The organism is Pseudomonas cerasi, from assembly GCF_027983475.1.
Taxonomy (GTDB): Bacteria; Pseudomonadota; Gammaproteobacteria; order Pseudomonadales; family Pseudomonadaceae; genus Aquipseudomonas; species Aquipseudomonas cerasi.
The window spans coordinates 172,346-633,718 of record NZ_JAQJVM010000003.1; the positions used below are offsets into that span (position 1 = coordinate 172,346).

Sequence of the window (461,373 nt, forward strand, 5' to 3'; positions counted from 1 at the left end):
GCGGCCGTGGCGGGCCTTGGCATTGCAATTGCGCCCGAGCCTCTGGTCATCGATGACCTGAAGGCCGGTCGCCTGGCTGCGCCTTGGGGGTTCAGTGAAACCCCGGCGCAGCTGGCGCTTTGGGTACCCAGACGTGCGGCCGATGGACGAGCGCAGCAGCTTGCTCAGTGGTTAAGAAATGAGCTGAAGCGGTCCGGGGAACCGATCAAAAACTGATCAGTTACCGCGCTTGAACAGCATGTAGGCAGCGATCAGGCCGATGGCACCTACCGCAACGCCGGCGGTGGTCCAAGGGTGTTCCTGAGCGTAGTCGCGGGTTGCCAGTGCGTTTTCGCGGGTTTTCTCTTTAACGTCTTCGTAGACATCGCTTAGCAGGCTGCGCGAGTGGCTCAGCGCGCTTTCAGCGTTGGCTTTCAGATTCTTCAGTGTCTTGCGCGACTCGTCGGTAGCGTCGGCTTTCAGGCCCTCGAGGGACTTCAGGAGGCTCTCGATTTCAGCTTCCATACTCTGCAACGAGGCTTTGCGAAGTGACGTAGTAGCCATGGTGTTTCTCCTGCAATGATGAGTGGGCGTGTTGTTTCGGACTCCGGGCTTTTTGGAAAGTGCGATGGGATTTTTGCAAAGGTCTGAACTTTTGCGCGCCTTCTCCTGACAGAAGCAGGGAGCGCGCTCTATATCGCGTCTTTTTCAGACCTCAGGAGAACTGCCATGTCGGATCATCACACGTACAAGAAAGTTGAAATCGTAGGCTCTTCCACGACCACCATCGAAGACGCCATCAACAATGCCCTGGCTGAAGCCAGCAAAAGCCTCGACCTGATGGAATGGTTTGAAGTGACCGAAACCCGCGGCCATATCGAAAACGGCAAAGTCGCGCACTTCCAGGTGACGTTGAAAGTGGGCTTCCGCATCACCAACAGCTGAGGGTGATCTGAACCTTTCGGCTGGCCGATTGCCATAAGCTGCGCTACACGCAAATGTGGCCACGCGTTCGATGTGTGAGCGTGGGGATTTTCAATGGGCGCCTGTTCCGATGGCGTCTTCATTTGGCCGGACGAGAGGGATTACCCATGAAGAAGTTTTTGTTGGCTGTAGGCTTGCTGAGCATTGCAGGCACTGCCCTCGCGGCAGGCAAGCCATGTGAAGAGTTGAAAAGTGAACTCGACGCAAGACTCCAGGCGAAGGGCGTAACGTCCTACACGCTGGAAGTGGTCGAGAAAGGCAGCGCGGCCGACAAGCAAGTCGTCGGCACCTGCGAAGGCGGCACCAAGGAAATCGTTTACCAGCGCGGTTGATTGCCAGCCAGGCCCGGCTCAGGCCGGTTGGCCCGGTCAATCCCGTTTGCAGGTTTCACGAACAGCATCGCCCCGGACTGTCATCCAGTCTGGGGCGATGCTGTTTCTGGCTGGTTTTTTCCGATTCGGAAAGTCGCTTAGCCGTGCGCGACCTGGGCCAGGATCTCGTAAGAGCGCAGCCTGTCTTCGTGCTCGTACATGTCGCAGGTGAAGAGCAACTCGTCCGCGTCGGTCTGCTCGAGCAGCACGTCCAGTTTGGCGCGAATCTTTTCCGGGCCACCCACCATCGCCAGCCCCAGGAAGCTTGCTACGGCTTCACGCTCGTGTGGCAGCCACAGGCCGTCCATCGACTCGACAGGCGGGCGCTGCATCAGGCTGTGCCCACGCATCAACGCCAGAATGCGCTGATAGACCGACGTCGCCAGGTATTCGGCGTGCTCGTCCGTGTCGGCCGCCGACAGGGGCACCCCGAGCATCACATAAGGCTTGTCGAGCACTTCCGATGGCTGGAAGTGATTGCGATACACGCGAATCGCCTCGTGCATGTAACGCGGTGCAAAGTGCGATGCGAAGGCATACGGCAAGCCGCGCATGCCTGCCAGCTGGGCGCTGAACAGGCTCGAGCCCAGCAGCCAGATCGGCACGTTGGTGTTTGAACCGGGTACGGCGATCACTTTTTGATCAGGCGTGCGCGGCCCCAGGTATTCCATCAGCTCGGTGACATCATCCGGAAAGTCATCGGCACTGCCGGAGCGCTCGCGGCGCAAGGCACGCGCAGTCATCTGGTCGGAGCCCGGAGCGCGGCCCAGTCCCAGGTCGATGCGGCCGGGATACAGGCTGGCCAGGGTACCGAACTGCTCGGCAATCACCAGCGGCGCGTGGTTGGGCAGCATGATCCCGCCAGCCCCGACACGAATGGTCGACGTGCCGCCTGCCAGGTAGGCGAGCAGCACCGAGGTCGCTGAACTGGCGATGCCGTCCATGTTGTGGTGCTCGGCCACCCAGAAGCGGTTGTAACCCAGCTTTTCAACATGCTGGGCAAGGTTGAGCGAGTTGCGCAGGGAATCGGCGGGCCCTTTGTCGTGGCGCACCGGCACCAGATCAAGGGTGGAAATTTTTACATCTGCCAAACGTTTCATAGGCCGGGGTAGCTCCTCGAATTGTGATGGGCCGGCTGCTGGAGCTGCCCACGATGAAACAGCAGTGCGGGCGCAAGTCCGGCTTTTCAATGGGCAGTGTAGAAAAACCTACTGAAATGGTTGGTCTTTCCGACGGTTGAACTTTCCAGAGCCGTCTATCCTCAGAATGCTGTAACAGCAACGATCCAAATTCATTCCAAAAGGAGCCACCATGAGTATCGTCAAGAAAGCATCCGCCCACTGGGAAGGTGATCTGAAAAGCGGTATCGGCAGCATCTCCACGGAAACCGGAGTGCTGCGCGAAGCGCCTTACGGCTTCAAGGCACGTTTTGAAGGCGGCAAAGGCACCAACCCGGAAGAGCTGATCGGCGCAGCCCATGCAGGCTGTTTCTCGATGGCGTTGTCCATGATCCTGGGCGGTGCAGGCCTGACTGCTGAAAGCATCGATACTCAGGCTGAGGTGTCGCTGGATGAGGTAAAAGGCGGTTTCGCGATCAGCGCTGTGCATTTGACCCTCAAGGCCAAAGTGCCAGGCGCGACCCAGGAGAAGTTCGACGAGTTGACCAAGCAGGCCAAAGAAGGCTGCCCGGTTTCCAAGGTACTGAACGCGAAGATCACCCTGGACGCTACATTGCTGAGCTGATTCACAGCCAGCCTTGCGGGGGCGCCTTGTGCGCTCCTGTATCTGCTGTATAAAGCTGGCTTGCTTCATCGGTCATGCGTTGGTTGACGCATGGTTTGATTACGATCAGGAGTCGAGCATGAAACGTTTTATTATGGCAGCGACCTGCACCCTGCTGGCAACCAGCGCCCTGGCGGCACCGAAATCCTGCGAAGAACTAAAGGCTGAAATCGAAGCCAAGATCCAGGCCAACAACGTCACGTCCTACACGCTGGAAATTGTTGGCAACGAAGAGGCCACCGATCCCAGCATGATCGTCGGCAGCTGTGACAACGGTACGAAAAAAATCATCTATCAGCTCAACGGTCGCTGATCAGATGCAGTGCACCCCGCCCTCTTCTTCCTCCTCGGCCACCACCTTGCGCTCTGCATCGTAAAGCCAGGCATCGACACTGTTCGCCAGTGAGCGTACCTCCAGCACATAACGCTGCCCGGCAGCGAAGTGGTCGTAACGAACACTGACGTAACACGTGATCTCGGTGTACTCGTCGCCGATCATCCCCATGCCGCCCGAGCGGTACTCGTAGTCATAACGCACCTGCAACTCATGGCTGCCCGGCGTCACCTGAAAGTAGCGGCCGTCGTAAGTGTTCTTGCCATCGAGCTTGTCGCCCATGATCAACTGGCCGGTGATGGTGCGCATGTCGACCCACGCCATGTCCGGATTGACGGTGGGCAAGGGGCCGGCGCATCCGGCGAGGGTGGCTAGAGTGAGTGCGGTTATCAGTATCAGAAGACGGTTTGGCACCGAGGTGTACCTCTGTTTAAAAAGGTTTAGTGGCAACCGTTGACATGACCTGCTGTTGGCCAGTCATCCAGTCTGCAGAAACTGCGCAGCGTGTTTCGGTCAAGCGTTGGATAACGGCAAAATCGCTTCTCAGGTTTCGTGAAAAGATTGGTTCATGATGAGCAATTCGATTTCGAAGCAATCGGATTTGTTCGAGATCAGCCGCGATCTTTGCTCGGTGGGCAGATACAGTGAAGCACTTTTCGAGGTTTGGAAAAAAGCGGTATAGATAAGGAGTCCAGATACGGCCTTCAAACCGTTTTGTGAACGTTTTTTCCCAAAAGACGAATTTCAACTCCGCAATAACGGCCCCGGTTGTTCCACATTTCTGTCTGGCTCTTGCAAGCTCTTGTTTTGGCTTGAAAACCGGACCTGTAACATTGGGCAAGCTTTGCTCGAAGCCGGGACTCCAAGGCCACTCGGGGCCGTAAACCGAAGCGATTGCGTCTGCAACACCGTTACGAACAATCACCTCGCACAGGTGTAGCGGTGTAAGGAACGCTGCAGAGACGAGGCCTTCCAGGCATACAAAGTGATGGCCTCATCAAGACCCCGGCCCACAGCGCGCGCTGCATTCTCATACGTCGAAATCCGGGCAGAGGAAATGGACAATCTGATTGCCTTTGCGACCTCTAAAGCTGACATTGACGACAACTGCAAATCTCCCTATAGTCTGCCCACTTGCCGAGGGCCTAGCTGGCTTATGCCTCCCCCCACGGACAGATGATATAGCAATACCTACAGCCCACCTGCACGGTGGGTTTTCTGTTTGTGTCTAATGAAAATAGCTTTTTACACGGGCGCACAGCTTGGTGCGTTCCAGCTCGTCCGTGGTTTGAGTCTCTGTAACCTTCAATCCTCATAACAGTTGCACATCCCCACTCCCCTCCTGCATAACATCACCGTACCCAAGCCACCAAAGCACTTCCTTACATGGCCACATTCTCCCTGCCACGCCTTCGACACCTGCCAGCGCTGACGGCCGTCACGCTGCTTGCCGGCTGCTCCAGCGTTTCCTACTACGGGCAGCTGGCTCAGGGGCAGTGGCAGTTGCTGCAGGCACGTGAGCCGGTGGAGAAGATCGTGGCTGACCCGACTCGGGATGCAGGTTTGCGCCAGCATCTGGCCCGGTCGCAGTTGGCGCGGACGTTTGCCAGTGAGCATTTGCATCTGCCGGATAACAAGAGTTACCGCCTGTATGCGGACCTGGGCCGCCCTTATGTGGTGTGGAATGTGTTCGCGACGGATGAGTTCTCGCTGGAGCCGGTCACGCACTGTTTTCCAATCGCTGGGTGTGTGGCGTATCGCGGTTATTACAGCCCTGGCGGGGCGCGTGGCGAGGCGGCGTTGCAGCGGCAGGCGGGCAAGGATGTGTATTTGAGTGGCGTGGAAGCCTATTCGACGCTGGGTTGGTTCAATGATCCGATTCTCAGTTCGATGATGGGCTGGGGTGACGAGCGTCTGGCCACGCTGATTTTTCATGAGTTGGCGCATCAGCGTTTTTACGTGAAGGACGACACGGAGTTCAACGAGTCCTACGCCAGTTTCGTCGAGCAGGAAGGTACGCGGCAATGGCGTGCGGCGCGGGGATTACCGCCGGAGAGTGTTTCGCAGTCGGCGCGGCGTGATCAGTTTACCCGGTTGGTGCTCGATACCCGGGAGCGGCTCAAGGCGTTGTATCGCCAGCCGCTGTCGGCCGAGGTGATGCGCGCCCGCAAGGCTGAAGAATTCGAGCGGATGCGCCGTGATTACCGCGCGTTGCGGGATGATCAATGGGCAGGCGACAAGCGCTTCGATGCCTGGATCAACAGCCCGATGAACAACGCCAAGCTGCTGCCTTTTGGTCTTTACGATCAATGGGTGCCAGCCTTCGAGGCGTTGTTCAGGCAGGTGAATGGCGACTGGCAGGCCTTTTATCGGTCTGTGGAGAAGCTGGGCGCGATGCCTGCCGAGGCGCGCAAGGCGGCGCTGCGGGCGTTGATGCCTTGAATCCCTTGTGGGAGCGAGCTTGCTCGCGAAGAGGTCGGTACAGCGCCCACACAAAGCGCGTTTGAACCGCGGTCTTCGCGAACAAGCGAAGCGTCGCCCGGCTCGCTCCTAAGGCCTTCGGCCAGAATAGAAGGTCAACTGAGTGCAGAGCGCAGTATTAATAGCGGGCCTCAACCCTTATCAAACCCCTCCGCCAGATGCTGATCCTTGAGTTTCACGTAATTAGTGGCGCTGTACGGAAAAAAGGCGATTTCCTTGTCGGTTAATGCACGCACCTGTTTGACCGGGCGACCGACGTACAGGAAGCCGCTTTCCAGCACTTTGCCCGGCGGCACCAGGCTGCCTGCGCCGATGATCACCTCGTCTTCAACTACCGCGCCATCCATGATGGTCGTGCCCATGCCGACCAGGATGCGATTGCCGATTGTGCAGCCATGCAGCATGGCCTTGTGGCCAATGGTCACGTCATCGCCGATGATCAACGGAAAACCGTCCGGGTTGAATGGGCCGGCGTGGGTGATGTGCAGCACGCTGCCGTCCTGCACGCTGGTGCGGGCACCAATGCGGATGCGGTGCATGTCGCCGCGTACCACGGTCAGCGGCCAGACGGAGCTGTCGGCGCCGATTTCGACGTCACCGATAACCACCGCTGAATGATCGACAAAGGCCCGTTCGCCGAGGGCTGGGGTGTGCTCCTGAAACTTGCGAATGGCCACGATAGGCTCCTTCTTTGGCAGTGATAGGCGTGCAGAGCGGGTTTGGTTGCTGCGGTCGGCGTCGATTGTAATTAAGATGGCTGAGTGTTTCTTCAAGGCAAGGTGCAAAACCGTGAGCGCGAACAACCCTCTTCTGCAATCGTACGACCTGCCACCCTTTTCGGCGATTCGTGCCGAGCATGTCAAACCTGCTATCGAACAGATCCTGGCGGATAACCGTGCCGCGATTGCCGACATCCTCGCCAAACAGGGTTCGACACCGACCTGGGCCGGGCTGGTGCTGACCATGGACGAGCTGAACGACCGCCTGGGCGCTGCCTGGAGCCCCGTCAGCCACCTCAATGCCGTGTGCAACAGCGCCGAGCTGCGCGAAGCGTATGAATCCTGCCTGCCGGCCTTGAGCGCCTACTCCACCGAGATGGGCCAGAACCGCGCGCTGTTCCAGGCCTATGAAGCCCTGGCCAATGGCCCCGAGGCCGCCAGTTTCGACGTTGGCCAGAAGACCATTCTGGAGCAGTCGCTACGTGACTTCCGCCTGTCCGGTATCGATCTGCCGCCCGAGCAGCAGAAGCGTTACGCCGAAGTGCAGAGCAAACTGTCGGAGTTGGGCAGCCAGTTTTCCAACCAGTTGCTCGATGCCACTCAGGCCTGGACCAAGCTGGTCGCCGATGAGTCCGCCCTCGCCGGCCTGACCGATTCTGCCAAACAGCAGATGGCCGCCGCTGCCAAGGCAAAGAATCTGGAAGGCTACCTGATCACGCTGGAATTCCCGAGCTACTACGCGGTGATGACCTACGCCGAAGACCGCGCATTGCGCGAAGAAGTCTATGCGGCGTACGCCACCCGCGCGTCGGATCAAGGCCCGAACGCGGGCAAGAACGACAACACGCCGGTCATGGAGCAGATCCTCGACCTGCGTCAGGAACTCGCGCAATTGCTCGGTTATGCGAACTACGCCGAGCTGAGCCTGGCGACCAAGATGGCCGAGTCCAGCGACCAGGTACTGAGCTTCCTGCGTGACCTGGCCAAACGCAGCAAGCCTTTTGCTGCCCAGGATCTGGAGCAGCTCAAGGCTTATGCCGCCGAACAGGGCTGCCCTGATCTGCAAAGCTGGGACAGCGGTTTCTACGGCGAGAAGCTGCGCGAGCAGCGCTACAGCGTTTCCCAGGAAATCCTGCGTGCCTACTTCCCTGTCGATAAGGTGCTTGGCGGCCTGTTCACCATCGTTCAGCGCCTGTACGGCATCGAGATTACCGAGCAGAAAGGCTTCGACACTTGGCACCCGGATGTTCGTCTGTTCGAGATCAAGGAAAACGGCCAGCACGTCGGGCGCTTCTTCTTCGATCTGTATGCTCGCGCCAACAAGCGTGGTGGTGCCTGGATGGACGGCGCGCGCGACCGTCGCCGTACGGCGCAAGGCACGTTGCAGAGCCCGGTGGCCAATCTGGTGTGCAACTTCACACCCGCTGTTGCCGGCAAGCCTGCGCTGCTGACCCATGACGAAGTCACCACGCTGTTCCACGAATTCGGTCACGGCCTGCATCACTTGCTGACCCGCGTCGAGCATGCCGGGGTATCCGGTATCAATGGCGTGGCCTGGGACGCCGTCGAGTTGCCGAGCCAGTTCATGGAAAACTGGTGCTGGGAGCCCGAGGGCCTTGCGCTGATCTCCGGTCATTACGAAACCGGCGAGCCTCTGCCGCAGGATCTGCTGGAGAAAATGCTCGCCGCCAAGAACTTCCAGTCCGGCCTGATGATGGTGCGTCAGCTGGAGTTCTCGCTGTTCGATTTCGAGCTGCATGCCACGCATGGCGACGGCCGCAGCGTGCTGGACGTGCTGGAAGGCATTCGCGACGAAGTGTCAGTGATGCGTCCACCCGCCTACAACCGCTTCCCGAACAGCTTCGCACACATCTTCGCAGGCGGTTACGCAGCCGGTTACTACAGCTACAAGTGGGCCGAGGTACTGTCCGCCGATGCGTTCTCGAAATTCGAGGAAGACGGTGTGCTCAACGCTGAAACCGGACGCGCCTTCCGCGAAGCTATTCTGGCGCGTGGTGGTTCGCAGGCACCGATGGTGCTGTTCGTCGACTTCCGAGGACGCGAGCCGTCGATTGACGCATTGTTGCGTCACAGTGGCTTGAGTGAGGATGCGGCAGCATGACCGATACCCCGGTAGTCATTACCAGGAAACGCTTCATCGCCGGGGCGGTTTGCCCGGCGTGTAGCGAGCCTGACAAACTGATGATGTGGAACGAAAACGACGTGCCGCATCGCGAGTGCGTGAGTTGCGGTTACAGCGACACGCTCAACGAGCAGGGTATTTCGATACCGAAGGAGTTGGGTACGCGGGTCAACAAGGCGGTTGTCAAACCGGCTGATCCCAAGGTCCAGGGCGTGCAGTTCTTCCCGAACCCGAAGTTGAAGAAGCCGGTTGATCCCGAGTGACGTGATCGGTCGGTGTCAAATTGAAAGGTTCGTTCGTTTGAACGAACCTTTTTTATTGCCCGCCGTGCCTCAGGTTATCAACGGTAGAGTTACCAATCGGCCAACTCAGCCACTTTCTTCCTGAAGGCCAGCGCCAGAGCCGTCAGCACTTCCTCATCCCTGCCCAGTTCGCCGCGAATCTTGTGTTTTCCCTGCGGGTGCAGCCTGACCCAGGCGTGTTCTTGCAGGTCATCGTTTTCATAAAATTCAATGGCTATTTCAGGATGGTCATGTTCCTCAATGTCTTCAGCCCACAACCGAATCTCATACTTGGCCATCACCCACCCCGTTGTCAGGTAAATGCGCCAGTACCCGATAGCCGAGTTGGCGTTTCGCTACACTAGGCCTGAAGAAAAAGGGCGTCTACTGGCAGAAGTAACAGGTGGTTTTTTGTACAGGGCGGGAAAGTAAGACGGCGAATCGCAACAACGCTGGGGGGGAAGCAGGGACAAGCGGTGAGCACCACTTGTCCCTGGCAGGCAAAACGTCAGCCTGCCGTTTGCAGCCTGCGCTTCTCGGCCAGACGACTTCTGCCGTACAGCACTGCAATGGCGATCAAGGCGATGGCCTGTGCGCTGAGTGAGTACAGGTCGGCGTGAATGCCCAGCCAGTCGAACTCGAAGAACGGCACCGGCCTTGTGCCGAATATCCCCGCCTCCTGCAGCGCCTTGACGCCGTGACCGGCAAACACCACTGACAGTGCGCAGAGCAGCGCAGCATTGATGCCGAAGAACAGCGACAGCGGCAGCTTCGCCGAGCCGCGCAGGATGACCCACGCCAGGCCTACGAGCAGCACCAGCGCCGTGGCACCCCCCGCCAGCACGGCATCGTGCCCGGCCGGTCCGGCCTGCAGCCACAGGGTTTCGTAGAACAGGATGACTTCGAACAACTCGCGATACACCGAGAAGAACGCCAGCACCGCGAAGCCGAAACGACCGCCGCCGCCGACCAGACTGCTTTTGACGTAGTCCTGCCACGCAGCAGCGTGACGACGATCATGCATCCACACCCCGAGCCAGAGCACCATCACACTGGCAAACAGCGCGGTGGCGCCTTCCAGCAATTCACGCTGCGCGCCGCTGACGTCAATGACATACGCCGCGAGTGCCCACGTGGCCAGCCCGGCCAGCAGCGCCAGACCCCAGCCGATGTTGACGCTGCGTACGGCAGACTGCTGGCCGGTGTTGCGCAGAAACGCCAGAATCGCCGCCAGTACCAGAATCGCTTCCAGCCCTTCACGCAGCAGGATCAGCAGGCCCGAAATATAGCTCAGCGACAGGCTCAGGCCGTCGCTGCCCAACAGGTCCGCCGACTCCTTGAGCTTGCCTTTGGCTGCTTCCAGTTTTTGCGCGACCTGAGGTAGCGGCATGCTGTCCTGCAAGGACTGCCGGTAAGCCATCAGGCTCTTTTCAGTGTCCTTGCGCACATTGGCGTCGACGTTATCCAGCGAGCTTTCGACCAGCTCGAAACCCTCCAGATACGCCGCGACCGACAAATCATAGGCCTGCTCGCGATCACCGGCCTTGTAGGCTGCCAGGCTCTTGTCCAGCGTTACACTGGTGTAATCCAGCAGTTGCGCCGGGCCGCGCTGTACCTGAGGTGGCTGCGCGCGCTGTGCGCGGAAGGTGGCGGTAGCGTCCGGACCTTCGCCAGCCTGGATTTCGGCCGGTGTCTGGCGAGCCAGATCGGCGAGGTTGAAGGTCTTGGCAGGCTGGGCGACCGGTTGTGCGCTGAAGCTGGCGATATACGTCGCGATGTCCCAGCGCTGGCGATCGTCCAGCTGGTCGGCGAACGCGGGCATATCGGTGCCGGCAATGCCTAGCCCGGTCGCGTTGTAGAGGTCGTAGAGACTCAGGCGATCCAGCCGCGCAGTATCCCGCAGGTTCGAGGGTGGCGGTTCCAGGCCGATACCTGCCGGTCCATCCCCTGCACCGCTGTCGCCATGGCACACCGAGCAATGCTGGGCGTATAAAGGCGCGCCACGGGCGGGGTCCGGCGTAATGGCCGGGGCCTGACTGACCTCGTAGGCAAGCGCGAGCTTCGCACTCAACTGCCGCGCCTGACGAGTGACCTGCGCAGCGTCCTGTCGACTTGCCACAGCGCTTTTCAGCTGGTTTACCGCCTGCTCCAGAGCATCACGCTCGGCGCGCTGCGGCAAGGCAACGACGAGGCCCTGCAACGCAGTCAGGCTATCAACCTGCTGCTGATACTTGACGGTGTCCACAACCTTGCCGTCCGCCACGGTCGCCGGGTAATCGGCCCCCAGGTAATCCAGCAGATGCAGCGCCTGGGCGGCACCCTCGACCGGGTCGGCCAGCGCAATGCAGCTGCCCAGCGCCAGAAGCGGCAACAGTAACCAGGCAAGAAAACGAGAACGGACGGGCATTGCAGAATCTCGACGGGAATGCGAAGCGTTGCATTGTTAACGCCGCAACGGCACTACTCAATAGTCGAGGTCTATTTTTGTTACAGAATCTTACGTTCGGCCTTCAATCGCCCTGAACAGAACGTATGTCTGCTCAGGGCTCCAGACCGACACGTTTCAGGCCGTACCGCGATGCAACGTCGCGAGGAAACCTGCCGCGCCTACGAACAGGCTGGCGAAGGTGCGGTTCATGCGACGTTGCTGGCGAGGCGTCTTGAGCAGGCGCAGCACCTTGGATGCCAGCCCGGTGTAGCCCGCCATCACGATCAGATCGACCACCACCATGGTCGCTGCGATGATCGCGTACTGGATGAGCAGCGGAGCGGTCGGGTCGATGAACTGTGGCAGGATCGCCAGAATGAAGATCAGTGCCTTGGGGTTGCTGATATTCACCAGAAAGCCGCGCAAGACCAGCGTCATCGGTTTGCCCACTGGGCGCACGGCAGATTCATCGGCCAGATCGGCTGGCAAAGCGCGCCATTGCTTGATGCCGAGATAGACCAGATACGCGACGCCGAACCACTTGATCAGCGTGAACGCCATATCCGAGGCCGCCAGCACTGCGCCAAGACCTGCCGCGACAATGGCGATCTGTGCCACCAACGCGATCTGCAAGCCCAGGGCATTCCAGTAGCCCCGCCAGAAACCGTATTGCAGGCCGCAGGACATCGAAGCGATGGCGCCCGCGCCGGGGGAAAGACTGATAATCCAGCAGGCCGCAAAAAAGCCCAGCCACGTTTCAAGCGCCATCGTGCACCTCATACAAAGTCGAATGCGCAATAAATTAGTGCTTAATGCTTTGCAAGGCTAACGATTTCTAATCCTGCTCATCCGGCTGCTTTGCAACCACCATCTGCGGAAACAGATCGCTGCCACGCCAGCGGCGCACTGACTTCTGGAAAAACTGGCTGTTGGGCACCTGGACCAGCGCGCCACCGGCTTCCGGGGTCTCGATCAGGGTGGTGAACATCAGATTGATGGCGACCACCCGCCCCTTCACGCCCGGCTTGTCCAGCGTATCGACCAGCTCGACCATGTCACCGATGCGGAACGGGCCGATGGTGAAGATCAGAATGGCGCAGAGCAGGTTCGACAGCACGCTCCACATTGCAAAGAACGCCACCGCCGCTACGGCGACGAAGCCGGACAGTGCGGTCCACAGCACCGTAGCCGATACCCCGAGTCGGCCGAGGACGAGAACAAAGGCGCTGCCCATGATCAACCAGCGCAGGCCGCCGCGAACCGGGACCAGCAATTCTGGCGGCAACGGATAACGCTCGCCCAGACCGGTCAGAAAACCACCGACGATGCGTTGGAGTACGTAACCGGCCAACAGGATCAGCAGAATCTGCGCACCCACCAGCAGCGGTTCAAGCCAGTACGCGGATACCGGCAAGCCCAACATGTCCATCACTTCCCTGCCTCGCTCACGACAATGCTTCCAGTTCGGCCTGCATTGATTCCAACAGTTCCAGCGCTTGCATCCAGGCGTCTTCCAGCTCGGATTCACGCACTTTCAGCTTGGCCTGTTCGGCCAGCAGATCGCGTAGCTTGTCCTTGTTGGCAGCCTCGTAGTTGGTGCTGTCGGCCAGCGCTTCTTCGACCTTGGCGAGTTTTTCATTCACCAGCCCGAGATCACGCTCCAGCTTGTCGGCTTCGCGCTTGTGCGGTGCCAGTTGCTGACGCAAGGCCGCTGCCTGTTGGCGCTGGGCTTTCTTGTCGGTCTTGTCGGCGTTGACGGGCGTGTTGCTGACCGGCGCGTTGCGCAGCCGGTAATCGGCCAGCCAGCGCGTGTAGTCATCCAGATCGCCGTCGAATTCCTGTACGCGGCCGTCGGCCACCAGCAGGAAGTCATCGGTCGTGCTCTTGAGCAAATGCCTGTCGTGAGACACCACCAGTACCGCACCACCGAACTCCTGCAAGGCCATGGTCAGCGCCAGGCGCATCTCCAGGTCGAGGTGGTTGGTCGGTTCATCGAGCAGCAACAGGTTGGGCTTTTCCCAGGCGATCAATGCCAGCGCCAGGCGGGCTTTCTCGCCACCGGAGAAATTCAGCACCGGCTCATCCAGGCGCGCGCCACGGAAGTCGAAACCGCCAAGGAAATCACGCAGCGTCTGTTCACGCTCGGTCGGTGCCAGGCGCTGCAAGTGCAGCAACGGGGTCGCCTTGGCGTCCAGTGAGTCGAGCTGATGCTGGGCAAAGTAGCCCACGGTGAGGTTTTCGCCACGCACCAGCCGACCGCTTTGCGGCTCGAGCTCGCCGGCGAGGTTTTTGATCAGCGTCGACTTGCCTGCGCCGTTCGGACCCAGCAGGCCGATGCGTGCACCGGGCGTGAGTTGCAGCTTGACCTTCTCGAGGATGGTCTTGTCGCCATAACCCAGGCGCGCGTCGGACAGGTCCAGCAATGGGCTGGAGATCTTGTCGGACTCACGGAAAACGAAGTTGAACGGTGAGTCGACGTGCGCGGCCGACAGCTCTTCCATGCGCTCCAGCGCCTTGATCCGGCTTTGTGCCTGACGGGCCTTGGTAGCCTGGGCCTTGAAGCGTGCGATGTACTTTTCCATGTGCGCACGTTGCGCCTGCTGCTTTTCGTAGGCCTGTTGCTGTTGCGCCAGACGTTCGGCACGGGCCCGCTCGAACGCGCTGTAGCCGCCGCGATAGAGGGTGATCTTGCGTTGCTCGACATGGGCGATGTGATCGACCACGGCATCCAGAAAATCCCGGTCGTGGGAAATCAGCAGCAAGGTGCCGGGGTAACTCTTGAGCCAGTCTTCAAGCCACAGAATGGCGTCAAGGTCCAAGTGGTTGGTCGGTTCGTCGAGCAGCAGCAGGTCCGAGGGGCACATCAATGCCTGCGCCAGGTTCAGGCGCATACGCCAACCACCGGAGAAACTGCCGACCGGACGTTCCATCTGTTCGTTGGTGAAGCCCAACCCGGCCAGCAGCTTGCGCGCGCGTGCGTCGGCGGTATAACCGTCGGCGCTGTCGAGCTCCGAATGCAGACGTGCCTGAGCGGCGCCGTCCTGCGCGGCTTCGGCCTCGGCCAGCGAGCTCTGTACTTCCCGCAGGCGCTCGTCGCCATCGAGCACGTAATCCACGGCCAGGCGTTCGAGCGTGTCGACCTCCTGGCGCATGTGCGCGATACGCCAGTCGGCGGGCAGCAGGCAGTCGCCGGCATCCGGCGTCAGCTCTCCACGCAGCAGGGCAAACAGGCTGGATTTACCGGCGCCATTGGCACCGATCAGGCCGGCTTTATGGCCGGCGTGCAGAGTCAGCTCGGCGTCTTCTAGCAGACGTTGCGGACCACGCTGTAAGGTAAGGCTTTGAAGTCGAATCATAATGGCGGCGGAGTCTACCAGCTTCGTCCTGAACAGGTGGATCACTATGCCTTCAGCGCTCTGGAGTTTCACCCTCGATTTCTACGCCCGACCGGGTGTGGAACAGGCTTGTCTGACGCTGCAAGCCAACGGGGCCAACGTGTGCATGGTGCTTTGCGGGGTGTGGCTGGGTACGCGCGACGTGGCGTGCAACGCTCAGCGAGTCGCGCAAATAAAGCAGTTGGCGACACCCTGGCATGACGATGTGGTGCGTCCGCTACGGGATTTGCGCAACCAATGGCGCATTGCTGCGCTTGAAGATGCGTTGCTGACTACATTACGGATGAAGGTCAAGGCGCTGGAACTGGAGGCCGAACAGAGCCTGATGATAAAGCTTGAGGCACTGACCGGGGATTGGCCGGCAGGTGAGGCGAGGAATGCAGAGGAGTGGCTGCTCGAACTTGCCGAAGGGGATGCAGAAAAAAACCGCGATGCGCTGGATGTGCTGCGCATCGCGGTTGGACATGCCGTCGACCAGACTTAGGAAGCGCTGGTTGGCGTTGCGCCGTTGGCAGGGGTTGCCGGTGCGGCGGCTGGCGCAGCAGGTGCAGGCGTCGTCGGCTTGGCTGCAGCAGCAGGCGCTGGCGTGGCCGGTTTGGCGGCGGCTGGCTTCGCCGCAGGTTTGGCGACAGGCTTGGCTGCTGCTTTCACAGGTGCCTTGGCAGGTGCTTTGGCCGGTGCCTTGACGGGCGCTTTCACAGGCGCTTTCGCCGCAGGCTTGGCGGCCGCTGCTTTTGCTACCGCAGGTTTGGCAGCGCTGCTGGCGGTGGCCTTGGCAGCCGGCGCCTTGGTGGCGGCAGGCTTGGCCGCAACCGGCTTGGTGGCAGTGGTCTTGGCTGCAGCAGGCTTGGCGGTAACCGGCTTGGCGGCAGCCGGCTTGGTGGCAGTGGTCTTGGCTGCGACAGGCTTGGCTGCTGCAGTCGTGCGGGCGGCAGGTTTGGCGGCGGCTTTTACCGGGGCCTTGGCAGCAGCGGTTTTGACCGCTGGCTTGGCAACTGCGGAAGGCTTGGCTGCGGCTTTGGTGACTGGCTTGGCGGCGGCCGCTTTAACCGGCGCTTTCGCTGCAGTTTTTGCGGGGGCTTTGGCAGCAGGTGTCTTGGCAACAGGTGCCTTGGCGACGGCTTTAGGCGCGACAGGCTTGGCATCGCGAGTGGTCAGGATCTTGCCGACCGCCTCTTTTACGCGACCAATACCCTGGGCCAGTTTCAGGCTTTCCTGGGCATCACGCTTGAGGTGCAGGATGTACGTGCGGGTTTCGGTCTGACGATCCTTGAGAGCGTCCAGCAACTCTTCCAGCTCGGACACGGCGCCTTTGGCCTTGGCCTGCGCCTTGGATTTTCCGGCGGTGGCAGCATCCTGCAGTTTGATGCGGGAATTGTGCAGTTTTTCCTGTGCCTTGCCGCGTTGTTTCTCAAGCTTGGCGAGCAGTTTCTCGGCATCAGCCAAGGCTTGGGAGCAGGCGTCTTCCAGATGTTCAAGCAAGCTGCCCGATAATTGTTGGAGCAAATGCAACGGAGTATTTACTGGCTTCTTTTTGGCCGACATGACTTACCTCCTGGGTGACGAAATTGCGGCTCATACTAGGCTTCTGCGCGCATCGCCGCTAGGGCATCTTGACAGCATCCATGGGTCCCTGTTGCATACTGAGAGAAATGATTGCTCGGCACGATGCAAAGGCATTGTGAAATTCACGTCACAAGACTCGTCACTACTCGCGCTGGCGCAGGCATAATCGCTGCCTTCCCAGGCCGGAGAGCATTAATGTCGCGCTACCTGTTAACGTCGTTGTTCCTCTTGCTACCCCTGGCTCAGGCCGCCGAGTCGCCACCTGCGTCCAGTGACGGCCACGACCTCGCCTATAGCCTGGGCGCAAGCCTTGGCGAGCGGTTGCATCAGGAAGTCCCTGACCTGGACCTCAAGGCGTTGGTGGAAGGCTTGCAGCAGGCTTATCAGGGCAAGCCGCTGGCGCTCAAGCAGGAGCGCATCGACCAGATTCTGCGCGAGCATGATGCCGCTATCGCTCAGGCCGAGACTGCCGGTACGGATGCGCCGACCGAGGCGGCCCTCAAGGCCGAGCGCACGTTCATGGACAGCGAGAAGGCCAAGCCGGGTGTGAAGGTGCTGGCTGACGGGATTCTCATGACCGAGCTGACTCCTGGCACCGGCCCCAAGCCCAGTGCCGACGGCCGGGTTGAGGTGCGTTACGTCGGTCGTTTGCCGGACGGCACGATCTTCGATCAGAGCACCCAGCCCCAGTGGTTCCGGCTCGACAGTGTGATCAGCGGCTGGACCAGCGCCTTGCAGAACATGCCGACCGGCGCGAAGTGGCGTCTGGTCATTCCTTCGGATCAGGCCTATGGCGCCGAGGGCGCTGGCGATCTGATCGATCCGTTTACACCGCTGGTATTTGAAATCGAGCTGGTTGCGGTTTCGCAGTAAGCGGGCGTAAAGCCGGCGTTCAGAAATGCGAAAGGGTGCAATAAGCACCCTTGGCGTGTAGCGCTGGCACCGACAAGATCACGCCTGAGCGGCGATCTCTTCCTTGTGCGAGTTGTGCAGCACTTCGATCAGGCAGTCTTCCAGCTCGAAACGCTCGTGCAGCAATTGCCCCAGCTGATTGAATTCCCGTGCTACTACCGCCGCATCCGAGCAGTCGCCCTTGTCGCAGCGATCATTGAACGTGAGGGCAAACTTGGTGATGACGTCCAGACGTGGATAGATCGTGTCTGCCAGCTCGAGCCCACGCTCGTCATTGAACGCCCGGGCTTCATCACCCAGCTGTTCGTAGACTTCGAAGTGCCCGGCGGAGACGTAATCCACAAGAATCCCGCAGAAGTTCTGCAGACCTTCAAGGTCGGCTGCCAACGCTTCGGGCGTGTCGCCCAGCGCGTCATAGGCTTCGACCAGTTCGAGACGGCTTTGAAGCCAGCGATCGATCAGCTTGTTCACTCCGCCCCAGCGTTCCTGAGCATTCTGACAACTTTCCAGCATGGTCTTCTCTCTTCCCTTCAGGGGCATGCAGTCCTGGGCCGGTCCGGGTGATTGGCCGGGACCTGGCCTGATAAATGCGTCAGGACAGCATATTTCCAGTGACGCGTGCGGCCCAGATTATGCCCGCTCGACAAGGCCATCAAGGTACGCAGGAGATAAAGTTCATACAAGCGTTTAATAGCCGCCCCGATCTCTGGTCGCCAGCCAGTGGCTGAATTCGCTGAAAAGAGGATACAGCGGTAACAGCGCCAGACCCGTGAATGCCAGAAGACTCCACTCCGGCAGGCTGATGCCGAACAGTGTCCAGGTGATCTCGGCGCAAAACAGCGCGTCGCTTCGCAGTCGGTCGATGCACATGTCCAGGGAGAGCAGGCTCAATACCTGCTCCAGTCTGGTAATAACAGGTATCAATTGATCGGCCGAGGCGGTCTGCAACCACACCTGTGTGCCTGCTGCAGCAAGCCCGGCCAGGGCGACCAGCAAAAGCCCCAGACTGTAGCGCCGCGTGCCTGTCGGGCCAGATGCGTGGCAGGCAGCACAGAGCGCCAGCACGCCACAGACGATGAATGCAGCCCGTTGCACCATGCACAGCGCGCAAGGGTCGAGACCGAAAGCTTGCTGCAGGTAGAAGGCGACGCCAATGATTGATGCACAGGCCAGCGATGCCAGGAAAAACAGGAAGCGTGTGCGAGCCAGATACATGGCAAATCCGTAACAAAGGACGAGACGATTACGGTAGAGGAAAGGGTGCGGCGCATTCAAGGTGGCGGCATACGGATGCGTCGCTGTTTACCGAGGAAAAAGAACACACCGCTGCGTGGTTCTTTTACCCATGTATGTAGGACGATTCTTACGCATTGATCTTGACGGGCTGGTGAGGCAGCACGGAGAGCCCTGACCTAGGACTCTCCGGTGGTTTCAAGCCTTGGTCAGTACCGGCAGGGGCCGCGACAGAAGGCGCTCGTCCAGCAGGCCCAGGCCTTCCTGAAACAGCTGATTGCTGCGATCCGTCTCACCCAGTTGGCCCAGCAGACGAGCCAGCTCGGCGCAGGTTTCGGGATTGCGTTCCAGGCGCAGACTGCTCTCCAGATAATCCCGCGCCTTGCCCCACAGTCGGCCTTGCAGACAGATACGTCCCAGGCTCAGCAACAGGCTTGGATCAGCCGGATGGTGCTTGAGCCAGCCTTCCGCCGTTTGCAGCTGCTTGAGCGGGTCACTGCCGCGAACCAGCCCGTACAGACGCGCCAGATGGCTGTTGTACTCGCGCTTGAGGGCGCTACGAAGCACCTCTTCAGCCTGAGCTTCGGCACCCAGACGGCGCAATTGATCGGCGTACGCCAACACCAGTTGCGGCTCCTGGCGTTGCGCAGAGGCCAGCCCCTGCCAGGCGCTCTCCAGAGAAGGCAGACCGGTCGGTGCGCCTTCGATGCCCTCGCGGTACGCCGCCAGGCTCAGGTTCTCGCCCCAGGCGCGGCGTTCCAGCTCGGCCAGCTCCTTGGCTGGCAGAACCTTGTCCTTGCGCAGTTCCGGCATTAGGCGGACCACGTCGGACCAGTCACCACGCTGCTGATACAGGCGTTGCAACTGACGAAGCACCTGAGGGTTGTGCGGATGACGCTCTTTCATGGCCAGCAGCGTGGTCAGCGCACCTTCGGTGTCGCCGCGATCCTGCTGCAACTGGGCGTGATTCAGGGCAATTGCCAGCTCGGCTTGTGGCTGACGCTCGAGCGCACGTTCCAGCAAGGCATCGCAGTCTTCGTAACGACCCTGCTCGTTGGCCGCGCGTGCAGCGCCGATGTAGTAGAGCAGCGGGTGAGTATCGGCTTCGGCCGCGCGTTGCAGATGACGCTGAGCGCTGGACCAGCGGCCCTCCGCAAGGTCCATCTGGCCTTGCTCGATAGCCATTTGCACGCGACGACGGCGGTTGCGACGCGACCATGGGTTAACCACGCGGCCCGAAGTCGTCAGCAGGCTGATCAACAGTCTCAGCAGTGCGATCACCAGCAACGCGGCGACCAGCAGCGCCAGGGTCGCCCACAGGCTCGATTCGTAGCGGAAGTTCTGATAGGCGATCAGGACGTAACCGGAATGCTCGGCGATGGCGACACCGATCAACGCCGCAGCGGCGATCGCGATGAATAACAGCACATAGAAGCGCTTCATCGGCTGGTCCCCTGTTGCGCCTCGGCTGGCTGGCCGGCGGCATGACGGCGTTCAAGGTAGGCCTGCACGGCGCTCAGGGTCGGCGCCAGATCCGGTGTCTTCACCGATACCGGCTGGCTGGCGACAGCATCAAGCCCCTGGCCGAGCGCTTTACCCTGTGGATCGTCCTGATCGAAGTTGGCTTTCAGAACGTTTTGCGCTTCAGTGATGGCCTTGGAATAAACCTCGGGCTCGCCGTTAAGCGCTGCCCACTGCGCCTGCTCCAGCGCCAGGCTCAGCGCCAGACGCACCTGCGAAAGGCTTTGGCCGGCGAGTACCGGGCGGATGTCCTGGTCGGCGTTGAAGTCGATGCGGAAGTAATGGGAGATCTCGTCCCACCACTGCGTCCACCGGCTGGATTCGGTCTTGTCGGCGGTCAGGCCCAACAGTGACTCGCCCTTGTCTTCGTATTCGGGGGCCAGCTTGTTGAGCTGTACAGCTTGCTCACGCAGAGCTGCGAGTTGCAGAAACAGCCCGGTGCGGTCCGGCTGCTCGATGCTGCGCAGGGCGGCAAGGCTCTTGGCCAATTGCTCGCGGGCAGCGAAGGAGCCCGGATCGTCCTGCTCACGCAGAATTTCGTCGGCACCCTGAACCAGCGCCTGTGCACTGTTGATGTCCTGCAGCGCTGAAAGACGCAGGCTTGCCAGACGCAGCAGATGCTCGGCCTCGGCCAGACGCCAGTCCTTGCGGCTCGCCCCCAGTACGGTTTCGAGTCGCTGGCTGAGGCGCTGCTGATCGCCTTGCAGTTGCGCGACCAGACGTCGACTGTCTTCCAGCTGATTGGCTGGCGGGAATTGCGCGATGCGTGCGCTCAGCTGCTGGTCATTCTGCGCCAGTACCAGGGTCTGTTCGGCGATATTCTCGACCTGTCCGCGCTGCTGCTGGTGCCCGGCCTGCAACATGCGCAGTTGCCAGACTCCCCAGCCGGCGACGGCGATACCGGCAATTGCCAGCAGCAAGGCCAGGAACACCAGGCCACTGTTGCGGCTGCCGGTGCGCTCGGTGCGGACTGGCTCAGGCTTGGATGCCGGCGTTTTCAACACCGATTCTTCGTCTTTAGGCAAGGCTGTTTCGCTCACGTATCCCATCCTTTGCATTTTGGCGTAATAGCGTAAACGACAGGTGTCGATCATTACGCCTTGACGGCAGGCTGAGGTTGTTCCCGCAACGCTGCCAGCAATGCCGCGGCGCTGGCGCCACGACAATCAATAACGGTCCTTGCTCCGGCTGCCCGCGCGATGCTGGCAACCCTGGGGCTCGGTACAAACAGCGGCAGATCGGCCAGGACCGGCCATGAATCCCCCGCCAACTGAAGCAAATGTTCAAAACCCTGCCCACTGCTGACCACCAGCCCGTTCAAGCGTTCCACCGCGACGCGTTGCGCCAGGGCGCCGGGCGCATGTTGCGGCAGGTAGCGACGATACAGCGGCAGGTAATCAACCCCCACCCCCAGCCCGCGCAGTTGCTCGGCCAGCAGTTCGCGTCCCTCGTCACCGCGCATGATCAACACACGGCTTCCCGGTACGGCAATCGCCTGTTTGAGGCGCGGCAGTTCAAGCAAGGCTTCGCTGTCGTCGCCCTGCTCCGGCCAGCTCGCATCCAGCCCGTAGTCGAGCAGTATCTGCCCGGTTGCTGAACCCACACTGAACCAGGGTTGCAGGGGCGGTTGCGGCCATACTTCGTCGATCAGCTCGATGGCCAGTCGCGCGGCAGGTTTGCTGACCACGATCACTGCACAATAATTGAGCAGCTCGAAAATGATCGAACGCTGTGCAGGCGTCAAGGGCAAAGGCTCGGTTTCAAGCAGGGGCAGACTGCTGCTGAAGATACCGTCCTCGGCCAGCACCCTGGCCAGCGCTGCCGACTCTTCGGCCGGGCGGGTCAGCAGCAGACGCCAGCCACTCATTCGTTATTGGCCTCGCCGTAGACCGCTTTCAGGATGTCGGCGGCGCCCTGCTCCAGCAGCGCTTCGGCCACCTGCACACCCAGTGCCTGAGCAGATGTCTGAGGTGCCCGGGCATCCGCGTGCAGCAACACGCTGCCGGACGGATCGCCCACCAGGCCGCGCAACCAAACGTCATCGCCTTCCAGCACGGCGTAGCAGGCGATCGGCACCTGACAGCCACCGTTGAGGTGCTTGTTCAGCGAACGCTCGGCAATCACGCGCACAGCAGTGTCTTCATGATGCAGAGGGGCAAGCAGTGCATGAATTTCGGCGTCGACGCTGCGGCATTCGATACCCACCGCGCCCTGGCCACCGGCTGGCAGGCTGTCGTCGACACTGATTGCGGAAGTGATGCGGTCTTCGAAACCCAGGCGGATCAGGCCAGCGGCGGCGAGGATGATGGCGTCGTATTCACCGGCATCCAGCTTGGCCAGACGGGTATTGACGTTGCCGCGCAGGAAGCGGATCTGCAGATCGGGTCGACGCGCCAGCAATTGGGCCTGACGGCGCAGGCTGGAGGTGCCGACAATGCTGCCGGCCGGCAACTGGTCCAGGCTGGCAAAGGTGTTGGAAACGAATGCATCGCGCGGGTCTTCGCGCTCGCAGATGCAGAACAGGCCCAGGCCTTGTGGAAAGTCCATCGGCACGTCTTTCATCGAGTGCACGGCGATGTCGGCGTTGTTTTCCAGGAGCGCGGTTTCCAGCTCCTTGACGAACAGGCCTTTGCCACCGATTTTCGACAGCGGGGAGTCGAGCAATTTGTCGCCACGGCTGACCATGGGTACCAGCGTCACGAGCAGGCCGGGGTGGGCCTGTTCCAGGCGGGCCTTGACGTATTCTGCCTGCCAGAGTGCCAGCGCGCTTTTGCGAGTGGCGATGCGGATTTCGCGAGAGGACATTGAACAATCCGTACTGAGTAAATGCGACGGATAATAACAGCTCAATCCCGGTCAGGGCGGCTTCGGCGCTGATTGCAACTTGCGTCAGACACTGAGCCGATCAATCAATCGGCAGTGCCTGAGGGGCGCATGGGAAAGGCTGCGCGTAGGCCAGCCGAAAAGCACATGGAGCCGGAATTCTCTCCCGTTCCATGACTCGGTCTGGACGCAGAGGCTCCAGAGCGGCGAGGCGCTAGAGCTGCTGCATCATTTTGCGGACACCGGCGACGTGGCGGCGGCTGACGATCAACGCATCGCCATTGAGCCCTCTGAGGAACAGCTGGAAATGCCCCAGCGGGGTGCGCTGCAACCGTTCTATGCGCTCGCGGGCCACCAGCGCATTGCGATGGATGCGCACGAAACGGTCACCGAATTCGTCTTCCAGTGCCTTGAGCGGTTCGTCCAGCAGCACTTCGCCGCCCTCGTGACGCAAGGTCACGTATTTGTGATCGGCGATAAAGTAGATCACCTGATCCAGGGGAATCAGCTCGATGCCTTTGCGGGTACGCGCGCTGATGTGGCTGCGTGGCCCTGATCCGCTTTCGGCTGCCGGGCGGGTCAAAGCCGCCAGTTGCACGCGGTTCGGCCGCTCGGCTTTTCGCAGCGCTTCGACAAGGTGCTCGGGACGCACAGGCTTGACCAGATAGCCCACCGCACTGACCTGAAAAGCTTCCAGGGCGAACTCATCGTGGGCGGTGCAAAACACAACGGCAGGCGGTGCTTCCCGCTCGCACAGTCGGGCTGCGACCTGGAGGCCATCGAGACCCGGCATGCGGATATCGAGCAGCACTACATCCGGTTTGTGGGTTTCGATCAGCGCCAAGGCTTCTTCGCCATTGGACGCGCTGGGTTCCAGTACTCGATAACCCTCGATTTCATTGACCATGCGGCTCAATCGCTCGCGGGCCAGGGGTTCGTCATCAACGATCAGGACATTCATATAGCTCTGGCTTCCTGCGTGAGTCTCGCACAAGGATAGCGTAGACAGGTGTAGTGACGACCGTCACGGCGCTCCACGCTCAGACTGGCATGCGGGCCAAAAAGTGCCGCAATTCGTGCGCCTATATTCGTCAGAGCCTGCTGAGTACCGTTGGAAGTCTGCCGATTGGCAACTTCTTCATAGGGATTGCTGACGCTCAATATGAACTCTCCCCCTTCATAGTTCGCTTCGACCGTTACAACGCCCCCTTCGACCCGCGGAGCAATGCCATAAATCAAAGCGTTTTCAAGTAATGGCTGCAAGGTTAGCTGGGGGATTGGCAAGTCATCGGGAATTGCACTCACCCTCCAGTCCAACTGTAGACGCTCGCCAAGACGATATTGCTCAATCGATAAATATCGTTTTGCCAATGCCAGCTCTTCACCCCACGTCACGAGGCTGCCCGGCTTGGCCAGACTGGCACGAAAAAGGTCCGAAAGATCGAGCACCGCCTGCTCGGCCTTGACCGGGTTGCTGGCCACCAGACTGGCGATACTGTTGAGTGTATTGAAGAGGAAGTGCGGGCGGATGCGCGCCTGCAGCGATTCGATCCTGGCGCGCAGCTCGCCCTGTTGCTGCTTGCGCCACTGACTCTGCAGATAGAAATAACGCAGCATCAGGGCGGACATGATCAGGGCAATCGTCGAGTAGCGCAGATAACGCTCGACCATGCCGCTGACCGAAATTCGCCCGGTAAGCTGACAGACGTCGGTGACGGCTGTGCACAGCAGCGTCAGGCCGACCACCAGCAGGCAACTGAGCATGCCCGCCAGCCCCGGCGTCAATCGCGCCAGCCAGGGGCGCAACCCGCACAGCAGCGCTGCCGATAGCAGCACGATCCATTGCACGAACAGCGACATCAACGCCAGGCGTACCCAGTCGAAGCCGCTGCGCATCGGTTCCACCAGCACCAGAACCAGCACCAGCAGCTCGGCCAGCACGACGAGCACCAGCAATGCCTGCGGCAGGCACAGTTCAGGGAGGAAAAAGTCTTTGCCGGGCGCGGGCCGGGCATCATGTTTCATAGGTTCGATTCGCATGGCTCCAGTCTCTGCCCTGGCCTCGTCAGCGGCAAGCTGTCCGGGGATAAAAATGCATCAACCCTGTTATCATCGCGTTCGTTCTTGTGCCAGGTATCGGGCACGTCACTTTCAGTCAGCAACGAGCGAATCCATGAGCACCGACAAGACCAACCAGTCCTGGGGCGGCCGCTTCAGTGAACCCGTCGACGCGTTCGTCGCGCGTTTCACTGCCTCCGTCACCTTCGATCAACGCCTGTATCGCCACGACATCATGGGCTCCATCGCCCACGCTACGATGCTGGCCAAGGTGGGCGTACTGACCGACGCCGAGCGCGATACCATCGTTGACGGCCTGAACACCATCCAGGCCGAGATCGAGGCTGGCCAGTTCGACTGGCGCGTCGATCTGGAAGACGTGCACATGAACATTGAAGCACGCCTGACCGACCGCATCGGTATCACCGGCAAGAAGCTGCACACCGGTCGCAGCCGCAACGATCAGGTCGCCACCGATATCCGTCTGTGGCTGCGCGACGAAATCGACCTTATCCTCAGCGAAATCACACGTCTGCAGCAAGGTCTGCTGGGCCAGGCCGAGCGTGAAGCTGAAACCATCATGCCCGGTTTCACCCACTTGCAGACGGCCCAGCCGGTAACATTCGGTCACCATATGCTGGCCTGGTTCGAAATGCTCAGCCGCGACTACGAGCGTCTGGTGGATTGCCGCAAGCGTCTCAACCGCATGCCGCTGGGCAGCGCGGCGCTGGCGGGCACTACCTACCCGATCGACCGCGAGCTGACCTGCACACTGCTGGGCTTCGAGGTGGTGGGCGGCAACTCGCTGGACGGCGTATCGGATCGCGACTTCGCCATCGAATTCTGCTCGGCTGCATCCATCGCAATGATGCACCTGTCGCGCTTTTCGGAAGAGTTGGTGCTCTGGACCAGTGCGCAGTTCCAGTTCATCGACCTGCCGGACCGCTTCTGCACCGGCAGCTCGATCATGCCGCAAAAGAAGAACCCCGATGTTCCTGAACTGGTTCGCGGCAAGAGCGGCCGCGTGTTCGGTGCCCTGATGGGCCTGCTGACCCTGATGAAAGGCCAGCCCCTGGCTTACAACAAGGACAACCAGGAAGACAAGGAACCGCTGTTCGACGCCGCCGATACGCTGCGTGATTCGTTGCGTGCATTCGCCGACATGATCCCTTCGATCAAGCCCAAGCACGCGATGATGCGTGAAGCAGCGCTGCGCGGCTTCTCGACCGCCACCGATCTGGCCGACTATCTGGTCCGCCGTGGTCTGCCGTTCCGTGACTGCCATGAGATCGTCGGTCACGCGGTGAAATACGGTGTGGAAACCGGCAAGGACCTGGCAGAGATGAGCCTGGAAGAGCTGCGTCAGTTCAGCAACCAGATCGAACAGGACGTCTTCGCCGTGCTGACCCTGGAAGGTTCGGTGAATGCCCGTAATCACATCGGCGGCACCGCCCCCGAACAGGTCCGCGCTGCCGTCGTTCGCGGCCAGGAGCTGCTGGCCGGGCGCTGAAGATACCCCGCATAGCCCTGATGACGCGGAGCATTGGCACGATAGAAATCTCAAGGCTTTCATCGTTCCCATGCTCCGCGTGGGAATGCCGTTCTGGACGCTCCGCGTCCTATCCTGAGCGTGCGTAGCGCAACGGATATGTGACGCAGAGCGTCACGACCTGCATGCCAACGCAGAGCATTGGCACGATAGTGATCTCAAGGCTTCATCGTTCCCATGCTCCGCGTGGGAATGCTGTTCTGGACGCTCTGCGTCCTATCCTGAATGTGCGCCGCAGAGCGTCACAAAACGACCGTGTTCTCGTGCACCTATCGCTCCTACGACTCTTTCAGCAGCTGCCGATTTCCCTCCGGCGCACCCCGCCGCTATCATCCCCGCTTCTTGTGGGGGACTTATCCGATGCTCAATGGCCTGTGGCTTGGTTTTTTTGTCGTGGCGACGATTTCCGCGCTGGTGCAGTGGCTGGTGGGCGGCAACGCCGGCATTTTTGCGGCGATGGTCGAAAGTATCTTTGCCATGGCCAAGCTGTCGGTCGAGGTCATGGTGCTGCTGTTCGGCACACTGACCCTGTGGTTGGGCTTTTTGCGCATCGCCGAGAAGGCCGGCATCGTCGACTGGCTGGCCAAGGTCCTCGGGCCGCTGTTTCTGCGCCTGATGCCGGAGGTGCCGCCCGGCCACCCTGCGCTGGGGCTGATCACCCTCAACTTCGCCGCCAACGCGCTGGGTCTCGACAACGCCGCCACGCCGATTGGCCTGAAGGCCATGCGCTCGCTACAGGAACTCAACCCGAGCAAGACCGCCGCCAGTAACGCGCAGATCCTGTTTCTGGTGCTCAACGCCTCATCCCTGACCCTGCTGCCGGTGACGATCTTCATGTACCGCGCCCAGCAAGGTGCGCCTGACCCGACCCTGGTATTCCTGCCGATCCTGCTGGCCACCAGTGTCTCGACCATCGTCGGCCTGCTGTCGGTCGCGTTCATGCAGCGTCTGCGCTTGTGGGACCCGGTGGTGCTCGCCTACCTCATCCCCGGTGCTCTGTTGCTGGGCACCTTCATGGCTTTTCTCGGCACGCTGTCGGCGGCTGCGCTGGCGGGTCTGTCGTCGATTCTGGGCAACCTCACGCTGTTCGGCCTGATCATGATGTTTCTGATCATCGGCACGCTACGCAAGGTGCTGGTCTACGAGGCCTTCGTCGAAGGTGCGAAGGAAGGTTTCGACGTCGCCAAGAGCCTGCTGCCTTATCTGGTCGCCATGCTCTGTGCGGTGGGCGTGCTGCGCGCATCCGGCGCGCTGGACTTCGGCCTGGAAGGCATTCGGCATCTGGTGCAGTGGCTGGGGCTGGACACGCGCTTCGTCGATGCGTTGCCGACCGCGATGGTCAAACCCTTCTCGGGCAGCGCCGCCCGTGCCCTGTTGATCGAAACCATGCAGACCCAGGGCGTGGACAGCTTCGCTGCATTGGCCGCTGCCACGATTCAGGGCAGCACCGAGACCACGTTCTACGTCCTTGCCGTGTACTTCGGCGCCGTGGGCATTCAGCGCGCTCGCCATGCGGTGGGCTGCGCGCTGCTGGCCGAGTTTTCCGGTGTCGTGGCCGCGATCTTCGTCTGCTACTGGTTCTTCGGCGCGACCGCGACCTGAAACATTACTGCGCCGGAGCCTGAGGCGCAGACTCCGCGGGGGCTGCTTCGGCAGGCGCAGCCTCCTGCTTCTCCTGCTTCGGCTCATCAGCCGGTGCGGACTCAGGCGTAGTCTCTTCGGCCGAGTCGCCGCCCGGCTTGAGCTTGATTATCCGCCCGGTAGGTCGCTTGACTGCTGGCTGGTCATTGTCAGTGACGACAAAACGCAGCACGCCGATCATCTGGCCGTCCTCGGTCAGCACCCTCACCTGCCAGCGTCCTGTCACGTCCTCCGGGAAGTTTTGCTTGCGCGTCCAGGCGCGATAGCCTTCCTTGCGGCCGCCGTGGATATCCAGCGCGATGCGGTCCATCTCTTCGCCTTCATGCCACCACACATGGTAGATACGCTCGTCCAGCCCGCGCGGCGCATTGATGGCGGTGTACGCATACAGGCCGCCGTTGCGCAGCTGCTTGGCGCTGATCAGCGAAATACTGTCGCCCGGCGTACGGTTCTTGTTATCGAAGTCCGGGCTCACCGCCACTTCAGTCAACCACAGCGTCGCAGGCGGCACCCAGGAGCGTAGCAACCAGCCCGCCGCGCCGATGGCCAGGATGATGCTGATCACGGCCAGTGCGCTGCGCCAGGTGTTGAGCGGGAAGTTGGACATCAGGCTGGGCGCCGACAGCAGCATCGCCACGCCCAGCGCCAGTTTGTAACTCTCGGCGGTGGTCAGGTGCAGGATGATCGGCAGCGCGGTCAGCAGTGCCGCGAACAGTGTCAGAGTGTGCAACGTCATGAACAGCCAGCGTCTGGGCGCCAGCCACTTGTAGTAGAGAGGGTCGATGATTGAGATCAGCCCGGCGGCGCCGAGCACCGCAGTGAATACCGCCTGACCACTGTTCCAGGTGGTGGTGATGAAAAAGAACGGCAGCACGAAGAACAGGCTTTCCTGATGGATCATCTGCGTGCCGTAGCGCAGCAAGCCCTGCGGAATCTCGCGGCCCAGCGCCTTGTTGAGCAACCCGACCATAGTGTTTTCGACCATCAGCCACAGCCAGCTGATCAGCATCACCACGGCAATCCAGGTGGCCAGCCCTGCCTGGCGATCGACCAGAATGAAACTGGCGATACCGGAAACGAAACCAAACGCTGCAATGAGCCCCGGGTAGCGCTGCATCAAGTTGAGCACGGGTGTCACATAGCGATTCACGTCAAGCATCGGAGGGGTCACTCGGTTCTGTTCATACAAAAAACGCGCTGTGTAACAAACGCAGCGCGGAGCCTGCACCCGGGGTGCAGTTTGGTGTCAGGATTCTATTTGCTGCGTACACGCCAGCGCCACAGGGCCAGCAGTGCTATGAAACCCAGTACTCCGCCAATCAGCCAATACAGACCGTCATAACTGAACAATGGCTTTTCAATGCGCATGTAACCCGGCTGGGCAAGCAATTGGCGCATCGCCTGATTGGCCGTTTCCAGCTTCACCGCCTTGATCCGTTTGGCCGGATCCTCGAAGCGCCCGTTTTCATAATCGTTGAGCGCGCTCCAATAGTAGTCGGCCAGCGCGCTATTGCCTTGTGTGGCCCATGACTGCCGGTCAATGGCGAGCTGTTGCAGCCGCGCAAACGTAGCGGGCTGCATGCCGTCTTTTTGCAGGCGCTCGACCAGACCGCGAATGTCGCGCTCGGCTTCATCGGCATCGTCACGTTCGACATCGGCGTTCAGGCTCAAAAACCCGACATCGCCGAACACTTCGCGCTCTGCCGAGGGGCCGTAGGACAAACTGTGTTTCAGGCGCAGCTCAGTGTAGAGCGTCCAGTCCAGATAGGCTTTGACCAGTTCCCAGGTTTCGTCGTGCTGGTCGTCGAGCTGCGGCTCTGGGTAGATCAGGTGCAGCTTGGCGCTCTCGCCCAGCCCGCCGCGCTCAAGCTCGCGGCGCGGTTCGGCCGAGCCGCTGCCCTGCGCCAGTGGCGGGTGGTCGATCGGATCGGTGGGGGCGAGCTTGCCGTAGGTGCGCTCCAGATAGGCTGGCAGCAGCTTGTCCAGATCACCCACCACAATCAGCGTCATGTTGTTGGGGGCGTACCAGTTGGCGAAGATGTCTTCGATGTGCTCCAGCTGGATGCCGTCCACCTCGGGACGTTCAGCGCATTTGAGGCCCAGCTCCACGGCCAGCTGGCTGCTGGCGCTGCGCCCGGAATCACGCCGGTCAAGCAGGCGCTGCAAGTGCGAAAAATGCCCGCCATCTTCGCGTTCGACCACGCGTTTGACGCCGTCCAGCCGCGCCTGGCTCAGCTCGGTTTTGGTCATGATCTCCAGCAGCAGGTCGAGCACCTTGCGCTGGTTGCGCGCAGGCGCTTCGATCACGAAGGTGGTATCGGCGTTGCTGGTGAAGGCGTTCCACTCGCCGCCCAGTGCCTGCATACGCTCCTCCAGCCCCCCTTCACCGCTGTTATCCACGCCGCTGAACAGCAGGTGTTCCAGCAGATGCGGCAGTTCCTTGTCCTGGCACGGGAAGTCATCGAAGCCGATACCCACCACCAGGCGGATGGCGACGTGACCCTTGTCATAACCGGGCTTGAGAATGACTTGCAAACCATTGGGCAGCAGATAGCCCTCGACCTGAAGACGGTCAAGGGCGAATGAGGGAAGTGAACCGAGGAGCAGACAAGCGAACAGCAGGCAACGCATAAAACAGCTTTCCTGGCGGGCCGGTATGTTTAACAGACTTCACCTCGGCCCTTACGTTCATAGCGATCTGTCGGCCTCGACCTCGCTCGACAAGGCTCCTGTGTCAGCGGTTTCCAGCACTACGTAGGCGCTGCTGCAAAACAGCGAGTTCAGACGCTTCATGTCGGCAATCAGTTCCAGGTGCAGCGAACTGGTTTCGATACTCTGGACCACCTTGTTGCGCAGCCGGCTGACGTGGGCGTGCGCCAGGCGTCGCTCCTCGGCCCTGAACTGGCGCTTCTCGCGCAACAACTGACGCGCGCTTTCGTGATCGCCGCTGAGGAACACCGAAAGGCCCAGGCGCAGGTTCGACTGTAATTGAATCTGCAGATCGGCAAGTTCTTCAAGACCGACTTCAGAGAACGACCGGCGATGTGCCGTCTTCTGCTGCTGGATCTTGCGCAACATGCGTTCGATCAGGCCGCTGGCCAGCTCCAGGTTGATGGTCAGTTCGATGATCTCGGCCCAGCGCCGGTTGTCGTGCTCGCCGAGGTCTTCACGCGGCATCTGCGCCAGGTACAGCTTGATCGCGCTGTACAGCGCTTCGACGTCATCGTTGAGGCGGCGCACTTCCTGGGTCACCGCCGTTTGCGTGCCGCGCAGTACCGCCAGCATCGAGGCGAGCATGCTTTCGATCAGGTCGCCCATACGCAGGGTTTCGCGCACCGCGTTGGCCAGCGCAAGGCTGGGCGTCGACAGCGCGGTCAGGTCCAGATGACGCGGTTTGGCCAGGCCGCCGACTTCGTTCTGCTGGGGCAGCAGATACGAGCACAACCGCGCCATCGGGGCCACGGTTGGCAGCATGATCAGGCAGCGCACCGTGTTGTAAAGCAGGTGAAAGCCGATCACCAGTTCCTGCGGACTAAAGCCCAGCGTGTCGATCCAGGCAACCAGCGGATCGAGCACCGGAAAGATCAGCAGCAGGCCGAACAGTTTGTACAGCAGACTGCCCAGCGCCACCTGCCGGCCGGCAACGTTCTGCATGCTGGTACTGAGAAAGGCCAGCAGGCCGCTGCCGATGTTGGCCCCGATCACCAGGCCGATCGCCACCGGCAAGCCAATGACTTCGGTGCCTGCCAATGTGGCCGTCAGCAGCACTGCCGCCAGGCTGGAATAGGAGATCAGCGCGAACATGGCGCCCACCAGCGCATCCAGCAGCAGGTCGCCGGTCAGCGAGGCGAACAGCACCTTGACCCCCGCCGCCTGGGTGATCGGTGCGGCAGCCGCGACGATCAGCTGCAAGGCCAGCACGATCAGGCCCAAGCCGATACCGACCCGTCCCAGTTGACCGGCACGGGTCTGCTTGCGCGACAGGAAAAACACTACGCCAAGGAAGATCAGCAGCGGCGACAGCCATGACAGATCGAAGGTCAGCACGCGAGACATCAAGGCGGTGCCGACATCGGCGCCAAGCATGATCACCAGGGCAGGCGTCAACGTCATCAGCCCCTGGCCGACAAACGACGTCACCAGCATGGCGGTGGCGTTGCTGCTCTGCACCAGTGCCGTCACCAGAATGCCGGCTATGAACGCGAGCGGTCGTTTGGACATGTTCTGGCTGAGCACACGACGAAGTTGTGTACCGTAAACACGAAGGATGCCAGTGCGCACGATATGCGTGCCCCAGATCAGCAGGGCGACGGCGGATAGCAAATCGAGCAGGGTCAGCATGCGAAAAGCCCCCTGAGGTTTGCCTATACAGGCGATGAATTGAAAGATGCAGCGTGTAGCGAGCGGGGATGGATGAAACGCTCTACTAAGCTTTTAGTCGGCCATGGGCCTTGGCGCCAGCATCGCACAGCGCGGATTTCATTGAAATAAAAGTGTCATAAATCAGTATTTTGATATTGCTCGGGCATTCGCCATGAACCCGTCGCATGTGCCTCATGGCTGTTCACCCGCCCTGCCGCCCGCAGGCGGCGGAAACGTTACAGGGTCAATCCATAGTGTACGCAACGTTAGGGTCGAGTTTCATACCGACGGCCTTTGCGACGTGCATGCCTTTTTCATACGAAAACGATTTATCTGCTGTGGGCTGGAAGAACTCCACGAAATCCAGGCTGCGGCGACTGAACACGAACCCGCCGATGAGCGGCTGATTGACTGCATACAGATGCGGACACAGCGCCATCATCGACGAAGCAGGCACGCCGATCAGGTGTTCCTCAAGATCGCCGGTCTGTTGAGTTTCTTGCGGGTAAAACCACAGTGGCGTGCTGATGAACAGATAGGCATCCGGCCCCAGGCTGGAAAGCAATGTGCGCACCAGCCATCTCGCCGTATCGGCTGTCAGATGCTCGACGACATCCAGCAGACAGATTATCCGGTACTGGGCCAGCCGCTCGGATGACAGCTCTTGAGCAAGGCCGTGCCAGATGTTGCGGTAGGTAGCGTTCTCATGCAGCTGCGAATTCTGGCAGTTGGCTTCCCAGCCATCGATGCCGTCCACCGACCAGTGCGCCGTGTCCGGGTTTGCCTTGATCAACGCGCCCAGTGTTCCAGAGCCGAACCCGATATCCAGCACTTCAACATCGCTGCTGAGGTCTTTCAGGATATGGAAAATCATCGCCTTGGGAGAGACCGAGTCGCCTTCCACATGGCCGGTTGCAGGCGCGAAGCCTTCTGTAGGCTGATAGTTTTCAACATATTGCTTCATTGTCTGGATCCTTGACGATGGTTAGGGAGGCGGGGTTTACCGTAGATCCTGTTGAAGCATCCGCATTGGGGTGTAGGAGGAGTATAGGGGGGGTCGAGTGCCTGGCCTTTAATCCTGCAAACTGACCAGAAACGCTTGGTGACACGAGTGGCGCCTGTAGCGGCATAGCAGGCTTTGGCGGATATTCGGAACCTGACGCAAGCGTCTGGTACAGCGTGCCAACGCCGAGCATTGGCACACTGTTCGGTCAGTCTTATCGGAACCGGTCAACCTCGTGACGCAGTTCTGTAGCCAGGCCATTCAGCTCCTGAGCAGTGATGGCGAGGTTGGACATGACCTGGCGCTGTTCGCTGTTGGCCATGGCGATGCTTTGCAGGTTGCTGCTGAGCATGGTCGCGGTGCTGCTTTGTTCCTGGGTGGCGGTGGTGATGGCGGCGAACTGGTGACCGGCCGAGCGGCTTTGCTCGTCGATCTGGGCCAGTGCGGAGGCCACTTTGGCGTTGAGCGACAGGCCTTCCTGCATCAGTGTGTTGCCCTGCTGCATGGTGCTGATGGCGTTGCCGGTTTCTTGCTGGATGCTGGCGATCATGCCGGAAATCTCATCGGTGGCTTCACGGGTGCGCGAGGCCAGGCTGCGGACTTCGTCAGCCACCACGGCAAAGCCGCGACCCTGCTCACCGGCGCGTGCGGCCTCGATGGCAGCGTTGAGCGCGAGCAGGTTGGTCTGGTCGGCAATCGAGGTAATCACCCCGACGATGCTACCGATTTCCTGCGAGCGCTGACCCAGCGTGTCGATGACTTTCGCGGTGCTGCTCAGCGAAGTGGCGATCTGTTGCAGCGACGACGAAGCCTCTTCCATCGAAGTACGACCAATGCGTGTCTGCTGGGCATTTTCCTGTGCCAGTCGTTCGGTATTGCCCATGTTGTCGGCAATGTTCATCGACGTGGCGCTGAACTCTTCGACCGCACCGGCCATGCTGGTGATCTCGCCGGATTGCTGCTCCATGCCCTCGAACGCACCGCCCGACAGGCCGGACAATGCGTTGGCGCGGGTGCTGACTTCCTGCGCCGCAGTACGGATATGCGCGACCATCGATGACAACGCTTCGCTCATCTTGTTGAAGCTGCCCGACAACTGCCCGATCTCGTCATTGCTGGTCACATTCAGGCGTACGCTGAGGTCGCCTGCACCCAGTGCGTCGGCCTGGCGTACCAGTTCGGACAGTGGACGCAGCTTGCTGCGCAACAGCCAGATGGCACTGATCACCGCGATCAGCATGGCCAGCAGACTGCCGATCGCCAGTTGCGTGCCGACGTGCCAGGTCACTTCACTGATTTCCTTGCGCGGCATGCTGGCGATGACGGTCCAGGGGCCGCCAGCGAACGGCTGGCCGACGCTGTAATAGTTGTCATCACCGTCATCCCAGAACTGCGCCTTGCCCGGTTTGCTGGCAAGGTCGGCCACTGACTTCGCGGCACCGTCGAGGGATTTGACGCCTGCCGGTGGCACCAGCCAGGTGCCCTTGTCGTCGAGCAGCGCCAGCGAGCCGGTAGAGCCGATACGGAAGCTCTTGAGGTTATCGAACTGGGTCTTCTGTGCATCGGTGTAATCGAACCCTACAAACAGCGCCGCAATGATCTTGCCGCTGCTGTCGCGAACCGGGCTGTACTGGGTCATGTAGTAGCGATCAAACAACACCGCCTTGCCGACATAGCTCTGCCCGGCCATCAGACGCTCGTAGGCTGCGCCCTTGCGATCCAGTACCGTGCCGATGGCGCGCGTGCCATCCTGCTTGCTCAGGGAGGTGCTGATACGGATGAAGTCGTCGCCGCTGCGCACGAAAATGGTTGCCACACCTGCGGTCATCGAGCGGAATTCGTCGACTTCGGTAAAGTCGTTGTTCAGCACGGCATCACGCAGCAACAGGCCTGGCGTGGACGTGCCCGCCACCGTGACCGGCTTGTCGGGTTGCAGGCTCAGGCCATCGGCGAAGCGTTTTTCGAACAGTCCACTCAGGCGCTGAGTACTGTCGCGCAGCGTGCTGTGGAAGGTGTTGAGCTGGTCAGCGAGGAGCCTGGCTTCACTCGACATGTGCTCTTCACGAATGACCAGGTTGGACGCGTCCAGAGACCTCAACGCGAACAGGGTACTACCACTGATAACCACCGCCAGGATCACGGCCAGAGCAATACCAAGTTGCGAAGCAATTCGGGTACGAGGCTTGGACATAGAGACTCCGTGCCGAATGATTGGAGTTGCCGGGTCCGTGGCTTATCATTCAGCTGATAGATTTAGTTGGTGTTTTACGCCGTTTGAACGAGCAATCGTTAAGCAATGCTTCGGCCATCAAGGTCGTTACTTGAGAGCGGAGCGAGACATTAACAAATGATGGCAGTTCAATACTAAACTAAATTTTAATAGAGTACTTCAACTAACGGCAACTTCATGGCGCCCACCTCCGCCTTGAGAAAATCGCTGAGGCGTCGCAACCGCTCTGCGCCGGGCCTTGTACGCGGCCAGACCAGATAATAGTTTTCGCCACTGAACACCGCCGTGCGCCACGGCAGACTCAGACGGGCCTGCGCCACGTCCTCGGCGACCATCAGCAGATCACCCATCGACACACCGTAGCCGCGTGCGGCGGCAATCATTCCCAGCTCGAGGGTGTCGAATACTTGCCCTCCTTTGAGCGACACCTGATCAGCCAGACCCATGCGGTTCAACCAGGTGCGCCAGTCACGACGGTCAGGAGTGGGGTGCAGCAACTCAGCCTTTGCCAGCCGCTCCACGTCCCATGGCGGGTCCTGCAACAACGTGGGTGCGCCGACCGGAATCAGCAACTCGGGAAACAATAATGTGGCGTCCCAGTCCGACGGGAAATGACCCTGGCTGAGCAGAATCGCGCAGTCAAAAGGCTCCTGGGTAAAGTCCACCGCATCGATTTCCATCCACGCGCTGGTCAGTTGCACTTCGTTGCCCACCTGAAGGTGACGGAAACGGCTGAGCCGCGCGAGCAGCCAGCGCATGGTCAGGGTCGACGGGGCTTTCATGCGCAGAATGCCCTCCTCGGTCTGCAGGGTGCTGCAGGCGCGTTCCAGTGCCAGGAACCCATCGCGCACACCGGGCAACAGCGCGCGTGCCGATTCGGTGAGCTGCAAGTTACGCCCGTTACGCTGAAACAAGCGGCAGGCAAAGTGCTCTTCCAGCGTACGAATATGACGGCTTACTGCACTTTGGGTGATCGAAAGTTCCTCGGCCGCGCGGGTAAACGAGGTATGCCGCGCAGCCGCTTCAAAAGCCCTTAGTGCATAAAGAGGGGGGAGACTGCGAGGCATGGGGCGCTTCCTGCGGACGATGAACGGCTACTTTACTGCAAATGCTGAAAATTGCTTCAGATGAGTTTTAGTCATGCTGAGCATCGGATTTATCGTTTTGTGTTTAGTCGAGCAACTGCCCAGAATACGTCGCTCAATCGTCCCTTTGCCGTAGAGCACCGTCACCATGCAGCCGTCCGCCCTCAAAGAACTCTGGATCATCCTGCGCCTGGCGGGGCCGCTGATTGCGTCACAGATGGCGCACATGCTGATGGTCTTCACCGACACCGTGATGATGGGCAAGATCGGACCGGAGGCCTTGGCGGGCGGTGGTCTGGGCGCTGCCACGTACAGCTTTGTGTCGTTCTTTTGCGTCGGCGTGATGGCAGCGGTCGGTACGCTGGTCTCGATCCGTCACGGTGCTGGTGACGCTGAAGGCGCGACCCGTCTGACCCAGGCCGGTCTGTGGCTGGCCTGGGGCATGGCGCTGGTTGCCGCGCTGTTGCTGTGGAACCTCGAACCCATCCTGTTGCAGTTCGGTCAGGCCGAAGCCAACGTGCATATGGCGGCTCAATTTCTGATCACCCTGCCCTTCGCCCTGCCCGGCCTGCTCAGCTTCATGGCATTGCGCGGCTTCACCAGCGCACTGGGTCGAGCGGGGCCGGTGATGACCATCAGCCTGGCCGGTGCGGCAGCGAACTTCGTGCTCAATTACGCATTGATCCATCAATGGCTGGGACTGCCCAACCTCGGGCTGATGGGGATCGGGCTGGTCACCGCGATCGTCACCAACTGCATGGCCCTGGCCCTGGCGCTGCATATCAGGTGGCATCCGGCTTACGCGGCGTACCCGATCAGAAAGGGGCTTTCGAAACTGTCGCGCAGTCATCTGGGCGAGCTGTGGCGGCTCGGTCTGCCGATTGGCGGCACCTATGCAGTGGAAGTCGGCCTGTTCACCTTTGCCGCGTTCTGCATGGGCGCGATGGGCAGCACGCAGATGGCGGCGCACCAGATCGCCCTGCAGACCGTGTCCATGGCGTTCATGGTTCCGGTGGGGATGTCCTATGCGGTCACCATGCGTATCGGCCAGCATTATGGCGCGGGCAACCTGGTGATGGTGCGCATGGCCGGTCGTCTGGGCATCGGTTTTGGCGGCTGTGTGATGCTGATGTTCGGGCTGCTGTTCTGGCTGGCACCGCATCTGGTCATCGGTCTGTTTCTGGATATCAACGACCCGGCGTTTGCCGAGATCGTCGTACTGGCGGCAAAACTGCTGGCCATTGCCGCCCTGTTCGAGTTCTTCGACGGCACCCAGACCATTGCCATGGGCGCCATTCGTGGGCTCAAGGATGCACGCACCACCTTCCTGATCGGCCTGGGTTGCTACTGGCTGATCGCCGCGCCTGCCGCGTGGTTGCTCGGTTTCTCTACCGATGCCGGCGCTTCGGGCGTGTGGTGGGGGCTGGCGCTGGGCCTGTTCTGCTCGGCCGTGGCGCTGACCTACGCGTTCGAATGGAAGACGGCTCGGCTGTTGCGTCGGGACGCGGCCGGGGTGGCGGTGCCGGGCTGATCCGGCGCACCGTCACCCGGATCTGGATGTATCTGCGTGCACGGCTTGCGAGCGCAGATAGGTCACCAGTTCTTCCACCGGCAGTGGCCTGCTGATCAGATAGCCTTGCACCTGATTGCAGCCGAAACTGCGCAGCAACTCCAGTTGCCCGGCGGTTTCCACGCCCTCGGCGACTACTTCCAGGTTCAGGTTGTGCGCCAGATTGATCATGGCGTTGACCAGCTTGCGGTTCTCTTCGCGTAACTCCATCTGCGCGACAAAGCCCATGTCGATCTTGAGCAGCGCGATGGGCAGGCTGTTGAGGTGCATGAACGACGAATAGCCGGTGCCGAAATCATCCAGCGAAAAGCGCACGCCCAGTTGCCGCAATGCGTCCATGGTCTGCCGGACCTGGTCGCTGCGCCGCATGACGGCGGTTTCGGTCAGTTCGAATTCCAGCCAGCGCGCGTCGACATCGTGTTCCGCGATGAGGCGATTCAAGGTCGGCAGCAGCTGGCTGTCCTGAAACTGCCGGAACGACAGATTGATCGCCATGTGCAGTGGGGCAAAGCCTTGTTCGCGCAGGGCCTGCATGTCACGCAGTGCGCGGAAGATGACCCAGTAGCCGAGCGGCACGATCAGGCCGCTTTGCTCGGCCAGTGGCACGAATTCGCTGGGCGGCAGCAGCCCGCGTTCCTGATGGCGCCAGCGCACCAGCGCTTCCAGGCCGACAATACGCCCGCTGTCCAGGCACAGGCGCGGCTGGTAATGAAGTTCCAGCTCATCGCGGCGCAAGGCGCGTCGCAGTTCACCTTCCAGATCGGCGAGGCTGCGGGCGTTGCGGTTGATGCGCTCGTCGAACAGGTGATAGGTACAGCCCTGCATGCTCTTGGCCTGACGCATGGCGATATGCGCATGCCACATCAGCGGGTCGACTTCGGGCTGGGCTTGCGAATGCGCAATGCCCAGGCTGCAACCCAGCAGCAGGCTTTCGCCATCGACCCAATAGGGTTCGGCCAGCACGTCAGTGATACGTTCGGCCATTTGCAGGGCACGTTCGGGGGTTGCTCGGGTGTCAATCAACAGGGCGAATTCGTCGCCCCCCAGGCGGGCGATCTGATCACCGGCATCGAGCTGGTTTTTCAAGCGCGCCACGACTTGCAGGATCAGCCGGTCCCCGGCCTGATGCCCCAGTGCATCGTTGGCGCGGCGAAAATTGTCCAGGTCCAGATGCCCCAGCGCCACACTGCCGCCTTCGCTCAAGCGCGCCGAGAGCAGCGCCTGAAATCCCTGGCGGTTGGCGATGCCGGTCAACGGGTCCTGGCCGACCAGGCGTCGCAGGCTGTCTTCCAGGCGACTGCGCTCGTGGACATAGCGCAGGCAGCGCCGAAGCGTGTCACCGGTCAAGGCATCGCGCACCAGCCAGTCACTGACGCCGGTCGGTCCGACCAATGGTTCGGTCTCGAGCAGCACCACGGTAGGCAACAGGCAGGCCCCGGTCCTGGGCTGCAGATCAGGGGTGGTCAGCAGCACGGTATTGCGCTCGTTAGCGTATCGGGCGCTGAAAACGTCCCAGTTCGCGCCATGCAGAAGTATCACGTTGCTTCCCGGCGCAGTGAGGCAGCCGCTAAGCAGCGCCTGCCAGAAGGGCTCGTGCGCCAATAACAGCAATCGCAAGGGTTCGACAGGTGTAGGCAATCTAACTTCCTAAGTGCAAAGGAAAAACCGGTGGCCGCACTCTCGCAGGAGCGCGACAAATACACGTATCGCGCGTCGCGGCGCAAATGTAACAAAAACAGAAGAATTAGATAGCTGTCACTGTCCGACGACGATGAGCACTGCACAAAGCCGTGGGCCTGTTAAAATGCCCGACCTTTTTTGCAGACGACTCTTCATATCGCCATGTCCCGACTCAATCCCCGGCAGCAGGAAGCCGTGAACTACGTCGGCGGCCCTCTTTTGGTGCTCGCCGGTGCCGGTTCCGGCAAGACCAGCGTGATCACCCGCAAGATCGCTCATCTGATCCAGAACTGCGGTATTCGTGCCCAGTACATTGTCGCCATGACCTTCACCAACAAGGCCGCGCGCGAGATGAAAGAGCGGGTCGGCACGCTGCTCAGAGGCGGCGAAGGACGTGGCCTGACGGTTTCGACCTTCCACAACCTGGGTCTGAACATCATCCGCAAGGAGCACACGCGGCTGGGCTACAAACCGGGCTTCTCGATCTTTGACGAGACCGACGTCAAGGCGCTGATGACCGACATCATGCAGAAAGAGTATTCCGGCGACGACGGCGTCGACGAAATCAAGAACATGATCGGCTCATGGAAAAACGACCTGATCCTGCCCGCCGAGGCGCTGGAAAACGCCCGCAACCCCAAGGAACAGACTGCCGCCATCGTCTACACCCACTATCAGCGCACGCTCAAGGCGTACAACGCGGTGGACTTCGACGATCTGATTCTGTTGCCGGTCAAGCTGTTCCAGGAACACGCCGACATCCTGGAAAAATGGCAGAACAAGGTGCGTTACCTGCTGGTGGACGAATATCAGGACACCAACGCCAGCCAGTACCTGCTGGTGAAGCTGCTGATCGGTACACGCCATCAGTTCACCGTGGTGGGCGACGACGACCAGTCGATCTACGCCTGGCGTGGTGCGCGGCCGGAAAACCTGATGCTGCTCAAGGACGACTACCCGTCGTTGAAAGTGGTCATGCTGGAGCAGAACTACCGTTCCACCAGCCGAATCCTGCGCTGCGCCAACGTGCTGATCTCCAACAACCCGCACGCCTTCGAAAAACAACTGTGGTCCGAGATGGGCCATGGCGACGAGATCCGCGTGATCCGCTGCCGTAACGAAGACGCCGAGGCCGAGCGGGTGGCCATGGAAATCCTCACCCTGCACCTGCGCACCGACCGCCCGTACAGCGATTTCGCCATCCTCTATCGCGGCAACTACCAGGCCAAGCTGATCGAGCTGAAATTGCAGCACCACCAGGTGCCGTATCGACTGTCGGGCGGCAACAGCTTCTTCGGCCGCCAGGAAGTGAAAGACCTGATGGCCTATTTCCGGCTGCTGGTGAACCCGGACGACGATAACGCCTTCCTGCGGGTGATCAACGTTCCGCGTCGCGAGATCGGCTCGACCACGCTGGAAAAGCTCGGTAATTACGCCACCGAGCGCAAAGTGTCGATGTACGCCGCCACCGACGAGATCGGCCTGGGCGAGCATCTGGACAGTCGATTCACCGACCGTTTGCAACGCTTCAAGCGCTGGATGGACGGGGTGCGCCAGCAGTGCGCGCAGAACGATCCCATCGCCGCGCTGCGCAGCATGGTCATGGACATCGACTACGAGAACTGGTTGCGGCAGAACAGCTCCAGCGAAAAGGCTGCCGATTACCGGATGAGCAACGTCTGGTTCCTGATCGAGGCGCTGAAAAACACGCTGGAAAAGGACGAAGAAGGTGGCATGACCATCGAGGAAGCCATCGGCAAGCTGGTCCTGCGCGACATGCTCGAACGTCAGCAGGAAGAGGAAGACGGTGCCGAAGGTGTGCAGATGATGACCTTGCACGCCTCCAAGGGGCTGGAATTCCCTTATGTGTTCATCATGGGCATGGAAGAAGAAATCCTGCCACACCGCTCCAGCATCGAGGCCGACACCATCGAAGAAGAGCGCCGCCTGGCCTACGTGGGTATCACCCGCGCACGGCAGACCCTGGCCTTCACCTTCGCCGCCAAGCGCAAGCAGTATGGTGAAATCATCGACTGCGCGCCGAGCCGCTTTCTGGATGAGCTGCCCCCGGACGACCTGGCCTGGGAAGGCAATGACGACACACCGACGGAAGTCAAAGCGGTTCGCGGCAACACTGCGCTTGCCGACATTCGCGCCATGCTGAAACGCTAGCCGACACAATATTGATCATTTATTGCGCAATGGCGCAGCCAAGGAATTGAAGTGGAAGCACTGCACAAGAAAATTCGCGAAGAAGGCATCGTATTGTCCGATCAGGTGCTGAAGGTCGATGCGTTTCTCAACCATCAGATCGACCCGGCCCTGATGAAGGAAATCGGCGACGAATTCGCCCGACTGTTCGCCGACGCTGGCGTGACCAAGATCGTGACCATCGAAGCTTCCGGTATCGCGCCGGCAGTCATGGCAGGCTTGAAAATGGGCGTGCCGGTGATCTTCGCCCGCAAGCACCAGTCCCTGACCCTGACCGAAAACCTGCTGTCGGCGACCGTGTACTCGTTCACCAAGCAGGTGGAAAGCACCGTGGCCATCTCGCCGCGCCATCTGAGCAGCGACGACAAGGTGCTGATCATCGATGACTTCCTGGCCAACGGCAAAGCTTCGCAGGCGCTGATCTCGATCATCAAACAGGCCGGCGCCACGGTAGCTGGGTTGGGTATCGTGATCGAGAAGTCCTTCCAAGGCGGCCGCGCCGAGCTGGACGCCCAGGGCTATCGCGTTGAATCCCTGGCGCGGGTCGAGTCTTTGGCTGGTGGGGTTGTGACGTTCAAGTAAGCCCCTCGAGGGCGGACGCAGAGCGTCCGGAAAAGGCATGCGACGCGGAGCGCCGCACGATAGTTGTGATGATCGTTCCTCACGCTCCAGCGTGGGAATGCAGGTCTCGACGCTCTGCGTCGTCAAGAGGACGCGGAGCGTCCGGAAAGGCATGCGACGCAGAGCGCCGCACGATAGTTGCGATGATCGTTCCTCACGCTCCAGCGTGGGAATGCAGTTCTCGACGCTCTGCGTCGTCAAGAGGACGCGGAGCGTCCAGAACGGTATGCGACGCGGAGCGCCGCACGATAGTTGTGATGATCGTTCCTCACGCTTCAGCGCGGAATCCCTAGGGCACGCAAACGTCGGTACAGGGTGCGTTCGCTCAGTCCCAGCTCTCTGGCGAGCTCACTGCGCGAGCCATTGAACACTCGCAGTGCATGGGCGAGTTTCTCCAGGCCGTCGTCCTGCTGGCGGTACTTCACACCACCCGCTTCGCCCTGGCCGCGCACCTCGACGGGCAGGTCCTGCGCGCGAATGATGCCGTCGTCGGTAAATAAACGGGCGCGTTCGAGTATGTTGCGCAGCTCGCGAATGTTGCCGGGGTAACTGTACAAACTCAGCAGCTTCATGGCCTCGGCGTCGACACGCGGAGCAGCGCCGGGCGCGATGCGTTGCAGCAGGCTGTCGATCAGCAGCGGCAGGTCATCACTGCGTTCACGCAGGGCCGGCAGGCGAATCGGAAAGGCGCTGATGCGGTAAAACAAATCCTGACGAAAGCTGCCGTCGGCGACCATCTCCCGGAGCGGTTTGTGCGTGGCCACCACCAGCCGAAAATCCGAGTGCACCGTGCGCAGGCTGCCCACCGGACGAAAACTGCCCGATTCGATCAGCCTCAACAGCTTGACCTGCATGGCCAGCGGCACCTCACCAATCTCATCAAGAAACAGCGTCCCGCCATGAGCGGCTTCAGCCAGACCGGTCTTGCGCTGCAATGCGCCCGTGAATGCGCCCTTCTCATAGCCGAACAGCTCGCTCTCCAGCAGGGTTTCGGTAAGCCCCGTGCAGTCGACCACCACCAGCGGCCCGGCGGACCTGGCGCTGCTGGCGTGCAGTGCGCGCGCGAACAATTCCTTGCCGGTGCCCGACTCGCCCTGCAGTAACACCGGAATCTGCGCGGGCGCCGCACGTTGCAGAGCGCTCAGCACCTCCTTGAACGCCGCCGAGCGCCCCACCAGCCCGTGTTGCTGCGGCTGGACGGATGCCACCGCCACCGAGCTCAGTCGCTCGACATAAGCGATCACCTCACCCTGATCATCGAGAATCGGCCGCAGCTCGACATCCACATGCTCGGGGCCGCGCGGTGTGTGATGAATGTGCAGCAGACGCTCCGGAAGCCGTGTTTCATGGGCCTTGCGCATCGGGCAATGCTCGCCGGCCTGATCGCATGGCACCGCAAACTGATGCGACACCCGATAACACTTCTCGCCCACATGCGGCGTGCCTTCGACGCCGAACTGGCGCTGGTAGGCGGTGTTGGCGGCAATGATGTTGTAGTCGGTGTCGAGCACGATGGTCGGTCGCAGATCATGCTCGAGGTATGACACCAGCGACTGCATGCGACTGCCGGGAAAATCGGTGGCGATGAGGTTCATGGGGGCTCCTGTGGGCTGGGCGCAGCTTAACCCATCCGTCTGCCAGCGTGTGCCATGGACTGCCAAATGACTGCCAGAATGTGGCAGTCCGCAGGTTTGTCAGTTGATCCAGGTGCTCTTAAAGAATTCCTAATGCCTTTATTTACTGGGCTGAACAGGCTTTGCAGTGATTGGCATGGTTATTGAGACATCATGGCAACGACTGCCAACCGTCCGGCCTGGCCAAACGGGCCTTGAGGCGATTTACAGCCATGGGAATTGCACATGATCATCGGTGAAAAACTCCATGTCGAAGCGCTCTTCGACACGCATACCTGGACCATCAGCTATCTGGTGATGGACCTGCACAGCAAGCAATGTGCGCTGATCGACAGCGTGCTCGATTACGACCCCAAGTCCGGCCGCACCAGGACCGAGTCTGCCGACCGGATGATCGAACGGGCGCAGGCGCTGGGCGCCTCGGTGCAGTGGATTTTCGAAACCCACGTGCACGCTGATCACCTCTCGGCAGCGCCGTATCTGAAACAGAGGCTGGGTGGGCAAATTGTCATTGGCAGCCACATCACCGCCGTGCAGGAAACCTTCGGCACGCTGTTCAACGCGCCGCCTGACTTTGCGCGCAATGGCAGCCAGTTCGATGTGCTGCTGGAAGACAACGCGTCGTTCGCCCTCGGCACGCTTGAGGTCAAGGCCATGCACACGCCCGGGCACACGCCGGCGTGCATGAGTTACCTGGTGCAAGTCGGTGACGCCACGGTCGCGTTTGTCGGCGATACGCTGTTCATGCCTGATTACGGCACCGCCCGGTGTGACTTCCCGGGTGCCGATGCGCGCACGCTGTATCGCTCGATCAAGAAACTGCTGGCGCTGCCGCTGGAGACCCTGCTGTTCATGTGCCACGACTACCTGCCCAATGGCCGTGAGCTGAAATACATGACCACGGTTGCCGAACAGCGCGCCAGCAATATCCATGTGCACGACGGTGTGGATGAAGACGCGTTCGTCGGCATGCGCGAAGCCCGCGACGCGACGCTGGACATGCCGGTGCTGATGCTGCCTGCGGTGCAGGTCAACATGCGCTGCGGACACTTTCCCGAGCCGGAAGACAACGGCGTCGTCTACCTGAAGATCCCGCTCAATGCCCTTTGACCGCTGCCTGCCTTGGGAAACCCTGTGATGAATGCTTCGACAACAACCTGTCAGATCCTGATCGTCGGTGGCGGTGCTGCCGGTATCGCCACTGCCGCAAGCCTGCTCGCCCGCGACGCTACCCTGCAAATCACTTTGGTCGACCCCGCCGATACCCATTATTACCAGCCCGGCTGGACCATGGTCGGTGCGGGGATCTTCACCCCGCAGTCGACGGCGCGCAGCATGGCTTCGCTGATTCCAAAAGGCGTGCAGTGGATCAAGGCTGCAGTAGCGACCTTCGAGCCGCAGCACAATGCGCTGACGCTGGGCGACGGCCGCGTGCTCGGTTATCAGCAACTGGTGGTCTGCCCCGGCCTGAAGCTGGACTGGTCGGCCATCGACGGGCTGGTGGAAACGCTCGGGGCCAATGGCGTGACCTCCAACTATCGCTATGACCTGGCGCCCTACACCTGGAAGCTGGTGCAGAACCTGAAACAGGGCCGCGCGCTGTTCACTCAGCCGCCCATGCCGATCAAGTGCGCCGGTGCGCCACAGAAGGCGATGTACCTGTCCTGCGATCACTGGTTGAAAAGCGGCCGTCTCGCGCAGATCTATACGCAGTTCTACAACGCCGGTGGCGTGCTGTTCGGTGTCGCCGACTATGTGCCAGCGCTGATGAAGTACGTCGAGCGCTACGCCATCGACCTCAGGTTTAGCCATCGGCTGGTCGCCGTCGACGGGCCTGGCAAGCGTGCTACGTTCATCCGCACGCAGGCCGATGGCAGCAGCGAGACCGTCGAGCAAAGCTTCGAAATGTTGCACGTAGTGCCGCCGCAGATTGCCCCCGACTTCATCCGCAGCAGCCCGCTGGCCGATGCCGCAGGCTGGGTGGACGTGGACCCTGCTACGCTGAAGCACCGGCAGTTCGCCAATGTGCATGGCCTGGGCGACGTCACCAATACCAGCAACGCCAAGACCGCCGCAGCGGCACGCAAGCAGGCGCCGGTGGTGGCCAACAACGTGCTGGTCGCGCTGGGTCGTCGGGGTGAATCCGCTGTGTATGACGGTTATGGCTCGTGCCCGTTGACGGTCGAGAAAGGCCGCATTGTGCTGGCCGAATTCACCTATGGCGGCAAGGTCGCGCCGAGCTTTCCGCGCTGGCTGCTGGAGGGTCGCCAGCCGACCCGACTGGCCTGGTGGTTGAAAGCGCGAGTGCTGCCCGCGCTGTACTGGCATGGCATGCTCAAGGGCCGTGAATGGCTGGCCAAACCGAAAAAGGCTGACACCCGGCATGGATGAGCATCAGTTACTGGGCGTTGGTCTGGGAACCATCATCGGCATGGTACTGGCGCTGACCGGAGCGGGGGGCGGCATTCTCGCCGTGCCGCTGCTGGTCTTCGGTCTCGGTCTGTCGATTGTCGAAGCGGCACCTGTCGGTCTGCTGGCCGTAGGGCTGGCGGCGGGGATCGGTGCGGTGCTGGGGCTGCGCCAGGGCATCGTCCGCTATCGCGCGGCCGGGTACATCGCGTCCATTGGTGTGCTGATGGCGCCTCTGGGCCTGTGGCTCGCTCATCGACTGCCCAATACGCCGCTGGCCTTGGTCTTTTCGGTTGTGTTGCTGTACGCCTGTGGACGCATGTTCATCAGGGCCAGCCGCGAATTGCGCCACGGAAAGCCGGCGCCGCGCGCAGAGATCCTGCCCTGCGTGCTCAACCCGTTGCAGGGCCGCCTGCGCTGGACCATGCCCTGCCTGCGCGCACTGACGCTGACCGGCGTGGGCTCCGGGTTGCTGTCTGGTTTGTTGGGGGTTGGCGGCGGGTTCGTGATCATTCCGGCGTTGACCCGCTACAGCGACCTGGACATGAAGAGTGTCGTGGCGACGTCACTGGCGGTGATCGCCCTGGTTTCGACGGGCAGCGTTATCACCGCGTCACTGAGCGGGGTGATGCACTGGGCGGTTGGTGCGCCGTTCGCGCTGGGTGCAGTTGTCGGCCTGATCATCGGCAGACAAGTCGCCCGCTACCTCGCCGGCCCACGCCTGCAACAACTGTTCGCCGTGTGCGGCATCGTCGCGGCGTTCATGCTGGCGTTGTCCGTGCGATAACAGCCCGAGGACGCAGAGCGTCCAGAAAGGCATTCCCACGCGGAGCATGGGAACGATAAAAATCGTGAAGCGACTACCGTGCCAACGCGGAGCGCGGGAATGATGGAAGTCGTGAGGTGACTATCGTGCCAATGCTCCGCGTTGGCATGCAGTTCGTGACGCTCTGCGTCACATGCCCGTGCTGACACCGCGCACTCAAGATCGGACGCAGAGCTTCCAGAAAGGCATTCCCACGCGGAGCATGGGAACGATAGCTGGAGGGCGGGCTTAAAGCTTCTGCCAGACCTTCGGTTTGAAGAACAGCGTCTCGCCCTTGGCCAGGCCCACCAGGCTGTCGTGGTCCTTCACCACTTCGGCCTCGATCAGTTCGCTCTGCCCTTCCACTTTCAGGGTGACCCGCGTCGTCGCGCCCAGTGGGCGGATGTCGCGGACTTCGGCGGCGTGGTGGTCTTCGATTTCCTGGCGGGACAGCGACACCTCATGCGGACGGAACAGCAGGTGACCCTCCTCGCCCAGGCTCAGGCGATTGGAGTCGCCGAGGAAGTGGTAGACGAAGTCGTTGGACGGGTTCTCGTAGACCTCGCCCGGCGAGCCGATCTGCTCGATCACACCCTTGTTCATCACCACGATGCGATCGGCCACTTCCATGGCCTCTTCCTGATCGTGAGTCACGAACACCGAGGTCAGGTTGATGTCCTCGTGCAGGCGCGCCAGCCAGCGACGCAGCTCCTTGCGCACCTTGGCGTCCAGCGCCCCGAACGGCTCGTCCAGCAGCAGCACTTTTGGCTCGACCGCCAGGGCGCGGGCCAGGGCGATGCGCTGGCGCTGTCCACCCGACAGTTGCTCCGGATAACGGTCGGCCAGCCAGTCCAGCTGCACCATGTTCAGCAGCTCATGGACCTTCTCGGCGATCCGTGTCTCGTTCGGGCGCTCGCGTTTGGGCTTCATGCGCAGGCCGAACGCGACGTTATCGAACACCGTCATGTGGCGGAACAGCGCGTAATGCTGGAACACGAACCCGACGTTGCGATCACGCACGTCGTGACCGGACACATCTTCGCCGTGGAACACAATGCTGCCGTCATCCGGGGTTTCCAGACCGGCAATGATGCGCAGCAGGGTGGTCTTGCCGCAGCCTGACGGGCCGAGCAACGCCACCAGCTCGCCACTCTGGATGTCCAGACTGATGTTGTTCAGGGCCTTGAAGGCGTTGAAGTTCTTGCTGACGTTACGGACTTCGATCGACATGATTATTCCTCCGCCGCGTTATGGCGCAGACGGTTAATGCGGGATTCGCTCCACTGCTTGAGCAGCAGGATGAACAGCGCCAGGATCAGCAACAGGCTCGCCACGGCAAAGGCGGCAACGTGGTTGTACTCGTTGTAGAGGATTTCGACGTGCAGCGGCAGGGTGTTGGTGACGCCGCGAATGTGCCCGGAAACCACCGACACCGCGCCAAACTCACCCATCGCCCGCGCCGTACACAGCACCACGCCGTAGATCAGGCCCCATTTGATGTTCGGCACCGTGACGTGCCAGAACATCTGCCAGCCATTGGCGCCCAGCAGCCGTGCGGCCTCTTCTTCCTGAGTGCCCTGCTCCTGCATCAGCGGGATCAGCTCACGCGCAACGAACGGCACGGTGACAAAGATGGTCGCCAGCACGATGCCCGGCAGGGCGAAGACGATCTGGATGTCGTGATCCTGCAACCACGGCCCGAACAGCCCCTGCGCACCGAACATCAGCACGTAAACCAGACCGGCGATGACCGGCGACACCGAGAACGGCAGGTCGATCAGCGTGACCAGAATGCTCTTGCCACGGAACGAGTATTTGCTCACGCACCATGCGGCGCTGACGCCGAACACCAGGTTGAGCGGCACCGAGATCAGTACCGCAATAACCGTCAGCTTCAACGCCGACAGCGCGTCCGGCTCGAGGATCGCGGTAAAGAACGCGCCCAGACCGTTTTTCAGGCCCTGGGACACCACGATGAACAGTGGCAGCCCTAGAAACAGGACGAACACCAGCCAGCACAGGCCGATCAGAATGCGTCGCGACACCGCGCTGCCACGACGGGCGGCGTTGGCAGAGGCGGCGGCTGAAACAGATGAATAAGACATGTTCTGCGCCTCCTCAGGATGGGGTTTCAATGCGCCGCTGCAGCAGGTTGATCAGCAGCAGCAGAATGAAGGACACCACCAGCATCATCACGCCGATAGCGGTTGCGCCGGTGTAGTCGTACTGGTCGAGCTTGACCATGATCAGCAGCGGCAGGATCTCGGTTTTCATCGGCATGTTGCCGGCAATGAAAATCACCGAACCGTACTCGCCCACGCCACGGGCAAACGCCAGGGCGAAGCCGGTCAGCCAGGCAGGCAGCAACGCCGGCACGAGGATGTGGCGAAACACCTGTAACGGACGCGCGCCCAGGCAGGCAGCGGCCTCTTCGACTTCCTTGGGAATATCGGCCAGCACAGGCTGCACGGTGCGCACCACGAACGGCAGGGTGACGAAGGTCAGCGCCAGGGTGATACCCAGCGGGGTGTAGGCGATCTTGAAACCCAGATCAGCCGCGAACTGGCCGACCCAGCCGTTGGGCGCGTACAGCGCTGTCAGGGCGATACCGGCCACTGCGGTGGGCAGGGCGAATGGCAGATCGATCATCGCATCGATGACCTTGCGCCCGGGGAAGGTGTAGCGCACCAGCACCCAGGCCAGCAGTGTGCCGATCACACCGTTGATGAGGGCTGCGTAAAAGGCGGTGCCGAAGCTCAGCTTGAGTGCCGCGATCACGCGTGGTGCCGTGATGATGGTCCAGAACTGATCCCAGGTGAGCTGCGCGGCATGTACGAACATGGCGGCGAGCGGTATTAGCACAATCAGACTGAGGTACACCAAGGTGTAGCCCAGCGTCAGCCCGAAGCCGGGTATGACGGGGGAGATACGACGCGACATAAAAGTCCCTGGTTTCACTTGCACGAAGCCCGGAGGGTAATCCGGGCTGTTTGGCCAAGCCTGCGATGCCGCTCGGGCGGCATCCTCATTTCGGCTTATTGCGCCTGATAAATCTGGTCGAAAACGCCGCCGTCATTGAAAAACTTCGGCTGCGCAGTTTTCCAGCCACCAAAGTCTTTGTCGATAGTCACCAGATCGAGTTTCGGGAATTGCTTCTCGTACCTGGCGGCCACTTCGGCATCACGTGGACGATAGAAGTTTTTCGCAGCAATTTCCTGACCTTCCTTGCTGTACAGGTGCTTGAGGTATTCAGTCGCGATTTCGGTGTTGCCCTTCTTCTCGGCGTTCTTGTCGACCACGGCGACAGGAGGTTCGGCAAGGATCGACAGCGAAGGTACGACGATGTCGAACTTGTCCTTGCCGCCGTCTTCTTTCAACGCCAGGAACGCTTCGTTTTCCCACGCCAGCAGCACGTCACCCTGACCGTTGTTGACGAAGGTGATGGTCGAACCGCGTGCGCCGGTATCCAGGATCGGCACGTGCTTGAACAGCGTCTGCACGTATTCCTTGGCCTTGGCTTCGTCACCGCCGCCCGCCTTCAGGCCGTAGGCCCAGGCGGCCAGGAAGTTCCAGCGCGCACCGCCGGAGGTTTTCGGGTTCGGTGTGATCACCGAGACGCCTTCCTTGGTCAGATCGCCCCAGTCCTTGATGCCTTTCGGGTTGCCCTTGCGCACCAGAAACACGATGGTCGAGGTGTACGGCGTGCTCGCGTCCGGCAGACGGGTCTGCCAGTTTTCGGGCAGCGTCTTGCCGAGCCTGGCGATTTCGTCGATATCACCGGCCAGTGCCAGGGTCACTACGTCAGCGCGCAGGCCATCAATCACGCCACGCGCCTGCTTGCCCGAGCCGCCGTGGGATTGCTTGATCTCGACCTTGTCGTCCGGATGGGATTTTTTCCAGAAATTAACGAATTCTGCGTTGTAATCCTGGTACAGCTCGCGGGTCGGATCGTAGGACACGTTGAGCAGTTCGTAATCCTTGGCGACAGCCGAGCCTGCGAAAACAGCACTGGCGAGAGCCGCCAGCGCAAAACGGCGAATGGACATAGATTGAAGCTCCTGGAAATGCTGTGTGTTGGCTTTTTTGATTTCTTGGCGCGTCAGAACGGCATTCGCACGGGCGCGTTGCTGTTTTTCAGGGGGGTATCAGGAGTCAGGATGAAACCCTCCGGTTGACCAGTCGGGTGATTGCCGCTTCAGTTCTGCTTGGCAGGGTTCTGCAAACGAAACTTTTCCTTGCGCTCGATCTGCACCACCTGTGCGTTGTGCACGGTGATTTCGACGGCACCAAAACGCAGGTCACGCAACGCACTCTGAATTTCACGCAGAATGGCTGCTTCGTCCTGACCGTCAACACTACGTAGAGATGCGCTCATTGTCTTAATCCTTGAGAAGTGAGGGGCCTGCCGTCGCGACTGGGGGCGATGGCGTATGGCGGTGAGGCAATAATAGTGAGGTGCGGATATTCTTAAAAAGACTATTTAAGAATGCAGATATAACCAAAAAGACTTTATAAGGGTGGAAGCCACTCAGGGTGCATTGCACACCCTGACCCGCGTTATCAGTGGGGGCCTGAACTAGTTGAACGCGGGCGCGTGCGTCCAGTCAATCGACTGTGCCGCCATGGGCCGGGCAAACCAGTAGCCCTGGCCCAACTCGCAACCGTTGCTTAACAGGAATGAAGCCTGACTGGCGTGTTCGATCCCCTCCGCCAGTACACGCATGCCCAGGCTCGAAGCCAGCGCGATGACCGTCCGTACAATCGCGATGTCATCCACGTCGCCCGGCAGCCCGGCCACGAAACCCTGGTCGATCTTGAGCTTCTGCACCGGCATGCTCTTGAGCCGCAGCAGCGATGAGTAGCCTGTGCCGAAGTCATCGATGGCCAGACTCAGGCCCAGTTCACGCAGGCGATGCAATTGCTTGATGGCCTGTTCAGGGTCCTCCATGACGGCACTTTCAGTGACTTCCAGCTCAAGAAATGCCGGATCGAGGCCGGTCTCGTTCAAGACCTCAGCCACTCGCCGATCGACATCACCACGACTGAACAGGCGGCTGGACACGTTGACCGCGACGGACGCAATCGAGACGCCTTCTGCCAGCCATGCCTGCATTTGCCGACAGGCAGTATTCAATACCCAGGCATCGATATCGGCGATGAGCCCGTTCTGCTCGGCGATAGGGATGAAATCGCCGGGCGAAACCATGCCACGAGTCGGGTGCTGCCAGCGCACCAGCGCTTCGACCGCGCAAATACGTCCGGTTACCAGGTCGTAAACCGGTTGGTAGAACACCCGCAATTGGTCCTGCTCGATGGCCTGGCGCAGCTCGCTGGCCAGTTGCACCCGCTGCTGGGCGTGGGCGGTCAGCTCTTCGGTGTACAGCGCAAACCCTTCGCGGCCATCGGTCTTGGCCTTGAACAGCGCCGAGTCGGCATTGCGCAACAATTGCTCGGCCGTCAGCGCGTCACCGGGAAACAGGCTGATACCGATACTGGCAGTGACGAACAACTGATGCCCGCCAATCGGGTACGGCGCTTTGAAGGCATTGATCACCTGCTGCGCGAGCGCTGCGGCATGCACCATGTGCGTACAGTTTTTGACCAGCAGCGCGAATTCGTCACCGCCCAGCCGCGAGACCGTCATACCGCTATCGGCCAGCGCATTGAGACGTTCGGCTGCCGCCTTGAGCACTTCGTCGCCGATGTTATGGCCAAGGCTGTCGTTGATGTTTCTGAAGTTGTCCAGGTCGACCACCAGCAGCGCACAGCCGCGCTTGCTGGAGCGCGCCGAGGTCAGCGCCTGGCTGATACGGTCGGTCAGCAGCAGACGATTGGGCAACTCGGTCAGCGCATCGTAATGGGCCAGTTGCGCCAGTTCCTGTTCGGAGCGCTTGATGGCCGTGATGTCGGAAAACACCGCCACAAAATGCCTGGCCTGCCCGTCTTCACCCTTGATGCAGCGGATGGTTTGCCATTGCGGATAGATCTCGCCGCTTTTGCGCCGGTTCCAGATCTCTCCGCTCCACTGCCCGGCACTCTGCAGTGAGTGATACATCTGCCGATAAAACTCGGGGCCATGACGACCGGACTTGAACTTGCTGGGGTTGAAACCCAGCACCTCGTCGGCCTGATAGCCAGTGATGTCCACAAACGCACGATTTACATGGACAATACGCCCTTCGGCATCACTGACCAGCACACCCTCACGCGTACTGTCGAACACCACCGCCGCCAGCAGCAGCCGGTCATAGTCCTGTTGTTGGCGCTCAAACAGCGCTTCGCCGCCGACGATGGCCTTCAATTTGTCACGTGCAATGAAGATCATGACGGTGCTGAGCAACGCCCAGCCGTAACCGATCATCTGTTGTCCGACGGACAGTCGAGCCGGATCCTTGACGAAAAAAGACAGCAGGGCGCTGCCTGTCGCGAACCACAGAATCGACAGCAGCCCATACAGAACGGCGGTTCGCAGCGCGTTACGGGAATAATCGGACATAAAAAACCGAGCCTTACGAAAGGTCTGGATTATAAAGCAAGAAACATCCTGCGACGCTTATCTGCAAGGGTGACTGGTTTTCTGAGCCATGTCAGTGATAATGCCGTTGCGACTTTTTTCTTCACAGGTATTTCTACGAGGGCCAAACAGCCTATGTGGTACAACGGTTTGCTCGACCTTTCCGTCTGGCAGTTAATAGCGGTCACGCTGGTCATGACCCATATAACGATCATTGGCGTTACGGTCTATCTGCACCGCTATTCAGCCCACCGCTCCCTGGAGCTCAATGCGGGTCTGAAACACTTCTTCCGCTTCTGGCTGTGGCTGACCACTGCCCAGAACACCCGCGAGTGGACAGCCATCCACCGCAAACACCACGCAAAATGCGAAACCGTCGACGACCCGCACAGCCCGGTCGTCAAGGGTCTGTCTACGGTACTGCGCAAGGGCGCAGAGCTGTACCGCGAGGAAGCGCAGAACCAGGACACCCTGCGGATCTACGGCAAGAACTGCCCGGAAGACTGGATCGAGCGCAATCTGTACTCGCGCTACAAGCTGCTGGGCATCGCTTTGATGGCGGTCATCGACGTGGCGCTGTTTGGCGCGCTCGGTATCACGGTCTGGGCCGTGCAGATGATGTGGATTCCCTTCTGGGCTGCCGGTGTGGTCAATGGGCTGGGTCATGCGGTCGGCTATCGCAACTTCGAGTGCCGCGATGCAGCCACCAATCTGGTGCCGTGGGGCATCGTGATCGGCGGCGAAGAACTGCACAACAATCACCACACCTACCCCAACTCGGCCAAGCTGTCGGTCAAGCCCTGGGAGTTCGACATGGGCTGGGCATGGATCAAAGTGTTCAGCTTCTTGGGTCTGGCCAAGGTCCAGCGGGTCGCGCCTATCGCCCATCGGGTCGAAGGCAAGGGCCATATGGACATGGACACCGCGATGGCGATCCTCAACAACCGTTTCCAGATCATGGCGCAGTACCGCAAGCTGGTCATCGCGCCGCTGGTTACTCAGGAACTCGGCAAGGCCGACGAGTCGGTGCGTCATCAGTTCCGTCGTGCCAAGCGCCTGCTGTCGCGTGAGACCAGCCTGCTCGATGACAGGCATCACCTGCGCATCCAGACCATGCTGGAACACAGCCATGCGCTGAAAGTGATCTACGAAAAACGCCTCGCGTTGCAACAGATCTGGGTCAAGACCAGCAGCAACGGTCACGACATGCTGTCGGCCATGAAAGAGTGGATTCACGAGGCCGAAGCCAGCGGCATTCAGTCCCTGCGCGAGTTCGCCGACCAGCTGAAAACCTACTCGCTACGCCCCGCACACGCCTGAACCGTTGATCGGCGCGCCATCCCCTGGCGCGCCGGTCCCGGAACTTATCCCCTCCCCGTCTATCTCATCAACTTTCCCGCCAATCGGGATAGGGCGCCTTACTGGCCGTAAACGTTTGAGATGGTTCTTATGGAAAAGCAGCCTTTCACTTCCCTACCCGGCTCACCGATCACTGATATGCCCGCAGCCGCAGAAACCCTGTTAGCCCTGATGCACGCTCAGGCAGAAGTCGCACGTCTGAGCGAGCGCGAACAATTGTTCAGCTCGTTGCTGGTGAGCGTGAACGCTGTCTTGTGGGCGTTCGACTGGGAAACCCAGCACATGATCTATGTCAGCCCGGCCTACGAGCGCATCTTCGGTCGTTCGGCGGGCCTGCTGCTGGCTGACTACAGTGAGTGGCGCGACAGCATCTACCCCGATGACCTGAACTACGCCGAGCGCAGCCTGAACGAGGTCATCGAGAAAGGCTCGATCGAGGACCGCGAGTACCGGATCATTCGTGCGGATGGCGAAGTACGCTGGCTCAGCGATAAATGCTTCGTCAGTCATCGCGCCGACGCCAGCCAGCGTCTGATCGTGGTGGGCATCGCCGAAGACATCACCGAGAAGAAGCACCTCGAGGATGAGCTGCAACGCCTGGCGACCACCGATGTGCTGACCCAGAGCAGCAACCGCCGGCACTTTTTCGAATGCGCCCAGCGCGAGTTCGAACTGGCTCGCCTCAACGGTACGCCGCTGGCGTTTTTGCTGCTGGACATCGATGACTTCAAGCTGGTGAACGACACCTACGGCCATCAGGAAGGCGATACCGTGCTGCAACGCATCGCCGAAAGCGGTCGTTCGGCATTGAGGCGTGGTGACCTGTTCGGGCGTATCGGTGGTGAAGAGTTCGCCGCAGTATTCCCCGGCTGCGCGCCGGACATGGCCATGCAGATCGCCGAGCGCCTGCAACGCGAGATCCAGCGTCAGAATTTCCAGTCCGGCGGCACCACCTTCAGCATCACCGCCAGCCAGGGCCTGACCAACCTGGGCGCGGACGACCCAAGCCTCGAAACCCTCTACGGCCGCGCCGACGCCGCGATGTATCAGGCCAAGCGCCAAGGCAAGAACCAGATCGTACTGGTCTGAAATGCCTTCTCGAATGTAGAAAGCACGACTGGCCCCTTCGCGAGCAAGGCGGATCGCCGCCCCGGTCGCCCCCGCGGGAGCACGAGGTATCTTGTGGGAGCGAGCTTGCTCGCGAAGACGGTCTTCCTGATCAGCAAATCTTCGGTGGTTGTACCGGCCCCTTCGCGAGCAAGTGCGCACACAGCATCAAGCCCTGTGGGAGTCTGCGGTGCCCTGTAGGAGCGGACTTGTCCGCGAAGAGGGAGGTACATTCCGTGAGCGCACACAGCATCAAGCCCTGTGGGAGTCTGCGGTGCCCTGTAGGAGCGGACTTGTCCGCGAAGAGGGCGGTACATTCAATGCATTGGCTGCGTTTGGAATATAGCCTTCGCGAACAAGTTCGCTCCTGCAGGAGTACGCGGTACCTTGTGGGAGCGAGCTTGCTCGCGAAGAGTCCGGTGCAGTCGATGGCTTTTCTGCGTCAGGAATACCGCCTTCGCGAACAAGCTCGCTCCTACAGGAGTACGCGGTACCTTGTGGGAGCGAGCTTGCTCGCGAAGAGTCCGGTGCAGTCCATTGCTTTTCTGCGTCAGGAATACCGCCTTCGCGAACAAGTTCGCTCCTCGAAGAGTCCGGTGCAGTCGATGGCTTTTCGGCGTCAGGAATACCGCCTTCGCGAACAAGTTCGCTCCTACGGGAGTACGCGGTATCTTGTGGGAGCGCGCACGGCATGACGCCCTGAGGGAGCGGCTAGGCGGCGATTCGCCTTGCTCGCGAAGGCGTCGGTCGGGTTTTACTTCTCGGGCGAACCCTGAACAGCGGCTGCCGGATCCTCGATTGCAGCAGGCTCTTCAGCAGGTGCCTCAGGTGCCACGTCGAGCAACCCATCTTCGACCGCCTCGGCAGCCACCTCAGTTTCGGTCGTCAGCGGCCTCAGCAAACTCGGATCCGTCACCCCCGTCAGCTTCTTGCGCAGGCGCTGCAAGTCACCGACGCTGAGCTTCAACAGTTTGGCCGACTTGGTCTTGATCAGCGTGGTGACACTTTCTTCCTCGCCCAGGCGCGCCATCTGCCCCGCCAGGTTCATTGCCAGCACTTCGCGCGTGTAGATGCCGGTGTTGTACTGATACACCGCAGCGATCAGCTCACGCAGTTCCAGCGGCAAACGCCAGCGCGTGCGCAGAGCAGAGCCGAAGGCAGCGGAATACTGTTCCAGAGACTGCCCGATCACCTGCTCATCCAGTTGGCCGCCAGCCAGCAGCCACTCCTGCAGGCAACCCAATACCGCCAGGTCACCCAGCGACTGCAACAACCCGGCGCTGAAGCAGCGCTCTGCATCCAGCTCCAGCATGCCGCCCAGAATGCGTGCGTAATCTGCCGTGCGCTGCGACAGGCTCCAAAGCTCATGGGCCTTGGCCAGCAACGCATCATTGGTCAGCACCGCCATACGCTTTTTGGCCAGGCCTGACGCGATATTGGCACCCTGCACCGGCCCGAGAATGGCCAGCGCCCCGCCCATGGTCTGGATCGGCTTGCCCAGATGCTGCGCCGCCGTATTGGCAGCTGCGATCAGTACTGCCGTGATGTGCGGATCGTTGCGCAGCTCCTGCTCCAGCAAGGCGGCGTCGATGCCGCTGGCGGTCTGGCTGAGCGTCACCGCCGTGGCGACATCGACGAACAGCGGCGCGCCATCGGCTATATCACGGCGTTTGTCGAGAAACTTGGTCAGGGTCAGGCCCGGCGTCAGCGCGGGCACCGCACCCGTAACCGGGGTGCTGCGTTCCAGCAACAGGCCTTCAAGACGCTGGCGCAAGCCTTCAGTATTCAGTGGTTTGGTCAGGTAGGCAGTCGGCGCCAGCGGCACGACCTCACGCACGCTGGCGCTGTCATTGCGATTGCTGATCAGAATGAACGGGATGGCGGGCTGACGACGCAGATTGCGCACGCCCCGCAGCAGGCTCAGGCCATCGATCCCCGGCAGCTCGCGGGCGGCGATGATCAGGTCCGGCAGGTGTTTTTTCATCCACTCGACGGCCTGTTTGCCATCGGTGCACATCTCCAGCTCGATATCCGCACGCACGTCCAACACCAGGTCGCTAAGCGTCTCGCGAACCCATGGATCAGACTCGGCTATCAGTACGCGAGGAACGGCGGGCAAAACTACAGCGGTCATCATGACTCTCCGATGTCAATGCGATCACCTTAGCCAATGCAAACGTCCGGATATACCCAAAACAGCGAAATACCCTGCTCGAACGCAAAAAAAACCCGTCGAAACGGGCTTTTTTTGTCTGTTTGGTCATAAATTAATCAATTCATGACTTCACACTTTTTACGCGATTTCAGCAAAGCATTCGTCGAGAATGGCCAGGCCGCGGTTCAGCAATTCGTCTTCGGCAGTCAACGGCACCAGCACGCGCAACACGTTGCCGTAAGTACCGCAGGACAGCAGAATCAGACCCTTGTCACGCGCCTTGGCAACCACCTGAGCCACAGCAGCGGCGTTAGGCTTGTGCGAATCGCCGTCTTCGAACAGTTCGACAGCGATCATCGCACCCAGCGCACGCACTTCACCGATAACCGGGTACTTGGCCTGCATCGCCTTGAGCGAGGTCACCAGACGTTCACCAACTGCCTTGCAGCGCTCCAGCAGGTGCTCTTCTTCGAAGATGTCCAGCACCGCCAGTGCCGCAGCACAGGCCACCGGGCTACCGGCATAGGTGCCGCCCAGACCGCCGGGTGCAATGGCGTCCATGTATTCAGCCTTGCCGCATACGCCCGCCAGCGGGAAGCCGCCTGCGATGGACTTGGCGAAAGTAGTCAGGTCAGCCGCAACGCCCATCTGCTCCATCGCGAAGAACGTGCCGGTACGACCCGCGCCGGTCTGCACTTCGTCAGCGATCAGCAGAATGCCGTGCTTGTCGCACAGCTCGCGCAGACGCAGCATGAAGGCCTTCGGCGCCACGTAGAAACCACCTTCGCCCTGAACCGGCTCAATGATGATTGCAGCGATGTCCTTGGGCTCGGCGTCGTTCTTGAAGATGCGCTCGATGCTGGCGATGGAATCGTCAACGCTCACGCCATGCAGTTCGCACGGGTACAGCGCACGGAAGATACCGCCTGGCATCAGGCCCATGCCGGCCGAGTAAGGCACGACTTTGCCGGTCAGGCCCAGGGTCATCATGGTGCGGCCGTGGTAAGCGCCGGTGAAGGCGATAACGCCCGCACGACCGGTCGCAGCACGGGCGATCTTCACGGCGTTTTCCACCGCTTCGGAACCGGTGGTCACCAGCAGGGTTTTCTTGTCGAAATCACCCGGCACTTTGGCGTTGATCTTCTCGCACAGCTCGACGTAAGGCTCGTAGGCCAGCACCTGGAAGCAGGTATGGCTCAGCTTGGTCAGCTGCTCTTGCACAGCGGCGATGATCTTCGGGTGCAGGTGACCGGTATTCAGAACGGCAATGCCGCCCGCGAAGTCGATGAATTCACGACCTTCCACGTCGGTAACGGTCGCGTTCTTCGCCGAAGCTGCGAAGATCGGGTGGATCTGACCAACGCCACGTGGGACGGCTGCATGGCGGCGTTGCATCAGGGATTCGTTAGTCTTGCTCATATATTCCTCATTCGCCGCTCATCGGTCGGCGTGGGTCAAGGATCAAGCGGACCGGATCAACTGCGGCAGCATACGATGATCGACTGCTGCAGCCTTCAGGCCACCAGGAAACTGCGGTGCAACAAAAGCCGATGACACGTCGCTCTCGCGCGCCATCGGCTGCAATACCCGAGCGTCGGTCAGACCGACAGGCAGAGGTATTTGATTTCCAGATAATCTTCGATGCCGTACTTGGAGCCTTCACGGCCCAGGCCGGACGACTTGATACCGCCGAACGGTGCCAATTCGTTGGAGATCAGGCCGGTATTGATACCCACCATGCCATATTCCAGGGCCTCGGCAACACGGAACACGCGGCTCATGTTCTGCGCGTAGAAATACGACGCCAGACCGAACTCGGTGTCGTTGGCCATCGCGATCACTTCGGCCTCGTCCTTGAAGCGGAACAGCGGGGCCAGCGGACCAAAGGTTTCTTCCCGGGCCACGGCGGCATCTTTCGACACGTTGACCAGAATGGTCGGTTCGAAGAACGAGCCTTCCAGGCTGTTGCCACCGGTCAGCACGGTTGCGCCCTTGCTGACGGCGTCGGCGATATGTTCCTTGACCTTGGCCACCGCCTTGTCGTCGATCAACGGGCCGGTGGTGACGCCTTCTTCCAGACCGTTACCGATCTTCAACTTGCCGACCGCCACCTTGAGCTTCTCGGCGAACGCGTCATACACCGCGTCCTGCACATAGATGCGGTTGGCGCACACGCAGGTCTGGCCGTTGTTGCGGTACTTGGAGATCATCGCGCCTTCGACCGCCTTGTCGAGGTCGGCATCGTCGAACACGATGAAAGGCGCGTTACCGCCCAGCTCCAGGGAAACCTTCTTGATGTCCTTGGCGCACTCGGCCATCAGCTGGCGACCAATGTCGGTCGAGCCGGTGAAGGACAGTTTGCGCACGATCGGGTTGCCGGTCAGCTCGGCACCGATATCGCCTGCGCTGCCGGTCACCACGCTGAACACACCAGCCGGGATACCCGCACGCTCGGCCAGTTCAGCCAGGGCCAGTGCCGAGAACGGCGTTTGCGACGCAGGCTTGAGCACCATGGTGCAGCCCGCCGCCAGTGCAGGACCGGCCTTGCGGGTGATCATTGCCGCCGGGAAGTTCCACGGGGTGATCGCCGCCGTCACACCAATCGGCTGCTTGAGTACGATCAGGCGCTTGTCCGGCTGGTGACCAGGGATCACATCGCCATACACGCGCTTGGCCTCTTCGGCGAACCACTCGATGAACGATGCGGCGTAGGTGATCTCGCCCTTGGCTTCGGCCAGTGGCTTGCCCTGCTCCAGTGTCATCAGCAGACCCAGATCGTCCTGGTTCTCGATCATCAGCTCGAACCAGCGGCGCAGCTTATTGCCACGCTCCTTGGCAGTCAGCGCACGCCAGGCCGGCAGCGCCTTGTCAGCCGCCTCAATCGCCCGACGCGTCTCGGCTGCGCCCATTTTTGGCACAGTGCCGAGGATCTCGTTGTTGGCAGGGTTGTTGACCTTGATCGACTGACCACCGTCCGCGTCCAGCCACTGGCCATTGATGTAGGCTTGCTGGCGGAACAGTGTGGAATCTTTGAGCTGCATGTCGGCCTCCTAAACAGCATCGCCCGAGAGGCGACGCGAACAATTGATATCGATGCACCCCATTTGGAAGCCATCGTCAGGAAAACATTCCATCGGGTTCCAGCGCTGCGCAACGCATGAAGGCAGGAAGACCGAACAAGAGCGTTTGAAATCTCAAACGAATCCTAGGCATTGCGGGGGGAAAGGACAATAGCCCGTTCGAAAAAAAGAACGGGCGTACGGAGGCGGGTGGTTTTCTGATCAGCGCCGAACCTGAACGCAAGGCAGCCGCAGTGTGATCAGGCAGCGCATAAAAGCCTTGAGCGACCACGGAGTAACCTGCGAAGGTCACGATCAACCTCAAGGCATTGCCGAACGACCCGATCATCGTCCTGGCCGGGCCGTGGCTGATCGAGTTCGACAGCGCCATGACCACCGCAGGGCCCGGCGCAGGTTTTAACCCACGCCTGTAGCGCTATCGATAATCCGGAAGCGTGAATGACTGCACCGCCGGGGTCAGCGCCCTGGCAGCACGTTTGTTGATAAAGGGCGTTGCCACCAGCCGCTGCACGGCGCGCAGGATCTTCACCCCGGTCTGACTGCGAGGATGGACCAGACGCGGAACAAGTTTCGGCACGCTCTGCGACTTTTTCACCACAGGGCGCAGGACATATTCGTACGCGGCAAGCGCCTCGGCAATGGTGTCGGTCTTGGTGAGTTCGCCCGCCAGCACATACGCCCCAATCAGCGCCAGCGAAGCGCCGACCCCACCCAGCGGCGTGACACACCACGCCGCATCGCCCAGCAGTACCACCGAGCCATTCGACCAGCGATCGATCTTCACCTGACGCAAGTCATCGAACCAGAAATCCTCCGCAGCCTCCATCCCCTCCAGCAGACGAGGCACCTCCCAGCCCGCGCCTGCAAACGACGCGCGAAGAAACGCCTTCTGCTCGGCAACACTGTTGCCGACCGTCAGATGGCTACGGCCGTGCACATTAAAGAACGCACGCGTCGTACCGCGATTGTCCGGACGAACACCCGCGCTGCGACCGCCCACCGCGTTATACCAGCGCGCGGTCTGGCTATCGGTCGGTGCCCGAGGCACGGTAAAGAACGCGCTGGCCAGGTCCATCCGGCGCGGCTGATTCTCGCCGGGGAACACCAGCTCCCGCGTGCGCGAGCCGACACCTTCAGCAATGATCAACAGATCAAAACGCTCCTCGCCACCGCCCTCGAACGTGACCGACACGCCCTCGTTATCGTGCTCGACCGAAACGATGCGATCACCAAAGCGATAGAACGCATCAGCAGACGACGCCTCATACAGCAGACGCGCAAGATCCCCGCGCAACACCTCAAGCTCAGCCGTCGGGCCGTCCCCGTCCAGACCGGCCAGATCGATGCGCGCCGCCGTGCGGTTATCCTCATCAACCCACGCAAGCCCCGTCTCGCCGGTATTGAGGCCCTTCACCGCCTGCTCAAGCCCCATCAGGCGCAAGACCTCCCGAGCCGCGCCCCGCACATCTACATTCTGCCCGCCATCGCGAAAGGCAGGCGCCTGCTCGACAACCGTGACATCACAGTCACGCTGCGCCAGCCACCAGGCCGCGGCACACCCCGCGATACTGGCCCCGGTAATAAGAACGCGGCACGGGCTGCGCTCGATGCTTTTGAACTGATTGATAAGAGGCCCTCGGTGAGAACGAACTGACGGAGTGGTATGGGGAGCATCATGCACCACCACGCAGCCGTGCCGGAAGCGCAGGTCTGATCCTTTGTGGGCGGTAATGGGTGTGGGCTGATGAAAGGCTGTCGCGGGGCGCGCTGGGTGATTTGTGTCTCGCACCGCCCGCAACTGGACGCCCCGTACCCATGTGAGTATCATGGCGCCCGCGTCGCACCAGTAGCTCAGCTGGATAGAGTACTGCCCTCCGAAGGCAGGGGTCGTGGGTTCGAATCCCGCCTGGTGCGCCATATTTTGCAGTCTGGATCTGTCTTGAGTTGTGGACAGTCCAGGAAATGCTCGAAGCCCGCCTTGTGCGGGCTTTTTTGTTTTTGGGTTTAGCAATTCTCAAGATATGTCGGCATCCACCATCCGTGAGCATTCCGACAGCCTCCTAATGGTTGGTGAGATCAGCATGTGCGATCCGCGCATCGCCGACTCGCGCAGGCACAATGCGGACCTGTTGGATCAGAAGATCAATCGCCGCGAGACCCTCATCAACAGCCATTCCCTGATGGCGGGATACGTCGAGGCCATGAACACCTGGAAAGTCGATGAGCAGGAGCTGAATGAAAAACGTTAGAGCCTCAGCACCCGTCTCGAACAGACCAAACAACAGGCCGTAGAGGACATGGCCAAAGCCCGGCAGGCCGAAACGAACGCCGCGACTGCGTATGCATAGGCCGTGGCATGGGGCGCCACCGAAGGCGAAAAGACTGCCAACGCTGATGCGCAAAAAGCCGCAAAAAACCTGGCAACCGCCGCCGAACATGATCGTCGACAAGGCCTGATCATATCCGCGCTCAAGCAGGAGCTGGCCACGGTAGATCAATACATCGTCGAAGCACAGGAAAAGCACAGAGGCATAGAGCGCGACGCCCTGTGGCTTTCTCAAACAGTGCTGGAAGAGAAATGGAACGAGGCCGCTAAGGCACTCTTCGATGTGGGCGGAAGGCTGTGGGCAAATTACAACCTGCTCGGCCTTGATCAAGTGAGCCTGTTGAAACTGGCGGTTCCGCAGGAAGGTGAAACCGTCGGGAACTGGACGTGGCATGAACTATCCGACCGGGCGCGGAACTACGGCGCGCAGGATCTGCTCCAGCTCAACGACATTTCGATAACTCAACAGGCTGCACTCGTGAGCTAACTGGAGGAACGAACGGATGAAAGCAATGAACAACGCGTCGCTGATGTCGTCGATGGGTGGCTGAAACAATAAAGCCGCTTCACCTGAAAAAGGGCCCAGACGGGCCCTTTTTGGTGTAGACGCTTTACTGGAAATACACAGTATTTCTAGCCCATCGCATCAAGATAATGCATCCATAGGATGCGCGGCTCTCTACCTATCTAGTCACAGTCTGCTCTCGACCAATAGCGATCGCTCGAAATGGTCGTCTGTAGCTTCCGCTTACAAAGGGCCGGCCAAAACCTACGTCTAAAAACTTTCCCTGATTCAGGTGCACCGCACCTTACGACCACCCTGATATTTTCTTAGAATACCGGATCAGAAAAAAAGGCTGGGGCTTCCCCAGCTTGCGTTTTGGCCTTATATTGATTTAAGTTTATGCACATAAAAAACTCAAGGCATATTTAATGATTTTAAATACTCCCACATCCGAAGATTTTTATAAAACAGGCAAAGAGCTACTATCATTTGCGTGGGATATTGTTGCCAAACTTCTTGTCAACCTGAATGAGGCGGAACAATATGGCATTGACCCGTCGGAAGTTTCCGAAGAATATTGGAGTCTTTCTCAAAGGCATCTAGCTACGGCACTTACGATTACTCAACAAGGCGTTGAATTTTTAATAAAGGGGCGGATATGCACCATTTCTCCGTACATATTGATTTCTGACTCACCATCAAAATGGCCATCGCCATATTGTGGGCCACTAGACTTCAGTACTTTTCGCACAATTGATGCGCAGGACTTAATTAAAGTCCACGATACTTTTTCAGGCACGCCATTTGAAGGAGGATTCGTAGACGCTTTTAACAGCTTGAGGGAGAAGCGCAACACGATAATGCACTCTGTAAGCAAATCATTAGAGGTTACATTCAATGACATACTAAGCTCGCTACTTTTTATGCATAAAACCCTCTTTCCCAATGACTCCTGGGCAAGGCTACGATTTGAGTCATTAACGAATTCGCCCTCAACTGAATTGGGTAGCAGCGATTTTATTACGAACGAAGCCTGCATAGAACTGTTTTACATAATTGAGGCGCTGGGGCCCGCACAAGTCAAAGAATATTTCAAAATCGACAAGAAAAAACGAGCATATTATTGCCCCCACTGCCACGACGAAGCAAGCAATGACTATGGGGATACTGAACCAAAACTTGCCCGACTTAGTACACCTGGGGCTGCTTGCAACACTCTTTATTGCCCGGTATGTGATGATGAGTACGAAGTAGAAAGAACTGAGTGCGAAAAAGAGTATGATGCAGATTGTCTAGGTAACGTCATAAGCAGTTATGGAACGTGCATGACGTGTGGGCATTAAGCCGGACAAAAGCACGGGCCGATATCCGTGTGTCGCTACCGTCAGCTCTGGGCCTATCTTTGCCGGGGACGAAAGACTGATGTGCGCCATGAGGTACGTCCGGCAATACCGAGGAATGTCCCCCTAAGCATACGCAATCCGCGCAGAGCTAAGAGCTAAGGATGGGAGCAAAAAAGAAAAGCCCTGCCCACTGTAGGTTTCTACATAGGTATAAAAAGCCGGCTCAATAGGCGTGTACTTATTAGAAGCATCTCTCTGCCTTAAACATAATATGTGCAGCTAAAAAATCTATAACGCGCAAAAAAGCCGTTCTTACATCGCTGACTTAGATTTTATTTCCATCTTGATTTTTTGCGACGACTACCAAAATCGAACGAGTGAAGTAGAGTATCTGAACTATTAATCATTACAGAGTTTGATACGTGAACTGGCGAAACGTCAGAAAATCCCGCTATCAACTCCGCCTGAGACGCTGAATTTGAAATAACCGCCTCATAGGCAAATCTACAAGTCTGCGCATTGACATACTCTACCCATTTGTCAGAACTCGTATCAGTATGCACTAAACCATAACGAAGAAAATTTTCTCTATATTCCGAGGCACCTACCAACAAAATTTTCGGGCTGATTGGAAACTGCACTAATATAGGGCTGACAGGGTTAATCATATACGGCTTCTGTTGAGGAAACGGTAGCGAAGAGTCAAACCAAACCACCGGATTGTCACTTGTTAAAAAAGGCCTACTTGTATTGTTGTGAAAAACGACCCAGCCAACACTATCGATAATTTGACCGATACCTTTTATGATGGAAACCATCGCGTGGATACTTTGGTGCGGATCTATAGATATTTGCATTTCATCTATTAAATTCTCGTTTCCCTTTGGTAGAACTGGCAACTTACCATCTCGATACATCTTTTTCGCCATACTTTTAACCGTTGCAGCTAATACGAGTTCGACAGCGTCTCGGCAAGCGGGGACTCGAGCGCGTTGCAGAGCCATAAAATTGAACAGAGATTCAAGGCTATCATTAATATCCTCTCGTATCTCGAGTCTCTTCACTATCGGTGACCATCCCCCTTCAATCTCGCAGAAAAAATCTTCTAATTTATTATTGTCTGTGCCTCCATCTGGCTTAGGCTGTGAATAATAATACCCTTGAAATTGAGTGGCATCCGGTATCACTGACAAGGGTTGCCCGTTGCCATCTTTACGATAGACAAGCACGCGTCCTGCGTCATTGCAGAAAGAACTCATGTACGTTTTAGGAATGAAGTGGTGCCGCTTTTTCTGATTCATTCTGAAAACTGCCTAGCGTCCAAAATTTAATTTAACACATCAACTATGCAGAGTATCGCATTTCTATTGCATCGTCCGCCTGCTTCTGGCGGTGGCCGTTAGCTCCCGCTCACGATTAGCGTAATTGGCCAAAAGAAGGTCTTTCTGCTGGTAAACCACCATGGGAGGCGAATTGGCCCGCGTCATGTCTTGAGAACGACTGATTAAAAGGAAGATAATTTTAATATATATCAAGTAGTTAGAGGTTTTCTTGTTACCTGGCGTATTGATGGAAACCTTGCCTCGCAAGAGCTGGGTACTGCTTATTACGTGGCCTTAGTATGGGCGTTCTCGGCAGACCTAGCTGCGAGCTTGAAATATCTTAACGTGTGAAAGTGCCCTCACCTTATGCTGAGTGTGCTAACAATGAGCCACTACCGGAGGGGTAGTTTGCCAATGTAACGACAGCCGATGAAAGGACCTGAATCATGATGATTACCCGTGAATACCACCCCGTAGCAAGTGTGCCCCAAGCATTGCCTGTGACGGTAACGGTGGCCGTCAACTTCGTGCAGTTTGATTCGCGCAACCCGAGCATGAGCATGCGTGCGTCGTTCGCCCAGGTTCGCATAGAGTCCGACACCTTTGCCGGTCAGCCAGTGTGGAAGGTGACCGGTGAAGCCTCTAAGGATCAGTGGTGGCATGTAACGCTTAATAAAGAGGATGGCCCTGAGCTGGCCGGACTGATCGCTCAGGCTCGCACGGCGGCACACGGCCTCTAGAAAGGAACCCGGCCGCGCCATGCTGGAGCGGCCTACACAGCAGCAGGGAGCAATACCGATGCAGATAAGCGATGCAGTTGAAGTGCTTGAAGTTCGCAGCCAGAGCGAAGCAAACGCCAAGCTTAAGCAGGGCTGGGGGCTACTGGCCGCTCTCCCTGGGGCTACCGGCGGTAACAGTAGTACTTACGTGATCTATGTGCTGGGTAAGCCTAAGGCCCAAGCCTAAGGCCGGTCCGCTGGAGGGCTCCGAGTTGGGCAAACACGTCACCGAAGGCTAGACCACTTCCGATAACGGGACATTCGTTAAATGCCTCCCCACAGAAAAGCTGCCTTGGCGGGCTTTTCTGCGCCTGCTGGACGCCAGAGGGTAGAGGGCTGGCATATCACGGATACGGCCGGTCGCGTGGTCGTTCACGCGCCTGCTCAACTTATGGAGGTGTGGCATGAGGGCGAATATGTATTTTTGACGCCCACTAATAAGCACCGACTGGCTGCATTCGACCCATAGCGGTCGTGCTCGGTGGACCGCAGGTAGTCTAAGAGTCTAGGGAGTAAGGAGCGGCAACCACAGGTGAGGCGGCAGTGGTAACCGGTAATGCCTACAAGCCATAACCAGAATTGGCCAGTGCCCATGTTTCACAGCTGACAGCGTCATTAGATGCCCATCTCTCGAAACCTCGGAGTTGAGCATTTTGATCGCCGCCGCGCCGTCCGCAGTTACGGGAATGTCGGTTAGTGCTAGGCCATGCCCCGATATACCTCTATACAACTTCTCCTCACTATTTCCCCCTGGCAACCAAGCCTGCATGGTGCAATGCTTGAGAGACTCCTTAGCGAAGGCTGCGAATTCTCTGGTTCTCTTTGTTTCGCCTCGCGATGTTGCCCAGACCATCAGGAGCGGGATCAAAGTACTACCTTTGGTTTGACCTTTACGATAGGTCTCAGTGGATTCTCTGGGGTGGCTGATCAGGTTTCGATAGCTCGCATCGATTGTTGGGTAACCACCATGTGTCCAGTAGGTGAATCGGTAGTTTTCGAGTAGGTGGTCACAGTAGTCGACTGCAAACGGCTGCCATTTTTCCATCATGGAGAGGAAGGTCAGCGCGACGCCTATGTCGATCGACTGCTCATCTGCGATCGGGCTTAGTAAGCTCCGATTGTTGCTGATCAGATGACTGATCTGTGAGGCCAGCTTGGAGGCCTCGTCGAATTTGGATGGGTCGCCTGCCTCAGTTTTCAGGCATCGCTGAGGGACTGTGTCATCACCGCTTATCTGCCAAAGCAACCAGAGGCCGCGCTGAGCGATCCGTCCCAATGTCTCGAATAGTTTGAGACTGATGTCGACTGATGTCGAGGTGTTCACCGCCGCAGAGATGCCATGTCGCACATGAACGTAGGGCAAAACCTTTTTGCCTAAGAACTCGTCCCAGATTTGGAAGTGAAGATCCACGAGCGCTGCGAACGTGCAACCCATGTCGTCCGAAATTTTCTTCTGCTGCTTGGCATCAATGTGCACCTTGATGTGTTCCCAGGCTAACAGGATGACGCGTTCGCTGGCCCGATAGGGGGCCTCCAGATTGCCCGCGGCACGTGCCCAGACGAATAGTACCCACAAGCAAATGTAGACCTGCCTCACGCTGGTTAGCCGTGACTGTGGTTTCAGGTCTTCACCGCCCAACAACCCCTTTGCCAGGTTGCAAAAATGCTGGTAGGCAATATCCGGTTCGTCGATCATCGCGACCGATTTCTGAAAACTACTGCGCAGGCGCTCGTCGACCAACTGCTGCTGTAGCACACCCTGGGTTAGCTTTCCGGCCAGTAAATCCCCGTTCCAGATCTGAAAGGAAACGCGTTCATTCGTCTTTATTTTGATGTACTGCGTTACAATATCCTGGATAGCCTCATGTATTTCCCCCCCGAAACACAGGCAGATAACCACTTTCATGTGCTTGTATTGCTCGGCAATCCGAACGGGAATATAGAAATCCGTGATTTCGTTGATTGAGCCCCTTAGCGCCTGCGTTGTACCGTCCCAATCGTTGCGAGTTAGATCACCTTGCTTGATGGAGAATAAAAATAGCTTCTCCTCCGAGATACCGGTTTGCGGGTCGAGTTCACTCCCCACAGCAGCGACGTCCACCCCGTATTGACGCGTTCCAACCGAGGGGCGCGAAATCACGTTAAAATCTAACTCGCTGAGTAAGTCAGGTAGCACTACGTCAAGCTCGCGGCGTTCTCGGAGAGAGGCGAGATATTCCCTGAATACGAGCTTCATTCTGGTTTACCTACGTTTTGAAGACTCAGCAACTTCATCTGCAAACCGACGGGTTCGAGAATCACTTCGCGCGGCAACTCAACGCTGTGGCTAATGCTTGCGAGTGGACGCTCCAAGCGCCTAGGTTGGCTATCGCCCTGCTCGTCGCCATCGTTGGAGCTCAGGCTGTCCTCGATCCATGTCACCATCCCGTTTCCATAAAGGAGAATGCTCTCGGCAAAAATGCCGGCAAAGGGTGAGTCTTTCCGACTCGCCCGCATCGCATCATTCATGGCGTCAGAACGACGCTGACCCTCTAACTGTTTTTCGCGCTCAGAGGGCCGGAGTTCGACGATAAACTCAACCTTCTCAATTTCATCGCAGTACTGCTTAAGACTGTTGAGCGCGCGCTTTACCATCGGAGCGGCTTTGTCATTGGTGTCGTCGGCAATGGGCTGAAGATGCTTTTGGGCACTGGTGTAATTGATTAGCAGCGGATCGAACAGTAGATCGCTCACTTCGGTATCCCAATCTTCAGATCCTTGCGATTCGCTTGGCGGCTCTTGAGTTTGCTCAGAACAGGGCTGATCAACGTGTGCGAGCGTGGAGTCGATGCTCTTACGCTGAGCGCATCGCCCTAAATTGACCAGAAAGCTGGCAGCTATTGCAGGGTTCATGAAGAAGACCGCCGTCGCTCTGCGAGCTATGAACGCATATTCGCTTTTCGTAAAATTGAACAGGGTGAATTCCAGCCGGAACGTGTACTCCTCCTTGTTACTAAAGAAGCCTTCATTCATTTCTCTGCACAGCGAGTTAGGTGCTGTCCTCAGCCAGTCGACAATCCAGGTCTCGAAGTCCTGGACAGGGCCGTCAATGAGATTTCGGATAGTTGAATCGAAAAGCTCAAACCGGAGATTGGAGCCCGGTTGCAGAAGCAGGTTAGTGATGAAAGCGCGAGCTTCATCGGCGCCGCCTGCTTTTACGAGGTTTGCCAAGCCAAGGTCCACAAGCTTTTGAGTTTGAACTTCCAGCTGGATGGCTCCGAGCTGCGCCAGCAGCATTGCCCTTAACGAAGGTGCAATGTCCTTGAAACTGAAAGCGAGTGCGTAGGCAAGATGGTGAGCAACCTTTGATGTGGTCGGATGAGAGGCCTGGCCAGCCAGCTCTTCAAGCTCCATTGCGAAATGCTGTGGAATCGACTCTGTGAAACTCAATAGTGTTCTTACCAGTGCACTACGAACCTCATCGTCAGACTCCGTTACAGCTGACTTCCCAAGCACATCCAATGCTCGGCTCCATTGGGCGTTATCGTGAAATGGCGGGGAGGATAAAGCCTGGATAACCTGAGCTTTCTCAACAGCCGTGCCATTCTCAATCAACGCGTAGGCCCGTTCAGTGAAGTAGGGCAGATCCGCTTTTAGGCCGTTGCGAATGGCAATGTGCAAGCTATAGAAGTCGCAGACATCCAGCTCTCCAGAGTCGACGAGAGCAATTAGCTCCCTCGGTCTGTTCGGCGAGGCACTGCACCACTTTCGAAAGGTCTCAGTAGCCTCGTGAGGTTCACCGTCCGCTTGGGCTGCGAGGATCCTGAGTGATGGCAGTAAAGCTGTTGCAGAGGTGTCTAGGCGCTCTATGGCTAAGCTGTAGATCCTTCGCCCTTGATAACCCTTAAAGCCACTAAAAGAGGCCAGGCCGCTGGTAGAGAGAGTGTCAAGTAGATCGAAACTCCCCTCGTTGTGGGCATCGGCAAGTAGTTGAGCAATCGCATCGAAGTGCTGATACCGACATTGCCAACGATCGCTGAAAACGGCCTCTAGCAGCGTTCCATTTTTAGCTAGCTCGACGACATCTGCGAGGGTGGGAAGGATCATCCGTGGCTCCTCAGTGGGGCGCAACTTGTTGGCAAATTCTATCGGTAGCGAGGGTAGGCTGGGAATGGCATTGCGTCGTCTGAGGTAACGCGTCTGCGCCGCGACCACTCCATATATGCCAGCGCTGTGAAACGAGGACTTCAAAACGGAGTCTACGTTTTTTTACACGGCTTGGGTTAATAGCTGGCGGTGGCGGATGACCGCTTTTGGCCGCTAGCGGACATCGTACACGGTTGCCCGTACGGCAAAGAGGCAGCGGCAGCGTTACACAGTTCCGTATTGTTACATCACATACACAGAAACTCCCGGAGAAGTGTTACAGCTATTTTATCTTTATTTTTCATATACTTAATCATTATCGCTACACCTAAAACACCAGTTACACCGCATTTGCAGGGGCTGTCCCCCGTCCCCCTATGAAGTGAGCCCCATCAGCGAATGGAATCCGGCATAAGCCAGGGCCCCTGAGGACTTCCGCTGCATACGGGGCAGGGAACCCGCGCATCACGATTAGCTGACGTTTCTCCAGCTTAGTGAACTGGTGAACTCGGTGAACTGAGCCAACCAGAGGTGAACTCAGAGAGTTTTCTTCCTGCTACTGATCTCGCTTTACATATCGATCAACCGACGAGGCGTCGGCCCTGTGCATCGTTCGGGTTGAGCGGTATGGTCTCAGCTCAACCACTAGGTCAGGACGCGCCATGTTTTGGAACAGAAATAACAATCTCAAGGTAGAGCTGCTCACACCTATCGCTTTCACAGTGCCTCCCGCGTTGCCGTCACCTGGTGCGCCAGACCAAGCAGCGAACAAAGAAGTGAAGACCAATACTGAACTGGCCTTCAAGCTAATCTCTTACGGAGCGATAGCTTCACAGGCGGCATTGTTGATCTATGGCTACGCCATTCTGATGGCGTATTACGAACAATTCGGCATAGATACGAATGAGCTGTCACTGGGTACTCCAACACTTCTGCTTCATGGATACGTTTACTTGTTTACCGGAACCCTTGATGCGGCTAACCGCTGGCCGACGGTAGGCCCGTTTTTGCTGACCCTTGTGTTTGTGGGAGTGGCTGCGCTCTTTGTCAGTTCGATAACGAAACGTTTGGCGACGGGCATCGTGATCGTCCTCTCCTCGTGGATAGGCCTGTTTCTTTTTATGCTTTTCTTCGCACCCGCCCTCGGCGTTCAGAAGGGTGTCAAACAGGGGTTGGCCGATTTTCAAAAATATACTCAGGTTGATGCTTCGTTAGGACTGGAAAACCTGCACACCGTCATAACAGATAAGAATGAAAGGCTTACCGGCCACCTGATTCTCGCTGATGGCAAAAGCACGTACCTACTTACAGGGATGAAAGTGATAAAGCTGGATGGGAGCTCGGGACGCATCATTCGAGAGACTGAGCTAAGTCTCAAGAAGCCTTCTGCCGAATCCAAAAAATAGTCTCGAAGGAAAACCAGCAGCGCTAGATTTGTATGCCTACGTGTATGCCTATAAAAACATAAGCCTGAAAGACCCAATGAATACGGGTCTTTCAGCGCTCAGTTCAAACGACGCCTGGGCATGTGAGAACGCCTTGTTACCACTATAAAAAATACCTAAACCACGACCCCGACGAGTAAAGTACCGCCGCCCGAGACGTGGATCCGGGTTTTCCCATGGAGTTTTATCTTGAAGTCAGTTAGTAAAGTTGTCGCCGCAGCAGTATGTGGTCTGGTTCTGGCGGGTTGCACCGGCACCCCTATGAAAACCCCGCAATACGACAGCAGCCAATACACCGTCGTCGGTCACAGTGAAGCAAGCGCCACCGGCCTGATGCTGTTCGGTCTGATCCCGATTCGTCAGAACGACCGTTTCGTTCGTGCGCAGAACAGCGCCATTCAGGCCAAGGGTGGCGATGCGCTGATCAATACCCAAGTGCAGGAGAAGTGGTTCTGGGCCTGGGTCCTGAACGGCTACACCACTACCGTTTCTGGTGACGTGATCAAGCTGAAAACCGCTAAATAAGCACTGCCCGTTTTCAGAAAGCCCGGTTCGCCGGGCTTTTCTGTTTCTGGCGATTGGCGGATGCGCTGTCGAGCGATGGAGTAAGCGCTGACATGCATCGTTACCCACCGCCAAAAGGTTTAGCATTCAGCCCACTTTCGGATGTGAAGTTTTCTGCATGACGGCCTTCTACCTCAAGTTACTCATCACCCCCGCGCTGATGCTGGCTATTTCATTAGCGGCAAAGCGCTGGGGTACCGGCGTGGCAGGGCTGCTTTCCGGCCTGCCGATGACCTCGGCGCTGGTCATGCTGTTTCTCAGCCTTGAGCAAGGCACCCAGTTCGCCTCGATGGCGGTGCCCGGCGCACTGGCCGGACTGGCGGCGATTCAGGCGACTTACCTGTTTTATTTCTTGGTCACTCGACGCGCTTCAGCGTTGGTGGGATGCATCCTGGCGCTCGCGGTGTATGGCGCGACGGCCTTTGTGGTGAACCTGTTGGGTTTACTGGCGCTGTCGATCATTGTCACGCTGCTGATGGTTGCGCTGATCATCGTTGCCACCTCGCAACACACACCGCCGGACGTAGCGTCATACGTGGCGCTGCCGCGCTGGGTCATCCCGATGCGAATGCTGACCGCCACCCTTCTGCTGCTGGCGATTACCGCAAGCGCTACCTGGCTCGGGCCGGTGGTCAGTGGGCTGCTGGCGCCGATCCCGGTGATCGCCTGGCCGCTTGCAGTGTTCGTCCACGTTCAAGGCGGGCGTTATGAACTGGCGGCAATAGTCCGCGGCAATGCCATTGGCGCTGTCGGGGTGGTGAGTTTCTACCTGACCCTCAGGTACTCCATATCGCAATGGGGCGCGCTTCTGTCTATCGCAGCTGCCGTTTTGCTGGCTGTTGTGGTGACGGCTGGGTTGGCGCGGTTGTTGGCGAAGCGGTAAGGCTATAGTTGCCCCACAGAAGTCAAAAACACTTCAACCATGCTCCTCAAGGTGCCTTATGAGTTTGATACCCGAACTGAACAGCGAGGCCAACGTGCTGATATGCGGAGCCAGCCGAGGTATTGGCTTGGCACTGTGCGCGGCGTTGCTTGCTCGCGATGATGTGGCTCAGGTATGGGCGGTCGCGCGACAAGCCAGCACTTCCACAGAGCTTGCAACGCTTGCAGAGCAATATGGCCAACGCATCAAACGCGTCGACTGCGACGCGCGCAATGAACAATCCCTCGAAGCGCTCGTGAGCGAGACGCTTGATGGATGCGAGCATCTGCACCTCGTCATCAGTACGTTAGGCATTCTTCATCAGGACGGCGCAAAAGCAGAAAAGGGCCTGGCACAACTGACACTTGCGAGTCTGCAGGCGAGTTTCGCGACCAACACCTTCGCACCGATCCTGCTGCTCAAACACCTACTCCCGTTATTGCGCAAACAACCTTCTACCTTCGCGGCGCTCTCCGCGAGGGTTGGTTCTATTGGCGATAACCGACTGGGTGGCTGGTACAGCTACAGAGCCAGCAAAGCGGCGCTGAACCAGTTGCTGCACACGGCCAGTATCGAATTGAAACGCCTTAACCCGGCCTCTACCGTCCTGGCAATACACCCAGGCACGACTGATACGGAGCTATCTCAGCCATTCCAGGCGAACGTGCCCGAAGGCCAACTGTTCGAACCGGCGTTCTCGGCGGATCGCATCATTGAGGTGGTAGGCGCACATGGATCGGCCGATAGCGGGACCTTCTGGGCCTGGGACGACAAGCCTATTGTTTGGTGACTTGTTTCACTTGTGAGAATGAGGTCGCTATCCGTCCTCACTAACGGGCTGTTTTGGTCGGAAAGCCCCCGCCGCTTATAACCCCTTCGTCGGATAAGGCCCATTGCTATCAACGAGACGGCATTACTGGCGTCATACCCCACCCCAGTGGACCAACTGCAAGTAAGGAGCACGGCATGACCCAGGTATTCAACATCAAGGACGCCACCAATCCTACGGCGCTTGGGAATTTGCAGGTCAAAAGCGCCAGTAGCCAGGTCAGCAATAACCCGATTGAACTCATCGTGCAGGGCACTCCTGGCAACGACTACATACGTGGTGGGCTGGCCAATGAACTGCTGATGGGTGGGGGCGGCAACGACCAGCTAGTCAGCGGGGGTGGCAACGATGTGATGGTCTCCAGTGCCGGATACGACGGTATGGACGGCGGCGCCGGTAATGATGTATTCCGCTTCGACCGCATCGGCGACAGCTATATCAATGGCCGAGGCGAGCACACCGATTCCATCAGCCATTTTGACCCCGCCCACGATACCCTCGACGTGTCGGCCTTGGGCTATAGCCATTTAGGCGATGGCTATGGCGATACCTTGCACATCCGTAGCGAGCCTCTGCGCGGCATTTACTTTTTGGAAAGCTACGAGCGAGACGGTAATGGTAAACATTTTGCCGTGCAGTTCCTGGCCAGTAGCGGCCTTGTTACCGATGCCAACTTCCAGCCGCTGATCAACGGCACTTCGCACAACGATCTGCTCGAAGGCACAGACGCCAGCGAATCCCTGAGGGCCGGCGCTGGCCGCGACAACGTCGAAGCGGGTGCGGGCAATGATCGGCTGTTCGGCGGCACCGGCGGCGACACTCTGAGCGGCGGCGCGGGTGCCGACAGCTTCGTGTATACCCGGCTCAGCGACAGTTACCGCAACGATGCCAGTGGCAGCTACAGCAGCCGCGACCTGATCACCGACTTCAGTGGCAACGGCCATGACATGATCGACGTGTCCGCCTTGGGCTTCACCGGGCTGGGTAACGGCTACAACGGTACGCTGAAGGTGGTCCTCAACCTGGCCGGCGATGCCACCGCGCTTAAATCATTAGAGGCCGATGCCAACGGTAACCGCTTTGAAATTCTGCTCAGTGGCAACCATGTCAATGAGCTCAACGCCAGCACTGTGCTGTTCGCCCCGCCCAGTGATGCGACGGTTGTGACCACTCCGCAGCCGATCACCTCGGTGAGTCTGGTAGGCGGTGACAAGTCCGACACCCTTTATGGTTACTGGGGCAACGATACCCTCGTCGGCGGTGCCGGAAACGACACCCTCGAGGGTAACGCCGGTGACGATGTGCTGACCGGTGGGGTGGGCGCGGACAAGCTCACCGGCGGCACAGGCAACGACCGTTTCGTGTTCACTAGCAGCGCCGACAGCCATGCGGGCAGCAGCGACCTGATCACTGATTTCATCTGGGGCCAGGACAAGCTCGACGTCGCTGCGCTCGGCGTGACCGGTTTTGGCAACGGCCGCGACGGCACCTTGAGCATGACCTACGATGAAAACACCGACCGTACCTACCTGCGCAGTAGCGAGCCAGGCGCCGATGGGCATGCGTTCCAGGTCACGCTAGCAGGGTTCGACTACACGCGAGAGCTCACCAACGCCGACCTGGTGGTTGCCGATACGGCAGACTTGACGCTCGTGGGTCAAACCGCCGTCGACCTCGCGAGCTGATATCACCTGAACAGCTAGCGTGTGGGCTCCCCTTCCCACCTTTAGTTGCCTGGACGCCTACAAGGCAGGAACAGTGAGCGGTATTGATGCTCACTGCTCCTGCATTTTCAACGCGACCAGGCTTGGTTCGCTGTCAAAGAGCTCGCCTTCCGCTCTTGCTTTTCGCTGGCGCGCATTCAATAGATGGAGTCGCCGTTTTATTGCGTCAGGAAATAGACCAATCAAAACTTTCCACTGGCTTGCAGAACAGATGGGCAAAAACCGCTGTTAATTCTGTGCGCGAAAAACCGCATTTTTGAAAATAATCGGAAGCTCGGGCAATCCGGCTTATGGTGTTACTCCCACGTATTGAAAGCCAACCAACCTGCAGAAAATAGGCTGAACTTGTAACGGGCGCTATCTCTCTCAATAACTACGCACACCTGTTTATAAGGAAAACACCATGTCCAAACTCGCAGAATACCGCCAGCTGGAAAAGCACCTCGCCGAGCAACTCCAGGCACTGGAGACGATGAAGGGCGACCAGGGGCTCAAGAAGGAAATCGAGTTCGAAACCAAGCTGCGCAAGCTGCTTGAGCACTATGGCTTCAGCCTGAAGCACATCATCAATCTGCTGGACCCACACACCTCGGCTCGCGGACAGACCGCTGAAAAGCCTGCGGGCAAGCGTAAGCCGCGCGAACTCAAGGTTTATAAACATCCGAAAACCGGTGAAGTGATCGAGACGAAGGGTGGAAATCACAAGGTCTTGAAGGAGTGGAAAGCGGAGCATGGTGCCGATGTTGTTGAGGGCTGGCTGAAGAAATAAAGCCTTGCCGCGTGCAACTACCGATTGATCGATCTTGATCCTTGCGTCGACTCATTACCGTTGGCGCGGTGGAATAGCCGACGCCGGGAACGATCCGCGGCGGCTATTCGTCAGACCTGTATCGGCTCACTGAAAAAGGTACAGCACAATGGACAAGGCAATGGAAAAGACGATCACCGTGGACCAACTGGCTAAAACTGACCTCAGATCAGTTAAAGAGATATGGCTTGGTGATACCCATACTCAGCTATGTCTGTGGCGTGGCGAACAAGTCGTCACACACGACATGCTCAGCGAGGGTACCCACGATCAGAACAATAGTCGCCTGCACTTGCAACTGGTCAACCCTGACGACCGGGCTGCAGTGGCCAGCGTCGAGGCGCTCGTTCGTGAGCGGCTGGAAAGAATGGGAAGCAAGGGTGAGTTTTATCCCGCTGAGAATGCGGATACTCACCAGTAATCACGCTGATTACACGCGATTCTGTAGGGTCCTTGGGCTGCGTTGCCAGACTGTAGATGTGTGACGCAGAGCGTCACGAACTGCATGCCAACGCAGAGCATTGGCACGATGATCATCTGCAATTGCAGAGTTGTTCCGCCTGCAGACACTACCCCTTCAAACACCTTCCAAATCCTCAATCAAACCTGGCCCCTTGGGCTGCCAGTCCAAGCGTTTGCGTGTCTTGTGGCTCAGGCTGCTCATGTCCTTGGCCACAAATGTCGACAGCCAGCCAAAGTGTGCGGCAGCTTCATAGGCGGGCAAGGCCAATGTGGGCAGGCCGAGGTGTTCTCCGATGGTTTCGGCAATCAGGCGGAAGGTGATGCCTGATTCGGCAGTCGCGTGATAACGAGCCCCCGGCTGATGTTTCTCCAGAGCGAGGCGATACAGGCGCGCCGTGTCTTCAAGGTGCGCTGCGGACCACTGATTAAGACCTTGGTCGATATAGGCCGAGCAGCCTTTCTCCTTGGCCTGTTTGATGACTTCGCTGACCAAGCCCTGTTTGACCGGGTTATGAATTTGCGAGAGGCGCATGACGACTATGTTGACGCCACGTTGCAACAGCGCCTGCCCGGCGAGTTCCGATGCGACGCGAGGGTTGGGATGGGCTGGGTCGAAGTGGTCCTCGTCTGCGGCCTGCCCGGGTGCTGAAGAGCCCATCGCCGTGCTGGAGGTGATCACCAGCGGGCGCGCAGAGCCTGCCAGGGCAGAACCCAATGCGTCGATAACGCGAGCGTCGTGCTGGCAGTTGGCGACGAAGTGCGCGAAGTTGTGATCAAACGCCGTGTGAATCACCGCGTCGCACTTCTCCACGCCACACTGAAGGCTGGACAGGTCTTCGATATCACCGCGATGCGGATCGGCTCCCATGGCAAGTAGAGCTCGATCCCCGGCTTCCGAACGTGTCAGCCCCACTACCTGATGGCCTGCGTTGATCAGTTCCCAAGTGACGTGAGTGCCAATAAAGCCTGTGGCGCCGGTTATAAATACGCGCATAGTCAAATCTCTCTTTGCTGAAGTCGGCAGAGTGCGCGTAACGTTTATCCCGTAAAAGACGTGACGTTATCAGGGTATAAAAACCAACAGGATCATCATGGCCAACCCGCTGGGAACGTATTTGAAGGACTGTCGGGCGCGTCTGGACCCCGCGAGTCTGGGGCTTTCCACTGCGCGTCGACGCACGCCAGGCTTGCGTCGGGAAGAAGTTGCCCAGCGCGCCAATATCAGCGCAACGTGGTACACGTGGCTGGAACAAGGACGCGGCGGCGCGCCGTCTGCTCAGGTTCTGGACCGGATCGCGCAAAGCCTCCTGATGACCGAGCCCGAGCGGCAACACCTGTTCATGCTCGCTTTTGGTCATCTGCCCGAAGTGGTCTACAGCGCGCCCGAGGGCGTATCGCCACGCTTGCAGCGTATTCTGGATACGCTCGCGTTCAGCCCTGCTTTTATCAAGACCGCCACCTGGGATGTTCTGGCCTGGAACAACGCTGCTGCCGCCGTATTTACTGACTACAGCTTGCTGCCCGTAGAGCAGCGCAACATCCTGCGCCTGATGTTTTGCAATGCTGGCACGCGTGCAAAGCAGGACGATTGGCAGGCCGTCGCGCGCTTCATAGTCGCTGCATTCAGGGCCGACGCGACCCGTGCCGGAGCCGCCTCGGAACTCCGTGAACTCGCTGACGAACTCTGCACGCTCAGTGCTGATTTCGCTGCTTTGTGGCGCGACAACGATGTGCGTTTGCAGGGCGAAGGCACCAAGCGCCTGAGGCATCCGGTTCATGGGCTGATTGAGCTGGAGTATTCGGGTTTCGCAGTGGATGGCCGGCCGGATCTGTCGATGATTGTTTATAACCCGGTTACCCATGAGGACGCAGCGCGGGTTCAGGCGCTGGTGGAGGGTTACGTACAGCGTTAACGCGGCTGGAGAGTCTTCAAACCGACTGGAAAGCCATCAGGCTTTTCTGCTACCAGGCCGCCCTCCCGCCCGAAAGATCGAACCGCCATTCCATCACGTACTCGAAAGTGTGTGACCTCAAAAAACCAGCCCTTTCCCTCCATCTGGCAATGCCGTATTCGAAGCCCCGGTACAGCCCTCGCTTCATTGATGATCGCCGCATTCCGACACCGCCGAACAGGTGTCGACCACAACGCCCCGAACCTCGCCAGATGGTCAATCCGCATTCAAAAAGAGTAACCCTATGAGACCGCAAACCTCCTTCATCTTTGACCTGGACGGCACGCTGACCGACAGCGTTTATCAAAACGTTGCCGCCTGGAAAGAAGCACTGGACGCAGAAGAAATCCCGCTTGCGATGTGGCGTATTCACCGCAAGATCGGCATGAGCGGCGGACTGATGTTGAAATCACTGTCGCGTGAAACCGGCTTGAACATCAGCGAAGAACAAGCCGAACGGCTCAGCGAGAAACATGCTCAGGCTTACGAGCGGCTGCAAGGACAGATCATCGCATTGCCCGGCGCCGTCGAGTTGCTGGAGACGCTCGACAAGGAAAACCTCAAGTGGTGCATCGCCACCAGCGGCGGGATCGATACGGCGACGATCAACCTGAAAGCGCTGAAACTGGACATCAAAAAGATCAACATCGTTACGCGCGATGACGTGAGCTATGGCAAGCCTGACCCCGACCTGTTTCTGGCGGCTGCAAAGAAGATAAACGCTCCGATTGACGAGTGTCTGGTGATAGGGGACGCGATCTGGGACATGCTGGCGGCACGTCGCTGCAAGGCAACCGGCGTCGGTCTGCTGTCGGGTGGCTATGACATAGGCGAGCTTGAGCGTGCTGGCGCGTTAAGGGTTTATGAGGACCCGCTGGATCTGCTGAATCATCTGGACGAGATTGCTTCTCGGCCTTGAGTCGGCGTATTCATCATCCCCAACCTCTGTGAACAGCTCAACGTCCCTTACATGAACACGTTTGAGCTGTTACACCACCTCAGCGCCATATTTGTGCTCCCTCAGCCCGGCGAAACACCGCCACCCTCATCCGCGACGATATCCGGGTCATCCGAATACACTTCCGGCTCGTCATCTTCGTAAGCCTCGTCGCCTTCCGTGCGTTTCTTGACCTCGTCGCCGCGTTCCGAGCCGACACCGGGTCTGTTCGCATTCATGGCGAGGACCGGGTCTGCTTCACGGTCGTACTGGCCGAGTTGCGGGCTGGCGGGGTCTTCTTTGGGCACGCTGTTTGTGAGTATGTGATCGGTTGTCATGTCAGCCACCTTTTTCGTTTGCCAAAGAAAGTGGACGTGGCATCGGGCTGAGGGTTCGATTCAATCGATGAGCGTGGCGGTGCTCAGCCGCCAAACGATGCGTATTGCAAGGGCAGGCCGGTGGTGAATTTGATCTGCTCCATGGCGAAGCTGGAGCTTACGTCGCTGATCCCGGGGATGCTGATCAGTTGTTTGTACACCGCGTCGTACCCTGCGATGTCGGCTACGACGATGCGCAGCATGTAGTCGGTGTCGCCTGCCATGCGGTAGCACTCGACTACTTCAGGCAGCTCGCCGACGGCGGCGTGAAACTGTTCGAGCCAGGCGGCGTTGTGCTGGTTGGTGCGGATGGCGGCGAAGACGCTGACTGAGACGTTCAGCCGTTGCGGATTGAGCAGCGCGACCCGGCGGTCGATGATGCCGGCCTCTTCCAGCTTCTGGATACGTCGCCAGCACGCGGTACTGCCCAGGCCGATACGCTCGGCGATGTCCGCCACCGAACGGGTGCAGTCGGTTTGCAGGATGTCGAGGATTGCCCGGTCGAATTTGTCCACTAGCGGTTTCCTGCGTTAGTCGCTTTACACTGATCGTTCCTCACGCTCCGCGTGGGAATGCCTGTCGTGACGCTCTGCGCCACCCAACGGTGCAGCCCCTTGCATCCTCGGATTGGACGCGGAGCGTCCAGAACTGCATTCCCACGCGGAGCGTGAGGAACGATGGGGGTCTGGCTGCGATTCTGCGCCTGAAGCAGCATGACTATCGTGCCAATGCTCCGCGTTGGCATGCATTTCGTGACGCTCTGCGTCACCCAACGGTGCAGCCCCTTGCATCCTCGGATTGGACGCGGAGCGTCCAGAACTGCATTCCCACGCGGAGCGTGAGGAACGATGGGTGTCTGGCTGCGATTCTGCGCCTGAAGCAGCATCCTAGAATTTTTAATCGTAAAAATCCAAGCGTAAGCGAATATTTTTTCGCTTTGGCTGCTCGTATCCGTGTAAATATCAAAAAATTTTCGCCTGCGGATCAGTAATCTTTCAAGCAGTCGGTCTGGTAATGCCAGCCCTTGATTTTGACTCGATTACAAAGCGAATTGCCCATGACCACTTCTGCGCTCTATCTGGATTACGCCGCCACCACGCCTGTTGATGAACAGGTCATCGAAGCTATGGTTGCCTGCATGGGGCGCGAAGGTCATTTCGGTAATCCGGCATCCAGCGGGCACGGTTATGGGCAGGTGGCGCGGCAGGCCGTTGAACAGGCACGCGCGCAGGTGGCCGATGCGGTGGGTGCGCCTGTCGACACCATTGTCTGGACCTCCGGCGCAACCGAGTCCAACAACCTGGCGATCAAGGGCATCGCCCATGATGCCAGCGCGCAGCGCCGTCACATCATCACCAGCGTGCTGGAACACAAGGCCGTGCTCGACACCGTCAGCACACTGGAGCGCCAGGGCTTTCCCGTCACCTGGCTGAAACCGGACGCTCAGGGCCTGATCCAGCCTCACGCCGTACAGGCTGCATTGCGCGAAGACACGCTGCTGGTATCGCTGATGCTGGTGAACAATGAGTTGGGTACGCTGACCGATATCGCCAGCATTGGCGCGCTGGTACGCGAGCACGGTGCGCTGTTTCATGTGGACGCTGCGCAGGGCGTCGGCAAGGTGAAGGTCGATCTGGCGAGTCTGGCCGTCGACCTGATGTCGTTCTCGGCGCATAAGGCCTACGGCCCCAAGGGCATTGGCGCGCTGTACGTGGGCCCACGCGCGCATTCGTTGCTGAAAGCGCAGATCCACGGCGGCGGACATGAAGGCGGCTTTCGTTCGGGCACCTTGGCCACCCATCAGATCGTCGGCATGGGTACAGCCTTTGCGTTGGCGATCAGCCAGGCCGACGCTGAAAACCGTCGTATTGAAGAGCTGAGTCGCCACCTGCGCGAAGGCTTGTTGAGCCTGCCGGATGTGCAGCTCAATGGCTGTCCGCAACAACGCATCCCGCACACCCTGAACCTGTGCATCACCCGCAGTGGCTTCACCAGCTCGCAGCTATCCCACAGCCTGGCGTTGTCCTCGACGTCCGCGTGCAACTCGGCCAGCAATGCCCCCTCGCATGTGCTGCTCGCTCTGGGCATGGACTCCGCCAAGGCCCTGGCCAGCGTGCGCGTCAGCCTTGGCCGCTATACCACGCAGGCAGATGTCGAGCGCGCCATCGAGGTGTTCAGCAAGGCGCTCAGCGCACCTGCTGCGTTCTGGTAATTCACCATGCCTAATGGCCGCCCTAATCCCGGGCGGCTCTCTCCCGGCGCACCCGCGCCACTCTGCCGAGTTGATACCCGCCAGGGTCTATGACTGCGCCTTGCAGCCGCAAAAACTCGTTTTCAGATGAAAATGTACCCCTCCAGATACAAAAAGACACAAATTGGCACAGATCTTTCAAGTGGAACGGTCGTGCCATAAACCAATGGTGCACGCTGCATTCATGGGGTGCCTACACGCACCAAAGTGCAGTTCACGGACGTCAGAGCGTCCACAAACAGTGCAGGGGAGCAGACCACAAGTCTCGCTGCCCGCCAGGAAAGGAATCTAGCTGTGCCCTATCAGTCTTGCGTCAGACCACCGTTACGCTGGCAATTCACACCTTGGGCATCACCTGCCTCAAGCGATGCCGGCACGGCCGCTTCAACCTTGTCCCGATCTGCGCGCTGTTATTCGACCGCCCTGCACGTCTGGACTTAAGACATTTCGCGTGTGCCTTGAATGTTCTGATGATGAATCAGCGCCTTGCACGCCTGTGCGCGTCATTAAGTACACACGGGGTTGTTTTTAATTAAAAGACGGTCGACCTATAAAGAGTGTCCGACACTTTATTTTGAGTGCTTTCATTTTGCCATCATCTAAAAGGGTGGCTTTTATTTCAATAACCACAACTGTCCACACAACCGCCGTACCCACACGGAGTATTGTTTTTATGAGGCGCTGATCAACTAACGCACCAACGTGGTCCTCGTGACACAGTATTGGTGCATTTAAAAAAGTGACTTGCAGGTCATGATTTTCGAACGCGTCTGCTCAAGCAGAGGGTCATTGTTTGCCTGTTTTTTTGTTCAAAGTCTTATTCATATCTGCCGCTTTGAAGTCAACGAAATCGGGAATCGATAAATAGTTATACGAATGCGACACCCGCTCTGCATCAGCGGTTCCAGCGAGGGCTTTCTGGCACAGCGGTTGCAATGTAAGCATTCAGGAACATCGCTGTACGTCCCCGTACATGACGATAAGCAAGCAAGGATCTGCAATGTCAGTGCCCTGATTCAAGACGTCCTTTAACCGTTTGAGTTCGCCGTGTGCGCACCCACCGCGTTGCCCTGCCTATCCACAATATGCAGGTCTCCATCAATCGAACAGTTACCCATTGTTCGAGCGGAATCTTATTGCCCTTTAACTACCCGAGGGAGCGTTAATGAATGATGCGGTAATAATGAAAGCGGTCCCCTCTCCCTCGCCCGATGACACTTCGACGGCGTGGCAGGGTATTCCTTTCAGCGCCAATACGTCGCGTCCGGGCGGCCTTAACAAGCCGCAAGTAATGGTGTTGATTGCTGCGTCGGTCCTTATTCATGGTGTGATCTGGTGGTACATGCAAACTGCCCAGCCAGACGTCCCGGAAGTTGCACCACAAGTTCCGGAAATGACCATTGAACTGACCAGCCCTACGCCACCTGCCCCGGAACCGCCGCCGCCCGAGCCACCACCTCCGCCGCCGCCTCCACCGCCTCCCCCCGAACCGGAACAACCGGTCGAGGATCCGGACGCGGTCGAACCGCCGCCCAAACCGGTGGAAAAGCCCAAGGTCGAGAAGCCCAAGCCGGTCAAGAAAGTCGAGCCGGTGAAAAAGCCGACGCCGCCTGCGCCAACGCCTGCCGCCGCACCCAGCCCGCCCGCGCCGCCAACACCTGCGCCCGCGCCGCCGGCACCTGCTGCGCCACCGGCTCCGGTCAAGGAAAGCGCTGCGGTATCCGGGCTCGCCAGTCTGGGCAATCCGCCGCCGGAATACCCGGGGCTGGCCTTGCGACGCAGTTGGGAAGGTCGCGTGATTCTGCGCATCAAGGTGCTGCCCAACGGCCGCGCTGGCGCTGTCGAGGTGACCAAATCCAGCGGCAAACCGGTACTGGACGAAGCGGCCGTGGAGGCTGTGCGCAACTGGAAGTTCATACCGGCCAAACGCGGTGACACGCCGATAGAAGGCTTCGCGACGCAGACCATCGACTTCAAGTTGCCGGAATGATCCGGCACCTGACAACCGACACTTCAATTATTAAAGCTGGTGAGGTTTAAACCATGAACGCATCGCTCTCTTCCATGATCGTCCCGGCCGTGCTCTGGGCACTGATTCTGTTTTCCGTATTGAGTTGGGCACTGTTGCTGATCAAGTCGGCGCAGTACGTGCGCCAGAAGTCCCAGAACAAACAGTTCACCAAGGCGTTCTGGAGCGCGCCGGACCTGCTGACCGCCGCCGAGCACTCTGCGCAATACCCCGGCGCGCTGGCGCGTATCGCCAATAGTGGCTTCGAAGCCATGGCGGTCGATGAGTCGCCGCGCACCACGCAACAACTGGCGCACACCATCAACCGCTCGGACCGTCTGGAGCGCAACCTGCGCCAGCAGATACAAAAAGAGCGTCGCGCGCTGGAAAGCGGCCAGGCGATTCTCGCCAGTATCGGCAGCACCGCGCCCTTCATTGGCCTGTTCGGTACCGTCTGGGGGATCATGGAAGCACTGCAAAGCATCGGTGTGACCGGCTCGGCGAGCCTTGAAGCGGTCGCCGGGCCTATCGGTCACGCGCTGGTCGCCACCGGTGTGGGTATCGCCGTAGCCGTGCCAGCAGTGTTGATCTACAACTTCTTCCTGCGCCGCCTCAAGCTCGCCGTGGCCGACATGGATGACTTCGCCCACGACTTCGACGCCCTCGCCCAGCGCAGCGCCTTCGCGGTCACCCGTCAGCCCATCGCCAGCAAGAATGGCCATGCCGTTCGGGAGGCCAGCTAATGTCTTTCTCCACTCAGGACAGCGATGAAGTACTCAGCGAAATGAACGTCACGCCGCTGGTCGACGTGATGCTTGTGCTGCTGGTGGTGTTCATCGTCACCACGCCGCTGATGACCAACGCGATCAAGGTCAACTTGCCCAAGACCGACGCAGTCGCCCCCGCCGAGAAGAAAAACCCGGTGGTGGTCAGCGTCGATCAGGACGGCAAGTTCTACCTCGCCAAATCGGAAATCGCCCCGGAGCTGCTGGAAAAAAGCCTGCAGGACGAAAAGGCCAAGGACCCGGAAATCCGCGTTCAGTTGCAGGCCGATACCGCCGTGAATTATGGCCAGGTGGCCAAGGCCATGGCCTCCATCGAACGTTCCGGCATTACGAAGATATCCGTCATGACAGCGAAATGACGCTCGACTGACCGGGTGGCTTCGCCTCGCGAAGCCGTCTGACCCGACCCCCGTGAATGCGGTTGTCCGTGGGCTGAAAAGCCCTTGGAGGGGAGCGGCTTGCTGGAAAAAGAAGAAGTGGAACTCCCGCTCGGCACAACCGCGTCGGGAACAGAGGGCTCACAAGGCCATTTCAATAATGTCTGGATCAAGTCGGAACTAACCATGCTGATGAATCTTCCCGGTTGCACCCTCAAACCACTGGCCCTCGCGGTCCGGCGTCATCCACGTGCCCTGCTCTGTGCATTGGCCATGGGCATGAGCGGTGCCCAGGCGGCAGACGCCGTCGATGCGGATACCAGCGGCTCGGCCGTGTCCACCAGTGCAGCGGTTGTGCCTGCCACAACTCAACTGCAACGTGTAGAAGTCACCGGTTCGGCAATCCGCCGGGTCGATGCCGAAACCGCCGTGCCGATAACCATCCTGCGCGCCGACGACCTGAAGAAACAGGGCGTGACCACCACCCAGGAAATGGTCCAGCGCATTACCGGCAGCCAGTCGATCAACAACAGCGCAGGCTCGGTCGGCGCCGGAACAGGTGGTGCCTCGTTTGCCGATATGCGCGGCATCGGCGCCAACAAGACGCTGGTGCTGCTCAACGGCCGCCGTCTGGCCAATAACGCACTGTCGGGTGTGGGCACGCCCAACGGCAGCGCCATCGACCTGAACATGATCCCTTTTGCCGCCATCGACCGTGTGGAAGTGTTGCGTGACGGTGCCTCGGCGTTGTACGGCACTGACGCCATTGGCGGTGTGATCAACTTCATCACCAAAAAATCCCTGACCGACGGCAGCCTGACCCTGGGTGGAGAAACCCCGACCGCCAGCGGCGGCGGTGCCACCAAGGACATGAGCGCCAGTTGGGGCTTTGGCGATCTGGAGCAAGACCGCTTCAACGTCATGGGTGTATTCAACTACAACAAGCAGCAAAACCTGGACGCCAACGACCGCTCGTTTGCCAGAGATTACGTGCCAGGACGCGGGCTCAATCAGACCTCCGGTACGGCCTATCCCGGCAATTACTTCCAGGGTGACAACTCTGCGAACCCGCTGGGCAGAAACTGCGGCGGCCCTAACCTGATCGCCAGCAACGGCATCTGCCGGTTCAGCACCCGTGAATACATCGACCTGATCCCGCAAACCGAAAAGACCTCGTTTTTTGGCAAGGCCACCGGCAAGCTGGCAGACGATCATAACGTCAGCCTCGAATACTTCTGGGCTCGTAACAACAACCATACCGATATCGGGCCTGCGCCCCTTACCGGCCTGTCTCTGGACTCATCGTCGCCTTTTTATCCCGGCAACGGCATCACTCCGGCACCGACCGACTTTACTCTCGACCCGACCCAACCGATCAGCACAGCCTGGCGAGAAACCGCAGCCGGGCCACGCGGGTCCAGCGACCAGAACACCAGCCAGCGTTTCCTGCTGAACTTCGACGGCCTGGTGGGCGGCTGGGACTACAACGTAGGTGCTTCTTACAACCAGAACAAAGTCCTGTCATCGCTCACCAACGGTTATGTCAGTGACGCTGCAATGCTCAACGGCCTGGCCAATGGCACCCTTAACCCGTTCGGCCCGCAAACCGCTGCCGGTCAGGCACTGATCGATGCCAACGAATATCACGGCCAGTACTCCAGTGCTGTGGGCCGGGTGGCCGGGCTCGATGCGCGCATCAGCCGGGAAATCGGTGACTGGTTCGGTGCAGGCCCTGCGGGTCTGGCGTTGGGCGGCGAATACCGCAAAGAGAAAATGCATCAGCAGTACGAAGCCTACGTCAACGACATCAGCAGCCTGGGCGCAGATGCCGCCGGTAGCGTCGAAGGCGACAGGAGCGTCAAGGCGGAATACGCCGAACTGAACGTGCCCGTGCTGGACAGCCTTGAACTGACCGCCGCCGTCCGTCACGACAAATACAGCGACTTCGGCAGCACCACCAACCCGAAATACTCGTTCCGCTACCAGCCGTTCAAGCAACTGGTTGTCCGTGGTGCCTACAGCGAAGGTTTCCGCGCGCCGTCGCTTTACGAGCTGTATGCCCCGCGCAGTACGACTTTCACCCAGGGCTATTACAACGACCCGGTTCTGTGTGCCGGTGGCGTCGTCCAGCCGGGTGGTAACGCCGGTCGTGATTGCCAGCAGCAGTTCCTCAACAATGGTGGAGGCAACACCGAGCTGGCCCCGGAAAAAGCCCGCAACATGACGCTGGGCTTCGTCTATCAGCCGGTCAACAACCTGTCGATGGGCCTGGATTTCTGGTGGATTCACATCTCCAACCAGATTCAGGCGTTCCCCGAGTCGACCGTGTTCGATGACCCCAACACCTACGCCGACCGCTACGTGCGCGCTGCCGACGGTTCGATCGCCAATATCGTCACCGGCAACGCCAACCTGGGCATCGTCAAGACCAGCGGTGTCGACGTAACCCTCGACTATCGCTTCCCGAACACGCCTTATGGTCAGTTCGGTCTGGGCATGACCGGCACCTATGTGACGCGTTATGACTTCCAGAACATCATCGACGGCCCGTACACCGACAAGGTCGGCGACTTCCAGGGCGACGGCGTGATTTCGCGTTGGAAACACGTGCTGACCGGTACCTGGGCACTGGGCGATACCCGCGCCTCCATCACCAACCGCTTCACCAGCGGCTACAACGACTACGACCGCACCACCAATGCGCGGGTCGCGTCGTATGCGTTGTGGGACATGTCGGTGGGTCATACCTTCGACAAAGTGCTGGATATCGACGCCGGTGTGCGCAACATGTTCGACCGCAACCCGCCGTTCTCCAACCAGGCCTACAACTTCCAGTCCGGCTACGACCCTCGTTACGCCGACCCGCTGGGGCGCACCCTGTTCGCCCGCGCGACTTACCACTTCTGAGTGTGACGACGTGGCCCATAACGCTCCGTGGGCCACGTCAGATTGCGAGCTCGCCCCCTCCGGCCCAGGTTTCATCCGCCTTCCCCGGCCGGGGGCTTTTTCGCAGTGTTCCGTCATTCAGTGCGTACGAGGAAAGCCCCACCATGTCGCGTCTTAACCGTTTTCTGCGGCGCCTGCTTCTGGGTGTTGCACTGTGCAGTGGCTGGCAGACTGTGCTGGCGACGCCGACCCACGCCTTGACCGTCTATGGCGAGGCACCGAAATACCCGGCCGGCTTCCAGCACTTCGATTACGTCAACCCGAACGCTCCCAAGGGTGGTTCGCTGACCCGGTCGGCGGAAGAAATCGGCCAGTTCAATTACCTCAATCCCTACGTCGATCAGGGCATCAATGTGCGCGAGGTCGACAGCTGGGTGTACTCGCCACTGGCCTATCGCTCGCTGGATGAGCCGTACACGGTGTATGGCCTGATCGCGGAAAAGATGGAGATGGACCCGGACGGTCTGTGGATTCGTTTTTTCCTCAACCCCAAGGCGCGCTTCGAGGACGGCAAGCCCGTCACCGCCGAAGACGTGCGCTACACCTTCGAGCTGATAACCACCAAGGCCAGCTTCAGTTATCGACCCATGTTCGCCGACGTCAAAGAGGTGACCATCGAAGGGCCGCTGCAGATTCGCTTCGACTTCAAGAACAACCTCAACCGCATGCTGGCGCTGGACATCGCCAGCCTGCACATCCTCCCCGAACACTGGTGGAAGACCCGCGACTTCGCCAACGGCGGCGGTTTCGAGCCGCCTTTGGGCAACGGGCCGTACCGGGTCGCCAAGGTTGACGCCGGGCGCAGCGTCACCTTCGAACGGGTCAAGGACTGGTGGGGCAAGGACCTGTCGGTCAGCCGTGGCCTGTACAACTTCGACACGCTCACCGTGAACTACTACGGCGACATCGAAATCGCCCGCCAACTGCTGCAGGCCGGGATGTTCGACTACAACCGCGAGTTCTCCTCTTCAGGCTTCGTGGTCGGCTACAGCGGCCCGGCGATTGACGACGGGCGCCTGCAAAAGCGCATCCTCGCACCGCAACGTCCGGTCGCCGCGCAGGGCTTTGTGTTCAATCTGGACAAACCCATGTTCAAGGACCGCCGCGTGCGCGAGGCGCTGTCGTTGCTGTGGGATTTCGACTGGATCAATCGTCGAGTCATGCGCAATTTCTACGTGCGCGAACAAAGCTATTTCCCGAAAAGCGACATGGCCGCCACCGAGCTGCCGACCCCGGCCGAGCTGAAGATTCTCGAACCCTTGCGCGACCAGGTGCCGGACGAGGTGTTCACCACGGTGTATCAGCCGCCGAAAACCGACGGCAGCGGTTACATCCGTGACAAGCAGTTGCAGGCCCTCAAGCTACTCGCTGAAGCGGGCTGGCACCCGAAGGACAACAAGCTGGTGAACGCCGCTGGCGAGCCGATGGTGTTCAGCTTTCTCGATGGTCAGGGCGGTTTCGATCGCCTGATTCTGCCCTTCAAACGCACCTTGGCGCAGATCGGCATCACCCTAGATTTCCTGCGCATCGATTCGGCGCAGTACATCAACCGGCTCAATGCGCGGGACTACGACATGATCGTGGTCAGCCTGCCGAAAAACGGTAATCCGATCATTTCCCCTGGCCGTGAGCTGTACAACCTGTACGGCTCGCAAAGCGCCACCGAAGTGGGCAGCTCCAACGCCATGGTGCTGCGCAATCCTGCGGTGGATACGCTGATCGATGGGCTGGTGAGCGCCAATACGCGCAACGATATGGTGCTCTACGCGCGGGCGCTGGACCGGGTCCTGCAATGGGGCTACTACATGATTCCCAACTACTACTCCAAGGGCACGCCACTGGTGTTCGCCAACCGTTTCGGCATGCCGGATGTGGCACCGACCTATGACGTTGGTCTGGAAACCTGGTGGCAGATCAGCCCGACCCCGCTGACCAACGCTCAGGCCGCCGCACTGACCGGCAAGCCCGCCGCTGCCAAGGAGTATTGAGATGCTGGCTTATGTGATTCGACGCCTGCTGCTGATCATTCCCACGCTGCTGGCCATTTTGATCGTCAACTTCCTGATCGTGCAGGCCGCCCCCGGCGGACCGGTCGAGCAGGCCATCGCGCGCATTCAGGGCTTCAGCCCCAATGGTGTTGGTGGCGGTGGTGGCGAAGTAGCCGCAAGCGGCACCGCTAGCCGCAGCACCCGTGGGCTGGACCCGGCGCTGATCGAGCAGATCAAGGAACATTACGGTTTCGACAAACCGATGCACGAGCGACTCTGGCTGATGCTCAAGAATTACGCACAGCTGGACTTCGGGACCAGCTTCTTCCGCGGCGCGCCGGTCACCGAACTGATTGCCCAGAAGCTTCCGGTGTCGCTGTCACTCGGGCTTTGGGCGACGCTGATCACCTACCTGATTTCCATCCCGCTGGGCATTCGCAAAGCGGTGCGGCATGGCAGCGCGTTTGATGTCTGGAGCAGCACGCTGGTGATCATCGGCTACGCCACGCCCGCGTTTCTGTTCGCCATTCTGTTGATCGTGGTGTTCGCCGGAGGCAGTTACCTGAGCTGGTTTCCGGCGCAGGGGCTGTTCTCGGACAACTTCGACAGCCTGAGCACCTGGGGCAAGGTGAAGGACTATCTGTGGCACCTGGTGTTGCCGGTCAGCTCGCTGGTGATCGGCGGCTTCGCCACGCTGACCATCCTCACCAAGAACAGCTTCCTCAACGAAATCAGCCGTCAGTACGTGGTCACGGCACGCGCCAAGGGCCTGACCGAGCATCGCGTGCTGTACGGCCATGTTTTTCGCAACGCCATGCTGTTGGTCATCGCGGGTATTCCGCAGGCCTTGATCGAAGTGTTTTTCGCCGGCTCGCTGCTGATCGAAACCATCTTCGGCCTCGATGGCCTGGGGCGCATGAGTTACGAAGCTGCCGTCTCGCGCGACTACCCCATCGTATTCGGCACGCTGTTTCTGTTCACGCTGTTCGGCCTGCTGATCAAACTGATCGGTGACCTGTGTTACACGCTGGTCGACCCACGCATCGACTTTTCCGCGAGGAGCGCCTGATGTTCGAGTTCTCTCCCCAGACCCGGCGTCGCTTCGACCTGTTCAAGGCCAACCGTCGCGGTTGGTGGTCGCTGTGGATCTTCATCGGCCTGATGCTGGTGTGCCTGTGCGGCGAACTGATCGCCAACGACAAGCCGCTGCTGGTCAGCTACGACGGGCAGATGTATTACCCGGTGTTGCACACCTACATGGAAACCGATTTCGGCGGCGAGCTGCCTTTCGAGCCGGACTATGCCAGCGATTATGTGCGCAAGCTGATCGCGGCAAAAAACGGCTGGATGCTGTTCGCGCCGATCCCGTTCAGCTACGACACCATCAACTACGACCTGGACGCGCCATCGCCCAGCCCGCCGGACCACATCAACTGGCTGGGCACGGACGAACAGGCCCGTGATGTGCTGGCGCGGGTGCTGTTCGGCGCGCGGATTTCCATTCTGTTCGCGCTGCTGCTGACCGCGATCAGCACGGTGATCGGCGTGTGTGCCGGGGCGATTCAGGGGTACTACGGCGGCATGACCGACCTGATCGGCCAGCGCATTCAGGAGATCTGGTCGGGGCTGCCGGTGCTGTACCTGCTGATCATTCTGTCCGGCTTCGTGTCCCCCAGTTTCTGGTGGCTGCTGGGGATCATGGCGCTGTTCTCCTGGCTGTCGCTGGTTGACGTGGTGCGTGCCGAGTTCCTGCGCGGGCGCAATCTGGAATACGTCAAAGCCGCCCGCGCACTGGGCCTGACCGACGCTGCGCTGATGTGGCGGCACATCCTTCCTAACGCGATGACCAGCACCCTGACCTACCTGCCGTTCATCATCACCGGCGCCATCGCCACCCTCACTGCGCTGGATTTTCTCGGCTTCGGCATGCCGGCGGGCAGTGCGTCGCTGGGCGAGCTGATCGGCGAGGCCAAGCGCAATCTGCAAGCGCCCTGGTTGGGGCTGACCGCGTTCCTGGTGCTGGCCTTGATCCTTTCTCTGCTGGTGTTCATCGGCGAAGCCTGCCGCGACGCGTTCGATCCTCGGAGCTGACATGCAAGACAACCTGATTGAAATTCGCGACCTGCGGGTCGCTTTCAACGGCCGCGAAGTGGTGCATGGCGTCAGCCTCGACATCCGTCGTGGCGAGTGCCTGGCGCTGGTGGGCGAATCCGGCTCGGGCAAGTCGGTCACGGCGCATTCGATTCTGCGTCTGTTGCCGGCGAAAACCGTCAGCACCCAAGGCTCGATTCGTTACGACGGGCTGGATCTGGTCAGCGCCAGCGACAAGCAGTTGCGCAGCCTGCGCGGCAATCGCGTGGCGATGATTTTTCAGGAGCCCATGAGTTCGCTGAACCCGCTGCACACGGTCGAAAAACAGATCGGCGAAATCCTCGTGACCCACAAGGGCCTCAAGGGCAAGGCCGCGCTGAGCCGCACCCTGGAGCTGCTGGAACTGGTCGGCATTCGTGACCCGCTGTCACGTCTCAAGGCGTATCCGCATCAACTGTCGGGTGGGCAGCGGCAGCGCATCATGATTGCCATGGCGCTGGCCAACGAGCCGGATCTGCTGATCGCCGACGAGCCGACCACCGCGCTGGACGTGACCGTGCAGGTGAAGATTCTGGAATTGCTCAAGTCCCTGCAACAGCGGCTGAACATGTCGCTGCTGCTGATCAGCCACGACCTCAATCTGGTGCGGCGCATCGCCCAGCGGGTCTGTGTGATGCGTGAGGGCGAGATTGTCGAGCAGGCCGATTGCCAGACCCTGTTCGACAGTCCGCAGCACCCTTACAGCCGCCTGCTGATCAATGCCGAGCCGGATGGCGAACCGGTGCCGTCCGCGCACAGCAACACGCTGCTGTCGGTGCAGGACCTGAAGGTCTGGTTCCCGCTGGGCAAGGCCTGGTTCAAACGTGAGCCGCAGTATGTGAAGGCGGTGGACGGGGTGAGTTTCGAGCTGCTCAAGGGCAAGACGCTGGGCATTGTCGGCGAGTCGGGTTCAGGTAAATCGACTTTGGGTCAGGCGATTTTGCGCCTGGTCGATTCAGAGGGCAGCATACGCTTCGGCACCAAGGAACTGAGCCTGCACAGTCAGCACCTGATGCGCCCGTTGCGCCGCCAGTTGCAGGTGGTGTTTCAGGACCCGTTCGGCAGCCTCAGCCCGCGCATGACCGTGGAACAGATCATTGCCGAGGGCCTGGTGACGCACAACATCGGTACGCCGAAAGAGCGGGAACAGACGGTAATCCGCGTGTTGCAGGAAGTCGGCCTGGACCCGGCCACCCGGCATCGTTACCCGCACGAGTTTTCCGGCGGTCAGCGCCAGCGTATTTCCATCGCACGGGCGTTGGTGCTTGAACCGGATCTGATCCTGCTCGACGAGCCGACCTCGGCGCTCGACCGGACCGTGCAAAAGCAAATCGTCGCCGTGCTGCGTGACCTGCAAATCCGTCGCGGTCTGACGTACCTGTTCATCAGCCATGACCTGGCGGTGGTTCACGCCCTGGCCCATGATCTGATCGTGATCAAGGACGGCAAGGTGGTCGAGCAGGGCCCGTCCCGCGAGATCTTCGCCGCACCGCAGCAGGCCTACACTCAGGAACTGCTGCGCTCGTCGGGGCTGGTGTTTGCCTGAGCCCGAAAGCTACGCGTGAAAGCTCTGGCCCAGCGCTTCCAGGCGAATGGCCAGCGGCGACAGGCTCTGGCTGCTGGTCGCCAACACACCGATATTGGCAGCGGTGTGCTCGGCGATGGTCTGTACCGAGCGCAGCTGATCGGCAATTTCCCGGCTGACGGCGGACTGTTGTTCGGTCGTCGTGGCAATCAGGCCGTTGAGCTGGGTGATATGGCCGATGCCTTCGCCGACGGCGCGCAAGGATTCCGAAGCGCGCTGGCTGTCCTCGACACAACGCCCGACGCCCTGCAGGCTGTCGTTCATGGCCGTATCGGCCTGACGACTGCCTTTTTGCAGGTCTTCGATGATGGTCTGGATTTCCTTGGTCGACGACGCTGTGCGCTGCGCGAGGTTGCGCACCTCGTCCGCCACCACCGCAAAGCCTCGGCCCTGCTCACCGGCGCGTGCGGCTTCGATTGCAGCATTGAGGGCCAGCAGGTTGGTCTGCTCGGCAATGCTGCCGATCACGTCCAGCACTTTGCCGATCTGTTCTGACTGGTTGGCCAGGGCCTGTACGGTTTCATCGGTGGTCGTGATGCGTGCGGCAAGCTGGGTGATTTCGCTCTGTGCACGGTCGACACTGTCGCGCCCGTGGGCGACCTGATCGCTGGCGTCACCGGCCCGCTGCACGGCTTGCGCGACGTGGCTGGAGATATCGTTCATGGCTTCGCCCATGCGCTGCATGGCGCTGGTCATGCGGGCGATTTCACTGAGCTGATGCTGCGCACCGGTTTCCAGCGTACCACTGGCCTTGGCGAGGTCATGACCCAGTTCGCCCAGCCCGCGAGTGTCACGTACCACACCGTCGACCAGGCTGGTGATCTGCGCCAGAAACTGCTCGAAACGTTGTGCCAGCGAGACATGTTTGCCCGAGCGCTCGCTGGACTGGCTATCGGTAGAGAACTGGTTGGTGGTGGCCAGCATCCGGTCCAGCATGTCCTGATTCTCGACCGCCTCGGCCTGATTCTGCACGGCCAGGTAAACCAGAATCGCGCTTTCAACGACTACATACACCGCATGCACAAGCACCATGCTCCAGCCGAAGCCGTGGTGCATGACGTACACCGGGAAGCCGGAGTGCTGCAAGGCATGGAAAACGATGTGGTGGAGAGCGATGGTGACGGCAGCGACCAGAATCGGCAGCCAGTCGCGGTAGAAGGTCAGCACTGCCAGCAGGACGAAGATGCCGAAATGTATCTCGACCTGCCCGTGCGTCTGATTGATGTGCAGCGCGGTCATGACCATCAGGCCCACACCGAAACAGCAACGCATCAATCGGGTGCCGCCGATGGCCCGATACAGCCCGGTCAGCACCACCGCGGTGCCGCCACCGCCGATGACTGCCTGGGTGAAGGTGTCGAACCAGAACGCCAACCCGAGCGCGTAGATGAACAACAGCCAGATCAGACCCAGCATGATCCGGTCGGCCTTGCGGTAATGGTCAAGGAAACGGGGGGCTACGGGCATCGAACACATCCTTTTGAAATCCATGGCGACAGGGGCTCCTGCCGGTTTTCAAATCTGCACGAGCAAAAGCCCGGCCAAAGTGCCGTCCGGATAGTAGCCCTATGCCAGAATTTCAGAAATACATATTCTTTGCCCGGTATTCACGGCTGCGTATGCGGTGCTGCGCAGATCTGTGACTCGGAGCGTCACGCAAGGCATTCCCACGCTGGAGCGTGAGGAACGATAGGTGTCAGGGATATCGCAGAGCGGGTGGCGCGCGAGGTGTCCGGGCAAACACCATCGTGGCTCAGCGCGATACACACATCCTATGGGAGCGAGCTTGCTCGCGAAGAGGCCAGTCAGCCTTGATATCAGGTCGCTTTAACCACCGCCTTCGAAGCAATGCAGATCGCCGTCCCGGTCACTCCCACAATCCACATGGCCCTCGTGCCCATGCTCTGAAGTGGGTATGCCGTTACGGACGCTCCGCGTCCTCTTGGCTGAAGCTTCAGTGGCGCAACAGTTTGCGCAGCGGTACGCCGTCTTTCATGACCGGGGATTTGATGACGATGTAGCTGAAGTACTTGGAGATGCCGATGTTCTTGTCCAGCAGCTCTTCGATCACTTCCTGATAATGCTGAATGCTGCGGGTCATGAAGCGCACCAGGTAATCGTAGCCGCCGCTGATCAGGTGGCATTCCAGCACTTCGTCGACGTGACGGATGTTGGCTTCGAATTTGGCGAAGTCTTCGCGCTTGTGGTCGCTGAGGGAGATCTCCGTGAACACGGTGACCGATTCGGTGATCTTGGCCAGATTGAGGTGCGCCTTGTAGCTGGAAATGTAACCTGCCGACTCCAGACGTTTGACGCGTTGCAGGCAAGGGCTCGCGGAAAGTCCGACGGCATCGGCCAGGCTGACGTTGGTCATGCGCCCGTCTTTCTGGAGTTCTACCAAAATATTGATATCAATCCGATCCAGTTTGACCAAGCCTTCCATTACCTACCTCTTGTATTGCCATTCACGGTGCCTACCTTCTAGCAAAATCAGCGCCGTAAAGACAGCTGATGCTGAGCGACCAGATCGGCCATGCTGTTGATGCACAGGTCGGCGGTGCATGGCTGACGGTGTTGCTCACGGCTGCGGCGGATCAGGCACAGCCCGCCAGTGCTCAGCGCCGAGGCCGGAGGGCGTGACACTATCAGGGTGTCACGCGGCTCCAGATCCATGTCGGCAAGCCACGCCGTGTCGTCCAACGGGTGGGTGGTCAGTGACAGCAGGCTGTCGGGCTCGAGCCCCAGTCGTTCGCACAGCACACCGCGATCCTGCAGGTCGCGGTCGGCGTACACCAGCAATCGATAGAACTTGCGCAGGTAGAGCATCGCGCCGGGCGCATCCTCGAACAGCGTCCAGTTCGGCACCGAGCGGGCGAAGGTCATGCCCTCTTCCCAACTCGCCTTGATCCCCAGGCGTTCGGCCAGCTGTCGATGCGCAAAGCACAGCAGCCCGCTGAAACCCAGTTCGTCGAAGCGCGGATACAAGGTGCGGACCACGTCATTGAACTCGGTCAGCACCTGATCTTTCTCCGGTGTATTCAGGCCGTTTTCCAGCAACGGCTGCAACGCCGCCCAGACACCTGAATCACGGTCCACCAGCACTTCATCACAATCGATCAGCAGTGCGCGGTAATCAATAAGCCCCATGGCAGGCAACGTCTCCATTCAACAATGATCCCCAGCGCGGGTGATCGCAGCGTCTCGCGACGGCCGCGACCACGCTTGCGCTCAGCTGGACTTCAATACTCGTGCCAAGGCAGCGTCGAGAATGCCCAGTGCTTCATCGATCTGCTGCTCGGTGGTCACCAGTGGGGCCAGGAAACGCAGGACGTTGCGGTACACGCCGCACTTGATCACCAGCAGGCCGCCGATGCGCGCCTGATCGATGACCTTCTGGTTAAGATCGGCGTCCGGACTGCGTGCCGCGTCATTCTTGACCAGCTCCATGGCGAGCATGAAACCCGTGCCGCGCACGTCGCCAATACACGCGTAACGTTCTTTGAGCGCAAGCAGACCCGCACGCAGACGTTCGCCCAACTGCTCGCCGCGTGCCAGCAGGTTTTCCTGCTCGTACGTGTCGATCACCGCCAGCGCAGCGGCGCACGACAGCGCATTACCGCCGTAGGTGCCGCCCAGGCCGCCCGGAAGCGGTGCGTCCATGATCTCGGCACGCCCGACCACGCCCGACAGCGGCATGCCGCCCGCCAGGCTCTTGGCCACGGTCACCAGATCAGGCTGGATACCCGAATGCTCGAAGCCGAACCATTTGCCGGTCCGCCCGAAACCGGACTGGATTTCATCGACAATCAGCACGATGCCGTGTTGCTCGGTCAGCGCACGCAAGGCCTTCATGAACTCCACCGGCGCAGTCAGGAAGCCGCCATCGCCCTGCATCGGCTCGATCAGAATCGCCGCCACACGCTCCGGTGCGACCTGAGTGGCCAACAGCTCGTGCAACGCCGCCAGCGCGACTTCGCTGGTCACGCCGCGATACTCGTTCGGGTACGGCGTGTGGAACACTTCGGGAGCCATCGGGCCGAAATTCTGTTTGTACGGCTGGCTCATGCCGGTCAGCGTGGTGCCAAGCAGCGTACGGCCATGAAAACCGCCGCGGAACGAGATGATTGCCGGGCGATTGGTGTGGGCGCGGGCGATTTTCACCGCGTTTTCGACCGCTTCGGCGCCGGAGGTGAAAAGCACGGCCTTGTGATCGATGCCGCTCTGACCCGCGATGAGATGGCTCAGGCGTTTGGCCAGGTCCAGATAGGGCTGATAGGACGCCACCTGAAAGCAGGCGTGGGTGACTTTGGTCAGTTGCGCCTGAATCGCCGCGACCACGTTCGGGTGGTTGTGGCCGATGTTCAACACGCCGATACCGCCGACGAAATCCAGATAGCGCTTGCCATCGACGTCCCACAATTCAGAACCCTGTGCCCGGTCGATGACCAGCGGGTGGGCCGTGACAATCCCGCGCGGCACGAACTGATCGCGCTGGCGGAGCAGATGAGGGGTTTCGTCGACTTTGCTGTTCATGGTTATACCTGTCGTGGGCCAGGCAGCCGGCGGGGTGGCTGCGATGCTGTTCAGGTTAAGCGTTCAGCGAAATGATCTACGCCGAACTTGCCCCCTCAGATGTCCATATCGACTGTTTTTCGCCTTGCAAACGGCAGATTCCTTCATGCCCGCAAATCGCCATGCAATCTGCCGGGCAGCGGCGCTTTTCGGACATTGGAGAGGCCAGGAAGCAGGCGTTTCGACAGATCCTGCTTTGCATTTGCGGCATGATGGGGCTCCCCTTTCATGCTCAGGAAATGCCCATGCCCGCCCTGCTCTACAAAGCCGATCCCGCACGTGCCGAACGATGGCGCGTCCTGTTTGCCGAGCACGCGCCGGACATTGAATGGAGGGTATGGCCGGACATCGGCGACCCGGCCGACATCCACTATCTGGGTGCCTGGCTGGCGCCCGATGATCTGCAGGAGCTGCTGCCCAACCTGAAAGTGCTGTTCGCCCTCTCGGCAGGCGTGGACCAGCTGGAACTGAGCCGTATTCCGAAATCGCTGCCGGTGGTGCGTTTGCTGGACCCCGGCATCAGTCACGGGATGTGTGAGTACGCAACCTTTGCCGTGCTGAGCCTGCACCGGGAAATGCTGCGTTATCGGCAGCAGCAGGTTGAAGGCGTCTGGAAAGCCCACCCGCTGATACCGGCAAGGCAACGTCGAGTGGGCGTGATGGGGCTTGGGTTGCAGGCGCAGCATATTCTGTCGAGCCTCAAACCGTTCGGTTTCCAACTGTCGGGCTGGGCGCGCAGCGAGCATCGAATCGACGCTGTCGAGTGCTATGCCGGGGAAGGGCAACTGCAAGCCTTTCTGGGGCAGTGCGACATTTTGCTGTGTGTACTGCCGCTGACCGGGCAGACCGAAGGCATCCTTAATCGTCAGCTTTTCGAACAATTGCCCAAGGGTGCCGCGCTGATCAATATGGGTCGTGGCGGGCATCTGGTGGAAGCGGACTTGCTGGAAGCGCTGGACAGCGGCCAACTCAGCGCTGCGGTACTGGATGTGCTGCAGCAGGAACCGGCGGCAGCCGACCATCCGTTCTGGACCCACCCGAAGATCCTGCTGACCCCGCATGTGGCGGCCATGACCCAGCCGGAAAGCGCCTTTCCTGGCCTGCTCGATAACATTCGCCGTTTTGAGCGTGGTGAAGCGATGCAGGGGCAGGTGGATCGCGGCCAGGGTTACTGATGCGTTGGATTATCGTTCCCCACGCTGGAGCGTGAGGAACGATAATCTCAACTATCGTGCCGACGCTCCGCGTTGGTACGCCGTTCTGAACGCTACAACCCGCCCACATGAAACGCCTTCACTTCCAGGTATTCATCCAGTCCGTAGCTGGAGCCTTCGCGGCCCAGGCCGGATTGTTTGATGCCGCCGAACGGGGCGACTTCCATGGAGATGATGCCGGTGTTGAGGCCGACCATGCCGAACTCCAGCGCCTCGCCGAAACGCCATGAGCGACGCAGGTCCTGGGTGAAGTAATACGCACCCAGGCCATAAGGCGTGGCGTTGGCCAGTGCCAGCGCTTCGGCTTCATCTGTGAAGCGCATCAGCGGCGCGACCGGGCCGAAGGTTTCTTCGTTGGCCAGCAGCATGCCCGCGTGGGTATCGCCCAGTACCGTGGGCTGGACGAACTGGCTGGTGCCGTCGGGAGAGCCGCCGTGCAGCAGTTTCGCCCCCTGGCTCAGCGCATCGTCGATATGCCGGGCGACTTTGCTGACCGCTGCCGGGTTGATCAGCGGGCCGATGGTCACGCCCTCTTCCAGGCCGTTGCCGACCTTGAGCTTGGCGACCTCTTCCACCAGCCGTGCAGCGAAACGGTCGTAGATGCCGTTTTGCACCAGAATCCGGTTGGCGCACACGCAGGTCTGCCCGGCGTTGCGGAATTTGCTGAGCATGATGCCCGTCACCGCCTGTTCCAGGTCCGCGTCGTCAAACACGATGAAGGGCGCGTTGCCGCCCAGTTCGAGGCTCAGACGTTTGATGTGTTCAGCGCTCTGGCGCATCAGCAGACGGCCGACCGGCGTCGAACCGGTGAAGGAAATCTTGCGCACCACCGGGTTGCCGGTCAGTTCTTCGCCAATCCCTGTGGGCATGCCAGTGATGACATTGAACACCCCGGCAGGAATGCCCACGCGTTCGGCCAGTACCGCCAGCGCGAGGGCTGACAAGGGCGTGAGGTCCGATGGCTTGACGATGATCGGGCACCCTGCGGCCAAGGCTGGCGCACACTTGCGGGTGATCATGGCGTTGGGGAAATTCCACGGCGTGATCGCGGCGCAGACACCCACCGGCTGCTTGAGGGTCATCAAACGACGGTCTGCGCTGGGCGCAGGAATGGTTTCACCGTACGAGCGGCGCGCCTCTTCGGCGAACCATTTGACGAAGCTGGCACCGTAGCGGATCTCGCCGCGCGACTCGTTCAGCGGCTTGCCCTGCTCAAGGGTCATGATCAGCGCCAGGTCTTCGACGTTGTCGAGCATTGCTTGATGCCAGCGCTCCAGCAGCGCCGCGCGTTCGGCCGCGGGACGTGCGCGCCAGGCAGGCCAGGCGCGATCGGCCGCTTCGATTGCACGTCGGGTTTCGACGCCCTGCAGGGCCGGTACCTGCGCCAGCGTCTCGCCGGTGGCCGGGTCGCTGATGGTCAGGGTTGCACCATCGTCAGCGCTGATCCATTGCCCATCGACGTAGGCGCGGTCTACCAGCAGGCTGGGGTCTTTCAACTGATTCTTGAGCATGATCGAGTCCTGTTCCGGGATGACTGCCAGTCTAGGCAGACGCCACAGTCCAGGATGCTGAAAGCAGGATAACGGCAGCGTCCGATGCTGAAATTTGCCTGCGGACGGCAGCCTCTACTGCTTCAATGACCCCAGCAGGCTCTGCAGAAACCGCTCGCCCGCATCCATCTGGCTCTCGTCGATAAACTCGTCCGGCTTGTGTGCCTGCTCGATGGAGCCTGGCCCGCAGACCACCACCGGCACATTCAGGCGCCCGGCGAACAGGCCGCCCTCGGTGCCATAAGAGACCTTGATGTGCTGTGTGCCCGGTTCGGCAAACGCATGCAGCATGCGCACCGCCTCAACGCTCGGATGGGTCTCCAGCGCCGGGTATTCGTTCATCACCTCGATCTCGATGTCCGCCACCCCCGACAGCTGTCGCGCTTCACGTACCAGCACTTCGGCACGCTCGCGCAGCTGCTCCAGCAATAGATCGGGGTTGTCGCCCGGCAGGTTGCGGAACTCGAATTCCATGGTGCACAGGTTGGGCACGATGTTCAGCGCCTTGCCGCCATCGATACGGCCGATGTGCACGGTGCTGTAGGGAATGTCGTAGCCCTCGTCACGCGCGCCCTGCTGTTCGATCTGCTTCTGGCTCTTGCGCAGCTCGGCGATGAAATCGCTGGCCAGATGAATCGCGTTGACCGCTCTTGGGGCCAGCGAGGAATGCGCTTCCTGGCCTCGACAGAAGGTGCGATAGGACGCCTTGCCCTTGTGACCGACAGCGAACTGCATCAGGGTCGGCTCGCCAACCACGCACAGGAACGGGCGTACCGGTGCCAGATGCAGGACGTCGAGCAGACGCCGCACACCGACACAGCCGATCTCTTCGTCGTGGGACAACGCCAATTGCAGCGGTCGCATCAGGGGCATGTCCGCGGCATTGAGCATCGCGTCGATAGCCAGGGCGATAAAGCCCTTCATGTCGCAGGTGCCACGGCCGTAGATGCGCCCGTCACGCAGGGTGGCCTGAAATGGCGGCATCGTCCACGCCTGACCGGCCGCAGGAACAACGTCGGTGTGGCCGGACAGCAGCACGCCGGGTACATCACGCGGGCCGGTGCTGGCGAACAGGTTGGCTTTCTTGCCGGTCTCGTCCTTGACGATCAGCGACTCGATGCCTTTGCTGGCCAACAGTTCACGGACGTATTCGATCAGCGCCATGTTCGGCTCCGACGACACGGTGTCGAAGGCGATCAAGCGCTTGAGGATTTCCAGTGCGCGTGGGCTCATGAGGCTTTACTCGTCTGTTCAGTGAGGTTGTCCACAAGGCTGACATCAAACCGGCGAATGTCGAACGGGCTGATCGAGGTGCTGGTCGCGCCGGTGCTGATCAGCTCAGCCATCACGTCGCCCACGCCCGGACCGAGCTGGAAGCCGTGGCCGCAGAAGCCGAACGCATAGAACAGGCCGTCGACCTTGCCGCTGCGACCCATCACCGGCAGCGAATCCGGCGTGTAGCCTTCGATGCCGCTCCACACGCGGATGATGTTCAGGTTGCCGACGCCGGGCAACAGGCGACGCATTTGCTGCACCTGATTGATGATGCTGCGCGGCTCGACGTAGGCGCGGCGGTTGATCATGTCCGGCTTGCTGCGAAAACCACCACCGATGACGATGTTGCCGCGTGCGATCTGCCGGAAGTAGATCACTTCGTGAGGGATTTTGGTGAACACACCGATCACTGTCGGCAGTGCATACGGCACCGGCTCGGTCACGGCCATCTGCGGACCGTGGGTGTCCAGCGGCACGGATTCACCAAACTGCGTGGAGAGTTTCTGTCCCCAGGCGCCAGCGGTGATCAGCAACTGATCGGCGGTGAATATGCGCCCGTCAGTGGTGGTGACTTCGAATTCGTGACCGACCTTTTCCACATGGGCCACTTCGGTACGCTCTTCGATCCGCGCCCCGGCCCGAATCGCCGCGCGGGCGAAAGCCGGTGCTGCCAGACGCGGGTTGGCGTGGCCATCGTGTGGCGCGTAGGAGCCGCCCTTCACGTCCGGCCCGAGAAACGGAAAGCGCTCGTGCAGTGCTTTCCCGCTATAGATTTTCAGGTCCAGCTCACGGGCTTCCGATGCCGCTGCGTAGGCTTCCAGTTCGGCGATTTCGTCCTCGCGATAGCAGACGCGCATGTGGCCGCTGGGCAGGAATTCCAGGTCTTCACCGATCAGCTCCGGCAGCCGCTGCCATAACGCTCTGGAACGGTTGGCGAGTTCCAGCTGGCCAAGATGCCGCCCCTGACGGCGCACGTTGCCGAAGTTCACGCCGCTGGCGTACTGGCCGATCACGTCGCGCTCCAACAGCGTCACCGACTTGCCGCGCTGGCGCAGAAAGAAGGCTGACGCCGAGCCCATGAAGCCACCGCCGACAATCAGCACATCGACTCTCGGCTGCCTCATGACACCACCTCGTCGATCAGCATCGACAACGGTTTGACCGGCGCCTGACCGCGCTGGCGACCGACCTGTTCGACCGGCACACCGGCTTCGGCCGCGATCACCTCGGCCCCGGCCTGCGAGCAGTAACGGCCCTGGCAGCGGCCCATGCCGACGCGACTGAAAGCCTTGGCGCGATTGACTTCGCAGGCGCCCTTTTCACGTACGACGCCGCGCAGTTCTCCCGCGCTGATCATCTCGCAGCGGCAGACAATGGCGTCATCGGGCAAGGCAGCGGCCTGGGCCGCAGGCCACGGAAACGCCTCGGCCAGCCCGACCCGAAAGCGATCCATTGCCACCAGGCTCTTGCGTACTTCTTCCTGACGCGAGTTATCCACAGGTCGCCCGAGGTCCTCCAGCAGTGCCATCGCCACCAGTCGACCGGCCTGTTCGGCGGCATCGGCGCCACGAATCTTCGCGCCGTCGCCCGCCGCGTAAAACCCTTTGACCGAGGTCCGCCCCTCCTCATCGACTGCCAGCACCCATTGCCCGGACGCTTCGTCGAAGCGTAACTGGCAGCCGGCCAGATCAGCCAGCTGGGTTTCCGGACGCAGGTGGTAACCCAGCGCCAGAGCATCGCAATCGACGTTCAGCGCGGTGCCATTGGCCAGCTTCACGCGCACACCGACCACGCCGTCCTGTTCGCTGCCGATGATTTCCTCGGGCTGCACGCCCAGATGCACCGGCACCCCGGCGCTGTACAGTCGGCCCAGCAGTTTCATGCCGTTGAACAGCAGACCGGGACGCGCCAGCAATTTGGGCATCGCGCTGATGCGTTTGCCGAACGGTGAGGTGTCGAGCACCGCAGCGACATCGGCACCGGCTTTGACGTACTGGCTGGCGACCAGGTACAGCAGCGGGCCGCTGCCCATGAACACCACGCGACTGCCAATCGAGACCGATTGCGACTTGAGCGCAATCTGCGAGCCGCCGAGGCTGTAGGTGCCTGCCAGCTGCCAGCCCTTGATCGGCATCAGGCGGTCGGTGGCCCCGGCACACAGGATCAGTGCGTCGTATTCGACCACGGTGTGCACGCCCTGACTAGCGCAGCACAGTTCGCCGTGGGTCAGGTTCCAGGCCAGCGTGTCGGGGCGGTAGTCGATCTGCGTGCGCAGGCGATCGAAGCTTTCATGCAGGTCACGCGCCTTGGCCGCTTCGGTGCCATACAGCGCTGAATAATCGCGCTTGAAGCCCTCTGGCTGACGGCGATAGATCTGCCCGCCGTCACGCCGGTTTTCGTCGATCAAAATCGGTTTGATGCCTGCAGCCAGCAAGGTTTCGGCGCAACGGGTGCCTGCCGGGCCGGCGCCGATGATGACGACTCTCGGGCTGCCAGGGTTGCGAACGTCTAACCGTGAAGAAGTGGCCATTTCGCCTCCGGTTGGGTGGTGACGATGTCGAGTCCGTCGCGGACCTCGTTGGAGCAGGCGCGCAGCCGCTCGCCGCTGCGGGTCCAGACCCAGCAGTCCTGGCAGGCGCCCATCAGGCAGAAACCTGCACGGCGCCCGGTGTCGAACTCGGATTGGCGTAATGTGGCCTTGCGGGTCAGCAACGCCACCATCAGGGTATCGCCCTGCAATGCCTCGATGGGCGCGCCATCGACCATCAGGCTCACGACCGGGCGTTCGCGTTCGCCCAGTCTCACAAAACGGCCATTCATGCGTAAGCTCCGACGGTTTCAGGGTTCAGGTTTTCTTGCACGGCCTGCAGCTCGTCGCTATCGCGGTGGCAAAGGATCTCGCTGCCACCTGCGATCAGGCGACGACCCGGCGCGGTCTTGTTGCACAGGCCTTCGATGCGGGCCGGGCAGCGATTGAGGAAGGTGCACAGCTCCGGATTGTTGGCCGGTGCGCTGATGGGCGGCAGCTTGCCGCTGGTCACACCGCAGGTTTCCAGCCAGCCTTGGCGCAATTCCGGCACCGAATGCACCAGCAGATCGGTGTAAGGGTGGAATGGCACTCGGCTGAAGGCTTCGCGGCTGCCCTCTTCGACCTTGTGGCCGCTGTACATCACCACGATGTCGTCGCACAGCGCGCGAACGGTGGAGATGTCGTGGCTGATGAACAGGTAGGAAACTCCCAGCTTGCGGCGCAGTTCGCCGAGCAGTTCGAGGATGCATGCACCGACCACGGTATCCAGCGCCGAGGTCACTTCATCACAGAGGATCAGGTCCGGCTTGGCCGCCAGGGCGCGGGCCAGGTTGACGCGCTGTTTCTGCCCGCCCGAGAGTTCGTTGGGACGCCGCTCGGCCAGCTCGCGGGGCAGGCGCACCAGGTCCATCAGCTCATCGATGCGCTCGCGCAGGGCCTTGCCCTTCAGGCCGAAATACATCTTCAGCGGGCGGGCCAGAATCGCGCTGATGCTGTGCATCGGGTTGAGCGCGGTATCGGCGTTCTGAAACACCATCTGGATGCGCCGGAACTGTTCTTCGGTACGACCCGCCAGGGTGCCGGACAAGTCGGCACCGTCGAACGTCAGGCTGCCATGCGCCGGGTCCAGAAGACCGGCGACCACACGGGCCAGCGTCGATTTGCCCGAGCCCGACTCGCCGATCACGCCGATGGCCTGACCACGGCGGATGGTCAGGTCGATGTCTTCCAGCACGCGAATCATCGGCATGCCTTGCAGGTCTTTTTTGCCATACCCCGCCGTCAGGCCTTTGATGGTCAGCAGCGTGCTGTCCTTGACCACTTCGCTGGCCGGACTCAGTACTTTATCCGGACGCGCCGCCGCCAGCAGGCTGCGGCTGTAGGCATCCGCCGGGCCTTTGAGCAGCTCGGCGGTGCTGCTCTGTTCGATGATCCGCCCGCCATTGAGCACCACGATCTGATCGGCCATCTGCGCCACCACCGCAAGGTCGTGGGAGACATAGACTGCCGTGGCACCCCGGTCGCGGACGACCCGCTTGAATGCACGCAGCACGTCGATCTGCGTGGTGACGTCCAGTGCGGTGGTCGGCTCGTCGAGGATCACCAGCAACGGATCACTGATCAGCGCCATGGCCGCCATGACGCGCTGCAACTGGCCACCCGAGACCTGATGCGGGTAACGCCGGCCGATGCTTTCCGGATTGGGCAGGGCCAGGTCGCGGAATAGCTCGACAGCCTTGGCTTCCAGATCCGCGCGGCTGCCCAGGCCATGAATCAGCGCACCTTCGATCACCTGATCGATCAGCTTTTTCGCCGGGTTGAAGGCGGCTGCGGCGCTTTGTGCAATGTAGGAAACGCGGTTGCCACGCAGGCCCTGCAATTGGCTTTCGGGCAGGCTGAGCATGTCGTGCTCGCCCACTTGAACCACCCCGCCAGCCAGCTTGCAACCGCGTCGGGCGTAACCGAGCAGGGCCAGCGCGATGGTGGTCTTGCCGGAGCCCGACTCGCCGATCAGTGCCAGCACTTCACCTTTTTCCAGCGAGAAGCTGACGCCTTTGACGATCTCCAGCTCGCCATGGTCGCCCTCGGCAACCACACGCAGGTCTTGCACACGAATCAACTGGCTCATCTCAATGCCCTCCCGAACGACGGCCGCGCCGCGAGGCCAGCCGGTCGATGAACAGGTTGACGCCGATGGTCAGCGTGCCGATGGCCAGTGCCGGGATCACGATGGCCGGAGCGCCCTGGCTGAGGCCGCCGATGTTCTCGCGTACCAGCGAGCCAAGGTCGGCGTCAGGCGGTTGTACACCGAGCCCCAGAAAGCTCATGCCGCTGAGCAGCAAGACGATGAAGCCGAAGCGCAGGCCCAGGTCGGTCATGACCGGGTTGAGCATGTTCGGCAGGATTTCCCGGCAGGCAATGTAGATACGGCCCTCGCCGCGTGTGCGCGCCACTTGCACGTACTCCAGCGCCTCGATGTTCACCGCCAGGCTGCGGGCGATCCGAAACGCGCCTGGCGTGTAGCTCAGTACCGCCGTGCAGATGAGCAACACTTCGGACGAGCCGAACGCCGAGACCATGATCAGTGCCAGCATTTTGCTGGGGATCGAGATGAACGCGTCCATCAGGCGGCTGATGATTTCGTCCAGCCATTTTGGCGCGACCACCGACAGCAGCGCACACAGGGTGCCGATGCCGCTGGCCAGCACGGCAGAAATCAATGCCAGACCGACGGTGAAACGCGCACCGACCAGCACGCGGCTGAGCATGTCGCGGCCCAGGTAATCAGTGCCGAACGGGTAGGCTGCGCTCATGTTTTCGAACATGTTGTCGGAGACCACTTCGCCCACCGGATGCGGCGCGAGCCAAGGACCGAACAGGGCGACCATCAACCAGATGAGGCACACCGTAGCGCCCAGCAGGCCAAGCCATGAGGTCGGACGGGACGCCTTTTTGCGAAGCACCGGTTGCGGCGCCGCAGGCGTCGATTTCGCAATGAATTGAGTCATTGGGTTCTCAGCCTCGGATTGGAAAGAATTGCACACAGGTCGGCCATCAGCACCAACCCAAGGTAAGCGGAGCAGAACAGCATCGTGCAGCCCTGCACCAGGGCCATGTCACGGTTGGTCACGGCATCGACCATCAGGCTGGCGATGCCGGGATAGTTGAAGATGGTCTCGACGATAACCACCCCGCCGAGCAGGTACGACAGGCTCAGTGCCACGGCGTTGACGATCGGCCCGATGGCGTTCGGCAAGGCATGGCGCAAGACGATGCGCACCGGGCTGACGCCCTTGAGGCGCGCCATTTCCACATACGGGCTGTCCAGCTGATCGATGACCGCAGCGCGGGTCATGCGCGCCATCTGCGCCACGATCACGCAGCACAGGGTCATCACCGGCAATGCATACGTGCGCATGAACTGCCACGGCGAGCTGACATCGGCGCCGTAGGACAGCGCGGACAGCCAGCCCAGGTTGACGGCGAAAATCAGCACCGCCAGCGTCGCCACCAGAAACTCGGGCACCGCGACCAGTGACAGGGTGATGAAATTCAGCGCGCCATCGAGGCGACCGCCACGGCCCATTGCGGCGCCGATGCCCAGTGCCAGCGCAACCGGCACCGATACCAGCGCGGTGGTGGCCGAGAGCATCAGGGTTTTCGGAAAGCGTCCGGCAATCAGCTCTGAAACCGGCATCGCGTTGGAGACCGATTCGCCGAGGTTGCCGCCGAGCAGGTTGGTCAACCAATGCAGATAACGCACCACACCTGGCTGATCGAGGCCCAGTTGGGTACGCAATGCCGCGACCTGTTCAGGCGTCGCGAATTGCCCAAGGGCCTGTTGCGCTGCGTCTCCGGGCAACACCGCCGTGATGGCGAAGACCACGATGGAAACGATCAACAACGTCACGATCGCCGCGCCGAAGCGCTGCACGATCAACCAGAGTGTGTTGCTATTCATCTGCATCCTCCTGCTCGGTTCAGCGTTGCATTTATGCGTCCAGCCACACCTGCTCGCTGAACATGTAGCCCATGAAGCCGCCCAGCGGGTTGCTGGAGTAGCCCTGGATACGCTTGTCCACACCGTCGATGTTGCTGATGAACACGGGGATGCCGATGCCGCAGTTCTGGCTCACCAGAGCCTGCATGTCGCCATACATTTTGGCGCGCTTGGCGTCGTCGGTTTCGCCACGGGCCAGCAACAGCAACTGGTCGAACTGATCGTTTTTCCAGCCGGATTCGTTCCACGGCGCGGTGGACTGGAAGAACTGCGAGAAGATCACGTCTGCGTTGGGGCGCGGGTTGATGTTGCCGAAGCTCAGCGGGTGCTTCATCCAGTGGTTGGACCAGTAGCCGTCGCTTGGCAAACGGTTGACGTTGAGGGTCAGCCCGGCCTGTTTGGCGGACTGCTGCAGCAGCACGGCGATGTCCACCGAACCCGTGGCGGCAGGCGATGCCGCGACGGCCATGGTGATCTTTTCCATGCCGGCTTTCTTGAGCAGGAATTTGGCTTTTTCCGGGTCGTAGGCGCGCTGTGGCAGGTCGGCGTTGAAGTAGCGCGAGCCTGGCGAGATCGGATGGTCATTACCCACGCGCGCGTAGCCACGGAACACCGCCGATTTGACCTGTTCACGGTCCAGCAGGTACTTCATGGCCTCGGTGAATTCCGGGCTTTTGCCGGGCATCTGATCCTGACGAATGATCAGGTCGGTGTAGTTGCCGGACGGTGCATCGACCACGCGGTGTTTGGCGCTGGCGGCAATGCGTGTGGTGGAGCGCGGATTGACCTCGTTGATCATGTGTACGTCGCCGGAAAGCAGCGCGTTGACCCGCGATGGCTCGTCGCTGATGGCGATGAATTCGATCTCGTCCAGGTACGGCAGGCCCGGCTTCCAGTAGTTGGGGTTGCGTGCACTGACCGAGCGCACGCCAGGGTTGAATTCCTTGACGGTGAATGGCCCGGTGCCGATGCCTTTGCTGAAGTCGGTGGTGCCTTCGGGCACGATCAGCAGGTGTGAAACGGCGAGGATCGACGGCAGCTCGGCGTTGGGCGAACTGAGGGTGATCTGCACTTCCAGCGGGCCGGTGGCCTTGATCTCGGAAAACTGTGCCATCAGTGGCATGACTTTCGAGCCAGTGGCCGGGTCCTTGTGGCGCGACAGGGAGAACACCACGTCGCCAGCGGTCAGCGCCTTGCCGTTGTGGAAGGTCACGCCCTGGCGCAGGGTCACGGTCCAGACGGTCGCGTTGTCGCTTTCGATCTTCTCGGCCAGCTCCATGTGCGGCACCAGATGGCTGTCGAAACGGGTCAGGCCGTTGTAGAACATGAAATGACGCACGTAGTCGGTAGACAGCGCGCCTTTGGCCGGATCCAGCGTGTCGGCGGTAGAACTGGACATGCCGGCAACGCGAATGCGGCCGCCCGGCTTGCCTTTGACAGGGGCATCCGCGTCATCGGCAAAGACCTTGCCGGCCGCGCCGAACAGGCTGGTGGAGCCCGCCGCAACCACACCTGCAACACCCAGCATGCGCAACGCATCGCGCCGCGACAGGCCACGATTGAGACCTTCGAAAACCCGCAGGCTGTCTTGGCCTGTGATCAACGCGGAGTCGGTTTTGTTATCAGCCATATCAGTTCTACCTGTCGAAAAGGGGAAATTCCGAATTGCTCACGGTTGGCCGGAGCGTCCTTCAAACACACACGACGACGGTTAAACAAACACTCAGTGGCGGCTGTCCTGGTAGCGGTAATACGCGCCTACCAGCGGCAGAAACCATGGCTTGCCGAAGTGGCCGGGAATGGCTGGCCAGCTCAGGTCCTTCCACGGATTGGCCTGTGCCTTGCCTTCCATGACTTCGGCCATCATCCGCCCCATGTGCACTGACATCTGTACACCGTGGCCGCTGTAACCCATCGAGTAGAAGACCCCGTTGTGTTCGCCTGCACGCGGCAGGCGGTCCGAGGTCATGTCCACCAGTCCGCCCCAGCAGTAGTCGATCTTGACGTGTGCCAGTTGCGGAAACATCTGCACCATGGCCGCCTGCAGCACCTTGCCGCTCTTGGCGTCGGAGCTGCTGTTGGACATGGCGAAGCGCGCCCGCCCGCCGAACAGCAGGCGGTTGTCCGGCGTGAGGCGGAAATAGTTGCCGATCAAACGGCTGGTCACGTAAGCGCGCTGGTGGGGGAACAGTTGGTCGATCAGCGCTTGCGGCAACACTTCAGTGACGATGACGAAACTGCCGACCGGCACGATGCGCCGCCGATACCAGCCCAGTCCGCCATGCTGGCAGGCACCGGTCGCCAGCAGTAGCTGGCCGGCCTGGATCGAGCCCTTCGAGGTGTTGACCACAAAGCCACCACGGTTGGCCTTCCAGTCCTTTACCGTTGCGTTCTGATAGACCCTTGCGCCATGACGCACCGCCGCGTCGGCGAGACCCAGACCGAAACGTCCGACATGCATCTGTATGCCGTTGCGCTGCAGCAGGCCGCCGTGAAACTCGTTCGAATCGATTTCGGCGCGCACGTCCTGGGCGGACAGCAGCTCGACATCAGCATCGACTTCACGGCGGATCAGCTCGCAGGTGCGCGCCAGTCCCTCGTAATGCCCTGGCTTGGCCGCCAGCTTGAGCTTGCCGTTACGCTTGATGTCGCAGGTGATGTTTTCCTGCTCGATCACGGTCACGACGCTCTGCACCGCACTTTCGTAAGCCTTGTAATACTCGCGTGCCTGATCGGCGCCCAGGGTTGCGCTCAGCGACGCATAGTCCTGGGCCACGCCGGTATTGCACTGTCCGCCATTGCGGCCCGACGCTTCGCCGATCACCCGGCCTGCTTCCAGAACCACCACGCTGGCACCTTTCAAGGCCAATGCACGCGCCGCCGCAAGGCCGGTGAAACCGCCACCGACCACTACCACGTCAGCCTGCCCCTCCACTGCGCCGTCCTGCGCGCCGGTAAAGCCTGGAGCCGTATCGAGCCAGTAAGACTCACTGCGCATCTCGTTCCCCTTGTCACTCATCGAAGAGCACCTTGAAAAATGCCGGTGTCAGGCGCCGGGCCTGGCTTACAAGCCGACCAGCCCGGCCAGTCCGCCGATATCGGGAATCTGGTGGTATTCGAAGCTGCTGTTGGCTGGCTGCTCATGACCACGCGCCACGAATGCCTTGTTCCTGATCTTCATGTCATGCGCCGAGAACAGGTCGTAACGGAAGCTTGAGGACACATGCAAGATGTCTTCCGGGCCGCAACCCAGGTTGTCGAGCATGAACTCGAAAGCAGCCAGACGCGGTTTGTAGGCCTTGGCCTGTTCAGCGGTGAACACCTTGTGGAACGGCGCGCCGAGCTTTTCGACGTTGGACATGATCTGGCTGTCGCTGGCGTTGGAGAAAATCACCAGCGGGATCTTGTCGGCGATTTTCGACAGGCCGGCGGGCACATCGGCGTGCGGGCCCCAGGTCGGCACGGCGTCGTAATACAGTTGGCCTTCTTCGCGGTATTCAACGTTCCAGCGCTTGCAGGTGCGAGCCAGTGCGACCTTGAGGATTTCGTCGTACGGCATCCAGTCACCCATGACCTGATCCAGACGATACGCCGAAAAATCCTTGACGAACTGATCCATCTGTTCGGCCGCAACGCGGTCGGCAAACAGCTCGCGCGTCATGGTGCCCATGTGGAAATTGGTCAAGGTGCCGTAGCAGTCGAACGTAATGAATTTTGGTCGAAGAAAGCTCATTGTGTGCGGTCCTGAAAGTTCGTTGAGGTCATGGCATGACGAGCAATCCGGCCTGATGTTCAGGGGCGGTGATGCACGCTGCAGCACAACCTCATTACAACACCGTGAAATCAGCAGATGGCGTTAAAAGTGATGGCTGCTTGATAGAAACCACCGTTTTGAGGTGCGCGCTCAGCAGACTTTGCGGGGCGCTCCAGCCTTGGGCAGAGCCCGGTTTTCGGCGCTTTTATGACCCTTTTCAGGGCGCTCGGGCTCAAACCCGCGGGTTTGCGCCGCAGAAACTGCGCCGCGACAGCGCTTGGCGGGCGACAAACTCCGAGCCCTATATAAAAGGCTTGAACACGGGGTGAAAACCCTAAGCATTTGCTGCCGGAGGCCGCGCCGATTTAAGCAGTAACTGTGGTCTGGCGAACGGCACTTCGTGGAATCTGCCGAATGCGTGCAGCCCTCTTGTCACCGTCCGCAGCAGGTGGGATACAACATGCCTGACGCATCCTTTTATTGCCTGTGCATCCTTCTGGACGGAGACACGTCATGCTCGCTCAGCAACGCCTCGATTTTGAATTTCGCCCCATGACCGCAGCCGACGTCGGCAACGCGCACGAGTTATCCATCGCCTTGAAGTGGCCGCATCGGCTTGAGGACTGGGCCATGCTGCAACGTGTCGCCCAAGGCTTTGTCGCGGTACACAACGGGCGGTTGATCGGCAGTGCCTTTGCCTGCCATCAGGGCGAGTTTTCCACCATTGGTCTGGTGATCGTCAGCGACGACTATCAGGGCAAGGGCATTGGTCGCAAGTTGATGGAGCTGGCCGTCGGCTGCGTCGCGCCCCGCACGGCGGTCCTCAACGCCACACTGGCGGGTGCGCCGCTCTACGCGAAGATGGGGTTTGTCAGTTTTGGCGAGATCCAGCAGCGTCAGGGGCAGGCCCAACCGACCGGCACCACCGAATTGAAGGCACAGGAACGTTGCAGGGGGCTGAGCGAGGCTGACCACCCTCGCGTGCTGGAACTGGCCAACGCCGGTTCGGGCATGGACCGCTCGGTGACGCTGGGCGATGTGCTGAACAACCTTGAGCACGCCGTCGGCATCGAGCACGACGGCCAGTTACAGGCCTTTGCTCTGCTGCGCCCGTTCGGCCGCGGCCTGTGCCTCGGCCCTGTCGTCGCCCAGAGCGTCGACCAGGCCAAACACATGATCGGAGAACTGCTGGCCCGCGTGCCTTATGTCTTCGTACGTATCGACATCCCGACCGACAGCGGCCTGGCCGACTGGCTGGAGGACGCCGGCCTCAAGCGCGTCGATAGCGTGACCTGCATGAGCATGGGCGCAGTCCCGCAAGCCAGTCAGGGTGTGCGCCAGTTTGCGCTGATTACCCAGGCGATCGGCTGATCGCCTGGAAGAACATCATCGTGCCAATGCTCTGCGTTGGCATGCAGTTCTGGACGCTTTGCGTCCGGTCTTGAGCATGTGACGCAGAGCGTCACGAAAGGCATTACCACGCAGAGCGTGGGAACGATCAGCCACTCTTCAACTTCAGGAGCCCGACTCAATGCCCCACCCCACAGTCCTGCTATTGGCCCGCGCTGACCTCAGCCCTGTAGATACCGAATTCACCACCGGCCCCATTGATGCGCATGACCCGTTCGACAGTGGCCGCCGCACGGCATTTGTCGATGAACAGGGTATTGCGGCTGGCATCGTTGAATTGGGTACGGCGCTCTCGATAGAGGCCTACCCCTACACCGAAATGCTGGTGATGCATCGCGGCAGCGTCACGCTGACCTCTGGCACCGGCAGCATCACCATCAGCACCGGCGAAAGTGCCGTGATCGGGCGCGGCACTCAAGTACGTATCGAAGCGCAACCGGACAGCCTCTGGGCGTTCTGCGCATCCACTCAGGCCAGCGGCCCCGACAAACCCGGTGTCACCGCCCTGGACCGCCTCGCCATGCTCACACCGTCCTCACCGCCAGACCCGGCGATCATGATCAGCGCGCTGCCGCAGTGCCGCAGCAACAACCTCTTCGAAGACAGCGCCAGCACCCTGCGCATCGGCGTCTGGGACTCCACACCCTACGAGCGCATCTCGCGGCCGCACAAGATCCATGAACTGATGAACCTGATCGAAGGCAGCGTAGTGTTGAGCCTGGAAAACGGCCCGAGCCTGAGTGTGAATACCGGCGATACCGTATTCGTCGCCCAGGGCGCGCCCTGCAAATGGACCAGCACGGGGTATGTGCGCAAGTTTTATGCGGTGACGTGAAGAAAGTTATTGCGCCCTTCAGCCTTGCAGGGCGCAATATACTTACATGTTTAGCTCTCGCCAGCGCAGTTAATCCAATGCAGCGCTAAAAGACAAGAATTAAAAATTTCTTTCGCCAATGCACGAAGAATCAGAAGTTTCCTACTTGCCTTCCGTGTCGCTTGTGTTAAAAAACAATAACTAATTTCAGTAAGTTAAAACTTGCTCCTGACGGGCCCATCAAGGCAGTCATGCGCTTTATGCATCGCTTAACCTTTATCTATCATGTTGACTGGAGCTACTTTATCCGACCGACGCATTCACTGTGCGCACGACTTACTAACCCTCCGCGACACGCTATAAGCTGAACGATCCGTATGGGCACGAACGACCGCTACCCCGTTTCGTCTCGCGTTTACCTTATTCAAAATCAATATGAAATTACTCATTTAACTCAAGGGTTATTCCCGATGAAAACCAACAAGACCTTATTGGCTTCCCTTGCTTTTGCAACACTGTGCACCAGCGTTACGGCGCAAGCGGGACCCCCGGTCACTGTGACGTTCAAGAATCTTGGAACGGAGGTGGCGGAGTATAAGCCGGTCACTCGCAACGAAATGTCGACTCGGCTTAATGCCAGAACGGCTATTGCTCCGAAAGTCCAAATTGGAGATTCAAATGTTTACTCGGTGCAAAGCACTCTCTCGCCGGATACCAGCTACGCCAGTGTTCGCTACGTCATGGGGTCCAAGGTTTGCGTATTCTCGACCACCTTCATAAAGCTTCCCGGTGCAGGCGGGGCCAAGGTGCCGAAATGGAACCGGACTGCAAATTCTGAAGGCGGCGCTGTCTGCGCGGCGACGTCTCGCGCCACCAATCTGTCCACCTACGCGTGGGCTGCTGAATTCACCATGAAATAAGCCCCCGGAGCGTGCGTGTCGCATTTTGATACGCACGCTTTTCAGCGGAAAACTAAAGCGGTGTCTGGCTGGGCCGATATAAAGAGTGAATATAAAGCCATGGATTGGCCTCTGCCGCGAGGACGCAGCATGATTGATACAACATCCCTCACACACCTCACCCATAAAACTGCACTAACGACTGTCGAGAAAAGCACCTTCGCCACGACTTTAAACTCCAGCCTGAAAGAACTTGATTCTGCATCTGCTATTGACGGTGCCACTTTCTCGACATTGTCCCGTCAATTAAGTAGTAGTGCCGCACGAGCTCAGGCTCGCGACAGCAGTCTTGACTTCAAAAGCCTGAGGTCTCTGGCAAACAGTATGAGTGACAAAATTGCAGGCAACAGCTATCACGCCAATAGGAAACTGCACGACGCAGAGATTCCGGATACGGACGACCCTGCGAGGCTCGAAAGAGCGAGGCAGGCGACTTCGTTCAAGAATGGATCAGGCACCAACCCGTTCGCAGGCTTATCTCAGGATCAATTGAGGTTGGTTATGTATGACGAAAGTGGCGACTTCACCATTAATGAGAGAAGCGCGGCTTCGTCCGAAAACCATGTTCAACAGGAAAACTGGAACAGGGCGATGTGTAAACGCTATACCGACGAATACAACGAAACCGGCAAAAGTACTCAAACGCTGGTCATGCTTCTCGCCCATTACGATCAGCTGCCACCCATAGAAAAAGCCCAATACCCCGCCCATTACGCCGCCAACATTACATCTGGGGACAGCTCGGCGATGGACATTTTCAACACGCTGAAAAGCCAGTCAGATATTCAGGAGGCTTGATTGCAAGACATGAAGAATCGCCGTAACGCTTCCGAGAACTTGAGTGTCGACGAGGAAGACACAATTGCGCGTGCTCAGCGCCGCAAGTCAAGGAGTGCTCCGACGTTCCAGCACTATCTATTGATGGTGCTTTTACTGATGGGGCTGTGCGCTTACGGCCTGTTTCATTACCGGCATTTGCCGAAAACAATCGATGCCGCGCCTGCGCTATCTTCTGCTTTCGTCGATGCCGACGCTTCAGCCGTTGCTCCGCTACCACTACACGAGACGCCGGGCCGCCCCCAAACACTGTCTGAGTGCATGGGACCGGATAATCTCATCGACGAAACAGTCGCTACCTGTCGATTTGGCAAAGGCCAAGAGACAGTTCGAAATTCAACCGCACAGGGCATGGTGTCTGCGAGCTATATGAGCCACTACAAGGCACAACAGCAAAGGCCGCAGCCAAGGCTCGCAGCGGCGCAATTCGTTGAGTCGGCCGTTGTGTGGCAGTGGGACAGGAAGCGCACCTATCACGCTGAATGGATCGTTACAGATGCTCAAATCGACGGCACCAGCGTGTGCCACAACTGGCGTAGAGGCTCAATCGAATACCGGGAGTGTCGCAAGGGTGCCAAGGTGTATTTCAAGGAGCAGTGCAAGCGTCTCGCTGAATCCGCCACTCGCCAACGCTATTGCAGTGCGGCGAGCGGGTTTAATCCGTTGGGCTGAGCTGCGGCCACAGCTTTACTCAGGGTTCAGACCCAGCACGTAGAACTTGCTGTCCACCGCAATTAGCGGAAAGCTCGCAGGCAGATCCTCCTTTGCGATCTCCTGGAAACCGTGCTTCTCATAAAATCTATGTGCGGCGAGAAATTTGTCGGTTGTACCCAGAAACACTTCGGTCACGCCTTTGCGAGTCGACTCTTCGATCAAACGGTCCAGCAGCTTGGCTGCAATCGAGAACTCTTTGCCGCGAAACGGCGCGGCGACGAACATCTTGCGCAGCGCTGCCTGCCCTGAGCCGATGTCCTTGAGCGCGATGCTGCCGACGACGTGATCACCTTGCACCGCGACCCAGAAATCGCCGGTGCCGGTCTGGTAAAACTCTGGAATCGCCTTCAGATCAGGCTGATCCTCGGCGGTGATGGGGATACCGAATTCTTCACGCTGGATGGGCAGGATCAATGCCGACACACCTTGCTCATCGTTCGGCACAAAACGACGTACCTGAATTCCGGTCGCTGTCACAAGCCACCTCCTTGTCATCGTCACAAATGGAAATCAGTATTCCAGACAAGCAAACGCCCCGACAAGTCGAGGCGTCTTCATGAGCATTTCCGGGGGCGCATTTGGGAACGTACTCGAAGATGTTTAATTACAACATGGCTTCGGCGACCTCGCGGTTACGACGGTTGCCGTTGAATCAGGCGATCAGTCTTGCCCCTCCACCACTCGGGGTGGACAACTCCCGACCGCTGCGATTGAGCTGATCACTGGCCTAATGCGCTGTGGCCGAAGCAATAGCCATATGGGCAGAATTTTCGACGCATGAACGGCACAGGCTGGGCCATCCATCACGCGGTCAAACGTCGCGGACGTGCGAGCTCACAATGTTAATCGAGTCACATGGAGAGAGAGAATTGATACTCCGGTGTGCAGCGAAATTGACGGTTTGGGTACACAGGCTAAACAATGCAGACCTGCATTACTTTGCTCCGGCAGTCCTGCCGCTGCGCAAGAGGTGCTGAGCGGATTTGGGATTTGATTGTTTTACCAAGGAAAGGGTTTATGGCTGAAGTAAAGAAAATACCTTATTACACGATGAAACGGTCTATTTTTCGTGGCAAAGTATGGAAAAAAAATGATGGCCTAGAAGGTGCTATCCCCATCAATACTTCACAAAAAATCTCCTATGATCGTTGCGCGCCTGGTCAAGTAGTCTTAAAGCCCACAGAGCGCAGTAAAAAGCAACTCATAGCGCAAAAAACAGAAGCGGAAGGTAAGAGATCGCTTACTGAAGTTAAAAGTAATAAACCATCCTCCGGGGAAACCAAACCCTCAAAGCCCTATACGTTAGAGAGCGATGCGGAAGATAAGGAAAAGCTTCCAAAGTTCGATCTTCAGGATGTTCCTTTGGCTATGGACAAAATAGGTTGGCCGACAGCTGCCAAAATCGCCAGACGGTGGTTCGCTAACCCTAAGCATATCTACAATGACCAACCCAATTCAGTTCAACCCATTGATGACACAACAGTGACATTAAAATGGGCTTTGAAGTATGGAAGCGTAGCAGAAAAATTTAATGAATTGGTTGAAGAAAAAATTTACTCTGAAAAAGCAATTGCAGGTGCTAAACAAAAAATCCTCAAGCATGTAAAAAATAAATTCGATGATTCTAGTTCGGCAGCAAATCTTTCCTTTGATACGTCTCCTTGGATAAGGGATATCAGGCAGTTTCATATTGACTGGCAAATTCAATTTCAGGCAATATCAACACGAAACACTCTTGACGGCCTGAGTTTAACTGATCTCACTGCCACGCTCGGAAATTTTAATATCTATGCTGCTATTGGCATGGTTGAAGTTGCTGTGGAAAAATTCTACAGATATGACGATAAAGGCAGAACCAAAACTTTTTGCGCTGAAGCTACGGCGACCATCACTAGTGTGTATACCTACCTGAAAGATAACTATTCCTTTAACGACAAAAATGATGGCAATAGTCAATATCTGGGGCACTGGAACAAAAATGACATGATTCTTTCCTACTCTGCTGTTGTCAGTGATCTTGTTGACGGTAAGAAAATTCATACTAATATGGGTAGTGCCCCTATAGCTGAAACTAAAGTCAATTGGGACTATTTGCCTGGCGGGCAGATTGACAAGCCAGTAGATAAGAGAACAGGTGTTGTCAGAAAATTTATGGAGAAAGATGTTTACTGGCCTGTGTACAATAGCTCTTATAGTGAGTGGAGAGAAAAGCATGGTCGAGGTGGCGATTTTATGATTTACAGCAGACCTGAAATACATAAACTAAAAAAGCCTATTATCATAAAGCTGGATACATTATGCAAACCCCCAGAACCCATGTAAGAAAAATGTACCTCAGGTCTTTTTTCTTCTTTATTTTCATGCTGACTGCTTTGGTTATTTACTCCGCTGCATTCAACGTGCTAGACAGCACTGACTGCCAAAGCTACAACCACACCAAAGAATTAAACGGCGGCACAAAAAACTTTGACAATAAGACGTTTGTGATAAGCATTTGCGGAGTCGGAGTAAACAATAGCCTTTTTAATGGCGATGGCATGGAGAGGGTCCGGTTGACTATTTTCGACGATCAAGGCGAGCTATTAGCCAGAAGGTACTATAGGGTCTTTTGGGACGGCCAGCCCGGACATGAGCCGCTTAAGGTTTCTGAAAACAGTATCACCTATCAAGACGACAAGGAGCAGAAAGACCACGCAATCACTATGCCTCCTACACGCTTGGAATGGATTCGCGCAAGGCTTCCCCTATAATTTTGGTCTTCATACGAATGGGCTTATTACGGATTTTAGAAAAGCCCTGATGCAGTGGAAGCGCTCATTGATAAGTATTTAGCCAGAGACTATACAAGCCCTCTGGCTGGGTCTGAGGTAAAGGGCGTAAAGTTTGATTTATTAAAGTGCCTTGATCTTTACCACAGTAAAAAATTCAATGCTCTGGTAAAGAATATTGTAATAAAACCGGGCCACACACATAGGCAAGATAATAAATGACAGATGCCAACGCTGACATTTCCACGCAGGTTGTGCGGACGCTATTCAATCGTCGGTTCGCAATCTGAAAGGGCCTACATCAAGTACTCAATTCCAGGACCAAAAAAAACCGCCTGATGAAGGCGGTTTTTTAAAGAGGCTAATTAAAGCTTCTTACAACTTCGGACCCGCAGCCTTGATGGCGTCGCTCACGTCGAACTTCTTGAAGTTCTCCACGAACAGGCCAGCCAGTGCTTTTGCTGCTTCGTCGTAGGCGGCTTTGTCAGCCCAGGTGTTACGTGGGTTGAGCAGGCCGGTATCGACGCCGGGTACCGACTTCGGTACGTCGAGGTTGATGGTGTCGAGGTGCTCGGTTTCGGCACCGATCAGTGCGCCGCTCTGGATCGCTGCGATCACGCCACGGGTGGTCGGGATGTTGAAGCGCTTGCCGACGCCGTAGCCGCCGCCGGTCCAGCCGGTGTTGACCAGGTAGACCTTGGATTTGAAGCCACGGATGCGCTTGATCAGCAGTTCTGCGTATTCGCCAGCCGGACGCGGGAAGAACGGTGCGCCGAAGCAGGTGGAGAAGGTGGACTTGATGCCCGAACCCGAACCCATTTCAGTCGAGCCGACCAGTGCGGTGTAACCCGACAGGAAGTGGTAGGCGGCCTGTTCTTCGCTGAGGATCGACACAGGCGGCAGTACGCCGGTCAGGTCGCAGGTCAGGAAGATAACGGCGTTCGGCTCGCCACCGAGGTTTTTCGGTGCGCGTTTTTCGATCAGTTCGCGCGGGTAGGCCGCACGGCTGTTCTGGGTCAGGCTGCTGTCGGCGTAATCGGCTTTTTTGGTAACCGGGTCGAGTACGACGTTTTCCAGTACCGCGCCGTGCTGGATGGCTTTCCAGATGACCGGCTCGTTCTTCTCGGACAGGTCGATGCACTTGGCATAGCAACCGCCTTCGATGTTGAACACCACGCCTTCGCCCCAGCCGTGTTCGTCGTCACCGATCAGGTAACGGCTTTCGTCGGCGGACAGGGTGGTTTTGCCGGTGCCGGACAGGCCGAAGAACAGGGTTACATCGCCCTCTTCGCCCATGTTGGCTGCGCAGTGCATCGGCAGAACGTCGGAAGCCGGGAGCAGGAAGTTCTGCACCGAGAACATGGCTTTCTTCATTTCGCCGGCATAACGCATGCCTGCGATCAGCACCTTGCGGGCTGCGAAGTTGATGATCACGGTGCCGTCGGAGTTGGTGCCGTCACGCTCAGGGTCGCAAACGAACCATGGCGCGTTCTGGATTTCCCACTCGTCCTTGCCAGCCGGGTTGTACTGTTCAGGGTTGATGAACAGGCAACGGCCGAACAGATTGTGCCACGCAGTCTCGGTGGTCATCTTGACGGGCAGGTAGTGCGCAGGATCGGAGCCTACATGAACATGGGAAACGAAGCGCTCGCGCTCGGCGAGGTACGCACCGACACGGTTCCACAGGGCGTCGAATTTCTCGGCCGGGAACTTGCGGTTGATCGGGCCCCAGGCGATGGCGTCCTGAGTGCTCGGCTCTTCAACGATGAAACGATCGACCGGCGAACGGCCAGTACGATGGCCTGTCTCCACAACCAGTGCGCCAGTATCGGAAAGTACGCCTTCTTTGCGGGCAAGGGCTTCCTTGACCAGTTCGTCGGTGCTCAGATCGGTGTACACAGCGTTGTTGGTTTGCGTCATGAGGTTCCCCGTCGGCCTGTGGCCGAGTGCTCCAAACGGTTTTGTAGTAAAAAAACAACCACTACTACAGCGTAAAAGTGGGCCGGATTATGCCAGAAATGCCCGGAAATGGTAGGACCCTCCTGTCAGAACAGCATTACAGGGGCCCACACCGTATTCTGAGGCCCTTTACGCGATGATTAATGGCGCGTGTCAGATGGCGAATCGACACCGCCACCAGCAAACAGCTGCGCGACGTCAGTGGCATCGAACAGATAGCGTTCGTTGCAGAACTGGCAGTCGATCTCGATCGTGCCGTTGTGCTCGATAACCAATTGCTGCGCGTCCTCCAGCCCGAGACTGACCAGCGCATTGGCAGATCGTTCGCGAGAGCAACTGCAACGGAAGCAGATCGGTTGAATATCGAACAGGCGAACCGGGTCTTCGTGAAACAGGCGATGCAGGATGGTCTGGTTATCCAGACTCAGCATTTCTTCGGCCGTGAGGGTGTTGGCCAGGGTGATGACATGCTCCCAGTTGGCATCACGCTCTTCAGCGTCGGTGATCTGCGCGGCGGGCAATTGTTGCAGCAGCAAGCCACGCGCACGGTGACTGTCAGCCTTGAGCCAGAAACGCGAACCCAACTGCTCGGACATCACGAAATAGTTGGAGAGGCTTTCCGACAAGTCGACCCCGTCCAGCGCCACGATGCCCTGATAACGCTGGCCCTGGCGCGGGTCGACGGTCAGCGCCAGCGATCCGTCAGGCATCATGTCCTGAAGACCCGCGCCGGGGTTGATCAGCGATTCGTCGTAGCGAGCGATGCCACGCAACTCACGCTCGCTGGAGCACTCGACCATCAGCAATGGCACTGCGCCGCTGGAGCGAGCCTGCAGGATCAACAGGCCGTCGAATTTGAGGGTGCCGACGAGCAGCGCAGCCGCCGCCATCAGTTCGCCGAGCAACTGCGCGACCGGCTCCGGATAGGGATGCTTGGCGAGCACTTCGGCGTAACTGCGCTCCAGAGCGACCAGTTCTCCGCGAACGTCGCTTTCGTCGAAGATGAAGCGCTGGGTGAAATCGATGTCCGGGAAATCATGCATAGGTAGGAAAGGTATCTGAAGTAATGACAATGGATGGCACGCGGCTGAGCAAACGCCGTCCGGCACTCGAAAGCGCCGTGGGCCATGCGGATTGACCGGCATTTTAGGAGCTATCCGGTGCGCTTCCAAGCTGGATGGCACTTCGGACTGATAGCCGGAGCTGCCCGGTGCAGTGTTTCAGTCGTTGCTCTGGCTGGCGCGGAAACCGAAAAGCTCCCGGCGTTGCTTCTTGGTCGGCTTTCCGTCGGTGGTTACACCCAGGTTGCCGGCCTTGCGCTGAGCCGCCGCGTTCTCGCGTCTGGCGATGCTCTCGGGCGTCTCGTGATACAGCGTTTGAGCCTCCGGCGCGCCACGCCGAACGATGGATAATGCCTCGACCACCACCGTGCGGTCGTCGAAGCCCATGCGAATCTGAAACTCGTCACCGATACGCGGCTCCTTGCCGGGCTTGCAACGTTCGCCGCGACAGTGCACCTTGCCGCTTTCGATAGCCGCTTTGGCCAGCGCACGTGTTTTGAAAAAGCGCGCGGCCCAGAGCCATTTATCCAGGCGGACCTTATCGTCTTCTTCTGGCTTTTGCGCCATTTGAATTCCTCATCAATGTGACAGTCTGAACTTTACCAGGCCAGATAAACAAAGCGACGGCACACGCTCGCCCCCTTTTTCTACGCCGCCATGAACATGAAGTAACCGATATGTACTTGTCAAAAACAGCTATTCATCTTTTTATTGCCCCACACCTAAATGGAGCGCGACGTGACAGATTTTCCAACTTCGTTGACCGCCCCTAGAAAAGGGTGTGCTGGATGCACTGGCAGTCCAGAGCTGGATTTCTCGTTTGACTACGCCTATCAGCCGATCGTGAACCTTCACGACCAGTCGATTTTCGCCCATGAGGCGCTGGTTCGCGGGCCTAATGGCGAGGGCGCAATGTCAGTCCTGAGTCAGGTCACCGACCAGAACCGCTATCGATTCGATCAAAGCTGTCGCACCACCGCCATTGCTGGTGCCGCGAAACTGGGCATGACCGAGCGTCTCTCGATCAACTTCTTGCCCAACGCCGTGTATCGTCCCGAGCTGTGCATCCGCAGTACGCTGGAGGCCGCCAGGCAACACAACTTCCCTATCGAGCGTTTGATTTTCGAAACCATCGAAAGCGAACATGTGAACAACAATGGTCATTTGAGCAACATTCTGCGCGAGTATCGCGAGTTCGGCTTCATGACCGCCATCGATGATTTCGGGGCCGGGTATTCCGGGCTGACGCTGCTCGCGGATTTCCAACCCGACCTGATAAAGCTCGACATGAACCTGATCCGCGACATTCACCGCAATCGCGCGCGTCAGTCCATTGTTCGTGGGGTTGTCACAATGTGTTCGGACTTGGGGATTAAGCTGATTGCCGAAGGTATAGAGCAGGTGGAGGAGCGGGACTTTCTCGCCGACTGCGGCATTTCCCTGATGCAGGGTTATCTGTTCGCAAAACCTGCATTCAAAGCCCTGGCCCGGATAAGTCCCGAGGCCTGGCAGAAGTCTTGAGAAGTACGGAATCACATTGAAGACATTCGATCATCTGACAGTCATCGGCCTGCGCGAGTGGGTGGCGCTCCCCGATCTGGGGGTGGCAGGCCTGCGGGCAAAAATCGATACCGGTGCGAGCACGTCGAGTCTGCATGCCACGGAAATCGAACCTTTTGAACGCGATGGCCAGAAATGGGTGCGCTTCAACGCGCATCTTGGCACGGTGGTGCAGTTGCGCCATCGTCGCTGCGAGGCGCAACTGGTTGCCATGAAAACCATTAAAAGCTCCAACGGTCAGGCGCAGGTGCGTTATGTCATTCGCACCACGCTGGCCCTGGGTGATCGTATCTGGCCGGTGGAATTCACACTGGCCTGCCGCAAGTCGATGCGTTATCGACTGCTGCTGGGTTCCAAGGCTCTGATCGACGGCCAGCTGGTGGTCAATCCGGGCATAACTTACGTACAAGACAAGCCGGTGTTCCCGGCCTCTACTTCCTCAGGTGTTGCATGAAGATCGCTGTGCTTTCGCGTAATCCGCGTCTGTATTCCACCCGTCGTCTGGTCGAAGCTGGCATCGAGCGTGGCCATGAGATGGTGGTGATCGACACCCTGCGCGCCTATATGAACATCGCCAGCCACAAGCCGCAGATCCACTACCGCGGCAAACCTCTGGAGGGCTTCGATGCGGTGATCCCGCGCATCGGTGCTTCGGTGACTTTCTATGGCTGTGCGGTGTTGCGTCAGTTTGAAATGATGGGCGTGTTTCCGCTCAATGAATCGGTCGCCATTGCCCGTTCGCGGGACAAGCTGCGCTCGTTGCAACTCCTGTCACGCCGGGGGATCGGCTTGCCGGTCACCGGTTTCGCTCACTCGCCCGACGACATTCCCGACCTGATCCAGATGGTCAATGGCGCGCCGCTGGTCATCAAGGTACTTGAAGGCACTCAGGGGATCGGCGTGGTGCTGTGCGAAACGGCCACGGCGGCCGAATCGGTGATCGAAGCCTTCATGGGCCTCAAGCAGGACATCATGGTTCAGGAGTACATCAAGGAAGCGGGCGGCGCCGACATTCGCTGCTTCGTGGTCGGTGACAAGGTCATTGCCTCGATGAAGCGTCAGGCCAAACCGGGCGAGTTTCGCTCCAACCTGCACCGCGGTGGCAGCGCCAGCCTGATCAAGATCACGCCTGAAGAGCGCATGACCGCGTTGCGTGCAGCCAAGGTCATGGGACTGAGCGTGGCGGGTGTGGATATCCTGCGTTCCAATCACGGCCCTCTGGTGATGGAGGTCAACTCCTCGCCTGGCCTGGAAGGCATTGAAGTGACCACCAGCAAGGACGTGGCCGGGATGATCATCGAGTACCTCGAGAAAAACAGCGGCCCGCACATGACCCGTACCAAAGGTAAGGGCTGACGGGTCCCGCACCCGTTCAGATTGCTCGGGCCGGCGTTCTGTCTGCGGACAGACTGGCCTGGGCTCTCAGCTACCGTACATCAGGTAAATAGGCCTGGTAGTCGAGTCCGGGTCTTTGCATCGCGTCTTTGTACCCGTATCCCCCTGTTCAGCTTAAGGCGACGTAATAGCCAGCTTCGCGCCGAATAGCCATCCTCCCGCGTGACATAAATCAACACATTTCTCCCGTATTTGTATGCCGATCATGCATGAGGTAGTCGTTTACGGCATTAGACGTATACGCACGCCATGGGAATAGTTGCGACTTTTTTCGCCTGCTACAGAGCTGGGATGCTCGTCTGCGGTGACCTTCTCGGGACATTTCCAAAGGGAGCTTCTGCCCCGAAACTGCTGTGAAAAAAGCAGCTCGGCGCATTGGTTTTGGACGTGCCCAAGCCACTTTGAACAAGGGTAATAATATGAAGAAGGCAAAGCTGAGTCTGGCCTGGCAGATTCTGATCGGACTGGTACTGGGTATCGCTGTGGGGGCGTTACTCAATCATTTCAGCGCAGAAAAAGCCTGGTGGATCACCAACATCCTGCAGCCCGCAGGCGATATCTTCATTCGTCTGATCAAGATGATCGTTATCCCTATCGTTGTTGCCTCGCTGATCGTCGGCATCGCAGGTGTGGGCGATGCCAAGAAGTTGGGGCGTATCGGTCTCAAGACCATCCTCTATTTCGAAGTCGTCACCACTATCGCGATTCTGGTGGGCCTGGTGCTGGCTAACGTGTTCCATCCGGGCACCGGCATCGACATGAGCACCCTGGGCACCGTTGACATCTCCAAGTATCAGCAGACTACGGCCGAAGTTCAGCACGATCACGCATTTATCGCGACCATTCTCAACCTGATCCCGTCCAACATCTTCGCTGCCATGGCGCGTGGCGAGATGCTGCCGATCATCTTCTTCTCAGTGCTGTTCGGTTTGGGGCTTTCCAGCCTGCAGGCCGAGGTCCGTGAGCCGCTGGTGAAACTGTTTCAGGGTGTCTCGGAAACCATGTTCAAGGTCACTCACATGATCATGAACTACGCGCCGATCGGCGTGTTTGCCCTGATTGCGGTGACTGTCGCTAACTTCGGTTTCGCCTCCCTGTTGCCGCTCGCCAAGCTGGTGATTTTGGTTTATGTGGCCATCGCCTTCTTCGCCTTTGTGGTGCTGGGGTTGATCGCTCGTGCATTCGGTTTTTCGGTCATCAAGCTGATGCGCATCTTCAAGGACGAGCTGATTCTGTCCTACTCCACCGCCAGCTCCGAAACCGTGCTGCCACGCGTGATCCAGAAGATGGAGGCGTATGGCGCGCCGAAGGCGATCTGCAGCTTCGTGGTGCCTACGGGCTACTCGTTCAACCTCGACGGCTCGACGCTCTATCAGAGCATCGCAGCGATCTTCATCGCTCAGTTGTACGGCATCGACCTGTCGATTGGCGCGCAATTGATGCTGGTACTGACCCTGATGGTCACCTCCAAAGGCATCGCGGGTGTACCGGGCGTTTCCTTCGTCGTGCTGCTGGCGACCCTGGGCAGCGCCGGTATTCCACTGGAAGGCCTGGCATTCATCGCCGGTGTCGACCGGATCATGGACATGGCGCGTACCGCCTTGAACGTGATCGGCAATGCGCTGGCAGTGCTGGTCATTTCGCGCTGGGAAGGCATGTACGACGATGCCAAGGGCGAACGCTACTGGGAATCCCTGCCGCACTGGCGCAGCAAAGAGCCTGTACCGATGGGCCAGCCGACAGCGGACTGATCTTCGCCAATGTACTGACAAACCCCGGACCTCCGGGGTTTGTTGTTTTCAGGTCGCCGGTTAGACTGCCTGCCTTACCTGAGGATTGACCATGACCGACGACATTGATAATGACGAAGAAGACTTTGCTGCCTCGACCCTGATCGAAGCCATCGAAAACCAGATCGAAGCCGGTAATCCGCCTGCAGCCAGAGCGGTCTTCAACATGCTGACCCTGGTGAACTATGAGCGTGAGGATATTCTGGAGATGATGGCCCACGTGCTGGCTATCGAGATCGATGCCTTGCTGGAGCAGGACCGTCCGTTCGACACTCAATGGTATGAAGCAGCGCTGCGCGCCCTGCCCGACCTGCCGCCGGAAAAGTAATCCTGCGGTCCGAGCATGCCAGCAAGATATATGCTGCAAACACTTCAGACGCTGACTACACTGCAAATGCCCCGCTGCCGCTTGATCCTCCGGGGCCACACGCCAAACCGGCTTTAACGGTCATCCAGAACCGACGAGCGCAGATCGGACACGTCGATTCCAGAGCACACCCACCAGCCGGTGAGGTCGTACTACTACAAAAAGTCTGGAGTACCTATGTCGTATACCCCTGAGTTGGTTGCCGAACTGGAAATCCTTGCACTGTTCAATCTGGGAAACACCCAGGAAGGCCTCAAAGTCCACCATGTAGCGGCACCCACGGCCGTCGCAGCAGCACAAAGACTCTTCGATAAAGGGCTGACGACCCAGGTCGATGGCGGTTATCTGACCAGCCTCGGGCTCGAGGCCGCCCAGCATGCCCAATCATTGCTGACCATCCTCAACGTCTCTAAACAAGCTGCCTGACAGGCGCAGGGCCTGCGCACAAAAAAGCGTGGCAGGCCCTTCACTTATTCGAGCGCCAGTCGATACAGGACGTTGGCGCCAGAATAACCATCCGACCGGATCCGCTTCCCTCGGCTGCAAACCTTCTCCGCCATCTTTCTCGGTAATTCCACGCCTGCACAGGCCAGATGCCTTGAGTTGCGATGACGCGTAATCCTGAAATTCGCCCCGACCTGGATGAGGGCATCGACCGCAAGGTTCTCAGCCAGCTGCGTAACCGTTTCCTGTCGCTCAACGACGGGCGATACGCGCGTGCGCTGGAAGGTATGTCGACTCGCCAGCAGAGCGTTCTGACCCTGCTGCCGCTGTTCTTTCACGTCAATCATCCGCTGTTGCCCGGTTATGTTTCCGGCAGCACGCCTGCTGGCGTTTCGCATTACGAGCCGGACACGCTGGCCCTGGCCGAGGCGCAGCGGCTGACACGCTCCTTTTCCTACAAGGCCCGGCACGGCAACCCGCCCCAGCCGATTCATGGCCTGTTTCTGATGGGCAGCCTCGGCACACTGGCTCAGGCTGAACAAAGCGATATGGATGTCTGGGTCTGCCACGACAGCGAGCTGGACCCGGAGGCTATCGCCGAACTGCGCAAGAAATGCCAGGCACTTGAAGCCTGGGCTGCGACGATGGGCGCAGAGGCGCATTTCTTTCTGATCGACCCACAGCGTTTCAAGAGTGGCGAGCGCGATTCGCAGCTCAGCTCGGACGATTGCGGGACTACTCAGCATTACCTGTTGCTCGACGAGTTTTATCGCACGGCGATCTGGCTCGCCGGGCGCACCCCGATGTGGTGGCTGGTGCCGGTCTATGAGGAGCAGAATTACGAGGATTACACCCATACCCTGCTGAGCAAGCGCTTCATCCGCGCCAGCGAGGTGCTCGATCTCGGTCCGATGTCGCACATTCCTCCGGCCGAGTTCATCGGTGCCGGATTGTGGCAGTTGTTCAAAGGCATCGAGTCGCCCTACAAGTCTGTGCTCAAGCTGCTGTTGATCGAGGTCTATTCCAGCGAGCATCCTCGCGTGCAGTGCCTGAGTCTGCGTTTCAAGCAAGCGGTGTTCGCCAATCAACTGGACCCGGATGAGCTGGACCCTTACGTGGTCGTGTACCGGCGTATCGAGGAGCACCTTCAGGCACGTAACGAGCCGGAGCGCCTGGAGCTGGTGCGGCGTAGTCTGTACCTGAAGGTCAACAAGAAGCTCACCGGGTCGACCCGCCTGCGCAACGTCGGTTGGCAGCGTCAACTGCTGGAACGCCTGACGACGGAGTGGGGTTGGGACGAGCGACAACTGGCGCTCCTCGACAGCCGCAGCCAGTGGAAAGTCCGCCAGGTGGCCGGCGAGCGCCGCGCACTGGTCAACGAGTTGAATTACAGCTACCGCTTTCAGAGCCGATTCGCCAAAACGCAAAGCACTGCCGATGCGCTCAACGCCCGCGACCTGACTATTCTGGGGCGGCGCCTTTATGCGGCTTTTGAGCGCAAGGCGGGCAAGGTCGAGTTCATCAACCCGGGCATCGCCCCTGACCTTGCCGAAGATACGCTGACGCTGGTGCATTCCCCCGACAAGCGCGAGCCCGGCAAGCATCAGTGGGCCTTGTTCAACGGCAATCTGGGCATTCATGAGTGGCCGAATTTCTCACCCATCAAACGCAGCCGTGAATTGCTTGACCTGCTGACCTGGTGCCATCGCAATACCGTGATCGACAGCACCACCCGCGTGGCATTGCACCCGGGCGCCAGTGACCTGAGCGAGTTCGAGCTGTTCAACCTGATGGGCGCCTTGCAGCAGAGCATTCAACTGCCTCTGCCCGAGGTCAGCGATGAGGCGTTGCTGATGCCCAGCACGCCCAGTGAGATCCTGCTGTTGATCAATGTCGGCGTCGATCCGCTCAGGCATCACCGCGACCTGAATATTCTGATGACCACCGAGCGCACCGACTCGCTCAGTTATGCGGGTGTCCGGGAAAATCTGGTGCTGACGCTGGACCAGATCACCCTCAATACCTGGAACGAAACCCTGGTCAGCCGCTACGACGGCCCGCACGCCCTGCTCGACTGCATGAGCGAACTGCTCGGCAGCCTGCCGCAGAGTGGTAAGCAGCCGCAGATTCACGTGCGCTGCTTCTGCCACAACCGCGCGCCCGCGATTGCCCAGCGTGTTGAAGAACTGATCGGCACGGCGCGTTTGTTACTGGAGAGGCGGCTCAATCACCGTTACCTGATTCAGGTGCAGCAGCAGTATCACGTGCTGGAGATGAAGCCGGGTCAGATCGGACATGTGGTGGTCAACAGCCTGCCGGGTCTGTTCAAGTACCTGGGTGAGGAACTGTCGTCCTACAGCCCGTTGCACTTGGACCCGCAGGCACTCGATGATCACGATCTGTCCCTGATCCTGCCGCTGGGTCAGCCGGAGTGCATTCAGGTGTTCTACCGGGTCAACGAGCCGGATGCTGACCTGTATGTACTCGACGAACACAATTCGCTCTGGCACCAGCGTCTGCCGTATCACGATGAACAAAGCCTGCTGGTGCCGCTGCAGCGCTTTCTGAACGCGCTGGTTTATCGCCGCGGCGCTTCATTGCCGCTGGATGATCCGTCCGCGCCGGTTACGCTGGAAACCCTTTACTATCAGATGCTACCCTCCGGTGCAGGGCCTGCACGACGTGTCGAACATCGACTGGTGCCGATTGCAGTGGATAAGGCGTTTTACGACGTGCAGGCAATCATCGAGGAAACCTCGCCAGGGCAACTGAACGCCACCCTGTACTGCGACAACAGCGAGTTTTCAGAACTGGAATACGGCGATCGACTGTACGCCGCCGTCGCGCAGCAAATCCTCGGCAAACGCCTGGAGCCCCAGCGCTATCGCTGTTACATCACCGACCTGGACCTGTCCGGTCTGCTGGATGGCAAGCACGGGCAAAGCATTCTCTTCCTGCGCCACAAGGCCGAACTGGAAAAGCTGCTGAACGAGGCGATGGATCAGGCCTGACATACGCTTGTCCTTCCTCGCGCGCCTATCGTTCCGCACGCTCTGCGTCCGCATCCTGGATGCGGACGCACTCTGCGGATGCGGCGCCTTCGATTACTCGTACTCGCCCGCCGCTTCCGGCTGATACTCCACTGCCAGCAAGGTCAGTTTCAGGGTCTTGCCGCCCGGTGCAGGCCAGTCGATGTGTTGGCCGATTTGCAGGCCCAGCAGCGCCGAGCCCATTGGCGCCAGGACCGAGACGGTGCCGTCCGCGCCCGCATCCTGTGGATAAACCAGCTTGAGGTGGTAGTCCTTGCCGCTGACTTCTTCGCGGCAATGCACACGCGAATTCATGGTCACAACGCCCGCAGGCACTTCATCGTGGCCAACCACCTGGTCGGCGCGGTCCAGTTCGGCCTGCAACGCCTGGATACCCGGCGTGTCTTCGTCCTGGCTGGCGATAAAGCTCTCAAGACGCTGTACATCGAGTCGGGTGAGGATGATCGAAGGTGCTGTGGTCATGGTCTGGGCAGACTCCTTTATTCTCCCTGATAAAACAAAACCCCACCAATTGGCGGGGTTTGACGAGCCTCCTGATCTGCAGAGGCATGGCCTGACACTAACACAGCGCAATAAATACACAACCCGACGCGGTTTCAGCCTGCGGCCTGATCAACCTCGGCGCGGGCTCGACGCTGATCGGCCTCATGGCGAATCTGGCGGCGGCGGTCGTCATCGGCCGAGCGCCATTCGCGGATGTCTTCGACATGACGGAAGCACCCCAGGCAAACCTTCTGTTCATCGAGCCGACACAGGCTGATACACGGAGAGGCTACTGCCGGGCTGACGTTGCTGAAAAGCGGCTTGGGCGGTCGAACGGGGGACTGGCTCACGATCAGATCTCGTCGAAATCCAGTTCGACGCCGGCTTGCTCAAGGGTGATGCGCGCAAGCATTTCGCTGAGCAGCTCATCACTGGTGTCGCATGCCCAACGGCTGTTCTCTTCGTCATAATCGAAATGAAAGCCGCCGGAGCGGGCTGCCAGCCACAGCTGACGAAGCGGCTCCTGACGACTGAAGATTAGTTGCGAGCCGTTTTCGAACTTGACGGTGAGGACGCCGGCCGAGTTTTCCAGATCGACATCCAGGCCGCTCTCGTCGAAAACATCTTCCAGCACCTGCTGCGTCGCATCGACGAGGTCGTGAAAACGGGCTTCGGTCAAACTCATTGCGGGAACCTCGATAAGTGTCTGCAAATAGCGCAGAGGGGCAAGATACGGACGCAGGCAGGCAAATGCAAAGCTTACTCATCATTGGCAACACACGATCGTATTAATCCGATCAACCACCGCTCTGCTGCGGCTTTCACGCCAAAGGCCCGCCAGACGGGACGCCGCTCGCATAGGCAAGGTGCCGGGTGGTCGGTATACTCGGGCGCAATTAATGCTTTTACAAAGGATTTCGCCATGAAGCGCCTGATCTCTTCGCTTGCTGCGCTTGTCGCGGTCGCTTGTCTTGTTACAGCCTGTGGCCAGAAAGGCCCGCTGTATCTGCCGGATGACACCAAGACCCCGGACGAACAAGCCAAATCGCAATCGCACAAGCACCTTTAAGGGACTCCAATGGACGCCTTCAACTACCGCGACGGTGAGCTGTTCGCGGAAGGGGTAGCATTGTCTGCCATTGCCGAGCGCTTCGGCACGCCGACCTATGTCTACTCGCGCGCTCACATCGAAGCGCAATACCGTGCCTACGCCGACGCGCTGAGCGGCATGCCGCACATGGTCTGCTTCGCCGTCAAAGCCAACTCCAACCTGGGCGTGCTCAATGTCCTGGCGCGCCTCGGCGCCGGTTTCGACATCGTCTCGCGTGGCGAGCTGGAGCGTGTGCTGGCGGCAGGTGGCAAAGCCGAAAAGATCGTCTTTTCCGGTGTCGGCAAGACCCGCGAAGACATGCGTCGCGCCCTTGAAGTCGGCGTGCATTGCTTCAACGTCGAATCCACCGACGAGCTGGAGCGCCTGCAGGAAGTGGCCGCTGAACTCAACGTTCGTGCGCCGATATCGCTGCGGGTCAATCCGGACGTGGATGCGGGCACTCACCCTTACATCTCCACGGGCCTCAAGGAAAACAAGTTCGGCATCGCCATTGCAGCGGCTGAAGACGTGTACATTCGCGCTTCGCAACTGCCGAACCTCGAAGTGATCGGGGTCGACTGCCATATCGGCTCGCAACTGACCACGCTCGAACCGTTCATCGATGCACTGGATCGTCTGCTGGACCTGGTCGATCGTCTGGGCGACTGCGGCATTCATCTGCACCACATCGATCTGGGTGGCGGCCTTGGCGTACGTTATCGCGACGAAGAACCTCCGCTGGCGGCCGACTACATCAAGGCCGTGCGTGAGCGACTGGCCGGTCGCGACCTGGGGCTGCTGTTCGAGCCGGGACGCTTCATCGTCGCCAACGCGGGCGCGCTGCTGACCCGTGTCGAATACCTCAAGCACACCGAGCACAAGGATTTTGCCATCGTCGATGCGGCGATGAACGATCTGATCCGGCCTGCCCTGTATCAGGCCTGGATGGATGTCACGGCGGTGCGTCCGCGTGACAGCGAACCTCGTGCGTACGACATCGTCGGGCCGATCTGCGAGACCGGCGATTTCCTCGCCAAGGGTCGCGAGCTGGCGCTGGCCGAGGGCGATCTGCTGGCCGTTCATTCAGCCGGCGCCTATGGCTTCGTCATGAGCTCGAACTACAACACCCGTGGCCGTGCCGCTGAGGTGCTGGTCGACGGTTCCCAGGCTTTTGAAGTGCGTCGTCGCGAAACCGTGGCCGAGCTGTTCGCTGGCGAAAGCCTGCTGCCGGAGTAACCCCCATGCTGCTGCGTTTTACCAAGATGCACGGGCTGGGTAACGACTTCATGGTCCTTGACCTTGTGAGTCAGCACGCGCATATCTTGCCCAAGCACGCCAAACAATGGGGCGACCGCCACACCGGTATCGGTTTCGATCAGCTTTTGCTGGTCGAGGCGCCGAACAACCCGGATGTGGACTTTCGCTATCGAATCTTCAATTCAGACGGCTCCGAAGTCGAACAATGCGGCAACGGCGCGCGCTGCTTTGCCCGTTTTGTACTCGACAAGCGTCTGACGGCCAAGAAGCAGATCCGCGTCGAGACCAAGAGCGGCATCATCGAACTGGATATCCGCAGCGACGGGCAGATCAGCGTCGACATGGGACCGCCAAGGTTTGTCCCCGAAGAGATACCTTTCGCAGCAGCGGAGCAGGCCACCTGTTACACCGTTGACGTCGACGGGCAGAATATCGAAATGGCGGCTGTGTCCATGGGCAATCCGCATGCCGTGCTGCGGGTCGATGACATCAATAACGCACCGGTGCATGAGCTGGGGCCGAAGATCGAGCATCACCCGCGCTTTCCGGCCCGGGTCAACGTCGGCTTTCTCCACGTTGTGGACCGTCAGCGGGCGCAGTTGCGTGTCTGGGAACGCGGCGCCGGGGAAACCCAGGCGTGTGGAACCGGTGCCTGTGCGGCGGCTGTCGCTGCCATCAGTCAGGGCTGGATGGATTCGCCACTGCTGATCGACCTGCCCGGAGGGCGCCTGTCCATCGAATGGGCTGGGCCGGGACATTCTGTCATGATGACCGGCCCCGCAGTCAGGGTTTATGAAGGCCAAGTTCGTCTTTGAGTGAGTAAGTACCATGACCGATCAACCTCCCGCTTCAACAGGCACCCCCTGCGAATCGCCTGTCGATAGCGCAGCGCCAGACCTTGAAGCAGAGGCGGTCATCGCCTTCCTGCTCGAGCACCCGGACTTCTTCGCCGAGCACGACGAGCTGCTGGTGTCGATGCGCATCCCGCACCAGCGTGGCGACACCGTTTCGCTGGTCGAACGTCAGCTCAAGCTGCTGCGCGAGCGCAATATCGAAATGCGCCATCGCCTGTCGCAATTGATGGACGTCGCACGGGACAACGACCGCCTGTTCGAGAAGACCCGACGCCTGAACCTCGCGCTGATGGATGCGACCAGCCTGGACGAGCTGGTCATCGCCGTCGAAGACAGCCTGCGTCAGGACTTTCAGGTGCCCTTCGTCAGCCTGATCCTGTTCAGCGACAGCCCGATGCCCGTGGGGCGCTGGGTCAGCGGTGCCGAAGCACAGAAAGCCATCGGCGGCCTGATTGGCGAGAAGATCATCTGCGGCGCCCTGCGTGAGCATGAACTGGCGTTTCTGTTTGGTGCAGAACAGGGCAAGGAGGTCGGTTCGACCGCCATCGCCAGCCTCAATCATCTGGGCCTGCATGGCGTGCTGGCCATCGGCAGCCGCGATCCGCAGCATTACAAAAGCTCGGTCGGCACCCTGTTTCTCAGCTATATCGCCGACGTGCTGAGCCGCCTGCTGCCGCGCTTCGCCCACTCATTACGCTCGGTTCGCTAGCCATGGAACAGCATCTGGACGCCTACTGCATGCACCTGCGCAGTGAGCGCCAGGTGTCGCCTCACACGCTGGAAGCCTACCGGCGCGATCTGGGCAAGGTTCTGGCGTATTGCCAGAAGGCCCGGTTGTCGAGCTGGAGTGACCTCGATATCCAGCACCTGCGCAGCTTCACTGCCCGCCAGCACCAGCAGGGCCAGTCTTCACGCAGCCTGGCGCGGATGCTGTCGGCGGTGCGCGGCTTCTACAAGTACCTCAATCGCGAAGGCATCTGCCAGCACGACCCGGCAAACGGCCTGTCACCGCCCAAGGGCGAGCGGCGTCTGCCCAAGACCCTGGACACCGACCGCACCGCACAATTGCTGGACGGCGGCGTTGAAGATGATTTTCTGGCGCACCGCGATCAGGCCATTCTGGAGCTGCTTTACTCATCAGGGTTGCGATTGTCCGAACTGACCGGCTTGAACCTCGATCAACTGGACCTGCGCGACGGTCTGGTGCAGGTGCTGGGGAAGGGCAGCAAGACCCGCGTATTGCCTGTGGGCAGCAAGGCGCGTCAGGCACTGGAAGTCTGGTTGCCGTTACGCGCCCTGACCCATCCGCAAGACGATGCGGTATTTGTCAGCCTGCAAGGCAGGCGCCTGGGCCCGCGCGCGATTCAGGTGCGACTCAAGGCGGCCGGTGAGCGAGAGCTGGGGCAGAATCTGCACCCGCACATGCTGCGTCACTCCTTCGCCAGCCATCTGCTCGAATCGTCACAGGACTTGCGCGCCGTGCAGGAATTGCTGGGTCATGCGGATATCAAGACCACGCAGATATACACGCACCTGGATTTCCAGCATTTGGCTACTGTTTATGACAGCGCCCATCCCCGAGCCAAACGTAAAGGAGCTGCAGATGATTAAGCTGGTGACGTTTGATCTTGACGACACGCTCTGGGACACCGCTCCTGCCATTGCCGGTGCCGAGGTCACATTGCGTGACTGGCTGGGCGAACACGCGCCCAGGCTGGGGGCGGTTCCTGTCGAGCACCTGTGGGAAATCCGCTCGCGTCTCGTGGCTGAAGACCCGTCCTTCAAGCACCGCATCAGCGCCTTACGCCGCCGCGTGCTGTTCCATGCACTCGAAGATGCCGGTTACGACCCTGACGCGGCACAGGACCTGGCCGACCGGGGCTTTGAGGTCTTCCTGCATGGCCGCCATCAGGTGCAGATTTTCCCTGAGGTGCAACCGATGCTGGAAATTCTTGCCAAGACCTTCACGCTGGGCGTGATTACCAATGGCAATGCCGATGTGCGTCGTTTAGGACTGGCAGACTACTTTGCCTTCGCGCTGTGCGCCGAGGACCTGGGCATCGGCAAGCCTGACCCGGCGCCGTTCGTGGAGGCGCTACGCCGCGCAAGGGTCGATGCCGGCTCGGCGGTGCATGTCGGCGACCACCCCAGGGACGATATCGCAGGCGCCCAGCAGGCTGGCATGCGCGCCATCTGGTACAACCCGCAGGGCAAGGCCTGGGATGCGGATCGACTGCCGGATGCCGAGATCCACAACCTGTCGCAACTGCCCGAGGTGCTGGCGCGCTGGGCCTGAAAGCGCACTGACAGGCGCGCATAGAAAAGCCCGCAGCGACGGCGGGCTTTCCTCATACAGCCATGCAGCCTCAGATAGGGCGGCTACCGTATTTGTTGTCAGGCTTCTTGGGCGGATCGGCGACCACGTTGGCCTCCACTTCCTGCACCTTGCCGCCACGCGCCAGGAATTCTTCCATGGCACGTGCCAGCGCATCACGTTCCTTGTTCTTGGCTTCTACGCTGGGCAGTTCATCGACCGAGACAGCAGCCTTGGCCTTGCCTTTTGCGGGTGCCGCCGGAACGTCGGAATCGTCTGGTTCGGCTGCTTCGTCTTCCGGGGAGGCAGCTGCGAGACCATCGTCTTCTTCGCCGTCCAGATCGTCTTCCAGATCATCCTTAATATCGTCGTCGTCGCTCATGTTGTACCTCATGACTTGCGAAAGCTGATTAGTTATAGCCCAACCGCCCGGAAATGCTAAGGCGATCGGAAAAATTCAACAACCGCTGATCTCAGCGGTGATGTCTACTCACCCTGAAGGGTGGCCAGGACGTTACGAGATCCACCAGCGTCTCGATGTTCGCCCAGGTAAATACCTTGCCAGGTGCCCAGCGCCAGTCGCCCAGCCGTAACCGGCAACAGCAACTGGCAGCCCAGCAGACTGGCCTTGAAATGCGCTGGCAAGTCATCAGGGCCTTCGTCGTCATGTTCGTAGCCGTCCACGCCCTGGGGCACCAGACGGTTGAAAAAACGCTCAAAGTCGCGACGTACCGCCGGATCGGCATTTTCGTTGACGGTCAACGAAGCCGAGGTATGTTGCAGCCATACATGCAGTAGCCCGACACGACAATCGCGTAATGCGGGCAAACCCGCGACTATCTCGTCAGTCACCAGATGGAACCCGCGGGGCCTGGCCCGCAAGGCAATCCTGGATTGATGCCACATACCGTTCTCCGCACCTTCGGCGCGCATTCTAACTCGACTGAGAAAAAAGCAAAGCGCGCAATAAACCGGCTTCCCTGCAAGTTGACGAAGACTGTCGCAACCTCGTTACCTGCGCTGCGTCACGGTGCCGAAATCATTGACACGGGCAAGATCAATGACAGCAAAAAGCGGCGGTATATCCACAAACGTCAGACAAAAAAATGCCCGGAGACCGGGCATTCTTTTTTACGTAGGCCGAAGCTTACAAGTTGTAGCCACGCTCGTTGTGTTGCGCAAGGTCCAGACCGACAGACTCTTCCTCGTCGGTGACGCGCAGCCCCATGACCGCATCCAGCACCTTGAGGATGATGAAGGTCACGATTGCGGTGTAGACAACGGTGAACGCAACGCCCTTGAATTGAATCCAGACCTGAGCACCGATGTCAGTCACGGTGCCGAAACCGCCCAGTGCAGGTGCTGCGAACACGCCGGTCAGGATCGCGCCGACGATACCGCCGATGCCGTGAACGCCGAACGCATCCAGGGAGTCGTCGTAGCCCAGCTTGCGCTTGAGGCTGGTTGCGCAGAAGAAGCAGATCACGCCCGCTGCCAGACCGATGATCAAAGCGCCCATCGGGCCAACGGTACCGGCGGCAGGGGTAATGGCAACCAGACCGGCAACCACGCCCGAAGCGATACCCAGAGCACTTGGCTTACCGTGAGTCAGCCACTCGGCGAACATCCAGCCCAGTGCGGCGGCCGCGGTAGCGATTTGAGTAACCAGCATGGCCATACCGGCAGTGCCGTTGGCTGCAGCCGCGGAGCCGGCGTTGAAGCCGAACCAGCCGACCCAGAGCATCGCTGCGCCGATCAGGGTGTAACCCAGGTTGTGCGGTGCCATCGGTGTGGTCGGGAAACCTTTGCGCTTGCCCAGTACCAGGCAGGCCACCAGACCGGCTATACCGGCGTTGATGTGTACGACGGTGCCGCCAGCGAAGTCCAGAACGCCCCAGTCCCACAGCAAACCACCGACGCCGCCCCAGACCATGTGGGCGATTGGCGCGTAGACCAGAGTGAACCAGATACCCATGAACACCAGCATCGCGGAGAATTTCATGCGTTCTGCGAAAGCACCGACAATCAGGGCAGGGGTGATGATTGCGAAGGTCATCTGGAAGGTGACGAACACCGCCTCAGGGAACAACGCAGCAGGACCGGTAATGCTTGCCGGCGTGATACCTGCCAGGAACGCTTTACCCATACCGCCAAAGAAGGAATTGAAGTTGACGACGCCCGCTTCCATGCCGGTTGTGTCAAACGCGATGCTGTAGCCGTAGACGACCCACAGGATGCTGATCAGGCCGGTAATGGCGAAGCACTGCATCATCACCGACAGAATGTTCTTGGAACGAACCATGCCGCCGTAGAACAGCGCGAGACCGGGGATGGTCATGAACAGGACCAGAGCGGTCGAGGTCAGCATCCATGCAGTGTCGCCAGAGTTCAGCACCGGCTCGGCCACTGGGTCAGCCGCCAGGGCAAGACCAGGTAATGCGAGGGACAACAGGGCACCGAGCCCTGCGAATTGACGCAGAGTCATATTGTTTTCTCCTGGGGCGTTGGGTTTGGCGGCTTAAATAGCGTCTGTATCGGTCTCGCCGGTACGGATGCGGATGGCCTGTTCCAGATTGACCACGAAAATCTTGCCGTCACCGATCTTGCCAGTGTTGGCAGCCTTGGTTATGGCTTCGATGACACGATCCAGATCCTTGTCATCGATGGCGACATCGATCTTCACTTTGGGAAGGAAGTCGACGACGTATTCAGCACCGCGATAAAGCTCAGTGTGACCCTTCTGACGCCCGAAGCCTTTGACTTCAGTGACGGTGATGCCCTGCACGCCGATTTCAGACAACGACTCGCGCACGTCATCCAGTTTGAACGGCTTGATGATGGCAGTGACTAGCTTCATGAAAACTTTCTCCCGAATTTGGTGGACTTGCCCCAGGAAAACAAACCCGACTCAAGTCTAAGCGCAGTGTCTGGCTTTGTAACGTGCTGGCCGCCTGATCAGGCCAGACCAACTCCAGAAAACCGCTTCTGACGAAACACTTCCCCGCTCCGCCTGCCGCACTGCATTCGTCACAGCGACTGCATCAGTGCATGGGTCATAAGCCACTAAGCAGAAAGCTTGCCATCTCGCGAATATTCATTGAATACAGGCTCTTGGGCTGGTTTTGCACGACCTTGCAGGGTCCATCAAGGAGCGAATGCACAGCAATGGTGCTCATGTGCCCGTCATGGCGCTCCATAAGCGTGCATCGCGCACCTGGAAGTGACTATAGACACTGCGTGTTACACTGCCGCCCTCTGATTCAGGAAAATCACCATGCTCGCGCCCAAAGCCTTTCTTGACGCTCTCAGCGGCCACGCCTCTCGCCTGTTCAATGGCGAAACGCCTGTACCGCGTAGCGAATTCGAAACCCAGTTCAAGGCCCTGCTGCAAAGCGGCTTCAGCAAACTGGATCTGGTCAGCCGTGAAGAGTTCGACAGCCAGATGGCCGTCCTCGCCCGCACCCGCGCCCGCCTGGAAGCGCTGGAGGCCAAGATGGCCGAGTTGGAAGAAAAGGCCGCCGGGGCCGCAGGGCCTGAAAAAGCCGAATAAGCTTTCCTTGTTTTGCAGTCAGTGCGCTGCAGCGCTGAACATTGTCATGCACAGCGAGCCAGGCACCTGACCTGCTCGCGAATCTGAACGGCCTTTTCCATTTCTGTCTTGCCCAGGTGGTGAGTCAGTTGCAGGTTCAGCCAGCATTCGTTGCACGCTTCGCAAGCGCCTTCAGGCTGCAGGCGGTGCCAGCTCGATGGTCCGGCAGTAATCCATGAACAGGCGTGTCGCACGGGTTGGCTGGTTGTTGCGCAGGTAGGCCATGACCAGGGTGGAGGCGGGCATGTCGTCTTCGATATCGAGCTGCACCAGCAGCTCGCCGTCGTAGGTCATGTTGGTTCTTGGGCGCGTGACCAGCACCGAAAACCCCAGGCCCTGGCCGACCATACAGCGCACCATTTCGATCGATGGTGAACTGTACGCGACCACCGGCGCGTAGCCCTTTTCCGTGAAGATATCGATGAAGTAGGTCCTGCTGGGTACGGCGTCGAGCAGGATCATCGGTTCGTGGCTCAGCTCCAGCAAGGTCACGGTTTTTTTCTTCGCCAGAGGGTGGGCTGCCGGCAGCAGCGCATAGGGCTTGTGCGGTGCATTCAATTCCTCCTTGTTGATCGTGGTTCCCAGTTCCAGGTCGTACAGAAACGCCAGATCGAAGCGCCCACGGTGCAGCCCGTGCATCAGTTCATGTTGCTCGCCGTCATAGAGCTGAATGGTGACGTCCGGGTATAAGCGCTTGAAACCGGCCACCAGTCTGGGCATGTAAAGCGGGGCGGCCGATTCAAAACAGCCAATGGCGATAGTGCCGGAGACATGTTTGTTTTCAGCCCGGGAGTTTTGTTCGAGCTCTTCGGAAAGTCGCAGCAACTCCTTGGCTTTCTCATACACTTTCCCGCCACCGGAAGTTAGCGAAACACCTTGAGCGTGGTGACGGACAAACAGCGGCTGATTGAAGGCTTCTTCGAGGTTTTTGATGGCGACGGAAATAGACGGCTGCGAAATATGCAACTGTCGCGAGGCCTCGGCAATGCTGTCCATTTCGACCGCTGTCACGAAATACTTGAGCTGTTTCAAGGTGAAGTGAGCCACGTGTTACCTCGTGCTGAGCAGACCCTGGACGGCTGCACTTGAATAGCTTTTACCTATGCTTAGCGAGGAGCGTGCCAGCCGCTTGCGTCTTGCGGTATTAGTTGAGCCCGCCGCTGGCCATGGTCATTCAGCAGCATCCCTAAATAATAGGCGCTTGCCAGACAAGCCCGCAAATGCGGGCGGCGCACCTATTACGAGCGATTATCGCGGCGTCTTTATTCAATCGCCCTAAAAGTGTGCAATCCACTCGGTGTGACACTAAAGCATCACTAAGCCTTTTCAACGCGCTGCCGCCCTGGAGATGAATACAGGCATCTCTGCTTAGGATTTTCCTATGCTGCGGGCCAAAACTTACTATTTGGCGGCCGGACCTGGCATCAATCATGATGGCTTCAGAAGGGCAAACGGACAGCGTCCCGTTTCAACTTCAACAGGACGTCGCCCATCACTATTCAATTTGCCGAGCGAGCCGACAATGACGTTTGATTGGAAATACATGTTTGGCCTGTTCAGCGATACGGAATTCTGGATGGCCACCTGGACGGTCATTCAACTCAGTGTACTGACCTGGGTTATCAGTATTGTTCTGGGTTTTGTTCTGGCGCTGGCCAAACAATCATCGTTGCCGCTGATCAACTTGCCGGCCAAAGCCTATATCTGGTTATTTCGCAGTTTGCCGTTACTGGTACTGCTGATCTTTGTCTACAACTTGCCACAGGCAGTACCCGCTACCTCGGCGGTGCTGGCCAATCCGTTCTGGGCCGGCCTGATTGCCATGGTGATGTGCGAAACGGCCTACGTCGCGGAAATTCATCGCGGCGGCCTGCTGTCCATCGCCAAGGGCCAGACCGAAGCTGCCCGGGCACTGGGCCTGCGTTTCGTGGGCACGCAATGGCGGATCGTGATCCCGCAGGCGCTGCGTGTGGCGCTGCCGTCGCTGACCAACGAATACATCTCCATCGTCAAACTCAGTTCACTGGTTTCAGTGATCTCGCTGACCGAGATCCTGATGGTCGGTCAGCGCCTGTATTCGCAGAACTTTCTGGTGATGGAAACCATGGCGGCCGTGGCGTTCTATTACGTGCTGATCGTGACCGTATTCGACTTCCTGCTCAAACGCCTGGAGCGCTATCTGGACGTCACGCAGCACAAGGTGACCCGCACGCCGGACGCCGAAATGCTTGAGCTGGCCAGCCGCAAATCGGCGGTTGTCGCTCGTCCTGTCATCGACTTCGAAGGGCCGGCACTGCAAGCGACGCGACTGCACAAGGCGTACAACGACATCGAGGTGCTCGGTGCGGTCAGCCTGCAGATCAATTCCGGCGAGGTGGTGTCGGTGATCGGCCCATCAGGCTCGGGCAAAACCACGCTGATCCGGCTGCTTAATGGCCTTGAGCAGATCGACAACGGCGACATCAAGATCAACGGCCAGCCATTCATTCACCTGGTTCGCCAGGGCGCGCAAAAGCCGCGTTACGTGGAGAACGCCGCCTACCGCCTGAACATCGGCATGGTGTTTCAGAGCTTCAACCTGTTTCCGCACCTGACGGTGTTGAACAACCTGCTGCTGGCCCCGCGTTATCACCGCCTGGCGCCGGTCCCCGAGCTCAAGCAGCAGGCCTACGAATTGCTGAACAAGGTCGGGATGCTGGAGCACGCCTGGAAATACCCGCATCAGTTGTCGGGTGGCCAGCAGCAACGTGTCGCCATCGCTCGCGCCCTGATGATGCGCCCGCAAATCATGCTGTTCGACGAGCCCACCTCGGCGCTCGACCCGGAGAAGGTCAACGAGGTGTTGCAGGTCATTGAAACCCTGGCCCAGGAAGGCATCACGATGGTCATCGTGACCCATGAAATGAACTTCGCCTTCAAGGTCTCTGACCGCATCGTCTTTATGGAGAAGGGACGCGTGATCTGCGATGACAAACCCCAGGCGCTACGCGACGGCCAGCACTCCCGCGTTGAAGCCTTTCTTAAAGATGTCTCACTGGCCTGAGGCCTTGTTGAAGAGGAGAAGAACATGATCGAGCAATGGCAGATTGACCAGTTTCACGAGCAGGGTTTTCTGGTAGTGGAGGGCGTGCTGGCAGCCGATGAAGTGGCAGCGCTTCAGCAGGACTTCGACCAGTGGGTCGACGACAGCCGCAGTCAGAGTCAGGCCTGGGGGCAGACTCAAGACGGGCGTCCGCGCTTCGACATCGAAAGCGATCATCGGCCGGATCACCCGTCGCTGCGCCGCGTGGCTTCGCCCACGGAGATCTCGCCGGCCTACCAGTACGCGGCATTCCAGTCACGGATGGCAGCCATCGCGGCGCAGCTGATCGGCGGCAATGGCACCCGTTTTCATCACAGCAAGATCAACTCCAAGCTGCCGCACACCGCGACTCAGGTGAAGTGGCATCAGGACTTCCTCTTCACACCGCACAGCAACGATGACCTGGTTACCGCGTTGCTGATGATCAGCGATGTGACCCCCGAAAACGGCCCGCTGAACGTGGCGCCGGGCAGCCATAAGCAGGCGCTTTGGTCGCATTGGCAGAACGAGCGTTTCACCGGTGCCGTGGAAGATGCGGTGGTTGAACAGCATTGCCAGCAACCGGTCGCCTGCTATGGCCCGTCGGGCTCGGTGTGCTTCATGCACACACGCCTGCTGCATGCTTCAAGCCCCAACGAAACCGAGTTCCCGCGCACGCTGTTCATCAGCGTCTATGCGGCTGAAGACGCATTGCCGTTCGGTGAGAACCCTTTGCCCAGCGAGCATGCCGGGTTGATGGTCGCTGGCCAGGAGAGCGGTCTGGTACGCAGCACCGAGAACCATATCCGCCTGCCGCAGAAACCCAAGGGTGCTTCATTTTTCGTGCAGCAAGCCGGAAAAGACGCCGCCGTTGCCTGATCTCCATGACTCCACGAGGAATACCTATGAAGCTGTCAGCTCTGATTGTTCGTCCCGTAGCCCTGGCTTTGCTGGGCGCGGTGGTTGCCATGTCCTCGTCTGCCGCTTCGGCTTTCCAGCAGCCCGGCAAGATCATCGCCGGCTCGGACATGACGTTCTTCCCCTATGAATACATGGACAAGAACCGTCCCGCCGGTTTCGACATCGAGTTTCTCGACGGCCTGGCAAAGGTCATGGGGCTCAAGGCCGAGAACATCGACACGCGCTTTCCCAATCTGATCGGCGGGCTGCAGGGCGGACGTTTCGACATCACCAACTCGTCGATGTACATCACAGCCGACCGCCTGAAAGTCATCGACATGATTCCTTACCTGAAAAGCGGCGAGGCGATTCTGTCGGTCAAGGGCAGCGACTATCAGCCCAAGACGCCAGAGGACTTCTGTGGCCACAAGATCGGCTCCATGGCGGCCACTTCCTGGCTGCAACAACTGCAGAAACTCTCGACCGACTACTGCGTGAAGAACGGCCTGCAACCAATCGCCATCAGCGAGTACGGCACCGACCCACAGACCACCCAGGCCATGCTGGCCCATGCCGTCGAAGCGCAGATCACTGACGCAGCCGTCGCACGCGGCGTGGTCGAAAAACTGGGTAGCCGGGTGGTGATTTCTTCCGAAACCCTGATTTACCCGGTGCTCAACGGCTTTGGCGTGAAGAAGGGCAACGACGAGGTCCGCAAGGCCCTGGAAGACGGCCTTGAGAAGTACAGCAAGACCCCGGAATACGCCGCGTTGCTGGAGAAATACAAGTTCCAGGCACCGACAGCCGATGACATCGCCGCCCTGATGCCCAAGCCCTGACAACCAAAGGACGTGCCTGGCAGGTTCGGCAGGCACGCTCGACCGGAGAGCAATTAGCATGGCCCTTAATTTCGAAGAGCAGACGCGCATAGACCTGGCCGCGACGTTCCGCATCATCGCCCATCTGGGTATGCATGAAGCGGTCGCCAACCACTTCAGCGCGGCCATTTCGGCGGATGGCAAACAGTTTTTGCTCAACCCGAAGTGGAAACATTTTTCACGCATACGTGCCAGCGATCTGTTGCTGCTCGACGCCGATGATGCCGACGCGGCGCATCGCCCTGATGTCGATGCGACGGCATGGTCCATTCACGGCCAGGTCCACCAGCGTCTGCCCGATGCGCGCGTGGTGCTGCACTTGCACCCGGTCTACACCACAGCCGTGGCGTGCCTGGCCAAGCCGCATATTCCGCCCATCGATCAGAACACTGCGCGCTACTTCAACCGCATCGCGGTAGACGAGCTTTACGGCGGCATGGCCGACACGACCGCCGAGGGCGCTCGACTGGCCGGTTTGCTGGAGGACAAGAGCCGCTTGTTGATGGGCAACCACGGCGTGATCGTCACCGCGCCCACCGTTGGCGAAGCCTTCGATGACATCTGGACCCTGGAGCGCGCTTGCCAGATTCTGGTAACGGCCTGGTCCACCGGCCAGCCGCTCAAGGTGCTGGCGGACGATGTCGCCGAGAAGACCGCCCGTGACTGGCAGAAGATTACGGATTTCTCTCATCAGCACTTCGAGGAAATGAAACTGCTGATGATTCAGGCTGACCGCTCTTTGGTCGACTGATCGCCCCTGCTACTGACTGGATGCGCGTCTGCGGATGGCGTAGGGCTTTTTGCGCCCGCGCATCGACGTTTCAACACTTTTCATTACGTCCAACAGGTCGTAAGCCACCTGTCGAGGGATGCCGAGATGACAGAAAAAATCATAGAAATCGATACGCTCGTCGTAGGTGCAGGACAGGCCGGAGTGGCCACCAGCGAACACCTGAGCCGTCTTGGCATCGAGCACCTGGTGCTTGAAAAACACCGCGTTGCCGAGGCGTGGCGCAGTGGCCGCTGGGACTCGCTGGTAGCCAACGGTCCGGCCTGGCATGACCGGTTTCCCGGCCTTGAATTCGCCATGGATCAGGACGGGTTCGCGGGCAAGGAGCAAGTGGCCGAGTACTTCGAGCGCTATGCCCGCAAATTCAATGCGCCGATCAAGACCGGCGTCGAAGTCAAGCGCGTTACCCGCAATACCGGGCGTGCAGGCTTTACCGTCGAAACCAGTGCCGGCACCTATGTGGTCAATCATCTGGTCTCGGCGACAGGGCCGTTCCAGAAACCGGTCATCCCGCCGATTGCGCCGGTTAACGAGGCGCTTCATCAGATCCACTCGGCGCACTATTTCAATCCGCAACAACTGCCCGAGGGCGGCGTACTGGTGGTCGGCGCTGGTTCCTCGGGTGTGCAAATCGCCGAGGAGCTGCTGCTCTCGGGTCGCAAAGTGTACTTGTCGGTCGGCCCTCACGACCGTCCGCCGCGCGCCTATCGCGGCCGGGACTTCTGCTGGTGGATGGGTGTGCTGGGGTTGTGGGACAGCGAAACCATGCAGCCCGGCAAGGAACACGTGACCATCGCGGTCAGTGGTGCAAGGGGCGGCTATACGGTCGACTTCCGCCGGCTGGCTCAGGCCGGAATGAACCTTGTGGGCCTGACCGAAAGCTTCGTCGGCAACAAGGTGCACTTCCAGAACGATCTGGTGAGCAACCTCGACAGTGGCGACGCGAACTACCTGTCGCTGCTCGATGCCGCTGATGCCTACGCCGCACGCAATGGCCTGGACCTGCCGCTGGAGCCGTCGGCCCGTGAACGCGTGGCGGATGCGCCGTGCATCACCCATCCGCTCAGCGAGCTGGACCTGATCGAGTCAGGCGTCACGTCGATCATCTGGGCCACCGGCTATGCCCTGGATTACAGCTGGCTGCAGGTCGATGCCTTCGACAGCAAAGGCAAACCTCGTCACCAGCGTGGCGTGTCCTGCGAGCAAGGCCTGTACTTCGTCGGCCTGCCATGGCTGTCACGCCGCGGCTCCGCGTTTATCTGGGGCGTATGGCACGACGCCAAACACGTCGCCGATCAGATCGCCACGCAGCACAAATACCGTTCCTATGACGCCGGCAAACGTGCGGCCCCCGTCGTGCCGTTGCGCAACGTCAACGGTTGATCATCGCGCTCAATGCCCACAGGAGTTACCCATGACTACGCCGACTCATACTCGTATCCGCATGTTCAACACCAAGGACACCTACCCCAATCAAAGCCTGAACAACGACCTGTGTCAGGCGGTGCGCGCGGGCAATACCGTGTACGTCAGGGGCCAGGTCGGCACCGATTTCGATGGCAATCTGGTCGGCCTCGGTGATCCGGCTGCACAGGCGCAGCAGGCGATGAAAAACGTCAAACAATTGCTCGAAGAGGCGGGCAGTGACCTGTCGCACATCGTCAAGACCACCACTTACATCACCGACCCGCGCTACCGCGAGCCGGTCTATCACGAAGTGGGCAAGTGGCTGAAAGGCGTGTTCCCGATCTCCACCGGGCTGGTGGTGTCGGCGCTGGGGCAGCCGCAATGGCTGATGGAAATCGACGTGATCGCCGTGATCCCTGAATAAGGACTGTTGCCCATGACTTTTTCCATTGCCGCCCGCTGTGTCAAAACCGGCCAGATGGGCATTGCCATCAGCTCGTCGAGCATTGCCGTAGGCGCGCGTTGCCCCTGGCTGCGTGCGGGTGTCGGCGCGGTGTCGTCGCAGAACATCACACTGCCGGCCCTGGGACCGCAAACGCTGGACCTGATGGAGCAGGGCATGTCTGCCTCTCAAGCGCTGGACCAGGTCATGAACGCCAGCCCGTTCAGCGAGTATCGGCAGATCACGGCGATTGATCATCAGGGGCGAGTCGCGCATTTCAGCGGCAGCGAAACACTGGGCATCAACAACGCGGGCAGCGGCGATCAGTGCGTGGTGGCTGGCAACATGCTGGCGAGCCAAGCCGTCATCGACGCGATGATTCAGTGCTTCGAGCAGGCAACCGGGCACTTGGCAGAGCGTTTGTTACAGGCGATGCAGGCCGGTCTGGCAGCAGGCGGCGAAGCAGGGCCGGTCCATTCGGCGGCGCTGAAAGTCGTGGGCGAGCAGTCCTGGCCCATCGTCGATCTGCGCGTCGACTGGGCCGAGCACGACCCGCTAGGCGAGCTGAAACGTCTTTGGCAGGCCTACCAGCCGCAAATGCAGGATTACCTCGACCGCGCCCTGAGCCCGGCTGGCGCACCAGGCTACGGCGTGCCGGGAGACGAGCGATGAGCTCCAGCCGCGAGCTGTTGGCGCGGCTGGTGGCCTTCGACACCACCAGTCGCGAATCGAATCTGGCCCTGATCGACTTTGTGGGTGAATACCTCGAGCGCTTCGGCGTCTCCTGCGAGTTGATCTACAACGCGCAGAAAACCAAGGCCAATCTGTTCGCCACCATCGGCCCGGCTGACGTGCCAGGCATCGTATTGTCCGGCCACACTGACGTGGTGCCGGTCGACGGCCAGCCATGGACGTTCCCGCCGTTCGAACTGAGCGAAGCGGATGGCAAACTCTACGGCCGTGGCACTGCGGACATGAAAGGCTACATTGCCTGCGTGCTGGCGCTGGTTCCGGCGCTGACCCAGGCATCGCTGCACATGCCGGTGCATATCGCGCTGTCCTACGACGAGGAAGTGGGTTGCCTGGGCGTACGCTCGTTACTGGCATCGCTGCGGTCGCGGCCGGTGAAGCCGATGCTATGCGTGATTGGCGAACCCACGGAGCTGAAGCCGGTACTCGGCCACAAAGGCAAGGTCGCGGTGCGCTGCGATGTACAGGGTGCTGCCTGCCACTCGGCCCACGCGCCCAGTGGCGTCAACGCCATTGAGTATGCGGCGCAGTTGATCGGTGAACTGGGTCGCCTGGGCGAAGCATTACGGGCAGCTGATGCCCTTGACGAGCGCTTTGATCCGCCGTTTTCGACCATTCAGACCGGCGTAATCAGCGGCGGCACGGCGTTGAACATTGTGCCCGAACAGTGTCGTTTCGATTTCGAAGTGCGTGCGCTCCCCACCCTGGACCCGCAGCAGATCGTCACTTCTATGCACACCTACGCCGCGCAAAAACTGTTGCCGGCCATGCAGGCGGTCAGTGCCCGGAGCGAGATTCGCTTCACTGAATTGTCGAGCTATCCGGGACTGGATATTCCCCAGCACAGCCATGCGGCGGAATTGATTGCCGGTTTTTGCGGCTCCCGGGCGTTCGGCACGGTGGCGTTCGGAACCGAAGGCGGGTTGTTCGACCAGTCAGGCATCCCGGCAGTGGTCTGCGGGCCGGGCAGCATGGAGCAGGGGCACAAGCCGGACGAGTTCATCAGCGTCGCGCAACTTGACGCCTGTGACGAGATGCTCAAACGTGTACTGGCGTTCGCGTCGCAGCCATGAATCGCCCCTGATTTCAGTGATACAGTTGCGCGCCGAAATACGCTAACGTCTCGGCGCGCCAGTCATGGACTGGCCACTCTTCCCGGCTACTCGAACGTTCTATGGATGGAAGCATGACTGACAAACGTCCCCTTACTCGCTGGTCCCTGGCCGCAACTCTATTGCTGTGTGTTGGCACGTCGGTTTTCGCTCAGGACTCGGCACTGCATTCCGGCAAATACGAGCAGTTGATGCTGGCCGTGACGCCTGATCATCAAGTCGAGGGTTATTACTCGGAGACGCGCGGCGAGGCATTCAGCTGTGCGTTCTATCTGCAAGGCAAGGTCGAGGCCGGGAAGGGCGCAGCGGTGTCGTCCTGGCTTGATGACGTCTACCCAGGAACACTAAAGGCCTCGGCTGATGGCGTGGTTCTGACGATAGAGCAAGGCCAGCAGCATCCTGGCTGTATGAACGTGTTGGTACCGGACATCGTCACCGGCATGGATCTGACCCGGACCGCCAGCAAACAGTGGGTCGGTCTGGTGACCGTCACCGCGGACAAGGCCTGGCTGCAGAAAACGCCGAATGCCAAGGCCACCCGAGGCGCTTATATCGTCAAGGATGACGTAGTCGGGGTTCTGGCATTCAAGGATGGCGCGGCTCAGGTCGAGTTCATCAGTGCCAATGATCGCTCGTTTACCGGGTGGATCAGTCAGGACCAATATGCGCGGTTGGCCGCGCCCGGTCGCTGATGCCGGACGGGGAGGTCAGCCGATCTGCCGCACTCTACTGAGATCTGTTGAGGGCGGGCAGCCAAACTGGCGGCTGTACTCCCTGCTGAATTGCGAAGGGCTTTCATAGCCGACGCGATAGCAGGCGCTGGAGGCGTCCAGGCCTTCATTGATGATCAGCCGTCGAGCTTCTTGCAGGCGCAGCTTTTTCTGATACTGCAACGGGCTCATGGCCGTCAACGCCTTGAATCGGTGGTGCAGCGTCGAATTCCCCAGGTTGGCCATGCGCGCCAGCTCGTCGATGCGCAGCGGCTCGGTGTAATGACTGTTCAGCCAGTCGACCGCCCGCGTAACGCGGTGCGTCTGCGAATCCCCGACTGCGATTTCGTAGAGTCGCCGCCCGTTGTTGCCGCGTAGCAGCCGATAGTAGAGCTCCCTAAGTGCAAGGGGCGCGAGCATTCCGATGTCGCGAGGCGTGTCGAGCAGGCGCACCAGCCTCAACACCGTCTCCAGCAATGGCTGATCCATCTGCTCAAGAAACAGGCCCCGCTGCGGCTCGTCCGGAACGCCGTTCAGTGGCGCCTCCGCAATGAGCTGGGCGATGTGCGCAGGCTCGAAATCCAGACGAATACACAGATAGGGCACCTCGCCAGTCGCCTCAAGCACGCGCCCGGCGACCGGAACAGTCACCGCGACGACCAGATAGCTGAGCGGGTCGTACACATACTGCTCATCGCCCAGCGCAACCTCCTTGCGACCTTGAACGATCACGCAAAGGGCTGGCCGATGCAGCGCATGAATCAGCTCGGACGGCGCATCGCAGCGGATAACGTGCAGCGGTGCAATAGCGGTTTCATAAACACCGGGTGCCGCAAAGCGCTGCGTCAGCAACTGGATGATTTCAGCCCGGCAAACATCGGTGCCCGGAGCGCTCGCGGCATTGTGTGTATCCATGAAGAACCCCGTCCCAAAGTCAGTGTTGCTGCACGCCTTTCCTTTGCATCGAACTCCATCATAGCGGCCATTGCGCGGCGATTCAGCGTAAGGCAGACCCACAGACAGGAATAGGCAAGTGTCGCGCAGGTATCGGCATGCGCGCAGTGATGAGCGACTCGTAGCATGGCCATCGCAATCAGTTTGAGCCGCGCGCTGAAACTGAGCCAACGATGACTCACGAGGAAAGCCAGTCATGTCGAACATTCAAGGCAAGGTTGTACTGATCACAGGTGCCAGCAGCGGCATTGGTGAAGCTGCCGCCCGACTCATCGCCGCCAAGGGCGCACACGTGGTGCTAGGCGCTCGGCGCATCGAGCGTCTGCAGACGTTGGCGGCAGACATCGAAGCGCAGGGCGGCTCGGCACGCTTCCGCGCGCTGGACGTGACCGATGCGCTCGACATGCAAGCCTTTGCCGACTTCGCCACACACGCGTTCGGCAAGATCGACGTGATCATCAACAACGCCGGCGTCATGCCCCTGTCGCCGCTCGCCGCACTGAACATTGCAGAGTGGAACCAGATGCTCGACGTCAACGTGCGCGGCGTACTGCACGGCATCGCCGCCGTGCTGCCGAGCATGCAAGCGCAAGGGCACGGCCAGATCATCAACATCTCGTCCATCGGCGGCCTCGCCGTTTCCCCGACCGCCGCAGTTTACTGCGCCACCAAATTCGCTGTTCGTGCCATCTCCGATGGTCTTCGGCAGGAAACCGACAAAATCCGCGTCACCGTAGTCTGCCCCGGAGTGGTCGAATCAGAACTGGCCGACTCGATTTCCGACGAGACCGCGCGCGAGGCGATGAAAGCATTTCGAAAGGTTGCGCTGGAGCCGGATGCGATCGCACGTGCGCTTGTTTACGCGATCGAGCAGCCGGACGGGGTGGATGTGAGCGAGATTGTGGTGCGGCCTACGGGGAGTGCTTATTGATACAGGTAAGGGCTACCACTTCCAGGCCCTTTCAGTGAAGTCGGCCGTTGGGGGGAGCGCGGCTCGGAGAAACGTGAGGTATTTATTGAACAGTACCTCGTGCTGGAAGCGGGCCTCGAAGCCAAGTGTAACGTCGGTGCGGTGGGTGATGATCATGAGGCGCTTTCGGTCGACGGTGACGAAGTTGTACTCGGCCCATGGCAGGCTTTGTTCATGGTGGACGGGGTTTTCCCAGTTGAGCAGCTTGATGGCTGCGATAAAGGAAATGGCCACGGGGCCGATCAGGAACAGCAGCGAGCCGGTGAGTATGGCTACGAATACGAACAGCATGATCACGGTGATGGCGATGCCTTTGAAAAAGGAAGAGGCAAAGTCGGGGTAGTGGAGGTAGTACTCGAGGTGGGCTCTGTCGGTTTTGATGGTGTAGTTGTAGATGGTTTTTTGGCGGACGCCTAACGCTATGATGTAGATGGCGGCGCCGGTTAACGCAACTATTTGGTAGATCGAATGCACTGGATTTTGTAAATAATAGTCCCCGCCTGCCCATAAAATAAAACTCAGCATGATGGCGCATACGAAAATCACGCCAAGTTCAGCGACTAATGTTTCTTTTGGTGATCTTGAGATGGTTTTTATTGACCATGTTAATAGATCTATGTCTGTAAGATGCGGGTTATCATCTTTGTTGGTCTTCTGCTCGTCGTCTATTTTTGTGCTTTTTTTTGCATGCCCGGCTGAGTAGTTTTTTTCGATCATTTTTTCATTCCGCAATTTCAAGGGTCAGTGAGCCCAGTCGACTTGCCGCTTTTACTTCCAGATCTGTGGTGCTAAGCCCATCCATTTTAGTCTCGCCCTCGCTGTTTAGTTTGACTTGAAATAGGTAGCCGATATCCTCAGGGCCCGGATTTATCAGTTCATCGGAGTACCATATTTGCAGCTCCAGATACGTTGCTCCTTCCTCAAGGGGTACCCAGGTTTCCCAGACCACGTCTTCACCGGCAGGAGGCATAAGCGGAAATGTAAAGTCCTCGTGTGCGTTGCCTAAGGGTTTATTAGCAAGCGTTTTAAACTGATCAACACTCTTGAACTGTCCTCTGTCCAGAAATGGCTCGTGTATGGGGGATTTTATTTCTTCTACTGGAAGCACGCCCCATGGACGTTTGCTGCTGATTACGTTGAAATGCACTGACTGCCCGCGCAGAGCACCAGGGAAAAGAATCTGCACGCCAGCGCCGTCTTGCGCTGGAGCGCTGTATGGGCTGTCTCGGCCGAAATAATGATCTTTGTCGCGCGTGGTGCTCTTTACATAAATTTGAGGGCTAAGCTGTATCGTGAATAGAGCGCGTTTTTCTTCAAATTGGCCTTCTGCGTTCGTCGGGTATTTATAGGCTATCGAATTTGACCAGGAACATTTTCGCAACCACCACCCTATACTGTCTTGCTTAAAATAATTCAAGGCCATTGTGGATAACAGATATACCGTGCCGGTCAGCATCAGCACAACACTAAACCATGAGCCCATTGCGAATGCAGTGAGAGAACTCGATGGGTAAAAACCGCTAATAAGTTGAGCCGCGCTGCCTAACCCCATCACGCCTACTGACGCGATTTTTATCTGAGTCGCTATTTGCTCTTCGTTTGTTTTGAGCTTGGTGAGATCATCCTGTATATCAAAAATTTCTAACGTAGCCGCCGCTACTCCAAACGCCCCTATCGCCACCATCGAAACCCGGAACCCACTTATCGCCTCACCCCACGCAACATTACCCCTTGCTTTCCAGTACCCTGCCGACCTGTCAAGAATCCCGACATTCCTGCCATCAATCAGCACCGGCGTGGCCTCCTTGATCACGCGCCACGGCGCTTCAACAAACACCGCCATCAACAAGTTAAAGCTATACCCCAACCCATACGTCACCTTGCCGATGTCCTTGGCACTGAAGTCTCCATCCCGAGTAAGGTCGCGATAAGTGAAGGCGGTGTTGATGAAGTTGAGCATGATCACGCTTCAGGTGATCGAGCCGGCAATCCCTCCCAGTCCATCGAGCCAGCGCCTGGCGGTGCTCAGCCAGTTTTTGGCGATGGCTTTGCCGGACTGGAAGTGCAGGCGAATCTCATCCTGCAACTGCCTGGCGTACTGGTTGTTCTGAAAGTCGAGCAGGGCGGGCATGCTCAGTTCGTGCAGGCGAAGCTTTTGCTCAAGCGCGCGCAGTTGGCTGGCGATGCTTTTGCGGGGGTTGTAAGCGGTGGGGTAGAGCCAACTGCGACGGGTATCGCTGATCTGTTTGTTGAGCACCTGCCACTCACTGATCCAGTTTTTCAGCTTCGCGAGCATCTTGTGATCGATCGCGATACGCGCCTTCGAATCGAGCAGGATCTGGCCTATCAACAGCGTGCGTATCAGTGCAACGATGTTCTGCTGCTTGCCCACCGCCAGGCGGCTGTCGATGGGTACCCAGGCCAGCAGGATACTTTCGAACGTTGCCTTGCCTGCGCTGCTGGCCAGTTGGCCGAGAGCTTTGAAGGTGTCCTGAACGGGTTGTTTCAGCGCCTTCATCCACGGCTTGTCGGCAAAGCCCTGATGATTGAGCGTGCCGTTGAGTTCGCCGATTCGGGTGGCCAGGTTGGTCACGTCGCCAAGGCCGTTCAGCAGCGCGTTGGCCTCCTGATGCAGCGCGTGTTTGAGCGCCGGCGAGAAGCCGTAGCGCAAGGTGCCAAACAGGCTGCTGTCGTTGGCCTCCTGCTCGGCGAGCCAGGCGCTGGCGGCGTTGTCCTGAGCGTAGATGATCTGCAGGTTAAGCATGAGCGTTTGCAGATAAAGCAGGCTTTCAGGGTGTGTGGTGTCGACAAACAGCTTGAGCGGTTCCGTGCCCAGATGGGTCGACCATTGCCGAAAGTCGCTTTGCGTGTCACGCACCTGTTGCAGCAGTGTGTCGCCGGTTGGCAGGTGCTGCTGAAGGTATTGGCGCGCACCGCTCAGATCGACCTCGCGCCGCCATTTGTGGCGATCTTTCCAGGCTTGCAGGGCCTCGTCGGAGGGCGCGCTGCCGTAACGCATTTCAATCGATTTGCGCATTTCCAAGCTCTTGAACATGTCCGGCATCAGCAGAAAATCGCCGGGAACGTTACTGCTGCTGATCTGCGCTTCCTCAAGGATGCACTGCTCGAAGTAAGCTTCGAGCTCGCCCAGGTACTGATGGGTGAGCGCCGCATTGTCGCGCACCGATGTCGGCAATTTCTCCGGTTCACTTTCAGCGCCGCACAGTGCGGTGACCGTCTGGGCGATCTGGATCTTGTGTTCGTGCTCGGCTTGCCAGTTGCGATAAGCGGCCTGATCGGCGGCCAGTTGCATGCCCAGATCGTTGAAAGTGGCCAGCGGGTCATCAAGGGCGATGAGCAGTGAGCTGTGCTGGTCTTCAACGCTGCCCTGCCAGAAAACGTCAGCGCCGATTGGCGAAAACAACGGCTGGGTTTCTTCGCTGGAGGCCTTGGATGTAGGAATCGCCGAGTCTGCAAAGCGGCCATCGTCAACCACATGCTCCTTATCGATGTCCGCCACCGCCTCGGCGATACGGTTCAATGGCAAGGTATCCGGCTCGGCCATGGTCATGCAGTAGCGTTTCAGATCCAGCGCTTTCATCCATGAAGCGCGGCTTGCCGGATTCGAGCGCAGGTGTTCGCAAATTCGCCAAGTCCACTGCTGCGCTGAAAAGGCGATGCGCAGCCGGTTGTTTCGCGGATAGAGCAGGAAGGGTTTGCCATCGTCGGCACCGCTTCGCCGGTCACTGCCAAGCTGCGCATCGGTCCAGACAATACGGCTCAGGTTGCCAGTGGCGGCTGACACCACGTACTCATGCAACGTTTCGGCAGTTTCGTCGTAGACATACACGTAGCCGTCATACAGCTGGCGGAGGGTATAGCTGCGTGTTTTCAGCTTCGGCATCACCGCCCAGCGGCTGCCCTTGAGTAGCGGTTTCAGCTTCTGGGGAGCGGTATCGTAGCGGGAGCGATCCAGCGCATAGCGCACGGGCACGATGGCGACGTCAGGTCCGCGGAAGGGACACAGGCTGGTGGCCGTGGCGGGAGTTTTGGCGAACGTTGCAGCACGTCGTTGAGTATGGGTGCCGGATTTATCGGTCATGCGTTGCATCCCTGTCTATACGAACTTTCTGACGGTATTCATCGAGTACGGTTACGCGGAGCTCCGGGGGCAAGCGCTGTTGCTCGGTGTATTGAGCACACCAGGATTGGTAGTGGCCCTGTGGCGAGCTCGTAAAGCCAAGACCCCAGTCGTGGCAGATGTCGGCCCATGTCGCCAGTGCGTACTCGCTGACCAGCCCCCATTCAATTGCGCTGTCCACAGCACGCTTCAGCCAGATTTCGATCTGATCGTCGCTCTGGTTCAGAAAGGCCAGCGAATCCTGCTTTTTGACCCATTCATAAAGGCGCTCCTCGAAGAGCCATCGATAGCAGCTTTCGAAGGCTTGCAACTGACGTTCGCTCACCAGAGAAAAAGGCGCCCGAGAGACTTTTTGCGCACGTTCGTTAACAAATGTCGTGATCGCTGGATCGAGGTTTTGTTGCCAGCTGCGCAGGGGTGACTGAACCCAGAGTTGATCGATGGGGCCTAGCGTCGAGTTCAAATGTTCAGGGTCATAGCTCGATAGCCAGTAGTGCATCACCAGCGGATCTGCGAAGCGCAGCAGGCTTGAATGACCGAGATAATCAAAGGGATTCAGGAAACGCTGCAAATGTTCAGAGACGATTTTCAAGGGCGCATTGCTGAAAAAAATGCAGGCGTCGATACGCTGTTCAGGATGTCGATGCCACTGCGCAATGAGTTCGGAGGGATGAGCCGTGCGCACAAGTACCGGGCCTAAATCCATGATCTCCGCCCACCGTGTGCCGAGATAAAGCGGAGCGATCTCGATAGGCTCGTCGCACTGGTATAGCTGCTTTACGGCGTCAGGTCTCAGCAATCCGTCAATCAACAGATAATTGGCTTGATTCATTTTTTCGTTTCTTCGGTTGCTTGCGAGCATTGGCTACAAAGTGGGCTGCGTATCATTGCCTGTCGCTGTGCGGAGATCAGCATGTCACCTGATTCGCCAGCTTCTGGTCGCTCTGCATTACCTGGAAGTAGAGGGGTGGCTCCAGAGCCGTTTCCGGGGCTGCCCCCCGAATTGAGCTTTATCTGAGGCCCGGTCGCGGTCACACCACTGGCATCGATCTTGATAAAGGAGCCGCCTGCATTGAGCGTGATTTCCAGCCCCGCTTCGATGATCAGTTTGTTACCGGCTTTGAGATGGATTTCCTGTCCGGCGTGGGCCAGTAATCCATCACCCACTCTGATGTGCCGGGTTCCGCCCACCGTGACGTGATCGCTCGCTTTTACCTCGGTCAGCCGGTCGCCATCCACAGTCTGATGTTCCTCGGCCTTGAGCTCGCTGTAGCTGTTGCCTTCGATCCGCTCATGCCGATGATGACCGACCCGGATTTTCTGCTCATGCTCAATGTTCTGCTCCCAGTCGCGCTGGGCATGAATGTAGATCTGCTCCTGGCCTGCACGGTCTTCAATACGCAGTTCGTTGGAACCATTGCCTCCGGGGCTGCTCAGGGTCTTGAATACACTGCGCGTCTGATGTGCTGGCAGGTCGTAGGGCGGGACGTGCTCTGCGTGGTACAGGCAGCCGCTGACCAATGGACGGTCAGGGTCGCCGTCAAGGAACGTCACCAGTACTTCCATACCGATCCGCGGGATAACCATGCTGCCGTAGTGATGACCGGCCCAACCGGACGAAACCCGTATCCAGCAGCTGCTGTGATCATTGGCCTGGCCCTCGCGATCCCAATGAAACTGCACTTTGACCCGACCGTGCCGGTCGCAGTGTATTTCCTGATCTTTCGGGCCGGTGACCACAGCGGTCTGGCTGCCGAATATTCTTGGCTTGGGATGATGCCGGGGAGGGCGATACGAGGCTTGCCACGGTGTAGCGAGAAAGGTATTGCGATATCCCTGATGAAAGTCCCCCTTGTTCTGTAATGCATGGGCAGACTCCTCAAGCCCCTGCGGCTGGCGGCCCTCATGACGGACTTCGGTCAACAGCCAGAGGTCGTTCCATTCCTCGTTGGGGTGCTCGCGCAAAGGTAGAAAATGGCCGCTGACCAAGGTGGGTTGATCACTTTGGCCATCGCCCAGTCGGTAATCCTGGCGATGGCGCTCAAGTGCGCGGCTCGCCAGATGCGCTCCTCGATCCCGATGAGTGAAGCCGCCCGGGTATTCGTAGTGCTCCAGCTCCGGCCGGGCGTCGTCATATGCCGTGCCTTCCATTTTCAGAAGTGGTTTTTCAAAGTGATAATCGCGATGAGTAACGCTGTTTGTGCGTATTTCCAGGCGCAACCTGAAGCGCTTGATGACCGACTTAACCGGTACCAGGCCGCTGTCCGGCTTATAGATAACCGGGTTTAGTTTCGGAAATACGGTCTGGTCATCACCAAATACCAGTTGATGTGCTGTGTGGCTGTGTTTGAAGTGATAGTGCAGGCCTTCCTCTTCACAAAGCCGCTGGATGAAGTGCAGGTCGGACTCGCCATACTGCACACAGTATTCGCGCTCCGGGTAAGTCGTACCGAGCTGGAAGCTGTAGGCATCGCCCATCAGGTGATGTTCTTTCAATACCTGCTCAATAATCTCCTTTACTGTTCGATTCTGAAAAATACGCTGATTGGTACGATGCCTGAGCCTTGCCAGATTCGGTCGCAAGGTGACTGAGTAGTGCGTAAGACGCCTGCCGGAATCGCCTTGGGAAACCTGATCGATCACTCCATGAATGCCGTTGCCCCTTGATGTGTACTGCAGAAATGCGGGGCAATTCAGCAGGCTTTCGAGATTCAGCGATGCGCGCTCGCTGACCAGCTCAAGCTTGAAACAGAAGGGCTGATTGATAGCTTCATGGCCGGTAAATGAAAGGATTTGAAAATCATGCTCAGGGCCGTCGATGATCAGGCTGAAATAAGGTCGATCAGTGGGGTTAAGCGTCATATGGACCACCGTGCCTAGCCGGTTTATGAAAACCCCGACGATCCTGTCGAACCGCCGGGGCCGCGTAGTTATGCCGACTTAGGACTTCTCCAGTCATCAGACCCGGTAGTAGTGGCCTTTACGTGGTCCCAGGTTATTTTGCGATAGCTGAATTGAACGTCCTCCAGGTGTCCAAAGTGCGAGTTCTTCGGATCCTGGCAGTTGTGCATGTAGGACCTGATGTTGACGATGACCGCATCCTCTAGGGTGGTGGTGTAATAGTGTTCCTGCTTGCCATCGATAGACGTCCGGTACCACTTGATTTCGACTTTGCTTAGTGTTGAGCCTGAGCAAAGAGCCTCCAGAAGCAATGGCGAGGTCTTGTCGAAAATTTTCGTGACACACGCAGGACCATGAATGCGTTGGCCAGTAGGCTGCCCTGACTGAGGATCACAGGGTGTAATAATGTTATGGCTGAATGCCTGGATTATTGCTTCATCTTCATGGCCTTCCTGATAGACGTTGCCGACAGAGTCTGTTGTGAAAGCTCCTGCTGTCAGTATTTTCTGATTGGCGTCTATGACAGTCATATAGGCGGGTGTAGGCATTAACGTCCTTCCTTACAGTCGGTGGCGCCTCACAAGCAAATCGGCTTGGAGGTCGAAGCATCGCTATAACAAGTTACGTGCCAGGTATCTCTTAAGTCAGTATTGTCAGCTGGTTTGGCCGTTTGAACGGATATGAGGGTGCTGCTCGTTGTGAGTTTTTTCGAGTAATTTGTGCAAGTTTTTGCGCGCTATTTTCATTTTTTTGCGCAGCTTTCCAGGACTCTATCCAAAAATATCCATATTTTATATTTGGCCTTGTTGTATGGGAGGTCATGGATTTTTTCAGTGCTGTTGGCAAGATGGCTGGCCGTTTAGTGGCCTCTCGTGGTTAAGTTTTAAGCAAAATACATCTGTGGGTTCTGATGGGCACGCAACAGCGTATTTGGTCAATAGATAGTTAGGTTGTTAAATATTTTGGTACATAAATTATATGCTTTCCTACATATTTTCTTCGTTTGTTTGTAAGAATTTTCCGAAAGTTTAATATTTTCCAAGTGTCGCCTTGCTTGCTGGTTTTCATGGCGATAAGGTCTGTCTGGCTTTATGAGTGGTTGGAAAAATCGTCAACAATGAAATGCGCGCCGTGTGGGAATATGGGCAGTGGCCAATAAAGACAAACTCTCTATTCGATATCTGGATCTGGGCCGGCATCCTGTCGCAATGGGTGATTATGCAGGCGAAGACATCCGTTTTTCTACGGCGTTTGAAGCCTTGGAGCGTGAGTTGGGCGGTGCACAGGCCATTTTCGGGGAAGTGAATGTAGACTGGCTGCGGATCAGAGAGGGCTGCGAACATATTCTTTCAAACCAGTCTAAAGACTTGCGCGTCGCCAGCTGGCTGGCGTGGGCTCTATATGAATGCGAGTCTGTTAGCGGATTATCTGCGGGGCTGGGATTGATTCATTATTTGTGCAAAGAGCATTGGCTGCTATTTCATCCCCAAAAATTACGAACACGTTCAGCGGCCATGCAATGGCTCTTGCTAAAACTCGACAATGCGCTGGGAGAAGATATTTCCATTACTCACCAGCTTCTTGAATTCCAGCAACTGCTCAGACAGCTTGATGGCCTGGATGAGATATTTAATCTGTATCTGGGAAGTGATGCTCCGTTGCTGCTGCCGTTGAGAAGACGGCTCGCCTGTATGATTCAGCGCGCTGAGCAAGTTGAGAAAGAGCCTGTCAAGGTGGTGGAGCGTGTCAAGCAGGCTGCGGTCCAGTTATTTTCAAGTGACTCTTACATCGACAACGAGAAAGACGCCCAGCGGACGTTAAGTGTGCAAGAGCACTCGGTACGCAGCCTTTGTAGATGGTGGCTTAAGCAAAAAACTACAGACCCGCGAGCGTTCCGCCTGGGTCGCTCGCAGACCTGGTATGCAGTGGACAGTCTTCCTGAAAGAAACAGTGAAAAAATAACCCCGTTAAGGAGGTTGCCCGTTGACAAATTGAGCAATTACCAAGAGCGATTCGAACAGGGTCTTTACGCAGACCTTATTGTAGATGTTGAGGCAAGTCTTGCAGGGTCGCCTTTTTGGTTTGATGGTCAGCGAATGGTCTGGAACTGTCTGAAAGCCCTGGGGGGCGAAGCGGCAATGCGCGAAGTAGAAGCTCAGTTTGCTCTGCTTTTAAAGCGCATTCCAGACCTTATTGAACTTCGCTTTCACGACGGTGTGCCGTTTGCAGACACGGAGACATTACAGTGGATCGCCGCTTATATCCTGCCTACCGAGGTCCATGTCGGAAATGCATCTGGCAGCGAAAGTCAGCATGACACTTCAGAACGAAATTCGCTGTACCACGACGCACTGCCGGTTTTGCAGACAAAAGGGCTTAAAGCCGCTGTGCAATTAGTGAATGATCACTTGAACGGTATGGAAGGCGGGCGAGAGCGATTTTTCTGCAAGCTGTACATCGCACGTCTCTGTATCGATGCAAAAAAATACGAGTTGGCGAAGGTTCAACTTGAGTATCTTGATCAGGAGCTTCAATCGGCAAGCCTCCCGGCATGGGAACCCACGATATTCCTCGAGGTGTCTCGGTTGTTATATAGCTGTTATGAGCGAATGGCGCTGAACGACAAGGCCGCGGCGCGCAAAGAAGTGATTTACCAGAGGTTATGTCATCACGACCTTGAAAGATTTATTGATGGCTAACGTACAGTTTAATAAATTGAGGGGAAATGGAATGGCCAGAGAAGGCTCTGTAGCGCCCAAAGAGCGGATCAACGTGACGTTCAAGCCTGCTGTTGGTGGTGCGCAGGAAGAAATAGAACTGCCACTTAAGTTGCTGGTTCTTGGCGATTTCATACAGCGCGCGGACGAGCGAAAGCTTGAGGACCGTAAATCAATCAGTATCGACAAGAACAATTTCGATGATGTGTTGGCGAAGCAGGAGCTTGAGCTGGTACTGAATGTACCTGACCGCTTGCAGGCTGACAGCGGGGCTGACGAGCTGACTGTCAGCATCAAGGTCTCTTCAATGAAAGACTTCAACCCTGCCAGTCTCGTCGAACAGATTCCTGAGCTTAAAAAGTTGATGGAGCTGCGCAACGCCCTCATGGCGCTCAAGGGGCCGTTGGGGAACATGCCTTCTTTTCGTAAGGCCATCGAGCAGGTCATTACGGATGAAACATCGCGTAAGACCGTGCTGGATGAGCTTGGCCTGGATGTCGCCGCGCAACAGTAACATCGGACCCATTGTCAGGAATTAAGATATGAACACAAAAGCCATACCGCAGCGCGATGCAAGTGAACTTCACCTTGGAATTCTCGACCAGATTATTGCGCATACCCGATTAGAGCCTTGTGACGACGCCTATGGTATTGCCAAACGAGGGGTGGCTGCATTTATTGAAGAACTGCTGAAACCGCGTAATAACAACGAGCCGGTCAAGAAAGCGCTGGTTGATCGAATGATTACCGAGATTGACGTCAAGCTGAGTCGCCAGATGGACGAGATCATCCATCATGCAGAGTTTCAGGCGTTGGAAGCATCATGGCGCGGGCTACAGTTACTGATTGATAGAACCGATTTTCGCGAAAATATAAAAATCGAGTTGTTAAGTATTTCCAAGCAAGATCTTCTGGACGATTTTGAAGACTCACCTGAAGTGGTGCAGTCGGGACTCTACAAACATGTGTATACCGCTGAATATGGTCAGTTCGGCGGTAATCCCGTGGGCGCGATCATTGCCAATTATTTCTTCTCGCCAAGCGCTCCCGATGTGAAGACCATGCAGTACGTTTCAAGCGTTGCCTGCATGGCGCATGCACCTTTTATTGCGGCTGCAGGCCCGAATTTCTTCGGGCTTGAGCAGTTCACCGGTCTGCCCGATCTAAAGGATCTGAAAGATCACTTCGAAGGGCCGCAGTTCGCCAAATGGCAAAGCTTTCGGCAGCGGGAAGACGCCCGTTATTTCGCACTGACAGTACCGCGTTTTCTTTTACGCAGCCCCTACGAGCCTAAGGAAAATCCGGTGAAGACGTTTGCCTATGAGGAAAACGTCTCGAACGACCACGAGCACTATCTGTGGGGCAATACGGCCTATGCATTTGCTACCAAGCTGACAGACAGCTTCGCCAGATTTCGGTGGTGCCCCAACATCATTGGTCCTTTGAGCGGCGGTGCTGTTGATGACCTGCCTTTGCACCACTTCCACAGCATGGGTGAAATCGAGACCAAGATTCCGACTGAGGTACTGGTGTCTGACCGCCGTGAATACGAGCTGGCGGAAGAGGGCTTTATCGCATTGACCATGCGCAAGGGCAGTGACAATGCGGCGTTCTTTTCTGCCAGCTCAGTACAGAAGCCCAAGTTTTTTGGCAACAATCCAGAGGGGAAAATAGCCGAGCTTAATTACAAGCTAGGCACTCAACTGCCCTACATGATGATCGTCAATCGCCTCGCGCACTACCTCAAGGTGCTGCAGAGAGAGCAGATAGGTTCCTGGAAAGAACGAGCGGACCTGGAGAGTCAGCTTAACAAATGGATACGTCAGTACGTTGCCGATCAGGAGAATCCGAGTTCAGAGGTGCGTGGCAGACGACCGCTGCGCGCGGCACAGGTCATTGTCAGTGATGTTGAAGGTGATCCCGGCTGGTACCGGGTCAGTCTAAATGTTCGTCCTCATTTTAAATACATGGGTGCTGACTTTACGCTGTCGCTGGTCGGCAAAATGGATAAAGAGTAGATCATCGATTGATGATGAATCCAAAAGGTAGCCTCTTTCAACGCCTGGCAGGTGACACCTTGAAACAACAGTCTTTTGACAGGGAAGAGCAGTTAATGATGTTGATATCGGCTCATCTGACCAAGATGCTGGGTACGCGAGCCGGTAGCGTAAAGATGTTGCCTGATTATGGTTTGCCTGACTTGAACAATAGAGGTCTCAGCCTTGACGATACGCTGAGGTACTCTCGCATGATCATCGAAAAGATGATTCGTACATATGAACCACGATTATTCGATGTTCACGTAACGGTGGAAAAACACGAGAGTTGTCTGCTGAGGCGAACATTCTCGATCGGTGCGGCTCTGGACATTGCTGGTGTAAAGAAGTCTGTTCGATTTTCTGCACTGCTCGGTGGCGACGGTAAAATAAGCATTGTTTGAGTAAGTTTTTCCCCTCGCGAAGCGGTGCGCCGATTATCTATCGGTTTTACACCCAGATTTTTCATTATCGATTTACGACCGGCCAGGTAGAAAGAACGGTGTCATTTAACCACTATTATCAAGAAGAATTGACGGCTCTTCGAGAGTCTGGACGTCGGTTTTCCGAGCGTAATCCGGCGTTGGCTCCTTTTTTAGGGCAGGCGGGCCAGGACCCGGACGTAGAACGTTTACTTGAGGGAGTTGCTTTCCTGACGGGCCGTTTGCGTCAAAAACTGGATGAAGACTTACCTGAGCTGACCCACTCCCTCATGCAGTTGTTATGGCCCAATTACCTTCGACCTCTGCCCTCGGTGAGCATGCTTCAGTTTGACGCTCTGGACGGCTCCGGCCCGGGTTTCGTGGTGGAGCGAGCAACACCTGTAGAAAGCGAACCAGTGAATGACCAGGTGTGCCATTTCCGTACCTGCTTTGCCACTCAGGTATTGCCGTTGAAACTGACTCACCTCTATTGTTCGTCAAGCGGGGGCGGGACAACGCTGAAGCTGTGTCTGGCGATGAATGGAGACAGCCATTTAGGCGAGGTAAAGTTCAGTCAGTTGCGTTTGCATCTGGCGGGTGAGCGTCGCATCAGCCAAGCCATTTACTTCGCGATGATGCAGAAGCTCAAGGGCATCACATTATTGCCTCTTGATGCGACGGGCGACCCGTTACTGACCTCCTCAGGCAAAGCGATCGAACTGATCATTCCTGTGGAACACGTGAAACCTGTAGGCTTCGCTGAAGAGGAGTCGTTGATTCCCTACCCACTAAATACCTTTCGGGGCTATCGCTACCTGCAAGAGTATTTCTTTTTTCCTGAGAAGTTTCTTTTTGTCGATGTTCTCGGTTTAGATGTCATTCACTCATTGACTGACGATTTGCTGAAGCGCGCGTGCGGGCTACAGCTTGTTTTTGATGTGCAAGGGAAGGACATGCAACCCCTTCGCCCTACCCTCGAAAACATCAAGCTTTACTGCACGCCGGTCGTGAACCTGTTCAAACAGGATGCCTTGCCCATTCTTGCGGATGCCCGGCAGGACGAATATCTGCTCATTCCTGCGCATTACGCACACGGCGGTTGTGGTGTGTACTCGGTCGATAAGGTTGTTGGCTGGCAGCCTGGAGGGCTGGGCTATCAGAATTACGTACCCTTTGAATCGTTTGAACACGACGCTGCGGTCGATGTGGATAGTAACTCGCCTTACTACAGCGTGAGGCATCGTACTTCCATACAGCACAAAGGGCTCGATACATTTTTAAGCTTCGGTCTTCGAGCTGGGCGAACTGACGAGACAATGTCCATTGAGATGACATGCACTAACGGTGACCTCCCGTCGCAAATCAAGGCAGGAGGCCTCTGTAAACCATGTGAAGGCACCCCTGACTTTTTGCGCTTCAGAAATATATCGCCTGCCACAAAAACATTTGCGCCACCCATGGACGGGGATTTTTTCTGGCGTGTGATCAGCAACATGTCGCTCAACTACTTGTCGCTCGAAAATATCGAAGCACTGAAAGTGATTCTCGAAACGTACGATTTGCCTCGGTATTACGATTCGCAGGCAGAGAAAGTCAGCAAGCATCTCTTGGGCGGGTTGAAGTCCATTCGTCACCAACATATCGACTGCCTGCATGACGGGCTGCCTGTAAGGGGAGTCAGGACGGAGTTGACCGTCGAACCTGACGGCTTTGCAGGAGAGGGCAGTTTGTTCTTGTTCGCCTCCGTCCTAAACGAATTCTTTGCGCTCTATGCGAGCCTGAATTCCTTTCACGAACTGCATGTAAAGAGCACACAAGGTGGAGGATACGAATGGGCACCGCGCATGGGCATGCAACCGCTGCTTTAGCCAATCTGAGTCAGGACATACGGCGGTACTCTGTTTATCAGGCGATACCGCTGATTCTCAATACTTTACTTGAAATTCATCCAGGTACGGATGAGCGCCGCGTTCATGATTTTCTCGAGTTGCGGGCAAATCCGGGTCTTGGATTTCCTGGCAGTGATATTGAATGCATGGAGCTTTTTTACGAGCAGGGTCAGTTGCACGTACGACTTGATCTAAATGTGATGAGCCTGGTCGGCTCCGGCTCACCGTTACCCGCTTTTTATGCTGAACAAGCCTTGGGTGAGCGGGATAAGCCTAATGTGACTCGCGATTTTCTGGATATCTTTAATCGTCGATTGCAGATGTTAATGCTCCCCGTATGGCGCAAGTATCGCTATCACGCCATGTTTACCCGTGGCGCGACAGATTCGTTTTCCGAACAGCTGTTCGCACTGATCGGCCTGCACGGGCAGCGCATTCGCGAAACTCCCGAATTGAACTGGAAACGGCTATTGCCCTACCTAGGACTTTTGAGCCTGCGCGCTCATTCGGCCGCCTTGATCGAGTCTGTGCTTCGTTATTACTTCAAGCACGCACAGTTGTTTATCGAGCAGTGTGTTGAGCGAACCGTCGAGATCAGCTGCTCTCAGCTTAATTGCCTTGGAAAAACCAACCACCGATTGGGGCGCACTGCGGTGCTGGGTAGCCGGGTGCCTGACCGGAGTGGCAAGTTCCGCGTCCATGTGAAACAGCTCGACTGGGAACGTTTCCACGAATTTTTACCCGTCGGTTCTGGCTACCGTCCGTTGGGCGCCCTTGTGCGATTCACGTTGCGCGACCCGCTGGACTACGACGTCTGTCTTGAGCTGTGCCATGAAGACATCAGAGAACTGCGCATTGGCCAGTCGAACACCTGTCACCTGGGCTGGACCACCTGGCTCGGGCGCGAGCGTGCGCAGGGTCTGGTCACGCTCAACAGACCGATACATTAAGGACGACTCATGATCGATGTAGATTTGCAGCAACTCGTCAATGCCCTCGATGCGCCTACACGCGGAGAACTGGAGGCAAGCGCCGAACGCTGCGTTTCGAGAGGCAGTAGTAAAATCCTGGTCGAAGACCTGTTGCTTGCCCTGCTGGAACGACCTGAGGGAATGCTATCCCGTGCGCTCGTAGACGCTGAGGTTGGGGCCGACGAACTTGGAGGCTTTCTTCATCCGCCAATCGAACACAGTGCTACCCGGAGCCCGGCATTTTCTGCCGAACTTGTTCAATGGCTTCAGGACGCGCTGTTGATTGCCAATCTGGATCTGGGCCAAAGCCTGATTGATCAGGCTGCGTTGATTCTTGCCTTGTTGCGTAACCCTTTGCGCTATGCCGAACGACCATACCAGCCATTATTGGCGAAGATCAACATTGAGCGCTTTCGTGATTACGCCCTTGCCGAACAAGTGCCGGACGTAACAAAACCGTCAGTGAGGCAATGTGACTCGCTGCTCGAACGCTTCACTCATAATCTGACGCAGCAGGCCAGGGATGGGTTGCTTGATCCCGTGCTGTGCCGTGATGACTGTCTGCGTCAGATGATCGATATCCTGTCTCGTCGACGCAAGAACAACCCCATAGTGGTGGGCGAGGCGGGTGTCGGCAAGACTGCGGTTGTCGAAGGGCTGGCGCTTAAGATCGTTCACGGTGAAGTCCCCGATCTATTGGAAAACGTTGAATTACTGTCTCTGGATATGGGGCTGCTCCAGGCGGGTGCCAGTATCAAGGGCGAGTTTGAGCGTCGCTTGAAGGGCGTGATTGACGAGGTCAAATCCTCGTCCAGGCCAGTTATTCTTTTCATCGATGAAGCCCACACACTCATCGGCGACGGTGCGCAGGCGGGTGGTTCGGACGCGGCCAATCTGTTGAAGCCGGCGTTGGCACGCGGAGAATTGCGGACCATTGCAGCGACGACGTGGGCCGAGTACAGACAATATTTTGAAAAGGATCCGGCGCTCGCACGTCGCTTTCAACCGGTCCGGGTGCCGGAGCCGACAGTCGAGCAGGCCATCACCATTCTGCGCGGGCTTGCTCCGCTATATGAACGTACTCACGGTGTGCATCTGCGCGATGATGCCGTAGTTGCGGCCGCCAGGCTTTCGGCGCGCTATCTCACCGGGCGCCAGCTGCCGGACAAGGCAATCGATCTGCTTGATACAGCTTGCGCTCGCGCACGAATCGGTCTGATCGCCGTACCTGAGCGTCTAGAACATCTACGAAGCGAGATGGCACGTCAGCAGAGGCATTTCGAGGCAATACGGCGTGATGCCAATGCCGGGATGTCGGTTGATGACAAGGCAGTGGATACGCTGACTTCCAATCTGTCATTGATGCGGAGCGAGGCTGCAGCACTGGAGTTCAGATGGACTGATCAACGGGCAGCCGTCGAGCGTCTGCTGGAACTGCGCAAGCAACTGGCTGAACGAACAGCACTGTCGGCTGATGCGGGTGAGAGTGAGTCCATACGTTCGCTTGAGTCCGAGTTGACCCAGGTTCGACGGACCCTGATCGATATTCAGATGAGCGACCGTCTCGTGAGCTTTGAGGTATGCCCCAGGCTGATAGCTGAAGTAGTGGGTGGCTGGACCGGTATTCCCGTATCGCGCCTTGCTCAGGAGCACAGCCCGGCAATCAACAGCTTTTCCTCAGAACTGCGCATGCGCATCCGTGGTCAGGAGCAGGCGATGCTGACCATTGAAAAGGCTGTCCGTGCATCGGCTGCGGGGTTGAATGCACCCGGCGCCCCGACAGGTGTATTTCTTCTGGTTGGACCCAGCGGAGTGGGCAAGACGGAAACAGCCATTGCTCTGGCTGATCTGTTGTATGGCGGCGAACGTTTTCTCACGACTATCAACATGTCCGAATTTCAGGAGAAGCATACCGTTTCCCGATTGATCGGTGCCCCTCCGGGCTACATCGGTTATGGCGAAGGGGGTATGTTGACCGATGCCGTTCGATGTAAACCCTATTCGATCATTCTCCTTGATGAGGTGGAGAAGGCTGATCCGGATGTACTTAATCTGTTCTATCAGATTTTCGATAAAGGCACGGCCAACGATGGAGAGGGCCGGGAAATCGATTTCCGTAACACACTCATTCTGATGACCTCCAACCTGGGTGCCGATCTGATCCACGCAAGTTGCCACGAAGGCAGACGACCTGATGTCACAGAGCTGAAAACCCGGCTGAAACCGATACTGAGCGCGCATTTCAAACCGGCATTGCTGGCCAGAATGCGGGTTGTGCCTTATTACCCGATCATGGGGGCTGCGCTGCGTGAACTGGTCGAACTAAAGCTGATTCGTCTTGGCGAGAGACTTGAATCCCGTGGTCTGACCTTCAGTTATTCGCATGATCTGGTTTGTCATCTGCTTGAACAGTGTACGCAAGACGGCAGCGGCGCCCGGCTGATCGATCAGTTACTGGAGTCCAGTCTGACCCCCTTGATAGCAGACCGTTTACTCGACGCCATGAGCCGTGGTGACAGGGTCGTCAGGGTTCACGCAACACTCGACAGCTCAGGTGGTGTTGTCTGTGAGTTCGAATAAGGTGGCCTCGTCCTTTCATTTGCTACACGACCCATCAGGCTATGCCCAAACATTGGTTTCGCAGTACTCGGCTCTCTCCCGGTCAGCCGATAGCCAGTCGCTGCAGCATGATTTTGCACTCTCTGCTGCGGAGCTCAGCGACTGTCAGGCAAGCCAGTTGTTTCTACTCGATGCGCGTCACAAACACCTCTGCCTTGTTACTGAAGTCGTTGACAGTGTCATTCAGCCTGATCAGAAAACGACTTCATTTAAAGACTACCGGGACGAGCCTTTACTGCAGTTCTCTCTGCTTCAGAACCGGGTTGTCAGCGTGCCGGAAATCAGCAGCAGTCTTCACGGGACCAGCTTCCTACCGGTAGGGGCGCAAGAGTGGACGTCACTGCTGTGCGTCCCGCTGCACAATCATGAGCGGATAGCCGTCGGGGTCTTGATATGTGCGAGCAGGCGCTCCGAAGAATTGGAATGCTACGCAGAATCGCTAGGCGCGCTGGGAACGTTCGTGATTTCCCGATTATCCGTTCTGCAGTCATCACCCAGGTCTGTGTGCGCGAAGCTTAATCCGCGCAGGTGCATCTCACCGGAAGGGCGTTTTGGACTCATAGGGCGTAGCGCAGCCCTGGAAAGAACCACCCATCTTCTGAGCAAGATTCTCGACAGCACCTGCACAGTGTTGCTGACGGGTGAGACCGGGACAGGCAAGGAGATAGTGTCTCGTGCCATTCACGAGCACGGACCTCGTCGCTCCAAGGCGCTCGTTGTACAGAATTGCGCTGCCTTTCCAGAAGCTCTTTTGGAAAGCGAACTCTTTGGTTATCGCAAAGGCGCGTTTACCGGCGCTGACCGTGATCGGCGTGGCCTGTTTGACGAAGCTGATGGCGGCACGCTGGTACTAGACGAAATTGGCGATATGCCGCTGCAATTACAAGCAAAGCTTTTGCGGGTGTTGCAGGAGGGCGAGATTCGCCCGCTGGGCGGCAATGAAGTTCGCAACGTGGATGTGCGAATCATCGCTGCTACTCATCGTCATCTACCGACACTGGTCGCCGAAGGGCGCTTTCGAGAAGACCTCTATTACCGTTTGGCGCAGTTCCCCATCGAACTTCCTCCGCTACGTCATCGCGTGGAAGACATCGAAATACTGGCCCGGCATTTCTCCGACAAGGCTTGCCAGAACTCACAGCGAAAGCCTGTGCAGTGGTCGGAAACCGCATTGAGTGCGTTATCGGGATATGCCTTTCCTGGAAACGTTCGAGAGCTGAAGGGGTTCGTCGAGCGAGCAGTGTTGTTATGCGAAGACGGGGAGTTGCGACCGGAACACTTTCCCATGGCCGCCGATTCGACAAGCCATCCGGTTGGTTTTTCACTGCGTGAACGCATCGAGCAGTTCGAGCGTGGCGTTCTGCTTGAGAGTCTGCGCGACAGCGGCGGTAACCGGAGCCTTGCAGCGCGTACGTTAGGGGTGTCGCGGCGCACGCTGCTTTATCGGCTGGCACATCTGAAGATCGGCGCTGCTCATGGACGGCGTACCTAGCCATTCAATAATCACATTTAGTTAATTTCCTGTCTGGAGACGTTCCAATGAACTTTCATTGTTGGCGCATTGTGCCTATCACATTCGTTGCGCTGATTTGCCTCGGGGGGTGCAAAGGTCATTTCAAGTTCAGTGATGATCAATACCGCGCGTTGGGCAGTCCAGAACCCACCGGCCGCCTGGGTGTATTACGGCAGGATTCGATTCCTCAAAAACAGATGTCAACGCCGCATGCCTTTTCGATTGCTGCCCTGCGTCAGGATTTTCAGGAATGATCTCCGTGAGCGCTTGCGTTGCCCGAGGCTTCCAGAAGGTACTGATAGTACTCCTGGTTTTGATCTCAGGTTGCTCCGCACTATCGCCGTACTCAACGCAAACACGTCTGGATATCAGACTGAGTGCCGATGACCGACTGAATCCCGATGTGAACGGCAGACCGTCTCCGGTTGTTTTCAAGTTGCTTGAACTTCGACGTCCCGTCACGTTTGAGAGTATGGATTTTCTCTCGCTTTATAAACGTACCGGGCAGGCGTTGGGAAATGATCTGGTGGCCAGCGAAGAGTTTGAGCTTCGTCCCGGCGACAGTATTGAGTTGAAGCTGAAGCTGGATGACAGCAGTCGTTATATCGCTGTGCTCGCGGCTTATCGGCACTTGTCCGAAGCCCGCTGGCGTCAGGTGATTCAGATCGCCCCTAACCAGCAGAACAGTGCCGTTTTCATGTTGAGTGATTCCGGTATTCAACTGGAAGACAGCCCAACTGACACAGGAAGTCCGTTATGAATCAGCACAAGGTTATCTGGCAGGAAGGCATGCTGCTTCGCCCGCAGCACTTTCAGCATCATGATCGTTACTACGACCACCAGTTGCGGCTTCGTACTCAGTTGGCAGGCGCTTACAACTGGGGCTTTACAGCCTTGGAAATCGATCCGCAATTTCTGGGGGCGGGGCAAATCGTCATTGCCCAGGCCTCGGGCATTCTGCCGGATGGCAGTGTCTTTGATATACGGGGCCATGAAACTCCTTTGGCGCTGGACATTCCTCCCACTACTTCAAACGTCTCGGTGTATCTGGCACTGCCGATCGTGGCGGGCAACTGCATTGAGTCTCGCAGTCACGAACAGCCGGATGTGGTAGCACGGTTTACAAGCTATTCAGCGAGCATCCGCGATTCGAACGCGGGTGAAGACCGTTTCACGCCTGTGTTGTGCGCGCGTCCAGAGTTCCGATTGTTAATGGGCGAGCCCCAGGGAGAGCATACCTACAGCATGCTCAAGGTCTGCCAAGTTCTGATCTGCAGTCCTGACAAGTCGCTTTCGCTGGACCTCGAATTTTCACCTGCCTTCATCAGCGCCAGTGGCTCCCGCTATGTGATGTCGTGCCTGAGGGAAGTGGCGGGTCTGCTGAATCACCGTGGGGACGTGATTGCCGAGCGTATCGGTGTTTGCGGTCAGACCCGTGGCGCAGAGACGAGCGATTTGATGATGTTGCAACTGGTCAATCGAAATGCATTGGTTTTTCAACACTATCTCAATATTCGAAGCGTCCATCCTGAGGAGCTATACCGTGCACTGCTATCGCTGTTGGGTGAGTTATCGACATTTGGCGATGAGAGCAGACGTCCTGGACTGGAAGGTACTTATCAGCACAGTGACCAGGGCGGCACATTCAGAGGCGTAATGTCTGCGATTCGACAGATGCTGTCGATGGTTCTCGAGCAGCAGGCCCAGGAGCTCGAGTTACAGCCCCGGCAATATGGTGTTCTGGTTTCGCCTCGGGTGGATCGTGAGCTACTGGGGGACGCGTCATTCATCATTGCTGCCCGCGCAGATTGCGATGCCGAAGAACTGCGTCTGCGACTGCCTTCGCATCTTAAAGTCGGCTCGGTAGAACGTATTCGCGAGCTGGTGAGCCTGCATTTGCCAGGTTTACGCATAAGACCACTGCCTGTGGCGCCTCGGCAAATACCTTTTCATGCTGCCAAGAGCTATTTCATTCTCGATGTCGATGACCGGGAACAGACCGGGATCGATCAGTCAGGAGGATTCGCTTTCCATGTATCAGGTGAGTTTCCCGGGCTTGAACTGCAGTTCTGGGCGATCAGAAATTGAACAGGGTGGCGGATATGCAAAGCGGCCTCGAAGATCATTCTGCCTTAGAACGGGACAATACCGGGTCAGGGAATGGCTATTTCACCGACACCCACAATTCGGATCTTTTCGAAGGTCTGCAGGAGCAGTTGCTATACAGCACTCGGCGAGTATCTGAAAGACAGGTCGGTAGCCACGTCAATCCACTGGTTTCTGCAGCAGGTGAATTGCTGGCTCAGGTGGCCAAGCTGGGTACAGCAAAAGACGTTGGGGATATCCATCTTCTGAACGTACAGCTTTCCGACCAGGTGAAACTGTTCGAAGCCAGGGCACGGCGGAACGCGATAGCAGACGAGCACCTGCTGGCTGCGCGCTATGTGCTGTGTACGGTAGTGGATGAGGCTGTGCTGAACACGGTTTGGGGTAGCCAGAGTGACTGGTCGAAGATCAGTCTGCTCAGCCGTTTTCATAGGGAAACCTTCGGCGGCGAAAAATTCTTTCAACTGCTTGAAAAACTCTCCGCAAACGCTTTCAGGCATCTCTCGATGCTCGAGTTGATGTACCTGTGCCTCGCACTCGGCTTTGAGGGGAAATACCGCTCTCATCGTCGCAACGGCAACGAGCTGGAAGATATCCGGCATAACCTCTATCTGCAGATAAAACATGTAAGAGGCGATGTTTCGCGAACGCTTTCACCTCACTGGCAGGGCGCACGCTCCGGCGCTGCTGACCGGCTGCGCATTATGCCTGCGTGGCTGATTGTGTTGTTCACCGCTATAAGCCTGACCGCGCTGTATTGCGGATTTGCCTGGGTCCTCGGCGAGCAGCGTGAGGCGGTACTCAAGCCTTATCAGTCAGCGGATGCGGTAGTCATCGAGCGGCGGTCTTGAAATGAGAGATGCAGTGAAAACCTTGTTTAAAAAACTCATGACGCTATTGGGCAGCACCTGGTTCTGGTCGCTGCTGTTGATACTGACGCTGGCCGCCTGTATCTGGATGTTCGGTCCCCTGCTGGCGATGGCCGATAACAGGTTCTGGGAGAGTCCTGTTGTGCGTCTGGCAACTATCAGCGTGTTATTGCTGATCTGGGGCCTCGGAGTTGTATTTTCCAACTGGCGCAGCGGCTGGCAAAAAAGGCATGCGCAGGACAGCCACGAAGGTCAAGAGCTTCTGCGTAAGGCTGTTGCTGTGGAGAAAGAGCGCCTGGAGCTTGTGGGCCGGTTCAAGCATGCCTTGCGCGTGCTCAAGGATTCGGACCTGTATGGGGTATTAGGCGCTCGGGGCCGAAATGAGCTGCCGTGGTATGCGGTGATCGGCCCGCCGGGTAGTGGCAAGACCAGTCTGCTGGATTTTTCCGGGCTCGATTTTCCCTTGGACAGGCGCGGGCGCAGGCTGACGCACGATATGCGCAGCACCAGCAGTTGTGGCTGGTATTTCACTGAGCAGGCAGTTCTGCTGGACACTTCCGGGCGCTATCTCCAACAGCCCCTGCCCGAGGTCGACGGCAGCGCATGGAGCACGTTATTGGAGTTGTTGCGAAACCGCCACCGCGCGCATCCACTCAGCGGGGTGCTGGTGACACTGCCGGTCGACACTTTGTTTGACGAGCAAGACAAGCGCCTGGAAAAAATCGCCGAAGACGTGCGTGCCCGCCTGGACGACGTATTTCATCAGTTGCATGTCGATGTGCCGGTTTATCTGGTACTCACCAAGGCTGACTCGATAGCGGGCTTCGACGCCTTTTTCGATCAACTCTCCCGGGAAGAAAGTGAACAGGTCCTGGGCACTACGTTTCGGCAGGGCGAGCAAGGCAGTAATATCGATGTTCTCGGTAAGGCGTTCGATGCCTTGCTGCAGCGCCTTGGCAGTCAGGTTATTACCCGCATTCATCAGGAGCGGGACAGCCGACGCCGAGGAGAGATGCTTGAGTTTCCCAACCAGCTTCGAGGCATCGCATATCGACTGAGCGTCTTTGTCGAGCTGGCATTTTCCGGGAATCGCTATCAGCGGGCCAGCCAGTTTCGTGGATTTTATCTGACCCGAGCGCCGCAAGTTGTTCAGAACGATCAGCCATCCGATGGGGAAAGCGATACCGGCTCACCGACCTGCTATAGCGGAAAGGCGCGATTTATTCATGATCTGTTAAGACATGTGATTTTCCCTGAGGCTGATCTTGCGGTTCTCGATAAAACAGCACGCCGAAAGATTCAGTGGCGCCAGCGGGGTATGTGTTGCGCGGCGCTGTTGTGCCTGTCTGTGTTCGGCGTGCTGTGGGCGACCGGTTTCAATGCCAATCACGACAGGCTGGAAAGGCTGCGGGTTCTGGGCGAGCAGTGGGCGCAACAACGATCATCGCTAGGCGCCGAGGACGATCTGCTGACGGTCCTTGATAGCTTGAACACGCTTTATCTGGCAGCCCGAGTATTTCCGGATGGCGATGAGGTCGTTTTGTATGAACGCAGTGGCCTTTATCAGGGCAAACCTGCCAACGACGTTCTGATGCACACCTATCATGCCGAATTGCAGAGGCAGTTGCTGCCACGCGTGGCCCACATGATCGAGGCGCGCATAATGGCTAGCCTGGGGGATCGCGAGCAGTTGCTGGACAGCTTGCGTGCTTACCTGATGCTGGTCAAGGACGAGCACCGGGAACCCTCTGCACTGAAAACGTTGGTAGCGACCGACTGGTCAGTCCGTTATGTTGGTCATGAGCAGGCTCAGAACGAACTGGCTCAGCATTTCGAGCGTTTGCTTGCACAAACCTTCGCCTATCCGGTAAACGACGCGCTGGTGGCACAGGCCCGACAGGTACTTCGCAACGAGTCCTTTGCCAGCATTGTTTATCGAGTGCTGCGTGAAAGGGCACGCACACTCCAGGACTACAGTCTGGCTCACCATGTCGGCCCTCAGGCAGGTTTGTTGGCGGGTACTGAGTACCGAATCCCCGGACTCTACACCCGCCACGGTTATGAGCAATATTTCGTCACTCGTGGCACGGGTCTGGTGACCGAACTCATGCATGACAATTGGGTTCTGGGTGAGGGTGCGCAGCTCAATGCACAACAGCTGCGGGTGCTGATGGTCGAACTGGAAAAGCTGTATTTCCGGGATTATGCCGATTATTGGGCCGAGGCAATCGGACGGGTTTCGCTGCAACCCTTCGAGGGGCCAGGTGCGGCTGCGGTGCAGATGGCCGGGCTGACGGCAGCCCATTCGCCGTTGTTGCAATTACTGATCGAAGTACGTGAAAACACGCTTTTTCCGGTCCTTGCAGACAGTCTCGACGCGATGAAGGCTGAAGCTGATCAAGCGGTATCGCGACCATCGCCACTCACTCAGGTGGCTGCGATTGGCGATAAGATTCAGCAGACGGTGACCGTCAGTCTGCCCGGGACGGCAAAGAAATCGTTGCAGCGCCGCTTTGATCCCTTACACCGTTTACTGGACGGCGATAATGGTCCGACTCCCGAACTGATTGCCGCATTGAGCGCGATCAATGAATTGCAGATGCAAATGGCTGCTTTGGGACGCTCCGGTCAGCCCGATCTTGCTGCCTACGAGATGGCAAAGGGACGAATGTCCGGACAGCGGGATGCACTGAGCAACCTGCGCAACGCGGCGACCGGCCTGGCGCAGCCTCTGGGCGGGTTGTTCCATACGCTCGCGGAGGATACCTGGAGCTTCGTGCTGTATCAGTCTCATCAATACCTCAATCAGCGCTACAAGGCCGAGCTTTACAGTTTCTACGAGCAGTCTCTCGACAAGCGCTATCCGTTTTATGCACACAGCAGCAGTGATGTGGCGCTTAATGATTTTCGCGAATTTTTCGGCTCGCAGGGGATAGCTGATCGCTTCTTTGATAATTACCTGAAGCCCTTCGTCAATGGCGATCCGGGGAGATACAAACTGCGCAGCATTGACGGCTACAGCCTGCCCATGAGCCGTGCCTATCTGGATCAGATGGCGGGTGTGCATCGAATCCGCAAAAGTTTCTTCGCCCATCGCACCCAAGAACCGCAGGTGCAGTTTACCCTCGAACCCTATACGCTCGATCCAGGTGTTCGCCGCGCAGAGTTCCGGCTAGGCGAGCAGTCACTGGAGTATCGACATGGTCCCATCGTGCCGACCTTGTTCAAATGGCCTGCTGATGCTGAAGAAGGGCGTACGAGTCTGGTGATGGAAGGGATGGTTGGAAGGCCACTGGGGATTGAGAAGAGCAACGGTCCTTGGTCGCTGTTCCGCCTTCTGGATCTGATGCAGACCGAGCCTTTGAAAGGGCGCGATGTTCTGCTGCTCAAGGCCGACGTGGGCGGGATGCGCGCCAACTATCTGTTGTCGAGCCAGCGGGCACCCAATCCGTTTGATATGAGTGCGCTGCGCGATTTTCGTATGCCTGCGCAGCTGTGATGCCATTGAATGGACTTGAACGCTGATTAATTGAAAGGACCTCGCATGCTCAATCTGGATTGGCTCAGCAACCACATGCACCACAGCGACACGATGGCGCTGTGGCTCCATCGGCAGTTCGATTACGAGTTTGCATCGCAATCACTCGCTGACTGGCAACTGGACTTTTCTCAAGGACAGGCAAATGGTAATTGGAAGTGCCTGATTGCCATGGAGGATGGTGAGTTGCTGGGCGGTGCATCGCTGGCCAGCGACGATCTGGCCGAGCGTCCGGATCTTGGGCCTTGGCTGGCGTGTGTTCTGGTAAAACCGGAAGCGCGAGGCAGGGGCGTTGCAGGACAGTTGATCGACGGTATTTGCAGTCATGCAAGGTCTGTCGGTATCACCACATTGTATCTGCATACCCATGATCAGCACAGGTTCTACGGCAAGCGCGGTTGGCGGGTGTTGGGGCGTATTGAGGCGTGGGGCAAGGAGCACTATCTGATGTCGCGGGATCTCTAGAGATCCTGTGTTGTATCGGTGTTTGGAGCGCTTATCGGCACGGGAATGAGTCTTGCGTTCAGGGTGACGCGGAGCGTCACGAACTGCATTCCCACGCGGAGCGTGGGGACGATGATCATTGCTCGAAACTCCGGTTTCTTGCTGAAGAAATACTCAGCGTTAGCCCTGTTTGTCAGTCAACCAACTGCACCAGACTCGGCTCAATCGCATCCGGACTCACCTCAATCACCGCCAGCGTCACCGGCAGTTTGAAACGCCGCCGTCCGGCGCTGCCCGGGTTCAGATACAGCGTGTCGCCGCGCCAGTCGATGAGGGGTTTGTGTGAATGGCCGGTAACGATCAGTTTCACGCTGTCATCCAATAACGCTGGAACATCGGCGATGTCGTGGACCAGCAGGACCTGCCAGCCGTCGATGTCGAAGCGCAGGTGATCGGCGATGGGTTTTGCCCAGTCTGCATCCATGTCGTTGTTGCCGCGCACGATGTGCAGTGGGGCGATGGCGGTCAGTTGCTCGACGATGTCCTGGCTGCCGATGTCACCGGCATGGATGATCTGTGCGCAGCCCTGTAGCGCAGCGATGGCTTCAGGACGGAGCAGTCCGTGGGTGTCGGAAATCACACCAACTTTCATACGGGGCCTCGGGTCGGGGACAGGGTAGAAGCGCAGTGTAACGCGTTGCGCTTCTACGGCCAGTTACAGGATGCGCGTTATTGGCCGCACCCAAGCGCCAATACCAGCCGCTCCAGCCCGATGCCAAACCCGGCACCCTCTCGATAGGCGCCGCCGCCAACTACTTGCTGCTGCGCGCCCAGGCGTGAACATCGCACCTCGAAGCCGTTGCCTTCCAGGTAGTAGCTCAGGCCCCGTTTCACGGCGGTATTGAGTTCATAGTCCAGGCCCAGCGAATCCAGAAAACCGGTGCAGATGGCCTGGCTGCGCAGCAATGCCTGCTGCGGTGAGGGGCTGAGGATTTCCAGCCCCATCTGGGTGAATTCGCGGTAGCGTCCGGCTTGTGGCCGCTCGTAGCGATAACAGCGTGCCACGTAGAAAAACAGTGCCTCGCGTCGCCCCTCAAGCAGCGCTTCGCTGCGTTCCTGAAACAGCGCTGTGGCTTCGGGTATCAGGCAACAGGCGCGTCCGGCCTTGTCCTCGAAGGCCCACATCTGGCCGATAATTTCGCTGCCGCCGGCTTTTTCGATAAAGGTGTCCTGGCCCCATAGGGCCGGCACTATCGCTTCCTCAGCTCCGGCTTCGATGAAGATAGCTCCGGAAACGGTTTTCTGTGTCACGCAGGGTTGCGGCTTCTGTTCCGGTCACGATGCGGGTTCCGCGTAGCATGGTCATGGGGGATGATCTCCAGTTTTTTCAGGCAATAAAAAAGGCGCCGTGGGCGCCTTGGTCGGTTTCACTGATGAGTCAGAATGTGAATCTATATCTGGCCAATCGATGAGCACAAGCAACCGCAGCACCTTGAAGCGGGCTGTGGTGGTGATGTCGGTTGCTTTGGGGAAATTGATTCATGGCTGATCCTTGCATGCTTTAACGCATCGCTCAAGTAGCGGTGTTGACGGACATGGTTTATCTGAGCCGCGCCATGCTCAAGGCATCGACGAACAGGCCATCGCGCACCGCGTAGTTGCGCAGCCGGCCCTCTGTTTCGAAACCGAATTTGCGATACAGACCCTGGGCCGCTTCGTTGTCGACATACACGGTCAGTTCCACCCGGTGCAGGTTCATCCAGTTGTCTGCGATGTCCAGTGCGGTTGCCAGCAACTTCGAGCCGACGCCTTTGCTCTGCCAGGCCGATGCGACGCCCATGCCGATAGCGCCGACATGGCTTTGCCGACTGCGCGAATACTGCTCCAGGCCAATGCTGCCAATCACCTCGTTACCGTTGAGTGCGACCAGCTTCACGTGTCGCTCGGTACTGGCAGCCAAGCGTTTGCGCCAGACTTCAATGGACTGATAAGGCATTTGCAGCACCTGACGGCACACCGCAGGCTCGTTATAGAGCGCAGTGACACCTTCGAGGTGAATGTCGGCCATGCGCTGGATGAGGATTTGCGGGGCAGGGGCGTGCACGTTGATTCGTTCCTTGAATTGCATATCAGGCGTTCGTTCGAGGCACTTTGGCAGCGGATCATGCTGGCCGCAATGGGTAAAATTGAGATCGGCGCCACCGCGACTCAAAAAGTAATGCATTTAAAACAACCGAATTGAATGAGTGCCAGCGACACCGCCATTCTGTTCGCACTCATCAAACAAGGAATGACCCTGCCAATGACGGAGCAAAAAATTTACGGTGTTGAAGGCGAAAGCGAGGACTTTCGTGTCGCGGTTGCCAGTGCGCAGCGCGAGTATTGCTCGCTTTCTTCCTGCACGATCACTTGGGCAATTACCTGCATCCCCTTTAAAACGTCCCGAGCGAAAACAGGCTATTGCTTCCATTTCTTCATAAGTGTACCGTAGTGTTCACTTATGAAGAGGGTCGCACCATGTTAGCCACTTCGCTCGTTCAGCTGTCACAGGAGCCCATCAAGCCAGGTATCGGCGCGCGTATTTTCAACGGCAAGCAGGAACTGCTGTCGGGTCGATTCGCTGGGGAGATCCGGGAGCTGCTGGAGCAGCGAGGGGTGTTGGTGTTCCCGCAGATTCATTTCTCCGATGCAGAGCAAATTGCCTTTACCCGCACGCTGGGTACGTTCTGTCCTGAACCCGGCGATGGGCAGAACATCACCCGGATCAGCCTGGATGTGAAAGAGAACCCGGCAGGCGCGGAGTTTCTAAAGGGCTCGCTCTACTGGCACATCGACGGTACGAGCAGTGATTCACCCATTCTGGCATCGTTGCTGTCTTGCAAGGTGCCCGCCACGTGGGGAGGCAACACGGGGTTCTGTAACACTTACGCGGCGTACGAGGGGTTATCCAGCGCTGATAAACATCGTTACGAAAGCTTACGAGTAATTCACGCGCCATGGGCATCGTTACTCTATTACAATCCGGAGCCTGGCCTTGCGATGCTCGAGGCCATGCAGGCCATCGGCGAGAAGGAGTTGCCGCTGGTCTGGAAGCACCGATCCGGGCGCAAGTCGCTGATTCTGGGCTGCACTGCGCAGCAGGTCGTTGGCGTCGGCCTGGCGCAAAGTGCGCGGATTCTGGTCGGCCTTCGCGAATGGGCCACGTCCGAGGCGTTCAGTTACAGCCATGTATGGCAGGTCGGTGACCTGGTGATATGGGACAACACCGGCACCATGCATCGGGCGGAAGCCTATGACCCTGAGTGCGGGCGAATGATGCACCGTACCAAATTGCAGGGCGAAGAGCCCTTCGCCTGATGCGCCGACCGCGAGAGCAGGGCGCCGCCCTGGCTTTTATACTGAGTAGCTCATTGTGAGCCACATCGTTTTGCCGGAATTGGAGAAACGAGAATGTGCAGACCTAAAGAACCCATTGCGGGTATTTTTCTGTTGTTGGTCCTGGCCGCAGGTGGTTGGGTGGCTCAGGAGCCGTTTCCTCATTTCGGGATTGATCTGCCTGCCGAGGCCTTGCTGGACGGCGATCACCCGGTCACACCTGTGCCGCCCCGATATCGCCTGCAACTCGACGAAGGCCAGTTCAGCAGCGCCTTGTTAGAGTCCGTGCCCCTGTATGCGCTGGCAGAGCAGCCTGTCAGCCCGTGAGTCGACAGTGCTGCTTCAGTGCGCAGGCCCGGGTCAACTGCCTTCGTTGATGTTGGCGAAGAAAATGCACCCGATCAAGCGGGCGAACAGGGTCAGGGTTTCCGACAGATCGGGGTCGTCAAACAGCGTCGGGCTTGAGTCCAGCGCGCACAACGCGCCATACAGTTGTCCGTCGGGAAGGTAGATTGGCACTCCGGCATAGCTCTCTATGGCGTAGCGTTTCACCACCGGCAGGTTCGCGTACCGGCCGTTCGTGCTTATCTGTGGCACGAACAGCGCTTCGGGGTTGACGCAAAACTCGTTGCAGAGCGTGGTTTCGAGTTTGAACACGTCGCCGTCGTCGATACCCAGGTCTGTCGGGTCATAGACAGAGCAGGCGATCCAGTCGGCATCGGTAAACTTGGCAATACCGGCGAAGCGCATGCCTGTCAGGCGGGTAACAAGTCGCAGCACATTGGTCGTGGCCTCGATCTCGGCAATTGCAGAGCGCTCCTCGATGGTCAATAAGCTGCTTTTTGAGGCGATCAATTCCAGACTCATGCACTTCTCCAGAATACCCAAATGTGCGTAAAGGCCCATGCTAACTGACTCGGATGGAAATGCCATCGGGGTGAACCACGCCCCAAGGGATTTATTTTCAAGCGAAATATTGACGCCAGTTTTAAAGTTTTAATCCGCGCTGCCGACATTTGTGAATTGTATAGATAGATGGCAAGGACAGGCCTCTTGCATTCCACTGATGACCAACAAAAGAGCGACTCCCTGTGATAAATACTCTGAGCAATATTTCGGTAAGGTCCAAGCTTGTGCTCGGGTTTGCTTTGGTCATCGTACTGACGGTGCTGATTGCGCTGACAGGCTGGACAGGCATTACTTCACTGAGTGAACGAAGCGAGCGGATTTCCGATATCGGCAAGCTGGGGGCGCTCACGCGAGATGTCCGCATAGCCCGATTGGCCTATTCGGTCAATTATGACGCCGAGCGCGCCAGCAACTGGCTGAAAGCACTCGAAAGTCTCGAAAATCATGTGAAGTACGCGCAGCAGGTGTTCGACTCGCCGTTGAATACACCGCTGGTCAATACTGCCGCAGATGCCTTGAAGGATTACCGCATCCACTACGACAACCTCATGCAGGCAACCGCTGCCCGTGAGGCGACCCGTTCGGTATTTGGCCAGTACGCCGATGCAGGCGCTGACGATTTGCAAAAACTGAACGCTATTGCCCGATCCGATGATGGTACTCCCGCGCAGCGCGATGCCATCGTGCAGGCGATGACGCTGTTCCAGAAAATGCGCTTCGACTTGCGTGGCTACACCTATTCGCTGAAATCGGAAAACCGTGCTCCAGCGGAAACATCGATGAACACGGTTATCGAGTTTGTCAGAAATCTGCAAGGTTTCGAGGGTCAGTCGGCGACCATTAAGCACCTTGTGGACTCTATGCTGAGCTACCAGAACACCTTGAATCAGTTCACCGCGGCGCAGGCCAGGATTGAGCAGGCTCAGGCAGGTATCACTAAAGACATCGGCATCCTGTTTGAATGCGCTGACAAACTGTCCGAGAATCAGGTCAACCTGAGAGTGGAAGATGTGAGCCAGGCCAAGATGCTGCTCTCTGTCTGGCTGATTGCAGCGTTGATCATGAGCGCCCTGGCAGCATGGGTTATTACCAACCTTATCGTAGGCCCGCTGCGTGAAACACTGAAACTGGCCGAACGTGTTGCTGACGGTGATCTGACGAACAACCAACTGGTCACCCGCAAGGATGAATTGGGTCAGTTGCAGGGCAGCATGATGCGCATGACCGGCAACCTGCGCGAGCTGATTGGTGGCCTGCGCGATGGCGTGACACAAATCGCCAGTGCCGCCGAGCAGTTGTCGGCTGTCACCGAGCAGACCAGCGCCGGCGTCAACAGTCAGAAGAACGAAACCGATCAGGTCGCCACTGCGATGCACGAAATGTCTGCGACCGTTCAGGAAGTCGCACGCAACGCAGAGCAGGCGTCACATGCTGCGGTCAACGCCTCCAAAGAAGCTCGCGAAGGCGACGGCGTAGTTTCCAAGGCTGTAGCGCAGATCGAGAAGCTCGCGACTGAAGTTACTCACTCCAAGTCCGCGATGGACGAGCTCAAGAACGAAAGCAACAAGATTGGTGGCGTACTCGATGTCATCAAGGCCGTTGCCGAGCAGACCAATCTGCTGGCCCTCAACGCTGCCATCGAAGCGGCGCGTGCGGGCGAAGCAGGCCGGGGTTTCGCGGTGGTGGCTGACGAAGTGAGAAGTCTGGCCCAGCGCACGCAGACGTCGACCGAAGAGATCGCGGCATTGATCAGCGGCCTGCATACCCGCACGGCGCAGGTAGCAACCATCCTCGACAACAGCCAGGCGCTGACTGCAAACAGTGTCGAGCTGACGCGCAACGCGGGGGTTTCCATCAATAACATGACTCAGGCGATCTCGACGATCGAGACGATGAACCATCAGATCGCCGCAGCCGCCGAAGAGCAGAGCGCCGTTGCCGAAGAGATCAATCGCAGTGTTCTGAATGTGCGAGACATCTCCGAGCAGACGGCTTCTGCGAGTGAAGAGACCGCTGCATCGAGCGTAGAGCTCGCTCGTCTGGGCGTGCATCTGCAAAGCCTGGTCAGTCGATTCCGGGTCTGACGTTCATTCCCGGTAAACCCCGGCGCGCACCATAAAGGCTGCGCGCCGGAGTCGACCCGGTGACCCTCCGGCGGTAACTTCTTACCGTCCCCAGAGCCCCGTCGCATACTCCACAAAACTTCTCAGCTTGGGCAATCGATAACGGTCCTGCACATACAGCAGGGTCGTCGGTCGTTTGGGCAAATGGTAGTTGGGGAAGAGTGCAATCAGCCGGCCCTCCTGCAGGTCTCGCTGCACCAGCGCATCCGGAAGCATCACTACCCCCAGGCCTGCCCGAGCCGCCTGATAAAGAGCGGCGGAAGTGTTGGCAACCATCGAACCGCTCACGTCCACCAGCACTTCGCCTTCGGCGCCGGTCATACGCCACTGCGTACCGGCCGTGCGCCATTCGTCTCCCGCCGGATAGGCGAACGCCAGGCAGTTATGCCCGCGAAGTTCCGCTGGATGGATCGGCGTGCCGTTGCGGGCCAGATAGTCCGGCGCGGCGCAGATGGTCAAGGTGTAGTCCTGCAAGGCGCGCGCGATCAGTGGCGAAGATTCTGGAATGTTGCCCAGGCGAATGGCGACGTCAAATCCATTGTCGATCATATCCAGACGCTGATTGGTCAGCACCAGATCGAGCTTGACCTCGGGAAAGCGCCGCGAGAATTCGACGAGCGCAGGTGCCAGCACCTCCGAGCCGAATGTCAGCGGCGCGGTGATGCGCAGTGTACCCGTGGGATCCCCCTGGGCCTGCTCGGCCAGTTGCTCGGACTGGGCCACCAACCCCAGTACTTCCAGACAACGCTCGTAATACGCGGTACCGAATTCCGTCAGACGCTGGCGACGTGTGGTGCGCTGTAACAGGCTGACGCCCAGGCGCTCCTCCAGTGCGCGCAGGTGATTGCCCACCATGGTGGTGGAAATCGAACACGCTTGCGCAGCCGCCGTCAGGCTGCCTGCCTCGACCACTTTCACGTACACCCGCATTGCCAGAAACAAATCCATTATCAATCTCAGCTTTAAAATGATTGAAGTATTTCGCTGTTTATCCATTTGAGGTGGTTAACGATACTGCAAAAACCGAAACATACCCAAGGAGCTTCACCTCATGACCGCCACCTGCCTGATGAGCACTTACCAACCTCTGGCCCTGAGTTTCACCCATGGTCTGGGCACACGTCTGTGGGACCGGAGCGGGCGCGAATACCTCGACGCCGTGGCGGGCGTGGCAGTGACCAATGTGGGGCACTCGCATCCGCTGCTGGTCGAGGCGATTCGTGATCAGGCGGGGCTGCTGTTGCACACGTCCAATCTGTACACCGTCGACTGGCAGCAGCGCCTGGCGCAGAAACTGACGGCCCTGTCGGGGCTGGACGCAGTGTTTTTCAACAATTCGGGTGCCGAGGCCAACGAGACTGCGCTCAAGCTGGCGCGCCTGCATGGCTGGCACAAGTACATCGAACGGCCTCTGGTCGTGGTCATGGAAAACGCCTTTCACGGCCGCACCCTGGGCACATTGTCGGCCAGTGACGGGCCGGCTGTGCGTCTGGGTTTCAGCACCTTGCCGGGCGATTACATCAAAGTGCCATTTGGCGATCTGGCGGCGTTCGACAAGGTTTGCATAACGTATGGGCACCGGATCTGCGCCGTGCTGGTCGAGCCGATCCAGGGCGAGGGCGGCGCGCAAGTGGCTCCGGCAGGGTATCTCAAGGCCTTGAGAGAGCGGTGCACGCGGCGTGACTGGCTGTTGATGCTCGACGAAATCCAGACCGGCATGGGCCGGACCGGCAAGTGGTTTGCCTTTCAGCATGAGGGCATCGTTCCAGACGTCATGACCCTGGCCAAGGGGCTCGGCAACGGCATACCGATCGGTGCCTGCCTGGCGCGGGGCAGGGCGGCGCAACTGTTCACGCCCGGCAGCCACGGCAGTACCTTCGGCGGCAATCCGCTGGCCTGCCGGGTCGGCTGCACGGTGATCGATATCATCGAACAACAGGCGCTGGTGGAAAACGCCGCACTGCAAGGCCGGCAGTTGCTGGACGGGCTGCGCAATGCGCTAGGAGCTCACTCGAACGTGCTGGACGTTCGTGGCCAGGGTTTGATGATCGGTATCGAATTGCGCCAGGCCATACCTGAACTGACACGCATCGCAGCCGAGGAACATGGCCTGCTGATCAATGTCACTCGGGGCAAAATCGTTCGCCTGTTGCCGCCCTTGGTGCTGGACGCCGCTGAAGTGGCGCAGATCGTCCAACGCCTGACGGCAAGCCTGGACCGCGCCTGTGATCGGTCGTTTGCACGCTCTGCCTGACGCAACGGATTAAGGAAAAGGATTACATCGGGCTGTACCAGGATGACCCATATGCGGTAGAACAGACCAGCATCGTGTCGGTCTGTACGCGATGGCTACCCAATGGATTTGAAAGGAGCCCACCATGTTAATCCGGTCCCTGACCCTCGCCACCCTGCTTGTCGCTGCCGGTACAGCGCTTGCTGCCGACAGCGACGGCCCTTTGGCACAGGAGCGCGGCAAGTCGCGTCCCTTGATCATCATCGCACCCAGCCAGGCTGATCCGGCGCTGGGTCACCTCAAGGACGCGCTGAAGGAACCTGCCAATCATAAAGATTTCACGGAGCGCAATATGGTGCTGTTCACGGTGGTGAATACTATCGGCGAACGTGACGGCAAAAGCATGGACCCGCAGTCGACCATGGCCTTGATTCGTGAATTGAAGCTGGGCGCAGGCGTCGGTACCAAGGTCATTCTGGTGGGCAAGGACGGCGAGAAAAAGATCGATAAAACTATCGGGAAGTCAGAATCCATAGACCTCAAAGAGATCTTTGCCACCATCGACCAGATGCCGATGCGCGAGCAGGAAGCCGTGGCGCCTGCTCCAGAGCCGCCAGCCAAGCCCGCGCCTGTCGAAAAACCGGGCAAACCGGTCAAGGGCGGGGCGCCCGGCAAGACGCTGGACGACTGAGTGAACGGCGTAGCGCGCGGCAATCGCGCGCTGCGCCTGACGCGCTGCTCAGGTCATTCGCCGCGAATGTACTGCTCGAGCTGCTTGATAAGACTCGCCTGTTCTGCAATGGCTTCCTTCACCAGGTCACCGATGGACAGCAGGCCCAGCAACTGCCCGCCTTCAACGACTGGCAGGTGGCGCAGATGGCTGTCGGTCATGATGCTCATGCACGCCTCGACGCTGCGCTGCGAGTCGACAGTAATCACTTTGCTGCTCATGATGTCCCTCACTGGTGTACCCACCGACGAGCGCCCCTTGAGGACCACCTTGCGCGCGTAGTCGCGCTCACTGATGACGCCCACCACTTCGTTGCCCTCGACCACCGGCAGCGCACCGATGTTCTTTTCAGCCATTAACCTGAGTGCGTCGAGCACCATCTGATCCGGGCCAATGGTATGCACTTGCTGGTTCTGCAGGTCTTTCAATTTCAGTAGCTGGGCGACAGTTTTCATGGGGCTCTCCGCGATCGGGACCTGGCTGGCTGTAGTGCATTGCCGGAACCACTACAGAATCATCCAGCGCGCAGCATCGAGCAAGCAGTAAATAAAGATCACGGGAATAGGAGGAATCAATTATCCACGCCCTCAATGTGCCGCTAATTCGCCTGCCAGACGCGCCTTTAGCTTCATAGCCAAGTAGAATCAATTGTTTCACCGGGCGGTCGAGGTAACAGCGTTGGATGTACAGCAGGGCTTTATCCTGAGTCGGCACTGGCAAGACACGCCCGCCGGGACCGAGGTCGACTTCTGGTTGGCCACCGATCAGGGGCCGCGCCATATCCGTCTGCCTTGCCAGCCTTCTGTCGCCTTTATTCCTGCCGAGCAGGGTGAGCGCGCCCGATCGTTATTGCGCACCGAACGTGGCGTAGAGCTGCGCCCGCTGGAACTCTGTGATTTCCGTCATCGCCCGGTGCTGGGTGTGTATTGTCAGCAGCACCGCCAGTTGATGAACATCGAAAAGCTGCTGCGCAGAGGCAACGTGGACGTCTACGAAGCGGACATTCGCCCGCCCGAGCGCTACCTGATGGAGCGCTTTATCACTGCGCCTGTGCAGTTTGGCGGCACGCTGGATGCCGATGGCGTGCTTTGTGACGCGCAGATCAGGCCATCGCCCGATTACCGTCCCAACCTGAAACTGGTATCACTGGATATCGAAACCACGGCACGCGGCGAGCTGTATTCGATTGCACTGGAGGGCTGTGGGCAACGCCAGGTCTACATGCTGGGGCCGGCCAATGGTGGCGACGAGCCGCTGGATTTTCAGCTCGCCTATTGCGATACCCGCGCGCAGTTGCTGGAACGTCTCAACGACTGGCTGGCGCTGCACGACCCTGACGCGATTATCGGCTGGAACGTCATCCAGTTCGATTTGCGCGTGCTGCATGAGCATGCCCAGCGCCTGCAAGTGCCGTTAAGGCTCGGACGTGGCGGTGAAGCGATGGGCTGGCGTGAGCATGGCAGTCGCAACAACCATTTTTTTGCCGAGGTGAGCGGGCGGCTGATTATCGACGGCATCGAGGCATTGCGCTCGGCGACCTGGAGTTTTCCGTCATTCAGCCTTGAATACGTCGCGCAGACCCTGCTGGGCGAAGGCAAGGCCATCGACACGCCTTATCAGCGCATGGACGAAATCAACCGCATGTTCGCCGAGGACAAGCCGGCGCTGGCGCGTTACAACATCAAGGACTGCGAACTGGTCACGCGCATCTTTGCCAAGACGCAACTGCTGACCTTTCTGCTTGAGCGCGCCACGGTCACCGGTCTGCCTGCCGACCGCAGCGGCGGTTCGGTTGCCGCTTTCTGCCATTTGTATATCCCGCTGATGCATCGTCAGGGTTTCGTTGCGCCCAACTTGGGCGAGCGCCTGCCGGAGGCCAGCCCTGGCGGTTTTGTCATGGATTCCCAGCCAGGGCTGTACGAGTCGGTGCTGGTGCTGGACTACAAAAGCCTTTACCCGTCGATCATTCGTACCTTTCTGATTGATCCGGTGGGCTTGATCGAAGGCCTGCGGCATCCGGCGGACAGCGAGTCGGTGCCAGGCTTTCGCGGTGCGCGCTTTTCACGCACACGTCACAGCCTGCCAGCCATCGTCGAGCGAGTGTGGCAGGGGCGGGAAGCCGCCAAGCGCGAGCAGAACGCGCCCTTGTCCCAGGCGCTGAAAATCATCATGAATGCCTTCTACGGTGTGTTGGGTTCGAGCGGCTGCCGCTTTTTCGATCCGCGCCTGGCTTCATCGATCACCCTGCGCGGGCATGAAATCATGCTCAAGACCCGCGACCTCATTCAGGCGCAGGGCTACACCGTGATCTATGGCGATACCGACTCGACCTTTGTCTGGCTGGGCCGCCCTCACGGACAGGAAGAGGCGGCAAGCATCGGCAAGGCGCTGGTGCAGCAGGTCAACCAGTGGTGGCGCGAGCACTTGCACGCCGAGTACGGTTTGCACAGCGCCCTTGAGCTGCAATACGAAACGCATTTTCGGCGCTTCCTGATGCCCACCGTGCGCGGTGCGGAGGAGGGCAGCAAGAAGCGCTATGCCGGTCTGGTGACCCGCGCTGACGGGTCCGAAGAGATGGTCTACAAGGGCCTCGAAACCGTACGCACCGACTGGTCGCCACTGGCTCAGCAGTTTCAGCAGGAACTGTACCTGCGGATCTTCAAGCGTCAGCCGTATCAGGATTACGTGCGTGACTATGTGCAGCGCACCCTGTCAGGCGAGCTGGATGACCTGTTGATCTACCGCAAGCGCCTGCGTCGCAAGCTCGATGACTACCAGCGTAATGTGCCGCCCCATGTACGCGCCGCGCGGCTGGCCGACGAATACAACGACCAGCAGGGGCGACCGCGTCAGTATCAAAGTGGCGGCTGGATCAGCTACGTAATGACCACCGCCGGGCCGGAGCCGCTGGAAATTCGCCACGCCCCGATCGACTACGATCACTACGTGACTCGTCAGTTGCAACCGCTGGCAGATGCCATCCTGCCGTTCGTTAACGACGATTTCAGCACCCTGATCGGTGGGCAGTTGGGGCTGTTTTAACGCGAAACCAGCTGCTCGGCGAGCCACGGTAATACCTGCTCGCAGGACGCCTGGATTTTCATTTCAAGCAATTCGTCGGCCCGGGTCTTGCCATGGTTGATGGCGATGACCGGCTTGCCCTGTTCGGCCATCGCCTTGCACAGGCGGAATGCCGACCAGGCCATCAGTGACGTGCCGACCACCAGCAGACCTTCAGCCTCTTCGACACTCTGCATTGCTTTGGCAGCGGTCTGCGCGGCGACGTTTTCACCGAAGAACACGACGTCCGGCTTGAGCCTGTCGCCTTCACAATGCGGGCAGAGAGGCACCTTGAAGCTGGACTCGAAAGCCGGGTCGAGCAGGGTGTCGCCGTCCGGCGCCTGTGTCGCGTGGACGCCGATCAGATAAGGGTTTTGCTCCAGCATCTGCTCTTGAATGGCTGCCCGGTCGCTGCGCTGCTGGCAATCCAGGCACAGCACCCGGTGCAGGCTGCCGTGCAGTTCGATGACGTCCCGGCTTCCGGCCTGCGTGTGCAGTGCATCGACATTCTGGGTGATCAGTCCTGTGATAGCGTTTTCAGCCTGCAGAGCAGCCAGACCTCGATGCGCGGTATTGGCCTGTGCCGCGCGGATCCGCGGCCAGCCGAGCATCGCGCGTGCCCAGTAGCGCTGGCGCGCTGCGGGGTTGCCGAGAAATTCCTGATACATCATCGGCTGCTTGCCGCGCCGCACGCCGTCCTTGTCGCGGTAGTCCGGTATGCCGGATGCGGTGCTGATGCCTGCGCCGGTCACCACCAGAAACGGTTTGTCGGCCATTGCCTGGCATAGCGTGTCGAGCAGATGTCGGGTTGGGCTGTCGAGCATGTTTGAACCTCGGGTGGCCGTTTTCTTGCGACTGGTCACCTTATCATCTGGGGTGCAGGCAGCGTCGCGGCTGCCACAGCTGTGAGCCGCCGACGCAGAGGTTGGTTCAATCGCTGGTTTCTGGAAGAAGGCCCGGCAGCGGACCGCTACGCCGAGTGCTCCGCGTGGGCATGGCTTTCCGGACGCTCTGCGTTCGATCCTGAGGATGCCTTTGCCTCTCGCTCTCAATCCTTCAGCGCAATTTTCTTGCCGCGTCTGGCGGCGATGTCGCTGGCCTGGCCGTCACGCTGCTTGCCGGTGCGAGCCTGGGTGATGAGGGCCGGAATCAGCGGGCCTTCCGGCAGGTTTTTCCAGAAGCGCGAAGGGAAGTGGCCTTCCATGACCTTGGGGTTCAGGCGCGCAGGGTTGAAGATGTGGCTGTAGTAGGTCAGCCACAGTTCACCATGCGGGTCTTCCACCTGCCGGGCCATGGTCTGCCAGGCAGGCGGGCAGCGTCGTTCATGAATCAATTGCTGGCCGTCGTAATACACGCCGTCCTGAGGCGTGGCGATCATCCAGCGGTGCTGACCCATGCGGCCGATGAAATGCTCGCTGGCACTGAGCAGAATATCGTGGGCCGGTTCGTGCCAGGCCACGTACTGCGGGCGCATCAGGGCTTCGTCGTCAGCCACGGACGGCAGCGCGACAAATCGCAGGAACGCATGCAGATGATGGGCCTCGCGCCTTACCGATTTCAGGCGACGATGCAATTCACTGCCGAGCTTGTCGCCGGCCATCATCGCTGTGCGGTCGCCGTGAGTCACGCGCCACAGCACTTCGTACAGCAGGCTCCAGCGCTGATCGCCCCGGTAACGCGACGCGCTTTCCAGCAACTGCACCAGCTCCAGCGGAACCCTTGCCTGAAAAGGCCCGGCCTCCCTGGGATACTCTTCTTCGCTGCCGAACAGGTCGGCGGCATCCGGCGACTTCCAGCTGACCTGGCTGGGATCGATTTCATGGCTCAACAGCCAGCGAGCCTGTTGCCGCCAGGTATCGAACAGGTCGTCGCAGTCGAGGCAGATCATCCCCACAGCCCCATTTGCTGAGGCTGAGGCCGGTCGCGCAACTGGTGATGCAGGAACTCGCTGGTGGTTTCCGCATGCGGCGGATGGTAATCACTGGTAATGATGAACGGCTTGGCCTTGGCCAGTATGCAGCGCATGCGGGTGAGGTCTTCATAGCGGATGCGACGCTGTCTGCGCAGCTCGACCAGCCGCTGCGTAGTGCGAATGCCAATACCCGGCACCCTGGCGATCAGTGCCGGGTCGGCCTGGTTCAGGTCCAACGGGAAAACCTGCCGGTTGCCCAGAGCCCAGGCCAGTTTGGGGTCAATGTCCAGCGCCAGATCACCGGGACCGTCGAGCAGCTCACCGGCAGTGAAGCCATATCCGCGCAGCAGAAAATCAGCCTGATACAGGCGATGCTCGCGCATCAGCGGCGGTGCCGCCAGGGGAACGCTGTTGGGGCTGTTGGGTATCGGGCTGAACGCAGAGTAGTAGACCCGGCGCAGCTTGAAGTTGCTGTACAACGACTGCGCGCTGTGCAGGATGGTGCTGTCGTCGGTGGCATCGGCACCGACAATCATCTGCGTGCTCTGCCCGGCAGGCGCAAAGCGCGGCGAGCGAGGCTCGTTGCGCACCGTCTGCTCGCCGGTGTAGATCGTCTGCATGGCTTGCTTGATCGAGGCGACGTCTTTTTCCGGGGCGAGGGTCTGCAGGCTCAGGTCGGTCGGCAGTTCGATGTTGACGCTGAGGCGGTCGGCATAGCGGCCGGCCTTTTCGATCAGCGCCGGATCGGCGTCAGGGATGGTTTTGAGGTGGATGTAGCCGCGAAACTCATGTACCTCGCGCAACAGCCGGGCAACTTCGACCAGTTGCTCCATGGTGTAGTCCGCAGAGCGAATGATCCCGGAACTCAAAAACAGCCCGCTCACGCAATTGCGGCGATAGAAGTCCAGCGTCAGGGTGACCACTTCTTCGGGACTGAAGCGCGCTCGTGGCACATCGCTGGAGCGGCGGTTGACGCAGTACTGGCAGTCGTAAAGACAGAAGTTGGTCAGCAGGATTTTCAGCAGCGACACGCAACGCCCATCTGGCGTGTAGCTGTGGCAGATGCCCATGCCATTGGTAGAGCCGAGCCCGGACTTGTCCTGCGAGCCGCGCTTGGGTGCTCCACTGCTGGCGCACGACGCATCGTACTTGGCGGCGTCTGCCAGAATGCTGAGCTTGTCGATAAGCTGCATGAAGTGCCCCTTGACTGTTTGTATATACAGTATAGGGGCGCGAGCAGTGTCACAAGTACCGCACGGCGGAGTTCTGCGAGGCGATGCCGGATCGGATTCACGCAGGCTTTGATCTGCATGAGTGGAAAGCAAGGTGCCAGCATGAATGTTATTTAATAACACATACGTGTTTGGTATGTAATACTGTAACAAATAGTTGCAGGTTACTTTTACTTGAAAAATTCTTCTGACGCTTCGACAGCAAGCGCTTCGATAGCAGGCTCCGTGATGGCCCAGTCGGCCTGGAAGCGGGTCCTGTTTTCCCTGGCGATACTGATATTGCTCTGGCTGGCGATTGGCTGGTCGGTGGCAGTTCCATGAGTGCGGCCATCGCTCTGGAAAACCTCACGGTGGCGTACGAGCGCCGCCCTGCAGTGCACCACATCAGCGGGCGCTTCGAAGCCGGTAGTCTGACGGCTATTGTCGGGCCCAACGGCGCGGGTAAATCGACGCTGATCAAAGCCATCGCCGGCACCATGAAGCCTGCTCAGGGACGCGTCGATCGGGGGCGTCTGGCAACCCGCACGATTGGCTATCTGCCGCAGGCTGCGGAAATCGATCGCAGCTTTCCGTTGAGCGTCGCCGATACGGTGTCGATGGGCGCCTGGCACAGCATCGGCCCGTTTCGCAGTCTGACTCGCAATCATGCGCGCCTGACCGGCGAGGCGCTGATGACCGTCGGCCTCGAGGGGTTTGAAGGGCGTAGCGTGGGCTCGCTGTCGTCGGGTCAGTTTCAGCGGGTGCTGTTCGCCCGACTGTTGTTGCAGGACGCCTCGGTGATCCTCCTGGATGAACCGTTCACCGCCATCGACGCGCGCACCACGCGTGATCTATTACAGCTGGTTCGCGCCTGGCACGGTCAGGGGCGTACGGTGATTGCCGTACTGCACGATATCGAACAGGTTCGTCAGCACTTTCCGCAAACCTTGCTGATGGCTCGCGAAGCCATCGCCTGGGGCGAGACAGCCCAGGTGCTCAGCGTTGCCAACCTGCGCAAGGCGCGCAACATGGCCGAGTACTGGAGCCCGGATGCCTTGCTGTGTGATGCCGAGGACGACGACGCATGATGCTCTATAGCCTGGTGGTCGAGCCTTTTATCGAATTCGGTTTCATGCGCCGTGCACTGGTGGCGTGTCTGGCACTGGGCATCGGCTCGGGGCCGGTCGGCGTGCTGTTGATGTTGCGGCGCATGAGCCTGGTAGGCGATGCGATGAGCCATGCGGTGCTGCCGGGCGCAGCGGTGGGCTTTATGGTCGCCGGGCTGTCGTTGCCGGCAATGGGCTTCGGCGGCCTGATCGCCGGGCTGGCAGTGGCTTTGCTGTCCGGTCTGGTGAGTCGACTGACCTCGCTACGCGAAGACGCCAGCTTTGCCAGCTTCTATCTGACCTCGCTGGCCGCCGGGGTGCTGATTGTCTCGCTGCACGGTTCCAGCGTCGATCTGCTGCATGTGCTGTTCGGCACCATTCTGGCCATCGATGACACCGCTATTTACATGGTCGGCAGCATTGCCTCCTTCACCCTGATTCTGCTGGCGATCATCTATCGCCCACTGGTACTGGAGTGCTTCGATCCGGGCTTTCTGCGTGCGGTCGGCGGGCGCGGCTCGCTGTACCACGTTCTGTTTCTGCTGCTGGTGGTGCTCAACCTGGTCGCAGGCTTTCAGGCGCTGGGCACCTTGATGGCCGTGGGCATGATGATGCTGCCGGCAACCGCGGCACGTTTCTGGACCCACTCGCTGAGTGGCCTGATGGTGATTTCGACGCTGCTGGCGACCTTGTCCGGGCTGATCGGGCTGATCGTTTCCTACCACCTTGGCGTCGCCTCGGGGCCGGCCATCGTGCTGACGGCCAGTGCGTTCTACGGCATCTCCCTGTTGTTCGGGCGCACGGGCATCGTGCGTCGGCTGTTCCCCAAACCTCACCTGGCTCACTGAAAAAGGTACGTCATGAAACGATTGATGATGTTGAGTTCCCTGGCTGCACTGGCGCTGTCGGCATTCGCCAGCCTGGCCCAGGCCAAACCGCTGGAAGCCGTTGCCTCGTTCACAGTCATTGCCGACATGGTCAGTACGGTCGGCGGTGACCGTGTGCACGTCAAATCGCTGATCGGTCCGAACGGCGATCCACACGTTTACGAGCCCACACCGAGTGACGCCCAGGCGCTGAAAAATGCCGATCTTGTATTTGTCAGCGGCCTGCATCTTGAGGGCTGGATGGATCGTCTCATCAAGGCTTCAGGTTACAAGGGGCAGCCTGTGGTACTGTCGGAGGGCATCAAGACCCGCAGCATGGATGAGGACGGCAAGCGCATTGTCGACCCGCATGCCTGGAACAGCGCGGCCAATGGCGTGATTTATGTGCGCAACATCATCGCAGCGCTGAAGAAAGCCGATCCGGAAGGGGCCAGCGTGTATCAGGCCAATGGTGATCGCTACATCGTTGAGTTGCAGCAGCTGGATAGCTATGCACGTGATCAGATCCGTTCGATTCCGGCTGCCAGACGCAAGATCCTCACCTCTCATGACGCGTTCGGCTACTTCGGCGATGCCTACGGGGTGAACTTCCTGTCGCCGCTGGGCTTGTCTACCGAATCTGAGGCGTCGGCCGCCGATGTTTCGAAACTGATCCGTCAGATCAAGACCGAACATGTCAGTGCCTACTTCTTCGAAAACTCCAGCGACCCGCGTCTGGTCAAGCAGATAGCCGAAGCCAGTGGCGCTCAACCAGGGGGTGAACTGTACGTGGAATCCCTGTCGCCAGCCGACGGCCCGGCGTCAACCTACGCGAAGATGTTCCGTTACAACGTCGATACCCTGACTGCGGCAATGAAGCGCAATCAGTGAGCCTGAACTGCCCGGCGCCCTGATTGCAGGCGCCGGGCAGCTCAACGCTTCAGTCGTTGAGGAATTTGAACACAGTGGTCTGGGTGTACGCCTTGCCAGGATCCAGTCGGGTGCTGGGGAATTTCGGCTGGTTGGGCGCATCGGGATAATGCTGCGTTTCCAGGGTAAAGGCGCCCCAGTGCGGGTAGACCTTGCCAGCCTTGCCGTGAATGCTGCCATCCAGGAAGTTACCGGTGTACAGCTGCACGCCGGGCTCTGTGGTGAACAGCTGCAGTCGGCGGCCTGATTGCGGGTCGCTGACCTCGGCGGCCAGTTTCTTCACGTCACCCTTGGTGTCGAGCACCCAGTTGAAATCAAACCCGCCTTGCTTGGGTTCGGCGTATTTCAACTGTTGATGATCATCCTTGATGTGTTTGCCGAACGCGGTGGGCTTGAGGAAGTCCATGGGCGTGCCGGCGACAGCAGGCAGTTCTCCGGTCGGGATCAGCTTTTCGTTGACCGGGGTGTAGTGCGAGGCGTGGAGGGTGGCGACCTGTTTGAGCACATCACCACTGCCCGCGCCGGCCAGATTGAAATAACTATGGTTGGTCAGGTTCAGCACCGTCGGTTTGTCGGTGGTAGCGCGGTAGTCGATCTTCAGCTCGTTTTTTTCATTCAGGCTGTAGGTCACTTCAGTCAGCAGGGCTCCTGGAAAACCCATCTCGCCGTCCGGCGACAGGTAGGTCAGCTTCACGCCAACCGAATCACCGGTCCTGGTTTCTTCTGCCTTCCACAAGCGCTTGTCAAAACCCTGCGTGCCGCCGTGCAGCGCGTTGGTCTTGTCGTTGAGCGGGACCTGATAGGTTTTGCCATCCAGACTGAATTTGCCGCCTGCCAGGCGGTTGCCGAAGCGGCCGATGGTCGCGCCGAAATAAACCGTACCGTTGTTCTGATAGCCCTGAACATCGTCGAAACCCAGGACGATGTCTTCGACCTTTCCGGCCTTGTCAGGTACCAGCAGCGATTGCAGCGTCGCGCCGTAGGTGATGATGCTGGCCTGCACGCCGTGACTGTTGCGCAGGGTGTATTTTTCGACGGCAGAGCCGTCGGGCAGTTGGCCGAACGCGCTGTGTTCGCTGGAGAGTGCGGCGGCCTGTGCGGTCAGGGTGCTGATCATCAAGGACAGTCCAAGGGTGCTGAGGAGCGCATGTTTTTTCATCTGATCTGCCTGCTTTTATTGTTATTGGTAAGACTATTTGATCGGATTCAAGCCGATGCATGGATGTATAGCCTATAAAATGAAGCTTGAAAAATAAATTGTAATACTATTTAGTAGTACCATCGTCGCTGAAGGCTTGTGACTCACCTTAGCCGATCTGCCGTTTTTTTTGCCATGCAGCCTGAAATCCGTGCAACGGGTCAGCGCAGGCAGAGGTTGGACAAGACAGCGACACAAACATCCAAAAGTGCCTTTACAACAATAACAAAGGACATTTTTCATGAACTGGCTGCCCGTTTCCGAGCACCGTTTCAAGCTGGCCGAAGGCTCCTTCTGGGATGCCGAGGAGCAGGCTTTGTACTGGGTCGACATTTCCGGGTTCCTGGCGTGTCGGCTGGTCGCCGGGCAGATCCGCCAATGGCGCATGCCGGAGCCGGTTTCTGCATTTATTCCGACCGAGCAGGGTGATGCACTGGTGACACTGGCCAGCGGCGTTTATCGCCTGGACCTGGACTCCGACAAGACTTCTTTAGTGCCGTTCTGCGTGGCAGACCCCACACCTGGCAATCGCGCCAACGAAGCGCGGTGCGATGCGCGCGGCCACCTTTGGCTTGGCAGCATGCAGAACAACATCGATGCCGAGGGCGGCGACGTGCCTCTGGTGCGTCGTTCAGGCGGGTTGTTCCGCGTTGAACCTGATGCTCGCGTGACCCGTTTGCTGGACGGGCAGGGCATCGTCAACACCCTGTTGTGGAATGACGAGGGTAGCGTGCTGTACAGCGCCGATACGCTGGACGACGTCATTTATCACTATCCGGTGCTCGCAGACGGTGCTTTGGGGCCACGCAAGGTATGGGCTGCAAAACACGATCGAGGCTCACCCGACGGCTCGGCGATGGATGCCGAAGGGTATGTCTGGAATGCGCGCTGGGGTGGCAATTGCCTGATCCGTTTTGCCCCGGATGGCAGTGTTGACCGGGTTGTGGAGCTGCCGGTCAGCCATCCCACCAGTTGTGTATTCGGCGGTCCTGACCTGGAAACGTTGTACGTCACCAGTGCCGCACCTGCCGATGCACAGGGTCGTTTCGATGGCGCGCTGCTGATGGCGCAGGTCGGCGTCAAGGGCACGCCGTGTCAGCGTTTCGCCGGTTGATAAGCGTATCGCGCCGCCGTCTTTTTTGACGGCAGCGTGATGGTAGATGCAAGGGTGACATTCGGTTACATAGCGGTCACCCGTTATATGGTATGACTATTTGACCGGTTTCGGACGCATTCGCGTTCTCGACCGCCACCTCGCTGAACGTTGTAGCTATTCAATAAAAATAAGGAGCTAGCTATGTTGAGTCGTCACGGGATTCGTTCCCTGTGCTGTGTCGCCGTCACTACCGCCATTCTGGGCATGAGTGGCATCACCTCCGCTGCCGAAGAAGTCAAAATCGGCTTTCTGGTCAAGCAGGCTGAAGAACCGTGGTTCCAGGCCGAATGGGCGGGTGCCGAAAAAGCTGGCAAGGAGCATGGCTTTACCGTCATCAAGATTGCCGTGCCAGATGGTGAAAAGACCCTGACCGCTATCGATAACCTCGCCGCCAACGGTGCCAAGGGCTTCGTGATCTGCCCGCCTGACGTGTCGCTCGGCCCTGCGATTGTGGCCAAGGCCAAAGCGCTGGGATTGAAAGTCATGGCCGTGGATGATCGCTTTGTCGACGCCAAGGGTAACTTCATGGAGGACGTGCCTTACCTGGGCATGGCTGCCTTTGAAGTAGGCCAGAAGCAGGGCGTCGAAATGGCCAAGGAAGCGAAAAGTCGCAAGTGGGACGAGGATGGCTGGAAAGGCACCTACGCGATCATCAACACTTATAACGAGCTGGATACCGGCAAGAAACGCACGGATGGTTCGGTGAAGTCACTTGAGGAAGCCGGCCTGCCGAAGGACCATATTGTCTTCACCGCACAGAAAACCCTCGATGTGCCAGGCAGCATGGACGCCACCAACTCGGCGCTGCCAAAACTTCCAGGCGATGCCAAAAGGCTGATCATCGGCGGTATGAACGACAACACCGTATTGGGTGGGGTACGTGCGACTTCTACCAATGGCTTTGAAGCGGATAACGTGATCGGGATCGGTATCAACGGCACCGATGCGATCGACGAACTCAAGAAGAAAAAAAGCGGCTTCTTTGGCTCTATGTTGCCGAACCCTGGCAAAGAGGGTTACGACACCGCGTTGCATGTTTACGAGTGGACCACCAAGGGCACAGAACCACCCAAGTACACCGCTCTGGACGACGTGACACTGATCAAGCGCACCAACTTCCAGGAAATACTGACCGAGCGTGGTCTGTGGAAGTGAGCTGAACGAGGGGCCTGATGTTCAGGCCCCTCACACGTGCGAGGAGATTGGTTCATGCAACAGGCTATCGAACAATACGCCACAGGCGGTGCCTTGCGCTTCAACGGCATCGGCAAGGTCTTCCCCGGCGTCAAGGCGCTTTCGGACATCAGTTTCGAAGCGCGCCCCGGCAGCGTCCATGCATTGATGGGTGAAAACGGTGCCGGTAAATCCACGCTGCTGAAAATTCTCGGCGGCTCTTATCAGCCCAACAGCGGCGCCTTGCAGATCGGCGAGCAGAGCTATCAGTTCAAGTCCACCGCCGAGAGCATCGCGGCTGGCGTGGCGGTGATTCACCAGGAGCTGCATCTGGTGCCGGAAATGACCGTTGCCGAGAACCTGCTGCTCGGGCACATGCCCAATCGCTTCGGTCTGATCAATCGCGGTGCGATGTACCGCCGGGCCGGCGAGCTGCTCAAGGGCCTGGCTGACGAGATAGACCCACGCACACGTCTGGGCGATCTTTCGCTGGGGCAGCGGCAATTGGTCGAGATCGCCAAGGCCATGTCGCGTAATGCCCACGTCATTGCCTTCGACGAGCCCACCAGCAGCCTGTCGGCGCGCGAGATCGACCGACTGATGGCGATCATCGTGCGCCTGCGCGACGAGGGCCGAGTGATTCTTTACGTGTCGCATCGCATGGAAGAAATCTTCCGTGTCTGTGATGCGGTGACGGTGTTCAAGGACGGCCGTTTTGTAAAAACCTTCGAACAGATGGCTGATCTTGATCACGACCGACTGGTGACCTGTATGGTCGGGCGCGATATACAGAACATCTACAACTACCGTCCGCGTCAGCATCAGGGGCCAAGTCTGCGCGTCACCGGCCTGCTGGGGCCGGGCCTGCATGAGCCGGTCACCTTTGCCGTGCAGAAGGGCGAAGTATTGGGCTTTTTCGGCCTGGTCGGCGCCGGGCGTACCGAGCTGTTCCGGCTGCTCTCGGGGCTTACCCGCAGCTCTGCAGGCAGCCTGCAACTGGACGGCAAACCGCTGACACTCAAGTCACCGCGTGATGCCATCGAGGCCGGAATTCTGCTCTGCCCGGAGGACCGCAAGAAAGAAGGCATCGTGCCGCTGTCCAGCGTCGCGGAGAACATCAACATCGGTGCGCGCCCCCGGCACGTGAATCTCGGTTGCCTGATTCAGGGCAGTTGGGAGCGTGACAACGCACGCAGCCAGATCAAGTCGATGAACGTCAAGACGCCATCGCCCGAGCAGCAGATCATGTACCTCTCTGGCGGCAATCAACAGAAAGCGATTCTTGGTCGCTGGCTGTCGATGCCCATGAAAGTCCTGCTGCTGGACGAGCCGACTCGCGGGATCGACGTCGGGGCCAAGTCCGAGATTTACGAGATCATCCACAACCTGGCCGCAGACGGTATCGCGGTGATTGTGGTCTCCAGCGATCTGATGGAAGTGATGGGCATTTCAGACCGCATTCTGGTGATGAGCGAAGGCGCAATCACCGGTGAACTCAATCGCGACGAGGCTGACGAGTCGCGACTTCTGCAATTGGCTCTGCCTCGCACGCGCGGCTGACAATCGGTCCCTGACCATGAACAATAAAAAAGAGGTGCGTATGTCTACCGAATCCAGCCTGCAGGCTCCCCGTCAGGGCATGAACCTGCGTCGTTTCGCCGATGACTGGGTGATGCTCCTGGCTGCCGTGGGAATCTTCATTTTGTGTGCCGTGTTCATCGACAACTTCATGTCGCCGCTCAACATGCGGGGTCTGGGCCTGGCGATTTCCACAGTGGGCATCGCTGCCTGCACCATGCTCTTCTGCCTGGCGTCCGGGCACTTCGACCTTTCGGTCGGCTCGGTGCTGGCCTGTTCCGGGGTGATCGCCAGTATCGTCATCCGCGACACCGACAGTGTGTTTCTGGGCGTCTCGGCAGCTCTGGCGCTCGGACTGGTGGTGGGCCTGATCAACGGCATCGTGATTGCCAAGCTGCGCATCAACGCCCTGATCACGACCCTGGCAACGATGCAGATCGTGCGCGGCCTGGCGTATATTTTCTCCAACGGCAAGGCTGTCGGCGTTTCCAACGAGGATTTCTTCATCTTTGGCAATGGCCAGGTGTACGGCGTGCCGGTACCGATTCTGATCACCATCGCCTGCTTCATATTCTTCGGCTGGCTGCTCAATTACACCACTTACGGGCGCAACACCATGGCCATCGGCGGCAATCAGGAAGCTGCGCTGCTGGCGGGTGTACACGTAGACCGTACCAAGATCATCATCTTCGCCGTCCACGGTCTGGTGGGGGCACTGGCAGGCGTGGTGCTGGCCTCGCGCATGACCTCGGGTCAGCCGATGATCGGGCAGGGCTTCGAGCTGACGATCATTTCTGCCTGCGTACTGGGCGGGGTTTCGCTGAGCGGCGGCATCGGCATGATCCGGCATGTGATCGCCGGGGTGCTGATTCTGGCGATTATCGAAAATGCGATGAACCTCAAGAACATCGACACCTTCTACCAGTACGTGATTCGCGGCACGATCCTGTTGCTGGCGGTGATCATCGACCGGATGAAGCGTCGCTAAATTGTTCGGGCGCTGGTTCTCATGAATCAGCGTCCCGGTCATACCGGATTCAGTCCCGTGCTGCGCTTCATCAACCGCCCAAAGTGTAACTACCGCGGTAGTTGAAATAGCAAACCGCCCGTGCGTGCGGTCTGAATCCATTCTTTCCGCGTTTCAGCGAGAATGCGGCGCCAGCGCCGAGCTGCCCAGCCGGGTCAGTCCGTAAAGCGCTGCACCGACCGCCAGCATGATGCCTGCTCGCAGCCAGGTTTCCGGACCTTGCTGAGTGAGCAGCAACAGGCACGAAAGAATGCCCAGCAGCGGAATAACCCAGTGGACCTGAAAGTGCCCGGCTTCGACCTTGTCGCGCTTGAGTACCAGCACGGCGATGTTCACGCTGAGAAATACGAAGAGCAGTAACAGCACGACTGTTTCGGCGAGGATGGTCAGGGTGCTGGTGAAGGACAGGGCAATGGCCACCAGCGTGGTCGCCAGAATTGCCAGCCCCGGCGTGCGGCGCTTGGGCAGCACCGAACCCATCACTGCAGGTAACAGTCCTTCGCGGGCCATGCCGAAGGTCAGTCGGCTGGCCATGATCATGGTCAGCAGCGCGCCGTTGGCCACCGCAATCAGCGCAATGACCGCAAACCAGGGCGCAGGTATGCCGAGCCCCGAGGCACTCACTACGTCCATCAGTGGTGCTTGGGAATCCTTGAGTTGCTCGACCGGCAGGACCATCGCTGCGCCCACGCCAACCAGCATGTACACCGCGCCGGCAGCCAGCAGTGCACCGAACAGGGCGCGTGGATAGACCTTGCGCACATCCTTGATCTCTTCGGCAAGATTGGCCGAAGTTTCAAACCCTACGAACGAATAGAACGCCAGCAATGAGGCACCGAGAATCGCTGTGGCGGGGGATGCGCTGTCCAGTTCAAACACGCGTTGCGGCACGCCTTGCCCTTGACTGACGAACCACACTGCCGCAGCGATGACCATCAGCAAGCCGCTCAGCTCGATGACTGTCATGACCAGATTGGCTGAAAGCGATTCCTTGATACCGCGTGCGTTGAGCAGGCCGACGATGACCAGAAATGCTACACAGACCCACTGCGCAGGCCAGTCGAGCAGCGCCTGAAAGTAGTCGCCGGCAAACGCCACGGCCAGTCCGGCAGCGCTGGTAACGCCAGCCGCGACCATGGAGAAGCCGACCAGAAACGAGAGCAGCGGCTTGCCGAAGGCTTTTTCGGCGTACACCGCGGCACCGCCCGCACGCGGGTATTTGGTCACCAGTTCGGCGTAGGACGCTGCGGTCAGCAAGGCAAAGCAGAGGGCAATCAGCAAGGGCGCCCAGATGGCTCCGCCGACGCGTCCGGCTATCGTGCCTGCCAATGCATAGACGCCAGCACCCAGCACGTCGCCGAGGATGAACAGGGTCAACATGGGAGCGGTGATCGCCCGGCGCAGTGATGAGGTGTCGGGAGTGGCCATGGTAGAAAATTCCTTTTCATTGACGCTACACAAGGCTAAAGGCCAAAGAGGGTAAGCGTTGGTCTGTTCATTGGCTCGTTCGAGCGTAGACCGTCAGCGACGCTGCTTTCTACAGTACGCAAGCAAGCGTCATTCAGGATCTGGCAGCGACAGCAGTCGGTACAGGCATGAAAAAGTGATCCTGATAACGGAGGTAAATTCAATCCGATGGACATCAAGCCTGACCGGCGGCGGTTTCAGTTCCACTGCGCGCAATAAAGTGGAGCATTCGGTTTGCAGGCTGTCTCAACCTTGCACTTGAGCCGATCGACAGAGGATACGAAGGTGGGACATGATAGCCAGCAACAGTTCCGTTTGGTCTGGAAGACACTGCAAACGTTAAGGGCGGAGGTGCGTAACCTGCAGCTCAGTGAACTGGAGCGTGTTGAGCGTTTAAGGGGGCAGCAGACGGTAGACACCCGCGAAGCTATCCAGCAATCGTTCGTCGGGCTTGAACAGGCAATCGATGATATCGAGGCCACGCTGGCGACCATTGGCGAGGCGACCGGAGAGATCGGCAAGCTTTGATCGTCCCGCAGAGCGCCTGACTCCAGAGCCGTCTGATGGCGGCCCTGGAGTCGTTTGCGCAGAGGAAACTCAGATTTTCGGGCCAGTCCAGCGGGGTGCGTTTCTCAAATCTTCACGCTGCTGTTGATCCGGTGATTTATGCGTCTCGCCGTATTCCACATGCAACTCGCCATCCAGGCGGTTGCTCGATGAACCGTCCTCTTGTGGCGTCTCGTCGAAATGCTTCCATTCGGCACTTTGGAAACGAAACAGGCTGTCGTCTTCCGGTGCTTCGCGCTCCCTGTAGTGATGGATCGAATAGTGGGCGTACTCGACCTTGTCACCCCAGTCAGCCTGCAACAGGCCGTCAGCGGCCAGGTCGCGATACCAGTCATTTTCCTTTTCGGAGGCTTTCTGCTTTTTGTTGTGGTCCACGAAGTAGCCGATGACTCCGCCTACCACCGCAACCACCACCCCGACCAGAAAGAAAGGTCCGGCCAGGGCTGTGGCCGCTGCGCCTCCTGCACCCACCAGTGCGGCGGTGCCCAGCACGCCGGCTGAAGCGCCGAACGCGCCGCCCGCAATTTGCAGACCGCCTGCGGCCTGAGCCAGTTTGTCACCGGATTTGACACCGTCCCTGATGGTAAACGCTCCCAGCACGATGTCGGCGAAACCGCCGGCCAGGTCTGTCGCCGGGCCGAGAACCTTGACCACCGAACCGGCAATCTTGCTGGCCATCCCCGGCTTCAACTTGGTCTCGCTGTCCAGTCGCTGAGAGATGCCTTGCATTGCGGTGCGTTCGCTTTCAGCGCTACCGGTCAGGTCACCGATAACGGCCATCCGCGTGTCATCAGGGATGTCCAGTGCATTGCGGATCTCGTCGAGCCGTGCCGCAGAAAGACCGCTGGGGCTGACTTCAACCTTCGGCGGTTTCATGTCCTGCTTGCCCCAGATTTCCGGCACGGTTTTGTCCAGCCCGAGTAAATCAACCAGGCCGCCTTTGCCCATCAGGTCACCCACCTTGTCGGCCAGGCGCACAAAATGGCTGGCGCCACCGGCAAAGCTGAGGAAGTCCTTGGCGATGGCCAGGCGCTGGAGCGGTGTCTCGCCGAGCTTGCCGCCATTCCCGACCATTTGATAAATGGCCGAGAACAAAGACACGCCAGCCGCGACGGAGCCCATGACACCCTTGCTGTTCAGCGTGTTGAAAATCTCGCCCAGCTTGCCGCGATCGGCGACCGGAATATAAGGCTTGGACAGGGCAGTCTTTATGTCGGCCTCACTGACTTTGCCATTTTTCTGATAAGCATCGCCCACTTCCTTCAGCGCCTTGGCGATATCAGCAGGTTTGGCGTTGCCCACGACGCCTTCCTCGATGAATTTCTCGAACGTCGGCTGCAGGAAGCGCGGCATGTCCACCAAAAAGCCCTTGAGTTCTGCCTTGAGCAGGCCGAACAGATCCTTGGTGGCGAGGGCGTTGTTTTCGTCACTGATTTTCGAAGGGTCGGCCACCAGGTCATTGAGGTCGCTGGTCAATCCGTCGGCCTGGATGGACTGCGCTGCCTTGCTGGCGGCTTCGGGATCGACCAGTGCCAGTGAGGACAACGTGTCGCTCAGGTCCTTTTGCGCTTCCTGGCCGAGCCCCTGTTTCTGCAAGTCCTTGAGGTAAAGTACGTAGTCGGGGCTCGCGGTGAGGTCCAGCAGTTTTTGCTTGATCTCGTCCTTGTTGGGCACCTTGTTCACGGCATCGGTCAGCTTGCTCTGGTAGTCCTGCTGCACCGTAGGGTCGGAGAACAGCGTAGTCAGTTGCTCCTGCAGCTTGCCACCGTCAATGATGTCGTGCATGTCCGCCGAGCTCAGCTGAGTCTGCTTGCTGTCGAACTCTCGCCATGTGCCGCCGAATGCACCTTGTGCCTCCTCGTAGCCGGTCAGGCCGCGGCCATTGTCGTAGGCGGCCTGCGCTTCGATGGCCCGGACCAGCTTGGCGCGCGGATCGTCCTTGGGGATATCACCGTTTTTTACGCCTTCGCGGTATTGGTCGAGGAGCTCCTTGGTCGCCAGCTCACCCACATTCAGTTCTTCGGATTTTTCGTCATCCTTGTCAGCCTTCACACCGGTTTTCTGACCCATGAGGTCAACTTCGGACGCACCGGGCAGGTTATGTCGACTGCGGGTTTCACTGATATTGCCGGTGCCCAGCTCATTCCATTTCTGCACCACGTCGTCATACAGCTGGGGGCTGGCGTCCTTGGAGACGATGAACTTGCCGTCGTCGTTCTCGAAGCGGATCAGCCCGGAACCCAGCTCGTCTGGCGAACCGATGGTGATGTCCTGGTTTTTCAGAAAATCGTTGGGGCCTGCCAACGTGTAGCCTTCTTCGCGGCTGCTGTTGATCTTGTCCCAAGCGTCCTTTAGCGTGGTGACCTTGTCGAACAGATCGGGTGTCAGTGCCTGGGTCACGACAATCACTTCGCCGCTCTGATTCTTGTAGCTGATCTGGCTGCCTTCCTGGCCGGGTATCCAGTTGAATTCGGTGATGTCGTTAAGGCCCGGTAAAGACGTGTTGCCGTCGGCGAGGAGTTGTCCTTCATTGACCGCCTTTTCCAGCGCTGCGCGTTTTTCGGGGTCTGAAACGACGCTTTGCAGTCCCGTCAAAAACTTGAACAGGCCGGGATTGTCATCACGGGCGACCACCACTTTTTCGCCGTTGTGTTCATAGCGAATGGTGCCAGGGCCGGCCTCGTTCAGCGGGCCGACGGTGGTGCCGAACACGGGCGGCCAGACTTCATTGTCGCCCGCGCGGCGATAACCTTCCGACTCGCTTTTGCTCAGCCCCGTCAGCGAGTTGTAGGCATCCTTGGCGGCAGCATACAGATCGGGGTTATCGCGCTCGGACACCACAACTTTGTTGCCATCGCGGTCAACATAGCGCATCACCCCCGGTCCGACCTCGTCGACCGGACCAACTTCTGCGAAATCGCCCAGTTTTGCGGGGATTTTTTCATCCGCGCCGGCCGCCCGATAGCCCTCCTGCTGGCTGCTGTTTATGCCGGAAAGGGATTTGAAGTCCGATGCAACCTGCTTGAACAGTTCCGGGTTGTCCTGTTGCGACACCATGATCTTGCTGCCGTCGGCGGCCTCATAGCGAATCAGGCCCGGCCCCATTTCATCCGGTGCCCCGATGCGCAGGTAGCCACCCAGGTTCGATGGCGCCTCGGCACCCGCCGCAGCCGGCTTGTAGCCCTGCGTCACGCTGGTCTTGAAGCCGGCGAGCCTGGGCTGATCCGCTACCACTTGCTGGTAGAGCGCCGGGCTGGTGGACCGGTAGACCAGTACGTGATCACCTTTCTCTGTCACATAGCGAATCGTATCGGCGGCGACAGTGCCCGGCTTTTCTATGGACGCATAATCGCCCAGCGCAGGCGCTTTCTCGGTCGCGCTTGCCGGACGATAGGTGCTGCTGCGGTTGCTCGATTGCAGCACCTGATTGAAGCGGATGTTCGCGTTACCGCTGGGGGCAGGGCTGGGGGCGGGTGTCGGGCTGACCGTTGACGTCGACATGGCGGGTAACTCCTGGTGTGGACAGTAGATGCGATTGGCCGTTGAACAAGATGTACTTCAGCCGCTCGCTAAAATCGCCATGTGTTGCGCAGCAGCCTTGACAGTCAGGCAATACACATTGGCGACCCTGAAGTTTCAAACACATTGCACAGGGCATGGTTAAAACGAGTGCACACTTCTATAGTTTGAACGGGTTCTCGTTTTACGAATGTCCGGTCAGTGAACTTACTGAGCAGACACTAACACTTGGCGGGCGATAAGGAAGATCAATGCCTGCGTTTTCACAACGTTTCACACGCCTGCCGAGTATCAGCTCGTACGTCTGGAGGCCAAGCAGCACAGTATCTGTGGCGTGGCTGATACCTGAAAACTTAATCTCTCCAGAAATAAGACAGTAATAAATATCATTTTGATATCATTGTTGGTTAATTGTTTTAACGGGTTGTGAAAACGCAATTTCACAACTTTTCACAGCATCCGATAATTCGCCTTGCGTAGTATTGATCTGGCGGAACAGTGAACGCATTGCTTGCTGGGATCATCAAGTACTTGCTGGGATCATCAAGTAACAGTCCCGGGTTCACTGTTCGGTGATGGCATATTGCTCTGCCTCTCGGCAGTTGAAACTTCCCCCTCGAAGCAAGGAGAAACAACATGAGTGAGACTGCACCAGTAAGCTCCGGCAATTCGGACGCGGCAATCGAAAAGATGTCCGCTACCTTTGACATGGCTATCGAGAAATCAGCCAAGATCACTGAAATCTCCACTGCCAAGAAGGCAGAGCTGGACGCTACCAAGCAACGTCCTCAGAACTGATGTCGTGGTGTGGGCGGCGGCGCTGCCGCCCACACTCGCTTCTTGCACGATTTGCACCACGTCTTTCGATCGACAGCTTTACCCGGCTCTGACGTGCCGTTTCCGGTAGATCACACGGTGGTGACTCGATCATGACAGCCCTGATTTCATTGAGCGCAACGCCAGACGCTGCCGAGCAGGATAATGGCGTGGCATTGCTCGAAATTCTCCACGGCTTGCACCAGGGCGTTGCTCTGACGCTCGACAAGCCGCTCTATACAATCGGCAGTGCCGCCACGGCCGACCTCGTGCTGGGCGATGCCGGTATCGCTGCGCAGCATGCGCGCCTGCGGTTTTCCGAAGATCTCGTTGCCATTGAAGCGATGGGCGGCGACGTAACCGCAATGGATGCGCTTGGCAAGAGTCTGCTTATCCCCGAGGGGCATGGGCAGCGACTCGGGTTGCCCGTCGAACTGACGCTTGGACAAAGCCGTCTGCGCTTGCGCAGTACTCGACCTGCAAAAGCCTCGTCCGTTGAGCCGCGTAAACTGCACGCATTCAAGGTGCCGGTGTTGGGCGCGCTGTTGCTGCTGGTGACATGCGCCACTGCATTTGCGTTTCGTGCGCCGCCAGAGGCTGTGTCGCATCGCGGTGCCGTCGGTATGCCTGCAGCGCCTGCCAATGTATCTGCGCCGACGCTGGCCGAAGCCCGGACCTGGCTGGATCAAGCACTGCGCGACGCCAGGCTTGGTCAATTGCGCGTCCACGAGCAGGATGGTCAGCTGAGTGTGGCAGGCAGCTATCCCGCCGATCTTAAAAGCAACTGGTTAAAGGTTCAGCGCGATTTCGACAGCCGCTTTGGTCAGCGCATCGTCCTGACCCCCAATGTTCAGGTGAGCGCGGCGGTTGCGACACCACGTGTGCGCCTGCAAGCCGTCTGGTTCGGACGCAATCCATATGTCATCGACGAGCATGGCAAGCGCGTCTACCCCGGCGCGATACTGGCGGACGACTGGACGCTGGAAAGTATCGAAGGTGATCAGGTACGTCTGGTGCGTGGTCAGGAACGGTTTGCCTTCACATTATGAAAGTCGACCTGCGACCCATCACCCCGACTTCTCCGGAGTCCTTGCCAGCTGTCGAGCGTGTCGCGCCGACGCAGCCCAGACAAGGCACGCGATTCGAAGCGCTGCTGGATCAACGCGAGCGCAAGCTCCGTCGCTCACTGCGTGGCGAGCTTGAACAGACCGAGCAGGCCGCTGGTGTCGCCGCGCCATTGTTTGGCCCGGCGCGCTCGCTGCAAGTATTGCACTACGTTCTTGATGAAGTGCTGCCCGCGCTGGATGCAGAACCTGAAATCCGCGAGTTGGCTGAAGCGGTGATTCGAGAGGAAATCGAATTGCGTCTCTTGCTTGAACAGCAGCGCGCCGAGGTGCAGCCATGAGTGCAGCCCAGGACCGCGAATGTGTCGAGTTGTTGACCGGGCTCGGTAATCTGTACCGCCGCAGCGGTCAGCCGCAGCGGGCACTGGTGATGTTGCTGATTGCCATCCAGCTGGCGCCGACCGACACCGCGCTATTGCACAGTCTGGCTCTGGCATTCACTGACAGTGGAGATGCTGACAGGGCCCTCGCTGCACTGGACCGTCTGGTCGAGCAGCAGGGCGAAAGTCCGTCCCTGCTTTTGTTGCGTAGCCGGGCACTATGGAAGGCCGGTCGCAGGGACGAAGCACGTCAGTGTTTCAGACGTTATCTGGATGCCCGGAGGGCCGCGCAATGACCCTCATGAACCGCCTCAACCGACTGGCCGAAATTGCCTCGAAACGCACCGATGTGATCATCGTAGCGGTCATGCTCATGGCCATCGCAATGATGATCATACCGCTGCCCACCTACCTGGTGGACGCGCTGATTGCTCTGAACATTGCGCTCAGCCTGCTGATTCTGATCGTCGCGTTTTACATCAATCATTCGGTGGAATTTTCGGCATTGCCACCGCTGATCCTGCTCAGCACCCTGTTTCGTCTTTCGCTGTCGATCACCACGACACGTCTGATCCTGCTGGATGGCAATGCCGGTCATATCGTCAAGGCGTTCGGCGACTTTGTGATCGCAGGTCAGGTCGTGGTCGGGCTGGTGGTGTTTCTGATCATTACCGTGGCGCAATTCGTGGTCATCACCAAAGGCGCCGAGCGGGTCGCCGAAGTCGCTGCACGGTTTACCCTCGATGCAATGCCGGGCAAGCAGATGAGCATCGACAACGATCTGCGCAACGGTGACATCGATCAGGCCGAAGCCAGGCGCCGTCGTTCGCGCCTGGAGCGGGAAAGCCAGATGTTCGGGGCCATGGACGGTGCCATGAAATTCGTCAAGGGCGATGCCATTGCCGGGCTGGTGATCCTGTTCGTCAATCTGCTGGGCGGCATGATGATCGGCATGGTTCAGCGGGGTATGCCATTCGCCGAGGCGGCGCATACTTATTCGCTGCTGACCGTCGGCGATGGTCTGATCGCGCAGATCCCGGCGTTGTTGATTTCGGTGGCTGCAGGCACCGTGGTCACGCGGGTCAACAGCGATGGCGAAGAGCGCGACCTGGGCACCGAAATCGTCAGGCAATTGGGGGCCAGCCATCGGGCGCTGGGGCTGACCGCATTGATTCTGCTTGGCGTCGGGCTGCTTCCCGGATTTCCCATGCCGGTATTCGTAGTGCTGGCGGCACTGCTTGGCGGCAGCGCATTTTTCCTCTGGCGTCGTCAGCATCGGGCCAGCCTTCCCACTGCACAGCTCGAGCAACCTGAGCAACTGTCGGCGACTGAACCCGAGCCGGTCGTCGTGCAGGAGGATGCCGAGCGTCCCCGCGACACCCAGGTACTGTTGAGTATCGGGGCAGGGTTGGCCGAGGCGGCACCCCTGCAGCCGCTGCGCCAGCGCATCGAAGCCATGTGTCACGACATTCGCACGGATCTGGGAGTCGAGGTGCCGGTGCCGGACGTCTATCTGGATCGCTCAATGGCGGCAGATCGCTTTCAGGTCGAGCTGGAGGGCGTACCAGTCTGCGAAGGTGAATTCAGTGCCACGTCGCTGCTGCTACAGGATGATCCGCTGCATGCTCAACTTATCTCCGTGGAGCCCTTCGAAGCCCCTTCGCCGATCAGTTCGCGTCCCGGTCGTTGGGTAGATCGCGAGCATGCCGATCAGTTGCAGGAGGCGGGCATCGGCTTTCTGTTCGCCGACGAAATCCTGCGCGCCACGCTGGAGCGCACCTTGCGTCGCTATGCTGCAGATTTCCTGGGTATTCAGGAAACCCGCGTGATGCTGGAGCAGCTTGAAGGCAAGTACGCAGAACTGGTCAAGGAGGCGTTACGCATCCTGCCCCTGCAACGTATTGCCGAAGTATTGCGGTTGCTGGTTGCCGAAGGTGTGTCAATACGCAACCGCCGTGGATTGCTGGAGGCGATGGTGGAGTGGGGCGGTCGCGAAGCCGATGCCGGGCGTCTGACTGAACATCTGCGCGCAGCGCTGGCGCGTCAGGTCAGCCACCAGTATGCCGATCGCAACCGGGTGATCAGCGCATTTGTGCTGGCCCCTGCCCTCGAAGAAAAATTGCGTACCGCGTTGGGCCGCCAGGACAGAAATCGTGACGCGCTGCCCGATGACATTGGACGGACCGTACTTGGACAATTGCGGCGCCTGTGCGCTGTGCTGCCCGAAGATGAGTCGACGGTATTGCTGGTACACCCCGAGCTGCGTCGCGGCCTGCGCCGCATCATCCTGCGTGGCGAGCTGCAGTTGCCTGTGCTGTCGTATCGCGAGCTGGCCAGCGAATACAACCTTCAAGCGGTCGGCACTGTCAGCCTGACCGATATCACTGCGCGCCCGGCCCCCAAGGCTGACGCGGCCACCTCTCTGGCGACTGCCTCATGATCTGTTCCGCTTCTGTAATTCGTCTGTTGTTTCTGGCGCTCAGTGCCTTGCTCATCGCTGGTGGTGCGAACGCCGAAACCATCGCCAAAGGCGCCAAGGGCACCGTTGATCTGGCGATTGGCGAAGGCCGGGTTCTGCATTTCTCGGCACCGGTGGACTCGGTCATGGTCGCAGAGCCAGGCATTGCCGACCTGCAGGTGGTATCGCCCGGTGTGATTTACGTGTTCGGCAAAACAGCCGGGCAGACCAGCCTGATCGCGCTGGACAGCGAGGGTCGGGAAACCGCGACCCTGAGCCTCGCCGTGAGCAGCGGCACAGCAGCGGTGAGCCGCCCGCTCAAGGCGCTGCACCCGCAGAGTCAGGCGCGCATCAATGCCAGCGGCAGCCGTGTGATCGCCAGCGGCGCCGTCCAGGATGTCGGTGAAGCGACCGACCTGAATGCCTTGCTGAGCACCGAGGGCCAGAACTTTCAGTCGACGGTCAACAGCGCCACTTACGCAGGCTCGGCACAGGTCAACATCCGTGTACGTTTCGCTGAAGTTTCACGCTCCGAACTGCTGCGCTATGGGGTGAACTGGAATGCGCTGTTCAATAACGGCACCTTTTCGTTTGGCCTGCTGACCGGTGGCAGCCTGGCTGCCGATGCCGCAAGCGGCGCGTCAAACGTCATCAGCGCCGGGCTCACCTCGGGTAACGTCAACATCGATGCGATGCTTGAAGCGTTGCAAAACAATGGCGTGCTTGAGGTGCTGGCAGAGCCGAACATCACGGCGATGACCGGGCAGACGGCGAGCTTTCTGGCGGGAGGTGAAGTGGCTGTACCGGTGCCCGTCAACCGTGAGGTGGTCGGTATCGAATACAAGCCTTACGGCGTCTCGCTGTTGTTCAGCCCGACGCTGCTGCCCAACGGCCGTATTGCCCTGCAAGTACGTCCTGAAGTCAGCAGCCTGATGAGCACCACCACGCTGGACGTCAATGGCTACCAGGTGCCTTCGTTCCGTGTGCGACGTGCCGACACCCGCGTGGAAGTCGGCAGCGGCCAGACATTCGCCATTGCCGGGCTGTTCCAGCGCGAGAGCAGTCAGGACATGGATAAGGTACCGATGCTTGGCGACATGCCGATTCTTGGCAGTCTGTTTCGCTCCAAACGCTTTCAGCGCAACGAGACCGAACTGGTGATTCTGATCACCCCTTATCTGGTCGAACCGGTCAAGGAGCGTGTGGCCGCCACCCCGTTGGACAAGCAGCGCGCAGCCAGCACCGCAGCGGCCGGACCGCGCAGTGGCGGCGCGTTCGGCTTTTACATGAACTGACAGGAACCGGCCATGAACCTCATTTCAAGCATGCCACGCCTGCCGATTCTGATGACGCTATGCCTGCTGGCAGGCTGCAAGACTCACCTTGACCCGGTCAGCTACTCGCCGGATTACACGGCGGTGACCCGCGCCGATGGTCGCGTGGAACTGGTGCCGGATGCCTGCATGCAGCCCGCTGCGCAGGACGACATTGGCGTAGGGGAAGATTTTCAGCCGCTGCTGCCGCCGGGCTGCGCCAGCAATCTGATTCTGTTGCAGATGGTCGAGCAGCGCTCGGACGTGGTGCAGGGCCGTAGCACTGGCCCGGTGATGGCAGCCCCGGTGGGGCGGGCCGCGCAGGTGTACATCGATGGCTATGACCGCGAAGAACTGCGCCGCCGTCAGGCGGAGCAGCAGGCCAACACCGACACTCGGGAGGCGCGATGATTTCAGCGAGCGTCGACCAGACCCAATTCGCGTGCCTGTTCGGCACGGTCGGGTATTGCCTTGATACGTCGAGCCTCGGCGATCAGTTTGCTGCGTTCGGCCTTGGGAATGTCGTCGAAGGTCATGCTTTTGAGGTCTTTCTCTTTACCGGCAAGCACCATCACCAGCAATTGATTGCGCTGGTGGCGGGGTTGCGCCAGCGGCGACTGGCTAACGCGGTCAATGGTTTCCAGGGCCTTTTTATTGTCGTCACCCAGCACATAGGCAAGGGCCAGGTTGCAGCGGGTGTCCAGATCGTTCGGTGCCAGACGAAGGCTGGTATTGAAGGCGTTCTGGGACTTGTCGGCCTCACCGCTGAGAATGTAGGCGATGCCCAGTCGGTTCCACGCCTGCGGCTGCTGCAGGGCAGTCGCGGCCTGATTGAGTACGGTGACGGCGCGTTGCAGCTTGCCCTGACGCAACTGCGCGGTGCCCAGGCCCAACAAGGCGTCAGGGTCATCGGCCTTGAGCTCCAGCGCACGTTGATAGGCGCGCTCCGCGCCGCGCGTGTCGTTGCTGGCAAGCAGTGCGGCACCGAGTTTACGCCACGATTCGACGCCGGCTTCAGGCTGTTGCGTGGCGCGCTGGTAGAACGACGCAGCCGTCGTCGAGTCGCCGCGTTTTTCCAGGTCGGCGGCCAGTTGCATGAAGCGCTCGTAACTGGCATCGGTCTTGGGCTGGGTCGTGCACGCCGTCAGGGTCAGGCAGCCGAGCAACAACAACGTGGAGATGGAACGAGGTGGCATGGACGGGGCTCTTGTGAAAGGGGACGGGGCGAGGCAATTCAGCCGTCGACGGCCTTCGCGGGCGAGCGCCAGTTTATAGCCCCGGCGCTGAATTGCGACCGTTTTTTGAGCGTGGTTCTTCGTGTCGCTGCGGGCCAGCGTTCGAGGCAGCGCCGCAACCGGCAGGGAGGGCGCCATGCCGTTGTTCAAGGCTGAGTGGCGCATCGCGCTACGGCTGTTGGTGATTCTGCTGTGCTCACTGCCCGGTGCGTTGAACGCGGCGTCGGAGCGCGAACCCGAGTGGTTCGCAGAGCCTTATGCCTATGTGTTGGTCGACCAGGATATTCGCGGTGCACTCACCGAGTTCGCGCAGAACCTCGACCTGATCGTGGTGTTCTCCGACAAGGTACGCGGCAACGCCCGCGGTACGGTCCGCGGCGAAACGGCTGGAGAGTTTCTTGGCCGCCTGTGCGATGCCAATCAGTTGAGCTGGTACTTCGACGGTAACGTTCTGCACATCGCGGGCGCTGATGAGGTCGGTACGCGGGTTTTCGACCTGCAGGGCACCCGGCTGCAAGAGTTGCAGGACTATCTGGCCCGCTTGCAGGTCTCCGGCCAGCCGATGTCCAGTCGCGTCAGCCCGGATAACGACAGTCTGTTCGTGTCCGGACCGCCAGCTTATCTGGCGCAGATTCAGCAGCATGTGGATCGTCAACCTGTCGCCGAGGCCGCACCCGTGGTGCGCGAACGCGGTGTGCGGGTGTTTCGAGGCGGTGTCGTCACTCAAGTCGCCACCGACCGTCAGTAACCCCAAAAGGAGCACTACCCATGTCCGTCAACTCCGTAGATAGCAATGTCGACGTCAATGTTTCCAGTCAGGAATCGCGTTTCAACGCCGCCGTCGAGAACGCCGAACAGGCCTCCAGCGACAGTGAGTTCAACGACGCGCTGATCACTCAGGCCGTCACCATCGGTGGGCAGTTCATCATCATGCCGCGAGCTCAGGAAATGCTGAATGAAGCCCAGTCCGATGACGACTCCGAATAGGGTACGACCATGTCTGTGAATCTAGCTGCGTCACCGGCGGCGGCTGCCTTGCCGTCGCCGGGAGGAGGCGCGGGGCCGCAGGCTTCGCAGAACCTCTTCGAACACATGGCCGAGACGTCCAAGGGGATGCCGCAGGGCGCCAGCCCGCATCAGATCGGCACCAACCTGATGGAGCGGCTGGACGGCTTTATCGACCGCTCTCGGCAGTTCTCCCAGCGTGCCGACGCCTTGACCCAGGGCAGCGCGCCGCAGGCGGCCAGTCAGCCGCCAACAACTGCCGCGAGCGCTGCTCAGACGACCGGCAAAGTCGGTGGGCCGCAGGTCGATCAGATCGTGCAGTCGTTGGGGCGGATGTTCGACTACTCCATCGAAACCCAGATGGTGGTGCGCGGGGCGACCCAGATATCCGGCTCCGCCAACACCCTTCTCAAAGGTCAATGAATCATGTCCAAACGCTGCCGTGTCCTGCGCCTGCTGATCGTGGCCACGCTTGCCAGCCTGTTGCAGGCCTGCGACATCGATCTCTACACCAACCTTGGCGAGCGAGAAGCCAATGCCATGCTGGCTGTGTTGCTGCGCGACGGCATACCGGCGTCGCGCAAGGTGCAGGACAACGGCCAGCTCAAGGTCATGGTCGACGAAAAGCGCTTCGCCGAGGCCATGGCAGCACTGGACGATGCAGGCTTGCCGGGGCAGAGCTTCTCCAACATGGGCGAGGTGTTCAAGGGCAATGGCCTGGTGTCCTCGCCAGTACAGGAGCGCGCCCAGATGGTCTATGCGCTCAGCGAAGAGTTGTCACACACGGTTTCGCAGATCGACGGCATTCTGTCCGCGCGGGTGCATGTGGTGCTGCCGGACAATGACCTGCTCAAGCGGGTGATTTCGCCGTCCTCGGCCTCGGTGCTGGTGCGCTACGACCCGCGCACCGACATCAACGTGCTGATACCGCAGATCAAGACCCTGGTCGCCAATGGTATTTCCGGGCTGGGCTACGACGGTGTGTCGGTGACGGCTATCAAGGCAGCGCTCCCCGACAAGGCCGGCGCGCAGCCGCAACTGGCGAGCTTCTTCGGGCTGTGGATGCTGGAGGATGATGTTCCGGCGGCGCGCTGGCTGTTCGGCAGCCTGTTGCTGATCGCGCTGGTGCTTGCCGGATTGCTGAGTCGTCAGTTCTGGCAACGTCGCCGGGTCGAGGGCACCTATGTCTTGAGTGATGCACCATGAATGCTGCGCTGACCGAGCAGTGGCAGGCACTCGTCGAGCGGCCTTTGACGTTTGTCCGCGAACGCTGGCTGGCCGAATGCCTGCAACGCGATGTCGATCCTGCCACGCTGGCTTCACTGCGCGATTCGTCGCGCTTTGCTACACGCTTCGAGCAGCTGTTGAATGCGCATTTCAAGCTGCAACCACTGCCGCAATTGGAACAGCCAGCGCAGAGTGACCTGGCTGTTCTGTTGTTGACCGACGAAGATTTTGCACGTTTGCCGCGCTTGTGTGGCGCGGTCTGGCATGCCGCCACGCTGAGTCGGGAAATTCGTGGTGACGTGGTCAGCGAGTACCGTCAATTGCTGGGTGACGATGCTTTTTCACTGGCACTCGCTCAGCGCCAACTGGCCGGGGCCGCCAACCTGCTGCGCACACCGGTCGAACTCGTCCAGGCCATCGATCGCGATGGTGCGCGCTGCGTGGCCGCCTGGCTCGAGGCCCAACCCATCGAACTGCAAGCCTGGCTGCGCCTGCGTCTGGACATTGCGCAAAATCAGCCTCAGCCAGGCGATGAACGACAGGTGGCTGTGGTGCGAGCCGTTGCCCGCCTGCTGACCGGGAGCGACGACCATGAGTGATCTGCCGACCCGACCCGCTTCACGGATCGTGCGCGCTGCCGAAGCGGCCCGCTGGATCGACGGCTACGCGTTCGTCGAGGCCGCTCATCAGGAGGCGCGGTCGGTTCGCGAAAACAGTGCGCAATGGCTGGAGCAGGCCCGCGCCGAAGGTTTCGAGCGCGCCCGTCAGGACGGCGCCGAGCAGGTCGCGGCGTTGCTGGCAAAGACCAGCGCCGAGGTCGAGCGTTACCTGGCGGGACTGGAAAGCTCGCTGGCTGAACTGGCGCTGGGGATTGCCCGCCAGGTGCTGGGCGAACTGGATGACCACGAACGCCTGCTGCGCTGCACCGCAGAGGCACTGTCGGCGTTTCGTCAGGATCAGGCGCTGACGCTGTATGTGCCGCGTGCCGACGTCGAAGCGTTGCGTCGACGGCTGGCCCACGAGGCGCCGCCGGCACTGAAGTCGCTGAGTGTCGTCGGTGACGATCAGCTGGCAGCCGGTCAAGCGCGGCTGGGTAGCCCGGCGGGCTCCGTTGAACTCGGGCTGGACGCGCAACTGGACAACCTGCGGCGTGCGCTGTTGCCGTTGGCAGAAGGGGATGCTTCTTGAATGAGGCCCTGATCAGGCTGCTGCCCGGTCTTCAGCGGCGCTTGCAGCTCGCCCAGCCCAGACCGATGCGCGGCACCTTGCGCAGCATTCGCGGCGTGTTGTTGCGCGCCAGTGTGGCCGGGGTACGGATTGGCGAGCTGTGCATGTTGCGCGACCCTGGAAACGGACGAGAGCTGTCGGCCGAAGTGATCGGGTTCGATGAGGATGACGCGATTCTGTCGCCGATCGGCTCCATGGAAGGGTTGTCGACCCGTACCCAGATCATCGCTACCGGCCAGGCGCTGGGCGTGCAGGTCGGCGACGCCTTGCTGGGCCGGGTCATCAGCCCGATGGGCGAGTTTCTCGACGGTCCTGCACCGGTGGTTGCCAGCGGTTTGCAGCGTTACCCCTTGCATGCCGAGCCACCCGCGCCGTTCAGTCGTCAGCGCATCGTCAAGCCACTTTCGCTTGGGGTACGTGCCATCGACAGCCTGTTGACCCTGGCGCAGGGACAACGCATGGGTATTTTTGGCGAGCCAGGGGTGGGCAAGTCCTCACTGCTGGCCAGTATCGTGCGTAACAGCAATGTCGATGTGATTGTCATCGGCCTGATCGGCGAGCGCGGGCGTGAAGTGCGTGAACTGTTGGAGGGGCAGCTGGATGCCACGGCGCGGGCGCGCACGGTTGCCGTGGTTGCCACCTCGGATCGGCCTGCCGCCGAGCGGGTCAGGGCGGCCTACGTGGCGACCACCCAGGCTGAATATCATCGCGACCAGGGCCGGAGCGTGCTGCTGCTGATGGACAGCCTGACCCGATTTGCCCGTGCTCAGCGTGAGCTCGGTCTGGCGGTGGGTGAGCCGCCGACCCGGCGCGGTTATCCGCCGTCGTTTTTCTCGGCGTTGCCGCGTCTGCTGGAGCGCGCCGGGCCTGGACCATCAGGCAGCATTACGGCGCTGTATACCGTGCTGACCGAAGGTGATGCGAGCATGGACCCGGTGGCTGAGGAAACCCGTTCCATTCTCGACGGCCACATCGTGCTGAGCGCCGATCTGGCACAGCGTGATCATTTTCCGGCAATCGACGTACTGCGCAGTCGAAGCCGCCTGATGGACCACATCGCGACAACAGAACACCGGCAACTGGCATCGCGGATGCGCGAGCTCATCGCCCGGCGCCAGGAGATCGAGCTGTTGATTCAGGTGGGTGAATACGCGGCCGGCAGCGACCCGCTGGCCGATGAGGCGATTGCCCGGCACGCAGACATTGAGGCCTTTCTGCGTCAGCCCGCCACCGAGCATGACAGTCTGGAACTGACCTTGATGCAGATGCGCAAGGTGCTGGCATGAATTGGAACGTTGGTTGCTCACCCCTTGCACATCTCGCTGTGATGACTGATCGCATGCATGTTCTCTTTCGATGCCGAACGGCATTTGCCATGGGAAAGATTTATGAAAACGGCTGACTTGCACAGCTTGCAGGCCCTGCGCGTGCTGCGTGAGCAGCGCGCCACAGCGCGTCTTGCTGCACAACGTGAACGCTGCCGTGAGGCCAACAGCGAGCTCGATCAGGCCCGTGAAGCCTTGCGTCTGCACCGGGAAAAGCTCGTTCGGGAAGCCGAGCAGGCATATGGCCGGTTCAGTGAGGGGCTTTCGGTCAGCGCCTGGCGAGCGACCCAGGAGCGCTTGCAGCAACTGGATGATGAACGTGTGGCGTTGCAGGCCGATGCTGATGCCGTGGCCCTGACGCTTGAGACCGAAGAGCAGGCCCGCGAGCGCCTCAGGCACGTTCACAGGGAGCAGCAACAGAAAACCAAAGCCTGGCAAAGCCTGGTGGAGCAGCGCGTGCGAAGTGATGCACGTCTGGCCGAACAGCGTGACGAAGCCGATCAGCCAGCAGCGCCTGGCAGTGCCGCTGCAACTGCTGTGACATCTGCCCAGATATCAGGAACCGAGCCATGACGATGTATGCCGGCCCGATTGCTGCCGATCCGTCGTGCCGCGAGGTGCTCAAGGCGCGATTGGCGCAGTTCGACAGTGAGGCACTGGACCTGCACAACCGGCTGCACCGCGCCCTGAAGCCTTGGCCGGTGCTGCTGGGCGGGCAAGCGGTGCAGGTGCTTTGGGCCAGCGCGAGTGGCGAGTGCCGGCAGCCGGTGCGTGTGGCCATCGCGCTCGGCGGGCATCGGATCGAACTGAATATCCCGCTGCGGCTGCTTGAGCTCTCGGGGTTGGGCTGGCAGCCCGGTGCAGCAATCGAAACCGACGCTGACGCATTGCTGCTGGAACAGGCCTGGTTGAGCTTGATCGAGCCGCTGGAAGGGCTGTTGGGCGAACCTCTGCGCGTAGTGCCATGCACGCCCGACCAACCGCATAAGGGCCTGCAGGTCGCCGTCGAGGTGCGCGCCGGCGATCAGCCGGCTCAGGCGTTGAAAATTCATTTCGACGCCGCCAGCGCCCAGCGGGTGAGCGCGCTGCTTGAGCAGCACTGCGCGGTCACGCGTGACCCGCTGCAAGGCTTGCGTCTGGCGTTGAGCATCGAAGCCGGGCAGGCGCCATTGACTCACGCCGAACTGCGCAGCCTGTTACCGGGCGATGTAGTGATGCTCGACACCCTGGCCGATGCGCAGGTGCTGCTGCGGCTGGGGCGTCACTGCCAGACCGTCGTCAGACGCCAGGGCGACACGCTGGTCTGGCAAGGCGCGTTGCGTCCCGGCAGCCCTGCATTTTCTCCGTATCCCTTTGACAGGAATGACCCGATGAGTGAAATGAGCACCGATGCCGATCTGGATGCCTCGCTGGACGATTTGCCGCTGACCCTGATCTGCCAGTTGGGCAGCATGGAGCTGACCCTTGCGCAGCTGCGCGAAATGGCCCCTGGCAGCGTTCTGCCCTTTACCAGCCAGGCGCATGACGAAGTGGACCTGATGGTCAACGGTCGCCGTATCGGTCGTGGTGAACTGGTGACCATCGGCGACGGTCTGGGCGTGCGCCTGCTTGGCTTCAGCGGCTCATGAACGGTTACCAGCCGAATTTGATCGAGATCATTCTGGTCGTTGCCACCATCGGACTGATTCCCCTGGCCGTGGTGACCCTGACCGGTTTCATGAAAATATCTGTGGTGCTGTTCCTGATCCGCAACGCACTGGGCGTACAGCAGACACCACCGAACCTGGTGCTTTACGGCATCGCGCTGATCCTGTCGGTCTACGTCACCACGCCGCTGATCGGCGACATGTATCGGCAGGTGCAGGGCCGCGATCTCAGTCTGCAGAACGTTCAGCAGCTCGAGGAATTGGGCAGCGCCTTGCGGCCGCCCTTGCAGGCACATCTGTCGAAGTTCGCCAACGAAAGCGAGCGCGGGTTTTTCGTGCAGGCGACCGAAACCATCTGGTCACCCGAGGCACGTGCCGACCTGCGCGATGATGATCTGGTGGTGCTGATCCCGGCATTCGTCAGCTCCGAACTGACTCGGGCCTTCGAGATCGGCTTTTTACTGTACATCCCGTTTCTGGTCGTTGATCTGCTGGTGTCCAACGTCTTGATGGCCATGGGTATGTCGATGGTTTCGCCCACGTTGATTTCAATTCCACTGAAGATATTCCTGTTCGTGGCCCTCAGTGGCTGGTCACGCCTGATGCACGGGCTGATTTTAAGCTACGGGGGCTGAAGTCATGGGTCAGGACGTATTTCTGTCGCTGATGAATCAGGCGCTGATGACTGTGCTGCTGCTGTCCGCACCTGCGCTGATCGTGGCGATTGTGGTGGGGTTAGGCGTTGGACTGCTGCAGGCGCTGACCCAGATTCAGGACCAGACCTTGCCGCAAGTGGTCAAACTGGTAGGCGTGCTGCTGGTCATCGTATTCGTCGGGCCGTTGCTGGCAGGGCAGGTGGCCGAGCTGGGTAATCAGGTGCTGGACAATTTTCCGCTGTGGACGCGTTGAACAGCCATGGGCGCTGATCTGACCAACGCGTTCATCGAAGTTGCCTACCCGGTGATCAGTTCGACATCGCTGGCTGCGTCGCGGGCCATGGGTGTGGTGATCATCACGCCGGCATTCAACCGTTTGGGCCTGACCGGCATGATTCGGGGTTGCGTGGCGGTCGCCATCTCGGTGCCGATGATCCTTCCCGTTTTCTCCGCGTTCACCTCCATGCCCGAGCACAGCGGATTCTTTCTGGCTGGGTTGATGATCAAGGAATTGCTGATCGGGTTGCTGATCGGGCTGTTGTTCGGCATCCCGTTCTGGGCCGCCGAGGTGGCAGGCGAGCTGATCGACCTGCAGCGTGGATCGACCATGGAACAACTGGTCGACCCGCTTGGACAGGGGGAGGCGAGCGTGATGGCGACCTTGCTCACCGTTATGCTGATCACGCTGTTTTTCATGTCCGGCGGCTTCATCCTGATGGTGGACGGCTATTACCACAGCTATCAACTCTGGCCGGTGACCGAATTTACACCGCTGTTCAGCAGCGCGGCGTTGACGTCGATTCTGGCGATTCTCGATCAGGTGATGCGCATCGGTGTGTTGATGGTCGCGCCGCTGCTGATCGCCATGCTGATCACGGATCTGATGCTGGCCTATCTGTCACGCATGGCCCCCAGTCTGCATATTTTTGACCTGTCATTACCGGTCAAGAATCTGTTTTTCTCAGTGTTGATGGTGGTCTACATCGGCTTTCTGATCCCGGTGATGATCGATCAACTGGCACAGTTCCGAGGCACCATCGAGGTGCTCAAGGCGCTCGCGGTCGAGGGCGGCTGATGGGCGAATCCAGCGAGGAGAAAAGCCAGCCGGCCACGGACAAGAAGCTGCGCGATGCGCGCAAGAAGGGTCAGGTCGCAAAAAGCCAGGACCTGGTCTCCGGCATGGTCATTCTGTTGTGTACGTTGTGTATTTCGGTGCTGCTGCCCAAGGCGCGTGCGCAGGTCGAGGCCTTGATTGATCTCGCGGCATTGATTTACATCGAGCCCTTCAACGATGTCTGGCCGCGGCTGCTCGATCATGCCGAGCAGATCGTCATCGGCATTACCTTGCCAGTGGTGGCGGTAACGGTCGCGGCGGTGATTCTGACCAACATCGTGACGATGCGTGGGGTGGTGTTTTCGGTGGAGCCCATTCAGCCGGACATCAAACGCATCAACCCTGCCGAGGGATTCAAACGCATTTTTGCGATGCGCAACCTGATTGAGTTTCTCAAGGGGCTGGTCAAGGTGGTACTGCTGGGGCTGGCGTTCTATGTGGTCGGTCGTCAGGCCCTGCAAGCGCTGATGGAGTCGTCGCGCTGTGGTGAGGGCTGCATTGAATCGACGTTTTATCTGGTCCTCAAACCGCTGGTGTTCACCGTGCTGGCGGCGTTTCTGCTGGTTGGTGCAGTGGATGTGCTGATGCAGCGCTGGCTGTTTGGTCGAGAAATGAAAATGAGCCACAGCGAGCAGAAACGCGAACGCAAGGACGTCGACGGCGACCCGATGATCAAACGCGAACGTCAGCGCCAACGGCGCGAAATGCAGGCCCTGGCGACCAAGCTCGGGTTGGCGCGGGCTTCATTGATGATTGGCGATGCTGGCGGTTGGGTGGTGGGCGTGCGTTATGTTCGCGGCGAAACGCCAGTGCCGATAGTGGTCTGTCGCGCCGCACAGCACGAGTCCGCCGCATTGCTGGCCGACGCCGCGCCACTGGGCATTGCTCTGTGGCCCGACGCAAGTCTTGCCGAGTCGATTGCAAAGCGAAGCGTGGCGGGCGACCCGGTGCCGGAAAACACCTTCCAGGCGGTAGCCGATGCATTGGTGGCCCAGCGGCTGATCTGATGTCAGCCACCTCGCACGTGTCTGGCGCGCCGCACGGTGACAGCGCTGTCGCTCCTCACGCCTCGGTGAACATGTTCTGGACATTCTGTGCCCGGCTTGAAACTACAGGCCAACGCTGACCACCGGGGCAAGCCTCGTGTATTCAGTGCACCATCGGACTGTAGCGGGTTGCCGGTGTGCCGCGCACCACCTTCAGACGGTTGAGGTCGGTGTTGATGCGCCATGCCCAGAAATGCGTACCGTCCTCACGTGCCGTGTCCAGTGCCTGAGCAAGCATCATGCGTACATCCTCAAGCGAGTAGTCATGCGGCTGGTCGAGCATCAGTTGGGCCTTGACCCGCATGATCTCCGGCAAATACCAGCGGTCATGATTTTCTACCGCGCCGATATGAAGCTCATCGAGAATTTCCAGTGCCAGAGGTTCGAGTCTGAGTGCCGCCAGACCTGATGCGTACTCGGTGTGCAGCATCGCATGCAGCGGCGTTTCCACATGGTTGCGCAACTGCTGCAGGGCTTCTCCCAATAGCGGCACACCCGTTGCGGCATCGCCTTCGCGAATCGCCAGAATGCTTTCATAGCAACTGGTCAGCTGGCGCCAGACATGCAGGGGCTGACGTTCGCTGCTCTGTTTGAGCAGCTTGAGGAAATGCCGCGTCTTGTGCAGCGTACCGGCAATCAGCGTCGCCGGGATCGCACTGATCGCCAGCGTGTACCACAAGGTTGCAGGATGACTCAGTGCAATAGCCTGTTGCACATTGGTTTCCAGGGCGACCATCGCCTGGCCGGTATTGCCGATCAGCAACTGAACCTGGGCCCGCAGCGACTGCGCTGCAATACGCTGGTCGAAGTGCATGTCGATAATGTGCGAGGACGGCGAGCGCGGGGCGCCAAGTGCTTCTTCGATGGCCTGACGCGCCGTCTTCATATCGCCCATATAGAACGCGCTGGTGGCGCGCATGCGTCTGCCCAGCAACTGGCAGTCAGCAATGCGGTAATCCTTGCCCAGTGCCAGAAATTGCGAGGCGACCTGCGTACCCTGCAGATGCTTGTTGCTGCAGGTGTGGTCGTTCCACTTGCCCCACAGCGCCCGCAGGCGGTATTCGGAGTCGTCCAGCGCTTCGGCATCTTCACTGACCTGCTGCCAGACTTCGCGCATTTTCTGTCCCGCACCGTAGGTCAGCATCAGAATGCTGCCGGACATGGTCAGCAGACGCATGCGCTGCCGACGATCCATGTGTGCCTCTTCCACCTGCCGGGGCAGGCCGTGGTTTACCCAGTCCTGATATTCGCGCACCAGCGACAGCCGCAGCCACAATGGCGAACTGCACAGCGTCAGTTCGACCCCCAGCTGGCGGTCGCCCTCGGCCGAGAACGCCCAGGTGAGGGCCGCTCGAATGGTGTCGATCTCTATACCGTAACGCTGGGTCCAGAGCTCCTGGGGCATTTGTTCGAGATCCTGTTTGCCTTGTTCCAGAAGGGTCAGTGCCCATTGAGCGTGAGCGCGGCACAGGCGTGGTACATCATCGAACTGCACCAGTTTTTCGTGGGCGTAGAGACGTGTCGTTTCCAGCAGCCTGAAGCGCTTGCCCTGGCTGTGATCGAAGGTGCCGAGCAGCGATTTTTCCAGCAGGCTTTCGAGCATCGGCAATGTCATCCGCACGTCCGGCAAACCGATGTTGACGATCGCCATGACCCCGTCAATGGTGAATGAACCGTTGAATATCGACAGCTGGCGCAGCAACGCCTGCTCGTGCCCGGTGAGCATTCCGTAGGTCCAGTCCAGCGTGGCACTCAGCGAGCGCTGGCGTGGCAAGGCGGTGCGAAGGCCGGTCATCTGCAGTCGAAAACTGCCGTCCAGCAGGCCGACCAGGTCATGAATACCGAAGGTCCTGGCGCGTGCAGCAGCCAGTTCGATGGCCAGTGGATTACCGTCGAGTTTGCGGCAGATGGCGGCGACCGTTCCGGCGTCACCGTCATTGAAGGCAAACTCGGGGTCCTGCTCTCTGGCACGGGTCACGAAGAGCGCCACCCCGGAATAGCCCATGGCCTGCGCGGCAGTGAGCACTTCGTGCTCATCAGGCACTTGCAGCGGGCCGAGTTCATGCACCCATTCGCCCTGCGCACGCAGCGGTTCGCGACTGGTCACCACGATGCAGCATAGCGGTGCATTGGCCAGCAACGCTTCGACGGCAGCGGCGGTTTCGTCGAGCACATGCTCGCAGTTATCGAGCACCAGCAATTGCGGGCGACCGACCAGCGATGGCGGTATGTCGTGCAGCGGTTGTTCGTTTTCGGCGCTAAGCCCCAGTGCGGAGGCGATTCTGCCCAATATCGGTTGCGTGCCGTTGACCGGCGTCAGGTCGACGAACGCGGTGCTGAGGCCCGATTGCGCGGCCAGACTGTCAGCCAGTGCCTGCGCAACGGTCGTTTTGCCGACGCCGCCCGGACCGCTCAGGGTCAACAGACGCCGGGAGAGTGTCAGTTCCGACAGTTGCTCTATCAGTTCGTCACGCCCAAGCACCTGACGGTTGATTGCCGGCACGGTTACGCTGGCGAGTGTGTCCGCTGGCGCAGGTTCGTGGCGGACCGCCTGCTGCACACTGACCGGCGCGACGAATCGGTAGCCACGGCCCGGCACAGTGACAATGTAATTCTCGTCGGCATCCAGTGCCCTGCGCAGGGCAACGATTTGCGCACGCAGGTTGCATTCTTCGACCACCGCTCTGGGCCATGCCAGTGCCAGCAGTTCGGCTTTCTCCAGCAGTTCGCCTGGCCGAGTGGCAAAAGCGACCAGCAATGCCATTGCGCGGCTGCCCAGTGGCACCGGCTGTGAATCCTTGAGCAGCAAATATTCGCGTGGAAGCAGGGTGAACGGGCCAAAGTGAATGGCCTCGTTGCTGCGCGACGCCTCACCTGTTTCCTGAATGGCCATTTCATTCTGGCCGCTTGCTTCGAAATCCATGCTTAGACCTGTGTCAGAAGTAATAACTGCGCCGCCGCACCGTGCAGGAGCATGAAGGTCCCGATCTGTGTCCGTGTGGTGATGAGTGTTCCGTTTATCTGCCAGCGTCCGTTGACCTCCGGCAGATCAGTTGTAACTGAGCGGACACTCCGTGTTACCGGGTGTGCACCAATGCCTGACCGCATGCCTGATTTAACGCGTTGACTGTCCGGAAAGCGGAAAGTCTAGTGACATGAGATGACTGTTATGAGATCGATGCACAAATCGCGCCCACGTTAATTGACATCAGTTAGCCGCCACTCCGTTTACCGTTGGTCGACTTGTAACGATTTTTTGTCAACACGCCATTTGCCCGAACGGTCGTTTAGATGACGGTTGCAGAACTAATGCGACCGGTATGTCCACTTGCAGAGAACCTCATGAATCGAACCGTCAATGCTGCAGAGTTGCATATCGACTTTGACAAGGACCGGGAAAAAGCCTTGTTCAAGTGGCTCATTGCAAGTTTTCTGATGGGCAAGCGAATTCAGTCGACCATCGCCTGTGAGGCGTACCGGGTCATCATCGAAAAGCATGACCGCGACACGCCACGCAAACTGGGCCAATGCACCCATCGCGATTTGGTCAGCATGCTCGGCGAAGCGCATTACGTGCGCTATGACGAGTCCACGGCCGATAGACTGCTGGCGCTGTGTGCCGGGCTCAACGCTGACTACGCAGGCACGATCGGCAATCTCCACGAGGCGAGCGAAGACCGCGCAGACTTCGAGAAACGTCTGGCAGCCTTCAACGGCATCGGCCCCAAGACTGTGGAGATATTCATGCGTGAAGCCGGCAAGGTGCTGTATTGAACACCCCGTTATCATTGCGTACAGGCTGTGCGGGCTGGAGTCTGGGGCGCGAGCACTGTGCTGAATTTTCCGCTGCCGGAACTCATTTGCAACGTTATTCGTCACGCTTCAACACCGTTGAAATCAATAGTTCGTTCTACAGGACACACCGTCCGCAGACTTACAGGCGCTGGGCACAGTCGGTGCCTGACGATTTTCGCTTTTCGGTAAAGATCCCCAAACTGATTACTCATGATCAACGGTTGCAGGATACTGAAGTGTTACTGGATGTGTTTCTTTCCCAGTGCAGTGAGCTGGGTGAAAAACTGGGTTGCCTGCTTATTCAACTACCGCCTTCTCTTGACTATATTCCGGATGTCGCAGAACGCTTTCTTAAAGTGCTGCGCAGTCGTTACAGCGGCACACTTGTTCTTGAGCCGCGTCATGAATCCTGGTGCCAGGCCGAGGCACTTCTGGTCGATCAGCGTATTGCACGAGTCGCAGCCGATCCTTCGCCGATCAGCGCGGGCCATGTTCCTGGCGGATGGCCAGGCGCCCGCTACTGGCGGCTGCACGGCTCACCGAAGATTTACCACAGTGCCTACGGCCCTCAACGGCTGGAGTTTCTGGGCCGGCAGGCGCTGGCGTCGGTGGAAGAGGGCGTCGAAACATGGTGCATATTCGATAACACGGCCAGCGGTGCGGCAATCGAAGATGCCCTGTTACTTCAGACGCTGAGCCGCGCACGATAAGTTCGCCTCTTTCCTGCGCCGTATCCGGTCGTCTGGTGTACGGCAAGTTGCGCAGCGATGTCATCCCTTCTTAATGCAAAGTCTTTCTAATCGTAATTGATAGCGGACGCCTGACAGTTATCCAGGCTCCGTGCCTCTGCCTGCAAAGGCCCGTCTCTCACCAGACCAATCCGTAGCGGCGCGCGCTGCCTGCACGAGCGGCGTTGTAACGCCATGGAATGTCGGGTGGCCAATGGAAGGAAATAACAATGACGACTGTTAGCAAGATCAGCACTGAAAAACCCACCGATCCTACCGATGCCAAAGCCTGGGAACAGGCGGTACAGCAATCACGTGAGGTGGGTATCGAGTGGCAACTGCCTGCCGATGACAAACGCTCCGCTCAGCAGATCATCGACGATAGCCCGCTGCTGAAAAACCTCGGCGGGCGAGGTGACCGGGGGGAAGCCAGGGAAAACCTGATTGCTCAGGTCGGTGACTACACCAAGGACTCAAGTGCCGCGTTTCGAGCCGTGCAATTGCTCGAACACATTGAAACCTTCGACGCCAACGGTGACCGTCTGGCCGGCAAGGACATCGGTAACAATCGTATCGACGGCTACACCAGCAGCAGCGATGCCCGGCACGGCACGGAGGCCGGCCGTCTGAAGGATTTCGGCAAGGACGGTTTCTCGAGCCTCAAGGGCAAACTGCACGAAATCAGATCGCCAGCCGATGACCCTGCGGTTCGCGAAAAGGCCGAGCAGCTCGGGATTCAGTGGGAGCGGCCGAAGGGCGATGAAAGGGATGCCAGAAGTATCGTCGACGGTGACCCTTTGCTCAAAAACCTGGGCAATCAGAGTGACGTCAGGGACATGCTCAAAGAGCAGGTCGGCGACTTCGATACCGACGCAGATGCAGCCTATCGAGCCACTCAGGTGCTGGCCCATATCGAACAGTTCGATAGCAGTGGAGGACGAATTGTCGGCAGTGACGTGGCCAACGGCAGGATCAATGGTTTCACCAAAAGCGGCGAAGCCCGTAACGGCACCGAAGCCGGTCGTCTGCAGGATTTTGGCAAGCACGGTTTCTCCAGCCTCTCGGGTCAATTGAGCAATATTTCGGCGGCTGGCGACAACACCCAGGCCCGCGAACAGGCCAAAAAACTGGGCTTTCTGTGGGAGCTGCCCAAGGACGACACGCGCTCGGCACAAGAGATCATCGACGCCAATCCGTTGCTCAGGGATCTCGGCAATCAGAGCGGCGTCAAGGACATGCTCAAGGAACGCGTCGGAGATTTCGAAAAGGACGCCAATGCTGCCTTTCGCGCTGTCCAAGTGCTCGACCGGGTGACGATGTACAACGAGAAGGGTGAGATTCAGTCTGGGGGCGATGTGTTCAACAGTCGAGTCGACGGCTTCACCAAAGGCGCCGAAGCGAAACATGGCACCGAGGCTGGACGCTTGCAGGACTTCGGCAAACTGGGCTTCGATGCACTGCCGGCGCTGAAAAAGACCGAAGACATCAGCAGTTACAAGGACTTTCTGAAAGCCAGTCCCGATGCTGATGAGGCCTCGAAGCAAATCGCCCGCTACGCGGCAATCCTCGACGAGAACCATGACGCGATCAAGGGCAAGACCGGTTCTGCGGACCTGACCGCCGAGGCGCTGGCGACCTACCGGGACACGCATCCGCAGCTCGGCAAGGAAGTCAGGGAGGCGCTGGACTTCTGGTCGCAACCCGGCGCCTTTGCGCTGCTCGATAATGCTAAAAGCCCGCTCGAGCAAGGCACCGATGGCAAGGCCAGCCGCGGTGACATTCAGGCTTTCCTCAAGAATAGCGCGCCAAAAGACGTCGGTGCCGTGGGCACGCTGCTGGAAGCCGTTGCAGAGGGCAATCTGCTCAACAAGGTCAACACCGACGCGCTCGACAAGGATGTGTTCGAGCATCCGCAGAACTACACCGCAGAGCAGAAGGCCGCAGTCCTGCAGGAACTCAAGGCGGCCCAGAGCCTGATTGTCGAGGGCAGCGGTGCGGGCATGTGGAAGGACGACAAGTCTCAGGTGCAGATTGCCAACAACGTAGGCAGTCATCCCGACCCGCAAAAGCTGCTCGATGACGTCAACGAGCATATCTCGTTGCTCGAAAAGGCCCCCGAGGTGGTCACGTTCTACAACGACAACGCGACCAGCGAATTGAGCAAAGTGCTGGAGGGCAGCGACGCGCTGAAAAGCGCCTTGCAAGGCACTTACGACAATGACATCAAGACCGGCAAAGCCCTCGACAAGCTGTGGGACGCCAACACCAAGGACGGCAAGACCGATCAGCAGACGGCTCTGGCCCGGTTCTACAGCTCGGCTCAAAGCGTTCAGGAGTCTCTGGGTTTGAGTGATCCGGGTGAAATTCAAAAGGCCGTGCAAAAGTCGGCGCACAATAAGGATTTCGAATCGTTCTACGAGAAAACGCTGGTCTCGGGCGAGCGACTCAACGAGTTGTTGAAGACTGAAAGCTTCGAAGTGGCAACCAGCCAGTTCAGCATGGAAGTGGCGATGTATAACGCTGCGCTGAACCCGGAGTTCACAGGGAAATACGACGACAAGCTGACTGAAAACTACACCGCCATTGCCCAGAACAACGTCTTCAAGGACGCCAGTTTCGAGGATCTGAAGAAGGCTTTTGGCAAGGATGGCGGCGATACACTGGACGAGGCGAAAGTCAGGTCGCTGATCGACCAGATCAGTGAAAGCAACCCCGAGTTGCTGACCAATGCCGACGGCAAGCCGGCCACGTCCGACCAGATTCTGGGCGTATTCCGAGGGAATTGGGATCTGTTGCGTCAGGGCACCAAGTCCATTTCCGAACTGGGCCTGTTCAGTGACAACTCTTCGATCAAGGCTGCTTCCGGTGCCGGAGTCCTGCATGGTGTCAGCGGTCTGTTCATGGCCGGCATCACCATCGCCAAGGGGGCAAATGGCGCGGGGGCGCTGACTGATCGGCAGATCGTCGACATCACCACAGGTTCGGTGCAAAGCGCTACCTTGCTGACCGAGGGCGGCGTCAAGAATGTCACCACGATGTTCAAGGACATCAAGGATATGCTCGAGCCGGACATCTACAAGGAAATAACCACCAACCTGTCGAAACTGGAAAACGCTGCCAAAGGGCTGGGTGGCCTGGCCGGAGTGGCCGCAGGGGCCTATGGCATCTTTGACGGTGTGAAATCGATCAGGAGAGGCGAGCTGGTCGCCGGCGGTATGAGCATCACGGCCGGGTCCCTGGGCGCGATGGCCGGTCTGGCATCAGCGGCAGAGGGCGCAGCAGGCGTCCTGCAGTTGACGGGCAGTGTGGTGCGCGCCTTGCCGTTGCTGGCCGGCACTCTGGGACTGGCCGCCGCCGGGGTGGGCGCTGTGGCGCTGCTGATTCCCGGCATGATCGAGGAGGGCAAACAGGAGACCCGTGTCGACCGGTTTTCCGATCACCTCAGGGACTACCTGACCCAGTACGAGATCGATGGAGTCAAGAACGGCACCCTCATGGACGTGCCGGACAGCGAGTGGCCGGGGCCGGAAGAAACCACCATCGCTTCGTAATCGGAGTGGTCAGGCCGGAGCGCCCCGGCCTGCTTTCTGACGCCGATCGACGTAGCGAGTCAGGTCTCAAGCAGCTCACTCAAAGCCTGGCTCAGTTGCTCGGCACTGAACGGTTTGGCGACGCATCGCCGGTCGAGCCACGCGTCAGGTATCCCCAGCCGCCCGTACCCCGAGCAAAACATGAAGGGTATGCCGCGATCGGCAATGGCAGCGGCTATCGGGAACGAGTCTCCGCCGATAATGTTGATATCCAGGATGGCCAGGTCGTACTCGCCGTTACGCGCATATTCAATGCCTTCGTTCAGCGTGCTTGCGTGGTAGGCGGTCGCGAAACCCAGGTCATCGAGCATCATCTCCATCAACGTGGCGAGCATGGTCTCGTCTTCTACCAGCAGTACTTTGGGGAGCGAGGTCTGGTCTTCCGATTCTGAGCTCATAAGTGGCTTTCCGGTTTGTCTGGCCAGGGAATCAGCATTGACCAGATGATCCCTGTGAAGGCGAGCTGAATGTCGGCCTGGCCTTTGAGTTCTCGCTCGATGTTGCGGCGTATCAAGCGCAGGCCAACTTTTACGGTGGTTGCAACCGCCTGTTTCCTTCCATAGGGTTTTTCAACCGGGAACAGCCAGCCGCTGCTTGATACGAAGTGCAGTCGTTCGAGGCTGAACGCGATTCAGATGTTTTCTGTCGGCCGCAGCGGGAATTTGGGCGGCCAGCGGCCCGGATGGACAGCGCAAGAAAATGCGGGGTTGCCGCGAAAGTGCGGCGTGGAGACCTGGATGACGCGCTCTGCTGATACAAGCCAGAGATGGAAGGAAGTGGGTCACCATAACAGGTGCCCGTTGGACGCGTAGCTTTAACTGACGATGGCGGGGAAATGCCTGCAAGTTGGCAGGTGTGGGCCTTTAAGGCCCTGCCTGCCGTTTTTTAGCGAATTATCGGCAAATACTGGGTTGCTATAGGCCCGCTTGGGCAATCAGCCCTGGCCATTCAGCTTGCGCTCAAGCTCACGGTTTTTAGCACGAAGCGTTTCGGCATCCTGCTCTTTTTCCTTGATGGAAGTCGGGGTAATGACCTTGTCCACGCCTTCGGTTGCGGGGTTCTCCTGTGCAATGTCCTTGTGCACCACATCGACCGGCTTGCCGGACTGGTCTGTCGTCGGCGCGGACTGTTCAGGCGTGTGGCTGGAAGGCTTGTCGGTAAGCGTGCTCATTGCAGCTCCTCGGTGTATGTCGTTCTGGTTGGAGGAACGAACGACGCGAAGAGTTCGACCTGTTTTCGTGTGGGCAGGGATTGCCCGCGCAACGGCGTGCAAAAAAAAGCCCCGCCAGACAAGGTCTGGCGGGGCTTTGCTCAAGCTGTGAAAGCCTTAGAGCGCCATGTCACTGGCTGGATTGCTTTTCGCTGGCTGGGCAGCAGGTGCAGGTGTTGGAGCATTACCTGTCTTGTTCACCGGTGGTGGCGGTGTCAGCTGCAGAACTTCGGATGTGTAAGCCCATTCCTCGGCAACACGGTCCGGATTGTTGTTCAGCTTGGTGCCGTAGCTAGGCACGATCTGGTGCAGTTTTGCCTGCCATTCCGGAGTCGCTACCTTGTCCTTGAAGACTTTCTCAAGCACGCCCAGCATGATCGGCGCTGCAGTCGAGGCACCTGGCGAAGCACCCAGCAGGCCGGCAATGCTGCCGTCCTTGGAAGCAACGATTTCGGTACCCAGCTTCAGGACGCCGCCTTTCTCTTCGTCACGCTTGATGATCTGTACGCGCTGACCGGCTTGCATCAGGCGCCAGTCTTCTTTCTTGGCGTTCGGGAAGTACTGCTGCAGGGCAGCGAAGCGATCGTCGTCAGACATCATCACCTGACCGGCGAGGTATTCGATCAGCGGGTACTGTTCGATACCGACGCGAGTCATTGGCCACACGTTATGCGTGGTGGTGCTGGTCAGCAGGTCGAAATAGGAACCGTTTTTCAGGAACTTGGTCGAGAAGGTTGCGAATGGGCCAAACAGGATCACGCGCTTGCCATCCAGAACACGGGTGTCCAGGTGCGGAACCGACATGGGTGGCGCGCCAGTCGACGCGATACCGTAGGCCTTGCCCATATGCTGCATGGCCAGGGTCTGGTTGTCAGTGACAAGCCACGAACCGCCGACCGGGAAGCCGCCGTATTCCTTGGCTTCAGGAATACCGGATTCCTGCAGCAGATGCAGTGCTGCACCGCCGGCACCGATGAACAGGAACTTGGTGTCGGTCTCGGTGACAGTACCGTCTTTCAGGTTCTTGTACTTGACGCGCCAGGTGCCGTCGTCGTTGTGATTGATGTCTTCGACTTCGCTCGACAACTGCAGATTGAAATTCTGCTTGGCTTTCAGATTGGCGACGAACTGGCGGGTGATCTCGCCGAAGTTGACGTCGGTGCCGATCGGGCTCCAGGTCACGGCCAGCTTCTGCGCCGGGTCACGACCTTCCATCATCAACGGGACCCACTTCTTGATCTGCTCGTGGTCTTCGGAGTACTGCATGCCGCTGAACAACGGGCTGGCTTGCAATGCTGCGTAACGCTTGCGCAGGAACTGGATGTTGTTGTCGCCCCACACGAAGCTCATGTGCGGCGTGGAGTTGATGAACGAGCGCGGGTCTTTCAGGACGCCGGTCTTGACCTGCCAGGACCAGAACTGACGGGAGATCTGGAACGCTTCGTTGATCTCGATGGCCTTGGAGATGTCGACGTTGCCGTTCTTGTCTTCAGGGGTGTAGTTCAGTTCGGCGAGGGCCGAGTGACCTGTACCGGCGTTGTTCCAGCCGTTGGAGCTTTCTTCGGCGACGCCGTCGAGACGCTCGACCATTTCCATCGACCAGCTCGGCTCCAGCTCGTTGAGCCAGACGGCGAGGGTGGCACTCATGATGCCGCCGCCGACGAGCAGCACGTCGACTTTCTTGGTTTCAGCCGCCTGCACGGGCATCAGGCCCATGGAAATGGCCAGACCCAGGAGGGCCGTGTTCACTTTTTTAAACATTCTGTCATCCATCTGATAAACGCCATCCGCCGACTACTCCTGGGAAACGGCTCGTCACATGCATTGAAGCCTGCGACAAACACTCGCACCCACAGGGACTAGAGGTGGACATACAAGGCCAATATAATACCGCTCGAGACCTCAATTTATGTCCTGCTGCGCTGACTTCTTATCATCATTGGATTCAGCGTCATGAGTGACATTTGCTCTGTTGGTGCGCTGCGATGCCCGAGGGTCTTGCCCCTGAGCGACTTGCGAAGACACACCTGGTCAGCCTGTTCACGGAGTCTGAGACGCCGCATCGGAGCACGGAGGCACGCTCGACGCGCAATTTTATGTACGCGTGCTGCGACACACTCTCGGTGGCATACCGGCAAAGACGCGGTATTTTCGCATAATGTGCCCCCCCGTTGCGAGATGCCATCATCAAATTAGCCACGAATGCCTTGATTTAGACACTTCACAGCCTTCCACTGCCTATCTGTATCGGCTTTTTCGCCCGGGTCTTTAGCCGTCAGGCGGACATGGCCCTCACTCGATCTGAAACTCTCCCCGAAAAGTGCGCTCATGCGGCCGTTGGCATTCATGAGCCAGGCTCATAACGGCGTGTGGATCTGCCTGACTAATCAGCGCTTCGACCTCCTGTTAGGGTCCGTATACGGCTGCCATGCCTGTGGTCGCAATGTTCGGATACAGACGTCCGTCAAACAGTTGGAACTTTAGAAGCGCAGACCAGTTAAACACTTATAACGGGTGATAGCGTTTTGGCTTTGATTACCCCCTGAAAATAAAGGCAGCACGTCAGTGAGCAGGAGTACGCCCGGGCCGCTGACCACACCATAACGCCCGGCGCTTTACAGCAGCGCCGGCTATTACCGAGTGATCCTGATGACCGAACCCAAGAAGCACAAGGAAACTGCTGTCGACAGCAGCGCCGTGCAGCCCTCACGCCGAAACTTTCTGAAGTTCGGTGCCTCCGGCATTGCTGCGGCCACGCTGTCTACCTGGATCCCCTCCGACGGCCTGCTGCAGGCGGCGCCTTTGGCACCTGCGGCCCCCGTGGTCGAAGACAGTGACGCGCCCGCAGCGGGTGAGCAGCGCATCCAGTTGAAGGTCAATGGCCAGGTTCATACCCTGAACGTGCCGGCCAATGCCGTTCTGCTCGATGTGCTGCGTGACCGCCTGCAACTGACCGGCACCAAGAAGGGCTGTGACCACGGCCAGTGCGGCGCCTGCACGCTGTTGGTCAACGGCCTGGCGATAAACTCCTGTCTGTCGATCGCCGTTCAGCATCAGGGCGACAGCATTACCACCATCGAAGGGCTGGCAGAGGACGGCAAGCTGCACCCGGTACAGGAAGCGTTCTGGGAACACGACGCCTACCAGTGTGGTTATTGCACCTCCGGACAGATCATGAGCGCGGTCGCGATTCTCAAGGACCCGAACATTCCGTCCGACGACGCCAGCGTCAGAGAAGCCATGAGCGGCAATATCTGCCGTTGCGGCGCTTACAAGAACATTCTGTCTGCCGTGCAATCCGCGCGCTCGAAAATGGGAGGTGCCGCCTGATGCGAACTTTCGACTACGCTCGTGCCGCTTCGCCCGCGCAGGCTTTCAGCACAGCGTCCGGTAAGGGGCAACGCTTCTATCTGGCTGGTGGCACCACGCTGCTGGATCTGGTCAAGCTCGACGTGATGCAACCGCAGCAGCTGGTGGACATCAATCATCTGGCGTTGAAGCAGGTCGAGTCGCTGCCGGATGGCCGTCTGCGCATCGGCGCGCTGGTCAGCAATACCGACCTGGCGAGCCACCCGCTGGTGCAGCAGCGCTACCCGGTTCTGTCCGAAGCGATCCTTGCCGGTGCGTCGACTCAATTGCGCAACAAGGCGACCACCGCCGGCAATCTCATGCAGCGTGTGCGCTGCCCGTATTTTCGCGATGGTATTTCAGCCTGTAACAAGCGCCAGCCGGGCTCCGGGTGTGCAGCCATCGGCGGGATGAACCGAAGTGTGCACGCAGTGCTGGGCACCAGCGAGCACTGCATTGCCACGCATCCGTCAGACATGTGTGTCGGCATGGCGGCCATCGGCGGGCAGGTTACCGTTCAGGGCGCCAATGGCTCGCGGGATATCCCGTTCGCTGACTTTCATTTGCTGCCTGGTGATACGCCAGAGCGCGAACACGCGCTGGCGCCCCATGAGCTCATCACCCATGTGACCCTCGACGCGCCGCTGTCAGGCAGCCGCTCGTCTTATCTGAAGTTGCGCGACCGTACTTCGTACCAGTTCGCCCTGGCGTCCAGCGCCGTGATTCTAGTGATGGACGGCAAGCGCATTACCGATGCGCGCATTGCACTGGGCGGCGTGGGTACCAAGCCGTGGCGTGCCCTGGACGCCGAACGTGCACTGATCGGTCAGCGTGCAGACCTTGATACCTTTGCGCAGGTCGCAGCGTTAGCGATGAAGGGCTCGCAGGGCTATGAACACAACGCCTTCAAGATCCCGCTGGGACAGCAGGTCATCGTCCGCAACCTTCGTGACCTCACGGCCTAGGAATTTCTCATGAGTGAAAACATCATTGGTGTGCCGCAGCGTCGTATCGACGGCGGCAAGAAAGTCAGTGGTCAGGCGCGCTATGCCGCGGACCATCCGATGGGCAAGATGCTTTACGCCTATGGCGTCTACAGCACCATCGCCAACGGGCGCGTGGTGGCGATAAAGGATCAGCAGGCCAGGGCGATGCCTGGCGTGATCGATATCTTTCACCACGACAACTTCCCCTCGTTGCACCGTACTCCGAACACCAAGCTGAGCTTTGCCAAGATGCTTTCGGCCAGCAAGGCCGACGAGCATCGCCTGCCGTTCGAGGATGACCGGGTCTATTACCCTGGCCAGTTTGTCGCTCTGGTGGTGGCCGAAAGCTTCGAGCAGGCGAGGGCGGCGGCCTATCGCGTGACGGTTGATTATGACGAGCGTCCAGCGGTCAAGGACCTTGACGAAGGTATGCGCGTCAACGGCGCCCGCGATGGCGGCGCAGGGCACAATCGGGGCAACCCGGACAGCGCCTTCGACGGTGCAAAAGTGAAAGTCGATCAGACCTACACCACACCGGTCGAAGTGCACAACCCGATGGAAATGCACGCCAGCACCGCGTGGTGGCAGGACGGCAAGCTGTTCGTCTATGAAAGCACCCAGGGCGTGGTCAACCACCGCAACCTGTTGGCCAACGTTTTTGACCTTTCCCCCGACCGGGTGGAAGTACGCGCGCCTTTCATAGGCTCGGGCTTTGGCGGCAAGCTGTGGCCGTGGCCGCATTCGGTCGCAGCGTGCGCCGCTGCGAAAGTCACCGGGCGACCGGTGCAGCTAGTGCTGCCGCGTGCGCAGATGTTCACCACGGTGGGGCACCGTCCGGAAACTCGCCAGCGCCTGCGTCTGGCCACCGATGCGAGCGGCAAGCTGGTATCGATTCGTCACGAGTCGTTCAACAACACCTCGATGCTCGATGACTACACCGAAAACTGCGGTGGCGTGACCAAAAGCCTGTATGCCTGCGATAACGTGCTGGTCAGCCACAAGATCAGCCCCATCAACCGCGGCACGCCTACCTCCATGCGCGCGCCGGGCGCGGCCCCGGGCCTGTTTGCACTGGAGTCGGCCATTGATGAAATGGCCCTGGCCAGTGGCATGGACCCTCTGGCATTCCGCAAGCTGAACCTCTCTGACAAGGATCAGAGCGCGGGCCTGCCGTGGTCCAGTAATCACTTGCCTGAAGCCATTGACAAGGCCGCCGAACGGTTTGGCTGGCACGCGCGCAAGGCTGAAGTCGGTTCGATGCGCGAAGGCGATGAAATCATTGGTTACGGCATGGGCGCCTGCAATTGGGAAGCCTATCAGGTGCCTACCGATGCGCGGGTCATTCTGCGTTCCGATGGCACGGCCCTGGCTCAGTGCGGCTTGCAGGACATCGGTACCGGCACTTACACCATCGTCGCGCAGACCGTCAGCCAGTTGACCGGCATTCCCATGGAGCGCGTCGAGGTGGAACTGGGCAGCTCGTCGTTCCCGGCAGGCCCGGTATCCGGCGGCTCTTGGGTCACCGCCAGCGTCATGCCGGCGATCGCCGGTGCCACCCGCGAAGCGTTGCAGAAGCTGCGCCAGTACGCCGTCAGCAAGGATGCAGTGTTCGCCGGACAGGACGCCGAATCGATCAAGGTCGAGAACGGTCAACTGGTCATGGGTGAGCAGCGTGCGAGCTTCGTCGATGTGCTGAACGGTCAGCGCCTGTCGCGTGCCGAGGGCACTTTCCAGAGCGGCATGCCTGAAGCGGGCAAGTACTCGTTCCGCTCGTTCGGTGTGCATTTTGTCGAGGTGCGCTGGGATCCGGGCATTTCCAGCCTGCGCGTCTCGCGGGTGGTCAGTGCCATTGACGTGGGCAAAGTGGTCAACCCGCTGGCCGCACGCAATCAGGTGGAAGGCGCAATTGTGATGGGCATCGGTATGGCCTTGTTCGAGGCCGGTGAATACGATCCGCGTAGCGGCATGCCGGTCAATAACAACTATGCCGAGTACGTGGTGCCGGTGCATGCGGATCAGCCGGACATCGATGTCCTGCTGCTCGATTATCCGGATTACAACCTGGGTGAATTCGGCGCACGTGGTATCGGCGAGATTGGTGTGACCGGGCTGGCGGCGGCAGTGGCCAATGCGGTGTATCACGCGACGGGCAAACGGGTACGCAGCCTGCCGATCAGCAAGGAAAAACTGATGGCAGGGTTGTAGTCATGAAACAGCTTGATTTGCAGGTTGTACAACAGGCGCGTGACTGGCTGGCCGGCGGCAAGGCCGTCTGGCTGTGTACGGTTCTTTCCACATTCGGCTCGGCCCCGCGCGGGCCGGGGGCGATGCTGGTGGCGCTGGGCAGCGGCGAGCATCGCGGCTCTCTGTCAGGTGGCTGCGTGGAAGAGGATTTTCTCGAGCGCGTTGCTGCCAGCCAGTTCGAGCCGGTCAATCAGGTGGTTCGTTACGGCGACGGCGGCTTCGCGCCGACGCGGGCCTTGCCGTGCGGTGGTGTGCTGGATGTGTTGATCGAGTTCATTGCCCCAGGCCCTGAAGCCGATGCTCATCTGGCGGCCATCGAGCAGGCGCTGGCCGGTCGCGAGCTGGTCAGCAGGCAGGTGCAACTGGGCGGCGTGCAGAGGGAGATCGGGCCTGCGACGATGGGCGAGTCACGCGTACAGGTCGACGGTGAGCGGATCAGCATCCGCATGGGTGCGGTGTACCGCGTGCTGCTCGCCGGACTGTCGCCGGTGGCCGAGTTCTGCGCCAGTTTTGCCGTTGCGATGGGGTATGAGGTGATCGTTTGTGACCCTCGTGTCGAGGTCACTTCCGGGTTCTCGATGCCGGGTGTCGAGGTGCGTGGCGTGCTGCCTGCGGTGTTCATTGCCGAGGGCGGCTGCCACAGTTCGACGGCCGTTCTTGCTCTGACGCATGATCCGAAGCTGGATGATCTGAGCATGCTCGAGGCGGTCCGTACCGAGGCGTTTTACATAGGCGCGATGGGTTCGATGCGCACCAGCAGCAAACGTCTGGAGCGTCTGGGGCGGATTGGCGGGCTGGACGCTCAGGTCCTGGACCGGATTCACGCGCCCATCGGCCTGAACCTGGGCAGCAAGACCCCTTCCGAGATCGCCATTGCGGTAATGGCCGATATCCTGCGGGTGGCCAACGGTGTCAGTCGTGCCGAGGTGTAAGGTGTTGCCGGCAGGCTTCTGCCAGCGCTGACGGGGTGTCGGCGTCATGCAGGATGCCAGGGTCATCGCAGTGCAGTACGTCACATGCCTCGGGGTTATCGATGATCAGTGCTTTCGCGCCCTGATCGCCTTCCAGCTTGAGCAGCGCTGGCCAGAACCGGCGGCCAATAATCACCGGGTGGCCGCGCTGGCCCTTGTGCATGGGCAGGACGATGCGCTGGGAATCGGCCATTCTGGCCAGGTCATGCAGGGTCTGCGGCTGTACCCAGGGCATGTCCGCGAGAACAATGGCAACCGCATCGGCAAAGGAGTCCATCACTGCCGCAACGGCGCTCGCCAGGCTGTGGCCCATCCCCAGTTCGGCCTGTTCGCTGCGGATGATCGTGACGTTCGAGGCAATCCCCAGCGCATCCGCCTTGTCATCAGGGCGCACTACCACCGCCGTTTTGCCGAATGCGTTTTGCGCGTTTTCCAGGCTTGCCGTGAGTAGGGTCCGCCCGCAAGGTAGAAGCGCCTGCCGTTTGTCACCGGCAAAGCGTCTGCTGCGCCCCGCTGCTAGGACCAGGGCGAACACTTCTGGGATCTGGCTGTCTATGCTGCTCAATCCGAAACCTTATGAGTGGGTGAAAGGAGAGGGCGCACGCGGCTTGCCCGTCGCACCCTGCAGTTCTGCTGATGCACGCACAATGCCTTATTTCGCTGCCTTGCCGGTAGCGGCACGAATCATGTTTTCGAGGGTTTCAAGTGGACAATCATATTCGTCCTGTCGATCTGGAAAAAGCCTACCGTTTGCTCAACCACGGCCCGACCGTGCTGGTCTCATCCAGCCACGAGGGCACGCATAACGTCATGGCTGCGGCCTGGGCCTGTGCACTGGACTTTTCGCCGCCGAAAGTGACGCTGGTCATCGACAAGATGACCAAGACCCGCGAGCTGGTTGAGAAGAGTGGCTACTTTGCCCTGCAGGTGCCCAATCTGGATCAATTGCAGATGACCTTCGACGTCGGCACCCAGAGCAAGGTCTTTACCCCGGACAAGCTGGACAAGGCCAATGTGGACCTGTTCCGCATCGACGGCCACGACTCGCCGCTGGTCGCAGGCTGCTCGGCGTGGCTGATCTGCAAGGTCATTCCCGAGCCGCACAATCAGCAGACCTATGACCTGTTCATTGGTGAAGTGGTGGGTGCCTGGGCCGATACCCGTGTGTTCAACGACGGACACTGGGAATTCGAAAAGGCCGACCCGAAATGGCGCAGCCTGCATTACGTCGCGGGCGGGCATTTCTACACGATTGGTGAGCCTGCGGTGGTGGAAACGGGCGAGGAATGATCGCGATGTCTGGCCCTGACGATCTCCACTGGCCGTAAAGGCCTCTTCGTGAGCAAGCTCACTCCCACACAAGCACACTCATCGTTCCCGTGGGAGCAAGCTTGCTCGCGAAAGCGGACTGACTGCTCCGCAAGTAGTCAGCGGCTGCACCAGCCTTTTCATGAGCAAGCACACACTGCCTCCGTGGGAGCGAGCTTGCTCGCGAAAGCGGACTGACTGCTCCGCAAATAGTCAGCGGCTGCACCAGCCTTTTCATGAGCAAGCACACACCGCCTCCGTGGGAGCGAGCTTGCTCGCGAAGGCGGACTGACTGATCAGCAGACATTCAGCGGCCTTCGCGAGCAACGCGGATCGCCGCCCCGGTCACTTCCGTAACAGCTGTGTACCTGCTGAATCCTCAGTGACGATCCCGCCACACGGTCTGCGCATTGCAGAATTCGCGTACACCGAAGTGCGACAGCTCACGGCCAAAACCGCTTTTCTTCACGCCGCCGAAGGTCACGCGTGGGTCTGAAGCGCTGTAGCCATTGATGAACACACCGCCGGTTTCCAGTTCCTCGGTCATGCGCTCGGCCAGCTGCAGGTCGCGGGTATAAACCGTCGCGGTCAGGCCGAAGTCGCTGTCATTGGCCAGCTCCAGGGCGTGCTGCGCGTCTCTGGCGGTGATGATCGACGCTACCGGGCCGAACAGCTCCTGCCGGAACGAAGTCATCTTATCGGTGACGTTACCGAGCACGGTCGGCTGATAATAATTGCCCTGGCCTTCAGCCTTTTTGCCGCCCAGCAACAGCGTGGCGCCTTCGGCGAGCGTGTCCTGCACCTGGGCATCCAGCTCGTCGCGCAGATCGAAGCGCGCCATGGGGCCGATGTAGGTTTCGCTGGAGAGGGGGTCGCCTGTCACCAGTTGACGCGTTTGCTCGACGAATCTGCGGGTGAACTCCTCGACCACGCCTTGCTCGATGATCAGGCGCTTGGCCGCTGCACAGACCTGCCCGGTGTTCTGGAAGCGGCCAATCACCGCCGCCTTCACCGCCTGATCCAGGTCCGCGTCATTGAGCACGATGAACGGGTCGGAACCGCCCAGTTCCAGCACGCATTTCTTCAATGCCGCACCGGCCTGGGCACCGATGGCCTGGCCAGCACGCACGCTGCCGGTCAGGGTGACGGCTGCGATGCGCGGGTCGGCAATGGCGCTTGAAACGCCTTCCGGGGTCACGTTGATGACCTCGAACACACCCTCCGGAAAACCGGCACGCTTGAACGCGTCGAGCATCAGGTAAGCGCAGCCCATTACGTTGGGCGCGTGCTTGAGCACGTAAGTATTGCCGGCCAGCAGGGTCGGAATCGCGCCGCGCAGCACTTGCCAGATCGGGAAATTCCATGGCATCACTGCGAGAATCGGGCCCAGCGGACGGTACTCGATCCGCGCCTTGTCATTCTCGACCTGAGTTGCTTCGGCCACCAGCATCGCCGGGCCTTGTGCCGCGTACCAGTCGCACAGCTGCGCGCATTTTTCGACCTCGCCTCGGGCCTGAGCGACGGGCTTGCCCATTTCCTGACTGATCATGCGTGCAATGTTGTCGACGTCATCACGCAGGGCCTGACCCATGGCGATGATCAGTTGCGCACGTTGCTGAACCGGCGTGCGCTTCCAGCCTGCAAAACCGGCCGCCGCGCGCGACAGGCTTTGATCCAGCGCAACGGCTGATTCGAAGGCATAGTGGCCGATCTGCTCGCCGGTGGCAGGGTTGATCGAGATTGCATGGGTGTTGCTGGTGACAGTAGTCATTGCGCCATCCTGTTGAGGTGGAAGTGGGACCAGCATATAGGCGTGCAATGCTTTGTAAAACTGAATAATAATGATCGTAACGTTCATGTTTGGAGAATGATATGGATCTGGTTCAGTTGGAGATCTTCAAGGCGGTGGCTGAACACGGCAGCATCAGCGCCGCCGCGCAGCACATCCACCGGGTGCCCTCGAACCTGACCACGCGCATCAAGCAACTGGAGCAGGATCTGGGCGTCGACCTGTTCATTCGCGAGAAGCACCGCTTGCGCCTGTCTCCCGCAGGCTGGAATTTTCTCGACTACACGCGACGCATCCTGGATCTGGTGCAGGAAGCGCGTTCCGCCGTTTCCGGTGAGGAGCCACAGGGGCCTTTTGCACTGGGCTCGCTGGAAAGCACGGCTGCGGTCAGGATTCCTGCGCTGCTGGCCGCCTACAACCAGCAGAACGCCAAGGTCGAGCTGGACCTGTCCACAGGCCCGTCCGGAACCATGATCGACGGCGTGCTGGCCGGTCGACTGGTCGCTGCGTTCGTTGACGGGCCAGTGCAGCATCCATCGCTTGACGGCGTGCCGGTCTTCGAAGAGGAAATGGTCATCATCGCGCCGCTCAATCATGCGCCGGTCAAGCGCGGGCGGGATGTCAGCGGAGAGAGTATCTATGCGTTTCGTGCCAACTGCTCGTACCGCCATCACTTTGAACGCTGGTTCACCGATGACGCGGCAGTGCCGGGCAAGATCCATGAAATGGAGTCCTACCACGGCATGCTCGCCTGCGTCAGCGCCGGTGCCGGGCTGGCGCTGATGCCGCGCAGCATGCTGGAAAGCATGCCCGGCTGCGCCACGGTCAGTATCTGGCCGCTGTCCGAGAAGTTTCGCTACCTGCAGACCTGGCTGATCTGGCGCCGCGGCACGGTGTCACGCAGCCTGACTCGCTTCGTCGAGTTGCTGGAACAGCGCAACGAGCCAGCGAGCGTTTAACGGCCTGCACAAACCCGCTCGGCAATCGCCGCACCGACTTGTTGAGTCGAAAGCGTGCCGCCCAGATCCGGCGTGACGTCGCCGTTGGCGATCACTTGCTCGATGGCGGTGATGATTTCGTCATGGGCCGCGGTGAAGCGCTGATCGCCCTGGCCGAGGAATTCGAGCATGAGCGCACCCGACCAGATCATGGCGATCGGGTTGGCGATGTTCTGGCCGAAGATATCCGGGGCCGAGCCGTGAACCGGTTCGAACAGCGACGGGAAGTGACGCTCGGGGTTGAGGTTGGCTGACGGCGCGATGCCGATGGTGCCTGCGCAGGCCGGGCCGAGGTCGCTGAGGATGTCGCCGAACAGATTGGACGCCACTACCACGTCGAAGCGCTCGGGTTGCAGCACGAAACGTGCGCAGAGAATGTCGATGTGTTGCTTGTCCCAACTGATGCCGGGGTACTGGCTGGCCATCGTTTCGGTGCGCTTGTCCCAATACGGCATGCTGATGGCCATGCCGTTGGATTTGGTCGCCGAGGTAACGTGCTTGCGCTCGCGTTTGCTGGCCATCTCGAAGGCGAATTTGAGAATGCGGTCGACGCCGCGACGGGTGAACACCGATTCCTGCAACACGAATTCGTTGTCGGTATTTTCGAACATGATCCCGCCCAGCGACGAGTATTCACCTTCGGTGTTTTCCCGGACCACGACAAAGTCGATGTCGCCCGGTTTACGATGGGCCAGCGGGCAGGGCACGCCTGGAAACAGCCGCACCGGACGGATATTCGCGTACTGGTCGAATTCGCGACGAAACTTGAGCAGCGAGCCCCACAGTGAGATGTGATCCGGCACCTTTTCCGGCCAGCCGACGGCGCCGAAGAAGATCGAGTCAAAGCCTTTGAGCTGTTCGAACCAGTCGTCCGGCATCATCTTGCCGTGCTTCAGATAGTAATCGCAGCTGGCCCATTCGAAGTATTCGAACTCCAGGTCCAGCCCGTGCCGTGCGGCAGCGGCCTGCACCACACGTACTCCTTCGGGCAGCACTTCCAGGCCGATGCCGTCACCGGCGAGGGCAGCGATACGCAGTTTCTTGTTGTTCATGATGGCGCTCTCTCTGAATCGATCCATTACGGGTGTGCGATGAATGAGTTGCACAGGCCATCCATGCTATAAGCACACGATACAAAGATAATCAGCTTATTAATGGACTGAGAAAACACGAATCGTGAATAAATACCCCAGTCTCGATGATTTGAATGTGTTCGTTCATGTGGCCCGGCGCTCAAGCTTCGTCGGGGCTGCGGATGAGCTTGGCATGTCCGCTGCCTACGTCAGCAAGCGCATCCGTTTGCTGGAGCAGGGCATAGGCGTGGTGTTGCTGCACCGCTCGACCCGGCAGGTGTCGATTACCGAAGATGGCGAGCGCGTTTACGAGTGGGCCAGGGGTATGCTCGACTCAGTGCAGCAGATGGGCGACCAAGTGGCGGCAATGCATGGCGAACCGAGTGGCTTGTTGCGCGTGGTCAGCAGCCAGGGCTTTGGCCGTCGTTTCGTCGCGCCGGCGTTGTCGAAATTGGCCGCGCGTTATCCGAAGCTGGATATCCGTCTGGACATTCAGGACCGGCTGGTCGATCTGATCGAGGAGGGCGTCGATCTGGATATCCGCGTCGGCAACGAAATCGCTCCGCACTTGCGCGCCAGGCATCTGGCCAGCAACTGGCGGGTTCTGTGCGCGAGCCCCGGCTACCTCAACCTTCATGGCACGCCGCTCAATCTTGGCGAACTGGCCAATCACGATTGCCTGGTGATCAAGGAGCGCGACCGGCCGTTCGGCATCTGGCACCTCAACGGGCCGCAGGGTGCCGAAACCGTCAAGGTGACCGGCAGCCTGTCCACCAACCACGGCGAAATCGCCCGCCAGTGGTGCCTGGACGGACGCGGGGTATTGCTGCGTTCGCTGTGGGATGTGCGCACTGACCTGGCCGAGGGCCGGCTGGTTCAGGTGTTGCCGGATTACCGTCAGGATGCAGACATCTGGGCGGTGCATACCTCGCCGCTGATGAGTTCGGCCAAGGTCCGCGTCACGGTGGAGTTTCTGCGCGACTACCTTGCCCTGCATCCTTCGCCGGTCAACCACTGAGACACGCCACGCACTGTCAGTGGGTGCCGGCCGCCTTGTTCAGGTCGCTTTCGGTCCACTCGGTGTAGATGCATGCGTCTGCGGCGGCCCAGCGCACGTGCACTGGGTCGCCGGCCTTGAGCGACATGCCGTTCGCGGAAAGCGCCTTGACCGTCATGGCCGTACCTCCGGCAGTGACTACCGAGCACGTCTGGCTCTCGCCAAGGAACAGCACTTCATGGACCGTGGCGCTCACCTCGTTCCAGCCTGCTTCGAGTGGCATGGCCACAGCCTGGGACACGCTCAGCGCCTGGGCTTTCTCCGGGCGCACCATCAGCAGCACGTCCTGATCGGTCTTCAGCCCTGCGGTGAGGCGAATCGCCAGTGTGCTGCCCTCGAACGTCGCCACGGCATTGCCCTGAGCCTTGAGCCTGAGGAAGTTCGAGTTGCCGAGAAACGAGGCGACGAAGGCATTCGGTGGATCCTGGTACAGGTCATAGCCCGAGCCCAGACCGACGATCTTGCCATGGCTGAAAATGGCGATGCGCTGTGACAGGCGCATGGCTTCTTCCTGGTCATGGGTCACGTAAACGATGGTGATGCCCAGCCGGCGATGCAACTGACGCAGTTCGTCCTGCAAGTCTTCACGCAGCTTCTTGTCCAGTGCGCCCAGAGGCTCGTCCATCAGCAGGATGCGCGGCTCGTAAACCAGCGCCCTGGCGATGGCGACCCGTTGCTGCTGGCCGCCTGACAGTTGCGACGGGCGACGATGAGCGAAGGCTTCCAGCTGAACCAGCTTGAGCATCGCATCGACTTTCTTCTCGCGTTCGGCCGCAGGCATCTTGCGGATCGCCAGCGGGAAGGCAATGTTGTCGCGGACCGACAGGTGCGGGAACAGCGAGTAGCGCTGGAACACCATGCCGATGTCACGCTTGTGCGGCGGCACATTCACCAGCGATTTGCCGCCCACCAGAATCTCGCCCGAGCTGGGCGTTTCGAAGCCGGCGAGCATCGACAGCGTGGTGCTTTTTCCCGAGCCGCTGGAGCCCAGGAAGGTCAGGAATTCGCCGTCCTGGATGTCCAGGGAAATGTCGTCGACGGCGGCGAAACTTCCGTAGTGCTTGTTCAGATTACACAGGCTGACGAGTGTGTTCTGTCGCTGATGGGCGGGGTCTTTGATCAAGGCACTCATGAAGTACTCCTGGCTTCGTTGCGGCGACGCAGGGTCGCGGCGATGAACATGATCAGCACCGACAGGGCGATCAGCAGCGTTGAGGCGACGGCGATGACTGGCGTCAGGTCCTGACGCAGGGTGGTCCACATTTTTACGGGAAGGGTTTGCAGGGTAGGGCTGGCCATCATCACGCTCAAGACCACCTCGTCCCACGACACCAGGAACGCGAACAGCGCACCGGCCATCATGCCCGGCCGGATGCCGGGAAAGGTCACCTTGTAGATGGCCTGCAAGCGTGAGGCACCGCAGATGACTGCGGCATCCTCGATGGACTGGTCGAACAGCTTCAACGAATTGATGATCGAGATGATGGTGAACGGCAAGGCAACGATCACATGGCTGACGACGAAGGAAAACAGCGTGCCGGTGTAGCCGAGCTTGAGAAACAGCGCGTAGACCGCGACGGCGATGATCACCAGCGGCACGATCATCGGCAGTGTGAAGACGCCGTACAGCAGGTCACGCCCCGGAAACCGGCCACGCACCAGTGCGAATGCAGTGGGCAGGCCCAGTGCCACCGAGGCGAGGGTGGTCAGGATCGCGACCTTGAAGCTGGACATGGCCGCGGCCATCCAGTCCGGATTGGAAAAAAACTGCTGATACCACTTCAGCGTCCAGCCGGGCGGCGGAAACACCAGCCACTGCGACGAACCGAACGACAGCAGGACGATGAACAGGATCGGCAGCAACAGGAACAGCGCGATCAGGGCGGTGGTCAGGTACAGGCCCGTACGCAAGCCGGGGCTCATGGCATTGGGTGTCAGGAGCATGGCGGTTTACCTCGCATTGCTGGCGCCGACCGGTGATTCCGGCTGGAGCTTCAGGTAGAAGTAGAACAGCACCAGCGTGATCAGCACCAGCAACGCAGCGGCGGCACTGGCCAGCCCCCAGTTGAGGAACGACTGCACCTGCTGGACGATGAATTCGGGCAGCATCATGTTCTGCGCGCCGCCGAGCAGCGCCGGGGTGACGTAATAACCGAGCGACATGACAAACACCATCAGGCCTCCGGAAAACAGCCCCGGACGGCACAGTGGCAGGAACACTCTGAAGAAATTGCTCCATGGGCTGGCGCCGCAGATCGAACCCGCCTGCAGCACCATGGGATCGATGGCTTGCATGGTCGCCTGCAGCGGCAGGACGATGAACGGAATCATGATGTAGCTCATGCCGATCACCACACCGGTCAGGTTGTGCACCATTTCCAGCGGTTGATCGATGATGCCCATGGCCATCAAGGCCTTGTTGACGACCCCTGAGGCCTGCAACAGCACCAGCCACGAATAGGTACGGGCCAGCAGGCTGGTCCACATCGACAACAGCACGATATTCAGAATCCAGCGTCCCCAGCCGCGCGGCACCAGGGTGATCACCCAGGCGAGCGGGAAGCCCAGCAGCAGGCTGAACAGCGTCACCAGACCGGCTACGGAAAAGGTATTGAGCAGCACCCGCGAGTAGGCCGAGTTGGCAAACAGTTGCTCATAGTTGCCAAGGCCCGGCACCGGTTCCAGCACGCCCCGCAGCAGCAGGGCAATCAGCGGCGCGAAGAAGAACAGTCCGAGGAAGATCAGCGCCGGAAGCAGATTGCGGCTGCCACGCCAGCGCTGTGCGAGGGAAGGGGATGCCTGCATGCCCGGCGCCTTCTGGCTGGCCGTGCCAGCGGTGCTGGAAGCACCCCCGGCCGGCATGGATTGACGAGGAGCAACCGCTGTCATTTTTACTTGACCAGCCATTCGTTCCACCGTGTCGCAATATCAGCGCCGTTCTTGGCCCAGTATGCGAAGTCGAGAGTGATTTGATCGGCAACGTGCGCGGTCGGCAGGTTAGGTGCCAGCGTAGAGTCCAGGCGCGCAACGCTCTGGGTATTGACCGGGGCATAGGCACTGAGATTGGAGAAGTCCGCCTGGCCTTTGGCACTGGTTGCATTGGCGATGAATTTCATCGCAGCGTCCTTGTTCTTTGCGCCCTTGGGTACGACCAGAAAGTCAGCCATGACCAGATTCTGTTTCCAGCTCACACCCACCGGCGCGCCATCCTGCTGCAGGGCGTAGACCCGGCCGTTCCACATCTGCCCCATCGACACTTCGCCGGAAGCCAGCAGTTGCTGGGACTGCGCACCGCCGCCCCACCAGACGATGTCCTTCTTGATGGTGTCGAGTTTCTTGAAGGCGCGGTCGAGGTCCAGCGGGTAAAGCTTGTCAGGCGCTACACCATCGGCCAACAGAGCCAGTTCCAGCACGCCGGGGCTTGGCCACTTGTACAGCGCGCGCTTGCCAGGGTAGGTCTTGGTGTCGAACATCGCGGCCCAGTCACCCGGCGCCTTACCGCCGACTTTGCTTTCGTTGTAGCCGAGCACGAAGGAGAAGAAGAACGAACCGGCGCCGTGGTCAGTCACGAAACGTTTGTCGATCTCGTCGCGTTTGATGGCGGTGAAGTCCAGAGGCTCCAGCAGGCCTTCACTGGCGGCGCGCAGGGCGAAGTCGGCTTCGACATCGACAACGTCCCACTGCACGTTACCGCTTTCGACCATGGCCTTGAGTTTGCCGTAGTCGGTAGGACCGTCCTGCACGACGGTGATGCCGCTGGCCTTGCTGAACGGTGCCGCCCAGGCCTCCTTCTGAAAGTCCTGCGTGGAGCCGCCCCAACTCACGAAGTTGACGCTCTCGGCGGCAGTAGCGGCGACACTTGAGAAAGCCAGCACGCCAGCGGCCAGGACTGCTGTTGCACGTTTGTTCAACACCATTTTTACGCCCTCATTTGTTGTGTTTTGAGCGGGCTTTTCTTGCCCGCGTAATCGGGAGCAGTAGGTCCAATGGGCCTTGAAACCTTGTACAGGTCAGGTGCTGTTATTAGTGCTGTCCCTCGCCGGGGGCGTCTGACCAGATCTTGTATTTATGGAATGTCATATTATGGTATTCCAAACTTTCTGCAAGCGTTTTGCCCTGTCAAAACGCCTTCACGGTGGCTTTTTTGGTCAGCGCCTTCGGTTAAAGGCAGTGGATTATCAGGCTCGCGCGCCAAGCGTTTGCCTGTTCAGCCGGGAAACGGAATATTTTCAATCACTTCCAGATCGTAGCCAGTCAACCCTGCGTATTTCAGTGGCGGCCCGAGGTGGCGCAGCTTGCCGACGCCCAGATCCTGCAAGATCTGTGCGCCCGTACCGACCTCGGAATAAATACGTGATTGCGAACGCGTGTATTGGCGTGGCGGCTGGGTGAGCTGTGGAATGCGCTCCAGCAGCGCTTGGGAAGATTCGTGGTTGGCGAGCACCACCACCACGCCGTGACCTTCTTCAGCGATACGTTGCAGGGCGGCCCAAAGCGTCCAGTTGGCGGGGCCGTTGTATTCGGCACCGACCAGGTCGCGCAGCGGGTCGACAACATGCACGCGCACCAGCGTGGCGGCGTCACGGCGGATGTCGCCCATCACCATGGCCATGTGCACGCCACCTTCGATGCGGTCTTCGTAGCTGAACAGACGGAAGGTGCCGTGCACGGTCGGCAGTTCGCGCTCGCCAATCCTGACGATGGTGTGTTCGGTGCTCAGGCGGTAATGGATCAGGTCGGCGATGGTGCCGATGCGGATGCCGTGCTTTTTGGCAAACACTTCCAGGTCAGGTCTTCTGGCCATGCTGCCGTCATCATTCATGACTTCAACGATGACCGACGCTGGCGTGAAACCGGCCAGCCGGGCCAGGTCGCAGCCCGCTTCGGTATGCCCGGCACGGGTCAGGACGCCGCCGTCACGCGCGCGCAATGGAAAGATATGGCCCGGCTGCACCAGGTCTTCCGGTACTGCGTGCGGGTTGACGGCAGCCTGAACGGTACGCGCACGATCTGCCGCGCTGATGCCGGTGGTCACACCTGTGGTCGCTTCGATGGACACCGTGAACGCGGTGGCGAATACGCTGCCGTTGCTGGGTACCATCTGTTCCAGGCCCAGACGCTGGCAGTGTTCGTCGGTCAGCGTCAGGCAGATCAGACCGCGCGCTTCGCGGGCCATGAAGCTGATGGCCTGTGGCGAACAGCAATCGGCAGCCAATAGCAGATCGCCTTCGTTTTCCCGGTCTTCGTCGTCGACCAGCAACACCATCTTGCCTTGGCGGTAGTCTTCGATGATGTCTTCGATGCGATCGAACGCCATAGTCAGTTTCCCGGTTTTATGGGTGGATGAATCGTGGTATACCATAAGACAGAATATTTCACAGATTGCCTATCAATGAAACAGTGAGACCGCGATGAAAGCCTATTGGATTGCACACGTTGATGTGACCGACCCTCAGCAGTACAGCGAATACACCCAGCGCGCCCCCGCGGCTTTCGAGCTGTTTGGTGGCAGGTTCCTCGCGCGCGGCGGACGTTCCGAGGCGCTCGAAGGGCGTGATACGCCGCAGCGCACGGTGATTATCGAATTTGAATCCTACGAGAAGGCGCTGGCCTGTTATCGGTCGCCCGAGTACCAGCATGCGATGAGCCACAGGCAGGGTGCTTCGAAGGCCGAGATCGTGATCGTCGAGGGGCAGTTTTAAGCGTTCAGTTGCGAGCTGAAAGCTTCAGGCATTCACCGGATAAAGTGCACCTTGCCGGTGTCGTCGTTACCGATATAAATACCGTAGACACCCGCCTGACGTTCTTCGATATAGCGTTCCAGTATCTGGCGGATGGCGGGGTAATAGATGCTGTCCCACGGGATGTCTTCGGGGGCGAAGAATCTGTAATCCAGGGTTTCCGGGCCGAACTGGCCGGTCACCTCCAGCGCGATGGCGCGGAACACAATGTAGACTTCGCTGATGCGCGGCACGCTGAAGATAGAGTAGGGCGAAAGGATCTCGGCGCGCACACCGGTTTCTTCCCAGACTTCACGCAGCGCCGCCTGCTCGGTGGTTTCGCCGCTTTCCATGAAACCGGCAGGCAGTGTCCAGGTGCCCGGGCGCGGCGGGATGGCGCGCTGGCAAAGCAGGTACTTGCCTTCCTGCTCGATGATGCAACCCGCGATGATCTTCGGGTTGATGTAGTGAATATACTGACAGCCGCCACAGACCAGCCGCACGTGCGTATCGCCAGACGGGACACGCTGAGCCAGATCAGCGCTACCGCATTGAGGACAGAAGCGCGGTGTGGCCATTTCAGCGACCTATGCGAGGTTCTTTCAGCGCAACGGGGGCGATGATGTCACGGACTTTGCTGTCTTCGTCCTGCTTGGATTTGAGGTATTCCAGCGCCACACGTGCGGCGTTGCGTACGTGATCGACCGACGCCTGGTGCGCGGCCAGCGGGTCGCCGCTCTTGATCGCTTCGACCATGAGCTCCATTTCCTTGTTGCTGGCACCGCGGCGATTTTCCTGGGATACCGAGGTGGCGCGCAGGTAGCTGATGCGCGCCTGCAACTGGCGTAGCTGGGTCGCGGCCACATGGTTGCCCGAGCCTTCCAGCAATACATCGTAGAAACCCTGGACCGAGTCGATCACCTGCTGCAGTTCGCCTTCCTTGAGCGCCTGACGATTTTCCTCCAGGGCTTTTTCCAGAGCGCGAATGTCCTTGGGCTTGGCCCGCAGGGTAAACAGCTGAACGATCAGGCCTTCCAGCACGCAGCGTAGTTCGTAGATATCGCAGGCATCAGCCAGCGTGATGATTGCAACACGCGGGCCCTTGGCATCGGCGAACTCCACCAGGCCTTCGGATTCCAGGTGGCGCAGTGCTTCGCGAACCGACGTGCGGCTTACCCCGAGGCGGTCACACAGATCACGCTCGACCAGACGATCGCCCGGCAGCAGTTGAAAGTTCATGATTGCGCTGCGCAGCTTGTCCAGCACGATCTCGCGCAGTGTGACGGGGTTGCGGTTGACCTTGAAGGTGTCGTCGAGAGGCAGGCGTTTCATCGGGTGTGCTCGGAATGGGGCTGTCAAAGTAAAAACGTGACTGGAAATAACGTCTCGCTCATGTCGGCAACCCGCAAACCGCGCGGGCTGCTGCATGGCCCGGATGGATGAACCCGGGTCGCGGCCGAGTTTATCACGCCCGTGCCTGCAACCACCAAGACTGCCCTGAGCTACCTCAGACGATGGCTGGCAGTGCACCCATCTTGCCCCGGTGATAGACCATCGGTGTGACCGGTGTCGCGGGCAGGATCAGGTTTTTCACCTCGCCGACAATGATCGCGTGATCGCCGCCGTCGTATTCCCGCCACAGCTCACACTCGATGATCGCCGTGGCCTTGCTCAGCAGCGGATTGCCCAGCTCGCTCAACTGCCACTCGATGCCCTTGGTCTTGTCCTTGCCCTTACTGGCGAAGGCATAGGCTTCTATCTGCTGGTCGGCAGACAGCAGGTGAATCGCGAATTTTTTGCTGTCACGCAACACCGGGTAAGTGTCCGACTCATAGTTAGGGCAGAACAGCACCAGGGCCGGGTCGATGGACAGCGCACTGAATGCGCTGGCAGTAATACCGAACAGGTTGCCCTCAGGGTCGAGGGTGGTGACGATGGTCACGCCCGAAGGGAATGACGCCATGACTTCTTTGTAAATACCGGGTTCTATCATCGCAGCGGCCTCGTTAACGCATGACAAATGGATCAGGCATGGGCGCCTGCGAAAGGTTGATCCACACCGTTTTCAGTTCGGTGTAGGCCAGCACGGAGTCTATCCCGCTCTCACGACCGTAGCCGCTATTTTTGAAACCGCCGATGGGCGCCATGGCCGACACGGCTCGATACGTATTGACCCAGATGATACCTGAGCGAATATCCCGCGCCAGACGGTGTGCCCGGCCAAGGTCGCGGGTCCATATTCCGGCGGCGAGACCAAACTGGGAGTCGTTGGCGATGGCCAGCGCTTCGGCTTCGTCCTTGAAACGAATCACCGATGCCACCGGGCCGAATACTTCTTCCTGCATGATCTTCATCGAATTGTGATCGCACTCGAACAGCGTAGGTTCATAGAACCAGCCTTTGCTGTCCAGCGTCGGTCGCTTGCCGCCCAGACGCAGGCGTGCACCTTCGGCCAGCGCGTCGGCCACCAGGCCTTCTACCACGGCCAGTTGCTGAGCGGTGGCCATCGGACCCATTTCGGTGCCTTCATCCTGCGGATTGCCGATGCGGATACGACTGGCGCGCTCTGCCAGGCGTTCGACGAACTCGTCGTAGATTTCGTCCTGCACCAGCAATCGCGAGCCGGAAACACAGCTTTGCCCGGACGCCGCATAGATGCCGGCGACGGCGCCATTGATGGCGCTGTCCAGATCGGCGTCGGCGAAGATGATGTTGGGTGATTTTCCGCCCAGTTCCAGCGACAGTTTGGCGAAGTTCTCCGCGCTGCTGCGCACCACATGACGCGCCGTGGCCGCGCCACCGGTGAAGGCTATCTTGCGCACCAGCGGGTGCCGGGTGAGGGCCGCGCCAGTGGTCGGGCCGTAACCGGTGATGACGTTGACCACGCCCGGTGGAATGCCGGCTTCAAGTGCCAGACGCGCCAGCTCGAGCACGGTGGCCGAGGCGTGTTCCGAGGGTTTGAGGACAATGGTGTTGCCTGCCGCCAGTGCCGGGGCCAGCTTGATGGCGGTCAGGTACAGCGGGCTGTTCCAAGGTATGATCCCGGCCACTACGCCCATCGGTTCGTGCACGGTGTAGGCGAACAGGTCGGGCTTGTCGAGGGGCAAAGTGCCGCCTTCGAGTTTGTCAGCCAGCCCTGCGGTGTAATGAAAGAATTCGGGCAGATAGCCGACCTGCCCGCGGGTTTCGCGAATCAGTTTGCCGTTGTCGCGGCTTTCCAGCTGTGCCAGTTGCTCCCTGTTTTCGGCAATCAGGTCGCCCAGTTTACGCAGCAGCTTGCCGCGTGCCGTGGCCGTCAGGCCGCGCCAGGCCTGACCCTCGAAGGCTTTCTGGGCGGCCTGAACGGCCCGCTCGACGTCAGCTTCGTCAGCATCCGGCAGTTGCGCCCAGGGTTCGGCCCGCGCCGGATCGAGGCTGTCGAAGGTCTTGCCGGACAACGCATCGACCCATTGACCGTCGATGCACATCTGAAAGCGGGTAAGGCTCATGCAACAATCCCCTTGATCGAATGGTGAGCGGACGCCGGTTTGTCGAGGCCGATCTTTTCGAAGAAACCGAGCAATACCTGGTTGACCAGGCGTGGCGATTCAACCGGCATCATATGACGCTGATCGGGCAATATCGCGACATCGGCACCAGGGATACGCGCGGCCAGTTCGCGGGCCATTTCGGGCGTCGATCCCGGGTCAAGTTCGCCCGTGGCGATCAACGTCGGTGCGCGAATATCGCCCAGATCCTCGGCGCGGTACATATCCTGAGTGGCGAACAGCTTGTACGTGGTCAGGTAACCCTGCGGATCGTTGCTGGCCAGGTTGTGCCGAATGGCCGCAATCTGGGCCGGGCTGGCCGCCTGATACTCGCGGCTGAACCAGCGTGACAGCGCTTCGCCCGCATTGGCGTCCGGGCCATGCTCGGCAGCCTGACTGGTGCGCGCAATGACGCTGGCACGCTGTTCCGCGCTGCGATTGAAGACGCTGTTGAGCACCACCAGCCCCGACAGGTGCTGGGAAAACTCCAGCGCAAACGCACGCGCCACCAGTCCGCCCATCGAGAAACCGACGACCGCCGCCTGCGGCAGTTGCAAGTGCGTCAGCAGCTCGTGCAGTTGTTCGGCATAGCCTGGCAGACCCGTATCCGGGTGGGGGCGAGGGCTGGCACCGTGGCCCAGCATGTCGTAGGCGATGACCTGATATTGCGTGGCCAGCCCGACGATCTGGCCGCCCCACATTTCCTTGTTAAGGCCCACCCCGTGAATCAACACCACGGGGTGACCTTGGCCGGTAGCCAGATAGCTGGTACCCGCCGGGGTGTGTTCAGCGGTGAGCTGAATCATGGATCGCTCCTGCGCAGATGACAAAGGTGATCGGGCGACGAGCCCTTCATGAGTTACTGGGCTTTTTCGGCCGCCAGCTCTTCCAGGTCTATATAGCGATTGCCGATTCGTGGGTGCAGGCGTCCACCGTTGGCGGCACCAAGGACTACGATGATTTCGTCGGCACGCGGCGAATCTTCGATGTGCATTTCCAGGGTGATGTAGTGCGAGCGCAGCCCTTCATCGTCCTTGTGCATCATCGGAATCTGGATCGACGTACCTGGGCCGCCGCGTTTGTTGGTGAAGCTCAGGTAGCTCTTGGCCTTGACGGCCTCACGGTAATGATTGCCAAAGCGCAGGGTATGGATCACGGCCGAAGCGTGTTCGATTTCGCCTTCCGCCCCGACCACTGCAGCCTTGCCGTAGGCCTCGATGTTCTGCGCGCCGCCAATCGCATCGGTGAGGCGCTTGACCATCAACTCGCCCAGTGTGGAGCAGTTGGCGCGAATCTCCGGTTTCAGGTCTTCGACGAAACCACGGCCCAGCCAAGGGTTCTTGATCACGGCCGCCAGCCCGATCATGGTGACCGGCTTGTCGGCGGCCTTGCCGCCCTCGATAAAGGTTTCTTCGGTGTACGTGACGATCTTGCGAATTTCAAAACTCATGAACGACTCCCGGAGCGAGCTTTTGTATTTCGTCTGATGGTATACCATAAGATCGTGCGTGCAAATGCTTTCTTTGCAGTGAATACAGGGGCCGGGACTCGCCTCATTTGCCCGAATCACTGCGGGCGCGCAGCGCTGGCACGCGTTCATCAATGACCATTCGTCAGGTACGAAGGCAATCGCTTTGAACAGGCGTCTTCTGGTCGTGACAGATATTCGGTGGGCCATAAAAGGCCCTGTCGAATTTTTCACCCAAGGAGACTCAGAACATGAAAGCTATCGTCTATGGCGGTCCGCGTGACGTCAGTGTCAAAAACGTACCGGATGCGAAGATCCAGAAGCCAACAGATGCTCTTGTCCGAGTGACCTCCACCAATATCTGTGGCTCGGACCTGCACATGTACGAAGGCCGCACGTCTTTCGAGACCGGGCGCATTTTCGGCCATGAGAACCTCGGCCAGGTGATCGAAGTCGGCGCCGGGGTCGACCGTATCAAAGTGGGCGACTGGGTGTGCCTGCCGTTCAATATTGGCTGCGGCTTTTGCGAAAACTGTGAGAAGGGCCTGACCGGTTATTGCCTGACCGCCAACCCGGGCAGCGCGGGTGCGGCTTACGGCTTTGCTGACATGGGCGATCATGAAGGTGGCCAGGCCGAGCTGTTGCGTGTGCCGTATGCCGACTTCAACTGCCTGCTGTTGCCCGAAGATGCCGCCGAGCGTGAAGAGGATTACGTCATGCTCTCGGACATCTTTCCTACCGGTTGGCATGCCACCGAACTGGCCGGGCTGCTGCCTGGCGAAAGCGTTGCCATCTATGGTGCCGGTCCGGTCGGCCTGATGGCTGCCCACTCGGCGATGATCAAGGGCGCGTCGCAGGTGTTCGTGGTCGACAACCATCCAGATCGTCTGGCACTCGCGGCGAAGATGGGCGCGACGCCGATCAACTCGCTGGAGCAGGGCGCAGTGGATCAGATCCTCAATCTGACCGATGGCAAAGGCACCGACCGTGGCTGTGAGTGCGTTGGTTATCAGTGCTGCGACCGTCATGGTCACGAGGCCAACCACGTCACCATGAACAATCTCGTTGCCTCGACCAAGGCGACAGGTGGAATCGGCGTCGTGGGCGTTTTCGTGCCGCAGGATCCGGGCGCCAAAAGCGACCTCGCGAGGGAAGGCAAGATGGCCTTCGACTTCGGTTCGTTCTGGTTCAAGGGCCAGCAGATCCGCACCGGCCAAGCCAACGTCAAGGCTTACAACCGTCGCCTTGCCGAGCTGATCCACCACGATCGCGCCAAGCCGTCGCAGATCATTTCCCATCGCCTGAAACTTGAAGAAGGCCCTGACGCCTACAAGCACTTCGATGCGCGTGATGAAGGCTGGACCAAGGTCGTGCTCAAGCCAGGTGCGTGATAAGCGCAGTTGACCAGGCCTTGCCTGAGAGCCCTTGTCGTATCTGCCACAGGCGATCGACAAGGGCGTCAGCGTTTCAGTCAGAACATTTTATTCGACGAGATTTATTCAGATGAACGAAGAATACCCAAAGCCGCCATTTGCCAGCCAGCCACAAGATGTTCCAGGCATGCAGGGCAAGATGGACCCCTATCCCGATTGCGGTGAAAAGAGCTACAAGGGCTCCGGACGCCTGCAGGGCAAGATCGCGCTGATCACCGGCGCCGACAGCGGCATCGGCCGCGCAGTCGCGATCGCCTTTGCACGTGAAGGCGCGCAGGTCGCGATCTCCTACTTGAACGAGCATGAAGACGCGCAAGAAACCAAGCGCTGGGTCGAAGAGGCGGGCCGTAAATGTCTGCTGTTGCCGGGCGACCTGGCACAGAAGCAGCAATGCGAAGACATCGTGAGCAAGACCGTTGCAGAGTTTGGTCGCATCGATGTGCTTGTCAACAACGCTGCGTTCCAGATGACGCATGAAACGCTGGACGAAATCTCCGACGAAGAATGGGTCAAAACCTTCGATATCAACATCACGGCGATGTTTCGCATCTGCAAGGCTACGGTTCCGCATATGCCGCGGGGTGGTTCGATCATCAATACCAGTTCGGTCAATTCGGACATGCCCAAGCCGACGTTGCTGGCCTACGCAACCACCAAGGGCGCAATCGCCAACTTCACCGGTGGTCTGGCGCAGTTGCTGGGCGAGAAGGGCATCCGCGTGAACAGCGTTGCTCCAGGTCCGATCTGGACCCCGTTGATCCCGGCGACCATGACCGACGAAGATGTGAAAAGCTTCGGTAGCGAGACACCGCTGGGGCGCCCGGGGCAGCCGGTGGAAGTTTCGCCGATCTATGTGCTGCTGGCCTCTGACGAAGCCAGTTACATTTCCGGCTCGCGCTATGCAGTGACGGGCGGCAAGCCGATTCTGTAATTACCCCGACAACGCCTTTTTTGTTGAAACGGTGCTCAAACAGGCACCGTTTTTTCAGGCGTCAATGACACTCTGTATTTGCTCAAGCGGGTACTGCCATTGATTGTCTAATTTCCAGACTGATTCATCCGTGTCTGCGCATATCGGGCAGGCTGACCGGTCGCCATGACAAGCGACGAAAGCGTGTCGGCATTCATCAGCAATAATGAAGTTCGGGTCGTTGTGTTGCTCAAGAACTCTTGTTTTCGCTCTGCTCGGGTGTGCGCATTCTCGGTCAACGCCTGCATGGCGAGTATATAGTTGGCTGGATCGAATCGGTTTTCCCTGGGGCCATGCGTCGAGATTTTTCTTAACGACTTTCGGAGCTCGCCTGACCACGTCTTAACCTGTGTGGCATCCGCTCCATTAACGAGGCGCTTACTGGCATCCGTCAGATAATAAAACGCATCCACTGTATTCAGGCGGACATGGGTGGTCTCGTGAATAAGGGATCGTGCAACTTCCAGCACATCGTAGTTGGCAAGAAGAGAGGTTGACACCCCAATCCGTTCGACCGATTCCTGAAACTCGCCTTGAAAATCAGTCGATGCGAGGATGTCCTCGGGTCCGTTAAAAAGAAACAGCGTCAGATCAGAGTCTGGACTGCCGATGGACTCAATGAGCTCCTGCATCTGCCGTAACGAATCTTCCACGTCGATGCTCGTAGCGGCGCGAGCGCTCGGATCCAGCGCGCCAAAGGTTGCGTCGAAAGCCTTGTTTACGTCTCGCCTCGGTGATGCTTTTAGCAGCTCGGAACGCGTGAACTCCAATAACGAAACGGCAACATCCCTAACGTCATACATTTTGGATAGCTGCTCAGGCGCGAACTCGGAAAGGTCCTTTGCAACGACAACGGTAATGGGCACGTCGTAGGGAGCAGCCCCCTGTTGATCAGCAAACCGCAAAGGCGAATTCTTGACAAAACGATACAGATTCATCCCGCCCACTGTGCCCGCCGGGTCCGGATTGATCCATCGCTGCAACCACGGCGCGTAATAGCGCAGGCCGTAGTAGTACAGCCCCGTCGCATCGCGTTCCTTGCCGGAATATCGAATGGTTTTATAGCTGGCTTCAATCGTACTGCGCCCTGCCCACCACGAGGTACCACCAAACGGGTAGTAACTTTCCTGGCTGATGATGTGCGCGTTGTTATCCAGCTCCAGGGTGCCGGACCCCAGATGATCGGCGAAGCTGTAGCGAACCTGATCGTTTTCAAGTCCTTCGGGTTGACCCGTCTGCCAGTGCAATACCCGAGCCTCGTTGCGCCCGGCCTGGGTGACGATAACGTGCAAAGTCTCGGCTGTGGCGCTGTTGCTGTGCACCTCCAGGCCTGGTAAGTAGCGCACTTCGGCACTGTGGACAACGGCTTTCGCCTTGGTCGTATGGATTTTGCGCAGGCGTTGCCCACTGGCGTCGTAGATGTAGCGCTCTTTGTCGTCGTCACCCGCTGCCCGAACCACCGGCCGCACTTGCTGCAACTGATTACGCCAGTCCCAGCTCATCGCTTGCCCGGCTTGCAACTCATTCAGATTGCCATTGGCGTCGAACGCGGCAGCGATGGCCGCTTCATCCGGCGGTCGATCGTTGATAACTGGCAGGCTGCGATTGCTGGTTTGCGAAGTGATCAGGGTGCGCGAGTGGGACTGGGTGCCCGTGTGGGTCAGTTGCAACAGATTGCCGCTCGCATCATAGCGGTAGGTTTGCGTGTAATTGGCCAGCTGCGTCAGGTCGAGCGGACACTGGAAGGATGGAAAAACAGGGCCTTGGTTGACTTTCTTGGCTTCCCTGCCGGTAGCCTGTATCAACTGATAAAGCGTGTCGTATTGATAAGTCGACACCGGCTCGATGCGCTGACCGGCACAACACCGTGTCGGCTGGGCGTGATCATCGATACGCAGGACATTGCCCACCGGGTCGTAGTCATACAGCAGATGTTGCAGCAGTTGACCATCTGCCCGTGTGCCTTTGAGTTCAATCAGACGGCCATCTGCGGCGTCGTGCACCGCCGTGGTCACAACGCCGTTGCCAGCCGTTTCCGAGGTTACGTGGCCTTGAGCGTCGTAATCGATACTGTGAACCAGAACTCGCTCTGTCTGTCCGGGGAGGCTAAGTGAAATGGCCTCAATATGACCTGCCACAGTATGGGCAAAGGTCTGGACGTTACGCTGGGCGTCCGTTTGCGAGATGACATCGCCAAGCGGACTGTGTGCCCAGCGCGTAGTCGCGCCTGGACCAGATTCGAGCAGGGCGTCACGTTCTGCCAGCGGTTCTGGCCAGTCGACATTTTCGGGATTGAAGTGGAAATGCCGCGTCTGTTCAAGCACGCCACCCGCCAAGGCGAACTCGTTATCCATTCGCGAACCAGCCGGGTCATCATGGCGTATACATTGGCCGCACTGATTATGGCCCTTGGTATCCGGCCCGCCGTATTGCCGCCGCTCGACGCAGCGTCCGTTTTCAATGATGGCAACGGGTCTGAGTAGGGCGTCATACTGCACGCTCCGCTCAGTCCCACGGCCATCCCATCCAGCCACGACCGCGCCGCTGTCACCGGCCAACATCAGCCGCCAACCGGCATCAACACTGTTGCTGAAAAGCGCCTGACCACTCAGGGAAAACACAGTGGCAAGATTGACGGCAGCCTGGCTTTCCCAGAGCCTTGCATCCCAGCAGTTGACCGGATGCCCGGCAGCATCATGAGCCACGCGGTTTATAAGAACTGCCGGCGTGTCCGTGGCCTGGTTGCGCCAAAAATCAATCGCGCGAATCTCCAGGCCGCGTGGCTCAATGACACTCAGGCGGGGCGTATGATGATGCAATGCGGCAGACTGTACGTTCATGATCACGTCATCCCTGACTGGTGACTTGAGTCCAGGCTATGTAAGTAAAGTATCGTCGTAAGTGCAGCATAGCGCAGGCCTATGAGACCACCGGCTTCAAACGTGTTGTGAGCCTGTCGACGCGCGTCATGACGCGTCGCAAAATCGACGAGCCGTAGCGCTTGACATTTTTGCCGATGGCCGGTGCCGATCAGCGAGTCTGATCCGTCGGTCACACCGTTCCTTTCAGCGACTTATGGAGAAATTGTTCATGTATCCAGACGTACAGCTTTATATCGATGGTCAATGGCGCGCAAGCCGCGACAATCGCACGTTGTCAGTCATCAACCCGGCGACGGGCGAGGCGCTGGGCACTGTGGCGCATGCCGGTATCGCCGACCTTGACGAAGCTCTGGCGGCGGCCGAGCGTGGCTTTGCCACCTGGCGTGCCACCTCGGCTTATGATCGCTACAAGCTGATGCAGAAAGCGGCGAACCTGATTCGCGAGCGTGCAGACAGCATCGCCCGAATCATGACGCAGGAGCAGGGCAAGCCCTTGGCCGAAGCGCGCATGGAAACCCTGTCGGCGGCTGACATCATCGACTGGCTGGCCGAAGAAGGGCGTCGCAGTTATGGTCGTCTCGTGCCGTCGCGGGGCGTGTCCATCGAACAGAAAGTCATCAAGGAGCCGGTCGGCCCGGTCGCTGCGTTCACGCCTTGGAATTTCCCGATCAACCAGGTGGTGCGCAAGTTGTCCTCGGCACTGGCTGCGGGCTGCTCGATCATCGTCAAGGCCCCGGAAGAAACGCCGGCGTCGCCTGCCGAACTGATTCGCGCTTTCGCCGATGCCGGTGTGCCGGCTGGCGTCATCGGTCTGGTCTACGGTGATCCGGCAGAAATCTCCGGCTACCTGATTCCGCATCCGGTCATTCGCAAAGTCACGTTCACTGGCTCTACGCCGGTCGGCAAGCAACTGGCCGCATTGGCTGGCAAGCACATGAAGCGGGCAACCATGGAACTGGGTGGTCATGCACCGGCGCTGGTGTTCGATGATGCGGATATCGACCTCGCTGCTCGCGTGCTGGCCACCGCCAAGTTCCGTAATGCCGGGCAGGTCTGCGTGTCGCCGACCAGGATTCTGGTGCAGCGCAAGGTACTCGACGCGTTCACCGAGAAATTCGTTGGCCTGACTCGCGAAATCAAGGTGGGTAACGGTCTGGAGGTGGGCACCACCATGGGCCCTGTGGCCAATGATCGACGTATTCCTGCGCTGGTCGATCTGATCGATGACGCGGTGCGTGGTGGCGCGACGCTGTCTGCCGGTGGCAAGGCTGTCGAGGGGGCGGGCTATTTCTTCGAGCCGACCGTGTTGAGTGGCCTGAAGCCGCAGATGCGCATCATGAATGAGGAGCCTTTCGGCCCTGTCGCGTTGCTGGTGCCTTTCGACACGCTAGAGGAGGCGATTGCCGAGTCAAACCGCGTGCCGTTCGGGCTGGCATCCTATGCCTTCACCACGTCGATGAAGACTGCGCAAGCGCTGAGTACCTTTATCGAAGCGGGGATGCTGTCGATCAATCATCAGGGCATCGGCTTGCCGGAAGTACCGTTCGGCGGGATCAAGGATTCCGGTTACGGTTCCGAAGGCGGCACCGAGGCCATTGAGGCCTACCTGAATACCAAGCTGGTCACTCAATACAACTGAGTGTCGCTCGGGGAAATAAAAAACGGTCGCGATGTGCAAGCATCGCGACCGTTTTTCGTTGCCAGCGTGACTCAGTCTCTGGCTTGAATACCGGTCTGTCTCATGACCAGATTCTTTTCCTTCTTGTACTGCAGGGCCACTTCGGGCGCTGGGCCGCTCTGACCGGTTTCCATCCACTTGCGTATGCGGCTGGCGTCGGCAAAGTGCGTGTACTTGCCGAACGCATCGAGAATCACCACTGAAACCGGGCGGTTGGCCATGCTGGTCAGCAGCACCAGGCAGTGACCGGCCTGGTTGGTAAAGCCGGTCTTGGTCAGCTTGATGTCCCAGTTATCCTTGCGCACCAGATGATCTGTGTTGCTGAAACCGAGGGTGTAGGTCGGTTTGCGGAAGGTCACGGTCTTCTGCTCGGTGGTGCTCAGTTCACTGAGCAGCGGGTATTTGCGCGCCGCCATCACCAGCTTGGTGAGGTCGCGCGCGGTCGACACGTTGTACACCGACAGGCCGGTGGGTTCGACGTAGGCCGTGTGCTTCATGCCCAGCGCCTTGGCCTTGGCGTTCATCGCCAGAATGAACGCCGGATAGCCGCCCGGATAGCTGTGCGCCAGGCTGGCCGCCGCGCGGTTTTCCGAGGACATCAGGGTGATCAGCAACATGTCCCGACGGTTCATTTCACTGCCGAGCTTGACTCGGGAGAAGACGCCTTTCATTTCCGGTGTCTGGGAAATGTTCACCGGAATGACTTCGTCCATCGGCTGCTTGGCATCCAGCACGACCATCGCGGTCATCAGCTTGGTGACCGAGGCAATCGGCACGATCACATCCGGGTTGCTGGAATACAGCACCTTGTCGGTCTGCAGGTCGATGACCATTGCGCTGCCCGAGGCAAGGTGCAGGTTGGAAGGATCACGGTTCAGAACGGCGGGTTCATTTGCCAGCGTAGGGGTAGAAAGCACCGGGCCGGTAAGTACAAATAATAGGCCCAAAAGAGACAGACGGATTTTCAAGAGCAAGGCTCACTCGATAAAAGGTGGTAAATGGAAGGGATCGCGTCAAAACGCTGCATTTTATGAGCAGACTTTGCTGTATGTCGATGGGCTGGGGTGGGCGTTTGCGCAATAAATGACGCAATCGGTCATTCATTAAGTTGCTGTTAAGTCGCTTTCTGCTCTGGAACCTGCCAAAAACCACATCTCAATTGAATATTCGTGGTGCGCAAGGCCCGCACCGATTAGCATTCCATGCCATTCAGGTCACCGATTCAGGAGTCATGCAATGCTCAAGGGGTTTGTCAGCAAGGATTACGCAGTACTGGTGATCATCGCTTCATTGATCGTCATTCTGCTGCTGGGTGTCGGCTTTACCTCACGTCCGAGTGACTGGGCCGGCTGGATGCAGGCGATCGGTCTGATCGTCGGGCTGATGGCCGCCGTGGCAGTACCGGCCATCCAGCGCAAGCAGGAAGCGGAACTGGCGCACAAGCAGATACGTGACCGGGAAGTGGGTTACGCGCGGCGCATGCAGTACCTGTGCGGCGAGCTGAGCGAACTGCAGGGCCGTATCAGCCTCAACCTGACCCATCTGCGCGCCAGTGACCGGCATAGCCTGAAATACACCTTGCAGGATTACCTGCATCGCCTGTTCGAGTCGCATAAACAGGACCTCAATGATGACCGCGTGGTGCTGGCTTACGAATTGCGTCAGGTCGCCAATGACCTGATCGATGAGCTCGACAGTGGCCGTACCGATCGTGTGGTGTTCATGGCGCTGGAGAAACGCCTGCAGAAACTGGCCCATCGCTGTCAGGTCAACGCGGCCATGGCCGAGCGCGGCTGAGTCTGGTCACCGGCTTTTTCCATGGCAAAAAAAAGCCCGCCATCGAAGAGGCGGGCAAGGGATGTGCGGAGCAACGCACGAGGTTTGCAGAAGAAGTCAGCTGTTGAGGGGCTGACACTGCAGTTGCCGCGACAGGGCCTCTGCAACAGGCAATGACGCGAGCGGGCCGCTGACGGGTTCGCCATCCTGAATGAGGTACCAGCAGGCCAACAGGCCGCGCTCTCTGAGCGGGGCTGGAACTGCGCTACCGACGACGGACATGATGTGTACCTTGGCCATAAGTGCCTCCTCAATCCATGGCGCTACTGTAGAGGGCGGGCGGGCAAGTCAGAAATCGACGCTCTCAATAGTGGTCATTGATAACAACGAGGGTTTGGCGCATTGCATTGGCAGCCAATTATGTGAGCACAGCAACGAAAAACCCGCCTGAAAAGGCGGGTTTTTTGTTCTGTTACCAGCGGCCGCGTGGCGGACCGTAGTAATAGCCGGGGCCTGGCGGTGGCCCGTAACGGTGGTAGTAGCCTGGCGGTGGAGGCGGTGGGTAGCGCTCCACAACCTGATAGACCGGGGCCGGCTGGTAATAGACCGGTGGCGGCGCGTAGTAGACCGGCTGCTGTTGCACGTATACCGGCTCGCGCTCGACGTACACCGTTCTGTCGCGACCTGAAGATACCGCCGCCCCGACAACGGCAGCGCCAACGATAGCACCTACCACGGCAGGGCCACCCCAGCCACGGTCAGCATTCGCCTGGCCAGCAAGGGCCAGGGCACCTACAAACAAGGCGATCTTGGGGATTTGACGAATCATGACTGTTCCTCGCTCTCAACCCGTTGTCGCGCGCCTGCATCACTCTCAAGCACTGCCACGGGATAACACTATGACACCGAAATTGTAAGAATCTGCGAAAGTGCTGAGTAAATTTTATGTAAGGTGTGCCGCGTATGTCCTCGCGCTCGCTGGTGCGTAGCATACGCTTCTATCGAAGATTCAAGCCATTACCGTCTGGAGGAAACACCCGATGTCCGTCACTGCTAACAGGGAGACATTATTGTGCATGTCCATGGCCGCCCGTCCCGGCAACTTTGGTGTGCGTTTCCATAATCATCTTTATCAGCAGTTGGGCTTGAACTTCTATTACAAGACTTTCGCCCCCAAAGACCTCGCCGCCGCCGTGGCCGGCATACGCTCGCTGGGGATTCGTGGCAGCGCAGTTTCGATGCCCTTCAAGGAGGCCTGCATCGAACTGGTCGACGAACTGGACGCCTCAGCTGCCGCTATCCAGTCGATCAATACCATCGTCAACACCGACGGGCATCTGAAGGCGTTCAACACCGATTACATCGCTGTCGCTCAACTGATGGAGAGCCATGCGGTGCCGCGCAGCGCGTTTGCCCTGCGTGGAAGCGGGGGAATGGCCAAGGCAGTCGCGTTCGCGCTGCGTGATGCGGGTTTCACCGAGGGGCTGATCGTGGCCCGTAACGAGCAGGCCGGCCGGCGTCTCGCAGAGGCGTGCGGCTTTCGCTGGCAAGCGGAGCTGGGTAGCGCGCGGCCACCCTTGCTGGTCAATGTCACTCCATTAGGGATGCAGGGCGCGCAAGCTGACGAGCTGTCGTTTGACCTGCAAGCCATCGACGCCGCTGAAACGGTTTTCGATGTGGTGGCTACCCCGGCCGACACGCCGCTGATCCAGGCTGCACGTCGCCTGGGCAAGCGTGTGGTGAGTGGTGATGAAGTGGCGGCGATCCAGGCACTGGAGCAGTTTGTGCTCTATACCGGGGTGCGCCCGACCGACGAGCAGTATCAGCAGGCGGCCGCCTTCGCCAGAGCCGGCTAGCCGGCAGGTCGGGCAGGGCGCGTTACTCCTCGGCGTGCTCCAGTCTGGCCAGTCGTTCTTCAAGGGCCGCGACCCGTGCCTCCAGCTCATCGATACGCGAGTTGGCCGCCGGACTTGCCGAAGGTCGCTCCGGTGTGTGCTGGCGGGCGGCAAGTAGCTCCTGCAGGGATTCCGGGTCGCCCAGCAGGTGCATGTAACGGTCTTCGCGCTGGCCCGACTGGCGCGGCACGAGCATCGCCAGACCTCTGGCGATCAGACGTTCCAGCTGGTGCACGACCTGCTCGCTGTCCTCGAAGTCGTGCATGCGGTTACTGCGGGTCAGCAGCTCGTTGACGGTCTGTGGCCCGCGCAGCAGCAACAGGCCAGTGAGTATCACCTGCGCCGGGACCAGCTCGAGCCCCTTGTCGACCCTGTGTTCCCAGCGATCGGCGCGACTGCCCATGACCAGCCGCGTCAGACCGCGGCCTTCCAGGGCTCGCAGGCTCTGGCCGACCTGACCCTGGGTGAGGTTCATGACCGGGTCACGACTGGTCTTCTGGTTGCAGGCAATCACCAGTGCATTGAGGGTCAGCGGATAGGTTTCCGGGTTGGTCGCCTGTTTCTCGATCAGGCAGCCCAGAATGCGCACTTCAACGCCGTTGAGTTGTAACGCCTCGGCATTCGGGGAGGATTCGGTGGAGGACGATTCGATGGACATGGCGCTTCCCTGAGTGATGGCGGTGGATCAGCGTAGGGCGTGGCGGACATTATTGCCAGTGTCTGCTGCACGGATCTGCAGGGGCGCTGAAAAGTGTCACGGCGTTTGGCGTCATGTGGGTCTATAATTGCGCCTTTCTCAATCAGGATATGTCATGTCTATTTCCCTGTACGCCGCTTCCATTCCTGTCTTTCAGCAAATGCTCAACGCGCTGAGCGACGTTCTGACCAAAGCCGAAGCCTACGCGACCGAGAAGAAAATTCAGCCGCCAGCCCTGCTACAGGCACGTCTGTTCCCGGATATGCTGCCGTTCACCCGTCAGGTGCAGATCGCCGTCGATTTTGCCAAGGGTGCTTCCGCGCGCCTGGCAGGCGTCGAGATCCCGCAATACGATGACACCGAAACCACCTTTGCCGAGTTGCAGGCTCTGCTTGCCAAGACACTCGCGTTCATCGGCAGCATCACCCCTGATCAGGTCGACGGCAAGGAAGGCATCGAAATCGTCCTGCGTCCCGGCACTGAAAAGGAAAAGCGCCTGAACGGTCAGGCCTATCTGCTCAGCTACGCCTTGCCGCAGTTTTTCTTTCACGTCACGACTGCCTACGATCTGCTGCGCCACAACGGCGTTGAAATCGGCAAGCGTGATTTCATGGGCAAGTTCTAAAACGCCCGAAATAAAGGGCTTACAGGCTTCTGCCCGAAGGGTGTGGGAGTGACCGGGGCGGCGATCCGTATTGCTCACGAAGTCGATGCATCGAGCGCCCTCTTTCCTGAGGGCTGTACCGGCCTCTTCGCGAGCAGGCCCGCTCCCACGGCCCTCGGCCAGAATCAAAAACGGGCTGGTTTACACCGACGCGTGCTCAGCGTATGGGTGCAGTTCGTTACGCTTTCACGGAGCTTTGGCGTGAGCTTCGGCATCTTACAGGATGCACTGTTTAGTCACTGCCTTGCCGGATTGAGAAGTTTCGACGCAGAGCCTCACGAAATGCACGCCAATGCGCAGCATTGGCGTGACACTCATCTTCAAGCCGCTTTAATTGTCCTCCCGCAGGCCGCGCTGTTGCAGCGGGCTGTATTGATGTTGTTCTGGAGTATTCATGTTGTTGCCCATCCTTCTGTTGTCAGCCGCCGGGTTCACCGTGCTGACTACAGAATTCGTTATCGTTGGCCTTTTGCCAGCCGTTGCCCGCGACCTGAATGTCACGGTCTCGCAGGCCGGGCTGCTGGTGACGTTGTTCGCGTTCACCGTCGCCGCCTTTGGTCCCTTTCTGACCGCCTACTTTTCGCGCTTCGAGCGCAAGCGCCTGTTTGTCAGCATCCTGGTACTGTTCGGCTTTGCAAATGTGCTGGCGGCGCTGGCGCCCAATATCGCCGTGATGGGTATCGCCCGGCTGATTCCCGCGTTGGGCTTGCCGGTGTTCTGGGCGCTGGCCAGCGAGACCGCCGTGGACATTGTCGGTCCGCAGTTTGCTGGGCGGGCGATTGCCAGGATCGGTTTCGGCATCGTTTGCGCCACGGTGTTCGGCATCCCCATCGGTACCCTGATCTCCGACGCGTTCGGCTGGCGCACGGCCTTTCTGGTGCTGGCCGGTCTGGCGTTCGCCAAGGCACTGTTGTTGACGGTCTATCTGCCGAAAACGGTTGCCCGGCCGAACCCGGTCTCGATCCTTGAACAGTTCGGCATCTTGCGCAGCCGGATGATGCAGGGGCACGTGCTGCTCTCGGTGCTGGTGTTCAGCGGCATGTTCACGGCCTATACCTACCTGGCGGACATGCTCGAGCGTCTTGCCGGTTTCGACGGCGCTCTGGTGGGCTGGTGTCTGATGGGCTTTGGTGCTGTCGGCTTGCTGGGCAACTCGCTGGGCGGGCGCATGGTCGACCGCCATCCGTTGATTGCCAGCCTGGTGTTCTGCGCTTTCATGGTCGTCGGCATGGTCGCGGTGGTGCCGAGCATTCATTCGGTGGTGGCCTTGCCACTCGCGCTTGCCGTTTGGGGCATTACCCAGGCGGCCTTGTTTCTGGTCAGTCATGTGCGGCTGATCAAGGCCGCGCCACAAGCACCTGCATTCGCGGCATCACTGAACATCGCCGGCGCCAACCTTGGCATTGGTATCGGCGCGTTGATCGGCGGCAGGGTCATTGATCACCTGGGGCTGGGCAACGTCGGTTTTGCCGCTGCGGGCATCATTGTGCTGGCGATTGTGCTGGCGCTGTTGTTGATCAAGCGTGATCCAGGGCCGCTCCCGGCTTAGCCTGCATCGGTAAACAGCTGGTTCCGAGCACTTTCGGCGATGGCGACAACGCCGGGGTGCCTGACCTTGCGCTCCACGGTAATGGCGTAGAACGATTCGGTCACCGCGTCAGTGTGGCCAACCACTTGTACGCCATACTGGTTCTGCACTTCGTCGGCGATCACGCTGGGCGCCACGAACACGCCGCTGCCGGATTTGCCGAACGCCTTCATCAGCGCGCTGTCATCAAATTCGCCAATGATGCGCGGCTGAATGCTCTGTTCGGCAAACCAGCGCATCAGTCGGCCTCGAACCACGGTTTCCTGGCCTGGAATCAGCAGCGGTGCTCCATGCATGCACTGTGGAAAATCCGTCCCGATACGCTCCGCCATTTCACGCGTGGCGAAAAAACTGACCCCGCACTCGCCCAGCTTCTGGCTATACCCCTTGATGTCCAGGTGCGGCGGCATGGGGCTATCGGAAATCACCAGGTCGAGACGCTGAATGGCCAGGTCTGCCAGCAGTCGTTCCAGCTTGTCCTCGCGACAGGTGATGCGGATTGACTCTTCCAGCGTCATGGTCGGGGCGATCAGGCGGTAGACAATCGACTTGGGCACGACGTCAGCCACCCCAATGCGCAACAGCAATTGCTGTTCATCCGGTTGCGAACGCAGCAGGTTTTCCAGGTCATTGCCCAACTGAAACATTTGTTCGGCGTAGGGCAGGGCGAGGCGACCTGCTTCGGTCATTTCCAGTTGCCGACCGACGCGCTGAAACAGATCGACCCCCAGTGACGCCTCCAGCAGACTGATCTGCCCGCTGACGGTCTGCGCGGTCAGATTCAACTGTTCACAGGCGCGCACGATGCTGCCGGTCTTGGCCACGACCCAGAAGTAGTGAAGCTGGCGGTAATTGAGCATATTTTCTGCCGATTCGGTAAAACCGAAGTATATGCCTTATAAAATCGAATTTTCCTTATGTTTCAAGATGTCTAGAATTCGCTCCAATGCCGGGCTGAACAGGCCGCCCGGCTTCACCGACCGAGGAGCCCATGAACAAAGCCCTTTACGCTGTATTACTGAGCGGTTCGCTGCTGGTAGTGGCGGGATGCGATCAGCTAGAGTCTTCCACCAAGCAGGTGGTGAACGCCGCCGCCGACAGTGCAAAACAGGTGGTCGATGACACCCATAAAGCCGCGACCCAGGCACTGGACGAGGCCAGGCAGGAACTTTCGTTGCAGGAGCCACCACCAAACTCGGCTGAAACCGAAAACACGTCTGATAAAGAAATCTGACTTATAACTATTGGCGCAGGCAGGGCAGTGATCTATGGAATACCTATTGGAACTCGCAACAAGTCCGGCAGCCTGGATCGCGCTGGCGACACTGGTGGTGATGGAGGTTGTACTGGGCATCGATAACCTGATTTTCATCTCGATTCTCACCAACAAGCTGCCTGAACATCAGCGCGAGAAGGCTCGCAAGCTGGGTATCGGCATGGCGCTGGTGATGCGTCTGGGCCTGCTCAGTACCGTTGCGTACATCGTGCAGCTGACAGAGCCGGTCTTCGAGGTATTTGGTCAGGCGTTCTCATGGAAAGACATGATCCTGATTGCCGGTGGCCTGTTCCTGGTCTGGAAGGCAACGACGGAAATTCACCACAGCATGGACGTCAAGACCGAGGAAGAGAAAGCCCTGGGTTCGGTGGTGGCGCTGAGCATGAGCGCGGCTATCGTGCAGATCCTGATGCTGGACCTGGTGTTCTCCATCGACAGTATCATCACTGCCGTGGGTATGACCGAGCACCTGCCGATCATGGTCATCGCGGTCATCTCTGCTGTCGTGGTGATGCTTGTCGCCGCCAACCCGCTGGCCAAGTTCATCAACGACAACCCGACGGTGGTCATGCTGGCCCTGGGCTTCCTGATCATGATCGGTATGACGCTGATCGCCGAAGGTTTCGGCGCCCATGTGCCCAAGGGTTATATCTATGCGGCCATGGCCTTCTCGGCAGCCGTTGAAGCCTTGAACATGCTGGTACGCAGGGCAAGACGCAAGAAAGCCGCTACTCAGGTGTCCACGCACTGATAGCTGGCGAAACTGTAAAAAAGGTCGGCCCTGGTAACAGGGTCGACCTTTCGCGTTCAAGGTGCTGGCAAATACGCTGATGAGGGCAGATCAGCTAAACGCTGCTCACGCCCTTGTAAGTCAGTTGGCTGCTACAGCGGGAGCCTTGAGATGTTTTGCAAGGACTGGCCGCTTTGCCACGCGCGACTCGACACTGCGTGGCTGGTGATGGCGACGGGATATGCGCATCACCCCCCACAGCATCGCACTGGCAACGGCAAGCCACGAGGCGATCAGCATCACGATTGTCAATTCCAGGCTCATAAGTGCCTCCACATTCCTGCTTTTTGTTGCGGTCTTGATAACTGACAGTCTAGTACGGGGCATGTTTCGGTTAATTGACCAGTGGCATCGGGCTATGAATTATTTTCGCCATTCCGCTGACCGGGGTGCCGCGCGCGGCTATACCCGGAACCCGGTCGGCTCTATCATCGGTGCTCAGGTCGGGTCGCGGGTTGCCCGATAACAGTTAAAGTGAGTGAACATGCTGTCGGTTTCTTTCAATACCGGTACTGTCGGTGCACTGCGTTCATGGTTGATTGCGGCCTTGCTGACGGGCCTTGCTGGTTGTTCGTCGATGGTTACGCCGGAGATGAAACGCCTTCCGGACCGGGTCGAGCTGACGTCGATTCCGTTCTTTCGGGGTAATGCCTATCAAAGCGGCCCGATGGTGCTGGCTAGCATGCTGGCCAACCAGCAGGTGCAGACAACGCCCGGTTTGCTCGACAAGCCGCTGCAACTGCCGGGCGCCGAGGACCGGCTCGAACAGAACATGCAGAAAGTCGCGCGTGAATACGGGTTCATGGTTTACCCGCTTGATGGCCAATTACAGGACCTGCTGACTCAGGTCTCGGCGGGTTATCCGGTCATGCTGCGTTTTGCCCAGGGCTCTGCGATGTGGAAAGGGCCGCGTTATGCGGTGTTGATCGGCTATAACCGCATCAAGGAGACCGTGCTGCTCAACGCAGGCATGGATCGTCGCTATTCAATGAGTTTCAGCAGTTTTGCGTCGGCCTGGAAGGACGCGGGCAGTTGGGCGGTGCTGATTCAGTCGCCCCGGCAGTTGCCGGCCAATGTCGATGCGCAGCGCTGGCTGCAGGCGGCTGAAGCGTTATCGACATCAGGACAGGAGCAGGCGGCGGGCGAGGCGAAAAGAACGCTGGCACGCGGCGTTAAATGAAATCAACGCGGCAGGAACAAAAACGGCACCGAGAAGGTGCCGTTTTACGTTCAGCAAATCTAGAAACCGAGTCGGTCACGCAGGCTGTAATACCATGCGCCCAGCGCGGTCAGCGGGGTGCGCAGCAGCTGTCCGCCGGGGAACGGGTAGTGGGGCAGGTCGGCGAACGCATCGAAGCGCTCTGCCTGACCGCGCAGCGCCTCGGCCAGTACCTTGCCGGCCAGGTGGGTGTAGGTCACACCGTGTCCGCTGCATCCCTGCGAGTAATAGATGTTGTCGCCCAGTCGTCCGACCTGGGGCAGACGAGACAGGGTCAGCAGGAAGTTGCCGGTCCACGCGTAGTCGATCTTCACGTTCTTGAGTTGCGGGAACGCCTTGAGCATTTTTGGCCGGATGATGGCTTCGATATTGGCAGGATCTCTGGCACCATACACCACGCCGCCGCCGAAGATCAGGCGCTTGTCGGCGCTGAGGCGGTAGTAATCCAGCAGGTAATTACAGTCTTCGACGCAGTAATCCTGCGGCAGAAGTGTCTTGGCCAGTTCATCGCTCAACGGCTCGGTGGTGATGACCTGAGTGCCGCACGGCATCGACTTGGCCGCCAGCTCCGGGACCAGACTGCCCAGGTAGGCATTGCCGGCCACGATAATGAACTTGGCCCGGACCCTGCCTTGCGCCGTATGCACCACAGGGTTTGCCCCGCGCTCGATACGAATGGCCGCTGATTGCTCGTAGATCGTGCCACCCAGTGTTTCAACGGCCGCCGCTTCACCCAGCGCCAGGTTGAGGGGATGAATATGTCCACCGGTCATATCCAGCAACCCGCCGATGTACTGATCACAAGCCACGACTTCATTGATCCGGCGCTTGTCCATCAACTCGAGGCCGGTGTGCCCATAGCGCTCCCAGAGCCGCTGCTGAGCTTCGAGATGCGCCAGTTGCTTGCTGGTCAGCGCTGCGAATACACCACCATCTTTCAGGTCGCACTGAATGCCGTAACGGGAAACCCTATCGCGGATGATGGATGCGCCTTCGAAGGCCATCTGCCCGAGCAACTGCGCCTGGCGTGGCCCCACGGTTCGCTCGATGACATCGATGTCGCGGCTGTAACTATTGACGATCTGCCCGCCATTACGCCCTGATGCGCCGAAGCCGACCTTGGCCGCTTCCAGCACCGTGACCCGAAATCCGTTTTCCAGCAGGAACAGCGCGCTGGACAAGCCTGTGTAACCCGCTCCGATGACACACACGTCAGTTTCGACTTCGCCCTGCAGCGCGGGACGTTCCGGGGCAGCATTGGCTGAAGCCGCATAGAAGGACTGCGGGTAGGGCGTGTTTGCCATCCTGAGACTCCGTTTAATATTCTTGACGATGGCGGCAATCGTACCCGAGATATAAAAGCTCTGCCAGCAGCAGGCGAAAAGAGTCGTTGCCTGTAGTTTGGCAAAAAACGCTGTATTTCATAGGGTTAGCAAAAAAACAGATTGACAGGTATTCGCATATCCGTAGAATGCCGACCCACAGCAGGCACGTAGCTCAGTTGGTTAGAGCACCACCTTGACATGGTGGGGGTCGTTGGTTCGAGTCCAATCGCGCCTACCAGACAAAATCCGCTCTGCTGGGCGGTATCAAAAGGGTCAGCCGAGAGGCTGGCCCTTTTTTGTTTTGCCAATGATCGAGTAAACGCGCGTGTTGAGCAGTCCTCCTTGAATGCTCATGCGATCCTGTCTAAGCGTGCCTTCGTACTCAAATCCGACCCGCTCGGCGAGTCTCTGGCTGGCTTTGTATCTGCCTTGCATAGTTTCCAGTCCGGCGTCGGGGGCGGGCCCAGGATGTCTTGAATCATAATGACGATTCCGTCACTTCTCAGCCTTGCATAGCGATTCGTGATAGCGGGCCCGTCTTCGGAGGCAGCGTTGCTTTCATTGTCGCTCTGAACCGGGCCTGATCCGTTATCAACCACCAGTGCGGCCACGTCATCGTCCATGATTTTTTCTCCTGAGTGATGCATAGGTCGACGCCTATGACACTAGCAAGCGTTATTAGGGCTGGATGATGAGTGATACTGGTAAATATGCTAGGTAAGGTTTCAAAAGGTGGGTGAACACAAGAAGGCCGCACGATCAGCGTGCCGGTAAGGCGAAAGGAATCCGATGTCGCGTGATCACTGGCAGGAGCCTTAAAAAATTCACGTATTCAGAGAGTTACTGCAAAAAAGCGTTTGACAGGCAATCGAATATCCGTAGAATGCCGACCCACAGCAGGCACGTAGCTCAGTTGGTTAGAGCACCACCTTGACATGGTGGGGGTCGTTGGTTCGAGTCCAATCGCGCCTACCAAACAAAATCCGCTCTGCTGGGCGGTAAAAAAAGGGTCAACCGAAAGGTTGGCCCTTTTTTGTTGTGCTTGCGTTACCCGTAGAAAGTGCCAGCTCTCGTGCCAATGCGAGCATTGGCACGAGAGCGTGAGCAGCTTCAGGGAATCAGGCGGTCACGACGCAGCTTTTCAAACACGTCGAAGAACGCATCGTCACTGGCCTGAAATGCCGTGAAGCCCAGTTTGCGGCTCTTCGACATGTCAGTGACTACTTCAATCGGACGGCCGAGATCGGCATCGCTGTGCCATGGCGAAATCAGGCGGTTGATGTCACTTTCCTTGAGCTGATGCTCGCGAACAATGTCATCCCAGATTGCTTGATCGTTGGCCATCTGCGTTTCCAGCGGGGCTGGCTCGCTCGGGAAATCGGCTGGCTGCAAGCCGAAGTATTCGGCGATCTGTCCCCACATCCAGCTCCAGCGGAACACATCGCCGTTGGTGATGTTGAACGCCTGATTGGCCGCTGCAGGTGTGGTCGCGGCCCACAGTTGCTGGCGGGCCAGCTGCCGCGCATCGGTCATGTCGGTCAGGCTGTCCCACTGCACACGGGAGCCCGGGAACACGAAAGGTCGGCCCGTGGCTTTACAGATCGAGGCGTAAACGGCCAGAGTCGTCGCCATGTTCATCGCGTTGCCGACGGCGACACCGGTCACGGTGTGCGGACGATGGACGCTCCAGGTAAAGCCATCCTTCTCTGCGGCAGCGAAGACTTCGTCTTCCTGAGCGTAGTAAAAGTTCTCGATATCGAGGCGCGCCTGCGATTCCCTGAACGGCGTTTGCGGCAGGGTGCCTTTGCCATACGCTTCAAACGGGCCGAGGTAATGCTTGAGGCCGGTCACCAGCGCGACATGCTTGACACTGCCTGCGGGCCGCACAGCGTCCAGCACGTTACGCACCATCGCGGCATTGACTCGGATGTTTTCTGCTTCAGTGGCCTGACGCGACCATGTCGTGATGAAAACGTGGGTGGGCTTTAAATCAGCCAGAGCCACACGTACGGACTCCGGGTTCTGCAGGTCTGCAGCAACCGGGATCACGCCGGGCCGCGCTGACGGGCTACGGGAGAGGGCGGCAACCTGCCAATCGTTTTCCAGTAACAACTGCGTGATTGCGCTGCCGACAATGCCACTTGCGCCAACAACCAGGGCGGTCTGAGTCATAGGGGTCTCCTGAGACGGGGAAGAAAGTAATGAACCGTCTGCTGTCTCAGAACAGAATCAGGCCATACCGTTCAACCCGATTGTCCCGATTACCCCGTCACGTGGCTCCGTGCACCGGAAACGTCTTCGGACTCGTTGGCATATGACTTGACGATGGTTTTGGTCGCACTGCTGGCTTTCAGGTCGTCAAGTTTCTGCGGCGCAAGCCATTTGCAGGCGGCAATTTCGTTCTGCGGCGATGGCTCGCTGGAGGCTGGAACCTGAGCGGTAAAAACGTAGTGGGCCACTTGATCCTTCTCGTACACATCGAGGTACAGAAGATCAAGGTCGGCAAGCCCGGTTTCCTCGCACAGTTCACGCACTGCGGCCTGGAAGGGCGTTTCACCCGCTTCAATCCTGCCGCCGGGCAATGCCCAGCGGGATTTCGGTTTGCGCACGTAAAGGACCTGGCCGTCACGTTTGCAGATGACTGTCGCGCGTTGTTTCATAATCCGTTCACCTGTTAAACGTCCGTTGACATGAGTATCTGCAAGGACTGCGTGAACTTGAGACTCAAAGACAGTCAGTGGTAGTCACCAAAATGTAATAAATAGTTCATTTTGGCGGGTGCGCCGCTCAGGTCTTAGCGTGAAACAGCCAGAGCGAGACGCACAGCAGGCGGGTTGCCGAGGTCTGCAACCCGTTTGCTGCATTAGAGTATGGACATCAGTGGGCGGTTAGCCGCGTTCGGTTCACCGGGGGCGACGTACGGCATGTCCGTGCGCTCAGCCTTCCCTGGCTGTTGGCTGCACGTCAGGCAGCGTTCGAGTCGGCAGCCGCTTCCTGCTTGAGGCTGTCCATGTCGATGACAAAGCGATACTTGACGTCGCCCTTGAGCATCCGCTCATAAGCCTCGTTGATGTCCTGCATGTTGATCATTTCGATGTCGGAAACGATGCCGTGCTCGGCGCAGAAATCCAGCATTTCCTGGGTTTCCTGAATGCCTCCGATCAACGAGCCAGCCAGGCTGCGACGTTTGAAGATCAGGTTGAACACCGCTGGTGAGGGATGCGGTTCTGCCGGCGCGCCGACCAGTGTCATGGTGCCGTCGCGCTTGAGAAGAGACAGAAAGGCGTCCAGATCATGCGGCGCTGCGACCGTGTTGAGGATAAAGTCCAGGCTGTTGGCCTGAGCGGCCATCTGTGCCGCGTCTTTGGATACGACTACTTCGTCGGCGCCCAGGCGCAAGCCATCTTCTCGCTTGTTGGGGGAGGTCGTGAACAGCACAACATGTGCGCCCATGGCGTGGGCAATCTTGACGCCCATGTGGCCGAGACCGCCAAGCCCGACAATGCCGACTTTCTTGCCCGGGCCGACCTTCCAGTGGCGCAAGGGGGAATAGGTGGTGATACCCGCGCACAACAGCGGCGCTACGGCGGCCAGGTTGGCATCATGAGAGATGCGCAAGACGAACTTTTCCTTGACCACGATCTTGTCGGAGTAGCCGCCGAATGTGTTCTCGCCGCCAAATACCGGGCCATTGTAGGTGCCGGTGAAGCCGCTCTCGCAATATTGCTCGTCACCCTCGGCGCACGATGTACATTGCTGGCAGCTGTCGACCATGCAGCCGACGCCAGCCAGGTCGCCGACCTTGAATTGCTTGACGTCGGAGCCGACCGCCGTGACCCGGCCGACGATTTCGTGACCCGGAACAGAAGGATAGAGTGTGTTGTGCCACTCATTGCGCGCAGTGTGCAGGTCCGAGTGGCACACGCCGCAGTAAAGGATGTCGATCTGAACATCGTCAGCGCCGGGCGAGCGACGTTCGAATTGATGGGGTTTGAGTATGTCTTGGGCAGATTGCGCTGCGTAGCTGTACGTCTTGACCATTACTGTCACCTGTTCAATTGAATAAATGTAACGCCGTACGACAGCATAGCCGAGCCTCGCTGCGCGGCAATGCACCTGAATCTGACACATGAGGGAGCCGTGTAGTGCCCTGCGTCACACAAGCGTCATAGGGGAATACAAGGGTCTGCCAAAAAGGTATGAACTTTGCAACAATGCCTGACACGCTTGTAATCTCTGGTCATTATTTTAAGGATGACCGCCGTCGGCTCATGCATCTGGGTGTTTCCATGACAGTCTCACTTCTGGCCACGGGCCTTTGCCCAAGCGTAGCGTGCACCTCACGTACTCCCGGCAGCGCCTTGGCAGCCAACCGCGACCGATTCTCCTGTCACGCGTCTATCGAAGCACTCATCAGCGCCGCACGCGAGCAGATAGCGGATATTGCCTGGGCTGCCTACGCCGCTGGCGAACTGAAATGCCTGCTCGGACAGGGCGACAACACCGTTGTCTGGCCAGCACACATCGCGGCTGAAGACTTCGAAGCGTATTGCGCTCAATTGCAGCTGCATTGCCGGGTCGCAGGGCAGGGCGAAGGCGTGCTGGGCTGGGTGTTGGCACCGATGGCCGACAAAGACCACCCCCTGCTGGTGGATCTGGCCGCCAGACTGGGCTCGCTGTTGCAGACCGCCGCGTTGATCCGCGCGCAGAACACTCAGCGGGTTCTGTATGAAATCAGCCTGCTGGCCAGCTCCACGCTGGACCGCGGCGCTTTTCTGCAAGGCATTCATGAGCAATTGGGGGCGCTGATCGATGCCGAGAACTTCTACGTTGCGCTGTATGACCGGCAAAGCGGCAAGATCACGTACCCTTATTACATTGACCGTTTCGATGACGAAGCGATGGCTCACGAGACGTTCGAGTTTATCGACGCTGACCGGATGTCGCTGACCGGGTATGTCTTGAGCAGCGGGCAGCCTTTGTTTCTCGATGCCGCCTGCATCGAACTGGCCAAAGCCGAGAACCGCTTTTACTGCGTCGGACGTCTGCCCGAGTTCTGGATGGGCGCGCCCTTGAAAAATGCATCGGATGAAGTCTTCGGCATGGTCGCGATGCAGGTTTACGATGTGTCTCGTGTCTACAGTGCCCAGGATCGTGCATTGTTCGCCGTCGTGTCGCGCCATGTGGCGATGGCACTGGACCGGCAGTTGCGCCGAACTGACCTGGAACAGGTGGTAGCCCTGCGCACGCAACAACTTTCTGCAGCCAATGACGCGTTGCGTCAGGAAGTCAGGGATCGCGAGCGTGCCGAGCATCTGCAGAGTGCCCTGTTCCAGATTGCCGAGCTTTCCAGTCAGCCCGGCGACATGAACGAGCTTTTCCGCAGCCTGCACATGATCGTCGGCGAGCTGCTGGTGGCGCTCAATTTCTACATCGCGCTTTACGACAGCGCGACGGGCGAAGTGACCTTTCCGTATTACATTGACGAGTTCAAGCCCACGCCGCCGCGTTCACGACGCGGGCAGCGAGGGTTTACCGAGTATGTGATAGGCCAGCGGCGACCGTGCCTGATCGATTACGATGAAGCCCGCAGGCTGGAAAGCCTTGGCGAGATCGAGGTCCAGCGACAATCCGGTCGTTGTTCTTCATGGCTGGGCATTCCGCTGTTCGACGGCGGACAGGTTCGCGGCGTGCTGGTGGTGCAGAGTTATTCCAAGGACGTCAGCTATACCTTGCGCGATCAGGAACTGCTCACCTTTGTTTCTCGTCACATCGATACGGCACTGTCCCGGCGCAGCGCGGCAGACGCGATCCATACCGCCAATGTTTTGCTTGAAGCCAGGGTTCGAGACAGGACCCGTGAGCTGGATCGGGCCAACGCCAGACTGCAGCACGAAAACTCCCACGACTCGCTGACCGGGCTGCCCAATCGCAGCCATTTGCAATATCGCCTGAGGCATGCCTGGCAGGACTTCTGCCGCGATGGCCAGCAACTGATCGTCATGTTCATCGATCTGGATCGCTTCAAGATGATCAATGACAGCCTTGGCCATCACTGCGGCGACATCCTTCTGGTGCAGGCCGCCGAGCGTTTGCGCAGTTGCATGCGCGAAAAGGACCTGTTGGCGCGGCTGGGCGGTGACGAGTTCGCCGTGTTGAGCATCGACACGCCGTTGCAGACCGGCACGGAGATTGCCCAGCGAATACTGACGGCGTTCGAGCAGCCGTTCGTGATCGATGATCACACGGTTTTTTCTTCCTGCAGTATCGGTGTGGTGGGCGCCGACAGCCGCTTCCATCAGGAGCCGGCTGACCTGCTGCGCGATGCCGATACCGCCATGTACCGGGTCAAGAATGGCGGCCGGGACAGCTTCGCGGTGTTCAATCAGGCGTTGCGTCGCGAGGTATCGGATCAGGTCGAGCAGGAGGGCGCCTTGCGCACGGCGCTGAAACGTACGGATCAGTTGATTCCCTATTTTCAGCCGGTGATTTGCGTCAATAGCGGAAAGTTGCTCGCGTTCGAGGCGCTGATCCGCTGGTGCATGCCGGATGGGCGAGTCGTCGGGCCAGAGAGCTTTCTACCTGCGCTAGAGGGGCTGCGTCTGATTGGCCGTCTGGACTTTTACATGCTCAAGCGTGTGGTTGCCATTCTGGCGCAACCCGAAAACGGTCATTGGCCACCCGTGCATGTGAACTGTTCGAGTTACAGCATCACCCGTCCGGCATTCGCGGCGGAAGTGCTGGCGATGCTTGCCGAACACAATGTTGCGCCCGAGCGTCTGTGCCTGGAGCTCACCGAAGGCGCACTGGTGGCCGATCCCGAGCAGGCACGCCTGTCAATGAAGCTTCTGGCCGAGCACGGCATGTCGGTCATGCTCGACGATTTCGGCGCGGGCTTCTCTTCGCTCAGCTACGTGCACCAGTACCATTTCAGCGGATTGAAAATCGACAAGTCGTTTATCTTCGGCCTGGCTTCCAGTGTACGCAGCCGCGCGATTGTGCGTGCCATCGTGCGCATGGCCGAATCCCTTGATCTGACCGTGGTTGCCGAAGGGGTCGAGGACCGTGAAACCCTTGAGCTGCTGCGTGAGATTGGCGCCACACAGGCGCAGGGCTACTACTTTTCCGAGCCGCTGCCGATTGAGCTATTGAATATCAACACCGGCCGTGCGGCAGGCTGAAGCTCGGCCAATGCTTGCCGCAGGCGGCCGGATGCATCCGTTTTTTGACGCGATCTGTATGCCCTGTTTTTATTTAATCTTTAAAATCAACAGGTTAATTATTTGTAGGGCAGTTGGCACTGGACTTGCTGTTGAACCTGCGCAACAGGTTCATCAGGAGGTGAGAGATGATTATTGGCACGAGTGCGCTTGAGCAGCTTGTTTCCCGAGCTGTCGTCGGGCGCAAGACCGTAGACGAGGTGTCCCAGGACGCCTTCAGCTCGGTCGCTGCCGCTGGCCTGACATCAGGTTCGGCACCGGTTACCGCGCAGACCAGCAGTTCGACATCGCAGGACAGCAAGCAGGACAACAGTGGTTACAACGAATCCTTTGCACGGATGATGATCAACCTGAAATCCGCCGGTGATACGTCACTGTCGGAAAAGACGGCTGACCGTGACAATGGTGTCATCGGTTCAGTGGCTGGTACCACCAGCACCACTGACACGGCATCGACGGATTCGGTACAACAGAAATTCATGGACTCTCTGAAGCAGACAGCCGAAGAGAAAGTGCGCGAAAAGCTGACGGGCATCACCCAGAAAGACTATGACGCCATGGCACCTCAGGACCAACTGGCCATTGACCAGAAGGTTCAGGACGCGCTCAAGGACAAGCAGAACGACGTTGCGGATGACATCAACACCCGCATCAGAGGTATCAAGGCCGGTATGGTGGCCTGATGTTTGTTCGGCGACTTTGATGACCTTTTCGTGAACAAGCGAAGCGTCGCCCGGCTCACTCTCACCTAGGGAATGCTTTCCGATGGAGTTAAGTATCGATACTTTCTCCCTTCAGACATGCATTTAATGGGTGGGAGTGAGCCGGGCGACGCTTCGCTTGCTCACGAAGACTACCGTCCATACACCGCAGTTGATGCGGGTGTATGGAGGTAGTATTCAAGCCCTCTCACCCCAATTGATGCCTGTACGGCAAATCCGGCCCGACCTTTGTGCAGGTCAGCGCGGCCGCGCCGACGGCAAAATTCAGCATCTCGTCCAGTGTTTCCCGTGACAGCGTTGACAAGCCTTGCGGCGTATCGAGCTGGCGTTCACTGAGGAAGGTCAGCAGCGCGGCCTGAAAAGTATCCCCGGCCCCGACGGTATCGGCGGTGGCCACGGTTTTTGCCGGCACCGACCAGGTACCGTGCTGACGGGTGAAGACGCTGGCGCCTTGCGTGCCGCGGGTGACGATGACCAGTTGTGTACGCTTGCCGAGCCAGCCTTCGGCAATCTTTTGTGGGTCGCTGTCCGGGTACAACAGGTGCAGGTCTTCGTCGCTGACCTTGATCAGGTGCGCATGCTCGGCGAATGCTGCGACCTGGCTGCGCCAGCGCTGAATGTCCGGTGCCGGGTTGAGGCGCACATTGGGGTCCAGCGAGATCAGGCGGGTGCTGCTTTCACGGGCTACCAGCGCCAGCAGCGTGTCGGCAATCGGCTGCACCACCAGTGAAAACGAGCCGACGTGAATGCCGCGTACCTGCCCGTCGAGTTGCGGCAGGTGTTCCAGGCGCAACTGGCGGTCCGCGCAGCCATCGCCTCGAAAGCTGTAAGTTGGCGATCCATCGCTGCCCACGGCGACCATGGCCAGTGTAGTGGGTGCGTCGAATTCGATCAGGTGATCGGTATTCACGGTTTCCTTTTCCAGCACGGCACGCAGCCGACGGCCCAGGTAATCGGTGGACAGCCCGGCCAGGAAGCTCGCTTCCACACCCAGGCGGCGCAGGCCGATCGCAACGTTGAACGGAGAGCCACCGGCAATCGCATCAAACCCCAATCTGTTCAGGGAACCGCTGTCATCAGCGCGGGTGAAAATGTCGAACAGTGCTTCGCCACAAACCAGAAACATAAGTGCTCCATGAAAAAACGGTTCAAACCTTGCGCAGTTGCGCCTGATAACGCTGATAGACCTGCTGATAGGCGGCCACATTATGCACCACGGGGTGCGTCTCACTGCTTTGATCGAGACTTACGCAGCGTTCGCACAGTTGCTGCAGCTCCTGAACCTTGCCGTTGGCGTGCGACCAGCACCAGGCCGCCTGAATGGCAGCGCCCAGCGCAGCGGCTTCCGAGTGGTCGGTGCAGATCACCGGGGTGTTCATGATGTCAGCTACGATCTGCCGCCACACGGCACTTTTCGAGCCTCCGCCGATCAGGCGGATCTTCTCGCTTTTGATACCGCTGTCGCGCAGCAGATCGAGACCGTAGCGAAGGCCGAAGGTGGTGCCTTCGACCACCGCGCGGGACAGGTTGGCCTGGTTCAGATTGGTGCTGTCCAGCCCGACGATGCTGCCGGTAGCGTCGGGCAGGGCGGGCACGCGTTCGCCATTCAGAAAGGGCAGCATCAGTACGCCTTCGGCACCGATCGGCGCCTGGGCGACCGCTTGGTTGAAGCCGGCGATGTCGAGGGCGAACAGCTCGCGAATGGCGGTCGTCGCGTTGGTCAGGTTCATCGTGCAGATCAGCGGCAACCAGCCGCCGGAGGATGAGCAGAAGGTCGCGACCGATTCATGCTCGCTGACCCGTGCCTCATCGGCATAGGCATACACCGTACCGGAAGAGCCGAGGCTCATGGTGATCAGCCCCGGCTGGATATTGCCCGTGCCAATCGCGCCCATCATGTTGTCGCCGCCACCACTGGACACCAGAGCGTCAGGGTTCAGGCTCAGCAATCGGGCAACTTCAGGACGCAGCACGCCGACCGGTTCGTGGGCTTGCAACAGCTGCGGAAGTGCCTTGCCCAACCGGCCGCTCGGGTCGATGTGCGCAAGCAATGGCAGGTCCCACTCGCGAGTGCGCACGTTGAAGTAGCCGGTGCCCGACGCGTCGCCAAACTCGGTGCAGCAGCGACCGGTCAGCCAATAGTTGAGGTAGTCGTGGGGCAGCAACACTTTGTCGATCCGCTCGAACAGCTGCGGGAACTGCTCCTTGGTCCACAACAGTTTGGACACGGTATAGCCTGGGGCGATGACCAGGCCAAGGCGTTGCAGCGACCCCTGCGCGCCTCCCAGGTCGTCCAGCAGGCGCTGGTTTTCCGGTGCCGACTCGGTGTCACACCACAGCTTGGCCGGGCGCAGTACCTCGCCGTGGGCATCGAGCAGCACCAGGCCGTGTTGCTGGCCTGACACACCGATGCCCTGGATCTGCTGTCCGGAAACGCCCGACGCTGCCAATGCCTCGCGGGTCGCCTTTTGCAGCGCGTCCAGCCATTGCTGCACGTCCTGTTCACGGCGGCCGTTATGGTCGCTGATCAGGCTGTGCGGCGCCGAGCCTTCACCCAGCACGTTGCCGCTTTCGGTATCGAGCACCAACACCTTGGTGCCCTGGGTCCCGCAATCGATTCCAAGAAACATGGGAAGTCCCTCAGGCCCTGGCGGTCAAAAGTTTTTCCAGTGTGCCACTCACACCCAGCGTGCGCAGATCATTGAGGTTCTGCTCGAAAGCCGCCACGAAGGCTGCGGATTTCGGAATGGCCGAGCCAAATATTTCTTCCACCGCCAACAAGCGCTCGGCAATGAGCGCGTCATCAGCCACCAGCGCCTGGCAGAACTCGGCACGCGGGTCAGGAATCCTGTAGGTTGTGCCGTTCTCGTCAACACCCTTCAGGTACAGCGCCCATGCGGCGACTACCAGTGAGGCACGCTCGAGATTGCCCTGATCGACGATCAGACGATTGATCGTCGGAATGGTGAACTTGGGAAATTTCGACGAACCGTCCGAGCAGACCCGTTCCAGCTGGTCGGCAATCGCCTGGTTGGAAAAACGCTCGATCAGGGTGTCTTTGTAACCTTCCAGGTCGATGCCTGGCACCGACGCCAGTTGCGGGGTGACGTCGAGGTCCATGTAGGCGCGGATATAGCTCACGAACAGCGGGTCATTCATGGTTTCGTGTACAAAACGATAACCTTTGAGGAAGCCCAGGTAGGTCAGTGCCAGATGACTGCCGTTGAGCAGTTTGATTTTCATCTCTTCATAGGGCGTCACGTCATCGGTGAATTGCACGCCGACTTTCTCCCATGCCGGGCGACCATTGACGAACTTGTCTTCCAGCACCCACTGCACGAACGGTTCGCAGACCACCGGCCAGGCGTCGTCGATGTGTTTATCGTCTGCCAGTTGCAGACGGTGGGCTGCGCTGGTCATCGGTGTGATACGGTCGACCATCGCGTTGGGAAAGCTGACGTTTGCCTTGATCCAGTCGTGCAGCTCGGCATCGCGCAACGTGGCAAATGCCAGCAATGCCTTGCGTGTCACTGCGCCGTTGTGTGGCAGGTTATCGCAGGACATCAGGGTAAAGGCCGGCGTGCTTTGCGCCCGGCGCCGCGCCAGCGCGGCGCAGAGGAAGCCGAATACCGTCTTTGGCTGATCCGGATTCGCCAGGTCGTGCTGGATCTGCGGCAGATGGGCCATGAACTGACCGTTGCTGTCGTCAATGCAGTAACCGCCTTCGGTGATGGTCAGCGAGACGATGCGGATGTCCGGGCTGGCAAGCTTGTCGATCAGCGCCTGCGGACTGTCATCGGCCAGCAGCATGCCGCTGATCGAGGCAATGATGCGGGTTTGGGTATCGGGTGTGTCACCCAGTTCATACAGCGTGTACAGGTAGTCCTGTTGTGCCAGAGCGTCGCGCACGGCCTTGTCTTCAGGACGCAGGCCCACGCCGCAGATGCTCCACTCGAAGCCTTCGCCGCTGTTCATCAGCGCATCGGTGTAAAACGCCTGATGCGCACGATGGAAGCCGCCGACGCCGATATGGGCAATGCCCTGGCGAGTGCTGTCGACGGTGTAGGCGGGCAGGGCAATGTCGGCGTCCAGTCGGGACAGATTGTTTTTGTTCAGTTTCATGAGGGGCTCTCCGGAACTCAGGCGGCGGCAGTCTGCAAGGCTTTGGCAATCACCAGACCTTGAGCGTCGAACAGGTGGCAGTGGGCACTGTCGAGATGCAGGTTCAGCGTTTCGCCGTACTGGCTGGCCAGATCACCACGAATACGCATGGTCAGCGCCTCGCCCGAACGGGTGCGCACGTGACAGTACGTGTCGCTGCCAAGACGTTCGCTGACATCGGCAATCACCTGCAACTGGCAATCCTCACTCTGGGCAAGGTTCAGGTGTTCCGGGCGGATGCCCAGCGTCACAGCGGCGCCAACGCTTTGTCCTGCGCCATTGACTGGCAGGCTGATACGCGTTCCGGCATCCAGCTCGACTTCGCAACTGCTGCTGTCCGCCCGGCTGATCCTGCCCTTGAGGAAGCCCATTTTCGGCGTGCCGAGGAAGCCGGCAACGAACAGGTTGGCCGGGTGGTGATACAACTCGAGCGGCGAGCCGACCTGCTCGACCTTGCCGCCATTGAGGACGACAACCTTGTCGGCCAGGGTCATGGCTTCCACCTGATCATGCGTCACGTAGATCATGGTGGCCTGCAACTCTTTATGCAGGCGCGACAACTCCAGGCGGGTCTGCACGCGCAGCGCGGCGTCGAGGTTGGACAGCGGCTCGTCGAACAGGAAAATCTTCGGGTTGCGCACAATGGCCCGGCCAATCGCGACACGCTGACGTTGTCCGCCGGACAGCTGCTTGGGCTTGCGCTCCAGCAGTGGTCCGAGCTCCAGAATACGTGCGGCTTCATCGACCTTCTTCTTGATCTCGGCCTTGTCACCGCCCGCCAGGTCCAGCGCAAACGACAGGTTCTTGCCGACGGTCATGTGCGGATACAGCGCATAGGTCTGGAACACCATGGCCAGGTCACGCTTGGCCGGGGTCACCTGAGTGATGTCCCTGCCATCGAGCTCGATGGTTCCCGATGTCACTTCCTCGAGCCCGGCGATCAGCCGCAGCAGGGTGGATTTGCCGCAGCCCGAAGGCCCGACGAAGACCACGAACTCGCGGTCTTTCACGTCCAGGTCGATGCCCTTGATGATCTGGTGACCGTCAAAGCCTTTTTGCAGATTGCGGATGCTCAGATTAGCCATGTTGGACTCCTTCTTGTTCTTTGGGCCGGGCTATTTGACAGCGCCGAACGACAGGCCGCGAACCAGTTGTTTCTGACTGATCCAGCCGAAAATCAGAATGGGCGCGCAGGCCAGGGTCGAGACCGCTGAAAGCTTGGCCCAGAACAACCCTTCGGGGCTGGAGTAGGAAGCGATCAAGGCAGTCAACGGGGCCGCGGCGGACGAGGTGAGGTTCAGCGACCAGAACGCTTCGTTCCAGCACAGGATCAGCGATAGCAACGCGGTGGACGCCAGGCCGCCCTTGCAGATCGGCATCAGCACGCGAAAGATTTCCTGGCGGGTGCTGGCCCCGTCCAGCCGCGAGGCCTCGAGGATCTCGCCGGGGATATCCTTGAAGTAGGTGTAAATCATCCAGACCACGATCGGCAGGTTGATCAGCGTATAGATGATGATCAGTGCCAGACGCGAATCCAGCAGGCCAAAGGTCTTGGCCAGCAGATAGATCGGCATCAGCACGCCCACCGGCGGCAGCATCTTGGTAGACAGCATCCACAGTAGCGTGCCTTTGGTGCGCTTGGTCTCGAAAAACGCCATGGAATATGCCGCAGGAATCGCGATCAGCATCGCCAGTACCGTCGCGCTGAAGGAAATCAGCACCGAGTTCCAGGCAAAATGGAAGTAATCGCTGCGCTCCTGAATGTGCAGGTAGTTTTCCAGCGTCGGGGTGAAGAACAGCTGTGGCGGTGTCGCGAACGCATCGATCTCGGTTTTGAAGCTGGTCAGGACCATCCAGAAGATCGGAAAGAACACCAGCGCAGCGATGATCCAGGACAGGGCCCCGAGCAGCAGGCTTTGCAGACGGCGTGATTGTTTGAGGGTCATCATGGCAAGGTCCTCATGACTTGTCGGTGAGGTTTTTGCCGATCATCCGGATCAGGATGATCGCCGCGATGTTGGCTATGACCACTGCAATCAGGCCGCCCGCCGAGGCCATGCCGACGTCGAACTGCAGCAGCGCCTGGATGTAGATCAGGTAAGCCAGGTTGGTCGAGGCAAAGCCCGGCCCGCCATTGGTCGTGGTGAAGATTTCAGCGAATACCGAAAGCAGGAAGATCGTTTCTATCATTACCACCACGGCAATCGGACGTGCCAGGTGCGGCAGGGTCAGGTGCCAGAAGATTGCCAGGGGACCTGCGCCGTCCAGCCGCGCCGCTTCTTTCTGCTCTTGATCGAGCGACTGCATGGCGGTCATCAGGATCAGGATCGCGAACGGCAGCCATTGCCAGGAGACGATGATAATGATCGACAGCATCGGGTAATGGGCGAACCAGTCGATGGGTTGCGCGCCGAAGAACTTCCAGACCGCCGCGAGTACGCCGGACACCGGGTGGAAAATCAGGTTTTTCCAGATCAGCGCACTGACCGTGGGCATGATGAAGAACGGCGAGATCAACAGCACACGGACGATGCCACGACCGAAAAACTCACTGGCTTCCAGCAGCGCCGAAATCAGCACGCCGAAGATCACGCTGATCGCCAGCACACTGCCGACCAGCAGTAAGGTATTGCCGGCACCCGGCAAAAAGCCGCTGTCGGTCACGAAGTACTGGAAGTTTTCCAGGCCGACGAATTCGTTTTCGCCAGGGGAGAGCAGGTTGTAGCGGATCAGCGAGAAATAAATGGTCATGCCCAGCGGCACGATCATCCACACCAACAGAAGCGCCACCGAAGGACTGACCAGAAACCAGCCCGGCTTGAATCGACGGCTTTTGAGCGGTTGCTGTTCGCCGGACAAGTCCGTGCGTTCAGGGGAGGCTGAGGTATTCATGGGGAGCTCCGAACCGGATTGCACCAGAGTTGTTGCGCAGTTGAGCGGCAGGGCGAAAGCATCGGCTTTCGCCCTGGTGCGTGACGGTTACTTTTTCGGGTAACCCGCTCGTTTCATGTCGCGCGCGGTAGCGGTTTGCGCATTCTGCAAGGCTTGATCCACAGTGGACTGACCTATGAGTGCTGCGGAGAACTGCTGACCGACGCTGGTGCCGATGGCCTGGAACTCGGGAATGGTGACCAGTTGAATGCCGACGTAAGGCACGGGCTTGAGGGTTGGCGACTTGGGATCGACCTTCTTCAACGACTCAAGCGTGATGTTGGCAAACGGTGCTGCCTTTTTGTACTCGTCGGTGTAGGTCGAGGCGCGGGTGCCCGGCGGTACGTTGGACACGCCGTCGGTATCGGCAACCAGTTTGGCGTACTCTTTCGAGGTGGCCCACTGGGTGAACTCGGCAGCGTCCTTGGTGTTCTTGGCGCTGGTCGGGATCGCCAGCGACCACGAGTACAGCCACGACGAGCCCTTGTCGGTCACCTCATGCGGGGCGTAGGTGAAGCCGACGCTGTCGGCCACTTTGCTCTGCTTCTTGTCGGTCACGAATGAACCGGCAACGCTGGCGTCGACCCAGATGGCGCACTTGCCGCTGTTGAACAGCGCAAGGTTCTCGTTGAAACCGTTGCTGGAGGCGCCCGGCGGCCCGGACTGCTTCATGGTGTTGACGTAGAAGTTCAGCGCATTCTTCCACTCTGGCTGATCGAACTGTGGCGTCCACTTCTCATCGAACCAGCGTCCGCCAAAGGCGTTGGCCAGCGTGGTGATCAGCGCCATGTTCTCGCCCCAGCCAGCCTTGCCGCGCAGGCAGAGACCGTACTGTTCCTTGGATTTGTCGGTCAGTTTGCCGGCGAACTCGGCGATCTGCGTCCAGGTAGGGCGCTCTGGCATGGTCAGGCCGGCCGCCTTGAACAGGTCGGTGCGGTAGTAAGTGATCGAAGCTTCAGCATAGAACGGCAGGGCGAACAGTTTGCCGTCCACCGACAGGCCGTCACGCACGGAAGGGAACACATCGTCCAGCTCGTAACTGGCAGGCAGGTCTTTCATTTCCTGCAACCAGCCTTTCTGACCCCAGAGTGAGGCTTCGTACATGCCGATGGTCAGCACGTCGAACTGGCCGCCCTTGGTGGCGATGTCGGTGGTCAGTCGCTGGCGCAGGACGTTCTCTTCCAGCACGACCCAGTTGAGCTTGATGTCGGGGTGCTGTTCTTCGAAGGTCTTGGAGAGGCGCTGCATGCGAATCATGTCACTGTTGTTGACCGTGGCGATGGTCACGGTCCCCGCTGTGGCACTGCCACTGAACACGAAACAGGTACTGAGGACGGAACTGGCGAGCAGAAGTTTTGCTGAGTTCTTCATTGATCACTCCTCTTCCACGCCCAAAGGACTGTAGAAGGATGGTTATTGTTTTTTTCTCTTCCGGAGGTGAGGAAGATGTGCACTGATTACACCGGCGTTCGGTCTGAAAGACAAATCCTGCGCCGCACTCTGACTGATACTTTTTTGCACTCGGGTGCGAAAAGCCAACAGCGCCGAATCGCCCATAGGACGGCTTCGACGCATCTTCAGCGTAGACGATGAGGGCGAGAGCGGGGCGAATCAGTACAGGTTTTGTTCGGTCAGACGCTGAACGGCGAGGCGGCGGTAGTGCGACGGGGTCATGCCCTTGAGTTGCTGAAAGCGCCGATTGAAATTGGAAATATTGTTGAATCCGGACTCGAAGCACACATCGGTGACCGGTTTGTCGCCGTCGGCAAGCAGTTCACACGATTTGCTGATGCGCAGCCGATTGACGAACTCCACGAAGCAGCGCCCGGTAGCCTGTTTGAACACCCGGGAAAAATAGGTCGGCTTCATGCCCAGATACTCGGCGACTTCCTCCAGCGGCAGCTCGCGGCCATAGTGGGTGAAGATATAATCCACCGCCCGGTTGGTGCGATCCACACTGTGCTCGTCCGCCGTGTGGGCCACCGCCGTGCCTGACAGCAGCTGGTAGTCGTCGCTGGCGGCCAGCAGCTCGAGCAGGATGAAGAAGTGGCCCAGGCGAGTGATGCCTCGTGAGTCGGCGATCTTCTGCATTTGCTTCATGGCCTGACGAATCGTGCGTTTGCAGCGAAATTCGATGCCGTAGCGGGCGCGCTCCAGTAAAGGCGTCAGGGTCTTGAGTTCGGCAAACACCTGATTGCCGCTTTCCAGCAGCTCGTCGGTAAAGTTGACCAGCATGTCGCGCTTGGGCACCACCTCGCCATCGTCGATCTGGCTGATCCAGTTATGCGGCAGGTTGGGGCCGGTGAGAAACAGGCTGGCAGGATTGAAATTGCCGATGTAGTCGCCGACAAACACCTTGCCAGAGCTGGCGACAATCAGGTGCAGCTCATATTCCTTGTGGAAGTGCCAGCGCACCAGCGGGCAGGGGAAACCATGCTCGCGGTAGATGATCGACAGACCGTTGTGGTCGTCCATCAATTCGTAGGAAGGGTCGGCGATTCTTGTTGTTTTATTCATTGGCGATGTCATGTTCATCCGTTGCCAAAAGAGTAATGTGCCTGATTTTTCAGTTCAATGCCCGGTCGTTGGCAAAAATCACCTACGATCAGGCTCCTGCACAGTGGAGGCGTTGCCCGATGAAACAGATCCTGCTGATCGGTATGGGGGCCGGTGATCCCGAGCAGATCACCCTGCAGGCTGTCGCGGCACTGAACCGTGCAGAGGTGATCTTTATCCTCGACAAGGGGTACGTCGACGATCAGTTGCTGAGGCTGCGCAAAGAGCTCTGTCAGCGCTATATCACTCATGAACGCTACCGTCTGGTGCAAGTTCAGGATCCTCGACGTGAAGATGATCCGCAGGCCTACGAGCGCGGCATCGAGGGTTGGCACGAACAGCGCGCAATACTCTTCGAGCGGTTGTTGACCGATGAGCTTGGTGTGGATCAGGTCGGCGCGTTTCTGGTCTGGGGCGACCCGTCGCTCTACGACAGCACAATGCGCATCCTTGATCAGGTCCTGGCGCGGCGCAACGAGGTATTCGAGTATCAGGTGATTCCCGGTATCACCAGCGTCCAGAGCCTGGTCGCGCGGCACCGGATCCCGCTCAATCGCATCGGCGAGTCGATTCTTATCACCACCGGCCGACGCATGGCGACAGCTCCGCTGGAGCACCTCGGCAACGTCGTGGTGATGCTCGACGCGCACTGCACATTCGAGCGTTATGTGGGGCAGGGGCTGGACATCTATTGGGGCGCGTATCTGGGCACACCGGACGAAATACTGGTGTCGGGCCGGCTCGATGAGGTCTGCGAGCAAATCAGGCGGCTGCGCAGCGAGGCACGCGAGCGCAAGGGGTGGATCATGGATACCTATTTGCTACGCAAACCGGCCTAAGCCGGTTTTTCATCCTTGTTGCGATTCTTCGCTTCGATCCACTGCGCCATGTATTTGGTGCTCTTGTGGTGATGATGCCGCAGCATGGCGCCGGTGAAGTTCGCCAGACGATGCTCCACGAGTCCGTTGCGAAGGGTCTCGATGCGCTCGATCAGGGTCGCACAGTGTTGCCGATGCTGGAAGCGCGCTTGCAGTAACGCCTGACCCGCATGTTGCGCTTCAAGCCAGAGGTTCTGCTCCTGATAAAGCCTGACCGCAGCGTCAGCGATGTCGGCTGGCTTATCGGCAATGATGCCGGGCCACGGCAGCCCGCCGCTCATGGCTTCCGCACCCACCGGGGTGGTGACTGATGGCGTTCCGCAGAGCATCGCGTCCATCAGCTTGCCTTTGATACCAGCCCCGAAACGCAATGGCGCGAGGCACACTCGCGCATTGGACATGACCTCCAGCGCATCCTCGGCCCAGTGCTTCACATGAAAGCCCTGAGCGGCGTTGTGCAGCGCCGCTGCCTTGGGTGGTGTATAGGCACCGTAGATGTGCAGCTGGGCTTCGGGCAGTTGTTGACGGATCAGCGGCCAGATAGTGGTTTTCATCCACAGCACCGCATCCCAGTTGGGCGCATGACGGAAGTTGCCGATACTGAGGAAGTGTGCACGCTGTGCAAAAGGCCGGAAGCTGTCGGGCGCGCCGTCGATCATCAGCGGACACCAGTGCAGCAGCGTCTCGGGCAGGCCGAAAGGGCCGCTCAGCAGTGCAATTTCGACATCGGACGTCATCAGGTTGAGGTCGCAGCGATATAGCGAAGCGATTTCGCGCTGCGCCAGATCACTGGACGCTATCTGCCGGAAAAGCTGCGGCGCTGAAATGTCCACACTGCCCGGCGCAGCCTCGGGGCAATCGCTGTTCAGCGCGTCCTTCAACAACTGATGGCGGGCGTGGCGCAGGCTCTGGAAATCCGAGGTCTCCAGAATTCGCAGCGCGTCAGGACACTGCTGCTCGACACGCCAGCCGAACTGCTCTTCGATCATGAACTGATCGAAGAGCACCACGTCAGGCTGCAATTCGCTGACAAACACGTCAAAACTGCTGTCGTTGAGCGCAATGTGCACTTCGTGGATGCCCAGGCCGAGCAGATCGGCGCGGTGCTCGCCTTCAGTGGCAGGGCTGGCAAAGGTGATCTGCCAATCCTGCTCCAGAAAGCATTGAATCAATTGCATCATGTGCCCGCTCGCGGCCGAGGAGCGCGGTTCTGGCCACACGTAGCCGATGATCAATAGGCGGGTGCTGACAGGCTTGTCGGTACGGTTGAAGACTGCGTCGATGTCAGTCAAGGCTGTTCCCGAGAATGCTTTTTACCTTGTCACGCAACTGGTCGATGGAGAACGGCTTGCCGATCGAGTGCATGCCTGGCGGCACGTCGATATTTTCGGAGTAACCGCTGGCGAACAGCACCGGCAATTGCGGGCGAAGTTCGATGACCTTTTTGGCCAGTGCGGTGCCCTTCATGTCAGGCAGCCCCTGGTCAGTCATCAACAAGTCGATGTGATTGGAATCGTCTGCAACAAAGGTCAGTGCCGACGTAGCGTCCTCGGCTTCCAGTACCTTGTATTCCAGCTCCTCGAGCACGTCGACAATCAGCATGCGCACAATGGCGTCGTCTTCGACCACGAGAATGGTGCGGGCTGTGTCGGGCATGGTTGACTCCTTAAACCTGAATAATGGCGATGGTGCAGACAGTGTGGAATTTTACGCATCCTTTCCCGTCAACTCAGGGTAACCGAGCGAGGGCCTGTCCGCGGTTGATACAGTCCCTGTATCAGTAAATAAAAACCGGGTGGAAGTTCAATCGAGGCACAAATACCGTAAATCGACAGGGCGGCTCACGGGTTGGCGTCATTAATGAATACAGGCGTGAGCTTATCGCGCATTTATGTGTGAAATTTCAATCCTCTATGTCAGAAATAAGAGTGTTTTTCGTAGGTTTACGGCAAACTCTACGGTTTTGATCCACTCGTCAGGGATATTTCATGAATCGGACGTCTGTTGTCGATGAACAACGCTTTCGAAAATTGCTGGGGCGTAACGTTGGCTTGCCCCTGGGCGTCGGTGTATTGAGCGCAGTTTTCTTCATTCTGCTGATCAGTTATCTGCTCACTGCAATACAGTGGGTCGAGCACACTGACCGGGTGATCAACAACACCAACCGCTCAATGAAACTGTCGATAGACATGGAAACCGGCATGCGCGGTTTCCTGCTCACCGGTGATCAGCATTTTCTCGATCCCTATGAAGTCGCCAAGCCGCTGTTGCTCGCCGAGTTGCAGGGGCTGGAGGAACTGGTAGAAGACAACCCCACGCAACTGGATCGGTTCAGGCGTCTGGCCACGCTGCAACAGGAGTGGAATGCGTTCGCCCAGGAGATGATTACGTTGCGGCGCACCAACGCCGATTATCAGACGCCGGTGCTGGCCGGACGTGGCAAGCGAATTACCGATCAGATCCGCACCGAATACGATCAGGCCGTGGAAATGGAGCAGCAACTGCGCCTGACCCGCAATGCGGAAGTCACGCGCAGTACCATTCTTTCCGTCACCCTTTATCTGATATTCGTGGTGATTGTCAGCGCAATTCTGGCCTATATCGGTCGCCGGGATCTGATCTCGCTGTCGAACACTTACAGCGAAAACCTCAGACTGCAGGAAGTCAATGCCGAGCGACTGCAGAAGGTGGCCTGGCTGCGCAATGGTCAGAGCGAGCTGGCCGAGCAGGTCCTGGGGCAATTGACGCTGAACATGCTGGGCCGGAATATCCTCCAGTTTCTGACCCAATACCTGGGCGCGTCGGTGGCCGCTGTCTACATCCGCCAGGACCACGGCGGCCTCACGCGAGTTGCCTCGTATGGTTTCTCCCGCGAACAGGAGCAGCAGGATCAGACCATTCACAGTGACGAAGGCATTGTGGGGCAGGCAGCCCAGCAGGACCGCATCATTACGCTGGATGAACTGCCGGATAACTACTTCAAGGTCGCCTCCGGCCTGGGCGATGGCTCGCCGCGCAGCGTGGTGGTGGTGCCGACCAGCAATGACGATCAGGTCAACGGCGTGATCGAACTGGGCTTTCTGCGCACCCTGACCGAGCGCGATATCGAGTTTCTTGAGCTGGTGGCGGACAACATCGGTACGTCCATCGAAGCCGCCCGTTATCGCCAGCGTCTGCAGGAGGTGCTGGCCGAGACCCAGCAGCTCAACGAAGAACTGCAGGTGCAGCAGGAAGAACTGCGTACGGCCAACGAAGAGCTGGAGGAGCAATCGCGCATCCTCAAGGAGTCCCAGGTCCATCTGGAGACCCAGCAGGCTGAGCTGGAGCAGACCAACGAGCAACTCGCCGACCAGAGTCAGGCACTGGCCGAGCAGCGCGATGCGCTGGATCGCAACAATGAAGAACTGAATATTGCTCAGGCCGAGTTGCAGGCGCGGGCAGACGAACTGCAGCGCGCCAGCAAGTACAAGTCCGAGTTCCTCGCCAATATGTCCCACGAGCTGCGCACGCCGCTCAACAGCTCACTGATCCTCGCCAAACTGCTGGCCGAGAACCCGGGCGAGAACCTGACCGCCGAACAGGTCAAGTTTGCCGAGTCGATCTATTCGGCGGGCAATGACCTGCTGAATCTGATCAACGACATTCTGGATATTTCCAAGGTCGAGGCCGGCAAGCTGGAAGTGCGCCCGGAAAACAGCAGCGTTCCCCGACTGGTCGAAGGTCTGCGGACGCTCTTCCAGCCGCTGGCCGCCGAGAAGAAGCTCGCGTTTACTGTCGACATCCAGGCCGGTGCGCCTACCATGCTGTTCACGGATCGCCAGCGTCTTGAGCAGATCCTCAAGAACCTGCTGTCCAACGCGATCAAGTTCACTGAAGCAGGCTCGGTCAGCATGGTGGTTTCGCGTCATCCGGGCGCGGGTATCGCGTTCATCGTGCGTGATTCGGGCATCGGCATCGCCGAGGAGCACCAGCAGGGCATTTTTGAAGCGTTCCGTCAGGCAGACGGCACCACCAACCGGCGTTATGGTGGCACCGGATTGGGTTTGTCGATTTCGCGTGATCTGGCGGCATTGCTGGGCGGATCGATCAGTGTGACCAGCGCACCGGGGCAGGGCAGTATTTTCAGCCTCGTGCTGCCGGAGCAATACGTCGAACAGGACGGCCGCGAGCCGGACAGCGATCTGCTCATCTCACCAGCGCCTGCTGCGCTGCCGCTGTCTGTGGCTGCGCTTCCGGTCATCCCGCAGCCGGTACCGGCACCCGTGCCGATGGATACGCCGGTGCCGGTATTTGCCGACGACCGGGACAAGGCGCCCTTCGAGCGTCGTTGCATCCTGGTGATCGAAGACGAAGTGCGATTCGCCCAGATTCTCTACGACCTGGCCCACGAGCTGGGCTACGACTGTCTGGTCGCGCATGCTGCTGACGATGGCTTCAACCTGGCGTCCCGCTACACGCCCGATGCCATTCTGCTGGACATGCGCCTGCCGGATCATTCGGGCCTGACCGTGCTGCAGCGTCTCAAGGAGCTGGCGCCCACCCGGCACATTCCCGTACACGTGATCTCGGTCGAGGATCGCCAGGAAGCCGCCTTGCACATGGGCGCGATTGGCTACGCGGTCAAGCCGACCACGCGTGAAGAGCTCAAGGACGTGTTCGCCAAGCTGGAAGCCAAGCTGACGCAGAAGGTCAAACGTATCCTGCTGGTCGAAGACGATGCGTTGCAGCGTGACAGCATCGCGCGCCTGATCGGTGATGACGATATTGAAATCACTGCGGTAGGCTTTGCCCAGGAGGCGCTGGACCTGCTGCGCGATCATGTCTATGACTGCATGATCATTGATCTCAAGCTTCCGGACATGCTCGGCAATGAATTGCTCAAGCGCATGTCGATGGAGGACATCTGCGCCTTCCCGCCGGTGATTGTCTATACCGGCCGCAACATGACCCGCGATGAAGAAGCCGAGCTGATGAAGTATTCGCGCTCGATCATTATCAAGGGTGCGCGCTCGCCTGAAAGGCTGCTCGATGAGGTCACGCTGTTCCTGCACAAGGTCGAGTCGCAACTGTCCAACGAACGGCAAAAGATGCTCAAGACCGCACGTAGCCGTGACAAGGTCTTCGAGGCGCGCAAGATCCTCGTGGTCGACGACGATGTGCGCAATATCTTTGCGCTGACCAGCGCCCTTGAACATAAGGGTGCGGTCGTGGAAATCGCCCGCAATGGTCTGGAGGCGATTGCCAGGCTCAATGAGGTGGAAGACATCGATCTGGTCCTGATGGACGTGATGATGCCTGAAATGGATGGTTTTGAAGCGACCATCGAGATCCGCAAGGACCCGCGCTGGCGCAAGCTGCCGATCATCGCCGTCACGGCCAAGGCCATGAAGGATGATCAGGAGCGTTGTCTGCAGGCGGGTTCCAACGATTACCTGGCCAAGCCCATTGATCTGGATCGTCTGTTTTCGCTGATTCGCGTCTGGCTGCCGAAGATGGAGCGTATCTGAATGAGGCTTCAGTGGAGGGGCGTCTGCAATGGCAAGCCCGGGCGGCACCATGCAGCTTGATCGAAGCATGGACATCGAGTTGCGCCTGCTGATCGAGGCGATTTACCTTCAGTACAGCTACGACTTTCGTGACTACTCCGGCGCTTCGGTCAAGCGCCGCGTGATCCATGCGTTGCGCCAGTTCGATTGTGCAACCATCTCCGCGCTGCAGGAACGTGTGATCCACGACCCTGCGGCGTTCATGCAATTGCTGCAGATTCTCACGATCCCGGTCAGTGAGATGTTCCGTGATCCCTCGCACTTCCTGGCAATCCGTAATGAGGTCGTACCGGTGCTGCGTACCTACCCGTCACTCAAGGTATGGATTGCCGGCTGCAGCACGGGCGAGGAGGTCTATTCCACGGCTATTCTGTTGCGTGAAGAGGGGCTGCTGGAGCGAACCATCATTTACGCGACCGATATCAATCCCAGCTCGCTGGAGAAGGCCAAGCAGGGCATCTTTTCCATGGACAGTGTGCGGGCCTACGCCGAGAACTATCGAAAGGCGGGAGGGCAGCGCGATTTTGCCGAGTACTACACGTCCGCCTATGACTACGCGATCTTCGACAAGACGCTGTGCGAGAACGTCACGTTTGCCGATCACAGTCTGGCCACAGATAGTGTATTCTCCGAAACGCAATTTATTTCGTGTCGTAACGTACTGATTTATTTCAACAAAAAGCTCCAGGATCGAGCGTTCGGGCTGTTTCATGACTCGCTGTGTCATCGTGGTTTTCTGGCGTTGGGCAGCAAGGAGACGCTGGAATTCTCAGCGTACGGGGGCGCTTTCGAGGCGCTGGTGAAACCCGAGCGGATTTACCGGAAATCATGAAAACCACGTTTGGCGATGACGCCTTGAGTCACTCGTTGCCCGTGGTCGATGCCATTGTGGTCGGCGCATCGGCCGGCGGCGTGGAAGCCTTGCTGAAAATATTCAGCGGCCTGCGCAAGGGTTTTGCGTTGCCTATCCTGATGGTTCTGCATTTGCCTGATGACCGGCATAGCCAGTTGGCCAATATGTTTCAGAACCGTCTGGCGATTCCGGTCAAGGAAGCCGACGACAAGGAGAGCATAGTGCCCGGCACTTTGTATGTTGCGCCAGCGGGCTATCACGTCTCGGTGGAGTCCGACTTTTCCCTGTCGTTGAGTCAGGAGGACAAAGTGTTTTATTCAAGGCCCAGTATCGACATTCTGTTCGGTTCGGCTGCTGATGCCTATGGGTCGCGACTGGCCGGGGTGCTGTTGACCGGTGCCAATAATGACGGTGCGAACGGGTTGCTGCAGATCAAGACGTACGGTGGTTTCACGGTGATTCAGGACCCCTCGCAGGCCCAGGCTTCTACCATGCCTGAAGCTGGCCTGGCGCTGCACTCGCCCGATTACCTCCTTTCCCTGAACGATATTGGCCGCTTGCTGGTCGAGCTGGAACGAACCGCATGTTAAGTGAAATTCAGGCAAAACTGCTTATCGTCGATGATTTGCCGGAAAACCTGCTGGCGCTCGAAGCGTTGATCAAGCGCGGTGATCGAATCGTCTACAAGGCGCTGTCTGCCGATGAGGCGCTGTCACTGCTGCTGCAGCACGAATTCGCCATGGCCATCCTCGACGTGCAGATGCCCGGGATGAACGGCTTCGAGCTGGCCGAGATGATGCGCAGCACGGAAAAGACCAAAAGCATTCCAATCGTCTTCGTCAGTGCCGCCGGGCGCGAGCTGAATTACGCCTTCAAGGGTTATGAAAGCGGTGCCGTGGACTTCCTGCACAAGCCGCTGGATATTCACGCGGTGAAGAGCAAGGTCAATGTGTTCGTCGATCTTTACCGGCAGCGCAAGGCCATGAAGATACAGGTCGAGGAACTTGAGCACAGTCGCCAGGAGCAGGAGGCCTTGCTCAAGCGTCTGCAGTCGACCCAGAGCGAGCTGGAGCATGCGATTCGTATGCGTGATGACTTCATGTCCATCGTCTCTCACGAGGTACGCACGCCGCTCAACGGCCTGATTCTGGAGACCCAGCTGCGCAAGCTGCACCTGGCCAAGGACAACGCAGCGGCGTTTACCATGGAAAAGTTACGTGCCATGGTCGATCGCGATGAGCGGCAGATTCAGAGCCTTATCCGCCTGATCGAAGACATGCTCGATGTATCGAGGATTCGTACCGGCAAGCTGTCGATCAGGCCGAGTCCGTTCGACCTGAGCGAGCTGGTCACTCAACTGCTGGAAAGTTTTGCCGCGCAGATCGCCGCCGCCAATTCCACGATCACCCGGTTCGCCGAGCAGCCGGTAATAGGCGTCTGGGATGAGTTCCGCATTGAGCAGGTGGTTGCCAACCTGTTGACCAACGCACTGCGCTACGGCGCGCGAAAGCCGATTGAAGTGCATGTGTACAGCAAGGACAGCGAGGCCTTCATTGAAGTGAGGGATCAAGGTATTGGCATTACGGCCGAAAACCAGAAGCGCATCTTTCAGCAGTTCGAGCGGGTGTCGACTAATCACGCTGTTGCCGGGCTGGGTCTTGGGCTGTTCATTTCCGATCAGATCGTCATGGCTCACGGCGGTCGCATCGAAGTGGAGAGTGAAGAGGGCAAGGGTTCGGTGTTTCGTATCTGTCTGCCTCTGTAAGGTCGCCGCCTCCGGCGATCAAGTTTAATCACACGTTGGCGCAACCTCCCACGCGTGCCGTGGTCGTAATGGCAGCTATTTATAAGATCAAAGGCAGTTCAATGAGCGCTGATGCAGAAAACGTCGTACTAATCGTCGAAGACGAGCCCCTGATCCTGATGCTTCTGGCCGATTATCTGTCGGGTGAGGGTTATCGTGTCCTGAAAGCCGAGAACGGCGAGCAGGCTTTCGAGATTCTGGCGACCAAACCCCATCTCGACCTGATGATCACCGATTATCGGCTGCCGGGCGGCGTCTCGGGCGTACAGATTGCCGAGCCTGCGATCATGCTCCGGCCCGAGTTGAAGGTGATTTTCATCAGCGGCTACCCGGCAGAGATACTCGATTCGGGCAGCCCCATCGCGCTGAAGGCGCCTATTCTCGCCAAGCCCTTCACCATGGACACCCTGCACACCCAGATCCAGAAACTACTGGCTTGAGCGGCCTGCCTGCCCGACGAGTGAGCGGGCAATCTGATAAATCTGCGCTGCCTGAAGCCTGAGTCTTGCTCAGGCTTCTATCATTTCCCGTACTTTTGACGTCAGGTGATCGAACGCAAAGGGTTTGGTGATCAATTGCATTCCTGTGTCCAGAAAGCCCCCGCGCACCGCCGCATGTTCTGCATAACCGGTGATGAACAACACCTTGAGTTCCGGCCGCAGTTGCCTCGCGATGTCCGCCAGTTGCCTGCCGTTCATGCCTGGCAGGCCTACGTCGCTGATCAATAGATCGATACGCCGTCCGGATTCCAGTATGGGTACTGCGTCCGCTGCCTCGCCAGCCTCGATAAAGGTGTAGCCCAGCTCGCCAAGCACTTCACTGACCAGCGCGCGCACGGCAGGGTCGTCCTCAACGATCAGTACCGTCTCGCCGTTCTCGGCGTAAACGGCATTGCTCTGGAAGCTTTGCTCGGCCTCATCCGCCAGTCCCTGAAAGCGCGGCAGAAACAGTTGTACGGTAGTGCCGACGCCGACTTCGCTCTTGATCAGGACGTGGCCATGCGATTGCTTGCTGAAGCCGTAGATCATCGAAAGACCCAGCCCCGTGCCCTGGCCGATGGGTTTGGTGGTGAAGAACGGGTCGAACGCTCGACTGATGACGGTTTCAGGCATGCCACAGCCATTGTCGCTGACGCTCAGTACGACATAGTCACCCGGCAGCAGGTTCTCATGGGCATTGGTGAAGGATCTGTCCAGTTGCTGGTTGAACGTCTCGACCACCAGCGTGCCGCCGTCAGGCATGGCGTCGCGGGCGTTGAGTACCAGATTGAGCAGGGCGCTCTCCAACTGATTGGGGTCGGCCTCTGCGGTCCACAGATCGTGTGCCAGGCGCAGCTGCAAATGAATGCTCTCGTTAACGCTGCGCTGTAGCAGTTCATCCATGGCGTTGACCAGATGATTCATTTCGACCGGCTTGGAGTCCAGCGACTGACGCCGTGAGAAGGCCAGCAGACGATGGGTCAGGGCGGCGGCGCGGTTTGCTGAGGTGACCCCCAGATCGATCAGGCCGTTCAGGTCCTCGACACGCCCGCGCGCCAGCCGGCGTCTTATCAACTCGAGGCTGCCGATGATCCCTGTCAGCATGTTGTTGAAGTCATGGGCAATCCCGCCGGTCAACTGGCCGACTGCCTCCATTTTCTGTGACTGGCGCAGAATTTCCTCTTTGTGACGTAGCTGCGAGGTTCGCTCTTCAACCTGTTGCTCGAGCGTTTCATTGAGGCGGCGCAACTGCGACTCGGCCTGCTTGCGCTCGGTGATGTCGGATGTCACGCCCGCCAGTGAGCCGACCAGACCGTTCTTGCCGCGCGTGGCACGGGCGCGCACATCCACCCAGTTGAGTGAGCCGTCCGGCCAGATATTCCGGTATTCGATGATCAGATCGACACCGGTATCCAGGCTGCGCTGCAACGCCGATTGCATTCGGGGCTGGTCTTCGAAATAAACGGCGGCCAGCCAGTCGTCGTAACCGAAGGTGTTCTGCTCGTCGCGGCCGTAGTGACTTTTGGTGATGTCCGAACAGGTCAGTTTGAGATATTCGGCTTCCAGAACCCATGAGCCCAGCCTGCCGGCCTTCAGGGCATTCTGCAGGCGGCCTTCACTTTCGTGCAGATCCTCCATGCGCGCGCGAGCTTCATACTGGCGTCTACGGCCGCGCACCGCTGTCATCACCAGACTCACCAACGTCACCGGATGGAAAGGGCGTTCGAGAAAGGTCACGTTGCCCAATAGATTACCCATGCGCGCAGAGGGGTTGTGATCAGGTCCGTGGGTCAGCAAGACGATAGGCAAGTCCGACCAGGGCGGCTGACGGCCAAGCAGCTCCAGCAATGGGGTCATATCAGTGTTGCGCAGTGCCTCGTCGGCGATGATCGCCAGACCGGCACCGGCCCCCAGCTCTCTGACCAGTTCGGGCACGTCACGGGCGATCGTCGCGGGGTAACCTGCTTCGTCGAGAATACGCATGGCGATCTGACTGTCCCGCCCGCGTGGGGCGAGAATGATCGCGCGCTCTGATAACAGACCTGGGGTACTCACAGGTCGTCATCCTCAAGCAGCGGTTTCTTGTCGCCCATGTACGACGGCACACCGCGCAGTACACCCTGAAAGGCCTCCAGCGGTTCACCTATTTTCAATCCGCTGGAACTGATGCGGTACTCACGGATTGTTGACTCGTGAGTGCCGGTGCGTTTCTTGATGACCGATATCGCACGGCGTACCTGACCCAATGCTTCAAAGTAACGCAACAGAATCACACTGTCGGCAAGGTAGGTGATGTCTACTGGCGAGCGCATATCGCCGACCAGTCCGTGCTGCGCAACGGTCATGAAGGTCGAGGCGCCCTGGCGATTGAGGTAAAGCAGCAGCTCGTGCATGTGCAGAACCAGCGCGCTTTCTTCAGGCATTGCAGCCTGATAACCGTTGATACTGTCGATGACAACGGTCTTTATCTGCTTTTTATCGACTGCACGCCGCACACGGTGTGCGAACTCGCCAGGGGACAGCTCTGCGGCGTCGATCTGCTCGACCACCAGATTGCCGGTTTTCTGCAGTGCACGCAGGTCGATCCCCAGCTTGAGCATGCGCTCGAACAGCAGGCCCATTTCCTCATCGAATATGAACAGACCGACGCGCTCGCCGCGTGCGACCGCCTGCACGGCGAAAACCAGCGAGATGAGCGATTTCCCGGTCCCGGCCGGGCCAAGAATCAGGGTGCTGGAGCCACCTTCGATGCCGCCTCCGAGCAGGTTATCCAGCTCCTGGATTCCGCTGCTCAATTGAGTGCGCGAGTAGTTGGAACGGTGTTCGGCGGCTACCAGGCGAGGAAAGACGTGTATGCCATTCTCGGCAATGGTGAAGTCGTGAAAACCACCGCGATACTTCTGGCCGCGGTACTTGACGATTTTGAGACGCCTGCGCTCGGCACCGTAAGTAGGTGTCAGTGCCTCAAGGCGAATCACCCCGTGGGCAACGCTGTGCACGGTCTTGTCGAGTGCCTCGGTGGTCAGGTCATCGAGCAGCAGCACTGTCGCGTTGTAGCGGGTGAAGTAATGCTTGATGGCCAGAATCTGGCGCCTGTAGCGCAACGAACTCTGCGCCAGAAGACGGATTTCCGAGAGGCTGTCGATGACGACGCGAGTAGGTTTGACACGCTCGACCACCTCGAATATCTGCCGCGTCGCCTCACCCAGCTCCAGGTCAGAGGAGTAGAGCAGGCTTTGATGATGATCCGCATCGAGCAGGCTTTCAGGCGGTGTCAGTTCAAAGATATTGATATGTTCGTCGAGCTGCCATCCGTGCGAGGCTGCACCCGAGCGCAACTCGCTTTCAGTCTCGGACAGAGTGATATACAACGAGATTTCGCCCGCTGCCGCCCCGGCCTGCAGAAAATGCAGCGCCACGGTTGTCTTGCCGGTTCCGGGTTCTCCCTCAAGAAGAAACACATGACTGCGTGAAAGACCTCCTGCAAGGATGTCATCCAGGCCTTCAATGCCGGTTGCCGCTTTTGACGTATTCAAGTATCGCCCTCTGATAACCGTACGGGTTTTGTTAATGCCTCATTACTGGACCGTCAGGTACTGCGACCGTTCCCCCTATTTGAGGGGAACGTCCATATCCAATATAGCCGGGCGGGTAGTTTTCGGGTCCTGCAAATGTCACTTCAGTCCGGTTACGATGTGTCTGTTGCAGTTGTTATAGTCCTGCGCCTGAACACCCACCTGCTTGAGGGATCACGTCGTGACCGATTATCAAAGTTTCCGGGTCGAGCTGGGCGACAGCGTTGCTCACGTACAAATCAACCGGCCTGAAAAACTCAACGCGATGAACGAGTCGTTCTGGACGGAGATAATCGACATCTTCGATTGGATAGAGCGTACCGACGAGGTGCGCGTTGTGGTGCTCAGCGGTGCAGGCAAGCACTTTTCGTCCGGCATCGATCTGGCATTGCTGGCTTCGGTCGCCAGCCAGTTGGGTAAGGACGCAGGGCGCAATGCACGTCTGTTGCGGCGCAAGATCCGCGACATGCAAGCCTCGTTCACGGCCGTGGACAATTGCCGCAAACCGGTTCTTGCCGCCATTCAAGGCTACTGCCTGGGCGGTGCCATCGACCTGATTTCTGCGTGTGACATGCGATATGCGGCGGCTGACGCGCAGTTCGCCATTCGCGAGATCGACATGGGCATGGCCGCCGATGTCGGCACGCTGCAACGCCTGCCGAGGATCATCGGTGATGGTGTGCTGCGCGAACTGGCCTACACCGGGCGTAGCGTCGGCGCTGAAGAGGCGCAACGGATCGGGCTGGTCAATCGCACCTTCGAGGACACTGAAGGTCTGTTGCAGGGTGTTCTGGCGGTGGCTCGGGAAATAGCCGGCAAATCGCCCATCGCTATCGAAGGCACCAAGCAAATGATCAGCTACATGCGCGATCACAGAGTGGAAGACGGCCTCGAACACGTTGCCATCTGGAACGCAGCCATGCTGCAATCACCTGACCTGAAGCTGGCGATGGCTGCGCAGATGAGCAAGCAGAAGCCGGTCTTCGATAATTGATACATGACAAGGCTCGAGTCTGAGCGAAGGAGTTTCTAATGTCGCGCCCGGAGCGTTGGACAACTGCAGTTCTGGATGTCGAGGCCCCTGGCGGTTTGGCTGTGGTTCAGGGTGATCAGGGTTTTTTGCTGGATGCCAATGGGGTGATGTTCCCCAGAGGCTGGCTGAACGGGCTGGACCTGCCGGTGCAGAGCGAGCACGGCATAGGCTATTTCGAGGGTGAGCCTGTCTACCTTCTGGTGCTCGAACGCTCGGTTACCGTCGAGGGCTGCGCCTGGCAAGGCTTGCGTCAATTCATGCTGGAAGGCGACTTCGCTGTTTTCCAGATGCTCGGCTACGCCGCGCAAGTCAGCACATGGGCGAGGGAACACCGTTTCTGCGGTGCCTGCGGTCGTGCGACGGTGCAGATTCGCGGCGAACGTGCGATGTTCTGCGAGCATGACAACCTGCGGCTGTACCCGCGTATTTCGCCCAGCATGATTGTGCTGGTCACCCGTGGCGATGAAATCCTGCTGGCGCGCTCACCGCGGTTCGTCACCGGTATGTACAGCGCACTGGCCGGGTTCGTGGAGCCGGGTGAATCTGCCGAAGACTGCGTGCATCGCGAGGTGATGGAAGAGGTGCAGGTGCGCATCAAGAACCTGAAGTACCGCGGCAGCCAGTGCTGGCCGTTCCCGCACTCGATGATGCTCGGGTTCCATGCCGAATACGAAAGCGGTGAAATCGTGCCCCAGGCAGAAGAGATTGAAGACGCACGCTGGTTTCATGTCGATGACCTGCCGCCGTTGCCGGCCAATCGGTCGATTGCCCGCTACCTGATCGAGGCGTATCTGGCCGAGCGCTCAGGCGCCCCCGAACCAGTGTTGCCAGGCTAGGCGCACGGTCAGGCCCAGAACCACGGTGATGAACACCGGGCGGATGAATTTGGCACCGCCCTTGATCGCGGTGCCTGCACCGAAGTAGGCACCGAGCATCACCGCAAGGCCCATGCTCAGGCCGATGATGTAATCCACTTGGCCGGAAAGCATGAATACCGAGAGCGCCACGGCATTGCTGACGAAGTTCATGCTGCGCGCCACGCCGCTGGCCTTGACCAGATCAACCGGGTAGAGCAGCAGGGTGCTGACTGTCCAGAACGCGCCGGTACCCGGTCCGGCAACACCGTCGTAGAAACCCAGGCTCACTCCCTGGGGAAGCTGCCATTTCCTTTTGATCGGTGCGTTGCTGTCCAGAGGGGCCTTGGGCGTGCCGCCAAACAACAAATACAGTCCGCAACCGAACACGATCACCGGCAACATCTGGTTCAGCCATTCGGCTGGCAGGTAATGGGCAATCACAGCGCCTAGCGCGGCACCGATCGCAGTGCCGACCACGGCATGCAGCCATTGGCGCGGATCGAACAGTTTGCGACGGTAGAAGGTGAAGCTGGCCGTCGCTGAACCAAAGGTCGAACTGAGCTTGTTGGTGCCCAGCACCAGATGCGGCGGCAGGCCGGCGGTCATCAGCGCCGGGGTGGTCAGCAGTCCGCCGCCACCGGCGATGGCGTCTATGAATCCCGCTATGAAAGCAACCACGGCAAGAATGGCGAGGGTGGTCAGGTCGACGCTGAGTTCAAAGGGCATGGTGGCAGGGGGCTTATGGCGAGGACGGCAAGGGGGCAGAATGGCTGCCCGAACGTGGCGCATTCTACCCTTGTGCAACGCTTGCAGGAAGTCAGATGTCGGCGAGCGCGACCCAGCGCTGCTCGGCTGCGGCCACGCGAATGGCCGTCGCCAGGCGCTCGATCTGCCACGCTTCCTCGAAGTCCGGGCCACGCCTGTGCTGACCGCATACGGCCTGGATGAGCGCTTGTACTTCGAGCGCCTTGAGCTCGTTGTAACCCAACTGGTGACCAGGGGCCGGGCAGAACGCGGCGTAACCCGGTTGTGCAGGGCCGGCCAGCAGTCGCTGAAAACCATCGCGTCCGGCTGTGCCTGTGCGGTAGAGGTGCAGCTCGTTGAGCCGCTCTTGATCGAACGCCAGCGTGCCCTTGGTGCCGCTGATCTCGAAACTCAGGTGGTTTTTGTAGCCGTGTTTGAGCCAGCTGCTGCTGAACGTCCCGCGCGCACCACTGGCAAAGCGCAGTAGCGCGTGGGTCTGATCGTCCACTGCAATGGCGCGCATCTGTTGGCTGCCGCTGTTCGCCGGGCGTTCACGGTGCACGGTGCTGGAGTCGGCGCAGACTGATTCGATGTCGCCCAGCAAATGACGCGCCATCGCCAGCAAGTGGCTGCCCAGATCTGCCAGCGCACCGCCCGCGTGCGCCGCTTCACAGCGCCACGACCAGGGGGACGCCGGATCGCCCATGAAATCCTCACTGAACTCACCCTGAAAGCTGACGATCTCGCCCAGTTCGCCGGCTTCGATCATTTCCCTGGCGAGTCCGATCATCGGGTTGTGCTGGTAGTTGTAGCCAACCTGGGTGACGACACCCGCAGCCTTGGCACTGCGGCGCATTTCATCGGCCTGGGCGAGATTCACGGCCAGCGGTTTTTCGCAATACACCGCCTTGCCTGCGGCGATGGCGGCCATGGCCATGGGGAAGTGCAGGTGATTGGGGGTAGTAATCGCCACGATCTGTACGTGCGGATCATTGATCAATTGCTGCCAGTCAGCGTGGCTGCGGTCGAAGCCCCAGGCGCTTGCGCATCGCTCGGCGCGTGCACTGTCGGCGTCCGCCAGCGCGGAGAGTCGTATACGTGCAGGCAGGTCAAGCGCAGCGTTGGCGTTGCCAAACGCCAGCGCATGAGCGCGGCCCATGAAGCCGGTGCCGATCAGTCCGATACCCAGTTGCGCAGGCGATGTGGAAAGGGATTCCCGCATGACATTCTCCAAAAAGGATTGTTGTTATGCGGAAAATATATTCCAATTATTTTAATTTTGGAAAATTAATTCATTTTCTTTTTTTCTGCGGGCCAAGTGGGCTTCAGGATAAAAAGCCGCCGTCGACGTTCAGTGCGACGCCAGTGGTATAGCTGGAGGCCTCGCTGGCAAGGTAAAGCACCGCGCCGGCCATCTCGCTGGGAGCGGCAACGCGTTTCAGCGGGATCTGCGACAGCGCCATGTTGAGGATCGCGTCATTCTTGACCAGTGCCGATGCGAACTTGGTGTCGGTCAAACCGGGAAGCAGGGCGTTGCAACGGATGCCGAACTCAGCGCACTCCTTGGCAAACACCTTGGTCATGTTGACCACGGCTGCCTTGGTCATCGAATAGACGCCTTGATAGGCGCCCGGCGATACCGCGTTGATGGACGCCACGTTGATGATGCTGCCGCCGCCGTTTTCGCGCATCAGCTTGCCAGCTTCCACGGACATGAAAAAGTAACCGCGAATATTGACGTCGACGGTCTTCTGGAAGGCCCCGGGATTCGTATCCAGCACGTTGCAAAACTGCGGATTGGTGGCGGCGTTGTTGACCAATACATCCAAGCGCCCGAACTGCTGACGAATCTGCGTAAATGCATGGGTTATCTGTTCCAGCTCACCGATGTGGCAGGCAATGGCTGTTGCCTTGCCACCCTCGCTGACGATGGCGTCCGCTACCGCCTGGCAACCCTCGAGTCGGCGACTCGAGACGATAACGTGCGCGCCTTGCTGGGCCAGTAGCCGGGCAATGGCTTCACCGATTCCTCGGCTGGCACCTGAAACGAAGGCAACCTTGCCATCAAGGTCGAAGAGCTGGGTTCTGGACATGTCATTTCCTTGTCTTGGCGCTGGCGGTCAGAGGCTGGATTTTTCGATTACGCTCAGGCTCATCTGCTCCAGCAGCCTGTTCATGTGAATGAATTGGGCAAAGCGCTTGTCCTGGGTCTGGCCATGGAAAAAGCGGTAATAGATCTGTTGCACGATACCGGCCAGACGGAACAGGCCGTAGGTGTAGTAGAAATCGAAATTGTCGATGCGCACGCCGGCGCGCTCGGCGTAATAGTCGACAAAAGCCTGGCGGGTCAGCATCCCCGGCGCATTGCTCGGCTGGCGGCGCATCAGTTGCACCGGAGCCGGATCGTCAGCCTGTATCCAGTAGGCGAGGGTGTTGCCCAGGTCCATGAGCGGATCGCCGAGCGTGGTCAGCTCCCAGTCCAGCACGCCGATGATGTGCATCGGGTTGGCGGGGTCGAGGATCACATTGTCGAAACGGTAGTCGTTGTGCACGATGCTTGAGGTGGGGGAGTCGGCAGGCATTTTGGCGACCAGCCAGCGTTTGACCTGCTCCCACGCCGGAGCGTCCGGGGTCAGTGCTTTCTCATAGCGCTCGCACCAGCCGGAAATCTGCCGTTGCACATAGCCTTGCGGCTTGCCGAGGTCACCCAGGCCACAGGCCTGATAATCGACGCGATGCAGGTCCACCAGTTTGTCGATGAAGTTTTTGCACAGCTGTTCGGTCTGTCGGGCATCCAGCGCCAGTTCCGGCGGCAGGTCGGAGCGCAGGATAACCCCTTTGACGCGCTGCATGACGTAGAACTCCGAGCCGATCAGTGACTCGTCGGTACAGTGCAGATAAGCCTCGGGACAGTAGGGAAAGGCTTCCTTGAGCTGATTGAGAATACGGTACTCGCGGCCCATGTCATGGGCCGAACGCGCCTTGTGTCCGAAGGGTGGACGACGCAGTACCAGTTCCCGCTCAGGGTACTGAAGCAGATAGGTCAGGTTCGATGCACCGCCCGGAAACTGACTGATCGCCGGCGTGCCGTGAAGATCCGCCATGTGCGCCTTCAAATACGCGTCGATTCGGAAGGCGTCCAGTTCTTCGCCGCTGCGAACCTCGGTGGACTGGTCAGTCAGTGCCATACGTATCCCTTGTGTTTATTATGGTCAGCGCAAACTATTGACTAATCTAATGATCGTCCAATCCGCGATCAAGCGCATGGGCGCTTTATAGGCTAGCGTGTTGCCGGGCAATCAGTAGCTCTGATCGCTGTTTTACAGAAAGGTGCGTGCATAAAAAAACCGAAGCCGGCGGGGCTTCGGTCTCAGGTAGTCCAGTCTGCCGTGTGCGGCAGGTTTATACCGGGAACAGTTCGCTGAGCTTCATGGCCAGCATCATGTCGCCTTCGGCACGCAGCTTGCCACCCATGAACGCCTGCATGCCATCGGTCTCGCCGCTGACGATGCCCTTGAGGGTCTGGCTGTCCATGACCAGGGTCACGTTGGCGTCAGGGTTTTCGCCTTCCTCCAGTTGGCAGGTGCTGTCCTTGACGATCAGCGCGTAGTGTTTATCTTCGTCGGTGATGTTGAAGCCGAAGACCAGGTCCAGACCGGCAGCAGCAGCTGGGTTGAACTTGTCTTTCATTGTCTGTACGGCGTCTGCTACTGAGGTCATGAGGTGATCCTTTTAGAGTGAGTGCCAGCGTCCGACAGGACGCGATTGGCCGGGCTCAGCGATAGGTGATGAGCTCCGGCGCCTTCAGCAGTTGCAAATGTGTGTAACCGTTGAAGGAAGCCAGGGTCACGTCGTTGCCTTTGAATTTAAGCTGATGCAACGACGTATTGACGATGTGCCAGTGAAGCTCCAGTGCCTTCAATGCAGGCATTCCGGTAACAAGATGCAGCAGGGCAGTAATGGTGCCTCCGGAGGTGAATACCGCGATACGCTCATGCGGGCCGGCAGCCTGGAGAATCCGCTTCAGGCCTGCTTCGACGCGGGCCACGAACGCCTGCCAGCTTTGCAGGCCCGGTGTGTCGTGATTGCCACTCAGCCAGCGCCCGGTAATCAGGTTGAACAGGCGCTGGAACCCTGCAGGGTTTGCGGCAACGTCGCGCAGAATATCCAGCGCCTGTGGTTCGTCTTCGAGCATCGCCGGTATCAACGCCTTGATCACGCCTTCGGCATCGAATTCATCGAACGCGCTGTCCAGCTGCACGGCAGGCGTATCGAGGCCTGCTTCGGTGTACTGGCCCAGTACATGCTGGGCGGTGTCTTTCTGGCGCATGAGTTCACCGGACACGCAGCGATCGAAGCTCAGGCCCTGCTCGGCAAGGTAGGCACCCAATACCTGAGACTGACGAATACCCACGGGCGACAGCACGTCGTAATTGTCTGCACCAAATGAGGCCTGGCCATGTCGTATCAGGTAGATGCTGCCCACGTCCGTTTCTTCTCGGTACGTTGAAGGTTCGCCGAGGTTATGAGGGATGCCGGGGGACTGTCAATGAAAAAACATACGCTCGTTTGAAATCATCGTTTTAATGGTTTGTAACGGGTCATTGGCTGGTGCACTGCACAGGGCGTCGGTATGCTGCATTCATCACAGCCCTTGATTGGTAAGGGCCTGACACTAATGAGGGATATTCGTGGATTTCGTTGTCGATTACGCAAGTTTTCTGGCCAAGACCGTGACGCTGGTGATCGCCATCGTTGTGGTACTGGTTGCCATTGCGTCCATGCGTGGCAAAGGCCGTCGCAAGTCTTCCGGTCAATTGCAGGTCACCCGGCTCAATGATTTCTACAAGGGCCTGCGCGAACGGCTTGAGCAATCATTACTCGACAAGGAGCGCCTCAAGACGCTGCGCAAGGAGCAGGGCAAGGCGCTGAAGAAAGAGAAAAAGCAGGCCGAGCCCAAGGCCCGCGTCTACGTGCTGGATTTCGACGGTGACATCAAGGCATCGGCCACTGAAAGCATGCGTCATGAAATCACCGCGTTGCTGACCCTGGCCACCGACAAGGATGAAGTGGTCCTGCGCCTGGAAAGCGGCGGCGGCATGGTCCACAGCTACGGCCTGGCGTCCTCGCAACTGGCACGCATTCGTCAGGCGGGCATCCCGCTGACCGTGTGCATCGACAAGGTCGCAGCCAGCGGCGGCTACATGATGGCGTGCATAGGCAACAAGATCATCAGCGCACCGTTCGCCATCCTCGGGTCCATTGGTGTGGTGGCACAACTGCCCAACGTCAATCGCCTGTTGAAGAAGCACGACATCGATTTCGAAGTGCTGACCGCGGGTGAATACAAGCGCACCCTGACCGTGTTTGGCGAAAACACCGAGAAGGGCCGCGAGAAATTCCAGCAGGACCTGGACATCACCCACGACCTGTTCAAGAACTTCGTTGCCAGCTACCGCCCGCAACTGTCCATCGACGAAGTGGCGACTGGCGAGGTATGGCTGGGCATGGCGGCGGTCGACAAGCTGCTGGTCGATGAACTCAAGACCAGTGACGAGTACCTGGCCGAGCGTGCCAAGGATGCAGACGTGTTCCACCTGCACTACGTGCAACGCAAGAGCCTGCAAGAGCGCATGGGGATGGCGGCAGCCACCTCAGCGGATCAACTGGCCACCAAGTGGTGGGGACGTTTGACTCAGCAGCGGTTCTGGTAGGTGTGGATGGCAAGGTGGCCTGAGTCGAGCCTCAAGTTACCCGATATCACAGAGCCGCTGTGTGACGCAGAGCGTCACGAACTGCATGCCGACGCGGAGCGTCGGCACGATCTTCATTAGTATCTAAGCCGTGCTTTAGCCACTTGCTTTAAAGTGCTTTTCAACCACGATGGCACTGACGACGCAGAGTGCGACGTTAGTGACAGGCGAAGGAACCCGACGAAGTCGGGCCGGAAACAGGAGCGAGGACTTTGCCTACTTTGGTCCCTCAAAGTAGGGCGCCGAGAGGCGAAAAGGGGGCTTGAGTCTTATCTGAATCTACCTGGCATCGAAGAACCCTTTTGTGACGCGCAGCGCCACAAACGAGGACGCAAAGCGTCCAGAACTGCGCTCCCACGCTGGAGCGTGGGAACGATAGTCATCTTAGGTGAACACCGGAGCGATGACTCAACGTCGCCTGAATCAGCGGCGGCGGAACAGCGGCAGCGGCTCGTCGGTCGCGGCCTGATAGGTGACCGAGAAGTCCTTCAGGCCTTCCAGCGCCTCGTATGGATCCTTGTCGGCACGCACCGCAAACGCATCGAAGCCACAGCGGCGCATGTAAAACAACTGATCACGCAACACGTCGCCGATGGCGCGCAATTCACCCTTGTAGCCAAAACGATCACGCAGCAGGCGCGCATTCGAAAAGCTGCGGCCGTCAGTGAACGCCGGGAAATTCAAGGCGATGACCTGAAACTGGTCGACGTCCTCGCCGATCTCCTCGGCTTCCTCATCGCTGTCCAGCCACACACCCAGACCGCCGTCACGTGCCTTCAGCGAATGCGCGTGTTCGCGCCACAGCGCCAGCGGCACGATCAGGTCGTCGCAGTTCGACAGGCTGTCAAAGGCAGTATCCTTGGGCAGCAGATGCCAGGTTTCATCGATGACTTCGTTGTTCTTAATGATTCGCTGCATAGACGCGCTCCTTGAAAGGGTCAATGCCAATACGTTGGTAGGTGTCGATGAAACGCTCGTCTTCAGTCCGTTTTTCAACGTAGACGTCGATCAGCTTCTCGATCACGTCCGGCATCGCCTCCTGGGCAAAGGAAGGGCCGAGAATCTTGCCCAGGCTCGCATCACGGCTGGCACTGCCGCCGAGCGAGACCTGATAAAACTCTTCACCTTTCTTATCCACGCCCAGCACGCCGATATGGCCGACATGGTGGTGGCCGCAGGCGTTCATGCAGCCGGAGATATTCAGGTCCAGCTCGCCGATATCGAACAGGTAGTCCAGATCGTCGAAACGACGCTGGATGGATTCGGCGATCGGGATCGACTTGGCATTGGCCAGCGAGCAGAAATCACCGCCCGGGCAGCAGATGATGTCGGTCAGAAGGCCAATGTTCGGCGTGGCGAAACCATTGTCGCGCAGCTCGTTCCACAGCGTGAACAGCTCACTCTGCTCGACATCGGCAAGAATGATGTTCTGCTCGTGAGAAGTGCGCAGTTGACCGAAGCTGTAGCGATCGGCCAGGTCGGCAATGGCGTCCAGTTGCTTGTCGGTCACATCGCCCGGGGCGACGCCGGTTGGCTTGAGCGACAGGGTCACGGCAATGTAGCCGGGCTTCTTGTGCGCCAGCACATTGCGTTGACGCCAGCGAGCGAAGCCGGGGTGCTGAGCGTCCAGCGCTGCCAGTTCGGCGTGCTGATCGCTGAGGGGCTTGTATTGCGGGTCGACGAAGTGGCGGGAAACGCGCTGCACTTCGGCTTCGGTCAGGGTGGTCTGACCGCCGCGCAGGTGCGCCATTTCAGCGTCGACCTTGGCGGCGAACACTTCAGGGGTCAGCGCCTTGACCAGAATCTTGATTCGCGCCTTGTACTTGTTGTCGCGACGGCCATAGCGGTTGTAGACCCGCAGGATGGCGTCGAGGTAGCTCAGCAGGTCCTGCCACGGCAGGAACTCATTGATGAAGGCACCGACGACAGGAGTACGGCCAAGGCCGCCACCCACCAGAACACGGAAGCCCAGTTCGCCCGCTTCGTTGCGCAATGGCTCGAGGCCGATGTCATGCACTTCGATGGCTGCACGGTCACTCGTCGAGCCGTTGATCGCGATCTTGAACTTGCGCGGCAGGTAAGCGAATTCGGGGTGGAAAGTGGTCCACTGACGGACGATCTCGCACCATGGGCGCGGGTCTACCAGTTCGTCTGCCGCCACACCGGCAAACTGGTCGGTGGTGACGTTGCGCAGGCAGTTGCCACTGGTCTGGATAGCGTGCATCTGCACGGTCGCCAGTTCAGCGAGAATATCGGGAACATCTTCAAGCGCAGGCCAGTTGAACTGTACGTTCTGGCGGGTACTGATGTGCGCGTAGCCTTTATCATAATCGCGCGCGATTTTCGCCATCATGCGCGCCTGGCGCGAGGTCAGCTGACCGTATGGAACGGCCACGCGCAGCATGGGCGCGAAGCGCTGAACATAAAGACCGTTTTGCAGGCGCAACGGTCGAAACTCTTCTTCGCTCAGTTCCCCGGCCAGGTAGCGTCGGGTCTGATCCCGGAACTGCTTGACGCGGTCCTCGATGATCTTCTGATCGTAATCGTCGTATACGTACATATAGGTCCTGTTCTCAGGCTTCGTCATGAAGCAGGGCAGTGGCGTCAGTCTGGAAAAAGCCCGCTGCTCGTTGTTTCCTGCTTCATCTGGTCAATTCTGCGCGCACGGCCGCGCACTCCCTGGGGAGCGAAGGCGACGATAGCAGTTTGCAGTTATCGATAAAAGTGATGTTTATATATATGCAAATCACTAAAAGCGATAAGCAAAACCGCGTCCGTGCATATCCCTGCTTGCCGTGTGGGCAAGACTCGACTTAACTGAACGTTGACCGATGCCGAGCAGGTGTCGGAACACTCCTATTCATGTGCAATCACCCACAAGACCGACAAGAGGCGATGCGATGAGCAAGCACCCGAAAGTAGCCAAGCCCGGCAGATCCGTGGACACCTGGGCCATTTTATTCATTGTCATTCTGGCGGTAGGCGCAGCGATGTTCTGGGCCAGCAGCCAGTGAAGGGCTGATAAAGAATCTGCCGGAGTCTCCAGAACCTTGCTGCCGCAGCCGATAACACGCTCGTAGTGCTAAATCCCTGCTGCTTCAAGGTTCGTTGATATGAAGGCTTTACATGCTGGCTGGCTGTTACTGTGCAGTTGTCTCTGGGGCGGGGCGACACATGCCGCCTCGGTGGTATTTCTGAACCCCGGCGCACCATCCGATGGCTATTGGCAGAGTTACTCCCGGGTCATGCAGACGGCTGCCGACACCACCGGCATGTCACTGAAAATACTCTATACCGAGCGCGACACTCGCAAGTTGCTCGATCTGGCGCGAGCGGCGCTGCAAGGGGATGAGCGCCCGGATTACCTGTTGTTTTCCAATGAGTTGAATATCGCCCCTGAAGTCCTGCGTATGTCCGTGGGCAGCGGGGTCAAGCTGTTTGCCGTCAACAATACGCTGACCGAGGACCAGATTCGGATTCTCGGTGATCTGCCATCGCGTTATCCGGACTTCATCGGCAGCCTGGTGGGCAACGATGAACAGGGCGGCTATCTGACGGCAAAGCGGCTTATCAGCCTCGCGGCGCCTGGCGCAGACGGTCAGGTCCTCGACATGCTCGCGTTTTCCGGGACCAACACCACGCCCGTTTCCCTGCTGCGTGAAAAAGGCATGCTGCGTGCCTTGTCAGAGCACCCAGAGGTGCATCTACGGCAGATTGCGCTGGGTGGCTGGCGCCGTGATCGCGCGCTCGAGCAGGCGCGCGTGCTGTTCAAGCGCTATCCGCAGACACGCCTGGTGTGGGCTGCCAACGAGCAAATGGCGTTCGGTGCGATGGATGCATTGCGCGAGAGCGGCGGCAAGCCGGGGCAGGACGTGCTGTTCAGTGCGATCAACGGCACGTCGCTTTCACTGCGGGCTCAGCTCAATGGCAGCCTGAGTGTCGTGGCTTCAGGGCATTTCACCCTGGGCGGGTGGGCCATCATTCTCCTGCACCACTATGACACTGCTCAATGGCAGGCCCGGCAACAGATCGGCACACGAATCATTGATGTGATTCATGTGGTCGAGCCACAGGATGCGCAGCGCTTTCTGGATGCAGCCCGGGACGAGCATTACAGGCTCGATATCCAGGCATTCAATATGGAAACTTCTGGCGAAGCGTCGCCATTTTCGCTGAAAGGCATGTTGCCGCCTGACCACTCAGGCGGCAGATAACCGGTCAGGCGTTACTCGTCGTAGCCCAGGTTGGGTGCCAGCCAGCGTTCGGTGACGCTCAGGTCCTGACCCTTGCGGGCGGTGTAGCTTTCGACCTGATCCTTGTCGACCTTGCCCACTGCAAAATACTGCGCCTGGGGGTGGGCGAAATACCAGCCGCTGACCGCTGCAGCCGGGAACATCGCATAGTGCTCGGTCAGGAACACGCCGCTCTTGCCTGCGGTATGTTCGGCGCTGCCTTCCGGCAGTGGATCGAGCAGGGCGAACAGGGTGCCCTTTTCCGTGTGATCGGGGCAGGCCGGGTAGCCCGGCGCCGGGCGGATGCCCATGTATTGCTCCTTGATCAGCGCTTCGTTGTCCAGCGCTTCGTCCTGCGCATAACCCCAGTATTCCTTGCGCACCTGCTGGTGCAGCCACTCGGCGCAGGCTTCGGCGAGACGATCGGCAAGCGCCTTGACCATGATCGAGTTGTAATCGTCACCCTTGTCCTGATAAGCCTTGGCGACTTCCTCGGCGCCGATGCCGGCAGTGGCGATGAACCCGCCGATGTAGTCGGTCAGGCCGCTGTCCTTTGGTGCAACGAAGTCGGCCAGCGAGAAGTTCGGCTTGCCGTCGGGCTTGATGGTCTGCTGGCGCAGGTGATGCAGCCTGGCCAGCGGCTTGCCGTCGTCGCCATAGACTTCCAGATCATCGTCATTGACCTGATTGGCTGGCCAGAAGCCGAAGACCGCGCGGGCGCTGATCAGCTTCTCGTCGATCAGCTTGCGCAGCATCTGCGTGGCGTCAGCATACAGCGCAGTGGCCGCTTCACCGACCACTTCGTCGGTGAGGATGCGCGGGAACTTGCCAGCCAGATCCCAGGAAATGAAGAACGGCGTCCAGTCGATGTACTCGGCCAGCACGTTCAGATCGATATCCTGCAGCACCCGGGTGCCGGTGAACGTCGGTTGGGCAGGGGTGTAGTTTTCCCAGTCGAACTGCGGCTTTTTGGCCACCGCAGCACCGTAGCTCAGGCGTTCGGTGCGCGCGCTGCGTGCCGAGGTGCGCTCACGCACTTCGACGTATTCGAGTCGGGTCTTTTCAATAAAGGCCGGCTTCAGCTCTTTCGACAGCAACTGGGTCGCGACGCCGACCGCTCGGGAAGCATCGGTGACGTAGATTACTGCGTCATTGCTGTATTTGGGCTCGATCTTCACCGCCGTGTGCGCCTTGGACGTGGTCGCGCCGCCGATCATCAATGGCAGGTGGAAGTCCTGGCGCTGCATTTCTCTGGCGACATGGACCATTTCGTCCAGTGACGGCGTGATCAGGCCGGACAGGCCGATGATGTCGCATTTCTCGTCGCGGGCCACTTGCAGGATTTTCTCTGCAGGCACCATCACGCCCAGGTCGACAATGTCGTAGCCGTTACAGCCCAGTACTACGCCGACGATGTTCTTGCCGATGTCATGCACGTCGCCCTTGACGGTGGCCATCAGGATTTTGCCCTTGGCTTCGGGCTTGTCGCCCTTTTCCAGTTCGATGAACGGAATCAGGTGCGCCACTGCCTGCTTCATCACGCGCGCGGACTTGACCACTTGAGGCAGGAACATCTTGCCTGCGCCAAACAGGTCACCGACCACGTTCATGCCTGCCATCAGCGGGCCCTCGATCACTTCGATAGGGCGGGTGAATGCCAGGCGCGACTCTTCGGTGTCCTGGACGATGTGCGTGGTGATGCCCTTGACCAGCGCGTGTTCCAGACGCTGATTGACCGGCCAGCTGCGCCATTCCTCGGTTTCGGCCTCCTTGACGCTGCCATCACCCTTGAACTTGTCGGCAATTGCCAGCAACGCATCTGTGCCCTCGGGATTGCGGTTGAGCACTACGTCTTCGACGCAGTCACGCAGTTCAGCGGGAATCTGGTCGTAGATTTCCAGCTGCCCGGCGTTGACGATGCCCATGCTCAGTCCATTGCGGATTGCATGCAGCAGAAACACCGAGTGGATCGCTTCACGCACCGGGTTGTTGCCACGGAACGAGAACGACACGTTGGACACGCCACCCGAGGTCAGCGCATACGGCAGCTCGTCACGGATGTAGGCGCAGGCGTTGATGAAGTCCACGGCGTAGTTGTTGTGCTCTTCGATACCGGTGGCGATGGCGAAGATGTTCGGGTCGAAGATGATGTCTTCCGGCGGGAAACCCACTTCGTTGACCAGAATGTCGTAGGAGCGCTTGCAGATTTCCTTCTTGCGCGCCTCGGTATCGGCCTGACCCTGTTCGTCGAAAGCCATGACCACCACGGCCGCGCCGTATCGCTTGCACAGTCGCGCGTGATGAATGAACTGCTCGACGCCTTCCTTCATGCTGATGGAGTTGACGATGCCCTTGCCCTGGATGCACTTGAGGCCGGCCTCGATCACTTCCCACTTCGAGGAGTCGATCATGATCGGTACGCGGGAGATGTCCGGCTCGCCTGCGATGAGGTTGAGGAAGGTCACCATGGCCTTCTTCGAGTCGAGCATCCCTTCGTCCATGTTGATATCGATCACCTGGGCGCCGGCTTCGACCTGCTGCAGGGCGACTTCCAGGGCTTCGGTGTAGTTGTCTTCACGGATCAGGCGGGCGAAGCGGGCAGAGCCGGTGATGTTGGTACGCTCGCCGACGTTGACGAACAGCGACTGGCGATCGATGGTGAACGGTTCGAGGCCCGACAGGCGGCAGGCCTTGGGGATGTCCGGAATTTCCCGCGGCGCGTAACCGGAAACCGCCTCGGCAATCGCCTTGATGTGCGCCGGGGTGGTACCGCAGCAGCCGCCGACGATGTTCAGGAAGCCGCTCTGGGCGAACTCTTCGATGATCTTCGCCGTCTGGCTCGGCAGTTCGTCGTATTCGCCAAATGCATTCGGCAAGCCGGCGTTGGGGTGCGCGGACACATGGGTGTTGGCTTTATTGGCCAGCTCTTGCAGGTAGGGGCGCAGTTCGCTCGCGCCCAGTGCGCAGTTCAGGCCGACCGAGATCGGTTTGGCATGACTGATCGAGTTCCAGAACGCTTCGGTGGTCTGGCCGGACAGGGTGCGCCCCGAGGCATCGGTGATGGTTCCGGAGATCATGATTGGCAGTTCAAAGCCCACTTCTTCGAATACACCCTGTACGGCAAAGATCGCCGCCTTGGCGTTGAGTGTGTCGAAAATGGTCTCGATCAGGATCAGGTCGGCACCGCCCTCGATCAGCCCCTTGGTCGCTTCGGTGTAGTTCTCGACCAGTTCGTCGAAGGTCACATTGCGATAGCCGGGGTTGTTGACGTCCGGCGACAGCGAACAGGTGCGGCTGGTAGGGCCCAGCACGCCCGCCACGAAACGCGGCTTGTCCGGGGTTTCCAGTGTCTTGGCGTCTGCGACCTTGCGCGCCAGGCGTGCGCCTTCGACGTTCAGCTCGTAGACGATCGATTCCATGCCGTAATCGGCCTGAGACACCTGGGTGGCGTTGAATGTGTTGGTTTCGAGGATGTCGGCACCGGCATCCAGATAAGCCTTCTCAATGGCGCCGATCACGTCAGGGCGGGTCAGGATCAACAGGTCGTTGTTGCCTTTGACATCGCTGGGCCAGTCGGCGAAACGCTTGCCGCGGTAATCCTGTTCTTCGAGCCTGTAGCTCTGGATCATGGTGCCCATGCCGCCATCGAGGATCAGGATCCGCTGTTTCAGAGCAGTGAGAAAGGCTTGATGGCGGGCGCTGCGGTCAGACATGGGGGCTACCTTGAGAAGGTCGATTCTTTAAAGAACGGGATGATAGCAAACCGGAACGGTTTTGGTGTTGTTGCGCCTTTTGCATGAAAATCATTCATGTTGGAGCGAGTGATGCCCTTGTAGAATTATGCCATTTTAATATCAGAGCCCACGGGATATGCCGCACCGTTTGTTGGCAAGCGTCGCCTTGCTTTTTATCTGCTGTGCTGCCAAGGCTCAGACTCCTGCACCCCCCGTCATACCGGCATCCCCGGCGATTTCCTATGTGAAGGACATCCAGCCGATCCTCACCGAGAAGTGCGTTGCCTGCCACGCCTGCAATGACGCTCCCTGCCAGTTGAATCTGGGCAGTGGCGAAGGTGTGAGCCGTGGCGCCAGCAAAGTCCCTGTCTATCAGGGCGAACGCAGCGAGGCGGTTGCGCCGACGCGTCTCTTTTATGATGCACGTGATACCGACGCGTGGCGCGGCAAGGGCTTCTATTCAGTACTGGAAGCCCAGGGCAGTCAGGCGGCATTGATGACGCGCATGCTTGATCTGGGCCGCAGCGCACCTTTGCCAGCCAACAGCAGGATTCCGGATGACATCGCCCTGGGGATCAATCGGGAAAACGTCTGCCCGCTGCCCGGCGAATTCAATGCCTATGCGGCCGCCCACGCGCAACAGGGCATGCCGCTGGCGGTCGCCGGACTGACCGATGCCGAATACCAGACCCTGCAGCGCTGGCTGGCCGCCGGTGCGCCGGTCGAGCAGCAGACCATTACCCCGAGTGTCACCGAGGCCGCGCAGATCAATGCCTGGGAGGCGCAGCTCAACGAACCTGGCGCGAATCAGGCGCTGGTCGGTCGCTGGCTGTTCGAGCATCTGTTCCTGGCGCACATCTATTTCGAAGGCGGTGAGGCGGGGCACTTCTTCCAATGGGTGCGCTCGCGAACTCCGAGCGGCAAACCTGTGGACCTGATCGCTACCCGTCGTCCCGACGACGATCCGGGCAGCGACTTCTATTACCGGTTGATCCCCGTGCAAGGTGTGATCGTTCACAAGACCCACATTACCTACGCCACGAGCCCGCAGAAACTGGCGCGGGTCAGGCAGTTGTTCTATGGGACCGACTGGAAAGTCAGCGCATTGCCGGGTTACGGCCCTGGCCATCGTGCCAATCCGTTTCTGACCTTCGAAGCCATCCCTGCGGTGGCGCGTTATCAGTTCATGCTCGACAACGCCGAGTATTTCGTTCGCACGTTCATTCGCGGGCCGGTCTGTCGCGGGCAGATCGCCACAGACGTGATTCGCGATCAGTTCTGGGTGCTGTTCCAGGACCCGTCGCACGATCGCTACATCACCGACGCGACGTATCGCGGGGAGGCCACGCCATTGCTGGCCATGCCGGGGCAGAACGATGACGTGGGCAGCGTGCTGAGCCTGTGGCTGTCCTACCGCGACCGGCGCAATGAGTATGAAGACCTGCGCCGCGACAGCTACGCGAAAATGCCAGCGCCGGGCTGGAGCACGCTGTGGGCAGGCAATGACAATGCCTTGCTGACCGTTTTCCGCCATTTCGACAGTGCGTCGGTCAATAAAGGGCTGATTGGCGACGTGCCGCACTCCATGTGGCTGTTCGACTACCCGCTGCTGGAGCGCACCTATTATCAGTTGGCGGTGAACTTCGATGTCTATGGCAATGTTTCACATCAGGCCCAGACGCGGCTGTATTTCGATTTGATCCGCAACGGTGCCGAGATCAATTTCCTGCGCCTGATGCCTGCCGACCTGCGTGAAGACATGCTCAGTGATCTTTATCAGGAGGGCGGCAAAATCAAGATGTGGCTGGATTACCAGAAGATCGACGACGATACGCCGACAGGCATCAAGCTCGATGAAAAGGCCGCAAAGCGTGACTTTGCGTCCAGGCTGATCGAGCGCTTCGGCACTTTGAATGCCGCACCTGACCCGATCAACCGCTGCACCGGGGCGTATTGCTCGCGGCCTGGCCTCGACAGCAGCTTTGCCCAGGCAGAACAGGCGCTGAGCCGATTGACGTCGCGTCCTGCTGCGGGTCTGAAGGTCATCGATCAGTTGCCGGAAGCGAGCATGCTGCGCATCGAGGGCGGCAATGGCAAGCGCGTGATCTACAGTATGTTGCGCAACCGCGCACACAGTAATGTCGCGTTTCTGCTGGGCGAGTCGTACCGTTATATTCCGGGCCTGGACACACTGACTGTCTACCCGGGCGTGCTCAGCAGTTATCCGAATTTCATCTTCAATATTCCGGTCGCACAGGTGCCGGCCTTTGTCGATGCCATGCAGCAGAGCAAGGATCAGGCGAGTTTCGAACAAATCGTCCAGCGTTGGGGTATCCGTCGTACTCATCCACTGTTCTGGAGTTACTTCCACGATCTGAATCGCTACGTTCAGGAAACTGAACCACGCGAAGCGGGCGTGCTGGACATGAATCGCTACGAGAACCTCTGAAAAACCGGGGCTTCACGCCGCAGGCCCTTGTGCAACATGGCCTGCGGCCATCTTTACTTCCTGAACGAAATGTATCTTGCGCGACCTTTTTTTCAAAAAGGTGGTCCGAAATGGTGCGCGTCATAGGCCGGTTTATTCAGCGGCTCATGATTGAAAGTCAGGGAGTAGAGGTTTTTAGTGATGTTGATTTCAGTTCAGGCCCTACGGGCGTTCGCAGCGTGGGTCGTGGTGTGTCATCACTTCATGCAGATTTTTTTCGATTTCAAGGCCAGTGGTCCGGTAGGGCAGTTCTTTGTGTCAAAGGGTGCGGTCGGCGTCGATATCTTCTTCGTCATCAGTGGTCTGGTCATCTTCTTGTCGACGCAGAACAGCGACATGCCAGCACGGCGCTTTATTCTGCATCGTCTGATTCGCATCGTTCCGGCCTATTGGCTGTACACCGCCGCCATGGCGTTGCTGCTGCTGATCGCAGCGCCGATGCTCCCGCACCAGGTCATCGGGTGGCAGAACTTCCTCTTGTCACTGGTCTTCATTCCTTCCGAAAACCCCGGTGGTTATGGTCTCTACCCGACGCTCAACGTTGGCTGGACGCTCAACTATGAGATGTTTTTCTACCTGCTGTTCTCGATGGTGTTCCTCTTCCAACAGCGTCACCGACCGCTGATCATTGCCGCAGCGCTGTTTGCGGTCAGTGAGGTTCTGGCTCGCGCCGGGCTGATCAGCCGCTTCTACGGCAACGACATCATTTACGAATTCCTGCTGGGTATCGGCATCGGCATCCTCTATCGCCGTGGCTGGATCAAACCGGCGCTGTGGCTGCCGATGGCAGGCATTGCGGTCGGGCTGTATGCGATCAATAACCTGACCAACGAGCAGCGCCTGCTCAATTGGGGCCTGCCGAGTGCCTTGATCGTGCTGTCGTGCATCTCGCTGGAACCGTATTTCCAGGGCAATCGCCTGCTCAAGGTGTTGGGTGACTGCTCTTATTCGGTGTACCTGCTGCACGTTTTGGTGCTGTACGGCGGCTTGCTGATGGCGCAGCGCTTTGGCCTCAGCCCCTATGTGGTTTTCGCGTTCTGCGTGCCGATCATCGCCATCGGTGCCTGGGTCAGTTATGAGTGGATCGAGAAGGGCCTCTACCGCCGGATGAAAGCCTGGCTGGATGGACGCCGGGCGCTCGGTCAGGCGCAGGCATTAACCTGACAAAAATACTAGGACTTTGTGTGAAGCGGCCGATTGGCGTAAACTGCACGCACGTCTGCGAGGAATTTTCATGACCGCTATCACTATTACCGATGCCGCCCACGATTATCTGGCCGATCTGCTGGAAAAGCAGAATACCCCGGGCATTGGCATCCGCGTATTTATCACCCAGCCCGGCACTCAGTACGCCGAAACCTGCATTGCCTACTGCAAGCCGGGTGAAGAAAAACCGGAAGACAAGGCCATCGGCCTGAAGAGCTTCACGGCCTGGATCGACGGCTTCAGCGAGGCCTTTCTGGACGATGCAGTGGTCGACTACGCCACCGACCGGATGGGCGGCCAGCTGACCATCAAGGCGCCGAACGCCAAAGTGCCGATGGTCAATGCCGACAGCCCGATCAACGAGCGTATCAATTACTACCTGCAAACCGAGATCAATCCGGGCCTCGCCAGCCATGGCGGTCAGGTCACGCTGATCGACGTGGTCGAGGAAGAGGCGAAGAATATCGCCGTGCTGCAGTTCGGTGGCGGTTGCCAGGGCTGTGGTCAGGCCGATGTCACGCTGAAGGAAGGTATCGAGCGCACACTGCTTGAGCGTATTCCCGAGCTGTCGGGCGTTCGCGATGTTACCGACCATACGCAGAAAGAAAACGCCTACTACTAAGCGGCTCTTTTTGGCAAGGAAGTTGCTGCACGAAAACGCCCTGACTGTTCAGGGCGTTTTCATGTGCGGCGGTTGACGAGCGTCAGTCCAGCTCCACCAGTATCGCGCCTTCGTTGACCATCTCGCCCTCATGACAGTAAAGCGCGGTAATCACCCCGGCGCTGGCGGCGCGGATGCTGTGTTCCATCTTCATGGCTTCCAGCACCACCAGTTGCGCACCAGATTCGACAGCCTGACCCACTTCAACCAATACCCGCACGATGCTGCCATTCATCGGTGCCGTCAGGCCTGCATGCTGACCGTCACCGACGTCTGCCTGAGCGATGGCGTCCAGCCGGATGACGCTGTGCAGCTCGTCTTGCCATTCGAGGTACAGCGTATTGCCGCGCCGTATCGCCAGGTGTCGTTGGCGCATACCGTTGTGCTCGACCTGCAGATGCTCGCCACTCAGAGTGAATAACGACGGACTGCTGTTGTGCAGGCTGGTGTTGCGGGTCTGACCGTTGCAGCTCAGTCGCAGATCCGTCTGCGCGGGCAGGCCGGCGCGAAAGCCGCTGCCGACTGCCCAGGGCGAATACGGATCGGCTCGATCGATGCGTGCCGGTTCGCTCTGGCTGAAGGCCTCGGCGGCGGCCTGCCAGAATGTCTCGTCCGGCTCATCGATTTGCGGCAGCAGTTGCGTCTGATAGCGGGGAATAAAGCCGGTATCAAGCTGCGCGGCGGCGAACGCTGGATGCGCGATGATTCTGCGCAGAAACGCCAGGTTGGTCCGAACTCCGCCCACGGCAAACTCATCGAGCATGGCCAGCAGGCGCAGACGGGCTTGCTCGCGGTCTTCACCCCAGGCAATCAGCTTGCCGAGCATCGGGTCGTAGAAGGGCGAAATGTTGTCGCCCTCGGCAACGCCGCTGTCCACCCGCCTGCCGGGGCCGGGGGCAGGCTCTCTGTAGAGCTCCAGGGTGCCGGTTGCCGGGAGAAAGTCGTTGGCCGGGTCTTCGGCGTATAGACGGACTTCGATGGCGTGGCCGGTCAGGGGCACCTGCTCCTGGGTGATGGGCAGCGATTCGCCTCTGGCGACGCGGATCTGCCATTCCACCAGGTCCAGCCCCGTGATGTACTCGGTGACCGGGTGTTCCACCTGCAGGCGGGTATTCATTTCCATGAAGAAAAACTCGCCGCGTGCGTCCAGAAGGAACTCGACTGTACCTGCACCCACGTAGCCGATGGCTTGCGCGGCTTTCACTGCGGTTTCGCCCATGGCTTTGCGCAATGTAGCTGTCAGGCCGGGCGCTGGTGCTTCCTCGACGACCTTCTGGTGTCGGCGTTGAATGGAGCAATCGCGCTCATTGAGGTACAGGCAGTGGCCATGCCGGTCGGCAAATACCTGTATCTCGACGTGGCGCGGGGTGAGCACGTATTTCTCCACCAGCATTCTCGCGTCACCGAACGAGGACAGCGCCTCGCGTTGCGCGGAAGCCAGCGATTCGGCCAGTTCGCCAATGTGCTCGACCACTTTCATGCCTTTGCCGCCGCCACCTGCGGTGGCTTTCAACAGCACCGGATAGCCGATGCGCTCGGCCGCAGCGCGGAATGTTTCGATGTCCTGTGCTTCACCGTGGTAGCCAGGCACCAGAGGCACGCCTGCCTGTTCCATCAATGCCTTGGCGGCGGATTTGCTGCCCATGGCATCGATGGCCGAGGCGGGTGGACCGAGGAAAATCAGCCCGGCGTTTTCGATGGCGCGCGCAAAATCGGCATTTTCAGACAGAAAACCGTAGCCGGGATGGATCGCGTGCGCGCCACTCGCCCTGGCGGCTCCGACAAGCTTGTCTATCGCCAGATAACTCTCTGCGGCCTTGCTGCCGCCAAGGTCCACGCAGATATCGGCCTCGCGGCTATGCCGTGCGTTACGGTCAATGGCGCTGTGCACGGCGACCGTGGTGAGGCCCATGTTTTTAGCCGTGCGCATGATGCGGCAGGCAATCTCGCCGCGGTTGGCAATCAGCAGCGTGGTCAACTCGGGCGTGCTCATGACTGCGAGTCCTTGTGTGGATCGTGCCGGGCAGCCGAGGCTACGGCAACGGGATCGCCAGGTGGCTGATGGTTGACTGGCTGCCAGCCGGGCGTACGTTTTTGCAGGAAGGCTCGCAGGCCTTCCTGTCCTTCGGCACTGCTACGGATGCGCGCGATGGCGCTTTCACAGTAGCGACGCAGCGCGGGGGTCAGCTCACCGTTGCCGACTTCGCGCAGCAGCTCCTTGCTGACGCGCATGGCCTGCGGGCTGTTGAGCAACAGGTTGTCGACCCATTGCTGCGTTTGGTCTTGCAGCTCTGCAGCCGGGTAGCACTCGGCGACCAGGCCGATCTGCTGCGCCCGCTGGCCGTCGAAGCGCTCGGCCGTGAGGGTGTAGCGTCGCGTGGCGCGTTCGCCGATGGCCTGTACCACGAAAGGACTGATGACCGCTGGCGCCAGGCCGATGCGCACTTCGGACAGGCAGAACTGCGCATCCACCGCTGCAATGGCCATGTCACAGCAACCGATCAGGCCCAGCGCACCGCCGAATGCTGCGCCCTGTACCACGGCGAGCGTCGGGATTTTCAGCTTGGCGAGGCCGTACATCAGCTCTGCCAGTTCGCGGGCGTCATCCAGGTTGGTGTTGTAGTCCAGGTCTGCTGCCTGCTGCATCCACGCCAGGTCGGCACCGGCACTGAAATGCCGGCCACGGCCGCGCAACAGCAGGAAACGCAGGCTGGCATCGCCTTGCACCTGCTCCAGCGCGATAATCAGCTCGCGGATCATCTGCGCGTTGAAGGCGTTGTTCTTGTCTGGTCGATTCAGCCACAGCGTGGCAAAGCCACGTGGGTCGTTGATCAGCTCTATGGTTGCGAAGGAGGTCGAAGTCATGGTCATTTCCCGGCTCACATTCGGAACAGGCCGAAAGTGGTAGGTTCGATGGGCGCGTTGAGCGAGGCGGAGAGGGCAAGCGCGAGAATGTCGCGGGTTTGTGCCGGGTCGATGACCCCGTCGTCCCACAGGCGGGCGCTGGAATAGTAAGGATGACCCTGATGCTCGTACTGATCGAGAATCGGCTGCTTCAGTTCGGCCTGCTGTTCGGCGCTGAACGCCTGGCCAGCCCGTTCGGCCTGTTCGCACTTGACCTGCACCAGCACGCCGGCAGCCTGTTCGCCGCCCATCACGCCGATCCGAGCGTTGGGCCACATCCATAGAAAGCGCGGGTCGTAAGCGCGGCCACACATGCCGTAGTTTCCTGCGCCGAAACTGCCGCCAATGATCACCGTGAATTTCGGCACCCTGGCGCAGGCCACGGCGGTCACCAGCTTGGCGCCATGCTTGGCGATGCCGCCGGCTTCATACTTCTGGCCGACCATGAAGCCGGTGATGTTCTGCAGGAACAGCAGGGGGATGCCTCTCTGGCAAGCGAGCTCGATGAAGTGCGCGCCTTTCTGGGCTGCTTCTGCGAACAGGATGCCATTGTTGGCGAGAATCGCGATCGGGTAGCCGTGCAGACGCGCGAAGCCACACACCAGCGTGGTGCCGAACAGGGCCTTGAATTCGTCGAGTACTGAGCCGTCCACCAGGCGTGCGATGACTTCCCGTACATCGAAGGGCTGTTTTGTGTCGACGGGGATGATGCCGTACAGGTCATTGCCGGGGTACAGCGGTGCAATGGGCGCGACCGTGTTCAGTTGACCCTGCTTGCGCCAGTTCAGATTGGCGATGCTGCGTCGCGCCAATGCAAGTGCGTGATCGTCGTTGTCCGCGTAGTGGTCGGCCACACCGGACGTGCGGCAGTGCACATCGGCACCACCCAGCTCTTCTGCGCTGACCACTTCGCCGGTCGCTGCCTTGACCAGTGGCGGGCCGGCCAGGAAGATCGTGGCCTGCTGGCGGACCATGATCGCCTCGTCGGCCATAGCCGGTACGTATGCGCCACCGGCGGTGCAGGAGCCCATGACCACCGCGATCTGGGCAATTCCTTGTGCACTCATGTTGGCTTGATTGAAGAATATCCGTCCGAAATGTTCGCGATCCGGAAACACCTCATCCTGACGTGGCAGGTTGGCGCCGCCTGAGTCCACCAGATAGATGCATGGCAGGCGGTTCTGCTGGGCGATCGTTTGCGCGCGCAAATGCTTTTTGACGGTCAGCGGGTAATAGGAGCCGCCTTTGACCGTGGCATCGTTGGCGATGATCATGCATTCGACGCCCTCGACCCGGCCGATTCCGGCGATCACGCCAGCGGCCGGCACCTCTTCGCCGTACACCTCATGCGCAGCCAGTTGGCCGATTTCCAGAAACGGCGAGCCGGTGTCCAGCAAGCGGTTGATACGCTCGCGCGGCAGCAACTTGCCGCGTGAAGTGTGACGCTCCTGGGCTTTGCGGCCGCCCCCTTGCTGGACGTTGCTCAACAGCGAGCGCAGTGCTTCGACCTGCTTGAGCAGGGCGTCGCGATTGAGGATGAATTCCGGCGAGCGGGTGTTGATTCGGGTCTGCAGGATGGTCATGGTGGCTCCGCAATCAACGGGTTTCGTTGAACAGTTCGCGACCGATGAGCATGCGCCGGATTTCACTGGTGCCTGCGCCGATCTCGTAGAGTTTGGCGTCGCGCAACAGTCGGCCCGCCGGGAACTCGTTGATGTAGCCATTGCCGCCCAGAATCTGGATGGCTTCCAGCGCCATCTGCGTGGCGCGCTCGGCGCTGTACAGGATCACCCCGGCAGCGTCCTTGCGAGTGGTCTCGCCGCGGTCGCAGGCCTGGGCCACCGCGTACAGGTAGGCCCGGCTGGCATTGAGCTGGGTGTACATGTCTGCGACCTTGCCCTGAATCAGCTGAAACTCGCCGATACTCTGGCCGAACTGCTTGCGGTCGTGAATGTAGGGCACCACCACGTCCATGCACGCCTGCATGATCCCGGTGGGACCGCCGGAGAGCACGACGCGCTCGTAATCGAGGCCGCTCATCAGCACCCTGACGCCACCATCAAGCACGCCCAGCAGGTTCTCCTCGGGCACCTCGACATCATCGAAAAACAGTTCGCAGGTGTTGGAGCCGCGCATGCCCAGCTTGTCGAACTTGCTGCCGCGCGAGAAGCCTTTCCAGTCGCGTTCGACGATAAACGCACTGATGCCGTGGGCTGCCTTTTCCAGGTCGGTCTTGGCGTAGATCACGTAGGTGTTGGCATCCGGCCCGTTGGTGATCCAGGTCTTGCTGCCGTTGAGCACATAACGATCACCGCGCTTGTCGGCGCGCAGTTTCATCGACACCACGTCCGAGCCAGCATTGGGTTCGCTCATGGCCAGTGCGCCAACGTGTTCGCCGCTGATCAGCTTGGGCAGGTAACGGGCCTTTTGTGCCGGGCTGCCATTGCGATTGATCTGGTTAACGCACAGGTTGGAATGGGCGCCATAGGACAGCGCCACGGATGCCGAGCCACGGCTTATTTCTTCCATCGCCACGACGTGCGCCAGATAACCCAGGCCCGCGCCACCATATTCTTCGCTGACAGTAATCCCCAGTACGCCCATTTCACCGAACTTGCGCCACATGTCGGCGGGGAACAGGTTGTCCTTGTCGATCTGCGCGGCGCGCGGGGCAAGCTCTGCGGCGACAAAAGACTGCAGCTGATCACGCAGCATGTCGATGGTTTCGCCCAGGGCGAAATTCAGGCTGGGGTAACTCATGGGGCGTTCCTTTTTGTTCTTGAATGACGCTTTGTTCGTGGGTCGGTTGTGGCGTGTACCAGCTATGACCTTTACGTTAACGTAAACCTGTAGGATTGTGCTGTCAACGCCGATGCCGATGTGAACAAAGCGTGATCGGACTGTAGTGTTCAATCATGAGAGAAGAGGGCGGAACGCCGGAAAGCACGAAGGGGAGCCTGGGCTCCCCTTCAAGGTATATTGCTATGCTCTTTTTTGTTTTTCGGGAGGCCTGTTGTGGTTTTTGGCGACCTGGCCCTTCACATTTTTTTTGAGCGATCCGCATGCGGGACCAAGAGCAAACGTATTTTTTTGAGCGCTGATGACACTTTCATCGTAGTGATCCAACCAGTTCGGCAGCTGCCTTGGGGCAGTTTTATTGTTCTCTGTCTGGCTGCGAACGACTTGCCAGGCAAGCGGTTCAGAAAAGCTATCCACTTCAAAAAAATCTGTTAGCTACGTCTCTGTCCGTGTTGTTCTTGTTATGTCAGAGCCGGTACGTGTTGTTTTTATTGGGTTACTGCGTGTTTTTATTTTTGTTGTACGAAGGATATAGCAGGACCCGTGCCAGTTTTTCAAAACCCCTGTAATACCGGGGGGATGACCTTGTTTTTCCGGCATCGGACCGTTTGATTCTGCGGCCGAGTGTTTCCGTGTTACCCGTTTGTCTCGACTCGACGCGGGGCAGAGTAACACTCTGTGGCAATTTGTCGCACCCTGTTACCGACAGACGACGACAGCGTTACGCAGACAATCTGGCCTTTGCTACACGAGAGCCATTGCTACGGTGCAGCACGTCGCAGATGCGCTGGCCCGCCGCGATGACCTGGTCCAGATCGACGCCGGTTTCGATACCCAGCCCCTGCAACATATACAGCACGTCTTCAGTGGCCACATTGCCGCTGGCGCCCTTGGCGTAAGGGCAGCCACCGAGGCCGGCCACGGAGCTGTCGAACACCTGGATGCCTTCCTCCAGGCTTGCGTAGATATTCACCAATGCCTGGCCATAGGTGTCATGGAAGTGGCCAGCCAGCTTGCCGCGCGGTATCTGCGCAGCCACGGCGTTGAACAATGCCCGTGTAGCGCCCGGCGTGCCGGTTCCGATGGTGTCGCCCAAGGAAATTTCATAGCAGCCCATCGCGTGCAGTTCGTTGGCGACCGTCGCGACCTGTTCGGGCGAAACACTGCCCTCGTAAGGGCAGCCCAGCACGCATGACACATACCCTCGAACCTGCACACCATGCATGCGTGCTGCTTCCATGACAGGCGCGAAGCGCTCCAGGCTTTCGCTGATCGAGCAGTTGAGGTTGCGTTGCGAGAACCCTTCGGTCGCCGCCGCGAACACCGCGACCTCCCTGACGCCGGCCGCCAAGGCATCTTCAAAGCCACGCAGATTTGGCGCCAGCGCCGAGTAGATGACGCCCTCACGACGCTGGATGCGTTCGAACACCTGTGCAGAGCCCGCCATCTGCGGGACCCATTTGGCCGAGACAAAACTGCCGACCTCGATATGGCCCAGCCCGGCTGCCGTCAGGTCATCCACCAAGCGCACCTTGTCGTCGACACTGATGGGTTGTGCTTCATTCTGCAGGCCGTCACGCGGGCCGACTTCAACGAGATTCACCTTTTGCGGAAGGGACATGGCAGCGCCTTTGTAGTCAGTGCGAATGGTCAGAGTGGGGCGGCAGCGGTTTTATCGAGTGCGGCTCGGCAGCGCTCTTCGGCGGTGTCCAGCTCCAGCTGCATCTGGTGGATGTCCAGCAACTGCTGTTCCAGCTGATCACGGCGTTCGGCGATCTTGTCCAGCATGGTCTGCAACTGCTTCTGGTTACCGCCGGCAGGGTCGTATAACGAGATCAGTTCCTTGCACTCGGCCAGGGAAAAACCGATGCGTTTGCCACGCAGGATCAGTTTCAGGGTGACCTTGTCACGCGCCGTATAGATACGCTCCAGGCCCTTGCGTTCAGGGCTGAGCATGCCTTGCTCTTCGTAAAAGCGTATGGCGCGGGTGGTGATGTCCAGCTCGCGGGCGAGCTCGGAAATACTGTAGGTCTGACTGCTCATGGCGTGGCTCGGAAAGGTATACAGCCGCAAAGCTAAGGGTTGCTTTACGTATACGTCAAGCTATGTGGCGGTGCCAAAGGTCGAGAGGTCACGCTCCGGCACTTAGAAATCACATTAACTAATCGATTTAAATGCTTATAAATCATTGGCTTGTGTTTTCTATTTCATGTCTTTTCGAGGTTCTGTTCCTGTGCCACAACCCGTTGCGAAAGCTCGATGATCTGTTCTCGCATCCAGCGATTGGCCGGGTCCTGATCGGTGCTTTCATGCCAGTACAGGTGGGTTTCGACCGAGGGAACATCGGCGACTGGCAGGTAGACATAGTGCAAGTCGTTACGACGGGCGAAGCGCTCGGGTACGGTCATGACCATGTCGGTCTGCTGCAGCACCTGAGTTGCCATCATGTAGTGCTGCGAGCGCAATGCGATCCTGCGCTGGATGCCCATCTTGCCGAGCGCCAGATCCACATGACCCAGCCCGCTGCGGCGGCTGGAAATATGGATATGCGCCTGGCTCAGGTAATCGTCGAGGGTCAGAATGGCCTTGTTCGCCAATGGATGGCCCTTGCGCATGCCACACACATAACGGTCCTCCATCAGCTTCACATGCCGCACTTGCGGGTCAGTGTTGAGCGGCGCGTCCACGGCGAAGTCGAGGCGCCCGGCAGCCAGTTCCTTGGTGGTTTCCCGGCGCTTGGACAGAAAGCTTTCGATGGTCACCGCAGGTGCCAGGCGTCGCAGGCGCTGGAACAGCGCGGGCAGGATCACCGCTTCGGTCAGGTCGGTCATGCTGATGCGGTAGTTCTTGTTGGCCTGTAACGGGTTGAAGATGCGGCTTTCCTGCACCGATACCCTGAGCAACGAAAGCGCATTGCGCACCGGGCCAATGATGTTCTGCGCCATCGGTGTCGGCACCATGCCTTGTGCCGTGCGCACGAACAGCGGGTCATTGAAGGTCTCGCGCAACCGCGCCAGTGCGTTGGAGACCGCAGGCTGGGTGATGCCGACAATCTGTCCGGCGCGGGTCAGATTGGCTTCGGTGTAAATGGCGTCGAAGACAATGAAGAGGTTGAGATCGACCTTGTTCAGGTTCATTGATGGGGCGCCTCGTGCCGTTATTGTGATTGACTGTTTAGAGGGGCGTAATGCCGCAATGGTGATGGATCATATATCGGTTATGAATGTTTATACACGCTGAGAATAGATTAGATAAATGTGCAGCGGTTCTCTAGCATCGCGTTCATGACTTCGACAACCCGATCGACACGGTGGCGACCCCATGGATTTTGCGTATTCCCCGAAGGTGCAGGCCCTGCGTGAGCGCGTCACGGCGTTCATGGATGCATACGTCTATCCGGCCGAGCCGGTTTTCGAGCGGCAAGTGGCCGAAGGGGATCGCTGGCAGCCCACGGCAATCATGGAAGAGCTCAAGGCCCGTGCCAAGTCGGAAGGCTTGTGGAATCTATTCCTGCCAGACTCCGGGTTTGGCGCCGGCCTGAGTAATCTGGAGTACGCGCCGCTGGCGGAAATCATGGGTCGCTCACTGCTCGGTCCCGAGCCCTTCAATTGCTCGGCGCCCGACACCGGCAACATGGAGGTACTGGTCCGCTATGCCAGTGAGGACCAGAAAACCCGCTGGCTCGAACCGCTGCTGCGCGGTGAGATTCGCTCTGCCTTTGCCATGACCGAACCCGATGTGGCCTCATCGGACGCCACCAATATGGCCGCGCGCGCTGAGCGTGACGGTGACCAATGGGTCATCAACGGACGCAAGTGGTGGACCTCCGGTGCCTGCGACCCGCGCTGCAAAATCCTGATATTCATGGGCCTGAGCAATCCTGAGGGGCCGCGCCATCAGCAGCATTCGATGATTCTGGTGCCGGTCGATACGCCCGGCGTAAAGATCGTGAGGCCACTGCCGGTGTTCGGCTATGACGATGCGCCCCATGGCCATGCCGAAGTGCTGTTCGAAAACGTCAAGGTCCCGTTCGAAAACGTGCTGCTTGGTGAAGGGCGAGGGTTTGAAATCGCTCAGGGAAGGCTAGGACCAGGGCGCATTCACCACTGCATGCGCTCGATCGGCATGGCGGAGCGGGCGCTGGAGCTGATGTGCAGGCGTTCCATTGACCGCGTTGCGTTCGGCAAACCGTTGGCCAGGCTGGGCGGCAATATCGACCTGATCGCCGACTCGCGCATGGAGATTGACATGGCACGCCTGCTGACCCTGAAAGCGGCGTACATGATGGACACCGTCGGCAACAAGGTTGCCAGAAGCGAAATCGCGCAGATCAAGGTGGTTGCCCCCAACGTGGCGCTGAAGGTCATAGACCGAGCGATTCAGATGCACGGTGGCGCCGGGGTTTCCAATGATTTCCCGCTGGCCTACATGTACGCCATGCAGCGTACCCTGCGTCTGGCTGACGGCCCGGATGAAGTGCATCGCGCTGCCGTCGGCAAGTATGAACTGGGCAAATATATGCCGGCAGATCTGGCGCGCAGCCAACGCTAGCTGTCAGCCAATTACTGCACCCAGACTTCGACGCGACGGTTCTTGATCCGGCCGTCGTCGATATCATTGGTGGCCACCGGCATCTCGTCACCCAGGCCAACGATATCGCGGAACGTCACGCCACTTTTCAGCAGTTCCCGGCGCACGGCCATGGCACGCAGCCTGGAAAGCAGGGCGGCACGCTCCGGGTCGCTCTTGGCGTCGCCGAAACCGACCAGCGTCACGTGCCGGTCCAGTTTGTCGCTGGATTTCAGGTAATCCGCGACCCGCTTGAGGTCCTGCTGCGCCTTGTTGTCCAGGCGTGCGCTGCCTTGGGCAAAGCGGAAGTTGACGGACAGGCGTTCGGCCTTGCGTGCCAGCGCCTGGTAATCGGCGGGCATCTGCGCGGTAGGCTGCACCTTGAGCACCTGCACGGTCTGCGCGACAAAACCGCTCTGCGCGACGATGGCCTGGCCTTCGGCGCTCTGCGCGAAACGGACCAGCGCCTGCGCCCAGCGCTGATGGGCCGAGGTGGGCACATAAAAGTACAGTCGTCGCGACAACGGATAGTCTTCGGTGGCAATCAGGCTGACGGTCGGCAGCATGGGCCTGGAATCGCCGTCGGCTATGGCCACCGCCTTGGCGCGGCGGATGGAAGGCAGGCCGATGAAGCCGATGCCATTGATGTCCTTGCTGACTTCGTCGGAGAGCTGTTCGCTGGATTCGAATCGCGCGGCGCTGCCGAGCAGGGTCTTACCGTATTTGCTCAGTACAAGGTCCTTGAACGTCTCGTAGGTGCCGGACTTTTCATCGCGAACATAGAGATGGATGGCGCCTGGATTGCCACCGATTTCACTCCAGTTCCTGACTTCGCCACTGAAAATGCGCGCCAGTTGAAGGGTATCCAGTTGTCTCAGCGGATTGGCGGGATGCAGGATCACTGCAACGCCGTCGATGGCAATGGTTTGCTCGCTGGCTGCGCTTTTCAGGTCACCGAGGCTGGCCAGATCTTTGGCCTCCTGATCCTTGATCGGTCGAGAGGAGGCCGCGACATCCGCACTGCCGGCTTTAAGCGCAGTGAAACCGGTGCCTGAGCCATGTGCGGCGACTTCGACACTGACGGGTTGACCGGCGGCCGTGGTTCCGATGACGCGCTGTTCATTGAGGGTGTTGCCGGGAAGGGTCTGTACCGATTGCAGACCTTGCTGGCGCATCAATCCTTCGACCAGCGCAGGTCCGAGTTGGGCATTGATGGTGTTGGAGCCTTGAATGCGCAACGCCGGTATATCGCCAGCAGGCAGCGGCAGTGCGGCTTGCGCGAAAGCGGGCAGGGTGGCGCTCGACAGGATGAGCGCCGTAAGCAAAGCGCGCAGCATCGGCGTCACCATGAATCACGGGAGGGTGCCGGGAGAATAAGTCAGAGAGATTGCCGGAATATGACAATTTCAGGGTCTGTGCGTGTTTCAGCTTTCAGCGCGACCCACCCCTTATAAGGAAGGATCGCGCAGGAGGAGCCCGGGAGGGGATCAGTCAGCTGAGTTCCAGCCAGATGGGCGCGTGATCGGACGGTTTTTCCATTCCGCGCAAATCGTAATCCACACCCGCTTCCTTGATGCGTGGCTGCAGACCGGTAGAGGTCATGATCAGATCGATGCGCAGGCCGCGTTTGGGCTCGTCTTCAAAGCCACGGCTGCGATAGTCGAACCAGCTGAAGCGGTCGACGACTTCCGGATACAGGTGCCGAAAGCTGTCCACCAGCCCCCAGTTTTTCAGGCGCTCCATCCACTCCCGCTCTTCAGGCAGAAAGCTGCACTTGCCGGTTTTCAGCCAGCGTTTGGCGTTGTCGGCGCCAATGCCGATATCGCAGTCCTGCGGAGAGATATTCACGTCGCCCATGACGATCAGCGGCTGATCGTTACTGAAGTGGCCCTCGAGCAGTGTTTGCAGGTTCTCGTAAAAGCGCTGTTTGGCGGGGAATTTGGTCGGGTGGTCGCGGCTCTCGCCCTGTGGAAAGTAGCCATTCATGATGGTTACCGGCTGGCCGTTGCTGTCGGCGTAAGCCCCCCAGATGAAACGCTTCTGGGATTCCTCGTCGTCGCCTTCGAAACCCTTGTGCAGGGCCAGTGGTGCGTTGCGAGACAGCAGAGCGACACCGTAATGGCCTTTCTGGCCGTGGAAGTGAACGTGATAGCCCAGCGCTTCGACTTCCGCCTGGGGGAATTGCTCGTCCGAAACCTTGGTTTCCTGAAGACCGATCACGTCAGGTTGATGTTTGTCGATCAGCGCCGCCAGCTGATGCGGTCGAGCGCGCAGACCATTGATGTTGAACGAGACGATTTTCATAAAGCAGCGGTCCTGAGCAAAAACAAACAGCGATGCTAGCCGACCTGTGGTTTCAGGACCAGTGCCGTGTCGGAAACGCAGGCCAGGGGGGGCTGGATAATTCGTTGGAACTGTTATCAATGGCCATCACTCGAAAGCCTGCTTGCCAAAACCGCTGCGCCAGACGCAGTTCCGTTAACACGAGGCCCTTTATGTCCCTACCTGCTGCCATCACGGGTGAAATTCGCCAACTCGACAGTGGTTATTCCCGTGAAACCCGCTCCTTGCTTTTCAGGGCCTACCGGCACGATCCGACATTTGCCTATCTGTTCAACGCCGAGCGTGAGGGATATGAGCAACGTGTGTTGGCGACCATTCGCCAGCTGGTTAAACAACACTTTCTACAAAACCAGCCTGCGCTGGGCCTGTTCCTGCAGGACCGTTTGGTCGGCGTAGCGCTGATCGCACCGCCGCAGCGTCGTCTGGGTGTCACCGAAAGCTGGGCCTGGCGTCTGCGCATGGTGATGGACACCGGTCTGGGCTGCACTCAACGCTATCTGGCCTATTACAACGCTGTGCTCGCCTGTGTGCCTTCGGAAACCGTGCATGTGCTGCCGTTGATAGGCCTTGATCCGGAGTTCCAAGGGCAGAAGCTCGGCCAGGACCTGAGCGAGCAACTGCTGGCAGCGTTGCATGACTGGTGCGCAGTGGATGAGCATTCCCAGGGCATCGTGGTCGATACCGGCAATCCGCGTTATCTGGAATTCTATAAGCGACAGGGCTACGAAGAGATCGGTGAAATTGCTGTAGGCCCTGTCCGAGAGCATGTGTTTTTTCATCCGAACCCTCAGGTTTCACTGCCGGTCCCTGACGTAATGGCCTGAATATCCGACAATTCGTGGGCTTCCAGTGCAGCCTGTCGATCGTGGTAGCATCTACGCCCATGAAGCTTTTCAGACTATTCAGCAGCGTGTTCCTGATGACCATGAGTGCGGCAGCGCTTGCCCAGGCCCGCCTCGACGTCAGGATCAAGCCTGCCAATCCGCAACTCAAGGCCAACGTCGAAGGGTATGTCGGTGATTTGGGCGAGCGTGACGTCCAGGCGCTGCGTAATTTCAGCCTCGGCGCTGAGCAACAGGCGGAAAAAGCCGCTCAGGCGCTGGGTTATTACCAGGCGCAGATCGACAGTGAGATCAAGGACGGAGATCAACCCAGCCTGGTGATCAACATCCAGCCGGGCGAGCCCATTCACCTGCGTAACGTGGTGATCCGTGTCGAAGGGCCGGCGGCAGCAATGAAGGCCTTTCGTGTGCCGAGCAGCGACGCGCTGAAAAGCGGCGCGGTGTTGAACCACGGCAACTATGAAGACGCCAAGCGCCTGATCCAGAATCAGGCCTCGCGCTACGGATTTTTCAGTGGCCATTTCACAAGTCAGCGTCTGGCCATCGATCCGCGGGCCGGTGTGGCCGATATCGAACTGGTTTATGAAAGCGGACCGCGCTACACGCTCGGCAAGGTCATGTTCAGCGGCGACGCGCCATTTGATGACGATCTGCTCAAGCGCATGGTGCCGTTCAAGGAGAACACGCCCTACGACTCCCAACTGATTGCCGAACTGACCCAGGCGATGCAGGGCAGCGGCTATTTCGAGGGCGTACGGGTCGATGCGGCGCCCACCGCAGCGCAAAACCAGGTCATTCCGGTGACCGTCCAGCTCGAAACCCGTAAACCTCGCACCATGGGCCTGGGTCTGGGCTATTCGACCGACGTCGGCCCGCGCGGCAAAGCCAACTGGACCCGGCACTGGGCCAACCCGCAGGGCCACAGTTACGGTTTCGAATCCGAGATATCCGCGCCACGGCAGAATATCGGCCTGTGGTACGACGTGCCACTTGATCCGCCGCTGACCGACAAATTGCGCTACGCCGGCGGATATCAGTACGAAGAGATTGCCGGAACCGACAGCCTCAGCAAGTTGCTGACTGCCGGGCCGGAATGGCACAGCAAGCTGCCCAGCGGTTGGGAACGGGTCATATCCCTGAAATGGCAGCGTGAAGAATATCGCCTGGGTGATGACGCCGGCCTCAGTACGCTGCTGATGCCCGGTATCAGTTACTCGTACCTGCGCAGTGACAATCGCATCGACCCGCACCAGGGTTATCGCCTGCAATTCGATACGCAGGTGGCCAAGGAGGGCATGTTGTCTGACGCTAACCTGGTGCATGCCAATGTGCTGCTCAAAGGGCTGACCACCGTCGCGCAAAATCACCGCTTTCTCGGTCGCGTGCAGTTTGGCGGCAACCTCACGGACGGTTACACCTCGATACCGCCATCGCTGCGCTTTTTTGCCGGTGGCGATCAAAGCGTGCGCGGCTATGACTATCAGAAGCTGTCACCGACCAATTCTGACGGCGACCGTATCGGCGGCCGGTATATGTTTGCCGGTAGCGTCGAATACCAATATTCCATTGCTGACAAATGGCGCCTGGCGACCTTCATCGATCAGGGCAACTCGTTCAACAGCCTGGACAAGCCAGACCTGAAAACCGGGGTGGGTTTCGGCGTGCGCTGGGTATCTCCAGTGGGCCCGCTGCGTCTCGATCTGGCCCACGCGCTGGACGATGACGGCGGAATCCGTCTGCACTTTTCGATGGGGCCGGAGCTTTGAACACGTCGAACATCACCCGCGGAGCCAAGGTCGTCGGGCTGGGACTTGTCGCATTACTGCTGCTTGTGGTCATTATTGTCGCGCTGCTGCTGGGTACCCACACGGGCAGCCAGTGGGCCCTGGCTCGAGTACCCGGCGTACAGCTGGAAAACTTTCAGGGGCGACTGGGTAGCCAGTGGAGCGCCGAGCGTCTGGTATGGCAGCAGGGCGCAGACCGTGTCGAGGTTCAATCCGTCGATTTCGCCTGGACGCCTGCCTGCCTGTTGAAGATGACGCTGTGCATCGACCGTCTGCATGCGCAGCAGGTGCTGATGCACTTCCCGCCGAGCGATACGTCCGCCAGCGACGGCCCGATCCAGTTACCGACGCTCAGGTTACCGCTGGCGCTGCAACTGGGTGATATACAGCTGGGTGGTCTGCAACTGGATGGCGTCGAACAATTGCGCGATCTCAAGCTGGCAGCGCACTGGACAGCCGAAGGCTTGAAGATCGACAGTGCGCACCTGCAACGTGATGCGCTTGTGCTGGACCTCAATGGCCTGCTGAAACCCGAGGGCGACTGGCCACTCAGCGTGCAAGGTCAACTGCAACTTCCACCACAGGATGGCCAGCCCTGGGCGCTGGCGCTGGATATTCAGGGCGACCTGCTGAAAACGCTGCAACTCAAGGCGGACAGCAGCGGCTACCTGCCGGGTTTGCTGACCGGCGAGTTGCAACCCCTGGCCGAACATCTTCCTGCACGCATCAAGCTGACGGCCGAGCGCTTCAAACCCAGTGCTGCATTGCCTGATACGTTGCAACTGGACCAGTTGCTGCTGACCGCCGAAGGCAATCTTGACTCGGGCTATCTGATAGATGGCAGCGCCAACCTTCCCGCAGAGAAAGGTCCTGTCGCGTTGTCATTGAAAGGAAACGTGGATGCCAACGGCGCAACCATCGCCGGACTCGATCTGGCCGCCGATGATCAGCAGCGTCTGGCCATCAACGGCAAGATGAACTGGCAGAACGGTTTTTCTGCAGATGCGAGCATCGACTGGCTGGATTTCCCCTGGCAGCGCCTGTATCCATTGGCGTCAGCGCCTCAAGTGGCATTGCATGCCTTCAAGGGCGATATTTCCTATACCGATGGCAAATACCTCGGCAATTTCAACGCCAGCCTCAAAGGGCCTGCCGGTGCATTCACCCTGGTCAGCCCGTTCAGCGGCAATCTGCAAGAGATCCATCTGCCGCAACTGGAACTGGTCGCAGGGCAGGGCAAGGCCAGCGGTTTCCTGAACCTGCAATTCGCTGACGGCATCGGCTGGGATACGGCTCTGGACCTGAGTGCGCTGGACCCTTCATTCTGGGTTGCCGAACTGCCCGGCACACTGGCAGGCCCGTTGCGCAGCAAAGGTCAGATGCGCAACGCGCAGCTTGAACTCAGCGCAGACCTCGATTTGAAAGGGCGTTTGCGTGGTCAGCCGGCGCTGCTGCAAGCCAAGGCTGACGGCCATGATCAGCAATGGAATGTCAGCAGCCTGAGCATCCGCCTCGGCGACAACCGTATTCAAGGTGCGGGTAGCCTGCAGGAGCGTCTCAAGGGGCAGCTGGACCTGGATCTGCCGCGTCTGGCCCAGCTTTGGCCACGCTTGCAGGGGCAAGTCAAAGGCCGGCTGGACCTGGCCGGAACGCTACAGGCGCCCCAAGGGCAATTGGCCTTGCAGGGCAGCCAGCTCGCCTTGCAGGACAATCGTCTGCAGACCCTCACGCTCAACGCCAGACTGGATCAGGCGCAGCGCGCGATCATCAACCTGAAAGGTGCCGGTATTCAGGCTGGCGATACCCAGCTGGGCACCTTGCTGGTAGACGGTCAGGGCACACTCAAGAGCCAGCAGCTGAAGCTGGACCTTCAAGGACCGCTGCTCAAGCTGGCCATCGGCCTTGACGGTGGCCTGGACAAGGGTGATTGGCGAGGCCGACTGGCCAGCGGTACGGTGCAGAGCGGCGGGCAGAACTGGCGTTTGCAGCAGTCGGCGAAGATCGAGCGTCTGGCCGATGGCCGGCTCAACTTCGGTGCCCATTGCTGGTTGTCCGGGGGCGCCAGCCTGTGTGGCGGCGATCAGCGCCTGATGCCGGAGCCTCATCTGCGTTATCAGCTCAAGAATTTCCCCCTGGACAGCCTGGCGCAATGGATGCCCAAGGATTTTGCCTGGAAGGGCGCGTTGAATGCAGACGTGCAGCTCGACATTCCGGCAGCTGGCCCCAGCGGCAAGGTCACGATTGACGCCGGAGGCGGCACGCTGCGGGTACGCAACAACAACCAGTGGCTGGACTTCCCTTATCAGACGCTGAAACTGGCCACCACGCTGGCGCCCAAACGCATCGACACGCGTCTCGACTTCGAGGGCGGCAAGCTGGGAAGGCTGTTGCTCAACGCACAGATCGACCCGCTGGCCAAGGACAAGACCCTGGCGGGCGACTTCAATCTCTCGGGGCTGGATATCTCGGTGGCACGTCCTTTCGCGCCGATGGTGCAGAAACTCAATGGGCGTCTGAATGGCAATGGCCGGTTGTCAGGCACGTTGCTGGCGCCACTGGTCAACGGCAACGTGACGCTTGAAGGGGGTGAAGTGGCGGGGGCAGAGCTGCCTATGGAACTGCATGACCTCAAGGTCCAGGCGTTGATTGCCGGAGAAAGCGTACAGCTCAACGGCGGCTGGAAAAGTGGCAGCACCGGGCAGGGCAGCATAGGCGGTCAGGTGGCTTGGGGGCAAAGCCTGAATGTCGATGTGAGCCTCAAGGGCTCGCGCCTGCCGATCAATGTCGAACCCTATGCGGCGGTAGAGGCGGCGCCTGACCTGAAAATCTCCATGCAGGGCGAGCGACTGGCGATCTCCGGCAAGGTACTGGTGCCCAAGGGCGCGATTACCGTACGCGAGTTGCCGCCGTCCACTGTGAAGCTCTCCGGTGACACAGTGATCGTCGGACAGCAGACCGAGGAGGGCGCTCCGCCGCTGGCCGTGGCGATGGATATCGATGTGGAAGTCGGCCAGGAAAAGCTCAGTTTCAGCGGGTTCGGGCTCACCGCCAATCTGGTCGGGCATGTACACATTGGTGACAATCTGGACACTCGTGGCGAGCTCAACCTGAACGACGGTCGTTATCGTGCCTACGGTCAACGGCTGACCATACGCAAGGCGCGTTTGCTGTTTGCCGGCCCGGTCGACCAGCCTTATCTGGACATCGAGGCGATTCGCCAGACCGACGACGTGATTGCCGGTATCCGCCTGACCGGCAGCGCCGAGCAGCCCACCACCGAGGTGTTTTCCGAGCCTGCGATGAGCCAGGAGCAGGCGCTTTCCTATCTGGTCATGGGCAGACCGCTCAGCACTTCCGGCGAAGACAACAACATGGTCGCTCAGGCTGCGCTGGCACTGGGTGTTGCGGGCAGCTCGTCGACCACCGGCAAGCTCGCGGACAATCTGGGTATCAAGGATTTCGAGCTGGACACTTCGGGAACCGGCGACAAGACCAATGTGGTTGCCAGCGGCAAGATCACCGACAAGCTCAGCCTGCGTTATGGCGTAGGCGTGTTTGAACCGGCCAATACCATTGCCTTGCGCTACCTGCTCAGTAAGCGCGTGTACCTCGAGGCCGCGAGTGGTGTTGCCAGCTCGCTGGATATTTTCTATAAAAGGGACTTCTAGGCGAGGGCTGGTGGCGGTAACGGCGCGGCCCTGTGCCGAACCGCCTGGCCTTTCTCGAGCGTCCCTCTTGCAACTGCAAGTCCCTTCACACGTCATTTACCTTCAGGTTGCCGGTCATCATGGATCGATTCAACGCCATGCGCGTGTTCACCCGTATCGTCGAACTCGGCGGTTTCGCCAGGGCGGCCGAGAGTCTGCACATGCCTCGTGCTTCGGTAACGATCCTGATCAAGCAGCTGGAAGCGCACCTGGGCGTACAGCTTTTGCAGCGTACGACGCGTCAGGTCAGCGCCACCCCTGACGGCAAGGCCTATTACCAGCGCTGCGTCAGCCTGCTGGCCGATCTGGACGATGCCGAAGCATCGTTTTCGGCGACGGGGGCCGAGCCCAAGGGGTTGCTGCGTGTCGATCTGCCCGTCAGTCTGGGGCGCATGATTATCATCCCGGCGTTGCCTGAATTCAGCCGGCGCTATCCGCAGATCCGCCTGGAAATCGGCATGAGCGACAGGCCGGTCGATCTGATCCGCGAAGGCGTGGACTGCGTGCTGCGTGCCGGCGCCGCACTGGATGAAACGCTGGTTGCCAGGCCGCTGGGCAGTCTGACCCAGATCACCTGCGCCAGTCGTGAATACCTGGAGCAATACGGCACGCCACGGAACCTGAATGAGCTCGCGCAACATCAGGTAATCGAATATTTTTCGACCAGTACCGGCAAGCGCTATGGTCTGGAGTTTATGGCCGATGGCATGGACGTTGAGCACGCCTCGGCCTGCTCAATCGCTGTCAACAGTGCCGATGGCTATGTCGCGGCGTGCGAAGCGGGATTCGGCCTGATTCAGGTGCCGCGCTACCATGTCGCCGCGCAATTGCGCAGCGGTGTGCTGGTGGAAGTGCTGCGATTGCATCGTCCGCCGCCACTGCCACTGACGGCCCTTTACCCCCCGCATCGACAGTTGTCACGACGAGTGAGGGTATTCGTTGATTGGCTGGTGGAGTTGTGTGCCCACACAGATATCAGGGACAGACTGGTTTCCTGAAAAAATTCAGAATTATCCCATATAGGCCGCGGCACACTTTCGTGTTTAACTTCCGGCTCTTTCATCCATTTTGAAAAGGAACGTGTTTCATGGCTCAAGTGACCCTCAAAGGCAGCCCCGTTCAGGTCAGTGGCAACCTGCCTGAAGTCGGTAGCAAGGCACACGATTTCACGCTGGTTGGCGCAGGTCTTGCCGATAAGACCCTGGCGTCCTTCGCCGGCAAGCGCAAGGTATTGAACATCTTCCCGAGCGTCGATACGCCGACCTGTGCCACCTCGGTACGTAAATTCAACACCCAGGCCAATGATCTGAGCAACGCCGTTGTTCTGTGCATCTCGGCTGACCTGCCGTTTGCCCAGGCCCGGTTCTGCGGCTCCGAAGGTCTGGAAAATGTCCAGAACCTGTCCTCGTTCCGCAGCGCCGATTTTGCTCAAAATTATGGTGTTGCCATTGCAGACGGCCCGCTCACGGGTCTGACAGCACGCGCCGTGGTCGTTCTGGACGAGAACGATAAGGTACTGCACAGCGAACTGGTTGCCGAGATTGGCAGCGAGCCCAACTATGACGCTGCATTGGCTGTGCTGAAGTAACTTTCCGCAACCTGTCGACGGCCTGAATCCGCTCAGGCCGTTTTTTTTGTTTGTGCGTCATACGTTTATCCAAAGTAAGCGCTTGGTAAAGCCGCTTTGCTTGTAACGTAACTGTGCTTATTGTTCAGCCTTCTGAACAAACCCCCACCTGTAATGGTTGATTTATTCATGCAATTGTCTGGCTCCCGTAAATCCCGTCGCTGGTTGATCAGTTTGTTGGTCCTGTTGGTCATTGTTGCCTTGTGCTGGTGGTTCTGGCCTGCGTCCACTGCCGGCAAGGGGGCCGAGAGCAACAAGAAGCCGGCTGCAAGCGGCATGGCACGACCTGGCTTCGGCGGATCGGCTGTCGCGGTCCCGGTGCGTGTGGCCCCGGCTACCGAAGGTGATTTTCCGATCTACTACAAGGCGCTTGGCACCGTGACGGCAATGAACACCATCAATGTGCGCAGCCGCGTGGCGGGGGAGCTGGTCAAGCTTTATTTCCAGGAAGGGCAGATGGTCAAGGCCGGTGATCTGCTGGCTGAAATCGATCCGCGCAGCTATCAGGTGGCGTTGCAGCAGGCCGAAGGTACGCTGGCCACTAACCAGGCGCTGCTCAAGAATGCTCAGCTCGATGTGCAGCGTTACCGAGGCTTGTTTGCCGAGGACAGCATCGCCAAGCAGACCCTCGACACTGCCGAGTCGCTGGTCAATCAATACAAGGGCACGATCAAGACCAATCAGGCTGCTGTGGCTGACGCAAAACTGAGCCTGGACTTCACTCGCATCCGTGCCCCGATTGCCGGGCGTGTCGGCCTCAAACAGCTGGACGTGGGCAATCTGGTTGCCGCCAACGACACCACTGCACTGGTGGTGATTACCCAGACCCAGCCCATATCCGTGGCGTTCACGCTGCCTGAAAAGGACCTGTCGAAAGTCATTTCCCGCTACCGCACCGGCGACAAGCTGCCCGTTGAAGCCTGGGACCGTGGCGATACGAAGATGCAGGCCAGCGGCGTACTGGCCAGCCTCGACAACCAGATCGACGTGGCCACCGGCACACTGAAGTTCAAGGCGCGTTTCGATAACAGTGACGAGGTCCTGTTCCCCAATCAGTTCGTCAATGTACGGCTGCGCGCCGACACGCTGAAAAAAGTCACGCTCGTACCGACGGCGGCGGTACAGTTCGGCACCGACGGGACCTTTGTCTATGTGCTGGACGGTGACAAGAAGGTCAAACTCAAGCTGCTGAAGACCGGCCCGAGCGACGAGACATCCACGGTGATTACCGAAGGTCTGGCAGCCGGCGAGCGGGTGGTGCTCGAAGGTACCGACCGCCTGCGCGACGGTGCCGAAGTCGAAGTCGTCAACGACAGCAAGGAAGTGCCGGCCGGCCCGGCTCAGAAGCTGCAAGGCAAGCCTGACAGCAAGACCGACAAGTCGGCGGCGCTCGGCAAGGTGGAAAAACCAAGCGTATGAACATGTCACGCCTGTTCATCCTGCGTCCGGTTGCCACCACGCTGAGTATGTTGGCAATCGTCCTGGCGGGTCTGATCGCCTATACCTTGCTGCCTGTTTCGGCGTTGCCCCAGGTCGACTATCCGACCATCCGGGTGATGACCCTGTACCCGGGCGCCAGCCCGCAGGTGATGACCAGCTCCGTGACTGCGCCTCTTGAACGTCAATTCGGACAGATGCCCGGCCTGACCCAGATGGCCTCGACCAGCTCGGGCGGTGCGTCGGTCATTACGTTGCGCTTCAGTCTCGAAATCAATATGGATGTCGCCGAGCAGCAGGTGCAGGCGGCGATCAATGCGGCCACCAACCTGCTGCCGACCGATCTGCCGGCGCCTCCGGTCTACAACAAGGTCAACCCGGCCGACACACCGGTTCTGACCCTGGCGATCACCTCGAAAACCATGTTGTTGCCCAAGCTCAATGATCTGGTCGATACGCGCATGGCGCAGAAGATCTCGCAGATCAGCGGTGTGGGCATGGTCAGCATTGCCGGCGGGCAGCGGCAGGCGGTACGGATCAAGGTCAACCCGGAGGCGTTGGCCGCCAACAGTCTCAACCTGTCCGATGTACGTACCCTGATCAGCGCCTCCAACGTCAACCAGCCGAAGGGCAATTTCGACGGGCCGACCCGGGTTTCGATGCTGGATGCCAACGATCAGCTGAAGTCTCCGGAGGAGTACGCCAACCTGATTCTGGCTTACAAGGATGGCGCACCCTTGCGCCTGAAGGATGTGGCCGAAATCGTCAATGGTGCCGAAAACGAGCGGCTCGCGGCCTGGGCCAATCGGAGCCAGGCGGTGCTGCTCAACATTCAGCGTCAGCCGGGCGCCAACGTCATTGAGGTGGTCGACCGGATCAAGGCGTTGCTGCCGTCGATCACCGAAAACCTTCCGGCAGGGCTCGACGTCGTGGTCCTGACGGACCGTACGCAGACCATCCGTGCGTCGGTGACCGATGTTCAGCACGAACTGCTGATCGCGATCGTCCTGGTGGTGCTGGTCACCTTCCTGTTCCTGCGTCGTTTCAGCGCGACGATCATTCCCTCTATCGCCGTCCCACTGTCGCTGGTAGGCACGTTCGGCGTGATGTACCTGGCCGGTTTTTCGGTCAACAACCTGACGCTGATGGCCATGACCATTGCGACCGGTTTCGTCGTCGATGACGCCATCGTCATGCTGGAAAACATCTCCCGACACATCGAAGAGGGCGAGACGCCCTTGCAGGCCGCACTCAAGGGCGCGAAGCAGATCGGTTTCACCCTGATTTCCCTCACCCTGTCGCTGATTGCGGTATTGATCCCGCTGTTGTTCATGGCCGACGTGGTCGGGCGGCTGTTCCGCGAGTTCGCGATTACCCTGGCGGTCGCGATATTGATATCGCTGGTGGTCTCGCTGACCCTGACGCCGATGATGTGCGCGCGCTTGCTCAAGCGCGAGCCCAGGGAAGAAGAGCAGAGCCGTTTTTACCGGGCCAGCGGTGCCTGGATCGACTGGCTGATCGACATCTACGCGGGCAGACTGCGCTGGGTGCTCAAGCATCAGCCACTGACCCTGCTGGTTGCCCTGGCCACCCTGGCCTTGACTGTGTTGCTGTACATCGTCGTACCCAAAGGCTTTTTTCCGGTGCAGGACACCGGAGTGATTCAGGGTATTTCGGAAGCGCCGCAGTCGGTGTCGTTCGCAGCGATGAGCCAGCGTCAGCGGGCACTTGCCGACATCATTCTCAAGGACCCGGCAGTGGTCAGTCTGTCGTCCTACATCGGTGTCGACGGTGACAACGCCACGCTCAACAGTGGGCGCCTGTTGATCAACCTCAAGCCTCACGGGGCGCGCGACCTGACCGCGTCCGAGGTGATCCAGCGCCTGCAACCCGAGGTCGACAAGCTGTCGGATATCCGCCTGTTCATGCAGCCAGTGCAGGACCTGACCATTGAAGACCGCGTCAGTCGCACCCAGTATCAATTCAGCATGTCGTCGCCCGACGCCGAGCTGCTGACGCTGTGGAGCGAAAAACTGGTAGACGCGCTCGGCAAGCGGCCCGAGCTGACGGATGTGGCCAGCGACCTGCAGGATAAAGGTTTGCAGGTGTACCTGAACATCGATCGTGATGCGGCCAGCCGGGTCGGGGTCACGGTTGCGAACATTACCGATGCGCTGTACGACGCATTCGGTCAGCGCCAGATATCCACCATCTACACGCAGGCCAGCCAGTACCGCGTGGTGCTGCAGGCTGCGTCGGGCAGTGAACTTGGCCCGGCGGCGCTCGAGCAGATCCACGTCAAGACCACCGATGGCGCGCAGGTGAAGCTATCCAGCCTGGCAAGTGTCGAGCAGCGCCAGGCACAGTTGGCCATCGCCCACCTCGGGCAGTTTCCGGCGGTGATGATGTCGTTCAACCTGGCGCCCGATATTGCCTTGGGCAAGGCGGTGAAGGTGATCGAGGAGGTCGAGCAGGAGATCGGCATGCCGATCGGCGTGCAGACTCAGTTCCAGGGCGCTGCCGAAGCGTTTCAGGCTTCGTTGTCCAGCACGTTGCTGCTGATTCTGGCGGCGGTGGTCACCATGTACATCGTGCTGGGCGTGCTCTACGAGAGCTACATTCACCCGATCACCATCCTCTCGACCCTGCCGTCGGCAGCAGTGGGAGCCTTGTTGGCTCTGCTGATCAGCGGCAACGATCTGGGGATGATCGCGATCATCGGCATCATTCTATTGATCGGCATCGTCAAGAAGAACGCGATCATGATGATCGACTTCGCGCTCGACGCGGAGCGCAACCGCGGTGTTGCGCCCGAGCAGGCGATCTACGACGCGGCACTGTTGCGCTTCCGGCCGATTCTCATGACCACCCTGGCCGCATTGTTCGGCGCCATCCCGCTAATGCTCGCCAGTGGCTCCGGCGCCGAATTGCGGCAACCACTGGGGCTGGTGATGGTTGGCGGACTGTTGCTCAGTCAGGTGCTGACACTGTTCACAACGCCGGTCATCTACCTGTATTTCGACCGCCTTGGCCGTCGCTGGAGTCGCAAACCGGCTGACCCGGACCGACTGGAACGGGCTGACGCATGAACCTCTCAGCGCCGTTCATCAGTCGCCCCGTTGCGACCGTTCTGCTAAGCCTGGCGATCATGCTGCTGGGCGCGGTGAGCTTTCGCTTGTTGCCGGTGGCACCGTTGCCGAACATGGATTTCCCGGTGATTGTGGTCTCGGCCAGCCTCGCCGGTGCCAGTCCGGAAGTGATGGCGTCCACGGTGGCAACGCCGCTGGAGCGATCGCTGGGCAGTATTGCCGGTGTCAACACCATGACCAGCAATTCAAGCCAGGGCACCACGCGGATCATTCTGCAGTTCGATCTGAATCGCGACATCAACGGCGCCGCGCGGGAAGTGCAGGCGGCGATCAATGCCTCACGCAATCTGCTGCCCAGCGGTATGCGCAGTATGCCGACCTACAAGAAGGTCAACCCGTCCCAGGCGCCGATCATGGTCTTGTCGATGACGTCGACGGTGCTGGAAAAGGGCCAGCTTTACGACCTGGCGTCCACCATCCTGTCACAGAGCCTGTCACAGGTTTCCGGGGTCGGCGAAGTGCAGATCGGCGGCAGCTCGCTGCCTGCTGTGCGTATCGAACTGGAGCCGCAGATGCTCTCCCAGTACGGTGTATCGCTGGACGACGTACGCACTGCCATCACTGGCACCAACGTACGACGGCCGAAGGGCTTTGTGGAGGACGACCAGCATAACTGGCAGGTGCAGGCCAACGACCAGCTGGAAACCGCCGAGGATTATGCGCCGCTGATCATTCGCTACAAGGACGGAGCGACCTTGCGCCTGAAGGACGTGGCGAAAGTCAGCGATGCCGTGGAAGACCGTTACAACAGCGGATTCTACAACAATGACCGTGCCGTGCTGCTGGTCGTCAATCGCCAGGCGGGCGCCAACATCATTGAAACCGTGGCGCAGATCAAGGCGCAGTTGCCGGCGCTGCGAGCGGTGCTGCCGGCCAGTGTCAGTCTCAATATCGCGATGGACCGCTCGCCGGTGATCAAGGCGACGCTGCACGAAGCCGAAATGACCCTGCTGATTGCCGTGGTGCTGGTGGTGATGGTGGTGTTCCTGTTCCTCGGCAGTTTTCGCGCCTCGCTGATCCCCACCCTGGCGGTTCCGGTATCGCTGGTCGGCACCTTTGCGATCATGCACCTGTTCGGCTTCTCCCTGAACAACCTGTCACTGATGGCGTTGATCCTCGCGACCGGTCTGGTGGTGGACGATGCCATCGTTGTGCTGGAAAACATATCCCGGCATATTCACAACGGCCTCGACCCCATGAAAGCGGCTTTTCTGGGCGCCAAGGAGGTGGGGTTCACCTTGCTGTCGATGAACGTCTCGCTGGTCGCGGTGTTCATTTCCATCCTGTTCATGGGCGGTCTGGTCGAAAGTCTGTTTCGCGAGTTTTCCATCACCTTGTCGGTAGCGATCATCGTCTCGCTGATTGTGTCCCTGACCCTGACGCCGATGTTGTGCGCGCGTTGGTTGAAGCCACGCGAAGCCCATGGGGAAAACGCCTTTCAGCGCTGGAGCGAGCGGGTCAACGATCGAATGGTGGCAGGCTACGACCGCTCGCTGGGCTGGGTGATGCGGCATCGACGGCTGACGCTGCTCAGCCTGCTGGTTACCGTGGTGGTCAATATCGCGCTGTATGTGGTGGTGCCCAAGACCTTTCTGCCGCAGCAGGACACCGGGCAACTGATGGGTTTTGTTCGCGGTGACGACGGTCTTTCGTTTTCGGTCATGCAGCCGAAAATGGAGACCTTCCGCCTGTCGATTCTCGCTGACCCTGCGGTGGAAAGCGTTGCCGGTTTTATCGGTGGCAGCGGTGGCACCAATAACGCCTTCATGATCGTGCGCCTCAAGCCGATTGCCGAGCGCAAGCTGTCTGCCGAGAAAGTGGTCGAGCGCCTGCGCAAGAACATGCCGCATGTGCCGGGCGGCAGGTTGTTCCTGGCCCCGGATCAGGACCTGCAACTGGGCGGCGGTCGCGAGCAGACCAGTTCACAGTATCAATACATCGTGCAGAGCGCTGATCTGGGCAGTCTGCGTCTGTGGTACCCCAAGATTGTCGCAGCGCTCAAGTCGGTGCCCGAGCTGACCGCCATCGACGCACGGGAAGGGCGCGGGGCACAACAGGTGACCCTGGTGGTCAACCGTGACACGGCCAAGCGACTGGGTATCGATATGAACATGGTCACGGCGGTGCTCAACAACGCTTACAGCCAGCGCCAGGTATCGACCATCTATGACAGCCTCAACCAGTACAAGGTGGTGATGGAGGTCAATCCAAAATACGCCCAGGACCCGGTGACGCTGGAGCAGGTTCAGGTCATTACCGCAGACGGGCAGCGTGTACCGCTATCGAGCATCGCCCATTACGAGCGCAGCCTGGCCAATGACCGGGTATCGCATGACGGTCAGTTCGCGGCCGAGAACATCTCCTTCGATCTGGCCGAAGGGGCCAGCCTCGACAAGGCCACCGTGGCGATAGAACGGGCGTTTGCCGCCATCGGGCTGCCATCCGACATCATTTCCAAGATGGCCGGGACCGCCAACGCCTTCGCTTCCACGCAGAAGAGTCAGCCGTGGATGATCCTCGGTGCGTTGCTGGCGGTGTACCTGGTGCTGGGTATCCTCTATGAGAGCTACATTCATCCGCTGACGATCCTCTCGACGCTCCCGTCCGCAGGCGTTGGCGCATTGCTGACGATCTATGTGCTGGGCAGCGAATTCAGCCTGATTTCCCTGTTGGGGCTGTTCCTGCTGATTGGCGTGGTGAAGAAAAACGCGATCATGATGATCGACCTTGCCCTGCATCTGGAGCGCGAACAGGGAATGACGCCGCAAGAGTCGATTCGCAGCGCCTGCCTGCAGCGCCTGCGGCCCATTCTGATGACCACGATGGCCGCCATCCTGGGTGCCTTGCCGCTGCTGCTGAGTACCGCCGAAGGTGCCGAAATGCGCAAGCCGCTGGGTTTGACCATCATTGGTGGCCTGATCTTCAGCCAGGTCCTGACCCTCTATACCACCCCGGTGGTTTACCTTTATCTCGACCGTCTGCGCCATCGTTACAACAAATGGCGTGGCGTGCGCACCGATGCTGCTCTGGAAACTCCGCTATGACCGAACGCCTGGCATTCACCTCCCGCCCGACAGGGCTGATTCGTCCATTCGCGCTGGGGCTTTGCGTCGTGCTGCTCAGCGCCTGCGCTGTGGGTCCGGATTACCAGAAGCCGTCGATGGCCGCGCCCGCGCAGTTCAAGGCTGCGCAGGGCTGGCGTGCGGCCACGCCAAGTGACGGGATGGCCAAAGGTGCATGGTGGGAGGTGTACAAGGACCCGCAGTTGAACGCTCTGGTCGAGCGCCTCAACACCTCCAACCAGACAGTCGCCCAGTACGACGCGCAGTATCGACAGGCACAGACACTGGTGCGCAGCTCCAGGGCTGCCTTCCTGCCGACCCTCGACCTGACGACCGGCAAGACGCGCTCGGGGCAGGGCACTGGCACCTCGAACACCGGCACCAGTGCCTCGGGGATTCGCAACAGTTACAACGCGCAGTTGGGCGTCAGTTGGGAGGCCGACGTCTGGGGCAAGCTGCGTCGTGGGCTGGAAGCCGACACCGCCAATGCGCAGGCGAGTCTTGCCGACCTGGCGGCGATGCGCCTGAGCCTGCAATCGGAACTGGTGCAGAATTACCTGCAATTGCGCGTGATCGATGAACAGAAACGCCTGCTGGAGTCCACAGTGGATGCCTACCAGCGCTCCCTGACCCTGACGCAGAACCAGTACCGCGCCGGTATTTCCGGAAGTGATGCTGTTGCGCAGGCACAGACGCAACTGAAAAGTACCCAGGCCGATCTGATTGACCTGGCCTGGCAACGGGCGCAATACGAGAATGCCATCGCCGTACTGATGGGCATGGCGCCGGCAGACTTCAATCTGCCCGTCACCACTTCAATTCCGCAGTTGCCGCAAATCCCGCCAGGCCTGCCTTCGCAGTTACTCGAGCGCCGCCCTGACATTGCCGCAGCCGAGCGCTCGGTCATGGGCGCCAATGCCAACATCGGCGTGGCCAAGGCGGCTTATTATCCGGACTTCACGCTGAGCATGAGCGGCGGTTACAGCAGCAGTACCTTTGCCAACTGGATCAGCCTGCCCAACCGCTTCTGGTCGGTGGGCCCGCAGTTGGCGCTGACCCTGTTCGACGGCGGAAAACGTTCGGCCGAGGTCGATCGCACCGAAGCGGTGTATGACCAGACTGTCGCCCAGTACCGGCAGACCGTGCTGAACGGCTTCCAGGAGGTCGAAAACTATCTGGTTCAGCTCAAGGTATACGAGCAGGAAGCGGCGGTACGCCAGGAAGCGCTGGTCTCGGCTCGTGACTCGCTGCGCCTGACCAACAATCAATACAAGGCCGGGTTGATCGGTTACCTGGACGTCGTCAATGTCCAAGCCACCGCATTGAGCAACGAGCGCAGTGTGCTCAGCGTGCTGCAAAGCCGTTTGATTGCCAGCGTTCAATTGATCGCCGCACTGGGCGGGGGCTGGAATGCCGAGACAGGCCTGACGCTCCGGGAGTAAATATTTCGGGTTCAAACACACTTTTTCAGTGAGCTGTTCGCAGTAATCGGAAAAATAATAGCTATTCGCCATCTTTGCGACCAAGTGCCGCGACATTCTGCCGCGAATGCGTACAATCACCCGCACAAGATCGGCATGGACGCGCTCATTGGTTTCCAGGTGCGTTTATGTTGATTGGCAGTTACATCCCTTCACTCGTCGTAATCTCGATTCTCGTCGCTATTCTTGCTGCGTACACGGCCCTCGATCTGGTTGGCCGCATCGTCTCGGCAAGAGGCCGTGCCGTTCACGTATGGATCGCGGGAGGCGCGATCGCGATGGGCGTCGGTACCTGGTCAACGCATTTCATCGGTATGCTGGCGTTCGTATTGCCCATCAACCTTGGCTATGACGTGCCACTGGTGCTGCTTTCGCTGTTGATCGCCATCGGCTTTTCAGGGTTCGCCCTGTGGCTCGCCACCCAGCCGCGATTGCCCGCCCTGCAAATGAGCCTTGGGTCGTTGTTGCTGGGGCTTGGCATCAGCGCCATGCACTACACCGGCATGGCGGCCATGCGCATGCAGCCGGGGATTCAATACACGCCGTGGCTGTTGGTACTTTCGTTGGTGATCGCTGTCGCTGCGTCCGCGGCAGCACTGCGAATAGCCTTCCATCTTCGCCAGCGACGCCCCAGGGTCTACCTCCTACGCGCCTCGGCGGCACTGTTGCTTGGGCTGGCTGTCATTGGCATGCATTACACCGGTATGGCCGCTGCGAATTTTGCTGATGGCAGCTTTTGCGGGGCGCTGCCGCAGGGGCTGAGCAGCAACGGGCTGGACAGATTCGTGCTGGTCGCCAGCCTGTCGATTCTGGGGATTGCGCTGTTCAGCTGCATTCTCGATTCTCACCTGGAAACACGTACCGCGGTTCTGGCCGATTCCCTGACTGAAGCCAATCTGGAACTGACCCACTTGGCCCTGCATGACAACCTGACCGGTTTGCCAAACCGTGCGTTGTTGACGGAGCGCATTGATCGGGCAATGAAGAGGGCCAATGAGACGGGTGGGTGCTTTGCATTGATGTTCATGGACCTCGATGGCTTCAAACCGGTCAACGATGCATTCGGCCACCACACCGGCGACCTGCTGTTGCGGCAGGTCGCCTTGCGTCTTCGCAACAGCCTGCAGCGGCGTGACACGCTGGCAAGAGTCGGCGGCGATGAGTTCGTCCTGCTGGTGGAGCTTCAACACCCTGAGGATGCATTGGCCGTTGCCAGACGACAGGTCAACGAAGTCGGCAACCCGTTCACCATTGGTGAACATCAGTTGCAGATTTCACTGAGCATCGGCATCTGCATCTACCCGGGCAATGGCAGCACCCAGCATGAGCTTCTGATCAATGCCGACGCCGCTATGTACCACACCAAGGCTGCCGGCAAGAACGGCTACAGCTTTTTCGATGCGTCGATGAACAGTAACGCCCGCAATCAGCTGCAAATGTCGCAGGATTTGCACAAGGCGATCAAGCATCGACAGTTCTGTATCTATTACCAGCCCAAGTTCGATGCCATGACCGGACTGCCCGTAGGGGCAGAGGCGTTGTTGCGCTGGAACCATCCGGAACAGGGGATCCTCGCTCCCGACCTGTTCATCGCCATGGCAGAGAAAACCGGTCTGATCATTCAGATCGGCGAGTGGGTCCTGGATGAAGCCTGTCGGCAAATGCGTGAGTGGTACGCGCAGGGTTACTCGCACTGGCGCATTGCAGTCAACCTGTCAGCCTTGCAGTTCTGTCATTCCGGGCTGGTCACGGCAGTGGCGGACACACTGGCGCGGCATCAGTTACCGGCCAACTGCCTGACCCTGGAAATCACCGAAACCACTGCCATGCATGATGCGGATGCCAGCCTGGCGGTGTTGAGAAGGCTTTCGGAAATGGGTGTGGACCTGTCGATCGATGATTTTGGCACCGGTTACTCCAGCCTGATGTACCTGAAGCGATTGCCTGCCAATGAAATCAAGATTGATCGAGGCTTCGTCCGCGATCTGGAGCATGACACCGACGACGCTGCCATTGTTTCGGCCATCGTGGCGGTAGGGCAGGCGCTGAATCTGCGGATAGTCGCCGAGGGCGTCGAAACCGCCGTTCAGCAGCGTTTCCTGACTCATTTGGGGTGCCACTCGCTGCAGGGCTTCCTGCTGGGTTATCCGTTGCCGGCCCAGCAGTTTCTCGAAGAAATCCATGCTGCTGAGGCAAAAGCTGCGGTGGATGAGTCCGATACCGGGCAATCCGATTTCTGAAACGCACAGATGGCGCTGGACGGTAAAGGCTGGCACGATCTGAACCGGCTGGTTAACCTGCGAGGGTTGGCTGGATCCTGATGTCGGCCTTTAAAAAAACACGAGACACTCCATGGAAAAAGTCCTCATTATCACCGGTGGTTCGCGCGGGATCGGCGCTGCCGCGGCGCGTCTGGCCGCCTCACAGGGTTATCGGATCTGCATCAATTACCTGTCGGATCATGCCGCCGCCGAAAAGACCGCAGTCCAGGTAAGGGCGATGGGCGCCAGAGCGATCACCGTGCAAGCCGACGTCAGCAACGAAGATGAGATCATGCGGCTGTTTGCCCGGGTCGACGCCGAACTCGGTCGAGTCACTCATCTGGTCAACAATGCGGGCACCCTGGCGCAGGCTTCCAGAGTCGAGGACATGTCGGAATTTCGCATGTTGAAGATGATGATGAACAACGTCGTCGGCCCGATGCTGTGCAGCAAACACGCCTTGTTGCGCATGTTGCCGGCACACGGGGGGCACGGCGGCAGCATCGTCAACGTATCCTCGCTCGCGGCGCGCCTCGGCTCGGCAGGCGAGTACGTCGACTATGCGGCATCCAAAGGGGCACTGGACACTTTCACTATCGGACTTTCCAAAGAGGTCGCGGCGGAAAACGTGCGCGTCAACGCAGTACGTCCGGGTTTCATCTTCACCGACTTTCACGCCCTGAGCGGCGATCCGTTCCGCGTCAGCAAGCTTGAGGGTGCATTGCCCATGGGCCGTGGCGGTAACGCGGAGGAAGTGGCCGAGGCCATTCTCTGGTTGCTGTCGGACAATGCGTCGTATACGACTGGAACGTTCATCGATGTAGCGGGAGGGCGCTGAAGGCGTCCATGCTCGGACAGACGCCTTCAGATCCCGTTTACTGACTCGTCACACCGTAACCGGTGGCGCATTGGCAGGCGGGTCGCCGACTGGCGTTTCATTGGGTGGTGGCGTGGATGGCGGCGGCTCCTGTTCGGGGATTGGCTCGGGCAGGGCGGGGTCATCGATGTTTGGATCGGGTACTTCTACCGGATTGGGTAGGGTCATGGTTGCAGCCTCCTTGTCGACCCTGTTTACGACCGCCCGGCAGGGCCGATGATTCAATTGATTTGCTTCCCGCTACAGTCGCCTCGTTGATCCGCTCGCTGGCTGCTTCATCTCTGCGCACGACCACCAAACATCCTCAAAACCTTTGAACTTTACCCTCGTTGACCGCTCGGAACCTAGGCAGCGGAAATAGACGAGTCGCCAGCACAGTGCGATCGTACGCTGCCATACCGTCAATTTTTCCATTGCATGGAATGCACAGGAGCGTCCCTGGGGCGTGAGGAGTGATGCTCGATGAATGAACAGCCATACGGTCCGGATTCCCTGGCCACCGATGTCCCGCAAGCAACCCTTCCGCTGTCACTGACCCAGGCGCTGCAATTACCCCGCATCGTGATCGAAGACACGTTGCCGGTGATCGACGGTGGCCTGTTTGCGGCCAAGGCGATCATCGGGCAACCGGTTACCGTGACCAGCAAGGTCTATGCCGATGGGCACGACAAAATGGCGGTGAATATCCGCTGGCGTGCTGCCGATGAAGAACACTGGCACAGCGCGCCAATGCGCGAACTGGGCAATGACAGCTGGGTTGGTGAATTCACCCCGACCTCCGTAAGCCGTCATGTGTTTCGCCTCGAAGCCTGGATCGATCAGTTCGGCAGCTACCGCTATGAACTGGAAAAGAAGTTCGGCGCTGGCGTTCCTGTCGATCTGGAGCTGGAAGAGGGCCGCATTCATCTGGTCCACGCCGCCGAGCGCAGCCAGAACGAACAGCGCCAGCAGATCGAAAGTCTGCTGGGTCAGCTTGAACAGGGCGATAAAGACGAGAAAGTAGCGCTACTGTTGCACAGCGAAACCGCCAGCCTGATGAAGCTGGCCGACAATCAGGCCTTCCTGAGCCGCAGCGTCGAGTTCCCGCTTGATGTCGAGCGTGAGCTAGCACAGTTTGCCAGCTGGTACGAGCTGTTTCCCCGTTCGATGACCGACGATCCGGCGCGCCACGGCACATTCAACGACGTCCATTCGCGTCTGCCGATCATTCGCGACATGGGCTTCGACGTGCTGTATTTCCCGCCGATTCATCCTATCGGCCGTGCCCACCGCAAGGGGCCGAACAACTCCCTGACCGCCGGACCTGATGATCCGGGCAGCCCGTATGCAATTGGCAGCGGGGATGGCGGCCATGAAGCCATTCACCCACAGCTGGGCAGCCGTGAAGATTTCCGTAACCTCGTGAAAGCTGCAGCCGACCATGGTCTGGAAATCGCGCTGGATTTCGCCATTCAGTGTTCCCAGGATCACCCGTGGCTCAAGCAGCATCCGGGCTGGTTCTCGTGGCGTCCGGACGGCACGATCCGTTATGCGGAAAACCCGCCGAAAAAGTATCAGGACATCGTCAACGTCGACTTCTACGCACCAGACGCCATCCCCGGCCTGTGGACGGAGTTGCGCGACATCGTTCTGGGCTGGGTCAACGAAGGGGTGAAAATCTTCCGCGTCGACAACCCGCACACCAAACCGCTGCCATTCTGGCAGTGGATGATCGGCGAAGTGCGCAGTCAGCACCCTGAGGTGATGTTCCTGGCCGAAGCCTTTACCAAGCCAGCAATGATGGCACGCCTGGGCAAGGTCGGTTACAGCCAGAGCTACACCTATTTCACCTGGCGTAACACCAAGGCGGAACTCTCCGAGTATTTCACCCAGCTCAATGAAGTCCCGTGGCGTGATTGCTATCGCCCGAATTTCTTCGTCAACACGCCCGATATCAACCCGCGCTTCCTGCATGAGTCCGGTCGCCCCGGGTTTCTGATCCGGGCGGCACTGGCCACTATGGGCTCCGGACTGTGGGGTATGTATTCGGGGTTCGAGCTGTGCGAAGCGGCACCAATCCCTGGCAAGGAAGAGTATCTGGACTCGGAGAAGTACGAGATTCGAGTTCGCGACTACGCGGCGCCGGGCAACATCATTGCCGAGATCGCTCAACTCAACCGCATTCGTCGGCAGAACCCTGCGCTGCAAACGCACCTGGGGCTGAAGCTGTATAACGCGTGGAATGACAACATCCTGTATTTCGGCAAGCGCTCTGCGGATGGCAGCAACTTCATTCTGGTTGCCGTCAACCTTGACCCGTACAACGCACAGGAAGCGGATTTCGAGTTGCCGCTGTGGGAAATGGGTCTGCCGGATGACGCCGCTACGTCGGGTGAAGACCTGATGACGGGGCACCGCTGGACCTGGTATGGCAAGTATCAGCACACGCGTCTCGATCCAGCTCAACCGTTTGGAATCTGGCGTATCCAGGCCGCGCAATAACACTCCCGAGGAGTCAATAATGGCCAAAAAGCCCGGTGACGCGACATTTATCAAAGACCCGCTCTGGTACAAGGATGCGGTGATTTATCAGGTTCACGTGAAATCGTTCTTTGATTCCAACAACGACGGAATCGGCGATTTCGCGGGCTTGATCGAAAAGCTCGACTACATTGCCGCGCTGGGCGTCAACACCATCTGGTTGTTGCCGTTTTATCCGTCGCCGCGCCGGGACGATGGCTACGACATTTCCGAATACCGCGATGTGCACAGCGACTACGGCACCATGGCCGACGCCAAGCGTTTCATCGCCCAGGCACACAAGCGCGGCCTGCGAGTGATCAGCGAGCTGGTCATCAACCACACGTCCGATCAGCATCCATGGTTTCAGAAAGCCCGCAATGCCAAGCCCGGCTCCAAGGCGCGGGATTTCTATGTGTGGTCGGACACTGATCAGAAGTACGACGGCACGCGGATCATTTTTCTCGATACCGAGACGTCCAACTGGACCTGGGACCCGGTTGCCGGCCAGTACTTCTGGCACCGTTTCTACTCGCATCAGCCGGACCTGAACTTCGACAACCCGCACGTGCTGGATGCGGTACTGGAAGTCATGCGCTTCTGGCTGGATCTGGGCATTGACGGCTTGCGTCTGGATGCCATTCCGTACCTCATCGAACGGGACGGCACCAACAACGAGAACCTGCCGGAAACCCATCAGGTGCTCAAGCGCATCCGTGCCGAGATCGACGCTAATTATCCTGACCGCATGCTGCTGGCCGAGGCCAACCAATGGCCGGAAGACACCCAACTGTATTTTGGCGACAGCAAAGGCCCGGATGGCGATGAATGCCACATGGCTTTTCACTTTCCGTTGATGCCGCGCATGTACATGGCGCTGGCTCAGGAAGATCGTTTTCCGATCACCGATATCCTGCGGCAGACGCCGGAGATTCCGGAAAACTGCCAGTGGGCGATTTTCCTGCGCAACCACGATGAACTGACCCTGGAAATGGTCACCGATCGTGAGCGTGATTATCTGTGGAATTACTACGCCGCCGACCGCCGTGCACGGATCAACCTGGGCATCCGTCGGCGCCTCGCGCCGTTGGTGGATCGCGACCGCCGTCGGGTCGAGTTGCTCAACAGCATGTTGTTGTCGATGCCCGGCACACCGACGCTGTATTACGGCGACGAGATCGGCATGGGCGATAACATCTACCTGGGCGACCGGGACGGTGTGCGCACGCCCATGCAATGGTCCATCGACCGCAACGGCGGCTTTTCGCGCGCCGACCCGGCCAGTCTGGTGTTGCCACCGATCATGGACCCGATGTACGGATTCCAGTCGGTCAACGTCGAAATCCAGGAACGTGATCCGCATTCTCTGCTGAACTGGAACCGGCGCATGCTCGCCGTGCGTAAACAGCAGAAGGCATTCGGGCGTGGCACGTTGAAAATGCTCTCGCCGTCGAACCGCCGCATTCTTGCCTATACCCGCGAATACACAGCGCCTGACGGACACAGTGAAGTTGTGCTGTGTGTCGCCAACGTTTCCAGCGCTGCCCAGGCTGCAGAGCTTGAGCTGTCTGCCTATGCAGGCACGGTGCCGGTGGAAATGCTCGGCGGCAGCGCATTCCCGCCTATCGGCCAGTTAAGCTACCTGCTGACGCTGCCGCCGTACGGCTTTTACTGGTTTTTACTGGCTTCGGAGAATCAAATGCCCAGTTGGCACGTTGAACCCGCGCAGAGCATGCCGGACTTCCCGACCCTGGTGCTCAAGAAGCGTCTGGAAGAGTTGCTCGAAGAGCCACTGCGCAGCACCATGGAAAACACCTCGCTGGCGGTTTACCTGCCCAAACGACGCTGGTTCGCGGGCAAGGACAAGGCGATCGAGCAGGTCAGCATTGCCTACGCCGTGCGCTTCGGCGACGAAGCGAATCCGGTATTGCTCAGTGAAATAGAAGTCACCGCAGGCGGGCAGACCGATCGCTATCAATTGCCGTTCGGCTTGCTGGCCGAAGACGACATCAGCAGTGCATTGCCGCAGCAGCTGGCGCTCGCCCGAGTACGTCGCAACCGCGATGTCGGGTTGATCACGGATGCATTCACTCTGGAAACCTTCATCCGTGCCGTGATTCAGGGCATGCAGTCGGATACCGTCATACCCTGTGCCGACGGCGAGTTGCGTTTTGAGCAAAGCTCGCAGCTGGCGCCCCTCGGCCTGAACGCCGAGTCGGAAGTGCGCTACCTGTCTGCCGAGCAATCGAACAGTTCAGTGGTGGTGGGCAGCAGCCTGGTGCTCAAGCTGATTCGCAAAGTCAGTGCCGGGACGCACCCCGAGCTGGAAATGGGCGCATTCCTGACTCATGCCGGCTTCAAGAACATTTCACCGCTGCTGGGTTCTCTGGTACGCGTCGGCAAGCACGGTCAGCCCAACCTGCTGATGATCGCCCAAGGCTACCTGAGCAATCAGGGCGATGCGTGGGAATGGACCCAGAACAATCTCGAGCGTGCGGTACGCGACGAGCTGGCACATGGTGTTTCCGGCCAGGAACAGCACTACAACGCGTTGCTCGAACTCGCGGACTTCTCGCGCAGTCTCGGCCAGCGCCTGGGTGAGATGCATCAGATTCTGGCATCGCCCACTGACAATGCCGACTTTGCCGTTGAGGTCACCAGCGGCCAGGACAGCAAGGCCTCGGGTGCCAGCGTCAACGCTCAGCTCGAGCGCGCCTTGCAGTTGCTGGAGCAGCGCATGGGCGAGCTGGAGCAGGACGATCAGCAACTGGTCAAAGACTTGCTCGCGCAGCGCAAGCAGATCCGTCAGCGCGTCGAAGGCCTGGCCAAGCGCTCGGCCGGTGGCCTGCGCATACGTGTGCATGGCGATCTGCATCTGGGGCAGGTACTGGTGGTCAAGGGCGATGCCTACCTGATCGATTTCGAGGGCGAGCCGGCCCGCGCACTCGAAGAGCGCCGTGCCAAGCACAGCCCGTTCAAGGATGTCAGCGGTGTCCTGCGCTCCTTCGACTACGCTGCGGCGATGGCTGTACGCAGTGCGCAGAGCGTAGACACGTCTCCCGAGGCTGCCGGCGCGCGCAAACGTGTTGCCGATACCTACCTGGCGCAGGCGCGAGAAACCTTCATCGAAGGTTATCGCTCGGCGACCACCGGCATTGCCCATGCCTGGAAAGATGCGAAAGGGGAGGACGCTGCACTCGAGCTGTTCACCCTTGAAAAAGCTGCTTATGAAGTGATCTACGAAGCCGAGAACCGTCCAGCGTGGCTGGCCGTTCCCTTGCAAGGCTTGCGTGGACTGCTGCAACCGTCTGATGGAGAGTCAATATGAATGCGCCTGACAAAACCGGCACGCGCCGCCGCGCGATTCCCGCTGCTGTGGACCTCGACGCGCTGATCCGTGCTGAACATCGTGATCCGTTCTCTGTCCTCGGCCCGCATGGCGATGGCGGCAGCGGGCAGTTCGTTCGCGCCTATCTGCCCGCAGCCTTGAGTGTGCGCTTGCTGGCCAGAGATGACGGTCGTGAACTGGGCGAGATGGAAATGAGCGAAGTGCCGGGGTTTTTCGTCGGCCACCTTGAGCACCCGCAGCCTTACTTGCTGAAAATCAACTGGGCCGGTGGTGAACAGATCACCGAAGACCCTTACAGTTTTGGCCCGCTGCTGGGCGAGATGGACCTTTACCTGTTTGCCGAGGGTAATCATCGCGACCTGAGCAGCTGTCTGGGCGCACAAGTCACCCGCGTCGATGGCGTGGACGGTGTGCGTTTTGCGGTCTGGGCGCCCAATGCGCGTCGTGTATCTGTCGTTGGCAGCTTCAATAGTTGGGATGGCCGTCGCCATCCGATGCGCATGCGCCACCCGACCGGCGTATGGGAGATTTTCGTCCCGCGTCTGCAGCCAGGTGAGCTCTACAAGTACGAGATTCTCGGTGCTCACGGTATTCTGCCGCTGAAAAGCGACCCGATGGCCCTGGCCACCACGTTGCCGCCTGACACCTCCTCGAAGATCTCTGCGCCGCTGCAATTCGAGTGGAATGACCAGGAGTGGCTGCAATCAAGGGCAGGCCGTCACCAAGTGACTGCACCCTTGTCGATCTACGAGTTGCACGCAGGCTCCTGGCAGATGGAGCAGGTCGACGACAATAAATGGCGGCAGTACAACTGGCGTGAACTGGCTGATCGCCTGATTCCTTACGTCAAGGAGCTTGGCTTCACGCACATCGAGCTGATGCCGATCATGGAGCACCCGTTCGGTGGTTCGTGGGGCTATCAGTTGCTGGCCCAGTTCGCGCCAACTGCCCGCTACGGTTCGCCGGAAGATTTCGCCTTCTTCGTCGATGCCTGCCACCGGGCTGAGATCGGCGTCATTCTCGACTGGGTTCCCGCGCATTTTCCGACCGATACCCATGGTCTGGCGCAGTTCGACGGTACTTGCCTGTATGAGTACGCGGACCCCAAGGAAGGCTTCCATCAGGACTGGAACACCCTGATCTACAACCTGGGGCGCACTGAGGTTCACGGCTTCATGCTGGCCTCGGCATTGCACTGGCTCAAGCATTACCACATCGACGGTCTGCGCGTGGATGCAGTGGCGTCGATGCTGTACCGCGACTATTCGCGTAATGCGGGCGAATGGGTGCCGAATCGCTTCGGCGGCCGCGAAAATCTCGAGGCCATCGACTTCCTGCGTCATTTGAACGACGTGGTTGCGCTGGAAGCCCCCGGGACCATGGTGATTGCCGAAGAGTCGACGGCGTGGCCGGGCGTCAGCGAGCCGACCCAGCAGGGTGGGCTTGGCTTCAATTACAAGTGGAACATGGGCTGGATGCATGACTCGCTGCAGTACATGGAAGAGGACCCGATCAACCGCGGGCATCACCATGGCAAGCTGAGCTTCAGCCTGGTGTATGCGTGGTCCGAGCGTTTTGTACTGCCTATTTCCCACGACGAAGTGGTGCACGGCAAACATTCGCTGATCGACAAGATGCCGGGTGACCGCTGGCAGAAATTCGCCAACCTGCGCGCGTATCTGTCTTTCATGTGGACGCATCCCGGCAAGAAGCTGCTGTTCATGGGCTGCGAATTCGGCCAATGGCGCGAGTGGAACCACGACAGGGAGCTGGACTGGTATTTGATGCAATACGCCGAGCACGTGGGCGTGAAGAATCTGGTCGGCGATCTGAACCGCCTCTATCGAGACGAAAAGGCGCTGCACGAGCGCGATGCAGACCCTGCCGGCTTCCAGTGGCTGGTTGGCGATGACAGTGCCAACAGCGTGTTTGCCTACCTGCGCTGGAGCAACGAGGGTGAACCGCTGCTGGTGGTCGCCAACATGACCCCGGTGCCGCGCCTGGACTACCGTCTCGGCGCGCCGATGCGAGGTGCCTGGACGGAGCTGTTGAACAGTGATGCGGAAACCTACGCAGGCTCCAACTTTGGCAATGGTGGCGAGGTCATGACTGAAGCCGAGCCGGCGCATGGGATGGAAGATTCGCTGGTGCTGAATCTGCCACCACTTGCGGTGTTGATCCTCAAACCGAAGAAAGACTGACCAAGGCGCGTCCCCGCGTTGATGGTCGCGTTACCACACCAGCCTGAACCCTAGGCTGGTGTTCACTCCCTCCGCTCCACGCTCGTTCAGATCGCCAAGGTAATCAGCGCTCCAGTGCAGACTGGCGTTGCTGCTCAATGTCGCTATCATCCCTGCGCCAATACTGCCCGTCGTTGATCGATGCGCGGTTTTTATCTGCTCTGCGTGATCGAAGGTCAGCGTGTCATGGCCGTCTTTGGTGTGCCAAAGGTTGGCCCGCAGATAAGGCTCTATCGGTACGCTGCTCAATTGATAGCGTCCCTTGAAACGCACGCCGATGCGCCCTGTGGTGTAGGCCTGACTGTCGAACCCGAGATGGGCAATGCCGTCATCCTGATCCTGCAGGTCTACGCGCTGGTAGATGATCTGTAACTGCGGCTCGGCAACCCAGCGCTGTGAAAGCGGCAGCGGATAACCTGTCTCGACAGACAGGCTCATGACGTGGCCTTCAGTGTCGACACCGATGCCCCTGACAGAGCGGCTGCGGCCATCCAGGCGTGTGTCCATCGCTACTGCGTCGACGTATCCGCCACTCGGTGTGGTCAGCGTCCAGTACGCGCCCAGGCTTTCTCCCTGCAGTTTCAGACGCCCTGTTTCGTAGTCGCTGAAACCGTCTGCAAACCCCTTCACCTTGCCGTCCAGACGGTTATGCGCGACGAACAGGCCGACGCGCTGAGTCTGTCCGCTGTCCTGTTGCCAGGCATACAGGTCATGGCCAATCTGATAACCCTTGAATGAAGCGTCCAGGCCAGGCCTCACGTCTCCGGACCAGCGTTGCTTGAAATCACTGCCGAACACGCGTGCCCAGCCTGCCGACGTCGCGCCGTTTTGTGTCAGCAGGGCTTGATCACCCTGACGCTCATGAAAGGTGCTCAGTGAACTCAGCGCGAGTACCGCAGCAGTTGGCGCCAGGACGGAGTAATTGGCGACCTCGGGTCGGTACAGCGCGATGGGCGCGGCTCCACGAACGGGTTCAGGTAGTGGCGGGGTTCCAATGGCAGGCACCGGCAGTGTGGCTGCTGGCAGGACAGGGGGTGGGCTGTTCGGCTCAGGCTCAGGGTTTGCAGGTACAGGTTGTGGCGTGGGTGCAGGTTCGGGAGCAGGTTCAGGCTGCGGTGTAGGTGTTGGCTCGGGAACAGGAACAGGTGTTGGCAGTGGCGTTGGCTGTGCCGGTTCTGGGGTGGGCTCGACAGGCGCTGACGTTGGCGGAGCAATCACCGCAGAGCGCAGGAACCAGCTGTTCTCCGAGCCGGCAGTGGCGCCGCCCTTGAACAGGTAATACTGATAAGCGCCTGCAGACAGCGGATTTTGCAACGAAAAGGCGCCGCTATCGCTGGTTGCACCGTTGATGGTTTGTACCACTTCAATGCCGTTGCCACGGGTCAGGGCGCCCAGCCCACCCGAGTTGCTGACGATCATGCGCGTAAACCCACTGATACGACCCTGTGCAACCACCAGTCGGTCGCTGGCGGATGCATCATCGCCCAGTGCCGAGAGCAACAGCAGCCGTCCGTTCTGGCCGGTGTAATTGCCGGTCACCGTCAATGTGCCAGTGAGCGAACGGCCTGCATCGCTGACGTCCAGCGTTCCCGCATTCTCCAGTAACGCAAGGAATCCGGCGCTGAAGGGGAGAATACTGCCCGAAGTCGAGATCAATGTGCTGGTGGAATCGATGTTCAGAACGCCGGTGTTACTCACGTTGTCACCAAGGACCAGCTTGCCAGCCAGATTCAACTGCGAGCTGTTGCTCACATTGATCGTTTCCCAGTTGGCATAACGACCCGGCTGCGACGATACAGTGTTATCGAAGGTCAACACGTCGTTGCCCGGGCCGCCGTCGAGCAGCGGGTTGGCGCTCAGGTAGTATTCGCTCAGGTTGTACAGGCGTGCCGTATCGTTGCCGTCGGCCATCAACACGTTACTGCGTGCGTAACCGCCGTTCAGCCAGTTGAAATTGTCATTGCCAACGCTGGTGCGAGCTTCGCCGCGAATCTCGCCGCCGCTGAGGGTTATCTGGTCATCGCCGCCACTGACGCTGACGTTGCCGCCAACAATGCCGCCCGACAAGGTGATCGTGTCCCGGCCAAAGCCGGTGACCAGGTTGTTGATGATGGTGCCACCGGACATCTCGAATACATTGTTGTCCAGCTTCATGTCCACGCGACCGATGCTGCCACCGGTCATCACCGCCACGTCACCATCCTCGAACGCGCGGGTGATGGTGCCGCCCGTCATCAGAAAGGTATCCCGCCCATCCCCCTGGGCCAGAGCGCTCAGCGTGCCGCCGCTCATGACAAAATCGTCGGGATCATCGCCCTGGTTCAGATCGCCGCTGACCTCACCTGTGGAGAGTGTGAAACGGTCGATTCCGGCCGCTTGGGTGACGTTGCCCAGAATGCGCCCCGACTGCATGTCCACGCTGTCCATTCCTGGACCGAACAGGATATTGCCGGACACGGTGCCCGTTCCGCCGGCCGGAAATATCAGCACGTGGTCACCGCTCAGCGCGCTAAACGGCCCGCTGCTGCCGCTGTCGCAGACCTGAACGCCTGCCGATGCCAGGGAGGAAAGGCTGCAGGCACCTTCGGCCCAGGAAGGGATGGTTGCCAGTATCACTACCGGTAGCACGTTGCAGGTCTGGTAAAGGTGGACACAAAGGATTTTCATGACAGCACTCCCGTCCAGGCTGGCAGCAGGGAGGCGGAGGCAATCGAGAGGGATCGAGGTGCCTGACTGCTACGCAAAGCGGCGTCACGCCAAGGCGGCTGACAATCGCTTTGCAAGCCTGTTTCGAGGCTCGCAGTATCAAGTCAAGAAGTCGTTGCTGAATGCGTCAAGAAGTTGACCGACCGATGGCGGACTTTAAGCTTTATCTACTAACTATTGGAACTACAACCGAAAAGCTTATGCGGTAAAGCCACTGTCTAGGGCGATTTACTCAAGTCGAGCGGTGCGCCGCGACAACCAGATTGTCAGGGCCAGCGCGCAAACCGATAGCAGGGCAGCGTAAAAAAATATCCAGTCATAACCCTGGCCCAAGGCAATTGCGCCCATCACCGGACCTGCGATTGCCAATGCCAGGTCAAAGAACACCGCGTAGGCGCTCAGGCCTGCGCCGCGGCTAGGGGTGGGTACGCGCTTGATGGCTTCTACGCCGAGCGCCGGGTAGACCAGCGACAGCCCCACGCCGGTCAATCCGGCCCCTGCAAGGGCAACGCCGCTGCTCGACGAAAGCCAGAGCATCAACAGCCCGCAGATTTCTACCGCCATGCACACAATGGCCGCGTTGTAGCCGCCCAGCCGGTTGATGGCACCGATGAACAGCAGGCGGGCGAGGATAAAGCACACACCAAACATGCTCAGGCAATAGGCCGCGCCTTCCCAGCCACGATTCAGATAGAACAGGGTGATGAAGGTGGTCAGCGTGCCATAGCCGATCGACGATAGCGTCAGGCCCAGACCATAGGGTGCGATCCGGCCGAATACCGACCAGTAGGGCAGGCGCTCACCGACAATAATGGGCACCGAAGGCTTGTCGCGAATCAGCCTCAGCGCCAGACCTGCCATCACCATCAGGGCAATACCCAGGCTGTTGAAACCAATGCTATCGATGACCACTACGCCCAGCGGTGCACCGATGGCAATCGCCCCATAGGACGCGATACCGTTCCACGAGATTGAGCGGGCAGTGTGCTCCGGGCCTACCTTGCCGATGCACCAACTGATGGTGCCGACCCCGATAAGCCCTTGAGAGACGCCGAGGAACAGCCGCGCGACGATGAGAATTGACAGGCTCAGCGTGGCAAACTCGTGCAGCAGTGTGGCCAGCAAGGTCATGCTGCCACTGATGACGATGCCCCAGAGCCCGAATACGATGGAGCGCTTGCTGCCCAGCGTATCTGTCGCACGACCGGCGAAAGGCCGGCTGAGCAGGGTGGCGAGGTACTGCGAGGCGATGGTCAGACCGGCAATCAGCGGGCTGAAACCGAGCTGGTCATGAACATAGCCGGGCAACACCGCAATAGGCAGGCCGATGCACAGGAAGGCGATGAACGTATAAAAGACGATAGAGACGATCTGCAGCGTAATCGTCATGGAACCGGGTTGTGCGGCAGGCATTGGACTCTTCGCTGGCAGGCGGTGGGAGTGCCCCATCATGGCGTGCGTCGTGGATAAATGAAAGCAGGCTAACGGTATTATGCGGCTGCTTATCAGACAGTTGCCGTTGTGAGGAGATGCTCATAGGATGACTGATCACATCACAATAATAAAAAGGTTTGTCATGAAAAATATTCTGTTGCTGGCCGCTGCGGTTGGTTGTTCATTCGGCCTGAGCGCCCAGGCAGCCACCTTCGCCTACATTTCCAGCCCCATCGATGGGCTGATCTCTCAATACCGTCTCGATGAGCAGAGCGGGGCGCTCAGCCTGGTCGAGCAGACCAAGGCAGGTGATCAGGTCAATCCGATGGCAATCGCGCCGGATGGCAAAGCGTTATTCGCCGCGCTGCGCGCCAAACCCTATCAGGTGCTGAGTTTCAGCATCGAGCCTGGCACCGGGCACCTCAAACCCCTCAGTCAGGCGCCGCTGGCCGAGAGTCTGGCCTACCTGTCTACCGATCGCAGCGGACGCTTCCTGTTTGGTGCGTCCTATGGCGCCGACTTGCTCAGCGTCCAGCCCATCGATGCGCAGCACCGCCCGAGCGACAGCATTCAGACTTACAAGACCGGCATGCACGCGCATTCGGTGCGCACCGATCCGAGCAACCGGTTTGTGTACGCCGGTAACCTGGGCGTCGATCGTGTGCTGCAATACCGCCTGGAGCCCAAGGACGGCAAGCTTGTGCCCATCGGCGAGGGCTACGTCGTCGTTCCCGACAACACCGGCCCACGCCACCTGACCTTTTCGTCCGATGGCAAGTTTCTGTATGTCGTCGGTGAAATGAGTGGCACCGTCACGGCCTTCGCGATCAATCAGAAAACCGGTGCGTTGAAGCAGACCAGTCAGGCAGACGGTATTCCCAAACGCTTGAACCTGGCACCGGGGCAGGCCCGTGATGCGCGCAACAACGATCTCAAGGATGACCCGACGCCGCGCATCTGGGCTGCGGATATTCGCCTCGCGCCGAACGGCAAATGGCTGTTCATCAGCGAGCGCACCAGCAGCAGCGTGTCGGTGTTCAACGTTGATCCCACCAGCGGCAAAGTGACGTTCGTTGAAAATTATCCCGTTCAGGAAAAGCAGCCGCGCAACATCGCGGTGTCGCCCAATGGACGTTGGTTGCTGGTGAGTGGCGAGAAAAGCGACAAGGTCGGCAGTTACGCCATCGACGAGAAGGGTGCCTTGCAACGGGTCGGCGAAGCGCCTTCGGGCAAGGGTGCGCTGTGGATTGAAATGCTCAGCCAGCCGAGCGAATAAGCGCTCTGAAACCAAAAAGCCCTGTCACAAGACAGGGCTTTTTGCTATTGCAGGCTGACAGGCTTAGAACGAAACGCCCTGGCTGCGCAGGTAGTCGTCATAGGTGCCGCTGAAATCGACCACGCCGCTTGGGCTGAGTTCGATGATGCGGGTAGCCAGCGAGGACACGAACTCGCGGTCGTGACTGACGAAAATCAGTGTGCCTGGATAGTTTTCCAGCGCCAGGTTCAGCGACTCGATGGATTCCATGTCCAGGTGGTTGGTCGGTTCGTCCATCACCAGCACGTTGGGCTTTTGCAGGATCAGTTTGCCGAACAGCATGCGGCCCTGTTCACCACCGGAAATCACCTTCACCGACTTGAGGATCTCGTCGTTGGAGAACAGCATGCGGCCCAGGGTGCCACGTACCAGTTGCTCGCCGCCCTGGGTCCACTGACCCATCCAGTCGAACAGGGTGGAGTCATCCTCGAAATCGTGAGCATGATCCTGAGCGTAATAGCCGATTTCCGCCGCATCGGTCCACTTGACCGTGCCGGCATCCGCTTGCAGCTCGTTGACCAGCGTGCGCAGCAGGGTGGTCTTGCCGATGCCGTTCGGGCCGATGATGGCCACGCGTTCGCCGGCTTCGACCTGGAAGCTGAAGTCCTTGAACAGGGTCTTGCCGTCGAAGCCTTTGGCCATGCGATCGACGATGACCGCCTGGCGGTGCAGCTTCTTGGTCTGTTCGAAACGAATGAACGGGCTGACACGGCTGGAGGGCTTGACCTCGGCCAGCTGGATCTTGTCGATCGCCTTGGCCCGGGAGGTGGCCTGCTTGGCTTTCGAGGCGTTGGCCGAGAAGCGGCTGACGAACGATTGAAGTTCGGAAATCTGCGCTTTCTTCTTGGCGTTGTCGGACAGCAACTGCTCGCGGGACTGGGTCGCCACGGTCATGTACTCGTCATAGTTGCCCGGGAACAGACGCAGCTCACCGTAATCCAGGTCGGCCATGTGCGTGCACACGCTGTTCAGGAAGTGACGGTCGTGGGAGATGATGATCATCAGGCTGTTACGCTGGGTCAGGATGTTTTCCAGCCAGCGAATGGTGTTGATGTCCAGGTGGTTGGTCGGTTCGTCGAGCAGCAGTACTTCCGGATCGGAGAACAGTGCCTGAGCGAGCAGAACGCGCAGCTTCCAGCCCGGCGATACTTCGCTCATCGGACCATTGTGCTGTTCGATGCCGATACCCAGACCCAACAGTAGTTCACCGGCGCGGGACTCGGCGGTGTAACCGTCCATTTCCGCAAACTCGGTTTCCAGCTCGGCAACGGCCATGCCGTCATCTTCACTCATTTCCGGCAGAGAATAGATGCGGTCGCGCTCGGCCTTGACCTTCCAGAGCTCTTCGTGACCCATGATCACGGTGTCGAGCACCGTGAACTCTTCATAGGCGAACTGATCCTGGCGCAGCTTACCCAGACGCACGTTCGGCTCCAGCATCACCTGCCCACCCGAAGGCTCGAGGTCGCCACCGAGGATTTTCATGAACGTGGACTTGCCGCAGCCGTTCGCGCCAATCAGGCCGTAACGGTTACCGGCGCCAAACTTGACCGAGACATTCTCGAACAAGGGTTTGGGGCCGAACTGCATGGTGATGTTAGCTGTGGAGATCAATTACTTTACCTATCAATAACGTGGGCAATAACCGGGGGAGCGCTGGCGTCAGGGGTGTGGTGTTCAGGACCCCACCCAAGCTGTTCAGTCCGCTCCGTCCGAGCATGAGCTGACCCAACGGGCATACGTCTACCGCAACGGCAGCCTGCCACGACTGCGTTGCCGGGATATGAATGTGGGGGTTCACGCCAGACATTGGCGCGCATTGTCGCATAGGTCGGGCGGCAGTGACATGGTGGACGGCCGAGGATTGCCGAGTTTAACGGTTCGGGGCAGGGCTGGCGCCCGTTTCAGCACCCTTCGCTGCGGACAACTGCGGATGCCTCAAGATAAACAGGTGCATTGCAGGCGGCGCTCTCTATAGTGGCGAAGTACTATCCTTGAAGTGCGCAACTGACTTTATGGCGAACTTCATCAAGGCTCAACTTGGGAATGACCTCATGCGGTACTCGCGAGCTCTCGGAAACATTGAATACCTGGAAGTCGCTCCCGACGACTTGTTTCGACATCAGCTCCAGCGAGGGAAGAATTCTTGATTCGTAATGCTGATCCAGACCGCAGGGTGAGCAATTGTCGCTGGATGATTCATAGAACCGGCCCACGGACTGATTCATGTCGAAACCGACCAGAAAGACGTCGTCGAAACCAAGGTGATAGGACAGTTGCAGCGCCAGATACATGACCGTTCGGGCGTCGAAAAAACCAAGTTCCAGATTCTTGCTGAAGCCGATATCCCGGCTTCTGCTACTCCATAACGAAAGTTTTCTGACCAGTGCATTTTCCCGGGAGCACAGCGCTGCAACCGTCGACAATCTGGGCGATTTCTTCAGTGCATAAGCGCGTCCGGAAGGTCTGGGAATGTCGCCGCGAAACTGATCTTCCCAAAGGCCTACATTCTCGCTGGAGCGCATTGCAGCGGCGAACAGCTCAGGCTGCTGGTTGGGGAAATCCCTGTCGGAGCAGACGTAGAACAACGGTTTTATGTTCGTGCCTGCGAACATCGAGAACGCACCGTTCATGGTGATCATGGGGATGTGCGAGAACTCTTTGATCGGGAAATCCTTTGCTGACTTCCCAGAGCCAATCAGGAAGACCGGCCCTTTTTTAGTGCCCCTGCATGTACTGAAATCAAGCACGCGCGTCGGTTCAGGCATGTGCTCGTCAACAGCATTGCGCAGGTAGCGCGTCGAATTAATTGATTGACTAGTCATGACTACCCTGTAGGCACTAGTGGCAAATTAGTTGGGACATATTGCGCAGGATGTTATTGGCTGGTGGCCAGTAATTCAACATCAAAGGGTCTAAAAAGAGTATCACACTGGAAACAACTGGCTACATAGCACGGGCGCCAATTCACGAAACGCGTTATTCACTAGACGGTTTTCGGATGTAAGGTCAGGTCGATGATATTGATTTAATATTGATTAGCCACTACTTGATGGCGGCTGTATCGGCTTCTGTTTCTGGCAAAATATTCTGTACTTTAGATGCGCAGCGAGAAGATCGAAATATGTATCAGGACGATACATTTGCAGAGGGTAAGTTGGACGAAGTCGGCCACAAAAGGTTTTTTCTGCAAGGCCCGGTGATCACCGGGCCCGCCATTTCTGGTGCGTGTTGACGGTTAGTCGGATTTCCTTTCCTGCTTTTTCCTCCTGAACCAGCTTCCCAGCGCATGGAAAGGGTGAATGAACATCGCAATCGCTCCGAGCAGAAAGACGATGGAGACAAGGATCAGACCCAGCCCTTCGTGTGCAAACATAGTGATTGACTCCTGTTGTCACTTTGTCGGTCCGTTGAAGACTAGTCGCTGAAACGTTTCACCTCATGAAGAAATGTTAAGGAACTTTCCCGCAATGGCTTCAAGAGAGGACCCGGCGCCATGCAGACGTACGCACGATCCGGGCGCAGATGCCCGGTTTCCTTCCGCCGAACCAGTCCGGTCGCGCGCTGACTTTGCCAGGATGACGCGCTGAAGCTACACGCGATATTTATCTGAAACCGGGTTCGACAGGCATCCTGCTGCTCTTCGAAGGACCCGCACCGCGTGACGTTTGCACCGCCCATCACCCGAAACCCTCAACGGTCAGCTGGCATTCCGACAAGTATCTTCAATGCCGTCGCGGAACTAGATGAGGCGATGACGAGACTATAAGCACGCTCGCGTTCAGCAGGCGTGGCCTGTGAACGTGCATTCTTATGATCCCGGAGGTTACTGACATGAAGTCCCTTTTCCGTCCAGCTTTGCTGCTGGCTGTCGCTTTACCCCTGTTCCTGGCTGGCTGCGGAGACAAGGAGCCCGAGCAGCGCACTGCGTTCACTCAGTTCCTGCAAACCCGAATTGTCGACAAGCCGGGCGTGCATGTGCCCAAGCTGACGGATGAAGAAAAGAAAGCCTTTGGTGACTACACCTCGCACTACGCGGTCATCTCCGACTTCGGCGCGGGCATGGACACTGCGGTGCAGCCACTCGCCGGCTTGATGCAGAAAGGCTCCTTTCATTCGGTCAGCGATGTCATTCAACGCCGTGCAGACCTGGCCGCCGTGCAGACGGGACTCGATGAAGTGGGCGAAAAGCTGACCATCGAGCAGGGCAAGGCAGACGCGGCACGTGCGAAACTCAAGCAGCCAGAAGACCTGAAGGTGGTTTACGACAAGGCCTACGACCGAACTGTCAGCGTACCCGCCAACACCTTCCGTGAAGTGCTGCCGCAGATAAAGGGCACCTTTTCCAGTGGCCTGAAGGTTGCCGATTATGTGGACGCGCACAAATCGCAGATCGATATCTCGGGTTCGACCATCACCGTCAAGGACCCGGTGGTACAGACCGAGCTCAACAAACTGCTGCAAGAGCTGAATGAACAGGGCAAGAACGCGCAACAAGCCCAGTCCAAACTGCAATCGCTCATGACCGGCCGCTAATAACGAGGTGCTGCGTCTGAAGTGACGGCCCGGTCCTGCTGCCGGGCCGATTCTTGTGTCAGGTATGATTCCGCCATCTGTCTACCTGACGCCGGGAATCCATCGTCTGATGATCACCCCCTCTTCAATGACCATTACCCTGCGTGATGCTGCCTCTGCGGACGCGTTGTGCCTTGCGGCGCTCGGCATGCAGGTTTTTCTCGACACCTACGCAACGCAGGGCATTCGACAATCCATCGCCCGCGAAGCGCTGGAAGCTTTCTCGCCTGCGAACTTCGCACAACTGCTCATCGAGCCGACGACATTGATCATCGTTGCGGATTCGCAAGGGCATTTGATTGGCTTTGCTCAGGTCGCGTTGCGCACCGATCATGCAATGCTGGGCGTATCGACCGCTGCCGAGTTGCAACGGCTCTATGTGCAGGAACGTTTTACAGGGCGTGGAGCAGGGCGGCTGTTACTCGAAGCCGCCGAGCGGCGTGCAACAAGCCGTCACGCCTCGCTATTATGGGCGACGGTCTGGGTTGGCAACCCGCGCGCGCTGGCGTTTTACCCTCGTCAAGGCTATGAATTGAAAGGTGCTCCGCACTATGTGTTTCAGGGCGAGACACATGAGAATCACCTGTTTGCCAAATCGCTGATGACCACTGACTGACACGACGTTGCTGTGCAACAAGGACGCTGAATGCTGCGCATACTGGGCAAGACCTCCTCGATCAACGTACGAAAAGTACTCTGGACCTGCGAGGAACTGAAGATACCCTTCACTCAGGAAGACTGGGGGTCAGGCTTCAAACCTGCCAACACGGACGAGTTTGTCGCGCTCAACCCGAATGCCATGGTGCCGGTTATCGTGGATGATGACTTCGTGCTTTGGGAGTCCAACAGCATCGTTCGCTATCTGGCCAACCGTTATGCTGGCGACGCTGTTTATCCGCTGGATCCACGTGCCAGAGCGCAGGCCGATCAGTGGATCGACTGGCAAGGCTCGGATCTGAACAGATCATGGAGCTATGCCTTCATGTCACTGGTGCGACGCTCGAGCGAGCACCAGGACCCTGTCGCCATAGCCACTTCCTGTGCCCAGTGGGCCAGGCATATGCAAATACTCGACAGGCAACTGGAAAAGACTGGCGCCTATGTCTGCGGCGAGCGTTTTACCCTGGCTGACATCCCCATCGGTCTTTCAGTCAATCGCTGGTTCGAGACGCCTCTCGAGCATCCCGACCTGCCCGCCGTCAATGCGTATTACGAACGCCTGAGCCATCGCTCCGGCTACCTTCTGTATGGGCGTAACGGAACTCCGTGACGGCTTGTCGGGCTCGCGTTTATCCTTGGGCACCATTCTGAGCCTTGTTGTCTGTTAAGGAGTCGTTGAAGTGACCACCATCAAAATCACCGCGGGCGGATACGAGTTTCTCGCCGAAACCCATCCGGACGCGCCGCAAACGGTGGAAGCGTTTCTCAAGCTGCTGCCTTATCGGCAGAAATTCATCCATGTACGCTGGAGCGGCGAGGGCTGCTGGGTGCCGCTGGATGATTATCAGCTCAAGCTGGATGACGCATTGATCGGTTTCGAGAACGCAACCAGCCATCCTTCGGTGGGCGACATTCTTTTCTACCCGGGCGGTTACAGCGAAACCGAGATTATCCTTGCCTACGGTTCGTGCTGTTTCGCCAGCAAGATGGGGCAGTTGGCGGGCAACCATTTTCTGACCATCACTCAGGGCAAGGAAAACCTGCGCAAGCTGGGCGTGAAGACGCTTTGGGAGGGCGCTCAGGATGTGGTTTTCGAGCTTGCTTGAGTCTGCCGTTATTGCGCGATAGGCATTTGCCAGTATTTGGTGGAACTGCTGATCTTCGCCAGGGGTCTAGTCCACGATGCTTCCAGCTCCCGGAAGCCGACCTGGAGACACGCCCTTGAATATTTTCGAAGCCCTGCGCGAAAGCCATGACCGTCAACGCAGCTACGCTGATGCCCTGATCCAGACCAGTGGCGACAGCGCCGAGCGCGAGAAGGCCTACAAACAGCTCAAGGAAGAACTGCAGGCCCACGAAACGGCCGAAGAACGGTTTTTCTACATTCCTCTGATGGCCCACGACAATGGCGTGGACCTGAGCCGTCACGCCATTTCCGAGCATCATGAGATGGACGAGATGATGGAAGAGCTCGATGAAACTGAAATGTCGAGCCCGGCCTGGCTGGCCACTGCGAAAAAATTGTCGGAAAAAGTGCACCACCACCTGAAAGAAGAAGAGCAGAAGTTCTTCCAGATGGCGGGCAAATTGCTCGACGAAAAGCAGAAACAGAGTCTGGCCGGCGAATACGTGAAGGAATACGAAGAGCAATTGGCTGAGGGTTGATAGCGCTGTGCAGTGCTAGAATCGGCTTTTTATCAGCGAAGGCATGACATGAAGTTTCTGTTTCTGACAAGCGCGACGGTGATTGCGGCAACCTTATTGACCGGGTGTGCAGCGCCTTCCAGTTCTGCACGTGCCGCAGGACCCTACAAGGTCCTGTCGAGCACCAAGCAGGATGCCGCCGTTGCCCAGTGCATTCAGGTGACCTGGCAGAACGAAGCCATGTTCGGCACGTCCTCTGACGTGTTCCTTCATGACCTCTCCGGCGGCGGCTTTACCGTGTTTACCACTGAGTCGACCTACTTCGCTGACGTGCGCGGCAAGGGCCCGACCACTGCCGTTGAGTTCTATGCCCCGCAAGGCGATGCTCAGGCCGCATTGCGCTCTGCGGCCATTGCTACCTGCCTTTAAGTCTTTTCACACTGACACCTCTCATTCCCATGCGCCCGCGTGGGAATGCCGTTCTGGACGCGTTGCGTGCGCCCACTCATGCTTCGGGCTTGACCGGGTCGATACTCCACGCCCGATAACAGCGCCTATGCACAAGAGTGGGGCCCTGGCACTCAGATATGGCAATCGGTAGCGTTACCTGCGCAATGCGCCCCCGCGTCTCCGCTCCAAGCCAAAATTCCAGTCTGTTGATTTATCTCGACTTTTTCATGCGGTGTTCTCCGCGCGTCCTCTGTGGCACACTTTCTGCTGTCTATTCCGTTGTTACATACCTGTATCCGCTATAGCGGAATAACGAATACTTCGGCGGAGTTTAAGTCATGCATCGCGGACCTTCCTTTGTGAAAGCTTGTGCCTTTGTTCTTTCAGCTTCATTCATGCTGGCCAATACGGTGCAGGCAGCCGAAGGCAGCAAGCTGGATGCCGTATTGAAACGTGGCAATCTGGTGGTAGGCACGGGCAGCACCAATGCCCCGTGGCACTTTCAGGGCGCGGACGGCAAGTTGCAGGGCTTCGATATCGACATTGGCAGAATCATCGCCAAAGGCCTGTTCAATGACCCGAGCAAGGTGGAATTTGTCGTGCAGTCCTCGGATGCACGTATCCCCAACCTGCTGACCGACAAGGTCGACATCAGCTGCCAGTTCATCACCGTTACCGCCAGTCGCGCACAGCAGGTGGCATTCACCTTGCCCTACTACCGCGAGGGTGTGGCGCTGCTGTTGCCTGCCAATAGCAAGTACAAGGAAATCGATGACCTGAAGGCAGCAGGTGACGATGTGACCGTGGCCGTCCTGCAAAACGTGTACGCCGAGGAACTGGTGCATCAGGCACTGCCCAAAGCCAAGGTTGATCAGTACGACAGCGTCGACCTGATGTACCAGGCGATCAACTCCGGGCGTGCCGATACAGCGGCCACCGATCAGTCTTCGGTCAAGTACCTGATGGTGCAGAACCCTGGTCGCTACCGTTCGCCTGCCTTTGCCTGGAGCCCGCAAACCTATGCCTGCGCGGTCAAGCGTGGCGATCAGGACTGGCTGAACTTCGTCAACACCGCGTTGCATGAAGCCATGACCGGTGTCGAGTTCCCGGCTTACGCGGCGTCTTTCAAGCAGTGGTTCGGTGTCGATCTGCCGGTGCCTGCAATCGGCTTTCCGATGGAATACAAATAAGTCCACTCTGACCTTCAGCGGCAGGGCAGGCCCTCGGGCTTTCCCTGTCAGGTACGGGCAAGCATGAATTACCAATTGAATTTTGATGCCGTGTGGCGCGACTTCCCCAGCCTTCTGGCGGGGTTGGGCCTTGGCCTGGAACTGGCCCTGATCTCGATCGCGATTGGTTGTGTGATCGGGCTGGCGAATGCATTTGCGCTGCTGTCACGTTACAAGGCGTTGCGTATCGTCGCGTCGATCTATGTAACGGTGGTACGCAATACGCCGATCCTGGTGTTGATCCTGCTGATCTACTTCGCGTTGCCCGGGCTGGGCATTCGACTCGACAAGCTGGCGTCATTCATCGTCACGCTGTCGCTGTACGCCGGTGCCTATCTGACCGAAGTATTCCGTGCCGGGCTGCTGAGCATCCATAAAGGGCAGCGTGAAGCGGGGCTGGCGATCGGCCTGGGTGAATGGCAGGTGCGGGCCTATATCATCGTGCCGGTGATGTTGCGCAATGTATTGCCGGCGCTCTCCAACAACTTCATTTCGCTGTTCAAGGACACCTCGCTGGCGGCCGCCATTGCCGTGCCGGAGCTGACCTACTACGCGCGCAAGATCAACGTCGAAAGCTACCGGGTGATCGAAACCTGGCTGGTGACCACAGCACTCTATGTGGTGGCCTGCTACGTGATCGCTCTGCTTCTGCGCACCCTCGAACAACGTCTGGCGATTCGCCGCTAGGAGGCTGTCATGTATCAACCCCCTGGCTGGCTGCAGGAATTGTGGAATGCGCGGGAAGTGCTCTGGTCCGGTTTTCTGACCAGTATCCAGTGCTCGGCGCTGGCGATTGCCGCAGGTACGCTGATCGGCATGCTGGCCGGTCTGGTGCTGACCTACGGCGGTTTTTTCGCGCGCTTGCCGATCCGGCTCTATGTGGATCTGATTCGCGGGACTCCGGTGTTCGTGCTGGTGCTGGCGGTCTTTTACATGGTGCCGGCGCTGGGTTGGCAGATCAGCGCGTTTCAGGCCGGCGCAATAGGCCTGACGCTGTTCTGCGGCTCTCACGTTTCGGAAATTGTGCGCGGCGCCCTGCAGGCCATTCCCCGTGGCCAACTGGAAGCCGGCAAGGCCATCGGTCTGCGCTTCGGCCAGTCGCTGCGCTATGTGTTGCTGCCTCAGGCCATGCGCCAGATCCTGCCGACCTGGGTCAACTCCTCGACCGAGATCGTCAAGGCGTCGACGCTGCTTTCGGTGATCGGTGTGGCTGAACTGCTGCTCAGCACCCAGCAGGTGATCGCGCGCACGTTCATGACCCTGGAGTTCTACCTGTTTGCAGGTTTCCTGTTCTTTCTCATCAACTACGCCATCGAGCTTCTTGGGCGGCAAATCGAAAAACGGGTGGCATTGCCATGACACAGACTCATAACCCCGGCCCGGCGCTGCTCAGCATCGAGGGCCTGCATAAATCCTACGGCGCAGTGGAGGTGCTAAAGGGCGTCGATCTGCGCATGCAGAAAGGCAATGTCGTGACCCTGATCGGTTCCAGCGGCTCGGGCAAGACCACCTTGCTGCGCTGCGTCAACCTGCTGGAAGAGTTTCAGGGCGGGCATATCCGTCTTGAGGGGCAGGACATCGGCTACAGCAACGTAGACGGCAAGCGCACCCGCCATCCGGAGCGTCTGATCGCGCAACACCGGGCAATGACCGGCATGGCCTTCCAGCAATTCAACCTGTTTCCGCACCTCAGCGCCTTGCAGAACGTCACCCTGGGCTTGCTCAAGGTCAAGAAGATGCCCAAGGATCAAGCCGTTGCGCTGGCCGAAAAGTGGCTGGACCGGGTCGGCCTGCTGGAGCGGCGCAATCACTTCCCCGGTCAGTTGTCCGGCGGGCAGCAGCAGCGTGTGGCGATTGCCCGCGCCATTGCCATGAACCCCAGCCTGATGTTGTTTGACGAAGTCACTTCGGCACTCGATCCGGAGCTGGTGGGCGAAGTGCTGAGCGTCATCAAGGACTTGGCCGAGGAGGGCATGACCATGCTGCTGGTGACGCACGAAATGCGTTTCGCCTACGAAGTGTCGGACCAGATCGTGTTCATGAATCAGGGCCGCATCGAAGAGCAGGGGCCACCCAAGGCCTTGTTCGAGCAGCCGAAGTCGGCGCGCTTGAGCGAGTTTCTCAAGAACATCCGTTTTTAAACGTTCACTACGTCCAATGCTTCAAGACAAGGAAAAACTCATGACTATTACCCGTTATGGCGCAGGCAGCACAGCAGGAGGCGGCCAGCCACGCCCATTCGCTCGCGCCGTCGAGGCTGACGGCTGGTTGCACGTTTCCGGCCAGGTACCTGCGCTGGATGGCGAGATCATCGTCGGCGGCATCGTCGAGCAGACGCACCAGACCATGCGCAACCTGATCGCAATTCTTGAAGAGGCCGGTTATGCGCTCAAGGATGTGATCCGGGTCGGTGTATGGCTGGAGGACCCGCGGGACTTCTGGAGTTTCAACAAGGTATTCGGTGAGTACTTCACCCCCGAGCATGCGCCGGCACGCGCTTGCGTTCAGGCCAGCATGATGGTCGACTGCAAGGTCGAAATCGACTGTATTGCCTACAAACGCAAATAGCACACGTACAGCTACACGTTGCAAGCCGGAAGCCCGATCACCTGAGGCTTTTGGCTTGCCGCTTTCCCAAGGAACGAATCTCATGACCGAAGACACTATCAAGCGCCGGGCACGTGGACTGGACCGGGCGTTCGATATCCTGGATTTTCTCAAGGAAAAGGCCAGGCCCATGCGCCCCAATGAGATTGCCAGCGGGATCGGCAGCCCCAAATCGACGGTTTACGAGCTGGTGGCATCGTTGCTGGAGCGGCGGATTCTGGAGACGGTGGGCAAGGACGGGCATGTCTATCTGGGCCGTCAATTGTATTTTCTGGGGCAGGCACACTTGCGGCACTTCGATTTCACTCGCGAGGCCGAGGCCTGCCTGTGCGAGATCGTCAGCCGGACGCGGGAAACTGCGCAGATGTGCCTGCTCAATGGTCGCAAATACACCGTGGCGCTGATGAAGGAGGGTGAGCGTCATTTCAGGATTTCTTCGGACATCGGCGAGAACGCGCCCATCCCATGGACGGCGTCCGGACGTCTGTTGCTCAGTCACCTGAGCGATCAGCAGATCATCGACCTGATCGACCCCGACGACTTCATTCTGCCGGGGGGCGAACGTCTGCCGCTGGAGACCTTTCTTCGGGAAATCCGCAAGGCCGGCGAGGAGGGCTTCTTTTCCTTCAATAGCGTGGCTGACACCTTCACCCACTGCTTCGCCGCTCCGGTGAACAACGAACACGGTCAGTGCATCGCCACGCTGTGCATCGTCGCGCCGCGTGCCGACGCCAAGACCCACTACGATGACTATCGGCGGGTGCTGATCGAAAGCGCCAATGGCCTGGCTCGCCGTATCAATGAATAACCGCAGGAGATTACCGATGAGCACCGCCGTAATGGACAAGGGTACTGCGCAGCCGGGTGACAGCCTGGTCAGTGATGTCAGCCTGCCCGCACTGGTAATTCATAATCAGGCGCTGCAACACAATATTCGCTGGATGCAGCAGTTTGTCAGCGACAGCGGTGCAGAGCTGGCACCGCACGGCAAGACCAGTATGGTGCCCGCGCTGTTTCGCCAGCAACTGGACGCAGGCGCATGGGGCATGACCCTCGCCACGGCGGTCCAGACGCAGGCCGCTTATGCGCATGGCGTGCGCCGGGTGCTGATGGCCAACCAGTTGGTCGGTGCGCCGAACATGGCAATCGTTGCCGACATGCTGGCTGATCCCATGTTCGAGTTTCACTGCATGGTCGACCATCCAGACAATGTCGCTGCGTTGGGCGAGTTTTTCGCTGCGCGTGGCCTGCGTTTGAACGTGATGATCGAATACGGCGTACCTGGCGGGCGTTGCGGCTGCCGTAGCGAAGAGCAGGTGCTGGCGCTGGCCGACGCTGTTCTGGCACAGCCGGCGCTGGCATTGACCGGCATTGAAGGGTACGAGGGCGTCATCCACGGCGACCACGCCATCCAAGGCATCAAGGCCTTTGCCGCATCGCTGGTGCGCCTGGCTGTCGACCTGCAGGACAAGGGCGCCTTCGCCCTGGATCGCCCGATCGTCACAGCCTCCGGCTCGGCCTGGTATGACCTGATCGCCGAAGCCTTCGATGCCCAGTCTGTTCGCGAGCGCTTCCTCAGCGTGCTGCGGCCCGGCAGCTATGTGGTGCATGACCACGGCATCTACAAGGACGCGCAGTGCTGCGTGCTGGATCGGCGCGCCGAATTGAGCGAAGCACTGCGCCCGGCCCTGGAGGTCTGGGCGCATGTGCAATCCCTGCCGGAACCGGGCTTTGCAGTGATTGCCATGGGCAAGCGCGATGTTGCCTACGACGCCGGGTTGCCCAACCCGCTGCTGCGTTACAAGCCAGGCGTGCAATCGGCTGGCGACGATGTGAGCGCCTGCAAGGTGACGGCGGTTATGGACCAGCACGCGTTCATGACGGTTGCACCCGGATGCGAGTTGAAGGTCGGCGATATCATTTCCTTCGGCACCTCGCACCCGTGTCTGACGTTCGACAAGTGGCGTTCAGGTTGTCTGGTGGATAATGACCTGCGCGTGATCGAGTCTTTCAGTACATATTTCTAGTCAAAGTATTTGCAGGAGTATCGTCACATGAGCCTTCCACGGGTCGCCCTGATCGGCGAATGCATGATCGAACTGCAACAACATGCCGATGGCAGTCTGCGCCAGAGCTTCGGCGGCGACACACTCAATACGGCGGTCTACCTTTCCCGATTGCTGGGTGAGCGGGCCAAGGTCGACTACGTTACGGCACTGGGTGACGACAGCTTCAGCGACGCGATGTGCCGGATCTGGGCGGACGAGGGCATCGGTCTGGGCAAGGTGCAGCGCCTGCCCGGACGCTTGCCGGGGCTCTACTGCATCCAGACCGATGCCAATGGTGAGCGGCGCTTTCTCTACTGGCGCAACGAAGCTGCCGTGCGGGACTGCTTCATGACCCCGGCGGCCGAGCCGATCCTGGCAGCGCTGGCCAGCTATGACGTGCTGTATTTCAGCGGCATTACCCTGGCAGTGCTTGGCGAGCAGGGGCGTGCCAAACTACTGGAGGCATTGGCGCGTGCGCGTCAGCGCGGAGTCAGGGTCGCCTTCGACAACAACTATCGTCCGCGTCTGTGGGCCAGTGTCGAGCAAGCCCGCGAAGCCTACCGTGCGTGTCTGCAGCATGTGGATCTGGCCTTGCTGACCGAAGACGACGAGCAGGCACTGTATGGCTATGCCGACAGCGAACAGCTGCTGGCCGCCTATCGCGGGCGCGGCATCGGTGAAATCGTCGTCAAGCGTGGCGCGCAGAGTTGCCTCGTCGAAGCCGGCGGCGAACGTTTCGACATCGCAGCGCAGAAGGTCGAGCGTGTGGTCGACACCACGGCAGCGGGTGACTCCTTCAGTGCCGGCTATCTCGCGGCCCGGCTCACGGGTGACCACCCGCTGCAGGCGGCGGAAGCAGGGCATCGTCTGGCCAGTATCGTGATCCAGCACCCAGGCGCGCTGGTGCCCAAGTCGGTCATGCCAGTCTGATAGCACTTGCCACAGAACATGCAGTTGATCGGCTAACACACTGACAGACAAGCATTTCGCTGGAACCCGCGCGAAAATCCGGCCACCATAGGCGACCTTTTCGCCTGCGAGCCCACCACCGGAGTCTGCGTGCCTGACGACCTGCCTTCTGCGCTTCCTCATGACCTGGATGTCGACCTTGTACCGCCCCGGCAATTGCCGTTTTTTCGACGCCTGTTGGCGCGGCTGATGGGGCGTGGTCTTACCGGACTGCGCTCGCAGCACGCGCCCTCATGGTCGCAGGGGCATGCCGACGGTTATCTGAACGGCCACATCGAAGGCGTGCGTGAAGGCTATGAAGAGGGTTATCTGGATGGCCAGGAGTCGGGCCGTCAGGTACTGGTCATCAGCGATACCCGGCCAGCACGGCATCGTGGCCCCAAGGTCGATGATCATCTGTTCGATGACTGGCGACTGGCACTCACGCCTGAACTGAAAAAGCGCATCAAGGCCGATGTCGCCGAAAAGCTCCCCGCACATGCCCAGCCCAGCACGGCACAGTGGAAGATGATTTTCAGCGACACGCCGTCTACCTACGTGATTGCCGGAGCGGGCGCGGGCAAGTCCACGTCGCTGGTACTGCGGATTCTGCTGCTGCATCACTACCTGGGCTTCGAACTGAACGCCATGACGGTGGTGACCTTCACCCGCGAGTCGCGCAAGGACTTCATCAGCAAACTGATCGACATCATGGCCCTCTGGGGGCATGCGCTGGAGCAAAAGCAGGCGCGCGAGGTAGTGCGCACCTTCCATTCACGCATTCTGCCGCTGGTGCGCAGTCTGCCGGGGTTTGAGCAGCTGCGCGCGTTCGAGAACCTGAGCAGCCAGTCTTCCGGTCTGGAAGAGGCGGATAGCAACCCCTTCGACTTGCGGATCAACGATGCGCAGCGCCAGCAACTCAATCTCTGCTATCGCGATCTGTACGCTGGCAATGAGCGTTTTCGCGAAGTCATGGCGCCGCTGTATCGCCATGCCCTGCAGCTCAAGGAACTGGACCGCGATCACCCTGATGTGCAGAAACGGGTCGCCGTGACCGAATTGTCCTCGAAACGCGATGAAGAGTGGTGTGACACCGTTGAAGACTTGTGGATCCGCGCCGGGGCCTGGCCTATAAAGGGCATTGAGCCCATGCGCCAAGCTGTTGAAATAAATGGTTTTTCATTTTCGTTTCACGGCTATATCGCTGAGCTGGATGCTTGGGTTGTGCTGGGTCTCGACGCCAGTGAGGACCAGCAACTCAAGCGCCCTGGCGCCAAGTTACCGGTGTGGGCAGAGGGCGTCATAAAGCGCACCCTGTTTCAAGCTTTCTGCAATAAGCCTTTGATATGGATGGATAATTACCAGTCAGCCAATCAGGTTTTGCAATCCCTGGCAGGCGATGCCGTCGCGGGACCTGGATTCGATTACCGGGTCAAGGGCGAGCTCGGTGCGGCACCCTTGCTGGACTGTTTTGTCACGGCTGCCAGCTTCATCGAGAACCTCGGGCTGGATGTGCCGAGCGCTGTATCCGAGATGAGTTTTGCCAGCGATGACCCGGACCGTTTCTTCTTCGAAGCGCTCAGCCTGTTCTGGAAAGCCTTCGAAACGCACCTGCTGGCTCAATCGCCGCCGATCATGACCTACAACCGCATGTTTGCCTTGTTCGGCGAAACGTCTCCCGAGAACCTCAAGCACGTCAGTGACCCGATGCTCAGACCCTTGGCGCATTTGATGATCGACGAGTTCCAGGACGTCTCGCCGCAGATCGTTTCATGGCTACGCGCCAGCCTGCGCGAAATCAGGCGTCGTGGTCCGGCATCGCACACCGGCCGCATCGCTCAGCACTCATCGTTGCTGTGTGTCGGTGACGATTGGCAGTCGATCTACGGCTGGCGCGGCAGTTCACCGAAATACTTCATGGAGTTCGCAAAGGAGTTTTCCTCCCCGGCGACCACCAGGGTCATGCTCAGCGACAATTTTCGCAGTCATCAGCACATCATCGACGCCGCCGAGCACATCGTCCGTGCGGCCCCGGCTATCCCCGGCAAGAAGGCCCGCGCCAGTGGCACGCTCCAGGAGCTGCTGCCGGTCAAGGTACTGGATCGCGATGAGGACGAGCTTGCCGAGCGGGTCGCCGAGCACTATCACGATGGCGACTCGATCCTGCTGCTGTACCGCAAGGGCAGCGAGAAGGCACGTTTCTCGACGCGCCTGCAGGTATTGATCGACGCTGATTCGGCAAATGGCGCGCAGAATCGCCGCATCCGAACGCTGACCTACCACAGTTCCAAGGGCTTGCAGGCGGATGCCGTATTTCTGCTGGGCGATTGTCAGCATCTGACCGTCTCGCCATACAAGAATCAGGTTTACCGGTTGGCAGGGCTGGGTGATGCGAGTGATCTTCAGCCATTCGATACAGCACAGAAGGATGAAGTCTTGCGTCTGGCCTATGTCGCCATTACTCGCTCGGCGCGGCACTGTTATTGGTATATCGATGAAAGCGCCAGTTCGGGAGAAGCAGTTCAGATGCCCAAAGCGTCAGACAGGATTGCCCGCGACAAGCCTTTCTTCGAAGACCTGCGTAACAGGGTTCGTGCTGGCTGAGGCGTTCATGTCAGATGAAACCGGCGATCTGTCGTTGCGTCTGAGTGCCGAATAACTCCAGCTCGTCCTCGATCGCTTCGATGATGCGCTCCACGTCTGCGGCATTCATCACGGTAGAACAAGGCAGGCCGGCAATGGCGACCACGGTCTCACCGCTGGCACGGTCGAAAAGTCGCGCAATCATGCTCCCTGGCGCATCCATCGAGGCTTCAAAGCCCACGGGATGGAAGTGCCAGCGCATCAGTTGGCATGCATTGGGGAATGTGACTTTAGTCATGACGATGGCCCACCTGAATCAATCGAGCACTTCCCTTGCTCCAATGGGTAGGCAGACAGCCAGAATGCGTCCGGTAAAGCCATGATGACGAGACGATGACCAGCAGTACGCATCATCGGTCGGTCAAGTTGCTTTCCAGCAGGATCGCTGAGCGGTCTGACGAATACTGAAAATAGCATTTGCCAGTGCCGTTCTGGAAAAATTTTTTATGACGCAGCATAAAAAAATCAATTATATGACCGGTGTCATTCGAAGGTATTAATGGGCACGCTCCATGCATCTGCCGAGCCGCTGCCGCAAGTCCTTCAACGGACTGAATTTGCCGTGACGAGGATGGTTTTCGTGCCGGGTCTGGGGCAAGCTGTCGCTATTGACCCGAGGAACTGCACATGCTGAGAAAATCCCTTGCCGCACTGGTGTTGCTGGCCTCCACCAGTCACGCGGCGGAGACGGTCAATATCTACAACTGGACGGACTATATAGCGCCGGACACCCTGAAGAATTTCGAAGCCGCCACCGGCTTCAAGACCACTTACCAAACCTTTGAAACCAATGAGGCGCTGAACGCAAAACTGCTGGCCGGCCACTCAGGCTACGATGTGGTTTTTCCGTCCATTCATTTCATGGGAAGACAAATCCAGAGCGGGCTGCTCAAAACCCTCGACAAGCGTCAATTGCCTAACTGGAAAAACCTCAACCCGGTCCTGCTCAAGGCGCTGGAGGGCAGTGACCCCGGTAATCAGCATGGTTTCCCCTATCTGTGGGGCAGTACCGGCATCGGCTATGACGTAGCCAAGGTCAAGGCCATCCTCGGCAAGGATGTACCGCTCGATTCATGGGATCTGGTGCTCAAGCCGGAAAACATGAAAAAACTCGCCCAATGCGGTGTCGTATTTCTCGACAGCGCACCGGCTCTTCTGCCGATCACCCTGAATTACCTTGGCTTGCCGCCGCACAGTGAAGTGCCTGACGACTACCGTCAGGCAAAGGCGGTACTGGACAGCGTACGGCCGTACATACGCAATTTCAGCTCTGCCGATTACATCGCCGACCTCGCGAAGGGCAGTATTTGTGTCGCAGTGGGCTATTCCGGGGATATTTCCCAGGCTCAGGAGCAGGCGCAGAAAGAAGGCAATGGCTTTACCATCGATTATGTCGTTCCGAAGGAGGGCGCACCCATGTGGTTCGACATGGTCGCCATACCGGCTGACGCCACCGATACCAAGGGTGCCTACGCGTTTCTGAATTACCTGTTGCGCCCCGAAGTGATCGCCAACATCACCAATACGGTGCATTACGCCAATGGCAATGAAAAGGCCGACGCGCTGATCGGTCCCGGCCTGTGGACCGATACCACGGTGTACCCGGACGCCGACATGCTGAGCCGCCTGTTCGTGATGTCTCAGGTCTCGGACACTATCAATACGTTGCGCGAGAAGCTCTGGGACACATTCAGGGCCGGCAGGTAACGCTGTTCAGATGACATGGGCCTGCTGCAGCTCGGTCAGCGCCTGAGCCTTCAATCGCGCCAGCAGCGGATCGCGACGATCCCTCGGTGTCTGCAGCCCGACCGGCAAATCGTGGGTGATTGTGCCGGGACGGCTGCCCATCACCAGAACACGGTCACTCAGGTACAACGCCTCGTCGACATCATGGGTCACCAGCAACAGGGTGATGGCATGGCGCGCAGCCAGTTGCAGCAGCAGGTCCTGAAGCTTCATCCGGGTAAACGCATCGACTGCGCTGAACGGTTCATCCAGCAGCAACACCGCCGGGTGCGAATACAGGCCGCGCGCGATCGCCACACGCTGCGCCATGCCACCTGACAGCGCTTTGGGCAAGGCGTCGGCAAAACCGGAAAGGCCCACTTCTTCGATCAATTGACCGACCCAGCGGCGGTCGTAGCGGTCATCATCACTGAAACCGATATTCTGTGCGACGGTCAGCCAGGGCATCAGGCGCGGCTCTTGAAACACGAACGCCACTTCGCCCTGAATGCGCCGCACCGAGCCACGAAAATCCTGCTCCAGTCCGGCGACAATTCTCAGCAGCGTGCTTTTGCCGCAGCCGCTGGGGCCCAGCAGGCTGACGATTTCCCCCGACTGCAGCGACAGATCGATGCCGTGCAGTACGGTATTGCCCGCAAATGCCTTGTGGTCGACGCGTATGTCCATCAGTGATTCCGGCATCTATCAACCCTCACGGCTTTGCCCGTTGAATGTGTCGCGCCAGGCCAGGAAGCGTTTTTCCAGGTTTGCCAGCAGACCGTCGCTGAGTTTGCCCAGTGTGGCCAGAACGATGATGGCTGCCAGCACGATGTCCGGGCGCGAGGTTTCGCGTCCGTCACTGAGCAGGTAGCCCAGGCCTTTGGTGGCCGCGATCAGCTCGGCGGCCACCAGAAACATCCACGACAGGCTCATGCCGTTGCGCAAACCGGTAAACAGGCCGGGCAGGGCGGCGGGCAGAAGAATGCGCCGGGTCAGGCGATAGCGGCTCAAGCCATACATCTGGCCGACTTCCACCAGCTTTCGGTCAATGCCTCGAATCGCGGCCACGCCGTTGAGGTAGACCGGAAAGAACGCGCCGATGGCAATCAGCACGATTTTCGATGTTTCGCCAATGCCCAGCCACAACAGCAGAAGCGGCACCCAAGCCAGGCTTGGAATGGAGCGAAGCCCGGCGAACGTCGGCTCCAGATACGCCTCTGCTTCACGACTGAGCCCCACCCACGCAGCAAACACCAGGGCCAGGCTCGCGCCGATCACAAAGCCGCTGAGCACACGCAACAAACTGGCACTGATGTGCTTCCACAACGCACCGTCCGCCAGATCGCGCAGGGTCAGCACGATCTCGCTGGGCGCTGGCATCTGGTAGGCAGGTAGCCAGCCGATACGGACGATAACTTCCAGCAGGACGATGATCGCCGCCGGCACCACCAGGCCCTTGAGTGGCGTTCGGTAGCGCTGCCAAAGCGTTGGTTGCGACTTGTCCGGTGTTGCCTGCGCAGGTGCAGACAACGCTTTGTCCCTGCTGGTCATGGAGTGGCGATCACGGCTTTGGAGAACTCAGGCGTGATCAGTTGATCGATGACCTGCTCGACATTGACGCCTTTGCGCACCAGATCCTCGGAAACCAGAATCGGCGCCGCTGCCTTGGACGCTTCCATGTCTTTCGCGCTCAGTTGCGGGTTGCTCAGGTCTGTGCGGGTCAATTGCAGCCTGGCGACTTCCAGCGGCAAACCCGACTCGGTCGCCAGCAGCCTGGCCAGCTCGTCAGGGTTTTTCACTGCCCATTCCCGAGCCTGCTCATAAGCGCTCAATACTGTTCTGATCGCCTGTGGATGTTCCCTGGCGTAGGTTTCCGTGACGCTCAGTACGCCATAGCTGTTGAAGTCCTTGTTGCGGTAAAGCAGGCGCGAGCCGGACTGTATTTCACTGGCCGCCATGTGCGGGTCAAGCCCTGCCCAGGCATCTACGTCGCCTTTTTCGAGTGCGATGCGTCCATCGGGATGCTGCAGGTGCAGCAACTCGACATCATCCTTTTTCAGCCCGGCCTTCTGCAGCGCGCGCAAGGTGAACAGATAAGGGTCGGTGCCTTTGGTGGCGGCTATTTTCTTGCCTTTGAGTTCGGCAACCGATTGCAGGGGAGAATCCTTGCGCACCACCAGAGCCGTCCATTCTGCCCGGCTGTAGACATACACCGATTTGATCGGGCTGCCATTGGCCCGGGCCAGCACCGCAGACAGGCTGGCCGACGATGCAAAGTCGACGCTGCCACTGTTCAGGTATTCCAGCGAGCGGTTGCTGCCCTGGCTCAACACCCAGGTGACTTTCGCCTCCGGCAGGGCTTTCTCCAGCCAGCCAAAATGCTTGAGCGCCAGGCTGACCGGCGAATAGTAGGCATAGTCCAGACGGATTTCGGCAGGTACGGCCTCGGCGGCCTGCACCGCGCCGTTGAGGCTCAACGCCAATACGCAGGTGCTGGCCATCCAGCGAATCAGCGCACGGGGAGACGGCAACCGAAAGGAAACGGAGGGTTGTGGCATAGTGGCATCCAGGTCAGGAAAACTAGAGCCGCAGCGATCGGCTGGTATATTCCAAAACAGGCAGTTCGCAGGGCGTGAAATTCAGAACAGGAATATTGCACGCTCTATGCCAAACAGCAGGGGCTTGAATTCCGGGGCTTTACGCGGTTTTTCGACGTCCGTGATGTTGATCTGACAGCGGTCTGTTGAATGGCTGTTGCGAGGCAAACAGTCGGTCTGATGACCCATCTTTCGACGATTTTTTGACATTTTCTCTGCTTGTCAGACGATTTTTTTTGCCGGTATTGCAACAGAATCGTTTTTTGACACTCTTAATCGTCCACATTCTTAATTTCGAAACATGTGCGCACTAAGATTCGCGCGTGACCCTGTTTGACTGATCCGCAGAAATTTCCAGGGCGAGCTGCACAAGCCTGCGTATTCGCACCAGCCAGATGGCTGTCCCCTTTCAAATGCGCACCGGACTCAGAAAATAATGAATATGCCGAAAATGCCTTCCATCACCCGACTTCAGCGCCGTCTTGCGTGGTGCTTCTTCCCCTCCTTGCTGGTGGCTTCGGCCCTGGCCCTGTTCACCATGGGCAAAGGCGTGCATGCAGAGCCCAAGAATGGCACCCAGACACTGGTATTCCTTCGGCATGCCGAAAAACCGGCCATGGGGTTGGGGCAACTGAACTGTCAGGGGCTCAACAGGGCGATAGAACTGTCGGAAGTCCTGCCCAGGGAATTCGGCAAGGCTGACTTCATTTTCGCTGCCAATCCGAGCCGACATGTGGAAGAGGGTGAGGGCGATCAGTCCTACAGCTACGTGCGTCCGCTGATGACGGTAGGGCCCAGCGCAATCAAACTGGGTCTGCCCGTCAACCTCGACTTTGGTGCCAACGACACCGCCGACCTGGCCGATGAGCTGATGCGGGACAAGTACCACAACGCAGTTATCTACACCGCCTGGTCGCATGGCTACCTGCCGGAGCTGATCAACAAGGTTGCTGAAGAAGCGTCCGGCAAGAGCACTAACCTGCTGGATGACTGGACGAACGATGATTTCGACTCAGTGATTGTCGTCACCCTGAAATGGGTCGATGGCAAGGCCACGCTCGATTACAAGAATCAAAAACAGGGCCTCAACAACGGCACCGAGACCTGCCCTGAGGCGACCTGATCTCGAATCGCAAGCGTTAGCCATTGAGGGACTTCATCGACTCCGCGCTATAGCGCTCGCCGGATGCCGACCCCTGAGCCGGAAAAATCGCTTCCAGCTGGGCAAGGTCATCGGTACTCAGCGTCAATGAAGCTGCGGCCACGTTGCTTTCCAGGTACTTGCGCTGTTTGGTGCCCGGGATCGGAATGATGTCCTCTCCCTGGGCAAGCACCCAGGCCAGCGCCAGTTGCGACGCGCTGATGCCTCTGGCCGTAGCCAGTGCCTTGACCTTCTCGACCAATTGCAGATTGCGATTGAAGTTTTCGCCCTGAAACCGTGGGGTGAAGCGACGATAGTCATCGGCCGCGAAATCGTCCGGGGTGCGCAATTCACCGGTCAGAAACCCCCGGCCGAGCGGACTGTAAGCCACGAAGGCAATGCCCAGGCGACGGCAGGTGGCAAGCACGCCATTCTGTTCCGGATCGCGTGACCAGAGTGAGTACTCGCTCTGCACAGCTGCCAACGGATGCACCGCGTGGGCCTTTTCGATGGTCGCTGCACTGGCTTCACAGATGCCTATGTGGCGAACCTTGCCAGCCTTGACCAGTTCGGCCATGGCGCCAACGGTGTCCTCGATGGGCACCTTTGGGTCGACGCGGTGCTGATAATAGAGATCAAGGTAATCGGTGTTCAGCCGCTTCAGACTGGCGTCGATGGACTGGCGAATGTACGCCGGGCTGCCATTGACGCCACGTGCATGCGGATCGTCGCCACGCACGATGCCGAACTTACTGGCCAGATAAATACCTTCACGCTTGCCTTCGAGGGCCCGGCCAAGCAAGGCTTCATTGGTGTGCGGGCCGTACATGTCCGCTGTATCGAAAAAGGTGACACCCAGCTCCAGTGCGCGGTGCAAGGTGGCGATGGATTCCTTTTCATCGATGCCGGTGGTGTAGAAGTCCGACATTCCCATGCAGCCGAGCCCGACGGCGGATACGTGCGGACCGAGTTGACCCAATTGGCGCGTGATCACAATGAGTGCTCCTGATCGTTGAAAGAGCCATCAAGTCTCTACGCTTTGGCTGGCGCAATAAACCTGGTGTTTCTTATTTCACCGTTGCGAAAATCCGAATAATTAACGTTCACCAAGCGCGAGAGCGTGCGGCGTCAATCCGACAAACCGTACTAGTCACAAAATCACCAGTGGAGTACAAATGTACTCCATGAGCACATTATCTCCTCGACGCAGCGCCATCCTTACCTTCATCCGCGATCGCATCGCGCAGCAGGGGCAATCACCGAGCCTGGCGGAAATTTCCGAGGCTTTCGGTTTTGCTTCGCGCAGTGTGGCGCGCAAACACATTGTGGCCCTCACCGAGGCCGGGCTGATCGAAGTCGTAGCGCATCAGGCGCGGGGCATTCGCCTGCTGAACAGTGAGCCACTCCCCGAATTGCTGGAAATTCCGGTACTGGGGCGCGTGGCGGCGGGCGCACCTATCGGGCCTGACCTCGATATACACAGCACGCTGCACCTGGACCGCAGCACCTTTACCCGTGTGCCGGACTACCTGCTGCGTGTGCAGGGTGACTCGATGATCGAGGACGGTATTCTCGATGGCGATCTGGTGGGCGTGCACCGTAACCCGCAGGCCAGTGACGGGCAGATCGTGGTTGCCCGGCTGGACGGCGAGGTGACCATCAAACGCCTGCAACGCCGAGCCGAGCAGGTGCGCCTGTTGCCGCGCAACCCGGCCTACGAGCCGATCATCGTCACGCCCGATCAGGACTTCGCCATCGAAGGTGTGTTCTGCGGGCTGGTGCGCCGCGAATGATGGGCGCGGTGGTCAGCCTGGATGCCTTGCTGGATGAGCGCAGGGTCTGGAAAGGGCGCCAGCAGAGCGCGCCACCGGTCAGCCCGCAGCCCAGTGGCCACATGTTGCTGGATGCTGCATTGCCCACCGGCGGCTGGCCTGCAGCGGCCCTGACTGAAATCCTCATTCCGGCCAATGGCAGCGGCGAACTGCGCCTGCTGTGGCCAAGCCTGGCACGGCTTTCCGCAATCGCTGAGCGCATTGTGCTGGTCGCACCGCCTTATATTCCGTACCCACAGGCCTGGCTGGCCGCCGGTGTCGATCTGCGCCAGTTGGTGGTAATCGAGGCGAGTCCCCGTGATGCCTTGTGGGCCGCCGAGCAATGCCTGCGTTCCGGCAGTTGTGGCGCGGTCGTGTGCTGGCCCGGCATGGTCGATGACCGTGCGCTGCGACGCTTGCAGGTGGCTGCCGAAACCGGGCAGACCCTGGCTTTTGCCTGTCGCCCGCAGCAGGCCGCCGCCAACCCTTCACCCGCAGCCCTGCGCATAGCTATAGATACCCGCCCGGCACAGTTGCGGGTGCTCAAATGCCGGGGCGGACTTGCGCCGCCTTTCCCCATTCCGTTCCCGACCGACGCTTGAGGTTCTTATGCTCTGGGCCTGTGTCTTGCTGCCGCAACTGGCGCTGGACGGCGTCATGCGTCGTCACGGCAACCCCGATGAACCGCTGGCGCTGATCAGCGGAAGCGCTCAACGTCGCGTGTTGCAGAGCGTCAATCCGGCTGCGCGTGCGTTGGGGCTGAAAGCCGGGCAGTCGCTGACCGCAGCACAGGCGCTGGTGCCGAACTTCACCACGATCGAGCATGACCCGGCCGATATCGAGCGTTTGCAGCAACTGCTCGCGGCCTGGGCCTACGGTTTCAGCTCCAATGTCAGTCTCAAGTACCCGCGGGTACTGCTGATGGAAATCGAATCCAGCCTCAAGCTGTTCGGCCCTTGGCCAGTGTTCGAGGCGCGTTTGCGTGAAGAGCTGACCACGCAGGGTTTCCGCCATCGCATCGTGGTCGCGCCCAACCCGATAGCCGCGCGAATGCTGGCCAACATGCATGACGGGCTGAGCATCGACTGTCCGCATGAATTGCGCCACCGTCTGGAGCAGATGCCTTTGGAACGCATCGGCCTGAGCCGCGAAACCGCTACTGCCCTGACGCGCATGGGGCTGCGTAGCGTGCGGCAGGTGTTGGCGCTGCCCCGCGATACGCTGGCACGGCGGTTTCCGGCCAGCGTGCTGCAGCATTTCGACACCTTGCTCGGCGAGCGCCCCGTGGCGCTGGAATGCTACACGCCGCCGGATTTTTTCGATGTACGCATCGAGCTGAATTTCGATGTCGAATCCCATCAGGCCCTGTTGTTTCCGCTCAAGCGGCTGATCGCCGATCTGGCCTTGTTACTGGCCGGACGCGACAGCGGTGTGCAGCGATTTTCCCTGCATCTGGAGCATGTTGAAGGTCCGGAGACTGTGGTACCCGTCGGACTGCTGAGTGCCGAGCGCGATGCTTCGATGCTGTTCGAACTGGCCCGCGGCAGGCTGGAGCAGGTGCTGGTCGCGTCGCCGGTACGTGCCGTGCGCCTGCTGGCGCGAGACTTGCCGGATTTTGTCCCGGCGCACCGTCAGTTGTTCGATGAGCGCGTGCAGCAAACCTTGCCCTGGGAGCAACTGCGCGAGCGCCTGCGGGCGCGTCTGGGCGACGAGTCGGTCAATGGCTTACGCGCTCAGGCCGATCACCGCCCTGAATGCGCCTGGCAACCGCACAGCACAAGCAAACCGGTCTTGCCGAGCAAGGGTTGTACGCGCCCGGGCTGGTTGCTGCGAGAACCCCAGCCGCTGCCACTTCATGCCACGCGCATCGTGGCGGGGCCCGAGCGAATCGAATCAGGCTGGTGGGACGGCGGCGATGTACGTCGCGACTACTATCTGGTCGAAACCTCCAGCGGCCAGCGCGCCTGGGCCTATCGCAGCGTGGGCGAGCAGGGTGAACTGCTGCTGCATGGCTGGTTCGCATGACAAGCGAATACGCCGAGCTGCATTGCCTGTCCAACTTCAGTTTTCAGCGCGGCGCCTCAAGCGCCCATGAGCTGTTCGAACGAGCCTTGCGCCACGGCTACCAGGCGCTGGCCATCACTGACGAGTGCACGCTGGCCGGTATCGTACGTGCCTGGCAGGCGTCCATCAGCACCGGCCTGCCATTGATCATCGGCAGCGAAATGCACATCGAGAACGGGCCGAAAGCCGTGCTGCTGGTGGAAAGCCAGACAGGCTATGAGGCGCTGTGCAAATTGATCACGGTGGCACGCCGCAGAGCCAGAAAAGGTGAATACCGGTTGTTGCGTGAAGATTTCGAGCCTTCGCCGGACGGGTTGCTGGCCATATGGCTGCCGGATATCGAAGGCGACGCGCAAGCCTGTCTGGCGCATGGCCGCTGGTTGCGTGAGCGCTTTGCCGAGCGCCTCTGGCTCGGCGTGGAGTTACATCGCGGCGCGGATGACGAGCAGCGTCTGGCCGCCTTGCTGGCGCTGGCTCAATCATTGGGTATCCCGGCAGTAGCCAGTGGTGATGTGCACATGCACGCACGCGGCCGGCGTGCCCTGCAGGACACCATGACTGCCATTCGCCATCACACGACCGTGGCCGAAGCAGGGCACCTGTTGTTTGCCAACGGCGAGCGCCATTTACGGCCACTGGATGCGCTTGCCGAGCATTACCCGGACTGGCTGCTGGCCGAATCGGTGCGTATTGCCCGGCGCTGCACGTTTGATCTCAAACAATTGAAATATGAATACCCGCACGAGCTGGTCCCCAAAGGCCAGACACCTACGTCGTGGCTGCGTGAACTGACCGAGCGCGGTGTCCGAAAACGCTGGCCGAAGGGGCTGACGCCAGCTACCCGTGCGCAGGTCGAGAAGGAACTGGCGCTGATCGCGGAAAAGAAGTTCGACAGCTACTTTCTGACCGTGCATGACATCGTCGAGTTTGCCCGCAGCCAGCACATCCTTTGTCAGGGACGCGGCTCGGCTGCCAACTCGGCAGTATGTTATGCGCTGGGGATCACCGAGCTGAATCCGGAAAAGAGCAATCTGCTGTTCGAGCGCTTCATCTCCAGAGAGCGCAACGAGCCACCGGACATCGACGTGGATTTCGAGCATGACCGCCGCGAAGAAGTCATTCAGTACATCTTTCGGCGCTATGGCCGGGGCCGGGCGGCGCTGACTGCTGTCGCTAGCACTTATCACGGCTCCGGCGCGATGCGTGACGTGGCCAAGGTGCTGGGCTTGCCGCCAGACCAGATCAATGCCCTGGCCGAAGCCTTCAGCCGCTGGAGCGATTCATTGCCGTCGCCTGAACGCTTGCGCGAATACGGCTTCGATGCCGACACGCCGATCCTCAAGCGCGTGCTGGCGCTGACCGGCGAACTGATCGGTTTTCCCCGGCACCTGTCGCAACACCCGGGTGGCTTCGTGATTTCCGAACACCCGCTGGACACGCTGGTGCCGGTGGAGAACGCCGCGATGGCCGACCGCACCATCATCCAGTGGGACAAGGACGATCTGGACCTGGTCGGCCTGTTGAAAGTCGACATCCTTGCACTGGGCATGCTCAGCGCCTTGCGCCGCACGTTCGATCTGGTGCATCTGCACCGGAGCAAACGCTGGACCCTGGCAAGTCTGCCGGGCGACGACCGGAAAACCTACGAAATGATCAGCCGCGCCGACACCATCGGCGTGTTTCAGATCGAGTCGCGTGCGCAGATGGCCATGCTGCCGCGCCTCAGACCGGAAAAATTCTACGACCTGGTCATCGAAGTCGCCATTGTCCGGCCAGGGCCGATCCAGGGCGATATGGTTCACCCGTACCTGCGGCGGCGCAATGGCGAAGAGGCAGTCACCTATCCGCCCAAGCTTGAATCCGTATTCAAGCGCACCCTGGGTGTGCCGCTTTTCCAGGAGCAGGTCATGGAAGTGGCCATTCTGGCCGCCGACTACACCCCGGGCGAAGCGGACGAGTTGCGCCGCGCGATGGCCGCATGGAAACGTCACGGCGGGCTGGAGCCGCATCGCGAACGGCTGCGTACGGGCATGCTGAAAAAAGGCTATGAAGCGGACTTTGCCGACCGGATTTTCGAACAGATCAAGGGTTTTGGCAGTTATGGTTTCCCCGAGTCCCACGCCGCCAGTTTCGCCTTGCTGACCTACGCCAGTTGCTGGCTCAAATGCCACGAGCCGGCGGCGTTCACCTGTGCGCTGATCAACAGTTGGCCGATGGGGTTTTACAGCCCGGATCAATTGTTACAAGACGCACGTCGCCACCACATTGAAATCCGCCCAGTGGATGTGCGCTACAGCGACTGGGATTGTTCGCTGGAGCCGCTCGATCATCCCGACCGCACACGCAATCTGGCGATTCGCCTCGGGCTGCGCATGGTCCGTGGCTTTCGTGAGGAAGATGCCTTGCGCATCGAAGTCGCGCGCGCGAAACGCCCGTTTGTCGATGCCACGGACCTGACGTTGCGCGCCGAACTGGACTCGCGCGCCGCCGAAGCACTGGCGGATTCCGGTGCCTTGCGCGGCCTGATCGGCCATCGGCACCGGGCGCGCTGGGAAGTGGCCGGGGTTGAGGCCCAGCGCCCGCTGTTCGACGACCTGCCCAGCGAAGAAACCCAAGTGATCTTGCCACTGCCGACTGTGGCCGAAGACCTGGTGGCCGACTACACAACGCTGGGCACTACCCTGGGCCCGCACCCGCTGGCCTTGCTGCGCCGGCAACTGGCTGCCAAGCGCTTTCGCAGCTCACAAGACTTGTTACACCTGGAGAACGACCGAACCCTCAGCGTGGCGGGGCTGGTCATCGGCCGTCAACGACCGGGCACCGCCAGTGGCGTGACCTTCGTGACGCTGGAAGACGAGTTCGGCATGGTCAACGTCGTGGTCTGGCGCGACCTGGCCGAGCGTCAGCGTAAGGTGCTGGTGGGCTCGCAATTGCTGCAGGTGTTCGGGCGACTGGAATCGAAAAGCGGCGTGCGGCACCTGATTGCCCAACGCCTGTACGACCTCACGCCGCTGCTCACCGGGCTGGATGTGCGCAGCCGGGATTTTCAGTGAAAGTCATATTGTTGGTTATCGCTTGATGATGGTGGTTTATGACATCCTTCATTTAATCTCTGCTAATCCGGGTTGACCCTATTAAGGTTCCAGTACCACATGAGCGAACGCGAAAATATGGAAGTGCTTCCGAGCGTAATGCGTACCCTTTGGTACGAGTCCTCAGATGGTCGAACCCATATATCTCAAGCTAACGTCCTGGCAAAAGAAGAGCCGGTAGTCATCCTTGGCGAGGCTGGCATGGGGAAGTCTCATCTACTTAAGTGGCTTGCCGATCATCCCGGATATGCGTTTTGCACTGCCCGGCAACTCATCAACCGCCGTGATCCTCAAACGATTTTGGGCACCGCTCAGACCATCGTCATTGACGCATTAGATGAGGTAAGCAGCCAGAGAGACGGCGACTCTGTTGACCTTGTTTTGCGTCGATTAGGAGAGCTCGAATACCCTCGCTTTATTCTTTCTTGTCGGGTGGCAGATTGGCGGGGCGCTACAAGTCTAGAAGCCATTCAAGAACAATACCCCAAGACCACATTGGAAATGCACTTGAATGCTTTTGATAAAGATGATTCTGAAAGGTTTTTAAGCGCTTCGGTGGGGCTAGAAGCCGCTCAGTCGATAATTGAGCATTTTAATTTTCGTCACTTAGAAGGACTGCTTGGTAATCCGCAAACCCTTGAGTTGATTGCCCGTATTGCTAGTTCGAGAAAACTTCCTGAGACGACTGGCGAACTATTCAAGCAAGCAATTGAGATTTTACGAATTGAGCATCGGAACTCCAATGCCCAAAATCAGCTACCTAGAGATGCCAGCCTCAACGGCGCAGGTGCTGCGTTCGCGTGCCTGATTTTGACCGGTAGCGAAGCCATCGTTCGACTTTCTGAAGCAAGTGCTTCTGAAGGCGAACTACAACTTGCAGACGTCTCACTCTTGCCGGGTGGAGATGTACTAAAAGAGATTCTTGGTACTAGGCTATTCAAAGCCGAGGGGGCTGATCGATTTTCTTATCTTCACCGCAGGGTGGGAGAATACTTAGGAGCCCAATGGCTGGCTAAACAGGCTAATACGCATACTAAACGCAGGCGTCTTCTTTCGTTGTTGCAAGTAAATGGGCTCGTGCCCTCCAGCCTTCGAGGGATTCATGCATGGCTTGCACTTGATCCAGCTTTGGCCAAAGATGTGATTGCTGCAGATCCAATGGGTTTGATTGAATACGGAGATGTAAGCGGGCTAACAGTTGATCAAGCAAAATGCCTAATTAGATCTTTAGAAAAATTAGCAATGGAGAACCCCAGATTTCGAGATTGGCGCCATTACGCAATGCACGGCCTTGGATTTCCAGTGCTTATAGAGGAGATTAGGCGACTGATAGTTTTCCCTCAAACACCCTTTGGTCTTCGATTGCTAATGTTGGAGGCAGTGCGGGATAGTAATATTGCAGCGGCGCTAAAGGATGACTTAAAAAAGCTCTTTTTGGATCCTGTAGCCGATTTTGCATGCAGAAAAGTTGCGGGAGAAATACTTGTTGATTTAGAGTGCGCATTATCTTGGTCTGGGATTTTATCGTCATTACGCAGCTTCGAAGATGAGCTGTCGGTTCGTTTGGCTATTGAGTTGATTGATGACATTGGTTACGAATGGATAGACAGTTGTTTGATAGCTGAGCTTGTTGTTACTTTCGCTAAAAGTGGCAGTTGTACCGTTGGTGTTCTAATGTCTCTGGAAAAAAATCTTCCAGAGTCTAGCTTGGACAGTGTGCTTGAAAGCTTGGCGGTTTTAGCGGTCTCAATGGGTAAGCATTATGAGCGTCCAGGTAATGATGTACTAACTGATTTCGTATATCACTTGGTGGCTCGCCGAATTGCTTTTGGTAATACTGATCCAAAGTTACTTTGGTGTTGGATAGAGCCGTTTCGAAGTGGTGCTGGATATGGACATGAGTCGCGGCAGAAACTTAATGAGTTTCTCTTGGTTAACAATTGTTTTCGACAAGCAGTGCAGCGCTTAGTGATATTGGAGCTAGCTGGTGATCGTGGTTCCTATCAGCAAGCTTGTAAGTTATACGAGCGTTCAAGCGGTTTCAGAGTTTCCGAATCCGACCTCATTATCTTGTTGGGGTTTCTTGATCCGTTGGACAAAAGCGACAGGCGCTGGCGGGATATTATTCAGCTCATTGCGCATGACTCTCAGAATGGCGTGCAGGTTCGTGCTCTTGCAATTCCTTTTGCGGCACATAGCTTAGAAGAAATGAGCTGGATAAAAAATCTGGCAGAACCCATTATGCCTGAATGGCAAATCCAGCAGCTAGAGGACGATCGTCAACGAGATGCTAAGCGCTTAGCGGCGCATGCTGGGCATCGAAATTACTTTGCTGCACGCATCAAAAAAATGCGCCGTGGTTCTTCAGAGGAACTCGTGGCACCTGCCCAAGCCTATCTTAACCTCTACAACGATATTGAGGACGCTCCTGCTCACGAGCGAGTAAGTCGATGGTTGGGGGATGAGATTGCCGAGTCTGTACATGAAGGGTTTGAAGCTTTTCTTATGCTTACCTCTCCAGAGCCCACTGCACAACAGATTGCGCAAAGTCATGCTAACGGCCGATTCTCTGGGACTGGTTATATTCTTATTGCTGCTCTCGCAGAAAGGTATAGAAAAAAGATAGGTGTAGAAGACTTATCTAACGAACGCCTGATGGCTGGATTATTCCAGCTTCTTCATAGTCGCGTGGATCACCATGCAGGAGTTTCGGAGCTATTTAGGTATGTCGAGACTGCCGTCCGGGATCGCGGCATATGGAATGAGGCTATGAGAATGTTTTATGAACCACAGTTGCATGAGTGTAATCAACACGCTGAAGGATTATATAGGCTTATGCGCGACCCCTTAGACTTGGAAATGAGTACAGTGTTTGCTGGGGAATGGCTTCAGCGATTTACAAATTTAGTAAGCGGTATAGAAATAGAGCTGATTGAAAGGCTGATTCGTTCGAGTCGACTTGAAATTTTAAGAGAATTACTTGGGCAACGTTTGATTTTGGCGAGCGAAGAGCGTCGCCTTAATTGGATTGCTATTGGACTAATAGTGGACTTCTCTAGCACTGCAATCTATCTCAAGACGCAGCAGATTCTTCCTGAGCTTTTTTGGTATATACGAGATAGGGTCGGCGATCGAAGCAGTAACGACGTTAGTATCTCACCACTTACAGTGGGGCAACGTGAATGGATTGTAGAAACGTTCCGCTCATCATGGCCTATGGTTGGGCGTCCGAGCGGTACGACGTCAGGTAACTCAAATGCATGGGATGCAAGCAGTTTTATTTCTAATCAAATTTCTCGAATAGGTAACTATTGCAACGAAGAAGGCGTGAGTGCGTTAGCGCGTATAAGGGATGCTAGCACAGATGGCTACTCTGAATTGATTAAGTCTGTTGTGGCGGAGCAGGCGAGAAAAATTGTAGAAAGCTTGTATAGACCGCCAACCTTGAATGCTATTGCCGCTATCATGCTTGATAACCTCCCAGCATGCATGCCGGATCTACAAGCCATTGTTATTGAAGAGCTTTTAATAGCGCAAGCAAAAATCAAAAGCGATGATGCCGAGTCTTGGCGGGGTTTTTATGATGATAGCGGAAATCCTTATGCAGAAGAGCGTTGTCGCGACCATCTTTTAGGCATACTACGTCAAGGATCGTCAGATATTTCATATGATCCTGAAACTCATGTGGCTAACGATAAAGAGGTCGATATAACCTGTTCGGCTGGTGCACTTCGTTTACCGATTGAGGTAAAGGGGCAGTGGCACGCTCAACTCTGGAAAAGCGCTGACCAGCAGCTTGATACGCTTTATACCAGTGACTGGCGTGCTGATAGTTTTGGAATATATCTGGTGCTTTGGTTTGGGGCGCAGGAAATGAAGAATAAATCCTTGCGCAGCCCCGGGAGGGAAAAGCTGTCGCCTACGACTCCTGATGAGCTCAGAGATATGCTTGCTGGCGAGAGCAGCTCCGCATGTAGTGGAAGAGTCGCCGTGGTTGTGCTGGATTTGGCACGTTCAACGGTATCCAATTAGGGGCACTCGGGAAATAGATTGGCCAAGCACATCACCTTCAAAAAAGGCATTAGGCCCGCAATTTGCAGTGTTGAACACTTTCATCCTGCCACCGAGAAGCCCTGTATGTACAAAGACTATCCAGCCGCTTACCAGGTCAGCAAAGGCGCGGCGCTGCAAGTGGACACTGCCTTTTATGAGCGCATCCGCACGAATGCGCAGCAACGCACCCTCGTCGAACAGTTCGAAGTACCGATTCGTACCGGGCGGGCCTGGAAGGTCAAGGCCGGTCAGGTGTTTCGGGTCACCACACCGGTGGGCCCGCAGGTGGGTGATTTCAATGTCTGGAACGCCAACGACCCCCGCGAGCGCCTGTGGGCTGCGCGCACGCGGCAGTTGCAGGGTGCGCATGTCAGCACCCACGATCGGCTGTGGTCGAATCTGCCGTTTTTACGGCCGCTGGTCACCATCACCGACGACAGCCTGGCCAGCTACGGAATCGACGAGCATGGTGGCCGCCTGCACGATTTGCTTGGCACACGCTGTGATCCCTACGTCAACAAGATGCTGACCGGCGAAGACTTTCATCATCACTGCCATTCGAACCTGACCCGCGCAGTATTGCCGTACGGGCTGACCGAATTCGATGTGCATGACGTGTTGAATATCTTCCAGTGCACCGGCCTGAACCATGACGACCTGTATTTCATGAAAGCCTGTCCGGCGCAGAAAGGCGACTATCTGGAGTTTTTCGCGGAAATCGACCTGCTATGCGCCTTGTCGACGTGTCCGGGTGGCGACCTGTCATTACCGATGTGGGGGCCTGATGCGCAGGACCCGCTGAGCGTCTGCCGACCGCTGGGCGTCGAGATCTACGACCTCGACGCGTCGCTGCTGGACGGCTGGCAGTCCCCCGAGCGCGCAGCTTACAACGGCCTGCATGGTCTGCAGATCGCCAAGGCCGATTGGGAGCAATAACCGCTCAGGCTGCGCGCGCCATTCTGCGCAGCCCCCAGACCATCGCCGCCCCCAGCCCGAGCATGGCCAGCAGCAGTGCCGGGTAAGCCACCCACCAGTGCAGCGGGGCGGTCATCATGCTGAATTCCGACATGCCGCCGATCCCGGCAATCAGGTTCAACGGCAAAAACACCACATTGATCAAGGTCAGCTTGCGCAGCAGGGTGTTGGTGCTGTTATTGACCAGATTGCCTCGCGCATCCATCAACCCGGCGAACACCGTGGAATAGATCTCGGCCTGTTTGTAGCACTGATCGTTCTCGATGATCATGTCGTCGATCAGCGCAAGGCTGTCGGCTGCGTATTGCCGGCCTTGCGCATGGTTGCGCAGACGCGTCAGGACCGCACCGTTGCTGTGGATGGCATTGATGTAATACACCAGACTTTCGCTGAGGTTGAACATCTGCAGCAAATGGCGGTTTTCCAGGGAAGAGTTGAATTTCTGCTGCAATTCCCGGGCGACCATCTTGATGACTTTCAAATGGCCCAGATAGTGATGAATATTGTTGAACAGTAGCTCCAGAAGGATATCCAGCGGCTGGTCCAACGGGCGGTGAGCCCCCAGCGCGCTCAAGGGTTGCTCGTCATCGCAGATCAGCACCAGCTGGTCCCGGCTCAACAGCACGCCAAAGGACGAAACGTCGAACGAGAAGCTGTCCTTGCCCGAATAGTTCTCGGGACGTTTCCAGATGACGAACAACGCATCAGGGTGAAACTCGATGCGCGAAATTTCGTCCGGGTCGAGTGCCGAGGCAACGGCATGCTCATCAAGGTGAAATCGCTCCAGCAATAATCTGCGTTCCCCGGCATCGGGTTTGCTGAACCACAGCACCTGAGCCTTTTGCGGATCACATGCCAGCAACTGGTTGTTGTCGAGTTTCAGGCCCTGAATCATCGTTTCACCATGCCTGACCGAGGCGCTTGAGCTCCAGACGGCGTACGAACTCTTCCAGCACCAGGCTGTAAAGATCATCCTGCAGATAAGCGTCTTCGATGCCGGCATCCAGGTTCGGGTTGTCGTTGACCTCGATCACCACCACGTGATCGCCTGACTGTTTCAGGTCCACGCCATACAAGCCGTCACCAATCAGGTTGGCGGTCTTGAGCGCCAGTTCGACCACGGCGCGCGGCGCTTCGTGCACCGCCAGCGTGCGGCATTCGCCAATCACCTCGGCACCGATCGCCTTGTGGTTGTAGATCTGCCAATGCCCCTTGGACATGAAGTACTGGCAGGCGAATATCGGTTTGCGATTGAGAATACCGATGCGCCAGTCGTACTCGGTGTAGAAAAACTCCTGAGCCAGCAGCAATACCGAGTGCTCGAACAGCTGGGTCGTTGCCGTGTGCATTTCCTCGGGTGTGCTGACCTTGATCACGCCTCTGGAAAAACAGCCATCGGGAATCTTCAATACCAGCGGGAAACCCAGGCGTGTGGCCACGTGTTGCAGTTCTTCCGGGCGGTCCTTGTAGAGGATTTCCGTTCGCGGCATGCCCAGATCATGGCTTTTGAGCAGGTCGGTCAGGTACACCTTATTGGTGCAGCGCAGGATCGAGGTGGAGTCATCCATGACCACCAGCCCCTCGCTTTCGGCTTTCTTGGCAAAGCGATAGGTGTGGTTGTCAACGCTGGTGGTTTCACGAATCAGCAGCGCGTCGTACTCGGCCAGTCGGGCGTAGTCTTTCTTTTCGATCAGCTCGACATCGATGCCCAGACGCTGACCGACGCGGATGAAATTGGCCAGCGCCTCAGGGTTGGAGGGCGGCAGCTGTTCCTGCGGATCATGCAGAATCGCCAGGTCGTAGCGGGCCATGCGCCGCGAACTGGGCTGGCGCCAGACGTTGCGGCTGAAGCCCTCCAGCGCCGTGGCGAACTCATCCTGCTGATCCTCGCGCAGACGCGGCAGAGCTCCGGCCTTGATACCGGCAATGTGCCAATTGTCGCGCTTGCGAAACTCCACCATCAGGATCGGGCAGGGGAAGACTTCAAACAATTGACGGGCGAGATCCTTCAACGGCTCAAGTGTGGTCTGACCGAAGTACAGTGTCAGGGTAAACCCTTCGGTGTCGTCATAGGGATGGTCCTCAAGTGCGGTCTCCAGCAACTTGTCCAGGTCATCGAGTGCCAGGCCGTAGAGTGACTTGCGGGTCAATTCGCTGATGGTCTTTACGGAGGGAATGACATTGTGCTGGCGCGCTTCGGCCAGCAGGGAACAGTAATAACCATGGCCCAAGTATTTGTAGCTGCGGCACAGGTTGATGACTTGCACACGCTTGCCTGCCGTGGCTTTCAGCGGTTTTTCCAGATAGTCCTGGGCGCTGATCAAGTCTTCGCTGGGGAAGTACGATGCCCAGTCTTCGAGCCGTTCGACAATAATCACCAGTTGCCTCTGCGCTGCAAAGAGTGTTGTGGGGTCTGCTCGTCGGGTTGTTGCTGAAAGCGCAAGTTGCGCAGATACTTCGTTCATCTTCACCTGTGCCGCTGACATGTGTAATCGATCCGATGGGAAACAAGTCCTTTCTATTAAGCATGTGCTTTTTGAAATGTCCCGTTTCGTTACACAACTTTTACGGCGGTGGAGATGGACTTTATATTTCGAGATGCAGTTGAAACCGATGTCGATGATTTGCTGCTTCTGGAGAACCAGTGTTTTGACGGCGACCGTCTGACCGAGCGCAGCTTTCACTGGATGATTCGCCGCGCCAATGCCAGCCTGATCGTCGCCGAGCAGGCCGGACAGCTCACCGGCTATGCGCTGGTGCTGTTTCATCGGGGCACCTCGCTGGGGCGTTTGTATTCGCTGGCGATTGCCGATGCGGCGCGGGGCAAGGGGCTGGGCAAGCAGTTGTTGCAACGTGCCGAGCAGAAGGCCGTGGGCCGCGACTGCGCTTACCTGCGCCTTGAGGTGCGCCCTGATAACCACGCGGCTATCGGGCTGTACGAACGCAATGGTTACCGGCGTTTCGCTCAGGTCGACGACTATTACCAGGACCATGCCCCGGCCTTGCGCTACGAGAAACGTATCGTTGAGCACGCCCGGCTGGACAGTCGCTCAGTGCCTTACTACCAGCAGACTCTGGAGTTCACCTGCGGCCCGGCCTGTCTGTTGATGGCCATGAAAGCCCTGCAACCTGCGCGTTCGATGGGGCGTGCCGAAGAGCTGCAGATCTGGCGCGAGGCGACCACCGTGTTTATGACCTCCGGCCACGGCGGCTGCAGTCCTCAGGGGCTGGCGCTGGCTGCTCGGCGACGGGGCTTTGCCGTGAAGTTGCTGGTGTCGGTCTCGGGCCCGCTGTTTCTGGGCGGCGTGCGCAGCGACAACAAGAAACAGGTGATTCGCCTGGTTCATGAGCAGTTCTGTCATGAGCTGCGAACCTGCGGTGTAGAGACGCTGCCCAACCGCTCATTGAACCTGCCGCGCTTACTGGCCGAGGGCGGCAAGCCGCTGGTGCTGATCAGCAGTTACCGCCTGACCCGTTCCAAGGCACCGCACTGGGTGATGGTCACCGATTGCGACAGCGATTTCGTCTACCTGCACGATCCCGATATTGATCACAGCCTGCATCGGCAAGCCATTGACTGCCAACATATGCCGGTAAGCCATGCCGACTTCAATCGCATGAGTTGTTTCGGTGCCGATAAACTTCGGGCGGCAGTGATTGTGTTTGCCGCGCCTGTGGATGATGATGCGGGCGCTTCAGCAGACCGGCCACAGGATTCCCCATCGTGATTAAGTTCGTGCTCAAGGCTTTTTGCGTACTGGCCATCGCTGCAAGCCTGTCGGCCTGCATCAGCGCGCCGATCCCGCTGACCGCGAAAACCGCCGCGCAGCTGCAGCAACAGCCACCGGTGCGCTTTCTGCTGACCTTCGACGATGGCCCGAGCGCCTCGACGTTCTACAACCCCAGCATCACCGTGCTCGATAGCCTGGCCGACAATCCGCTGCAGCCGGGCATCAAGGCGGTGTTCTTCGTGCAGACCGGCGCAACCGGTGCGGGTAACAGTGATCAGGGCCGGGCGATCATGCGCCGTCAGCATGAAGAAGGGCACCTGCTGGGCTTTCACACCGCCACGCCGCACCACACCAACCACCGTTCACTGAGCGATGAGGAACTGGAGCAATCCCTGACCCAGGGCTGCGCGATCATCGCCTCTATCACCGGTGTGCCGACCACCTTGCTGCGTCCGCCGTTCTGGAACTACGACAAACGCACGTTCAGCGCCTATCAGCGCCACCATCTGCAGGTACTGCTCACTGACCTGAGTGCCAATGACGGCAAGATCTGGGGCTATAACTTCAGCCTGCGCCGCCGTTCCAACATGGTCAGCCAGCTCTCGCAGGTGCGCGAACGCATTGCCGCCGGAGAGCTGCCTGCGGTGGATGGCGTGATTCCGGTGGTGGTGACCTTCCACGACCTGAACCGCTACACCGCGCGGCATGCGCGGGAGTACCTGCAGATTCTGGTCGACAGTGCCGGGCAGACTGGCGTAAGGCTCGCCGACAAGCCGTTCTACGACGACAGTGCGCAGTTGCAGCGCGCAGCACTGGCCAGGACGGTCAAGGAGGCGGGCGAGCCTGTCAGCTTGCCCGGTGTGTGGAACTGGATCTGGGACCACAACGCGCACTGACCAGGCGTCAGACCAGGGTGTTCTTGCGCACATGACCGCCCTGGACAATCATTGCCAAGTGTTTGCCCTGACCGACCAGGCAACTGATATCGCTCAGCGGGTCGCCATCCACCACCAGCAGATCGGCGATCGCGCCGGCGGCGATACAGCCCAGTTCGCCTTCGCGCTGAAGGATCTGCGCTGCCACGCTTGTGGCACTGCGCAGCGCTGCCAGATTACCCAGCAGTTCGGCGCGAATCTTCAATTCATGAGTCTGGTACTCATGCATTTCCCCCAGCAAATCCGAGCCATAGCCCATCGGTACACCCGCTTCGGCGAACAGCAGCAGGGCATTGCGCCCGGCCTGACGCACATCCTCGATTTTGGCGACCGAGTCAGCCGGCAGCCCGAAGCGTTCGCCGTATTCAGCGAGCATTTCGTAAGTGACCTGGGTGGGCACCGCAAATGCGCCTCTTTCGGCCATCAGCCGCGCGGTGTCGGCATCGACCAGGTTGCCATGTTCGATGGTTCTGACACCGCACTCGATGGCACGGCGAATCGCCCGAGCGGTGTAGGCATGCGCCATGACGTAGGTGTTCGCGGCGGCGGCCTCGTCGACGATGGCGCGGATTTCAGCTTCGCTGTATTGGGTGTTGGCAATCGGGTCGGTTGGCGAGGACACTCCGCCCGAGGCCATGATCTTGATCTGGTTGGCGCCTTGCTGCAGCTCCTCGCGTACCGCCAGGCGCACGTTGTCGACGCCATCCACCACGCGGGCGATGGCCCCGGCGCGGAAGCAACAGGAGCAGGGCTCGTTGAGCAGCAATTCGCCGCGTGCGCGCATGTCGCCATGGCCGCCGGTCTGCGACAGTGCCTTGCCCGATGCGAAGATGCGCGGGCCGGGAATCAGCCCCATCTGAATCGAACGGGCCAGTGCCCAGTCAGCGCCCCCGGCATCGCGCACGGTGGTAAAACCACGGTCGAGCATCGCCGCCAGAATCGGCAAGGCGCGGTACATGATGATTGCGTTGGGTTGCAAGGCGTTCATGCCCAGATTGGCGTTGGAAGCCAGCACGTGCACATGGCAGTCGATCAGGCCGGGCATCAGTGTTCTGCCACCCAGATCGATGACCTGAGCGCCAGCCGGGGCCGGTTCACCCTCGGCACGTACTTCGACAATGCGCTCACCCTCGATCACGACCTCCTGGCCCGAAATCAATTGCCCGCGTTGCACGTCCAGCAGGCGGCCGTTGCGCAGGATCAGGCGTGTGGGTTCAGTGGTACTCATTGGTAAGCTCCAGACAAGGGGGGGTGAGCCGCGGGCGCACGGTCGCGATAAAGCAGTGCGCCAATACCGCTGACGATGGCGGCGAACATGATGTAAAAGGCCGGTGCCAGGTTGCTGCCGGTCGAGGCAATCAGCCAGGTGATGGTAAAGGTGGCAAACCCGCCGAAGATCGTGACGGCGAAGTTGTAGGCCACCGAAAGCCCAGTGGACAGCACGTGGGTTGGCAGCAATTCACCGAAGGCTGCGAGGATCGAGCCGATGTAAGCGGAAATCAGCAGGCCGAGCACCAGCTCGAAGATCAACAGTGAAAACAGCCCCGGCATCTGGTTGATGAACAGAAACATCGGGTAGGCGCTGAGGAAGATGGCAATGGCCGAGCCCAGCAGCCACGGGCGATGCCCGCTGCGGTCGGCCAGAGCGCCGACAATCGGTGTGGCGACGATCAGTACCGCGCCGCCCAGCATGCCGGCGCTGAAGCCCATCCATGACGGCAGGCCGAGCACGCGCTGGGCGTAGGAGGGGATGTAAAACAGGATGGCATAGGTGCAGACGGTCCACAGCACGACCAGCGAAAAGCTGATCAGGGTCTGTCGCGGGTAGGTCTTGATCACTTCGCGCAGCGGCGATTCGACCGGTTTTGCAGCCTTGTAGGCAGGTGTCTCGTCAACCCGGCTGCGAATATAGAAGCCGACCGGCCCGATCAGCGTGCCGATCAGAAACGGCACCCGCCAGCCCCAGCTTTCGAGCTGTGCCTGGGTAAGGTAACTGGACAGCACCGCGCCCAGCGCGGAACCCAGCAGTACCGCGACGCCGATGCTGGCCTGAATCCAGCTGGAGTAGAAGGCTTTTTTGCCCTCAGGCGCATGCTCGGTGAGAAACGCCGTGGCGCTGCCCATCTCGCCACCGGCAGAGAAGCCTTGCAGCAGACGCGCCAGGACAATCAGCAGGGGTGCCAGATAGCCGATCTGCGCAAAGCCGGGTGTCAGTCCGATGATCAGTGTCCCCAGCGCCATCAGCAGGATGGTCAGCGACAATGCCGCCTTGCGCCCGCGCTTGTCGCTGTAGATGCCCAGCACAATGCCACCCACCGGACGCATGAAGAAGCCGACCCCGAAGGTCGCCAGCGCCAGCAGATAAGAGGTCAGTTCGCTGCCGGTGGGGAAGAACACCTTGGCGATGATCACCGAGAAGAAGCTGTAGACCGTGAAGTCAAACCATTCAAGGCCATTGCCGATGACCGTGGCAACCACCGCGCGGCGTGCCTTTTGTTCATGGGGGCGTGAAGCAGAGGATTGTGATGTGCTCACTGGATAGGCTCCTGCATGCGATACACGCAGGGAAACCCCCTGCATCGGTTGCATTGATTGAGGGGCAGGGTGTGTGTGAGTGCGGCCGAGTCAGGTCTTTTTGCCCGTTTCAGTCGAGAGTAGGCGCTGGGCCGATTTTAACAAAACGCTTATTACGCAGATTTGCATGCGCCAAACGCATGCAGGATTCAGAGCGGTGGAGCCAGTGTGGCTATTTCGTCTGCCAGCCATTTCTCGAAGGCACGCGCGGCACGCCGAGGCGTCTTGTCGTTGGGTGTCAGCAGATAATAGCCGCCTACCGCGCCGACGCTTTTGCGGCACGCGGGCACCAGCGCGCCGGACTGTAGGTGGCGGTCGATCATCGGCTGCCAGCCGAGCACGATGCCATGCCCGGCGACCGCCAGATCGACCAGCACCGGATACAGGTTCACGGTCATGCGCTTGCGGATCAGCGAGGCATCGACACCCTGGCGGCCGAACCAGTCACCCCAGGACAGCCATTGACGCTGGCCGTCTTCGAGCATCAGCAGGCAATGATCCAGCAGTTGCGCGGGCTCCAGCAGGCGCCCGCCGAGGTAGTCGGGCGAGCAATAGGCGTTGACCGATTCGGCGAACAGCAGACGGCTGTCGAGACCTGCCGGTGAGACTTCACGCAGAAAATACAGCGCCAGATCGAATTCGGCGCGAATCAGCGAATCCAGCCCATCGACCACGCGCAGTCGGATATCCACGGCCGGAAAGGCATCGCGATAACGTCCCAGCAAAGGCCCCAGCCACAAGGCCGCCACGCCACTGGAGCAGGCCAGGGTCAGTTGCTGATCACCGCTGTGAGTGATCACCTGTGCGGTGGCCTCGGCGCACAGGGTCAGTACGCGCTGGATCTGCTCGGCGTAAATCTGCCCGGCGACTGTTAGATGAATGCGCTTGTGCTCGCGACGAAACAGCGCGCGGCCGAGAAATTCCTCCAGTTGCGCGACCTGACGGCTGATCGCGCTCTGAGTCAGGTTCAGTTCGGTGGCGGCACGCGTGAAGCTGCCATGCCGGACGGCAGCTTCGAAAGCGATCAGGTTCTGCAGCGGCGGAAGGGGCTCGATACGCACAGTGGCTCCTGTTGCGGGCAGGTTTTACAAAGGGTCGGGAAACGGCGTCGCCAGCAGCCAGTCCCTGAACACACATAGCGAGGGCAGGTTCTGAAAGCGCGTGGCGTAGGCCAGATAGTAATTGCGTCCGCTGTCCAGAGGCTCGAACAGGGTGACCAGTTCGCCGCTGTGGATTTCGTCCTGCACCAGAATGCGCGGCACCAGTGCGATACCAATGCCGGCCGCGACGGCCTGGATCAGGTGCGAGGTCAGTTCGAAACTCGGGCCGGGGCGCATGATGTGGTGGTCCAGCCGATTACTGTCGAACCAGTCCGACCAGGCATTGGGCCGCGACACGACGCTCAGCAACGCATGCTGGGCCACCTGCGCCGGAGTCATCGACTGGTAGCCGGCAAGGGCTGCCGGGCTGGCAATGACCACCAGTTTTTCACTGACCAGCGGATGAGCGAGGTAACCGGGCCAGTTGCCGTTGCCGGCACAGATGATCGCGTTCATTTCGCTGGCCGCGGGCGTCAGGTCGGCATGCACGATGCGTGAATGGATGTGCACCACATAGCCCGGATGCCGGGTGTAAAAGTCATTCATGCGTGGCAACAGCCACTTCGAGCCGAAGGTGGGCAGCACGGCCAGATGCAGTGTGCCGCCTTCGGCCTTGTGCGCGATGGTTTGCAGGGTCGCACTGCGGATGCGGCCCAGCGCGGCAGCCAGCTCATGCTGATACAGCGCGCCTGCGGTGGTCAGCTCGATGCGTCTGCCATCGCGCTTGAACAACTCGACTTCCAGTTGTGCCTCCAGCGCCTGCACCTGCCGGCTGACGGCGCTCTGGGTCAGGGCCAGTTCATCTGCGGCCTTGGTGAAGCTGCCATGCCGGGCGGCCGCCTCGAAGGCAAGCAGCAGCGACATGGAGGGCGTCAGTCTTCGGGTGTTCATTCATAAAGCTCATGGAAAAACGGCAGGTTTTACGTTTGCACTGAAGCATGACAGGCCGGAGAATCACGCTAACCGTTGATAACGCCATGCATTCGAGCGTTTCGAAGCATACGTGCTTTGCATATAAAACGCCTAGCGAGGAACACCACCCATGATTGCGCTGTTGAAACCGACTTCCGAGCAGGTCGGTCACTATGACCGTTTCCTCAATGCCCTGGCGGAGGGCGGCTTTCGTGGCGAAATAGCCCGTGACCACGGTGCGCGCACAGTGCTGGCCACTGACAACTCCATCTACCAGCGCCTGCCGCAGGCTGCCGTGTTCCCGATGGACAGCCATGACGTCGCAATCGTCGCCCGGCTGGCGGCGCGGCCCGAGCACAAACAGGTGGTGTTGACCCCGCGTGGCGGCGGCACCGGGACCAACGGGCAGTCGCTGACCGACGGCGTGGTGGTCGACCTGTCGCGGCACATGAACGCTATTCTTGAGATCAACGTCGAGGAACGTTGGGTGCGCGTGCAGACCGGTGTGGTCAAGGACCAGCTCAATGCCGCGCTCAAGCCGCACGGGCTGTTTTTCGCGCCGGAACTGTCGACTTCCAACCGCGCCACGATTGGCGGCATGATCAACACCGATGCCAGCGGGCAGGGCAGTTGCACCTACGGCAAGACCCGTGACCACGTCCTTGAGCTGTCCACGGTGTTGCTGGGCGGTTCGTACGTCAACAGCCATGCGCTGAATGTCGAACAACTGGCCAGCGAGCAGGCACGCGTCGACCGCGCGGGCGACGTTTATCGTTGCGCGCAGCAGATCGCCGATACGCAGGCACAACTGATCAAGGATGTCTTTCCGCCGCTTAACCGCTGCCTGACCGGCTACGATCTGGCGCACTTGCGCGAGGAAGACGGGCGTTTCAACCTCAACAGCGTACTTTGCGGTTCCGAAGGTTCACTGGGGTTTATCGTCGAGGCCCGACTCAACGTCCTGCCGATCCCCAAACATTCGATTCTGGTCAATGTTCGCTATGCCGGTTTCATGGACGCCCTGCGGGACGCCAAGGCGCTGATGGCGCACAAACCGCTGTCCATCGAGACCGTGGACTCCAAGGTGCTGATGCTGGCCATGCAGGATATCGTCTGGCATGGCGTCGCCGAGTATTTCCCCCAGGACCCTGCGACGCCGACGCTGGGCATCAACCTGATCGAATTCAGCGGCGATGAGTTGAGTGAGGTGGAACAGCGCGTTCATGCGTTCGTTGCGCACTTGCAGACTGACACATCGGTGGTGCGCCTCGGCCACACGTTGGCGGCTGGCAGTGCAGCGGTGAACCGCGTCTACACCATGCGCAAGCGCTCGGTGGGGCTGCTCGGCAACGTCAAGGGTGAAGCGAGGCCGCAGCCGTTCGTCGAAGACACTGCCGTGCCTCCGGAAAATCTCGCCGACTACATTCAGGAGTTCCGTGCGCTGCTGGACAGCTACGGGCTGCAATACGGCATGTTTGGCCATGTGGATGCCGGCGTGCTCCACGTGCGACCGATTCTAGACATGAAGGACCCCGCGCAGGCGGCGTTGATTCGGCCAATCTCCGACGCCGTCGCCGCGCTGACTAAACGCTATGGCGGGCTGCTCTGGGGCGAGCATGGCAAGGGCTTGCGTTCGCAATACGTGCCTGAATATTTCGGCGAGTTATATCCCGCATTGCAGGCCCTCAAAGCCGCCTGCGACCCGTTCAACCAGCTCAACCCCGGCAAGATCGCCACGCCTGCGACGGTGCCGGAATCACGCTTGACGCTGGTGGATGAAGTGACGTTGCGTGGTGACCTGGATCGCACGATCGATGAACGCGTCTGGCAAAGCTACGACAGCGCGCTGCACTGCAATGGCAACGGCGCCTGTTACAACTATGACACCGACGATGCCATGTGCCCGTCGTGGAAAGCCACCCGTGACCGTATTCACTCACCCAAGGGCCGCGCTTCGCTGGTCAGGGAATGGCTGCGTCTGCAAGGCGAGCAGGACGTCAATGTCCTCACCGCCAGCGCCAGGGCGCGCAGTGCCAATGTGCTGAAAAGTCTTGCCGAGAGAACCGTCAACAGCGTCGCCAGAGTTGCGGGGCAGAAGGATTTCTCCCATGAAGTCTACGACGCCATGGCCGGTTGCCTGGCCTGCAAGTCCTGCGCGGGACAGTGCCCGGTGAAGGTCAACGTGCCCGAGTTCCGTTCGCGCTTTCTCGAGCTGTACCACAGCCGCTACCTGCGCCCGATCAAGGATTACCTGATTGGCTCGCTGGAGTTCAGCATCCCGCACCTGGCGCGCTTTCCGAAGCTGTATAACGCGATCATGGGCGCAAGGCTGGTGCGTTACCTGCTTGAGCATGTGGCAGGCATGGTCGACAGCCCGTTATTGAGCCTGACCGACTTCCGCGCGGCCTGCGCTCGCTGGAATGTCGGCATCGCTACGCCGCAGCGCCTGGCCGCGTTGAGCGAGGAGGAGCGCAAGCGCACGGTGGTGCTGGTTCAGGATGCATTCACCCGATACTTCGAAACCCCGTTGGCGGCAGACTGGCTGGAGCTGATTTCGCGTCTCGGTTATCAGGTCTACCTCGCACCGTTTGCGCCCAATGGCAAGCCGCTGCAGGTGCAGGGTTTTCTGCAGGCGTTCGAGAAGGCTGCCGGTTTCAACAGCCAGTCGCTGGGCAAGCTGGCCGGGTACGGCATCCCGCTGATCGGTCTGGACCCGGCCATGACCCTGGTTTACCGCCAGGAGTACAGCAAGACGCTGGGCAGCGAGAATGTACCCGAGGTCATGCTGCCGCAGGAATGGCTGGCGTCCACGGTCGAGGAAGGTCGTGATGGGGCATCGGAAGAGACGTACTACTTCCTGCCGCATTGCACTGAAAAGACCAACGAGCCCGCCAGTGTCGGCCTCTGGCAGAAAGCCTTCGCCCGTGCCGGGCTCAAGCTGGAAGTGCTGGCCAGCGGCTGCTGCGGCATGTCCGGCACCTATGGGCATGAAACCCGAAACGCGAAAACCAGCGACATCATCTATCGTCAGTCCTGGCAGCCACTGGTGGCGCGGCATGGCGGTGAAGGTCGACTGGTCGCCGATGGCTACTCATGCCGCAGCCAGGTCAAGCGCCAGGATGGAAAAGTGGTGCAGCATCCACTACAGGTACTGCTGGAACGGGTGAGGGCACTATAGAGAGGACGCAGAGCGTCCAGAACGGCATGCCCGCGCGGAGCATGGGCACGATAGTTACAGGACTATCGTTCCTCACGCTCCTGCGTGGGAATGCCTTGCGTGATGCTGCGCGTCACAGATCTGTGCCGCGCCGTTCGGCCAGAACTTAGACCAGGTACTTGTTGAACCATCCCAATGTGCGGTCCCAGGCCAGTTTGGCCGCGGCTTCGTCGTAACGTGGGGTGGAGTCGTTGTGGAAACCATGATTGGCGCCCGGATAAATGTACGTTTCGTACGTCTTGCCCGCAGCTTTCAAGGCTTTTTCATAGGCCGGCCAGCCTTCGTTGATGCGGGTATCCAGTTCGCCGTAGTGAATCATCACCGGCGCCTTGATCTTCACCACGTCTTCGGCATTGGGCTGACGCCCGTAGAACGACACCGCAGCGCCCAGCTCCGGGTACGCAACCGCCGCGGCATTGGCCACACCGCCGCCGTAGCAGAAACCGGTGATGCCGACCTTGCCGGTGGTCGCGTCATGCTTCATCAGCCACTCGATGGCGGCAAAGAAGTCGTTCATGAGCTTTTCCGGGTTGACCGTCTGCTGCAGCTCACGGCCCTTGTCATCGTTGCCCGGATAGCCGCCGACCGACGACAGCCCGTCAGGTGCCAACGCAATGAAACCGGCTTTGGCAACGCGGCGCGCCACGTCTTCGATGTAAGGGTTCAAGCCGCGATTCTCGTGTGCCACAACCACTGCGGGTACTTTTCCGGCGGCTTTGGCCGGATGTACCAGATAGCCGCGAACCTGACCATGCCCCTTGGGCGAAGGATAGGAGACATACTCGGCAATGATGTCCGGGTCGGTGAATTCCACCTGTTCGGCCAGCGCATAGTTGGGGCTCAGCGAGGCAAGCAGCGCACTGGCGGTCAGGCCGCCAAAGGTGAACAGCGCTGCACGATCGAGAAACTCGCGCCGATTGATCCTGCCGTGTGCGTAGTAGTCATAAAGCTCAAGCAGTTCAGGAGCAAAGTCTTTTGCGGTGAGACGTTCCATCGGTAAGCTTCCTTCCGAATCATTCAGGGCTGCCTGCATCTTGGCGGGCTGATGAGCAATACGTGATCAACACAAGGTCCGCTCCCGATAGTATTTCCGGAGCATCAGGATCGCTACCGTAAAGCGACGAAAAACCGCCATACGCCGCCCGGAGTGCAAGCTCACTGCATATTGCCGGACGCTGCCGACGGCCAGCTGACTATGAAAAAGTCAGGCACGGGATTGCACTACACGGTCTCAATGATGTCCATTTGAGTCCTTCCGGCATTCACGGGGTTCGGGCGCTGCAGACAAATATATTATCCAGTCGCTGTATAAAGCGGCGTCGGTTCAGGCCGACAATACATCATGATCTCGCCCCTACGCTGATGGTCATATTCCACCTGCATTTCGAGATAACGTGATGATGAGCCTTCCGACGGAAGACCGCACCCAGCTGTTCAAGGACACGGCTATCCAGTTCTGGAAACACATCACCCCGATCGTTTATGTCGCTCTGGGCATTCACTGTGTGTGGCTGACAGTGTTCCTGGGGTTGGGCATGAAGATCATGTGGATGGCGAACATCGTCAGCACACTGGTTTACGTCAACTGCATCTACTTGATCCGCAGGCGTCGGCATCGACAAGCCGGACAACTGATGTGCCTGGAGATCATCGGCCATGCCGTGCTCGCGACGTGGCAGCTGGGCTGGGAAAGCAACTTCAGTTTCTACATATTCTGCGTGATTCCCGTCATTGCCTTCACGTTTCAACTGAACGTCATCAGACGCATTGCCTACAGCGTGGCGATTCTGCTGTCGCTGGTGGGCTGCTTTGCCTTTCGCCGATACACGGGGCAGGGATCCGGTCTCAGCCAGAACGTGCTCGATGCGTTCGGTATCGTCAACGTACTCTCTGCGACCACTCTGTCGATTTACGCCACTGCACTGTCGGTACGTTTCACCTCGTCGATGCAACTGAGCCTGTTTCATATCGCCAACCGCGACAGCCTGACCAATCTTTATACGCGCAGACGAGTGCTGCATCGCATACGCGAGCTGGAAGGCCGACGGCAGGGGCTGTCGGCTTCGTTGATCCTGCTCGACATCGATCATTTCAAACAGATCAATGATATCCACGGGCATGAAACCGGCGATGTGGTTCTGCAACGGGTCGCCGAGATCATCGGTTCGAGCGTGCGCAGCAGTGATATGGCAGCGCGCTGGGGCGGCGAGGAATTTTTGGTGCTCATGCCTGACACTACGCCCGAAGACGCACTGCGCGCGGCAGAACGTATCTGGCGGCGTATCGCCGAAGAGGCCGGTCTGATCAACGAGCGCATTATCGCCGTCAGCGCCACAGTCGCTGTGGCGACCATCGCCACGGGCGAGGCGTTTCAGTTGGCCCTCAATCGCGCCGACACGTCGCTGTACATGGGCAAACAGCAGGGCCGAAACCGGGTAATGATCGCCGGATGAGGTGCTGGCTCACGTCAGGCGCTACCAGCGTGTAGACTTTCGCGCTTTGAACCGGGGAGCACAGCGTCGTGCTTTCTCATCGGCAGTGTATCGATCAAGGCATGCTTATGGATTTGCGTCAGCTCGAAGCCTTCGCGGCAGTCATGTCGGCAGGCAGTGTCACGGCGGCAGGGAAAATGCTCGGCCGATCTCAGCCCTCGGTCACCCGGGCCATTCAGGAGCTCGAGCAGGAACTGGGCTTTGCGTTGTTCGAGCGCAGCGGGCCAAAGGTCACGCCTACCCACAAGGCATTCATGATGTATGGCGAAGTGGAGAGTGCGCTGCTGGGGGTGCGCAACATCCGCCAGCGCGCGCAGCACATTGCCCAGGACGAGAACCATCAGATCAAGCTGGTGGCGATCTCGGCCCTGGCGGCTGGCCTGCTGCCTGCTGCATTGTCGCGCCTGCCCGCGCACCTGCGTCCGCAACAGATTCAGCTGCAGAGCATGTCTCCGGAGAACGTGGTTCAGGCTGTCCTGTCGAAAACCATGGACCTGGGCGCGGTCAGCCTGCCGCTGGAGCATCGTGGTCTGGAAATTCACTGGATCGGCGAGGCGCCTTGTGTGGCGGTATTGCCAGCCGATTCGGCGCTGGCCGCTCATGAGGTGCTGTCGATGGACCTGCTGCGTCAGCAAACGCTGATCACCATGGCCAACCCGTATCGCTTTCGTCGACGCATCGACAAGGCGTTTCAGGAGGCGGGTGGTCAGCCGCCGCGCATGCTGGACACCAATACGTCGCTGATTGCCATGCAGATGGCCAGGGTCGGGCTGGGCGTTGCACTGGTCGATCCGTTCACAGCGCTGGGGGTGCCGGTACAAGGCCTGGTCGTCAGACCGATCGCCTGCAACATTCCGTTTTTCTTCGGGCTGATTTCAGCCTTCGCCAGCCCGCTGTCGGATGTGGCGAGCGCGCTGATCGATGAAATTGCCGACAGCGCAAAAATCCTGCTGCCGGAAATGATCATGCACGAAGCCAGCGCGCACGATGCCCTGTTACAAAGCATTTATGCCGAGTGAGCGGGCCATGCAGACGGCATTAAAGCCCGCTTGCTGATAACGCCTGTCGTCGCACAAGACTGAAAGCCGGACGCAGCGCGTCCATGAATAGCCTCCGTAACGCCTTGTTTCTCGGCACGCAAAGCTCGCTCAAATTCCATTTGGGAATATAAATATGCTTTTTTGCGCGTTGCGAGAATAAAAATCGGCTTTTACTATTCGAATTAAGCATTCAAAGGCTTTAAGAATTCATTTAAAACAATATTGGAATGATTCTTGAAGTGCTTTGAATCAAGGCTCGAGCTTGTAGCCCGATCATTTTTTCGAGTACCGATCAATGTCCGATGTGAACGCACCCACTGGCCTGGCCGCTCTGGAAGCTCGCTTGCAGCAGGATCTGGCCTGGCTGGATCTGCCCGCCAAGCCATGGGTCAAGCCCAGGATCAGCGCAGGGCAGGCCGTGCTCGACGTAGCGATCATCGGTGGAGGCATGGCCGGTCTTGCGCTGTCCGCAGAGCTGCGCAACCTCGGCGTAGCGGCGGTCATTTTCGATCAGTCACCAGCAGGTTTCGAAGGCCCCTGGGCCACCACCGCACGGATGGAGACCCTGCGCTCGCCAAAGCAGTTGACCGGGCCGGCGCTGGGCTTGCCAGCGCTGACATTTCGCGCCTGGTACGAAGCGCAATTCGGCGTCGACGGCTGGGCGTTGCTGGACAAGATTCCACGTCTGCAATGGGCCGAGTACCTGCGCTGGTATCGCAAGGTGCTGGCCCTGGACGTACGCAATGAGCACCGCATAAGCCGGGTAGCGCCCAGAACGGACGGTCTGATTGAGCTGGATGTCGTCACGCCGGTGCAGACGCAATTCCTGCTGGCCCGCCATGTGGTGCTCGCCACGGGTCGGGACGGTCTGGGTGGTCCTTGGGTGCCGGATTTTGCCCGGCAGTTGCCGCAGCACTTGTGGACACACTCGGCGGCGGGTTTGCAGGACAGCTGGTTCGCCGGCAGACGCGTTGCGGTCATCGGCGGTGGCGCCTCGGCGATGGACAGCGCTGCCACGGCGCTGGAGGCTGGCGCAACGCGGGTCGATCTGCTGATCCGGCGTGCCGAGCTGCCGCGCATCAACAAAGGCAAGGGCGTCGGCAATCCCGGCATGGTCCATGGCTACTGGCGCCTGCCCGACGTCTGGAAATGGCGCATTCGCCACTACCTCAATACCCAGCAGGTCCCACCGCCGCGCGGCAGTACCCTCAGAGTGTCCGCTTCCGGCAAGGCGCGGTTCATGCTCGACAGTCCGGTGCTTTCCGTCGAGGAGAGCGCTGCTGGAGGCGTCTGGCTGAATACGCCGAAGGCCCGTATCGAAGCAGATTTCGTGGTGTTTGCCACCGGGTTTCGCACCGACTTCCGGCAGCGCCCGGAATTTGCGCCATTCTCTGCGCAGATCCGCGTCTGGCAGGATCGCTTCCAGGCACCGAGCGGCGAAACCGATGCCGAACTGGCTGCGCTGCCGGATCTGGGCAACTGCTTCGAATTTCAGGAGAAGACCCCAGGCGCCTGCCCGGGGCTGAACCACATTCACTGCTTCAGTTATCCAGCAGCATTGAGCTACGGCGCGGTGTCCGGTGACATTCCTGCTATCAGCGAGGGCTCCAAACGTCTGGCCCATGCCCTGGTCGGGCAGTTGTTCAACGAGGACATCGCCCTGCATTTCGACACCATGCTCGATTACGCCGAGCCAGAGCTGCTGGGCGATGAGTGGGTCGCCAGCCAGCCAGGCGCTGCAGAGCTGCGCCAATGATCGGCTGGGCGCTGCGTCGGCTGACTCAATCATTGCTGGTCATCCTGTTGATGACGCTGGTGGTGTTCGTCGGCCTCAATGCCATCGGCAACCCGATGGACATTCTGGTGGGTGAAGACCTCAATCAGGCCGAGCGTCTGCAGGCCATCGCGCATTTGGGGCTGGACCAGCCGCTGTGGCAGCAGTACCTGATTTTTCTTAAGGGTGCGGTTCACGGCAATCTGGGGCAAAGCTTCGTGTATCACGAGGACGCCATGCGCCTGATTCTGCAGCGTTTGCCTGCAACCTTCGAACTGGCGTTCAGTGCCCTGTTTCTGGCAGTGGTCATCGGTGTGCCGCTGGGAATGTTTGCCGGCATGTACCCCGAGCATCCGCTGTCCCGGCTGATGATGGCCGCCAGCATTGTCGGCTTCTCGCTACCAGCCTTCTGGGTCGCATTGATGATGATCATGCTCTTCTCCATCACCTTGGGCTGGCTACCGGCCAGCGGCCGGGGCGAGACCCGTGAGTGGCTGGGCGTGCAATGGTCATGGCTGACGTTGGACGGCTTGCAGCACCTGCTGTTGCCAGCGCTGAACCTGGCGTTGTTCAAGATTTCCCTGGTGCTGCGCCTGACCCGAGCCGGTGTGCGCGAAGTGTTGCCTCAGGAATTTGTCAAATTCGCCCGCGCCAAGGGCCTGTCACCGATGCGCGTGATGTGCATGCACGTCATGCGCAACACCATGATTCCGGTGGTGACGGTGCTGGCAATGGAACTGGGCTCGACCATCGCCTATGCCGTGGTGACTGAAAGCATTTTCGCCTGGCCGGGTGCCGGCAAGCTGATTCTCGACAGCATCAACATGCTTGACCGCCCGGTGGTGGTCGCTTACCTGATGGTGGTCGTGGTGATTTTCGTGGTGCTCAACCTGATCGTCGACGGCTTGTATTACTTGCTGGACCCACGTGTACGCATCGAGGCCTCCCGATGAATGTCATTGAAAAAGCCCCGATCGGCAGCACGCTGTTGCAGGCCCAGTCACCCTGGCGACGAGTGCTGACCGAGTTCTTCAGCTCGCCCACTGCGGTGACGGGCCTGGTGGTCCTGCTGCTCATTGTGCTGGTTGCAGCCCTGGCGCCGTGGATTGTGGTGCAGAACCCCTACGACCTGATGCAGCTCAACGTCATGGACGCGCGCATGCCGCCTGGCAGCCTCAATGGGGACAGCGGTTACATCTATTGGCTGGGTACCGACGGGCAGGGCCGCGATCTGGTCTCGGCGATTATCTATGGCCTGCGCATCAGTCTGTGGGTAGGCATTGGCTCGGCGTTGATTGCGGCAGTGATCGGTACGCTGCTCGGGCTGGTGTCTGCGTATGTCGGCGGTTGGCTCGATGCTTTGCTGATGCGTCTGGTCGACCTGCTGCTGTCGTTCCCGGTGATTCTCATGGCGCTGATGATTCTTGCCTGGCTGGGCAAGGGCGTCGGCAACGTGATGCTGACTCTGATAATGCTTGAATGGGCCTATTACGCGCGCACCGCACGCGGTCAGGCGCTGACCGAAAGCCGCCGTGAATACGTCGATGCGGCGCGCGGGCAGGGCGTGGGGCCGCTGCGTATTGTGGTTGGCCACATTTTGCCCAATTGCCTGCCACCGCTGATCGTGATCGGCGCCTTGCAGATCGCCCGCGCCATCACGCTCGAAGCAACCCTGTCGTTTCTCGGCCTGGGCGTACCGGTCACCGAGCCGTCTCTGGGGCTGCTGATTGCCAACGGCTTTCAATACATGCTCAGCAATGAATACTGGATCAGCCTGTTTCCGGGCCTGGCGCTGTTGATCACTATCGTTGCGATCAATCTGGTCGGTGACCGTTTGCGCGATGTCCTGAACCCGAGGTTACAGCGATGAGCGTGTCTGAAATGTCGCCTGCACCTGACGCAGCCCAACAGCCGACCCTGGATGTGCGCGACCTGTGCACTTCGTTTCATACCCGCGCCGGTGTGCTGCCAGCGGTGCGCAACGTTTCGCTGCGGGTACAGCCGGGACGCATTCTGGGCCTGGTGGGTGAGTCCGGTTCGGGCAAGTCGGTCACCGGCTTTTCGATCCTCGGTCTTGTCGATGAACCTGGGCGCATCAGCGGCGGCCAGGTGCTGTTCAAGGGGCGCGATCTGACCAGACTGTCTGCCTCGCAACTGCGTGACATTCAGGGCAACCGGGTAGCGATGATCTTTCAGGACCCGATGATGACCCTCAATCCGGTGCTGCGGGTCGACACGCAAATGATCGAGGCCGTACGTGCGCACAGCCCGCTGAGCAAGCGCGAGGCCCGCGAACATGCCAGCCGCACGCTGGCGCTGATGGGCATCGCCAGCCCGGAAGAACGTCTGCGCGCCTATCCGCATCAGTTGTCTGGCGGTATGCGCCAGCGGGTGGCGATTGCCATCGCGCTGCTGCATGCGCCGGACCTGATCATTGCCGATGAGCCGACCACGGCGCTGGATGTGACGATTCAGGCGCAGATTCTCAGTGAAGTGCAGAAGCTGGTGCGCGAGCAGGGCACCTCGCTGATCTGGATCACCCATGATCTTTCCGTGATCGCGGGGCTGGCTGACGATGTGGCGGTGATGTACGCCGGACGCATCGTCGAGCAGGGTTCGGTCGCCGATGTACTGGATCGCCCGCAACACCCCTACACACAAGGGCTGATCGACAGCCTGCCAAGTCGCAACCAGCGCGGTCAGCGCCTGCGGCAGATCCCGGGCATGGCACCCGACCTGCTGTCGATGCCGGTCGGTTGTGCTTTCGCGGCGCGTTGCCCCAGAGCCTCGCAGGTCTGTGCGCAGGAGCCTCAACCCCACGAGGCACGACCGGGCCAGATGGTTCGCTGTTTTCACCCAGGAGCGGCCGATGCCCAGTGATCAGATTCCCCTTATCGAGCTGCATCAGGTCAGCAAGACCTTCGGCAAAGCCGTGGATAAGCGCTCCCTTCAGGGGCTCCTGCAACGGCTGCACCTTACCCGTGCAAAACCGCTGACCCATGCGGTGGATCGTGTCGATCTGCGCATCATGCGCGGTGAAGTGGTCGGGCTGGTGGGCGAGTCAGGCTGTGGCAAATCGACCCTGGGGCGCATGGTTGCCGGGCTGCTGCCGGTCTCTTCAGGCACCACGTCGGTGGACGGCAGGCCGCTGGACAGCCTGACCACACGTGAGCGCAAGGCGCTGCGCCTGAAAGTGCAGATGATTTTTCAGGACCCGTCTTCGAGCCTCAACCCGCGTCTGCGGGTCGACCGGATCGTTGGCGAAGGTGCGCTGTTGCACGGCTTGACCGACCGCAGGGGCGCAGATGATTACGTCAGTGCGCAATTGCAGCGTGCCGGGCTCAGCCCGCAATTGCGTCAGCGCTATCCGCATCAGTTCAGCGGTGGCCAGCGTCAGCGCATCGGGATTGCCCGTGCGCTGGCGGTGCAACCGGAACTGCTGGTGTGCGACGAGTCGGTGGCGGCGCTGGACGTGTCGATTCAGGCGCAGATCCTCAATCTGTTCATGGACCTGCGCGACGAACTGGGCCTGACCTATCTGTTTATCAGCCATGACCTGGGCGTCGTCGAGCACCTCTGCGACCGCGTCGTCGTGATGTACCTGGGTCGTGTGGTCGAGACAGCATCGGTCGATGACCTGTTCGCGCGGGCCAATCACCCGTACACCCAGGCTTTGCTGGCGCAGATCCCGCGCTTCGATATTCGCAGTACCCGTTATGACGCGATCCAAGGGGAAATCCCCAGCCCGCTTAACCCGCCTGCCGGGTGTCATTTCCACCCTCGCTGCCCGCACGCCATGGCGCGCTGTCGCGAGGAAGTTCCAGCGCTGCGGGAGGTTTCGCCGAATCACCAGAGCGCCTGTCACCTGAATGACCAACGCTGAACGGGCACCTCAAACCCGTCACCTTCTGCCATTGCGTACAAGGAATCACCCATGAAACCACTCGTTCGTTCGTTGTTAGCGTCGGCCCTGCTGCTGGCCGCCGGCAGTGTCACGGCACAGGACTTGCGCATCGGCTATGCCGACCCGGTCTCGTCCCTCGATCCACAGCTCAATAACTATGCCGGAGACCGTTCGGTAGCGTTGCATGCCTTCGAATCGCTGGTCAGCCGCCGTGATGACAAGACCCTGCCAGGCCTGGCCAAGAGCTGGAAGGTCGTGGACGACACCACCTGGGAGTTCGCCCTGCGTGATGGCGTCAAATGGCAGGATGGCACGCCGCTGACCGCCGATGATCTGGTCTTCTCCTTCGAGCGCGCGCGAAACGTACCCGGCAGCGTGGCCTCTTACGCAGGGGCCATGCGTACCGTGGAATCGGTCAAGGCCAAGGACGATCACACACTGATCATCAAGACCCGTTCGCCCAACGCCAATCTGCTGCCGGACGTCGATTCGATCTATATCGTCAGTCGCCACGCCGGTGCGGCAGCCAGCAGCGCCGATTACAACTCGGGCAAGGCGATGATTGGCACCGGACCTTACCGGTTTGTCTCGTTCGTGCCGGGTGATCGCACGATATTCGCTCGCAATGACAGTTACTGGGGTGGCAAACCGACCTGGGACAAGGTTGATTTCCGTTTCATCGCCAACGCCGCCAACCGTACTGCAGCCTTGCTGGCGGGCGATGTCGACGTGATCGACAAGGTATCGCCTACTGATGTGGAGCGCCTGCGCAAAACGCCGAACGTCAATGTCTTCGCCTATCAGGGGCTGCGTGCGCTGATCGTTCAGCCGAGTTTCCGCGCCGGCCCGAACGAGTTCATTCGCGACAACGCGGGCAAGCCGCTGGCCGAAAACCCGCTGCTGGATGTGCGGGTGCGCAAGGCGCTGTCCCTGGCCATCAACCGCCCGGCCATCAACGAACGCATCATGCAGGGCACCGTCACCGAAGCCAATCAATGGATGCCGGCCAATACGTTCGGTTACAACCCGCAGATCAAGAATATTCCCTATGACGTCAAGCAGGCCAAGGATCTGCTGGCGCAGGCAGGCTTTCCCGAAGGCTTCCAACTGACTGTGCATGTGCCAGGTGACCGTTATCCGCAGGCACCGGAGGTCATGCAGGCGGTGGCGCAGTTCTGGACACGGATCGGCGTCAAGGTTCAGCTGGAGGTATTGCCGTGGGCGGTGTACGCGGGCAAGGCCAACAAGAATGAACTGGCGATCAGCGTGATTGCCTGGGGCAATGGCACCGGCGAGGCGGCGTATGCCCTGACCAATATTCTGACCACGGTCGACAGCAGCAAAGGGCAGGGCGCTTCCAACTGGGGGCATTACAGCAATCCGCTGGTGGACAAGGCCCTGGCTGATTCGACCGCTGAGTTCGACGAGGCCAAGCGCCGCAAGATTCTCCAGGACTCGGTGCAGATTGTCAGTGACGACGTCGGCATCATCCCGCTGTTCCATTACCAGAACATCTGGGCAGCGCGCAAAGGCCTCAAGGTCGAGCCGCTGGTCAGCGACCGCACTGCAGCGACCATGGTCACCGAGCAGCCTTGATTCTCTTTCATGAACGCGCCGCTTTTGCCAGCGGCTGCGCGAATGCAACCACAGCATTGCAGGACCTGTCATGACATCGACCACTGAACATTCAACGACTCCGGACACCCTCGATAGCCTGTTGGGCATTGCACCCGACAGCCCGCTGCACGCGGTTCGTCATGCGCGGGACAAGGTGGCCCTGGCAACCCAGGGCAGTCAGGACTTGTTTTTCGACCCGGCACTGGCGCACAACCTGTCACTGAGCGAACGCCTTTGGGTGGCGTATTACGCAACGCTGCTGAGCGCGCAGCCGACTCTGAGCGGGTATTACCTGTCGCAGTTGCAGACGGCAGGCGCCGAGGCAAATGTGCTGGCCGATGTGGACGCCAGCCGAATCGATCTGCTGGAAGACCCACGTCTGGCGGCGATCCTGCGCTTCACGCGGACCTTGATCGAGTCTCCGGTACACGGCGATCAAAGCGCGTTGCAGGCGCTGCAACATCAGGGCCTGAGCACCGCTGAAATCGTAGTGCTGGCACAACTGATCGCATTCCTGTCCTATCAAGTGCGTCTGGCCGCAGGGCTGGATGCGTTAAAGTCTGCCGGAGCAGCCTGATGAGCGAACTGATTGAAATTGAAGGTTTCACCAATCAGGTACTGGGCTGGAAAGCCTGGCTGCCCACCGTGGACCTCGACAGCGCAAGCGCCGAGCAGGTCGCTGTGCTTGAAGAAAGCCACCCGCAGGCCAAGACCTCGGATTACTACCTGACCTTGGCACATCACCCTGACATCCTTCGTCAGCGCTCACAGGCGTTCAACGCGATCATGTACGCACCGGGTGGCCTGTCGCGCGCCGAGCGGGAGCTGGCGAGCACTGTCGTGTCGCGGATCAACCGCTGCGTGTACTGCGCGTCAGTGCACGCGCAACGCTTCGAACAACTGGCCAAGCGCAATGATGTTATCGCGCAGGTATTTGCCGACCCCCATACGGCAGGTACGACCGCGCGTGAAAAAGCCATCGTGCAGTTCGCCATCGACCTGACGCTCGAACCGGCCTCGCTCAACGCCGGGCATATCCAGGCGCTGTACGAGCAGGGGCTGGACGATACACAGGTGCTGGACCTGATTCACGCCATCTCGATATTCGCCTGGGCGAACCGGCTGATGCTCAATCTGGGAGAACCAGTGTTTCCAGAGGTTTAAAGACTGCGGTGTTCTCAATCGCTGCGGCGCTTCAGTAATGGCCGGGGCGAAGTCTGGCCCGGTCGTTGCAAGTTCGCTGTACTAGTGGATAAGCGACCTGGTCACGATTGAGGTAATGGAATGCTGATAGCGCACATTTCTGACACGCATGTACGACCCAGAGGGCTACTCTATCAAGGCGTTGTCGATTCGAATGCAATGCTGGCGGCTGCCGTCGAAACGATAAACGCCCTGGATCCGGCGCCTGATCTGATCCTGTTCAGCGGTGATCTGGTGGACGAGGGGCGACCCGAGGAGTACGCAATGGCCCGAGAGCTGCTGCAGCCGCTGCGCCAGAGGCTTTTGATGATACCGGGCAACCATGATCATCGGCAGAACCTGCGTAGTGCCTTCCCGGAGCACGATTACTTCATCAATGAGGAAAACTGCAGCTTCGTCGACTCGGGTTCCGCGCCGATGCGCATCATCGGGCTGGATATCAGCGTGCCCGACCAGCACCACGGCGACATGACCGATACCGCCACCCAATGGCTGGATCGTACACTGGCGCTGGAGCCTGACAAACCGACGTTGATCATGATGCATCAGCCGCCGTTTTCAAGTGGCATTCACTGCATCGACGCCTATCGCTGTGAAAGGGGCGAGCGGCTGGCCGAGGTGGTCTCCAGATACCCGGCTGTCGAGCGAATCGTCTGCGGTCATATTCATCGTTTCATGCAGCTGCGCTTTGGCGGCACGCTGATGTGCACGGCCCCGAGCACGACGACGGCCATTGCCTTGCAACTGCGCCCGGATGCTGCCGACGCTTCCTATGTCGAGCCTCCCGCGCTGTTGCTGCACCACTGGAAGGCCGACACCGGCCTTATTACCCACTGGGTGCCGATAGGCCGATTTGAAGGACCGTTCTCCTTCGCCTGAGCCGCCGCATCAGCCTGGCAGCCAAGCGCCGTCAGGCCACTTGGTCGTTAATGAGATTGAACAGAATGACGGCCGCAATCAATCACCGGTAGCGCAATGCCTCCAGCAAAAGGGCAAATGCGGGTGATGCCTGGCGTCTGCTCGGGTAGTAGAGGTGGAGGCCGGCAAAGGTCGGTGACCAGTCTTCCAGCACCTGAATCAGGCGTCCGGCTTCGATATGCTGGGCGACAAGGTCATGCGGGATGTAACTCAGGCCGAAGCCATCGAGTGCAGCATCCAGCAGTGGATAGACCCCGTTGAACGTGACCTGACCGGTGACACGCACGTTCAGGCTCTCACCATCCTTGGCGAACTCCCAGGCGTACAGCCCGCCGTTGGTAGGCAGTCGCAGATTATTGCAACGATGGGCTGTAAGGTCTCTGGGCGTCTCGGGTTTCGTGCGGCCTTCGAAGTAGGCTGGAGAGCCGACTACCGACAGACGCATGTCCGGGCCTATGCGGGTGGCGATCATTCCGTCTGCTACGGCTTCACCCAGCCGCACCCCCGCATCAAACCCCTCGGCGGCGATGTCGACGAAGCTGTAGTCGCAATACACTTCAACACTGATGTCAGGGTACTTGGGCAGAAAGGTGTTGAGCACTGGCCGGATGATGAGGTCCAGTGAGTGATCCATCGCGTTGATACGGATCTTGCCGGCAGGGGTGTCGCGCAAGTCGCTCAGTCCTGCCAGCTCGATTTCAATTTCATCGAAGTGCGGGCCGACTTTCTGGATCAGGCGTTCGCCAGCCTCCGTGGGCGATACGCTACGCGTCGTACGTGTCAGCAGACGCAGGCCAAGGCGCGCTTCCAGGCTGCGAACGGTATGACTCAATGCTGATTGTGAAACACCCAGTTTGGCAGCTGCCTTGGTAAAGCTTCGCTCTTTAGCGACTGCGAGGAAGGCAAGCAGATCGGCGGCGTTTTCCCGAAGCATTGATGAGTCCTGTCGATAAGTATTTTCGAATTGTAGTGGATAGTCGCAATAGTTCTCGGTGGGTAGATTGGAGCACTCTCCAATAACGCTTAAGGATTTGCCATGATTGTCATCAATTCCAGCGGCTCACAGCCATCAGCCAGCGGCCCGGCCGATTACTTCACCGGCACAGTGCGTGTTGATGCGCCATTCAAGGGGTCGCAAGACGCCAGAATCAGCGGTGCTACCGTCACCTTCGAACCTGGCGCACGCACGGCCTGGCATACCCATCCCTTGGGGCAGACGCTGATTGTCACAGCAGGCGCGGGGCTGGTGCAGGAAAAAGGCCAGCCGGTTCGTATGATCAAGCCCGGCGATACTGTGTGGATCGCGCCCAACGTCAAGCATTGGCATGGCGCAACCGCAACGACGGCCATGACCCACATCGCCATTGCTGAGGTGCTGGAAGGCTGGATGGAGCAGGTCTCGGATGTCGACTACCACGCCGCCAATAACGGCGAGTAACCATGCCGGGGCCAGGTCGCCATATCAATACGAGGCCCGAATCGCCTTCGGCGATCACTTCGCCAACGGTCTGCCCGCGCTGACACCGCGGGCGATGGCTTGCCCTGTGGAGCCTGCACCGATGACCAAGATAATTTTTTCGGGTTTCGCATGAACAGTTTCTCGGTAAAACTCGAGCGAATCCGCATGTGCAAATCCGCCTCGTGATGACCGGATTACCTTATAGGCCTGTCATTTCGTCAACAATAGAGCGTGATCGGATAGGCTCATGAATTCAGCTCATGAGTAAACATTGAAGAGGACGTCCATACAATCAGGCATCAGTATTTCTGCTTGAGCCTCGACCACATCAGCGAGGCAAGCGAGCGGGATGCCATGAGCTGTTCCTCGGCTCGAACTGCAGAGGGCAGGGCATGCCACGGTATGCTGGCGGTTCGGTGGTGCTGCAAGTGCAGGTTGATGTGGTAGGGCCAGATGAAAAATCGTCCCAGCCAGCCGACGCGCCAGGCGTATGTCCAATCTTCCCAGCCAGGCGTGACGCCGGGGCCGCCGCTGTGCTCGGCCATGCTGCGAATTTTCTGTAGCAGGGTGCCGACCGTTATCAGGGGCAGAAACCACAGCATCGCCACCAAACCGAACGTTTGCGCCGAGCATTGCCAGATGAGCGCGGCGACAATCACCAGCCAGACCAGCGCTGCCGAAATCAGCGGGCGGGTGATCGCTGGCGGCGCGCCTCCTGCGGCCTTGTAGGCGGCAATATTGCGCAGCGTATTGATCAGCAGCAAGTCGCCCAGCAGTTGTCTGGCCAGCAGCTTCGTGGTTAACGGCCGGAAATGCCAAGGCTGGCGGTAATAGAGAAAGCGTCGTTCCGGGTCCTGTTCGGTACCCGCGTGCTGGTGATGGTCCAGGTGCAGGGGGCGGTAGAATTCGATCGGCACCAGGCCCGGGACACCGATAGCCAGGTTGATCAGGAAGTCATTGGTACTGCGCTGTCGAGTCAGGTGGTAATGGGTCGCATCGTGATACAGAACGAACAACGCGTGCTGCCTTGCTGCCACGACGAGCACAGCCAGCAGATAAAAGCGCCAGTCTGCGAGGTAAATCGCGACACGAATCGTGACCAGTATGCACAGCCATTCGAGCAGCAGTGCCGATAGAGTGCGCATGTCCACCGCACAGTGCCTGAGGACCAGAGTCGTGATACCGCAGGCCACGCCAATGACCAAGCCTGAGACCATGTCGGTGAAGACATGCTGCCCGGTGGTCATCACCGTCAGCATGAGCACTGCACTCCAGAGGACAAATACCCAGGCCGATCGCAGCCGCAACCCGCCCATGACCATGCTGATTGCAACAGGTAACGCCACATGCCCGCTGGGTGAGGCCGCCAGTGGCGCATCGAGCCGGTACAGCCTGTCGAGCCACGCGGAACCGGTTTCAGGACGCAGGATCATGGTCGGCCAGAACAGGTGGCTGACCAGGCACAGCCCGGCGGCCAGGGCACCAGCGAAAAACACCGGCAACAGCCATGATGACTGGCGCCCCATGTACACAAGCACTGGCATCACCAGCGTATAGCTGAGATACAGCGGCAGCGTGAACGGCAGCAAGGGCATATGAGCGTCGACAATGCCAGGCTCGACGAGTCTTACAGCGCCCATTGGAACGTGTGTGACTAGAAAGTACAGCAGGCCGGTGACCAGCAGGTAGGCCAACAGCCACGTGACGGGACGATCAGTGCTGGACGTGGCGCAGTGATGAGGATACATGGGTGCGAAGCCTGGTTCATTCGATACGTGCGCAAGCGAACACCCGGACAGGCCAGACTATGCGCAGCGATGTTTTCAGAAGAATCGGGACATTGTGCCGAGAGACTGGTTGCCCTTGGCGGCCCGGCGATTCAGAATCCGGTCATTGTGTTTCCATACATCGAAGGCCTCCATGAGTTTGTGCGCGACCGCCGTTGGGCGCCCCGATTTACGATCGGTCGATATCGATCGGATGTTCGAGATTTATTCTGCCTGCTATCAGGATACCTGCCGGGTTCGATTCGAGCAGGATCTGGATGACAAAACGCATTGTGTCGTTTTGCGTGACACCCATGACACGATCATGGGCTTCACGACGCTGAAACTGTTTGAAATGAGCTGGGACAACCAGCCCTGCAAATTCGTCTTTTCCGGAGACACTATCATCACCCCTGAACACTGGGGCAGCCAACAACTCGCCTTCGCCTGGTCACGACTGGTGGGCGACCTGTGGCGTCAGTCTCCCGATGTCCCCCTGTACTGGTTTCTGATCTGCAAGGGGCATCGAACCTATCGCTATCTGCGGGCAATGGTACTGGATTACGCACCGCGTGCGGGTCATTCGACAGCGCCTCGTGTTCAGGCCCTGATGGATCACCTGGCACATGCGCGTTTTGGCGATGCCTACGACCCGGCCACCGGCGTGCTGTCATTCAAGTCACCGCAGGGGCGCCTCAGCGCGGAGCTTGCACTGATCTCGGAAAATCACGCGAAGCTGCCGGAAGTCGAGTACTTCCTGCAAAAGAACCCTGGTTACGCCGAGGGCGACGAACTGGTTTGCCTGTGTCGTCTTGACCCCGAAAACCTGCGACCGCTGGCTCGACGGCTGTTTGTGAGCGAGCAGTATTCGACGTGCTGATTCGTCGGGCCGGTGCGGCGGACAATTCGCAACTTCTCGACTTTCAACGGCGGCACACGATGCGCGGGAGCATGCCGCTGCGTTTTGATCGTAGCCCGGACTATTTCGCCCTGCATCGCTGTCATGCCGACGATCAGCGCACCTGGATCGCAGAAGGTCCGGAGGGCGAGCTGCGCGGCTCGGCCAGTCTGGTGGTACGTGATGGTTACCTGCACGGTGGTGTCGAGCCGGTCGCGTATCTGGGCGATCTCCGACTGACGCCCGATCGCAGGTTGTCCCGGTCATGGATGGCTGAGGTAGAGGCGCGTCTGGCGGATCTTTCCCGTGAAACAGGCGCACAGCATGCCTATTGCTGCATCATCCGCAATAACGCTCTGGCAACCCAGTCACTGTTGGGAAGACGACGAGCAAACCCGCTGAAACTCGCACACTGGCGTGGCTACAGTAATGTCTCAGTGTACGGCCAGCGTGGCTTGAGTAGCGTTCCCCGTACGAGCGCCAAGGTGAGGGTGGTACGGGCAGCTCCCCGGTATCTGGATGCGCTGAGGGCGTTTCTCGATAGCGAGTCATCCCGACAATCGTTCGGCTGTGTGTTCACCGAGGCGGAATTTGAGCGCAGGCTCAGCCAGTGGCCGGATTTCGGCATTGACTCGTTTCTGCTGGCTGTCGATGACCGCGACAACCTGCTTGGCTGCGTCGCGCCTTGGGACGCCGGGAAGATAAAACGTATCGTCGTCGAACAGATGCCCCTGACGCAGCAGTTACTGCGCCTTGGCTACAATGCGCTCGCCCCTCTGGCAGGCCGACCGGGTATCGCCGCGCCTGGCCAGGCACTGCGGGATATCTACCTGACCCACCTGCAGGTTCGCCAGCGTGACCCCGAGGTATTTTGCGCACTGATGGATATTGCCTGGAAGCAGGTACGCAACGACTACTCGCTGATGCAATTATGCCTGTACGATCAGGACCCGCTGTGGAAGGCAATGCATCGGTATCACGCCTTTTCCTTGCCGATGGACCTTTACACGGCACCCTGCGGTGGCCACGCAGCCGAGTTTACCGAGGCTTGTGCGGCGAGTATTCCGGGCTTCGAAATCTATCTGGTGTAGAGCCTTCTGGCGCACGTGTCTGGTGAAGGATGTCGAGCAATGTCCGCCAGAATCTCGCCGGGTCAAAGCCGGGGCCGCCCAGTATTGGCTGACCATGATCCAGGTCCGGCAGGCAGACCTGCGGGACGCCTGGCAATGCCAGGTGTTCCATGTAGAACTGACCGTCATGTGCATGCCCGGGACGCAATGCATTCAGGCGCTGATGATGAGTATCGAAATGTGAGCGCCGCGCAGCGGACCAACTGACGACATGCAGGCAGTGCAGCGTGTCGGGCAGGGCGGAGAGCATTTTGGCAACCTGTGGGTCGCGGCGGCTGCTGATGTCCCGGGTACCCGCAGCCAGCGGAGCGCTGTTGATCATCACTTGACGGAACCTGTCCATGCGATAGCCTCGGCCAGCGCCAGCGGCGCCGTGACCCAGCAGCGCATCGATGATCGGCGATGGCCCAGCGGGCGGCTGCACCAGAGCGATGCCGTCACAGGCGTCGAGCAGATGCTTGTTCTGTGACAGCGCTGCCAGTGTATCCAGGCCACCCTTGCTATGAGCCAGCACCACAAAACGCTGTCCTGGTTTGAGTCGGTTGCCGAGTAGGGTCGCGATGTGCCTGCCTTGCGCGATCACACCGCGAGAGGAACGCACCGGCATACGCAGGACATCGTGGCCCGCAGAGGTGAGGGACCGGGCGCAGGCGCGATTGCAGTAGAGGATGAATTCCGAGTAGAGACCTGCAACCAGCACGACCAGGGTGTCCTTTGGCAGAGCGGGCAAGGGCGCTTGCCAGCGCTGCAGGAACAGATCGGTCCAGTCCAGCTCCGCAGGATGACGCACGAACGCAGTAGCCGGGAAATGCCTTTGCCATTCCTCGAAGCCCTCGGGTTTCCAGATCGTCCTCATGCGAGCCGGCCCCGAAAGCTGCCTTCAGCGCTGTTCATCAAGTGCCTGGCGAGCGTTGTCGAGCAGTTCGCGTGTGTCGATTCGGTCAGGATGGAAGCCAGGCACGAACCAGAACAGCCCGGCAGGCACGATGCGCGAAAGCAGGCCGGGATTGACGAACAACCACCACTGCAGGCGCAGCCATTCGCGCCAGTTGCGGTGTTGCCGGTCCCCGCGCACGAGGTAATAGGTAAAGTAAGTAAGGTCGAAAGTGAAATACACCGAAAGGCTCGTCATCGCCACCCAACGAAGCAGGTAACGCCGTAGCGGGTTACGTTCCACTTTGCACAGCACGTCATAGGCGACCGCCTTGTGCTCGATCTCCTCCATTGCGTGCCAGCGCCACAGGCGCGCCATCGTCGGGTCGGCGCCTGCCATGAATGCCGGGTTTCGCAAAATCTGCTCGGACAGTATTGCGGTGATGTGTTCAAGGCTGGCCGTCAACGCCAGACGAAAGCTGGCCGGTAATCGCTCGCTTTCCTTTCTGCGTCGCAGCAGCATGCGTTCCAGTTTTTCGACCGGCGCGCCTTGTGCGCCCAGAAGCAGGTTATAGGCACGGTGTTCGCGGATGTGCGACGCCTCCTGATAGACGAAATCGTCGACGGCCTTATCCAGAGCGCTGCCTTTGTCGAGCTTGTGGCGAAAGTGCACCACACTCTCGATGAAGATTTTTTCCCCCTGAGGAAACATGAACGACAGACAATCGAAAAAGCGCGTGGTATGCGTCCGGCCGCCATGCCAGTAGCGCGGGATACTGTCATCGAAGGTGAAGCGTATTGATCGGTGCCTGATCGCCTGCGGGGAGAGCATGGCCGCCGAGCGCCTGGACAGGATGCGTTTGAAGAGCGACATGGGGCTCGGCTTACCGTGATATCAAGGTGCACAGTGTGCCAGACTCCGGCAGGCTTGAAACTGCCGAATAACCATACTGGCGCTAGGGCAGGTATACTTCCGTGCTTTCGAATGTGGTCATTCAGGCGCAGTTATATATGGATATTCACCCGGCACGCCGTTTCGACAAGGCCAACCTGGCTGTGCTGGCGCTGCAGACGCTGTTCTGGGGCACTACGCTTACCTGGCTGTCCAACACCGGCGCAGGTCCATGGAAATGGCTGATCCTGATTCCGTTCTGTCTGGTCATGCAGGGTGTGTTCTCGATGATGCACGAGGCATTTCACAGCCTTGCGCACAGCGACAAAACCGTCAATTACCTGATGATGTGGTGGGCCTCGACCCTGTTTGGGGCATCCGCGACGCTGATCCACATCAATCACCTCGGGCACCACTCACGCAACCGCACACGTGCCGAACTGGCCGATTTTGCGATGCCGGATGAATCGCTGCTGCGTAAACGTTTGGAATACTATTTTGCGGTGCTCGGTGGTATCTGGTTGGCGGCGTTCGTCGGCAGCCTGCTGCTGCCTTTGCTGCCGCCACGTATAGCTGATCGATGGTCGCAGAGCGGTGAGGTCAATACTTACGCCGCAGCATTCAGGGATTTCTCGATCAGCGACTTTCGGCGCATCCGTAAGGAAGTCATCATCGGCATTATCGTCTGGTTGACGTGTGCTTACCTGTTTGGCTGGTCTTGGGAAGTGGTTCTGATTGCCTATATCGCGTTCGGTTTTTCCTGGTCATCGCTGCAATGGGTCTATCACATGCGCACCCCGATAGATGTCGTGGAAGGTGCCTACAACATGCGCGCGCCGCGCATGGTCCGCTGGGCTTTCCTCAACTTCAATTACAACCTGACTCACCACCGCCATTCACAGATGCATTGGCAGCACATGCATGCGGCATCCAATCCAAAGGAAACCCGACCTCTGTGGTTCGGCTGGCTGCAGGTGTTCATGCCTCCGCAGCGACTGCCCGATGACCTGACCCAGCTCGACAAGACCTACTTTTGATGCTTGTGGGTGATGATGTGAAAAGGGCCTTGTGGCGCTCGTTCATGGGCAGTGCTAACGCCACGCTCGATCACTGGCAGCGTCTGTTCGAGCAGCCTGAGGAGTCTCAGCAGCGTTTACTGCTGCGTATGCTGTCGGCTAACCGTGACTGCGCCTTCGGCCAAGCCCATGATTTTGCCGGAATCCGCGATGCCGAAGAGTTTCGCAAGCGGGTGCCGCTACACAGCTATGCCCAATTGCAACCCTGGATCGAGCGTGCGCAGCATCAACAAGGGCCGATACTGACCGCCAGTGCGCCGTTATTCTTCGAGCGCAGCAGCGGCAATAGTGCACTGCAGAAACACATCCCTTATACGCAGGAATTCCTTGGCCAATTGCAGGCTTCCCTGACGGTATGGCTGGCCGATATGTACCGCCAGGTCCCGGAAATTAGCCATGGCAGCGGGTATTGGTCCATGTCGCCGCCCATGCAGCAGCCGGCAATGACGGCCAATGGCATACCGATCGGCAGTGTCAGCGATCTGCAATATCTGCAAGGCAGCGCAATCGCCGGGCTGGCCGGCACATTGCTGATTCCTGAACTGGCCAGCGACGTGGCGCACTGGCGCAGACAAACGCTGCTCGCCCTGATTGCAGATGCCGGGCTGAGCTTTATCAGCGTGTGGAGCCCGACGTTTCTGACCAGCCTGCTACAGCCACTGCTCGACACTGAATCGCCTAAAAGTCGGCAGATAGTTGCTTGGCTTGAAAAAAGGTTGCCGGCAAATCGCCAGAAAGCCTTGCGTCACGCCCTTACTCACGGAGTATTCACCGAGTTGTGGCCTGGTCTGGCGGCGGTAAGTTGCTGGATGGACGGGCCGAGTCGAGTATACGCCCAGCAACTGGCTTCGCTTTTCCCTCAGGCACGCTGGTTAGCCAAAGGATTGTTCGCGACCGAAGGCGTGGTCAGCCTCCCGTTTGGCGAAGGGGCTGGCTGCCCGTTGGCGATAGGCAGTCATTATCTGGAATTCATCGGGGACGACGGGCTGTCAAAAGAGGCTCACTCCCTGCGCATGGGTGAAACCGCGCAAGTGCTGCTGACTACCGGTGCAGGTCTTTACCGGTATGCATTGGGTGATCGGGTGCGCGTAGTCGGTAAGCTCGCCGGGACGCCGCGTGTGGAATTTGTCGGGCGTTGCGCAAGTGCCTGTGACCTGGTGGGCGAGAAGCTCGATGAGCAACTGGTCGAGCGAGCCCTTGCGCAATGCATAGACGTAGCCGACAGCGCATGCCTGATACCCGACTCCAGCAGTACACTGCCGCATTATGTGGTGCTGCTGTGTACCTCAACGACGACACTGGCAAGCATTTGCCGCAATGCGTTGGCCAACAATATTGAAATGGTCCTGCAGCGCTCCTTTCACTATGCACATGCGCGCACGCTGGGTCAGTTGGGCCCGGTGCGTCTGCGTTTTGTCTGTGGGGGGGCGCAAAAACTCGCAGAATTGCTGCAGCGCGCTGCGGAGTCGACGGGTATTCGTGCAGGCGACGTCAAGCCGCGTGCATTGATCAGCCGTCTGGACACGGCTGACGCGCTTCTTGCAATCACGGAAGAATCTGAATGCCCGCAACCTTGATCAGTGAAACCGATACCCGTGACGACGGCACGCGTGAGCAGTGGTATGTGGCGTGCACGCAGAAACAGTTGCGCAAAGGCAAGCCATACAGGGCCAGGATACTCGGCCTGAATATCGTTCTGTTTCGCCAGCGCGACGGGCAGCCCGCTGCATTGCTGGACCAGTGTGTGCACCGTGGCACAAGGCTGTCAGCTGGCAAAATCACCGATGATTGTCTGGTGTGCCCGTATCATGGCTGGCGCTATGACGCGAACGGTCAGGTGGTGCATATTCCCAGCGTAGACGCCAAGCAGGGCGCAGCGAAGTCGCCTGAGTATCGCTACCGACAGCGCCATTTTGCCGTCTGCGAACAGGATGGCCTGGTCTGGGTTTACACCGGCGCGCGCGATGCTCGCCAAACACCGATATTCCGGCTGCCTGCTTATGGCGAACGGCCGTGGCAATCCTATTTCATGATCAACACCTTCGACGCCGATGTCGGCAGTCTGGTGCAGAATTTTCTGGACGTGCCGCACACGGTGTTCGTTCACGAGGGTATTTTTCGCTCCAGCAGTGGTCGAGCCATGGAAGCGACGCTCTCCTGTAAGGCTCAGAGCATCGAGGTTGTCTATCACGACGAAGTCGACGAGATAGGGATGATGCAATGGCTGACCAACCCGGACGCCGAGCCGCTTGTGCATACGGATCGTTTTCTGGCGCCTAACGTGACGTTTTGTGATTACCTGTGGGGAGTGCGCTCAGGCTTCCTGATCGTGAGCCAGATCACGCCTGTCGATGATCGCCAGTCGCGCGTCTACACCTACATTGCCTATCGTTTTCCGATTCCAGCCTGGGTGCTGAGGATATTGCGTCCTTTTATCCATCTGTACACGCACATTGTGATTCAACAGGACGTCAGAATCATTCGGGCGCATCGCGAAGGGCTCGACAATGCGTCTGGTTTCAAGCCGTGCAATGTGCCTGCCGATGCAATCCATGTGGGCGTCGAGCAACTGCTTGCTGCGGTCCGGCGCGGCGAGGCGCTGCCGGAAGCACAGCGCCGCGAGCGGCGGATTCGATTCGAGCTTTGATAGTGCGGTGTTTTAACGGTCTTTCAGCCTCGGCTGCACTGAATCCGCCAGTTGCGTCAGTATCAGGCAGCACGACACCGCGCCTGCATCCAGCACGCCGAGCGAGCGTTCGCCGAGGCGACTCGCCCGGCCTATCTTCGCGATCAGATCGCGGGTGGAATCGCGCCCTTGTGATGCTGCGCTTTTCATTGCATCGAGCGCTGCACTGAATGATTCACCCCGGGCGTGGGCCTGCTCGAAGGCTTCGACGGCCGGAATCAGTGTATCCATCAGGCATTTATCGCCGACGCCGGCTTCGGTGATGTCCTGCAGTGAAGTGAGGCCGCCGCGCAGCAGTCTGGCGAAGGCAGCGGCGTCGATCTGCTCGCAGCCGCGTACCTGATCGGCCATGCCGATAAACAGGCTGCCATACAGCGGGCCCATGGATCCGCCGATGCCTTCCATCAGGCTCAGGGTCAGCTCATCCAGCGCCTCGGCGAGGCTCAATTGGCGGTCTTCGATGGTACGGCCGCAGTGGGCGAAGCCCTTGGCCATATTGATGCCATGGTCGCCGTCACCGATCGCGCCATCCACTTCGCTGAGGTATTCGCGGTTGGCGACGATCACGCTCACCAGGTCGGCAACGATGGCAGTGCCATGTTGGGTAGAGAATTGCTCGCTCATGGTTCACTCCGCCTGGGTCATGCCGATGGAACGGCAAGGGTGGTCGATCAGGGTTTTCAGTTCGGCGTCCAGGCCAAGCAGCGTCAGGGTTACCCCCATCATCTCCAGCGACGTGAAGTAATTGCCCACGTAGCAACGATGGATTTTCAAGCCCCGAGCCTTGAGCAGACGCTCCACTTCGGCGTAGAACACGTAGAGTTCCATTACCGGTGTTGCTCCGAGGCCTGAAACCAGCACGACTACGCTGTCGTCCACGCTGAAATCCCGGTCGGCCAGAATCGGCGCGAGCATGCGTTCTGCCATGGCCGCCGCAGACTCGATGTCGATGACTTCGATACCCGGTTCGCCATGGTGACCGATGCCCAGCTCCATTTTGCCGTCTGGGATCTGAAAGTTGGGTTTGCCGACCGCCGCGATTGTGCAGGGCGTCAGGCCGATACCGATGGATCGGCATTGATCCACGGCCTTTTGCGCGACACGGATCACACCGTCCAGATCGTAACCGTGCGCGGCCGCAGCGCCGCCGACCTTCCACATGAAAATTTCCCCGGCCACTCCGCGTCGCTTGGCGATATCGGCTTTCGGCGCCGAGGCCACATCGTCGTTGGCCACCACGGTGCGCACTTGCAGGTCTTTGCTGGCGGCCATTTTCATCGCCAGCTTCACGTTCATATTGTCGCCCGCGTAGTTGCCGTACAGGCAGGCGATGCCTGCACCGTGATCGGCCGCGCGAAAGGCGTCGAAAAAGCTCTTGGCAGTAGGCGAGGAAAAAATCTCGCCGACCGCTACCGCATCCACCAGCCCTGGACCGACATAGCCGAGAAAGGCCGGTTCATGACCCGAGCCGCCGCCGGTAACGATACCGACGCGCCCTTGCTCCGAAGGCCGGGTTTTGCTGATGACCCGTGGATTACCGTCACTTTGCGACAGTTCGGGGTGCGCTACCAGAATGCCGCGCAGCATGTCCTCGACCACCTGGTCCGGATCGTTTATCACTCGGTTCATAACGCGATTTCCTGTGTTCTTTTTATAAGGATCGGGCGGATCAGGGTTCCAGAACCACCTTCAATGATTTATCGCCGCGCTCCATGACGGCAAACGCCTCCTTGAACTCCGCCAGGGGAAATTTGTGCGTGACGACGTCGCGCATGTCGATCTTGCGGTTGCCGATAAAATCAATGGCGCGCGGGTACATGTAGGGGCCGAGGTGAGAACCGAGTACGTCCAGTTCCTTGCGGTCACCGATGATCGACCAGTCCACCGTGGCTTCATCGTTGAATACGCTGAACTCGACAAAGCGTCCGAGTTTGCGCAGCATCGCCAGGCCCTGATTGACGGCCTTGTGGTGCCCGGTGGCCTCTATATAGATGTCGCAGCCGTAGCCGTCGGTTATCTCGCGGATTTTCGCCTGCACGTCGACCTCGGCCGGGTTCCACACCTCATCGGCGCCCATGCGCAGGGCGAGGGCAGCGCGCTCGGGCTTCATGTCGAGAACGATGAGCTTTTTCGGGTTGCGCATGCGTACTGCGCCAATGATCCCGAGGCCCAGTGTGCCGGCACCGGCGACGACTACAATGTCGTCGAAGTCGACATCGGCCCGTTCGGCTGCGTGCAACGAGCAGGCCAGAGGTTCGATGAGAATGGCTTCGTCCGGGGCGATCGAGTCGGGCACCTTGTGAATGATGCCTTCCCTGGTAAAAATCATGTACTGCGCCATGGCACCCTGCACGTTGTTCTGAAAGCCGTAAAGGTCGTGCTTCTGGCACATCCAGTACTGTCCGTGGTTACAGAAGCGGCAGCCCCAGCACGGCACGATCTGTTCGGAGATCACCCGGTCGCCAATCTGCACGCCACGCTTTTCGGCACCAGGGCCGAGCGCCACCACGCGACAGACGAATTCATGGCCGGGAATCATCGGTGGTTTGACGTAGCGAGGCTGCTCGGCATCGCCCCAGAACGAGGGTGCGCCGCGATAGGTCTTGATGTCGCCCATGCAGATGCCACACAGCTCGACCTTGGTCAGGATTTCGTCGGGGCCGGGAGTCGGCACATCCACGGTTTCCAACCGGTAGTCTTCCGGACCGTGGCAGACCACGGCCTGCATGGTTTTCGGGATGACCGGTGAAAGTTGTTCGGCAGTGCGTTCGGTGACGGTGGACATGACGATGAACCTCACGACAGAAAATGAATTACTGGATGCTATAGCCGCCGTCGATCACTACGTTTTCGCCGGTGATCATGCTGGCGGCGTCGCTGAGCAGGTACAGGGCCAGCCCGGCTATTTCCTCCGGCTGGGCGAAGCGGCCCGCCGGGATCTGCGTTTTGGCCCGTTCTCCGACTTCGCCCGCCCAGGCTTTTTTGCCCAGCGCGGTCTCGACGATGGTGGGCGAGATGGCGTTGACGTTGATGTGCGGCGCCCACTCCATGGCCAGGACTTTGGTCATGCCGACCACTGCGGCCTTGCTCGCGCAGTAGGCGACGTGCCTGTCCAGGCCAATGACCGCGGCCTGCGAGGCAAGGTTGACGATGCGTCCGCTGCCTTGGCCGAGCATGTGTCGCGCACAGGCCTGGGCGACGAAGAAACTGGCCTTGAGGTTGATGTCCAGCGTCGTGTCCCAGGCCTCTTCGCTGACGTCGACAGCCTTGTCCAGCAGGGCAACTCCGGCACTGTTGACCAGATAATCGATGCGCTTGAAATGCTCGAAGACGCTGTCGATGGTGCTGTTGACCTGATCGATCCGGCGCAGGTCGACGGCAATACCGAGGTGCCCGCTGCCCAGGCCGGCGGCAACCTCGGCCACTGCCGGATCACGGTCCAGCAGTGCGACCCGCGCCCCGCGTGCGACCAGCAGGCTGGCACAGGCAAGGCCAATCCCGGCTGCTCCGCCGGTGATGACCGCACAACGGCCATTGAGATCGAACGCCTTGTTCCAGAATTCAGACATGAAGATGACTCCTGTAGCGCTGTTTTTTTGAAGATTCAAACACGTTAGCTTTTGATTCTGGCCGAAGGCCGTGGGAGCGAACTTGTTCGCGAAGAGGCCGGTATGACCGCCGAAAATGCGTCGTTTGAAATACTGTCTTCGCGAACAAGCGAAGCGTCGCCCGGTTCGCTCCCACACCCTTCGGGCAGAAGCGGGAATCTCAGACCGGTTACTTGCCGCCGCTGACCTGCTTGTACAGCGCGTCGGCGTTGGCATCGGTGACTGGCACCCAGGGCAGGATGTAGTTCTTGTCGGTGCCATCGCCCCATTTGACGTCCTTGGCATAGCGCTCCCAGATCACTGACTGCGGCTTGTAATCCTTCCCGGCCAGGGTGCGAAGCGCGACATCGAGGGCACCCTGGGACTGGGCCTGGGCGTCTTGCAGGAAGGTCGTGATTTCGTTTTTCTTCGCCGCCTGGATGGCGTCAGGCATGCCGTCAATGGAGGTGATCGGCACATCGGAAGGCTTTAGATTGCGGGATTTCACCGCTTGCAGGGCGCCGAGAGCCATGTCGTCGTTTTGCGAAATGATCCCGGAAATGCCGCCGTTCTGATGCGCGTTGAGCCAGTCTTCAGTCAGGGTCTGGGCTTCGGCCCGGGACCAGTTGGCGGTCTTCTTCTCGATGATCTTCATGTCCGGGTGTTTGCTCAGGACCTCCAGTTCGCCTTTTTCCCGATCAATTTGCGCCGATTGGCCAATCGGTCCCTGGATGATCACCACATTGCCTTTGCCCTTGAGCTTGTCGACCATGGCCTGCGCCTGCAGCCGACCACCCTCGACATCGTCGTTGCCGACATAAGGCACCTTGTTGCCGGCAACCCGGGTGTTCGACGCGATGACCGGAATGTCGTTTTCCATTGCCCTGGCCACAGTGCCGACGCCGGCCTTGGTGTCGATGGGCACGAAAATGATCGCATCGTAATGCTGGGTGATCATGGTCTCTATTTGATTGTTCTGGGTCAGCGCATCGTAGTTACCGTCGAACACGGTGATTTTCACGGTGCCATCCTTGACCGCCGGATGCTCCTTGAGCTCACGCACCCAGTTCTGCATGAACTGGCCCTTGAGGCCATACACCGCCGCGCCGATCTTGTAGGTCTTGCCATCGGCGGCCATGGAGATACTGCTGGCAAGCAGGGAGAACGCCGCGACCGCGGCCAGGGATGTACCGAATTTCATGATGAGAACCTCGTTATTGTTGTAGTCAGTCGTTCATGCCGGTTTAGCGTTTTTTCTTGCGCCACACATCAATCAACACTGCAAACACGATGATCAGGCCCTTGGCGACCTGCTGGTAATAGGAGGACACGCCGAGCAGGTTCAGGCCGTTGTTGATTACGCCGATCAGCAGTGCGCCGAACAGCGTGCCGACGATGCTGCCGGTGCCTCCGGACAGACTGGTGCCGCCGATGACCACTGCTGCGATGGCGTCAAGCTCGTAGGACATGCCAGCCTGGGGCAGGGCGGAGGTGGTTCTGGCGGACAGCACTACACCTGCCAGTCCGGCGAGCAGCCCGGAAACCACGTACACCGAAAACATCACCTTGCGTACGCCGATACCAGAGGTGCGTGCGCTCTTTTCGTTGCCGCCGACGGCGTACACGTAACGGCCGTAGGTGGTGTAGCGCAGTACCATCCAGAAAATCAGCGCGACCACCGCGAAGATAATGATCGGCACACCAATCGGGCCGACGCGGCCGATACCCAGCGCCAGGTATTCTTCGGGCAGGTCGGTCACCGGGCTGCCGTCGTTGAGGATGAAGGTCATGCCGCGGGCAATACTGAGCATGCCCAGGGTGGCTACAAACGGTGGAATCGAAAGATTGGCAACCATGAAGCCATTGACCACGCCGAGCATGGCGCCGGCGAACATGCCCGCACTGACTGCTGCCAGCAAACCATAGCCCTGGGTGGCGACCAAGGCGCTGCACAATCCAGCGAACGCCAGAATCGAACCGACCGAAAGGTCGATGCCCTTGGTCAGGATCACGTAGGTCATGCCGACCGCGAGAATGCCGTTGATCGAGGTCTGGCGCAGGATGTCCATCCAGTTGCGCCAGGTCATGAAATATTCGCTGGCAAACGCCAGTACCAGGCACAACAGAATGAACACCAGCGGCAGCCCGAAACGGTCGAGAGACAGGCGCAGGCGGCTGCGTGGAGACGTGGAGGCTGGGGCAATGATGGTTTTGGCATTCATGAGGCAAGACTCAACAGGACTTCCTGGGAAAGATCGGCATCGCTGCTGATAGTCACCAGCCTGCCACCCTTGAACACGGCGATTCGGTCACTCAGGCGCAGCAGTTCCGGCGCTTCTGAAGAGACCACGATGGCGGCTCCGCCAGCGCGTACGAACTGATCCAGCAGGTGATAGATTTCCTGCTTGGCACCTTCGTCGATGCCCCGGGTCGGCTCGTCGCAGAGCAGGCACACCGGTTCGGTCGACAGGCATTTGGCGAGGACGACCTTCTGTTGGTTGCCGCCGCTCATCGACGCGACGGGCAGATCCAGCGACGTCGTCTTGATCTGCAGGCGCTTGACCATGTCTTCGGCCAGCTTGTGTTCCTTGCGGGCATCGATCAGCGACCAGTTCGACAGCTGCCGGTAAGCCGACAGCGCGATGTTGGACAGGATGCTGCCACTGAGTACCAGGCCGCTGTCCTTGCGGTCTTCGGTAACCAGTGAGACGCCCGCGCGAATGGTCGCTTTGGGCAGTCCGACCGGCATTGGCTTGCCTTGCAGGGTGACGCTGCCGGCGTCAGGGGTGGTCAGGCCGTACAGGCAGTTGAGGAACTCGCTGCGACCCGAGCCCATCAGCCCGTAAATACCGAGAATTTCGCCGTGACGCACTTGCAGGCTGATGTCTTCGAACTCGCCGTTGCGGCTCAGGCCCTCGACCTTCAGGCAGCATTCGACCGCGCATTCTCGGCCGACCTTGTGATCTATACGCTGCAATTCCTGGCCGACGATGCCGCGCACCAGGTGGGCCCGGTCGATATCGGCCATGCGTCCGCTTTCGACAAAGGCGCCGTCTCGAAAGATGCTGTAATCGTCGGCAATCTGTGCCAGTTCGCTGAGGCGGTGGGAAACATAGATGATGCCCGCGCCCCGGGCGGCAAGCCGGCGGATGGCCTTGAACAGTGTTTGCGCCTCACGCTCGCCGATGGCCGAAGTGGGCTCGTCCATGATCATTACCGAACAGTCATGGCTGAAGGCCTTGGCGATTTCCACCAGTTGTATCTGCGCCACACTCAGCAAATGCATGGGGCTGGTGGCGTCGACGTCGAATTCCAGTTCGTCCAGCAGTGCACGGGTGCGTCGGTTCAGTTCCTTGCTGTCGACAATGCACCCGGCCCGACGCGGCTCGCGGCCCAGCCAGATGTTCTCGGCGACGGTCATGAAGGGGACGGGTTCCAGCTCTTGGGTGATCATCGCAATCCCGGCAGCCAGGGCATCGCCGGGGCGATTGAACTGCACTGGCTCGCCGTTGAGCAGGATGGTCCCGGCATCGCGCTGGGTGATGCCCATCAGAATGCTCAGAAAAGTGGACTTGCCCGCGCCATTGCCGCCGCACAGGGCGTGCACGCTTCCGGCTCGCAATGAGAGACGCCCGTCACGCAAGGCGGGGATGCCAGCGTAAGCCTTGGTGACGTGTTCAGCCTGGAGCAGTAATGGCTTGGCCATTGGCGTGTCCTCGTGCTGTGAATTCTTATTAGGTGCTGATGCGTTGCTCAGTGAGCATATGTGTACCAAATGAAATTCTGATCAGTCAATCTGTTTCCTGTAAAAGTTTTCAAGTGTTCGTTTAAAGGCAATCCTGCGGCAGTTCTGAGCTTTTGTTCAGGATTCGTTGGAAAACTTGCTTGACAGAACCAGGCTAATGTTTCAGAAATGACTGATCGGAATTTCACCGATTGAACATTTGGTCAGATAATAAGACCTCGGCAGCGGAGCCTGATGCCATGAACACACCTTTCCCGGTGGCTATCGGATGTGATGAAGCGGGTTATGAACTCAAGGAATTGTTGAAGCGCCATATCGAGTCGCTGGGTTATCCGGTGACCGATTTCGGTACTCATTCCACGGCACCGGTGCTTTACCCGGACATCGCCCTGGCCGTGGCCACAGCCATTAATGCCGGGCAGCAGCGGCTTGGCGTGCTGGTCTGCGGGACCGGAATAGGCATGGCCATCTCCGCCAACAAGGTCTTAGGCATTCGTGCGGCCCAGGCCCACGACACCTACTCGGCTGAGCGGGCGCGCAAGAGCAACGATGCGCAAATTCTTTCCATCGGTGCACGGGTGATCGGCGCGGAACTGGCGAAAAGCATCGTCAAATCGTTCCTGGAGTCGGAGTTCGAAGCCGCGCGCTCCGGCGCCAAGGTCGAGCGCATCAACGCGATAGAGCGTGACGGGCATCAATAGTCAGTGGACGGGACAGGGCGCGAGTAGGGAGAATGTGCCTTTGACGCCGAAACGGAAGCCCGTCCACATGAGTGACAGTACCCAGCGCATGGCCAGCGACATCGATCTGATGACTGAAGTCGCGATGCTCTATTACCTTGAGAACGTCACTCAGGAAGCCATCGCCAAACGCTTTGACCTGTCGCGCGCAAAAGTCAGCCGACTGCTCAAACGCGCACGCGATGAAGGGATTGTCGAAGTACGGGTGCTGCAGCACCCGGCGATGAACAACGAGCTGGAACTGGCGCTGGTCGAACGGTTTCAGCTGGACAGGGCGTTGATTGCAGTCGACCACAGTGACCCGGATACTCAGCGCTCGGCGGTCGCCAGTCTGGTTGCCAACTACCTCAACAAGACCCTTGGTGACGGCATGATCGTCGCCGTGGGCATGGGCCGCAATGTGGGTGCGGTCGCGGACAACGTGTTCCTGCCGGTGACGCGCAACTGCACATTTGTCTGTGCTATTGGCGGCTCGCTCAAGGCGGGCGAGTACATGAACCCCGACCACATTTGCCGCCGTCTGGCGCTGCGGTTCGGTGGCGAAAGCGAAAGCCTGTACGCTCCGGCGCTGGTCGCCAACCCTGAGCTGCGCAGTATTCTGATCAGCAACGACACTGTGCGCTCGACGCTTGACCGCGCACGGCGTGCCGACATGGCGCTGATCGGCATTGGTGACATGAGCGAAAACAGCAACATGGTGCGCATGGGCTGGTTCTCTCCGCAGGAAATCGCTCAGGCCAGGCTGTCCGGCACGGTGGGCGACATGATGGGCTATGACTTCATCGACATTCACGGCCAGCCTGCGGTCAATGCCATACAGGGCAGGGTAATCGGCCTTACCGTGCAGGAATTGTTTCGTATCCCCGATGTAGTGGCCATTGCCAGCGAAAACACCAAGGCCGCCGCCACGCTGGGCGCCTTGCGTTCAGGCGTGATCAACACCCTGGCAACCACCGTCACCAACGCCCACACCATCCTTGCCCTGGATGACGCGACACGCAAAAACTGACACTACGGACGAAATCCGTGGTCGAAAATGTCGCGGCGCAAGATTGAATAACAATAAAGGGCAAGGAAGATGATTCTCAAAGTGACCGGTATCGTGATCGCGATACTCAGCCTCATTCTGCTGTTAATGGGCGCGCAATTGGTGGCTGCTGGCGGTTCACCGGCCTACTCGGTGATTGCCCTGGGTTTGCTGGCCACAGCAACCCTGGTATTCCTGAAAAGAAAATCGGCGCTTACCCTGTATGCCGTGATGATGTGGGGGATTCTGATCTGGATCATCTACGAAGTCGGCCTCGACAAATGGCAGTGGATTCCTCGCGGCGATCTGTTTGGACTGATCGGCCTGTGGCTGGCCATGCCTTGGGTAGTGCGGCCGCTTTATCAGGCGCGCTCAAGTACCGATAACCGTCGTTTTCACCCGTTGCTTGGCGGAACGCTTGGCGCAATGCTGCTGATCGTGATTGCGCTGATGTTTCACGATCCGTACCCGCAGCAGGGGAGGATCGACAACGTGGCGACCACCCGCAGCGCCGACTCGGCAGGCAGTGATTGGGCCGCGTATGGCGGAAGCAACGCGGGCCAGCGTTTCTCCAGCCTCAATCAGATCACCCCGGACAACGTCGGCAAGCTGTCGGTGGCCTGGGAATACCATACCGGCGACCTGCGTGATGAGGACAAGGACGCCGGTGAGTACACCTTTGAAGCTACGCCGCTCAAGATCAACGATCGGGTGTACGTGTGCACGCCTCATAACGAAGTGCATGCACTGAACCCGCAGACCGGGCAACTGGCCTGGAAATACACCCCCGAGAAAAAACGCTCGTACCTGCAGCAGCACCAGACCTGCCGCGGCGTCAGCTACTATTCTGCGGCCTCCAGCCCGGCTGGCCAGCCACAACAGCCTGCTCAATGCGCCAAACGCATCATTACCGCCACCGCAGACGCCAGACTGGTAGCGCTTGATGCCGACACCGGCAACCTGTGCAGCGACTTCGGCAGCGGCGGTGTGATCGACTTGAGCGTCAACATGGGCACCATCCGCCCGCACGCGCTCATGCAGACCTCCGCGCCACTGATTGCGGGCGAACTGATCGTGATCGGCAGTTCGATCATGGATAACGGTTATAACGACGGCAACCCGTCCGGAGTGATTCGCGCCTACGACGTCATCACTGGCAGGCTGGTGTGGAATTTCGATCCGCAAAATCCGAAAAACACCCAACCCATAGCGGCTGACCAGAGCTATCCGCAGGACACGCCGGTCGCCTGGGCAACCCTGAGCGCCGATGTCAAAAACGGTCTGGTGTACGTCCCGTTCGGCAACGCTTCGCCCGACGAAACCGGCACTCGGCGTAACCCTGACAGCAATACCGAGCAGTTTCGCGATGCGCTGGTGGCTCTTGACCTGAAAACCGGTGCGCTGCGCTGGAGATTCCAGACTTCGAACAACGACCTCTGGGATCGCGATAACCCATCACAGCCCTCACTGCTGGACCTGGGAAAGGACGGCAACCGCCAGCCCGCGGTGGTATTACCGACCAAAGTCGGCAATATTTTCGTGCTTGACCGACTGACCGGCGAGCCGATCGTGCCTGTCGATCAGGTCAGTGTGCGCACCGAGGGTGGTGTCGACGGCGAGCGCTTTGCACCCACCCAGCCGGTCTCGCGACTTAACTTCATTCCTCCCGTACTGACCGAGAAGTCCATGTGGGGGGTTACGCCTTTTGACCAGATGGCTTGCCGGATCGCCTACAACAGACTTCGTTATGACGGCAATCCGTGGACACCGGCCACCGAGTCGGGATCATTGATCTATCCCGGCAACATAGGCGTGTTCAACTGGGGCTCGGTAGCCGTCGATCCTGACCGCCAGGTGCTGATCGCCGCACCGGTGCGTCTGGCGTATGTCTACAACCTGATCAAGCGCCCCGAGCAGGCCCAGGAAAAACGTCTGTTCACTCAGGAAGGCAAACCCTACTGGAACGAGAACTTCGACGGTGACTATGCCATCCGTATTTCCAGATTCGCCTCGAGCCTTGGCATCCCGTGCACAGCGCCACCGTGGGGAACCATGGCCGGGGTCGATCTTACGACCGGCAAGACCCAATGGATGCGCCGGGTCGGCACGACCAAAAACCTCAAGACCAGCTTCATGCAGGAGCGTTTCCCGGTTGGCTTTCCAATGGGCATGGTCGCCCATGGCGGTCCGATGGTGACAGCAGGCGGATTGGCCTTTCACGGTGCAACGGCGGATAACTTTTTCCGCGCCTATGACGTTAATAATGGCGAAGTGCTCTGGGAGCATGAGTTGCCCGCAGGCGGACAATCCATTCCTTCGACGTATACCGGCAACGACGGCAAGCAGTACGTGGTCATTGCTGCCGGCGGTCACGGATCGCTCGGTACGACATTGGGCGACAGCGTGATTGCCTTTCGGATTGATTGAAGGCAGAGGCGTATGCGCGAGAAGGGCCTCTAATGGCCCTTTTTTCGTGGGGCGTATCGCTGCCGGTCAGGCACCGGAACATGCGAGCTTCAATCACCCGCCATCCAGCGTGCCAGACCATGTCGTCCGCTGACGCCCAGTTTGGCGGTGGCGCGCTTGAGGTAGGTCTCCACCGAACTGTTCTTGACCTTGAGGCGCTGTGCCATTTCAGCCACGGTGCCGCCGGTCAGCAAGCCCAGGCAGACTTCCTGCTCGCGTGCTGAAAGTGTGACCGAGTCCTGTGCCAGCCTGCCACTGAAGGCCTGATCCAGCGAACCAGGTTCCGGCTCGAGCCGCGCGGCGTTGCTGCTGGACTGAGCAAGACTCTGTGCGTGATGCTCGACCAGTGGCAGCAGCGTGTCGGAGAGACTCTTGAGCAAGGACAGCTCAGTCAGGGAAAACGCGCGCAGCGCGGTCAGCCGATAAAAGCAGATGATCAGTCGACGTTCACCGTGGCTGGACACCAGATTGCACTGGTGGGTGTTGTGCTGAGGGTGTTGCGCGCTCAGCGGGGTCCTGAGCTGGACAAGCAGCGGGTCCTGCATGTTCAGAATGCTCGAGAGCAGAGGATGGCCGGTGTCCTCGCTGTGGGGAGGATCATGCTGCAGG

The 461,373-nt window shown here is 59.2% G+C and carries 395 protein-coding genes, 3 tRNA genes and 9 pseudogenes (2 of these 407 only partly in view); 227 read left to right on the forward strand and 180 right to left on the reverse strand.

Annotated elements, in window-relative coordinates:
* A protein-coding gene (locus tag PI739_RS16985; RefSeq protein ID WP_003367768.1) for a LysR family transcriptional regulator crosses the window boundary here: on the forward strand, positions 1–216 show its 3' end. Its footprint begins 741 nt before the window's first position; the window shows 216 of its 957 coding nt (coding positions 742–957); its start codon lies off the left edge, out of view; the stop codon is at positions 214–216.
* Here PI739_RS16985 and PI739_RS16990 read toward each other — a convergent pair whose 3' ends face one another.
* Positions 217–543 carry an ElaB/YgaM/YqjD family protein gene (locus tag PI739_RS16990; RefSeq protein WP_003318456.1) on the reverse strand — a complete coding sequence of 109 codons (327 nt, stop codon included), beginning with the start codon at positions 541–543 and terminating at the stop codon, positions 217–219.
* Between the two features lie 165 nt (positions 544–708).
* Here PI739_RS16990 and PI739_RS16995 point away from each other — a divergent pair, with 165 nt between their 5' ends.
* Positions 709–924, forward strand: a complete 216-nt coding sequence (locus tag PI739_RS16995) for a dodecin (protein ID WP_003318455.1) — start codon at positions 709–711, stop codon at positions 922–924.
* Positions 925–1,070: 146 nt separating this feature from the next.
* Entirely contained in the window at positions 1,071–1,295 is a 225-nt protein-coding gene (locus PI739_RS17000; protein ID WP_003318454.1) for a DUF1161 domain-containing protein, read from the forward strand.
* Between the two features lie 137 nt (positions 1,296–1,432).
* Here PI739_RS17000 and PI739_RS17005 read toward each other — a convergent pair whose 3' ends face one another.
* Positions 1,433–2,434, reverse strand: coding sequence for an LLM class flavin-dependent oxidoreductase (locus PI739_RS17005; protein ID WP_003367765.1), 1,002 nt, complete (start codon positions 2,432–2,434; stop codon positions 1,433–1,435).
* Between the two features lie 211 nt (positions 2,435–2,645).
* Here PI739_RS17005 and PI739_RS17010 point away from each other — a divergent pair, with 211 nt between their 5' ends.
* Together PI739_RS17010 and PI739_RS17015 are read left to right on the forward strand one after the other, a co-directional pair.
* Entirely contained in the window at positions 2,646–3,077 is a 432-nt protein-coding gene (locus PI739_RS17010; protein WP_003367763.1) for an OsmC family protein, read from the forward strand.
* Between the two features lie 118 nt (positions 3,078–3,195).
* Positions 3,196–3,429, forward strand: a complete 234-nt coding sequence (locus tag PI739_RS17015) for a DUF1161 domain-containing protein (RefSeq protein ID WP_003367761.1) — start codon at positions 3,196–3,198, stop codon at positions 3,427–3,429.
* On the opposite strand, the gene PI739_RS17020 is transcribed toward PI739_RS17015, so the two are convergent.
* Together PI739_RS17020 and PI739_RS17025 are read right to left on the reverse strand one after the other, a co-directional pair.
* Positions 3,430–3,864 (reverse strand): PA0061/PA0062 family lipoprotein, encoded by a 435-nt coding sequence (locus tag PI739_RS17020; RefSeq protein WP_072365283.1) that lies wholly within the window; start codon positions 3,862–3,864, stop codon positions 3,430–3,432.
* Positions 3,865–3,880: 16 nt separating this feature from the next.
* Positions 3,881–4,548: pseudogene (locus PI739_RS17025) on the reverse strand (hypothetical protein).
* A gap of 288 nt (positions 4,549–4,836) precedes the next feature.
* Here PI739_RS17025 and PI739_RS17030 point away from each other — a divergent pair.
* Entirely contained in the window at positions 4,837–5,892 is a 1,056-nt protein-coding gene (locus tag PI739_RS17030) for an aminopeptidase (protein ID WP_054082304.1), read from the forward strand.
* Between the two features lie 170 nt (positions 5,893–6,062).
* Here the strand turns inward: PI739_RS17030 and PI739_RS17035 are convergent, their stop codons facing one another.
* Positions 6,063–6,608: a gamma carbonic anhydrase family protein gene (locus PI739_RS17035; RefSeq protein WP_054082305.1), complete on the reverse strand. Its 546-nt coding sequence runs from the start codon at positions 6,606–6,608 to the stop codon at positions 6,063–6,065.
* 76 nt (positions 6,609–6,684) lie between these two features.
* On the opposite strand from PI739_RS17035, the gene prlC reads away from it, so the two are divergent.
* On the forward strand, positions 6,685–8,772 hold the full coding sequence (gene prlC, locus PI739_RS17040; protein WP_162490645.1) for an oligopeptidase A: 2,088 nt from the start codon (positions 6,685–6,687) through the stop codon (positions 8,770–8,772).
* The gene (locus tag PI739_RS17045) at positions 8,769–9,056 is read left to right on the forward strand and encodes a YheV family putative zinc ribbon protein (RefSeq protein ID WP_003367746.1); all 288 of its coding nucleotides are present in this window, start codon (positions 8,769–8,771) and stop codon (positions 9,054–9,056) included. The genes prlC and PI739_RS17045 overlap by 4 nt, the downstream gene beginning before the upstream one ends.
* Before the next feature lie 89 nt (positions 9,057–9,145).
* Here PI739_RS17045 and PI739_RS17050 read toward each other — a convergent pair whose 3' ends face one another.
* From PI739_RS17050 to PI739_RS17070, 5 genes are all read right to left on the reverse strand, one after another.
* Complete coding sequence (locus tag PI739_RS17050; RefSeq protein WP_003367743.1) at positions 9,146–9,373, reverse strand: hypothetical protein; 228 nt, start codon at positions 9,371–9,373, stop codon at positions 9,146–9,148.
* A 209-nt stretch (positions 9,374–9,582) separates the two neighbouring features.
* On the reverse strand, positions 9,583–11,481 hold the full coding sequence (locus PI739_RS17055; protein ID WP_248685516.1) for a cytochrome c/FTR1 family iron permease: 1,899 nt from the start codon (positions 11,479–11,481) through the stop codon (positions 9,583–9,585).
* 156 nt (positions 11,482–11,637) lie between these two features.
* On the reverse strand, positions 11,638–12,270 hold the full coding sequence (locus PI739_RS17060) for a LysE family transporter (protein WP_054082307.1): 633 nt from the start codon (positions 12,268–12,270) through the stop codon (positions 11,638–11,640).
* 67 nt (positions 12,271–12,337) lie between these two features.
* A complete protein-coding gene (locus PI739_RS17065; RefSeq protein WP_002551363.1) occupies positions 12,338–12,931 on the reverse strand; it encodes a mechanosensitive ion channel family protein in 594 nt (197 codons plus the stop codon).
* Between the two features lie 16 nt (positions 12,932–12,947).
* Positions 12,948–14,858, reverse strand: a complete 1,911-nt coding sequence (locus PI739_RS17070; protein WP_003432693.1) for an ATP-binding cassette domain-containing protein — start codon at positions 14,856–14,858, stop codon at positions 12,948–12,950.
* A 46-nt stretch (positions 14,859–14,904) separates the two neighbouring features.
* Between PI739_RS17070 and PI739_RS17075 the strand changes: the two genes are divergently transcribed.
* On the forward strand, positions 14,905–15,381 hold the full coding sequence (locus PI739_RS17075; protein ID WP_003351458.1) for a TIGR02444 family protein: 477 nt from the start codon (positions 14,905–14,907) through the stop codon (positions 15,379–15,381).
* Here PI739_RS17075 and PI739_RS17080 read toward each other — a convergent pair.
* Positions 15,378–16,442 (reverse strand): AlgP family protein, encoded by a 1,065-nt coding sequence (locus tag PI739_RS17080; protein ID WP_187810059.1) that lies wholly within the window; start codon positions 16,440–16,442, stop codon positions 15,378–15,380. The genes PI739_RS17075 and PI739_RS17080 overlap by 4 nt on opposite strands.
* A 216-nt stretch (positions 16,443–16,658) precedes the next feature.
* Between PI739_RS17080 and PI739_RS17085 the strand changes: the two genes are divergently transcribed.
* Positions 16,659–17,336, forward strand: a complete 678-nt coding sequence (locus PI739_RS17085; protein WP_003367726.1) for an FKBP-type peptidyl-prolyl cis-trans isomerase — start codon at positions 16,659–16,661, stop codon at positions 17,334–17,336.
* Positions 17,337–17,414: 78 nt separating this feature from the next.
* Here PI739_RS17085 and PI739_RS17090 read toward each other — a convergent pair whose 3' ends face one another.
* The 8 genes from PI739_RS17090 to PI739_RS17125 form a co-directional block, all read right to left on the reverse strand.
* A complete protein-coding gene (locus tag PI739_RS17090; RefSeq protein ID WP_003432684.1) occupies positions 17,415–17,888 on the reverse strand; it encodes an Rsd/AlgQ family anti-sigma factor in 474 nt (157 codons plus the stop codon).
* A gap of 174 nt (positions 17,889–18,062) precedes the next feature.
* The gene (locus PI739_RS17095) at positions 18,063–18,590 is read right to left on the reverse strand and encodes a disulfide bond formation protein B (RefSeq protein ID WP_054082309.1); all 528 of its coding nucleotides are present in this window, start codon (positions 18,588–18,590) and stop codon (positions 18,063–18,065) included.
* 216 nt (positions 18,591–18,806) lie between these two features.
* A complete protein-coding gene (locus PI739_RS17100) occupies positions 18,807–20,051 on the reverse strand; it encodes a heme biosynthesis protein HemY (RefSeq protein ID WP_003367721.1) in 1,245 nt (414 codons plus the stop codon).
* Entirely contained in the window at positions 20,048–21,169 is a 1,122-nt protein-coding gene (locus PI739_RS17105) for a uroporphyrinogen-III C-methyltransferase (protein ID WP_271352052.1), read from the reverse strand. The genes PI739_RS17100 and PI739_RS17105 overlap by 4 nt, the downstream gene beginning before the upstream one ends.
* A 53-nt stretch (positions 21,170–21,222) precedes the next feature.
* Positions 21,223–21,996 carry a uroporphyrinogen-III synthase gene (locus PI739_RS17110; protein ID WP_044309662.1) on the reverse strand — a complete coding sequence of 258 codons (774 nt, stop codon included), beginning with the start codon at positions 21,994–21,996 and terminating at the stop codon, positions 21,223–21,225.
* On the reverse strand, positions 21,993–22,934 hold the full coding sequence (hemC, locus tag PI739_RS17115; protein ID WP_003318426.1) for a hydroxymethylbilane synthase: 942 nt from the start codon (positions 22,932–22,934) through the stop codon (positions 21,993–21,995). Before hemC ends, PI739_RS17110 begins: the two co-directional genes overlap by 4 nt.
* A gap of 232 nt (positions 22,935–23,166) precedes the next feature.
* Positions 23,167–23,913, reverse strand: coding sequence for a LytR/AlgR family response regulator transcription factor (locus tag PI739_RS17120; protein ID WP_003367710.1), 747 nt, complete (start codon positions 23,911–23,913; stop codon positions 23,167–23,169).
* Entirely contained in the window at positions 23,910–24,992 is a 1,083-nt protein-coding gene (locus PI739_RS17125; RefSeq protein ID WP_074809064.1) for a sensor histidine kinase, read from the reverse strand. Before PI739_RS17125 ends, PI739_RS17120 begins: the two co-directional genes overlap by 4 nt.
* 133 nt (positions 24,993–25,125) lie before the next feature.
* Between PI739_RS17125 and argH the strand changes: the two genes are divergently transcribed.
* Both argH and PI739_RS17135 read left to right on the forward strand, forming a co-directional pair.
* On the forward strand, positions 25,126–26,520 hold the full coding sequence (gene argH, locus PI739_RS17130) for an argininosuccinate lyase (protein ID WP_003432671.1): 1,395 nt from the start codon (positions 25,126–25,128) through the stop codon (positions 26,518–26,520).
* A 399-nt stretch (positions 26,521–26,919) separates the two neighbouring features.
* A complete protein-coding gene (locus tag PI739_RS17135) occupies positions 26,920–28,161 on the forward strand; it encodes a nucleoside recognition domain-containing protein (protein WP_003367703.1) in 1,242 nt (413 codons plus the stop codon).
* A 4-nt stretch (positions 28,162–28,165) separates the two neighbouring features.
* On the opposite strand, the gene PI739_RS17140 is transcribed toward PI739_RS17135, so the two are convergent.
* From PI739_RS17140 to PI739_RS17165, 7 genes and pseudogenes are all read right to left on the reverse strand, one after another.
* Positions 28,166–29,359, reverse strand: a complete 1,194-nt coding sequence (locus tag PI739_RS17140) for a DUF5924 family protein (protein ID WP_003367700.1) — start codon at positions 29,357–29,359, stop codon at positions 28,166–28,168.
* 95 nt (positions 29,360–29,454) lie between these two features.
* Positions 29,455–30,831, reverse strand: a complete 1,377-nt coding sequence (locus PI739_RS17145) for a M16 family metallopeptidase (protein WP_271352053.1) — start codon at positions 30,829–30,831, stop codon at positions 29,455–29,457.
* A 57-nt stretch (positions 30,832–30,888) separates the two neighbouring features.
* Positions 30,889–32,541, reverse strand: a complete 1,653-nt coding sequence (locus tag PI739_RS17150; protein ID WP_003367694.1) for a Na/Pi cotransporter family protein — start codon at positions 32,539–32,541, stop codon at positions 30,889–30,891.
* A 265-nt stretch (positions 32,542–32,806) separates the two neighbouring features.
* A complete protein-coding gene (locus PI739_RS17155) occupies positions 32,807–33,526 on the reverse strand; it encodes a class I SAM-dependent methyltransferase (RefSeq protein WP_003367692.1) in 720 nt (239 codons plus the stop codon).
* A gap of 253 nt (positions 33,527–33,779) precedes the next feature.
* Positions 33,780–34,640, reverse strand: coding sequence for a methyl-accepting chemotaxis protein (locus PI739_RS24925; protein WP_371124977.1), 861 nt, complete (start codon positions 34,638–34,640; stop codon positions 33,780–33,782).
* Positions 34,635–35,756 (reverse strand): annotated as a pseudogene (locus tag PI739_RS24930) (Cache 3/Cache 2 fusion domain-containing protein); the annotation flags it as partial. The gene PI739_RS24925 and the pseudogene PI739_RS24930, both read right to left, overlap by 6 nt.
* Positions 35,757–35,941: 185 nt before the next feature.
* Positions 35,942–36,862: a LysR substrate-binding domain-containing protein gene (locus PI739_RS17165; protein ID WP_003367689.1), complete on the reverse strand. Its 921-nt coding sequence runs from the start codon at positions 36,860–36,862 to the stop codon at positions 35,942–35,944.
* 166 nt (positions 36,863–37,028) lie between these two features.
* On the opposite strand from PI739_RS17165, the gene PI739_RS17170 reads away from it, so the two are divergent.
* Entirely contained in the window at positions 37,029–38,411 is a 1,383-nt protein-coding gene (locus tag PI739_RS17170; protein ID WP_003367688.1) for a NorM family multidrug efflux MATE transporter, read from the forward strand.
* Between the two features lie 12 nt (positions 38,412–38,423).
* Here PI739_RS17170 and PI739_RS17175 read toward each other — a convergent pair whose 3' ends face one another.
* Positions 38,424–40,088, reverse strand: coding sequence for a putative bifunctional diguanylate cyclase/phosphodiesterase (locus tag PI739_RS17175; RefSeq protein WP_271352054.1), 1,665 nt, complete (start codon positions 40,086–40,088; stop codon positions 38,424–38,426).
* Positions 40,089–40,292: 204 nt separating this feature from the next.
* Between PI739_RS17175 and rep the strand changes: the two genes are divergently transcribed.
* Together rep and PI739_RS17185 are read left to right on the forward strand one after the other, a co-directional pair.
* A complete protein-coding gene (rep, locus tag PI739_RS17180) occupies positions 40,293–42,302 on the forward strand; it encodes a DNA helicase Rep (protein WP_003401585.1) in 2,010 nt (669 codons plus the stop codon).
* Positions 42,303–42,353: 51 nt separating this feature from the next.
* Positions 42,354–42,923 (forward strand): xanthine phosphoribosyltransferase, encoded by a 570-nt coding sequence (locus PI739_RS17185; RefSeq protein WP_044309668.1) that lies wholly within the window; start codon positions 42,354–42,356, stop codon positions 42,921–42,923.
* A 314-nt stretch (positions 42,924–43,237) separates the two neighbouring features.
* Here the strand turns inward: PI739_RS17185 and PI739_RS17190 are convergent, their stop codons facing one another.
* On the reverse strand, positions 43,238–44,557 hold the full coding sequence (locus tag PI739_RS17190) for a sigma-54 interaction domain-containing protein (RefSeq protein WP_003435145.1): 1,320 nt from the start codon (positions 44,555–44,557) through the stop codon (positions 43,238–43,240).
* Between the two features lie 264 nt (positions 44,558–44,821).
* On the opposite strand from PI739_RS17190, the gene PI739_RS17195 reads away from it, so the two are divergent.
* From PI739_RS17195 to PI739_RS17205, 3 genes are read left to right on the forward strand one after another with little or no spacing between them, the layout of a single operon-like run.
* On the forward strand, positions 44,822–45,706 hold the full coding sequence (locus PI739_RS17195; RefSeq protein ID WP_003367681.1) for an MBL fold metallo-hydrolase: 885 nt from the start codon (positions 44,822–44,824) through the stop codon (positions 45,704–45,706).
* A 27-nt stretch (positions 45,707–45,733) separates the two neighbouring features.
* On the forward strand, positions 45,734–46,987 hold the full coding sequence (locus PI739_RS17200; protein WP_271352055.1) for an NAD(P)/FAD-dependent oxidoreductase: 1,254 nt from the start codon (positions 45,734–45,736) through the stop codon (positions 46,985–46,987).
* Complete coding sequence (locus PI739_RS17205; protein ID WP_003435140.1) at positions 46,980–47,792, forward strand: sulfite exporter TauE/SafE family protein; 813 nt, start codon at positions 46,980–46,982, stop codon at positions 47,790–47,792. Before PI739_RS17200 ends, PI739_RS17205 begins: the two co-directional genes overlap by 8 nt.
* A gap of 267 nt (positions 47,793–48,059) precedes the next feature.
* Here PI739_RS17205 and PI739_RS17210 read toward each other — a convergent pair whose 3' ends face one another.
* The 6 genes from PI739_RS17210 to dibA form a co-directional block, all read right to left on the reverse strand.
* Positions 48,060–49,040 carry a sulfate/molybdate ABC transporter ATP-binding protein gene (locus PI739_RS17210; RefSeq protein WP_002551393.1) on the reverse strand — a complete coding sequence of 327 codons (981 nt, stop codon included), beginning with the start codon at positions 49,038–49,040 and terminating at the stop codon, positions 48,060–48,062.
* A gap of 2 nt (positions 49,041–49,042) precedes the next feature.
* Positions 49,043–49,915 carry a sulfate ABC transporter permease subunit CysW gene (gene cysW / locus PI739_RS17215; protein WP_002551394.1) on the reverse strand — a complete coding sequence of 291 codons (873 nt, stop codon included), beginning with the start codon at positions 49,913–49,915 and terminating at the stop codon, positions 49,043–49,045.
* Positions 49,916–49,928: 13 nt separating this feature from the next.
* Positions 49,929–50,750, reverse strand: a complete 822-nt coding sequence (cysT, locus tag PI739_RS17220; protein WP_003367677.1) for a sulfate ABC transporter permease subunit CysT — start codon at positions 50,748–50,750, stop codon at positions 49,929–49,931.
* Positions 50,751–50,845: 95 nt separating this feature from the next.
* Positions 50,846–51,856 carry a sulfate ABC transporter substrate-binding protein gene (locus tag PI739_RS17225; RefSeq protein ID WP_003435137.1) on the reverse strand — a complete coding sequence of 337 codons (1,011 nt, stop codon included), beginning with the start codon at positions 51,854–51,856 and terminating at the stop codon, positions 50,846–50,848.
* 149 nt (positions 51,857–52,005) lie between these two features.
* Positions 52,006–52,185 carry a sulfur starvation response protein OscA gene (gene oscA, locus PI739_RS17230; RefSeq protein ID WP_003367675.1) on the reverse strand — a complete coding sequence of 60 codons (180 nt, stop codon included), beginning with the start codon at positions 52,183–52,185 and terminating at the stop codon, positions 52,006–52,008.
* 201 nt (positions 52,186–52,386) lie between these two features.
* Positions 52,387–54,306 (reverse strand): phosphodiesterase DibA, encoded by a 1,920-nt coding sequence (dibA, locus tag PI739_RS17235; RefSeq protein ID WP_003435135.1) that lies wholly within the window; start codon positions 54,304–54,306, stop codon positions 52,387–52,389.
* A gap of 153 nt (positions 54,307–54,459) precedes the next feature.
* On the opposite strand from dibA, the gene desA reads away from it, so the two are divergent.
* Positions 54,460–55,644 carry a delta-9 fatty acid desaturase DesA gene (gene desA, locus PI739_RS17240; protein ID WP_003367671.1) on the forward strand — a complete coding sequence of 395 codons (1,185 nt, stop codon included), beginning with the start codon at positions 54,460–54,462 and terminating at the stop codon, positions 55,642–55,644.
* Positions 55,645–55,773: 129 nt separating this feature from the next.
* Entirely contained in the window at positions 55,774–56,772 is a 999-nt protein-coding gene (locus PI739_RS17245; protein WP_032609721.1) for a GGDEF domain-containing protein, read from the forward strand.
* A 772-nt stretch (positions 56,773–57,544) separates the two neighbouring features.
* Here PI739_RS17245 and PI739_RS17250 read toward each other — a convergent pair.
* The 5 genes and pseudogenes from PI739_RS17250 to PI739_RS17270 all read right to left on the reverse strand — a co-directional run bounded on the left by PI739_RS17250 (position 57,545) and on the right by PI739_RS17270 (position 63,709).
* Entirely contained in the window at positions 57,545–58,927 is a 1,383-nt protein-coding gene (locus tag PI739_RS17250) for an HDOD domain-containing protein (protein WP_103735973.1), read from the reverse strand.
* A gap of 156 nt (positions 58,928–59,083) precedes the next feature.
* Positions 59,084–60,364 carry a 4-aminobutyrate--2-oxoglutarate transaminase gene (gene gabT / locus PI739_RS17255; RefSeq protein ID WP_003435131.1) on the reverse strand — a complete coding sequence of 427 codons (1,281 nt, stop codon included), beginning with the start codon at positions 60,362–60,364 and terminating at the stop codon, positions 59,084–59,086.
* Positions 60,365–60,543: 179 nt separating this feature from the next.
* The gene (gene gabD / locus PI739_RS17260; RefSeq protein ID WP_074809268.1) at positions 60,544–61,986 is read right to left on the reverse strand and encodes an NADP-dependent succinate-semialdehyde dehydrogenase; all 1,443 of its coding nucleotides are present in this window, start codon (positions 61,984–61,986) and stop codon (positions 60,544–60,546) included.
* Between the two features lie 328 nt (positions 61,987–62,314).
* Positions 62,315–62,395 (reverse strand): annotated as a pseudogene (locus PI739_RS17265) (LysE family translocator); the annotation flags it as partial.
* 45 nt (positions 62,396–62,440) lie between these two features.
* Positions 62,441–63,709, reverse strand: coding sequence for an FAD-dependent monooxygenase (locus PI739_RS17270; protein ID WP_164989670.1), 1,269 nt, complete (start codon positions 63,707–63,709; stop codon positions 62,441–62,443).
* A 156-nt stretch (positions 63,710–63,865) separates the two neighbouring features.
* Between PI739_RS17270 and PI739_RS17275 the strand changes: the two genes are divergently transcribed.
* The 3 genes and pseudogenes from PI739_RS17275 (at position 63,866) to PI739_RS17285 (ending at position 66,199) form a co-directional block, all read left to right on the forward strand.
* Positions 63,866–63,942: transfer RNA gene (locus PI739_RS17275), tRNA-Arg, on the forward strand.
* A gap of 146 nt (positions 63,943–64,088) precedes the next feature.
* Positions 64,089–64,838: pseudogene (locus PI739_RS17280) on the forward strand (chromosome segregation protein SMC).
* A 446-nt stretch (positions 64,839–65,284) separates the two neighbouring features.
* The gene (locus PI739_RS17285) at positions 65,285–66,199 is read left to right on the forward strand and encodes a hypothetical protein (RefSeq protein WP_240880270.1); all 915 of its coding nucleotides are present in this window, start codon (positions 65,285–65,287) and stop codon (positions 66,197–66,199) included.
* Between the two features lie 332 nt (positions 66,200–66,531).
* Here PI739_RS17285 and PI739_RS17290 read toward each other — a convergent pair whose 3' ends face one another.
* A complete protein-coding gene (locus PI739_RS17290) occupies positions 66,532–67,500 on the reverse strand; it encodes a DUF4238 domain-containing protein (RefSeq protein WP_240880271.1) in 969 nt (322 codons plus the stop codon).
* 467 nt (positions 67,501–67,967) lie between these two features.
* Between PI739_RS17290 and PI739_RS17295 the strand changes: the two genes are divergently transcribed.
* Positions 67,968–68,261, forward strand: coding sequence for a hypothetical protein (locus PI739_RS17295; protein ID WP_116817890.1), 294 nt, complete (start codon positions 67,968–67,970; stop codon positions 68,259–68,261).
* Positions 68,262–68,805: 544 nt separating this feature from the next.
* Here the strand turns inward: PI739_RS17295 and PI739_RS17300 are convergent.
* Both PI739_RS17300 and PI739_RS17305 read right to left on the reverse strand, forming a co-directional pair.
* Positions 68,806–70,536, reverse strand: a complete 1,731-nt coding sequence (locus tag PI739_RS17300; protein WP_271352056.1) for a chemotaxis protein — start codon at positions 70,534–70,536, stop codon at positions 68,806–68,808.
* Positions 70,533–72,386 carry a hypothetical protein gene (locus PI739_RS17305; protein ID WP_271352057.1) on the reverse strand — a complete coding sequence of 618 codons (1,854 nt, stop codon included), beginning with the start codon at positions 72,384–72,386 and terminating at the stop codon, positions 70,533–70,535. The genes PI739_RS17300 and PI739_RS17305 overlap by 4 nt, the downstream gene beginning before the upstream one ends.
* Positions 72,387–73,087: 701 nt before the next feature.
* Here PI739_RS17305 and PI739_RS17310 point away from each other — a divergent pair.
* From PI739_RS17310 to PI739_RS17340, 7 genes are all read left to right on the forward strand, one after another.
* Entirely contained in the window at positions 73,088–73,831 is a 744-nt protein-coding gene (locus tag PI739_RS17310) for a hypothetical protein (protein WP_271352058.1), read from the forward strand.
* Positions 73,832–74,059: 228 nt separating this feature from the next.
* On the forward strand, positions 74,060–74,395 hold the full coding sequence (locus tag PI739_RS17315) for a hypothetical protein (protein WP_016566852.1): 336 nt from the start codon (positions 74,060–74,062) through the stop codon (positions 74,393–74,395).
* A 157-nt stretch (positions 74,396–74,552) separates the two neighbouring features.
* Positions 74,553–75,317, forward strand: coding sequence for a hypothetical protein (locus tag PI739_RS17320; RefSeq protein WP_271352059.1), 765 nt, complete (start codon positions 74,553–74,555; stop codon positions 75,315–75,317).
* Positions 75,318–75,375: 58 nt separating this feature from the next.
* Positions 75,376–76,146 (forward strand): SDR family NAD(P)-dependent oxidoreductase, encoded by a 771-nt coding sequence (locus tag PI739_RS17325; protein WP_271352060.1) that lies wholly within the window; start codon positions 75,376–75,378, stop codon positions 76,144–76,146.
* A 176-nt stretch (positions 76,147–76,322) separates the two neighbouring features.
* Positions 76,323–77,870, forward strand: coding sequence for a M10 family metallopeptidase C-terminal domain-containing protein (locus PI739_RS17330; protein WP_271352061.1), 1,548 nt, complete (start codon positions 76,323–76,325; stop codon positions 77,868–77,870).
* 442 nt (positions 77,871–78,312) lie between these two features.
* Positions 78,313–78,678: a histone-like nucleoid-structuring protein, MvaT/MvaU family gene (locus tag PI739_RS17335; protein WP_271352062.1), complete on the forward strand. Its 366-nt coding sequence runs from the start codon at positions 78,313–78,315 to the stop codon at positions 78,676–78,678.
* A gap of 160 nt (positions 78,679–78,838) precedes the next feature.
* Positions 78,839–79,138, forward strand: coding sequence for a hypothetical protein (locus PI739_RS17340; RefSeq protein ID WP_002555839.1), 300 nt, complete (start codon positions 78,839–78,841; stop codon positions 79,136–79,138).
* Between the two features lie 156 nt (positions 79,139–79,294).
* Here the strand turns inward: PI739_RS17340 and PI739_RS17345 are convergent, their stop codons facing one another.
* Positions 79,295–80,173, reverse strand: coding sequence for an SDR family oxidoreductase (locus PI739_RS17345; RefSeq protein ID WP_054082326.1), 879 nt, complete (start codon positions 80,171–80,173; stop codon positions 79,295–79,297).
* Positions 80,174–80,270: 97 nt separating this feature from the next.
* Between PI739_RS17345 and PI739_RS17350 the strand changes: the two genes are divergently transcribed.
* The 3 genes and pseudogenes from PI739_RS17350 to PI739_RS17360 all read left to right on the forward strand — a co-directional run.
* On the forward strand, positions 80,271–81,092 hold the full coding sequence (locus PI739_RS17350) for a helix-turn-helix transcriptional regulator (RefSeq protein WP_096105478.1): 822 nt from the start codon (positions 80,271–80,273) through the stop codon (positions 81,090–81,092).
* A 283-nt stretch (positions 81,093–81,375) separates the two neighbouring features.
* Positions 81,376–82,050: an HAD family hydrolase gene (locus PI739_RS17355; RefSeq protein ID WP_003435091.1), complete on the forward strand. Its 675-nt coding sequence runs from the start codon at positions 81,376–81,378 to the stop codon at positions 82,048–82,050.
* A 9-nt stretch (positions 82,051–82,059) separates the two neighbouring features.
* Positions 82,060–82,233, forward strand: a pseudogene (locus PI739_RS17360) (DUF4411 family protein); the annotation flags it as partial.
* On the opposite strand, the gene PI739_RS17365 reads toward PI739_RS17360, so the two are convergent.
* Positions 82,152–82,406: a hypothetical protein gene (locus tag PI739_RS17365; RefSeq protein WP_003367627.1), complete on the reverse strand. Its 255-nt coding sequence runs from the start codon at positions 82,404–82,406 to the stop codon at positions 82,152–82,154. The pseudogene PI739_RS17360 and the gene PI739_RS17365 sit on opposite strands and share 82 nt — an antisense overlap.
* Before the next feature lie 83 nt (positions 82,407–82,489).
* The gene (locus tag PI739_RS17370; RefSeq protein WP_002555835.1) at positions 82,490–82,960 is read right to left on the reverse strand and encodes an Lrp/AsnC family transcriptional regulator; all 471 of its coding nucleotides are present in this window, start codon (positions 82,958–82,960) and stop codon (positions 82,490–82,492) included.
* 542 nt (positions 82,961–83,502) lie between these two features.
* Here PI739_RS17370 and PI739_RS17375 point away from each other — a divergent pair.
* The 9 genes from PI739_RS17375 to PI739_RS17415 all read left to right on the forward strand — a co-directional run bounded on the left by PI739_RS17375 (position 83,503) and on the right by PI739_RS17415 (position 96,476).
* Complete coding sequence (locus PI739_RS17375; protein ID WP_054082328.1) at positions 83,503–84,657, forward strand: cysteine desulfurase family protein; 1,155 nt, start codon at positions 83,503–83,505, stop codon at positions 84,655–84,657.
* A 1,204-nt stretch (positions 84,658–85,861) separates the two neighbouring features.
* Positions 85,862–86,686: an energy transducer TonB gene (locus tag PI739_RS17380; RefSeq protein WP_011266216.1), complete on the forward strand. Its 825-nt coding sequence runs from the start codon at positions 85,862–85,864 to the stop codon at positions 86,684–86,686.
* Positions 86,687–86,760: 74 nt separating this feature from the next.
* Positions 86,761–87,447, forward strand: coding sequence for a MotA/TolQ/ExbB proton channel family protein (locus tag PI739_RS17385; protein WP_003435083.1), 687 nt, complete (start codon positions 86,761–86,763; stop codon positions 87,445–87,447).
* The gene (locus tag PI739_RS17390) at positions 87,447–87,848 is read left to right on the forward strand and encodes an ExbD/TolR family protein (protein ID WP_002555939.1); all 402 of its coding nucleotides are present in this window, start codon (positions 87,447–87,449) and stop codon (positions 87,846–87,848) included. Before PI739_RS17385 ends, PI739_RS17390 begins: the two co-directional genes overlap by 1 nt.
* 99 nt (positions 87,849–87,947) lie before the next feature.
* Complete coding sequence (locus tag PI739_RS17395) at positions 87,948–90,773, forward strand: TonB-dependent receptor (protein WP_024661789.1); 2,826 nt, start codon at positions 87,948–87,950, stop codon at positions 90,771–90,773.
* Between the two features lie 143 nt (positions 90,774–90,916).
* Positions 90,917–92,800, forward strand: a complete 1,884-nt coding sequence (locus PI739_RS17400) for an extracellular solute-binding protein (RefSeq protein WP_271352063.1) — start codon at positions 90,917–90,919, stop codon at positions 92,798–92,800.
* Position 92,801: 1 nt separating this feature from the next.
* Complete coding sequence (locus tag PI739_RS17405) at positions 92,802–93,869, forward strand: microcin C ABC transporter permease YejB (protein ID WP_003367615.1); 1,068 nt, start codon at positions 92,802–92,804, stop codon at positions 93,867–93,869.
* Positions 93,869–94,891 carry an ABC transporter permease gene (locus PI739_RS17410; protein ID WP_003367614.1) on the forward strand — a complete coding sequence of 341 codons (1,023 nt, stop codon included), beginning with the start codon at positions 93,869–93,871 and terminating at the stop codon, positions 94,889–94,891. Before PI739_RS17405 ends, PI739_RS17410 begins: the two co-directional genes overlap by 1 nt.
* A 1-nt stretch (position 94,892) precedes the next feature.
* Positions 94,893–96,476, forward strand: a complete 1,584-nt coding sequence (locus tag PI739_RS17415) for an ABC transporter ATP-binding protein (protein ID WP_271352064.1) — start codon at positions 94,893–94,895, stop codon at positions 96,474–96,476.
* A 9-nt stretch (positions 96,477–96,485) separates the two neighbouring features.
* On the opposite strand, the gene PI739_RS17420 is transcribed toward PI739_RS17415, so the two are convergent.
* From PI739_RS17420 to gabT (PI739_RS17435), 4 genes are all read right to left on the reverse strand, one after another.
* Positions 96,486–97,982, reverse strand: a complete 1,497-nt coding sequence (locus PI739_RS17420; protein ID WP_271352065.1) for a methyl-accepting chemotaxis protein — start codon at positions 97,980–97,982, stop codon at positions 96,486–96,488.
* Between the two features lie 487 nt (positions 97,983–98,469).
* Positions 98,470–98,958, reverse strand: coding sequence for an Lrp/AsnC family transcriptional regulator (locus PI739_RS17425; protein ID WP_002555947.1), 489 nt, complete (start codon positions 98,956–98,958; stop codon positions 98,470–98,472).
* Positions 98,959–99,005: 47 nt separating this feature from the next.
* Positions 99,006–99,662 carry an HAD family hydrolase gene (locus tag PI739_RS17430; RefSeq protein ID WP_032631801.1) on the reverse strand — a complete coding sequence of 219 codons (657 nt, stop codon included), beginning with the start codon at positions 99,660–99,662 and terminating at the stop codon, positions 99,006–99,008.
* A gap of 81 nt (positions 99,663–99,743) precedes the next feature.
* Entirely contained in the window at positions 99,744–101,048 is a 1,305-nt protein-coding gene (gabT, locus tag PI739_RS17435; protein ID WP_054082330.1) for a 4-aminobutyrate--2-oxoglutarate transaminase, read from the reverse strand.
* A gap of 284 nt (positions 101,049–101,332) precedes the next feature.
* Between gabT (PI739_RS17435) and PI739_RS17440 the strand changes: the two genes are divergently transcribed.
* Entirely contained in the window at positions 101,333–102,262 is a 930-nt protein-coding gene (locus tag PI739_RS17440; protein WP_240880464.1) for a 2-hydroxyacid dehydrogenase, read from the forward strand.
* 92 nt (positions 102,263–102,354) lie between these two features.
* Here the strand turns inward: PI739_RS17440 and PI739_RS17445 are convergent, their stop codons facing one another.
* The 11 genes from PI739_RS17445 to PI739_RS17495 all read right to left on the reverse strand — a co-directional run bounded on the left by PI739_RS17445 (position 102,355) and on the right by PI739_RS17495 (position 115,389).
* Positions 102,355–103,812, reverse strand: coding sequence for an NAD-dependent succinate-semialdehyde dehydrogenase (locus PI739_RS17445; RefSeq protein WP_271352066.1), 1,458 nt, complete (start codon positions 103,810–103,812; stop codon positions 102,355–102,357).
* Between the two features lie 114 nt (positions 103,813–103,926).
* A complete protein-coding gene (gene argE, locus PI739_RS17450; RefSeq protein ID WP_054082331.1) occupies positions 103,927–105,084 on the reverse strand; it encodes an acetylornithine deacetylase in 1,158 nt (385 codons plus the stop codon).
* Positions 105,081–106,250 (reverse strand): NAD(P)/FAD-dependent oxidoreductase, encoded by a 1,170-nt coding sequence (locus tag PI739_RS17455; protein ID WP_046718776.1) that lies wholly within the window; start codon positions 106,248–106,250, stop codon positions 105,081–105,083. Before PI739_RS17455 ends, argE (PI739_RS17450) begins: the two co-directional genes overlap by 4 nt.
* Entirely contained in the window at positions 106,247–107,656 is a 1,410-nt protein-coding gene (locus tag PI739_RS17460; protein ID WP_271352067.1) for an FAD/NAD(P)-dependent oxidoreductase, read from the reverse strand. The genes PI739_RS17455 and PI739_RS17460 overlap by 4 nt, the downstream gene beginning before the upstream one ends.
* Positions 107,635–107,946, reverse strand: a complete 312-nt coding sequence (locus tag PI739_RS17465) for a (2Fe-2S)-binding protein (RefSeq protein ID WP_003367589.1) — start codon at positions 107,944–107,946, stop codon at positions 107,635–107,637. The genes PI739_RS17460 and PI739_RS17465 overlap by 22 nt, the downstream gene beginning before the upstream one ends.
* Positions 107,943–109,784, reverse strand: coding sequence for an ABC transporter ATP-binding protein (locus PI739_RS17470; protein ID WP_003367587.1), 1,842 nt, complete (start codon positions 109,782–109,784; stop codon positions 107,943–107,945). The genes PI739_RS17465 and PI739_RS17470 overlap by 4 nt, the downstream gene beginning before the upstream one ends.
* Before the next feature lies 1 nt (position 109,785).
* Positions 109,786–110,664: an ABC transporter permease gene (locus PI739_RS17475; protein WP_187599087.1), complete on the reverse strand. Its 879-nt coding sequence runs from the start codon at positions 110,662–110,664 to the stop codon at positions 109,786–109,788.
* Positions 110,661–111,617 (reverse strand): ABC transporter permease, encoded by a 957-nt coding sequence (locus tag PI739_RS17480; RefSeq protein ID WP_003367584.1) that lies wholly within the window; start codon positions 111,615–111,617, stop codon positions 110,661–110,663. The genes PI739_RS17475 and PI739_RS17480 overlap by 4 nt, the downstream gene beginning before the upstream one ends.
* 31 nt (positions 111,618–111,648) lie before the next feature.
* Positions 111,649–113,286 carry an ABC transporter substrate-binding protein gene (locus PI739_RS17485; RefSeq protein WP_151342316.1) on the reverse strand — a complete coding sequence of 546 codons (1,638 nt, stop codon included), beginning with the start codon at positions 113,284–113,286 and terminating at the stop codon, positions 111,649–111,651.
* A gap of 93 nt (positions 113,287–113,379) precedes the next feature.
* Positions 113,380–114,654: an NAD(P)/FAD-dependent oxidoreductase gene (locus tag PI739_RS17490; protein ID WP_054082354.1), complete on the reverse strand. Its 1,275-nt coding sequence runs from the start codon at positions 114,652–114,654 to the stop codon at positions 113,380–113,382.
* Between the two features lie 66 nt (positions 114,655–114,720).
* Complete coding sequence (locus tag PI739_RS17495) at positions 114,721–115,389, reverse strand: haloacid dehalogenase type II (protein ID WP_003367579.1); 669 nt, start codon at positions 115,387–115,389, stop codon at positions 114,721–114,723.
* 534 nt (positions 115,390–115,923) lie between these two features.
* Between PI739_RS17495 and PI739_RS17500 the strand changes: the two genes are divergently transcribed.
* The 5 genes from PI739_RS17500 (at position 115,924) to PI739_RS17520 (ending at position 120,102) form a co-directional block, all read left to right on the forward strand.
* Positions 115,924–116,781, forward strand: a complete 858-nt coding sequence (locus PI739_RS17500; RefSeq protein ID WP_054082335.1) for a GNAT family N-acetyltransferase — start codon at positions 115,924–115,926, stop codon at positions 116,779–116,781.
* 160 nt (positions 116,782–116,941) lie between these two features.
* A complete protein-coding gene (locus tag PI739_RS17505) occupies positions 116,942–117,655 on the forward strand; it encodes a cupin domain-containing protein (protein WP_054082336.1) in 714 nt (237 codons plus the stop codon).
* Positions 117,656–118,104: 449 nt separating this feature from the next.
* Positions 118,105–118,554, forward strand: coding sequence for a hypothetical protein (locus PI739_RS17510; protein WP_044295756.1), 450 nt, complete (start codon positions 118,105–118,107; stop codon positions 118,552–118,554).
* Between the two features lie 129 nt (positions 118,555–118,683).
* The gene (locus tag PI739_RS17515) at positions 118,684–119,391 is read left to right on the forward strand and encodes a hypothetical protein (RefSeq protein ID WP_271352176.1); all 708 of its coding nucleotides are present in this window, start codon (positions 118,684–118,686) and stop codon (positions 119,389–119,391) included.
* 138 nt (positions 119,392–119,529) lie between these two features.
* The gene (locus PI739_RS17520) at positions 119,530–120,102 is read left to right on the forward strand and encodes a hypothetical protein (protein ID WP_054078464.1); all 573 of its coding nucleotides are present in this window, start codon (positions 119,530–119,532) and stop codon (positions 120,100–120,102) included.
* A gap of 15 nt (positions 120,103–120,117) precedes the next feature.
* Here the strand turns inward: PI739_RS17520 and PI739_RS17525 are convergent, their stop codons facing one another.
* Positions 120,118–120,621, reverse strand: a complete 504-nt coding sequence (locus PI739_RS17525; protein WP_058416105.1) for a GNAT family N-acetyltransferase — start codon at positions 120,619–120,621, stop codon at positions 120,118–120,120.
* Between the two features lie 540 nt (positions 120,622–121,161).
* Here PI739_RS17525 and PI739_RS17530 point away from each other — a divergent pair.
* The 3 genes and pseudogenes from PI739_RS17530 to PI739_RS17540 all read left to right on the forward strand — a co-directional run.
* Positions 121,162–122,466, forward strand: a complete 1,305-nt coding sequence (locus tag PI739_RS17530) for a DUF6402 family protein (protein WP_271352068.1) — start codon at positions 121,162–121,164, stop codon at positions 122,464–122,466.
* Positions 122,442–122,894 (forward strand): hypothetical protein, encoded by a 453-nt coding sequence (locus PI739_RS17535; RefSeq protein WP_058416107.1) that lies wholly within the window; start codon positions 122,442–122,444, stop codon positions 122,892–122,894. Before PI739_RS17530 ends, PI739_RS17535 begins: the two co-directional genes overlap by 25 nt.
* A 15-nt stretch (positions 122,895–122,909) precedes the next feature.
* Positions 122,910–123,134: pseudogene (locus tag PI739_RS17540) on the forward strand (T6SS amidase immunity protein Tai4 family protein); the annotation flags it as partial.
* Between the two features lie 153 nt (positions 123,135–123,287).
* On the opposite strand, the gene PI739_RS17545 reads toward PI739_RS17540, so the two are convergent.
* The 3 genes from PI739_RS17545 to PI739_RS17555 form a co-directional block, all read right to left on the reverse strand.
* Positions 123,288–124,832, reverse strand: a complete 1,545-nt coding sequence (locus PI739_RS17545) for a phosphoenolpyruvate carboxykinase (protein ID WP_003367573.1) — start codon at positions 124,830–124,832, stop codon at positions 123,288–123,290.
* 179 nt (positions 124,833–125,011) lie between these two features.
* Positions 125,012–125,914, reverse strand: a complete 903-nt coding sequence (gene hslO, locus PI739_RS17550; RefSeq protein ID WP_003367572.1) for an Hsp33 family molecular chaperone HslO — start codon at positions 125,912–125,914, stop codon at positions 125,012–125,014.
* Positions 125,915–126,091: 177 nt separating this feature from the next.
* Entirely contained in the window at positions 126,092–126,499 is a 408-nt protein-coding gene (locus tag PI739_RS17555; RefSeq protein ID WP_044310511.1) for an RNA-binding S4 domain-containing protein, read from the reverse strand.
* 171 nt (positions 126,500–126,670) lie between these two features.
* On the opposite strand from PI739_RS17555, the gene rimA reads away from it, so the two are divergent.
* The 7 genes from rimA (at position 126,671) to PI739_RS17590 (ending at position 134,499) form a co-directional block, all read left to right on the forward strand.
* Positions 126,671–127,453 (forward strand): S6 modification regulatory phosphodiesterase RimA, encoded by a 783-nt coding sequence (gene rimA / locus PI739_RS17560; protein ID WP_003367569.1) that lies wholly within the window; start codon positions 126,671–126,673, stop codon positions 127,451–127,453.
* Positions 127,454–127,469: 16 nt separating this feature from the next.
* Positions 127,470–127,946 (forward strand): retropepsin-like aspartic endopeptidase RimB, encoded by a 477-nt coding sequence (rimB, locus tag PI739_RS17565; protein ID WP_003367567.1) that lies wholly within the window; start codon positions 127,470–127,472, stop codon positions 127,944–127,946.
* A complete protein-coding gene (rimK, locus tag PI739_RS17570; RefSeq protein WP_003318100.1) occupies positions 127,943–128,848 on the forward strand; it encodes a 30S ribosomal protein S6--L-glutamate ligase in 906 nt (301 codons plus the stop codon). The genes rimB and rimK overlap by 4 nt, the downstream gene beginning before the upstream one ends.
* A gap of 458 nt (positions 128,849–129,306) precedes the next feature.
* Complete coding sequence (gene gltP, locus PI739_RS17575; RefSeq protein WP_003367565.1) at positions 129,307–130,638, forward strand: glutamate/aspartate:proton symporter GltP; 1,332 nt, start codon at positions 129,307–129,309, stop codon at positions 130,636–130,638.
* A 91-nt stretch (positions 130,639–130,729) separates the two neighbouring features.
* The gene (locus tag PI739_RS17580) at positions 130,730–131,005 is read left to right on the forward strand and encodes a hypothetical protein (RefSeq protein ID WP_003344493.1); all 276 of its coding nucleotides are present in this window, start codon (positions 130,730–130,732) and stop codon (positions 131,003–131,005) included.
* A 216-nt stretch (positions 131,006–131,221) separates the two neighbouring features.
* Positions 131,222–131,470, forward strand: coding sequence for a TIGR02647 family protein (locus tag PI739_RS17585; protein ID WP_003367562.1), 249 nt, complete (start codon positions 131,222–131,224; stop codon positions 131,468–131,470).
* Positions 131,471–131,652: 182 nt separating this feature from the next.
* Positions 131,653–134,499: a class I adenylate cyclase gene (locus PI739_RS17590; protein WP_058416108.1), complete on the forward strand. Its 2,847-nt coding sequence runs from the start codon at positions 131,653–131,655 to the stop codon at positions 134,497–134,499.
* Between the two features lie 93 nt (positions 134,500–134,592).
* Here the strand turns inward: PI739_RS17590 and rnk are convergent, their stop codons facing one another.
* The 3 genes from rnk to cyaY all read right to left on the reverse strand — a co-directional run bounded on the left by rnk (position 134,593) and on the right by cyaY (position 135,706).
* Positions 134,593–135,000 carry a nucleoside diphosphate kinase regulator gene (gene rnk / locus PI739_RS17595; protein ID WP_003367560.1) on the reverse strand — a complete coding sequence of 136 codons (408 nt, stop codon included), beginning with the start codon at positions 134,998–135,000 and terminating at the stop codon, positions 134,593–134,595.
* 134 nt (positions 135,001–135,134) lie between these two features.
* Complete coding sequence (locus PI739_RS17600) at positions 135,135–135,371, reverse strand: DUF1289 domain-containing protein (protein WP_003318094.1); 237 nt, start codon at positions 135,369–135,371, stop codon at positions 135,135–135,137.
* Between the two features lie 2 nt (positions 135,372–135,373).
* Entirely contained in the window at positions 135,374–135,706 is a 333-nt protein-coding gene (gene cyaY / locus PI739_RS17605) for an iron donor protein CyaY (protein ID WP_002555818.1), read from the reverse strand.
* A 237-nt stretch (positions 135,707–135,943) separates the two neighbouring features.
* Here cyaY and lptM point away from each other — a divergent pair, with 237 nt between their 5' ends.
* The 6 genes from lptM to PI739_RS17635 are packed head-to-tail and all read left to right on the forward strand — an operon-like array spanning position 135,944 to position 140,518.
* Positions 135,944–136,090, forward strand: coding sequence for an LPS translocon maturation chaperone LptM (gene lptM / locus PI739_RS17610; RefSeq protein WP_002555817.1), 147 nt, complete (start codon positions 135,944–135,946; stop codon positions 136,088–136,090).
* Positions 136,091–136,099: 9 nt separating this feature from the next.
* Positions 136,100–137,347: a diaminopimelate decarboxylase gene (gene lysA / locus PI739_RS17615; protein ID WP_003425829.1), complete on the forward strand. Its 1,248-nt coding sequence runs from the start codon at positions 136,100–136,102 to the stop codon at positions 137,345–137,347.
* 5 nt (positions 137,348–137,352) lie between these two features.
* Positions 137,353–138,183 carry a diaminopimelate epimerase gene (dapF, locus tag PI739_RS17620; protein WP_096120175.1) on the forward strand — a complete coding sequence of 277 codons (831 nt, stop codon included), beginning with the start codon at positions 137,353–137,355 and terminating at the stop codon, positions 138,181–138,183.
* Between the two features lie 13 nt (positions 138,184–138,196).
* Complete coding sequence (locus PI739_RS17625; protein ID WP_003367552.1) at positions 138,197–138,931, forward strand: DUF484 family protein; 735 nt, start codon at positions 138,197–138,199, stop codon at positions 138,929–138,931.
* A gap of 2 nt (positions 138,932–138,933) precedes the next feature.
* Entirely contained in the window at positions 138,934–139,833 is a 900-nt protein-coding gene (xerC, locus tag PI739_RS17630; protein ID WP_003367550.1) for a tyrosine recombinase XerC, read from the forward strand.
* Positions 139,826–140,518 (forward strand): HAD family hydrolase, encoded by a 693-nt coding sequence (locus PI739_RS17635; protein WP_003435013.1) that lies wholly within the window; start codon positions 139,826–139,828, stop codon positions 140,516–140,518. The genes xerC and PI739_RS17635 overlap by 8 nt, the downstream gene beginning before the upstream one ends.
* Before the next feature lie 70 nt (positions 140,519–140,588).
* On the opposite strand, the gene sutA is transcribed toward PI739_RS17635, so the two are convergent.
* The 4 genes from sutA to glnK form a co-directional block, all read right to left on the reverse strand.
* On the reverse strand, positions 140,589–140,918 hold the full coding sequence (gene sutA / locus PI739_RS17640) for a dormancy-specific transcriptional regulator SutA (protein WP_003367546.1): 330 nt from the start codon (positions 140,916–140,918) through the stop codon (positions 140,589–140,591).
* A 104-nt stretch (positions 140,919–141,022) separates the two neighbouring features.
* Positions 141,023–141,442, reverse strand: a complete 420-nt coding sequence (locus PI739_RS17645) for a secondary thiamine-phosphate synthase enzyme YjbQ (protein ID WP_003367544.1) — start codon at positions 141,440–141,442, stop codon at positions 141,023–141,025.
* Positions 141,443–141,683: 241 nt separating this feature from the next.
* Positions 141,684–143,021, reverse strand: a complete 1,338-nt coding sequence (locus tag PI739_RS17650; RefSeq protein WP_003435008.1) for an ammonium transporter — start codon at positions 143,019–143,021, stop codon at positions 141,684–141,686.
* A gap of 33 nt (positions 143,022–143,054) precedes the next feature.
* Positions 143,055–143,393, reverse strand: a complete 339-nt coding sequence (glnK, locus tag PI739_RS17655) for a P-II family nitrogen regulator (RefSeq protein WP_002555808.1) — start codon at positions 143,391–143,393, stop codon at positions 143,055–143,057.
* 417 nt (positions 143,394–143,810) lie between these two features.
* Between glnK and PI739_RS17660 the strand changes: the two genes are divergently transcribed.
* Positions 143,811–144,086: an accessory factor UbiK family protein gene (locus PI739_RS17660; RefSeq protein ID WP_003367538.1), complete on the forward strand. Its 276-nt coding sequence runs from the start codon at positions 143,811–143,813 to the stop codon at positions 144,084–144,086.
* A gap of 171 nt (positions 144,087–144,257) precedes the next feature.
* Here PI739_RS17660 and PI739_RS17665 read toward each other — a convergent pair whose 3' ends face one another.
* Positions 144,258–145,121: a LysR family transcriptional regulator gene (locus PI739_RS17665; protein WP_044310527.1), complete on the reverse strand. Its 864-nt coding sequence runs from the start codon at positions 145,119–145,121 to the stop codon at positions 144,258–144,260.
* Positions 145,122–145,647: 526 nt separating this feature from the next.
* Between PI739_RS17665 and PI739_RS17670 the strand changes: the two genes are divergently transcribed.
* The 9 genes from PI739_RS17670 to PI739_RS17710 all read left to right on the forward strand — a co-directional run bounded on the left by PI739_RS17670 (position 145,648) and on the right by PI739_RS17710 (position 154,157).
* Positions 145,648–147,168: an amino acid ABC transporter permease/ATP-binding protein gene (locus PI739_RS17670; RefSeq protein WP_271352069.1), complete on the forward strand. Its 1,521-nt coding sequence runs from the start codon at positions 145,648–145,650 to the stop codon at positions 147,166–147,168.
* 24 nt (positions 147,169–147,192) lie between these two features.
* A complete protein-coding gene (locus PI739_RS17675) occupies positions 147,193–148,065 on the forward strand; it encodes a phytanoyl-CoA dioxygenase family protein (RefSeq protein ID WP_096107923.1) in 873 nt (290 codons plus the stop codon).
* Positions 148,066–148,091: 26 nt separating this feature from the next.
* A complete protein-coding gene (locus tag PI739_RS17680; RefSeq protein WP_003367532.1) occupies positions 148,092–148,925 on the forward strand; it encodes a transporter substrate-binding domain-containing protein in 834 nt (277 codons plus the stop codon).
* A 58-nt stretch (positions 148,926–148,983) separates the two neighbouring features.
* Positions 148,984–149,715 carry a class II aldolase and adducin N-terminal domain-containing protein gene (locus tag PI739_RS17685; protein WP_122265952.1) on the forward strand — a complete coding sequence of 244 codons (732 nt, stop codon included), beginning with the start codon at positions 148,984–148,986 and terminating at the stop codon, positions 149,713–149,715.
* A gap of 126 nt (positions 149,716–149,841) precedes the next feature.
* A complete protein-coding gene (locus tag PI739_RS17690) occupies positions 149,842–151,137 on the forward strand; it encodes a flavin-containing monooxygenase (protein WP_058397862.1) in 1,296 nt (431 codons plus the stop codon).
* A 31-nt stretch (positions 151,138–151,168) separates the two neighbouring features.
* Positions 151,169–151,585, forward strand: a complete 417-nt coding sequence (locus tag PI739_RS17695; RefSeq protein ID WP_003408344.1) for a RidA family protein — start codon at positions 151,169–151,171, stop codon at positions 151,583–151,585.
* Between the two features lie 12 nt (positions 151,586–151,597).
* The gene (locus PI739_RS17700; protein ID WP_271352070.1) at positions 151,598–152,275 is read left to right on the forward strand and encodes a DUF1028 domain-containing protein; all 678 of its coding nucleotides are present in this window, start codon (positions 151,598–151,600) and stop codon (positions 152,273–152,275) included.
* Positions 152,272–153,426, forward strand: a complete 1,155-nt coding sequence (gene argE / locus PI739_RS17705) for an acetylornithine deacetylase (protein ID WP_003367518.1) — start codon at positions 152,272–152,274, stop codon at positions 153,424–153,426. Before PI739_RS17700 ends, argE (PI739_RS17705) begins: the two co-directional genes overlap by 4 nt.
* Positions 153,427–153,539: 113 nt before the next feature.
* Complete coding sequence (locus tag PI739_RS17710) at positions 153,540–154,157, forward strand: hypothetical protein (RefSeq protein WP_058416112.1); 618 nt, start codon at positions 153,540–153,542, stop codon at positions 154,155–154,157.
* A 15-nt stretch (positions 154,158–154,172) separates the two neighbouring features.
* On the opposite strand, the gene PI739_RS17715 is transcribed toward PI739_RS17710, so the two are convergent.
* On the reverse strand, positions 154,173–155,090 hold the full coding sequence (locus tag PI739_RS17715) for an AraC family transcriptional regulator (protein WP_072365197.1): 918 nt from the start codon (positions 155,088–155,090) through the stop codon (positions 154,173–154,175).
* 235 nt (positions 155,091–155,325) lie between these two features.
* Between PI739_RS17715 and PI739_RS17720 the strand changes: the two genes are divergently transcribed.
* Complete coding sequence (locus PI739_RS17720; protein WP_044310523.1) at positions 155,326–156,060, forward strand: SDR family oxidoreductase; 735 nt, start codon at positions 155,326–155,328, stop codon at positions 156,058–156,060.
* 12 nt (positions 156,061–156,072) lie between these two features.
* Here the strand turns inward: PI739_RS17720 and PI739_RS17725 are convergent, their stop codons facing one another.
* From PI739_RS17725 to PI739_RS17745, 5 genes and pseudogenes are all read right to left on the reverse strand, one after another.
* Positions 156,073–156,816, reverse strand: a complete 744-nt coding sequence (locus tag PI739_RS17725) for a hypothetical protein (protein WP_003434974.1) — start codon at positions 156,814–156,816, stop codon at positions 156,073–156,075.
* A 4-nt stretch (positions 156,817–156,820) separates the two neighbouring features.
* Positions 156,821–160,201, reverse strand: a pseudogene (locus tag PI739_RS17730) (toxin VasX).
* Positions 160,191–161,072 (reverse strand): DUF4123 domain-containing protein, encoded by an 882-nt coding sequence (locus PI739_RS17735; protein ID WP_054081531.1) that lies wholly within the window; start codon positions 161,070–161,072, stop codon positions 160,191–160,193. Before PI739_RS17735 ends, PI739_RS17730 begins: the two are co-directional and overlap by 11 nt.
* Positions 161,069–163,102: a type VI secretion system Vgr family protein gene (gene tssI, locus PI739_RS17740; protein WP_003369085.1), complete on the reverse strand. Its 2,034-nt coding sequence runs from the start codon at positions 163,100–163,102 to the stop codon at positions 161,069–161,071. The genes PI739_RS17735 and tssI overlap by 4 nt, the downstream gene beginning before the upstream one ends.
* A gap of 68 nt (positions 163,103–163,170) precedes the next feature.
* Positions 163,171–163,689, reverse strand: a complete 519-nt coding sequence (locus PI739_RS17745) for an Hcp family type VI secretion system effector (RefSeq protein WP_003434281.1) — start codon at positions 163,687–163,689, stop codon at positions 163,171–163,173.
* 600 nt (positions 163,690–164,289) lie between these two features.
* Between PI739_RS17745 and tssA the strand changes: the two genes are divergently transcribed.
* The 14 genes from tssA to PI739_RS17815 all read left to right on the forward strand — a co-directional run bounded on the left by tssA (position 164,290) and on the right by PI739_RS17815 (position 182,286).
* Positions 164,290–165,840 (forward strand): type VI secretion system protein TssA, encoded by a 1,551-nt coding sequence (gene tssA, locus PI739_RS17750; protein WP_054081538.1) that lies wholly within the window; start codon positions 164,290–164,292, stop codon positions 165,838–165,840.
* A gap of 31 nt (positions 165,841–165,871) precedes the next feature.
* Positions 165,872–166,372, forward strand: coding sequence for a type VI secretion system contractile sheath small subunit (tssB, locus tag PI739_RS17755; RefSeq protein ID WP_003434277.1), 501 nt, complete (start codon positions 165,872–165,874; stop codon positions 166,370–166,372).
* A 28-nt stretch (positions 166,373–166,400) separates the two neighbouring features.
* Positions 166,401–167,876, forward strand: a complete 1,476-nt coding sequence (tssC, locus tag PI739_RS17760) for a type VI secretion system contractile sheath large subunit (RefSeq protein ID WP_003434275.1) — start codon at positions 166,401–166,403, stop codon at positions 167,874–167,876.
* 11 nt (positions 167,877–167,887) lie between these two features.
* Complete coding sequence (gene tssE / locus PI739_RS17765) at positions 167,888–168,298, forward strand: type VI secretion system baseplate subunit TssE (protein WP_080377370.1); 411 nt, start codon at positions 167,888–167,890, stop codon at positions 168,296–168,298.
* 98 nt (positions 168,299–168,396) lie between these two features.
* A complete protein-coding gene (tssF, locus tag PI739_RS17770; protein WP_054081536.1) occupies positions 168,397–170,184 on the forward strand; it encodes a type VI secretion system baseplate subunit TssF in 1,788 nt (595 codons plus the stop codon).
* On the forward strand, positions 170,148–171,155 hold the full coding sequence (gene tssG / locus PI739_RS17775; RefSeq protein WP_054081530.1) for a type VI secretion system baseplate subunit TssG: 1,008 nt from the start codon (positions 170,148–170,150) through the stop codon (positions 171,153–171,155). The genes tssF and tssG overlap by 37 nt, the downstream gene beginning before the upstream one ends.
* Positions 171,156–171,164: 9 nt before the next feature.
* The gene (tssH, locus tag PI739_RS17780) at positions 171,165–173,756 is read left to right on the forward strand and encodes a type VI secretion system ATPase TssH (RefSeq protein ID WP_054081529.1); all 2,592 of its coding nucleotides are present in this window, start codon (positions 171,165–171,167) and stop codon (positions 173,754–173,756) included.
* Positions 173,743–175,287, forward strand: coding sequence for a sigma-54 interaction domain-containing protein (locus tag PI739_RS17785; RefSeq protein ID WP_080377369.1), 1,545 nt, complete (start codon positions 173,743–173,745; stop codon positions 175,285–175,287). Before tssH ends, PI739_RS17785 begins: the two co-directional genes overlap by 14 nt.
* Positions 175,288–175,334: 47 nt before the next feature.
* Positions 175,335–175,562 (forward strand): hypothetical protein, encoded by a 228-nt coding sequence (locus PI739_RS17790; RefSeq protein WP_054081527.1) that lies wholly within the window; start codon positions 175,335–175,337, stop codon positions 175,560–175,562.
* Entirely contained in the window at positions 175,559–176,068 is a 510-nt protein-coding gene (gene tssJ / locus PI739_RS17795) for a type VI secretion system lipoprotein TssJ (RefSeq protein WP_054081526.1), read from the forward strand. Before PI739_RS17790 ends, tssJ begins: the two co-directional genes overlap by 4 nt.
* Positions 176,065–177,396 carry a type VI secretion system baseplate subunit TssK gene (gene tssK, locus PI739_RS17800; RefSeq protein ID WP_054081525.1) on the forward strand — a complete coding sequence of 444 codons (1,332 nt, stop codon included), beginning with the start codon at positions 176,065–176,067 and terminating at the stop codon, positions 177,394–177,396. The genes tssJ and tssK overlap by 4 nt, the downstream gene beginning before the upstream one ends.
* 14 nt (positions 177,397–177,410) lie before the next feature.
* Positions 177,411–178,265: a type IVB secretion system protein IcmH/DotU gene (icmH, locus tag PI739_RS17805; protein ID WP_054081524.1), complete on the forward strand. Its 855-nt coding sequence runs from the start codon at positions 177,411–177,413 to the stop codon at positions 178,263–178,265.
* Positions 178,266–178,278: 13 nt separating this feature from the next.
* Positions 178,279–181,782: a type VI secretion system membrane subunit TssM gene (gene tssM, locus PI739_RS17810; RefSeq protein WP_054081523.1), complete on the forward strand. Its 3,504-nt coding sequence runs from the start codon at positions 178,279–178,281 to the stop codon at positions 181,780–181,782.
* A gap of 45 nt (positions 181,783–181,827) precedes the next feature.
* Complete coding sequence (locus PI739_RS17815; protein WP_054081522.1) at positions 181,828–182,286, forward strand: GNAT family N-acetyltransferase; 459 nt, start codon at positions 181,828–181,830, stop codon at positions 182,284–182,286.
* 172 nt (positions 182,287–182,458) lie between these two features.
* Here the strand turns inward: PI739_RS17815 and PI739_RS17820 are convergent, their stop codons facing one another.
* The 3 genes from PI739_RS17820 to PI739_RS17830 all read right to left on the reverse strand — a co-directional run bounded on the left by PI739_RS17820 (position 182,459) and on the right by PI739_RS17830 (position 184,369).
* Positions 182,459–182,917, reverse strand: coding sequence for a metallophosphoesterase family protein (locus tag PI739_RS17820; protein WP_054081521.1), 459 nt, complete (start codon positions 182,915–182,917; stop codon positions 182,459–182,461).
* 77 nt (positions 182,918–182,994) lie between these two features.
* Complete coding sequence (locus tag PI739_RS17825; RefSeq protein WP_054081520.1) at positions 182,995–183,576, reverse strand: ATP phosphoribosyltransferase regulatory subunit; 582 nt, start codon at positions 183,574–183,576, stop codon at positions 182,995–182,997.
* Positions 183,577–183,865: 289 nt separating this feature from the next.
* Positions 183,866–184,369 carry a GNAT family N-acetyltransferase gene (locus PI739_RS17830; protein WP_024638845.1) on the reverse strand — a complete coding sequence of 168 codons (504 nt, stop codon included), beginning with the start codon at positions 184,367–184,369 and terminating at the stop codon, positions 183,866–183,868.
* A gap of 138 nt (positions 184,370–184,507) precedes the next feature.
* Between PI739_RS17830 and PI739_RS17835 the strand changes: the two genes are divergently transcribed.
* From PI739_RS17835 to PI739_RS17845, 3 genes are all read left to right on the forward strand, one after another.
* Entirely contained in the window at positions 184,508–184,756 is a 249-nt protein-coding gene (locus PI739_RS17835; RefSeq protein ID WP_054081519.1) for a hypothetical protein, read from the forward strand.
* Between the two features lie 26 nt (positions 184,757–184,782).
* Positions 184,783–185,622, forward strand: a complete 840-nt coding sequence (locus tag PI739_RS17840; RefSeq protein WP_054081535.1) for a TauD/TfdA dioxygenase family protein — start codon at positions 184,783–184,785, stop codon at positions 185,620–185,622.
* Between the two features lie 93 nt (positions 185,623–185,715).
* Positions 185,716–185,967, forward strand: a complete 252-nt coding sequence (locus tag PI739_RS17845; protein WP_003434260.1) for a hypothetical protein — start codon at positions 185,716–185,718, stop codon at positions 185,965–185,967.
* 33 nt (positions 185,968–186,000) lie between these two features.
* Here the strand turns inward: PI739_RS17845 and PI739_RS17850 are convergent, their stop codons facing one another.
* Entirely contained in the window at positions 186,001–186,507 is a 507-nt protein-coding gene (locus PI739_RS17850; RefSeq protein WP_003434258.1) for a GAF domain-containing protein, read from the reverse strand.
* 224 nt (positions 186,508–186,731) lie between these two features.
* On the opposite strand from PI739_RS17850, the pseudogene PI739_RS24935 reads away from it, so the two are divergent.
* Together PI739_RS24935 and PI739_RS24940 are read left to right on the forward strand one after the other, a co-directional pair.
* A pseudogene (locus PI739_RS24935) lies at positions 186,732–187,778 on the forward strand (methyl-accepting chemotaxis protein); the annotation flags it as partial.
* A 255-nt stretch (positions 187,779–188,033) separates the two neighbouring features.
* Positions 188,034–188,633: pseudogene (locus PI739_RS24940) on the forward strand (methyl-accepting chemotaxis protein); the annotation flags it as partial.
* Between the two features lie 81 nt (positions 188,634–188,714).
* Here the strand turns inward: PI739_RS24940 and PI739_RS17860 are convergent.
* Positions 188,715–189,620: a LysR family transcriptional regulator gene (locus tag PI739_RS17860; protein WP_003434255.1), complete on the reverse strand. Its 906-nt coding sequence runs from the start codon at positions 189,618–189,620 to the stop codon at positions 188,715–188,717.
* A 103-nt stretch (positions 189,621–189,723) separates the two neighbouring features.
* On the opposite strand from PI739_RS17860, the gene PI739_RS17865 reads away from it, so the two are divergent.
* Complete coding sequence (locus tag PI739_RS17865) at positions 189,724–190,926, forward strand: aspartate aminotransferase family protein (RefSeq protein ID WP_054081518.1); 1,203 nt, start codon at positions 189,724–189,726, stop codon at positions 190,924–190,926.
* Positions 190,927–191,050: 124 nt separating this feature from the next.
* A complete protein-coding gene (locus PI739_RS17870; RefSeq protein ID WP_003434251.1) occupies positions 191,051–191,596 on the forward strand; it encodes a DUF4174 domain-containing protein in 546 nt (181 codons plus the stop codon).
* Positions 191,597–191,649: 53 nt separating this feature from the next.
* Here PI739_RS17870 and PI739_RS17875 read toward each other — a convergent pair whose 3' ends face one another.
* Positions 191,650–192,090, reverse strand: coding sequence for a CBS domain-containing protein (locus tag PI739_RS17875; RefSeq protein WP_003434249.1), 441 nt, complete (start codon positions 192,088–192,090; stop codon positions 191,650–191,652).
* Between the two features lie 223 nt (positions 192,091–192,313).
* Here PI739_RS17875 and PI739_RS17880 point away from each other — a divergent pair, with 223 nt between their 5' ends.
* Positions 192,314–194,677, forward strand: a complete 2,364-nt coding sequence (locus PI739_RS17880) for a DNA polymerase II (RefSeq protein ID WP_054081517.1) — start codon at positions 192,314–192,316, stop codon at positions 194,675–194,677.
* On the opposite strand, the gene PI739_RS17885 is transcribed toward PI739_RS17880, so the two are convergent.
* The 3 genes from PI739_RS17885 to PI739_RS17895 all read right to left on the reverse strand — a co-directional run bounded on the left by PI739_RS17885 (position 194,674) and on the right by PI739_RS17895 (position 197,800).
* Positions 194,674–195,519 carry an NAD-dependent protein deacetylase gene (locus PI739_RS17885; protein ID WP_248670599.1) on the reverse strand — a complete coding sequence of 282 codons (846 nt, stop codon included), beginning with the start codon at positions 195,517–195,519 and terminating at the stop codon, positions 194,674–194,676. The two genes, PI739_RS17880 and PI739_RS17885, sit on opposite strands and share 4 nt — an antisense overlap.
* A 224-nt stretch (positions 195,520–195,743) precedes the next feature.
* Positions 195,744–196,583, reverse strand: a complete 840-nt coding sequence (locus PI739_RS17890; protein ID WP_003369140.1) for a TIGR03915 family putative DNA repair protein — start codon at positions 196,581–196,583, stop codon at positions 195,744–195,746.
* On the reverse strand, positions 196,580–197,800 hold the full coding sequence (locus tag PI739_RS17895; protein WP_271352071.1) for a putative DNA modification/repair radical SAM protein: 1,221 nt from the start codon (positions 197,798–197,800) through the stop codon (positions 196,580–196,582). Before PI739_RS17895 ends, PI739_RS17890 begins: the two co-directional genes overlap by 4 nt.
* 356 nt (positions 197,801–198,156) lie before the next feature.
* On the opposite strand from PI739_RS17895, the gene aztA reads away from it, so the two are divergent.
* Genes aztA through PI739_RS17910 form a run of 3 tightly spaced genes read left to right on the forward strand, consistent with a single transcriptional unit; the run spans position 198,157 to position 200,681 of the window.
* Positions 198,157–198,906, forward strand: coding sequence for a zinc ABC transporter ATP-binding protein AztA (aztA, locus tag PI739_RS17900; RefSeq protein WP_003369147.1), 750 nt, complete (start codon positions 198,157–198,159; stop codon positions 198,904–198,906).
* Positions 198,903–199,772: a metal ABC transporter permease gene (locus PI739_RS17905; protein ID WP_003410031.1), complete on the forward strand. Its 870-nt coding sequence runs from the start codon at positions 198,903–198,905 to the stop codon at positions 199,770–199,772. The genes aztA and PI739_RS17905 overlap by 4 nt, the downstream gene beginning before the upstream one ends.
* A 12-nt stretch (positions 199,773–199,784) precedes the next feature.
* Positions 199,785–200,681, forward strand: coding sequence for a metal ABC transporter substrate-binding protein (locus tag PI739_RS17910; protein WP_054081516.1), 897 nt, complete (start codon positions 199,785–199,787; stop codon positions 200,679–200,681).
* 49 nt (positions 200,682–200,730) lie between these two features.
* Here PI739_RS17910 and PI739_RS17915 read toward each other — a convergent pair whose 3' ends face one another.
* A complete protein-coding gene (locus tag PI739_RS17915) occupies positions 200,731–201,879 on the reverse strand; it encodes an aldose epimerase family protein (protein ID WP_129484726.1) in 1,149 nt (382 codons plus the stop codon).
* Between the two features lie 280 nt (positions 201,880–202,159).
* Between PI739_RS17915 and PI739_RS17920 the strand changes: the two genes are divergently transcribed.
* The 4 genes from PI739_RS17920 to araH all read left to right on the forward strand — a co-directional run bounded on the left by PI739_RS17920 (position 202,160) and on the right by araH (position 206,813).
* Positions 202,160–203,032 (forward strand): SMP-30/gluconolactonase/LRE family protein, encoded by an 873-nt coding sequence (locus PI739_RS17920; protein ID WP_003434238.1) that lies wholly within the window; start codon positions 202,160–202,162, stop codon positions 203,030–203,032.
* A gap of 183 nt (positions 203,033–203,215) precedes the next feature.
* Entirely contained in the window at positions 203,216–204,229 is a 1,014-nt protein-coding gene (locus PI739_RS17925; protein WP_003434236.1) for a substrate-binding domain-containing protein, read from the forward strand.
* Positions 204,230–204,283: 54 nt separating this feature from the next.
* Positions 204,284–205,807, forward strand: a complete 1,524-nt coding sequence (gene araG, locus PI739_RS17930; RefSeq protein WP_003416308.1) for an L-arabinose ABC transporter ATP-binding protein AraG — start codon at positions 204,284–204,286, stop codon at positions 205,805–205,807.
* A gap of 40 nt (positions 205,808–205,847) precedes the next feature.
* The gene (araH, locus tag PI739_RS17935) at positions 205,848–206,813 is read left to right on the forward strand and encodes an L-arabinose ABC transporter permease AraH (protein ID WP_003369163.1); all 966 of its coding nucleotides are present in this window, start codon (positions 205,848–205,850) and stop codon (positions 206,811–206,813) included.
* Between the two features lie 153 nt (positions 206,814–206,966).
* Here the strand turns inward: araH and PI739_RS17940 are convergent, their stop codons facing one another.
* Positions 206,967–208,280, reverse strand: coding sequence for an APC family permease (locus tag PI739_RS17940; RefSeq protein WP_003369165.1), 1,314 nt, complete (start codon positions 208,278–208,280; stop codon positions 206,967–206,969).
* Between the two features lie 324 nt (positions 208,281–208,604).
* Here PI739_RS17940 and PI739_RS17945 point away from each other — a divergent pair, with 324 nt between their 5' ends.
* Complete coding sequence (locus tag PI739_RS17945; RefSeq protein ID WP_042930737.1) at positions 208,605–208,847, forward strand: hypothetical protein; 243 nt, start codon at positions 208,605–208,607, stop codon at positions 208,845–208,847.
* A gap of 69 nt (positions 208,848–208,916) precedes the next feature.
* Here the strand turns inward: PI739_RS17945 and PI739_RS17950 are convergent, their stop codons facing one another.
* Complete coding sequence (locus PI739_RS17950) at positions 208,917–212,387, reverse strand: hypothetical protein (RefSeq protein WP_058416147.1); 3,471 nt, start codon at positions 212,385–212,387, stop codon at positions 208,917–208,919.
* A 654-nt stretch (positions 212,388–213,041) separates the two neighbouring features.
* Here PI739_RS17950 and PI739_RS17955 point away from each other — a divergent pair.
* From PI739_RS17955 to PI739_RS17985, 7 genes are all read left to right on the forward strand, one after another.
* Positions 213,042–213,203 (forward strand): hypothetical protein, encoded by a 162-nt coding sequence (locus PI739_RS17955; RefSeq protein ID WP_003369172.1) that lies wholly within the window; start codon positions 213,042–213,044, stop codon positions 213,201–213,203.
* A gap of 131 nt (positions 213,204–213,334) precedes the next feature.
* Positions 213,335–214,270: a SctD/MshK family protein gene (locus PI739_RS17960; protein WP_271352072.1), complete on the forward strand. Its 936-nt coding sequence runs from the start codon at positions 213,335–213,337 to the stop codon at positions 214,268–214,270.
* Positions 214,267–214,626 (forward strand): hypothetical protein, encoded by a 360-nt coding sequence (locus PI739_RS17965; RefSeq protein ID WP_271352073.1) that lies wholly within the window; start codon positions 214,267–214,269, stop codon positions 214,624–214,626. Before PI739_RS17960 ends, PI739_RS17965 begins: the two co-directional genes overlap by 4 nt.
* Positions 214,623–214,961, forward strand: a complete 339-nt coding sequence (sctY, locus tag PI739_RS17970) for a type III secretion apparatus assembly chaperone SctY (RefSeq protein WP_003434227.1) — start codon at positions 214,623–214,625, stop codon at positions 214,959–214,961. Before PI739_RS17965 ends, sctY begins: the two co-directional genes overlap by 4 nt.
* The gene (gene sctV, locus PI739_RS17975) at positions 214,958–217,105 is read left to right on the forward strand and encodes a type III secretion system export apparatus subunit SctV (protein ID WP_271352074.1); all 2,148 of its coding nucleotides are present in this window, start codon (positions 214,958–214,960) and stop codon (positions 217,103–217,105) included. Before sctY ends, sctV begins: the two co-directional genes overlap by 4 nt.
* Positions 217,102–218,418 carry a type II and III secretion system protein family protein gene (locus PI739_RS17980; RefSeq protein WP_096106803.1) on the forward strand — a complete coding sequence of 439 codons (1,317 nt, stop codon included), beginning with the start codon at positions 217,102–217,104 and terminating at the stop codon, positions 218,416–218,418. Before sctV ends, PI739_RS17980 begins: the two co-directional genes overlap by 4 nt.
* A gap of 12 nt (positions 218,419–218,430) precedes the next feature.
* Positions 218,431–218,847, forward strand: coding sequence for a hypothetical protein (locus PI739_RS17985; protein ID WP_096137262.1), 417 nt, complete (start codon positions 218,431–218,433; stop codon positions 218,845–218,847).
* A 2-nt stretch (positions 218,848–218,849) separates the two neighbouring features.
* Here PI739_RS17985 and PI739_RS17990 read toward each other — a convergent pair whose 3' ends face one another.
* Positions 218,850–219,632 (reverse strand): tetratricopeptide repeat protein, encoded by a 783-nt coding sequence (locus PI739_RS17990; RefSeq protein WP_042930740.1) that lies wholly within the window; start codon positions 219,630–219,632, stop codon positions 218,850–218,852.
* 175 nt (positions 219,633–219,807) lie between these two features.
* Between PI739_RS17990 and PI739_RS17995 the strand changes: the two genes are divergently transcribed.
* The 13 genes from PI739_RS17995 to PI739_RS18055 all read left to right on the forward strand — a co-directional run bounded on the left by PI739_RS17995 (position 219,808) and on the right by PI739_RS18055 (position 228,878).
* A complete protein-coding gene (locus PI739_RS17995) occupies positions 219,808–220,419 on the forward strand; it encodes a hypothetical protein (protein ID WP_003369189.1) in 612 nt (203 codons plus the stop codon).
* 20 nt (positions 220,420–220,439) lie between these two features.
* A complete protein-coding gene (locus tag PI739_RS18000) occupies positions 220,440–220,658 on the forward strand; it encodes a hypothetical protein (protein ID WP_003369190.1) in 219 nt (72 codons plus the stop codon).
* Between the two features lie 9 nt (positions 220,659–220,667).
* Positions 220,668–221,099: a hypothetical protein gene (locus PI739_RS18005; protein ID WP_032609606.1), complete on the forward strand. Its 432-nt coding sequence runs from the start codon at positions 220,668–220,670 to the stop codon at positions 221,097–221,099.
* Positions 221,100–221,102: 3 nt separating this feature from the next.
* Positions 221,103–221,882: a type III secretion system inner membrane ring lipoprotein SctJ gene (sctJ, locus tag PI739_RS18010; protein WP_003434222.1), complete on the forward strand. Its 780-nt coding sequence runs from the start codon at positions 221,103–221,105 to the stop codon at positions 221,880–221,882.
* Positions 221,879–222,502 carry a type III secretion protein gene (locus tag PI739_RS18015; RefSeq protein WP_271352075.1) on the forward strand — a complete coding sequence of 208 codons (624 nt, stop codon included), beginning with the start codon at positions 221,879–221,881 and terminating at the stop codon, positions 222,500–222,502. Before sctJ ends, PI739_RS18015 begins: the two co-directional genes overlap by 4 nt.
* On the forward strand, positions 222,495–223,091 hold the full coding sequence (locus tag PI739_RS18020; protein ID WP_003369199.1) for a FliH/SctL family protein: 597 nt from the start codon (positions 222,495–222,497) through the stop codon (positions 223,089–223,091). The genes PI739_RS18015 and PI739_RS18020 overlap by 8 nt, the downstream gene beginning before the upstream one ends.
* The gene (locus PI739_RS18025; protein ID WP_044309599.1) at positions 223,088–224,416 is read left to right on the forward strand and encodes a FliI/YscN family ATPase; all 1,329 of its coding nucleotides are present in this window, start codon (positions 223,088–223,090) and stop codon (positions 224,414–224,416) included. The genes PI739_RS18020 and PI739_RS18025 overlap by 4 nt, the downstream gene beginning before the upstream one ends.
* A gap of 102 nt (positions 224,417–224,518) precedes the next feature.
* A complete protein-coding gene (locus PI739_RS18030) occupies positions 224,519–225,028 on the forward strand; it encodes a hypothetical protein (protein WP_003369203.1) in 510 nt (169 codons plus the stop codon).
* Positions 225,025–226,083 carry a type III secretion system cytoplasmic ring protein SctQ gene (gene sctQ / locus PI739_RS18035; RefSeq protein ID WP_003434218.1) on the forward strand — a complete coding sequence of 353 codons (1,059 nt, stop codon included), beginning with the start codon at positions 225,025–225,027 and terminating at the stop codon, positions 226,081–226,083. The genes PI739_RS18030 and sctQ overlap by 4 nt, the downstream gene beginning before the upstream one ends.
* Positions 226,080–226,736 (forward strand): type III secretion system export apparatus subunit SctR, encoded by a 657-nt coding sequence (gene sctR / locus PI739_RS18040; RefSeq protein WP_003369210.1) that lies wholly within the window; start codon positions 226,080–226,082, stop codon positions 226,734–226,736. Before sctQ ends, sctR begins: the two co-directional genes overlap by 4 nt.
* Positions 226,737–226,740: 4 nt before the next feature.
* Positions 226,741–227,010: an EscS/YscS/HrcS family type III secretion system export apparatus protein gene (locus PI739_RS18045; RefSeq protein WP_003369212.1), complete on the forward strand. Its 270-nt coding sequence runs from the start codon at positions 226,741–226,743 to the stop codon at positions 227,008–227,010.
* A 6-nt stretch (positions 227,011–227,016) separates the two neighbouring features.
* The gene (gene sctT, locus PI739_RS18050; protein WP_003369214.1) at positions 227,017–227,832 is read left to right on the forward strand and encodes a type III secretion system export apparatus subunit SctT; all 816 of its coding nucleotides are present in this window, start codon (positions 227,017–227,019) and stop codon (positions 227,830–227,832) included.
* Positions 227,832–228,878 (forward strand): EscU/YscU/HrcU family type III secretion system export apparatus switch protein, encoded by a 1,047-nt coding sequence (locus tag PI739_RS18055; RefSeq protein ID WP_003434215.1) that lies wholly within the window; start codon positions 227,832–227,834, stop codon positions 228,876–228,878. The genes sctT and PI739_RS18055 overlap by 1 nt, the downstream gene beginning before the upstream one ends.
* A gap of 142 nt (positions 228,879–229,020) precedes the next feature.
* Here PI739_RS18055 and PI739_RS18060 read toward each other — a convergent pair whose 3' ends face one another.
* The gene (locus tag PI739_RS18060; protein WP_096137259.1) at positions 229,021–231,840 is read right to left on the reverse strand and encodes an ATP-binding protein; all 2,820 of its coding nucleotides are present in this window, start codon (positions 231,838–231,840) and stop codon (positions 229,021–229,023) included.
* 419 nt (positions 231,841–232,259) lie between these two features.
* On the opposite strand from PI739_RS18060, the gene PI739_RS18065 reads away from it, so the two are divergent.
* From PI739_RS18065 to PI739_RS18075, 3 genes are all read left to right on the forward strand, one after another.
* Positions 232,260–232,691, forward strand: a complete 432-nt coding sequence (locus PI739_RS18065) for a DNA methylase (RefSeq protein ID WP_096137258.1) — start codon at positions 232,260–232,262, stop codon at positions 232,689–232,691.
* A complete protein-coding gene (locus tag PI739_RS18070; protein ID WP_096137257.1) occupies positions 232,688–233,422 on the forward strand; it encodes a DUF72 domain-containing protein in 735 nt (244 codons plus the stop codon). Before PI739_RS18065 ends, PI739_RS18070 begins: the two co-directional genes overlap by 4 nt.
* A 248-nt stretch (positions 233,423–233,670) precedes the next feature.
* Positions 233,671–236,991: a type III effector HrpK domain-containing protein gene (locus PI739_RS18075; RefSeq protein WP_271352076.1), complete on the forward strand. Its 3,321-nt coding sequence runs from the start codon at positions 233,671–233,673 to the stop codon at positions 236,989–236,991.
* A gap of 59 nt (positions 236,992–237,050) precedes the next feature.
* Here the strand turns inward: PI739_RS18075 and PI739_RS18080 are convergent, their stop codons facing one another.
* The 3 genes from PI739_RS18080 to mqo all read right to left on the reverse strand — a co-directional run bounded on the left by PI739_RS18080 (position 237,051) and on the right by mqo (position 240,001).
* Positions 237,051–237,428: a response regulator gene (locus PI739_RS18080; RefSeq protein WP_003434210.1), complete on the reverse strand. Its 378-nt coding sequence runs from the start codon at positions 237,426–237,428 to the stop codon at positions 237,051–237,053.
* A gap of 536 nt (positions 237,429–237,964) precedes the next feature.
* Entirely contained in the window at positions 237,965–238,201 is a 237-nt protein-coding gene (locus tag PI739_RS18085) for a hypothetical protein (RefSeq protein ID WP_248680587.1), read from the reverse strand.
* A gap of 156 nt (positions 238,202–238,357) precedes the next feature.
* Positions 238,358–240,001: a malate dehydrogenase (quinone) gene (mqo, locus tag PI739_RS18090; RefSeq protein ID WP_044309634.1), complete on the reverse strand. Its 1,644-nt coding sequence runs from the start codon at positions 239,999–240,001 to the stop codon at positions 238,358–238,360.
* An 888-nt stretch (positions 240,002–240,889) separates the two neighbouring features.
* On the opposite strand from mqo, the gene PI739_RS18095 reads away from it, so the two are divergent.
* Genes PI739_RS18095 through PI739_RS18110 form a run of 4 tightly spaced genes read left to right on the forward strand, consistent with a single transcriptional unit; the run spans position 240,890 to position 245,750 of the window.
* On the forward strand, positions 240,890–241,570 hold the full coding sequence (locus tag PI739_RS18095) for a (2Fe-2S)-binding protein (RefSeq protein ID WP_003369233.1): 681 nt from the start codon (positions 240,890–240,892) through the stop codon (positions 241,568–241,570).
* Positions 241,570–242,553 carry an FAD binding domain-containing protein gene (locus tag PI739_RS18100; protein ID WP_271352077.1) on the forward strand — a complete coding sequence of 328 codons (984 nt, stop codon included), beginning with the start codon at positions 241,570–241,572 and terminating at the stop codon, positions 242,551–242,553. Before PI739_RS18095 ends, PI739_RS18100 begins: the two co-directional genes overlap by 1 nt.
* 9 nt (positions 242,554–242,562) lie before the next feature.
* On the forward strand, positions 242,563–244,779 hold the full coding sequence (locus tag PI739_RS18105; protein ID WP_248688526.1) for a xanthine dehydrogenase family protein molybdopterin-binding subunit: 2,217 nt from the start codon (positions 242,563–242,565) through the stop codon (positions 244,777–244,779).
* Between the two features lie 2 nt (positions 244,780–244,781).
* A complete protein-coding gene (locus PI739_RS18110) occupies positions 244,782–245,750 on the forward strand; it encodes an XdhC family protein (protein WP_003434200.1) in 969 nt (322 codons plus the stop codon).
* Here the strand turns inward: PI739_RS18110 and PI739_RS18115 are convergent.
* Positions 245,731–246,354, reverse strand: a complete 624-nt coding sequence (locus tag PI739_RS18115) for a nucleotidyltransferase family protein (protein WP_096104866.1) — start codon at positions 246,352–246,354, stop codon at positions 245,731–245,733. The two genes, PI739_RS18110 and PI739_RS18115, sit on opposite strands and share 20 nt — an antisense overlap.
* 140 nt (positions 246,355–246,494) lie before the next feature.
* Between PI739_RS18115 and PI739_RS18120 the strand changes: the two genes are divergently transcribed.
* Positions 246,495–247,079, forward strand: coding sequence for a flavin reductase family protein (locus PI739_RS18120; protein ID WP_003369242.1), 585 nt, complete (start codon positions 246,495–246,497; stop codon positions 247,077–247,079).
* A 397-nt stretch (positions 247,080–247,476) separates the two neighbouring features.
* Here the strand turns inward: PI739_RS18120 and PI739_RS18125 are convergent, their stop codons facing one another.
* Positions 247,477–248,868 carry an aldehyde dehydrogenase family protein gene (locus PI739_RS18125; RefSeq protein ID WP_271352078.1) on the reverse strand — a complete coding sequence of 464 codons (1,392 nt, stop codon included), beginning with the start codon at positions 248,866–248,868 and terminating at the stop codon, positions 247,477–247,479.
* A 101-nt stretch (positions 248,869–248,969) separates the two neighbouring features.
* Here PI739_RS18125 and ptrR point away from each other — a divergent pair, with 101 nt between their 5' ends.
* Positions 248,970–249,845 carry a putrescine utilization regulator PtrR gene (gene ptrR / locus PI739_RS18130; RefSeq protein ID WP_058416160.1) on the forward strand — a complete coding sequence of 292 codons (876 nt, stop codon included), beginning with the start codon at positions 248,970–248,972 and terminating at the stop codon, positions 249,843–249,845.
* Here the strand turns inward: ptrR and PI739_RS18135 are convergent.
* The gene (locus PI739_RS18135; protein WP_003434192.1) at positions 249,842–250,936 is read right to left on the reverse strand and encodes a tartrate dehydrogenase; all 1,095 of its coding nucleotides are present in this window, start codon (positions 250,934–250,936) and stop codon (positions 249,842–249,844) included. The genes ptrR and PI739_RS18135 overlap by 4 nt on opposite strands.
* A gap of 124 nt (positions 250,937–251,060) precedes the next feature.
* Between PI739_RS18135 and PI739_RS18140 the strand changes: the two genes are divergently transcribed.
* A complete protein-coding gene (locus PI739_RS18140) occupies positions 251,061–251,975 on the forward strand; it encodes a LysR substrate-binding domain-containing protein (protein WP_271352079.1) in 915 nt (304 codons plus the stop codon).
* A 16-nt stretch (positions 251,976–251,991) separates the two neighbouring features.
* Here the strand turns inward: PI739_RS18140 and PI739_RS18145 are convergent, their stop codons facing one another.
* From PI739_RS18145 to ribBA, 5 genes are all read right to left on the reverse strand, one after another.
* A complete protein-coding gene (locus tag PI739_RS18145; RefSeq protein WP_058396998.1) occupies positions 251,992–253,146 on the reverse strand; it encodes an ABC transporter ATP-binding protein in 1,155 nt (384 codons plus the stop codon).
* Complete coding sequence (locus PI739_RS18150) at positions 253,143–253,958, reverse strand: ABC transporter permease (RefSeq protein ID WP_003410149.1); 816 nt, start codon at positions 253,956–253,958, stop codon at positions 253,143–253,145. The genes PI739_RS18145 and PI739_RS18150 overlap by 4 nt, the downstream gene beginning before the upstream one ends.
* Before the next feature lie 6 nt (positions 253,959–253,964).
* Positions 253,965–254,921, reverse strand: a complete 957-nt coding sequence (locus PI739_RS18155; RefSeq protein ID WP_072366517.1) for an ABC transporter permease — start codon at positions 254,919–254,921, stop codon at positions 253,965–253,967.
* Complete coding sequence (locus tag PI739_RS18160; RefSeq protein WP_058416162.1) at positions 254,906–255,931, reverse strand: ABC transporter substrate-binding protein; 1,026 nt, start codon at positions 255,929–255,931, stop codon at positions 254,906–254,908. Before PI739_RS18160 ends, PI739_RS18155 begins: the two co-directional genes overlap by 16 nt.
* Positions 255,932–256,221: 290 nt before the next feature.
* Entirely contained in the window at positions 256,222–257,331 is a 1,110-nt protein-coding gene (gene ribBA / locus PI739_RS18165; protein WP_058416163.1) for a bifunctional 3,4-dihydroxy-2-butanone-4-phosphate synthase/GTP cyclohydrolase II, read from the reverse strand.
* 94 nt (positions 257,332–257,425) lie between these two features.
* Here ribBA and PI739_RS18170 point away from each other — a divergent pair, with 94 nt between their 5' ends.
* The gene (locus PI739_RS18170) at positions 257,426–257,716 is read left to right on the forward strand and encodes a DUF1330 domain-containing protein (protein WP_003434186.1); all 291 of its coding nucleotides are present in this window, start codon (positions 257,426–257,428) and stop codon (positions 257,714–257,716) included.
* Between the two features lie 32 nt (positions 257,717–257,748).
* On the opposite strand, the gene PI739_RS18175 is transcribed toward PI739_RS18170, so the two are convergent.
* From PI739_RS18175 to PI739_RS18200, 6 genes are all read right to left on the reverse strand, one after another.
* The gene (locus PI739_RS18175; protein WP_003369265.1) at positions 257,749–258,312 is read right to left on the reverse strand and encodes an NUDIX hydrolase; all 564 of its coding nucleotides are present in this window, start codon (positions 258,310–258,312) and stop codon (positions 257,749–257,751) included.
* Between the two features lies 1 nt (position 258,313).
* Positions 258,314–259,066 carry a GntR family transcriptional regulator gene (locus tag PI739_RS18180; RefSeq protein WP_003369267.1) on the reverse strand — a complete coding sequence of 251 codons (753 nt, stop codon included), beginning with the start codon at positions 259,064–259,066 and terminating at the stop codon, positions 258,314–258,316.
* A 175-nt stretch (positions 259,067–259,241) separates the two neighbouring features.
* The gene (locus PI739_RS18185; RefSeq protein WP_003434184.1) at positions 259,242–259,727 is read right to left on the reverse strand and encodes a flavin reductase family protein; all 486 of its coding nucleotides are present in this window, start codon (positions 259,725–259,727) and stop codon (positions 259,242–259,244) included.
* Positions 259,728–259,740: 13 nt separating this feature from the next.
* Positions 259,741–261,222, reverse strand: a complete 1,482-nt coding sequence (locus PI739_RS18190; RefSeq protein ID WP_060707700.1) for an aldehyde dehydrogenase — start codon at positions 261,220–261,222, stop codon at positions 259,741–259,743.
* Positions 261,219–262,067, reverse strand: a complete 849-nt coding sequence (locus tag PI739_RS18195; protein ID WP_003434182.1) for an alpha/beta fold hydrolase — start codon at positions 262,065–262,067, stop codon at positions 261,219–261,221. The genes PI739_RS18190 and PI739_RS18195 overlap by 4 nt, the downstream gene beginning before the upstream one ends.
* Positions 262,068–262,120: 53 nt before the next feature.
* The gene (locus tag PI739_RS18200) at positions 262,121–262,711 is read right to left on the reverse strand and encodes an amino acid synthesis family protein (protein ID WP_003369275.1); all 591 of its coding nucleotides are present in this window, start codon (positions 262,709–262,711) and stop codon (positions 262,121–262,123) included.
* A gap of 269 nt (positions 262,712–262,980) precedes the next feature.
* On the opposite strand from PI739_RS18200, the gene PI739_RS18205 reads away from it, so the two are divergent.
* Both PI739_RS18205 and PI739_RS18210 read left to right on the forward strand, forming a co-directional pair.
* Positions 262,981–264,120, forward strand: coding sequence for a glutathione-independent formaldehyde dehydrogenase (locus PI739_RS18205; RefSeq protein WP_003434181.1), 1,140 nt, complete (start codon positions 262,981–262,983; stop codon positions 264,118–264,120).
* Positions 264,121–264,232: 112 nt separating this feature from the next.
* Positions 264,233–265,093, forward strand: a complete 861-nt coding sequence (locus PI739_RS18210) for a glucose 1-dehydrogenase (protein ID WP_003434180.1) — start codon at positions 264,233–264,235, stop codon at positions 265,091–265,093.
* A gap of 107 nt (positions 265,094–265,200) precedes the next feature.
* On the opposite strand, the gene PI739_RS18215 is transcribed toward PI739_RS18210, so the two are convergent.
* Positions 265,201–267,972: an RHS repeat domain-containing protein gene (locus PI739_RS18215; protein ID WP_271352080.1), complete on the reverse strand. Its 2,772-nt coding sequence runs from the start codon at positions 267,970–267,972 to the stop codon at positions 265,201–265,203.
* 250 nt (positions 267,973–268,222) lie between these two features.
* On the opposite strand from PI739_RS18215, the gene PI739_RS18220 reads away from it, so the two are divergent.
* Positions 268,223–269,653 carry an NAD-dependent succinate-semialdehyde dehydrogenase gene (locus PI739_RS18220; protein ID WP_271352081.1) on the forward strand — a complete coding sequence of 477 codons (1,431 nt, stop codon included), beginning with the start codon at positions 268,223–268,225 and terminating at the stop codon, positions 269,651–269,653.
* Positions 269,654–269,724: 71 nt separating this feature from the next.
* Here the strand turns inward: PI739_RS18220 and pbpG are convergent, their stop codons facing one another.
* On the reverse strand, positions 269,725–270,660 hold the full coding sequence (gene pbpG / locus PI739_RS18225) for a D-alanyl-D-alanine endopeptidase (protein ID WP_032609595.1): 936 nt from the start codon (positions 270,658–270,660) through the stop codon (positions 269,725–269,727).
* 268 nt (positions 270,661–270,928) lie between these two features.
* Here pbpG and PI739_RS18230 point away from each other — a divergent pair, with 268 nt between their 5' ends.
* A complete protein-coding gene (locus PI739_RS18230) occupies positions 270,929–271,489 on the forward strand; it encodes a hypothetical protein (protein WP_058396988.1) in 561 nt (186 codons plus the stop codon).
* A gap of 96 nt (positions 271,490–271,585) precedes the next feature.
* Here PI739_RS18230 and PI739_RS18235 read toward each other — a convergent pair whose 3' ends face one another.
* Positions 271,586–271,768, reverse strand: a complete 183-nt coding sequence (locus tag PI739_RS18235) for a hypothetical protein (protein ID WP_003434175.1) — start codon at positions 271,766–271,768, stop codon at positions 271,586–271,588.
* Positions 271,769–271,940: 172 nt separating this feature from the next.
* Entirely contained in the window at positions 271,941–272,297 is a 357-nt protein-coding gene (locus tag PI739_RS18240) for a hypothetical protein (protein ID WP_003410180.1), read from the reverse strand.
* 211 nt (positions 272,298–272,508) lie between these two features.
* On the opposite strand from PI739_RS18240, the gene PI739_RS18245 reads away from it, so the two are divergent.
* The gene (locus PI739_RS18245; RefSeq protein WP_054081494.1) at positions 272,509–273,324 is read left to right on the forward strand and encodes a shikimate 5-dehydrogenase; all 816 of its coding nucleotides are present in this window, start codon (positions 272,509–272,511) and stop codon (positions 273,322–273,324) included.
* Between the two features lie 22 nt (positions 273,325–273,346).
* On the opposite strand, the gene PI739_RS18250 is transcribed toward PI739_RS18245, so the two are convergent.
* On the reverse strand, positions 273,347–274,021 hold the full coding sequence (locus PI739_RS18250; protein WP_054081493.1) for a YceH family protein: 675 nt from the start codon (positions 274,019–274,021) through the stop codon (positions 273,347–273,349).
* 154 nt (positions 274,022–274,175) lie between these two features.
* Between PI739_RS18250 and PI739_RS18255 the strand changes: the two genes are divergently transcribed.
* Positions 274,176–274,685: a DUF1993 domain-containing protein gene (locus tag PI739_RS18255; protein ID WP_003369297.1), complete on the forward strand. Its 510-nt coding sequence runs from the start codon at positions 274,176–274,178 to the stop codon at positions 274,683–274,685.
* 433 nt (positions 274,686–275,118) lie between these two features.
* A complete protein-coding gene (locus PI739_RS18260) occupies positions 275,119–276,273 on the forward strand; it encodes an MFS transporter (protein WP_003434173.1) in 1,155 nt (384 codons plus the stop codon).
* Here the strand turns inward: PI739_RS18260 and nhaR are convergent.
* On the reverse strand, positions 276,270–277,172 hold the full coding sequence (gene nhaR / locus PI739_RS18265) for a transcriptional activator NhaR (RefSeq protein WP_003369301.1): 903 nt from the start codon (positions 277,170–277,172) through the stop codon (positions 276,270–276,272). The two genes, PI739_RS18260 and nhaR, sit on opposite strands and share 4 nt — an antisense overlap.
* Positions 277,173–277,303: 131 nt before the next feature.
* On the opposite strand from nhaR, the gene PI739_RS18270 reads away from it, so the two are divergent.
* Positions 277,304–277,546, forward strand: a complete 243-nt coding sequence (locus PI739_RS18270; protein WP_003369303.1) for a hypothetical protein — start codon at positions 277,304–277,306, stop codon at positions 277,544–277,546.
* Positions 277,547–277,580: 34 nt separating this feature from the next.
* A complete protein-coding gene (locus tag PI739_RS18275; RefSeq protein WP_003369306.1) occupies positions 277,581–278,339 on the forward strand; it encodes a TerC family protein in 759 nt (252 codons plus the stop codon).
* 120 nt (positions 278,340–278,459) lie between these two features.
* Here PI739_RS18275 and PI739_RS18280 read toward each other — a convergent pair whose 3' ends face one another.
* Entirely contained in the window at positions 278,460–278,642 is a 183-nt protein-coding gene (locus tag PI739_RS18280; protein ID WP_042930717.1) for a hypothetical protein, read from the reverse strand.
* A gap of 220 nt (positions 278,643–278,862) precedes the next feature.
* Here PI739_RS18280 and PI739_RS18285 point away from each other — a divergent pair, with 220 nt between their 5' ends.
* Entirely contained in the window at positions 278,863–279,558 is a 696-nt protein-coding gene (locus tag PI739_RS18285; RefSeq protein ID WP_058396986.1) for a hypothetical protein, read from the forward strand.
* 59 nt (positions 279,559–279,617) lie between these two features.
* On the opposite strand, the gene PI739_RS18290 is transcribed toward PI739_RS18285, so the two are convergent.
* Positions 279,618–280,901 (reverse strand): NAD(P)/FAD-dependent oxidoreductase, encoded by a 1,284-nt coding sequence (locus tag PI739_RS18290; protein ID WP_003434170.1) that lies wholly within the window; start codon positions 280,899–280,901, stop codon positions 279,618–279,620.
* A gap of 182 nt (positions 280,902–281,083) precedes the next feature.
* On the opposite strand from PI739_RS18290, the gene PI739_RS18295 reads away from it, so the two are divergent.
* A tRNA-Val gene (locus PI739_RS18295) sits at positions 281,084–281,160 on the forward strand.
* A gap of 660 nt (positions 281,161–281,820) precedes the next feature.
* A tRNA-Val gene (locus tag PI739_RS18300) sits at positions 281,821–281,897 on the forward strand.
* A gap of 135 nt (positions 281,898–282,032) precedes the next feature.
* Here the strand turns inward: PI739_RS18300 and PI739_RS18305 are convergent.
* From PI739_RS18305 to PI739_RS18315, 3 genes are all read right to left on the reverse strand, one after another.
* Positions 282,033–283,094 carry an SDR family oxidoreductase gene (locus tag PI739_RS18305; protein ID WP_003434169.1) on the reverse strand — a complete coding sequence of 354 codons (1,062 nt, stop codon included), beginning with the start codon at positions 283,092–283,094 and terminating at the stop codon, positions 282,033–282,035.
* Positions 283,095–283,183: 89 nt separating this feature from the next.
* Positions 283,184–283,582, reverse strand: coding sequence for an NUDIX hydrolase (locus PI739_RS18310; protein WP_003369317.1), 399 nt, complete (start codon positions 283,580–283,582; stop codon positions 283,184–283,186).
* Positions 283,583–283,886: 304 nt separating this feature from the next.
* Complete coding sequence (locus PI739_RS18315; protein ID WP_003434168.1) at positions 283,887–284,963, reverse strand: NAD(P)-dependent alcohol dehydrogenase; 1,077 nt, start codon at positions 284,961–284,963, stop codon at positions 283,887–283,889.
* A gap of 230 nt (positions 284,964–285,193) precedes the next feature.
* Between PI739_RS18315 and PI739_RS18320 the strand changes: the two genes are divergently transcribed.
* Together PI739_RS18320 and PI739_RS18325 are read left to right on the forward strand one after the other, a co-directional pair.
* Positions 285,194–288,103 carry a bifunctional diguanylate cyclase/phosphodiesterase gene (locus tag PI739_RS18320; RefSeq protein WP_054081486.1) on the forward strand — a complete coding sequence of 970 codons (2,910 nt, stop codon included), beginning with the start codon at positions 285,194–285,196 and terminating at the stop codon, positions 288,101–288,103.
* A gap of 167 nt (positions 288,104–288,270) precedes the next feature.
* On the forward strand, positions 288,271–288,825 hold the full coding sequence (locus PI739_RS18325; RefSeq protein WP_003369324.1) for a hypothetical protein: 555 nt from the start codon (positions 288,271–288,273) through the stop codon (positions 288,823–288,825).
* A gap of 226 nt (positions 288,826–289,051) precedes the next feature.
* On the opposite strand, the gene PI739_RS18330 is transcribed toward PI739_RS18325, so the two are convergent.
* The 8 genes from PI739_RS18330 to PI739_RS18365 form a co-directional block, all read right to left on the reverse strand.
* Positions 289,052–289,990: a carbohydrate kinase family protein gene (locus tag PI739_RS18330; protein WP_003369326.1), complete on the reverse strand. Its 939-nt coding sequence runs from the start codon at positions 289,988–289,990 to the stop codon at positions 289,052–289,054.
* 22 nt (positions 289,991–290,012) lie between these two features.
* A complete protein-coding gene (xylB, locus tag PI739_RS18335) occupies positions 290,013–291,494 on the reverse strand; it encodes a xylulokinase (protein ID WP_271352082.1) in 1,482 nt (493 codons plus the stop codon).
* A 10-nt stretch (positions 291,495–291,504) separates the two neighbouring features.
* Complete coding sequence (locus PI739_RS18340; RefSeq protein WP_003434160.1) at positions 291,505–292,986, reverse strand: mannitol dehydrogenase family protein; 1,482 nt, start codon at positions 292,984–292,986, stop codon at positions 291,505–291,507.
* 17 nt (positions 292,987–293,003) lie between these two features.
* A complete protein-coding gene (locus PI739_RS18345; RefSeq protein ID WP_003434157.1) occupies positions 293,004–294,110 on the reverse strand; it encodes an ABC transporter ATP-binding protein in 1,107 nt (368 codons plus the stop codon).
* Between the two features lie 30 nt (positions 294,111–294,140).
* Positions 294,141–294,974: a carbohydrate ABC transporter permease gene (locus PI739_RS18350; protein ID WP_003369336.1), complete on the reverse strand. Its 834-nt coding sequence runs from the start codon at positions 294,972–294,974 to the stop codon at positions 294,141–294,143.
* Between the two features lie 10 nt (positions 294,975–294,984).
* Positions 294,985–295,917, reverse strand: a complete 933-nt coding sequence (locus PI739_RS18355; protein ID WP_003369337.1) for a carbohydrate ABC transporter permease — start codon at positions 295,915–295,917, stop codon at positions 294,985–294,987.
* Positions 295,918–296,004: 87 nt separating this feature from the next.
* Positions 296,005–297,327 carry an ABC transporter substrate-binding protein gene (locus tag PI739_RS18360; protein WP_003369339.1) on the reverse strand — a complete coding sequence of 441 codons (1,323 nt, stop codon included), beginning with the start codon at positions 297,325–297,327 and terminating at the stop codon, positions 296,005–296,007.
* A gap of 240 nt (positions 297,328–297,567) precedes the next feature.
* Positions 297,568–298,473 (reverse strand): AraC family transcriptional regulator, encoded by a 906-nt coding sequence (locus tag PI739_RS18365; protein ID WP_003434154.1) that lies wholly within the window; start codon positions 298,471–298,473, stop codon positions 297,568–297,570.
* A 119-nt stretch (positions 298,474–298,592) separates the two neighbouring features.
* Between PI739_RS18365 and cobF the strand changes: the two genes are divergently transcribed.
* Complete coding sequence (gene cobF, locus PI739_RS18370) at positions 298,593–299,351, forward strand: precorrin-6A synthase (deacetylating) (RefSeq protein WP_044308244.1); 759 nt, start codon at positions 298,593–298,595, stop codon at positions 299,349–299,351.
* Here the strand turns inward: cobF and PI739_RS18375 are convergent.
* Together PI739_RS18375 and PI739_RS18380 are read right to left on the reverse strand one after the other, a co-directional pair.
* Positions 299,348–300,682 carry a glycosyltransferase gene (locus tag PI739_RS18375; RefSeq protein ID WP_058396980.1) on the reverse strand — a complete coding sequence of 445 codons (1,335 nt, stop codon included), beginning with the start codon at positions 300,680–300,682 and terminating at the stop codon, positions 299,348–299,350. The two genes, cobF and PI739_RS18375, sit on opposite strands and share 4 nt — an antisense overlap.
* On the reverse strand, positions 300,675–301,046 hold the full coding sequence (locus PI739_RS18380; RefSeq protein ID WP_003369350.1) for a response regulator: 372 nt from the start codon (positions 301,044–301,046) through the stop codon (positions 300,675–300,677). The genes PI739_RS18375 and PI739_RS18380 overlap by 8 nt, the downstream gene beginning before the upstream one ends.
* A gap of 332 nt (positions 301,047–301,378) precedes the next feature.
* Between PI739_RS18380 and PI739_RS18385 the strand changes: the two genes are divergently transcribed.
* From PI739_RS18385 to PI739_RS18405, 5 genes are all read left to right on the forward strand, one after another.
* Positions 301,379–304,897, forward strand: a complete 3,519-nt coding sequence (locus PI739_RS18385) for a response regulator (protein ID WP_096128049.1) — start codon at positions 301,379–301,381, stop codon at positions 304,895–304,897.
* Positions 304,898–304,946: 49 nt separating this feature from the next.
* Entirely contained in the window at positions 304,947–305,768 is an 822-nt protein-coding gene (locus PI739_RS18390) for a CheR family methyltransferase (protein WP_003369355.1), read from the forward strand.
* On the forward strand, positions 305,765–306,379 hold the full coding sequence (locus PI739_RS18395) for a chemotaxis protein CheB (protein ID WP_271352083.1): 615 nt from the start codon (positions 305,765–305,767) through the stop codon (positions 306,377–306,379). Before PI739_RS18390 ends, PI739_RS18395 begins: the two co-directional genes overlap by 4 nt.
* The gene (locus PI739_RS18400) at positions 306,373–307,554 is read left to right on the forward strand and encodes a hybrid sensor histidine kinase/response regulator (RefSeq protein ID WP_271352084.1); all 1,182 of its coding nucleotides are present in this window, start codon (positions 306,373–306,375) and stop codon (positions 307,552–307,554) included. Before PI739_RS18395 ends, PI739_RS18400 begins: the two co-directional genes overlap by 7 nt.
* A 101-nt stretch (positions 307,555–307,655) precedes the next feature.
* A complete protein-coding gene (locus PI739_RS18405; RefSeq protein WP_003318062.1) occupies positions 307,656–308,033 on the forward strand; it encodes a response regulator in 378 nt (125 codons plus the stop codon).
* A 69-nt stretch (positions 308,034–308,102) separates the two neighbouring features.
* On the opposite strand, the gene PI739_RS18410 is transcribed toward PI739_RS18405, so the two are convergent.
* Positions 308,103–310,127 carry a response regulator gene (locus PI739_RS18410; protein ID WP_003434144.1) on the reverse strand — a complete coding sequence of 675 codons (2,025 nt, stop codon included), beginning with the start codon at positions 310,125–310,127 and terminating at the stop codon, positions 308,103–308,105.
* Positions 310,124–311,608: an ATPase domain-containing protein gene (locus tag PI739_RS18415; RefSeq protein WP_187599763.1), complete on the reverse strand. Its 1,485-nt coding sequence runs from the start codon at positions 311,606–311,608 to the stop codon at positions 310,124–310,126. The genes PI739_RS18410 and PI739_RS18415 overlap by 4 nt, the downstream gene beginning before the upstream one ends.
* Positions 311,609–311,828: 220 nt before the next feature.
* Here PI739_RS18415 and PI739_RS18420 point away from each other — a divergent pair, with 220 nt between their 5' ends.
* Entirely contained in the window at positions 311,829–312,641 is an 813-nt protein-coding gene (locus tag PI739_RS18420; protein ID WP_003369367.1) for a crotonase/enoyl-CoA hydratase family protein, read from the forward strand.
* A 38-nt stretch (positions 312,642–312,679) separates the two neighbouring features.
* A complete protein-coding gene (nudC, locus tag PI739_RS18425; RefSeq protein WP_046719454.1) occupies positions 312,680–313,516 on the forward strand; it encodes an NAD(+) diphosphatase in 837 nt (278 codons plus the stop codon).
* Here the strand turns inward: nudC and PI739_RS18430 are convergent.
* The 6 genes from PI739_RS18430 to PI739_RS18455 all read right to left on the reverse strand — a co-directional run bounded on the left by PI739_RS18430 (position 313,484) and on the right by PI739_RS18455 (position 318,767).
* Positions 313,484–314,263, reverse strand: coding sequence for a TSUP family transporter (locus tag PI739_RS18430; protein ID WP_271352085.1), 780 nt, complete (start codon positions 314,261–314,263; stop codon positions 313,484–313,486). The two genes, nudC and PI739_RS18430, sit on opposite strands and share 33 nt — an antisense overlap.
* 91 nt (positions 314,264–314,354) lie before the next feature.
* Positions 314,355–315,503, reverse strand: a complete 1,149-nt coding sequence (locus PI739_RS18435; protein WP_003434140.1) for a Gfo/Idh/MocA family protein — start codon at positions 315,501–315,503, stop codon at positions 314,355–314,357.
* A gap of 103 nt (positions 315,504–315,606) precedes the next feature.
* On the reverse strand, positions 315,607–316,374 hold the full coding sequence (locus PI739_RS18440; RefSeq protein WP_271352086.1) for an SDR family oxidoreductase: 768 nt from the start codon (positions 316,372–316,374) through the stop codon (positions 315,607–315,609).
* Between the two features lie 27 nt (positions 316,375–316,401).
* A complete protein-coding gene (locus PI739_RS18445; protein ID WP_044308207.1) occupies positions 316,402–317,469 on the reverse strand; it encodes a phosphotransferase family protein in 1,068 nt (355 codons plus the stop codon).
* Positions 317,470–317,683: 214 nt separating this feature from the next.
* The gene (locus tag PI739_RS18450) at positions 317,684–318,001 is read right to left on the reverse strand and encodes an SCP2 sterol-binding domain-containing protein (protein WP_003369381.1); all 318 of its coding nucleotides are present in this window, start codon (positions 317,999–318,001) and stop codon (positions 317,684–317,686) included.
* Positions 318,002–318,056: 55 nt separating this feature from the next.
* A complete protein-coding gene (locus tag PI739_RS18455; RefSeq protein WP_046719451.1) occupies positions 318,057–318,767 on the reverse strand; it encodes a histidine phosphatase family protein in 711 nt (236 codons plus the stop codon).
* Positions 318,768–318,972: 205 nt separating this feature from the next.
* Here PI739_RS18455 and sohB point away from each other — a divergent pair, with 205 nt between their 5' ends.
* On the forward strand, positions 318,973–319,995 hold the full coding sequence (gene sohB / locus PI739_RS18460) for a protease SohB (protein ID WP_003369385.1): 1,023 nt from the start codon (positions 318,973–318,975) through the stop codon (positions 319,993–319,995).
* Positions 319,996–320,457: 462 nt separating this feature from the next.
* On the opposite strand, the gene PI739_RS18465 is transcribed toward sohB, so the two are convergent.
* Together PI739_RS18465 and PI739_RS18470 are read right to left on the reverse strand one after the other, a co-directional pair.
* Complete coding sequence (locus tag PI739_RS18465; protein WP_003369387.1) at positions 320,458–320,952, reverse strand: DUF934 domain-containing protein; 495 nt, start codon at positions 320,950–320,952, stop codon at positions 320,458–320,460.
* A complete protein-coding gene (locus PI739_RS18470; RefSeq protein WP_003434137.1) occupies positions 320,936–322,594 on the reverse strand; it encodes a nitrite/sulfite reductase in 1,659 nt (552 codons plus the stop codon). The genes PI739_RS18465 and PI739_RS18470 overlap by 17 nt, the downstream gene beginning before the upstream one ends.
* Positions 322,595–323,147: 553 nt before the next feature.
* On the opposite strand from PI739_RS18470, the gene PI739_RS18475 reads away from it, so the two are divergent.
* Positions 323,148–324,248: an ABC transporter substrate-binding protein gene (locus tag PI739_RS18475; protein WP_054081477.1), complete on the forward strand. Its 1,101-nt coding sequence runs from the start codon at positions 323,148–323,150 to the stop codon at positions 324,246–324,248.
* An 11-nt stretch (positions 324,249–324,259) separates the two neighbouring features.
* Here PI739_RS18475 and metH read toward each other — a convergent pair whose 3' ends face one another.
* Complete coding sequence (gene metH, locus PI739_RS18480) at positions 324,260–327,979, reverse strand: methionine synthase (RefSeq protein ID WP_054081476.1); 3,720 nt, start codon at positions 327,977–327,979, stop codon at positions 324,260–324,262.
* A 157-nt stretch (positions 327,980–328,136) separates the two neighbouring features.
* On the opposite strand from metH, the gene PI739_RS18485 reads away from it, so the two are divergent.
* The 3 genes from PI739_RS18485 (at position 328,137) to nfuA (ending at position 332,316) form a co-directional block, all read left to right on the forward strand.
* Positions 328,137–330,449: a fatty acid cis/trans isomerase gene (locus PI739_RS18485; protein ID WP_271352087.1), complete on the forward strand. Its 2,313-nt coding sequence runs from the start codon at positions 328,137–328,139 to the stop codon at positions 330,447–330,449.
* Between the two features lie 180 nt (positions 330,450–330,629).
* Positions 330,630–331,652 carry an acyltransferase family protein gene (locus PI739_RS18490; RefSeq protein ID WP_003369396.1) on the forward strand — a complete coding sequence of 341 codons (1,023 nt, stop codon included), beginning with the start codon at positions 330,630–330,632 and terminating at the stop codon, positions 331,650–331,652.
* A gap of 70 nt (positions 331,653–331,722) precedes the next feature.
* Positions 331,723–332,316 carry a Fe-S biogenesis protein NfuA gene (nfuA, locus tag PI739_RS18495; RefSeq protein WP_002553665.1) on the forward strand — a complete coding sequence of 198 codons (594 nt, stop codon included), beginning with the start codon at positions 331,723–331,725 and terminating at the stop codon, positions 332,314–332,316.
* An 82-nt stretch (positions 332,317–332,398) separates the two neighbouring features.
* On the opposite strand, the gene PI739_RS18500 is transcribed toward nfuA, so the two are convergent.
* From PI739_RS18500 to PI739_RS18515, 4 genes are read right to left on the reverse strand one after another with little or no spacing between them, the layout of a single operon-like run.
* On the reverse strand, positions 332,399–334,348 hold the full coding sequence (locus tag PI739_RS18500) for an acetyl-CoA carboxylase biotin carboxylase subunit (protein ID WP_271352088.1): 1,950 nt from the start codon (positions 334,346–334,348) through the stop codon (positions 332,399–332,401).
* Positions 334,345–335,220 (reverse strand): gamma-carboxygeranoyl-CoA hydratase, encoded by an 876-nt coding sequence (locus tag PI739_RS18505; RefSeq protein ID WP_058397038.1) that lies wholly within the window; start codon positions 335,218–335,220, stop codon positions 334,345–334,347. The genes PI739_RS18500 and PI739_RS18505 overlap by 4 nt, the downstream gene beginning before the upstream one ends.
* Positions 335,221–335,234: 14 nt before the next feature.
* Positions 335,235–336,842, reverse strand: coding sequence for a carboxyl transferase domain-containing protein (locus tag PI739_RS18510; RefSeq protein ID WP_054081473.1), 1,608 nt, complete (start codon positions 336,840–336,842; stop codon positions 335,235–335,237).
* A 13-nt stretch (positions 336,843–336,855) separates the two neighbouring features.
* Positions 336,856–338,019 carry an isovaleryl-CoA dehydrogenase gene (locus PI739_RS18515; protein WP_003434122.1) on the reverse strand — a complete coding sequence of 388 codons (1,164 nt, stop codon included), beginning with the start codon at positions 338,017–338,019 and terminating at the stop codon, positions 336,856–336,858.
* A 216-nt stretch (positions 338,020–338,235) separates the two neighbouring features.
* Between PI739_RS18515 and PI739_RS18520 the strand changes: the two genes are divergently transcribed.
* Positions 338,236–338,493, forward strand: coding sequence for a hypothetical protein (locus tag PI739_RS18520; protein WP_003369416.1), 258 nt, complete (start codon positions 338,236–338,238; stop codon positions 338,491–338,493).
* Positions 338,494–338,779: 286 nt separating this feature from the next.
* Here the strand turns inward: PI739_RS18520 and PI739_RS18525 are convergent, their stop codons facing one another.
* From PI739_RS18525 to PI739_RS18535, 3 genes are all read right to left on the reverse strand, one after another.
* Positions 338,780–339,679, reverse strand: a complete 900-nt coding sequence (locus tag PI739_RS18525; protein ID WP_003369418.1) for a hydroxymethylglutaryl-CoA lyase — start codon at positions 339,677–339,679, stop codon at positions 338,780–338,782.
* A gap of 29 nt (positions 339,680–339,708) precedes the next feature.
* On the reverse strand, positions 339,709–340,101 hold the full coding sequence (locus PI739_RS18530; RefSeq protein ID WP_042930746.1) for a MerR family transcriptional regulator: 393 nt from the start codon (positions 340,099–340,101) through the stop codon (positions 339,709–339,711).
* Positions 340,102–340,265: 164 nt separating this feature from the next.
* On the reverse strand, positions 340,266–341,195 hold the full coding sequence (locus PI739_RS18535; protein ID WP_054081472.1) for a LysR family transcriptional regulator: 930 nt from the start codon (positions 341,193–341,195) through the stop codon (positions 340,266–340,268).
* A gap of 184 nt (positions 341,196–341,379) precedes the next feature.
* Between PI739_RS18535 and PI739_RS18540 the strand changes: the two genes are divergently transcribed.
* On the forward strand, positions 341,380–342,609 hold the full coding sequence (locus PI739_RS18540) for an acyl-CoA dehydrogenase (protein WP_003434116.1): 1,230 nt from the start codon (positions 341,380–341,382) through the stop codon (positions 342,607–342,609).
* 11 nt (positions 342,610–342,620) lie between these two features.
* Here the strand turns inward: PI739_RS18540 and PI739_RS18545 are convergent, their stop codons facing one another.
* The gene (locus PI739_RS18545; protein WP_003369427.1) at positions 342,621–343,964 is read right to left on the reverse strand and encodes a substrate-binding domain-containing protein; all 1,344 of its coding nucleotides are present in this window, start codon (positions 343,962–343,964) and stop codon (positions 342,621–342,623) included.
* 154 nt (positions 343,965–344,118) lie between these two features.
* A complete protein-coding gene (xthA, locus tag PI739_RS18550) occupies positions 344,119–344,931 on the reverse strand; it encodes an exodeoxyribonuclease III (RefSeq protein WP_054081470.1) in 813 nt (270 codons plus the stop codon).
* 191 nt (positions 344,932–345,122) lie between these two features.
* On the opposite strand from xthA, the gene PI739_RS18555 reads away from it, so the two are divergent.
* From PI739_RS18555 to PI739_RS18605, 11 genes are all read left to right on the forward strand, one after another.
* Positions 345,123–345,794: a GNAT family N-acetyltransferase gene (locus PI739_RS18555; protein WP_003345438.1), complete on the forward strand. Its 672-nt coding sequence runs from the start codon at positions 345,123–345,125 to the stop codon at positions 345,792–345,794.
* Positions 345,795–345,853: 59 nt separating this feature from the next.
* On the forward strand, positions 345,854–347,578 hold the full coding sequence (locus tag PI739_RS18560) for an autotransporter assembly complex protein TamA (protein WP_003369431.1): 1,725 nt from the start codon (positions 345,854–345,856) through the stop codon (positions 347,576–347,578).
* A complete protein-coding gene (locus PI739_RS18565; RefSeq protein WP_248670607.1) occupies positions 347,575–351,264 on the forward strand; it encodes a translocation/assembly module TamB domain-containing protein in 3,690 nt (1,229 codons plus the stop codon). Before PI739_RS18560 ends, PI739_RS18565 begins: the two co-directional genes overlap by 4 nt.
* A 119-nt stretch (positions 351,265–351,383) precedes the next feature.
* On the forward strand, positions 351,384–352,301 hold the full coding sequence (locus tag PI739_RS18570) for a LysR family transcriptional regulator (protein WP_003434111.1): 918 nt from the start codon (positions 351,384–351,386) through the stop codon (positions 352,299–352,301).
* Positions 352,302–352,390: 89 nt separating this feature from the next.
* Entirely contained in the window at positions 352,391–352,891 is a 501-nt protein-coding gene (gene tpx, locus PI739_RS18575; protein WP_003369437.1) for a thiol peroxidase, read from the forward strand.
* A gap of 153 nt (positions 352,892–353,044) precedes the next feature.
* Entirely contained in the window at positions 353,045–354,349 is a 1,305-nt protein-coding gene (locus PI739_RS18580; protein WP_054081468.1) for an MdtA/MuxA family multidrug efflux RND transporter periplasmic adaptor subunit, read from the forward strand.
* Positions 354,346–357,456: an MdtB/MuxB family multidrug efflux RND transporter permease subunit gene (locus tag PI739_RS18585; RefSeq protein ID WP_054081467.1), complete on the forward strand. Its 3,111-nt coding sequence runs from the start codon at positions 354,346–354,348 to the stop codon at positions 357,454–357,456. Before PI739_RS18580 ends, PI739_RS18585 begins: the two co-directional genes overlap by 4 nt.
* Positions 357,453–360,560: an efflux RND transporter permease subunit gene (locus tag PI739_RS18590; protein ID WP_271352089.1), complete on the forward strand. Its 3,108-nt coding sequence runs from the start codon at positions 357,453–357,455 to the stop codon at positions 360,558–360,560. The genes PI739_RS18585 and PI739_RS18590 overlap by 4 nt, the downstream gene beginning before the upstream one ends.
* A complete protein-coding gene (locus PI739_RS18595) occupies positions 360,557–362,020 on the forward strand; it encodes an efflux transporter outer membrane subunit (protein WP_003369448.1) in 1,464 nt (487 codons plus the stop codon). Before PI739_RS18590 ends, PI739_RS18595 begins: the two co-directional genes overlap by 4 nt.
* Before the next feature lie 167 nt (positions 362,021–362,187).
* Positions 362,188–364,299 carry a putative bifunctional diguanylate cyclase/phosphodiesterase gene (locus PI739_RS18600; protein ID WP_054081466.1) on the forward strand — a complete coding sequence of 704 codons (2,112 nt, stop codon included), beginning with the start codon at positions 362,188–362,190 and terminating at the stop codon, positions 364,297–364,299.
* A gap of 112 nt (positions 364,300–364,411) precedes the next feature.
* Positions 364,412–365,158 (forward strand): SDR family oxidoreductase, encoded by a 747-nt coding sequence (locus tag PI739_RS18605; RefSeq protein WP_054081465.1) that lies wholly within the window; start codon positions 364,412–364,414, stop codon positions 365,156–365,158.
* 48 nt (positions 365,159–365,206) lie between these two features.
* Here PI739_RS18605 and PI739_RS18610 read toward each other — a convergent pair whose 3' ends face one another.
* Entirely contained in the window at positions 365,207–365,365 is a 159-nt protein-coding gene (locus PI739_RS18610; RefSeq protein WP_072366551.1) for a hypothetical protein, read from the reverse strand.
* A 294-nt stretch (positions 365,366–365,659) separates the two neighbouring features.
* Here PI739_RS18610 and PI739_RS18615 point away from each other — a divergent pair, with 294 nt between their 5' ends.
* From PI739_RS18615 to glgB, 3 genes are read left to right on the forward strand one after another with little or no spacing between them, the layout of a single operon-like run.
* A complete protein-coding gene (locus PI739_RS18615; RefSeq protein ID WP_003434101.1) occupies positions 365,660–367,678 on the forward strand; it encodes an alpha-1,4-glucan--maltose-1-phosphate maltosyltransferase in 2,019 nt (672 codons plus the stop codon).
* A gap of 19 nt (positions 367,679–367,697) precedes the next feature.
* Complete coding sequence (gene treS, locus PI739_RS18620) at positions 367,698–371,024, forward strand: maltose alpha-D-glucosyltransferase (protein ID WP_271352090.1); 3,327 nt, start codon at positions 367,698–367,700, stop codon at positions 371,022–371,024.
* Entirely contained in the window at positions 371,021–373,246 is a 2,226-nt protein-coding gene (gene glgB, locus PI739_RS18625) for a 1,4-alpha-glucan branching protein GlgB (protein ID WP_271352091.1), read from the forward strand. The genes treS and glgB overlap by 4 nt, the downstream gene beginning before the upstream one ends.
* 30 nt (positions 373,247–373,276) lie before the next feature.
* On the opposite strand, the gene PI739_RS18630 is transcribed toward glgB, so the two are convergent.
* Together PI739_RS18630 and PI739_RS18635 are read right to left on the reverse strand one after the other, a co-directional pair.
* Positions 373,277–375,952, reverse strand: a complete 2,676-nt coding sequence (locus tag PI739_RS18630) for an autotransporter family protein (RefSeq protein ID WP_271352092.1) — start codon at positions 375,950–375,952, stop codon at positions 373,277–373,279.
* A gap of 267 nt (positions 375,953–376,219) precedes the next feature.
* On the reverse strand, positions 376,220–377,404 hold the full coding sequence (locus PI739_RS18635; protein WP_044308186.1) for an MFS transporter: 1,185 nt from the start codon (positions 377,402–377,404) through the stop codon (positions 376,220–376,222).
* Between the two features lie 163 nt (positions 377,405–377,567).
* On the opposite strand from PI739_RS18635, the gene PI739_RS18640 reads away from it, so the two are divergent.
* Complete coding sequence (locus tag PI739_RS18640) at positions 377,568–378,701, forward strand: lactonase family protein (protein WP_054081462.1); 1,134 nt, start codon at positions 377,568–377,570, stop codon at positions 378,699–378,701.
* A gap of 63 nt (positions 378,702–378,764) precedes the next feature.
* On the opposite strand, the gene PI739_RS18645 is transcribed toward PI739_RS18640, so the two are convergent.
* From PI739_RS18645 to PI739_RS18655, 3 genes are all read right to left on the reverse strand, one after another.
* Positions 378,765–380,354 carry an ABC-F family ATPase gene (locus PI739_RS18645; protein ID WP_003434092.1) on the reverse strand — a complete coding sequence of 530 codons (1,590 nt, stop codon included), beginning with the start codon at positions 380,352–380,354 and terminating at the stop codon, positions 378,765–378,767.
* Positions 380,355–380,728: 374 nt separating this feature from the next.
* Positions 380,729–381,565 (reverse strand): WaaZ-like lipopolysaccharide core biosynthesis protein, encoded by an 837-nt coding sequence (locus tag PI739_RS18650; RefSeq protein WP_044308183.1) that lies wholly within the window; start codon positions 381,563–381,565, stop codon positions 380,729–380,731.
* A 413-nt stretch (positions 381,566–381,978) separates the two neighbouring features.
* Positions 381,979–382,116 carry a hypothetical protein gene (locus tag PI739_RS18655; protein ID WP_003369471.1) on the reverse strand — a complete coding sequence of 46 codons (138 nt, stop codon included), beginning with the start codon at positions 382,114–382,116 and terminating at the stop codon, positions 381,979–381,981.
* A gap of 458 nt (positions 382,117–382,574) precedes the next feature.
* On the opposite strand from PI739_RS18655, the gene PI739_RS18660 reads away from it, so the two are divergent.
* The 15 genes from PI739_RS18660 (at position 382,575) to PI739_RS18730 (ending at position 395,505) form a co-directional block, all read left to right on the forward strand.
* Positions 382,575–383,276: a DUF3053 domain-containing protein gene (locus tag PI739_RS18660; protein WP_003369473.1), complete on the forward strand. Its 702-nt coding sequence runs from the start codon at positions 382,575–382,577 to the stop codon at positions 383,274–383,276.
* A gap of 109 nt (positions 383,277–383,385) precedes the next feature.
* The gene (locus PI739_RS18665; protein WP_271352177.1) at positions 383,386–383,931 is read left to right on the forward strand and encodes a GNAT family N-acetyltransferase; all 546 of its coding nucleotides are present in this window, start codon (positions 383,386–383,388) and stop codon (positions 383,929–383,931) included.
* Between the two features lie 30 nt (positions 383,932–383,961).
* On the forward strand, positions 383,962–384,585 hold the full coding sequence (locus PI739_RS18670) for a glutathione S-transferase family protein (protein ID WP_054081461.1): 624 nt from the start codon (positions 383,962–383,964) through the stop codon (positions 384,583–384,585).
* 70 nt (positions 384,586–384,655) lie between these two features.
* Positions 384,656–385,081 (forward strand): DUF3830 family protein, encoded by a 426-nt coding sequence (locus PI739_RS18675; protein ID WP_044308181.1) that lies wholly within the window; start codon positions 384,656–384,658, stop codon positions 385,079–385,081.
* A gap of 115 nt (positions 385,082–385,196) precedes the next feature.
* The gene (locus PI739_RS18680) at positions 385,197–385,640 is read left to right on the forward strand and encodes a hemerythrin domain-containing protein (RefSeq protein ID WP_003369485.1); all 444 of its coding nucleotides are present in this window, start codon (positions 385,197–385,199) and stop codon (positions 385,638–385,640) included.
* A 48-nt stretch (positions 385,641–385,688) separates the two neighbouring features.
* A complete protein-coding gene (locus tag PI739_RS18685; RefSeq protein WP_003434089.1) occupies positions 385,689–386,048 on the forward strand; it encodes a hypothetical protein in 360 nt (119 codons plus the stop codon).
* Positions 386,049–386,407: 359 nt separating this feature from the next.
* A complete protein-coding gene (locus PI739_RS18690) occupies positions 386,408–387,259 on the forward strand; it encodes a transporter substrate-binding protein (protein WP_003416527.1) in 852 nt (283 codons plus the stop codon).
* A 63-nt stretch (positions 387,260–387,322) separates the two neighbouring features.
* Positions 387,323–387,985 carry an amino acid ABC transporter permease gene (locus PI739_RS18695; protein ID WP_003345502.1) on the forward strand — a complete coding sequence of 221 codons (663 nt, stop codon included), beginning with the start codon at positions 387,323–387,325 and terminating at the stop codon, positions 387,983–387,985.
* A gap of 9 nt (positions 387,986–387,994) precedes the next feature.
* A complete protein-coding gene (locus PI739_RS18700) occupies positions 387,995–388,657 on the forward strand; it encodes an amino acid ABC transporter permease (RefSeq protein WP_003434088.1) in 663 nt (220 codons plus the stop codon).
* Positions 388,654–389,439: an amino acid ABC transporter ATP-binding protein gene (locus PI739_RS18705; RefSeq protein ID WP_003345505.1), complete on the forward strand. Its 786-nt coding sequence runs from the start codon at positions 388,654–388,656 to the stop codon at positions 389,437–389,439. The genes PI739_RS18700 and PI739_RS18705 overlap by 4 nt, the downstream gene beginning before the upstream one ends.
* A gap of 40 nt (positions 389,440–389,479) precedes the next feature.
* Positions 389,480–389,866 carry a RidA family protein gene (locus tag PI739_RS18710; RefSeq protein ID WP_003369497.1) on the forward strand — a complete coding sequence of 129 codons (387 nt, stop codon included), beginning with the start codon at positions 389,480–389,482 and terminating at the stop codon, positions 389,864–389,866.
* A gap of 82 nt (positions 389,867–389,948) precedes the next feature.
* A complete protein-coding gene (locus tag PI739_RS18715; RefSeq protein WP_003369500.1) occupies positions 389,949–390,713 on the forward strand; it encodes an IclR family transcriptional regulator in 765 nt (254 codons plus the stop codon).
* A 16-nt stretch (positions 390,714–390,729) separates the two neighbouring features.
* The gene (locus tag PI739_RS18720) at positions 390,730–391,932 is read left to right on the forward strand and encodes an amino acid deaminase (RefSeq protein ID WP_054081460.1); all 1,203 of its coding nucleotides are present in this window, start codon (positions 390,730–390,732) and stop codon (positions 391,930–391,932) included.
* Between the two features lie 27 nt (positions 391,933–391,959).
* A complete protein-coding gene (gene kdgK, locus PI739_RS18725) occupies positions 391,960–392,883 on the forward strand; it encodes a 2-dehydro-3-deoxygluconokinase (RefSeq protein ID WP_054081459.1) in 924 nt (307 codons plus the stop codon).
* Between the two features lie 129 nt (positions 392,884–393,012).
* Positions 393,013–395,505 carry a UvrD-helicase domain-containing protein gene (locus tag PI739_RS18730; protein ID WP_054081458.1) on the forward strand — a complete coding sequence of 831 codons (2,493 nt, stop codon included), beginning with the start codon at positions 393,013–393,015 and terminating at the stop codon, positions 395,503–395,505.
* 10 nt (positions 395,506–395,515) lie between these two features.
* Here PI739_RS18730 and PI739_RS18735 read toward each other — a convergent pair whose 3' ends face one another.
* Positions 395,516–395,782: a DUF1652 domain-containing protein gene (locus tag PI739_RS18735; RefSeq protein ID WP_003420677.1), complete on the reverse strand. Its 267-nt coding sequence runs from the start codon at positions 395,780–395,782 to the stop codon at positions 395,516–395,518.
* A gap of 389 nt (positions 395,783–396,171) precedes the next feature.
* Here PI739_RS18735 and PI739_RS18740 point away from each other — a divergent pair, with 389 nt between their 5' ends.
* Complete coding sequence (locus PI739_RS18740; protein WP_003434083.1) at positions 396,172–397,251, forward strand: polyamine ABC transporter substrate-binding protein; 1,080 nt, start codon at positions 396,172–396,174, stop codon at positions 397,249–397,251.
* 6 nt (positions 397,252–397,257) lie between these two features.
* Here PI739_RS18740 and PI739_RS18745 read toward each other — a convergent pair whose 3' ends face one another.
* Genes PI739_RS18745 through PI739_RS18755 form a run of 3 tightly spaced genes read right to left on the reverse strand, consistent with a single transcriptional unit; the run spans position 397,258 to position 399,827 of the window.
* Positions 397,258–397,971, reverse strand: a complete 714-nt coding sequence (locus PI739_RS18745) for an ABC transporter ATP-binding protein (RefSeq protein WP_003369514.1) — start codon at positions 397,969–397,971, stop codon at positions 397,258–397,260.
* Between the two features lie 3 nt (positions 397,972–397,974).
* Positions 397,975–398,820, reverse strand: coding sequence for an ABC transporter permease (locus PI739_RS18750; RefSeq protein ID WP_054081457.1), 846 nt, complete (start codon positions 398,818–398,820; stop codon positions 397,975–397,977).
* A complete protein-coding gene (locus PI739_RS18755; RefSeq protein WP_054081456.1) occupies positions 398,817–399,827 on the reverse strand; it encodes an aliphatic sulfonate ABC transporter substrate-binding protein in 1,011 nt (336 codons plus the stop codon). Before PI739_RS18755 ends, PI739_RS18750 begins: the two co-directional genes overlap by 4 nt.
* 475 nt (positions 399,828–400,302) lie before the next feature.
* Here PI739_RS18755 and PI739_RS18760 point away from each other — a divergent pair, with 475 nt between their 5' ends.
* Positions 400,303–400,989 carry a hypothetical protein gene (locus PI739_RS18760; RefSeq protein ID WP_032609586.1) on the forward strand — a complete coding sequence of 229 codons (687 nt, stop codon included), beginning with the start codon at positions 400,303–400,305 and terminating at the stop codon, positions 400,987–400,989.
* 16 nt (positions 400,990–401,005) lie between these two features.
* On the opposite strand, the gene PI739_RS18765 is transcribed toward PI739_RS18760, so the two are convergent.
* Positions 401,006–402,001 (reverse strand): aldo/keto reductase, encoded by a 996-nt coding sequence (locus PI739_RS18765; protein ID WP_003369523.1) that lies wholly within the window; start codon positions 401,999–402,001, stop codon positions 401,006–401,008.
* Positions 402,002–402,182: 181 nt separating this feature from the next.
* On the opposite strand from PI739_RS18765, the gene lexA reads away from it, so the two are divergent.
* The 6 genes from lexA to PI739_RS18795 all read left to right on the forward strand — a co-directional run bounded on the left by lexA (position 402,183) and on the right by PI739_RS18795 (position 412,963).
* Positions 402,183–402,800, forward strand: coding sequence for a transcriptional repressor LexA (lexA, locus tag PI739_RS18770; protein WP_032609584.1), 618 nt, complete (start codon positions 402,183–402,185; stop codon positions 402,798–402,800).
* Positions 402,800–403,420 carry a translesion DNA synthesis-associated protein ImuA gene (imuA, locus tag PI739_RS18775; protein ID WP_003434071.1) on the forward strand — a complete coding sequence of 207 codons (621 nt, stop codon included), beginning with the start codon at positions 402,800–402,802 and terminating at the stop codon, positions 403,418–403,420. The genes lexA and imuA overlap by 1 nt, the downstream gene beginning before the upstream one ends.
* Before the next feature lie 7 nt (positions 403,421–403,427).
* On the forward strand, positions 403,428–404,843 hold the full coding sequence (locus PI739_RS18780) for a Y-family DNA polymerase (RefSeq protein WP_271352093.1): 1,416 nt from the start codon (positions 403,428–403,430) through the stop codon (positions 404,841–404,843).
* Positions 404,840–407,935: an error-prone DNA polymerase gene (locus tag PI739_RS18785; RefSeq protein ID WP_054081454.1), complete on the forward strand. Its 3,096-nt coding sequence runs from the start codon at positions 404,840–404,842 to the stop codon at positions 407,933–407,935. The genes PI739_RS18780 and PI739_RS18785 overlap by 4 nt, the downstream gene beginning before the upstream one ends.
* A 99-nt stretch (positions 407,936–408,034) precedes the next feature.
* Complete coding sequence (locus tag PI739_RS18790) at positions 408,035–412,006, forward strand: NACHT domain-containing antiphage protein EruA (RefSeq protein WP_230081987.1); 3,972 nt, start codon at positions 408,035–408,037, stop codon at positions 412,004–412,006.
* A gap of 105 nt (positions 412,007–412,111) precedes the next feature.
* Positions 412,112–412,963, forward strand: coding sequence for an urea carboxylase-associated family protein (locus PI739_RS18795; RefSeq protein ID WP_271352094.1), 852 nt, complete (start codon positions 412,112–412,114; stop codon positions 412,961–412,963).
* Positions 412,964–412,967: 4 nt separating this feature from the next.
* On the opposite strand, the gene PI739_RS18800 is transcribed toward PI739_RS18795, so the two are convergent.
* A complete protein-coding gene (locus PI739_RS18800; RefSeq protein ID WP_054081452.1) occupies positions 412,968–413,897 on the reverse strand; it encodes a magnesium transporter CorA family protein in 930 nt (309 codons plus the stop codon).
* Positions 413,898–413,901: 4 nt separating this feature from the next.
* On the reverse strand, positions 413,902–415,488 hold the full coding sequence (locus tag PI739_RS18805) for a RimK family alpha-L-glutamate ligase (protein WP_003369538.1): 1,587 nt from the start codon (positions 415,486–415,488) through the stop codon (positions 413,902–413,904).
* Positions 415,489–415,581: 93 nt separating this feature from the next.
* On the opposite strand from PI739_RS18805, the gene PI739_RS18810 reads away from it, so the two are divergent.
* Positions 415,582–416,730: a GNAT family N-acetyltransferase/peptidase C39 family protein gene (locus tag PI739_RS18810; protein ID WP_003434063.1), complete on the forward strand. Its 1,149-nt coding sequence runs from the start codon at positions 415,582–415,584 to the stop codon at positions 416,728–416,730.
* Positions 416,727–417,629: a polysaccharide deacetylase family protein gene (locus PI739_RS18815; RefSeq protein ID WP_003434061.1), complete on the forward strand. Its 903-nt coding sequence runs from the start codon at positions 416,727–416,729 to the stop codon at positions 417,627–417,629. The genes PI739_RS18810 and PI739_RS18815 overlap by 4 nt, the downstream gene beginning before the upstream one ends.
* 7 nt (positions 417,630–417,636) lie before the next feature.
* Here PI739_RS18815 and PI739_RS18820 read toward each other — a convergent pair whose 3' ends face one another.
* The 4 genes from PI739_RS18820 to PI739_RS18835 all read right to left on the reverse strand — a co-directional run bounded on the left by PI739_RS18820 (position 417,637) and on the right by PI739_RS18835 (position 422,233).
* Positions 417,637–418,896 (reverse strand): metal-dependent hydrolase family protein, encoded by a 1,260-nt coding sequence (locus PI739_RS18820; RefSeq protein ID WP_003434059.1) that lies wholly within the window; start codon positions 418,894–418,896, stop codon positions 417,637–417,639.
* Entirely contained in the window at positions 418,893–420,203 is a 1,311-nt protein-coding gene (locus PI739_RS18825) for an MFS transporter (protein WP_054081451.1), read from the reverse strand. The genes PI739_RS18820 and PI739_RS18825 overlap by 4 nt, the downstream gene beginning before the upstream one ends.
* A 188-nt stretch (positions 420,204–420,391) precedes the next feature.
* Positions 420,392–421,303: a LysR substrate-binding domain-containing protein gene (locus PI739_RS18830; protein WP_054081450.1), complete on the reverse strand. Its 912-nt coding sequence runs from the start codon at positions 421,301–421,303 to the stop codon at positions 420,392–420,394.
* 24 nt (positions 421,304–421,327) lie between these two features.
* Entirely contained in the window at positions 421,328–422,233 is a 906-nt protein-coding gene (locus PI739_RS18835) for a LysR substrate-binding domain-containing protein (protein ID WP_080377368.1), read from the reverse strand.
* 151 nt (positions 422,234–422,384) lie between these two features.
* Between PI739_RS18835 and ydiJ the strand changes: the two genes are divergently transcribed.
* Positions 422,385–425,432, forward strand: coding sequence for a D-2-hydroxyglutarate dehydrogenase YdiJ (ydiJ, locus tag PI739_RS18840; protein WP_054081448.1), 3,048 nt, complete (start codon positions 422,385–422,387; stop codon positions 425,430–425,432).
* Between the two features lie 145 nt (positions 425,433–425,577).
* Here ydiJ and yghX read toward each other — a convergent pair whose 3' ends face one another.
* Positions 425,578–426,465, reverse strand: a complete 888-nt coding sequence (gene yghX, locus PI739_RS18845) for a YghX family hydrolase (RefSeq protein WP_054081447.1) — start codon at positions 426,463–426,465, stop codon at positions 425,578–425,580.
* A gap of 403 nt (positions 426,466–426,868) precedes the next feature.
* Here yghX and PI739_RS18850 point away from each other — a divergent pair, with 403 nt between their 5' ends.
* The 11 genes from PI739_RS18850 to PI739_RS18900 all read left to right on the forward strand — a co-directional run bounded on the left by PI739_RS18850 (position 426,869) and on the right by PI739_RS18900 (position 438,380).
* Entirely contained in the window at positions 426,869–427,924 is a 1,056-nt protein-coding gene (locus PI739_RS18850) for a GGDEF domain-containing protein (protein WP_054081446.1), read from the forward strand.
* Between the two features lie 107 nt (positions 427,925–428,031).
* Positions 428,032–428,982: a LysR family transcriptional regulator gene (locus PI739_RS18855; RefSeq protein ID WP_271352095.1), complete on the forward strand. Its 951-nt coding sequence runs from the start codon at positions 428,032–428,034 to the stop codon at positions 428,980–428,982.
* 316 nt (positions 428,983–429,298) lie between these two features.
* Positions 429,299–430,759, forward strand: a complete 1,461-nt coding sequence (locus PI739_RS18860; RefSeq protein WP_058396949.1) for an NAD(P)-binding domain-containing protein — start codon at positions 429,299–429,301, stop codon at positions 430,757–430,759.
* On the forward strand, positions 430,756–431,730 hold the full coding sequence (locus tag PI739_RS18865; RefSeq protein ID WP_003369562.1) for an ABC transporter permease: 975 nt from the start codon (positions 430,756–430,758) through the stop codon (positions 431,728–431,730). Before PI739_RS18860 ends, PI739_RS18865 begins: the two co-directional genes overlap by 4 nt.
* Positions 431,727–432,647, forward strand: coding sequence for an ABC transporter permease (locus PI739_RS18870; protein ID WP_058417146.1), 921 nt, complete (start codon positions 431,727–431,729; stop codon positions 432,645–432,647). The genes PI739_RS18865 and PI739_RS18870 overlap by 4 nt, the downstream gene beginning before the upstream one ends.
* Positions 432,644–433,657, forward strand: a complete 1,014-nt coding sequence (locus PI739_RS18875; RefSeq protein WP_054081441.1) for an ABC transporter ATP-binding protein — start codon at positions 432,644–432,646, stop codon at positions 433,655–433,657. The genes PI739_RS18870 and PI739_RS18875 overlap by 4 nt, the downstream gene beginning before the upstream one ends.
* Complete coding sequence (locus PI739_RS18880; RefSeq protein WP_271352096.1) at positions 433,647–434,660, forward strand: ABC transporter ATP-binding protein; 1,014 nt, start codon at positions 433,647–433,649, stop codon at positions 434,658–434,660. Before PI739_RS18875 ends, PI739_RS18880 begins: the two co-directional genes overlap by 11 nt.
* 51 nt (positions 434,661–434,711) lie before the next feature.
* Positions 434,712–436,277: an ABC transporter substrate-binding protein gene (locus PI739_RS18885; protein ID WP_271352097.1), complete on the forward strand. Its 1,566-nt coding sequence runs from the start codon at positions 434,712–434,714 to the stop codon at positions 436,275–436,277.
* A gap of 70 nt (positions 436,278–436,347) precedes the next feature.
* Positions 436,348–436,875 carry a CMD domain-containing protein gene (locus PI739_RS18890; RefSeq protein ID WP_072366590.1) on the forward strand — a complete coding sequence of 176 codons (528 nt, stop codon included), beginning with the start codon at positions 436,348–436,350 and terminating at the stop codon, positions 436,873–436,875.
* The gene (locus tag PI739_RS18895) at positions 436,875–437,462 is read left to right on the forward strand and encodes a peroxidase-related enzyme (RefSeq protein ID WP_096128020.1); all 588 of its coding nucleotides are present in this window, start codon (positions 436,875–436,877) and stop codon (positions 437,460–437,462) included. The genes PI739_RS18890 and PI739_RS18895 overlap by 1 nt, the downstream gene beginning before the upstream one ends.
* A gap of 120 nt (positions 437,463–437,582) precedes the next feature.
* Positions 437,583–438,380, forward strand: coding sequence for a phosphodiesterase (locus tag PI739_RS18900; RefSeq protein WP_271352098.1), 798 nt, complete (start codon positions 437,583–437,585; stop codon positions 438,378–438,380).
* Between the two features lie 82 nt (positions 438,381–438,462).
* Here PI739_RS18900 and PI739_RS18905 read toward each other — a convergent pair whose 3' ends face one another.
* Complete coding sequence (locus PI739_RS18905) at positions 438,463–439,353, reverse strand: LysR family transcriptional regulator (protein WP_054081437.1); 891 nt, start codon at positions 439,351–439,353, stop codon at positions 438,463–438,465.
* 102 nt (positions 439,354–439,455) lie between these two features.
* On the opposite strand from PI739_RS18905, the gene PI739_RS18910 reads away from it, so the two are divergent.
* Positions 439,456–439,857 (forward strand): (R)-mandelonitrile lyase, encoded by a 402-nt coding sequence (locus tag PI739_RS18910; protein ID WP_248688556.1) that lies wholly within the window; start codon positions 439,456–439,458, stop codon positions 439,855–439,857.
* Between the two features lie 320 nt (positions 439,858–440,177).
* On the opposite strand, the gene PI739_RS18915 is transcribed toward PI739_RS18910, so the two are convergent.
* On the reverse strand, positions 440,178–441,626 hold the full coding sequence (locus PI739_RS18915) for a fatty acid desaturase (RefSeq protein WP_003434029.1): 1,449 nt from the start codon (positions 441,624–441,626) through the stop codon (positions 440,178–440,180).
* 232 nt (positions 441,627–441,858) lie between these two features.
* On the opposite strand from PI739_RS18915, the gene PI739_RS18920 reads away from it, so the two are divergent.
* Complete coding sequence (locus PI739_RS18920; RefSeq protein ID WP_003434027.1) at positions 441,859–442,524, forward strand: hypothetical protein; 666 nt, start codon at positions 441,859–441,861, stop codon at positions 442,522–442,524.
* Entirely contained in the window at positions 442,518–443,633 is a 1,116-nt protein-coding gene (locus PI739_RS18925) for a hypothetical protein (protein WP_003434026.1), read from the forward strand. The genes PI739_RS18920 and PI739_RS18925 overlap by 7 nt, the downstream gene beginning before the upstream one ends.
* Here PI739_RS18925 and PI739_RS18930 read toward each other — a convergent pair.
* Complete coding sequence (locus PI739_RS18930; protein WP_003434024.1) at positions 443,581–444,528, reverse strand: hypothetical protein; 948 nt, start codon at positions 444,526–444,528, stop codon at positions 443,581–443,583. The two genes, PI739_RS18925 and PI739_RS18930, sit on opposite strands and share 53 nt — an antisense overlap.
* Before the next feature lie 24 nt (positions 444,529–444,552).
* Positions 444,553–445,419: a metal-dependent hydrolase gene (locus PI739_RS18935; protein WP_003434022.1), complete on the reverse strand. Its 867-nt coding sequence runs from the start codon at positions 445,417–445,419 to the stop codon at positions 444,553–444,555.
* A 137-nt stretch (positions 445,420–445,556) separates the two neighbouring features.
* Between PI739_RS18935 and PI739_RS18940 the strand changes: the two genes are divergently transcribed.
* The 3 genes from PI739_RS18940 to PI739_RS18950 are packed head-to-tail and all read left to right on the forward strand — an operon-like array spanning position 445,557 to position 449,160.
* A complete protein-coding gene (locus PI739_RS18940) occupies positions 445,557–446,474 on the forward strand; it encodes a fatty acid desaturase family protein (RefSeq protein ID WP_003434020.1) in 918 nt (305 codons plus the stop codon).
* Positions 446,474–448,090 carry a GH3 family acyl-acid amido synthetase gene (locus PI739_RS18945; RefSeq protein ID WP_003434019.1) on the forward strand — a complete coding sequence of 539 codons (1,617 nt, stop codon included), beginning with the start codon at positions 446,474–446,476 and terminating at the stop codon, positions 448,088–448,090. The genes PI739_RS18940 and PI739_RS18945 overlap by 1 nt, the downstream gene beginning before the upstream one ends.
* Positions 448,075–449,160, forward strand: a complete 1,086-nt coding sequence (locus tag PI739_RS18950) for a Rieske 2Fe-2S domain-containing protein (protein ID WP_003434017.1) — start codon at positions 448,075–448,077, stop codon at positions 449,158–449,160. The genes PI739_RS18945 and PI739_RS18950 overlap by 16 nt, the downstream gene beginning before the upstream one ends.
* Positions 449,161–449,172: 12 nt before the next feature.
* Here the strand turns inward: PI739_RS18950 and dhaL are convergent, their stop codons facing one another.
* The 7 genes from dhaL to PI739_RS18985 form a co-directional block, all read right to left on the reverse strand.
* Positions 449,173–449,823 (reverse strand): dihydroxyacetone kinase subunit DhaL, encoded by a 651-nt coding sequence (gene dhaL / locus PI739_RS18955; protein WP_054081436.1) that lies wholly within the window; start codon positions 449,821–449,823, stop codon positions 449,173–449,175.
* Between the two features lie 3 nt (positions 449,824–449,826).
* Complete coding sequence (locus tag PI739_RS18960) at positions 449,827–450,828, reverse strand: dihydroxyacetone kinase subunit DhaK (RefSeq protein WP_010202455.1); 1,002 nt, start codon at positions 450,826–450,828, stop codon at positions 449,827–449,829.
* Between the two features lie 40 nt (positions 450,829–450,868).
* Positions 450,869–451,984, reverse strand: coding sequence for an erythritol/L-threitol dehydrogenase (locus PI739_RS18965; protein ID WP_003369582.1), 1,116 nt, complete (start codon positions 451,982–451,984; stop codon positions 450,869–450,871).
* A gap of 28 nt (positions 451,985–452,012) precedes the next feature.
* The gene (locus PI739_RS18970; RefSeq protein ID WP_003434013.1) at positions 452,013–452,768 is read right to left on the reverse strand and encodes an SDR family oxidoreductase; all 756 of its coding nucleotides are present in this window, start codon (positions 452,766–452,768) and stop codon (positions 452,013–452,015) included.
* 208 nt (positions 452,769–452,976) lie between these two features.
* Positions 452,977–453,987, reverse strand: a complete 1,011-nt coding sequence (locus tag PI739_RS18975) for a substrate-binding domain-containing protein (protein WP_054081434.1) — start codon at positions 453,985–453,987, stop codon at positions 452,977–452,979.
* 43 nt (positions 453,988–454,030) lie between these two features.
* On the reverse strand, positions 454,031–455,008 hold the full coding sequence (locus PI739_RS18980; RefSeq protein ID WP_003369589.1) for an ABC transporter permease: 978 nt from the start codon (positions 455,006–455,008) through the stop codon (positions 454,031–454,033).
* The gene (locus tag PI739_RS18985) at positions 455,005–456,492 is read right to left on the reverse strand and encodes a sugar ABC transporter ATP-binding protein (RefSeq protein WP_054081433.1); all 1,488 of its coding nucleotides are present in this window, start codon (positions 456,490–456,492) and stop codon (positions 455,005–455,007) included. The genes PI739_RS18980 and PI739_RS18985 overlap by 4 nt, the downstream gene beginning before the upstream one ends.
* A 278-nt stretch (positions 456,493–456,770) precedes the next feature.
* On the opposite strand from PI739_RS18985, the gene rpiB reads away from it, so the two are divergent.
* From rpiB to PI739_RS19000, 3 genes are all read left to right on the forward strand, one after another.
* Positions 456,771–457,232 carry a ribose 5-phosphate isomerase B gene (rpiB, locus tag PI739_RS18990; RefSeq protein ID WP_003434010.1) on the forward strand — a complete coding sequence of 154 codons (462 nt, stop codon included), beginning with the start codon at positions 456,771–456,773 and terminating at the stop codon, positions 457,230–457,232.
* A 67-nt stretch (positions 457,233–457,299) separates the two neighbouring features.
* Positions 457,300–458,280 (forward strand): sugar-binding transcriptional regulator, encoded by a 981-nt coding sequence (locus tag PI739_RS18995; protein WP_003369595.1) that lies wholly within the window; start codon positions 457,300–457,302, stop codon positions 458,278–458,280.
* A 69-nt stretch (positions 458,281–458,349) separates the two neighbouring features.
* Positions 458,350–460,725 (forward strand): glucose/quinate/shikimate family membrane-bound PQQ-dependent dehydrogenase, encoded by a 2,376-nt coding sequence (locus PI739_RS19000; RefSeq protein ID WP_054081432.1) that lies wholly within the window; start codon positions 458,350–458,352, stop codon positions 460,723–460,725.
* An 89-nt stretch (positions 460,726–460,814) separates the two neighbouring features.
* On the opposite strand, the gene PI739_RS19005 is transcribed toward PI739_RS19000, so the two are convergent.
* A protein-coding gene (locus tag PI739_RS19005) for a helix-turn-helix transcriptional regulator (RefSeq protein ID WP_003369600.1) crosses the window boundary here: on the reverse strand, positions 460,815–461,373 show its 3' portion. It continues 215 nt past the right edge of the window; 559 of the gene's 774 nt are visible here — the last part of the coding sequence; its start codon lies beyond the right edge, outside the window; its stop codon occupies positions 460,815–460,817.

Excerpts from the sequence above, each read along its gene's own strand:
- cobF (WP_044308244.1), top strand. The coding sequence starts at position 298,593 with ATGAAACAGATCCTGCTGATCGGTATGGGGGCCGGTGATCCCGAGCAG.
- rnk (WP_003367560.1), bottom strand. The coding sequence starts at position 135,000 with ATGACCACAGCACCTTCGATCATCCTCACCCGACTCGATGTACAGCGT.
- PI739_RS18485 (WP_271352087.1), top strand. The coding sequence starts at position 328,137 with ATGCCGCACCGTTTGTTGGCAAGCGTCGCCTTGCTTTTTATCTGCTGT.
- PI739_RS18975 (WP_054081434.1), bottom strand. The coding sequence starts at position 453,987 with ATGAAATTCGGTACATCCCTGGCCGCGGTCGCGGCGTTCTCCCTGCTT.
- PI739_RS17665 (WP_044310527.1), bottom strand. The coding sequence starts at position 145,121 with ATGGACAGCATTGCCGAGGCCTCGCGACAGTTGCATATTTCGCAGCCG.
- PI739_RS17505 (WP_054082336.1), top strand. The coding sequence starts at position 116,942 with ATGCCCCACCCCACAGTCCTGCTATTGGCCCGCGCTGACCTCAGCCCT.
- PI739_RS17715 (WP_072365197.1), bottom strand. The coding sequence starts at position 155,090 with ATGGATACACACAATGCCGCGAGCGCTCCGGGCACCGATGTTTGCCGG.
- cysW (WP_002551394.1), bottom strand. The coding sequence starts at position 49,915 with ATGTCTTATTCATCTGTTTCAGCCGCCGCCTCTGCCAACGCCGCCCGT.
- PI739_RS18920 (WP_003434027.1), top strand. The coding sequence starts at position 441,859 with ATGTTCGAGATTTATTCTGCCTGCTATCAGGATACCTGCCGGGTTCGA.
- PI739_RS18365 (WP_003434154.1), bottom strand. The coding sequence starts at position 298,473 with ATGAATAAAACAACAAGAATCGCCGACCCTTCCTACGAATTGATGGAC.
- nhaR (WP_003369301.1), bottom strand. The coding sequence starts at position 277,172 with ATGCTCAATTACCGCCAGCTTCACTACTTCTGGGTCGTGGCCAAGACC.
- PI739_RS18490 (WP_003369396.1), top strand. The coding sequence starts at position 330,630 with ATGTTGATTTCAGTTCAGGCCCTACGGGCGTTCGCAGCGTGGGTCGTG.
- PI739_RS18060 (WP_096137259.1), bottom strand. The coding sequence starts at position 231,840 with ATGGATTTCGAAGCAAGCGGCCAGAATGAAATGGCCATTCAGGAAACA.
- hemC (WP_003318426.1), bottom strand. The coding sequence starts at position 22,934 with ATGTCCTCTCGCGAAATCCGCATCGCCACTCGCAAAAGCGCGCTGGCA.
- PI739_RS17380 (WP_011266216.1), top strand. The coding sequence starts at position 85,862 with ATGAATGATGCGGTAATAATGAAAGCGGTCCCCTCTCCCTCGCCCGAT.
- PI739_RS18525 (WP_003369418.1), bottom strand. The coding sequence starts at position 339,679 with ATGTCCCTTCCGCAAAAGGTGAATCTCGTTGAAGTCGGCCCGCGTGAC.
- PI739_RS17470 (WP_003367587.1), bottom strand. The coding sequence starts at position 109,784 with ATGAGCCAGTTGATTCGTGTGCAAGACCTGCGTGTGGTTGCCGAGGGC.
- PI739_RS18150 (WP_003410149.1), bottom strand. The coding sequence starts at position 253,958 with ATGCTCCTGACACCCAATGCCATGAGCCCCGGCTTGCGTACGGGCCTG.
- oscA (WP_003367675.1), bottom strand. The coding sequence starts at position 52,185 with ATGAGCGCATCTCTACGTAGTGTTGACGGTCAGGACGAAGCAGCCATT.
- PI739_RS18075 (WP_271352076.1), top strand. The coding sequence starts at position 233,671 with ATGACGACTGTTAGCAAGATCAGCACTGAAAAACCCACCGATCCTACC.
- PI739_RS18005 (WP_032609606.1), top strand. The coding sequence starts at position 220,668 with ATGTCTGTGAATCTAGCTGCGTCACCGGCGGCGGCTGCCTTGCCGTCG.
- PI739_RS17200 (WP_271352055.1), top strand. The coding sequence starts at position 45,734 with ATGAATGCTTCGACAACAACCTGTCAGATCCTGATCGTCGGTGGCGGT.
- PI739_RS17490 (WP_054082354.1), bottom strand. The coding sequence starts at position 114,654 with ATGCGCAGTGAGTCTTACTGGCTCGATACGGCTCCAGGCTTTACCGGC.
- PI739_RS17190 (WP_003435145.1), bottom strand. The coding sequence starts at position 44,557 with ATGAACCTCATCGCCACCGATTTTCCCGGCAGTCGCATGCAGTCGCTG.
- PI739_RS18405 (WP_003318062.1), top strand. The coding sequence starts at position 307,656 with ATGAGCGCTGATGCAGAAAACGTCGTACTAATCGTCGAAGACGAGCCC.
- PI739_RS17080 (WP_187810059.1), bottom strand. The coding sequence starts at position 16,442 with ATGTCGGCCAAAAAGAAGCCAGTAAATACTCCGTTGCATTTGCTCCAA.
- PI739_RS18545 (WP_003369427.1), bottom strand. The coding sequence starts at position 343,964 with ATGCTGCGCGCTTTGCTTACGGCGCTCATCCTGTCGAGCGCCACCCTG.
- PI739_RS18970 (WP_003434013.1), bottom strand. The coding sequence starts at position 452,768 with ATGTCTGAATTCTGGAACAAGGCGTTCGATCTCAATGGCCGTTGTGCG.
- PI739_RS18945 (WP_003434019.1), top strand. The coding sequence starts at position 446,474 with ATGCTTGTGGGTGATGATGTGAAAAGGGCCTTGTGGCGCTCGTTCATG.
- PI739_RS18595 (WP_003369448.1), top strand. The coding sequence starts at position 360,557 with ATGACCGAACGCCTGGCATTCACCTCCCGCCCGACAGGGCTGATTCGT.
- PI739_RS18890 (WP_072366590.1), top strand. The coding sequence starts at position 436,348 with ATGACATCGACCACTGAACATTCAACGACTCCGGACACCCTCGATAGC.
- sctQ (WP_003434218.1), top strand. The coding sequence starts at position 225,025 with ATGACGATGTATGCCGGCCCGATTGCTGCCGATCCGTCGTGCCGCGAG.
- PI739_RS17000 (WP_003318454.1), top strand. The coding sequence starts at position 1,071 with ATGAAGAAGTTTTTGTTGGCTGTAGGCTTGCTGAGCATTGCAGGCACT.
- PI739_RS17350 (WP_096105478.1), top strand. The coding sequence starts at position 80,271 with ATGGCCAACCCGCTGGGAACGTATTTGAAGGACTGTCGGGCGCGTCTG.
- PI739_RS18905 (WP_054081437.1), bottom strand. The coding sequence starts at position 439,353 with ATGCTTCGGGAAAACGCCGCCGATCTGCTTGCCTTCCTCGCAGTCGCT.
- PI739_RS17680 (WP_003367532.1), top strand. The coding sequence starts at position 148,092 with ATGAAGCTGTCAGCTCTGATTGTTCGTCCCGTAGCCCTGGCTTTGCTG.
- icmH (WP_054081524.1), top strand. The coding sequence starts at position 177,411 with ATGCAAAGCGGCCTCGAAGATCATTCTGCCTTAGAACGGGACAATACC.
- PI739_RS18255 (WP_003369297.1), top strand. The coding sequence starts at position 274,176 with ATGTCTATTTCCCTGTACGCCGCTTCCATTCCTGTCTTTCAGCAAATG.
- PI739_RS17645 (WP_003367544.1), bottom strand. The coding sequence starts at position 141,442 with ATGTGGCATCAATCCAGGATTGCCTTGCGGGCCAGGCCCCGCGGGTTC.
- araH (WP_003369163.1), top strand. The coding sequence starts at position 205,848 with ATGTCTACCGAATCCAGCCTGCAGGCTCCCCGTCAGGGCATGAACCTG.
- PI739_RS18000 (WP_003369190.1), top strand. The coding sequence starts at position 220,440 with ATGTCCGTCAACTCCGTAGATAGCAATGTCGACGTCAATGTTTCCAGT.
- PI739_RS17415 (WP_271352064.1), top strand. The coding sequence starts at position 94,893 with ATGCAAGACAACCTGATTGAAATTCGCGACCTGCGGGTCGCTTTCAAC.
- PI739_RS17075 (WP_003351458.1), top strand. The coding sequence starts at position 14,905 with ATGCCTTCAGCGCTCTGGAGTTTCACCCTCGATTTCTACGCCCGACCG.
- PI739_RS17110 (WP_044309662.1), bottom strand. The coding sequence starts at position 21,996 with ATGAGTGGCTGGCGTCTGCTGCTGACCCGCCCGGCCGAAGAGTCGGCA.
- metH (WP_054081476.1), bottom strand. The coding sequence starts at position 327,979 with ATGTCTGACCGCAGCGCCCGCCATCAAGCCTTTCTCACTGCTCTGAAA.
- PI739_RS16995 (WP_003318455.1), top strand. The coding sequence starts at position 709 with ATGTCGGATCATCACACGTACAAGAAAGTTGAAATCGTAGGCTCTTCC.
- PI739_RS17120 (WP_003367710.1), bottom strand. The coding sequence starts at position 23,913 with ATGAATGTCCTGATCGTTGATGACGAACCCCTGGCCCGCGAGCGATTG.
- PI739_RS17425 (WP_002555947.1), bottom strand. The coding sequence starts at position 98,958 with ATGGAAGGCTTGGTCAAACTGGATCGGATTGATATCAATATTTTGGTA.
- PI739_RS18215 (WP_271352080.1), bottom strand. The coding sequence starts at position 267,972 with ATGAACGTACAGTCTGCCGCATTGCATCATCATACGCCCCGCCTGAGT.
- PI739_RS18700 (WP_003434088.1), top strand. The coding sequence starts at position 387,995 with ATGTATCAACCCCCTGGCTGGCTGCAGGAATTGTGGAATGCGCGGGAA.
- xerC (WP_003367550.1), top strand. The coding sequence starts at position 138,934 with ATGGAACAGCATCTGGACGCCTACTGCATGCACCTGCGCAGTGAGCGC.
- PI739_RS17195 (WP_003367681.1), top strand. The coding sequence starts at position 44,822 with ATGATCATCGGTGAAAAACTCCATGTCGAAGCGCTCTTCGACACGCAT.
- PI739_RS18790 (WP_230081987.1), top strand. The coding sequence starts at position 408,035 with ATGAGCGAACGCGAAAATATGGAAGTGCTTCCGAGCGTAATGCGTACC.
- PI739_RS17905 (WP_003410031.1), top strand. The coding sequence starts at position 198,903 with ATGATGCTCTATAGCCTGGTGGTCGAGCCTTTTATCGAATTCGGTTTC.
- PI739_RS17420 (WP_271352065.1), bottom strand. The coding sequence starts at position 97,982 with ATGCCCGTAGCCCCCCGTTTCCTTGACCATTACCGCAAGGCCGACCGG.
- PI739_RS18610 (WP_072366551.1), bottom strand. The coding sequence starts at position 365,365 with ATGACCCTACCCAATCCGGTAGAAGTACCCGATCCAAACATCGATGAC.
- tssH (WP_054081529.1), top strand. The coding sequence starts at position 171,165 with ATGATCGATGTAGATTTGCAGCAACTCGTCAATGCCCTCGATGCGCCT.
- PI739_RS18655 (WP_003369471.1), bottom strand. The coding sequence starts at position 382,116 with ATGTTTGCACACGAAGGGCTGGGTCTGATCCTTGTCTCCATCGTCTTT.
- PI739_RS18515 (WP_003434122.1), bottom strand. The coding sequence starts at position 338,019 with ATGAGTTACCCCAGCCTGAATTTCGCCCTGGGCGAAACCATCGACATG.
- PI739_RS18310 (WP_003369317.1), bottom strand. The coding sequence starts at position 283,582 with ATGAAACAACGCGCGACAGTCATCTGCAAACGTGACGGCCAGGTCCTT.
- PI739_RS18880 (WP_271352096.1), top strand. The coding sequence starts at position 433,647 with ATGCCCAGTGATCAGATTCCCCTTATCGAGCTGCATCAGGTCAGCAAG.
- PI739_RS18740 (WP_003434083.1), top strand. The coding sequence starts at position 396,172 with ATGCTGAGAAAATCCCTTGCCGCACTGGTGTTGCTGGCCTCCACCAGT.
- PI739_RS17670 (WP_271352069.1), top strand. The coding sequence starts at position 145,648 with ATGACGTTTGATTGGAAATACATGTTTGGCCTGTTCAGCGATACGGAA.
- PI739_RS17685 (WP_122265952.1), top strand. The coding sequence starts at position 148,984 with ATGGCCCTTAATTTCGAAGAGCAGACGCGCATAGACCTGGCCGCGACG.
- PI739_RS17460 (WP_271352067.1), bottom strand. The coding sequence starts at position 107,656 with ATGGCCACTTCTTCACGGTTAGACGTTCGCAACCCTGGCAGCCCGAGA.
- PI739_RS17005 (WP_003367765.1), bottom strand. The coding sequence starts at position 2,434 with ATGAAACGTTTGGCAGATGTAAAAATTTCCACCCTTGATCTGGTGCCG.
- PI739_RS18985 (WP_054081433.1), bottom strand. The coding sequence starts at position 456,492 with ATGGCCAAGCCATTACTGCTCCAGGCTGAACACGTCACCAAGGCTTAC.
- PI739_RS18885 (WP_271352097.1), top strand. The coding sequence starts at position 434,712 with ATGAAACCACTCGTTCGTTCGTTGTTAGCGTCGGCCCTGCTGCTGGCC.
- PI739_RS18580 (WP_054081468.1), top strand. The coding sequence starts at position 353,045 with ATGGTTGATTTATTCATGCAATTGTCTGGCTCCCGTAAATCCCGTCGC.
- rep (WP_003401585.1), top strand. The coding sequence starts at position 40,293 with ATGTCCCGACTCAATCCCCGGCAGCAGGAAGCCGTGAACTACGTCGGC.
- hslO (WP_003367572.1), bottom strand. The coding sequence starts at position 125,914 with ATGCATGATTTCCCGGACATCGATTTCACCCAGCGCTTCATCTTCGAC.
- glnK (WP_002555808.1), bottom strand. The coding sequence starts at position 143,393 with ATGAAGCTAGTCACTGCCATCATCAAGCCGTTCAAACTGGATGACGTG.
- sutA (WP_003367546.1), bottom strand. The coding sequence starts at position 140,918 with ATGAGCGACGACGACGATATTAAGGATGATCTGGAAGACGATCTGGAC.
- PI739_RS18670 (WP_054081461.1), top strand. The coding sequence starts at position 383,962 with ATGCTGCGCATACTGGGCAAGACCTCCTCGATCAACGTACGAAAAGTA.
- yghX (WP_054081447.1), bottom strand. The coding sequence starts at position 426,465 with ATGGAACGTCTCACCGCAAAAGACTTTGCTCCTGAACTGCTTGAGCTT.
- PI739_RS18330 (WP_003369326.1), bottom strand. The coding sequence starts at position 289,990 with ATGTTTCTGGTTTGTGGCGAAGCACTGTTCGACATTTTCACCCGCGCT.
- gabT (WP_003435131.1), bottom strand. The coding sequence starts at position 60,364 with ATGAGCAAGACTAACGAATCCCTGATGCAACGCCGCCATGCAGCCGTC.
- treS (WP_271352090.1), top strand. The coding sequence starts at position 367,698 with ATGGCCAAAAAGCCCGGTGACGCGACATTTATCAAAGACCCGCTCTGG.
- ptrR (WP_058416160.1), top strand. The coding sequence starts at position 248,970 with ATGGATCTGGTTCAGTTGGAGATCTTCAAGGCGGTGGCTGAACACGGC.
- PI739_RS17860 (WP_003434255.1), bottom strand. The coding sequence starts at position 189,620 with ATGGATTTGTTTCTGGCAATGCGGGTGTACGTGAAAGTGGTCGAGGCA.
- PI739_RS18640 (WP_054081462.1), top strand. The coding sequence starts at position 377,568 with ATGAAAAATATTCTGTTGCTGGCCGCTGCGGTTGGTTGTTCATTCGGC.
- PI739_RS18995 (WP_003369595.1), top strand. The coding sequence starts at position 457,300 with ATGAGTGACAGTACCCAGCGCATGGCCAGCGACATCGATCTGATGACT.
- PI739_RS17555 (WP_044310511.1), bottom strand. The coding sequence starts at position 126,499 with ATGGCGCAAAAGCCAGAAGAAGACGATAAGGTCCGCCTGGATAAATGG.
- PI739_RS18110 (WP_003434200.1), top strand. The coding sequence starts at position 244,782 with ATGAAACAGCTTGATTTGCAGGTTGTACAACAGGCGCGTGACTGGCTG.
- mqo (WP_044309634.1), bottom strand. The coding sequence starts at position 240,001 with ATGTTTAAAAAAGTGAACACGGCCCTCCTGGGTCTGGCCATTTCCATG.
- PI739_RS17495 (WP_003367579.1), bottom strand. The coding sequence starts at position 115,389 with ATGAGCTTTCTTCGACCAAAATTCATTACGTTCGACTGCTACGGCACC.
- PI739_RS17430 (WP_032631801.1), bottom strand. The coding sequence starts at position 99,662 with ATGGGGCTTATTGATTACCGCGCACTGCTGATCGATTGTGATGAAGTG.
- PI739_RS17990 (WP_042930740.1), bottom strand. The coding sequence starts at position 219,632 with ATGCCACCTCGTTCCATCTCCACGTTGTTGTTGCTCGGCTGCCTGACC.
- PI739_RS17285 (WP_240880270.1), top strand. The coding sequence starts at position 65,285 with ATGATTTTAAATACTCCCACATCCGAAGATTTTTATAAAACAGGCAAA.
- PI739_RS17125 (WP_074809064.1), bottom strand. The coding sequence starts at position 24,992 with ATGCGAATCGAACCTATGAAACATGATGCCCGGCCCGCGCCCGGCAAA.
- tssE (WP_080377370.1), top strand. The coding sequence starts at position 167,888 with ATGATGAATCCAAAAGGTAGCCTCTTTCAACGCCTGGCAGGTGACACC.
- PI739_RS17250 (WP_103735973.1), bottom strand. The coding sequence starts at position 58,927 with ATGATGACCGCTGTAGTTTTGCCCGCCGTTCCTCGCGTACTGATAGCC.
- PI739_RS18930 (WP_003434024.1), bottom strand. The coding sequence starts at position 444,528 with ATGAGGACGATCTGGAAACCCGAGGGCTTCGAGGAATGGCAAAGGCAT.
- PI739_RS18160 (WP_058416162.1), bottom strand. The coding sequence starts at position 255,931 with ATGGTGTTGAACAAACGTGCAACAGCAGTCCTGGCCGCTGGCGTGCTG.
- PI739_RS18820 (WP_003434059.1), bottom strand. The coding sequence starts at position 418,896 with ATGAGTACCACTGAACCCACACGCCTGATCCTGCGCAACGGCCGCCTG.
- PI739_RS17015 (WP_003367761.1), top strand. The coding sequence starts at position 3,196 with ATGAAACGTTTTATTATGGCAGCGACCTGCACCCTGCTGGCAACCAGC.
- PI739_RS18045 (WP_003369212.1), top strand. The coding sequence starts at position 226,741 with ATGGGTCAGGACGTATTTCTGTCGCTGATGAATCAGGCGCTGATGACT.
- PI739_RS18795 (WP_271352094.1), top strand. The coding sequence starts at position 412,112 with ATGTACAAAGACTATCCAGCCGCTTACCAGGTCAGCAAAGGCGCGGCG.
- PI739_RS18690 (WP_003416527.1), top strand. The coding sequence starts at position 386,408 with ATGCATCGCGGACCTTCCTTTGTGAAAGCTTGTGCCTTTGTTCTTTCA.
- PI739_RS17745 (WP_003434281.1), bottom strand. The coding sequence starts at position 163,689 with ATGCCTACACCCGCCTATATGACTGTCATAGACGCCAATCAGAAAATA.
- PI739_RS18305 (WP_003434169.1), bottom strand. The coding sequence starts at position 283,094 with ATGACTCAGACCGCCCTGGTTGTTGGCGCAAGTGGCATTGTCGGCAGC.
- PI739_RS18155 (WP_072366517.1), bottom strand. The coding sequence starts at position 254,921 with ATGGCTGGTCAAGTAAAAATGACAGCGGTTGCTCCTCGTCAATCCATG.
- PI739_RS18440 (WP_271352086.1), bottom strand. The coding sequence starts at position 316,374 with ATGTCCAGAACCCAGCTCTTCGACCTTGATGGCAAGGTTGCCTTCGTT.
- PI739_RS17295 (WP_116817890.1), top strand. The coding sequence starts at position 67,968 with ATGATGATTACCCGTGAATACCACCCCGTAGCAAGTGTGCCCCAAGCA.
- nudC (WP_046719454.1), top strand. The coding sequence starts at position 312,680 with ATGTCGCGCCCGGAGCGTTGGACAACTGCAGTTCTGGATGTCGAGGCC.
- lexA (WP_032609584.1), top strand. The coding sequence starts at position 402,183 with ATGTACTCCATGAGCACATTATCTCCTCGACGCAGCGCCATCCTTACC.
- PI739_RS17245 (WP_032609721.1), top strand. The coding sequence starts at position 55,774 with ATGGAAAAGCAGCCTTTCACTTCCCTACCCGGCTCACCGATCACTGAT.
- PI739_RS18630 (WP_271352092.1), bottom strand. The coding sequence starts at position 375,952 with ATGAAAATCCTTTGTGTCCACCTTTACCAGACCTGCAACGTGCTACCG.
- ydiJ (WP_054081448.1), top strand. The coding sequence starts at position 422,385 with ATGATTGCGCTGTTGAAACCGACTTCCGAGCAGGTCGGTCACTATGAC.
- PI739_RS17965 (WP_271352073.1), top strand. The coding sequence starts at position 214,267 with ATGAAAGTCGACCTGCGACCCATCACCCCGACTTCTCCGGAGTCCTTG.
- PI739_RS17690 (WP_058397862.1), top strand. The coding sequence starts at position 149,842 with ATGACAGAAAAAATCATAGAAATCGATACGCTCGTCGTAGGTGCAGGA.
- PI739_RS18200 (WP_003369275.1), bottom strand. The coding sequence starts at position 262,711 with ATGAGTTTTGAAATTCGCAAGATCGTCACGTACACCGAAGAAACCTTT.
- PI739_RS18745 (WP_003369514.1), bottom strand. The coding sequence starts at position 397,971 with ATGCCGGAATCACTGATGGACATACGCGTCGACCACAAGGCATTTGCG.
- PI739_RS17405 (WP_003367615.1), top strand. The coding sequence starts at position 92,802 with ATGCTGGCTTATGTGATTCGACGCCTGCTGCTGATCATTCCCACGCTG.
- PI739_RS18430 (WP_271352085.1), bottom strand. The coding sequence starts at position 314,263 with ATGCCCTTTGAACTCAGCGTCGACCTGACCACCCTCGCCATTCTTGCC.
- PI739_RS17720 (WP_044310523.1), top strand. The coding sequence starts at position 155,326 with ATGTCGAACATTCAAGGCAAGGTTGTACTGATCACAGGTGCCAGCAGC.
- dhaL (WP_054081436.1), bottom strand. The coding sequence starts at position 449,823 with ATGAGCGAGCAATTCTCTACCCAACATGGCACTGCCATCGTTGCCGAC.
- PI739_RS17065 (WP_002551363.1), bottom strand. The coding sequence starts at position 12,931 with ATGGACATGTTGGGCTTGCCGGTATCCGCGTACTGGCTTGAACCGCTG.
- PI739_RS18260 (WP_003434173.1), top strand. The coding sequence starts at position 275,119 with ATGTTGTTGCCCATCCTTCTGTTGTCAGCCGCCGGGTTCACCGTGCTG.
- PI739_RS18780 (WP_271352093.1), top strand. The coding sequence starts at position 403,428 with ATGCTCTGGGCCTGTGTCTTGCTGCCGCAACTGGCGCTGGACGGCGTC.
- PI739_RS18280 (WP_042930717.1), bottom strand. The coding sequence starts at position 278,642 with ATGAGCCTGGAATTGACAATCGTGATGCTGATCGCCTCGTGGCTTGCC.
- PI739_RS17725 (WP_003434974.1), bottom strand. The coding sequence starts at position 156,816 with ATGATCGAAAAAAACTACTCAGCCGGGCATGCAAAAAAAAGCACAAAA.
- PI739_RS17835 (WP_054081519.1), top strand. The coding sequence starts at position 184,508 with ATGAGTGCCAGCGACACCGCCATTCTGTTCGCACTCATCAAACAAGGA.
- PI739_RS18500 (WP_271352088.1), bottom strand. The coding sequence starts at position 334,348 with ATGAGCACGCCCGAGTTGACCACGCTGCTGATTGCCAACCGCGGCGAG.
- PI739_RS18320 (WP_054081486.1), top strand. The coding sequence starts at position 285,194 with ATGCATCTGGGTGTTTCCATGACAGTCTCACTTCTGGCCACGGGCCTT.
- PI739_RS18360 (WP_003369339.1), bottom strand. The coding sequence starts at position 297,327 with ATGAAGAACTCAGCAAAACTTCTGCTCGCCAGTTCCGTCCTCAGTACC.
- PI739_RS19000 (WP_054081432.1), top strand. The coding sequence starts at position 458,350 with ATGATTCTCAAAGTGACCGGTATCGTGATCGCGATACTCAGCCTCATT.
- PI739_RS17155 (WP_003367692.1), bottom strand. The coding sequence starts at position 33,526 with ATGAAGCAATATGTTGAAAACTATCAGCCTACAGAAGGCTTCGCGCCT.
- PI739_RS18020 (WP_003369199.1), top strand. The coding sequence starts at position 222,495 with ATGAGTGATCTGCCGACCCGACCCGCTTCACGGATCGTGCGCGCTGCC.
- PI739_RS18715 (WP_003369500.1), top strand. The coding sequence starts at position 389,949 with ATGACCGAAGACACTATCAAGCGCCGGGCACGTGGACTGGACCGGGCG.
- PI739_RS17305 (WP_271352057.1), bottom strand. The coding sequence starts at position 72,386 with ATGATCCTTCCCACCCTCGCAGATGTCGTCGAGCTAGCTAAAAATGGA.
- PI739_RS17790 (WP_054081527.1), top strand. The coding sequence starts at position 175,335 with ATGAACTTTCATTGTTGGCGCATTGTGCCTATCACATTCGTTGCGCTG.
- gabD (WP_074809268.1), bottom strand. The coding sequence starts at position 61,986 with ATGCAGCTCAAAGATTCCACACTGTTCCGCCAGCAAGCCTACATCAAT.
- PI739_RS18660 (WP_003369473.1), top strand. The coding sequence starts at position 382,575 with ATGAAGTCCCTTTTCCGTCCAGCTTTGCTGCTGGCTGTCGCTTTACCC.
- lptM (WP_002555817.1), top strand. The coding sequence starts at position 135,944 with ATGAAGCGCCTGATCTCTTCGCTTGCTGCGCTTGTCGCGGTCGCTTGT.
- PI739_RS18340 (WP_003434160.1), bottom strand. The coding sequence starts at position 292,986 with ATGAAACTGAACAAAAACAATCTGTCCCGACTGGACGCCGACATTGCC.
- PI739_RS18735 (WP_003420677.1), bottom strand. The coding sequence starts at position 395,782 with ATGACTAAAGTCACATTCCCCAATGCATGCCAACTGATGCGCTGGCAC.
- PI739_RS18345 (WP_003434157.1), bottom strand. The coding sequence starts at position 294,110 with ATGGCTAATCTGAGCATCCGCAATCTGCAAAAAGGCTTTGACGGTCAC.
- PI739_RS18585 (WP_054081467.1), top strand. The coding sequence starts at position 354,346 with ATGAACATGTCACGCCTGTTCATCCTGCGTCCGGTTGCCACCACGCTG.
- PI739_RS18065 (WP_096137258.1), top strand. The coding sequence starts at position 232,260 with ATGAATCGAACCGTCAATGCTGCAGAGTTGCATATCGACTTTGACAAG.
- PI739_RS17145 (WP_271352053.1), bottom strand. The coding sequence starts at position 30,831 with ATGCGTTGCCTGCTGTTCGCTTGTCTGCTCCTCGGTTCACTTCCCTCA.
- PI739_RS17910 (WP_054081516.1), top strand. The coding sequence starts at position 199,785 with ATGAAACGATTGATGATGTTGAGTTCCCTGGCTGCACTGGCGCTGTCG.
- PI739_RS17580 (WP_003344493.1), top strand. The coding sequence starts at position 130,730 with ATGACCGACGACATTGATAATGACGAAGAAGACTTTGCTGCCTCGACC.
- PI739_RS17140 (WP_003367700.1), bottom strand. The coding sequence starts at position 29,359 with ATGCTTGACGTGAATCGCTATGTGACACCCGTGCTCAACTTGATGCAG.
- PI739_RS18385 (WP_096128049.1), top strand. The coding sequence starts at position 301,379 with ATGAATCGGACGTCTGTTGTCGATGAACAACGCTTTCGAAAATTGCTG.
- dibA (WP_003435135.1), bottom strand. The coding sequence starts at position 54,306 with ATGTCCGATTATTCCCGTAACGCGCTGCGAACCGCCGTTCTGTATGGG.
- gabT (WP_054082330.1), bottom strand. The coding sequence starts at position 101,048 with ATGAACAGCAAAGTCGACGAAACCCCTCATCTGCTCCGCCAGCGCGAT.
- PI739_RS17375 (WP_054082328.1), top strand. The coding sequence starts at position 83,503 with ATGACCACTTCTGCGCTCTATCTGGATTACGCCGCCACCACGCCTGTT.
- PI739_RS17055 (WP_248685516.1), bottom strand. The coding sequence starts at position 11,481 with ATGCCCGTCCGTTCTCGTTTTCTTGCCTGGTTACTGTTGCCGCTTCTG.
- tssI (WP_003369085.1), bottom strand. The coding sequence starts at position 163,102 with ATGACGCTTAACCCCACTGATCGACCTTATTTCAGCCTGATCATCGAC.
- ribBA (WP_058416163.1), bottom strand. The coding sequence starts at position 257,331 with ATGGCGTTCGATCGCATCGAAGACATCATCGAAGACTACCGCCAAGGC.
- PI739_RS17955 (WP_003369172.1), top strand. The coding sequence starts at position 213,042 with ATGAGTGAGACTGCACCAGTAAGCTCCGGCAATTCGGACGCGGCAATC.
- PI739_RS17875 (WP_003434249.1), bottom strand. The coding sequence starts at position 192,090 with ATGAAAACTGTCGCCCAGCTACTGAAATTGAAAGACCTGCAGAACCAG.
- PI739_RS17070 (WP_003432693.1), bottom strand. The coding sequence starts at position 14,858 with ATGATTCGACTTCAAAGCCTTACCTTACAGCGTGGTCCGCAACGTCTG.
- PI739_RS18650 (WP_044308183.1), bottom strand. The coding sequence starts at position 381,565 with ATGACTAGTCAATCAATTAATTCGACGCGCTACCTGCGCAATGCTGTT.
- PI739_RS18445 (WP_044308207.1), bottom strand. The coding sequence starts at position 317,469 with ATGGCACTGACTGACCAGTCCACCGAGGTTCGCAGCGGCGAAGAACTG.
- PI739_RS17345 (WP_054082326.1), bottom strand. The coding sequence starts at position 80,173 with ATGCGCGTATTTATAACCGGCGCCACAGGCTTTATTGGCACTCACGTC.
- PI739_RS17400 (WP_271352063.1), top strand. The coding sequence starts at position 90,917 with ATGTCGCGTCTTAACCGTTTTCTGCGGCGCCTGCTTCTGGGTGTTGCA.
- PI739_RS18750 (WP_054081457.1), bottom strand. The coding sequence starts at position 398,820 with ATGACCAGCAGGGACAAAGCGTTGTCTGCACCTGCGCAGGCAACACCG.
- PI739_RS17625 (WP_003367552.1), top strand. The coding sequence starts at position 138,197 with ATGACCGATCAACCTCCCGCTTCAACAGGCACCCCCTGCGAATCGCCT.
- PI739_RS18935 (WP_003434022.1), bottom strand. The coding sequence starts at position 445,419 with ATGTCGCTCTTCAAACGCATCCTGTCCAGGCGCTCGGCGGCCATGCTC.
- PI739_RS18530 (WP_042930746.1), bottom strand. The coding sequence starts at position 340,101 with ATGAGCAGTCAGACCTACAGTATTTCCGAGCTCGCCCGCGAGCTGGAC.
- PI739_RS17475 (WP_187599087.1), bottom strand. The coding sequence starts at position 110,664 with ATGACTCAATTCATTGCGAAATCGACGCCTGCGGCGCCGCAACCGGTG.
- PI739_RS17500 (WP_054082335.1), top strand. The coding sequence starts at position 115,924 with ATGCTCGCTCAGCAACGCCTCGATTTTGAATTTCGCCCCATGACCGCA.
- PI739_RS17865 (WP_054081518.1), top strand. The coding sequence starts at position 189,724 with ATGACCGCCACCTGCCTGATGAGCACTTACCAACCTCTGGCCCTGAGT.
- PI739_RS17845 (WP_003434260.1), top strand. The coding sequence starts at position 185,716 with ATGTGCAGACCTAAAGAACCCATTGCGGGTATTTTTCTGTTGTTGGTC.
- PI739_RS18720 (WP_054081460.1), top strand. The coding sequence starts at position 390,730 with ATGAGCACCGCCGTAATGGACAAGGGTACTGCGCAGCCGGGTGACAGC.
- PI739_RS18570 (WP_003434111.1), top strand. The coding sequence starts at position 351,384 with ATGGATCGATTCAACGCCATGCGCGTGTTCACCCGTATCGTCGAACTC.
- PI739_RS17135 (WP_003367703.1), top strand. The coding sequence starts at position 26,920 with ATGCTCAATGGCCTGTGGCTTGGTTTTTTTGTCGTGGCGACGATTTCC.
- PI739_RS17310 (WP_271352058.1), top strand. The coding sequence starts at position 73,088 with ATGTTTTGGAACAGAAATAACAATCTCAAGGTAGAGCTGCTCACACCT.
- PI739_RS18095 (WP_003369233.1), top strand. The coding sequence starts at position 240,890 with ATGACCGAACCCAAGAAGCACAAGGAAACTGCTGTCGACAGCAGCGCC.
- PI739_RS18685 (WP_003434089.1), top strand. The coding sequence starts at position 385,689 with ATGAAGTTTCTGTTTCTGACAAGCGCGACGGTGATTGCGGCAACCTTA.
- PI739_RS18390 (WP_003369355.1), top strand. The coding sequence starts at position 304,947 with ATGCAGCTTGATCGAAGCATGGACATCGAGTTGCGCCTGCTGATCGAG.
- PI739_RS17960 (WP_271352072.1), top strand. The coding sequence starts at position 213,335 with ATGACAGCCCTGATTTCATTGAGCGCAACGCCAGACGCTGCCGAGCAG.
- argH (WP_003432671.1), top strand. The coding sequence starts at position 25,126 with ATGAGCACCGACAAGACCAACCAGTCCTGGGGCGGCCGCTTCAGTGAA.
- PI739_RS18105 (WP_248688526.1), top strand. The coding sequence starts at position 242,563 with ATGAGTGAAAACATCATTGGTGTGCCGCAGCGTCGTATCGACGGCGGC.
- PI739_RS17225 (WP_003435137.1), bottom strand. The coding sequence starts at position 51,856 with ATGTCCATTCGCCGTTTTGCGCTGGCGGCTCTCGCCAGTGCTGTTTTC.
- rimK (WP_003318100.1), top strand. The coding sequence starts at position 127,943 with ATGAAGATCGCTGTGCTTTCGCGTAATCCGCGTCTGTATTCCACCCGT.
- kdgK (WP_054081459.1), top strand. The coding sequence starts at position 391,960 with ATGAGCCTTCCACGGGTCGCCCTGATCGGCGAATGCATGATCGAACTG.
- PI739_RS17950 (WP_058416147.1), bottom strand. The coding sequence starts at position 212,387 with ATGTCGACGTCAACGGTCAGCCCGACACCCGCCCCCAGCCCTGCCCCC.
- PI739_RS18865 (WP_003369562.1), top strand. The coding sequence starts at position 430,756 with ATGATCGGCTGGGCGCTGCGTCGGCTGACTCAATCATTGCTGGTCATC.
- PI739_RS17290 (WP_240880271.1), bottom strand. The coding sequence starts at position 67,500 with ATGAATCAGAAAAAGCGGCACCACTTCATTCCTAAAACGTACATGAGT.
- PI739_RS18235 (WP_003434175.1), bottom strand. The coding sequence starts at position 271,768 with ATGGCCAAGGTACACATCATGTCCGTCGTCGGTAGCGCAGTTCCAGCC.
- PI739_RS17650 (WP_003435008.1), bottom strand. The coding sequence starts at position 143,021 with ATGACTCTGCGTCAATTCGCAGGGCTCGGTGCCCTGTTGTCCCTCGCA.
- argE (WP_003367518.1), top strand. The coding sequence starts at position 152,272 with ATGAGCTCCAGCCGCGAGCTGTTGGCGCGGCTGGTGGCCTTCGACACC.
- PI739_RS18910 (WP_248688556.1), top strand. The coding sequence starts at position 439,456 with ATGATTGTCATCAATTCCAGCGGCTCACAGCCATCAGCCAGCGGCCCG.
- PI739_RS17480 (WP_003367584.1), bottom strand. The coding sequence starts at position 111,617 with ATGAATAGCAACACACTCTGGTTGATCGTGCAGCGCTTCGGCGCGGCG.
- PI739_RS18960 (WP_010202455.1), bottom strand. The coding sequence starts at position 450,828 with ATGAACCGAGTGATAAACGATCCGGACCAGGTGGTCGAGGACATGCTG.
- PI739_RS24925 (WP_371124977.1), bottom strand. The coding sequence starts at position 34,640 with ATGAGCGAAGCGTTGTCATCGATGGTCGCGCATATCCGTACTGCGGCG.
- PI739_RS18325 (WP_003369324.1), top strand. The coding sequence starts at position 288,271 with ATGATTATTGGCACGAGTGCGCTTGAGCAGCTTGTTTCCCGAGCTGTC.
- PI739_RS17100 (WP_003367721.1), bottom strand. The coding sequence starts at position 20,051 with ATGAAGCGCTTCTATGTGCTGTTATTCATCGCGATCGCCGCTGCGGCG.
- PI739_RS18980 (WP_003369589.1), bottom strand. The coding sequence starts at position 455,008 with ATGAATGCCAAAACCATCATTGCCCCAGCCTCCACGTCTCCACGCAGC.
- PI739_RS18210 (WP_003434180.1), top strand. The coding sequence starts at position 264,233 with ATGAACGAAGAATACCCAAAGCCGCCATTTGCCAGCCAGCCACAAGAT.
- PI739_RS18950 (WP_003434017.1), top strand. The coding sequence starts at position 448,075 with ATGCCCGCAACCTTGATCAGTGAAACCGATACCCGTGACGACGGCACG.
- PI739_RS18250 (WP_054081493.1), bottom strand. The coding sequence starts at position 274,021 with ATGTCCATCGAATCGTCCTCCACCGAATCCTCCCCGAATGCCGAGGCG.
- sctJ (WP_003434222.1), top strand. The coding sequence starts at position 221,103 with ATGTCCAAACGCTGCCGTGTCCTGCGCCTGCTGATCGTGGCCACGCTT.
- PI739_RS18220 (WP_271352081.1), top strand. The coding sequence starts at position 268,223 with ATGTATCCAGACGTACAGCTTTATATCGATGGTCAATGGCGCGCAAGC.
- PI739_RS17300 (WP_271352056.1), bottom strand. The coding sequence starts at position 70,536 with ATGAAGCTCGTATTCAGGGAATATCTCGCCTCTCTCCGAGAACGCCGC.
- PI739_RS17340 (WP_002555839.1), top strand. The coding sequence starts at position 78,839 with ATGGAAAAGACGATCACCGTGGACCAACTGGCTAAAACTGACCTCAGA.
- PI739_RS18275 (WP_003369306.1), top strand. The coding sequence starts at position 277,581 with ATGGAATACCTATTGGAACTCGCAACAAGTCCGGCAGCCTGGATCGCG.
- PI739_RS18855 (WP_271352095.1), top strand. The coding sequence starts at position 428,032 with ATGGATTTGCGTCAGCTCGAAGCCTTCGCGGCAGTCATGTCGGCAGGC.
- PI739_RS17445 (WP_271352066.1), bottom strand. The coding sequence starts at position 103,812 with ATGCTCAAGAATCAGTTGAAAGACCCCAGCCTGCTGGTAGACCGCGCC.
- PI739_RS18055 (WP_003434215.1), top strand. The coding sequence starts at position 227,832 with ATGGGCGAATCCAGCGAGGAGAAAAGCCAGCCGGCCACGGACAAGAAG.
- tssK (WP_054081525.1), top strand. The coding sequence starts at position 176,065 with ATGAATCAGCACAAGGTTATCTGGCAGGAAGGCATGCTGCTTCGCCCG.
- PI739_RS17515 (WP_271352176.1), top strand. The coding sequence starts at position 118,684 with ATGATTGATACAACATCCCTCACACACCTCACCCATAAAACTGCACTA.
- PI739_RS18170 (WP_003434186.1), top strand. The coding sequence starts at position 257,426 with ATGAAAGCCTATTGGATTGCACACGTTGATGTGACCGACCCTCAGCAG.
- PI739_RS18810 (WP_003434063.1), top strand. The coding sequence starts at position 415,582 with ATGGACTTTATATTTCGAGATGCAGTTGAAACCGATGTCGATGATTTG.
- PI739_RS18540 (WP_003434116.1), top strand. The coding sequence starts at position 341,380 with ATGGATTTTGCGTATTCCCCGAAGGTGCAGGCCCTGCGTGAGCGCGTC.
- PI739_RS17325 (WP_271352060.1), top strand. The coding sequence starts at position 75,376 with ATGAGTTTGATACCCGAACTGAACAGCGAGGCCAACGTGCTGATATGC.
- PI739_RS18205 (WP_003434181.1), top strand. The coding sequence starts at position 262,981 with ATGAAAGCTATCGTCTATGGCGGTCCGCGTGACGTCAGTGTCAAAAAC.
- PI739_RS17590 (WP_058416108.1), top strand. The coding sequence starts at position 131,653 with ATGACGCGTAATCCTGAAATTCGCCCCGACCTGGATGAGGGCATCGAC.
- PI739_RS17465 (WP_003367589.1), bottom strand. The coding sequence starts at position 107,946 with ATGAATGGCCGTTTTGTGAGACTGGGCGAACGCGAACGCCCGGTCGTG.
- tssJ (WP_054081526.1), top strand. The coding sequence starts at position 175,559 with ATGATCTCCGTGAGCGCTTGCGTTGCCCGAGGCTTCCAGAAGGTACTG.
- PI739_RS18805 (WP_003369538.1), bottom strand. The coding sequence starts at position 415,488 with ATGTCAGCGGCACAGGTGAAGATGAACGAAGTATCTGCGCAACTTGCG.
- PI739_RS17870 (WP_003434251.1), top strand. The coding sequence starts at position 191,051 with ATGTTAATCCGGTCCCTGACCCTCGCCACCCTGCTTGTCGCTGCCGGT.
- PI739_RS17085 (WP_003367726.1), top strand. The coding sequence starts at position 16,659 with ATGTCGCGCTACCTGTTAACGTCGTTGTTCCTCTTGCTACCCCTGGCT.
- PI739_RS18510 (WP_054081473.1), bottom strand. The coding sequence starts at position 336,842 with ATGACCATCCTGCAGACCCGAATCAACACCCGCTCGCCGGAATTCATC.
- PI739_RS18600 (WP_054081466.1), top strand. The coding sequence starts at position 362,188 with ATGTTGATTGGCAGTTACATCCCTTCACTCGTCGTAATCTCGATTCTC.
- PI739_RS17510 (WP_044295756.1), top strand. The coding sequence starts at position 118,105 with ATGAAAACCAACAAGACCTTATTGGCTTCCCTTGCTTTTGCAACACTG.
- PI739_RS17090 (WP_003432684.1), bottom strand. The coding sequence starts at position 17,888 with ATGCTGGAAAGTTGTCAGAATGCTCAGGAACGCTGGGGCGGAGTGAAC.
- PI739_RS18135 (WP_003434192.1), bottom strand. The coding sequence starts at position 250,936 with ATGAACAACAAGAAACTGCGTATCGCTGCCCTCGCCGGTGACGGCATC.
- nfuA (WP_002553665.1), top strand. The coding sequence starts at position 331,723 with ATGACCGCTATCACTATTACCGATGCCGCCCACGATTATCTGGCCGAT.
- PI739_RS16990 (WP_003318456.1), bottom strand. The coding sequence starts at position 543 with ATGGCTACTACGTCACTTCGCAAAGCCTCGTTGCAGAGTATGGAAGCT.
- PI739_RS17050 (WP_003367743.1), bottom strand. The coding sequence starts at position 9,373 with ATGGCCAAGTATGAGATTCGGTTGTGGGCTGAAGACATTGAGGAACAT.
- PI739_RS17010 (WP_003367763.1), top strand. The coding sequence starts at position 2,646 with ATGAGTATCGTCAAGAAAGCATCCGCCCACTGGGAAGGTGATCTGAAA.
- tssB (WP_003434277.1), top strand. The coding sequence starts at position 165,872 with ATGGCCAGAGAAGGCTCTGTAGCGCCCAAAGAGCGGATCAACGTGACG.
- PI739_RS17545 (WP_003367573.1), bottom strand. The coding sequence starts at position 124,832 with ATGACGCAAACCAACAACGCTGTGTACACCGATCTGAGCACCGACGAA.
- PI739_RS18900 (WP_271352098.1), top strand. The coding sequence starts at position 437,583 with ATGCTGATAGCGCACATTTCTGACACGCATGTACGACCCAGAGGGCTA.
- PI739_RS18195 (WP_003434182.1), bottom strand. The coding sequence starts at position 262,067 with ATGATTCAGCTCACCGCTGAACACACCCCGGCGGGTACCAGCTATCTG.
- sctY (WP_003434227.1), top strand. The coding sequence starts at position 214,623 with ATGAGTGCAGCCCAGGACCGCGAATGTGTCGAGTTGTTGACCGGGCTC.
- sctV (WP_271352074.1), top strand. The coding sequence starts at position 214,958 with ATGACCCTCATGAACCGCCTCAACCGACTGGCCGAAATTGCCTCGAAA.
- PI739_RS17915 (WP_129484726.1), bottom strand. The coding sequence starts at position 201,879 with ATGAAAAAACATGCGCTCCTCAGCACCCTTGGACTGTCCTTGATGATC.
- lysA (WP_003425829.1), top strand. The coding sequence starts at position 136,100 with ATGGACGCCTTCAACTACCGCGACGGTGAGCTGTTCGCGGAAGGGGTA.
- PI739_RS17205 (WP_003435140.1), top strand. The coding sequence starts at position 46,980 with ATGGATGAGCATCAGTTACTGGGCGTTGGTCTGGGAACCATCATCGGC.
- PI739_RS18350 (WP_003369336.1), bottom strand. The coding sequence starts at position 294,974 with ATGATGACCCTCAAACAATCACGCCGTCTGCAAAGCCTGCTGCTCGGG.
- PI739_RS18185 (WP_003434184.1), bottom strand. The coding sequence starts at position 259,727 with ATGATAGAACCCGGTATTTACAAAGAAGTCATGGCGTCATTCCCTTCG.
- rpiB (WP_003434010.1), top strand. The coding sequence starts at position 456,771 with ATGAACACACCTTTCCCGGTGGCTATCGGATGTGATGAAGCGGGTTAT.
- araG (WP_003416308.1), top strand. The coding sequence starts at position 204,284 with ATGCAACAGGCTATCGAACAATACGCCACAGGCGGTGCCTTGCGCTTC.
- PI739_RS17410 (WP_003367614.1), top strand. The coding sequence starts at position 93,869 with ATGTTCGAGTTCTCTCCCCAGACCCGGCGTCGCTTCGACCTGTTCAAG.
- PI739_RS17980 (WP_096106803.1), top strand. The coding sequence starts at position 217,102 with ATGATCTGTTCCGCTTCTGTAATTCGTCTGTTGTTTCTGGCGCTCAGT.
- PI739_RS18940 (WP_003434020.1), top strand. The coding sequence starts at position 445,557 with ATGGATATTCACCCGGCACGCCGTTTCGACAAGGCCAACCTGGCTGTG.
- PI739_RS18015 (WP_271352075.1), top strand. The coding sequence starts at position 221,879 with ATGAATGCTGCGCTGACCGAGCAGTGGCAGGCACTCGTCGAGCGGCCT.
- PI739_RS17485 (WP_151342316.1), bottom strand. The coding sequence starts at position 113,286 with ATGGCTGATAACAAAACCGACTCCGCGTTGATCACAGGCCAAGACAGC.
- PI739_RS18435 (WP_003434140.1), bottom strand. The coding sequence starts at position 315,503 with ATGCGGGAATCCCTTTCCACATCGCCTGCGCAACTGGGTATCGGACTG.
- xthA (WP_054081470.1), bottom strand. The coding sequence starts at position 344,931 with ATGAAAATCGTCTCGTTCAACATCAATGGTCTGCGCGCTCGACCGCAT.
- PI739_RS17150 (WP_003367694.1), bottom strand. The coding sequence starts at position 32,541 with ATGCTGACCCTGCTCGATTTGCTATCCGCCGTCGCCCTGCTGATCTGG.
- PI739_RS17440 (WP_240880464.1), top strand. The coding sequence starts at position 101,333 with ATGCCCGCCCTGCTCTACAAAGCCGATCCCGCACGTGCCGAACGATGG.
- imuA (WP_003434071.1), top strand. The coding sequence starts at position 402,800 with ATGGGCGCGGTGGTCAGCCTGGATGCCTTGCTGGATGAGCGCAGGGTC.
- PI739_RS17210 (WP_002551393.1), bottom strand. The coding sequence starts at position 49,040 with ATGTCGATCGAAGTCCGTAACGTCAGCAAGAACTTCAACGCCTTCAAG.
- PI739_RS18870 (WP_058417146.1), top strand. The coding sequence starts at position 431,727 with ATGAATGTCATTGAAAAAGCCCCGATCGGCAGCACGCTGTTGCAGGCC.
- PI739_RS18800 (WP_054081452.1), bottom strand. The coding sequence starts at position 413,897 with ATGATTCAGGGCCTGAAACTCGACAACAACCAGTTGCTGGCATGTGAT.
- PI739_RS18835 (WP_080377368.1), bottom strand. The coding sequence starts at position 422,233 with ATGAACACCCGAAGACTGACGCCCTCCATGTCGCTGCTGCTTGCCTTC.
- PI739_RS17695 (WP_003408344.1), top strand. The coding sequence starts at position 151,169 with ATGACTACGCCGACTCATACTCGTATCCGCATGTTCAACACCAAGGAC.
- PI739_RS18190 (WP_060707700.1), bottom strand. The coding sequence starts at position 261,222 with ATGAGCCTTACCCGCTTTCAGATGTGCATCGACGGTCAATGGGTCGAT.
- PI739_RS18710 (WP_003369497.1), top strand. The coding sequence starts at position 389,480 with ATGACTATTACCCGTTATGGCGCAGGCAGCACAGCAGGAGGCGGCCAG.
- PI739_RS18380 (WP_003369350.1), bottom strand. The coding sequence starts at position 301,046 with ATGCCCGACACAGCCCGCACCATTCTCGTGGTCGAAGACGACGCCATT.
- cysT (WP_003367677.1), bottom strand. The coding sequence starts at position 50,750 with ATGTCGCGTCGTATCTCCCCCGTCATACCCGGCTTCGGGCTGACGCTG.
- PI739_RS18175 (WP_003369265.1), bottom strand. The coding sequence starts at position 258,312 with ATGGCCACACCGCGCTTCTGTCCTCAATGCGGTAGCGCTGATCTGGCT.
- PI739_RS18230 (WP_058396988.1), top strand. The coding sequence starts at position 270,929 with ATGCTCAAGGGGTTTGTCAGCAAGGATTACGCAGTACTGGTGATCATC.
- PI739_RS18270 (WP_003369303.1), top strand. The coding sequence starts at position 277,304 with ATGAACAAAGCCCTTTACGCTGTATTACTGAGCGGTTCGCTGCTGGTA.
- PI739_RS18245 (WP_054081494.1), top strand. The coding sequence starts at position 272,509 with ATGTCCGTCACTGCTAACAGGGAGACATTATTGTGCATGTCCATGGCC.
- PI739_RS17320 (WP_271352059.1), top strand. The coding sequence starts at position 74,553 with ATGACGGCCTTCTACCTCAAGTTACTCATCACCCCCGCGCTGATGCTG.
- PI739_RS18760 (WP_032609586.1), top strand. The coding sequence starts at position 400,303 with ATGAATATGCCGAAAATGCCTTCCATCACCCGACTTCAGCGCCGTCTT.
- PI739_RS17890 (WP_003369140.1), bottom strand. The coding sequence starts at position 196,583 with ATGATCTGCCTCGACTGCGACGACCTGTTCGATACCTGGCGGCAACAG.
- PI739_RS18315 (WP_003434168.1), bottom strand. The coding sequence starts at position 284,963 with ATGGTCAAGACGTACAGCTACGCAGCGCAATCTGCCCAAGACATACTC.
- PI739_RS18590 (WP_271352089.1), top strand. The coding sequence starts at position 357,453 with ATGAACCTCTCAGCGCCGTTCATCAGTCGCCCCGTTGCGACCGTTCTG.
- PI739_RS18030 (WP_003369203.1), top strand. The coding sequence starts at position 224,519 with ATGAAAACGGCTGACTTGCACAGCTTGCAGGCCCTGCGCGTGCTGCGT.
- PI739_RS17840 (WP_054081535.1), top strand. The coding sequence starts at position 184,783 with ATGTTAGCCACTTCGCTCGTTCAGCTGTCACAGGAGCCCATCAAGCCA.
- PI739_RS18850 (WP_054081446.1), top strand. The coding sequence starts at position 426,869 with ATGATGAGCCTTCCGACGGAAGACCGCACCCAGCTGTTCAAGGACACG.
- PI739_RS17660 (WP_003367538.1), top strand. The coding sequence starts at position 143,811 with ATGCTCGCGCCCAAAGCCTTTCTTGACGCTCTCAGCGGCCACGCCTCT.
- PI739_RS17885 (WP_248670599.1), bottom strand. The coding sequence starts at position 195,519 with ATGCTCGACAGCCCAACCCGACATCTGCTCGACACGCTATGCCAGGCA.
- desA (WP_003367671.1), top strand. The coding sequence starts at position 54,460 with ATGTGGTACAACGGTTTGCTCGACCTTTCCGTCTGGCAGTTAATAGCG.
- PI739_RS17530 (WP_271352068.1), top strand. The coding sequence starts at position 121,162 with ATGGCTGAAGTAAAGAAAATACCTTATTACACGATGAAACGGTCTATT.
- PI739_RS18605 (WP_054081465.1), top strand. The coding sequence starts at position 364,412 with ATGGAAAAAGTCCTCATTATCACCGGTGGTTCGCGCGGGATCGGCGCT.
- cyaY (WP_002555818.1), bottom strand. The coding sequence starts at position 135,706 with ATGAGTTTGACCGAAGCCCGTTTTCACGACCTCGTCGATGCGACGCAG.
- PI739_RS17850 (WP_003434258.1), bottom strand. The coding sequence starts at position 186,507 with ATGAGTCTGGAATTGATCGCCTCAAAAAGCAGCTTATTGACCATCGAG.
- PI739_RS17335 (WP_271352062.1), top strand. The coding sequence starts at position 78,313 with ATGTCCAAACTCGCAGAATACCGCCAGCTGGAAAAGCACCTCGCCGAG.
- PI739_RS17520 (WP_054078464.1), top strand. The coding sequence starts at position 119,530 with ATGGGGCTGTGCGCTTACGGCCTGTTTCATTACCGGCATTTGCCGAAA.
- tssG (WP_054081530.1), top strand. The coding sequence starts at position 170,148 with ATGGGCACCGCGCATGGGCATGCAACCGCTGCTTTAGCCAATCTGAGT.
- PI739_RS18875 (WP_054081441.1), top strand. The coding sequence starts at position 432,644 with ATGAGCGTGTCTGAAATGTCGCCTGCACCTGACGCAGCCCAACAGCCG.
- PI739_RS17985 (WP_096137262.1), top strand. The coding sequence starts at position 218,431 with ATGAACCTCATTTCAAGCATGCCACGCCTGCCGATTCTGATGACGCTA.
- PI739_RS17365 (WP_003367627.1), bottom strand. The coding sequence starts at position 82,406 with ATGACAACCGATCACATACTCACAAACAGCGTGCCCAAAGAAGACCCC.
- PI739_RS17920 (WP_003434238.1), top strand. The coding sequence starts at position 202,160 with ATGAACTGGCTGCCCGTTTCCGAGCACCGTTTCAAGCTGGCCGAAGGC.
- PI739_RS18635 (WP_044308186.1), bottom strand. The coding sequence starts at position 377,404 with ATGCCTGCCGCACAACCCGGTTCCATGACGATTACGCTGCAGATCGTC.
- glgB (WP_271352091.1), top strand. The coding sequence starts at position 371,021 with ATGAATGCGCCTGACAAAACCGGCACGCGCCGCCGCGCGATTCCCGCT.
- PI739_RS18860 (WP_058396949.1), top strand. The coding sequence starts at position 429,299 with ATGTCCGATGTGAACGCACCCACTGGCCTGGCCGCTCTGGAAGCTCGC.
- PI739_RS18965 (WP_003369582.1), bottom strand. The coding sequence starts at position 451,984 with ATGTCCACCGTCACCGAACGCACTGCCGAACAACTTTCACCGGTCATC.
- PI739_RS18395 (WP_271352083.1), top strand. The coding sequence starts at position 305,765 with ATGAAAACCACGTTTGGCGATGACGCCTTGAGTCACTCGTTGCCCGTG.
- PI739_RS18125 (WP_271352078.1), bottom strand. The coding sequence starts at position 248,868 with ATGACTACTGTCACCAGCAACACCCATGCAATCTCGATCAACCCTGCC.
- PI739_RS18505 (WP_058397038.1), bottom strand. The coding sequence starts at position 335,220 with ATGACTTCGACCTCCTTCGCAACCATAGAGCTGATCAACGACCCACGT.
- PI739_RS18475 (WP_054081477.1), top strand. The coding sequence starts at position 323,148 with ATGAAGGCTTTACATGCTGGCTGGCTGTTACTGTGCAGTTGTCTCTGG.
- PI739_RS17535 (WP_058416107.1), top strand. The coding sequence starts at position 122,442 with ATGCAAACCCCCAGAACCCATGTAAGAAAAATGTACCTCAGGTCTTTT.
- argE (WP_054082331.1), bottom strand. The coding sequence starts at position 105,084 with ATGAGCCCACGCGCACTGGAAATCCTCAAGCGCTTGATCGCCTTCGAC.
- tpx (WP_003369437.1), top strand. The coding sequence starts at position 352,391 with ATGGCTCAAGTGACCCTCAAAGGCAGCCCCGTTCAGGTCAGTGGCAAC.
- PI739_RS17815 (WP_054081522.1), top strand. The coding sequence starts at position 181,828 with ATGCTCAATCTGGATTGGCTCAGCAACCACATGCACCACAGCGACACG.
- PI739_RS17390 (WP_002555939.1), top strand. The coding sequence starts at position 87,447 with ATGTCTTTCTCCACTCAGGACAGCGATGAAGTACTCAGCGAAATGAAC.
- PI739_RS18080 (WP_003434210.1), bottom strand. The coding sequence starts at position 237,428 with ATGAGCTCAGAATCGGAAGACCAGACCTCGCTCCCCAAAGTACTGCTG.
- PI739_RS18665 (WP_271352177.1), top strand. The coding sequence starts at position 383,386 with ATGATCACCCCCTCTTCAATGACCATTACCCTGCGTGATGCTGCCTCT.
- PI739_RS17330 (WP_271352061.1), top strand. The coding sequence starts at position 76,323 with ATGACCCAGGTATTCAACATCAAGGACGCCACCAATCCTACGGCGCTT.
- PI739_RS18180 (WP_003369267.1), bottom strand. The coding sequence starts at position 259,066 with ATGAAACGCCTGCCTCTCGACGACACCTTCAAGGTCAACCGCAACCCC.
- PI739_RS18470 (WP_003434137.1), bottom strand. The coding sequence starts at position 322,594 with ATGTACGTATACGACGATTACGATCAGAAGATCATCGAGGACCGCGTC.
- PI739_RS17045 (WP_003367746.1), top strand. The coding sequence starts at position 8,769 with ATGACCGATACCCCGGTAGTCATTACCAGGAAACGCTTCATCGCCGGG.
- PI739_RS18695 (WP_003345502.1), top strand. The coding sequence starts at position 387,323 with ATGAATTACCAATTGAATTTTGATGCCGTGTGGCGCGACTTCCCCAGC.
- PI739_RS18785 (WP_054081454.1), top strand. The coding sequence starts at position 404,840 with ATGACAAGCGAATACGCCGAGCTGCATTGCCTGTCCAACTTCAGTTTT.
- PI739_RS18285 (WP_058396986.1), top strand. The coding sequence starts at position 278,863 with ATGCTGTCGGTTTCTTTCAATACCGGTACTGTCGGTGCACTGCGTTCA.
- PI739_RS17060 (WP_054082307.1), bottom strand. The coding sequence starts at position 12,270 with ATGGCGCTTGAAACGTGGCTGGGCTTTTTTGCGGCCTGCTGGATTATC.
- PI739_RS17820 (WP_054081521.1), bottom strand. The coding sequence starts at position 182,917 with ATGAAAGTTGGTGTGATTTCCGACACCCACGGACTGCTCCGTCCTGAA.
- prlC (WP_162490645.1), top strand. The coding sequence starts at position 6,685 with ATGGCTGAGTGTTTCTTCAAGGCAAGGTGCAAAACCGTGAGCGCGAAC.
- PI739_RS18450 (WP_003369381.1), bottom strand. The coding sequence starts at position 318,001 with ATGACCTCAGTAGCAGACGCCGTACAGACAATGAAAGACAAGTTCAAC.
- PI739_RS18240 (WP_003410180.1), bottom strand. The coding sequence starts at position 272,297 with ATGATTCGTCAAATCCCCAAGATCGCCTTGTTTGTAGGTGCCCTGGCC.
- PI739_RS18145 (WP_058396998.1), bottom strand. The coding sequence starts at position 253,146 with ATGAGTGCCTTGATCAAAGACCCCGCCCATCAGCGACAGAACACACTC.
- PI739_RS18615 (WP_003434101.1), top strand. The coding sequence starts at position 365,660 with ATGAATGAACAGCCATACGGTCCGGATTCCCTGGCCACCGATGTCCCG.
- PI739_RS17710 (WP_058416112.1), top strand. The coding sequence starts at position 153,540 with ATGACTGACAAACGTCCCCTTACTCGCTGGTCCCTGGCCGCAACTCTA.
- PI739_RS18400 (WP_271352084.1), top strand. The coding sequence starts at position 306,373 with ATGTTAAGTGAAATTCAGGCAAAACTGCTTATCGTCGATGATTTGCCG.
- PI739_RS17385 (WP_003435083.1), top strand. The coding sequence starts at position 86,761 with ATGATCGTCCCGGCCGTGCTCTGGGCACTGATTCTGTTTTCCGTATTG.
- PI739_RS18535 (WP_054081472.1), bottom strand. The coding sequence starts at position 341,195 with ATGAACCTGAACAAGGTCGATCTCAACCTCTTCATTGTCTTCGACGCC.
- gltP (WP_003367565.1), top strand. The coding sequence starts at position 129,307 with ATGAAGAAGGCAAAGCTGAGTCTGGCCTGGCAGATTCTGATCGGACTG.
- tssC (WP_003434275.1), top strand. The coding sequence starts at position 166,401 with ATGAACACAAAAGCCATACCGCAGCGCGATGCAAGTGAACTTCACCTT.
- PI739_RS18555 (WP_003345438.1), top strand. The coding sequence starts at position 345,123 with ATGTCCCTACCTGCTGCCATCACGGGTGAAATTCGCCAACTCGACAGT.
- PI739_RS18705 (WP_003345505.1), top strand. The coding sequence starts at position 388,654 with ATGACACAGACTCATAACCCCGGCCCGGCGCTGCTCAGCATCGAGGGC.
- PI739_RS18465 (WP_003369387.1), bottom strand. The coding sequence starts at position 320,952 with ATGCAGCGAATCATTAAGAACAACGAAGTCATCGATGAAACCTGGCAT.
- PI739_RS17455 (WP_046718776.1), bottom strand. The coding sequence starts at position 106,250 with ATGAGGCAGCCGAGAGTCGATGTGCTGATTGTCGGCGGTGGCTTCATG.
- PI739_RS17095 (WP_054082309.1), bottom strand. The coding sequence starts at position 18,590 with ATGTATCTGGCTCGCACACGCTTCCTGTTTTTCCTGGCATCGCTGGCC.
- PI739_RS17585 (WP_003367562.1), top strand. The coding sequence starts at position 131,222 with ATGTCGTATACCCCTGAGTTGGTTGCCGAACTGGAAATCCTTGCACTG.
- PI739_RS17355 (WP_003435091.1), top strand. The coding sequence starts at position 81,376 with ATGAGACCGCAAACCTCCTTCATCTTTGACCTGGACGGCACGCTGACC.
- PI739_RS17925 (WP_003434236.1), top strand. The coding sequence starts at position 203,216 with ATGTTGAGTCGTCACGGGATTCGTTCCCTGTGCTGTGTCGCCGTCACT.
- PI739_RS18355 (WP_003369337.1), bottom strand. The coding sequence starts at position 295,917 with ATGAATACCTCAGCCTCCCCTGAACGCACGGACTTGTCCGGCGAACAG.
- PI739_RS18895 (WP_096128020.1), top strand. The coding sequence starts at position 436,875 with ATGAGCGAACTGATTGAAATTGAAGGTTTCACCAATCAGGTACTGGGC.
- PI739_RS18755 (WP_054081456.1), bottom strand. The coding sequence starts at position 399,827 with ATGCCACAACCCTCCGTTTCCTTTCGGTTGCCGTCTCCCCGTGCGCTG.
- sctR (WP_003369210.1), top strand. The coding sequence starts at position 226,080 with ATGAACGGTTACCAGCCGAATTTGATCGAGATCATTCTGGTCGTTGCC.
- PI739_RS17700 (WP_271352070.1), top strand. The coding sequence starts at position 151,598 with ATGACTTTTTCCATTGCCGCCCGCTGTGTCAAAACCGGCCAGATGGGC.
- PI739_RS17170 (WP_003367688.1), top strand. The coding sequence starts at position 37,029 with ATGCAGCCGTCCGCCCTCAAAGAACTCTGGATCATCCTGCGCCTGGCG.
- PI739_RS18085 (WP_248680587.1), bottom strand. The coding sequence starts at position 238,201 with ATGAGCACGCTTACCGACAAGCCTTCCAGCCACACGCCTGAACAGTCC.
- dapF (WP_096120175.1), top strand. The coding sequence starts at position 137,353 with ATGCTGCTGCGTTTTACCAAGATGCACGGGCTGGGTAACGACTTCATG.
- PI739_RS17895 (WP_271352071.1), bottom strand. The coding sequence starts at position 197,800 with ATGCAGCTTATCGACAAGCTCAGCATTCTGGCAGACGCCGCCAAGTAC.
- PI739_RS18100 (WP_271352077.1), top strand. The coding sequence starts at position 241,570 with ATGCGAACTTTCGACTACGCTCGTGCCGCTTCGCCCGCGCAGGCTTTC.
- aztA (WP_003369147.1), top strand. The coding sequence starts at position 198,157 with ATGAGTGCGGCCATCGCTCTGGAAAACCTCACGGTGGCGTACGAGCGC.
- PI739_RS17995 (WP_003369189.1), top strand. The coding sequence starts at position 219,808 with ATGCCGTTGTTCAAGGCTGAGTGGCGCATCGCGCTACGGCTGTTGGTG.
- PI739_RS18290 (WP_003434170.1), bottom strand. The coding sequence starts at position 280,901 with ATGGCAAACACGCCCTACCCGCAGTCCTTCTATGCGGCTTCAGCCAAT.
- sctT (WP_003369214.1), top strand. The coding sequence starts at position 227,017 with ATGGGCGCTGATCTGACCAACGCGTTCATCGAAGTTGCCTACCCGGTG.
- xylB (WP_271352082.1), bottom strand. The coding sequence starts at position 291,494 with ATGTTTCTTGGAATCGATTGCGGGACCCAGGGCACCAAGGTGTTGGTG.
- PI739_RS18915 (WP_003434029.1), bottom strand. The coding sequence starts at position 441,626 with ATGTATCCTCATCACTGCGCCACGTCCAGCACTGATCGTCCCGTCACG.
- PI739_RS17165 (WP_003367689.1), bottom strand. The coding sequence starts at position 36,862 with ATGCCTCGCAGTCTCCCCCCTCTTTATGCACTAAGGGCTTTTGAAGCG.
- PI739_RS17675 (WP_096107923.1), top strand. The coding sequence starts at position 147,193 with ATGATCGAGCAATGGCAGATTGACCAGTTTCACGAGCAGGGTTTTCTG.
- PI739_RS17940 (WP_003369165.1), bottom strand. The coding sequence starts at position 208,280 with ATGGCCACTCCCGACACCTCATCACTGCGCCGGGCGATCACCGCTCCC.
- PI739_RS17030 (WP_054082304.1), top strand. The coding sequence starts at position 4,837 with ATGGCCACATTCTCCCTGCCACGCCTTCGACACCTGCCAGCGCTGACG.
- PI739_RS17635 (WP_003435013.1), top strand. The coding sequence starts at position 139,826 with ATGATTAAGCTGGTGACGTTTGATCTTGACGACACGCTCTGGGACACC.
- PI739_RS17735 (WP_054081531.1), bottom strand. The coding sequence starts at position 161,072 with ATGAATCAAGCCAATTATCTGTTGATTGACGGATTGCTGAGACCTGAC.
- PI739_RS18560 (WP_003369431.1), top strand. The coding sequence starts at position 345,854 with ATGAAGCTTTTCAGACTATTCAGCAGCGTGTTCCTGATGACCATGAGT.